395 protein-coding genes and 3 tRNA genes (2 of these 398 cut by a window edge) are annotated in these 461,373 nt (G+C 40.4%); 198 read left to right on the forward strand and 200 right to left on the reverse strand.

Annotated elements, in window-relative coordinates; translation table 11 throughout:
• From BUE31_RS04170 to BUE31_RS04185, 4 genes are all read right to left on the reverse strand, one after another.
• Positions 1–544, reverse strand: partial view of a dipeptidase gene (locus BUE31_RS04170; protein ID WP_073400536.1) — the 5' portion only. 632 nt of this gene lie to the left of the window's left edge; only the first 544 of its 1,176 coding nucleotides appear in the window; it begins with the start codon at positions 542–544; its stop codon lies beyond the left edge, outside the window.
• A gap of 25 nt (positions 545–569) precedes the next feature.
• Positions 570–1,154 (reverse strand): hypothetical protein, encoded by a 585-nt coding sequence (locus BUE31_RS04175; RefSeq protein ID WP_073400537.1) that lies wholly within the window; start codon positions 1,152–1,154, stop codon positions 570–572.
• A gap of 26 nt (positions 1,155–1,180) precedes the next feature.
• On the reverse strand, positions 1,181–1,609 hold the full coding sequence (locus BUE31_RS04180; RefSeq protein ID WP_073400539.1) for a DUF3592 domain-containing protein: 429 nt from the start codon (positions 1,607–1,609) through the stop codon (positions 1,181–1,183).
• Between the two features lie 131 nt (positions 1,610–1,740).
• Positions 1,741–3,369: an acyl-CoA carboxylase subunit beta gene (locus BUE31_RS04185; protein ID WP_073400540.1), complete on the reverse strand. Its 1,629-nt coding sequence runs from the start codon at positions 3,367–3,369 to the stop codon at positions 1,741–1,743.
• A 195-nt stretch (positions 3,370–3,564) separates the two neighbouring features.
• Between BUE31_RS04185 and BUE31_RS04190 the strand changes: the two genes are divergently transcribed.
• The 10 genes from BUE31_RS04190 (at position 3,565) to BUE31_RS04240 (ending at position 19,030) form a co-directional block, all read left to right on the forward strand.
• Positions 3,565–5,052: a POT-type proton-dependent oligopeptide transporter gene (locus tag BUE31_RS04190; RefSeq protein ID WP_073400542.1), complete on the forward strand. Its 1,488-nt coding sequence runs from the start codon at positions 3,565–3,567 to the stop codon at positions 5,050–5,052.
• Between the two features lie 112 nt (positions 5,053–5,164).
• Positions 5,165–5,896: a polyprenol monophosphomannose synthase gene (locus BUE31_RS04195; RefSeq protein ID WP_073400544.1), complete on the forward strand. Its 732-nt coding sequence runs from the start codon at positions 5,165–5,167 to the stop codon at positions 5,894–5,896.
• 112 nt (positions 5,897–6,008) lie between these two features.
• Positions 6,009–7,031, forward strand: a complete 1,023-nt coding sequence (ruvB, locus tag BUE31_RS04200) for a Holliday junction branch migration DNA helicase RuvB (RefSeq protein WP_073400546.1) — start codon at positions 6,009–6,011, stop codon at positions 7,029–7,031.
• 144 nt (positions 7,032–7,175) lie between these two features.
• Positions 7,176–7,733 carry an RNA polymerase sigma-70 factor gene (locus BUE31_RS04205; RefSeq protein WP_073400548.1) on the forward strand — a complete coding sequence of 186 codons (558 nt, stop codon included), beginning with the start codon at positions 7,176–7,178 and terminating at the stop codon, positions 7,731–7,733.
• 90 nt (positions 7,734–7,823) lie between these two features.
• Positions 7,824–8,981, forward strand: a complete 1,158-nt coding sequence (locus BUE31_RS04210) for a FecR family protein (RefSeq protein WP_073400550.1) — start codon at positions 7,824–7,826, stop codon at positions 8,979–8,981.
• A gap of 316 nt (positions 8,982–9,297) precedes the next feature.
• Positions 9,298–12,711, forward strand: coding sequence for a TonB-dependent receptor (locus BUE31_RS04220; RefSeq protein WP_083619303.1), 3,414 nt, complete (start codon positions 9,298–9,300; stop codon positions 12,709–12,711).
• 72 nt (positions 12,712–12,783) lie between these two features.
• On the forward strand, positions 12,784–14,295 hold the full coding sequence (locus BUE31_RS04225) for a RagB/SusD family nutrient uptake outer membrane protein (RefSeq protein ID WP_073400554.1): 1,512 nt from the start codon (positions 12,784–12,786) through the stop codon (positions 14,293–14,295).
• A gap of 379 nt (positions 14,296–14,674) precedes the next feature.
• Positions 14,675–16,951: a GH92 family glycosyl hydrolase gene (locus BUE31_RS04230; protein ID WP_073400556.1), complete on the forward strand. Its 2,277-nt coding sequence runs from the start codon at positions 14,675–14,677 to the stop codon at positions 16,949–16,951.
• 7 nt (positions 16,952–16,958) lie between these two features.
• Positions 16,959–18,059, forward strand: a complete 1,101-nt coding sequence (locus BUE31_RS04235; protein WP_200801855.1) for a Gfo/Idh/MocA family protein — start codon at positions 16,959–16,961, stop codon at positions 18,057–18,059.
• Between the two features lie 188 nt (positions 18,060–18,247).
• Positions 18,248–19,030, forward strand: coding sequence for a polysaccharide deacetylase family protein (locus BUE31_RS04240; protein WP_083619306.1), 783 nt, complete (start codon positions 18,248–18,250; stop codon positions 19,028–19,030).
• A 71-nt stretch (positions 19,031–19,101) separates the two neighbouring features.
• Here BUE31_RS04240 and BUE31_RS04245 read toward each other — a convergent pair whose 3' ends face one another.
• Entirely contained in the window at positions 19,102–19,473 is a 372-nt protein-coding gene (locus BUE31_RS04245; protein WP_073400558.1) for a SpoIIAA family protein, read from the reverse strand.
• 143 nt (positions 19,474–19,616) lie between these two features.
• Here BUE31_RS04245 and queG point away from each other — a divergent pair, with 143 nt between their 5' ends.
• Positions 19,617–20,549, forward strand: coding sequence for a tRNA epoxyqueuosine(34) reductase QueG (gene queG, locus BUE31_RS04250; RefSeq protein WP_073400560.1), 933 nt, complete (start codon positions 19,617–19,619; stop codon positions 20,547–20,549).
• Positions 20,550–20,694: 145 nt separating this feature from the next.
• Here the strand turns inward: queG and BUE31_RS04255 are convergent, their stop codons facing one another.
• Positions 20,695–21,753, reverse strand: a complete 1,059-nt coding sequence (locus tag BUE31_RS04255) for a 3'-5' exonuclease (protein ID WP_073400562.1) — start codon at positions 21,751–21,753, stop codon at positions 20,695–20,697.
• 179 nt (positions 21,754–21,932) lie between these two features.
• On the opposite strand from BUE31_RS04255, the gene BUE31_RS04260 reads away from it, so the two are divergent.
• The 3 genes from BUE31_RS04260 (at position 21,933) to BUE31_RS04270 (ending at position 26,737) form a co-directional block, all read left to right on the forward strand.
• The gene (locus BUE31_RS04260) at positions 21,933–23,918 is read left to right on the forward strand and encodes a DUF3857 domain-containing protein (RefSeq protein WP_073400564.1); all 1,986 of its coding nucleotides are present in this window, start codon (positions 21,933–21,935) and stop codon (positions 23,916–23,918) included.
• Entirely contained in the window at positions 23,918–25,828 is a 1,911-nt protein-coding gene (locus BUE31_RS04265; RefSeq protein WP_073400566.1) for a DUF3857 domain-containing protein, read from the forward strand. Before BUE31_RS04260 ends, BUE31_RS04265 begins: the two co-directional genes overlap by 1 nt.
• Before the next feature lie 159 nt (positions 25,829–25,987).
• Positions 25,988–26,737 (forward strand): TMEM175 family protein, encoded by a 750-nt coding sequence (locus BUE31_RS04270; RefSeq protein WP_073400568.1) that lies wholly within the window; start codon positions 25,988–25,990, stop codon positions 26,735–26,737.
• Between the two features lie 13 nt (positions 26,738–26,750).
• On the opposite strand, the gene BUE31_RS04275 is transcribed toward BUE31_RS04270, so the two are convergent.
• The 4 genes from BUE31_RS04275 to BUE31_RS04290 all read right to left on the reverse strand — a co-directional run bounded on the left by BUE31_RS04275 (position 26,751) and on the right by BUE31_RS04290 (position 31,019).
• Entirely contained in the window at positions 26,751–27,317 is a 567-nt protein-coding gene (locus BUE31_RS04275) for a C40 family peptidase (protein WP_073400570.1), read from the reverse strand.
• Positions 27,318–27,535: 218 nt separating this feature from the next.
• Positions 27,536–30,145, reverse strand: a complete 2,610-nt coding sequence (gene mutS / locus BUE31_RS04280; protein ID WP_073400572.1) for a DNA mismatch repair protein MutS — start codon at positions 30,143–30,145, stop codon at positions 27,536–27,538.
• Positions 30,146–30,334: 189 nt separating this feature from the next.
• Positions 30,335–30,598: a 4a-hydroxytetrahydrobiopterin dehydratase gene (locus BUE31_RS04285; RefSeq protein WP_234997745.1), complete on the reverse strand. Its 264-nt coding sequence runs from the start codon at positions 30,596–30,598 to the stop codon at positions 30,335–30,337.
• 34 nt (positions 30,599–30,632) lie between these two features.
• Positions 30,633–31,019, reverse strand: coding sequence for a hypothetical protein (locus BUE31_RS04290; protein WP_073400574.1), 387 nt, complete (start codon positions 31,017–31,019; stop codon positions 30,633–30,635).
• A 188-nt stretch (positions 31,020–31,207) separates the two neighbouring features.
• Here BUE31_RS04290 and BUE31_RS04295 point away from each other — a divergent pair, with 188 nt between their 5' ends.
• A complete protein-coding gene (locus tag BUE31_RS04295) occupies positions 31,208–31,579 on the forward strand; it encodes a BlaI/MecI/CopY family transcriptional regulator (protein WP_073400576.1) in 372 nt (123 codons plus the stop codon).
• The gene (locus tag BUE31_RS04300; protein ID WP_073400578.1) at positions 31,576–33,105 is read left to right on the forward strand and encodes a M56 family metallopeptidase; all 1,530 of its coding nucleotides are present in this window, start codon (positions 31,576–31,578) and stop codon (positions 33,103–33,105) included. The genes BUE31_RS04295 and BUE31_RS04300 overlap by 4 nt, the downstream gene beginning before the upstream one ends.
• Positions 33,106–33,226: 121 nt before the next feature.
• Here BUE31_RS04300 and BUE31_RS04305 read toward each other — a convergent pair whose 3' ends face one another.
• Together BUE31_RS04305 and BUE31_RS04310 are read right to left on the reverse strand one after the other, a co-directional pair.
• Entirely contained in the window at positions 33,227–33,631 is a 405-nt protein-coding gene (locus BUE31_RS04305; RefSeq protein WP_073400580.1) for a CoA-binding protein, read from the reverse strand.
• 113 nt (positions 33,632–33,744) lie between these two features.
• Positions 33,745–33,942 carry a hypothetical protein gene (locus BUE31_RS04310; RefSeq protein WP_073401659.1) on the reverse strand — a complete coding sequence of 66 codons (198 nt, stop codon included), beginning with the start codon at positions 33,940–33,942 and terminating at the stop codon, positions 33,745–33,747.
• A 239-nt stretch (positions 33,943–34,181) separates the two neighbouring features.
• Here BUE31_RS04310 and BUE31_RS04315 point away from each other — a divergent pair, with 239 nt between their 5' ends.
• The 3 genes from BUE31_RS04315 (at position 34,182) to BUE31_RS04325 (ending at position 36,195) form a co-directional block, all read left to right on the forward strand.
• Positions 34,182–34,562: a ribosomal maturation YjgA family protein gene (locus BUE31_RS04315; protein ID WP_073400582.1), complete on the forward strand. Its 381-nt coding sequence runs from the start codon at positions 34,182–34,184 to the stop codon at positions 34,560–34,562.
• 4 nt (positions 34,563–34,566) lie between these two features.
• Positions 34,567–35,331 carry an oxygenase MpaB family protein gene (locus BUE31_RS04320; protein WP_073400584.1) on the forward strand — a complete coding sequence of 255 codons (765 nt, stop codon included), beginning with the start codon at positions 34,567–34,569 and terminating at the stop codon, positions 35,329–35,331.
• 75 nt (positions 35,332–35,406) lie between these two features.
• A complete protein-coding gene (locus tag BUE31_RS04325) occupies positions 35,407–36,195 on the forward strand; it encodes a DUF817 domain-containing protein (RefSeq protein WP_073400586.1) in 789 nt (262 codons plus the stop codon).
• A gap of 108 nt (positions 36,196–36,303) precedes the next feature.
• Here the strand turns inward: BUE31_RS04325 and BUE31_RS04330 are convergent, their stop codons facing one another.
• The gene (locus BUE31_RS04330; protein ID WP_073400588.1) at positions 36,304–36,513 is read right to left on the reverse strand and encodes a hypothetical protein; all 210 of its coding nucleotides are present in this window, start codon (positions 36,511–36,513) and stop codon (positions 36,304–36,306) included.
• A gap of 279 nt (positions 36,514–36,792) precedes the next feature.
• Between BUE31_RS04330 and BUE31_RS30620 the strand changes: the two genes are divergently transcribed.
• From BUE31_RS30620 to BUE31_RS04395, 14 genes are all read left to right on the forward strand, one after another.
• Positions 36,793–36,990, forward strand: a complete 198-nt coding sequence (locus BUE31_RS30620; protein WP_143167017.1) for a hypothetical protein — start codon at positions 36,793–36,795, stop codon at positions 36,988–36,990.
• A gap of 155 nt (positions 36,991–37,145) precedes the next feature.
• Positions 37,146–37,709, forward strand: a complete 564-nt coding sequence (locus tag BUE31_RS04335) for a DUF6252 family protein (protein ID WP_073400590.1) — start codon at positions 37,146–37,148, stop codon at positions 37,707–37,709.
• Positions 37,710–37,846: 137 nt separating this feature from the next.
• Positions 37,847–38,338 (forward strand): D-glycero-alpha-D-manno-heptose-1,7-bisphosphate 7-phosphatase, encoded by a 492-nt coding sequence (locus BUE31_RS04340; RefSeq protein ID WP_073400591.1) that lies wholly within the window; start codon positions 37,847–37,849, stop codon positions 38,336–38,338.
• Positions 38,339–38,458: 120 nt separating this feature from the next.
• Positions 38,459–39,961, forward strand: a complete 1,503-nt coding sequence (locus tag BUE31_RS04345) for a hypothetical protein (protein WP_073400593.1) — start codon at positions 38,459–38,461, stop codon at positions 39,959–39,961.
• A 150-nt stretch (positions 39,962–40,111) separates the two neighbouring features.
• Positions 40,112–41,356, forward strand: a complete 1,245-nt coding sequence (locus BUE31_RS04350) for a DUF2264 domain-containing protein (RefSeq protein ID WP_073400594.1) — start codon at positions 40,112–40,114, stop codon at positions 41,354–41,356.
• 263 nt (positions 41,357–41,619) lie between these two features.
• Entirely contained in the window at positions 41,620–42,471 is an 852-nt protein-coding gene (hisG, locus tag BUE31_RS04355; protein WP_073400596.1) for an ATP phosphoribosyltransferase, read from the forward strand.
• 80 nt (positions 42,472–42,551) lie between these two features.
• Positions 42,552–43,835: a histidinol dehydrogenase gene (hisD, locus tag BUE31_RS04360; RefSeq protein ID WP_073400597.1), complete on the forward strand. Its 1,284-nt coding sequence runs from the start codon at positions 42,552–42,554 to the stop codon at positions 43,833–43,835.
• A 115-nt stretch (positions 43,836–43,950) separates the two neighbouring features.
• Positions 43,951–44,997, forward strand: a complete 1,047-nt coding sequence (gene hisC / locus BUE31_RS04365; RefSeq protein ID WP_073400599.1) for a histidinol-phosphate transaminase — start codon at positions 43,951–43,953, stop codon at positions 44,995–44,997.
• Complete coding sequence (gene hisB, locus BUE31_RS04370; protein WP_143167018.1) at positions 44,994–46,145, forward strand: bifunctional histidinol-phosphatase/imidazoleglycerol-phosphate dehydratase HisB; 1,152 nt, start codon at positions 44,994–44,996, stop codon at positions 46,143–46,145. The genes hisC and hisB overlap by 4 nt, the downstream gene beginning before the upstream one ends.
• An 88-nt stretch (positions 46,146–46,233) precedes the next feature.
• Positions 46,234–46,824 carry an imidazole glycerol phosphate synthase subunit HisH gene (hisH, locus tag BUE31_RS04375; protein WP_073400601.1) on the forward strand — a complete coding sequence of 197 codons (591 nt, stop codon included), beginning with the start codon at positions 46,234–46,236 and terminating at the stop codon, positions 46,822–46,824.
• 4 nt (positions 46,825–46,828) lie between these two features.
• Complete coding sequence (locus BUE31_RS04380) at positions 46,829–47,578, forward strand: 1-(5-phosphoribosyl)-5-[(5-phosphoribosylamino)methylideneamino]imidazole-4-carboxamide isomerase (protein WP_073400603.1); 750 nt, start codon at positions 46,829–46,831, stop codon at positions 47,576–47,578.
• A 66-nt stretch (positions 47,579–47,644) separates the two neighbouring features.
• Positions 47,645–48,451, forward strand: coding sequence for an imidazole glycerol phosphate synthase subunit HisF (hisF, locus tag BUE31_RS04385; protein ID WP_317042435.1), 807 nt, complete (start codon positions 47,645–47,647; stop codon positions 48,449–48,451).
• Positions 48,452–48,550: 99 nt separating this feature from the next.
• Positions 48,551–49,138 carry a bifunctional phosphoribosyl-AMP cyclohydrolase/phosphoribosyl-ATP diphosphatase HisIE gene (hisIE, locus tag BUE31_RS04390; protein WP_073400605.1) on the forward strand — a complete coding sequence of 196 codons (588 nt, stop codon included), beginning with the start codon at positions 48,551–48,553 and terminating at the stop codon, positions 49,136–49,138.
• An 80-nt stretch (positions 49,139–49,218) separates the two neighbouring features.
• Positions 49,219–50,127, forward strand: coding sequence for a WD40 repeat domain-containing protein (locus BUE31_RS04395; protein WP_073400607.1), 909 nt, complete (start codon positions 49,219–49,221; stop codon positions 50,125–50,127).
• On the opposite strand, the gene BUE31_RS04400 is transcribed toward BUE31_RS04395, so the two are convergent.
• The gene (locus tag BUE31_RS04400; RefSeq protein WP_073400609.1) at positions 50,124–50,885 is read right to left on the reverse strand and encodes a C40 family peptidase; all 762 of its coding nucleotides are present in this window, start codon (positions 50,883–50,885) and stop codon (positions 50,124–50,126) included. The two genes, BUE31_RS04395 and BUE31_RS04400, sit on opposite strands and share 4 nt — an antisense overlap.
• Positions 50,886–50,988: 103 nt before the next feature.
• The gene (locus BUE31_RS04405; RefSeq protein WP_073400611.1) at positions 50,989–51,342 is read right to left on the reverse strand and encodes a 4Fe-4S dicluster domain-containing protein; all 354 of its coding nucleotides are present in this window, start codon (positions 51,340–51,342) and stop codon (positions 50,989–50,991) included.
• Positions 51,343–51,443: 101 nt separating this feature from the next.
• On the opposite strand from BUE31_RS04405, the gene BUE31_RS04410 reads away from it, so the two are divergent.
• Positions 51,444–52,481: an acyl-CoA reductase gene (locus BUE31_RS04410; RefSeq protein ID WP_073400613.1), complete on the forward strand. Its 1,038-nt coding sequence runs from the start codon at positions 51,444–51,446 to the stop codon at positions 52,479–52,481.
• A 61-nt stretch (positions 52,482–52,542) separates the two neighbouring features.
• Here BUE31_RS04410 and BUE31_RS04415 read toward each other — a convergent pair whose 3' ends face one another.
• From BUE31_RS04415 to BUE31_RS04425, 3 genes are all read right to left on the reverse strand, one after another.
• Positions 52,543–53,895 carry a polysaccharide deacetylase family protein gene (locus tag BUE31_RS04415; protein WP_073400615.1) on the reverse strand — a complete coding sequence of 451 codons (1,353 nt, stop codon included), beginning with the start codon at positions 53,893–53,895 and terminating at the stop codon, positions 52,543–52,545.
• 65 nt (positions 53,896–53,960) lie between these two features.
• Positions 53,961–54,548 carry a DUF6992 family protein gene (locus BUE31_RS04420; protein ID WP_073400617.1) on the reverse strand — a complete coding sequence of 196 codons (588 nt, stop codon included), beginning with the start codon at positions 54,546–54,548 and terminating at the stop codon, positions 53,961–53,963.
• Between the two features lie 34 nt (positions 54,549–54,582).
• A complete protein-coding gene (locus BUE31_RS04425; protein ID WP_073400619.1) occupies positions 54,583–55,023 on the reverse strand; it encodes a secondary thiamine-phosphate synthase enzyme YjbQ in 441 nt (146 codons plus the stop codon).
• A 187-nt stretch (positions 55,024–55,210) separates the two neighbouring features.
• On the opposite strand from BUE31_RS04425, the gene BUE31_RS04430 reads away from it, so the two are divergent.
• Complete coding sequence (locus BUE31_RS04430) at positions 55,211–56,014, forward strand: 5'-nucleotidase, lipoprotein e(P4) family (RefSeq protein ID WP_073400620.1); 804 nt, start codon at positions 55,211–55,213, stop codon at positions 56,012–56,014.
• Here the strand turns inward: BUE31_RS04430 and BUE31_RS04435 are convergent.
• The 7 genes from BUE31_RS04435 to BUE31_RS04465 all read right to left on the reverse strand — a co-directional run bounded on the left by BUE31_RS04435 (position 56,011) and on the right by BUE31_RS04465 (position 61,932).
• Positions 56,011–56,820, reverse strand: coding sequence for an SDR family oxidoreductase (locus tag BUE31_RS04435; RefSeq protein WP_073400622.1), 810 nt, complete (start codon positions 56,818–56,820; stop codon positions 56,011–56,013). The two genes, BUE31_RS04430 and BUE31_RS04435, sit on opposite strands and share 4 nt — an antisense overlap.
• Positions 56,821–56,968: 148 nt before the next feature.
• Positions 56,969–57,805 carry an SDR family NAD(P)-dependent oxidoreductase gene (locus BUE31_RS04440; RefSeq protein ID WP_073400624.1) on the reverse strand — a complete coding sequence of 279 codons (837 nt, stop codon included), beginning with the start codon at positions 57,803–57,805 and terminating at the stop codon, positions 56,969–56,971.
• A 32-nt stretch (positions 57,806–57,837) separates the two neighbouring features.
• A complete protein-coding gene (locus BUE31_RS04445; protein WP_073400625.1) occupies positions 57,838–58,695 on the reverse strand; it encodes an SDR family NAD(P)-dependent oxidoreductase in 858 nt (285 codons plus the stop codon).
• A gap of 64 nt (positions 58,696–58,759) precedes the next feature.
• Positions 58,760–59,662 carry a helix-turn-helix domain-containing protein gene (locus BUE31_RS04450; protein ID WP_073400627.1) on the reverse strand — a complete coding sequence of 301 codons (903 nt, stop codon included), beginning with the start codon at positions 59,660–59,662 and terminating at the stop codon, positions 58,760–58,762.
• A 90-nt stretch (positions 59,663–59,752) separates the two neighbouring features.
• Positions 59,753–60,094, reverse strand: a complete 342-nt coding sequence (locus BUE31_RS04455) for a hypothetical protein (protein WP_073400629.1) — start codon at positions 60,092–60,094, stop codon at positions 59,753–59,755.
• A gap of 65 nt (positions 60,095–60,159) precedes the next feature.
• A complete protein-coding gene (locus BUE31_RS04460) occupies positions 60,160–60,924 on the reverse strand; it encodes an SDR family NAD(P)-dependent oxidoreductase (protein ID WP_073400631.1) in 765 nt (254 codons plus the stop codon).
• Between the two features lie 102 nt (positions 60,925–61,026).
• Entirely contained in the window at positions 61,027–61,932 is a 906-nt protein-coding gene (locus BUE31_RS04465) for a helix-turn-helix domain-containing protein (RefSeq protein ID WP_073400633.1), read from the reverse strand.
• Positions 61,933–62,271: 339 nt separating this feature from the next.
• Here BUE31_RS04465 and BUE31_RS04470 point away from each other — a divergent pair, with 339 nt between their 5' ends.
• Complete coding sequence (locus BUE31_RS04470; protein WP_073400635.1) at positions 62,272–63,417, forward strand: glycoside hydrolase family 88/105 protein; 1,146 nt, start codon at positions 62,272–62,274, stop codon at positions 63,415–63,417.
• Positions 63,418–63,424: 7 nt separating this feature from the next.
• Here the strand turns inward: BUE31_RS04470 and BUE31_RS04475 are convergent, their stop codons facing one another.
• Positions 63,425–63,817 (reverse strand): hypothetical protein, encoded by a 393-nt coding sequence (locus BUE31_RS04475; protein WP_073400637.1) that lies wholly within the window; start codon positions 63,815–63,817, stop codon positions 63,425–63,427.
• 86 nt (positions 63,818–63,903) lie between these two features.
• Entirely contained in the window at positions 63,904–64,518 is a 615-nt protein-coding gene (locus tag BUE31_RS04480) for a hypothetical protein (RefSeq protein ID WP_073400639.1), read from the reverse strand.
• A 103-nt stretch (positions 64,519–64,621) separates the two neighbouring features.
• On the opposite strand from BUE31_RS04480, the gene BUE31_RS04485 reads away from it, so the two are divergent.
• From BUE31_RS04485 to BUE31_RS04495, 3 genes are all read left to right on the forward strand, one after another.
• On the forward strand, positions 64,622–65,653 hold the full coding sequence (locus tag BUE31_RS04485) for a helix-turn-helix domain-containing protein (RefSeq protein WP_234997746.1): 1,032 nt from the start codon (positions 64,622–64,624) through the stop codon (positions 65,651–65,653).
• Between the two features lie 86 nt (positions 65,654–65,739).
• Complete coding sequence (locus BUE31_RS04490) at positions 65,740–66,480, forward strand: SDR family oxidoreductase (RefSeq protein WP_073400641.1); 741 nt, start codon at positions 65,740–65,742, stop codon at positions 66,478–66,480.
• A gap of 126 nt (positions 66,481–66,606) precedes the next feature.
• Positions 66,607–67,359 (forward strand): SDR family oxidoreductase, encoded by a 753-nt coding sequence (locus BUE31_RS04495; RefSeq protein WP_073400643.1) that lies wholly within the window; start codon positions 66,607–66,609, stop codon positions 67,357–67,359.
• Positions 67,360–67,443: 84 nt separating this feature from the next.
• Here the strand turns inward: BUE31_RS04495 and BUE31_RS04500 are convergent, their stop codons facing one another.
• A complete protein-coding gene (locus BUE31_RS04500; RefSeq protein ID WP_073400645.1) occupies positions 67,444–68,613 on the reverse strand; it encodes an acetyltransferase domain-containing protein in 1,170 nt (389 codons plus the stop codon).
• Positions 68,614–68,765: 152 nt separating this feature from the next.
• Between BUE31_RS04500 and BUE31_RS04505 the strand changes: the two genes are divergently transcribed.
• Complete coding sequence (locus tag BUE31_RS04505) at positions 68,766–69,278, forward strand: SHOCT domain-containing protein (protein ID WP_073400647.1); 513 nt, start codon at positions 68,766–68,768, stop codon at positions 69,276–69,278.
• Between the two features lie 66 nt (positions 69,279–69,344).
• Here BUE31_RS04505 and BUE31_RS04510 read toward each other — a convergent pair whose 3' ends face one another.
• The 3 genes from BUE31_RS04510 to BUE31_RS04520 form a co-directional block, all read right to left on the reverse strand.
• The gene (locus BUE31_RS04510; protein ID WP_073400649.1) at positions 69,345–69,704 is read right to left on the reverse strand and encodes a nuclear transport factor 2 family protein; all 360 of its coding nucleotides are present in this window, start codon (positions 69,702–69,704) and stop codon (positions 69,345–69,347) included.
• Positions 69,705–69,833: 129 nt separating this feature from the next.
• On the reverse strand, positions 69,834–72,605 hold the full coding sequence (locus BUE31_RS04515; protein ID WP_159440634.1) for a gliding motility-associated C-terminal domain-containing protein: 2,772 nt from the start codon (positions 72,603–72,605) through the stop codon (positions 69,834–69,836).
• 236 nt (positions 72,606–72,841) lie between these two features.
• Entirely contained in the window at positions 72,842–73,273 is a 432-nt protein-coding gene (locus BUE31_RS04520) for a VOC family protein (RefSeq protein WP_073400653.1), read from the reverse strand.
• Between the two features lie 115 nt (positions 73,274–73,388).
• Between BUE31_RS04520 and BUE31_RS04525 the strand changes: the two genes are divergently transcribed.
• Positions 73,389–74,357, forward strand: coding sequence for a GlxA family transcriptional regulator (locus BUE31_RS04525; RefSeq protein ID WP_073400655.1), 969 nt, complete (start codon positions 73,389–73,391; stop codon positions 74,355–74,357).
• A gap of 21 nt (positions 74,358–74,378) precedes the next feature.
• Here the strand turns inward: BUE31_RS04525 and BUE31_RS04530 are convergent, their stop codons facing one another.
• Positions 74,379–75,263: a DMT family transporter gene (locus BUE31_RS04530; RefSeq protein ID WP_073400657.1), complete on the reverse strand. Its 885-nt coding sequence runs from the start codon at positions 75,261–75,263 to the stop codon at positions 74,379–74,381.
• Between the two features lie 549 nt (positions 75,264–75,812).
• Here BUE31_RS04530 and BUE31_RS04535 point away from each other — a divergent pair.
• From BUE31_RS04535 to BUE31_RS04550, 4 genes are all read left to right on the forward strand, one after another.
• The gene (locus tag BUE31_RS04535) at positions 75,813–76,643 is read left to right on the forward strand and encodes a GNAT family N-acetyltransferase (protein WP_073400659.1); all 831 of its coding nucleotides are present in this window, start codon (positions 75,813–75,815) and stop codon (positions 76,641–76,643) included.
• A gap of 119 nt (positions 76,644–76,762) precedes the next feature.
• Positions 76,763–77,329, forward strand: a complete 567-nt coding sequence (locus tag BUE31_RS04540; protein ID WP_073400661.1) for a Crp/Fnr family transcriptional regulator — start codon at positions 76,763–76,765, stop codon at positions 77,327–77,329.
• Positions 77,330–77,414: 85 nt separating this feature from the next.
• Complete coding sequence (locus BUE31_RS04545; protein ID WP_073400663.1) at positions 77,415–77,855, forward strand: hypothetical protein; 441 nt, start codon at positions 77,415–77,417, stop codon at positions 77,853–77,855.
• A 41-nt stretch (positions 77,856–77,896) separates the two neighbouring features.
• Positions 77,897–79,315 (forward strand): DUF3863 domain-containing protein, encoded by a 1,419-nt coding sequence (locus BUE31_RS04550; protein WP_073400665.1) that lies wholly within the window; start codon positions 77,897–77,899, stop codon positions 79,313–79,315.
• 178 nt (positions 79,316–79,493) lie between these two features.
• Here the strand turns inward: BUE31_RS04550 and BUE31_RS04555 are convergent, their stop codons facing one another.
• Positions 79,494–79,709, reverse strand: a complete 216-nt coding sequence (locus BUE31_RS04555; RefSeq protein WP_234997749.1) for a hypothetical protein — start codon at positions 79,707–79,709, stop codon at positions 79,494–79,496.
• On the opposite strand from BUE31_RS04555, the gene BUE31_RS31640 reads away from it, so the two are divergent.
• Positions 79,695–79,871: a DUF3864 domain-containing protein gene (locus BUE31_RS31640; RefSeq protein WP_143167019.1), complete on the forward strand. Its 177-nt coding sequence runs from the start codon at positions 79,695–79,697 to the stop codon at positions 79,869–79,871. The two genes, BUE31_RS04555 and BUE31_RS31640, sit on opposite strands and share 15 nt — an antisense overlap.
• A gap of 84 nt (positions 79,872–79,955) precedes the next feature.
• On the opposite strand, the gene BUE31_RS04560 is transcribed toward BUE31_RS31640, so the two are convergent.
• Together BUE31_RS04560 and BUE31_RS04565 are read right to left on the reverse strand one after the other, a co-directional pair.
• Positions 79,956–80,903, reverse strand: a complete 948-nt coding sequence (locus tag BUE31_RS04560) for a hypothetical protein (RefSeq protein WP_073400667.1) — start codon at positions 80,901–80,903, stop codon at positions 79,956–79,958.
• Between the two features lie 548 nt (positions 80,904–81,451).
• Positions 81,452–82,024 carry a peptidylprolyl isomerase gene (locus tag BUE31_RS04565; RefSeq protein ID WP_073400669.1) on the reverse strand — a complete coding sequence of 191 codons (573 nt, stop codon included), beginning with the start codon at positions 82,022–82,024 and terminating at the stop codon, positions 81,452–81,454.
• A gap of 196 nt (positions 82,025–82,220) precedes the next feature.
• Between BUE31_RS04565 and BUE31_RS04570 the strand changes: the two genes are divergently transcribed.
• The 9 genes from BUE31_RS04570 (at position 82,221) to BUE31_RS04610 (ending at position 87,711) form a co-directional block, all read left to right on the forward strand.
• Positions 82,221–82,544 (forward strand): ArsR/SmtB family transcription factor, encoded by a 324-nt coding sequence (locus BUE31_RS04570; protein WP_073400671.1) that lies wholly within the window; start codon positions 82,221–82,223, stop codon positions 82,542–82,544.
• Between the two features lie 6 nt (positions 82,545–82,550).
• Positions 82,551–83,018 carry an SRPBCC family protein gene (locus BUE31_RS04575; RefSeq protein ID WP_073400673.1) on the forward strand — a complete coding sequence of 156 codons (468 nt, stop codon included), beginning with the start codon at positions 82,551–82,553 and terminating at the stop codon, positions 83,016–83,018.
• 6 nt (positions 83,019–83,024) lie between these two features.
• A complete protein-coding gene (locus BUE31_RS04580; RefSeq protein WP_073400675.1) occupies positions 83,025–83,405 on the forward strand; it encodes a DoxX family protein in 381 nt (126 codons plus the stop codon).
• Between the two features lie 2 nt (positions 83,406–83,407).
• On the forward strand, positions 83,408–83,983 hold the full coding sequence (locus tag BUE31_RS04585; protein ID WP_073400677.1) for a DUF4256 domain-containing protein: 576 nt from the start codon (positions 83,408–83,410) through the stop codon (positions 83,981–83,983).
• Positions 83,984–84,010: 27 nt separating this feature from the next.
• The gene (locus BUE31_RS04590) at positions 84,011–84,598 is read left to right on the forward strand and encodes a YdeI/OmpD-associated family protein (protein ID WP_073400679.1); all 588 of its coding nucleotides are present in this window, start codon (positions 84,011–84,013) and stop codon (positions 84,596–84,598) included.
• Between the two features lie 175 nt (positions 84,599–84,773).
• Positions 84,774–85,580, forward strand: coding sequence for a hypothetical protein (locus BUE31_RS04595; RefSeq protein WP_073400681.1), 807 nt, complete (start codon positions 84,774–84,776; stop codon positions 85,578–85,580).
• 148 nt (positions 85,581–85,728) lie between these two features.
• The gene (locus tag BUE31_RS04600; RefSeq protein ID WP_073400683.1) at positions 85,729–86,307 is read left to right on the forward strand and encodes a Crp/Fnr family transcriptional regulator; all 579 of its coding nucleotides are present in this window, start codon (positions 85,729–85,731) and stop codon (positions 86,305–86,307) included.
• A gap of 3 nt (positions 86,308–86,310) precedes the next feature.
• Positions 86,311–86,883 (forward strand): Crp/Fnr family transcriptional regulator, encoded by a 573-nt coding sequence (locus BUE31_RS04605; RefSeq protein ID WP_073400685.1) that lies wholly within the window; start codon positions 86,311–86,313, stop codon positions 86,881–86,883.
• Positions 86,884–86,955: 72 nt separating this feature from the next.
• Positions 86,956–87,711 (forward strand): SDR family oxidoreductase, encoded by a 756-nt coding sequence (locus tag BUE31_RS04610; protein WP_073400686.1) that lies wholly within the window; start codon positions 86,956–86,958, stop codon positions 87,709–87,711.
• 430 nt (positions 87,712–88,141) lie between these two features.
• On the opposite strand, the gene BUE31_RS04615 is transcribed toward BUE31_RS04610, so the two are convergent.
• The 3 genes from BUE31_RS04615 to BUE31_RS04625 all read right to left on the reverse strand — a co-directional run bounded on the left by BUE31_RS04615 (position 88,142) and on the right by BUE31_RS04625 (position 92,035).
• Entirely contained in the window at positions 88,142–89,029 is an 888-nt protein-coding gene (locus tag BUE31_RS04615) for an EamA family transporter (RefSeq protein WP_073400688.1), read from the reverse strand.
• Between the two features lie 128 nt (positions 89,030–89,157).
• Positions 89,158–90,711 carry a M81 family metallopeptidase gene (locus tag BUE31_RS04620; protein WP_073400690.1) on the reverse strand — a complete coding sequence of 518 codons (1,554 nt, stop codon included), beginning with the start codon at positions 90,709–90,711 and terminating at the stop codon, positions 89,158–89,160.
• A gap of 301 nt (positions 90,712–91,012) precedes the next feature.
• A complete protein-coding gene (locus BUE31_RS04625) occupies positions 91,013–92,035 on the reverse strand; it encodes an LLM class flavin-dependent oxidoreductase (RefSeq protein ID WP_073400692.1) in 1,023 nt (340 codons plus the stop codon).
• Positions 92,036–92,350: 315 nt separating this feature from the next.
• Here BUE31_RS04625 and BUE31_RS04630 point away from each other — a divergent pair, with 315 nt between their 5' ends.
• The 3 genes from BUE31_RS04630 to BUE31_RS04640 are packed head-to-tail and all read left to right on the forward strand — an operon-like array spanning position 92,351 to position 96,957.
• Entirely contained in the window at positions 92,351–94,807 is a 2,457-nt protein-coding gene (locus BUE31_RS04630; RefSeq protein WP_073400694.1) for a caspase family protein, read from the forward strand.
• Between the two features lie 3 nt (positions 94,808–94,810).
• Positions 94,811–96,085, forward strand: coding sequence for a hypothetical protein (locus BUE31_RS04635; RefSeq protein WP_073400696.1), 1,275 nt, complete (start codon positions 94,811–94,813; stop codon positions 96,083–96,085).
• Positions 96,082–96,957 (forward strand): hypothetical protein, encoded by an 876-nt coding sequence (locus BUE31_RS04640; protein ID WP_073400698.1) that lies wholly within the window; start codon positions 96,082–96,084, stop codon positions 96,955–96,957. Before BUE31_RS04635 ends, BUE31_RS04640 begins: the two co-directional genes overlap by 4 nt.
• A gap of 308 nt (positions 96,958–97,265) precedes the next feature.
• Here the strand turns inward: BUE31_RS04640 and BUE31_RS04645 are convergent, their stop codons facing one another.
• The 4 genes from BUE31_RS04645 to BUE31_RS04660 all read right to left on the reverse strand — a co-directional run bounded on the left by BUE31_RS04645 (position 97,266) and on the right by BUE31_RS04660 (position 101,065).
• A complete protein-coding gene (locus tag BUE31_RS04645) occupies positions 97,266–98,540 on the reverse strand; it encodes an amidohydrolase family protein (RefSeq protein ID WP_073400700.1) in 1,275 nt (424 codons plus the stop codon).
• Positions 98,541–98,648: 108 nt separating this feature from the next.
• Positions 98,649–99,101, reverse strand: a complete 453-nt coding sequence (locus BUE31_RS04650) for a VOC family protein (protein WP_073400702.1) — start codon at positions 99,099–99,101, stop codon at positions 98,649–98,651.
• 93 nt (positions 99,102–99,194) lie between these two features.
• Complete coding sequence (locus BUE31_RS04655) at positions 99,195–100,547, reverse strand: S41 family peptidase (protein ID WP_234997751.1); 1,353 nt, start codon at positions 100,545–100,547, stop codon at positions 99,195–99,197.
• A 155-nt stretch (positions 100,548–100,702) separates the two neighbouring features.
• Positions 100,703–101,065: a hypothetical protein gene (locus BUE31_RS04660; protein WP_073400706.1), complete on the reverse strand. Its 363-nt coding sequence runs from the start codon at positions 101,063–101,065 to the stop codon at positions 100,703–100,705.
• 162 nt (positions 101,066–101,227) lie between these two features.
• Here BUE31_RS04660 and BUE31_RS04665 point away from each other — a divergent pair, with 162 nt between their 5' ends.
• Positions 101,228–102,037, forward strand: a complete 810-nt coding sequence (locus BUE31_RS04665) for a helix-turn-helix domain-containing protein (RefSeq protein ID WP_073400708.1) — start codon at positions 101,228–101,230, stop codon at positions 102,035–102,037.
• A gap of 70 nt (positions 102,038–102,107) precedes the next feature.
• A complete protein-coding gene (locus BUE31_RS04670; protein ID WP_073400710.1) occupies positions 102,108–103,052 on the forward strand; it encodes a nitrilase family protein in 945 nt (314 codons plus the stop codon).
• A 278-nt stretch (positions 103,053–103,330) separates the two neighbouring features.
• Here the strand turns inward: BUE31_RS04670 and BUE31_RS04675 are convergent, their stop codons facing one another.
• Positions 103,331–104,092, reverse strand: a complete 762-nt coding sequence (locus BUE31_RS04675) for an NYN domain-containing protein (protein WP_073400712.1) — start codon at positions 104,090–104,092, stop codon at positions 103,331–103,333.
• 231 nt (positions 104,093–104,323) lie between these two features.
• On the opposite strand from BUE31_RS04675, the gene BUE31_RS04680 reads away from it, so the two are divergent.
• The 5 genes from BUE31_RS04680 (at position 104,324) to BUE31_RS04700 (ending at position 107,683) form a co-directional block, all read left to right on the forward strand.
• On the forward strand, positions 104,324–104,629 hold the full coding sequence (locus BUE31_RS04680; protein WP_073400714.1) for an ArsR/SmtB family transcription factor: 306 nt from the start codon (positions 104,324–104,326) through the stop codon (positions 104,627–104,629).
• Between the two features lie 11 nt (positions 104,630–104,640).
• Positions 104,641–105,135 carry an SRPBCC domain-containing protein gene (locus BUE31_RS04685; protein ID WP_073400716.1) on the forward strand — a complete coding sequence of 165 codons (495 nt, stop codon included), beginning with the start codon at positions 104,641–104,643 and terminating at the stop codon, positions 105,133–105,135.
• 200 nt (positions 105,136–105,335) lie between these two features.
• Positions 105,336–105,914 carry a dihydrofolate reductase family protein gene (locus tag BUE31_RS04690; RefSeq protein WP_073400718.1) on the forward strand — a complete coding sequence of 193 codons (579 nt, stop codon included), beginning with the start codon at positions 105,336–105,338 and terminating at the stop codon, positions 105,912–105,914.
• 203 nt (positions 105,915–106,117) lie between these two features.
• Positions 106,118–107,404 (forward strand): serine hydrolase domain-containing protein, encoded by a 1,287-nt coding sequence (locus tag BUE31_RS04695; protein WP_073400720.1) that lies wholly within the window; start codon positions 106,118–106,120, stop codon positions 107,402–107,404.
• Between the two features lie 66 nt (positions 107,405–107,470).
• The gene (locus BUE31_RS04700; protein WP_073401667.1) at positions 107,471–107,683 is read left to right on the forward strand and encodes a hypothetical protein; all 213 of its coding nucleotides are present in this window, start codon (positions 107,471–107,473) and stop codon (positions 107,681–107,683) included.
• 179 nt (positions 107,684–107,862) lie between these two features.
• Here the strand turns inward: BUE31_RS04700 and BUE31_RS04705 are convergent, their stop codons facing one another.
• Positions 107,863–108,246, reverse strand: coding sequence for a winged helix-turn-helix transcriptional regulator (locus tag BUE31_RS04705; RefSeq protein WP_073401669.1), 384 nt, complete (start codon positions 108,244–108,246; stop codon positions 107,863–107,865).
• A 253-nt stretch (positions 108,247–108,499) separates the two neighbouring features.
• Here BUE31_RS04705 and BUE31_RS04710 point away from each other — a divergent pair, with 253 nt between their 5' ends.
• The 4 genes from BUE31_RS04710 (at position 108,500) to BUE31_RS04725 (ending at position 111,258) form a co-directional block, all read left to right on the forward strand.
• On the forward strand, positions 108,500–109,513 hold the full coding sequence (locus BUE31_RS04710) for a zinc-dependent alcohol dehydrogenase family protein (protein ID WP_073400722.1): 1,014 nt from the start codon (positions 108,500–108,502) through the stop codon (positions 109,511–109,513).
• Between the two features lie 177 nt (positions 109,514–109,690).
• Positions 109,691–110,011: an ArsR/SmtB family transcription factor gene (locus tag BUE31_RS04715; protein ID WP_073400724.1), complete on the forward strand. Its 321-nt coding sequence runs from the start codon at positions 109,691–109,693 to the stop codon at positions 110,009–110,011.
• A 2-nt stretch (positions 110,012–110,013) separates the two neighbouring features.
• The gene (locus BUE31_RS04720; RefSeq protein ID WP_073400726.1) at positions 110,014–110,505 is read left to right on the forward strand and encodes an SRPBCC family protein; all 492 of its coding nucleotides are present in this window, start codon (positions 110,014–110,016) and stop codon (positions 110,503–110,505) included.
• A gap of 132 nt (positions 110,506–110,637) precedes the next feature.
• The gene (locus BUE31_RS04725) at positions 110,638–111,258 is read left to right on the forward strand and encodes a dihydrofolate reductase family protein (RefSeq protein WP_073401671.1); all 621 of its coding nucleotides are present in this window, start codon (positions 110,638–110,640) and stop codon (positions 111,256–111,258) included.
• A 154-nt stretch (positions 111,259–111,412) separates the two neighbouring features.
• Here BUE31_RS04725 and BUE31_RS04730 read toward each other — a convergent pair whose 3' ends face one another.
• The gene (locus tag BUE31_RS04730) at positions 111,413–111,934 is read right to left on the reverse strand and encodes a hypothetical protein (RefSeq protein ID WP_073400728.1); all 522 of its coding nucleotides are present in this window, start codon (positions 111,932–111,934) and stop codon (positions 111,413–111,415) included.
• Between the two features lie 1,028 nt (positions 111,935–112,962).
• On the opposite strand from BUE31_RS04730, the gene BUE31_RS04740 reads away from it, so the two are divergent.
• Positions 112,963–113,835 (forward strand): hypothetical protein, encoded by an 873-nt coding sequence (locus BUE31_RS04740; protein WP_073400739.1) that lies wholly within the window; start codon positions 112,963–112,965, stop codon positions 113,833–113,835.
• Positions 113,836–114,010: 175 nt separating this feature from the next.
• Here BUE31_RS04740 and BUE31_RS04745 read toward each other — a convergent pair whose 3' ends face one another.
• The 4 genes from BUE31_RS04745 to BUE31_RS04760 all read right to left on the reverse strand — a co-directional run bounded on the left by BUE31_RS04745 (position 114,011) and on the right by BUE31_RS04760 (position 116,661).
• Positions 114,011–115,537: a hypothetical protein gene (locus BUE31_RS04745; protein ID WP_073400741.1), complete on the reverse strand. Its 1,527-nt coding sequence runs from the start codon at positions 115,535–115,537 to the stop codon at positions 114,011–114,013.
• A gap of 186 nt (positions 115,538–115,723) precedes the next feature.
• A tRNA-Leu gene (locus BUE31_RS04750) sits at positions 115,724–115,808 on the reverse strand.
• Positions 115,809–115,889: 81 nt separating this feature from the next.
• A tRNA-Gly gene (locus tag BUE31_RS04755) sits at positions 115,890–115,962 on the reverse strand.
• A 216-nt stretch (positions 115,963–116,178) separates the two neighbouring features.
• Positions 116,179–116,661: a regulatory protein RecX gene (locus BUE31_RS04760; RefSeq protein ID WP_073400743.1), complete on the reverse strand. Its 483-nt coding sequence runs from the start codon at positions 116,659–116,661 to the stop codon at positions 116,179–116,181.
• A 59-nt stretch (positions 116,662–116,720) separates the two neighbouring features.
• On the opposite strand from BUE31_RS04760, the gene BUE31_RS04765 reads away from it, so the two are divergent.
• Positions 116,721–119,183: a bifunctional UDP-N-acetylmuramoyl-tripeptide:D-alanyl-D-alanine ligase/alanine racemase gene (locus tag BUE31_RS04765; RefSeq protein ID WP_073400745.1), complete on the forward strand. Its 2,463-nt coding sequence runs from the start codon at positions 116,721–116,723 to the stop codon at positions 119,181–119,183.
• Between the two features lie 14 nt (positions 119,184–119,197).
• Entirely contained in the window at positions 119,198–119,794 is a 597-nt protein-coding gene (locus BUE31_RS04770) for a DUF502 domain-containing protein (RefSeq protein ID WP_073400747.1), read from the forward strand.
• On the opposite strand, the gene BUE31_RS04775 is transcribed toward BUE31_RS04770, so the two are convergent.
• Together BUE31_RS04775 and BUE31_RS04780 are read right to left on the reverse strand one after the other, a co-directional pair.
• Positions 119,791–121,005 (reverse strand): TCR/Tet family MFS transporter, encoded by a 1,215-nt coding sequence (locus BUE31_RS04775; RefSeq protein WP_073400749.1) that lies wholly within the window; start codon positions 121,003–121,005, stop codon positions 119,791–119,793. The genes BUE31_RS04770 and BUE31_RS04775 overlap by 4 nt on opposite strands.
• 119 nt (positions 121,006–121,124) lie before the next feature.
• Positions 121,125–122,360 (reverse strand): TCR/Tet family MFS transporter, encoded by a 1,236-nt coding sequence (locus BUE31_RS04780; RefSeq protein WP_073400750.1) that lies wholly within the window; start codon positions 122,358–122,360, stop codon positions 121,125–121,127.
• Positions 122,361–122,535: 175 nt separating this feature from the next.
• On the opposite strand from BUE31_RS04780, the gene BUE31_RS04785 reads away from it, so the two are divergent.
• Positions 122,536–124,485, forward strand: coding sequence for a TlpA family protein disulfide reductase (locus BUE31_RS04785; protein ID WP_159440636.1), 1,950 nt, complete (start codon positions 122,536–122,538; stop codon positions 124,483–124,485).
• Positions 124,486–124,810: 325 nt separating this feature from the next.
• On the opposite strand, the gene BUE31_RS04790 is transcribed toward BUE31_RS04785, so the two are convergent.
• The 3 genes from BUE31_RS04790 to BUE31_RS04800 form a co-directional block, all read right to left on the reverse strand.
• The gene (locus BUE31_RS04790; RefSeq protein ID WP_073400754.1) at positions 124,811–125,518 is read right to left on the reverse strand and encodes an LOG family protein; all 708 of its coding nucleotides are present in this window, start codon (positions 125,516–125,518) and stop codon (positions 124,811–124,813) included.
• 102 nt (positions 125,519–125,620) lie between these two features.
• Positions 125,621–127,102, reverse strand: coding sequence for a sodium:solute symporter (locus BUE31_RS04795; RefSeq protein WP_073400755.1), 1,482 nt, complete (start codon positions 127,100–127,102; stop codon positions 125,621–125,623).
• 123 nt (positions 127,103–127,225) lie between these two features.
• Entirely contained in the window at positions 127,226–127,579 is a 354-nt protein-coding gene (locus BUE31_RS04800; RefSeq protein ID WP_073400757.1) for a four helix bundle protein, read from the reverse strand.
• A gap of 130 nt (positions 127,580–127,709) precedes the next feature.
• Here BUE31_RS04800 and recR point away from each other — a divergent pair, with 130 nt between their 5' ends.
• The 4 genes from recR to BUE31_RS04815 all read left to right on the forward strand — a co-directional run bounded on the left by recR (position 127,710) and on the right by BUE31_RS04815 (position 130,286).
• Positions 127,710–128,327 carry a recombination mediator RecR gene (gene recR / locus BUE31_RS04805; protein ID WP_073400759.1) on the forward strand — a complete coding sequence of 206 codons (618 nt, stop codon included), beginning with the start codon at positions 127,710–127,712 and terminating at the stop codon, positions 128,325–128,327.
• 2 nt (positions 128,328–128,329) lie between these two features.
• Positions 128,330–129,163 carry a glycosyltransferase family 2 protein gene (locus tag BUE31_RS04810; protein WP_073400761.1) on the forward strand — a complete coding sequence of 278 codons (834 nt, stop codon included), beginning with the start codon at positions 128,330–128,332 and terminating at the stop codon, positions 129,161–129,163.
• A 96-nt stretch (positions 129,164–129,259) separates the two neighbouring features.
• The gene (locus BUE31_RS30945) at positions 129,260–129,421 is read left to right on the forward strand and encodes a hypothetical protein (protein ID WP_159440637.1); all 162 of its coding nucleotides are present in this window, start codon (positions 129,260–129,262) and stop codon (positions 129,419–129,421) included.
• Between the two features lie 49 nt (positions 129,422–129,470).
• Positions 129,471–130,286, forward strand: a complete 816-nt coding sequence (locus BUE31_RS04815; protein ID WP_073400763.1) for an SDR family oxidoreductase — start codon at positions 129,471–129,473, stop codon at positions 130,284–130,286.
• Positions 130,287–130,319: 33 nt separating this feature from the next.
• On the opposite strand, the gene BUE31_RS04820 is transcribed toward BUE31_RS04815, so the two are convergent.
• From BUE31_RS04820 to BUE31_RS04830, 3 genes are all read right to left on the reverse strand, one after another.
• Complete coding sequence (locus tag BUE31_RS04820) at positions 130,320–130,826, reverse strand: hypothetical protein (RefSeq protein ID WP_143167020.1); 507 nt, start codon at positions 130,824–130,826, stop codon at positions 130,320–130,322.
• 22 nt (positions 130,827–130,848) lie between these two features.
• On the reverse strand, positions 130,849–131,361 hold the full coding sequence (locus tag BUE31_RS04825) for a hypothetical protein (protein ID WP_073400767.1): 513 nt from the start codon (positions 131,359–131,361) through the stop codon (positions 130,849–130,851).
• 127 nt (positions 131,362–131,488) lie between these two features.
• Positions 131,489–132,454: an ion channel gene (locus BUE31_RS04830; RefSeq protein ID WP_073400769.1), complete on the reverse strand. Its 966-nt coding sequence runs from the start codon at positions 132,452–132,454 to the stop codon at positions 131,489–131,491.
• A gap of 307 nt (positions 132,455–132,761) precedes the next feature.
• On the opposite strand from BUE31_RS04830, the gene trpD reads away from it, so the two are divergent.
• From trpD to BUE31_RS04855, 5 genes are all read left to right on the forward strand, one after another.
• Positions 132,762–133,751 carry an anthranilate phosphoribosyltransferase gene (gene trpD, locus BUE31_RS04835; RefSeq protein ID WP_073400771.1) on the forward strand — a complete coding sequence of 330 codons (990 nt, stop codon included), beginning with the start codon at positions 132,762–132,764 and terminating at the stop codon, positions 133,749–133,751.
• A 1-nt stretch (position 133,752) separates the two neighbouring features.
• The gene (locus tag BUE31_RS04840; protein ID WP_073400773.1) at positions 133,753–134,379 is read left to right on the forward strand and encodes a phosphoribosylanthranilate isomerase; all 627 of its coding nucleotides are present in this window, start codon (positions 133,753–133,755) and stop codon (positions 134,377–134,379) included.
• Positions 134,379–135,560, forward strand: a complete 1,182-nt coding sequence (trpB, locus tag BUE31_RS04845) for a tryptophan synthase subunit beta (RefSeq protein ID WP_200801856.1) — start codon at positions 134,379–134,381, stop codon at positions 135,558–135,560. The genes BUE31_RS04840 and trpB overlap by 1 nt, the downstream gene beginning before the upstream one ends.
• 79 nt (positions 135,561–135,639) lie before the next feature.
• Positions 135,640–136,407: a tryptophan synthase subunit alpha gene (gene trpA, locus BUE31_RS04850; protein ID WP_073400777.1), complete on the forward strand. Its 768-nt coding sequence runs from the start codon at positions 135,640–135,642 to the stop codon at positions 136,405–136,407.
• 71 nt (positions 136,408–136,478) lie between these two features.
• The gene (locus BUE31_RS04855; protein WP_073400779.1) at positions 136,479–138,833 is read left to right on the forward strand and encodes a PDZ domain-containing protein; all 2,355 of its coding nucleotides are present in this window, start codon (positions 136,479–136,481) and stop codon (positions 138,831–138,833) included.
• Positions 138,834–138,852: 19 nt separating this feature from the next.
• Here BUE31_RS04855 and BUE31_RS04860 read toward each other — a convergent pair whose 3' ends face one another.
• The 6 genes from BUE31_RS04860 to BUE31_RS04885 form a co-directional block, all read right to left on the reverse strand.
• A complete protein-coding gene (locus BUE31_RS04860; protein WP_073400781.1) occupies positions 138,853–139,473 on the reverse strand; it encodes an L-threonylcarbamoyladenylate synthase in 621 nt (206 codons plus the stop codon).
• Between the two features lie 117 nt (positions 139,474–139,590).
• Positions 139,591–139,794, reverse strand: a complete 204-nt coding sequence (locus BUE31_RS31295; protein WP_073400783.1) for a hypothetical protein — start codon at positions 139,792–139,794, stop codon at positions 139,591–139,593.
• Positions 139,745–140,008: a putative toxin-antitoxin system toxin component, PIN family gene (locus BUE31_RS31645; protein WP_073400785.1), complete on the reverse strand. Its 264-nt coding sequence runs from the start codon at positions 140,006–140,008 to the stop codon at positions 139,745–139,747. Before BUE31_RS31645 ends, BUE31_RS31295 begins: the two co-directional genes overlap by 50 nt.
• A complete protein-coding gene (locus BUE31_RS04875) occupies positions 139,989–140,219 on the reverse strand; it encodes a hypothetical protein (RefSeq protein ID WP_073401673.1) in 231 nt (76 codons plus the stop codon). Before BUE31_RS04875 ends, BUE31_RS31645 begins: the two co-directional genes overlap by 20 nt.
• 157 nt (positions 140,220–140,376) lie before the next feature.
• Positions 140,377–140,913, reverse strand: a complete 537-nt coding sequence (locus BUE31_RS04880) for a YceI family protein (RefSeq protein ID WP_073401675.1) — start codon at positions 140,911–140,913, stop codon at positions 140,377–140,379.
• 199 nt (positions 140,914–141,112) lie between these two features.
• Positions 141,113–142,201: an aromatic ring-hydroxylating oxygenase subunit alpha gene (locus BUE31_RS04885; RefSeq protein WP_073400787.1), complete on the reverse strand. Its 1,089-nt coding sequence runs from the start codon at positions 142,199–142,201 to the stop codon at positions 141,113–141,115.
• Positions 142,202–142,532: 331 nt separating this feature from the next.
• Between BUE31_RS04885 and BUE31_RS04890 the strand changes: the two genes are divergently transcribed.
• The gene (locus BUE31_RS04890) at positions 142,533–144,662 is read left to right on the forward strand and encodes a tetratricopeptide repeat protein (RefSeq protein WP_073400789.1); all 2,130 of its coding nucleotides are present in this window, start codon (positions 142,533–142,535) and stop codon (positions 144,660–144,662) included.
• 109 nt (positions 144,663–144,771) lie between these two features.
• Here BUE31_RS04890 and BUE31_RS04895 read toward each other — a convergent pair whose 3' ends face one another.
• Positions 144,772–146,097, reverse strand: a complete 1,326-nt coding sequence (locus BUE31_RS04895) for a hypothetical protein (RefSeq protein ID WP_073400791.1) — start codon at positions 146,095–146,097, stop codon at positions 144,772–144,774.
• Between the two features lie 323 nt (positions 146,098–146,420).
• Here BUE31_RS04895 and BUE31_RS04900 point away from each other — a divergent pair, with 323 nt between their 5' ends.
• Positions 146,421–147,653 carry an aspartyl protease family protein gene (locus tag BUE31_RS04900; protein ID WP_073400793.1) on the forward strand — a complete coding sequence of 411 codons (1,233 nt, stop codon included), beginning with the start codon at positions 146,421–146,423 and terminating at the stop codon, positions 147,651–147,653.
• A gap of 161 nt (positions 147,654–147,814) precedes the next feature.
• Here the strand turns inward: BUE31_RS04900 and BUE31_RS04905 are convergent, their stop codons facing one another.
• From BUE31_RS04905 to fdhD, 10 genes are all read right to left on the reverse strand, one after another.
• Entirely contained in the window at positions 147,815–148,978 is a 1,164-nt protein-coding gene (locus BUE31_RS04905) for a glycoside hydrolase family 172 protein (RefSeq protein ID WP_073400795.1), read from the reverse strand.
• A gap of 10 nt (positions 148,979–148,988) precedes the next feature.
• Entirely contained in the window at positions 148,989–149,822 is an 834-nt protein-coding gene (locus BUE31_RS04910; RefSeq protein ID WP_073400797.1) for an amidohydrolase family protein, read from the reverse strand.
• Positions 149,823–149,934: 112 nt separating this feature from the next.
• Complete coding sequence (locus BUE31_RS04915) at positions 149,935–150,723, reverse strand: L-fucose dehydrogenase (protein WP_073400799.1); 789 nt, start codon at positions 150,721–150,723, stop codon at positions 149,935–149,937.
• Positions 150,724–150,741: 18 nt separating this feature from the next.
• On the reverse strand, positions 150,742–152,019 hold the full coding sequence (fucP, locus tag BUE31_RS04920; protein WP_073400801.1) for an L-fucose:H+ symporter permease: 1,278 nt from the start codon (positions 152,017–152,019) through the stop codon (positions 150,742–150,744).
• Between the two features lie 47 nt (positions 152,020–152,066).
• Entirely contained in the window at positions 152,067–153,299 is a 1,233-nt protein-coding gene (locus BUE31_RS04925) for a DUF6786 family protein (RefSeq protein WP_073400803.1), read from the reverse strand.
• 5 nt (positions 153,300–153,304) lie between these two features.
• Entirely contained in the window at positions 153,305–154,168 is an 864-nt protein-coding gene (locus tag BUE31_RS04930) for a fumarylacetoacetate hydrolase family protein (RefSeq protein WP_073400805.1), read from the reverse strand.
• Positions 154,169–154,307: 139 nt separating this feature from the next.
• On the reverse strand, positions 154,308–154,862 hold the full coding sequence (locus BUE31_RS04935) for a histidine phosphatase family protein (protein WP_073400807.1): 555 nt from the start codon (positions 154,860–154,862) through the stop codon (positions 154,308–154,310).
• Between the two features lie 31 nt (positions 154,863–154,893).
• On the reverse strand, positions 154,894–157,218 hold the full coding sequence (locus tag BUE31_RS04940) for an FdhF/YdeP family oxidoreductase (RefSeq protein WP_073400808.1): 2,325 nt from the start codon (positions 157,216–157,218) through the stop codon (positions 154,894–154,896).
• On the reverse strand, positions 157,215–157,571 hold the full coding sequence (locus tag BUE31_RS04945; protein WP_073400810.1) for a DUF7009 family protein: 357 nt from the start codon (positions 157,569–157,571) through the stop codon (positions 157,215–157,217). Before BUE31_RS04945 ends, BUE31_RS04940 begins: the two co-directional genes overlap by 4 nt.
• Positions 157,555–158,424 carry a formate dehydrogenase accessory sulfurtransferase FdhD gene (gene fdhD, locus BUE31_RS04950; RefSeq protein WP_073400812.1) on the reverse strand — a complete coding sequence of 290 codons (870 nt, stop codon included), beginning with the start codon at positions 158,422–158,424 and terminating at the stop codon, positions 157,555–157,557. The genes BUE31_RS04945 and fdhD overlap by 17 nt, the downstream gene beginning before the upstream one ends.
• 101 nt (positions 158,425–158,525) lie before the next feature.
• Between fdhD and BUE31_RS04955 the strand changes: the two genes are divergently transcribed.
• Both BUE31_RS04955 and BUE31_RS04960 read left to right on the forward strand, forming a co-directional pair.
• Complete coding sequence (locus tag BUE31_RS04955; RefSeq protein ID WP_073400814.1) at positions 158,526–158,768, forward strand: MoaD/ThiS family protein; 243 nt, start codon at positions 158,526–158,528, stop codon at positions 158,766–158,768.
• 97 nt (positions 158,769–158,865) lie between these two features.
• Complete coding sequence (locus BUE31_RS04960; RefSeq protein WP_073400817.1) at positions 158,866–159,285, forward strand: molybdenum cofactor biosynthesis protein MoaE; 420 nt, start codon at positions 158,866–158,868, stop codon at positions 159,283–159,285.
• 46 nt (positions 159,286–159,331) lie between these two features.
• On the opposite strand, the gene BUE31_RS04965 is transcribed toward BUE31_RS04960, so the two are convergent.
• The 5 genes from BUE31_RS04965 to moaA form a co-directional block, all read right to left on the reverse strand.
• A complete protein-coding gene (locus BUE31_RS04965; protein ID WP_073400819.1) occupies positions 159,332–160,393 on the reverse strand; it encodes a HesA/MoeB/ThiF family protein in 1,062 nt (353 codons plus the stop codon).
• Positions 160,390–161,577 (reverse strand): NTP transferase domain-containing protein, encoded by a 1,188-nt coding sequence (locus tag BUE31_RS30505; RefSeq protein ID WP_200801858.1) that lies wholly within the window; start codon positions 161,575–161,577, stop codon positions 160,390–160,392. The genes BUE31_RS04965 and BUE31_RS30505 overlap by 4 nt, the downstream gene beginning before the upstream one ends.
• Positions 161,537–162,007: a cyclic pyranopterin monophosphate synthase MoaC gene (gene moaC, locus BUE31_RS04975; protein ID WP_073400821.1), complete on the reverse strand. Its 471-nt coding sequence runs from the start codon at positions 162,005–162,007 to the stop codon at positions 161,537–161,539. Before moaC ends, BUE31_RS30505 begins: the two co-directional genes overlap by 41 nt.
• A 113-nt stretch (positions 162,008–162,120) precedes the next feature.
• On the reverse strand, positions 162,121–163,314 hold the full coding sequence (locus BUE31_RS04980) for a molybdopterin molybdotransferase MoeA (protein ID WP_073400823.1): 1,194 nt from the start codon (positions 163,312–163,314) through the stop codon (positions 162,121–162,123).
• Between the two features lie 26 nt (positions 163,315–163,340).
• Positions 163,341–164,330: a GTP 3',8-cyclase MoaA gene (moaA, locus tag BUE31_RS04985; RefSeq protein ID WP_073400825.1), complete on the reverse strand. Its 990-nt coding sequence runs from the start codon at positions 164,328–164,330 to the stop codon at positions 163,341–163,343.
• A 225-nt stretch (positions 164,331–164,555) separates the two neighbouring features.
• Between moaA and BUE31_RS04990 the strand changes: the two genes are divergently transcribed.
• Both BUE31_RS04990 and BUE31_RS04995 read left to right on the forward strand, forming a co-directional pair.
• Complete coding sequence (locus BUE31_RS04990) at positions 164,556–165,731, forward strand: XdhC family protein (RefSeq protein ID WP_073400827.1); 1,176 nt, start codon at positions 164,556–164,558, stop codon at positions 165,729–165,731.
• Complete coding sequence (locus tag BUE31_RS04995) at positions 165,732–166,325, forward strand: nucleotidyltransferase family protein (protein ID WP_073400829.1); 594 nt, start codon at positions 165,732–165,734, stop codon at positions 166,323–166,325. It abuts the gene before it with no gap.
• Between the two features lie 64 nt (positions 166,326–166,389).
• On the opposite strand, the gene BUE31_RS05000 is transcribed toward BUE31_RS04995, so the two are convergent.
• The 6 genes from BUE31_RS05000 to BUE31_RS05025 all read right to left on the reverse strand — a co-directional run bounded on the left by BUE31_RS05000 (position 166,390) and on the right by BUE31_RS05025 (position 173,327).
• Positions 166,390–167,568 (reverse strand): aldose epimerase family protein, encoded by a 1,179-nt coding sequence (locus BUE31_RS05000; protein ID WP_073400831.1) that lies wholly within the window; start codon positions 167,566–167,568, stop codon positions 166,390–166,392.
• A gap of 42 nt (positions 167,569–167,610) precedes the next feature.
• Positions 167,611–168,675 (reverse strand): glycoside hydrolase 5 family protein, encoded by a 1,065-nt coding sequence (locus BUE31_RS05005; protein WP_073400833.1) that lies wholly within the window; start codon positions 168,673–168,675, stop codon positions 167,611–167,613.
• A 22-nt stretch (positions 168,676–168,697) separates the two neighbouring features.
• Positions 168,698–169,738, reverse strand: coding sequence for a glycoside hydrolase family 43 protein (locus tag BUE31_RS05010; RefSeq protein ID WP_073400835.1), 1,041 nt, complete (start codon positions 169,736–169,738; stop codon positions 168,698–168,700).
• Positions 169,739–169,837: 99 nt separating this feature from the next.
• Positions 169,838–170,707: a TIGR01459 family HAD-type hydrolase gene (locus BUE31_RS05015; RefSeq protein WP_073400837.1), complete on the reverse strand. Its 870-nt coding sequence runs from the start codon at positions 170,705–170,707 to the stop codon at positions 169,838–169,840.
• Positions 170,708–170,858: 151 nt separating this feature from the next.
• A complete protein-coding gene (locus BUE31_RS05020; protein WP_234997752.1) occupies positions 170,859–171,962 on the reverse strand; it encodes a hypothetical protein in 1,104 nt (367 codons plus the stop codon).
• A 6-nt stretch (positions 171,963–171,968) separates the two neighbouring features.
• The gene (locus BUE31_RS05025) at positions 171,969–173,327 is read right to left on the reverse strand and encodes a glutamine synthetase family protein (protein WP_073400839.1); all 1,359 of its coding nucleotides are present in this window, start codon (positions 173,325–173,327) and stop codon (positions 171,969–171,971) included.
• A 144-nt stretch (positions 173,328–173,471) separates the two neighbouring features.
• Here BUE31_RS05025 and BUE31_RS05030 point away from each other — a divergent pair, with 144 nt between their 5' ends.
• A complete protein-coding gene (locus BUE31_RS05030) occupies positions 173,472–173,867 on the forward strand; it encodes a gamma-glutamylcyclotransferase family protein (protein WP_073400841.1) in 396 nt (131 codons plus the stop codon).
• Positions 173,868–174,015: 148 nt separating this feature from the next.
• Here the strand turns inward: BUE31_RS05030 and BUE31_RS05035 are convergent, their stop codons facing one another.
• Complete coding sequence (locus tag BUE31_RS05035) at positions 174,016–175,026, reverse strand: glutamine synthetase beta-grasp domain-containing protein (RefSeq protein ID WP_073400842.1); 1,011 nt, start codon at positions 175,024–175,026, stop codon at positions 174,016–174,018.
• A 755-nt stretch (positions 175,027–175,781) separates the two neighbouring features.
• Between BUE31_RS05035 and mdh the strand changes: the two genes are divergently transcribed.
• On the forward strand, positions 175,782–176,720 hold the full coding sequence (gene mdh / locus BUE31_RS05040; RefSeq protein ID WP_073400844.1) for a malate dehydrogenase: 939 nt from the start codon (positions 175,782–175,784) through the stop codon (positions 176,718–176,720).
• A 53-nt stretch (positions 176,721–176,773) separates the two neighbouring features.
• Here the strand turns inward: mdh and BUE31_RS05045 are convergent, their stop codons facing one another.
• The 6 genes from BUE31_RS05045 to BUE31_RS05070 form a co-directional block, all read right to left on the reverse strand.
• Positions 176,774–177,721, reverse strand: a complete 948-nt coding sequence (locus BUE31_RS05045) for an energy transducer TonB (protein ID WP_073400846.1) — start codon at positions 177,719–177,721, stop codon at positions 176,774–176,776.
• Positions 177,722–178,045: 324 nt separating this feature from the next.
• Complete coding sequence (locus BUE31_RS05050; protein ID WP_073400848.1) at positions 178,046–180,655, reverse strand: M1 family metallopeptidase; 2,610 nt, start codon at positions 180,653–180,655, stop codon at positions 178,046–178,048.
• A gap of 260 nt (positions 180,656–180,915) precedes the next feature.
• Positions 180,916–181,665, reverse strand: a complete 750-nt coding sequence (locus BUE31_RS05055) for an ABC transporter ATP-binding protein (protein WP_073401681.1) — start codon at positions 181,663–181,665, stop codon at positions 180,916–180,918.
• A 75-nt stretch (positions 181,666–181,740) separates the two neighbouring features.
• The gene (locus BUE31_RS05060) at positions 181,741–182,514 is read right to left on the reverse strand and encodes a hypothetical protein (protein ID WP_073400850.1); all 774 of its coding nucleotides are present in this window, start codon (positions 182,512–182,514) and stop codon (positions 181,741–181,743) included.
• A 27-nt stretch (positions 182,515–182,541) separates the two neighbouring features.
• The gene (locus tag BUE31_RS05065; RefSeq protein WP_073400851.1) at positions 182,542–183,405 is read right to left on the reverse strand and encodes an ABC transporter permease; all 864 of its coding nucleotides are present in this window, start codon (positions 183,403–183,405) and stop codon (positions 182,542–182,544) included.
• Positions 183,406–184,371: an ABC transporter substrate-binding protein gene (locus tag BUE31_RS05070; protein ID WP_073401683.1), complete on the reverse strand. Its 966-nt coding sequence runs from the start codon at positions 184,369–184,371 to the stop codon at positions 183,406–183,408.
• Positions 184,372–184,580: 209 nt separating this feature from the next.
• Between BUE31_RS05070 and BUE31_RS05075 the strand changes: the two genes are divergently transcribed.
• The 3 genes from BUE31_RS05075 to BUE31_RS05085 all read left to right on the forward strand — a co-directional run bounded on the left by BUE31_RS05075 (position 184,581) and on the right by BUE31_RS05085 (position 189,817).
• The gene (locus BUE31_RS05075) at positions 184,581–185,726 is read left to right on the forward strand and encodes a methionine aminotransferase (RefSeq protein WP_073400853.1); all 1,146 of its coding nucleotides are present in this window, start codon (positions 184,581–184,583) and stop codon (positions 185,724–185,726) included.
• Between the two features lie 112 nt (positions 185,727–185,838).
• The gene (locus BUE31_RS05080) at positions 185,839–186,621 is read left to right on the forward strand and encodes an amidohydrolase (RefSeq protein ID WP_073400855.1); all 783 of its coding nucleotides are present in this window, start codon (positions 185,839–185,841) and stop codon (positions 186,619–186,621) included.
• 139 nt (positions 186,622–186,760) lie between these two features.
• Positions 186,761–189,817, forward strand: a complete 3,057-nt coding sequence (locus BUE31_RS05085; protein ID WP_073400857.1) for a GH92 family glycosyl hydrolase — start codon at positions 186,761–186,763, stop codon at positions 189,815–189,817.
• A gap of 371 nt (positions 189,818–190,188) precedes the next feature.
• On the opposite strand, the gene BUE31_RS05095 is transcribed toward BUE31_RS05085, so the two are convergent.
• Positions 190,189–191,433 carry a vanadium-dependent haloperoxidase gene (locus tag BUE31_RS05095; protein ID WP_073400860.1) on the reverse strand — a complete coding sequence of 415 codons (1,245 nt, stop codon included), beginning with the start codon at positions 191,431–191,433 and terminating at the stop codon, positions 190,189–190,191.
• A gap of 280 nt (positions 191,434–191,713) precedes the next feature.
• Positions 191,714–192,589: a polyphosphate kinase 2 family protein gene (locus tag BUE31_RS05100; RefSeq protein WP_073400862.1), complete on the reverse strand. Its 876-nt coding sequence runs from the start codon at positions 192,587–192,589 to the stop codon at positions 191,714–191,716.
• 111 nt (positions 192,590–192,700) lie between these two features.
• Here BUE31_RS05100 and BUE31_RS05105 point away from each other — a divergent pair, with 111 nt between their 5' ends.
• The 9 genes from BUE31_RS05105 (at position 192,701) to msrB (ending at position 209,040) form a co-directional block, all read left to right on the forward strand.
• Entirely contained in the window at positions 192,701–195,034 is a 2,334-nt protein-coding gene (locus BUE31_RS05105) for a transglycosylase domain-containing protein (protein ID WP_083619321.1), read from the forward strand.
• Positions 195,035–195,168: 134 nt separating this feature from the next.
• The gene (locus BUE31_RS05110; protein WP_073400863.1) at positions 195,169–198,321 is read left to right on the forward strand and encodes a DPP IV N-terminal domain-containing protein; all 3,153 of its coding nucleotides are present in this window, start codon (positions 195,169–195,171) and stop codon (positions 198,319–198,321) included.
• A 211-nt stretch (positions 198,322–198,532) separates the two neighbouring features.
• Complete coding sequence (locus tag BUE31_RS05115) at positions 198,533–199,273, forward strand: hypothetical protein (protein ID WP_073400866.1); 741 nt, start codon at positions 198,533–198,535, stop codon at positions 199,271–199,273.
• Between the two features lie 17 nt (positions 199,274–199,290).
• Positions 199,291–200,235 carry a hypothetical protein gene (locus BUE31_RS05120; RefSeq protein ID WP_073400868.1) on the forward strand — a complete coding sequence of 315 codons (945 nt, stop codon included), beginning with the start codon at positions 199,291–199,293 and terminating at the stop codon, positions 200,233–200,235.
• A 20-nt stretch (positions 200,236–200,255) separates the two neighbouring features.
• Positions 200,256–203,576 carry an RHS repeat domain-containing protein gene (locus tag BUE31_RS05125; protein ID WP_083619324.1) on the forward strand — a complete coding sequence of 1,107 codons (3,321 nt, stop codon included), beginning with the start codon at positions 200,256–200,258 and terminating at the stop codon, positions 203,574–203,576.
• Positions 203,577–203,609: 33 nt separating this feature from the next.
• Positions 203,610–207,230 carry a DUF6443 domain-containing protein gene (locus tag BUE31_RS05130; protein WP_073400870.1) on the forward strand — a complete coding sequence of 1,207 codons (3,621 nt, stop codon included), beginning with the start codon at positions 203,610–203,612 and terminating at the stop codon, positions 207,228–207,230.
• 11 nt (positions 207,231–207,241) lie between these two features.
• A complete protein-coding gene (locus BUE31_RS05135) occupies positions 207,242–207,553 on the forward strand; it encodes a hypothetical protein (protein ID WP_073400871.1) in 312 nt (103 codons plus the stop codon).
• Between the two features lie 290 nt (positions 207,554–207,843).
• A complete protein-coding gene (locus tag BUE31_RS05140) occupies positions 207,844–208,452 on the forward strand; it encodes a fasciclin domain-containing protein (RefSeq protein ID WP_083619327.1) in 609 nt (202 codons plus the stop codon).
• 99 nt (positions 208,453–208,551) lie between these two features.
• Positions 208,552–209,040 carry a peptide-methionine (R)-S-oxide reductase MsrB gene (gene msrB, locus BUE31_RS05145; protein ID WP_200801859.1) on the forward strand — a complete coding sequence of 163 codons (489 nt, stop codon included), beginning with the start codon at positions 208,552–208,554 and terminating at the stop codon, positions 209,038–209,040.
• Here msrB and BUE31_RS05150 read toward each other — a convergent pair.
• The gene (locus BUE31_RS05150; RefSeq protein ID WP_073400873.1) at positions 209,030–209,386 is read right to left on the reverse strand and encodes a GIY-YIG nuclease family protein; all 357 of its coding nucleotides are present in this window, start codon (positions 209,384–209,386) and stop codon (positions 209,030–209,032) included. The two genes, msrB and BUE31_RS05150, sit on opposite strands and share 11 nt — an antisense overlap.
• A gap of 86 nt (positions 209,387–209,472) precedes the next feature.
• On the opposite strand from BUE31_RS05150, the gene BUE31_RS05155 reads away from it, so the two are divergent.
• From BUE31_RS05155 to BUE31_RS05185, 8 genes are all read left to right on the forward strand, one after another.
• Positions 209,473–210,246 (forward strand): XRE family transcriptional regulator, encoded by a 774-nt coding sequence (locus BUE31_RS05155; protein WP_073401689.1) that lies wholly within the window; start codon positions 209,473–209,475, stop codon positions 210,244–210,246.
• Positions 210,247–210,283: 37 nt separating this feature from the next.
• Positions 210,284–210,682, forward strand: coding sequence for a four helix bundle protein (locus tag BUE31_RS05160; RefSeq protein WP_073400874.1), 399 nt, complete (start codon positions 210,284–210,286; stop codon positions 210,680–210,682).
• Between the two features lie 120 nt (positions 210,683–210,802).
• A complete protein-coding gene (locus BUE31_RS05165; protein ID WP_073400875.1) occupies positions 210,803–211,171 on the forward strand; it encodes a hypothetical protein in 369 nt (122 codons plus the stop codon).
• A gap of 77 nt (positions 211,172–211,248) precedes the next feature.
• Positions 211,249–212,376 (forward strand): aminotransferase class I/II-fold pyridoxal phosphate-dependent enzyme, encoded by a 1,128-nt coding sequence (locus BUE31_RS05170; RefSeq protein ID WP_073400876.1) that lies wholly within the window; start codon positions 211,249–211,251, stop codon positions 212,374–212,376.
• Entirely contained in the window at positions 212,366–212,980 is a 615-nt protein-coding gene (gene bioD, locus BUE31_RS05175) for a dethiobiotin synthase (RefSeq protein WP_073400877.1), read from the forward strand. The genes BUE31_RS05170 and bioD overlap by 11 nt, the downstream gene beginning before the upstream one ends.
• Before the next feature lie 189 nt (positions 212,981–213,169).
• Positions 213,170–214,060 (forward strand): 3-hydroxyacyl-CoA dehydrogenase family protein, encoded by an 891-nt coding sequence (locus BUE31_RS05180; RefSeq protein WP_073400878.1) that lies wholly within the window; start codon positions 213,170–213,172, stop codon positions 214,058–214,060.
• Between the two features lie 417 nt (positions 214,061–214,477).
• Positions 214,478–214,555 carry a hypothetical protein gene (locus tag BUE31_RS31650; RefSeq protein ID WP_410503967.1) on the forward strand — a complete coding sequence of 26 codons (78 nt, stop codon included), beginning with the start codon at positions 214,478–214,480 and terminating at the stop codon, positions 214,553–214,555.
• A gap of 60 nt (positions 214,556–214,615) precedes the next feature.
• Positions 214,616–214,909: a YXWGXW repeat-containing protein gene (locus BUE31_RS05185; protein WP_073400879.1), complete on the forward strand. Its 294-nt coding sequence runs from the start codon at positions 214,616–214,618 to the stop codon at positions 214,907–214,909.
• 115 nt (positions 214,910–215,024) lie between these two features.
• Here the strand turns inward: BUE31_RS05185 and argS are convergent, their stop codons facing one another.
• Positions 215,025–216,788, reverse strand: coding sequence for an arginine--tRNA ligase (gene argS / locus BUE31_RS05190; protein ID WP_073400880.1), 1,764 nt, complete (start codon positions 216,786–216,788; stop codon positions 215,025–215,027).
• Between the two features lie 167 nt (positions 216,789–216,955).
• Here argS and BUE31_RS05195 point away from each other — a divergent pair, with 167 nt between their 5' ends.
• On the forward strand, positions 216,956–218,401 hold the full coding sequence (locus BUE31_RS05195; protein ID WP_073400881.1) for an arginine deiminase family protein: 1,446 nt from the start codon (positions 216,956–216,958) through the stop codon (positions 218,399–218,401).
• A gap of 100 nt (positions 218,402–218,501) precedes the next feature.
• Positions 218,502–219,428, forward strand: a complete 927-nt coding sequence (gene ctlX / locus BUE31_RS05200; protein ID WP_073400882.1) for a citrulline utilization hydrolase CtlX — start codon at positions 218,502–218,504, stop codon at positions 219,426–219,428.
• 67 nt (positions 219,429–219,495) lie between these two features.
• Here ctlX and BUE31_RS05205 read toward each other — a convergent pair whose 3' ends face one another.
• Positions 219,496–220,710 (reverse strand): FAD-dependent monooxygenase, encoded by a 1,215-nt coding sequence (locus BUE31_RS05205; RefSeq protein WP_073400883.1) that lies wholly within the window; start codon positions 220,708–220,710, stop codon positions 219,496–219,498.
• A gap of 171 nt (positions 220,711–220,881) precedes the next feature.
• Here BUE31_RS05205 and BUE31_RS05210 point away from each other — a divergent pair, with 171 nt between their 5' ends.
• The 4 genes from BUE31_RS05210 (at position 220,882) to BUE31_RS05225 (ending at position 225,201) form a co-directional block, all read left to right on the forward strand.
• Positions 220,882–222,276 carry an arginine decarboxylase gene (locus BUE31_RS05210; RefSeq protein ID WP_073400884.1) on the forward strand — a complete coding sequence of 465 codons (1,395 nt, stop codon included), beginning with the start codon at positions 220,882–220,884 and terminating at the stop codon, positions 222,274–222,276.
• Between the two features lie 97 nt (positions 222,277–222,373).
• Entirely contained in the window at positions 222,374–223,300 is a 927-nt protein-coding gene (locus tag BUE31_RS05215) for a hypothetical protein (protein ID WP_073400885.1), read from the forward strand.
• A gap of 258 nt (positions 223,301–223,558) precedes the next feature.
• Positions 223,559–224,410 (forward strand): helix-turn-helix domain-containing protein, encoded by an 852-nt coding sequence (locus tag BUE31_RS05220; protein WP_073400886.1) that lies wholly within the window; start codon positions 223,559–223,561, stop codon positions 224,408–224,410.
• A 77-nt stretch (positions 224,411–224,487) separates the two neighbouring features.
• The gene (locus tag BUE31_RS05225) at positions 224,488–225,201 is read left to right on the forward strand and encodes an SIP domain-containing protein (RefSeq protein WP_073400887.1); all 714 of its coding nucleotides are present in this window, start codon (positions 224,488–224,490) and stop codon (positions 225,199–225,201) included.
• Positions 225,202–225,251: 50 nt separating this feature from the next.
• Here the strand turns inward: BUE31_RS05225 and BUE31_RS05230 are convergent, their stop codons facing one another.
• Positions 225,252–225,971 (reverse strand): RluA family pseudouridine synthase, encoded by a 720-nt coding sequence (locus BUE31_RS05230; RefSeq protein ID WP_073400888.1) that lies wholly within the window; start codon positions 225,969–225,971, stop codon positions 225,252–225,254.
• A gap of 207 nt (positions 225,972–226,178) precedes the next feature.
• Here BUE31_RS05230 and BUE31_RS05235 point away from each other — a divergent pair, with 207 nt between their 5' ends.
• Positions 226,179–226,559: a hypothetical protein gene (locus BUE31_RS05235; RefSeq protein WP_073400889.1), complete on the forward strand. Its 381-nt coding sequence runs from the start codon at positions 226,179–226,181 to the stop codon at positions 226,557–226,559.
• 316 nt (positions 226,560–226,875) lie between these two features.
• Here the strand turns inward: BUE31_RS05235 and BUE31_RS05240 are convergent, their stop codons facing one another.
• The 6 genes from BUE31_RS05240 to alaS form a co-directional block, all read right to left on the reverse strand.
• Positions 226,876–227,871 carry a hypothetical protein gene (locus BUE31_RS05240; RefSeq protein ID WP_073400890.1) on the reverse strand — a complete coding sequence of 332 codons (996 nt, stop codon included), beginning with the start codon at positions 227,869–227,871 and terminating at the stop codon, positions 226,876–226,878.
• A gap of 58 nt (positions 227,872–227,929) precedes the next feature.
• Positions 227,930–228,862, reverse strand: a complete 933-nt coding sequence (locus tag BUE31_RS05245) for a FimB/Mfa2 family fimbrial subunit (protein WP_073400891.1) — start codon at positions 228,860–228,862, stop codon at positions 227,930–227,932.
• A 177-nt stretch (positions 228,863–229,039) separates the two neighbouring features.
• A complete protein-coding gene (locus tag BUE31_RS05250) occupies positions 229,040–229,732 on the reverse strand; it encodes a response regulator transcription factor (RefSeq protein WP_073400892.1) in 693 nt (230 codons plus the stop codon).
• A 76-nt stretch (positions 229,733–229,808) separates the two neighbouring features.
• Positions 229,809–230,951, reverse strand: coding sequence for a TlpA disulfide reductase family protein (locus tag BUE31_RS05255; protein ID WP_073400893.1), 1,143 nt, complete (start codon positions 230,949–230,951; stop codon positions 229,809–229,811).
• Positions 230,952–231,107: 156 nt separating this feature from the next.
• Positions 231,108–232,574, reverse strand: coding sequence for an Asp-tRNA(Asn)/Glu-tRNA(Gln) amidotransferase subunit GatB (gatB, locus tag BUE31_RS05260; RefSeq protein ID WP_073400894.1), 1,467 nt, complete (start codon positions 232,572–232,574; stop codon positions 231,108–231,110).
• A gap of 231 nt (positions 232,575–232,805) precedes the next feature.
• Positions 232,806–235,493, reverse strand: a complete 2,688-nt coding sequence (alaS, locus tag BUE31_RS05265) for an alanine--tRNA ligase (RefSeq protein WP_073400895.1) — start codon at positions 235,491–235,493, stop codon at positions 232,806–232,808.
• Between the two features lie 663 nt (positions 235,494–236,156).
• On the opposite strand from alaS, the gene BUE31_RS05270 reads away from it, so the two are divergent.
• The 3 genes from BUE31_RS05270 to BUE31_RS05280 all read left to right on the forward strand — a co-directional run bounded on the left by BUE31_RS05270 (position 236,157) and on the right by BUE31_RS05280 (position 239,481).
• Positions 236,157–236,492: a MerR family transcriptional regulator gene (locus BUE31_RS05270; RefSeq protein WP_073400896.1), complete on the forward strand. Its 336-nt coding sequence runs from the start codon at positions 236,157–236,159 to the stop codon at positions 236,490–236,492.
• A gap of 184 nt (positions 236,493–236,676) precedes the next feature.
• A complete protein-coding gene (locus BUE31_RS05275) occupies positions 236,677–238,776 on the forward strand; it encodes a ComEC/Rec2 family competence protein (protein WP_073400897.1) in 2,100 nt (699 codons plus the stop codon).
• A gap of 72 nt (positions 238,777–238,848) precedes the next feature.
• Positions 238,849–239,481, forward strand: a complete 633-nt coding sequence (locus BUE31_RS05280) for a hypothetical protein (RefSeq protein ID WP_073400898.1) — start codon at positions 238,849–238,851, stop codon at positions 239,479–239,481.
• Positions 239,482–239,556: 75 nt separating this feature from the next.
• Here the strand turns inward: BUE31_RS05280 and BUE31_RS05285 are convergent, their stop codons facing one another.
• Genes BUE31_RS05285 through BUE31_RS05300 form a run of 4 tightly spaced genes read right to left on the reverse strand, consistent with a single transcriptional unit; the run spans position 239,557 to position 242,879 of the window.
• Positions 239,557–240,174 (reverse strand): hypothetical protein, encoded by a 618-nt coding sequence (locus tag BUE31_RS05285; RefSeq protein WP_073400899.1) that lies wholly within the window; start codon positions 240,172–240,174, stop codon positions 239,557–239,559.
• Between the two features lie 31 nt (positions 240,175–240,205).
• Entirely contained in the window at positions 240,206–241,471 is a 1,266-nt protein-coding gene (bioA, locus tag BUE31_RS05290; RefSeq protein ID WP_073400900.1) for an adenosylmethionine--8-amino-7-oxononanoate transaminase, read from the reverse strand.
• Positions 241,468–241,908: an NUDIX domain-containing protein gene (locus BUE31_RS05295; protein ID WP_073400901.1), complete on the reverse strand. Its 441-nt coding sequence runs from the start codon at positions 241,906–241,908 to the stop codon at positions 241,468–241,470. The genes bioA and BUE31_RS05295 overlap by 4 nt, the downstream gene beginning before the upstream one ends.
• Positions 241,908–242,879, reverse strand: a complete 972-nt coding sequence (locus tag BUE31_RS05300; protein ID WP_073400902.1) for a cation diffusion facilitator family transporter — start codon at positions 242,877–242,879, stop codon at positions 241,908–241,910. Before BUE31_RS05300 ends, BUE31_RS05295 begins: the two co-directional genes overlap by 1 nt.
• Positions 242,880–243,220: 341 nt before the next feature.
• Here BUE31_RS05300 and BUE31_RS05305 point away from each other — a divergent pair, with 341 nt between their 5' ends.
• Positions 243,221–244,414, forward strand: coding sequence for a pyridoxal phosphate-dependent aminotransferase (locus tag BUE31_RS05305; protein ID WP_200801860.1), 1,194 nt, complete (start codon positions 243,221–243,223; stop codon positions 244,412–244,414).
• A 135-nt stretch (positions 244,415–244,549) separates the two neighbouring features.
• Here BUE31_RS05305 and BUE31_RS05310 read toward each other — a convergent pair whose 3' ends face one another.
• The 5 genes from BUE31_RS05310 to BUE31_RS05330 form a co-directional block, all read right to left on the reverse strand.
• Positions 244,550–245,080 carry a hypothetical protein gene (locus tag BUE31_RS05310; protein WP_073400903.1) on the reverse strand — a complete coding sequence of 177 codons (531 nt, stop codon included), beginning with the start codon at positions 245,078–245,080 and terminating at the stop codon, positions 244,550–244,552.
• Between the two features lie 467 nt (positions 245,081–245,547).
• Positions 245,548–246,075, reverse strand: a complete 528-nt coding sequence (locus tag BUE31_RS05315; protein ID WP_073400904.1) for a hypothetical protein — start codon at positions 246,073–246,075, stop codon at positions 245,548–245,550.
• Between the two features lie 439 nt (positions 246,076–246,514).
• Positions 246,515–249,694, reverse strand: a complete 3,180-nt coding sequence (locus tag BUE31_RS05320; protein WP_073400906.1) for an efflux RND transporter permease subunit — start codon at positions 249,692–249,694, stop codon at positions 246,515–246,517.
• Positions 249,695–249,754: 60 nt separating this feature from the next.
• Complete coding sequence (locus tag BUE31_RS05325) at positions 249,755–250,888, reverse strand: efflux RND transporter periplasmic adaptor subunit (RefSeq protein WP_073400908.1); 1,134 nt, start codon at positions 250,886–250,888, stop codon at positions 249,755–249,757.
• Positions 250,889–250,897: 9 nt separating this feature from the next.
• Positions 250,898–252,223: a TolC family protein gene (locus tag BUE31_RS05330; protein ID WP_073400910.1), complete on the reverse strand. Its 1,326-nt coding sequence runs from the start codon at positions 252,221–252,223 to the stop codon at positions 250,898–250,900.
• 343 nt (positions 252,224–252,566) lie between these two features.
• Between BUE31_RS05330 and spt the strand changes: the two genes are divergently transcribed.
• The 10 genes from spt (at position 252,567) to BUE31_RS05380 (ending at position 265,114) form a co-directional block, all read left to right on the forward strand.
• Positions 252,567–253,772, forward strand: coding sequence for a serine palmitoyltransferase (gene spt / locus BUE31_RS05335; protein WP_073400912.1), 1,206 nt, complete (start codon positions 252,567–252,569; stop codon positions 253,770–253,772).
• Between the two features lie 120 nt (positions 253,773–253,892).
• On the forward strand, positions 253,893–255,011 hold the full coding sequence (locus BUE31_RS05340) for a GNAT family N-acetyltransferase (RefSeq protein ID WP_073400913.1): 1,119 nt from the start codon (positions 253,893–253,895) through the stop codon (positions 255,009–255,011).
• Positions 255,008–255,994 (forward strand): NAD-dependent epimerase/dehydratase family protein, encoded by a 987-nt coding sequence (locus tag BUE31_RS05345; RefSeq protein ID WP_073400928.1) that lies wholly within the window; start codon positions 255,008–255,010, stop codon positions 255,992–255,994. Before BUE31_RS05340 ends, BUE31_RS05345 begins: the two co-directional genes overlap by 4 nt.
• 25 nt (positions 255,995–256,019) lie before the next feature.
• Positions 256,020–257,342 (forward strand): inositol-3-phosphate synthase, encoded by a 1,323-nt coding sequence (locus BUE31_RS05350; protein WP_073400930.1) that lies wholly within the window; start codon positions 256,020–256,022, stop codon positions 257,340–257,342.
• 545 nt (positions 257,343–257,887) lie between these two features.
• Entirely contained in the window at positions 257,888–260,446 is a 2,559-nt protein-coding gene (locus BUE31_RS05355; RefSeq protein ID WP_073400932.1) for a DUF5686 and carboxypeptidase-like regulatory domain-containing protein, read from the forward strand.
• A gap of 18 nt (positions 260,447–260,464) precedes the next feature.
• A complete protein-coding gene (locus BUE31_RS05360) occupies positions 260,465–261,175 on the forward strand; it encodes a CDP-alcohol phosphatidyltransferase family protein (protein WP_073400934.1) in 711 nt (236 codons plus the stop codon).
• Positions 261,176–261,374: 199 nt separating this feature from the next.
• The gene (locus tag BUE31_RS05365) at positions 261,375–261,995 is read left to right on the forward strand and encodes a sterol desaturase family protein (RefSeq protein ID WP_073400935.1); all 621 of its coding nucleotides are present in this window, start codon (positions 261,375–261,377) and stop codon (positions 261,993–261,995) included.
• Position 261,996: 1 nt separating this feature from the next.
• On the forward strand, positions 261,997–262,935 hold the full coding sequence (locus tag BUE31_RS05370; RefSeq protein ID WP_073400937.1) for a phosphatase PAP2 family protein: 939 nt from the start codon (positions 261,997–261,999) through the stop codon (positions 262,933–262,935).
• 254 nt (positions 262,936–263,189) lie between these two features.
• Entirely contained in the window at positions 263,190–264,398 is a 1,209-nt protein-coding gene (locus tag BUE31_RS05375; RefSeq protein WP_073400939.1) for a hypothetical protein, read from the forward strand.
• 155 nt (positions 264,399–264,553) lie between these two features.
• Entirely contained in the window at positions 264,554–265,114 is a 561-nt protein-coding gene (locus BUE31_RS05380) for a CAP domain-containing protein (RefSeq protein WP_073400941.1), read from the forward strand.
• On the opposite strand, the gene BUE31_RS05385 is transcribed toward BUE31_RS05380, so the two are convergent.
• From BUE31_RS05385 to BUE31_RS05410, 6 genes are all read right to left on the reverse strand, one after another.
• Entirely contained in the window at positions 265,115–265,348 is a 234-nt protein-coding gene (locus BUE31_RS05385) for a DUF1456 family protein (protein WP_073400943.1), read from the reverse strand.
• 21 nt (positions 265,349–265,369) lie between these two features.
• Positions 265,370–266,671 (reverse strand): DEAD/DEAH box helicase, encoded by a 1,302-nt coding sequence (locus tag BUE31_RS05390; RefSeq protein WP_073400945.1) that lies wholly within the window; start codon positions 266,669–266,671, stop codon positions 265,370–265,372.
• A 642-nt stretch (positions 266,672–267,313) separates the two neighbouring features.
• Positions 267,314–267,775 carry an IS200/IS605 family transposase gene (gene tnpA / locus BUE31_RS05395; RefSeq protein WP_073400947.1) on the reverse strand — a complete coding sequence of 154 codons (462 nt, stop codon included), beginning with the start codon at positions 267,773–267,775 and terminating at the stop codon, positions 267,314–267,316.
• Positions 267,776–267,867: 92 nt separating this feature from the next.
• Positions 267,868–268,413: a DUF4337 domain-containing protein gene (locus BUE31_RS05400; protein WP_073400949.1), complete on the reverse strand. Its 546-nt coding sequence runs from the start codon at positions 268,411–268,413 to the stop codon at positions 267,868–267,870.
• A gap of 8 nt (positions 268,414–268,421) precedes the next feature.
• Positions 268,422–270,830, reverse strand: a complete 2,409-nt coding sequence (locus BUE31_RS05405; protein WP_073400951.1) for a glycoside hydrolase family 2 TIM barrel-domain containing protein — start codon at positions 270,828–270,830, stop codon at positions 268,422–268,424.
• 94 nt (positions 270,831–270,924) lie between these two features.
• Positions 270,925–271,218: a hypothetical protein gene (locus BUE31_RS05410; RefSeq protein ID WP_073400952.1), complete on the reverse strand. Its 294-nt coding sequence runs from the start codon at positions 271,216–271,218 to the stop codon at positions 270,925–270,927.
• Positions 271,219–271,500: 282 nt separating this feature from the next.
• Here BUE31_RS05410 and BUE31_RS05415 point away from each other — a divergent pair, with 282 nt between their 5' ends.
• Complete coding sequence (locus tag BUE31_RS05415) at positions 271,501–272,892, forward strand: MBL fold metallo-hydrolase (protein ID WP_073400953.1); 1,392 nt, start codon at positions 271,501–271,503, stop codon at positions 272,890–272,892.
• 193 nt (positions 272,893–273,085) lie between these two features.
• On the opposite strand, the gene BUE31_RS05420 is transcribed toward BUE31_RS05415, so the two are convergent.
• The 3 genes from BUE31_RS05420 to rpe form a co-directional block, all read right to left on the reverse strand.
• Positions 273,086–274,036, reverse strand: coding sequence for a D-2-hydroxyacid dehydrogenase (locus tag BUE31_RS05420; RefSeq protein WP_200801861.1), 951 nt, complete (start codon positions 274,034–274,036; stop codon positions 273,086–273,088).
• A gap of 92 nt (positions 274,037–274,128) precedes the next feature.
• Entirely contained in the window at positions 274,129–275,199 is a 1,071-nt protein-coding gene (gene serC / locus BUE31_RS05425; RefSeq protein ID WP_073400955.1) for a 3-phosphoserine/phosphohydroxythreonine transaminase, read from the reverse strand.
• Between the two features lie 270 nt (positions 275,200–275,469).
• Positions 275,470–276,138, reverse strand: a complete 669-nt coding sequence (gene rpe / locus BUE31_RS05430) for a ribulose-phosphate 3-epimerase (RefSeq protein WP_073400957.1) — start codon at positions 276,136–276,138, stop codon at positions 275,470–275,472.
• 197 nt (positions 276,139–276,335) lie between these two features.
• Here rpe and BUE31_RS05435 point away from each other — a divergent pair, with 197 nt between their 5' ends.
• Positions 276,336–276,563, forward strand: coding sequence for a hypothetical protein (locus tag BUE31_RS05435; protein ID WP_073400959.1), 228 nt, complete (start codon positions 276,336–276,338; stop codon positions 276,561–276,563).
• A gap of 94 nt (positions 276,564–276,657) precedes the next feature.
• On the forward strand, positions 276,658–276,858 hold the full coding sequence (locus BUE31_RS05440; RefSeq protein ID WP_073400961.1) for a hypothetical protein: 201 nt from the start codon (positions 276,658–276,660) through the stop codon (positions 276,856–276,858).
• A 66-nt stretch (positions 276,859–276,924) separates the two neighbouring features.
• On the opposite strand, the gene BUE31_RS05445 is transcribed toward BUE31_RS05440, so the two are convergent.
• The 4 genes from BUE31_RS05445 to rpsO all read right to left on the reverse strand — a co-directional run bounded on the left by BUE31_RS05445 (position 276,925) and on the right by rpsO (position 282,632).
• Positions 276,925–279,336 (reverse strand): ABC transporter permease, encoded by a 2,412-nt coding sequence (locus BUE31_RS05445; protein ID WP_073400963.1) that lies wholly within the window; start codon positions 279,334–279,336, stop codon positions 276,925–276,927.
• 254 nt (positions 279,337–279,590) lie between these two features.
• Positions 279,591–279,860, reverse strand: a complete 270-nt coding sequence (locus BUE31_RS05450; RefSeq protein ID WP_073400965.1) for a hypothetical protein — start codon at positions 279,858–279,860, stop codon at positions 279,591–279,593.
• Positions 279,861–280,091: 231 nt separating this feature from the next.
• Entirely contained in the window at positions 280,092–282,221 is a 2,130-nt protein-coding gene (gene pnp, locus BUE31_RS05455) for a polyribonucleotide nucleotidyltransferase (RefSeq protein ID WP_073400967.1), read from the reverse strand.
• Positions 282,222–282,353: 132 nt separating this feature from the next.
• The gene (gene rpsO / locus BUE31_RS05460) at positions 282,354–282,632 is read right to left on the reverse strand and encodes a 30S ribosomal protein S15 (protein WP_073400969.1); all 279 of its coding nucleotides are present in this window, start codon (positions 282,630–282,632) and stop codon (positions 282,354–282,356) included.
• Positions 282,633–283,030: 398 nt separating this feature from the next.
• On the opposite strand from rpsO, the gene BUE31_RS05470 reads away from it, so the two are divergent.
• Positions 283,031–283,444 carry an acyl-CoA thioesterase gene (locus BUE31_RS05470; RefSeq protein WP_073400972.1) on the forward strand — a complete coding sequence of 138 codons (414 nt, stop codon included), beginning with the start codon at positions 283,031–283,033 and terminating at the stop codon, positions 283,442–283,444.
• 96 nt (positions 283,445–283,540) lie between these two features.
• Here the strand turns inward: BUE31_RS05470 and BUE31_RS05475 are convergent, their stop codons facing one another.
• Positions 283,541–284,482, reverse strand: coding sequence for a TolB family protein (locus BUE31_RS05475; protein WP_073400974.1), 942 nt, complete (start codon positions 284,480–284,482; stop codon positions 283,541–283,543).
• Between the two features lie 99 nt (positions 284,483–284,581).
• Between BUE31_RS05475 and BUE31_RS05480 the strand changes: the two genes are divergently transcribed.
• Entirely contained in the window at positions 284,582–285,049 is a 468-nt protein-coding gene (locus BUE31_RS05480; RefSeq protein ID WP_083619333.1) for an Lrp/AsnC family transcriptional regulator, read from the forward strand.
• A gap of 102 nt (positions 285,050–285,151) precedes the next feature.
• On the opposite strand, the gene BUE31_RS05485 is transcribed toward BUE31_RS05480, so the two are convergent.
• The 4 genes from BUE31_RS05485 to BUE31_RS05500 form a co-directional block, all read right to left on the reverse strand.
• Positions 285,152–286,264 (reverse strand): hypothetical protein, encoded by a 1,113-nt coding sequence (locus tag BUE31_RS05485; RefSeq protein ID WP_073400975.1) that lies wholly within the window; start codon positions 286,262–286,264, stop codon positions 285,152–285,154.
• 154 nt (positions 286,265–286,418) lie between these two features.
• Positions 286,419–287,552, reverse strand: a complete 1,134-nt coding sequence (locus tag BUE31_RS05490) for a hypothetical protein (protein ID WP_073400977.1) — start codon at positions 287,550–287,552, stop codon at positions 286,419–286,421.
• The gene (locus tag BUE31_RS05495) at positions 287,552–288,184 is read right to left on the reverse strand and encodes an ABC transporter ATP-binding protein (RefSeq protein WP_073400979.1); all 633 of its coding nucleotides are present in this window, start codon (positions 288,182–288,184) and stop codon (positions 287,552–287,554) included. The genes BUE31_RS05490 and BUE31_RS05495 overlap by 1 nt, the downstream gene beginning before the upstream one ends.
• A 516-nt stretch (positions 288,185–288,700) precedes the next feature.
• Positions 288,701–290,365, reverse strand: a complete 1,665-nt coding sequence (locus BUE31_RS05500; RefSeq protein ID WP_073400981.1) for a D-arabinono-1,4-lactone oxidase — start codon at positions 290,363–290,365, stop codon at positions 288,701–288,703.
• Positions 290,366–290,958: 593 nt separating this feature from the next.
• Between BUE31_RS05500 and BUE31_RS05505 the strand changes: the two genes are divergently transcribed.
• The 11 genes from BUE31_RS05505 to BUE31_RS05550 all read left to right on the forward strand — a co-directional run bounded on the left by BUE31_RS05505 (position 290,959) and on the right by BUE31_RS05550 (position 299,654).
• A complete protein-coding gene (locus BUE31_RS05505; RefSeq protein ID WP_073400983.1) occupies positions 290,959–291,882 on the forward strand; it encodes an NADP-dependent oxidoreductase in 924 nt (307 codons plus the stop codon).
• A gap of 272 nt (positions 291,883–292,154) precedes the next feature.
• Positions 292,155–292,943, forward strand: a complete 789-nt coding sequence (locus BUE31_RS05510; RefSeq protein ID WP_073400985.1) for a PASTA domain-containing protein — start codon at positions 292,155–292,157, stop codon at positions 292,941–292,943.
• A complete protein-coding gene (locus BUE31_RS05515; protein ID WP_073400987.1) occupies positions 292,927–293,229 on the forward strand; it encodes a rhodanese-like domain-containing protein in 303 nt (100 codons plus the stop codon). The genes BUE31_RS05510 and BUE31_RS05515 overlap by 17 nt, the downstream gene beginning before the upstream one ends.
• Before the next feature lie 11 nt (positions 293,230–293,240).
• Entirely contained in the window at positions 293,241–294,296 is a 1,056-nt protein-coding gene (gene mltG / locus BUE31_RS05520; RefSeq protein ID WP_073400989.1) for an endolytic transglycosylase MltG, read from the forward strand.
• Positions 294,296–294,703, forward strand: coding sequence for an acyl-CoA thioesterase (locus BUE31_RS05525; RefSeq protein WP_073400991.1), 408 nt, complete (start codon positions 294,296–294,298; stop codon positions 294,701–294,703). The genes mltG and BUE31_RS05525 overlap by 1 nt, the downstream gene beginning before the upstream one ends.
• A gap of 10 nt (positions 294,704–294,713) precedes the next feature.
• A complete protein-coding gene (locus tag BUE31_RS05530; RefSeq protein WP_073400994.1) occupies positions 294,714–295,682 on the forward strand; it encodes a YihY/virulence factor BrkB family protein in 969 nt (322 codons plus the stop codon).
• Positions 295,683–295,871: 189 nt separating this feature from the next.
• Positions 295,872–295,958, forward strand: a tRNA-Ser gene (locus BUE31_RS30950).
• 246 nt (positions 295,959–296,204) lie between these two features.
• Positions 296,205–297,692 carry a MocR-like pyridoxine biosynthesis transcription factor PdxR gene (locus BUE31_RS05535; RefSeq protein WP_083619336.1) on the forward strand — a complete coding sequence of 496 codons (1,488 nt, stop codon included), beginning with the start codon at positions 296,205–296,207 and terminating at the stop codon, positions 297,690–297,692.
• A gap of 120 nt (positions 297,693–297,812) precedes the next feature.
• On the forward strand, positions 297,813–298,235 hold the full coding sequence (locus BUE31_RS05540) for a cupin domain-containing protein (RefSeq protein ID WP_159440638.1): 423 nt from the start codon (positions 297,813–297,815) through the stop codon (positions 298,233–298,235).
• A 300-nt stretch (positions 298,236–298,535) separates the two neighbouring features.
• Complete coding sequence (locus BUE31_RS05545; RefSeq protein WP_159440639.1) at positions 298,536–298,973, forward strand: nuclear transport factor 2 family protein; 438 nt, start codon at positions 298,536–298,538, stop codon at positions 298,971–298,973.
• Between the two features lie 108 nt (positions 298,974–299,081).
• Positions 299,082–299,654, forward strand: coding sequence for a YceI family protein (locus BUE31_RS05550; protein WP_073400998.1), 573 nt, complete (start codon positions 299,082–299,084; stop codon positions 299,652–299,654).
• A gap of 432 nt (positions 299,655–300,086) precedes the next feature.
• On the opposite strand, the gene BUE31_RS05555 is transcribed toward BUE31_RS05550, so the two are convergent.
• The 5 genes from BUE31_RS05555 to BUE31_RS05575 form a co-directional block, all read right to left on the reverse strand.
• Positions 300,087–300,938 carry a class I SAM-dependent methyltransferase gene (locus BUE31_RS05555; protein ID WP_073401000.1) on the reverse strand — a complete coding sequence of 284 codons (852 nt, stop codon included), beginning with the start codon at positions 300,936–300,938 and terminating at the stop codon, positions 300,087–300,089.
• 222 nt (positions 300,939–301,160) lie between these two features.
• The gene (locus tag BUE31_RS05560; RefSeq protein WP_073401002.1) at positions 301,161–301,544 is read right to left on the reverse strand and encodes a VOC family protein; all 384 of its coding nucleotides are present in this window, start codon (positions 301,542–301,544) and stop codon (positions 301,161–301,163) included.
• 82 nt (positions 301,545–301,626) lie between these two features.
• A complete protein-coding gene (locus BUE31_RS05565; protein ID WP_073401004.1) occupies positions 301,627–302,205 on the reverse strand; it encodes a Crp/Fnr family transcriptional regulator in 579 nt (192 codons plus the stop codon).
• Between the two features lie 496 nt (positions 302,206–302,701).
• A complete protein-coding gene (locus BUE31_RS05570; RefSeq protein ID WP_073401006.1) occupies positions 302,702–304,243 on the reverse strand; it encodes a carboxylesterase/lipase family protein in 1,542 nt (513 codons plus the stop codon).
• 493 nt (positions 304,244–304,736) lie between these two features.
• Entirely contained in the window at positions 304,737–305,459 is a 723-nt protein-coding gene (locus tag BUE31_RS05575; protein WP_073401008.1) for a hypothetical protein, read from the reverse strand.
• A gap of 1,130 nt (positions 305,460–306,589) precedes the next feature.
• Here BUE31_RS05575 and ppsA point away from each other — a divergent pair.
• The 3 genes from ppsA (at position 306,590) to BUE31_RS05595 (ending at position 311,229) form a co-directional block, all read left to right on the forward strand.
• Positions 306,590–309,241 (forward strand): phosphoenolpyruvate synthase, encoded by a 2,652-nt coding sequence (gene ppsA / locus BUE31_RS05585; RefSeq protein WP_073401012.1) that lies wholly within the window; start codon positions 306,590–306,592, stop codon positions 309,239–309,241.
• Between the two features lie 140 nt (positions 309,242–309,381).
• Positions 309,382–310,236, forward strand: coding sequence for an SDR family NAD(P)-dependent oxidoreductase (locus BUE31_RS05590; RefSeq protein ID WP_073401014.1), 855 nt, complete (start codon positions 309,382–309,384; stop codon positions 310,234–310,236).
• A 72-nt stretch (positions 310,237–310,308) separates the two neighbouring features.
• Positions 310,309–311,229, forward strand: a complete 921-nt coding sequence (locus BUE31_RS05595) for an AraC family transcriptional regulator (protein WP_073401016.1) — start codon at positions 310,309–310,311, stop codon at positions 311,227–311,229.
• 35 nt (positions 311,230–311,264) lie between these two features.
• Here the strand turns inward: BUE31_RS05595 and BUE31_RS05600 are convergent, their stop codons facing one another.
• The 4 genes from BUE31_RS05600 to BUE31_RS05620 form a co-directional block, all read right to left on the reverse strand.
• Positions 311,265–312,191: a Dyp-type peroxidase gene (locus BUE31_RS05600; RefSeq protein WP_073401018.1), complete on the reverse strand. Its 927-nt coding sequence runs from the start codon at positions 312,189–312,191 to the stop codon at positions 311,265–311,267.
• A gap of 220 nt (positions 312,192–312,411) precedes the next feature.
• Positions 312,412–313,944: a SusD/RagB family nutrient-binding outer membrane lipoprotein gene (locus BUE31_RS05610; protein ID WP_073401022.1), complete on the reverse strand. Its 1,533-nt coding sequence runs from the start codon at positions 313,942–313,944 to the stop codon at positions 312,412–312,414.
• Between the two features lie 18 nt (positions 313,945–313,962).
• Positions 313,963–317,424: a SusC/RagA family TonB-linked outer membrane protein gene (locus BUE31_RS05615; RefSeq protein ID WP_073401024.1), complete on the reverse strand. Its 3,462-nt coding sequence runs from the start codon at positions 317,422–317,424 to the stop codon at positions 313,963–313,965.
• A gap of 25 nt (positions 317,425–317,449) precedes the next feature.
• The gene (locus tag BUE31_RS05620; protein ID WP_073401026.1) at positions 317,450–318,487 is read right to left on the reverse strand and encodes a FecR family protein; all 1,038 of its coding nucleotides are present in this window, start codon (positions 318,485–318,487) and stop codon (positions 317,450–317,452) included.
• 286 nt (positions 318,488–318,773) lie between these two features.
• On the opposite strand from BUE31_RS05620, the gene BUE31_RS05625 reads away from it, so the two are divergent.
• Positions 318,774–321,164 carry an ABC transporter permease gene (locus BUE31_RS05625; protein ID WP_073401028.1) on the forward strand — a complete coding sequence of 797 codons (2,391 nt, stop codon included), beginning with the start codon at positions 318,774–318,776 and terminating at the stop codon, positions 321,162–321,164.
• A 109-nt stretch (positions 321,165–321,273) separates the two neighbouring features.
• Here BUE31_RS05625 and BUE31_RS05630 read toward each other — a convergent pair whose 3' ends face one another.
• The 6 genes from BUE31_RS05630 to BUE31_RS05655 form a co-directional block, all read right to left on the reverse strand.
• Positions 321,274–321,906 carry an RNA polymerase sigma factor gene (locus BUE31_RS05630; RefSeq protein ID WP_073401030.1) on the reverse strand — a complete coding sequence of 211 codons (633 nt, stop codon included), beginning with the start codon at positions 321,904–321,906 and terminating at the stop codon, positions 321,274–321,276.
• 412 nt (positions 321,907–322,318) lie between these two features.
• The gene (locus BUE31_RS05635) at positions 322,319–323,563 is read right to left on the reverse strand and encodes a DUF4998 domain-containing protein (protein ID WP_073401032.1); all 1,245 of its coding nucleotides are present in this window, start codon (positions 323,561–323,563) and stop codon (positions 322,319–322,321) included.
• Between the two features lie 28 nt (positions 323,564–323,591).
• Positions 323,592–324,830: a DUF5000 domain-containing lipoprotein gene (locus tag BUE31_RS05640; RefSeq protein WP_073401034.1), complete on the reverse strand. Its 1,239-nt coding sequence runs from the start codon at positions 324,828–324,830 to the stop codon at positions 323,592–323,594.
• Between the two features lie 44 nt (positions 324,831–324,874).
• Positions 324,875–326,779, reverse strand: coding sequence for a RagB/SusD family nutrient uptake outer membrane protein (locus tag BUE31_RS05645; protein ID WP_073401036.1), 1,905 nt, complete (start codon positions 326,777–326,779; stop codon positions 324,875–324,877).
• Positions 326,780–326,809: 30 nt separating this feature from the next.
• A complete protein-coding gene (locus BUE31_RS05650; protein ID WP_234997753.1) occupies positions 326,810–330,349 on the reverse strand; it encodes a TonB-dependent receptor in 3,540 nt (1,179 codons plus the stop codon).
• 185 nt (positions 330,350–330,534) lie between these two features.
• Complete coding sequence (locus BUE31_RS05655; RefSeq protein ID WP_073401040.1) at positions 330,535–331,695, reverse strand: FecR family protein; 1,161 nt, start codon at positions 331,693–331,695, stop codon at positions 330,535–330,537.
• 486 nt (positions 331,696–332,181) lie between these two features.
• Here BUE31_RS05655 and BUE31_RS05660 point away from each other — a divergent pair, with 486 nt between their 5' ends.
• Positions 332,182–332,676, forward strand: a complete 495-nt coding sequence (locus BUE31_RS05660) for a DUF3224 domain-containing protein (RefSeq protein WP_200801862.1) — start codon at positions 332,182–332,184, stop codon at positions 332,674–332,676.
• Positions 332,677–332,829: 153 nt separating this feature from the next.
• On the forward strand, positions 332,830–333,351 hold the full coding sequence (locus tag BUE31_RS05665) for an REP-associated tyrosine transposase (protein WP_073401042.1): 522 nt from the start codon (positions 332,830–332,832) through the stop codon (positions 333,349–333,351).
• Between the two features lie 390 nt (positions 333,352–333,741).
• Here the strand turns inward: BUE31_RS05665 and BUE31_RS05675 are convergent, their stop codons facing one another.
• The 3 genes from BUE31_RS05675 to BUE31_RS05685 are packed head-to-tail and all read right to left on the reverse strand — an operon-like array spanning position 333,742 to position 335,930.
• Positions 333,742–334,227, reverse strand: a complete 486-nt coding sequence (locus BUE31_RS05675) for a hypothetical protein (RefSeq protein ID WP_073401046.1) — start codon at positions 334,225–334,227, stop codon at positions 333,742–333,744.
• Between the two features lie 18 nt (positions 334,228–334,245).
• Positions 334,246–334,857 carry a hypothetical protein gene (locus BUE31_RS05680; protein WP_073401048.1) on the reverse strand — a complete coding sequence of 204 codons (612 nt, stop codon included), beginning with the start codon at positions 334,855–334,857 and terminating at the stop codon, positions 334,246–334,248.
• Between the two features lie 5 nt (positions 334,858–334,862).
• Complete coding sequence (locus BUE31_RS05685) at positions 334,863–335,930, reverse strand: hypothetical protein (protein WP_073401050.1); 1,068 nt, start codon at positions 335,928–335,930, stop codon at positions 334,863–334,865.
• A 300-nt stretch (positions 335,931–336,230) separates the two neighbouring features.
• Between BUE31_RS05685 and BUE31_RS05690 the strand changes: the two genes are divergently transcribed.
• On the forward strand, positions 336,231–337,301 hold the full coding sequence (locus BUE31_RS05690; protein ID WP_073401052.1) for a nuclease-related domain-containing protein: 1,071 nt from the start codon (positions 336,231–336,233) through the stop codon (positions 337,299–337,301).
• 23 nt (positions 337,302–337,324) lie between these two features.
• On the opposite strand, the gene BUE31_RS05695 is transcribed toward BUE31_RS05690, so the two are convergent.
• The 10 genes from BUE31_RS05695 to BUE31_RS05740 all read right to left on the reverse strand — a co-directional run bounded on the left by BUE31_RS05695 (position 337,325) and on the right by BUE31_RS05740 (position 351,018).
• A complete protein-coding gene (locus BUE31_RS05695) occupies positions 337,325–337,756 on the reverse strand; it encodes a hypothetical protein (RefSeq protein WP_073401054.1) in 432 nt (143 codons plus the stop codon).
• A gap of 272 nt (positions 337,757–338,028) precedes the next feature.
• Positions 338,029–339,642 (reverse strand): AAA family ATPase, encoded by a 1,614-nt coding sequence (locus tag BUE31_RS05700; RefSeq protein ID WP_073401056.1) that lies wholly within the window; start codon positions 339,640–339,642, stop codon positions 338,029–338,031.
• Between the two features lie 483 nt (positions 339,643–340,125).
• Positions 340,126–340,716, reverse strand: a complete 591-nt coding sequence (locus BUE31_RS05705; RefSeq protein ID WP_073401058.1) for a sigma-70 family RNA polymerase sigma factor — start codon at positions 340,714–340,716, stop codon at positions 340,126–340,128.
• 18 nt (positions 340,717–340,734) lie between these two features.
• Complete coding sequence (locus tag BUE31_RS31530) at positions 340,735–340,857, reverse strand: hypothetical protein (RefSeq protein WP_255376650.1); 123 nt, start codon at positions 340,855–340,857, stop codon at positions 340,735–340,737.
• A 298-nt stretch (positions 340,858–341,155) separates the two neighbouring features.
• Positions 341,156–342,199, reverse strand: a complete 1,044-nt coding sequence (locus tag BUE31_RS05710; RefSeq protein ID WP_073401060.1) for a LamG domain-containing protein — start codon at positions 342,197–342,199, stop codon at positions 341,156–341,158.
• 33 nt (positions 342,200–342,232) lie between these two features.
• Positions 342,233–343,738, reverse strand: a complete 1,506-nt coding sequence (locus BUE31_RS05715) for a RagB/SusD family nutrient uptake outer membrane protein (RefSeq protein WP_073401063.1) — start codon at positions 343,736–343,738, stop codon at positions 342,233–342,235.
• 18 nt (positions 343,739–343,756) lie between these two features.
• A complete protein-coding gene (locus BUE31_RS05720) occupies positions 343,757–346,966 on the reverse strand; it encodes a SusC/RagA family TonB-linked outer membrane protein (protein WP_083619348.1) in 3,210 nt (1,069 codons plus the stop codon).
• A gap of 321 nt (positions 346,967–347,287) precedes the next feature.
• A complete protein-coding gene (locus BUE31_RS05725) occupies positions 347,288–348,451 on the reverse strand; it encodes a glycoside hydrolase family 130 protein (RefSeq protein ID WP_073401065.1) in 1,164 nt (387 codons plus the stop codon).
• A 413-nt stretch (positions 348,452–348,864) separates the two neighbouring features.
• Positions 348,865–350,097 carry an L-fucose:H+ symporter permease gene (gene fucP / locus BUE31_RS05735; RefSeq protein ID WP_200801883.1) on the reverse strand — a complete coding sequence of 411 codons (1,233 nt, stop codon included), beginning with the start codon at positions 350,095–350,097 and terminating at the stop codon, positions 348,865–348,867.
• A 27-nt stretch (positions 350,098–350,124) separates the two neighbouring features.
• Positions 350,125–351,018: an ROK family protein gene (locus BUE31_RS05740; protein ID WP_073401071.1), complete on the reverse strand. Its 894-nt coding sequence runs from the start codon at positions 351,016–351,018 to the stop codon at positions 350,125–350,127.
• Between the two features lie 522 nt (positions 351,019–351,540).
• On the opposite strand from BUE31_RS05740, the gene BUE31_RS05745 reads away from it, so the two are divergent.
• Positions 351,541–352,560: a LacI family DNA-binding transcriptional regulator gene (locus BUE31_RS05745; RefSeq protein WP_073401073.1), complete on the forward strand. Its 1,020-nt coding sequence runs from the start codon at positions 351,541–351,543 to the stop codon at positions 352,558–352,560.
• A gap of 118 nt (positions 352,561–352,678) precedes the next feature.
• Here the strand turns inward: BUE31_RS05745 and BUE31_RS05750 are convergent, their stop codons facing one another.
• From BUE31_RS05750 to BUE31_RS05785, 8 genes are all read right to left on the reverse strand, one after another.
• Positions 352,679–353,992 (reverse strand): serine/threonine protein kinase, encoded by a 1,314-nt coding sequence (locus BUE31_RS05750; protein WP_073401075.1) that lies wholly within the window; start codon positions 353,990–353,992, stop codon positions 352,679–352,681.
• Positions 353,985–354,782, reverse strand: coding sequence for an FHA domain-containing protein (locus BUE31_RS05755; protein WP_073401076.1), 798 nt, complete (start codon positions 354,780–354,782; stop codon positions 353,985–353,987). Before BUE31_RS05755 ends, BUE31_RS05750 begins: the two co-directional genes overlap by 8 nt.
• A 26-nt stretch (positions 354,783–354,808) precedes the next feature.
• Positions 354,809–358,873 carry an FtsW/RodA/SpoVE family cell cycle protein gene (locus BUE31_RS05760; protein WP_073401078.1) on the reverse strand — a complete coding sequence of 1,355 codons (4,065 nt, stop codon included), beginning with the start codon at positions 358,871–358,873 and terminating at the stop codon, positions 354,809–354,811.
• Position 358,874: 1 nt separating this feature from the next.
• On the reverse strand, positions 358,875–360,302 hold the full coding sequence (locus BUE31_RS05765) for a PP2C family protein-serine/threonine phosphatase (RefSeq protein ID WP_073401080.1): 1,428 nt from the start codon (positions 360,300–360,302) through the stop codon (positions 358,875–358,877).
• A 96-nt stretch (positions 360,303–360,398) separates the two neighbouring features.
• Positions 360,399–361,349 (reverse strand): hypothetical protein, encoded by a 951-nt coding sequence (locus tag BUE31_RS05770; RefSeq protein ID WP_073401082.1) that lies wholly within the window; start codon positions 361,347–361,349, stop codon positions 360,399–360,401.
• Positions 361,350–361,357: 8 nt separating this feature from the next.
• On the reverse strand, positions 361,358–362,641 hold the full coding sequence (locus BUE31_RS05775; protein ID WP_083619352.1) for a serine/threonine-protein kinase: 1,284 nt from the start codon (positions 362,639–362,641) through the stop codon (positions 361,358–361,360).
• A 261-nt stretch (positions 362,642–362,902) separates the two neighbouring features.
• Positions 362,903–363,331: a GNAT family N-acetyltransferase gene (locus tag BUE31_RS05780; protein ID WP_073401084.1), complete on the reverse strand. Its 429-nt coding sequence runs from the start codon at positions 363,329–363,331 to the stop codon at positions 362,903–362,905.
• A gap of 363 nt (positions 363,332–363,694) precedes the next feature.
• Entirely contained in the window at positions 363,695–364,480 is a 786-nt protein-coding gene (locus tag BUE31_RS05785) for a polysaccharide deacetylase family protein (protein WP_073401085.1), read from the reverse strand.
• 231 nt (positions 364,481–364,711) lie between these two features.
• On the opposite strand from BUE31_RS05785, the gene BUE31_RS05790 reads away from it, so the two are divergent.
• Complete coding sequence (locus BUE31_RS05790) at positions 364,712–365,077, forward strand: hypothetical protein (protein ID WP_073401087.1); 366 nt, start codon at positions 364,712–364,714, stop codon at positions 365,075–365,077.
• Between the two features lie 72 nt (positions 365,078–365,149).
• Here the strand turns inward: BUE31_RS05790 and BUE31_RS05795 are convergent, their stop codons facing one another.
• On the reverse strand, positions 365,150–366,529 hold the full coding sequence (locus tag BUE31_RS05795; RefSeq protein WP_073401089.1) for an MFS transporter: 1,380 nt from the start codon (positions 366,527–366,529) through the stop codon (positions 365,150–365,152).
• Positions 366,530–366,675: 146 nt separating this feature from the next.
• On the opposite strand from BUE31_RS05795, the gene BUE31_RS05800 reads away from it, so the two are divergent.
• From BUE31_RS05800 to BUE31_RS05810, 3 genes are read left to right on the forward strand one after another with little or no spacing between them, the layout of a single operon-like run.
• On the forward strand, positions 366,676–366,930 hold the full coding sequence (locus tag BUE31_RS05800; RefSeq protein WP_083619355.1) for a hypothetical protein: 255 nt from the start codon (positions 366,676–366,678) through the stop codon (positions 366,928–366,930).
• Complete coding sequence (locus BUE31_RS05805; RefSeq protein ID WP_073401090.1) at positions 366,912–367,292, forward strand: type II toxin-antitoxin system VapC family toxin; 381 nt, start codon at positions 366,912–366,914, stop codon at positions 367,290–367,292. Before BUE31_RS05800 ends, BUE31_RS05805 begins: the two co-directional genes overlap by 19 nt.
• A 42-nt stretch (positions 367,293–367,334) precedes the next feature.
• Complete coding sequence (locus BUE31_RS05810; RefSeq protein WP_073401092.1) at positions 367,335–367,847, forward strand: GNAT family N-acetyltransferase; 513 nt, start codon at positions 367,335–367,337, stop codon at positions 367,845–367,847.
• Between the two features lie 7 nt (positions 367,848–367,854).
• Here BUE31_RS05810 and BUE31_RS05815 read toward each other — a convergent pair whose 3' ends face one another.
• Genes BUE31_RS05815 through BUE31_RS05825 form a run of 3 tightly spaced genes read right to left on the reverse strand, consistent with a single transcriptional unit; the run spans position 367,855 to position 370,456 of the window.
• Positions 367,855–368,193: a hypothetical protein gene (locus BUE31_RS05815; RefSeq protein WP_073401094.1), complete on the reverse strand. Its 339-nt coding sequence runs from the start codon at positions 368,191–368,193 to the stop codon at positions 367,855–367,857.
• The gene (locus BUE31_RS05820; RefSeq protein WP_200801863.1) at positions 368,190–368,546 is read right to left on the reverse strand and encodes a DUF488 domain-containing protein; all 357 of its coding nucleotides are present in this window, start codon (positions 368,544–368,546) and stop codon (positions 368,190–368,192) included. The genes BUE31_RS05815 and BUE31_RS05820 overlap by 4 nt, the downstream gene beginning before the upstream one ends.
• Positions 368,547–368,578: 32 nt before the next feature.
• A complete protein-coding gene (locus tag BUE31_RS05825) occupies positions 368,579–370,456 on the reverse strand; it encodes a chloride channel protein (RefSeq protein WP_073401096.1) in 1,878 nt (625 codons plus the stop codon).
• Positions 370,457–370,681: 225 nt separating this feature from the next.
• Here BUE31_RS05825 and BUE31_RS05830 point away from each other — a divergent pair, with 225 nt between their 5' ends.
• On the forward strand, positions 370,682–371,383 hold the full coding sequence (locus BUE31_RS05830) for a Crp/Fnr family transcriptional regulator (protein ID WP_073401098.1): 702 nt from the start codon (positions 370,682–370,684) through the stop codon (positions 371,381–371,383).
• Positions 371,384–371,493: 110 nt separating this feature from the next.
• Here the strand turns inward: BUE31_RS05830 and BUE31_RS05835 are convergent, their stop codons facing one another.
• The gene (locus BUE31_RS05835; protein ID WP_234997754.1) at positions 371,494–372,360 is read right to left on the reverse strand and encodes an MBL fold metallo-hydrolase; all 867 of its coding nucleotides are present in this window, start codon (positions 372,358–372,360) and stop codon (positions 371,494–371,496) included.
• A gap of 289 nt (positions 372,361–372,649) precedes the next feature.
• Between BUE31_RS05835 and BUE31_RS05840 the strand changes: the two genes are divergently transcribed.
• The 8 genes from BUE31_RS05840 (at position 372,650) to BUE31_RS05875 (ending at position 378,501) form a co-directional block, all read left to right on the forward strand.
• Positions 372,650–373,369 carry an SDR family NAD(P)-dependent oxidoreductase gene (locus BUE31_RS05840; protein ID WP_073401709.1) on the forward strand — a complete coding sequence of 240 codons (720 nt, stop codon included), beginning with the start codon at positions 372,650–372,652 and terminating at the stop codon, positions 373,367–373,369.
• Positions 373,366–373,962, forward strand: a complete 597-nt coding sequence (locus BUE31_RS05845; protein WP_234997755.1) for a hypothetical protein — start codon at positions 373,366–373,368, stop codon at positions 373,960–373,962. Before BUE31_RS05840 ends, BUE31_RS05845 begins: the two co-directional genes overlap by 4 nt.
• Position 373,963: 1 nt before the next feature.
• A complete protein-coding gene (locus BUE31_RS05850; RefSeq protein WP_073401102.1) occupies positions 373,964–374,239 on the forward strand; it encodes an acyl carrier protein in 276 nt (91 codons plus the stop codon).
• A gap of 3 nt (positions 374,240–374,242) precedes the next feature.
• Positions 374,243–375,595, forward strand: a complete 1,353-nt coding sequence (locus BUE31_RS05855) for a beta-ketoacyl-[acyl-carrier-protein] synthase family protein (protein ID WP_073401104.1) — start codon at positions 374,243–374,245, stop codon at positions 375,593–375,595.
• Positions 375,585–376,403, forward strand: coding sequence for an enoyl-ACP reductase FabI (locus BUE31_RS05860; protein WP_073401106.1), 819 nt, complete (start codon positions 375,585–375,587; stop codon positions 376,401–376,403). Before BUE31_RS05855 ends, BUE31_RS05860 begins: the two co-directional genes overlap by 11 nt.
• Positions 376,387–376,785 (forward strand): holo-ACP synthase, encoded by a 399-nt coding sequence (locus BUE31_RS05865; RefSeq protein WP_234997756.1) that lies wholly within the window; start codon positions 376,387–376,389, stop codon positions 376,783–376,785. The genes BUE31_RS05860 and BUE31_RS05865 overlap by 17 nt, the downstream gene beginning before the upstream one ends.
• Positions 376,786–377,032: 247 nt before the next feature.
• A complete protein-coding gene (locus BUE31_RS05870; protein ID WP_073401108.1) occupies positions 377,033–377,854 on the forward strand; it encodes an alpha/beta fold hydrolase in 822 nt (273 codons plus the stop codon).
• A gap of 86 nt (positions 377,855–377,940) precedes the next feature.
• A complete protein-coding gene (locus BUE31_RS05875) occupies positions 377,941–378,501 on the forward strand; it encodes a 1-acyl-sn-glycerol-3-phosphate acyltransferase (protein WP_234997757.1) in 561 nt (186 codons plus the stop codon).
• Between the two features lie 183 nt (positions 378,502–378,684).
• Here the strand turns inward: BUE31_RS05875 and BUE31_RS05880 are convergent, their stop codons facing one another.
• Entirely contained in the window at positions 378,685–380,166 is a 1,482-nt protein-coding gene (locus BUE31_RS05880) for a tetratricopeptide repeat protein (protein WP_073401113.1), read from the reverse strand.
• Positions 380,167–380,510: 344 nt separating this feature from the next.
• Between BUE31_RS05880 and BUE31_RS05885 the strand changes: the two genes are divergently transcribed.
• The 15 genes from BUE31_RS05885 to BUE31_RS05955 all read left to right on the forward strand — a co-directional run bounded on the left by BUE31_RS05885 (position 380,511) and on the right by BUE31_RS05955 (position 407,556).
• Complete coding sequence (locus BUE31_RS05885) at positions 380,511–387,089, forward strand: type I polyketide synthase (RefSeq protein ID WP_083619359.1); 6,579 nt, start codon at positions 380,511–380,513, stop codon at positions 387,087–387,089.
• Positions 387,090–387,106: 17 nt separating this feature from the next.
• On the forward strand, positions 387,107–391,123 hold the full coding sequence (locus BUE31_RS05890) for a non-ribosomal peptide synthetase (protein ID WP_073401115.1): 4,017 nt from the start codon (positions 387,107–387,109) through the stop codon (positions 391,121–391,123).
• Between the two features lie 21 nt (positions 391,124–391,144).
• Positions 391,145–391,909: a 4'-phosphopantetheinyl transferase family protein gene (locus BUE31_RS05895; RefSeq protein ID WP_073401117.1), complete on the forward strand. Its 765-nt coding sequence runs from the start codon at positions 391,145–391,147 to the stop codon at positions 391,907–391,909.
• Between the two features lie 271 nt (positions 391,910–392,180).
• On the forward strand, positions 392,181–392,570 hold the full coding sequence (locus BUE31_RS05900) for a response regulator (protein ID WP_073401118.1): 390 nt from the start codon (positions 392,181–392,183) through the stop codon (positions 392,568–392,570).
• Complete coding sequence (locus BUE31_RS05905) at positions 392,548–393,636, forward strand: sugar transferase (protein WP_073401120.1); 1,089 nt, start codon at positions 392,548–392,550, stop codon at positions 393,634–393,636. Before BUE31_RS05900 ends, BUE31_RS05905 begins: the two co-directional genes overlap by 23 nt.
• Before the next feature lie 4 nt (positions 393,637–393,640).
• Positions 393,641–394,321: a TolC family protein gene (locus tag BUE31_RS05910; RefSeq protein ID WP_083619362.1), complete on the forward strand. Its 681-nt coding sequence runs from the start codon at positions 393,641–393,643 to the stop codon at positions 394,319–394,321.
• A gap of 4 nt (positions 394,322–394,325) precedes the next feature.
• Positions 394,326–396,488, forward strand: a complete 2,163-nt coding sequence (locus BUE31_RS05915; RefSeq protein WP_073401124.1) for a GumC family protein — start codon at positions 394,326–394,328, stop codon at positions 396,486–396,488.
• A 214-nt stretch (positions 396,489–396,702) separates the two neighbouring features.
• The gene (locus BUE31_RS05920; protein WP_073401126.1) at positions 396,703–398,199 is read left to right on the forward strand and encodes an O-antigen ligase family protein; all 1,497 of its coding nucleotides are present in this window, start codon (positions 396,703–396,705) and stop codon (positions 398,197–398,199) included.
• 29 nt (positions 398,200–398,228) lie between these two features.
• Complete coding sequence (locus tag BUE31_RS05925; protein ID WP_073401128.1) at positions 398,229–398,843, forward strand: acyltransferase; 615 nt, start codon at positions 398,229–398,231, stop codon at positions 398,841–398,843.
• Positions 398,843–400,186, forward strand: coding sequence for an oligosaccharide flippase family protein (locus tag BUE31_RS05930; protein ID WP_073401130.1), 1,344 nt, complete (start codon positions 398,843–398,845; stop codon positions 400,184–400,186). The genes BUE31_RS05925 and BUE31_RS05930 overlap by 1 nt, the downstream gene beginning before the upstream one ends.
• 44 nt (positions 400,187–400,230) lie before the next feature.
• Positions 400,231–401,451, forward strand: a complete 1,221-nt coding sequence (locus BUE31_RS05935) for a glycosyltransferase family protein (protein ID WP_073401132.1) — start codon at positions 400,231–400,233, stop codon at positions 401,449–401,451.
• Between the two features lie 61 nt (positions 401,452–401,512).
• The gene (locus tag BUE31_RS05940) at positions 401,513–402,697 is read left to right on the forward strand and encodes a glycosyltransferase family 2 protein (RefSeq protein ID WP_083619365.1); all 1,185 of its coding nucleotides are present in this window, start codon (positions 401,513–401,515) and stop codon (positions 402,695–402,697) included.
• Positions 402,698–402,800: 103 nt separating this feature from the next.
• Entirely contained in the window at positions 402,801–405,455 is a 2,655-nt protein-coding gene (locus BUE31_RS05945) for a non-ribosomal peptide synthetase (protein ID WP_073401134.1), read from the forward strand.
• A 17-nt stretch (positions 405,456–405,472) separates the two neighbouring features.
• A complete protein-coding gene (locus BUE31_RS05950) occupies positions 405,473–406,390 on the forward strand; it encodes a glycosyltransferase family 2 protein (RefSeq protein WP_073401719.1) in 918 nt (305 codons plus the stop codon).
• Positions 406,387–407,556, forward strand: coding sequence for a glycosyltransferase family 2 protein (locus BUE31_RS05955; RefSeq protein WP_073401136.1), 1,170 nt, complete (start codon positions 406,387–406,389; stop codon positions 407,554–407,556). Before BUE31_RS05950 ends, BUE31_RS05955 begins: the two co-directional genes overlap by 4 nt.
• Here BUE31_RS05955 and BUE31_RS05960 read toward each other — a convergent pair.
• The 12 genes from BUE31_RS05960 to BUE31_RS06015 all read right to left on the reverse strand — a co-directional run bounded on the left by BUE31_RS05960 (position 407,553) and on the right by BUE31_RS06015 (position 424,744).
• A complete protein-coding gene (locus tag BUE31_RS05960; protein ID WP_073401138.1) occupies positions 407,553–407,762 on the reverse strand; it encodes a hypothetical protein in 210 nt (69 codons plus the stop codon). The genes BUE31_RS05955 and BUE31_RS05960 overlap by 4 nt on opposite strands.
• A gap of 40 nt (positions 407,763–407,802) precedes the next feature.
• Positions 407,803–408,213: a DUF2000 domain-containing protein gene (locus BUE31_RS05965; RefSeq protein ID WP_073401140.1), complete on the reverse strand. Its 411-nt coding sequence runs from the start codon at positions 408,211–408,213 to the stop codon at positions 407,803–407,805.
• Between the two features lie 11 nt (positions 408,214–408,224).
• Positions 408,225–409,169: a bifunctional helix-turn-helix transcriptional regulator/GNAT family N-acetyltransferase gene (locus BUE31_RS05970; protein ID WP_073401142.1), complete on the reverse strand. Its 945-nt coding sequence runs from the start codon at positions 409,167–409,169 to the stop codon at positions 408,225–408,227.
• A gap of 144 nt (positions 409,170–409,313) precedes the next feature.
• Complete coding sequence (locus BUE31_RS05975) at positions 409,314–409,673, reverse strand: VOC family protein (RefSeq protein ID WP_200801864.1); 360 nt, start codon at positions 409,671–409,673, stop codon at positions 409,314–409,316.
• A 239-nt stretch (positions 409,674–409,912) separates the two neighbouring features.
• The gene (locus BUE31_RS05980) at positions 409,913–411,172 is read right to left on the reverse strand and encodes a glycoside hydrolase family 99 protein (RefSeq protein WP_083619371.1); all 1,260 of its coding nucleotides are present in this window, start codon (positions 411,170–411,172) and stop codon (positions 409,913–409,915) included.
• An 18-nt stretch (positions 411,173–411,190) separates the two neighbouring features.
• Complete coding sequence (locus BUE31_RS05985) at positions 411,191–413,329, reverse strand: glycoside hydrolase family 97 protein (protein ID WP_073401721.1); 2,139 nt, start codon at positions 413,327–413,329, stop codon at positions 411,191–411,193.
• A gap of 215 nt (positions 413,330–413,544) precedes the next feature.
• The gene (locus tag BUE31_RS05990; RefSeq protein ID WP_073401148.1) at positions 413,545–415,380 is read right to left on the reverse strand and encodes a RagB/SusD family nutrient uptake outer membrane protein; all 1,836 of its coding nucleotides are present in this window, start codon (positions 415,378–415,380) and stop codon (positions 413,545–413,547) included.
• 21 nt (positions 415,381–415,401) lie between these two features.
• A complete protein-coding gene (locus BUE31_RS05995) occupies positions 415,402–418,533 on the reverse strand; it encodes a SusC/RagA family TonB-linked outer membrane protein (protein ID WP_073401150.1) in 3,132 nt (1,043 codons plus the stop codon).
• Positions 418,534–418,970: 437 nt separating this feature from the next.
• On the reverse strand, positions 418,971–420,575 hold the full coding sequence (locus BUE31_RS06000) for a DUF6377 domain-containing protein (RefSeq protein WP_073401152.1): 1,605 nt from the start codon (positions 420,573–420,575) through the stop codon (positions 418,971–418,973).
• A gap of 117 nt (positions 420,576–420,692) precedes the next feature.
• Positions 420,693–421,421, reverse strand: coding sequence for an MIP/aquaporin family protein (locus BUE31_RS06005; protein ID WP_073401154.1), 729 nt, complete (start codon positions 421,419–421,421; stop codon positions 420,693–420,695).
• Between the two features lie 106 nt (positions 421,422–421,527).
• Positions 421,528–423,057: a glycerol kinase GlpK gene (glpK, locus tag BUE31_RS06010; RefSeq protein ID WP_234997758.1), complete on the reverse strand. Its 1,530-nt coding sequence runs from the start codon at positions 423,055–423,057 to the stop codon at positions 421,528–421,530.
• Positions 423,058–423,169: 112 nt separating this feature from the next.
• Positions 423,170–424,744: a glycerol-3-phosphate dehydrogenase/oxidase gene (locus BUE31_RS06015; RefSeq protein ID WP_073401156.1), complete on the reverse strand. Its 1,575-nt coding sequence runs from the start codon at positions 424,742–424,744 to the stop codon at positions 423,170–423,172.
• Between the two features lie 178 nt (positions 424,745–424,922).
• Between BUE31_RS06015 and BUE31_RS06020 the strand changes: the two genes are divergently transcribed.
• Positions 424,923–425,213 (forward strand): HigA family addiction module antitoxin, encoded by a 291-nt coding sequence (locus tag BUE31_RS06020; protein ID WP_073401157.1) that lies wholly within the window; start codon positions 424,923–424,925, stop codon positions 425,211–425,213.
• A 106-nt stretch (positions 425,214–425,319) separates the two neighbouring features.
• Here the strand turns inward: BUE31_RS06020 and BUE31_RS06025 are convergent, their stop codons facing one another.
• Positions 425,320–426,207, reverse strand: coding sequence for an SMP-30/gluconolactonase/LRE family protein (locus BUE31_RS06025; protein ID WP_073401159.1), 888 nt, complete (start codon positions 426,205–426,207; stop codon positions 425,320–425,322).
• 48 nt (positions 426,208–426,255) lie between these two features.
• Positions 426,256–427,731 (reverse strand): alpha-L-fucosidase, encoded by a 1,476-nt coding sequence (locus BUE31_RS06030; RefSeq protein WP_073401161.1) that lies wholly within the window; start codon positions 427,729–427,731, stop codon positions 426,256–426,258.
• 130 nt (positions 427,732–427,861) lie between these two features.
• Between BUE31_RS06030 and BUE31_RS06035 the strand changes: the two genes are divergently transcribed.
• The 4 genes from BUE31_RS06035 (at position 427,862) to BUE31_RS30955 (ending at position 432,268) form a co-directional block, all read left to right on the forward strand.
• Entirely contained in the window at positions 427,862–430,033 is a 2,172-nt protein-coding gene (locus BUE31_RS06035; protein ID WP_083619439.1) for a glycoside hydrolase family 3 N-terminal domain-containing protein, read from the forward strand.
• A gap of 54 nt (positions 430,034–430,087) precedes the next feature.
• Positions 430,088–430,549 (forward strand): DUF4268 domain-containing protein, encoded by a 462-nt coding sequence (locus BUE31_RS06040; RefSeq protein WP_073401163.1) that lies wholly within the window; start codon positions 430,088–430,090, stop codon positions 430,547–430,549.
• A 194-nt stretch (positions 430,550–430,743) separates the two neighbouring features.
• Positions 430,744–431,946, forward strand: a complete 1,203-nt coding sequence (locus BUE31_RS06045; protein ID WP_073401165.1) for a DUF763 domain-containing protein — start codon at positions 430,744–430,746, stop codon at positions 431,944–431,946.
• A 151-nt stretch (positions 431,947–432,097) separates the two neighbouring features.
• On the forward strand, positions 432,098–432,268 hold the full coding sequence (locus BUE31_RS30955) for a hypothetical protein (RefSeq protein ID WP_159440640.1): 171 nt from the start codon (positions 432,098–432,100) through the stop codon (positions 432,266–432,268).
• Positions 432,269–432,291: 23 nt separating this feature from the next.
• Here the strand turns inward: BUE31_RS30955 and tmk are convergent, their stop codons facing one another.
• The 3 genes from tmk to BUE31_RS06060 form a co-directional block, all read right to left on the reverse strand.
• Positions 432,292–432,915 (reverse strand): dTMP kinase, encoded by a 624-nt coding sequence (gene tmk, locus BUE31_RS06050; protein ID WP_073401167.1) that lies wholly within the window; start codon positions 432,913–432,915, stop codon positions 432,292–432,294.
• A 90-nt stretch (positions 432,916–433,005) separates the two neighbouring features.
• Positions 433,006–433,533, reverse strand: coding sequence for a DUF4142 domain-containing protein (locus tag BUE31_RS06055; protein ID WP_073401169.1), 528 nt, complete (start codon positions 433,531–433,533; stop codon positions 433,006–433,008).
• Between the two features lie 151 nt (positions 433,534–433,684).
• A complete protein-coding gene (locus BUE31_RS06060) occupies positions 433,685–436,267 on the reverse strand; it encodes a phosphoenolpyruvate carboxylase (protein WP_073401171.1) in 2,583 nt (860 codons plus the stop codon).
• 321 nt (positions 436,268–436,588) lie between these two features.
• Here BUE31_RS06060 and BUE31_RS06065 point away from each other — a divergent pair, with 321 nt between their 5' ends.
• Both BUE31_RS06065 and BUE31_RS06070 read left to right on the forward strand, forming a co-directional pair.
• Positions 436,589–438,736: an FUSC family membrane protein gene (locus tag BUE31_RS06065; protein WP_073401173.1), complete on the forward strand. Its 2,148-nt coding sequence runs from the start codon at positions 436,589–436,591 to the stop codon at positions 438,734–438,736.
• A 91-nt stretch (positions 438,737–438,827) separates the two neighbouring features.
• Complete coding sequence (locus BUE31_RS06070; RefSeq protein ID WP_073401175.1) at positions 438,828–439,040, forward strand: hypothetical protein; 213 nt, start codon at positions 438,828–438,830, stop codon at positions 439,038–439,040.
• 241 nt (positions 439,041–439,281) lie between these two features.
• On the opposite strand, the gene BUE31_RS06075 is transcribed toward BUE31_RS06070, so the two are convergent.
• A complete protein-coding gene (locus BUE31_RS06075) occupies positions 439,282–440,631 on the reverse strand; it encodes a PhoH family protein (protein ID WP_073401177.1) in 1,350 nt (449 codons plus the stop codon).
• An 800-nt stretch (positions 440,632–441,431) separates the two neighbouring features.
• Between BUE31_RS06075 and BUE31_RS06080 the strand changes: the two genes are divergently transcribed.
• The 4 genes from BUE31_RS06080 (at position 441,432) to BUE31_RS06095 (ending at position 445,038) form a co-directional block, all read left to right on the forward strand.
• Positions 441,432–442,676 carry a sugar MFS transporter gene (locus BUE31_RS06080; protein WP_073401188.1) on the forward strand — a complete coding sequence of 415 codons (1,245 nt, stop codon included), beginning with the start codon at positions 441,432–441,434 and terminating at the stop codon, positions 442,674–442,676.
• Positions 442,677–442,678: 2 nt separating this feature from the next.
• Positions 442,679–443,527 carry an ROK family protein gene (locus BUE31_RS06085; RefSeq protein WP_073401190.1) on the forward strand — a complete coding sequence of 283 codons (849 nt, stop codon included), beginning with the start codon at positions 442,679–442,681 and terminating at the stop codon, positions 443,525–443,527.
• Between the two features lie 146 nt (positions 443,528–443,673).
• Positions 443,674–444,489 (forward strand): helix-turn-helix domain-containing protein, encoded by an 816-nt coding sequence (locus BUE31_RS06090; RefSeq protein ID WP_073401192.1) that lies wholly within the window; start codon positions 443,674–443,676, stop codon positions 444,487–444,489.
• A 75-nt stretch (positions 444,490–444,564) separates the two neighbouring features.
• The gene (locus tag BUE31_RS06095; RefSeq protein ID WP_073401194.1) at positions 444,565–445,038 is read left to right on the forward strand and encodes a YybH family protein; all 474 of its coding nucleotides are present in this window, start codon (positions 444,565–444,567) and stop codon (positions 445,036–445,038) included.
• 121 nt (positions 445,039–445,159) lie between these two features.
• Here the strand turns inward: BUE31_RS06095 and guaB are convergent, their stop codons facing one another.
• A complete protein-coding gene (guaB, locus tag BUE31_RS06100; protein ID WP_073401196.1) occupies positions 445,160–446,629 on the reverse strand; it encodes an IMP dehydrogenase in 1,470 nt (489 codons plus the stop codon).
• A 286-nt stretch (positions 446,630–446,915) separates the two neighbouring features.
• Here guaB and BUE31_RS06105 point away from each other — a divergent pair, with 286 nt between their 5' ends.
• On the forward strand, positions 446,916–448,790 hold the full coding sequence (locus BUE31_RS06105; protein WP_143167023.1) for a tetratricopeptide repeat-containing sensor histidine kinase: 1,875 nt from the start codon (positions 446,916–446,918) through the stop codon (positions 448,788–448,790).
• Position 448,791: 1 nt separating this feature from the next.
• Here BUE31_RS06105 and BUE31_RS06110 read toward each other — a convergent pair whose 3' ends face one another.
• Together BUE31_RS06110 and BUE31_RS06115 are read right to left on the reverse strand one after the other, a co-directional pair.
• Entirely contained in the window at positions 448,792–450,072 is a 1,281-nt protein-coding gene (locus tag BUE31_RS06110; RefSeq protein ID WP_073401200.1) for a M16 family metallopeptidase, read from the reverse strand.
• Positions 450,073–450,113: 41 nt separating this feature from the next.
• Positions 450,114–451,358 carry a M16 family metallopeptidase gene (locus tag BUE31_RS06115; RefSeq protein ID WP_073401202.1) on the reverse strand — a complete coding sequence of 415 codons (1,245 nt, stop codon included), beginning with the start codon at positions 451,356–451,358 and terminating at the stop codon, positions 450,114–450,116.
• 149 nt (positions 451,359–451,507) lie between these two features.
• On the opposite strand from BUE31_RS06115, the gene BUE31_RS06120 reads away from it, so the two are divergent.
• Entirely contained in the window at positions 451,508–452,059 is a 552-nt protein-coding gene (locus tag BUE31_RS06120) for a hypothetical protein (RefSeq protein ID WP_073401204.1), read from the forward strand.
• 424 nt (positions 452,060–452,483) lie between these two features.
• Here BUE31_RS06120 and BUE31_RS06125 read toward each other — a convergent pair whose 3' ends face one another.
• Positions 452,484–452,828, reverse strand: coding sequence for a phosphoribosylpyrophosphate synthetase (locus tag BUE31_RS06125; protein ID WP_073401206.1), 345 nt, complete (start codon positions 452,826–452,828; stop codon positions 452,484–452,486).
• 215 nt (positions 452,829–453,043) lie between these two features.
• Here BUE31_RS06125 and BUE31_RS06130 point away from each other — a divergent pair, with 215 nt between their 5' ends.
• The gene (locus tag BUE31_RS06130) at positions 453,044–454,504 is read left to right on the forward strand and encodes a serine hydrolase (protein ID WP_073401727.1); all 1,461 of its coding nucleotides are present in this window, start codon (positions 453,044–453,046) and stop codon (positions 454,502–454,504) included.
• Positions 454,505–454,513: 9 nt separating this feature from the next.
• On the opposite strand, the gene BUE31_RS06135 is transcribed toward BUE31_RS06130, so the two are convergent.
• Together BUE31_RS06135 and clpB are read right to left on the reverse strand one after the other, a co-directional pair.
• Positions 454,514–454,942, reverse strand: coding sequence for an SRPBCC domain-containing protein (locus tag BUE31_RS06135; RefSeq protein WP_073401208.1), 429 nt, complete (start codon positions 454,940–454,942; stop codon positions 454,514–454,516).
• 224 nt (positions 454,943–455,166) lie between these two features.
• A complete protein-coding gene (clpB, locus tag BUE31_RS06140) occupies positions 455,167–457,779 on the reverse strand; it encodes an ATP-dependent chaperone ClpB (protein WP_073401209.1) in 2,613 nt (870 codons plus the stop codon).
• Positions 457,780–458,040: 261 nt separating this feature from the next.
• Here clpB and BUE31_RS06145 point away from each other — a divergent pair, with 261 nt between their 5' ends.
• Positions 458,041–459,396, forward strand: coding sequence for a sensor histidine kinase (locus BUE31_RS06145; RefSeq protein WP_073401211.1), 1,356 nt, complete (start codon positions 458,041–458,043; stop codon positions 459,394–459,396).
• Between the two features lie 30 nt (positions 459,397–459,426).
• Here BUE31_RS06145 and BUE31_RS06150 read toward each other — a convergent pair whose 3' ends face one another.
• The 3 genes from BUE31_RS06150 to BUE31_RS06160 form a co-directional block, all read right to left on the reverse strand.
• Positions 459,427–459,852, reverse strand: a complete 426-nt coding sequence (locus BUE31_RS06150; protein WP_073401213.1) for a hypothetical protein — start codon at positions 459,850–459,852, stop codon at positions 459,427–459,429.
• Positions 459,853–459,928: 76 nt separating this feature from the next.
• Positions 459,929–460,636 (reverse strand): dienelactone hydrolase family protein, encoded by a 708-nt coding sequence (locus tag BUE31_RS06155; protein WP_073401215.1) that lies wholly within the window; start codon positions 460,634–460,636, stop codon positions 459,929–459,931.
• 70 nt (positions 460,637–460,706) lie between these two features.
• Positions 460,707–461,373 carry the 3' portion of a TolB family protein gene (locus BUE31_RS06160; RefSeq protein WP_143167024.1) on the reverse strand. It continues 2,180 nt past the right edge of the window, so 667 of the gene's 2,847 nt are visible here — the last part of the coding sequence; its start codon lies off the right edge, out of view; its stop codon occupies positions 460,707–460,709.

Raw genomic sequence — 461,373 nt, forward strand, 5'->3', positions numbered from 1 at the left:
AATGCTTTAACGAATCCTTTTTAGTAACCTCATCCCTTGCAGATGTTGCCCATGAGGTGCTATTGTTCCAGGTAAGGGTTAAATAGTTCATGCCGCGTTTGGCAAGGCTGTCAATATAATCCAGCCTGTCTTCAATCATGTGGCCACCTTCAACACCAATCATGGCAGCCATTTTGTGCTGTTTTACGACTTTTTTAAGCTCTTTTGAGTTATGAACCAATGTTATTTTATCCGGGTTCCGGGCAATCAACGCGTATAAAGAATCAATCTCGCGGTTGGCAAAAGCATAAGCCGTACCTTTTCCATATTCCTCGCCGCACCAGATAGAAAAGATCTGCCCATCCAATCCACCCTGTTTTGCGCGTACCAAATCAAAATTACCGGTAGTTTGCAATTTACCGACATCCTGTTTAGTGATTAAGATATTGGAAAGGATATCGTTATGGGTATCAATTAAAATAGCCTTCTGATGGATTTGGGGCGGTGTTTGAGCGTAGGCTTTTGTAAGCAGCATCAGAATAAATGGCAGAAGTAATTTTTTCATGTTTAAATATAAAATGAATATTGTTTTAAATAGCCCCGTGAACGCCAAAATCAAATAATTTTTGCGTTGCTAAATTGACTTTTGCTTCCCAATAATAATTTCCACCATCATAAACGTGATAAAATTCGTTCACCCAATCGGCACCATCCTTTTTTATGTTCTCATCCCAAAAACAATTTAAAAGGATTATTTTCTCGCCCTTGCCATTGATCAGCCCAAAATATTGACGTGCATATTTTTCAAGATGGCTGGATACATTTGGCCCGCGTACAAACCTAACCGACGGCAATTTTTTAAAAAACTGTTTTAAATCTCTTCGTAAAAGCGTTTCGGCTAATACAATATCATCCACGTTTGGCGTAAAGCGCTGGAATTCATTTAAGGTGTCATTTTTTAAGGAATCGTTGTACACAGAATAAACTATACCGGCTGATCTTTTCAAATTTATCCATGGTGATGTGTAGTTCGCATTAAAAATCACTCCTTCGAAATCATCACCGGCTACATTGATTGAATAGCCCGTGACCATTTTAACTCTCGTGATTTTTTGTGCCGACACAGCTGAAGCAAAAAAGAAAACCACCGAAAAAAGAGCTAATTTACTCGTCATAATTTTTTGGATTTTTGACTTTGTTACTATAAAGACGGATATTGATTTATAAAGAAATACATAATTACCCCTAAAATTAATAGTGTTCCAACGGCTATGAGGGCTGGGCCAAGCAATTTAGTTTGGGTATTATCTATCAGGAAATGTTTATAATCAGTTGTATCATAAATTACCGTCACTTTATCGCCAACACTGTAAACTGAAGGATTGCCGCCGATATTATATTTTTCCGTTATCCATTCTTTATCAGCGGTTACAAATCTTATTACAGGATAGTACGTTGTAGATCGCTCACCTGATCCCGTGCCCAAGCTTGTTTCCATATCAAATACAACACCCTCAACCTTAACACCCGATTTAATAAGTTTTTCGCGTTCATTCAGCTTAACAACTCCAAAAACCGTTAAAAAAGCACCGCCTGCAAGCAGTATTAATTCATCATAATTAACATTCATAACTAAGATTTATAGGATTTTAAGATTAATTATCATGTGTTAAAACATATTAAGACGCGATGCATCGCGTCTCTACGACCATCATATTTTATTTCATTCGCACATCCGCACATCAAAAATCCACACATCATCTACGTCTGTATTATCCCCACGTTAAACGCCCGCTCAATTGGTGCATGGTTTGCAGCTTCAATCCCCATTGAGATCACCTTGCGGGTTTCAAGCGGATCGATAATCCCATCAACCCAAAGCCTTGCCGATGCATAATATGGGGTGGTTTGTGCGTTGTAGCGGTCGGTTGTTTCCTTTAACAGCTGGTCTTCCTTTTCCTGGTTAACTTCTTCGCCTTTAGCCTTTAGCCCTGCCGACTGCATTTGCACCAACACCTTAGCGGCCTGGCTGCCGCCCATTACGGCTATTTTAGCGGATGGCCATGCATAAATCAGTCGTGGGTCATACGCCTTGCCGCACATGGCATAGTTACCAGCGCCATATGAGTTACCTATTACTATAGTGAATTTTGGCACTACTGAATTGGCAACAGCATTCACCATTTTAGCGCCGTCTTTAATAATTCCCCCGTGTTCTGAGCGGCTTCCTACCATAAAACCCGTTACATCCTGTAAAAACACCAGCGGGATCTTCTTTTGGTTGCAGTTCATAATAAAGCGGGTGGCTTTATCAGCAGAGTCAGAATAGATCACACCGCCGAACTGCATTTCGCCTTTTTTTGATTTAACAACTTTACGCTGATTGGCAACAATGCCAACAGCCCAGCCATCCACCCGGCCCAATCCGCAAATAATAGATTGCCCAAAACCAGCCTTATACTCTTCAAATTCCGAATTATCCAGCAGGCGTAATATAATTTCGTTCATATCATAAGCCGCTTCCCTGCTTATGGGTAAGATCCCATAGATATCTTCCTGTTTCAACCTTGGGTCGGCAGGCTTTATCCTGTCAAAACCAGCTTTAGCAAAGTCGCCGATCATGCTCATTATGTTGCGGATAGAATCAAGTGCTGCCTGGTCATTAGGTTGTTTATAATCGGTAACGCCAGAAATTTCGCATTGTGTTGTGGCGCCGCCCAGCGTTTCATTGTCAACATCCTCGCCAATTGCCGATTTCACCAGGTATGATCCTGCCAGGAAAACAGAACCGGTACCTTCAACAATCATGGCTTCATCACTCATAATTGGCAAGTATGCACCACCTGCTACACACGAGCCCATAATGGCCGAAATCTGGATAATGCCCATGCTGCTCATCATAGCATTATTGCGGAAGATGCGTCCGAAATGCTCTTTATCAGGGAAGATCTCATCCTGCAAAGGCAAATAAACCCCGGCAGAATCAACCAAATAAATTATGGGCAAGCGGTTTTCCATGGCTATTTCCTGGGCACGCAGGTTTTTCTTAGCTGTTATGGGGAACCATGCCCCGGCCTTAACCGTAGCATCATTTGCAACAATTACACATTGCCTGCCGGACACATAACCTATGCCGCATACTACGCCGCCCGATGGGCAGCCGCCATGCTCGGCATACATGCCTTCACCAACAAATGCACCAATTTCAAGCCATGGCTTGTCTTTATCCCGCAGGTAAGCCACACGCTCGCGGGCAAGCATTTTGCCTTTTTCTTTTTGTTTAGCTGCTGCTTTTTCGCCTCCGCCTAGGTGTACTTTTTTTAGCCTGGTCTTCAGTTCATAAACAAGCTGCTTATTTATATCCTCATTTTTGTTAAAATCGATGTCCATAATTGGTTTTTACTGGAAAATGTAATTTTAGGGAAATTTGCGCAGTAAAGCTTAATTGAGGCTAAAATTGTTTTTAATAATCTTAAAAACACCTCCCATACAAAATATTTACAATATTTTTTGTAACGTTTTCAGTATTAAATTTTGATTTAAAGGAATTATATTACTTTAGCGCAATTTTAAGCTATAAATTTAATGCAAGACAATCTAACTGTTACTAAATCAGGCAAATCAAGATTCCCCCGAAGTGTTCCGTTTATTATCGGAAATGAGGCTGCAGAGCGCTTCAGCTTTTACGGAATGCGTTCAGTACTTAGTCTTTTTTTGGTAAAACAATTTTTTAACCCTACAGATAATGCCGCGTTAACAGAGCAGGCTAACGCCCATGCCAATAAATTACATCATTTATTTGTGATGGTGGCTTATGCTTTGCCATTTGTAGGCGGCATGGTGGCCGACTGGTTTACCGGCAAATACAAACTTATTTTATATGTATCGATGATTTACTGTGTCGGGCATTTAATGTTGGCTACGTTTGATGGTGGCCTTGGTGGTTTTGAACTGGGTTTACTTGTAGTTGCCGTTGGCGCTGGTGGCATTAAATCATGCGTATCAGCCAACGTTGGTGACCAGTTTGATGCTACCAACCAGGATTTACTATCAAAAGTTTACGGCTGGTTCTATTTCAGTATCAATGCCGGCTCTATGATTTCAACCGTTGCCATTCCCTGGACTTATGAACACTTTGGCCCCAAATGGGCTTTCGGTGTTCCCGGGCTCCTGATGGCACTGGCTACCATCATATTTTTTTCGGGTCGTAAAAAGTATGTAAAAGTCCCTCCGCAGGGCGTCAACCGCAATAACCTGGTATTTATAACCTGGTATGCGTTAACTCATTTAAGTCAGCGCATACCGGGGCAATCCATGCTCGATGTTGCCAAAGGCCCGTACGACCCTGAGCGCGTTGAAGGTGTTAAGGCAGTTTACCGGGTTATGGCGGTATTCTTTTTCGCGCTGGCATTTTGGGCAGTTTGGGATCAGTGTTTGTCTGAATGGACGCTGTATGCCGAAAAAATGAATCGTGTTATTAACCTTGGGTTTACCAAAGTTACCGTGCTGCCCGGTCAGCTATCTACGGTTAATACCGTATTCCTGCTACTTTTCATTCCCCTCTTTAACTATGTAATATATCCGTGGCTTGATAAGCGTGGATTAAAAACCACCCCATTACGCAGGCTTGGTACGGGGTTGGTATTAACGGCTTTATCATTTGTTGTTATCGCTTTTATCCATAATGGTATCGAGCATGGCGAAAAGCCATCAATATTTTGGGAGGTGCTGGCATTCATGATACTTTCAGCGGCCGAAGTATTGGTATCTATCACCGGACTAGAGTATGCTTATACCCACTCACCAAAATCAATGAAGAGTACCATGACGGGTATTTGGTTCCTAGTGGTATCATTCGGCAACCTGATAACGGCCCTTGTTAACGGTCTTATTGAAGATGGAGGCTGGTGGGCCAAAAACCTTAGAGGCGCAAACTATGAATGGTTTTTTGTAACGTTTATCGGTGTATTTATAATAGTATTCATGTTTGTTTCGCCTCGGTTGAAAGAACGCAATTACATTACTGACCCATATATTGATAACCAGGCAACCGCGGAAGCAAACAACCTGTAAATCAGCATGGTTATAAAAAAGCAGTAAAGTAACAATTACTTTACTGCTTTTTTATTTTTAATGAAGCCTAAAATCAAGTATTTTCGCCAATTGTTTATCTAAATATTTTCGGGTGCCTGATAGCATAGTAATTATTCCAACGTATAATGAAAAGGAGAACATTGAACGGATGATCCGTAAAGTATTCTCTCTTCCTCATGATTTTCATATCCTTATTATTGACGATGGCTCGCCCGACGGTACACAGAACATTGTAAAACAGCTCCAGCTTGAATATACTGATAAGTTGTTTATTGAGGAGCGAGCAGGCAAGCAAGGCCTTGGCACAGCTTATATCCATGGCTTTAAGTGGAGCATAGCCCATCAATACGATTACATTTTTGAGATGGACGCCGATTTTTCACACAACCCCGATGATCTGTTAAAATTGAGGCAAGCCTGTATTGACGGCGCCGATGCGGTGATAGGCTCGCGTTATATTAATGGTGTAAATGTGGTTAACTGGCCAATGAGCCGCGTACTGATGAGCTATTTTGCGTCGGTATATGTAAGGTTTATAACCGGCATTGATGTTAGGGACGCTACAGCAGGCTTTATGTGCTATAAACGTAAAGTACTTGAAACCATCCAGCTAAATAAAGTAAAGTTTGTTGGCTACGCTTTTCAGATCGAGATGAAGTATACCACCATAAAACATGGCTTTAAGCTGGTGGAGGTACCCATTATATTCACCGACCGCACATTAGGTACTTCAAAAATGTCGACAAGTATTTTCAGGGAAGCATTTTTTGGAGTGATCCAGATGAAAATCAATTCCATATTCAGGAAGTATCCGGAAGGGTGAGAAAGAGGTAAAAGGCGAAAGGCAAAAAACAAACATTTTTTTATGTAAAGGAAACCTTTTACCCTTTACCTTTATCCTTTCACCTCAATAAAAAATACTAATTTCGTTGGCAATGAATGAACATCTCGATCCTGAGCGCGAACGCCTCTCTCCTGCCGAACGTGATATTGAAAAAGTTTTACGGCCGCAGGTATTTGAGGATTTTACCGGTCAGCATAAAATATTAGCCAATTTAAAAATATTTGTGCAGGCTGCCCGCCAGCGTGGCGAGGCGCTTGACCATGTGCTATTGCACGGCCCTCCCGGCCTTGGTAAAACCACGTTGTCGTACATTATTGCAAATGAGATGGGGGTTGGTATCAAGATAACGTCAGGACCGGTGCTTGATAAACCCGGTGACCTTGCAGGCTTATTAACCAATCTTGAAACCGGCGATATTTTATTTATTGACGAGATCCACAGGCTTAGCCCCCTTGTTGAAGAATACCTGTACTCAGCAATGGAGGATTTTAAGATTGATATTATGTTGGAGAGTGGCCCGAATGCACGTTCAGTACAGATTTCCTTAAACCCATTTACCCTGGTTGGGGCAACCACGCGTTCAGGCCTGCTTACCGCGCCTTTGCGTGCCAGGTTTGGGATCAATTCGCGCCTGGAGTATTATGATGCTAAATTGTTAACCACTATACTTTTACGCTCTTCATCCATATTAAAAACACCGATAAGCGATGAAGGCGCTTATGAAATTGCGCGTCGCAGCCGTGGTACCCCGCGTATTGCCAATGCTTTGTTACGCCGCACACGCGATTTTGCCCAGATAAAAGGCGATGGCAATATTGATACTGAGATTGCTAAATTTGCCTTAAATGCACTTAATGTTGATGAACATGGGCTTGATGAAATGGATAATAAGATCCTGAGCACAATTATTGATAAATTTAAAGGCGGCCCTGTCGGCTTAAAAACTATAGCAACGGCCGTAGGTGAAGATGAAGGTACAATTGAAGAGGTATATGAGCCTTTTTTAATCCAGGAAGGCTTTTTGATGCGCACTGCACGTGGCCGCGAAGCGACCGAAAATGCCTATAAACATTTAGGTAAAATAAAAACAGGTGGAAATCCTTCGCTGTTTTAACCAATAGTTACTACATTTGGATTTATAAACCGATTTGACTGGTGAAGAACTTTAGTCATAATGGGTAAGCACACCTTATCCCTATGGATCCTCTTTCTGCCGGCAATCAATATTTTATAATATAATTCTCTGTTTATTTTGAATATGTACAACTATAATATTCTTAATGATAAAGAACTAACTGACTTGCTTCAGCAAGGCAATGAGCATGCCTTTACCGAAATTTATAACAGGTATTGGGCAAAGTTATTTGCTATTGCAGCGAATAAAATAAAAGAACTGGACGAAGCTGAGGAAATTGTACAGGATATATTTGTTTCGCTATGGAAAAGGCGGAACGAGTTAGGTGTAATCGATACACTAAGCTCTTATCTTGCCGTATCTGTTAAATACCGGGTAATTAAAATTCTAGATAAGCGAAACAATCAGCAAAAATATTCTGATTATAGTCAGCATACCGCAAACCTTACTGACGATTCAACCCAGCAATGGCTTGAATTTGAAGAATTACGAAGCAGGTTAGCCGCTTTCGTAGCGGATCTGCCGGAAAAATGTCGATTAGTGTATAAAATGAGTCGCGATTCAGGCTTTTCCCAAAAAAGGATAGCTGCAGAATTGGGGATCTCTGAAAAAACAGTTGAGGCACATTTAGGAAAAGCTATTAAAACATTACGTACCAGGCTAAGCCAGTTCCTGTTATAAAGGCCATCTAAAAAAATATTAAAAAATATTTCACATTACACTAAGGGATTTCAATCTTTCAGCGGACTTACTATTAAATAAACCAGCTGAATGGAAAACCGTTACCAGGAATTAGCAAAAAAATGGCTGAATAAAACCATCACTCCTGATGAACAGGCCGAATTTGCAGCGTGGTATAATGCAGATCAGGACATCCCTGTTGATATTCCACCAACATTTGCTGAAAATGAAGAAGTATTAAGGGAACGAATATTAAATAAAATAAACCGTGATATTAAAAAAGACAATAACCGGTTTAAAATAATAATACCAACATGGTTACGTGTAGCAGCCGGCATATTGCTATTTGCAGGCTGTTTTATATACTATTTTGTGCAGATCCATCAGCCGGTTAAGCAACTTGCTTTAATCCGTCAAAAACCTCAGTTAAAAAACGATGTAAGTCCTGGTGGTAATAAAGCTATTTTAACACTTGCCAACGGAAGTAAAATAGATTTAAATGATGTTAAAAATGGTGTTTTAGCCAGCCAGGGTAAAACTGTGCTAAAAAAAGATAAGGACGGGCAGCTTATATACGAAGCACCGGGCGGGAAAGCTAAAGACTCATCATCTATATACAATACCATTACCATTCCAAAAGGCGGCCAGTTCCAGATTGTGCTGAGCGATGGCAGTAAGGTGTGGCTTAATTCCGCCTCGTCAATTACCTTTCCAACTGCTTTCTCAAAAATCGAAAGAAAAGTTACCATAACAGGCGAGGTTTATTTTGAGGTAGCTAAAAACAAACACCTGCCATTCAGAGTTGTCGCAGGTAAGCAAACAGTTGAAGTATTAGGAACCCACTTTAACATTAATGCTTATTCAGATGAAGACGCAATTAAAACTACCCTTATTGAGGGAAGCGTAAAAGTATCTGCTGATTCCCAAAGTGCTATTCTAAAGCCCGAACAACAATCAAGTATTTTAAACAATAAACACGGACATATCAGCATAAACACGGTTGACACAGATGATGTGCTTGCCTGGAAAAATGGCAACTTCCTGTTTGAAAGAGCCGAAATACAGTTAATAATGCGTGAGGCTTCCCGGTGGTATGATGTAGATATTAAATATGAGAGCGAGTTGCCGCCACGGCGTTTTACAGGGAGCATATCCCGTAATGTAAATCTGTCTGAGTTATTGAAGATGTTAAAATATACCGGTATAAATTTTAAAATAGAAGGTAAAACTATAATAGTTACTCCTTAATACCGTACCTGGATAAACTATTGAAAAACAATATTGCCGGGTTAACCAGCCTTGCAAAATAATGATGTTACCGTTTTGGTAATGCGATGCCTATATGTGAATCAATCAATTATTAACCATAAACTAAATTCAATGAGAAAATTAATACTTAGATCCCCCTGACATTTGAGGTAATTTTTTTTATGAAGAGCATAAAAAGCATCGGGTAAAAAATCCGGGAAGCGTTGGAGCGCTTACCCGGGTCAATATCTGGGTTACCTCTATCCACAATCGCGAAATTGAAATAATAAGTTTTTAACCCAAACACAACAAAACTATGAAATTTAATTTTATGGTGGTGCCTGTTAAACGGCATCATCTGTACAAAATTTTATTAGCTATGAAGCTAACCGCTGTTCTTATTTTTACAGCCCTTTTAAATGTAAGCGCCAAAACTTATAGTCAGAACATAAACATCCACCAGAGTAATATATCTGTTGAGAAAATATTGAAGCTGATTAAAAAACAAAGCGGCTACAATTATTTTTATGATGAAGCTGCTGTAGCAAAAACTTCGAAAGTAAACATTGACGTTAACAACGTTACTGTTGAAGAAGCATTGAACCTTTTGTTTAAAAATCAGCCTTTAACTTACCGCATCTTTCAGCAAACCATTGTTGTAAAAGCCAAGGATGAGGTGAAAGCAGAAGCCGACGTGGCCCAAAAGGTACAGGGAACCGTAACAGATGCAAAAGGGCCGTTACCTGGTGTTAGCGTTAGGGTAAAGGGTACCACCATTGGCACAGTAACGGATATTAATGGTAAATACATTTTAAATGATATTGATGGCGGAGCAACCCTGGTTTTTACTTTTGTTGGTTACAACAGCCAGGAAGTGCCTATTAATAACCGGGCAACTGTTGATGTTCAACTAAAGGAATCGTCAAGCGCTCTTAATGAAGTTGTGGTAATTGGTTATGGTACGGCAAAAAAATCTGACCTTACCGGAGCTGTAACTACAGTTAAGGCCGAGCAGCTACTGGATAAACCTGTACCAAATTTAACGCAGGCATTACAAGGTAAGGTTGCCGGTGTTGACGTAAGCGTTAATAGCAATGCACCGGGTGCAGCAGCAAAGGTACGTATTAGAGGTATTGGCTCTATCAATTCAAACCTTGACCCGCTTTATGTGGTTGATGGTGTTGTTGGTGTTGACCCTAACTCGATCAATCCCAACGATGTTGCCTCTCTTGAGATTTTGAAAGATGCATCATCAACAGCTATTTACGGTGTGCGTGGTGCTAATGGCGTAATCATGGTAACTACCAAGCGTGGTAAAAAAGGGCCGGCCAATATTAGCTATGAAACAAATTTAAATGTAAGCGAGCTTTACAGGCATGTACCAACGCTTAATTCAAAACAATTTGTTGACATTTATAATCAAGCATATGCCAACGGGGCGAAATTTGATCCTAACGGCCTTGTGCAAACACCCCCCAAGGCGTTAAATCATGCTAATTTCCCATTGTTATTTGACACCAATAACAACCCTATTTACAACACCAATTGGGAAAAGGAAACGTATAAGCCTGTTTTTTCACAAAACCACCAACTAAATATTCAGGGCGGTAACGAAAAATCTGTTTACAGTTTATCATTAGGTTATTTAAACCAGAATGGCTTAACACCAACATCAAATTTTAAACGCTACTCCATTAAAATGACTATGGATAATGATGTTAAAGACTGGCTAAAAATAGGTGGTAGTATAAATGTGATTGCCAGCAGGCAGCGTTTGGTAACTGATGGCAACGGAAGTTTGAATGTACCGCGTGCCGTAAGTGAAGAGGTGCCAATTGTGCCGATAAAATATCCGGATGGAAACTGGGCAGGAAATTTTGATATAGCAGGACTTGAGGGCGCACCTAACCCCATTCAAATAGCTAATGAGCGCTATACAATTAATAACACCCAGCAAATGATAGGTAATGTATACATGCTGTTTAAGATATCAAAAGAACTTGAGTTTAAAACAGATCTTGGTTATGATTTACGCAATCAAAAAAATAATTTTTATTCGTCTTTGGCATTACAGCATTTATCTGCTGACCAGGGTGGGGTAGCCAACATTAATTCAAATACAAATTACTATTGGCAAAGTGAAAACTACCTTACCTGGAATAAAAAGATAAATGACCATCAAAGATTTACCGCGCTGGCAGGGATCTCTTTTAGCAGAGATGTTTACGAACGGGTAAGAGCCGAAACACAAAATTTCATTGATGATTTTTACCAGTTTAATAACCTGGGTGCTGGTTCTGTTAAAAGCGCTTCTGAATCTGACAACCAACCCAATTCCCCGGGCGGGTACCAACCAGGCTCGTTAAACTCCTATTACGGCCGTATCAGCTACAATATTGATGACAAATATTTATTTACCGCAACAGGCCGTTATGATGGTTCATCAAGATTTAGTGACAAAAACAAATATTCGTTCTTCCCTTCAGCAGGTATTGCATGGCGCGTATCTCAGGAAGATTTCTTAAAGGATAGTAAGACTGTTTCAAATTTAAAGATCAGAACAAGTTATGGCATTACAGGTAACCAGGAAATTGGTAACTATCGCTCTCTTGCACAATTATCTACCAGTCAAACAGTTATAAATGGCGCATCTGCAATATCACTGTTGCCTGGCTATTTGGGTAATCCTGATTTGAAATGGGAAAGAACTAAAATGGCGGATGCCGGTTTGGAATTAGGTTTATTTGGTGATAGAGTAAATTTCAACGCTGATTTTTATATTAAAAATACCAGTGACGTTTTATTACAAACACCGATTCCGTGGACTGCAGGTTTTACAACCGCTAATGTTTACAAAAATGTTGGCTCACTTAGAAATACGGGTATTGAGCTTAGTTTAAATACTATAAACATTAAAAGCGATAATTTTCAATGGTCAACTTTATTATTATTCGCCAGTAACAAAAACGAGGTTACCAAATTAAATGATGGCAATGCTGATATATTTCCAGGCCCGAACTTTCTGGGACAGAATTATGTAATACGTGTTGGTGCACCACTTGGGTCGTTTTATGGCATGACAAGGCTTGGAACTTACAGTGATTCGCCCGCTGATATTGCTGAGGCCGCTAAACATGGTTTAAAAGCTGGAGACCGTAAATATCGCTATAATGCTGATGGAAGTAACTATTATAGCATCATCGGTCGTTCGAACCCTAAATGGACAGGCAACTTTAATAGCACAATGAGATACAAAAACTGGGATTTCTCGTTTGATATCCGTTTTGTACAGGGTGTAAACACAGCAGCTAACTTTAAACACTCTTCGGAAGACAGGCAAACCATATCAAACAGCTTAACTACCGTATTAAACGGATGGACACCTACAAATCAAAACACATATATATCGCAAGTCCGTAACTACAAATATGCACAGGATTCGCATTTTGATACCTGGTGGGTTGAGGATGGTTCATTTATACGTGGGCAAAATTTTGTATTAGGTTATAGCTTCCCCAGCCAATCGCTCAAGAAATTGCACATGAACCGTCTGCGTATTTATGCAAGTGTTCAAAATTTGTTTGTTATTACAAAATATACTGGTTATGACCCTGAGGTTGATACGTTTAATCAGTCGTATGGAAATAACTCAGCGTTTTCTCAAAACATAGATTTCTTTGCTAACCCTCGTCCACGTATATGGAATCTTGGTGTACAAGTAGGGTTTTAAAAATTGTGTCATGACAAAAGCACATAGAAAAACAATAGTGAAAGATTGAACCATAATCTAAAATTGAATAAAATGAAAACTTTAAAAAATATATTAATAGTGGCCTTTTTGTTGCTTACAAGCTCGTGCAAAAAGTTTCTGGAAGAAAAACCCGCAAGCTTTTTAACACCAGATGCAAATTTGTCGAGTGCAAAAGTTGCAAGGGCATTAGCTAATGGCTCCTACCAAAATTTATCAGGATTATTAGCGGGCCAATCCGGCTCATATGGGGGTAACACCTGGAATCTGATGGAATTTATGACAGGTAAAGCAAACAGCGACCTGGGACAAACCGGATATGTTAATTTCCAAACCCTCATTTACAGCAACACCTCGTTTTATTTTGATACATGGTGGCAACAAATGTATTTGGGCGTTGGCGCAACAAACTTAGCCATACAAAAAATACCAACCATCAATGCGGCAGGTTTAAGTGCTGCTGACAAAACTAACATGGTAGCCGAAGCACGCACCTTACGCGCATTATATTACTTTTATTTGGTGCGCATGTACGGTGCCGTACCTAAAGTAGTTGAACCGCCTAAGGATTTGAATTTGCAAATTCCGCGTGTAGCAGCAAAACAAATTTACGATGAAGTTATCATACCTGATTTGCTTGAGGCTGAAAAATCAACACTGCCCTGGAGCGATGCTACAGGTAAAATATCCATGGGTGCAGTAAAATCATTATTGGCCGATGTGTATTTAACCTATGCAGGAGCTGCCATCAATGGTGGAACTCAATATTATGCAGAATCGGCAAAACGCTCACTTGAGGTAATTCAAAATGGAGGATATAGCTTATTCAGTCAGTATACCGATATGATTGTTCCGGCTAATAAAAACAGCAAAGAGTTTATCTTACAGGTACAGTATGCTGCTTCTATTCCGGTTACAAATCCACTTACTTCACTTACCATTCCTAACTACTCGAATATTTCAAAATACTCAGATGAGTATGGATCGGTATGGCCAACAGATCAGTTTATTGCTTCATTTCCGGCTGGTGATAAACGTGCAGCCGAAAAACAATTTTTTTATACATCTTACCCTGGCATTAAAGACGGTAAAATTGTAACGTTTAAAAATCATTACATCTATAAATGGTTTGATGTAAATGCAGTTACCACTACTGCAAAATCAGATTTAAACTACACCATTTATCGCCTGGCCGATGTAATGTTAATGTATGCTGAAGCATCAAATCGGGCTGAAGGTTCGCCAAATGCCAATGCAATTGAATACGTTAGACAAATACGTGCCAGGGCTAATCTGGCACCACTTGGCGCAATGTCACAAACAGATTTTGAGCATGAAGTATGGCTGCAACGTTATTTTGAGCTTTGCTTTGAAAACAAAATGTGGTTCGACATGCTGCGCACCCGCAAAGTTCATAATGATGTTACTGGTAATTGGGACGATTTTGTTGGCCATAAAACCGTGTTTAATGCTACGTTTACCGAAAAACAATTGCTATTCCCTCTACCAAAACAAGAAACTGATGTTAACCCTAAATTGTTACCAAATAACCCAGGTTTTCAATAAATAGGATAAATTGAATGGAAATTACAGTAAGAGATTATTCCTCTTACTGTAATCTTTCATAACTTCAACTACAGGGCGTAGCAGCTTAGTAGTTGATACGTGACAATGGTCAAGTATCGAGTTATTCCTGTATAGAGGGATGGGAAAGACAAGAAGATACCTCAACAGAGTTGAATGTAATTATCGGCATTTGCCTATAGAGGAAAAAGAATTCTATAAATGGATATTGGCAGCCAACCAAAGGATTCAACTTTTACAAAAGGCCGTTACGATAGAGCACCCCGTAGATAAAAATACAGGTTGGTAAAAATATCAATATAAAAGGCCGGTTATCCAACCGGTCTTTTATATTTACAGCTTAAACTATTATTAAACATTAATGAAAAAACTATTCATTGTTTTAGCTCTCCTCTCTCCCCTGTTGACATTAGCACAACCCGGTAGCAAACCTTCACTGGTTGATTATATAAACCCGTTAATGGGTACCGACTCTAAGTATGATCTTTCGAACGGGAACACCTACCCTGCTATAGCATTACCCTGGGGAATGAATTTTTGGACGCCACAAACCGGTAAAATGGGCGATGGCTGGCAATACACCTATGATGCTCATAAAATTAACGGATTTAAACAAACGCATCAACCATCCCCATGGATGAATGATTATGGACAGTTTGCCATAATGCCGGTTACCGGGCACTTAAATGTATCGCAAAATGGCCGGGCCAGCTGGTTTTCGCACAAGGCGGAAACTGCTAAACCTTATTATTACAGCGTTTACCTTGCCGACCATGATGTATTAGCTGAAATTACGCCTACAGAACGCACCGCCCAGTTTCAGTTCACTTATCCAAAAAACGATAGCTCATATGTAGTGATCGATGCTTTTGACAGAGGTTCATATATCAAAGTTATCCCCGGCGAAAATAAGATCATCGGCTATTCAACCAAATATGCCCGGGGGCCGCTAAAAAACTTTAAAAACTATTTTGTTATTTATGTTGATAAGCCAATTACCACGGCTCATACTTACAGTGACAGCACTGTAACTGATTCGTTAGAATTGCACGCCAAACATGTAATGGCGGTTATCGGTTTTAAAACTTCTCATGATGAAAAGGTGCATTTACGGGTATCCTCCTCATTTGTAAGCATAGAGCAGGCTGAGATCAACCTAAAGAGAGAACAGGGCAATGATAGCTTTGCTGTTACCGAGCAAAAAGCAAAAGACGTTTGGAACAAAACATTAAACCGCCTTTCAGTTGAAGGTGGTACAGTTGATCAAACCCGTACCTTTTATTCATGCCTTTACCGCATGTTGTTTTTCCCTAATAAATTATATGAGCTTGATGCCAACAACCAGGTAATTCATTACAGCCCCTACACCGGCAAAACCATGCCGGGTTATATGTTTGCCGGTACCGGCTTTTGGGATACCTTCAGGGCGCTTTACCCCTTCTTAAACCTTGTTTATCCTTCAATTAATAAAGAGATGCAGCAGGGCCTTGTAAATGACTACAAAGAAGGCGGCTGGCTGCCTGAGTGGTCAAGCCCGGGTTACTCAAATGTGATGATCGGTAATAACTCGGCCTCGGTGGTAGCCGATGCTTATTTAAAAGGTGGCATAGGATATGATATCAATACTTTGTATGATGCCCTGGTACACGGAGCAAACAACGCAGGCCCTGCAGGAACAGGCCGTACCGGTGTTGAATATTATAACAAACTAGGCTATGTTCCTTACGATGTTAAAATAAATGAAAATGCTGCCCGTACACTTGAGTATGCGTATGATGATTTTACTATTTATCAATTAGGTAAAGCGTTAAATAAACCTGCTTCTGAAATTGAGATCTTTAAAAAGCGAAGCATGAACTATAAAAACCTGTTTGATCCGTCAACCGGGTTAATGCGCGGTAAAAACAAAGATGGTTCATGGGAAACGCCGTTTAATCCATTTAAATGGGGCGATGCATTTACCGAAGGTAATAGCTGGCATTATAGCTGGGGTGTATTTCATGATATCCAGGGTTTAGTAAATCTGATGGGAGGCAAAAAACAATTTATTGCCAAGCTTGATTCCGTATTTATTCTCCCTCCTATTTTTGACGATAGCTATTATGGCGAAGTGATCCATGAGATCCGTGAAATGCAGATAGTGAACATGGGACAATATGCACACGGCAATCAGCCAATTCAGCACATGCTTTATTTATACAACTACGCCGGTGAGCCGTGGAAAACCCAATACCATGTACGCGATGTAATGAACAAGCTTTACAAAGCTACTCCTGATGGCTATTGCGGCGATGAGGATAACGGACAAACATCAGCATGGTACGTATTTTCGGCTATGGGCTTTTACCCGGTATGCCCTGCGGTTGATCAATATGTGTTAGGTGCACCGCTGTTTAAAAAACTTACTTTAAACCTGGAGAACGGAAAAAAAGTAGTTATCAATGCTCCAAATAATAGCGATGATAATTTATATATCAACACCATGAATGTAAATGGCAAACCGTATGATTTAAACTGGATAAGCCATACATTGTTAAACCAGGGTGGCGTTATAAACTATAACATGTCGGCTAAGCCAAATAAACTGCGCGGTATTAAAGCCGGAGATGTGCCTTACTCTTTATCAAATGAAAAATAATTTATTTATGAAGCATCTTATAAATTATAGCATGAAGTCAATTACGCTGGCAGCAATAATGTTTATTTGTGTAGCGCGCGTAAATGCACAAAGCACGTTCAGAGTTGGTGTGGCAGGTCTGAATCACGATCATATTTACAATATATTAAATGATTACAGCAAAGGCCGTGTAAATATTGTAGGCATAGCCGAACCCAATAAACATTTGTGGGAGAAATACGGTAAGCAATTTCATATTCCAGACTCCCTGTTTTTCATCGATTTAAAAACTATGGTTGCTAAACGTAAGCCGGCCATTGTGTTGGGTTATAATGCAGTTGGCAACCATGTTGATGTAGTGGAAGTATGTGCGCCACTCGGCATCCCGGTAATGGTTGAGAAGCCTTTAGCGGCTACTTTAGTACAGGCCAAACGAATTGAGGCGCTTGCAAATAAATACCACATAACCGTGTTAACTAATTATGAAACAACATGGTATCCATCTTTTCAGGGTGTGTATGATATTGTTAATAAAGACAGTATTGGCGCTATCCGTAAAATGGTTGCCCATGATGGGCACCAGGGGCCACGTGAAATTGGCTGCAGCGAAGAGTTTTTAGCCTGGCTTACTGATCCTGTTTTAAACGGAGCGGGCGCCCTTAACGATTTTGGCTGCTATGGCGCTGATTTAATGACCTGGCTGATGCATGGTCAAAAGCCAATTGCAGTATCTGCCGTTGCAAGGCATTACAAACCCAACATTTACCCAAAAGTTGAAGATGATGCAACTATAACAGTGGAATATCCCACAGCTACTGGGTTGATAGAAGGATCATGGGCATGGCCCTTTGGCATTAAAGACCTGGAAGTTTTTGGCGACAAAGGTTACCTGCATGCAACTGATATGAAAAACCTGAATATGCGGATGCGTGAGAACAAAAAAAGCATAATAGATTTAAAACCTTTGACAGAACCCAACAATGACCCTGTTAATTACTTTAATGCCTTTTTGCAAAAGAAAATAAACGGTGATGATGACCGCACCTCGCTAAAGTATAATATGATAGTGATGGAGATCCTTGATGCTGCGAAAAGATCAATTAAAGAAGGGAAGCGGGTAGTGTTGTAAGTTGAATAGGTTGATTGGGTTGACTAAGTTAGATTGAGTTGATCAGGTTTCTTAATATTGTTTTTCTTTTTTACCTAATCAACTCAATCTAACCCAATTCAACTTAATCTAACTTAAACAATTAACTAGAAGAAAAAAATATTATTTTTGCCGCAGTTTAAAATATTCAATACCTCGATAATCTATATATGATAAAACAATTTTTTACTGCGGCTGGCCTGTGTTTTTTAGGTTTGGCAGCATCTGCGCAAGGTAATAATGCGGCTATTATGGCCCGCAAACAGGTTCCGATAGTATGCTACCACCAAATTCGTGACTGGAGACCAAAAGACTCAAAGAATGCAAAGGATTATATTATCCCTGTACAATCTTTTAAAGATCATATTAAAATGCTGGCTGATAGCGGCTATCATACTATCCTGCCTGATCAGTTGTATGACTATCTTACCAAAGGCACTGCCCTGCCAAGCAAACCCATTATGCTTACTTTTGATGATACCGATCTTGACCAGTTTGAAATAGCACGGCCAACATTAAAAAAGTATGGTTTTAAAGGTGTTTATTTCATAATGACAGTTTCATTAGGAAGGCCGCATTATATGAGCAAAGAGCAGGTTAAACAATTATCTGACGAAGGAAATATAATTGGCAGCCATACCTGGGATCATCATCGGGTAGATAAATATAAACATGACGCTAATCCTAAAAAAGACGATTGGCTGGTACAAATTGATAAGCCGACCAAAAAACTGGAAGAAATTACCGGCAAAAAAATAAATTACTTTGCTTATCCTTTCGGCGTTTGGAAAAAACCTGTTTTACCAGAATTGAAAAAGTATAACTTTAAACTGGCCTTCCAGTTAGCCGATAAACGTGATGAGAATGATCCTTTATTAACCGTTCGCCGGATCTTAGACAGTGGCTATTGGACTACAAAGACATTCAGCAGCAGTATAAAACACAGCTTTTAATCATTAAAAAGCAAAAAATAAGAAGCCTCTTTTCAAAACGGAAAGGGGTTTCTTCTTTTAATATTGGGGCCTTAAGTCTGTTTCCCGGATACCCATCGTATTGCCTTGTCGAGCTGATCTAATGGAAAGAATCGAAACTTACCTGGAATAATGTATTTAAAAAGATCGCTGTATCCCATCACCCCTTTTTGATCAGTTACAATGGCAACCCGTCCCCATTTAAAGAAATATCTAAACCCGATCTTTATATTACCTCCCCACGCCCCACTGGCAAAATTCCGGATATCTGTTTCAAGCACTAATACAAAGTTGATCCTGTTGGTTTTTTTAAGCAGTTCGTCAATTACATCAGTCAATGCATCTTCATATTCTTTTTCCGTGACTTCAGCAAATGCATGGATTCCGGCTACGTGTGGTGGTAAATCGTAAATTGGCTGAAGCATATGTTATATTTTATAAACCGCAACAATAATTACACCACAAATAAAAAAACATACAATTATATTAAATAAATGTCACAATGGTTAAAAACGTACAACTAAAGCCTATTAGTAATAGGCTTTAGTTTTGTATTATCTTTGCATAAATGCAGCAAAACAAGTCAGCATACAGCCAGCTTATTAAAACTGAGGCTAAAAACCTGGGGTTTCTGTTTTGCGGGATCTCAAAAGCTGAATTTTTGGAAGAAGAAGCGCCAAGGCTTGAAACCTGGTTAAAGAAAAACATGCATGGCGAAATGCAATACATGGAAAACCATTTTGATAAACGACTTGATCCGCGTTTGCTGGTTGATGGGGCAAGGTCCGTTATATCCTTAGGTTTGAATTATTATACCGATCAGCCACAGACTGACCCCTCAAGTCCCAAAATATCTAAATACGCATATGGATCTGATTATCATAGTGTTATAAAAGACAAACTAAAGCAACTACTTGAAATTATAAATGACCAAATAGGCGAAGTTGGCGGCCGTGCTTTTGTTGACTCCGCCCCGGTACTTGATAAAGCCTGGGCAAAAAAAGCGGGCCTGGGCTGGATCGGGAAAAATACAAATCTCATTAATCAAAAAGCAGGATCTTTCTTTTTTTTAGCAGAGCTGATTGTGGATCTTGACTTGGAATATGACATTGCCCCTACTGCAGACCATTGCGGAACCTGTACAAGGTGTATTGATGCCTGCCCTACGGAAGCTATTGTTGCTCCTTATATTGTTGATGGCAGCCGTTGCATCTCCTATTTAACTATCGAGCTTAAAAAAGAGATCCCCGAGGAGTTTAATAATAAAATGGACAACTGGATGTTTGGCTGCGATGTTTGCCAGGACGTGTGCCCATGGAACAAATTTTCTGTACTGCATAATGAACCCGCCTTTACCCCGCATGCCGATTTGCTTAACCTGAACAAGCAGGATTGGGATGAAATAACCGAAGATGTATTTCAGAAAGTATTTAAAAACTCCGCAGTAAAAAGAACAAAATTTAACGGACTTAAACGGAATATATCTTTTTTGAGAGATTAGAGGTTAGTTAATTAGAGATTAGAGGAAAAGAAATTTATTGTAAAATATAAAGTCCGGAACCCCTTCTTTCGGACTTCCGGACTTTACTGACTTTCGGACTAAACTAATCTCTAATTAACTAATCTCTGGTCTCTAATCCCCAACCTCACCCCTTTTTAAACTTATCAGCAAGCTGTTTCAGCATATCATCATTAACCGGAAGCGCCGGGCCTTCATCCTTCTTTTTAAAGGGTTTATTTTCAGGTCTCGGGTGATTAGTGGTTTTTAAGTGATCAGGCTTATGAAATTCTCTTTTTACCTGGTTCTCGGCCGGCCTGACTTCTGCATGGGTTTCCTGTATTTTTTGGGTTACCTGCTGTTGCTGGGCTTGCTGTTGCTTGGCAAAACGCTCTGCATTTTTCTTCGCATTCCAGCGGGTATATATCTCTTCCAGCTTACGTTTGGTGTATAATGGAAAATCGCCCTGCATCATCCATGAATAATAGCTGGGCTCAATTTTCAGCACATCTTCAACAGGCTTACCCTTATGTTTTCCAAAATTAAAGGTCTCTTCGCCGCTTTCGTTATAAACCATGCGTCCGGCAAAATCAACCGGTTTGTTCAGGTTGGTAAAGTGATGTAATGCTTCAACATCATTTACAACCGGTTTTGAGCGGTTCCCCTTTTTGTCTTCCCATTCAACATCTTCATATTTGGCTATCTGGGCAAGTAAGACTTCCATGGTGGCGCGGGTATCAGCCTCGGCCGAGTGGGCATTTATTATTTGTTTATCACAATAAAACTGGTAAGCGGCTTTTAATGTACGCTGCTCCATTTGGTGAAATATGTTCTGCACATCCACAAAATGGCGCTTATCCAAATCAAACATAACATTGGCACGCAAAAACTCCTCCATCAGCATAGGGATATCAAATTTGTTGGAGTTATAGCCGGCAAGATCACTTATATCAATAAATTCGGCTACCTCCGCGGCTATTTCCTTAAAAACAGGCTCATCCTTTATGTGCTCGTCATAAATGCCATGTACGAGCGATGATTCTAACGGAATTGGCATACCGGGGTTTACCCGCCAGGTTTTAACCTCTTCGCTACCATCAGGATGTAATTTGATAACCGATAATTCAACAATACGGTCAACCCCAAGATTTGTTCCGGTTGATTCAATGTCGAAAAAAGCCAGGGGCCGTTTTAAGTTTAATTTCATTTGAAAAAGATATTTTTATAAGTCGGCCTGAAATCCATATAATAAATATGCAGATTCAATTCCGTTTGCAAAGGTTGCAAAAGTCTTAAAAAGAATCAGTACTATAAATTTTTTAATTTAATTAATTTTAAAGATAAAAGTTTTAATTTGTAGCCACCTAATTATCTTAAATTAAGTACATGAAAAAACCTTTACTTATCTTTTTTTTCTTAATTTTTATCTCCGGGCTGTCATCAGCACAGGATTTTCCATATGGGGCTACCAGCACCCAGGAAATGAATATGAAAAACTATGCTAAAGATACCTCGGCCCACGCTGTGGTATTGCAGGAGTTTGGTAAATCGCGCATAGCCGTTGTTAGTGATGATAATATTAAACTGATCTATGAATATCATGTTAAAATAAAAATATTCGACAGTAAAGCATTTGATAAGGGAACAATTCAAATACCTGTTTATAACAACAGCGACAATGATTCATATGAAAGCGTGTCTGATATTGCCGGTGTTACTTATTATAAAGATGATAATGGTTTTACGCAAAAGGTTGAACTTGAAGACAAAAAGATCTATCCTGTAAAGGAGAATAAACATTGGGCCAACTATAAATTTGCATTGCCAGGTTTACGAAACGGCTGCGTAATTGAATATAAATATAAAATTGAGTCTCCTTATTTCGAAAACTTTCATTCGTGGCATTTTCAGGATGACATTCCAAAAGTATATTCAGAATATGAAGTCCATATCCCTGCATTCTGGAATTATAATGCTTCATTAAAAGGATTTTTAAAGCTCTCAAAAAACAAATCCGAACTCGAATCAAAATGTTTTGAGCTTCGTGGGTCAAGCAGCGATTGCTCATTGATTAGCTACGGTATGGCTGATATCCCGGCATTTATTGAAGATGAGTACATGACATCGCCAAAGAACTTTTTATCAGCCATAAATTTTGAATTGGTTGAATATACCAGCCCTTATGATGGCGTAAAACGTAGAGTGACCAAGGAGTGGAAAGATATTGATTATAGACTCAAAACCGAACCGGAATTTGGCGGCCAGTTAAAAAGAAAAGGATTATTAAAAGATAAAATTACCCCCATAATTGCTGGCAAAAATGATGAGCTTACAAAAGCAAAAGCCATATACCAGTATTGGCAAAAATGGTTTAAGTGGAATCTATATACTGGAATTTGGAGTGTTGATGGTGTAGGAAAAGCATTAGATACGCACAGCGGTAGCGTTGCAGATATAAACCTTTCATTGGTTACCGCGTTAAATGTAGCCGGATTAAATGCTGAGGCTGTTTTACTTTCAACGCGGGAGAATGGAGCCCTTAACACTTTATATCCTGTAATTGGTGATTTTAATTATGTTGTAGCAAAAGTTAACATTGGCGACCAGGTTTATATGTTAGACGCTACTGATCCATTACTTCCCTTTGGAATGCTGCCATTTAAGTGCTTAAACGATAAGGGGCGGGTTTTTAGTTTGGATAAGCCATCTTATTTTATGGACCTGAGTTTGCCTCAACGTGAAAAAAGTAACTACATGCTTGATGTTACCTTACAGGACGATGGTAAATTAAAAGGAACGTTAACAAACTACTCTACAGGGTACGAGGCCTATAAAAGAAGAAGCGCTATTAAAAAATTTAATAGTGTTGATGAGTATGTAGAGAACCTGAACGGGAAACTATCCAGGTGGAAGATCCTTAAATCAGAGATAAGAAATCTTGACAGCCTTGATATGCCGGTATCTGAGCTATATGAAGTTGAAATTGATGTTTATAAGAAAATGGAGGAGAACAATAAGCTAACGTTTAGCCCTTATTATTTGAATAAGATAATTACCAATCCGCTCAAATTAAATGAACGCTCATATCCCGTTGATATGGGAATGGCCTCTGAAGACAGATATGTTATAACACTACATTTGCCAACGCAATATACTGTTGAAACGCCTCCGCAAACTACTTCTATATCCATACCAAATGGCGGTGGAAGATATATGGCAAGCTATGAGCCTGGCGACAACTCCTTCAGTTTTTTGTATGTAACACAGTTCAGTAAATCTGTTTACAGTGCAGAAGAGTATCCCTATTTAAAAGAATTTTTTAACAAAATCATCCAATCGCAGAAAACCGAGATGGTTTTCAGGAAAAAATAATGAGGTCATTTATAATAATTTGTTGCTTTATAGCAATATCCACCCTGGCAAAAGCACAACAAAATTACGATGCAAGCCTGATTCCGAAAGACCTTTTACCTTACGCGAGTTCGGTTGTCAGGAATGAAGAAATTACAATTGAAGTTAAAGCTTTAGATAACACTGTTTATCATGTTAAAAAAGCCATAACTGTTTTAAATAAAAATGGCGATGATGATGCCCATATTGTTATCTATCATGATAAAAACGATGTAATTAAAAATGTAAAAGGCGTAGTATACAATGAATTTGGAAAACAAATAGACAAATTTTCGGAAAGTAAATTTGACGATGTAAGCGTTGGCAGCGGCTCATTATTTGACAGTGAAAGGGCTGAACATTATTTACCTGCAGTTACCTCATATCCATACACCATTGCCTATGAATATGAGGAAAAATCAAAGCAGACCTTGAACTTTGATCCATGGGTACCTAACTCAGATCTCGGCATTGCAGTTGAAAAAAGCTCGTTCAATTTTATATGCAGCCCTGGTTTTAACATAAAATATAAAGAAAGTAATTTACCGGTCAAAGCAATAATTGGTAGCAATGCCCAGGGATTAAAAACATATTCGTGGCAGGTAAGTAATCTGAAGGCAATTAAATATGAGCCGTTTAGCCCTTATGTACGAAACTATGCCAGCAGCGTACAAATAGCTCCCGAAAAGTTTGAGTATTATGCCTTAAAGGGTTCTTATACTAACTGGAATGAGTTAGGGAAATGGATTAGTGATAAATTAATGGCAAACCGGCAGGAACTACCTTTTCAAACCGTTGAACATGTAAAAGAAATCACTAAAGATATTACAGACCCTAAGCTGAAGGCAAAGAAGATCTATGAATACATGCAGGCCAAAACACATTATATAAGTGTACAGGTGGGTATTGGCGGCTATCAGCCTTTTTTAGCTGCGGATGTTGACCAGCAGAGTTATGGAGATTGTAAGGCGCTGGTTAATTATACACAAGCATTGTTAAAGGCTGCTAATATCGAATCCTATTATTGCATAGTTAAATCAGGCAGGAGTTTTAATATCAGCCTCCAAAGCGACTTTGCCAGCATGAACCAGGCAGACCATATAATATTATGTGTGCCATTTAAAAATGATACCACCTGGGCCGATTGTACCAGCCAGACCATTCCCTTTGGTTACCTGGGCGATTTTACAGACAACCGTACTGTGTTAGCACTCACTCCCGAAGGTGGCAAATTGCTCCGCACCCCAAAATACACTGCACAGGAAAACATTGAAAGCCGCAAAGCTGATTTTATAATTAACGCAGCCGGTGAGTTATCAGGAACAATGACAACCACGTTTAAAGGAACTGACTATGAAGATCGTGATGATTTGATAAAAGAACCTAAAAGCGAGCAATACAAGATGGAGCAGAAGAAATACCCAATAAATAACATGGATATTGAAAGCCTTGATATTAAACAGGACAAAAGCTTTGACCCGGTAACTACAGAAACAATAAAGCTGAATGCAAGAGACTATGCTACTTTGGATAATGGCAAATTTTACTTTTTGCTTAACCCGGCCAACCGCGAAAACTACGTACCGAAACAGGTACGCAACCGTCAAAACAACGTAAATATAACCCGTGGGTACACCGAAGCTGATGAGGTTACTTATACGATACCGGATGGATACCGTTTAGAAAAAAAAGCATTGGAAGTAAACATTAATAAGTCTTTTGGGAATTTCACAGTCAAGATGATGTTAAAGGGCGACAAATTAATTTACAAGCGTAAATTTCAATTAATTGGAGGCACTTATGATAAAGATGTTTACCAGGACCTGGTTGATTTTTATCAATCGGTTGTTGATGCCGATGAGTACAATGTAGTACTGGTAAAAATTAACTGAAAATTATAATCCCGAGTACAATTCCTACAATCATAATAATATACAACAAAAGCTCATTACTTGCGTAACGTTTGTATTTTGTCCAGAATGAATAATCTCTCTTTGGTGTCTGCTGCATAATAATGCAAATTTATTGATTAAAACTTTAATTTAGCCTCTATGGATAAAAATGACGAACAGGAATTAAAAAAGGAGTTCCAATTAGAGCGGATCATATTTTTCAGCGACGCTGTGTTCGCCATTATTATAACCATTATGATATTGGATGTAAAACTGCCTGAAATGGTTCGGCAGATCAGCGAAACAGAATCAAAAAACGTATTTGAACAAATATGGCCAAAACTGGTAGCTTACAGCATTAGCTTTTTTGTTATCGGGAGCTTTTGGATGGGACATTTGCGCATATTCAGCTTTCTGAAAAATTACAACATGATATTGGTTGCAATTAACCTGCTCTTTTTGTTTAGTGTATCACTTTTTCCTTTTGCACTGTCGTTTGCATTAAGCAGCTCGCACCTAATGCACTTTACCTGGGGCCTTTATACTTACATAGGCATTATTTGCTTTACCTTTTTTACACAGACCATTTTAATAGGCTACTTGGTTAAAAACAAAGAAGATTTATGCGTAAAAAACAGCGAAATAGAAACCGCATTGGAATGGAAAATAAGAAGGCTTAATTTATTCATTGTTCCTGTATTTATAATTCTGGCTTTTTTGGTAACAAGTTATGGCTTAAGCTATTATATAGTAGCCATATCTTTTATAATTTATGTTTTTTTAATAAAAAGATTAAAGAAAAAATACTACCCAAATGCCGTAAATAGTTGGTCGGTTTTATCCCTGTTAAATCGTCGTAAAACGGCTAAACATGCGGTTAGAAAAACCTCAAATAAAAAGCTTGTTTAGTATAATAGTGAGTTTACTTACCGGGAGATGTGTTTGCGGTGTCAGTAACTTCAATTGATCCGCACCTTGAAAAGTATTTGTAGGTATAAGGATCATGAAGCTTGGTTATTATTACCCCTTTTGATGAGCTGGCATGTACATAGTAGCCGTTTTGCAGATATACTGCCACATGGCTGAATTTCTTACCATCGTAATCAAAAAACAACAGATCGCCTTCAACAAGATCTTCTTCGTATTTACGCTTGATAATGTTTATTTGTTGACTGGTTGATCTTGGGATATTTATCCCATAAACCTGTTGTTCCAATAACTGCGATAGGCCTGAGCAGTCCACGCCATCCTTATCTTCGCCGCCAAACTTATAGGGGGTGCCCATCCATTGATCAATAAAAGCGTAAAGGCGGCCATTCTGTATATCGCCCTTGCTAATACCTAAAATAGCTGAATATTTATCTGCGATATCAGCCTGCGGCTTTACAACTTCGCCCGGCTGTCCCTTCATTACAGCCTTCCGGCTATGACACGAGGAAAGTATAATTGTAAACGCCAATAAACAATACAGGTAGTGTATTTTGTTCATACCTGTAAAGGTAAGGGCAATAGCGATCTACCTATTTGCAGATGTTTTTAACATATTAACATATGGGGAGTCCGGAAGTCGGAAAAGTCAGTAAAGTCCGAAAGAAGTACCGCGATTAAGAGATTTAAACGATTACTGTAGGATATCCATCACCTAATCCTTAAAATCTGTTAATCCCGGTCATAATCCGAAATCGGACATCCGAATTCCGAAACCAACTACCCTTTTATAACCCGTTGGATCTCGTCAAGTTTCATAAGCGCCTCAACTGGTGTAAGGGTATTTACATCAAGGTTGTTAAGCGTATCACGGATCTTTACCAGCACAGGGTCATCAATGCTGAACATTTGCATTTGTACAGCCTGCTTTTGCACTTTGCGAATGCTTTCTTTTATATGCTCCCCTCCTGTCCGTTCGTTTTCCAGCTTTTTTAAGATCTCGTTGGCTCGGCTTAATACTTTTTGCGGCATCCCGGCAAGCTTAGCCACATGGATTCCAAAGCTATGCTCGCTGCCACCCGGAACCAGCTTCCGTAAAAATATGATCTGGTGCCCAACCTCTTTTACCGACACATTAAAGTTTTTAATGCGGTTAAAAGAGTTGCTTAGCTCATTCAGTTCATGGTAATGCGTTGCAAACAGTGTCTTAGCCCTTGCAAGCGGTTGATTATGTAAAAATTCGGCAATTGACCAGGCGATGGAGATGCCGTCATAAGTTGAAGTACCGCGGCCAATCTCATCCAACAGGATCAAACTCCTGTCTGAAAGGTTATTAAGGATACTTGCCGTTTCGTTCATCTCCACCATAAAGGTTGATTCGCCGGATGAAAGGTTATCAGACGCGCCAACCCTGGTAAAGATCTTGTCGACCAAACCTATTGACGCAGCCTTGGCCGGTACAAAGCACCCCATCTGTGCCATCAGTACAATCAACCCGGTTTGCCTTAACAGGGCCGATTTACCCGCCATGTTTGGCCCGGTAATAATGATGATCTGTTGTGTTTCCGAATCAAGGAAAACATCGTTGGTGATGTACTCCTCGCCAAGCGGCAGATTTTTCTCAATCACCGGGTGGCGGCCACCTTTAATATCAATAACCCGGCTGTCGTTAATCTCCGGTTTAACATAGTAGTTTTTGATGGATATGGTGGCGAAGTTTAGCAGCACATCCAATCGCGCTACCAGCTGCGCATTTAGCTGGATAGGTTTAATATATTCAGCAAGCGAATACAGCAGGTCGTTATAAAGCCGGGTTTCAAGTGCCAGGATCTTCTCTTCAGCACCTAAGATCTGTTCTTCGTATTCTTTTAATTCGGGGGTGATGTAACGCTCTGCATTTACCAGGGTTTGTTTGCGGATCCACTCAGCAGGTACTTTATCCCGGTGACTATGAGTAACCTCCAGGTAATAGCCAAATACATTGTTAAAAGACACTTTAAGCGATGGAATGCCTGTTAATTCCGCCTCCCGCTTTTGGATCTCCAATAAATAACCCTTACCGCCGAAGGCTATCTTACGCAGGCGGTCGAGCTCTTCATTAATGCCGTCATTCATCACGCTGCCTTTAACCAGCATTACAGGCGGTTCTGCGCTTAGTTCTTTCTCTATCTTTTCGGAAATAAGCGTACAGGGGTTTAACTGCGCCGCTATGGCCTGTAATGGCAGACTTACAGAAGTTTCACCGATTTTTTTAATGGTGCCAATTGCAATAAGGGCCTTTTTTAACTGGCACACCTCGCGTGGGTTAGCCTTTTGTAAACCTATTTTTGATATTAATCTTTCCAGGTCGCCAATCAGGCGGATATTTTGTTTAAAGTCTTCCCTCAGTTCTTCCTGCTCGATCAGGTATTCCACCACACCTAAACGGTCGTTAATTGGTTTGAGCTCTTTTAACGGCATCACAATCCAGCGGCGCAGCAGGCGAGCTCCCATAGGTGAGCAGGTATGATCAAGTACGTCAACCAGCGTCAACGCATTTTCATTTGCCGAGCCAACCAGCTCAAGATTGCGTACACTATAACGATCAAGCCACAGGTAACGGTCTTCCTCTATCCTGCCGATGGCCGAGATATGCTGCAGGTTACGGTGTTCTGTTTCGTTAAGATAGTGCAAGGCTACACCAGCAGCTACAATACCCAGGTTCAATTTATCGATCCCAAAACCTTTTAATGATTTTACGCCGAAGTGTTTCAGCAATACCTCATTTGCATAATCGCCGCTATAAGGCCATTCATCAAGGGTATAGGTATAAAAGCGGTCGCCATAATTCTCTTTAAAATCATGCTGGCGGCTTTTTGGATAAATGATCTCTGATGGTGAAAAGCTTTGCAACAGCTTATCAATATATTCAGGGCTGCCTTGCGCGGTTAAAAATTCACCTGTTGAAATATCAATTAAGGCTATGCCGATGCTATTTTTCTCAAAATAGAGCGAAGCCAGGTAATTATTGCTTTTTTGATGCAGGATGTTATCATTAATAGCAACACCGGGCGTAACAAGCTCCGTTACACCACGCTTGACAATAGTTTTAGTGGTCTTTGGATCTTCCAGCTGATCGCAAATGGCAACCCGCTGACCTGCACGCACTAATTTTGGCAAATAAGTATCCAGCGAATGGTGCGGAAAGCCCGCCAACTCGATATAAGTGGCAGCGCCATTGGCCCTGCGGGTAAGCACTATGCCTAAAATTCCGGCAGCCTTTATAGCATCCTCACCAAATGTTTCATAAAAATCGCCTACACGAAACAGCAATAAAGCGCCGGGATACTTGGCCTTTATCTGATTGTACTGTTGCATTAACGGCGTTTCCTTCGTGGTATCTTTTGCCAAATGGTTTGCTCCTTTTTAATCGGTCGGTAAAGTTAATGCATTGCCCCGTGTTTAGCGGAATTGTGGAAAATTTAGGCGGATGTGGAATAACCGGGATTTTTGGATTAAAAGGATTTAGGATCGATGCCTCTCTTTTAAATAGCTATGGTAACGAGTTTCCATAATCTTCTAACATTATAAATCTTAATTCTAGACAACCGCATCAATTTCATCAGCCAATAACCTGTCTTTATCTGTAACTGTATCACCGGCATCATGGGTCGACAGCCAGATCTCAACCTTGTTATAGGTGTTTGTCCAGCTTGGGTGATGGTTGTTTTTCTCAGCAAGCAAAGCCACCCTGGTCATAAATGAAAAGGCAGCAGAAAAATCTTTAAACGTAAAGGCTTTATAAAGCTTGTTATTGGTTTCGTTCCACATGGTATTCAAATTGGTTTTATGATAAACCACCATCAACAGCTAAAGTTTGAATAAAACTACCCCTTATTTATGGCTGCACAGGTGTCACCGGGCGAACGGACATCACACTATCAACAACAAACACACTGACACCCCGCCATGGTAGTGTATGCAGATATTCTTTATAATGCAGTTCAAGATATGCCCCTGCGCTTTTATTTAGCTGATCGGCAACACGCTGGTTGGTTACAGAAAACATAAATTCGTTAGATTGGATGGTTCCCTGCGTTGGCGTACGAATGCCTGATTGGATCAGCCTGCCTTCATAGGTTTTAAACACATAGCCTTTGTGTACAAAATAGTTCATGGTGCCGGCCTTTGTTCCATCGCCAAAAACAAAATAATAACGATAGTAAAAGATCCCTGCCAATACCAAAAGAACTATTAAGCCTATTATTAATCCTATGCGTTTCATGTATTTGTTGTTTGGTTTTAAAATTAACAACAAATAAGGGAACTTGTAAACAGTTATATATTTTTTTCTGAATACACCATCAATTAGCTATCCATCTTAAGCTAAGTGAAAATATTTTTCCTATGCTCTTGCAAATTCAAAATATTAACTCTACAATTGTAGAGTTAACTCTCAACTCATAGAGCAATATGAAACTTACAGGCGCCGAAGAACAACTAATGGAACTAATTTGGGATAAAGACCAGGTGTTTATGAAAGACATTATAGACAGCTTTCCTGATCCAAAACCGGCTACAACTACCATTGCCACGCTGCTTAAGCGGATGCAGAACAAAGGCTTTGTGGCCTACAACTTAATGGGTAACTCCAGGCAATACTATCCGTTGGTTAAAAAATCAGCATATTTTTCAAAACATGTTAACGGTTTGATCAAAAACTTTTTTGGCAGCTCGGCTATGCAATTTGCATCGTTCTTCACTACTGAAACCAACCTTACCGATACAGAGCTTGAAGACCTGAAAAAAATTATAGATAAACAACTTAACAAGAAAAAGCCATGATAACTTACCTGGTAAATTTCACCCTCTGTAGTGCCTTGCTGTTGCTGGCTTATCACCTGTTGCTTGTAAATAAAACCATGTACACTTTTAACAGAGTTTACCTTTTACTAAGCATCCTGTTTTCTTTAACTTTACCCTTTATTGTGGTTAAGCAAACGATAGTTCCGCTCCCGTCTATTCAACCAATTCAGGAACAGTTACAATTATCGCCGGACAATATTGTCTCAAAAGCGATCCCGGTACACGCAACTCCAACTATTCATGCAATTGCTGATCACCAGGATATTAATTACACACTTTATGCTTTAATAGCTGTTTATGGTATAGTTACGCTTTTACTCCTGTTTCGTTTTGTGCGAAATTTAAACACAATTCGCTTATCTATATTGGATAGAGAAAGCGTTGTTTACAAAAATGCCAGACTTATTTTGGTTGATGAAAGATTAACGCCCCATACCTTTTTAAACTTCATTTTCCTAAACAAGCATGATTATACCAATCAGCAAATTGAGGCTGATGTATTACTGCACGAGCTAACCCACGCTAGCCAACGCCATTCGGTCGATGTCATATTTATTGAACTTATACAGGCTTTTTGTTGGTTCAATCCTTTTATAATGTTGTACCGCAAAGCTATTCAGCTAAACCACGAGTTTATTGCGGATGAAGCGGTGCTTAGCAATAATCATAACATAGCTAATTATCAGCACCTACTGCTCAGTAAGCTGGCCTGTGTTAAAAGTTTAAATATTACCAGCCAATTCAACTATTCAGTAACCAAAAAACGACTAATTATGATGACCAAAACCACCTCCGCAGCAACAGCTATGTTTGCACGACTTGCCATTATCCCAGTAATCGCGATTGCTTTTATCTTGTTTTGTACAAAAACAGAAGCGCAGCAGGATCCTGTTGCAAATAAACCTGCAGCAAAAAGCACACCTCAAAAAACTGAACAAGCTGCTACTAAAACTTCAAAAACGCTGTTGCCGCCTATATTTCTTTCAAAAGATTATCCTCATACAAAAGAGGGAGTACCCGATGCCTTATTAAAAGAGTATAATGATATTGCAGGTAAGTATGAGGAAAGCTCCGAAAGATTAATGCGGCATCCTGAAAAAATAAGCCAGGCAGACAGGGACAAAATGGAGGCGATCTTTAAAAAAATGAGCTATAAGCAGCAATGTGACCAGTCTATAGGTTTTACTTACAACGGCCCGCCTTTATCACCAAAACACCCCACTCAAGCTCAAATTGATATATGGAAAAATCCTAAAACATGTGGTGTATGGATAGACGGTAAAAAAGTAAAAAATGATGAACTTGACAATTACAAGCCTGCTGATTTTGGCCTGGCCATGGTAAGCAGGCTTACAAAAAATGCGATCAATTATAAAAATTACAGGTATCAAATTGATTTAATGACAGTTGCCAATTACAAAAAATACTTAAAAGAAGCACAGGAAAACAGGTACCACAGCGGCATGTATTACAACATGAGAAAAGCGCCTGCTGATAAAATTTAGTAATAGCTGCGTTAATTGAACTAAGTTTAACTCGCAGGCTTTTTTAATAGGATTGTAACTAAGGGTGCAGCTAAAAGTTGCATCCTTTTTGTTTAGCCATTATTTATCGCAGGCTTGTTAATCAAAGCATTTTTGCCAGCGCAGCAAGATCTTCACCTTCAATAAATATCAAACCATTTTCCCTGGCCAAAATAACTGTATGAGCTGATTTTACCGGTGGCTGTAACCAAATTACCTTTGCTTTTAATGGTAAAACGTGCCTGGATATAATTTCTTCGTGCTCTTCTTCCGGTCTGAAAATATTTACAATATCAACGCTGGCCGGTGGTTTATTAAGCGCTTTAAAAATAAGTTTCTCCTTACCATCGCTATTGATTTCGATTGTGGCTATTGAATAGTTATCAGGAGCATAGCCGATCACCATAAAGCCTGCTTTTAGTAATGATAACGGAACATCTACCCCAGGCCAGTCAACCAAAAGTATGGTACGTGCATTTTTAAGGATCTGGATATAGCTTTCGGTCATTTGTTTAAAATTGCTTTTAAATCATGCTATTTTCAGCTTTTCTCTTGTTTCGGGATCAGCTGTCAGTGTGCCCCAATTCAATGGTACTGCCCATAATTACTTAGGGAGTTCTGTTATTCAGGTTTTTTATAATTATCAGGTGGGGTTGAAACTATTTCGCCAAATTCATTAACATAGGCCATCATATCATCAAGGTTTCCGCTGGTAGGGTTTTGCTGACGGTCAAGCTTGCGTTGCTCTTTATCTTCTTTTTTCTTCTGCCTGTTTTTTTCGAGTTGCTTCTTCATGAAGGTCGCCTGTGATTTCGCCATAATATTAAAAATTAGAATAGAAAATTGCCCGATGCTTAACCACATAGTAATGGTTAATAGCCGAAAGTGTATATCAAAACGGGCTGGGATTAATGCAAAGGTAGCAAAAAAGACTTCATTTTTTTAAAAAAAGTGGATTTTGGCCCACGTTTATATATAATTAAGTGTTCCCTTCTCTATTGTAAATATAAACAATATTGATTTACTTTGCAATTCAAAGTACTTTTTTATATTAAATCATGATAGGATTTCATAAGCGTTATTTCTTACTCGCCCTGCTCCTGTTCATTATAGAATTTATCATAGGCGCTGATGTTCATGATGCTATCATCCGCCCTTACGGCGGTGATTTCCTGGTGGTTATTCTGTTATATTGCTTAATAAAAAGCTTTATAAATACCCCCGTTTTTAAAACAGCTTGCGGTGTTTTGTTATTTGTATACATAGTAGAAATTTCCCAGTACTTTCATTTGGTGAGCTTGCTGGGTTTACAAAATTCCAAAACTACTAAAATATTGCTGGGTACATCCTTTTCTTTTACTGATCTGCTGGCTTATACACTTGGCATATTACTGGTTATTATTATTGAAAATGTGAGGCACAGCATGAAAAACTTTTAAATTGATGGAAAATTTGTTTGTTAGTAAAGATTCAATAGTAAGAACGATATGGGGTAAGGCCGATACTGTATTATTCATATTTGCCGGCGCGGCAGCCGAGTTTGCGCTTAATAAGGCTGTTGACTGGTTATATTATACCGGGCGGCTCCCTGCGGATCCGCTTGGAAGATTATTTTCGACTGTTGCTTATTCGCACAAAATCATCTTTTCGGAAAAGGAAACAGCACTGTATGCAATTGACCAGATCACAGCCGTACATAAAAATGTTGAAAATAGTCGTGGCACACAAATACCAGACTGGGCTTATCGCGACGTACTGTTTTTATTGATAGATTATTCCATCCGTTCATTTGAATTACTGGAACGTAAGCTAACTATGAAGGAAAAGGCAGAAGTGTATGATGTTTTTAGCCGGGTTGGCGCACGGATGCAGCTGGCGGGGTTACCCTTAAACTATGAAGACTATTGCGTAATGCGTGAAGAGCATTTGCAGCAGAACCTAACAAGCAGTGAATTCACCGATGATCTGTACAGGCAATACAAGATGCATTTAGGGACAGTGCGATATGCTATTTTAAAACAGGTACAGCTGATACTGGTACCCCGTTCTGTAAAAAAGTTACTCCCGCTTGGAAATACTGCCTGGATAAGGCCAATGCTGCAATTGTATAAGATGCTGCGCCTGCTTAAAACAGAAGCTTTTTTTAAAAATGCCTTATTGCCTGATGCTTATAAAGAACAAATAAAAGGTTTGGAGGCTAAAACTTAAATGCTGATTTCAAGATTACCGGTCTTCAAAAACTTAATCAACTTATTCTAACCTAATTAACTTAATCAACTCAGTTTGACTCGCCCCTTCTTCCTTTTTATCAAACAACAGGCGTTATCGTGCCTGTTCCCTGTATTGGTTTTTACCCAGTTGGGCATTTCGCACTTTTTTACGGGCTTTATTTGCAGGTACGATTTCATGTTAATAGGATGTATAATTATCCAGGTTGTTTTGTTCGTTTTAAAAATTGAAACCGGGGATGAAGTGATCGTGATTTGCGTATTTCACTTATTGGGGCTTATGATGGAACTATTTAAAGTACATATTGGTTCATGGACTTATCCTGAATATGCACTCACCAAATTCTTTGGAGTGCCCTTATACAGCGGTTTTATGTATGCAAGTGTTGCAAGCTATATGTGCCAGGCATGGCGAAGATTTAACTTAAAACTGTACAATTGGCCAAAACATTGGGTAGCGAGAATAATTGGTGCTTTAATTTATCTTAATTTCTTCAGCAATCATTTTATTGCGGATATGCGCTACTGGATAGGCCTGTTTATTATTTTCTTTTTCAGAAAAGCTATGGTGAAGTTTTATATCGAAAACAAAGCGTATAAAATGCCTGTGATCCTTTCATTTCTATTGATCGGCTTTTTTATATGGCTCGCCGAAAACGTTGCCACAAGGCTTGGTGCATGGAAATATGCCTATCAGCATAAAACCTGGGCCATGGTAGATTATCAAAAAATAAGTTCGTGGGCATTTTTGGTTATTGTTAGCTTTATTATCATAACCGAACTAAAAGCCCTAAAAAGCAAGATAGATAAGCCAGAAAAAGAGCACTCCCGGGCCTTTGAATAAGTGTTAAAAAATAATACCTGGCATAAGCAGCCATGTATAAAACATTGGACAAGCTTAAGCCAGGTACGATTGTATCATTAACCTTTATAGAGGCAATGAATTAGCAGACTACCAGCCAGAGCCTTTTTTAGCGTTACCGTTTTTTATGTGTTCTTCAGCTGTTGATTTACCCATAATTGCGGCCATTTTGTTACCGGCACTGTCTTTTCCTGTTGCAATGTATCTTCCTGATTTAATGTCAATAACAGGATCGATCATTGGTACATTTTTAGTTTTTGTTTTTACTGAATACGCAGTAATGCCATTTGTTGTTGCCATGATAAGTTTTGTTTTTTTTTGATTAAACCCTTGTTAGGGCATTTTGTTTTTAAATAGGTTTTATAAGCGATATCTATACATATCACGATGCCAAGTTATATAATTATGCTTAACAAACAAATTTAACTTAGGTTGAGTTCATTAATAGTTATTAACAATATGTAAACCCATTATTAATCCTTGTTTTGTTTAAACAATTAAATTTGCTTAACGGGTGTTCAATGTTGAGCTGATTTTCTTAATATTGAACAGACTTTTAAGTAAAACACAATCAACATTATGAAAAACAGAGATTCAAGCATCCTGTATTTATTGTTAGGCATATATGCATTAATGGTAAACTGGTACTATAACCACAACCTTATACTACTACTAATCAGCTACATATTCTGGCCGTTGTACCTTATTTACGAGTTGCTGACCGGTAATCTTTCTCATGGTATGTGGAAAGAGATCCCGCTATCTTATTTTAGATAAAAGGTGGTAAAAACACACTTGTTTGCAAGGGAAAAACGTAGCTCAATAATGTTAATAAACATGGCCGGCGAACAGCCAATTGTTAAAAAATGTAAAAAACGAAATACTTTATATTAAATTTAGCTAAAAGTCGTTCCTTTGCTAAATAATCATATATGAAGAAAATTTCACTTATTGCTATTTTGTTATCGGGCATTTTATTTCTGGAAAACTGTAAAAAAGATACAGTTAGTGCTATTTCCACCTCAACATCTTTAATGATAGCTAATATAAAAGACAGTACCTGGTATACCGATACTGTTACCTCAACGTTAACATTTAACTCAGCAGCCAATACCAAAACCTTTACATGCGAAGGAACTGCTTTTAACAAGCGGATAACTATCTCTCTTACTAAAAGTACATCCATTAACTCAAGCGGTTTCCCTTTAGGCACCTATACAGTTGATGCTACACCAAATCTGCAGCTTGCATTTTTAACACCTCAAAGAAACTCGCAGGGTAATGTGGTATATACTCCAAATGGTGTAGTCGCATCCGGCTCTGGTACTGTGGTTGTTTCGGCGATTGATTCTGTAAAGAACCAGATAACCGGAACATTTAACTTTACAACGCTTGTAAATAACTATGACAATAACGGGAATATAATTTCTGTAACCGTGGCAGCTGTAAGTGGTGGTGGATTTAACAGCATGCCTTATACTTTTTCTGTTAAATAACGCTGTCTGTTCAAGTTTCACTTTAAAACATTACAAGCATGAGAGCGTTGGCTGTCATGCTTTTCTTTTTCACGGCTTTTTAGCACCGTCAAAAACACTTATTTTAAGAATCATTACCTTTGCAAAAATTTAACTGAATGCCGCAAAAAAATAAAGCTGTTTTTTTAGATCGTGATGGTGTGCTGAACCAGGAAATGGGCGACTATGTACGCCGGTTTGAAGATTTCCATATCCTTAATAATTTTGATGCCTTAAAAACCCTCCAGAATAAGGGGTATTTATTATTGGTGGCTACCAACCAGGGCGGCCTTGCTAAAGGCTGGTACACAGAAGATGAACTGGCTAAAATGCATAACAGCTTAAAGGAAACCTACCATGTGCATGGTGTTGAACTAACCGACTTTTTTTATTGTCCGCATCATCCTGATTTTACCGGGGATTGTGATTGCCGCAAGCCTAAACCAGGCTTATTATTACAGGGGATTGAGAAATACAACCTGGACCCGGCAAAATCATACTTTATTGGCGACAGGGAACGTGATGTAATTGCTGGCACAGCAGCTGGAGTAAAAGGCATTTTAATTAACAGCGACCAGCCTATCAGCGAAATACTGGATTTGATTGATTAAGGTTAGAGATCAGAGGCTGGAGATTAGAGATTAGTTTTTAAAAACCCAGATAAATTTTAAATAATCAAAACAACATTGCAACTTTAAAACTTTCCAACCCTACAACTATATAAGCAAAACATGTCCCTAAAACGCTATTTAAATAATCTTGATTCATTAATAGCTGCCATTATTGGTTTTTATGTTATTTATCTGTTTACTGCTTATAGCGGGGTGGGCATTTCGCCCGACTCAATAATGTACGCAAGTACGGCAACCAATATACAGGCACATGGTTCATTGTTGACATTTAACAAAGGGCCGCTTGTATTCTTTCCGGTGTTTTACCCTTTTTTCCTGGCTGTTATCCAGTTTATTTCACGGGTTGACCCTATCGAAGGCGGAGCAATGATCAATGCTTCCTTATTTGCCGCTGTAATATTCACCAGCGGCTGGATAATGGAAAAATTCATTTCACATTCCCGAATTTATAAATGGCTGATACTTATAGCTATCATTTTAAGTCCGGGATTGCTGGAGATCTATACTTTCCTGTGGTCTGAAACCTTATTTATTTTTGAGATCCTGCTCTTCATTATTGCTTATTGGAAATACCTGCAAACACATAGCACCAAAGCTTTAATATGGGTTGCGGTTATTACCGCTATTAGCTGCATTACCCGTTATGCCGGCGTAACAGTTGTAGGTGCGGGCGGGTTGATGTTATTGCTGGATAATAAACTGACCATTAAAAAGAAGATTAGCCATATTTTAATATTTGGTTTTGTTTCCGTTTCACTGCTTGCTGGCAATTTGGTACTGAACAGGATAAATTCGGGCTTAAGTACCGGTACGAGGTATCCTTCAATCACTCCTTTCATTGATAACCTGTACTATTTTGGTACCGTAATTTGCGACTGGGGCAGTTTAAGCAAAACAGCATATCCCTTTGCACCTGTTATTACTTCGGTAGTTTTGCTGGCTTTAGTTGGTACTTTGCTTTGGAAGGCTTTTAAAGGCCGCATAAACAGTTATGAAAACATTGTAATTGCATTTGCCGTTGTATACGGGCTTTTTATAGTGATCTCGGCAAGTATTTCCCGCTATGAGCGCATCAATAGCCGCCTGCTCTCGCCAATGTTTATTCCACTGCTTATATCGTGTACCAGTTGGGTTCCTGACGTTTTAATACTGATAAGGTCAAAAGCTAAATATGCGTTGGCAGCGGTTGCCATTATTTTAATGCTGGCCTTTGAATATTCAACGGTTTTAACTGATTACCAGCGATATGATGATGAGCGCGATTACGGCGTACCCGGCTATAGTGATGACGACTGGAATAAATCGGAATTTATAGTGTACTTAAGACATCATAAAAACCTATTTAAGCCCGGCATCCCGATATACACAGACGCTGATGAGGCCGTTTACTTGTTTACCCGGATGTCATCTACCGTAATTCCGCATAAGGAGCCCAAAGCTGCTGTTCAAAAATTTTATGCGCAAAAACGTTTTTATCTAATCTGGTTTGATAACCTGTATAATACCGAGTTGATAAACCTGCCGGATATTATGAAGAATAAAAAACTGGTTCAGATTGGTGGTGCTAAAGAAGGTCGGATATTTTTGTGCGAGGAGAAATAGCCGGGTTAGCAAATTATAATTCAACGCCAGTCCTTCGGGAGACGCAATACATTGCGTCTCCCGAAGGACTGGCAAACCGCTACAAATTAAAGACTTGCACCACGGGAGACGCGAAGCATCGCGTCTCTCTACGGCGTAAAATCCAATATGATGAAACGAAGAAGATTCATACAAAATGCAGGCCTATTAGGCATCGCCCCGTTGGTAACTTCTTCGTTTGTCGCGGAAGCCTCTGAAATAAATCTTTCTAAAGGAAATACCCGGAAATTATGGTTAAGCTATCTTGAAAAATTAGCTGATCCAGTATTAACGGCGCTGGCTTCTGATCAGCTTAAAGAAAAAATGCCGGTTGAGGCAAAAGAACCCTCGTTGGTTAGCGAGAGAGCAAAATATACGCATCTTGAAGCTTTTGGGCGTTTACTAGCCGGAATCGCACCCTTTCTACAATTGGAGCAGCTAAATGCATCGGAAAAACAATTACAAACTAAATATTTCAAACTTGCCTTAAAGGGGATTGAAAATACCACAAACCCCGTTGCAAAAGATTATATGAATTGGGGCGATGAAGGCGGCCAACCATTGGTTGATGCTTCATTTTTTGCTTATGCACTTATCCGTTGCCCTAAGTTATGGGCAGGCCTTGATAAGAAAATACAAAAAAATGTAATTACTTGCCTGTTAAAAACCCGTAAAATAAAACCGGGTGAAAATAACTGGCTATTATTTGCAGCCATGATCGAGGCGTTTTTTATCAGCATAAATGAGCCTTTTGAGATAACAAAAATAGATTACGCCATAAGTAAACACCAGGAATGGTATAAAGGTGATGGTATGTATGGCGATGGTGCAGAATTTCATTGGGACTATTACAACAGCTTTGTGATCCACCCCTACCTGTATGATGTTTTGAAGATAGTATCTGTTAAAAATGCGGCGTTTGAAACCATTAGGCAGCGGGTTTTAAAACATAATTTACGGTATACAATTATCCAGGAACGTTTAATAGCAGCCGATGGCAGTTATCCGCCAATTGGCCGGTCAATAACTTATCGTACAGGTGCTTTCCATCATTTGGCAAATATGGCCTATCATCATCAATTGCCTGAACACCTTAACCCGGCACAGGTAAGGTGCGCCTTAACTGCAGTTATTAAAAAGGTAACTGACGCCAAAGATGTGTTTGATAATAACGGCTGGCTGCGAATTGGCTTGTATGGACACCAGCCATCATTAGCTGAGGTTTATATTTCAACAGGCAGTTTATACTTATGCTCTGCTATATTATTACCTTTGGGCCTGCCCGAATCCGATCCTTTTTGGAGTGCACCTGATGAAGACTGGACAGCTAAAAAAGTTTGGAACGGGGTTGATTTACCTGCTGATCACAGTGTATGATTTAGGATGCATTAGGCCGGAATTAAATTTTGCCGGGGTAACTAATCAATAAGCAAATCGAAATTTAATTTTGATTTAACAAATCGTTCCCTATATTTGCAGCGCTCATCTATAGTCTTACTATACAAAAAAATGAACGGTTATACATTATATCATTTGCATCTGCACCATCACCACCATGTGGTGATTAGATAAATGTATGTTTCTACGTGAAATAACAACCCTCCGTTTATATTTTTATTATAGTTCCTTAAAATCATTCAGTGAAAACACTTAAAATAGCGATCCAGAAATCGGGTCGGCTCAACGAAAAATCCGTTGAATTATTGAAAAACTGCGGCCTTAATTTTGAAAATTACAAGAGCTCGCTTATCTCTCAAGTTTCTAACTTCCCGCTTGAAATTCTTTTTCTTCGTGATGACGATATCCCCGAATATGTTCAGGACGGCATCGCCGATCTGGGTATTGTTGGCGAAAACGTGATCCAGGAAACCGAGGTTAAAGTTAGCTATCTGCAACGCCTTGGCTTTGGCAAATGCTCGCTTAAAATAGCTGTGCCAAACACTAACGACATTCAAAGTCTTGCTGACTTGAATGGCAAATCCATTGCTACTACTTACCCTGTAATACTTGGCAAATTTTTAAAGGAAAACGGAATAACTTCTGAGATCCGCACCATTTCAGGCTCTGTAGAAATTTCACCGGGCCTTGGGTTAAGCGATGCCATTTGCGATCTTGTATCAACAGGAGGAACGCTTAAAAGCAATGGATTAAAACCATTTGCCGATGTAATGTCATCAGAAGCAATGTTGATCGGGCGAAAAGGAAGTGAAGATGAAGACCTTGTACAGGAGTTAATTCAACGCATTCAATCGGTATTAAGAGCTAAAGAGACCAAATACGTAGTTTTGAACGTTCTAAAAGACAATTTGCCTAATGTTATTGCTTTATTACCGGGCGTTAAAAGCCCGTCAGTAGTGCCATTAGCCGAAGAAAACTGGGTTGCTGTGCACACCGTTATCCCCGAACGTGATTTTTGGGACAGGATAAGCCAGCTAAAACAAGCCGGCGCACAGGGGATTGTGGTAATGCCGATTGAGAAGATTATTTTATAGTTGGCAGTTAGCAGTATGCAGTTGACAGTATTAGTCGGCGGCAAAGACTGCAAACGGTCCGCTCCAAACTGTGAGCTAAAATGAAACAATATAATTATTCAGATTTAAACAAATCCGACATCCAAAAGCTGGTTCAACGCAATGTTGACCCAGCTAATGAGATTAGGGCAATAGTTGAAGATGTTATTGCTCATGTTCAGCAAAATGGCGATAGCGCGCTGCTTGATTATGCTTTGAAGTTTGATAAAGTTGAACTGGATAAGCTGTATCTGGACAAAGATGAGCTAATAGAAATTGCAGCTACAGTTACAGCTGAGCAGAAAGCCGCGCTTGAAGTTGCCTACAACAATATCTACAAATTTCACAAAACACAGCTTAAAACGGAAGATAAGGTTGAAACCATGCCGGGCGTAACCTGCTGGCGCGAATTAAGGCCGATTGAAAAGGTTGGCCTGTATATTCCGGGAGGATCGGCTGTTTTGCCAAGCACCTTTTTAATGCTTGGGATCCCGGCACAAATAGCCGGATGCCATGAAATTGTGGTTTGTTCACCTCCGCAAAAAAACGGGAAGGTAAATGCGTTTATAGCTTATGTGGCATTGCTGCTGGGTATTGATAAAATATTTTTGGCAGGTGGCTCACAGGCAATTGCCGCAATGGCTTACGGAACTGAAACCATTACAAAGGTTGACAAGATCTTCGGGCCGGGAAACCAGTTTGTTACCAAGGCTAAAACTATCATCCAGTCAACCACTACCACCGCTATTGATATGCCTGCTGGCCCATCAGAAGTATTGGTTATTGCTGATGAAACAGCCAACCCGGTTTATGTGGCGGCCGATCTTTTGGCGCAGGCAGAACACGGAATGGATAGTCAGTCGATATTGGTTTGTACATCAAGTAAAATAGCCAATGAGGTTTCAGCAGAACTTGATAAGCAACTGCCGGTGTTGCCCCGTGCCGAAATTGCTAAAGTAGCACTGGAAAACTCATATGTTGTGGTAACAAATGATCTTACTGAAGCAATGAGTTTTAGCAATCAATATGCACCCGAGCACCTGATATTAGCCACCGAAAACTGGCAATCAATAACTGCGGGCATCATCAATGCCGGCTCGGTTTTCCTTGGAAATTTAACGCCAGAAAGTGTTGGTGACTATGCTTCAGGAACAAATCATACACTTCCAACAAGCTCTTATGCAAGAGCCTATTCAGGGGTATCTGTTGATTCGTTTGTGAAGAAGATCACCTTTCAGCATATAACACCCGAGGGCATTCAGAATATTGGGCCATCTGTTGAGATATTGGCAGAATTGGAGAGTTTGCATGCGCATAAGAATGCAGTAACGGTGAGAATGAAGTAATAATAAGATTGTCATTGCGAGCGACAGCGTGGCAATCGCGAACTATGCATCACCGCCACACATAGTTCGCGATTGCTTCGTACCTCGCAATGACAAACAAAAAGATTTAAAGAAAATGTTCAGTATAAATAACTTATTAAGAGAAAACATAAAGAACCTAACCCCCTACTCATCCGCACGGGATGAATACCAGGGGGAAGCAAGTGTTTTTTTGGATGCAAATGAAAATGCATATGGCTCACCATTAGAGCAGACATATAACCGTTATCCCGATCCTTTACAGTTTGAAGTTAAAAAGCGTTTGAGCGAAATTAAAGGCGTACCTCCCCGTAACATATTTTTGGGCAATGGCAGCGATGAGGCAATTGATATCCTGTTCCGGAGCTTTTGTAACCCGGGTGTGGATAATGTGATCCTGGTGCCTCCTACTTACGGCATGTACCAGGTGTCGGCCAATATAAATGATATTGAGGTAAAGAATATTCCGCTTACGGATGAGTTTCAGCTAAATCTTGACGGCATAGCCGAGGCTATTGACAATAATACCAAGCTGATTTTTATCTGCTCGCCCAATAACCCTACCGGTAATTCAATAGACCGTGCGGATGTGGAAACATTACTGGCGAATTTTAACGGTATTGTGGTAGTTGATGAGGCGTATATAAACTTCAGCCGCCAAAAAACCTTTATCCAGGAGTTAACTGAATATGCCAACCTTGTAGTTTTACAAACGCTTTCAAAAGCATGGGGCCTTGCCGGTTTACGTGTAGGGATGGCATTTGCAAGTGAAGAAATTATTGAGGTAATGAACAAAGTTAAACCGCCTTATAACGTTAACGAAGCATCACAACAACTAGCCTTGCAAGCACTGGCAAATGTAGACCTGGTAAACCTTTGGATAAAAGAAACATTACAGCAAAGGGATCAACTGGTTTTAAGTTTAAAGAACTTTGATTTTGTGGTAGATATCTATCCTTCTGATGCTAACTTTATCCTGGTTAAAACCACTGATGCCAATGGAATCTATAACTTTTTAGTTAAACAAGGGATCATCGTACGCAATCGTTCAAAGGTTGAATTGTGCGAAGGTTGCCTGCGTATTACAGTTGGCACTCCTGACGAAAATAATATTTTACTCCAAAATTTACAAAACTTTAAATGAGCAAGCTGCAAAAAATACTATTTATTGACCGCGATGGTACCATTATAAAAGAAACATCGGATGAGCAAATAGACTCATTTGCCAAGCTGGAATTTTATCCCGGCGCTTTGCAATACCTGCCAAAAATTGCAAAAGAGCTGGATTATGAATTAGTAATGGTTACCAACCAGGATGGTTTAGGAACAGCTTCTTACCCGGAAGACACCTTTCATCCGGTGCAAAACTTTATTTTAAAAACCCTGGAGAATGAAGGGGTTATATTTTCAAACATTTGTGTTGACCGTACCTTTCCGGCAGAGAACGCCCCTACCCGTAAACCGGGAATCGGGATGCTTATTCAGTATCTTAATGCCGAAAAATATGATCTGAAAAGTTCATTTACCATTGGCGACCGTAAGAATGATGTATTACTTGGTCATAATTTGGGCTCAAAAGCTATCTGGTTAAATGACAATTCAAATTTAGGAAGCCATGAATTTAGCGGAAAGGCTGAAGAAGACGCTGTAAAAAGCACGGTTACCCTTGAAACTACCGACTGGCAAAAGATCTACGAATTTTTAAAGCTGGGTGAGCGTGTTATTGAACACCGCCGCAGCACTAAAGAAACTGATATCTATATAAAAATAAATCTTGATGGTACCGGCGAGGCTAAAGTATCAACCGGTGTTCATTTTTTTGATCATATGCTTGATCAGATTGCACGTCACGGAAGTATTGATTTAGAGGTTGTTGCCAATGGCGATCTGCACATTGATGAGCACCATACTATTGAGGATACCGGCATTGCCCTTGGCGAAGTTTTTGCTTTAGCCTTAGGAAATAAAAAAGGCATTGAGCGTTATGGCTTTTGCCTGCCAATGGACGACTGCCTGGCACAGGTAGCCATTGATTTTGGCGGCAGAAACTGGATTGTATGGGATGCTGAATTTAAAAGAGAGAAGATCGGCGAAATGCCTACAGAAATGTTCTTCCACTTTTTTAAATCGTTCAGTGATGCTGCTAAAGCCAACCTGAACATAAAAGCCGAAGGTGACAACGAACACCATAAAATTGAGGCTATATTTAAAGCGTTCGCAAAAGCAATAAAAATGGCGGTAAAAAGAGATGTGAATAATATGGTTTTACCGTCGACTAAAGGACTATTATAGAAACAAGAAGTCAAGATGCAAGAGTCAGGAAGGAAAAGAAAATCTTGATTCCTGACTCTTGATTTCTTAACTCTCTAAAATATAATACATGATTGGAATAATAACTTACGGTGCCGGGAACATATTCTCATTAACAGCAGCTTTAGAGCGGTTGGGGATTCCTTATGGAATGATCAATAAGGAACAAGATTTTGAACAGTTTGACCGTTATATTATTCCGGGTGTAGGGCATGCCGGAGCAGCTATGAATAAATTGGAGCAAACAGGCCTCGTTCCTAAAATAAAATCGCTTACCAAGCCAGTATTGGGCATTTGTGTAGGAATGCAGTTACTTACCTCCTATTCAGAAGAAGGCGATTCAAAACTCCTCGGTTTGTTCCCTATCAATACTCTTAAGTTTGCAGCCAATCCAGATCATAAAGTACCCCATACCGGGTGGAACCAGGTTTCCCCGGAGAAGGAAAATGCACTTTTTGAAAATATTCCTAACGGTTCACATTTTTACTTTGTACATTCATACTTTATTGAGTATAATATTGACTATACTTTATCATCAACGACTTACGGCAACAAGTTTTCGGCATCAATTATGCGGGATAATTTCTATGGAGTACAATTCCATCCCGAAAAATCCGGCGCATATGGTGAAACCTTACTAAAAAACTTCTCAAAAATTTAAAACCATGTACATTATTCCTGCAATTGATATTTTGAACAAAAAGGTGGTGCGTTTACGTGAAGGCGACTACCAACAAGTAACAGAATATGATGTTTCCTTAGAGGAAATGATAGAAAAATATCAATCAAACGGTACTAACTTCATTCACATTATTGACCTTAACGGTGCAAAAAACGATTTCTCTAACCAGGAATATCTTTTTAATGTGATTCGTAAAACAGACATGAAAGTTCAGTATGGCGGCGGGATCCGCAGTATTGATAAGGTTAAAGAGTTGATAGATTCAGGCGTTCACCGCGTTATTGTGGGCACACAGGCGCTTACCAATCCATTATTCTTAACAGAGCTAAGCAATGAGATCTGCGGGAAAGACAAATGCTCAGACCAGGTGGTTATTGCCATTGATGTATTGGATGAGGTAATTAAATATTCCGGGTGGATGGAAAGCTCGCCTATTAAACTGATGGATTATGTTGATAAATGCCTTCAGCTTGGCTTTTTTCGGTTTTTGTGTACCGATATTGATAAAGACGGCAAACTGGGCGGCGCAGGTATTAAGCTTTATGAAAAACTGCTTGACCACTCCCCTTTTATTAAATTGATCGCATCTGGTGGCGTAAGCTCCATGAAAGATATTGAACAGCTTAGCAATATTAAAGTTGAATCGTGCGTGGTTGGAAAAGCCATTTATGAGGGCCACATTACTGTTGAGGATGTGAAAGAATGGAATCTTTCATCGTTGATATCGATATAGGGCCCCCTAACCCCCTAAAGGGGGAACAATAGTCCAATAAAAAAATATTTAATCGCTCGAAAACTATTGAACACAATTACACAAACTCTTCGCTCCCCCTTTAGGGGGCCGGGGGGCCTCACAAAGCGAATTATCCCCTGCCTTGACGTTAAGGATGGGCGCACCGTAAAAGGTGTGAACTTTGTTGACCTGCGCGATGCCGGCGACCCGGTTGAGCTTGCCTGGAACTATTCGCAGCAAGGTGCTGACGAGCTGGTGTTCCTTGATATTACAGCTACGGTTGAGCGCCGTAAAACGATGGTTGAGCTTGTTAAGGCAGTTGCAAGGCAAATAAATATCCCCTTCACCATTGGCGGAGGAATTAATGAAATTGCTGATGCTGACGCGCTTTTAAATGCCGGGGCAGATAAGATCTCCATTAATTCGGCGGCTGTTCGTAACCCTGCTTTAATTGATGAGTTGGCCAAAGCATTTGGCGTTCAGTTTGTAGTTATTGCTGTTGATACAAGGCTGATAGATGGTAAAAATATTGTGCACTTAAATGGTGGAAGGCTGCCAACTGAAAAAGAAACTTTGGATTGGATTTTGGAAGCCGAAAGTCGGGGTGCAGGTGAGATCCTGTTAACTTCTATGGATCATGATGGTACCAAAGCAGGGTTTGACAATTATTTATTGAAACAGGTTAATAATGCGGTTAACATCCCGGTAATTGCATCAGGTGGGGCGGGTTCAGTACAACATTTTGTTGATGTATTTGAACAAAGCAATGTTGATGCGGCATTAGCTGCATCAGTTTTCCACTATGGTGAGATCTTGATTCCGGATTTGAAAAGGGTGTTAAAACAGCATAATATTGAGGTAAGGGAAGTATAGTTCCACTCCCACCAACTCCTGTTGGCTGTGTCCTCACAGTCAACATCTATTTAAACAAAAGTATGCTGCCCGGGAGGACACAGGCAGCGGGATGAAGATATGAACATCGATTTCAATAAAACAGACGGGCTGGTACCGGTTATTATACAGGATGAGCAAACCCTTGAGGTGCTGATGCTTGGTTATATGAACCAGGAAGCTTATGATAAAACCGTGCAGGAAAATATAGTAACGTTCTTCTCCCGTTCAAAAAACAGGCTTTGGACAAAAGGCGAAGCCAGCAGTAACTTTCTGCATGTAAAAAGCATAGATCTTGATTGCGATAACGATACCCTGCTTATAAAGGTAAAAGCCGATGGCCCAACCTGCCATACCGGCTCACGCAGCTGCTTTAAAACCGAATACAACCAGAACTTTATATTGCAGTTAGAAGCCATAGTTGCCGACAGGTACGAAAACCCGCAGGAAGGCTCGTATATAAATAAGCTCCGTACAAAAGGCTTAAATAAAATAGCACAAAAAGTTGGTGAAGAAGGTGTTGAAACCGTTATTGCGGCTTTAGCTGAAACTGAGACAGATTTGATAAATGAATCGTCTGACCTTATTTTTCACCTGATCGTATTGCTTCGAGAAAAGGGTTTAACCCTGGAGCAGATAGCTAAAAATTTAGAGGGAAGACATAAGTAGTTGATAGATCATAGTTCATGGTTCATAGCCGAAAGTTGCAGTGGCTATGAACTATGAACCATCAACCATGAACTAAAAAAATGACTGTAGAAAAAACAGCTGAATTAACCGGACACGGCAATCCTATATTTACGCTTGAGCTTTCGCAAAAGCCGGGAATTTTGTTTACCGGTGGTAATGATAAAGGCTTGGTGGAATGGAGCCTGAAGGATAACACGTTTATAAAAGTGATGTTCCCGGTTTCAGCCTCCATATATACAATTCATGGCCCCGCTAATTTCCCGCTTTTATTTACCGGTTTGCGCAACGGCGATGTTTTGGTGTTCGATTTTATAAAACAGCAATTACTTACTCCGCTAAAACATCATCAAAAACCCATATTTGATATTAAATCTGTTAATCACAAGCAGGAATTATTGGTTGCTTCAGAAGATGGAACTGTGTCGATCTGGAGCCTTAAAACAATGGAGCTATTACACACTGTAAAAGTTTCGGATGATACAATAAGATGCATCAGCATATCTCCGGATGAAAAACAGGTTGCCTTTGGTTGCCGCAATAATCAGATCCATATTTACGACCTGGAAGAGTATACACTGCTTAAGACTTTACATGGGCATACTATGTCGGTTTTTTCCCTTCAATATTCACTGGATGGAAAGTACCTTGTATCAGGAGGGCGCGATGCACAGGTAAAAATATGGGATACTGCATCGTACAGTCTTTTAAAAAATATTCCGGCTCATTTATTTGCAGTAAACAGCATTGTTTTCCACCCCTCTCTTCCCTACTTTGCAACAGGCAGCATGGATAAAAGCGTTAAGATCTGGGGGGCAGATGATTTTAAACTGTACAAAATTATCAGCCGCGAAAAAGGATATGCAGGCCACCAGTTATCAATAAACAAACTTGCATGGAATGGCAATCAATTGCTATCTGTTAGTGATGATAAAAAAATAATTGTTTGGGATATTAATTTTGACAGCTAAAACACCCTTTTAATGGTAGTTAGCTTATGGGTATGTCGTCTTTGATCTTCAGAGTAAATACCTTTTTCGTCAATACTATCAATCTTAACCTTGCCGGAAGCATGGATGATCCGCTCATTATTTAGCATTATACCAACATGCACTATTTTCTTTTCGGCATTCTCAAAAAAGGCAAGATCACCTAGCTGGGCATCATGCAAAGTATTTATATCATACCCTTGCTCAACCTGCATACAGGCATCGCGCAATAAATTTACCCCCTGCGACCTGAATACTGCCTGTGTAAAGCCCGAGCAATCAATTCCAAAGTGCGTACGCCCACCCCATAAATAAGGTGCATTTAGAAAAGAGGTAGCGGTAACAGCCATATTTTCCGTTTCGCCAATTTCTCCTATTATTTCAAACTTTTCATCGCCTATCCGGCAGGTTGTGCCTTCTAAAAAAGAAAGCGAACTGCCCATTGGCAGGTACAGTATACTGTTATTGGTTATTTTCCAGGCCTGTGTTACAGCGCGATGGGTTATTGGAGGCGGCATTTGCTTAATTCTTTTGTAAGCAAGGTGACCAAGCATATTAAACTGCAATTGCCCTATCCAGCCGGAATAGTTATCAAAAGAGGTTATAATTTTAACCCAGTTATCCTTCCACTCGGTAATTTCAAATGTTTCACCAAATAAAACTTGTGACACCTGCTCACTTCTATCGTTAGCTTCGGCCCTTAGCGGGATAACAGAAAGATTACAGATACCGTATTCCATGTTGATATAGGCCTTTAACGAATTGGGAGGTTTAATGTTTCAACCTACAAAAAAAGGGGAAAGTATTAGTATACCATCCCCTTTTCGGTTTGTAACAAACTTATTACTCCCCCATATGAAGCCATTCCTTTTTGGCCAGTAATTCTTCTTTTGTTTCACGGATGTCTTCATCATCAACACAGCAATCTACCGGGCAAACCGCTGCACACTGAGGCTCATCATGAAAGCCTACACATTCGGTACATTTATCAGGCACTATATAATAGATATCATCTGATAATGCAGCCTGTGTTTCTTCAGCGCTTAATGTATTACCATCGCCAAAATCAATAACACCCTTTAATCCCGTTCCGTCTGAAAAACGCCATGCGGCGCCGGCATCATAAATAGCATTATTAGGGCATTCGGGTTCACAAGCTCCGCAATTTATACATTCATCGGTGATTTTAATCGCCATAGTTCTTTATATCTTATAATCTCAATTAACTTTGCCTGTAATTAACAAACATACAAATATAACAAAAAAAGATTTTAAGGGGTTCAATCCTTACCATATATATGTCAAAATTTTATAAAACAAAGCTAATAGAAGTATTTTCAAAACTGGGAGCCCAATTAACTGATCCAAATGAGGAGCTATCAATCCTGATAAATAGCGAAAAACAATATAACGCGTGGTTCACTCCTGAAAGTGTACTGGAAGCCGTAACAGCTATCGGGAAAATGCTAAATAATGATGATTTAACCCAATGGCTTAACAATTATAACTTTGATGAAAGCAAACCGGCTAAAAAAGTTGGCCTCATATTAGCCGGAAACATCCCTATGGTTGGTTTTCATGATGTGTTATGCGTACTTGTAAGCGGGAATCTTGCATTAATAAAATCTTCGTCGCAAGATTCACGGCTCATCAAACACATCCTGCAAATGCTGGTTACTATAGAGCCTGCCTTTAGCGAACAGTATAGCTTTGTTGAAAGACTTGAGAATTTTGATGCCGTAATTGCCACCGGCAGCAACAATACATCGCGTTATTTTAATTACTACTTTGGTAAAGTGCCAAATATTATCCGCAAAAACCGTAATAGTGTGGCCCTGTTAACGGGCAATGAAGCCGCAGAGCAACTATATAAACTTGGGCATGATATTTTTGATTATTTCGGCCTGGGTTGCCGCAACGTATCAAAGCTGCTGGTGCCTAAGGGTTACAATTTTAATTTCTTTTTTGAGTCGATAGAAGTTTACCAGCCTATCATCCACCATAATAAATACAATAATAATTATGGTTACAACAGGTCTATTTATTTGGTAGGTAATGAGCAGCATTTAGATAATAACTTCCTTTTGTTAAAAGAAAACCCATCACTATCCTCACCATTAGCCGTCTTGTTTTACGAATATTATGATAACCTGCAATCGGCGCAAGATGCCTTAAACCAGCAAAGCGATAACATTCAATGTATAGTTAGTGCAGCGCCGTTAACAGTAAACAACCAGGTAGTTGATTTCGGCATGAGCCAGCAGCCTGCATTATGGGATTATGCAGACAATGTGGATACAATGGCGTTTCTTGTGAAAGGAGTTCATAGTTCATAGATCATCCATCCTCCGAAAGACTTACGAAGTTTTTGAAACTTCGTAAGTTTCCTGAACTACCTCAATTCTCTTTTCCTGATAACAACAAAGGGATCCCATTAGGATATGCCTGGTATAAAACGTAAGTACCTTTTTTATCAGTAGCTGCATCAACCCTTTGCATGCGTTTTCCCTGCCAAACCCAGGCCTTTTTCCAGCCAGGGGATACATAGGTTTTTAAGGTTAATGGGAGGTCATACATTGTTTTGTCCAGAGAAGTGGAAAGTGTTATTACTAGCTTGCTATTTTTTTCGTCGCTTTTAACTTCGGCATGTTCCCGCTCGCGCATATATTTGGTTACATCGCCAAAAGTTGCGATCCACAAATTTTCCCGCTGGTTTTTGATGTATTGAAAATACTCATCAAGCAAGGTATGTGGCAATGCCTCGTAACCCAGGTTATCAACCCCGTGAAACACTAAAACCAGCCAGGTATTATTTTTTGAAACAGCGGTATCAACCCATGATTGCATTAAAGAGAGCGGTGTTTTGGTAGTAGCACCGCGTTGCCACTGGATATAATCCTTGCTGGTAGTGCCGGGTGTTTGTTTGCTTGCGCGATCAATTTCTTTAAGCCAGGGCTCGGGCATCCGGTTGCGCAGCGCGGGGTAAATTTTGTAGGCAATTTTCATTACCCGCTCGTTTTCGTATCCATAAGGCACTTCGGATGAAAAAGTGTATTTAGCTCCCATTTTATCCCTTATGTCTTCTTTGCTTTTTTCCAGCTCATATTGAATATTTACCGAATCCAGTCCCGGCATGCTGGCGTGTGTAATAGAGTGACTGGAGATCTCATACCCGCGTGAACCATAGTTTCTCAAATCATCCCAGGTTAGGCCTTCTTCCTGCAATACTTCATCGCAAGGCTGGTACCCGGGTTGAAACTCACCCTTCCGTACTTTTTCGTAAAGCTCATCCATAACCTTAAAAGCCTGCTCTTTAGTTTTAGCATTATCATAAAGGCTTGCAGCTTTAGTAACATAAGTAATGGTGCCCTTGTAGCCTAAATATCCCCCGGCTGAGCAACGCTCCAGGAAATTTTTATCATTTGTTGGGATACTTGCAGACTCTTTAATAATAGTTTTTACAGGGCGGCCAATAAATTTACCATGATATTTTGAACCGGGAATACCCCCGGTGATCACAAAAAAAGTAGCGGGAAGTTTAAGGCGCTCCATTATAGGTAAAGCATTTTTAAACTGGTTAATAGAGCCGTCGTCATAAGTAAGTGAAACAGCACCGTTTTTTCCATACTGCCATTTGCTTATTTCCGTTTTGCCAACCGGGACCTGCTGAGCCTTAGAAGCTATTGCAAATAAAAATATACCGGTTATAATAAAAAGGCTTTTAACGGAGGTTTTGATCACTGTATTCATAATTCAAATTTAACCGAATAACTGAACTATGTTAACAATAGCATAAATATTACAAATATGAATAGTTACAGGTTATAGATAAGTCCTGCGGTTTTGCCGTTAAATGTTATTGGATTCTTCTCTAAAAACTGTCTTAATTTATTACCATTATGCCGTTCGGTGCTATACATCGTTCCGTCAAACAATAATAAAAACACCCCTTGCACAATGATAGCAGAACCATAGCCGCGCAACTGGTTTGAGTTCCTTGTATCGCCACGATGTTTGAGAAAAATACCTGTACCTATATAAGCCAGGTCAAGGCCACCGTTAATCAGAAAGATCTTTTCTATTTTTTGCTGTGCTTTTAAGCTTTCGGATGCGTTAAGTTGTTTGCCGGTATTATTTCTCGCACCGGTATAACCTAATAAGGCAGCGCCTAAGTTTGCTGCGCCCCAAATAGTGCTCATCTGGTAAAAGTATTTGTTTGATCCGCCTTTCGAACTTGCCCAGCCTGCAGCGCCTGCGCCAATATTTACTATAGCCCAACTTCCTAAAACTTCCATACCGGTAGTGGTAATATGGTTTCTGTAATAATTAAAGCTTTTAAGCGAATCCTGCGCAAATGCGCGGGTGCAGATAATAAGAAAAATGAAAATTAAGGTCTTCTTCATAAGGAACCGTTAGCGATCCAAGTTACGAAGAATTTTATCCAATAGATTGATCGTCACTCCCCCATGCAGTAACTATTATGTTCCTTGGTTTGGCATTGTCGCGATGCTCGCACAGGTAAATCCCCTGCCACGTTCCTAAAGCAAGACGCCCGTTACGCACAGGAATAGTTACCGAGCTACCTAATATGGCTGCTTTAAGATGTGCTGGCATATCATCAGCCCCTTCATCATCATGCAGGTAATCCGGATCATTTTCCCTTACAGCTTTATTAAAATAGGTTTCAAAATCCTTACGTACCGTTGGATCAGCATTTTCATTAATAGTTAAAGATGCTGACGTATGCTGAATAAACACCTGGCAGATCCCTACCGCCAGATCACTGATCTGCGGCAGCGCCAAAGTAACTTCAGATGTTATTAAATGAAAACCCCTCTTTCTCTCTTTTAACTGCAATCCCTGCTGATATATTTTCATCATAAAATCAAAGTGTATGAATATAAAATTAAGTGCAATATCTATACCATATGATTTAAGAAGCGTAACAATTGCGTTGTAATAAGTGTACTTAATTTAAAACCATTACCTATGGGATACTTTTAAGCCTCTATATACTCCTGCATTCTCTATCTTTACAATTCTTTAACACACTTTAGCATTATTGATGAAAAAAATAGGGTTATTTATATTGATGAGCGGGTTAATTGGTTCTGTATTTGCACAAAATGAGCAAACTTCACCCGCTTCTATTGCTAATAATGGCAAAGTATGGGGCTCAATTTACCAGCAAAGGGCTGCGGAATATAAGGCCTTATGTTTCCAGGCCTATAATATTGCACGATTTCGTTTGGATGCCGCTTTAAAGAAACATCATACAAAACCATTTGCAGTAGTTACCGATATTGATGAAACTTTACTTGATAATAGCCTTTATGATGCGCAAAGGGCATTAAATAACCAGGAGTTTGATTCAAAAACCTGGAAGGAATGGACAGGTAAAGGAATTTGTGATACGGTACCAGGTGCGCCATCTTTTTTTAAATATGCGGCTTCAAAGGGTGTGGCAGTATATTATATTACCAATCGTGATGAAGATGAACGGGCAGGAACTATAAAGAATCTTAAATTGTATCACCTGCCTTATGTTGATGACCAGCATTTGATCTTAAAATCAACAACATCGTCAAGCAAGGAATCGCGCAGGTTGAATGTTTTAAAAACGCATGAGATTATTTTATTATGCGGCGATAACCTGCCGGATTTTGATGCTTGGTACGACAATCATCCCTCTGAAGAAAACAGGCAGGCTGCAACCGAAAAGTTAAGAAAAGCGTTTGGTAATAAGTATATTATAATTCCCAACATGTCATACGGGGATTGGGAGAATTCAATGTTTAATTATAATTACAAGCTTACCAATTCACAAAGAGACTCTATAATCAAAGCTAAAATCAAGGTGAATAATTAATCAAATGTGCAGTTATGCCATGCCGGTACTTTAAATTCATAATTTAAAACCTCCCGGATAGGTACACTATTAATTAGCTTCCAGCTATTCAGCTCGTTTATAAATTCAGGAGCAGTTAATCCAGCTCGTAAGGCTGCCTGCAGGTAGAAATCGGATTTTGCGGGATGATCCGGTGAACTGGCATTTATCAAACCGCCAAAAGCATCCTGCTCAATTACAGCAAGCGTTATACCTAAACAATCTTCCAAATGGATCAGGTTAACTGGGGCTAAACCATTAGGGATGCCCTTTTTACCTGCAAAGAAACGTCCGGGATGCCTTCCCGGCCCAACCAACCCTGCAAAGCGGATTATTGTAGTTTTGAAAGCGATTTGCAGTTTGAAAAGATTTTCTGCTTCTAGTAACGTTTTACCTGATTCTGTATCAGGTTTAGGACTATCGAGTTCATTTACTTCACCATTGCTATCGCCATAAACCACAGTTGAGCTGATATAAATAACTTTGGCTATTTGATGCCTGTTAATAACATTAATAATTCTTTGAATTTTAGGCGGATAATCCTTTCCCTCTCCCTGCCTTGCTTTTGGCGGGATGCTGATTATTAATATATCACACTTGAAAAATTCAGGATCATAATCTTTGCCCTCTGCTTTAAAATTAACCAGGCAGGGAATTATGCCTAAATCAGATAGTTGCTGCAGCTTTTCAGGAGATGTAGCCGAGCCTTTAACAATAACTTTATTTTTTAATAATGATTTTGCAAGGGCTTTACCATACCATCCGCAGCCTAAAATACTAACTATCATACTTTGTAAAAAAGCAAAGTTAGCTTAATATTTATAAAGGCTCAGTGGTCTTTGTGCCTCCTTAGCGTTCTCCGTGGTTAGTTTTTACCGCAGAGTTCACAAAGGAATGCACAAAGTGACACAGAGTTAAATTATGGAGATACTCGATTTAGAAACCGGTTGATGTGGTTAGCTCTTTCCAGTTCTCCAAATCATTCTTAACAGTTTCTATTTTTTGATAGGCAATATCATAAGCATCCTGTCCTAAAAATAAATTTAAAGGTGCATCAACCGCACCGGCAACTTCAATCATAGCCGCTGCTGCTTTTTCGGGATCGCCGGCCTGGTTGCCATTGATACTGTTTTGGTGAGCGTTCTGTATTTCACGGACCTTCTTATATTCAGCAATTTCATTTTTCGGTACATTTAATGAATCGGGCTCAAGAAAGTTTGTCCTGAAGTAACCGGGCAATACAACAGTAACTTTAACACCAAACTCTTTAACCTCTTCAGCCAAAGCGCCGCTAAAGCCGGTAACAGCAAACTTAGTTGCGCAATAGATCCCAAAGCCCGGAAATGAGCTTGTAAAGCCGCCTATGGATGAAATATTAAAGATATGCCCTGATTGCTGTGCTCTTAAATGAGGCATTACCGCCCTGATCACGTTTAATGACCCAAATACATTGATATCAAAGTTATCGCGGGTTTCCTTATCGCTCAACTCTTCCAGGCTGCCTGTTAAGCCGTAACCAGCGTTGTTTACCACCACATCAATGCGGCCGAAACGGCTAATTGTCTGGCTTATGGCATCTGCCACACTTTGCTCAGTAACAAGGCTAACAGCCAGTGGTAAAAAATTATCCGAAACACCAACTGCCTTGTTTAAATCATCAATACTTCTTGATGTTGCCGCTACTTTATTTCCATTATTTAATAGTTTTTTAACCAGGCTCAGGCCTAAACCTTTTGACGCGCCGGTAACAAACCAAACTTTATCTGATCCCATTTTGTATATTATTTAATTAAGTTATTTAGAAATTAGCCCTGGTAGGCCATTGATTTTGAGAGCTCCTCATTCAGTTTAAACTCTTTTTCCAGCACTCCAAGCTTTGTCATTGCCCTGCTGTAGGCATCCTCCCCCAGTAACAAATGGACCGGAGGATTATCGTCATCAGCAATTTTTATCATTGCTGCAGCAGCTTTTTCAGGATCGCCTATCTGGTTGCCATCCATTTGCAGATAACGGGCGTGTGAATTTCGTACATCCTGGTACTCGCTGATCGGATTTTTAGTCATTACCAATGAATCAGGCGTTAAAAAACTGGTTCTGAACGCCCCGGGAGCTACCACTGTAACCTTTATTCCCATTGATCTTACATCATCAGCTAAAACCTCTGAAAGTCCTATCACTGCAAATTTTGTTGCTGCATACAAAGCCCAACCGGTTCCGGCGGCTATGCCAGCAATTGAGGAAATGTTTATGATATGCCCTGATTTTTGCTCCCGCATAAAGGGCATTACCGCACGAATAACGTTCAGGGTGCCGAACACATTGATATCAAAGCTCTCTCTGGCTTCCTCATCCGTTAGTTCTTCTATGCTGCCGCCAATGCCATAACCGGCATTATTTATAACTACATCAATACTTTTAAATGTATTTTGAGTTGTTTGGATAGCTTCAGCAACGCTTTTTTCGTCAGAAAGATTAACGTATAAGGGTAAAAAGTTATCAGATACTTCGCCTACTGCTTTAACAAGGCTGGCTACATACCTGGAGGTTGCTGCTACTTTTTGTCCGGCAGCTAATAATTGTTTAACAAGGCTTAGCCCAAATCCTTTGGAGGCTCCTGTTATAAACCATACTTTGTTGTTTTCAATAATCTTGTTGTTTTTCATAAAACAAAATTATGGCGAAACCAGGGCATGCCGCTTGCATCATTCAAACCAATACTTACAAAATTCAAACAATTCTATAAACAGATGGGGTTGTTGTGGTTTGTTTTTTGAAAAAGTTGTTAAAATGGGCAGGTTCTTCAAAGCCCAGGCTATAGCTAATTTCGGAAATATTCCAGTTAGTATGCTTTAATAATGCAATTGCTTCACTGGTTAAACGTTCAAAAATATGGTCTGTCGTGGTTTTACCTGTAGTTTGACGGATAGCCCGGTTGAGGTGGTTTACATGCACTGCCAACTGCTCGGCATAATCCTTTGCCGACCGTAAGGTAAACCGCTGAGATGGCGTCTCAATGGGAAACTGGCGTTCAAGCAACTCAGTAAAAACTGAAGTGATGCGAGAGTTTGCGTCAGGGTGCTGATAAAGTGTTTCTGTAGGAGCCACTTTAAGCGCATAATGAATAAGCTCCGTTACGTAGTTACGCAGCAGGTCGTATTTAAATTTATAGTCTGAATTTATTTCATTCAGCATTTTATCAAATAACTGGCTTACATATTGGTCCTGTTCTATATTCAACGCATATGAAGGCTTACCACCCGCAGCAAACATAGGCAGTTCATGGATGTTGTTGCGAAGCATTTCGGTAAAAAACGATTCTTTGAAGATGCAAAAACAACCACTCCTATCATCAGATGTTGATTCAATGGTATATGGTACCTGCGGATTAAAAAAGATGAGCGTTGTACCATCAACCTCAATGCTTTTATCAGCATAATGATAAATGGTTTTACCCCTAAACAGGCTGATCTTATAAAAATCGCGGCGACTGTATTTTACCGGTGTAGCGCTAGGCCCATAGCAATCTTCTATCCTGAAAACGTTAAAATGACCGATATCCTGGCTTAGGTTATCAGGTAGCCAGTTAAATTTGCTCTTGTAGAACTCCTCAATTGTTTCTGTTTGTGCCATGATACAAAGTTACATAATTCAAACTAAAGCATATAGTCATCCAATTTTAATGATCCATGTAAATATAAAACAGGCGGTAAAAGCAAGTTCTTATTTTTTAAAAGGATGTCCCAGCCAGATCATTACTAAGGGAAGCAATAGAAATGGCACTTCAATTGCAGTAGCTTTGAGGTTACCGTCTTTTAAATGAAATGCCATGATCAATAATATCAGGGTGGCATTAATTACATTGCCCGCAAAAAATGTAGGCGGGAATAGCACCATCACTCCTACAGCCAGGGTTAACAAACCAATGATAATTTGTACTGACCTGCTAATGTTCCATTGGGTAAACATGTTTTGGTCTCCCGGTTTTGCCGTAAAAACAGCCCAACCATGTTTAAAGCTAAAGTAAGCTGTAACCAATATGAGTATGCCGCTAACTATTTTCATTTCTTTTGATTTAGAACCGGGCGGAGTAATATGAAATATCGCCCCGCCCGGTATTTATAAATGAATTATAAGTTCATACCACCTGAAACCTCAATGCGTTGTCCGTTTATCCATTTGGCGTCTTCCGTACATAAAAAGGCTACAACGCCTCCTATATCGCCAGGTAAGCCTACACGGCCCAAAGCGGTTATTCCGGCAATAGTTTTATTCATTTCCGGGTTATCCCGTACCATGCCGCCGCTAAAATCTGTTTCGATTGCACCCGGCGCCACAACATTTACAGCAATACCACGCGAGCCAAGCTCTTTTGCAAGGTAACGGCTAAGTACTTCAACCGCTCCTTTCATTGATCCATAGGCTGAAGAGCCCGGGAAGCTAAATCTTGCCAGTCCGCTTGAAATATTGACGATCCTGCCGCCATCATTAATAATTGGAAGCGCCTTTTGGGTAAGAAAAAACACACCCTTATAATGGATGTTTAACACCTCGTCAAATTGTTCTTCGGTTGTTTCTGCAAATAAAGCATGTAAACCGGTGCCGGCATTGTTAATTAAAAAGTCGAAGTGATCTGTATCAAAAGTATTTTTAAGCGCGGCTTTTACTTCGGTAAAAAAGGTATCAAAGCTTTTAATATCACCTGCGTTTAACTGCAAGGCAACAGCCTTTTGGCCAGCTTGCTCAATTTCGGCTACTACAGCTTGTGCCTCATCTTTTTTACTGTGATAGGTAAGAATTACATTGATCCCTTTTTTGGCAAGGTTTAAGGCCATGTTTTTGCCCAGTCCGCGGCTGCCACCGGTTACCAAAGCTATTTTATTACTGTTTTTCATCTTTGTTTATTATTTATTTTGATGTTACAAATGTAGTGCGGTGACAGGGTGGATGGTTTGCAAACATCAATCCATTGTTTGCAAAATTCAAATCATTGAAACCTATGAACGAAACGCTACAGGCGCTAGTGTTGTTTGTTTTCTGAAAAAATTAGAAAAATGGGCAACTTCCTCAAAACCGAGGCTATAAGCAATTTCCGAAATATTCCAGTCGGTTTGCTTCAACAGGATCTTGGCTTCCTGGATGATCCTGCTGCTGATGATATCGGTTGTGGTTTTACCCATATTTTCCTTTAATACTTTATTTAAATGATTTACATGTACGGAAAGACGCTCGGCATAGTCTTTAGCTGTGCGCAAGCCGAGTTTTTGGTGTGGCGATTCAATAGGAAACTGCCGCTCCAGCAACTCAATAAATAAAGAAGAAACACGGGCAGATGCAGTGTGTAGAGGATATAATGAGGTGGCGGGCTGCAATTTTTGCCCGTAATGGATCAGTTCAAGCACATAGTTGCGCAACAGGTCGTATTTGTATGTATAATCAGATGAGATCTCTTTATACATCTTTTTGAAGATCAGTGTAATATCATCTGCTTCTTCATCTGTAAGTTGAAATATCGGATACCCACCGGGTTGAAAAATCGGGAGTTCATCCAGTACAACGCCGCTTTTATTCTGAATTAAAAAATCGTGGGTAAAAATACAGAAGTAACCAAACTGGTTATCGTCCTGCGGCACCCAGTGATAAGGAATTTTCGGCGTAGCAAATAAAAGCGCGTTCTTTTCAATATCAATTTCCTTATCGGCATATTGGGCCTTGTTCCGGCCGCTGACAACGCTGATCTTGTAATATGCCCGCCTGTTGTAAGGCATAAAAGGCTTCTTTTTAAACTTCGCCACAATGTCATCCACCTTAAACACATTAAAATGACCGATTTCTTTATTAATACCATCGGGGATCAGCGTTGATGTTTGCTGGTAAAATTCTTCAAGTGATATGATATCCATAACTTACTTATTGTTTGCAAAATTCAAATACAAAGTAAATATACTTATTAAAGCAATTCAGTCCTCTATTGCAATGTCATTAGGTTAAGGAAACTAAATAATTTATTTATCCCACAAACTTAATCGCCTCACCCTGCCTTCTCCAAAGGAGAGGGTTCTGAACAAGCGCGAAGTTCAAGTCCTCTCCTTTGAAGAGGATTTAGGTGAGGCCAAATCATAAAGGTTCTCTTAACTTTATGACATTGCCTGTATTGTCTGCCTGTCTATTCGTTATCACGCCTTTGGCGCACTTGTCAAAATCACTATCTTTAGCTTCTGTCTAACTAAATTATAAAAACAATGTTCCTGCTAAAACCTAAAAGCTTTTGTTTGCCACTTACACTGCTGCTATTTTTATTTTTAAGTATTAATTGCACTGCACAACTACGCGATCCCTTATTAAAACAGAAAGCCATATTAAATATAATGCAGAGGGTGGCCGACTGGCAGCTTAATGAATGGGACACAAAAGGGTTTAACCATCCGGCAGTTGACTGGACTAACGCGGCTTGCTATACCGGCATTTATGCTTTAGGAGTAATAAAGGGTAACGATAAATATTTATCAGCCCTGACTAAAATAGGTGACGATTTGCGATGGAACACCGGCAAAAATCGTTTTATGGCCGATGATTATTGTATAGGGCAAACCTATTCGTTGCTATGCAGCAAGTATCATGATAAAAAAATGATAGCTCCATTCATTAAGCTGGCAGATAGTATCATAGACAAACCGCATGGTGAACTGCTTGATTGGAAAAATAACATAGCAAGCCGGGAATGGGCCTGGTGCGACGCCTTGTTTATGGGGCCGACTGCATTAAGCTATCTAAGTACTGCAACAAAAGACCCTAAATATTTAAATACAGCCATTAAGCTTTGGTGGAAAACAACTGATTATTTGTATGACCCAACCGAACATTTATATTTTAGAGATGGCAGCTATTTCAACAAAAAAGAAAAGAACGGCAAAAAAGTCTTTTGGTCGCGGGGAAATGGCTGGGTGCTGGCAGGATTGGTTAGGGTGATGGAAAATATACCTGCTGATAACCCCGATAAAAAGAAATTTGAGCAATTATATAAAGACCTGGCAGCTAAAATAGCATCGTTGCAACAACCTGATGGCAGCTGGCATGCATCATTGCTCGACCCGGAAAGCTACCCCGTTAAAGAAACAAGCGGAACAGGGTTTTATTGCTATGCATTAGCATGGGGCTTAAACCATAACCTGCTTGATAAAAAAACATACTGGCCCGTAGTTAAAAAAGCCTGGGCAGCGCTTACTTCATCCGTTCACGACGATGGTATGCTGGGTTATGTGCAACGTATAGGCGATAGCCCGGATATGGTGACCGGCAACAGTACTGAGGTATACGGCGTTGGGGCATTCCTGCTTACAGGTACCCAGCTTTACCAATATATTGGCATGCACCCGGGAACAGAATAATTAACTATTATTCTTTTGGATAGTGGATGGTTACAGCGCTGCCAACAGTTACATTGCCGATATAACCATTAGCTTTTGAAGAACCGTTGTCTTCAATATTATACCTGAAGTTTGTTTGGATTGGATTATTAGGGCTGATAGTAATTAACAGGTGTTCTCCGTCTTTAAATGTGGCGTTGTAATTATAAGTTGAATTGGAAACTACATTAGCCGAATCCAAAGGTGTAATTATTTCTTTTTGCTCAAGGCTTATCTTTACTTTATAGCCGTAACCGTCGGCAGTTAAGGCTACGTTATGGTTTTCAGTTACCGGTGCTATAGTTTCAGATCTTTTATCACAGCCAATAAATAATGCAGACGTAAAGAGTAATCCTATTAAAGTTTGGAAAGTTTTTTTCATGCAGAAGGTTTACGATTTCAGCTATTTAACTTTCCTTTTAAGCAATTATTGTAATGGTGTGAATTTTTAGCGATTCAATTAAATCATTATTTAGTGATCTTTAAATTCTTCCAATCGCCACCGGAGCCATTGCCAACCCAGTAACCAATCATATCACCATTCATTGGCACTATTTGTTCAACCACAAGAGATGGTTTGGGCTCATTATTAACAAATACGCTGATCTCTTTCCCATTTACTGCTATCCGTATATGGAACCAGCCGTTAGGGTCAGGAGGTGTATTTAAGGGTTTTTCATATTTATTGGGAAATTCAGTGCGAAGACGCGACCAATCGTACTTCGGGCTGGAAATATATTGAACAGCATGGGCCTTTCTGGCAGGGTCAGTCGATTTAAAATTAAAAGGGCGAAAGTATACGGCATCATAAGTTGAGTCATTTACCGCATGGAAAGCAAACCCTACAAAACTTTGCTGTAAAACATCTTTCCCTTTTATATCAAATTCAATATTTCCGTTTGTAAACTTCGCGCCTTTTATCCAGGCTTTTCCATCGTCATTAACTTCATCCAAATGAATAACTGAACCATCATTCGTAATACTGAGCGTACGGTTAATTACTTTAAAGTCATTCGCTTTTTTTTGCTGACCAAAACAAGATGAGAAAGCAAGGAATAATACTACTGTAAAAATAATCTTCATGATATAATTGATGTTAAATTCAACTTAAGCGTAAACGTCAATAAATATGCCATCAGCATAACTAATTAACAATCAATAATTTAAATATAGTTAAACACAAATAATGTTCGTTTATGGTATATCAAGGCGTTCAGATCTGAACGGTAATGTTGTTTACCAGCAATGGCAACTATATAATTTTGTTATTTTTATATCGATGAAAGAAACAGAGAAAAAGTTAGCTTTTGATAACCTGTTAAAGCAATACATTAATTTCGGGCTGCCGACTGACGGGATTGATGAAAAAACAGATTTCACCATTCATAACCTGAAGGATATTCATCTTGACCTCCCCTTTACATCACCTGTGTACCGGGCTAACTTCTTTTCATTTGTATTTGCAAAAGATGCCCACGGAAAATACACTACCGATGACTTGTGTTTTAATACCGTGCCGGGAACTATTTATTTTACCAATCCGGGTCATTATAAATCGCATGTTTGGTTTGAGATCCAGGAAGCATACCTTATAACTTTAAGCGAATCATTTTTAAAAGAGAACGTTCATCCGGATGTTTTCGGAGAATTTCCCTTCTTGCTGGCTGAAACTGTACAACCAAGGGTGTTAGTACCTGAAGTGTTTGCAGAATTTGAACAATTATACCTGCAAATTCAAAATGCTTACATTTCGAATTCGCCCTACCGTACAAGGGTTATAGGTAATCTTTTTGTGGTATTGTTATTGAAAATAAAAGAGTATTTCTGGAAAGATTATAACCCGATATACGAGGGCAACAGAAGCTCGCAAATTGTTAAAACGTTCAAGATGAACCTTGAAAAACATTACCGCGATTTAAGAAGCGGCAAGGCACACCAGGTTTTCAGGCTGCAGGACTATGCAGATGAGCAAAGTTTGCATCAAAACTATTTAAGTAACGTAATTAAAAGCAAAACAGGTAAAGCCATCAGCACCTGGATAGCTGAAAAAACTATTGCCGAGGCTAAATCATTGCTTCAAAACTCAACTACATCCATAAAAGAAATTGCTTACCTGCTCGGCTTTTCGGAGGCAACTCATTTTAGTAATTACTTTAAAAAGAACACAGACCTCTCCCCTGTTTTGTTCCGCAAGCAGCATAGCGCAGCAACATCTTAGATATTTGTATGTAATGCTTTAGAATCCGTCCTTTTCGGGTTGCTCATACTTCGACCTTTGTTCTATCAATTAAAACAAAGGAAAAAATGAAAACTCTAAATGAAAAAGTAATCTTAGTAACTGGCGCCTCAAGAGGCATTGGTGCAGCAGTAGCCCACAAACTGGCAGAAGCCGGGGCTAAAGTAATTATTAACTATGCAGGTGGCCAGGATGCCGCAGAGCAAACCGTTAACAGCATTAAACAACAAGGTGGCGACGCAATAGCCTTACAGGCCGATGTGAGCAAAGCCGATGAAGTTAAAGCGATGTTTGATGCAGCCATTGCATACTACGGCCGCATAGATGTACTGGTAAACAACGCCGGTATTATGATAACCAAATTATTGAAAGATACAACCGACGAAGATTTTACCCGCCAGTTTGATATCAATGTAAGGGGTACCTTCAATACCATGCGTGAAGCAGCCACAAAGCTTGCTGACAATGGCAGTGTTATCAATTTTTCTTCATCAAATAACCGCATTATGCTGCCAACCTATTCAACTTATGCAGCAACAAAATCGGCGGTTGAACAATTAACCCGCGTATTCTCTAAAGAAGTTGGTGCAAGAGGTATAAATGTAAACTCCGTGTCTCCCGGCCCAACAAACACTGAACTATTTACCAAAGGCAAACCACAGGAAGTAATTGATCGACTGGCTTCCCTATCAGCATTTAACCGTATTGGAGAGCCTGAAGACATTGCCAAAATAGTAGTATTTCTTGCCAGCGACGATGCCAAATGGATCAATGCACAAAATATTGGCATTAATGGTGCAATGGCTTAAGGAAGAAGCAAGAAGAAAGAAATCAAGAGTCAGGAATCAAGAAAAAATCAGGAATAATCATCAACCGAAAATCAGTGTAATCACTTCAAAAAATCGGTGTAATCACAATCATTAAAAAAAATCATCATGAACAGTTTAAAAAATAAAGTAGCCTTAATAACAGGCTCAGCAAGAGGTTTAGGAAAAGCAATTGCAGAACGTTATGCAGCATTGGGTGCAGATATCGTAATCAATTATTCAAGAGACAAAGCATCGGCAGATGAAGTGGTAAGCAATATTACCGCTATGGGCGTAAGGGTTATATCTGTACAAGCCGATGTAAGCAAAGTAGCAGATATTGAAAGGCTATTTGAAGAAGCTAAAAAAGCATTTGGCAAGATAGATATTGTTGTAGCCAATGCAGGTATCGAGCTGGTAGAAACGCCGGTTACAGCTTTTACCGAAGAACAATTTGATCGGGTATTTTCCATCAATACTAAGGGCACCTATTTTACCATGCAACAAGCAGCAAAAAATGTAACCGACAACGGAAGGATCATTTACATCGCATCAAGCACTACTTCATTCCCGGTAACCGGAATGGCAGTGTACGGCGGCAGTAAAACTACCCCACGCTACCTGGTTGATGTGCTTTCAAAAGAAATCGGGCACAAAGGGATTACTGTAAACTCCATTATTCCATTCGCGGTTGATCATTCAGGGATCTTTGCGGAAGCAGGTAGTTATCCTGAATTAAGAAAACAATTACTTGACAGTTGCCCAATGGGACGCCTGGCCGAAGTAGAAGATGTGGCCAATGCAGCTGAATTTTTCGCCAGCGATCTTTCATCATTCGTAAATGGCCAGCACTTATTAGTGAATGGTGGGGCTACAAATTAATTGTTGATAATTCAATTTGTAAGTACTCCTATAAACAACGAAGCCCTTTTGACCTGATCAGTGGGGCTTTGTTGTTTATAATAGCTATATATATTTAAGCAACTTTAGCTCCGGGTGGCTAGCCTTATACTTTGCATAACTACGGCAGAGTAAATACAGGATCACTTCGGCTATAAGGAACACCAGGTAAAGAATAGGTAAACCCCAGCGGTGTTCAGGTGGTATTTCTGTATATGGAGCTGTATTGTACCAGTCCTGGTGAAAATTGTGTCCGCGGAAAAAATTTACGCCAAGAGCCAATAAATGGATGAGTGGAATATGTACCAGGTAGTAAAAAAACGGAACCCTGCCAAAGGTGATAAAGATATCAGCAATGCGGCCTTTAACTTTGTTAGCAAACGGCACCAAAGCAATCAAAGGGCCAAGCGTCATAAGCAGGTAAAGCTGTGATGCAGGATATTTTTGTTGATCAAGGATCCGTAATAAAAAAGGGTTATTGCCCTTGTATGCAGGTCCAAAGCAGATTACCAGGATAGCGGCGACCAAGAAAACTGCTATAGCAGCAAGCCCGATCCGCAGGCAAAGCTTTCTGCGCTTATCTGTTTGTTTTAACAGGATTATGCCAAAGCCATAACCGGCCATCATTACGCCTATCCATGGAACAAGCACATAAAGAATATTAATGCCTGGCAACCAGTCTCCTCCCGAAGGATAAATAAACTCCCAAAACCATCCAAATGAGGCACGCCAACCCAATGGCAGGATCAAAGGAACGAAATGGAAAATTTGCTGGCAGAAAACAACAAACAACCCTATTATGCCAATAGTTAAAGGGCGAAGCCTTACAAACAAGGCCAGTAACACCATACACCAACCCAACATCCAGATAACGCCAGCCAGTGTAAATTGGGCATAATTAAGGTTAAACGTCCAGCAAAAGCGGATGAGGGTTAACTCCAAAACGACTAAAAGAAAGCCACGTGAAAGCAGGAATCCTGATAACTTATGCTTATTATTTAACTTATTCCCATATAAAAAAGCACTCGTGCCGGCAAGAAATACAAATGCGGGCACGCAAAAATGGGTTATCCATCTCGTAAAAAAAATGCCCGGCTCCGGCCCTCCCGCAGGCATGCCTGAATATACACGAACATGATCAATAGCCATCAGTACCATCACAACGCCTCGCAGCAGGTCAACAGATTGGATCCTTATTGCTGAAGGTTTATTTTCTAATGTGTTAAGGGTTGTCATTGGCTGTATCTATTTGATTAACAGATTCATTTAGCATTGTAAATTTAATAACATTAGTAATATGCTTAAATAAAAAATTAAAATGACAATTATGACCAGGAAAAACAATTATACACTAAACTTGTATTTGTAAACACCTAAATATTTAAGAGATGAAAAAATTACTTTTTATTATTATAAGCTTAATACCTCTTTCTGTTTTCTGCCAAAATCTAAAGGAATTTAAAGCCGATAACGGAAAAACTTACCATGTAGGTGATACGGTAAAGGTTGGAATGGGATCAATGCCTGATGGCGGGTTTAAATATATCCAGATCACACCTCCCCCGTTTATGCCTCCCCGCCGTAATGGCAACGATTTAAGTGCACGTAGAGATTTCTCGCTTAGCAACGTTATCATTAAAAAAATCAAAAAGGTTTCACAAATGTCAGGCACCGAAAAGGTTGTATTTACTACAAAAACCGGCGGAATAAACAACTATGACATTTGGATTGTAGAAGCTATTGCCGCATGCGAGGTGACTCCTTGTGCCGGTTCAAATTCAAATGCCTCTAATCATGTTGGTATTGCAGATGAACTACTAAAATTGAAAAAGCTATTGGATGCTGGCGGGATTACCCAGGCTGAGTATGATTCGCAAAAGAAAAAGCTTTTAGCAGAGTGATTCTCCGATAAGTCAAACTTACGAAGTTTTCAAAACTTCGTAAGTTTTAATCCTGCGCAGATTATTTTACATATTATAGAAAAACTGCTCAAAAACAACTTTCCCATCCTTTACTTCATAAACCGCAATTTCATGCATCGGCATTCTTCCGCCCTCTTTATAGGTAACATCCATATGCATTGATACAGTAAAGAAATTACCGCTTATAATAGGTTCAGAAACTTCGCCACTATGAATTTCCTGAACCGTACTATACCAATATTGATTTTTCCCTATTACAGCCTCTTTACCCTCTGTACGTTCCATTGGCGAGCCTTTAGCTTCAAGGCTTACAATATTGTCAGCATACAATTCATTTATGGCATCAATATTTTTACCTTCACGGCAAAACTGTACCAGTTTTTCGGCTACTTCTTGTGTTTTCATAATTTACAGGCTTTTTAGTTTATTAAAGCTAAATATTAATAACATGATTTTGTTTGATATTTGTTTTAAGTTTCTGTTAAGTTATCACTTAGCCTGTTTAAATTAGAATTACAGGACTGTTAATAATTCTTAGTAAATTATTGTTACCGAACCGCTTAACACCTGTTTGGCTCTTGCGCTTATAACATAATAATACACACCTGCCGGAAGTTTCTTTCCCTTATAAGTACCGTCCCAGGGCGCCGCATATCCAATGCTTTGAAATAATAAATTGCCATACCTGTCAAATGTTTTTACGGTTACTGAAAGATCGTTATCAAGCCCCGAAATAACCCAGGTATCATTTATACCATCACTGTTGGGCGTAAAGGTATTAGGGATATGAATATCCTTACAATGGCTGCTTATATTAATGGTTTGCGAAGCTTTGCAGCCATTATGATCAGTAACCGTTAAGGTAACCTTACCTAAGCTGCTGGTTGAAAAGGTTGAACCGCTTGCTTGTCCGTTCCATTCATACTTCACAAAGCCATCGGGAGCTGTAAGCGTTATTGCCTCATTTGTAAACTGGCAAAGTGTGGCATCGGGAATTGCCAACTCCGGGTTGTGAAAAAATTGCACAGTGTTCCCTTTTGTAACCATACAGCCCCCCGGAGTTGTTACCGTTGCTGAATAAAGACCTGATTGATTAACATTTATCTGATCTGATATTTCTCCTGTAGACCATTTAATACTCCCCCCGGAATAGGACGCCTTTAGCTTTACGGTTTCTCCATCGCATAAGGTTGTGTTGATTATTTGTTGAATACTGATATCAGGTGGTGTATCAAATTTGAGCATAAACAGATCCGAAGCCTGGCTGCAGGCTGTTAAATTATTGCTAATATTTACCGAATAATTGCCGTCTTGGTTAGCAGTTATGGTAGCTTTATTCTGATCAGCGTTTATAATATCCCCATTGCGAAACCAATTTATTGTATAGGTACCGTCATTAATAAAACCGGATGACAGTACAGCTCCGTCGCCTATACAATAGGCCGGTTTATCGGCGGCAATAATTGGTTTTGTTAACGATATAAAATCGACCTGCAAATCCTTCGATGCAACCCACTCACCTGAGCAGGAAGTTACTTCAACGCTGTATTTACCGGGTTCACTAACTGTAAAATTATCAGCGGTATTTCCATTTAATACACCATTAGTATACCAGCGATATTGATAGGGTTGCCAGTTAATAATATTTGAAGCATCGATTGGTACAATTGCTGATAACTTAGCGTTATCGCCAACACAATAAGCCTGTTTATCGGGTTTTATAACCGGCTGAGGCACTTTTATAAAATTAACCTGCACTTGTTTTGAGGCAACCCAATTATTGGAACATGCGCTTACTTCTACCTTATATTTCCCATTTTCAGTAATATCGAGTGATGCTGTTGTACTACCATTAAGCTCGCCATTTTTATACCACCTATACTGGTAATTTGGTTTATCTTCTGTTTTTAATGTTGCTGTTGAGCCGTCGCAATAGTTTAAATTGTCAGGATAGTTAAATGTAAAAACAGGGGCGGCAATTTGAGTGACTTTTAAATGATTGGTTTCAAAATGAACAGCCGAACAAGGGTCGTATAAAATAGCATTATAATCGCCGGCTTTAGTTATGTTTAATGTTGTATTACTTTCATTAGGAATCTCCTGGCCGTTTTTATACCATTGTACTACATTACCCGTATAACCTTGTATTACTGCTTTGGCCGATGTATTGGCACATAACTGCAGCTCACTGGTATTAAAGTCCTGTCCGTCAAACTGTATAACGTTTAGTTTTTGCATACTGTTAATATAAGGTCCGTAATCAGGTTTCAACAAATAAAGTCCATCAACTGCAGCAATCCAAATCCCGTCCTCGCATACAGGTTTGGTATAGGATAAGGCATTCACACAAACATCATTGATCCCTTTGTTTCCTAAACCGCTATAATGAAAAAATGAATACTTAGCTATAGGCCCGCCATGATATTTTGAGTTTGAAAAATACAAGCCCTGTGCTGAACCTATCAACAAATTCTCTCTTACTACACCTTCTCCAAAACTATACAGGCCATAAATAGAGGTGATCTTACTAATATTTACACCCTTTAAATAATGCTCATGTCCAAAATTGGTCGAATACGAGTAGTCCCAAAAATTTTCGAACAAGCCGTTTTCCGTAGCCCAAAACTGATTTGAATAAACCACAAACTCGTAAGCCGGATCATAGGCATCACCATCGTTATAAAATGCTGACTTTATAGTATTGCCGAAGCTGTTGCCCCCCGTCCATAATTCACCGGAGTAAATTGTATAATTTATCAGCTCCATTGCCGGAACATGATCAACCGTATCTGGGTAACACCTGCAAAACTCACCATCCGTTAACATCTCAGTGCGGTAAGTGGCTTCAAAGATCTGGCTCGGCGAATCCTTGGGGATAGGCAGTATGGCATGGCTTTTAACATTGTAGCGGCAAATGCCATGATTGGTAGCTATTAATAAAGTGTGATCATTTTGTATAAATCCATTATTTGCGCCTGCCTGGTCTACTCCTATTGAATTAACATTTCCCGGAATTTCACCGTTTGCGCCAATCAAACTTACTGCCCCTGCTATACTTTGAATAACGTATTTGTTATTTGTGGCAACATATACGGTATCCTTGCTTACTCCAGCAATATCAATAAAGTGATAGCTATTATATGTACTAAACATGCCGGTGAAATTATCAACCTGTTTTGTAATGCTATTGATGCGGTAAACTTCATTATTTTGAGCCAGCACCCACAGGTAAGGATCATGGAAATCTCGTTTTACCTTAAGAATATTTTTCCCTGCGAGAAAAGTTTCATTCAGATGAAGATCCATATCCTGTTGACTGTAAGCAGCAAAACAATAGATAAGGAGTATAAAAAACAACAACGAACGCAACAGATACATGAAAAAGGGTTTGGCGGATGAAAAGTAGTTTAAATATTTTAAACCGCAAACCATTTTGTTACGTACGATTGTACTACTTATAATATCTAAAAACAAAAGAGCCTGATATTTTCATACCAGGCTTTGTTATTAAAATTGAAAATAGATTTTCGAGACCCAAAAATCTATGCAGTTTGATTTTTGTCGTAACTGATCATCCATTGGATGCCGAATTTATCACGGCACATTCCGCAGTACGCGCCCCAAAATGTTTGGTTCACCGGCATTTCAATTTTACCGCCCTCTGCCAGGCCATTAAAAAGCTTGTCGGTTTCCGCCTCGCTTTCGGTATTAACGCTCATGTAAAAATTATTACCAATGGTTAACTCCATCCCCATTGACTCAAGGGTATCAGTTGCCATCAGTGAATTGTGCGGACCCAGGGGAAGTGAAGCATGCATGACCATGGTTTGTTCTTTCTTGGGCATCTTGTCGTGACCAGGACTTTCATTAAAACGCTGAAACATAGTAAATTCTCCGCCAAATATTGATTTGTAGAAATTCATGGCATCTTCTGTGTTGCCCATGAAATTTAAGTAAGGATTAATGCTGATCATAATGTTGTGGTTTTTTATTTCAACAAAGTTAAGTGCAATAATCCTGTTGCAGAGCGTGTTAATACGACAATGTGAAGGGGGTGATTACGACAAAAATATATTTTACCTTTAACATATGATCGACATTTCAATTTTAGTACTTAAAAATGCAGTAGCGGCATCTATTGCTGATGCAGGATATGTATTTAAAATAGTGAATGAGCTATTGGAAAAATCAGACAAGGAGCCGTTATTCCGGGTAAAGCTGGTTGGGCTTTCAAAAGAAGTAAAGCTCAATAATGGCCTGTTTCATATAACAACCGATGCATTGATAGATGAGGTTGAGCATACTAACCTGGTGATCATCCCCTCAATGACGGGTGATGCCGTTGGTGGCTCCTATATTAATAGGGAATTTGCACCATGGATAACAGAACAATATAAAAAGGGTGCGGAAGTAGCCAGTCTTTGTGTAGGCGCTTTTTTGCTTGCATATACCGGTTTACTAAAGGGCAAGCAATGCACTACACATTGGGCCTATGTGAACGAGTTCAGGTATTACTACCCGGATATAAACCTGGTAGATGAAAAAGTTATAACCCACCAAAACGGTTTGTACTCAAGCGGTGGAAATAATGCATACTGGAATCTGCTGTTATACCTGGTTGAAAAATACACCAACCGCAGTATTGCTATTCATACAGCAAAGTTTTTTGTGATAGATCTCGACCGAAAAGACCAATCGCCCTTTATCATTTTTACCGGGCAAAAGAACCATAAAGACCAGGTGATAATAAATGCCCAGGAATTTATCGAACAAAATTATGCTGATAAATTAACCATTGACCAGGTTGCAGATACCGTCCATATTAGCCGCAGAACGTTTGAACGCCGCTTTAAAAAAGCAACCAGGAACACTGTTGTTGAATACATTCAGCGTGTAAAAATTGAAGCGACTAAAAAGCAGCTGGAGATAGGCAGAAAATCAATTAATGAAGTGATGTATGAAGTGGGTTATGCCGATGTAAAAACCTTTAGGGATGTTTTCAAAAAGATAACAGGGATGACGCCTAACGAGTATAGGAATAAGTATAATAAGGAGTAATTTGGATTGAATAAAATGGTTTTACACCACACTTAGCCTCTTCTGCTCCAGTGCAACCCTAAACATTTGCAATACTACAGAAAACACAATTAAGGACAAACCGGCATAAAAGCCTATGGATAATTCCCGGTTTTCTTTGAAAAATATGATTGCAAGAATTATACTGTATAAAGGTTCGAGGTTAAACGCTAAGTTTACAGTAAAAGCCGAGATCTTTTGCAGGGCAGTTGTGATCATAGAGTACATTAAAACCGTACATACCAGCGAAAGTAGCAGCAGGTAGCCAAAATCGGGCAAGGATGGTATAAATGTAGCAACAGGTGAAAAATACAGGTATAAAGGCATTACAATGGTTACACCGGCGCATCCTCCCAACATGGTATAAAGGGTGATGGTTGAACTGTTAAATGATTTGGTAAGGCGCTTATTAAAAATAGTATACAAGGCAACCAGTATTGCTGAAATTACCCCCATTATAATGCCGGTGCGGTAAGTTGCATCAAGGCCAAATATCAGGGCAATGCCGCACAAGATAAGTCCGCTTAAAAGCAGTTCGCCTACAGAGAACTTTCTGCGGTTTATCAATGGCTCAAGTAAAGCGGTAAAGAAGCTGCCTAACGAGAAACAAACAACCCCAACCGAGATATTTGCATATTTGATACTTGCATAAAAGAAGATCCAGTGCAAACCCAAAAGCGAGCCTGCAAAGGCAATCCTTAAAACATCTTTAAAACTTATTTTTTTCAGCTTTCCGCTAACTGCCAGGATCAGCAATAACATTAACCCTGATAAAAAAAGCCTGTACCAGCTGATCAGCCCTGCATTAAGTGAAATAAGTTTGCCAAAAACACCGGTAAACCCGGCAAGAAATACGGAAAGGTGTAACAGGATCAGCGCTTTTTTCATTAGCTAAATATAATAATTAATGTTACTTTGATAAAAAGGCTGATAGCGTAAGAATTGACTATCAGCTACTTAATTTATTTACCCCTTGATAAAAGGAAAAACAACTGATAATCAGTATATTTCATTTTTTTCCAAGTGTTCGGTTTGTGAAAATGAAACGCTTTTGCCGGTGTGGATACAAAGACTTGCGCTTCGCTTCATCTATGGCTGACAGGACTGATAGAACATGACCCTGACCATGAAAGATTTATAAGATGGAGCTTTACAGTTACCTGGACTTATTTTTTCGAATAAATAACAAGACTACACCCGTAATTATAGTTGGCGACCAAAGAAAGAAGGAATACATTCCTATTTTACTAATAATAGGATTTAATGATGAACCTTGATATGTAAACATCGAGGCGCCAAAAAACAACATTCCAATCCCTAATATTATCATAAAGACCCCAATTTTTTGATAGATTGACATTGATTTATCTGAGAAGTTTGGGTCGAAATTAATAAATTGGTCCGGATCTGATTTTGAAATTGTCAACTCTTAAACATATGATCAACAAATATAAAACGCCACAGCTATTTCTTGAAGATACTGAACATTTTTTAGAGAAAAGAGAACTGGAAAATAACCTTATTTTAGGTCTCTGCAATGGATTTACCGATAAAACCAAGGTACAGGAAGGCTGTGTATTTATTAATGCTACTGATGGCGATAAAATAATGGCAGCTTCAATTAAAACTGCTGCCAAAGCAATTATTGCAGGCGAAACAAACAATAACACCTATATAAAAGAATTGGCTGATTATTACCTGGAAAACAATATTGATTTAAAGGGCGTGTTCGGAAAGGATTTTTATGTAAATGAGTTTTCTGATTTTTACGGTAAGCAGCCATATGTTGATATGACGTTGATAGTTCACCAACTAACAACTGTAAATAAACTACCGGCTGCAACAGGTGAATTTGAACTGGCCGATAGTAATGATGTTGATTTAGTTGCCAGGTGGGCTTTAACATTTGAAGATGAGAAAAGTCCGGCAGTTAGAAATAGTAAAGAGCAGGTTCTAAAAACCACGCAGGCAAAAATTGCTTTAGGAGATATTTTTAAGTGGACAGACAAGGGCAATATAGTATGTATGGCGGCTATAAACCGCAAAACAAAAAATGCAGGGATAATCGGCCTTGTTTACACGCCCGAAGAATATAGAGGAAACGGCTATGCAACCAGCCATGTTCAAAAATTAAGTGAATACATTTTACAAAACGGCTTTAAATATTGCGGGCTTTTTACCGATAAAGCAAACCCAACATCAAATTCTATCTATAAAAAAATTGGGTATAAGCCGATAACTGAGTTTATGGATATTGGATATAAATAGTATCTGCGCAAGGTGAAACCATACTTCTTGTTCAATTGGTACCAAAGGGGGAATAATGTTGAACCTCTTTGATTTTATAAGACGAAGTATTAGTTTAGGCATTTATCCATATTTAACCTATGTACCAGCTTATTCTTTCAAACGTAGCAAAGCACATTTCACTAACTGAAGAAGAAGAGCTTTTTTTCCTCTCATTACTGAAATTAAAAACAATTAAGCGGAAAGAATTTTTATTAAAGGAAGGCGGTGTATCCAGGTATCAAACCTTTGTTGCAAAAGGCTGTCTTCGTACCTATACTATTGATGATATGGGAAAAGAACACATTGTAATGTTTTCTCCTGAAGATTGGTGGTCTGGCGATATGTATAGCTTCATTACAGGAAAACCGGCTGCATATACTATTGATGCTTTAGTTAAAACAGATATAATTCAGATCAGCAAAAACAATTTAGAAAAGCTTTACGAAAAAATACCAAAGTTTGAGCGCTTTTTCCGGATGCTTTTTCAAAATGCCTTTGTAATTTATCAAAATAGAATTACATCTAATCTTTCGCAAAAAGCTAATGAAAGGCACAAACAGTTTATCAAAACTTACCCCGGACTGGAGCAAAAGATCGCACAAAAATATATTGCTTCATTTCTAGGCGTCACCCCCGAATTTTATAGCGCTATGAAACAAAAATAGCAAGCTATTTGAAAATCTTAATGTACCTTATTTTTTGGGGTTAGCATTAGTAGTAGGTTTGTTTATACTTAAAAACACTTCAATTATGCAAACAACAAAATTAAATAACATTGATGAGATCACACACATTGGCAATCATATTTGGGAAAGTTGGGCTTCAATGTGGAACGGCGATTTGTCTATTACCAAAAACATTATAGCAGAAGGACTAAAAGTGCATTTAACTGCCGCAGCCAGGTATGACCCTAACAATATTGTTGATGGATCAGGTGTAAAAGAAATGGTAAGCAGCATAAGAAATAAATACAGGTACTTGAAGTATAAAACGCTTGCAGGTCCTTTTGTTGATGTTCAGCAACAGGTTGTAACGGCACATTGGGAAGCACAAATAGTTTTTGATGGACGTTCAGAATTGCCTAATGACATTGCCGGTGAAACATTCACTATTGTAGGAACCGATATCCTTAAATTTAAGGACAATAAAATTTATGAATTCTGGACAATGAATAATCCGGCAAGACCATGAGCTAAAAGATTTAATATCTTTAACGGCAAGTATAATTAAATATGGATAGACGCACTTTCGTAAAAAGCTCTGCAATATCAGGAGCGGGTTTAGCAGTTAATGGGTCAAATTTATTTAAAGGAATGGGGTCGTTCCTGTTAAATGAGCAGGAACCTGTTTCTTTAAACGGCAATAGGTTTGTCACCTTCTGCATCATGATCCGCACAACGCCATGGGAAGTATCAAGGGATATTAAGCTGCACCCACGGGACGAATCTGCATGGCATACATTAGACGGGGTGAGGTGGATGAGAGAGGCTTTTGCTAAAAACAATCCCGATGGAAGGCTTACCTGGGGGTTCACGTTGAATGCCCTGGAAGATAAGCGAAAGAATTATGTCGAGATCAGGAACTATGCCGCTGAGTGCCAGAGGAAATACGGCGATGAGGTTTCCTATTTTCCGGGATACTTCCCCGCAATGTATTTGCCGCGCGAAAGGATAAACCGGGAAATGACGGAGGCTATTGAAACAATCACTGATTTTGTGGGTAACGGTTACAGGCCGCAGGCTATAATGGGAGGATTTTTATCAGCCAATAATCTACAATATCTGGCAGAAAAAGAAAAGATCCATACGGCCCATGCTGTGATATGGAGCCAATCGAACATAGATGGCGGTGGAGCTGATGGCTCACCCTCCTATCCTTTTTATCCTTCTACAGAACATTTTTGCAAACCAGCACAAAATGACAAAGACTTTATTGATTGTGTAAACCTGGATGGATGGACAATGGATTTTATTTGCGCACGCAGAAGCGGTGCGTCCGACCACGAGATAACGGGCTATAACAGCCGCCGTGGTGTCGGGCCGATTGAAACCTACATTGGATGGGGGCTTGATTTGGGGCACAGGGAGGTTATGCACACCCAGTCCATCCATTTTGACAAAGGTTATGAATTAAATGGGTTTGGTTGGGTAACCAATATCTGGGAAGCGCAGCTGGTTTATGAATTTGGGAAAGAACTGGTATGCAATGCGCTGGAAATGTGGGTAACCGGTACTAAAAAGCGCTGGCCCGATACCCGCTTTGTAACTTTTGGGGAATACGGAAACATTTGGCGAAACCAGCACAAAAACAACGACAAATGGAATTACCGTTTCGAGGAACGCGGTTCGGGCCTTGGCGACTCGTACAATAACCTCGAGATCAAATGGTTTATGAATAAGGAATTCCGGTTGGCCCTTTTACGCGACTGGCACCAAAACACGCCCGAAATGGTAATAGATTTTACCCGTTATGACCTAACAGCGAAAGAACCAGCTGACCCAAGTCCGGAGCATCCTGATAAAAACTGGAGTTTGATAAATGAGATTAACCAAAAGGGTTTGAGGGCGCAGGATAAGCCGAGGTTGATTAAGGAATTGGATAAAAAAGCTAAGGAGTTGATTGCGGGTTATTATCCGGGGTTGATGGTGTGAGTTACTAAATTTGCGGTCTATCCCGCCGCCTGTTCAAGTGTCCCACTTGAACACGTTAAGTTTTGAGCGTCCACGCTCAAGTAAAAGGCTTTAAGGCATTCCGAAGATATTCATGAGCGGGACGCTCAGAGTTTTTAGCATTCAAGCGGGACGCTTGAACGGGCGAGAGTTGTTTAATTTAGTCGTCCATCAAATGGCGAAGATACAATGCCGGGTTATCCAGGAATGATTTAGTAAGACTAAAATGCTCGGTATCTTCATAGCCGGTTTCGCTCACCCCACTTTCATCAAATTGGTAAATAGTAGCACCAGGGTAACAAATAAGCATCGGCGAGTGGGTGGCAATCAGGAACTGGGCCCGGCCACTTCTATCTAGCTCATGTATAACAGACATAAAAGCCAATATCCTTGCAGGCGACAGGGTAAAAACTGGAGTTTAATTAATGAAATTAACCAAAAGGGATTGAGGGCGCAGGATAAGCCGAGGTTGATTAAAGAATTGGATAAAAAGGCGAAGGAGTTGATTGAGCGGTATTATCCGGGGTTGATGGGGTGATACGCAATACAGCGTTGGCATTTAACAGGCTTTGATATTCTTATACTAGTTTAATGTTATATCTAAAGCGCCTTAACTTTTGATTTATTTTAATTTAACCAGCTCTTTTAAAGCGTCAGCTATATTTTTATTATTGAAGTTATCAATTTTTTCCTTTTCTAATTCGATTGTTGATTCATCCTTTTTTAATATGAAATTTCTTTCCGTTTTTGCTAACTCCTGTACAGTAAACTGAATTATTGTTTCATTATTTGTCACAAATGCTGATTTGATACTGGCTAGTTTCATTTCAATATTTGTTAGTTCGTTGTGAAAATATTTGATATCAGACAAATTAGTTTTATAAATTTTCAAAAAAAAGAACGCAAAAATCTCCACAAACACAACAATAGAAATTCTAGGAATGTAGTGAGCAAGTACAATTATTAAGGTTAAAGTCGTAAGTTTCGTAGTAAAGACATCGTAAGCCAATATACCAACGGCTAAAGCGGTCACCACTGTACCAAAAACCAAATTGACATTTGCACTTTTGGTTAGTCGGGCAATTTCAAAATTAATCCGCTGTTGAAGTACCGTAAGATGTTGATCAATTTTACTTACTTTAATGCTATTTTCAATTGATTGACCAAATTTTTCATTAAATAAGGTTAACATATCTTCATTGCTTATTTTTTTAATAAGATCAAATAACGGATCGCTTACCGGTAATTCTTCAATATTTTTTTCTATTGTTTCATTTTTTTGATCTTCGCTGATAGCTTTTATTTTTGAAGAGATTACTTCAGTATTCTTTTCTCGTATGATATCGCTGTACTGTATAAAAATGTCCTTTTTATTAAATTGAAGATAAATATACAGTGCTAAAGAAACGCCCACCAATACAAATAAAATCCCAGATATCACCATAATGGATTCATATCTTCTACCGAAATCCAGCATATATGCAATATCTTGCCTTAAAAATAAGATCAGCAATCCAAGTACCAAACAGACAACTCCTGAAATAAGATATAGGTTAAATATATTTTTCATTTTTAATATTGATCTTATTATTTTTATAAGAGATTAAAGATAGGAATCAAAAGTATTTAATGGAACATATCATAATAAATTTAGGTTAGTTTTAATTTGAGCTCATTTTTAATGGACGCCTATGATAGTTTAAAACATGTACAACTTCTCCCCACACACTCCATCCCGCTCACTTCCTAAATCCCGCAGACTGGGTCTACGAACAACTATACAGGTATGTAACCACCGACACAGTATCTTACATTTGCGCTAACCTAATTTACTGTTCAGTTAAAACAAGCAAAAACCAGCAATTTTAATTAACTAAAAACAACAATACACTGATTATAAATAAAATACAGCAACACACGCAAAAACATAAATTTAAAAACAATTGGCAATCAGTCACTTACAATATTTCAATGACAGGATAAAATCTAAAAACCTGATAATGAGCATGTTTCACAGCGTTCCGGGTGTTCCGCGTGCAAAAACGGAACGCTTCACGAGTGTGGGCAACGTAAAAGGCCAAGATTGAATAATCGCCGACATTGGAAAGCGCCAATTGATCACTCCACCCTACTCACCCCATAAATTTTCACTGGCTTAACCAAATATTGCGAGATATCTTTTTGCAATTGAATTAGCTTCACAACATCCATCCCTTTGGTTACCCTGCCAAATGCGGCAAAACCCTGCCCATCGGGATTTCGGGCGCCGCCATAATCTAAAGCAGGCTGGTTATTGATGCAGATAAAAAACTGGCTTGTTGCGGAGTTTGGGCCGCTGCGCGCCATTGAGAGTGTGCCGTTTTTGTGCAGCAGGCCCGTATATTTGGTAGTTTCAATTTTTATACTGTCCAGGCTCAAACTGTCAGGTACATTGCCACCCTGGATCACCTGGATCTTTACTTTTCGTGTGGCTTCGTTAGCGGGCGTACACACCCTGAAAAAGCTGCTGCCGGTGTACAGTTTCTTGTCGACATAACGCATAAAGTTTGCTACCGTGATTGGCGCTTTGGTCGGGTAAAGCTCAATAGCTATATCGCCCTGCGAGGTTTTAATAAGGCAGTGTACAGGTGGCTGGGCAAAAGTGGCTAATGGGATAACTATCGTTAAACAAAGAATGACTATTTTTTTCATATTGCGTTTGCATCAAAATATTTAGAAAGTTACTACTTCTACAGCTTAGTTGACGGTTATTTCAATCTTTTTGAAACAACGATCTGGCAATTCTATCTATAAATCCAACCTCTTACCCTTTCTTTTTAAAAAAATTGTAAAAAAATATTGCGTAGTTAAATAACTACATATATATTTGTAGTCAAATAACTACACAATGAATTTAAGACGCGATGTATTTCAAGCCATAGCCGACCCGACAAGAAGGGCTATACTTCTGTTAGTTGCTTCACAAGCCCTTACAGCAGGTGCAATAGCCTCAAACTTTGACACAGCCAGGCCGACAGTTTCAAAACACCTGCAAATACTCACCGAGTGCGAATTGCTTGAACAAAAACAAAACGGCAGAGAAATTTTCTATAACATAAATGCAAAAAACATGAAAGAAGTAGCTGACTTTATTGAACCATTCCGCAAAATGTGGGATGACAGGTTTAACATATTGGAAACCATAATGAAAAACTACAAACCAAAAAAATAGAATACTATGGAACTAAAAACAAAAATTAATGCCGAAGACGGCAAACAGGATTTAGTGATCACCAGGGAATTTGATTTGCCTTTGGAATTACTTTTTAAAGCGTATGCAGAGCCCGAACTTGTTGAGCAATGGATGGGAACGAAAGTGCTGAAGCTGGAATGTAAAAAGCATGGCAGTTATGAATTTGAAACAAGTGATGCTAAAGGAAATGTGGTATTTAAGGCCAATGGGGTAATCCATGAGTTTAGTCAAAACCGGAAAATCACCAGGACATTTGAAATGGATAATGTGCCTTTTGGCGTTCAGCTCGAGATCTGTGAGTTTGAACGAGTTACCGATAACACCTGCAAACTCAATATGCACGTAATATACGAATCTGTTGCAAAAAGAGACCAGGTGTTGAAACTACCCTTTGCCCAGGGCATAAACATGGCACATAATAGAATACAAGAAATATTAAACACTTTAAAATAATTAAAAATGGAAAAGAGAAAGGTTATTGGATATTGGATAATTACCGTAATATTATCTTTTTGTATTTTTTCAGGCGGATTAGCACAGGCTATGCAGGTAAAGGGGGTTATACAGGGTTTTAAACCTCTCGGGTACCCTACTTACTTTATTTCGCTTATCGGTGTTTGGAAGGTATTAGGCATAATTGCAATATTAATCCCTGGATTTAAATTGCTTAAGGAATGGGCATACGCGGGTATATTTTTTGTTATGAGTGGTGCGGTAATTTCACATATTGCCAGCAATGATGTTTCTATTCAAATAATTGCCCCGGTTGTACTGGCCATTTTTACTGTTTTATCATGGTATTTAAGGCCTGCTAATAGAAAAATTATTTCGGTTGACTAATTATGAACAACATCAACAGCACTAAAAAGGCGTTATCGCAAGAACAAAGTAGAGAGTTACTCAGCGCATTGAAATCCCGTTTTGAGAAGAACATGAACCGCCATAAAGGTATTGAATGGGCTAAAGTACAGGCAAAGCTGGAAGCCAATGCTGAAAAACTGTGGTCGCTTGATGACATGGAAAGTACCGGCGGGGAACCAGATGTTGTTGCTTATGATAAACAGACGGATGAATACATCTTTTATGATTGTTCGGCAGAAAGTCCAAAAGGCCGCAGAAGCCTTTGTTACGACCGTGAAGCGCATGAGTCAAGGAAAGAATTTAAACCGGAAAATAGCGCCGTTGATGTGGCGGCGGTTATGGGCATTGAGCTTTTATCGGAAGAACAATACCGGGAGTTGCAGCAACTTGGAAATTTCGATACAAAAACATCGAGCTGGGTGAAAACTCCTATTGATATCAGGAAACTGGGCGGAGCCATCTTTTGTGATCGCCGCTACAACACTATCTTTGTTTATCATAATGGAGCAGAATCATACTATGCAGCCAGGGGTTTTCGTGGCTCGCTAAAAGTCTAAATTTTTCACAAATAAAATACGATAACGATGAACGGAACGAATCCTAAAGTTGATTTCTTTTTTAATAAAGCCAAAAAGTGGCAGGAAGAACTGGAACAATTGAGAATGATCGCCCTTAACTGCGGGCTGACCGAGGAATTGAAGTGGGGTTGCCCCTGTTACACGTTTCAGAAAAGCAACATCGTATTAATACATGCATTTAAAGAATACTGTGCATTTCTGTTTTTTAAAGGTGCCTTATTAAATGATGCCGATGGGATCCTGATCCAGCAAACAGAGAATGTGCAGGCGGCGCGCCAGGCACGGTTTACTGATATCAGCGAAATAGTTGAGCAGCAATCCGCCCTGAAAGCCTATATTTACGAAGCCATTGAAGTGGAAAAAGCCGGCTTGAAAGTGGAATTTAAAAAGACCGAAGAATTCACCATTGTTGAAGAATTTCAATATAAATTAGAGCGGATCCCTGCTTTGAAGACTGCTTTTGAGGCATTGACACCCGGACGGCAAAAAGGATACCTGCTTCATTTTTCTCAAGCAAAACAATCCAAAACCCGGGAAGCACGGGTTGAAAAATATATACCGCAAATTTTGGATGGAAAAGGGTTGGATGATTAGAATGCTCGATGAGAAAATAATTGATCAAATTTTAAGATAGTATCAATAATCATCTGACTAAAACTTGTCAATAAATAACACTAATTTTAGTGCTATTAAATAAAAAAACAATTACTGCTATTATCGATTTTCAATCAGGTTAATAATTTAAATTAAGTTTTATAATCGCTTTTATATGAAAAGATATGTATTAGTGCTCTTTTTACTTGTCTATTTTTCAGGCTATTCGCAAAACACCATTAATAATTACAAATATGTAGTGGTGCCCGAAAAATTTAATTTCCTTAAGCAAAATGATCAGTACTCACTAAACAGCCTGACAAAAGTCCTTTTACAGGATAAGGGTTTTACAGTTTATCTTGATAATGCTGAATTACCAAACGAAGTGGCTAACAATAAATGCCGCGCATTAAGTGCTGACGTATTGGAAAAAAGCGGAATGTTTACCACAGGACTAACGCTTGTATTAAAAGATTGCCAGGGTAATATCGTTTTTAAAAGTAAAGAAGGTAAAAGCCGGGAGAAAGATTATAAAACTGCCTACTATATGGCTTTAAAGGACGCCTTTACATCCTTAGACCAGATTTCATATGCCTATAACGGATCAACCAATGAGCCAGCCCAGCCAGTGGTTACAACAATAGCCGCAACTGAACCTATAAAACAAATGGCTGCACCAGTAGCTTCAACTGAACCTGTAAAATCAGCAATAGCAGCTTCAGCAACAACGGCAAAACCAACTGAAGCGGTAACCAATCAGCAGGCAGGAACATTATATGCCCAGGCAATAGCCAACGGGTACCAATTAATTGATACTACCCCGAAAATCGTTTTAACCATCCTGAAAACCTCGGCGGAGAATTATTTTATAGCCGGTAACGCTACTGCTAACGGGATAGTCCTAAAAAAGAACGATGGTTGGTTTTTCGAATACTATAAAGAGGGTAAGCTTATTTCTGAAAAGCTGCTGGTTAAATTTTAACCCTTTTAAAGGATAGTTTTAGGAGCTGTTATACGAAAAAGCAATTTAAGCTATGATCGGTGTTATAGCCGCACTATTAGCATTAACTTTTCCCCTACCCACTGGATTCTTATCCGTTTTTTATATTTTAGTCCAATTTCCACAAAAAATGCATCCGCTTATACAGCACATTCAAAAATTGACTTCCAGTCCTGAGATAGCTGGTGACACTATATTATCATTTTTTGAAACAAAGACATTTAAGAAAAAGGACGTTTTACAGGAAGAAGACAAGCGTTGCTTGTCGTATTTTTTTGTAGTAAAAGGGTGCCTTCGTTTGTTCTTTACAGATCATAACGGTGCGGAACAAACGCAGCAATTTGCGTTAGAAAACTGGTGGATGACGGATTTGAATGCTTTTCGATCCGGGCGGAAATCAGCCTATACCATCCAGGCGCTGGAGGCTACTGAGGTATTGACCATTACTGCCACAAACTATGAATTGATACTGGCAGAATTCCCGGTGATGGAAAAGTATTTCCGGATAGTATATGAGCGGGCCTATGCAGCGTCATTGCTCCGGATCCAAATGATTTCGAGAATGCCCAAGCCTGAATTTTATGAGCTATTTCAATCAAAGTACCCGGAATTCCTTCAACGGATCCCGCAGAAAGTATTGGCATCCTTTTTAGGCTTTACACCGGAATACCTGAGTGAATTGCGAAAAAATCTTGTAAAAGGGAAATAATTCATGACCGGACAATTATATCAACACATTCAAAAACTCATCCCCGGCTTTAACGTCGGGCAGGAGAAAATAGCCCAGTTCTTCCAAATCAAAGCAGTAAAAAAGGAGGAATTGCTATTGAGCGAAAAGGAAATTTGTGATACGCTTTACTTCGTTAATAAAGGTTGTCTGTACCTTTTTTATGAAGACAACAATGAAAAACAAGTCGTACACTTTGCATTGGAAAACTGGTGGATAACCGACTATAAGACTTTTCCAGATGGTAAACCCGCCGTTTATTCGATTGCGGCGATGGAAGATTCAGAAATTACCTGCATAAGCAGGAAAAACTACGAAACACTTTTGTCAGCCTTTCCCCTACTGGCCTTGTATTTCAATAAAATTCATGAGCGGGCTTATGGCGCTGCCTTATTTAAACAAAAAACATTTGCTACCGTGTCTAAAAAAGATTTCTATTACCATTTTAGAAATACTTATCCTGAATTGATCAAAAGAATTCCCGACCCTATTTTTGCCTCCTACATGGGTATTTCCATGGAAACTTTAAAGACCTACCAGTACCTGTATATTTCTTAAACCAGCTTAAGTTTTCCCTGCCGGGCAATTTTCAACTTTGTATTATTAAAATAACCTTAAATAATGCAAATCATGAAAATAGTTGTTATCGGCGGTACCGGCCTTATTGGTAGCCAGGTGGTAAATCAATTGCAGAACTCAGGACACGAGGTGATTGCCGCTTCACCCAACAACGGTGTCAACACACTTACCGGCGAAGGTTTAACCGAAGTATTGCAGGGCGCTCATGTAGTGGTGGATGTGTCCAATTCACCTTCATTTGAAGACAATGCGGTGATGAATTTTTTCAAAACCGCAAACGAAAATCTGTTACCTGCCGAAAAGGCGGCAGGCGTGCAGCATCATATTGCTTTATCGGTAGTAGGCACTCAAAAATTACTGGCCAGCGGTTATTTCCGCGCGAAACAAGTGCAGGAAGAATTGATCAGGGCATCAGGAATTCCTTATACCATTGTTCACGCAACACAGTTCTTTGAGTTTGCAGGAGGTATCACTCAAATGAGTATGGCTAATGGAAAAGTGATAGTGCCCGCGGCAAATATTCAGCCCATCGCGAGCAAAGACGTTGCATCTTTTGTGGCCGAAAAGGCATTGGAAAAACCTGTCAATAAAACCCTGGAAATAGGCGGCCCTGAAAAATTCGGCATAGCGGTATGGGTAACGCAATATTTGCAGGCAACTCATCAAAACTACGAAGTAGGATCTGATCCCCATGCCTTATATTCAGGAGCGCCGCTTACTGTAGATACTTTGGTGCCGGAAGCTGCTGTTTTCCTGGGTAAAACCCATTACGCGGATTGGATTTCGAAACCTGAGAATCAGCGGTAAGGACATAATCGAGCCTCAATATATAAACAAAAAGCCTGGTCCGCAAAAGCGGATCAGGCTTTTGCATTCTGACCATTCAAGCATTTTGCATTAACAGCCGTTCCAGGCGTTCCATTTTTACAGCGGAACACCCGGAACATTGTGAAACACGCTCATTATCAGGTGATTTACTTTTAACAAATCTGCAACTAATTGATAATCAAACAACATACAATAAGCGCTCCTATCGTGTCATGAAAAAGGTTTACATTTATTTTAGGCCTGTAATGAATTTACATTGCTGACAAAACACTATCATCACATTAACGGCTGCAATCGCTTAAATTTGTTGTAATCGTTGTACCCATGTCAACCACCCGCCTGTTCAAACATTTTGCTTGGACAGGCAGCTTATTCAAGCTATATTAATACAAGAAATTAAAAACAGCGGTTAAATATCGCGTAAAGAGCCATCACCCGCAGTGTGCGCGTTTTTTCTTCCTGTTAGTGTAACTCCCGCACTTGCAACAATAACCAATGCTACCGCAAGCCATTCGTGAAAAGATAAGTATTCATGCAGAAAAAGGAGACCGGAAAATGCGGCCACGGCTGGTTCCAAACTCATTAAAATACTAAACGTTTTTGCAGGGATTTTCCGCAGCGCATGCATCTCAAGGGTAAAAGGGATGGCGCTTGAGAGCAGGGCCAGCGCAAGCCCCGGCAGCAGCATCACAGGCCTGAGGTGGACAAACAATCCATTGCCTATAGCTACTGGCAACACCAGGATAGATGCAAAAATCATCCCAATGGTAACGGCTTTTCCTCCATCCATTATTTGAGATATACGACCGCCCAGTAAAATATAGGCTGCCCAAAGTGCGCCTGCAAGCAAGGCTAGTAGTACACCGGTAATATCTAAACCCTTATTGCTCCATGGTGCAATAAGTGCAATCCCTATGGCAGCAAGCAGCACCCATAAAAAATCTATTATACGTCTGGAACCGGTCAGAGCGAGCACCAGGGGGCCTATAAACTCAAGGGCAACACCCAAACCAAGCGGTATGCGGGCTATTGCCATGTAAAAAACGGTATTCATTGTCCCTAATGTCAAGCCGTACAAGGCAACAGCTTTCCATTGCGCGGTTGTTAAATTTCGCAGGTTGGGCCGGTTAAAAACAACCAGGATAATGGCTGACAAAACTATTCTTAACGAAGATGTTGCAGCCGCACCCAGCACAGGAAAAAGGCCTTTTGCAATAGCCGCGCCACCCTGGAAACTGGCTATAGCCAATAGTACGCCCAGCACCGCCGGAAATTCAAGACCTTTTTTATTCTTCATTTTAAGAATGTTTTGCTGCGGAAAATAATGATTTCAACGGCAACAGATGTCAGTTTAAAGTCAGTTCATAAAGCAATTAGATATGAAATAATGCTCTTTCCTGTTTCAGCGTTTCATTTAAATTAAAATTACAGCGAAGGCACAAATTTAGCCTTCAGGTCAGGTTCTTTCATATTGTGATCTAATGGAAAAATGGGCCGCGTTAATCTTTTATAGGGTAAATGCTCAATATCCTGGTCTACCCCGCCTGGTGTTAATGCCAAGAGCCAATCAGCACGCATGGCAAATAGCTCAGGTTCAAGGTAACCGATCTTCACCACCACAATATCGGCAGTCCTTGGATTAAGGCCCAGTTTTGTAAAATCCTTTTCATGGTGATATGGCTTCCTTTTTTGGGTCACGATAATGTGCACACTTCCCATTTTTATTGACGCCTCCACTTCTGCGTCCATATCACCTTTTACAATCGACTCTACTGTGCCGGTGATGTGTACAGGCGGCGCAAGCCTGGCGTCTACTTTCGCACCCGCATAGCCGTCCACATGGCCACCTATACCGGCCGCTATTGCCATTTTAATGAGTTCAGGACCCGGGATGGAGGCATAGATCAGCGACGGACCCTGATCCGTTTTAAATTCCGGCCGTTTCAATATTTGTGTTAAGGTCCATGTCACATCACCTGCGCCCCCGGCTGTCGGATTATCGCCGGAATCGCTGATGTAAAAAGGATGTTTAGTGCTTGCGATCGCCTTATCCAGGCATTCCTTTAAATTGCCAGTGGGCGCAACAAACTCAAACTCGTTTCGCACATCCCAGAAGCTTTTAGCCAGGTACTCAGCTGTGCTGGCCACTTTGGCTTTGTCATCACCGGTAACCATCACTACCGCATGGTTCCGTGGTTCATCAGCCCAGGCGTAACCAATCCATATCGCCGCATCCACAATACCTTCCTGTTTAGCTGCCGGCCATACTTTCTCATACAGGCTTTTGCCCGGCTCAATCCTGGTGCTGGTCTTTTCACCAGGCAACAGAATTGGGACCGCTATATAGGCCTTGTAAGCCGGTTTGCCTTTTCCGCTTTCAAGCCGGTCGATCAGGTTAGTCACAGCGCGGCGTTTGGTTTGGAGCGCGTCTTCATGCGGCGCCATGCGGTAACAGGTAATCAGGTCGCTGTTTTCAGCCAGTCGCCACGACACGTTGCCATGCAGATCCATTGCAGTTGAAACAATTGTCCTCTTACCAATCACTTTTCTTATCCTCACTAAGAAATCTCCCTCAGGATCATCCAGGCCGACCACGCTCATTGCCCCGTGGATATCATAAAATAAACCATCGTATGGGCCATTTTTTTGAAGAGCCGCCAGGGTTTTCCCAACCAGCGATTCATAAGCCTCCCTGCTAACGGCTCCCCCCGGTAAGGCGTGGCCGTCTATTGTCGGAACCCATACCGCCGCCTTGCGAATGGCTGAATCAGGAGCCCAGAAAGGATAAATCGAGAAAATAGCATCACCATATTTAGCGTGAAACGCGGCCTCGTCCGTTAGCGCCGGTGAAAAGGTGCTCGATTCGATCCCCAACCCTGCAATAGCAATCCGCGGCAGATGTTTAACCGGTATATTAGTTTGTGCGCTGGCCAGCGATGTTGCCACGCATAAGATCAACAAAAGAGAAAATTGTTTCATAGGTGAAGGATTAACGGTGAATCTGTATGATCAAAAATAGGTAAATCAGGTTTAGCGTTCCATTTTTTCAGGCGGAACACCCGGAACGCAATAAAACACGCTCATTATCAGTACGTTTACTTTTAACAAATCAGTAAATAACTGATAATCAAATGATATAAAATTAGCACTTCTGTCTCGTCCACGACAATTGAGATGCATTAATAAAACCGGACAGTAGGATTTATTAATGCATCTCTACCCGCGCTATAGGAGGCTTCCTTTATGTCCCCCGTTTTTTTAACCGTCTCGCTGTACTTATTTATCGCCAACCCAGTGCAGGAGCAACATGCTCCAAAATAGCAGATAGCACATGAATATTGTAATCAACGCCCAATGTGTTCGGTATGGTCAACAACACCGTATCCGCTTCTTGTATCGCTTCGTCTTGTGCTAATTGTTTGATGAGCTGATCGGGTTCGGCTGCATAACTCTTTCCAAACACTGCCCGCTGATTAGCCTCAATGTACCCAAAACTATCAGCCCCTTTTGCTTGCTGACCAAAGTAATATCTATCCTGCTCAGTTACCAGTGCAAAAATGGAGCGGCTTACTGAAACCCTCGGTTCGCGCTGATGCCCTGCTTTTTTCCAGGCTTCTTTGTACAATCTAATTTGTTCGGCCTGCTGGATATGGAAAGGTTTGCCGTTTTCGTCAAATTTTAAGGTGGAACTTTGCAGGTGCATACCATTTTCGGCCGCCCAAACCGCAGTTGCATTAGAGGCAGCTCCCCACCAGATGCGTTCACGCAATCCGTCAGAATGCGGCTCCAGGCGTAACAAGCCTGGCGGATTCGGAAACATCGGATGAGGGTTAGGCTCGGCAAATCCGGCGCCTTTTAATTTATCCAAAAATTCCAAAGCCTTTTGCCGTCCCATATCTGCATCGGTTTCCCCTCCGGCAGGTTCATAACCGAAATAGCGCCAACCTTCAATCACTTGCTCCGGCGAACCACGGCTGATGCCTAATTGTAAACGCCCACCGGAAATCAGGTCGGCAGCGCCGGCATCTTCCACCATATATAGAGGATTTTCATAGCGCATATCAATTACACCGGTCCCGATCTCTATTTTGCCGGTTTTGGCCCCGATAGCGGAAAGCAGGGGAAACGGCGACGCCAATTGGCGCGCAAAATGATGAACCCGGAAATACGCACCATCCAAGCCAATTTCTTCCGCGGCAACAGCCAGATCAATAGATTGTAGCAAGATATCTCCTGCGTTACGGGTTTGATACGAAGGATGGTCAGACCAGTGTCCGAATGATAAAAATCCTATTTTCTTCATCATTAGTTTAATTATTATCAGCAAATGTAAGCATCCGGACGCTCCGTGCAGGTCACCGCTTAGTAATAATGGTTTTCAGGTTAAGTAGAAACGCGATGCATCGGGTATCTGCGTCGAACGGCTATCTGCAATTTAATGGTATTGTGGAATGGCATGAATAGTTCAATACCTGGCAGCGATGTCACGAATGCTCCACCTCTTTAGGCCGGGGCTACACATTCGCTCCAGAAACGGGATTAAAAAATAAGGTTAGTGTTATCAATTCTGGTTTTAAAAAACATATATTTAACTGTTTTAAACTTAAACCGACAAACAATGAAAATTCTACTTCCTCTATTATTTATAGCCTTGTTTTTGACATCTTACTCCCAACCCAGAAAGTTGGCTTTTAAGGGAATTGATCTTCAAAAGAATGGTAAAATTAAGGAAGCAATTGACAACTATAACAAATTCCTAGCCTTTTATGAGGGAAAAGATCGCCCTTATGATAGAGATTATATTGCGGTATTGGCAAACCGAGCGTCGGCCTACGCTGAATATCACAATGGCAAATATTATTATATTGATTCGTGCATGGCGGACTATACCACGCTCATAGCTATTGATTCTCAAAATCCAGCATGGCTGTATTCGAGGGCGACATTGTATACTTCAACCCGTCAATATGAAAAAGGGATTGTCGACTTTACGGCTTTTTTTTCACTGATGCCAGAACAAGGTAAAATACAAAAACAATATGTTATTAATAATGAGCAAGGAGATATAAACACGCAAGACGGCGGAGTGGATAATTTTACCATGTATGTTTCGTCACTAAACCACAGAGCGGATTGTTATTCTTGGCTGAAGCGGCACAAGGAGGCAATTGCAGACTGCGATAAGGCTTTAAAACTAATTCCTGAAGACCTTTATGCACTCTCTATAAGAAGCGTATCGTTAGAGGGCATAGGCGAATATCCATTAGCATTGAATGATATTGAACGCTCACTTTCAATTGACTCAAACAGGAAGTGGTTACTAATGAGGCAAGGCGACGATTATTATGCCATTAAAAACTATTCATCCGCCATAAAAAGCTTTTCGAATGCAATTTTACTTAGCCCAAAAGATACACTTGCGTATTTATCCAGAGCTGTATCATTTTCCGCTCTAAAAAAATATGACGAAGCTTTAGTTGATATTACTAAAGCTATCTCAATGAGTAATCACTACTTGGATGCAAAGATGTACAAATGTGCATTACATCAAGCAATGGGCATGTATGACTCAGCGATAAAAGATGCTGAGGCGTTTTTCGCAGAAACCCCGGTTAGAAGCACTACGATCCAGGCTATTATTAACATCGACAATAATAAATTCAAGGCGGCGCAACTTAATTATAAATACCTTAAGGATCATCATTGGGAAGATTCATTGTCGAACCGCGAAAGGAGCTATATAATAGCTGGCGTTCAATTTTTACCAGAAAAAAAATATGGAGACGCCCTTAAGGTGCTCTTGAAATTGTCCAGAGAACAGGAAGATTTCATTTTGGCTGATACCAATAAGGACATTCCAATGGTGGAAACTGGTTATGCGAATGTATTGGCTAAAGCGGGGTGGGTTTACGGCCAAGCTGGCGAGGAAGAAATGGCGTTAACGTATTATAGGAAAGCTCAGCTCATTAACCCTCTTATACAAAACGTCACAGTCAAGATTGACTCCCTTGTTAAGCGAATGCAAGCTGAAAGGGATACGGATAGCGTCGGTCCAGCAATTACTCTTCTAAAGACTACCGTAGATTCGTTAAGAAAGTTAAACTCGGTCGATAAGACTAAAAACACGCCTTTTTACGTCAGCGGTGTTTGTAAAGATATTTCAGGAGTTAAATGGATTAAAATTAATGGCAACGACATAGGAGGAGTTAACTCAGAAGGCTTCTTTGGGACCTATATGTCGCTTACCGGAATTGACATCACCATTAAGGCATCGGACAATAAAGGCAATATCTCTTCCCAGGTATTCAAAATCCAGAAAAGTGACAGAGGCGTGGACTATTTACCTGAACAGATTCGCGAGATTTCCGAGAAGAAGCAGACATTTCACGCCATAATCATAGCCTGTAGTATGTACTACGACTTACCCGGTTTACCCGACTTACACGTAAGCGTTGTTGAGGCTAAGAAGCTGGAAAATGTATTGATCGAAAAATACGGGTTTAAGAAATCAAACATTAGGGAAGTGTTTGATTCGCCATACGAAGACATCACATTTAAGTTAACAACTAAGGTTCAGTCTTTGACAGACCAGGATGACCTCCTGATATTCTATGCAGGACATGGAACCGCTCTCCAAAACAAAGAGGGCACAAATATAGGCTTTTGGATACCGGGGAAATCCACTGATACAAACAGATACATATCCAATATAAAGTTAGATAAGATACTTTCCCATAGCAATGCGAGACACGTTCTGATAATAGCAGACGCTTGTATGGGAGCCGCTATGATGGGGAGCCATCGTGAGTTGACTCCGGATGAAAAGATGACCAATAGATTTAAAAGCAGGCAGATAATGACAAGTTCAAATTGGGGTGACTCGCGTGGCGACGGCTTTTTTGTTGACCAGATAATAAAAGTTCTTGAAGACGATTCAAGGGGGAATATAATGGCCGTTGACCTGATGGCTGAAATCAGCTTACCCGTCAGAAATGCTATGGGAACTACACCGATATTGAGCAATTTTGGATGGGATGGCCACGACGGTGGGCAATTTATTTTTAGAAAAAAATAAATTATGGAGCGTAAAAGAAATATTTTTGGTTTTTTAAAGAAAAGAAAGGTCGCTCGTCTTTTCATATCGATTTGCTATTCCGTTATCTTATTTACCTGCCTGCTGATATGGAACTATTCCGGTTTGCATCTTGCTTTAAATGAATCATTTTTTAAAATTGTGCACCTAATTAACGCAGTGACGCTAAGAGATGAGGCGTTGCCGTTTGATAAGACGCAGCTTCTCTTTGTTGACGTTTCAGAACGGCTTGAAGTGATTGAGAATAGCAATTCGTCAGCAAACTACGCAATCTCTGATAGAAAAGCCCTTATAAAGCTTTTTAAACTCCTTAAAAACAACTGCGTGCCGGATAGTTGTTACATTATTTGCGATCTTTATTTTAATAAAAAATCACAGTCTGATTCCGAACTGGAAAAGGCGATAAAAGAGTTCCCCCATTTTTTTTCGGCTTTACTCGATGATGACGGTAAAACAGTCCCCAATATTTTACGGGCAGGTGTAGCCGCTCCATCCGGGATTGATATTACAAGCGGATCGCTGTTAGATTTTTCATCAAACGAACTCAGCTATCGACCTGTAAGCCAATCTAATGCATATACACTGCCTCTCGTTTTATTTGAAAGCTATAATGAAAGACATATAGTGCCTCGAGGATTTTATTATCAATCGAATAATGCCTACTATTTAAATACGATTGAAATTTGTCCCTACATTGATCGCGATGCACTTCTCGAACCATCTTATGAGGGCTACACCACCCAAAATAATATAAGCGGCAACCGTAATATAGATTACTTTAAAATAGACGCCCTGCTTACCGACGTGTCTGACTCCAGATCACTAAAGAAACTGTCGCGAAAAAAACTCATTGTCATTGGTGATTTTAAAAATGATTTGCACAAAACGATGGCCGAGAATATGCCCGGCCCGTTAGTAATATTTAACGTTTTTATTGCGCTGCAAATGGAGCGGAACAAAATAACGCTCTTCAATATCCTGCTGATGCTCTCCTTCTTTACTTCAGTTATATATATAGAAATCTATTTAAAGAATAATAAGCGGCTTAGACCTTATCACCGATGGCTAAGAAGCATGAACGGACGCTTTGCAATTGAAGTATCGGTTTCCATACTATTGATCTGGATTGCCTCGTTTCTCAACTATTTTCTCTTCAACTCCAGTTTAGACGTTGTAGTTGGAACCATATTAGTCACCGCAATTGCATATATACATAAACGCTCAACTAAATACCTTAAAAAACCTGTTTTACATTCATGAAAAAGATAGTCTTAATTATTATTTTAGATTTCATCACGATGTCAGTTTATCCACAGCCTTGCAAAGTTGAATCTGTATTGCAAGGCAGTGCAAAGCTTAGCGGAAAAACGCAGGCAATCAAAAAAGGAGACGTTTTTAACTTATCCGACAAAGTGATTTTCACAGCAGATTCAGTGTTAATAATCTGTAAAACTATAAATAATAAATACGCTTTTATCACAAATCTTAGGGAGCCTGAACATAATCACTGGTGGAATAAAATCGTAAGAAAGATCCATGAATATGTTTGGACTACCTCGACACACATACCAGTCGCTCACATGGGTGAAGAACCTAGAAATGGCGATGACCTTGCCCGATACTTCTTCCGGTTTGACACAGACAGTAACGCAATGCTAATTGTCGGCAGAAGAAAAATTCAGGTCGACTACGCAAGTTTTAAAGACACGACTAAAGGATATTTTGAAGTGAGGGCCGCGGATGAAGAGATTAGCGAACAATTAAGGCCAATAATTGACAGTAGGCGGCAAGTTATGTTTTTTGAAGTAAGTTGCGCGCCTCTTGTCTCAAAACGGAGAGATCCCTTTTCGTATTTCACCACGGATATTACTCTTTTTTATGTGGACAACCGAAGAAAAGAGAGAAACAAATTAACTACGTTTAAAGTGGTCAGAGTTAAATCATCCGATATTCAAAACATCACCCTAATTTATGGTGGAGGATTTGAACCCAGTTATAGGGATCAAAAAAATCGAAAGGCTCAGGTGTCGGAACTACTAGGTTTTTTAAATACCTTTTTTGGTTCTATTGACCAGGAAAATGTCAGGTCGCTTTTGAGTAAATTAGATAAAAAAGCGGTGACAGCACAATAAAACGATTATAAAATAAAGGCAAGATTCTAATCTTAAAATATATCTATAAGGACAATACTTAAATTGTCGAGCTCTCCCTATTCTGCCGCGAGTATCCGGCCGGCCAAAAGAGGTGGGCTACGTGCGCCGCGTTTAGGTAGCACGCGTGCTATGTAGCAACATCGCCTGCGCCTACAATATCTAAACTGCCAAAATTTGACAGATACAGCCAATTATAAAACTATATCATGGCAAATGCCACCATGTATTCCGTGCTTGAAGACACAGTCTCCAGGCATAGTAATCTGAAGTTAAAAACGGACACCCTGTCATTTTTGATAAATGCGACCTCCTTTAATCACCATTTTAACCGATTTAATGTTGCCTATGTCATTTAACGGATTGCGTGAAAGCACCAATAAATCTGCATCCATATTTGGACTGATGCTTCCTTTTACTGCTTCCAGGTGTAATGCAGCCGCACTGTTTTTTGTCGCCGCCACAATGGCGTCAAAAGGACTGAATGAAGCATCGGTTATAAGCACACGCATTTCGTCCTGTACAAATTGTTCCTGATCATCATCGGTACCGGCGCAAATAGCTACCCCAGCTCTATAAGCGTGGGAGGTAATTCGTTTGGCAATCTCATAGTCCCATTGCATGGACGTGTCACTGGCTGCCCATTTTTTATAAGTCAGCAACGTTGCGTCGAATACGGTATGATGTTGTTTCATCTCATTGAACAATTCATCAAGCGCAGGTACCGCTTTATCCCAAAAAGCAGCATCATGATGGTTTTTCTTCCAAAAATCAGGCACCTTATCAACTTTCTCATAGATCAGCAACGGTGCATGTGAAATAGAAATGCAGCCGGCACTAACAAGGTCGGAAGGCTTTGCACCCTGCAACCATGCATGCGACCACACCGGTATGTTTTGTCTTTTTGCTTCATCTATAATTTTCCAGGCTAATACACCGGAAAGATTCGCGTATAATTTAATGCCGCTGGCTCCGCATCCCTTTGCCTGGGCAACCGCCAACGGTAGGTAAGTAGTATCAGTTATGGCTTTCATATAGGCCATGTTTCCCGGTATACCACCTTTAGTTGCTGCTTGTGTTCTTGGATCACTAAAAAATGAGGGCCCTGCCATCAATGCAGAATAGTAAATTCCCGGTGATGTTATTTCCCCTTCATTGGCATCACGGCCAAGCTCGGCCAATATCCTTGCATCGCCCGCCATATCCCGAACTGTTGTTATGCCGCTGTAAAGCATTTGCCTTAATACTTCTAACGTATGTGCCCGGTTGTCAGTACCGCCTGGGTCGGTAGCCATATGCACATGACTATCAATCAACCCGGGAAGCAGATATTTACCCTTTAAACTAATTACAACAGCTGAATCAGGAAACGCCATGGTTCCTGTCGGAAAAACCCTGGTAATTCGCCCATCCATAATCACAACGGTTTGATGCATGGCTGGGACCGGATGCCCGGCATCAATTATCGTTGCGTCATTAAGTACTAAAACTTTTGGTTTAAACTGCGCATAAGAAAACCAGGGAATCAAACAAAAGAGCAAGATATAACCAGGATAAAATTTCATACTTGTAGGCTTGGGTGATTAAACATAAAGGCAATTTACCAATTATTATCCGGTAAACAGCGGCATGTTTGCCCCTCACGCAAGTCTGTAGAAACGGATATCCGAAACTCATTTATTACCAAGTTCCTCCGCCAAACCGATAAGAAGCCCCTCGGTTCCACGAATGTAGCAGAGCCGGTACGAGTTCTCATACTGAACCACTTCGCCTACAAGCTGAGCGCCGTGCTTGATGAGCCTCGACACCATCTCGTCGATGTCTTCAACAGTGAACATGACACGCAGATAGCCAAGCGCGTTCACCGGGGCTGTACGGTGATCTGAAATTACAGCCGGGGTAACAAACCGCGAAATCTCAAGCCGGCTATGTCCATCCGGAGTAACCATCATTGCAATTTCTACGCGCTGAGAACCCAGTCCGGTAATGCGACCGGCCCATTCACTTTCCACTATACCCCGTCCTTCAAGCTTCAGGCCTATCTCTGTAAAAAAAGAAATGGCGTTATCGAGGGATTCCACAACAATGCCCATATTGTCCATTCTTATTAATTTGTTTTCTGCCATAGTTTTATTTCCTTATGAATTAAAATCTTTCTATTTCGTTATCACAGGGTCTCCGGCACGGGGACCCTGCGCTGCCATAAATTTTAAATCTTTTTATTGGATCTTTTGTTTAAAAGATATGCCACCGTTGCTCCAGTAAAACTGCATCCCTGAAGCGCCCCCTTGTTGCTGGCCGAATTTAATCTGTACGTTTTCGTCCAGCTGGAAATACCCGGGCGAGATATAACGCAATTTAAAAACCTGGTTTCCCCGTTCCGGGTTTTCACAATACAGGGCGCCCTCCTTTACATAAAACTTTAGCCCGCCCTCATAAGTGCCAAGGTAGGCTTGCACAGCCTGGGGGTCTACCGGCCGGTCAACGGCTTTATGCTGATTTGCAGCCCAGGAGTTCGGGAATAAAGTTGAAGTGACATCTTCCAGCGATGCATCCGCATTAAGTGCAATGTCAGGAATAACCCCTACGCCCTCCCATTCTGTCCCGGTATGGATATTATACGAATGGGCAAACGGAATGCCCGCCACAAAGCCATGTCCCAAAAAAACCGGCCCTACCGGGTGGGAGCCGCCTGCTGTTTTTTCACCTGCTATAGTTCCCCTTTTTGTCGCCTGCATCGCGTAGGCCAGGTCTTCAGCCGCCGAAACCGTGTTGCTGCTGGTTAATACATACACCGGCATCCGCAGGATCAGCCCGTCGGTGGCAGTTGGGTCCGTCCAGCCTTTGGCGGTGTCACGCTTGTTGGGGACAATGATATCATTTACCCGTGTCCTATCCGCAAAAAAATAACTGGCCACCTGTTTAACCATCTGCGGGCTGCCGCCATGGTTGTCCCGCAGGTCGATGATCAATGCTTTGGTATGCCGTACAAAGCGGAAAGCCGCTGTAACGGTTTCTTTGGCTGCGGGGCTAACATCCATAAACCCGTTAAATTTTACGTAGCCCACATTGCCGGGTAAAATTTCTGAAGCCGTGAACATAAAATTACGCTCCGCCATATCGGCATTTCGAAGCGAATCCTGGTGCGGGTTGGGCGCACGCATTGGCGGAGGCGCACCCATTTGCGCCATCCGGGCATCAAAATGAAAACCCATATGCAGGTCAGGGCAGGCAGTTTGCAGATCAGCCGAGATCCGCGCTGCGAACTGCTGTGGGTCTTTAATAGCCCGGTAGGCACCCTTTGCCAATTGCCCCTTAAGGTATTCGCTCATAACCCGGGCTTTATCTGTAAAAACATAGTTAGTGATCAATGCTTTTGACAACGTATCGATCACTACCTGTGTAAGTTCCGGCGTCATTACAACGGCAGTTGCCTGCGGCCTTTCCTGCGCCATGCAGGCGAAAGAAATTGTTAAAAGGAATAAGGTTATTTTTTTCATGGTTTGATAGGTTTGTGGTTCTTTAGTGCTTGCGTATTGCGATATAAACGGATCAATTGGTGGTTTTAGCATACGCATCCTCAAAACGTGCTATTACGTCGTCGTACAGGGTTTTCATGTCTACACTATTCCGCGATTATTTTATAGCTATCTATCCAAAAAACCGGTTGTACAAAGTTTGCCTTTGCGCTTGGTTCCGGTGCGTCACACCCGCGCCGGGAAGCGTTTTATTTATCCAGGGCCCGTTTCAATGTAGTATGCGTCGATCTGGCACCCACCCGCAGGCTTATTGAGTCGCCATCGGCGTAGTATCTGCCTTTGTTTTTAATCTTCATGGTATTAATGTTAGCAGTGAACCATAAGCTGTCGCCTTTCACTATGCCATCCGAAATATCAAAGCTGCCTATCGACGACGTCACCGTACCTGTGAGCGTTGCGCCATCAGTCTTAAAAGTATAAGTTATTGGGAATTCATTGCCATCCGGCCCTTTTAGCATTGCAGACCATTTGCCATCTATACCGGCAAAATAAGCGAATGCGGCGCCAACGCAAAGGAGCAAAGCCAGCGTTGTCAATATATTTCTTTTCATGGAATGGGAGGTTAAATGATTTATTAAAAGTAAACATTTATTCTTAAATGACCACTCTGCGCGTTCATACGTCCCGCTTAAATTCCTGTGTCAAAGCAAAATGCCTGTCCAGGCGAAAAAAAATTAATATTTGTATTATTTTTACAAAATAAGACCGATTGAATGCAACTGTCTCCGTCGAATGAATTGAAATCCATCGTTAAGCACTATCTGTTTGTTGATAGTAACGATGTCGAACATTCGTGCTATCGTTTTTTTTCTGATGGGAATCCAGGCATTGTGTTTCATTTTGATGCGCCGTTAATCCAGAATAACAATACAAACACATCTGAACAATTACAGCCAAGGAGTTTTATTTACGGGCAGATCACGCATTATAATAACATAACTCTAAATGGCAAGCTATCAATGCTGGTGGTGGTTCTGCAGCCATTTGGTATCAATGCACTTTTAGGAGTTGCAACCTCCGAACTTAATAACGCTATTGTTGAACTTACCGATGTTTTCAAACAAGACGCTTATGATCTTGAGGATCAGCTTCTCGAGGCAACTTCTATAAATCAGCTTATCTCATTTTTTGAGCTGTTCCTGGTGAAAAGATTAGCAGCTGTTAAGCAGGTGGATCAAAATTTAAAAAATGCTGTAAACATCATTTACCAGAACCGTGGCATGGTTTCGATAGAAGATCTGATCAAAATCCTTCCCGTTACTGAGCGGCAATTGGAGCGTAAATTCAACCATTATATCGGCTCCTCACCAAAAAAATTTGCTGATACAATAAGATTTCAATTCTTTTTAAAATCCCTTCAAAATATTCCTTCCGATAAAAGCCTTACTGAAATTATTTACGCCAATGGATTTTATGATCAGGCCCATTTGAACAAGTATTTTAAAATAAATACCGGTTTAACACCCATGCAATACAAGTCGGGCTATAACCCGTCCGTCATAAATTTCATGCGGGTCCAGTAATATCCGATTGTCGTTTTTTTACAATACGGCAATTATCCGAAGGACTAATTTTGCGTATAAAAAAACAATTATGAAGGAAAATCTGAAAATAGCAACCGCTCAGTTTGAGAACAAAAGCGGCGATAAATCTTACAATCTTAGTATTATCAAACAGTTAGCTGCCGGGGCGGCTCAACAGGGTGCGCAAGTTATTGCTTTTCATGAATGTTCAATAACGGGCTATTCATTTGCAAGGAATCTTTCCAAAGAACAAATGTTGGACCTGGCAGAAGTTTTGCCGCAAGGGCCAAGTATTGCCATACTTACAAACATTGCTAAAGAATACAATATTACAATACTAACCGGGCTGTTTGAAAAAGACGAGCAAGGAAATCTGTTTAAAGCCCAGGTATGTGTAGATAAAACCGGGCTGATAGCTAAGCATAGAAAACTGCATCCTTTTATTAATCCTCATGTTCTGCCGGGCGATTCATATACTGTATTCGAATTGTTTGGCTGGAAATGTGGAATCCTGATTTGTTATGACAACAATGTGATAGAAAATGTAAGGGCGACAACCTTGTTAGGTGCGGAAATTATTTTTATGCCACATGTTACGATGTGCACACCATCCTCCAGGCCGGGAGCGGGTTTTGTTGATGCCTCGCTTTGGTTAAACAAGAAATTGAACAAGCAAGCTCTCAGAAATGAATTTGACGGATTAAAAGGCAGGGAGTGGTTAATGAAATGGTTACCTGCCCGTGCTTACGACAATGCCATTTATGCTGTATTTTCTAATCCGATAGGGATGGATGATGATCAATTAAAAAATGGATGCTCCATGGTAATAGATCCCTACGGAGATGTAATAGCGGAATGTCGTTCGTTAGAGAATGAATTGGTTATTGCAGAATTATCGGCAGATAAATTATCCAAAGCCGGAGGGTATAGGTATATAAAAGCCCGCAGACCTGAATTGTACAAGGAAATCATAGGAAAAGATCATCATTCAGAGCAAAAAATAGCCTGGTTGTGATAAGTGAAGCGGTCAAAATCCCAATCTTGCGCCTGTCCAGGCGCAAGATTGGGATTTTTCAACAATGCTGGTCTGGTTTTCCCACCGCCGGTTCAAGCGGGACGCTTGAACCCAAACGCCGATCAGCGTCTCGCTGACATTATAAATAATTTTCAGGGACTTTCCGGGTTGGCACTTAATATGCATCTATTTTCCGACATTGCAAAAGGGTTGATGTAAGCGAGACGCTTACATTTGCCTGAATTCAAGCGGGACGTTTGAACCGGCGGTCATCCGGTTTATTTCCTGGCTGTCTTCTGTTTCCTCTTGGTTGCATTATGCTTTACCCCGCCAATTTCAATTTTTAACACCTCGTACTCCGGTAAGCTTTCCAGCAGTTTTGTTAAGTTATAAAAGCCATGGGCCCTGGAGTCAAAACTTGGGTCAATTTTTCGCAGATTTGTTCCCAATGCGGAAACCAGCGTTTCAGCATCCTCCCTGTTTGACATAAAGTATGCCTTATCTATCAAATCTAATTCCACCTTTGGATATTGCTTTTCTGCTGCTTTATCAGTATTCTTCGTTGATGTAGCCGTGGTGGCCTCTTTTTCAAGAACTTCTTCCTGAACGATATTTTCGCTGAATGTAAATACCTCGCAAGACCGAACAAACGCATTTGGGGTTTTCTTTTCACCAACACCCATCACAAAAACCCCCTCTTCTCTTATCCTTTTAGCCAGGCCGGTATAATCACTATCACTCGAAACAATGCAGAACCCGTCTACCACACCGCTATGCAAAATATCCATTGCGTCGATAATCAACGCGCCATCGGTTGAGTTTTTACCTGAAGTATAGCTGAATTTTTGTATAGGAGTAAAAGACAGGTCGTTTAACAAGTCTTTCCAACTATTCATGTTGGTTTGTGTCCAATCGCCATATATTCTTCTGATGGTTACTTTACCGTATTTTGCAATTTCCTCCAATATTGCTTTTAATAATTTAGCTTGTGCATTATCTCCATCAATCAAGACTGCAATTTTTTCGATTTTCTTTTCCATAAGGTCTATAAATGGCTATCGTGCAAGTTATTAATTTCATTTGACCTTTCTATCAAATTGATAACACTTAATCCTCCACTCCGACCCCAAAAAAGTTATTTGTCAACCAACTTTCTATTATTTTGATATTCTTCAAACCTGGCAATCAGGTTTTTTGAAAATATTTTCAAAAAAATTTGCGCAACTCGATAGTTGCATATATATTTGTGCAACTAATGAGTTGCGCAATATATGAAACACGATATTTACCAGGCCATAGCCGACCCTACCCGCAGAGCGATCCTGACATTACTTACTGTAGGCGCCATGACACCCAATGCCATTGCCGGGCATTTTGACAGCAGCAGGCAGGGGGTGTCAAAGCACATACAGGTGCTAGCCAAATGCGGCGCTGTTGACCAGACGCAGCGCGGACGCGAAATTTATTACCAGCTAAATTTTGATAAAATGAAAGAGATAGACCATTGGATGGAAGCCTTCCGCAAATTATGGGAGACCCGTTTTAACCAGTTAGATAACCTATTAAATGACTTATAAATTAAACAATCATGACAAACAATTTTGTGTTCGAAACAGACCTTGCTGCTAAAAAGATCCACATAAGCCGCGAATTTAACGCGTCAATTGAAAAAGTATGGAGGGCCTGGACTGAACCAGCCCTGATTGAAAAATGGATTGCGCCGAAACCCTGGACGGCCGAAACCAAAATTATGGATTTTACTGTGGGCGGAATATGGCTGTATGCAATGGTTAGCCCTGAAGGCCAGAAACACTGGACACTTGCCGAATTTACCGCGATAGAAAATGGCAGCATCATTTCATCAACAAATATGTTTTGTGATGAGGGTGGTACCACGGTTGCCGGTGCGCCAAAATCATACACTGAGGCTAAATTCTCATCCATTGACGGTAATAAAACGAAGGTCGATGTGGTGAAAATCTTCACCGATGAGGCCACTGTTAAAATGTTCGCGGAAATGGGCTTTAAAGAAGGCACTATCATGGGTTATAACCAGCTGGATGAATTACTGGCTTCGGAATAGGTCCGGTTTCTTCTTTTTAAATAGTATAAATTACTTATAAAACTAACAGCCATGACAAAAAACATAGCGGTCGCAAAAGACTTTGCCATTATAAAAGTCACTGTGATACATCTGTTTAACGCACCGGTTGAAAAGGTTTGGAAAGCATGAACACAAAAAGAAACATTTAACAAACACGATAAATTTAAAAAAAGATTATTATGCGAAAATTAAAACTACAAATGCAAATCTCCATCGACGGCTTTGCAGCCGGCCCGAACGGTGAGAACGACTGGATGATCATACATGGCAAACAGGACCCAGAGGTTTTACAAAAGATCATCGGGTTCGGCGCCGAGCTTGCTGCCGGCTGCGATACCATTCTGCTGGGCCGCAAAATGACTCCCGGTTTCATCGGTCACTGGGAAAACGTGGCCGACAACCAGCAAGACAACCCCTGGCACCCTTTGGCGCAGTTGATAGCCGATCATCGCAAGATTGTATTCAGCCATACCGAAACCTCCATCCCCGGCCGTAACGTTGAAGTGGAAAACGGCGACCTGGCCACTGCAATACAGGCGCTAAAAAACCAACCCGGCAAGGATCTCCTTGTTTACGGCGGCGCCAGCTTTGTAAGCTCACTTGTCAGCTTGAACCTTATTGATGAATATTATATTATCGTTAATCCCGTTGCCATAGGTGCAGGCCTATCCATTTTTAAGGAGAGAAAAATTCTGAAGTTAGAAAGTTCAGTAGCTTACAAAAACGGGAAAGTGCTCAATAAATACGTGCCGGTATAAGGCGGGAGTCTAAGATGCCCCATTCAACGCTCTCATTAACAAGCTTCGCCGGTTTCTTTTACATACGTTCAACCAGATCGGCGTAGCTCATTTTGTTAACATTCCATGTCAGAGGGATTTAAAAGGTGAAGCAAAACACTATAAAATCAATCAACCTTCCGATATAGGTCGGAGTTAAAGCAATCACCGTAATTAATTAAAAGATGAAAAAGAAATTTTTGTTCCTTTTATTGCTGCTTATCCTGGGTATGATCAACGTATTCTGTCAAAACAATACTTTGCAACCTGGTAGTGCAATTACTGAAAAATTTTCACCGGAGCGGCTCAATCGCATCGACAAACAGGTAGAACAATATATCGATTCGGGCTGGGTAAAAGGCGTGGATGCTTTTATAGCGCGTAATGGAAAGATAGTCTATTACAAAGCTTTCGGCATGGCGGATGCCGAAAAGAACATCCCGATGAAAACCGATGCTATATTTCGCATCGCATCACAAACCAAAGCAATCACCAGCGTGGCGGTTATGATGTTGTTTGAAGAAGGAAAGTTCCTGCTTGATGATCCTATCTCAAAATACATCCCATCATTTGCGCATCCTAAGGTACTGGTTGAATTTAACCCCAAAGATTCAAGCTATACTACCATCGTAGCTAAAAGAGAAGTTACGATCAGGGACTTGTTAACCCATACGTCAGGCGTTGATTATGCGCAGATTGGGTCGGATAAGATGAACGCGATTTATGCAAAAGCAGGTATTTACCTCGGTTTTGTAAGCGATAAGCTACTTCTTGCAGATGCAATTAATAAATTAGGAACCCTACCTTTGGTTCATCAGCCGGGAGAACAATTTACCTACAGTTTAGGCATCGACGTATTGGGTTACCTGGTTGAAAAGGTCACCGGCAAAAGCCTCGACAGATTTTTTAAAGAAAGAATATTTCAGCCTTTAGGAATGAACGATACCTATTTCTATCTGCCGAAAGCAAAATATTCAAGGCTTGTAGCGGTTTATAGGCCGGATACGCAACAGCATTTGGTTAAATGGGATAAAACGACTTTTCAGGGTGTTTCTGCGGATTACCCGCTGGTTAACGGAACCTATTATTCGGGCGGGGCGGGTTTAAGCTCAACCATAAAGGATTATGCAATTTTTTTGCAGATGCTTTTGAATAAAGGTGTTTATAACGGCCATCGTTTGCTCGCCAGGCATACGGTCGAATTGATGACAATGAATCAAATCGGCAATTTAACAATGTTTGACGGCCAGAATAAATTTGGCCTGGGATTCGGCGTGACAACCAAAGCCGGGCAGGCAGCACTTGGCCAAACCGAAGGCTCATTTAGCTGGGCAGGGTTTTATGGTACCGAATACTGGGCAGATCCAAAAGAGCACCTGGTTTGTTTATTCTTTGCACAGGAATTTCCATATCCGCATGCCGAACTAAATGAAAAATTCGTGGCTATGGTATACGCGGCGCTGAATAATTGAGTTGATTTATTCGTTATTAAGGTCATCAAGTCATTCATGCCCCCCGGCGGAAATAAAAAAAACATAATGGAAATCTTAGTTTTTAAGACGAATGTAACCAGCAAGAAAAAGGTGAGCGTGGTTGCGCCCCTGCTCACTTCTTTTCCAACAATTCGCCAGTGGAATTTCGACCTGGATGATTGTGATAAAGTACTACGTATCGAGGCTACCGGTCTAAATCCCGGTTCAGTAGAGCAACTGCTGCTCATGGCAGGTTTTAATTGCCAGGAGCTGGTGTAGATAAGTCCGGAAGCCGGTAAAGCCCGCCCATCCAGACATTTTCTAATTATTAAATAATCATAAGTGGTGCGTTGAAACACCGGCCTTATGTTAAATTTTACTGCCGGCAAAGAAGTACTATCGGTTGTTCCGGATAGTATTGCACAGTAGCATAGGCTTCTTCTACAGGAGTATAAACCCTATTTGATAACAGTGGGTTTCATTCGGATTTCATAAGCAATATGCTCCTTACCCCAATCACAAAGTTCATGCATCACCCTGGTTAGTTCAAGGCCGCTATGAGTAATATGATATTCCACTTTCAATGGTACCTGGTAGAAAATCTTTTTCTCTACAAGCTTTGACCTAACTAATTCATTCAACACTGACGACAGCACATTATCTGAAATACCATTCAGGCATTCCTTTAAGTTTGAGAACCGCAAAATGTCCTGTTTAATAAGTACCAATACTTCTGATACCCATCTTTTTCCAATAATCTTCAATACTTTATTTAAAGTACATCTTTCTTCAAGATAAAATTCATTTAAGGTGTTTGTCGAATTAACTTTCTTTTTAGTCATACTCATTTCTTTATTAGTAACTCACAAAGGGCATGGTCCGATCCATGGGCTTTTTAAAGCCATACATTTGTGCCATAAAATTACATTTTAGTAAGTAAAAACTGATTAAATGAATTGTCCTGTCGATAGATCTAGTAGTCACCGGAACTGTGATTACAACCCATAAGATATTATTGAGGGAAAGTAAGTCAAAAGGATAAATGCAAAATATCCCTCTGGTCTAAATTCGCTTTAACGGGATTAATAAAATAATATGAAAGCATATCAAATCACAAAGGGCTATAGCATAGCCAGTTTAAGTTTAATTGAAAAAGATCATCTTCAACTTCTGCCAAACCAGGTATTAGTTAAAATCAAGGCCTTGTCTTTAAATTACAGAGACCTTTTGGTGATCAAAGGTGTTGACGACTGGAAGCCCCCCGTTGGAAGGATCCCTGTTTCTGATGGAGTAGGAACCATTGTGGAAGTAGGAAGTGAAGTAACAACGGTATCTGCAAATGATAGGGTAGCCGGGCTTTTCCTTCCAAACTGGCTTGATGGAAAATTGACGGCTGAAAAGTTAGCAAATCCTTTGGGAGGAAAGGTTAGAGATGGCTTGCTCCAGGAATATGTAGTGTTCAATGAAAATGAACTGATCAAAGTTCCGGCTTTTCTAACTGACAGTGAAGCGGCAACACTTCCATGTGCCGGACTTACTGCCTGGCATAGTTTAATGGAAAAAGACAAGATACAACCTGGGAATACTGTTCTTATTCAGGGAACAGGTGGTGTATCATTATTTTCTATCCAGTTTGCACTTATGGCAGGTGCTGAAGTCATATTATTATCCGGTAGTGACGAAAAATTACAACGTGCTAAACAAATGGGTGTAAATCACCTGATCAACTATAAACAATTTCCCAATTGGGAAGATGAGGTATTGAATATAACAAATGGCCGCGGCGTTGATCACGTAGTAGAAGTAGTGGGAAGCGATCATATTAATAAATCCATTGATGCTGTAGCATTGGATGGTACCATATCTATAATCGGCCTAATCAACGGCTTAAAGGGGAACATTAATACTGTAAAAATCATGACCAAACAAATAAAGCTGCAAGGCATCAATGTAGGGTCAAAAGAAATGTTTAATAAGATGAATAATGCCCTGGAAGTAAATAATATTCATCCGATAATAGATAAAACATACTCCTTTGATGAAGCAAAAGAGGCTTTAACTTTACTGGAACGCTCGTCGCATTTTGGAAAGCTTTGTATAAGTCTTTAAAATTTCAGCTATGATTTAACCACGTGAAAACCAGTAGGTTCAAGCGATTTTAACCGGCGGGAGAATTTTTGACTATCGATTTTCTAAAAAAAATGGATAGTATATGCCTCAAAAAAAAATTAAAAATTTGTACAACCATTTGGTTGTGCTTATATTTGACAACCAAATGGTTGTATTATGATCGAAAGACGAGACGTTTATCAGGCTATTGCAGACCCTACCAGGAGAATGATTATTCAGAAGTTATCGGGCGGGGCGTTAAATATTGGTCAAATTGTAGAAGATTCCGGAATTACCAGGCAAGGGATTGCCAAGCATCTTAAAGTTCTGAATGAATGCGGCATGATTACGCTTACTCAGAAAGGCCGGGAACAATTTTGTGAGGCCAGGCTTGATCAATTAGATGAAGTGGTTGATTGGGTGAACAAATCCCGTAAGCTGTGGGGTCAGCGCTTTGAGAAACTGGATAAATTTTTAGCTGAAACAAAAAAACTATAAATATGAAATCGCCAGACAAAGAGCTTTTAATAACCCACTTATTTGATGCTCCTATCGGGGAGGTTTTTGAAGCATGGACCGACCCTGAAAAACTCAAGCGTTGGTATGCTCCGGATGGATGCACCATAACATACAAGTCCATCGAAGTAAAACAAGGAGGGCAGTTCCATTACCACATTCATCATCCCCTACACGGAGGCGCCTGGGTTATTGGTACTTATTTGGAAATATTGCAACCGGAAAAGCTGGTTTTCACAATCCGATTTACTAATGAAAATGGTGATCTGACTGATGGATTAGCAGCCGGAATGTCAGCACAATGGCCTGGCGAAATCCTGACCACTGTGACGTTTGAATCAATAGGTAATCAAACAAAAGCAACAATCCATGAAACTGTTTCTGAAGCGGAAGCCAGGAAAACGGGTGCTTATCTTGGCTGGATCATGATGTTTAATAAACTAAATCAACTGTTAACCGGACAATTACCTGAATAACATTTATTTAGCGGTATTGGCATAATGTGATTGCTTCAATACAATAGTTAGTGGTAATTGACGGACGACTGTGCCAACAATCAAACCAACGGACAAAAATTAACTTGGACAAACAATAAAAAAATAAAAATTATGAGTAAAATTATCTTTGACAGCGGAATATCACTTGACGGCTTTTTCGCAGGCGACAACAGGAGTCCGGAAAACCCAATGGGTGGCGTTGCAGGGCAGATTCACCAATGGATGTTTAAACAAAAAGCATTTTGGAAGAACGTCAACATGGAAGGCGGTGAAGAGTACGGTGCTGACAGTAAATTAATTGATGATGTGTTTGCAAGAACAGGTGCTTACATCATGGGAAAGCGAATGTTTGAAGAAGGCGAAGTCCATTGGAAAGAAGATCTATACAAAGCGGATGTTTATGTGCTGACACACGAAAAACGCGAGCCCTGGGTGCAAAAAGGGATAACAACTTTTTATTTCATTAATGACGGAATCCAAAGTGCATTAGAAAAAGCAAGACAATCAGCCAAAGGAAAGGACATCAGGATCCAGGGCGGTGCGGATACTATTCAACAATATCTCAACGCAGGGCTTGTGGACGAATTTTTCATTCACATTGCCCCTGTTTTTTTAGGAAGTGGGATCCGGCTGTTTGACGGCATTGACAAAGACAAATATGATATTCAAATTGTAGAAGTAATACCATCAGACTTGACAACACACTTGAGATACAAATTGACGAAGAAATAAGAATACATACACGCTAACCCCGCCTGTTCAAGCGTGCCGCTTACAATAATAACTTTTAATGGCATTCTGATTGGCACTAAATATGGAATAATAGTTCCCGTTTTTTAATTTAAACGGGACGCAGGTGGAAATTAACATCCCAGTAATTTTGTGCTTAAAGTTCATGCCAGTAAACATCACTTACTGGTTGCTGCACAAATTCAAGGGAAGGCGCGATGATAATTTCAAATGAGATATTCTCATCTGTTTCGATATCAAAATATTGTAAATTGTTATCGGGGTCAAATAATTGTCTTACGGTAAGTTTATACCAACCATTATCAAGCCTAATTTTTAGGGCAGTATTATGAGCCGCAGGAATGGAGGCATCAGAAAACTGAGCAGCCATTGTCAAATCACTATAATTCGTTAAAAATAGTTCTCCTGTAGTTACATTAATGAGTTGTTCAAATTGCCTGAAAGCCTGTATACTGGATGGCTGTCCTTGAAATGATACAAGCCAATTCCCACCTCCGTTATTAGAGGTTTGCCAAACAACGATATTTCCGACATTCATTTGATCTACAAAATGTGTCATCAACTGATCAAATTGCCAATCATCGTCTACGAAGCCTTTATAATTGGCATTGTTTACCAATGCAATAAATCCATCATCGTCATTAATTTTTAATCTCATAAATCAAAAGTGCTTATCAACAAAGATTCTAAAATTAAATATAGATAACTTAATCAATTAAAATGGATCAAGCCGGGGTCAAACCGCTAATAACAACAAAGCCCGATATTCACATACCAGGCTTTGCGTCGATTCTAAGTACTCAAACCCGGCGTCCCAACCAACCAATTCTTAGATGACCTGAAACGGTTTGCCACTCTGTTTGATGATTAACGTAGTTTTTTAAATATCTAACCCGTTTTTGATTGAACCAGAAATAATGTTTGCTTGATAATTAGTTGGTGAGATCCGCGTTGTTGGACAATTATCTCCCGCCGGTTCAAGCGTCCCGCTTGAACCACAACCCATGTCAGCGTCCCGCTGACGTTACCAAATAATCCCCAGCGTACTTTTCGGATTGAGGACTTGCGCTGCATGGTAATAAATATCCAGCTATTTTCCTGCGTGGCAAAATGCCTGTTGTAAGCGTCCCGCTTACATTGCTTGGGTTCAAGAGGGACTCTTGAACCGGCTGGAAGCGAGACACTTAAACCGGCGAGGACACATAACCTCCCGATCGCCAAACCAACCCTCTTAATAGAAGCGGCAAAAGAGTTTAATCAAATAGTGTCGGGAATGAAGAAAGGAAAGCCCGGAGGAAATTACACGCTGATATTTGATTGCAATAAATTTTCGTATCAAATTGGTGAAAGGTATATAAAACAATTAGGGCAAATAAAGTGAAATTGACTTTTCGTCACACCTTTTCAGTGATCGTTCGGAGTGGGACTAAAATTTATTCCCCCGCCCATTCCTTTGCCGCTTAAATTGTTATGTATCCAGGCAAAATGCTTGGACAAGCGGATAATTGCATAGAATAAGCGTTTTGAAAAAGGTTGTGGCAAGTTCATCCAATCGTTTAAAATTTGTAGATTGCCTGTATATTAAATCGTCAGTCTTACTAAGAATAGACCGCCTTAGAACAAGTACATTAACCAGTACACCTATTGAACCTTAAAAGACTATAAATCAAGTAAAACAGTTTAACGATGAATAAAATCCTTTACATTATTTTAATTGTTTTTTTGGCTCTAACCACTGGCTCTGGTATATGGAACTTCATAATCGAGTTCAAAATTGGGTCTGAAATTTACAAGCTCGATTCCTATATCTCGTGGTTTTTAGTAGCGAATATCACTGCCTTTATAGGATCAATATTATTGTTGAAGTATTATTACGATCGAAACTACCGGTTTGCCTTTTTTACAGGTGTCATTGTCGTAATAACAAATCTCGGCTATACTACAGTCCTTTATATTGCCTTAACGTCAGGAGAATTAAGAAGCTATTACATGCCTGCACTTCTTCTTAACTTATGCGCTATTATTGTATACGCTGTAGTCCTTATATTTTCAAATACACGAAAAAGATTCTGGTTAAAGCTGGCAGGAATTTGCGGGTTGGTGATCGGCCTCGTTTTAGTGTCAGCACTTATTGGAGGTATGTATCCTAAAAATGTATGGATTATTAGCATGTTAGGGAAAATTGCCCAATGGAGTTCGATTGGCTGCTACCTGGTTAATGTTATATTTATCATGAATTTCGTGGGTGAGTTCAGAACATTAAAGACCGAAAATGCGAATATATCCAGGCAGAAATTTTTAGCAGGCATATTAGGGATACTTGCGATAGCCGCTGTAGTATTTACGATAACAATAGGGAAATTATTAGTCAACGAAAGTGATTCGCAATATGATTGGCGAAAAGACACTGCTGTACAGGCGCAGCGATTGGTTTGGCTAGCAGGGGGAGCCAGAACCTTTGTTGACAACGAGGGAGACAGCCTGCATTATCTTTTAATAAAACCTCCCGCCGGTTCAAGCGTCCCGCTTGAACCACAACCCATGTCAGCGTCCCGCTGACGTTACCAAATAATCCCCAGCGTACTTTTCGGATTGAGGCCTTGCGCTGCATGGTAATAAATATCCAGCTATTTTCCTGCGTGGCAAAATGCCTGTTGTAAGCGGGACGCTTACATTGCTTGGGTTCAAGAGGAACTCTTGAACCGGCGGGAGGGATATCTAATAATGCATTATTCTATTGAACGATTAAATGAATTATAAAACCAGTACAAATTAGCCCAATAGTAAATTGAAAAAGTATGAAAATTGCAATAGACAATTTATAAAACTTCAGATTACTAAGCTCAAGCTTGATCCCGAAAAATAGAATACAAGTATATATGAGACACGTAAAATACCTTAAGTTTTTCTTGTTTTTTTTCGAAAATGTTTGGTGCCGAATGACCCAATGATGATAATTATTTATATGCAGCAAGGGGTAGGTATAATAGATTTTTGGTAGCAGTAAATAATTAATTAAGCTAAACACTCCTATAAAAAAAAGGCACCAAATAAATATCAACCATTTGCTATATCCATAGTTCCACCAATATTTACTAAAAAAACTGAAAAAACCACCCTGGAAATTATGATAGTCAATATCAACTAATTTATAGTTTTCAGTCTCCCCGTTTTTTGCATACTTATCTAATAGCCCCACATAGACGGCGCTTTTTTTATTTACATTAACGGAATCTTTAAAATATAATTGAAATAGCGAATAATCAATAGCTGCTTTTTTTATGTCTAAATCAGTGAGATTTATTTTAGTTTTCGGGAATGATAGAGTATCGAAAAAAGGAGAAAATATAAATGAAAAGAAATGATTTCTAACCCACCATTGTTTTTGAGCGATTAATTGGATATTTTCCCGCTGTAAGTATAAAGTATCAACAAGATTATCAGAAGAAACGTCTATGCTATCAATGGCTGTTTGATAAAATGTTACTGTTTTGATTTCTGTTTTACCAAAATTAAGATGTGATATATCCAATTTCCCTTTAATCGTATCTTGATTGAACTCGACAAATAATAAAAGAGGGCTCGGCTTATCATGGGGTTGTGGTTTGAAAACAATATCGCTTAGGTTAACTCCTGATGTAAAATACGAACCATTAAAAAAAAGATTTCCACCGTAGAACCTATTTTGTAAAAAAGATACAGGTGCGTTAAATTGGCAGGAGCTGATGGAAAGATCATTATAAATATCATTGTTTACGAAAGCAAGTTCTTTAGTAAAACTTATTTGCTGAATTTCAAATCCAGAATACTCAGTTGTTGAATCATTTACATCCGAATATGCTAATTTACATGTATTAAAACTTATGTTGCAATTTATTTTAGCCAGTTTGAATTGACTATTGTTTATAAAAGTATCGCCATAAAAAGCTATGTTTTTTTTAGAGGAAATTGTCTGAAATGTGTCGACATCCAAATCAGGTAAATGACTTTGTCTCGAAATGCTATTTTCTATTATATAATAAGGATGAGGGTCGGCGTCAGGAAAATCCTCAAGCCGAAGTGATGATTGGTCGATTTTTATATCTGGATTATATACTGCTAGAAGTCCTTGACTCTTTGCCAGCGAGTCATGCTTTTTTTTCTGCTCAACTGCGGCATAATAAAAGTGTGTTTTCAAAGAAAACCATAAGCAATATATTAAAAACCCAGAGGTAAATAGTGCTATTACTATAAGAGGTTTTTTAAAACGTTTTAAGACCATTTATACAATTCAAGAGAATTATTTAAAGATAATAATTTCAAAAGTAATTAAACTTTGAGAAGCAGATAACTCTCACTATTTTTAATTTTTGCGCCTATTTAGGTAGTACTGATCCATAGAATCTTGTGCCGATAACACAACAAAGCCCGATATTTTCATATCAGGCTTCATGTCGATTCTTAAATGTACTCAGAGCGGGAATCGAACCCGCACTCCGTTTACGGGAACAGGATTTTAAGTCCTGCGTGTCTACCAGTTCCACCATCTGAGCATGGTCCATTTGTTCAGGCTTTCTACTTGGATAAATATACTAACCTTTTAACAATAAATCCCTTCTTGTGAAAGGGATTTGAGCGAAAGACGAGATTCGAACTCGCGACCCCGACCTTGGCAAGGTCGTGCTCTACCAACTGAGCTACTTTCGCATTTTTTATTCTCCGCTTTGCTGATCTTCAATCGCTGACTATCTTTTCGCTTGCGGAGTGCAAATATAGGCAGAAATGAATATTCTGCAAGCGAAAAATTCATTTTTTTTAATTTTTAGCTGATTATCGTGCATTGAGTTGATTAAGTTATTGTTACCGAAATACTTACATTTGAATAAAAATTTTCAACCATTCAACTTTATCAACTCAATCAACCTAATCAACCCCTTTCCTTAAAACATCTAAAACCAGATCGCTCTCATATCCGCGGCTAAAAGCGTACTGTTGCAGTTTATATTGGCGTTTCCGGGTATCTTTTTCGGTTATTGTTTTGTCTTTTTTCTCCAAAAGCCTTTCAAGCGTCTTCAAATAGTCGTCGCCACTTATGGTCAGCAATGCCTTTTTTATCAAAACATCAGGCACTTTTTTTAATTTAAGCCCTTGTTTTATCTTGATCTTCCCCCACCCTTTTTGCTTAAACTTACCTTGCGCGTAAGCTTTTGCAAAGCGTTCCTCATTTAAAAAGCGACCTTCTATCAATAAGATAATGATATTTTCTACCGCAGCTTCCCACAACCCCCACTCATAAAGTTTATTGCGTACCTCCTGCTGCGAGCGTTCCTGGTAAGCGCAATAATTTTCGGCCTTTGCCAGGGCAACCTTTTCATCAGTTATTTTGTTTGTTTTGGGGTTATCCATTTAAAGTCAAAAATCGTTAAAAATTCTTCTATCTACAGAAATATAAGCAAATTCGTACCATGCTCAGCAATCAATACACTATTTCGGAGATCAAACAGATAATTAACGCAGGCGGAACTATTGTTAAAGAATGCAATGTCAACACTTTATTAACCGATAGCCGCCGGATCAGCAATCCAGCGGGTGGTTTGTTCTTTGCCTTGAGCGGCAGGCGGAACGGCCATGAGTTTATTGCCGAGGCTTATGCAGGCGGTGTCCGTAATTTTGTGGTAAGACAGGGAAACGAAATAAAAGCCCCCGAAGCCAACTTTTTAATGGTGGATGATGTGCTTGTTGCACTACAAACTTTAGCTGCCTATCACCGCAACCGTTTCAACCTTGAAGTGATAGGAATTACAGGTAGCAACGGCAAAACCATTGTAAAGGAATGGCTGTACCAGCTGCTCTCTCCCGATAAAAACATTGTACGGAATCCCAAAAGCTATAACTCGCAAATTGGCGTGCCACTTTCTGTATGGCAGATCAATGAAAAGAACGACCTGGGGATTTTTGAAGCAGGCATCTCCACTGTAGGTGAAATCGACAAACTGGAGGCCATTATAAAGCCTTCTGTTGGCATCTTAACTCATATTGGCCCTGCGCATGATGAAGGATTTGAAAGCCGGAACCAAAAGGTACAGGAGAAATTGAGGCTATTTAAAAACTGTCGCCTGCTGATCCACAATTACGATCAATTGATTGACTTTAAAGGTAAGATCCCGGTTAAAAACCGTTTTACCTGGAGCACTAAATTTAAACAGGCCGATCTGTATGTTTTCAGCGAGACCGTGATCAAGAAGAACTTTTATTTAAGAGCAAAATATAAAGATAAAGAAATCGAGTGCCTGATCCCTTTTTTAGATGAAGCTTCTGTTGAAAACGCTATAGTTTGCTGGGCAACCATGCTGGCAATGGGCTATACAGCTGTACAGGCTGATAAACGGATAGAACATTTAAATGCCGTTAGCATGCGGCTTGAGCTGAAAACGGGCATAAATGATTGTTCGGTTATTGATGATTCCTATAATTCAGATCTTCAGTCGTTAGAAATCGCCTTAAACTTTTTAACGCAGCAAAATCAGCATCATAAAAAAACGTTGATCCTGTCGGATATCTATCAATCAGGTTTACAGGCCGATGTTTTATACAGGCAGGTTGCCGATATGATGAAGATAAAAAAGGTGGATAAATTTATTGGTGTGGGCGATGCATTGCTAAGTCACCAGGATTATTTCGATGTACCTGAAAAGCACTTTTACCCGGATACGGCGACCATGCTGCAGCATTTACGTGCACTGAATTTTAAGGAAGAAACCATCCTGATAAAAGGGTCGCGCAGTTTCGAATTTGAGCGGATCAGCCGGGTATTGGTGCAAAAGGCCCATGAAACCATATTAGAGATCAACCTGAATGCTTTACTGAACAACCTGAACTTTTACCGGTCCAAATTAAAGCCCGGTGTAAAAGTTATGGCGATGGTAAAAGCATTTTCATACGGCAGCGGAACATTTGAAGTAGCCAACATATTACAATATAACAAGGTTGATTACCTGGCAGTGGCCTATATTGATGAAGGTGTGGCCTTGCGCAATACCGGGATAAGCCTGCCGATAATGATCCTTAACCCCGAGGCATCGGCATTTGACAAACTGACTGAATTTGAGCTGGAACCCGTTATTTACAGCTTTGGCTTATTTGACGAATACATAAAATATGCCCGGGAAAAGAACGTATTGAACTACCCTATCCACCTAAAAATTGATACCGGGATGCACCGGCTGGGTTTTGAGAATGCGGATGTGGAAGCATTGTGCGATATGCTGGAAGAAAACAGGTATGTACACGTACAATCTGTATTTTCGCACCTGGTTGCCAGTGATGAAAAAAAGCATGACGACTTTACAAAAAAGCAGATCAGCAGTTTTGAAAAGGCATACAAACAGATAGAGAAAATTTTGGGTTATAAGGTGATCAAACACTTGAGTAATACATCGGGGGTTATTCGCTGGCCGGGCGCTCACTATGACATGGTGAGGATTGGCATTGGCCTGTATGGCATTGACATGGGGATGATTACGCCCGATACCGGCTTACAGCCTATTGCCAGCTTAAAAACCAGCATAGCGCAGGTAAAGAAAGTAAAAGCCGGCGAAACCATTAGCTACAGCCGCAGCGGCAGTCTGCCAAAGGACGGTAAAATAGCAACTGTACGTATTGGCTATGCCGACGGCTATTTGCGTGCTTTTGGCAATGGTGTTGGCAAAATGCTGGTTAAAGGCATCCTGGTGCCCACCGTTGGCAATATAACCATGGATATGTGCATGCTTGATGTTACCGGGGTTGATGTAAAAGAAGGCGACGAGGTTATCATATTTAATGAGCAGCAGCGCATTAATGAGCTGGCAACACAAATTGGCACCATCCCTTATGAAATATTAACAAATGTATCGCAAAGGGTAAAAAGGGTGTACTTTTACGAATAGAAACCGGAGTTAAGATGAAGCAGATAGCGAGGGCACTTTTAAGGTATTTTATTAAAGGATTATTGATCGTAGTTCCGCTTGGCGCAGCCTTTCTTTTAATCTTTTGGGCTGTAAAAAGTATTGATGATGCACTTAATTTAAGTGGCATGCTTTGGACCGACCCCAAAACCGGCAAACCTGTTTATATTCCGGGCCTGGGTATTTTAAATGTGTTGGTTATAATTTTAGTAGCGGGCATATTGGTAACCAATGTGGTAACCGACCCTATAAAACGCTGGTTTTACCGCTGGCTTAACCGCTTGCCGCTTTTAAATTTTTTATATTCATCAATAAAAGATCTGACAGAAGCTTTTGTTGGCGAAGAAAAGAAATTTAATGAACCGGTTTTGGTTGAGGTTAATGAGTTCGGCTTAAAAAAAATAGGTTTTATAGTACAAAAAGACCTTTCGGCATTAAACCTGCCCGGAGATGTTGCTGTTTACTTCCCTTACTCCTACTCCTTTGCCGGCCAGGTAGTCATCATATCTGCCGACAAAGTGAAACATATCGACAAGAGTGCAGCAGATATGATGAAATTTGTTATATCAGGCGGTGTTAGCGGATTGCATTAAGCTTTTTTAAAACTTCTAATCGCCATAAAGGTGCTGATCAGCATTAAAACCGCAGCAAGCAGGTAAGGCGCTCCCGGAAAATAAACACCTGAGCTCTTTTTTGTGAAGAAGAAAAAAACATAGCTTAACAATAGCGGCCCTATTATAAGGCTTATACTGTTTAAAATGGCGAAGGCACCCTGCAATTCGCCTTGTTCGTTTTTAGCTACTTTTTCCGACGCCAGGCCTTGTAAAGCCGGACCGGATAAACCTCCCAGGCAATACGGGATCATACACAAATAAAGCATCCAGCCTTTGCCTATAATAGCTATCAGTAACAAGCCAACAGCATAAAATACTAAACCGGCAATGATGTTTTTTTGCTGCCCGAATTTGGGCACGGTATACCTTATAAGGCCCGCCTGTATAGCAAATAAAACTAACCCGGTAAAAAGCCCTAAATAGCCAACGCTTGCGGGTGTCCAGTTAAACTTTTCATAGATAAATGTCGACAACAGATACTCTACGGCTTTTTGAGCAACATACACTATTGCAGTAGCCGCCAATAAACTGGCAAGGGCAGGCTGTTTTTTATAGATCCTCAATAAAGATAAAAGTGGATTAGCGCGACGCCATTCAAATTTCCGGCGATGCTCAGGCGCTAAGGATTCGGGCAATACAAACAAACCATAAAGCGCGTTGGCAAATGCGAACGCTCCAGCTGCCATAAAGGGCAGACGAATATTTATAACGAAAAGAAAGGCGCCTAATGCTATTCCGAATATTAGCCCAATGGCTGAGGCTGCTCCCACCAGGCCAAAGTTAGCCGCCCTTTTATTACCCGTGCTGATGTCGGCAATGTACGCAGTAGCTGTAGAGGTGCTTGCCCCGCATATGCCGGCTATGATACGGCCGGCAAATAGCCATGCTATTGAAGGTGCAAAAGCCATTACAACGTAGTCAAGTCCAAATCCGAATAAGGAGATCAATAATATAGGCCGGCGGCCATACCTGTCGCTCAGGTTACCCATTATGCTTGCAAATATTAATTGCATGGTTGCATAAACGAAGGTTAACCACCCGATATATTCAGAAGCTTCGTTTACATTGATATGCCCGAGCGTCTGCAACAATTTGGGCATTACCGGGATTATGATACCCAAACCCAACACATCAATAAAGATGGTAACAAATATAAATCCAAGCGCTGCAGACTGTTTGGGTTTCGCCATATTGATTAATTTAGTGATTAGAGGCTGGAAATTAGTGATTAGAGGTTAGAGATCAGAGATTAGTTAATATGAATTTTGAAATGTTAGATAAATCCTTCTTTCGGACTTCCGGACTAAATCTAATCTCTGATCTCTACCCCCCGATCTCTAACACGAAAACTCCTTACAGCTAATATCGCACTTAAAAGCATCAATAGAGCGCCAATTGCGAATGGTGCACCCGGGAATTGAAAAAACGGGTTAGGCTTTGTAAAATAGTAAAAAGATTGGGTCATAAGTAAAGGGCCGAATATGGAGCTTATGCTTATTAAGCTGGTAAGGCCGCCCTGCAGCTCACCCTGTTCATTTGCAGGTACGCTGTTGCTCATATATCCCTGTATGGCAGGCCCGGCAATTCCCCCCAGGCAATAAGGGATCAGGATAGCAAACATCATCCAGCCTTTAAATGCAAAAGAAAAAAGAGCAAGTCCTGCAGCATACAAAAGCAGGCCGATCCAAATACTTCTTTCGGTTCCAAGCTTTGGCAATATGATCCTGATCAAGCCTCCCTGCACCGTAGCAACCATTAAACCAACAAAGCCAAGGGAATACCCCACCATATCTTCATTCCAGCTAAATTTTTTAATGGTATAATAAGTCCATACGCTTTGTACGGCCTGTGCTGCAAAATATATCAGGAATAAAGATAATGCGAGGCCAATAACAGATTTATATTTTTTTAGCTGGATCACCGAGCCGAAAGGATTCGCCCTTTTAATATCAAACGACCGCCTGTTCTCCACTGCCAGTGACTCGGGTAATATAAAATAACCATAAATTGCATTAAGCAATGCTAAAGCGGCAGCGGCGATAAATGGATAGTGAACATCATATTTTCCGAGAATTCCCCCAAGTGCCGGCCCTATAATAAAGCCCAGGCCAAAAGCAACGCCAACCAACCCGAAATTGGCCGCCCGTTTTTCAGGCTCGCTGATATCGGCAATGTAAGCTGATGCGGTAGTAAAGCTGGCGCCTGTTATGCCGGCAACAATGCGGCCTACAAACAGCCACGCTATAGTTGGCGCAAAAGCAGAGAACAAATAATCAACGCTAAAACCTAAAAGCGAGCAAAGCAATACCGGCCTGCGGCCAAATTTATCGCTGAGGTTCCCTATAACCGGGGCAAACAAAAACTGCATCCCTGCATAAGCGGCAGTAAGCCACCCGCCATACCATGAAGCATCGCTTACATCACCGTGAATTAAATGCTCAATAAGTTTGGGAATAACCGGGATAATAATCCCCAGCCCAATAACGTCAATTAATAAAGTTGCAAATATAAATCCCAGCGCCGCCTGCTTTTTTGGTTTGTGCATAGCCTGCAAAATAAATAATATAATGTAACTTTTTTAAATAAAAACTTGCTTATAAATAAACAATTATTACCTTTAACTAAATATATAGTTATTATGAAGCCATCATGAGTTATGATCCAGGGCATCATTTTCATTATTGCTTCCCAAACCTTTAAAGACCACTCGCATGAAAAACATGAAAATCCTATTTGCATTACCAGGCATCCTGGCCATGCAGTGTGCATTTGCACAAACCGACACGCATCTTAAACTATCCGACGCCTACCCTGCCGCTGGCGAAAAGATCACATTAACCTATGACCCTGCCGGAACTGTAGTTGATGGAAAAAAAGATCTTACTGCAGCAGTTTATTATCTAGATAATAAAGATTACCCGGTTGCAGACATCGACTTAAAACCGCAAGGAAAATCATTAGCCGGTGAAATAACCATTCCTGCTACTGCCAAAGCCTTCTTCATTAAAATAAGCAGTGGCGAAGATGTTGACAACAATAACGAGAAAGGCTACGTGTACCTTGTTTACAAAGACAAACAACCGGTTGAAGGCGCTTATGCCATGCAGGGGTACTTTTTAGCCGGTATGGGAAATCACTTTGCAAAAATAAAGACAGACCCTAAGGAAAGCACTGAAGCTTATAAAAAGGAGTTTGCATTGCATCCCGGAAGTAAAAAGGACTACCAGGCAACTTATTATTATATGATAGCCAGGAAGCCGGAATGCAAAGCAGAAGTTAATGAGGAGGTTAAATCGCTTGAAACAAGCACAGATGAAAAGGATTTGATGTTAGCTGTAAATCTTTTAAATATAACAAAAAGCACCGGAGCCGATTCATTGAATACTATTGTTAAAAATAAATTCCCCGATGGCTTAACTGTGAAGAATGAATTGGGAATGGCGTTTTCAAAGGAAAAAGACCTGGCCAAAAAAGACTCCATTTACAATGTTTATATTAAAAAGTATCCTGAAATCCCCACTGATAAAAACACCATACAAGATAACTTCAGATTACAATTGGCAGGCGCATATCTTGCAAAAGGCGATATGGTCAATTACAATAAATATGAAGCTTTAATTAAAAATAAAACAAATTTAGCAGGGTCATTGAATAATGTGGCTTATCCATGGGCGCAAAAAGGTGAACATTTGGCTGACGCAGAGAAATTGTCGAAACAATCGCTTGATATCGTTTCAGAAAAGATCAGCAATCCTGCTGGGGCAGCATACACTTCTCCTTCACAAATGAAAAAGAATTACGAGTTTACCTATGATATGTATGCTGATACCTATGCCCTGATCTTGTTTAAAGAAAACAAATTGGATGAGGCCCTTAAATATGAACAACCTGTATTTGACCATAGCGGCAAAAATATTGAAGGAGAAATATACGAGCACTACATACAGATCTTAAGCGCCCTTGGGCAATCAGCAAAAGCACAACAGTATGCTGAAAATGCTATAAAAGAAGGAAAGGGAACTGATATTATTAAAAGTGAACTGAAAAAAAACTATGCTAAAATAAAAGGCAGTGAAAATGGTTACGATCAATACCTGGTATCCTTAGAAACGGCAGCGAAGAACAAGCTAATGGCCGACCTGGCAAAAACAATGATCAATACCCCTGCTCCTGCTTTTACACTTAAAGATCTTGATGGAAAAGCTGTTTCATTAGCCGATTTAAAAGGGAAAGTTGTGATAGTTGATTTTTGGGCAACCTGGTGCGGGCCCTGTAAAGCTTCATTTCCGGGGATGCAAATGGCTGTAACTAAATATAAAGATAACCCTAATGTTATGTTTTTATTTGTTGATGTATGGGAAACTGCAGCAAATTATACCGATGAAGTTAAAAAGTTCATTGCTGATAATAAATACACTTTCCACGTACTGCTGGATGAAAAAACTGCAAGTGGCAAACAGGATAAAGTAGTAAGTACATTTGATGTACCAGGAATACCAACTAAGTTTGTTATTGATAAAAGCGGAAATATCCGCTTTAAGTATGTGGGTTTCTTAGGCACGCCTGAAAAACTGGTTGACGAGATAACCAACATGGTTGATATGGCAGGTAATCCTGAAGCTTATGCTGCTGAACAGAAACCAACTGATAAAAAAGCCGGTATGAAATAATAAAAATGCTGCTTAAAAAAAGAAGAGGCTGTATCAAAAGCAACTATGAAAGCCCCGGTAAACCGGGGCTTATTTCCCTTCCCCGTTGGCTGTGTCCCCACAGCCAACCACCATGCTAATCGAAAATGTATTAGTTTGGATCAAAAACTAAAATACAGAAAAGAGTCAACGACATAAAGCTTATTAATATACGATATGAATACGGCGCGAATGTCCTGGTGGTTGGCTGTGAGGACACAGCCAACGGAGAGAAAAAATGATTATTAAAAAAGAAAGCGATCTGCTTGTAGCAGATCGCTTTCTTTTTAGACTGAAAAATTTTAAATTAAAAGTTTGGTTTCAGTACATATTTCTCATAAAAACGGAAAATATGTTCAGCTGCTTCTTCGGCAGTATCAACCAAGCGGTAAAGCATCAGGTCGTCCGGATGGATATTGTGCTCCTGTTCAAGCATTTTCTCTTCCACCCAGTTAAAAAGTCCTTTCCAATAATCAACACCAACAAATACAATGGGGAAACGGGCTATCTTACCTGTTTGGATCAGCGTAATTGCTTCAAATGATTCATCCATAGTTCCGAAACCGCCCGGCAAAATAATAAAGCCCTGGGAGTATTTCATAAACATTACCTTACGGATAAAAAAGTAATCAAACTCCAGGATCTTGTCCCTGTCGATATACTTATTATGAAACTGTTCAAAAGGGAGCTCAATATTTAAACCTACTGATTTTCCTCCGGCTTCATAAGCACCTTTATTGGCCGCCTCCATAATCCCGGGGCCACCACCTGAAATTACGCCATATCCTCTCTCAGTTAAGATCCTAGCCGTATTCTCGGCTAACTTGTAATACTTATTATCATTATGCGTACGCGCCGAACCAAATATGGATACGCATGGGCCTATTTTAGCCAGCTTTTCAAAGCCGTCAACAAACTCAGCCATAATTTTAAAGATCTGCCAGGAGTCGGTTACTTTAATTTCCTGCCAATTTTTATTCTCAAACGCTTGTCTTATTTTTTCTTCACCTGTCATGTTCTTTAATTAGTCCGGAAGTCCGAAAGTCGGTAAAGTCCGGAAGGTTTTTAGTTTTTTATAATAATATTACAATAGTTGGGCGTTTAAGTTTTGCTGATGCTAAGCCAGGCTTTCGGACTTCGCAGAAGAAGTTAACCACAGTCCAACAAACGTAATTAATCCGTTTACTATTATCAACTCGTTATCAAAAATGTAACCACCAAATAATTTTGCCGAATTAATGCTCAGATAATAACATATGGCCGGGGAGATTAAACAAATAAAAGGCGTTAGCTTATCCATAACCTGCCTTTTGCCCAAAAACAACCCGAACGAATAGAGGCCCAGCAATGGCCCATAGGTATATGACGCCACTTTAAATATGGCGTTAACAACCGCCGTATTGGTTATAGCGTTAAATATAATAATGGTTAACAGTAAACAGCCTGAAAACACAATATGCACATAATGGCGTACCCTAACCATTTCCTTACCGTTAGTATTCGCTTTTTTATTAAAGCCCAAAAAGTCTACGCAAAAAGATGTGGTAAGCGCGGTTAAAGCCGAATCTGTAGTGGCAAAGGTAGCCGCGGTTAAACCCAGCATAAATACCATTCCCGGTATCAGGCCAAGATATTTCAGGGCGATGGTTGGATACAGGTAATCTGTCTTTTCAACTGTAATGCCATATTTTGCAGCGTACATATAAAGTAAAGCTCCAACACATAAAAAGAAAATATTGATCACCACAAAAACAGCCGTAAAACTGAACATGTTCTTTTTCGCTTCGCGGATGTTTTTAAGGCTCAGGTTTTTTTGCATCAGGTCCTGGTCAAGTCCTGTCATTGCAACAGTGATAAACAGCCCTCCCCAAAAAGCCTTGGCGAAGTGGAATTTACTGGTTAAAAAATCACCAAAGAAAAAGATCTTGGAGTAACTGCTGTTCTTAATCGCCTCTGCCGCTTCAAAAATATTATAGTGCAGACTTTGACAAATAAAATATATCGACAAAAATACTGATGATACCAGGAACAGCGTTTGCAGGCTGTCCGTAATAATAATAGTTTTTAGTCCACCCTTAAACGTGTACGACCAGATGAGCACTAAACAGATCAGCCCGGTTATTACAAACGGTACATGGTAGCTATCAAAAATAAATTTCTGTAAAACTATAACCACCAAATAAAGCCTAAAAGATGAACCAATAATGCGGCTGATCAAAAAGATCCCGGCTGCTGTTTTATAGCTCCAGGTACCAAGCGCTCCTTCAATATAACTGTATATAGAGGTGAGTTTCAGCCGGTAATAAAGCGGCAATAAAACTGTAGCTATAACTATAAAACCGGCCGCATTCCCTAAAACAAACTGGAAATATTCAAACTGATCGCCGGTTGCTGCGCCAACTTTGCCAGGTACCGATATAAAAGTTACCCCGCTCAATGCGGTACCGATCATCCCAAAAGCTACCAGGTACCATTTGGAATTGCGGTTAGCTACAAAAAAGGTATCATTATCAGATGACTTACGCGAGGTTAACCATGATATAATGAGCAATACTAAAAAGTAACCGATGATGAATGTGAGTAATATTCCGGGAGACATGTTGTTTTGTTAGTCCGAAAGTCCGAAAGTCCGGAAGTCCGAAAGATGAATTTTAGTCCGGAAGCAGGGAAAGCCCGAGAGTCCGGAAGATGAACTAATTATCTAAAGTGCAATTTAACATTATTATTTTAACGAGTTTTTTAATCCATTAATCATAACCAGGATTTCTTCAGATTGTGCGTAAATTTTAGAGAAGTTAGGTTGTTCGATTAAGTTTCGTTTTTGTGCAAGATATAAACATCCCACAACTTCAACATTAGAGCGTAATGCGTATCCTAAAAACTTATTAAATTCGGCATTTGACTGACCGGTAGAACCTTCTGCAATATTTAACGAAACAGAATCAGCCGCCCTCCTTATTTGTGCTGACAATATAAACAATTCCTCTTTTGGAAAACCCTTTGTCAATTCATGAACACTTGCTGCCAAATCAACTGCTTTTTGCCAAACTATTAATTTCTCAAACTTAAAACTCATAACATTAAAATCCTGGCGACAAGTTATCAAACAAAAGGAAATTTATCCAAAAATTTATTTTGACAAATTGCAAGTCATCTTTCGGACTTGCGGACTTCCGGACTTTCGGACTATTCCCTATCTTCGCAACATGAACTTTTCATCGAGGTTGCTGGAAGATGCTGTAGCTGAATTTGCGAAATTGCCGGGGGTGGGTCAAAAAACTGCTTTACGCCTCGTTTTACACCTGTTAAACCAGGAGAAGGGCGATGTAGAAAAGTTTAGCGCCACTATAAGCAAGCTGCGTAACGAAATCCAGTTTTGCCGGGTTTGTTTAAACATTTCCGATCACCCGGTTTGCGAGATCTGTTCTTCCCCAAAACGGGATCATACCATGATCTGCGTTGTTGAAGATACCCGCGATGTAATGGCCATTGAAAATACAAACCAGTATAATGGCGTATACCACGTGTTGGGTGGCCTAATATCGCCAATGGATGGTGTTGGACCGTCTGATCTTGAGGTAGATTCATTGCTTGACCGTTTAAAAGAAAATGACGTAAAAGAGATCATTTTCGCGCTTAGCGCTACCATGGAAGGCGATACCACTATTTTTTATTTAGATAAACGTTTAAAATCTTTTGATATAACCATATCAACCATCGCTCGTGGCATAGCTTTTGGTGGAGAATTGGAGTATGTAGATGAAATCACATTAGGACGATCCATCGCCACACGTATTCCTTATATCAATTCACTGTCAAAGTAAATATGAAGCTATCCGTAATAGTTGTAAATCGTAATACTTGTCTATTGCTAAAACAAGCATTAAATTCTTTAATTGATGCCTGCAAAGGCATTGATTATGAATTACTTATAGTAGATAACGCCTCTGCTGACCATTCGCTTGAAATGCTTGCAAATAATTTTCCTGATATAAAAGTCATTGCTAATGATACTGATCTTGGCGTAGCAAAAGCCAACAACCAGGCATTAAAACAGTGTACAGGGGAGTATATTTTACTGGTCAGTCCGGATACAATAACCGTCAAAGACGCAGTTGAAAAGATGATAACGTTTATGGACGACCATGCAGATGCGGGTGGTATGGGGATCAGGATGCTAAGTCCATTGGGGCGCTTTTTACCGGAATCTATCCATGGTTTAACAAAAACATGGGGTACATTTTTAAGGATTATAGGCTTTGCCAAACACCTTTCAAAAACCCGGCTTTATGACAGGCACCGCAAAGATTGGGTTGAAGAGTTCCAGGTAGCAGAAGTTGATATATTAAATGGCGCATGTATGATGCTGCGCAGTACCGCCTTAAATGAAACCGGTGTGTTTGACGAACGTTTCTTTATGTATGGAGCTGATATCGACTTATCATACAGGTTAAGGCTTGCCGGTTTTAAAAACTATTATTTCCCAAAAACATACATCATTAACTTTGAAAGCCATAGGCCGGCCAAGTTTAGCTGGAATTACGTTAAGTATTTTTATGGTGCTATGTTCATATTCGCCGTCAAATACTTAATCAAGGTACCCGATCTTGTGGTTAAGGGCGTGCCACAACTGTTCCCTTCAACTTACGAGGTTAAATAGCAAACTGCAACTATTACCACTTTAATTTCTTTTTACCAGTCATAATTGATGGTAAATTTACCTGTCCAAGAAATATAAAATTTCTAAATTTGGTGCATGAAATTAGCTGTGCACTGTTCGTGTTTAAAAAAACTCAAAAAGCAAGAACAGATATTAAAAATCGAATCGGATTTAACCGAAGCATTTAATGAAGTTGCTTTATTAAAAAACTCTCCCAAAAGCAAACAAACTTTAGCTGATTTTCTAAACGATTTATAGTATTGATAATTGGAACAATACTATTTAAGTACCTTCTTTTCCCCCATTTATGAATTTAACTAATAAAGTAGTAATAATTACCGGTGCATCTTCAGGAATTGGCAAATCCCTTGCCACAGAGTTTGCCAAACGCGGCGCAAATCTTGTTTTGGGTGCAAGGCATTTTGTTAATTTATGTACAATAACGCAACAGCTTGAGCAACAATACAAAATAAAAGCGGTAGCCGTACAATGTGATGTAACCATTGAGGCTGACTGTGACCTTTTAATAAAACAAGCCCTGGTTACCTTTGAACGCGTTGACATATTAATAAATAATGCAGGCATTTCTATGCGGGCACTATTTAAGGATACTGACCTTAAAGTTTTAAAATCGGTGATGGATGTAAACTTTTGGGGAACAGTATATTGTACCAAATATGCATTACCTGAGATATTAAAAACACAAGGCACCATTGTTGGTGTTTCGTCAATTGCAGGATATAAAGGGTTACCCGGACGCTCGGGCTATTCCGCATCAAAATTTGCCATGAATGGCTTCCTGGATGCTTTGCGGGTGGAGAATTTAAAAACGGGAGTTCATATCTTAACTGCGTGCCCTGGTTTTACAGCATCAAACATCCGCAATACTGCTTTGGATAAAGAAGGTAACGAACAGCGTGAAAGCACTTTAAATGAACAAAGCATGATGACCAGCGATGAAGTAGCTAAAATTATTGCTGACGGTGTTGAAAACAGGTCAAGAACGCTGATAATGACCGGCCAGGGAAAATTAACTGTATTGATAAGCAAGTTTTTTCCTAAGCTGCTGGATAAGCTGGTTTATAATACTTTGGCTAAAGAAAGAAATTCGTTGTTGAGATAGTAAAATCTCGTTTTAAAACGTTTTCAGATCGTTTTAATTGGGAATAATTTTGTCCTCTATCAATTTATTTACCAGGGTATTAAGGGTTTTATTTACTACATCGCTATCCTTTAGCGACGTGTAAGAATCAGCGGAGACATCAAGTTCACCTTTCCAAACATTTTTTTGCGTTCCGGCGTCAGTTAAGGTTAATTCAAACGTCCCCATTTCAATGCCTGAAACGGTTTGTTTTATGGTTAGAATTGCCTCCGGCTTAAAAGGCTCCATCTCTTTGTTCAGATCATCCTCTGTTGCCAGGGATAGCGTATTGCGTTTTGAACTCCCGGAGTTTATACCTTTAGCCGTAAACCTTTTTTGAAGTCCATTAATCATCTCATTGCAAAAAGCCGACATTTTAGTATCACATATTACTACTATGTATATCTTTTTAGGCTGTTTTGTATATTTTCCGTCTTTGTTAGATGCAATTTTAACGGTTGAGCAGGATTGGATAGAAGCTATTGCAAAAAAAATAAATAACAGTTGAAGTTTTGCTTTCATTTTAGGGAAATACATTTAGAGATTATGCTTTAATAAGCTTATCTTCAATAAGCTTATTAACGATTTTTTTAATACTTTTATCTACTGCATCAGTCATTCTGAACATCGCATAAAATTCAAATTCACTTTTCCAAACCGTTTTTTTGGTTTCACTATCAATTAATGAAATCTCAATTGTTCCTCCATCAACCCTTCCATTGGTATAGTGAATTATTTTTTGTTGGATAACCATCAAAGCCTCTGGCGCGTAACTGTTAATCTTTGAATCGATGTCTTTTTCTGTTTCCAGCGAAAGTGGATTACGTCTGTAGCTATCCGATTGCACTCCTTTTTCTAAAAGTTTTCTTTTCAACTTCGCCAGCAAAAAGGAACAAAACTCGTTAGTTTCCTTAGCATTATTCATCAAAATAAAGATTTTTTTCGGTTGTTTTATATAATCTGTGCCTTTATTGGATGCTATCTTGGTTGAAATACAAGATTGAAGAAGGATAATAATTAACAGCAGAAATGGCTTGGAAGATAAATTTCTAATCATGTAAAAAGGTATAGCTAATAAATATAGGCTTTGAGATCCTTGACAATTACCGCCCCTAAAATAATAAAATTAAAGTACAAAGATGTAGGCCTAGGCCCCTAAATGACTTTCCCTATGCCGCATTCCATTAACTTACTTCGGTCTTTTCCAACTCAAAAGGCAAGTGATCACTTATTTTGCTGATATCTAAAACTATTCGGCCAGTTTCATCACGGTCAAAAACGGGTTTAAATTTAGCGCCCCAAATCATATCATGCGCCTGGTATTGTGTGCGCGAATGGACTGTTTGCGAAAAGGTATCGTCAAAAGCTCTTAAAAGTATTGCAAATCCTGCTTCCGATTTAGTGAGGTCATCCTTTGTCATATCAAACATGGGGCTGTTTTCATCAAGCTGGTGCACAACTGTCCAGTTTAACGTTAACACACTCACTTTGCTGCGTTCAAGCTCAAGCGGATAAAACCGGCGTACTGTTTTTCCGTCCACGGTTTCGTTGTATGAAAATATGATCTCAATTTCAAGATCAATTAGCATATTTCTGCGCCGGTTGGCCAAACGAAACATCACTCCTCTGCCTGTATCCTTATATGGCGCTATCAATATATTTTTGCTGTATATAATTTGTGCAGATGGTCTTGAAAATCGCCCGTACAATAAGCCGGTTGCCAGTGCAAATGCCAGCAGCCCCATCATTGATTCTAAGGCTGCCACACTATTTGTTGTCATCCCCCTCGGACTAATATGCCCGTAACCTACAGTTGACATGGTTTGTGCTGAAAAAAAGAAGGCGTCCATAAAATGCTCAAACGAGGTATGGCTTGATGTGCCATCCAGGCTATTTGGCCCAATCGAGGTATAAATAAAAGCAAAAATTATATTAACAATTAAATAACCGCTTATAACAACAACCCAGAACCTTGTCCAGCTCATGGTAATTAATGTATGATAATTATTAGCCGTATTAAAAAACGAGAGCCCTATCCTTTTTACGTTTGGCGAGCCATCCTTATTCATCAGCGGCTGGTTTTTTATAACCGGCTGAGGGCCAAAGCCAAGATCATCTTCAGGGTTTATTTTACGTTTATTTATTACCATAATCAGATGCGTTAGCTATATGTTTTTGTAAAAATATCATTCTGCTTGCTTTTAGTAAAAACTATTTCCATATTTGTGGCACAAAATGATAGTAAAAGCATTAAATAACAATTGGTGGTGGCTTAACGAGAAATCGTAAGGCAATTCCATTTTTTGTTTTTTCAAAATATTCAAAAGGGTTGCCATAACATGGCAACCCTTTTTTTATGCCTCGCCCCCCGGCCCCCTAAAGAGGGAGTTATAAACAGGATGGAGAGGAAAACAATAAATTAACCATTAAAAATTCCCCTTTAGGGGTTTGGGGCTTATGAAGAAAATACTTAATCACCTTTTTGAACACAAAACATTTACCCGTGAGCAGTCCAAAGAAATTTTGACCGCAATAGCACAGGGTAAATATAATAACTCGCAAATGGCAGCCTTTATGACGGCCTATTGCATGCGCAGCATTACCGTTAATGAACTGGAAGGCTTCCGCGATGCTATGCTTGAACTTTGTTTACCCATAGATCTTGAAACAGACCAGGTAATTGACCTTTGCGGCACCGGCGGCGACGGCAAGGACACTTTTAACATATCCACCCTGGCCTCTTTTGTTGTTGCAGGCGCTGGTTATAAAGTGGCCAAACATGGCAATTATGGTGTTTCATCGGGCTGCGGATCATCAAACGTTATGGAGTTTTTAGGCTGTACATTTACTAATGATCCGGATAAGCTAAAAACCGACATCGATAAAGCCAATATCTGCTTTTTACATGCTCCACTTTTTCACCCGGCAATGAAGACCGTTGCCCCTATCCGCAGAGAGCTCGGGGTAAAAACGTTTTTCAATATGTTAGGGCCTTTGGTTAACCCGGCTAAGCCCCAAAATCAGCTGGTAGGTGTGTTTAATTTGGAACTTGCCAGGGTTTATGCTTACCTGTATCAAAAATCGGATGTTAAATACACTATTGTAAATGCGCTGGAAGGCTATGATGAAGTATCACTGACCTGTGATTTTAAAACATTTTCGGGCGCAGGCGAGAAGATAAACAGTATTGAAGCATTGGGTTTTGAAAAACTTGATCCGAAAGATATTTTAGGTGGCAGCACGATCAGCGAATCGGCAGATATTTTTGTTGAGGTTCTTAATAACCGGGCTACAGCAGCGCAAAGCAACGTGGTTTTATGTAATGCAGCATTGGCCATCAATACAATAAATCCTCAAAAAAGCTTTGCTGATTGTTTTTACGAGGCAGAGGGATCGTTAATTGGTAAAAAGGCACTAAAAAGCTTTGAAACCTTACTGGCTAACTAAAATGAAGATAAAAGTTTGCGGTTTACGTGATCCGGAAAATATTAAAGCTGTTGCAGCTTTAAATCCCGATTATATGGGTTTTATATTTTATAACGGATCGCCAAGATTTGTTGATGAATTACCGGTTGAAGCGCTTGAAACCATTCCTGCTACAATAAATAAAACGGCAGTTTTTGTAAATGAAAGCGCCGAAACCATTAATAAGCTGATTGATAAATATAATTTTGATTTTATACAACTGCATGGTGATGAAAGTCCGGATTTTTGCAATTCTTTCAGGGATAAAGCGATAGTAATCAAAGCATTTGGTATAAATAATGATTTTGATTTTAAACTACTGGATAAGTACAAAAAAAAGGTAGACTTGTTTTTGTTTGATACTAAAACAGAAAATCATGGCGGCTCCGGTATTACCTTCGACTGGAACATCCTTGATAAATATGAATTAGAGATCCCTTTCTTTTTAAGCGGGGGAATAAGCCCGGATAATATAGAAGAAGTAAAATATATCAATCATCCCAAATTCTACGGCGTTGATCTAAACAGCAAATTTGAATTATCGCCGGGACTAAAAAGCATTGAGAAATTAGAAAAAGCATTCAATACCATTAAACAAAGCGCAGAATAATGAAATACGGAGTTAATGAACAAGGGTATTACGGCGATTTTGGCGGAGCATATATCCCCGAAATGCTGTATCCTAATGTGGAAGAATTACGCCAGCAATATTTAACCATCATTAATGATGATTCGTTTAAGGCGGAGTTTAACCAGCTTTTGAAAGATTATGTTGGCAGGCCATCTCCTTTATATTATGCCAAAAGATATTCAGAAAAATATGGCGCCAATATATTTTTCAAACGCGAGGATCTGAATCATACAGGATCGCACAAGATCAATAATGCTATCGGGCAAATCCTTTTAGCAAAGCGGCTTAATAAAAAGCGCATTATTGCCGAAACCGGAGCCGGTCAGCATGGCGTGGCAACCGCTACCGTTTGTGCCCTTATGGGGATAGAGTGCGTAGTTTATATGGGCGAGATCGATATGGCAAGGCAGGCCCCTAATGTTTCACGCATGAAAATGCTTGGCGCGAAGGTTGTTCCGGCAACATCGGGCAGTAAAACATTAAAAGATGCCACCAACGAGGCGTTGCGTGACTGGATTGGTAACCCGGTTGATACACATTATATCATTGGTTCAGTAGTAGGCCCTTATCCTTACCCGGATATGGTGGCGCGTTTTCAGTCTATCATCTCATTAGAAACAAAAAAACAACTATTTGAGCACACAGGTAAGGAATTACCGGAATACGTAATGGCCTGTGTAGGCGGCGGCAGCAATGCCATGGGGATGTTCTATCATTTCCTGGATGATGAATCGGTAAAATTAGTTGCTGTTGAAGCGGCAGGCAAGGGAGTTGACAGCGGCCATTCAGCAGCTACCACATTTTTAGGCAAAGAAGGGGTTTTACACGGCAGCCGTACCATACTTATGCAGACCGATGACGGACAGGTAGTTGAGCCCTATTCTATTTCCGCAGGTTTAGACTACCCGGGGATAGGCCCGCAGCATGCACATTTATACAAAATTAACCGGGCACAATATGTAAGTGTTACTGATGATGAAGCCTTACAGGCCGGCTTGCTTTGCTGCCAATTAGAGGGCATCATCCCCGCAATTGAAACGGCACACGCACTTGCCCAGCTCGAAAAAATGAAATTTAGCCCTACTGATAATGTGGTAGTCTGCATTTCGGGCCGTGGGGATAAGGATTTGGATACGTATATTAAATATTTTGGATATTAATTAGTTCATGGTTCATGGATGATAGTTCATAGTAATTATCCGGCCATGAACCATGAACTATCAACCATGAACTAAAAACATGAACCGCCTCAATAAACTTTTCAATACAAAAAAGGATAACCTGTTATCCATCTATTATACTGCAGGTTATCCTGAACTTAATACTACCCTTGATATTGCCGAAGCTTTGGAAAAGGCCGGGGTTGATTTCCTGGAAGTTGGCTTCCCCTACTCTGACCCCGTAGCTGATGGCCCGACCATTCAGCATAGCTCTGAAAGAGCTTTGGAAAATGGCATGACCCTTAATTTGTTGTTTGAGCAATTGGCTGATCTGCGGAAAAGGGTTACTATCCCCATCCTGTTAATGGGTTATGCTAACCCGATGATCCAGTATGGTGTAGAACGTTTTTGCAAAAAGGCTGCTGAGGTTGGTGTTGACGGTGTTATTGTGCCCGATTTGCCCATGTATGAATATGAGAGTTTGTATGCCGGTTATTTTAAAGCAAATAACCTGAGTAATATATTCCTGGTAACCCCACAAACGTCTGAAGAACGCATCCGCAAGATTGATGAATTGAGTAACAGCTTTATTTATTTACTTTCCTCGTCGTCAATAACCGGCGGCAACTTACAGGTATCCGTAAATATTGAGGATTATTATAAAAGGATCAAAGCCATGCAGTTAAAAAATCCTGCTATTATTGGTTTTGGAATCTCGGATAATAAATCATTTACTAAAGCCTGTGAATACGCCGCAGGTGCTATTGTGGGGAGTGCATTTGTTAAGTTGTTGGGAACGGAAGATTATATGGAGAAGATCCCCGGGTTTGTGAAAACGATCAGGTAAAATTCTGCAATTAAATAACCATCACCTCATTCTTGCAAAATAATACTATTTTGGGTTTTGATTGTGTAAACATGAAGCAACGCCTGGTCTATTTGGTTTTCATCCTGTTATTATCTGCAAATGCCAATGCGCAGCGTTCTTTGTATGTTTCCCAAAATGGAAAAGACAGCAACCCGGGAACGCTTAAACAGCCTTTTGCGACGCTGCAAAGAGCACAGGCAGAAGCCAGGAAGTATCATCATAGCTCACTTACAGTTTGGCTTCGCGGGGGCACCTATTATCTGTTAAGTCCCGTTATTTTTTCCGATGCTGATTCGCGGGCAGCTGACGAAAAGCTATTTATCAGGCCCTATCATAATGAAAACCCTGTAATCAGCAGCTCGAAGAAATTAATACTGCATTGGGTTCCATATCAGAATGGGATCTGGCAGGCAGATGTTCCAGATAAAAATATAGTTTTTGACGCGTTATTTATAAATAGCAAGCTACAACTAATGGCGCGCTATCCCAATTATCATCCTGGTATTAAGCCTTACGGGGGCACTGCAGAAGATGCTTTAAGCGTTGATCGTGTAAAAAAATGGAAACATCCTGAAGGTGGGTATATTCATTCGTTGCATGCCAGCGAATGGGGAGACCTTGCTTATGAGATTACAGGAAAAGACAGCAGTGGTAATTTGCAAATGAAAGGAGGTTACCAAAATAACCGGCCTTCTCCCCTGAATAAAAAGATCAGGTACGTTGAAAATATTAAAGAAGAGCTTGATACTTTAAACGAGTGGTATTTTGATAAAGAGAACCATCGGTTATATTGTTATCCTCCCGTTGGCGTAGATCTGAACAAAGCCACAATTGAAACCCCGCAGCTTGAAAGTTTATTTGAGTTTAGAGGAGATTCCGCAAAACCGGTAAAAAATATTTCGATAGAAGGTTTAGAACTTGGGCAAACGTTGCGCACGTTTATGAAAAACATGGAGCCTTTACTCCGCAGCGACTGGACCATTTACCGGGGAGGTACAATTACCATAGAAGGCGCGGAACATTGCACTATCAAAGATTGTTATTTCAATACCGTAGGCGGCAATGCTGTGGTATTTAGCAACTATAACCGGTACAATACAGTAACTGGGTGCCGGATCATTAATGCAGGCAGCAGCGGTATTGCATTTGTTGGCGACAGTAAAGCTGTACGCTCTCCGTTGTTCAGGTATGAGCAAAGTAATAATCCTGATAAAATCGACACCCTAAAAGGCCCGTTAACTAATAACTACCCGGCGCAGTGCCTGGTTTACAACAACTTAATTGAAGGCATTGGCCGCGTTGAAAAACAGGTGGCGGGTGTGCAGATTTCAATGTCGCAGGATATAACCATCAGTCATAATACCATTGATAATGTTCCCCGGGCCGGCATTAACGTTAATGAAGGCACATGGGGTGGCCATGTTATTGAGTATAACGATGTTTTTAACACTGTGCTGGAAACAGGCGATCATGGTTCATTTAACTCATGGGGGCGCGACAGGTATTGGTATCCTAACAGGGAAATGATGGATAGTTTAGCTTTAAAACACCCAAACCGGGTATTGCTGGATGCTGTAAAACCTACTGTGATCCGTAATAATCGTTTCCGGTGCGATCATGGATGGGATATTGACCTTGACGATGGTTCAAGCAACTATGAGATCTACAACAATGTTTGTTTAAATGGCGGTTTGAAACTGCGCGAAGGGTTTTACCGCAAAGTGTATAACAATATTATCATCAACAATTCTTTTCACCCTCATGTATGGTTTAAAAACAGTAAAGATGTATTTGAACACAACATTGTTTCGGCTGCTTACTTTCCTATTGGCATAACATCATGGGGTAGTAAAGTAGATTATAATTTCTTTCCCGATAGCGCCTCCCTTCATAAAGAGCAAAGCAGGGGAACAGATGAACATGCTTTATATGGCAATCCGGATTTTGCTAATGTTACAACGGGCGACTATACCTTGTCTAAAAACTCCCCAATACTAAAGGCAGGTTTTAAAAACTTCCCAATGAACAAGTTTGGAGTAGTTTCACCGGCGCTCAAAAAATTAGCTAATAAGGTAATTATTCCGCCTTATAAAACAGCGCAAATACAAAAAGCACAACAAACCTATAGCTTTATGGGTGCAACGGTTAAAGATTTAAATACCCTTAGTGAACGCTCGGCAACAGGTATGGATAGTGAACGGGGAGTTATAGTCCTTAATATATCCGGCAAAAGCAAGCTAAAAGGGATTATTTATCCTAATGATGTAATACTATCTGTGCAGAATGTAACTGTTCAGCATCTTAATGATCTTATAAACGCATTATCAGTTAGAGATAAACCTGAGAAATTAACTTTCGGCATTTTCAGAAATCAAAAGCTGAATAAGGTTGTGTTTACACCATAGGTGTTTACACGAAAGTAGCTTAAAGAAACATCTCCAGCTCGCCCTTACCTTCACGAATAACCTCAAAGTCACCGCCGGTACAATCTACTACGGTTGAGGGGATGTTTTCGCCATAACCGCCATCGATAACCAGGTCTACAAGGTCTTCATATTTTTCGTGGATCAGTTCAGGGTCTGTTGAGTATTCGATGATCTCATCATCATCTTTTATTGAGGTAGAAAGGATGGGATTACCGAGCTGTTTTACTATCTCGCGGGCAATATCATTATCGGGCACCCTGATACCTACCGTTTTTTTGTTCGAGCTTAGCAGCTTAGGTACATTATGATTAGCATTAAAGATAAATGTAAACGGACCAGGCAATGCTTTTTTTAGTACCCTGAATGTGGCATTATCTATTGGCTTAATGTAATCAGATATATGGCTCAGATCGTAACAGATAAAAGAAAAGTTAGCCTTTTCAGGTTTGATATTCCTGATCCTGCAGATAGCTTCAATAGCCTTATGATTGGTAATATCGCAGCCCATACCATACACGGTATCAGTTGGATAAATGATAAGGCCTCCTTTACGCAGCACTTCCACAACCTGCTCAATAGCTTTAGGGTTAGGGTTTTCAGGGTAGATCTTTATAAGCATTTTTTATATTTCGGATTTCGAAAGTTCGATTTCGGAATTAGGAAATTTTTAATTTAAAAGCATTACCCAGGCTTTATTGTTTGTAGAAATTCAGTAAAACTTAAGCACACATTAATTTTAACGTGGATAATAATTTTCGTAATAATGCCTGGGTTCAATTATTTTTGTTTCTTTATGCTTTTCAATAACAAAATCATTTGTATTGCCAGTTATTAAAAAGTCAGCCCTGCTTTCTTCAGCTAACTCTAAGAGCCTGTTATCTGCAAAGTCATTAATTGTGTAAAGTGTTACTGTTGGGTGGAAAAACAGCTTTTCTTTCAATATCAGCCAGTAATGTTTCAGCTCTTAAAATAAAATCGGGATACTTTGAGAATTTTCTACGTTTCAGCACTTCATAATATTCAGACATAAGTGCATCTGAAACACAAAGTTCAAGGTTATTCCTGGTAAATAATTCATTTACAATCAAAAAAGGATAGCTTCTTTGAATTAATGATGATACCAAAACATTAGTATCAAGAATTATTTTTTGCATTTCTCCTTACAGCTTTTACTTCTTTGCATATTTCGTCCATCGTTAATTTCGAAAGGCCATATTTTTCTGCAAGTTCAACACATTTATTTAGGTTTTGCCGTGATAACTCATTACCAACCAATTCAACAAAATCAGAAAAACTTAATTTATCATTTTGTAAACCAAACTTATTGTATTCAATATCTGATATAGAAATATTTAAAGTTCTCATGTTAATCCCTCTTTTATACAAATTTAGCATAATTACTTTGGATTGTGAAGTTCAGAAATATGGGTAAAGCAAAAAGCCATTCGCTTTAACAAATGGCTTTTAAATCCCGGCTGAACTTAATCAACCTAATTAAACTTATTCTAACTCAATCAACAAATTATTTTTGTTTCGCTAACTGTATGTTAATGATCAGTTTTATATCCTCACCTACTACAATTGAGCCGGCTTCGGTTACGCCATCCCAAGTTAAACCGAAATCTTTACGGTTAATTTTACCGGTAATTTCAAAACCTGCTTTAGTGTTTCCGTAAAAATCGTCAGTTGAACCGCCGAACTCAGCAGCTAACTTAACTGATTTGGTAACGCCTTTAACTGTTAAATCGCCAACAAGGTCATATTCTTCATCATCTGTTTTTTTGAACGAAGTTGATTTGAATGTAATTTGAGGATATTGAGCGGCATCAAAAAATTCAGGTGACTTTAAGTGCTCGTCTCTTGGTGTTTGGTTAGTATCAATACTGTCGATATTTAAAGCAAAAGAAATATCAGCGTCTTCAAAATCGTCATTCACAGTTTCTAACGTTCCTTCAAAGCTTTTGAAAAAACCGCTAACTGTTGATATAACCAGGTGTTTTACTTTAAACTGAACTTCTGAGTGCATTGGGTCTATAACCCATTTTGTTGCTGTTGCCATGATCTTATTTTTTTTGATTGTTTTATTTAGATCAAATGTAAGTAATAGATGTTTAAACATCTAATTTGTTTGTCAATATTACATTTGGTTTACAATACTAAACTTAACGCATCAAATCGGCTTTTGTTGACGCTATTTTATATTACCAGAACCCTTTACAAAATCATTATACTACCCTAACAATAATTGCACATAGCGGTTACTTATTCATAAATTCTGCAAGGATGCGATGAAAATGATGCGTGCCTTGTTCGCGTGTAACAGAGTACCGCCCGTGCTTATAAAACCTTGATCGCACCCCCAGTTGAACATTTTCTACTATTTCTTCGTCCTCCTGCTCAACTTTATCAAGCCCTGCTCCTGCTCCTTTATCTAATTTTGATTCGTCCCAAACATAGGAGAAGAACTTCACCCTGCATTCGCTAATAGAAACGGGTTCAACCACATTAACAGAAAGGCCCCAGGGATAAAAATTAAACATCATATTAGGGAACACCCAAAAGTAATAGGCAGCTACATTTTTACCATGATCAGGTGATGATGAAGGCAGGTCAAAACAATCAGCAACGTTTTTCGCCAAACCTAATTGCAAACTTGAGTAAGGAAAAAACAATTCGGTAGCATATTCGCCGAAATCAATTACCGCGTTTAAACCTGCATGTACAAAAGGTATATGGAAACCTTCAAGGTAATTCTCACAATAAAGGGCCCAGTTTGCTTTTACATTAAATACGCGGGAGAGTCCAGGCTCAAATTTAAAATCATCCAACGGCATCCAGCTTACGCGTTCCATCATGTCCCTAAAAAATAACTCTTTTGGGTATTTATTCTCCACCGAAGTAAACAGCCATTTACTCCATTTAAAAACTTCAAGCCCTGGTAAATTATCATCTTTGGTTGGAAAGTTCTCTACCTCCTTAAACTCCGGCATCGAAACAAATTTACCGTCAAGGCCAAACATACGCCCATGGTAACGGCAACGGAGGTTATTGAGCTTACACGGCTTATCGGCAACAAGGTTACCCCTATGCGTACAAACATTGGATAACAAGTGGATCTCCCCGCTTTTATCTTTTGTTAATAATAAAGGCTCATCCAGGTAATTTTCCAGGAGCGTAAAGGGATATACTTCCCCGTTTTCTTTTACCAGATCGGCATTGCCAATAAATTGCCATGACAGGGCAAAGATCTTTTCACGGCATTGTTCAAATACCGTTGGACTGGTATAAAAATCGGCATTTAATGTTTTTGCTTTAGCAATATTGGGATCTACAAAAAAGTCGGGCATATCTGTTTGGTTTCAAAAGTTAAATTAGGTAATTGAAATCAAACCACCTAAACCATTTAATTAAATCAGGGATTATAAACCCCAAAATGAGAAAGTAATCCCCTACTTTTTAAATTACAACCATTTGCAGAATATTTGCGTATTACAGCTTCAGACGTTTTTAGAGGCTAAAACCACACATTGGGTCGTTTTTTTGCTTTTAGGTTTAATTTTTATGAGATTTCATTATCCTGGGGCATTAAAGTGGCTTATTAAGGAAACGTTTTATCATTCAGTTTAAATCATAAATAATATTTGGCTTATTTATTGCCAATTTTGATGTAACATAATTATGAAAAGACTTTTAGTTATAATTTCATTTATACCATTACTGGCCTTTGCCCAAACATCAGATCAACATTTGAAAGTGGCTAATGATCTTTCTGCAGAAAAAAATTATACGGCTGCAATTCCTGAATTCACAAAAGCAATTGAATTAAATGGCGCTAATGTTAAAGCCTATTTATATCGCGGCAATGCATACAGCAACAGCAAAAAATATGACGAAGCCGTTAATGACTACACCAAGGTTGTAGGGATTGACCCTGGTAATGCCGATGCTTTTTACTACCGTGCCAATGCCAACAGCAACATTAAAGCCTACAAAAACGCAATTGATGATTATACAAAGGCTATTGCATTAGGGCTGCATACTGCCGACATTTATCATTACCGCGCTAATGCCAAAGTAAACTCTGCCGATTATGCGGGCGCTATTGAAGATTTTACCAGGGCCATTGAAATTACGCCTAATGACCCTGAGCTATATGAGTACCGAGGTGTTGCCAAAACAAATGTGAACGACAACAAGGGTGCTATCCAGGATTATGATATCTCTATTAGACTAAACCCTAATAATGCGGATGTATATTATTATCGCGCCAATTCAAAAGGCACTATTGCGGACTATAACGGAGCCATTGCCGATTATAACACAACGTTACAAATGAACCCTTCAAACGCAGAAGCTGTTTTCTATCGTGGAAATATAAAAGCCAACTTAAGGGATTATAAAGGTGCTATTGAAGATTACAAAAAAGCAAGCGCAATGAAGACAGGAATCCATAACCTGTATTATTACCTGGCAAAAGCTATCAGTAACAGTTCGGATAACAAAGCGGCTATTGATTACTTTAATAAAGCTATTGTACAAGACCCTTCAAATGCTGAGCTTTATTTATACAGAGGGATCTCTGAAAGCAAGATGGACAACAAAGAGGCTGCTATGGCCGATTATAATAAAGCCATTGAGCTTGATACCTATTTATCAGAAGCATATCAAAACCGGGCCGACCTGAAGATTGACAAAAAAGATTTTCGCGGCGCTTTAGCTGATGCAAACAACGCGGTTAATTATAGTAAAAACCAGGATGGTTATGCCTATTTAATCCGTGCAAAAGCGAAAAGATATTTACAGGATACAACCGCATTGGATGATTATAATACTGCAATCCGCCTTAACCCCAAAAATACTGATGGCTATTTTGGCCGTGGGGAAATGAAATTAATACTTGTTGATTACGCTGGCGCTATTGCCGATTTTACAACAGCTATTGAAATGGATCCCGGGAATTCCAACGCTTATTTAAATCGTGGAATAGCCAGGAGCCGCCTAGGCGACAAAGAAGGCGCTATAAAAGATTTTAAAAAACAGGTTGAACTTGATCCTAAAAATCAGCAGGCTTACATAAGGCTTGGCAAAATATTAATTGATGACAGGCAATACGCTGAAGCATTATTATTATTTGACAAGGTGGTTACACCTTATACCAAAAACGGAAAGCTTTTGGTGCTTCGCGGTGCGGCTATGGGAGGTTTAGGTAATAACAGGGGCGCCTTAATTGATTTTGACAGAGCTATTGCTGTAGATTCCAATTCGATATCACAGGCGTACAGTGGCCGGGCAAATGTTAAAATGGGGCTTAAAGATTTTGACGGCGCTACCAGTGACATAAGCAAAGCCATTGATAAAGATCAGAATAATGACGATGCCTATTTTACCAGGGGCAATTTAAAAATGATCCAAAAAAATTATGAAGGGGCGATTTACGATTATATCAGTGTTTTATTAATCAATCCTGATAATATTAAAACCTACGCCTATCGTGGCCTTGCAGAAGCTTATATACACGACACAACTTCTATGAACGGCGATTTTAAACAGGCCATGAAGCTTAGTCCAAAAGATGGGAATAATTTTATCCTGCGTGCAAAAGCAAGAATGTTTATGAGAGATTACGAAAGCGGACTAAGCGATTTTGATAAAGCTATAGCGCTAAATCCCCGCAATTACGATACATGGCAGAGCCGCGGGATAGCAAAACTCCAGGAAAATGATAAAAGCGGTTGTGCCGATTTAAATAAAGCGGTAGAACTGGGATCAAAAGATGCTGCTGAGGAGCTAAGAAAGTACTGCAAGTAGGTAGATAAAGATTCAAGAAATTAAGAGTCAGGAATCAAGACAGGAAGAAAGGATTTTTTTTATTCCTCTTGTCTCTTGATTCTTGACTTCTTGCATCTCTTCTTGAATCTTATTTTAATTTCCCGCCTGAGGCATCGTTAAAATCATCTTCGTAATTTACCTTATCGTTTGATAGCTTAACATAATCAACTGAGCCGGTACCCTGGAAGGTGTAATCAATCCCTATTATTTTTGCCTTGATGATGTCCTCGCCTACCGAATAAACCAGCTTATCATTCAAAAATATCTTTGCCTTTCTGTTTGCAGTTTCAATCCTAACTTTTACAAAAGAGCTAAAATCAACCCCAAAGGCAGATAGATCTACCCGCTTGCCTGAAGCATAGTAATTTGTAAAAAGCAAATCGAGTGATGAAATACAACCTTTGCTGCAAAGCGGGATATAAATGGCTGTACCTTCACATAATATATAGATCTTGCTAACCTGGCATATGGATGCCCCTTCCTTATAATTATTTTTTACTGATGTTTCAAAAACAAAATTATCACTGTAGATCTCGCCAAAATCGCGCACATTGGCATAAAGTACATCAGGGGTAACGGGTTGAAGTTTCACATTTTTTGCCTGGATCTTTTCAATCGGCAATGAAATTTTCCCATTAGTAATAGCTTCTTCCTTTGAAAAATATACCGGCACAGGCGATTGTGTAACAGCAGCAAGCCATCCGTTTGTTTTAATCAATAGCCGGTGCATACTTACTATCTTCTTTCCTACAATAAGCTTCGCCTTATAGTAATCGGGATAGTAATAAATTGAGGTATGCTGATGATCATATTTTGACACCTTTGTTTGCAGATGCCTATCCCATGATTGCTGTATAATAACTGAATCATATGGAGATTTTGTGGCATCGTAATTAAATACTACCGAATTTGGCAAACCCTCGGAAACAACTTTTTTACTGCTGAATTTGTAGTCGTTATCGGCAACGTTTGGCGGCGCGCTTTTGTTAACGTAAATTATAGCTATAATTAAGGCGATAACACAAACAGCAAAAAGAAGGATCTTTAAAGGGCGCGTACTTTTTGTATGTGTTGGCTGCTCGTCTTTAATATCATTAACAACAACAGGAGTTTGTACAATATTTTCGGCAGATATTGTGCCATTCCCGTTTTGTGATTTAAAGCTGCGCCAGTTTTCGTATCCCAAAAACTGAACAAGGGTATCAAGCGTATGCGTATTGGGCAGGCTATCATATTTCACTTTACCCCAAACCCTTTTTAATGTAACATGGCTAAGTGCAATCCCCGTATGTTCCTGGATCTTTTCGCTCAGGATCACAAAGTCCTGGTTAGTCCACTCACCGCTATCGCCCCAGCCAGTATTTATTTCAAATAACTTTTTGGTTTTTTCAATAAAAAACTCGTCGTTATGCATAGCTAAATTTCAATATTAGGCAAAAATATAACATATAACCAAAAGGCTTGTCTTGTTCAAACTTGTACCAACTTGTATAAGTTGTGAATAGTATTATCAATTATTTCTCCTTAAATTTATATATAAATATATTAAATCCTTTATAAATAAAAGGAGAGCATTGCCAATTATAAACCAAAATTATTTACGCTATTAATACAGTATAAACAACAGGTACAATAGCCCTAAATAACCAATGCTTTTAAAAATGCGGATAAGGCAGTTGCACCAATTTGGCAACACCTTTCCCAAACGAATTTATTATGGTACTTAACTTTTGTGTTATGCTTAGTAAAAATACACACCGGTTTATATTGTGGCTGTTGTATTTAAATTGCTTTATTTTAACAACGGTCTGCGCCCAATCATTTAATATTAACAGTAACTACAAAAAAGTAACTATACCATTCCGGTTGGTAAGGAATATGGTAATTATTCAGTTGCAGATAAATAATAAAGGGCCCTTTAATTTTGTGATGGATACCGGGGTTGGGGTTATGATAATTACCGATCCGCAATTAATCGACACGCTAAAAATCCCGGTAATGCGCCTGTTAAAGCTAAGAGGTTTCGGCGAAAACGAATCATACGAAGCTTATGCCTCTCCTGTATTAGATATCGGGATCGAGGGCCTTACCAGCTATGGGGTTAACGCAGCTATACTAAAAAAAGATCAATTTGGCCTTTCAAACTATGCCGGAATGCCTATCCATGGTTTACTGGGCTATGAATTTTTTAACAACCTGGCAGTAAAGGTAAATTTTAGCGATTCAACCATAACTGTATACAGGTATAGTGATAAAAAGAAGTTTGCAAAAGGCGATAAGGTGCCGATAACCATTGAAGACCATAAACCTTATATGGAGGCAAATATTGTTATGCCTGATGGAAGTGTAAAGAAAAGCAAACTGGTTGTTGACCTCGGCGCCGGCCATCCGCTGTCGCTTGAAAATGTATCAGAAAAAAACGATCTGCAAAAAAAATGTATCCATGCTAACCTTGGTATAGGATTTAGCGGCCCCATAAGTGGTTTTATAAGCCGGGTTAATGAAATTGAGCTTGGAAAATATAAGATCAAAAATATAATATCCTCTTTTCCGCAGGATGACTCTTTAAAAAAGTACATCAACATAAAAAGGGACGGAAATCTGGGTATTGGCTTGCTTAAAAAATTTGTTGTGGTGTTTGATTATCCGGATAAAGTGATTTATTTAAAACCGGGCCCAAATTTCAAAGAGCCATTTGAGCAGGACATGAGCGGACTGGAATATTACGGCGATGGCGATGGTTTTAAGCGGATCATCATAAGTCGTGTAGAACCCGGCTCCGCAGGAGATAAGATAGGGTTAGAAAAAGATGATGAGATCGTATCCATCAACTTTAAACCAATCTCAAAAATGAGCCTTGAAGAAGTGGATACCCTCTTTAAATCGCAAAACGACCGGAGTCTTTTATTAGAAGTTTATCATGATAACAAGCACGATATGGTTGTGATGACATTAAAGAGGAGGATATAGGATCAAGCTTTTTATACTAATTGTCATTGCGATCCGCTGGCTAGCGGAGGGCAACCACACGCCGTGCACAACCGCAAAGCAGGTTCTACACCTGTCTGTTCGCTCTGTATAGTATGCGGTTGCCACGCTGCGCTCGCAATGACAAATTTTATAGAGCTTCCCTAGTTAACCTCCAACTGATCTTTCGATGGAAACACCGGGAAAGCACCATGTGGTTCGCTTTGGTACCAGAACGCTACTGTTGCCAGGTCATCTTGTAAAGGCATATACCGGCCATCGTGGTGCCAGCCTAAATCCTGCAGGGTTACTTTAAGGTCTTTTTCAAAACGGATCGGGTCGGCTATGTGCCAGCGGTAAAGACCGAAGCGCTGGGCTATTTCGTAGTGCCCGTCTCCTCTTAACACTTGTGGTAAGCCGGTATAAGGGCCGCTAAATTCTGTGTACTCGCTGGTTTCAATACCATTGGCATTTTTATGCCTGCTGTCGAAATCATAAGCGCCGTTAAAATAATCTTCAGTGCCGGTACCCGCAATGGTAGGGAATTTAGTATCGCCATCCATAAAGAATTTGATCTCACCCTCGCCCCACCAGCCGTTTTTGTTTGAGCCATAAGCTAAATAGGTGCCAACATACTGGCCTTTACCTTTAATGCTGTCAACCAGAACAAAATCTTTTTTAAATGGCAATGGGTTCACCCTGCGGAATTGCGCATGAAAATAACCGGCATCTTTAGGAATCTCGGTAAGGGTATAATCAACCTGGTAATAAAGTACCATGTCTTCATCATCAATATTTTCCAGGGTGATCCGGCATTTTTTGCGGAAAGGCATTGGCCAATAACAGTTTAGCCCGCTGCCCGGATTAACCACAACTGCCAATGAGGTAACGGGCGCATATTTGCCCCATCCCATGCAAAAGAAATCACCAACCGGCGCTTCAACCGATGGTGTAGTTTCATCATCCCAATAAAAACGAATGATAGAATACCGCCAGTTACCTGTCGGCGTCATCCAGATATGTTGAATAGCGCCAGACTCATTTATTTCAGCCACCGTATAAGTAGTATGCTTTTTAATAACAACACTCGGACTCACTTTCCATCCTTGCCCTAAATCGCGCGAAGGCCCTGCGCCCGTGCCCGTTGTTGCCATACCGCCTTTACCTTTTTCCCCGTTAAAATTTTCAGGACTGATAGACCTTGTTCTGGCGTCAGACATCCGGTAAAGATTACCCATATTTACTCCCAATCCGTTGAATTTTTCCTGCGCTTGTACTGACAAGGAAACCAAAACTCCTGCTAAAACAATTAAAGCTGATCTTTTCATCGTTATCAATTTAATCAAGTTTATAAAATTCAATAGCGTTAAGTCCCCAAAAGCGAGCCTGCTCATCTGCGGATAGTTTAGACACGTAACACTCAACTATCGAGATCATTTTATCATATCCCCCGGCTACATTACAAACGGGCCAATCGGAACCAAACATCACCCTATCGGCTCCAAAAGCTTCAAACACTACATCCAGGTAAGGCTCAAAATCACTTATTTTCCAATTATGCCAGTCGGCTTCAGTTACCATGCCTGATATTTTGCACCAAACATTTTCATGCTGGGCTATTATCTTCATGTTATTTTCCCACTTGTCTATATTGCCATTCTTGATATCAGGCTTGGCTATGTGGTCAATAACATAGCGCACTCCCGAAACATTTTTCACAAACTGGTTGGTATAACCCAACTGATCAGGGAAGATCAATATATCATAAGCCAGGTCATAATTTTTTAGCGCCGCAATGCCTTTCATAAACTGCGGATTAAGCATATAGGCCCTGTCAGGCTCACCCTGTAAAACGTGGCGGATACCCTTTAACTTTTTAAAACTGCTGTAATGGGCTATGCGCTCCCTTACATGCGGGTCCATAAGGTTAACCCAGCCAACCACACCTTTTATAAAATCATTATTTTCTGCAAAGCTCAATAAAAATTCAGTTTCCGCCTCACTTTGATCTGCCTGTACCGCTATACAGCCATCTATATTATGCTTATTTAATATGGGTTCAAGGTCTTCCGGGTAAAAATCCCGCCTGATTGCAGCCATGGAATCATCAATCCAACTATCCCTAACCGGGTCAAATTTCCAAAAGTGCTGATGAGAATCTATTTTTAACATTCGTTTAAGTTGATTAAGTTAGATTAGGTTGATTGTGTTGATTAAGTTTTAGCAGGGCCGATAATCATAACTTAATCAACCACTCTCTTAATCAACTCAATCAACTAATCCTTTACGCATTCGCCAAGGCCCTGTCAAGGTGCACATATCCCCCATCAACATATATCAATTGCCCGGTTGTGTGGCTTGATCTTTCCGACAATAAAAAAACTGTGGCATTAGCTATTTCTTCGGCAGTGGTCATCCGGCTGCCTAGTGGGATCTTTGATTCAATTTCTTTTAGCTTTTCCTGTGGATTAGCTAAAGTTTTTATCCAGGTCTCATATAAGGGTGTCCAGCATTCTGCAACAACTATTGCATTAACCCTGATCCCATATTTCAACAGTTCAACGGCCCATTCGCGTGTTAAAGCATTCCTGCCGCCATTCGCGGCTGCATAGCCTGATGTATTTCCCTGTCCGGTCTCAGCTGTTTTCGAGGTAATATTCAATATGGCTCCCTTTGATTTTTTTAAAGCAGGCAATGCAAAATGAGCCATCAGGTAATAATGAACCACATTTTTGTGCAACGAAGCCATAAACTGTTCATAATTGCCATTTTCAAGACCTACACCATCATTTACGCCTGCATTGTTAACAAGACCTTCAATCCGGCCAAAACGTTGCAAAACTACTGCAATTGCTTTTTCGCATGCCGCCGGATCGGTAAGCTCGGCTACAACCTGGTGGACTTTTCCGCCTGCGGCTTCAACTTCGCGTACCGTTATAAGGTTATCTTCTTCACTCCGGCCTACAATAACAGGAATAGCGCCTTCAGCAGCTAATACCTTTACTATTCCGGCGCCTATGCCTTTGGCGCCGCCCGTTACTACTATTACTTTATCTGTTAATCCTAAATTCATGTTGTTTAAATTTACTTATCAATGCCCGCTTACAACTTCCAGTTTCTTAACCCTCAAATTCGTTGTCGCGAAATAGAGTATATATGAGAAACATACTATTGGCACCAGGTATGCAAATTTGATATTGCTTGCATCCGAAACCAGGCCCATTATTGGTGGAATTGTTGCACCACCCACTATTCCCATTATTATTAATGATGATCCAAGCTTAGTTTTTTGCCCAAGGCCTCTGATACTCAGTGAAAATACTGTAGGAAACATTATTGACATAAAAAATGTAACACCCATTAAGGCGATAACCGTAAATTTGCCATGCAGGAAGAAAATAACGATAAGTAACAATACGTTCATTGTACAATAAAAAGCAAGCAATTTTACCGGGTTTATAAATTTCATCAGGAAAGTGCCGCTAAACCTGCCCAGCATAAAGCAAAAGGTTGCTGCAGTAAGGTAGTACGAGGCCGGTTTTTCATCAAGGCCGGCTACGCGCTCTGAATACCTGATAAAAAAGCCAAGGATCCCTGCCTGGGCGCCAACGTAAAAGAACTGTGCTATAATTCCGTTTCTCAAATTACTGATCTTTAATAACGATCCTATTTGCTTTAACAGCGATCCGCTTTCTTCTTCCACCGCCGGCTCGTTTTCATCAACAATTTCCGGCAAAGGAGTTCTGAATATCAGAAAGGCAACAACTAATACAACTAAACCTATTATTAAGTAAGGGATCTGAACAGATGATGCCTCTTTATTCAGATAGCTATTTAATTGTTCGGACGACATGGCAGCCTCCTGCGATTTTGTTAAAGTTTTACCTGATAAAATAAAAACGCCACCGGCTAAAGGCCCAAGTGTGGCAGCCAAACCATTAAATGATTGGGAGAAATTTATCCGCCAGGTTGCTGTTTCGGGATCACCGAGTACAGTTATATATGGGTTTGCAGCGGTTTCTAAAAATGCCGCGCCACTAAAAACAATAAATAATGCTGATAAAAAGAACGCGTAACTTCTTACTGCGGCAGCCGGGAAGAATAAAAAGGCGCCGGCTGCAAAAAGCACCAATCCTAATAAGATCCCGCCTTTATAACCATAACGGTGCATAAAACGGGCAGCGGGAATTGGTAAAAGGAAATAAGCGAAGTATGATGCGGAATCAACCAGTGATGATTGAAAATCGGTTAGCTGGCAGGCTTTTTTTAAATGCGCTATTAATATGGGGTTAAGGTTTAGTGCAAATCCCCATATAAAAAACAGGGACGTAACTAAGGCTAATGCAACAAGTTTTTTATCTTTTGACATGAAATTGGTTTAAATTGGTTTATAAATAATTGGCCGGCTGAATATAATTATTTAAATGCAGCTTGTATGTCCTGTAATGATATTCCTAAAGTTTTTAATGCAATTGTGTTCAATTCTTCCTTATCGCCGGTAAAATGAAAAACGCTGTGATTGTGCGAAAGCTTCTCATTTGGCTTAAGAAAAGCTGCCGGCGAAACACTTTCAATCTCGTAAAACGGCCCCAATTGTGTTTTATCAGCCAGCGGCCCATCGTTGTAAGCATTAACAGCATCGCCAATAAAGGGATCCCTGTCTGTCCGCCATTCCTGGTTAAGGTATATTGCTTTGGGGTCGGTATCAAACAGGGTTATTGTTAACACATTATTAGCGGCGTCGTAATTACCAGCCATAGTTTTTGCCCTTGCCGCCTGCATCCCGAGCTTTCCGCGCGATTTTCCATCAGCCTTAAACAATAAAACACCATTATTATATTTTATCCTGTCTTTCGGGATCTCGCCAAAATAATCGGTAGTGGCAATCTTTCCTGCGCCATTGTTATACGGAACAACCGTTATTGTTTTGGATGATGGGGTAAACATATCCAAATTCCAGATGCATGGTGCGCCGGTTTGTTTGTCCCAGGCCTTATCACCAATATTGGTTAAAGTTGTTGTGGTATGAAAAGCAACCGATTTTACCTTACTATCTAGATCAATCCCAAGCATTGTTTTAACATCGGCAGGTTCAAGCATTTCAATATCCCTGTTAATTAACAGGTTAAGCGTTGTGCCTGCATAATTGAGCAGTTTTGTTGTTTTGCTAAGCGATGCCTTTTTATCTGTATTTGAAACAAGCTTCCAGCTTTCGTTATCAATAGCAGCCGGTGTATGCCAGTTTGCAAACTCCATTTTTGTACCCGGTTTAAAAAACAGGGAGAATTTGCCACCTTCAGGTCCTAACCACACCCTGTCTTCTCCACCATAGGCATTCATGCGCGGATCTAACTTTTCCTGGTCGAACGTTTTATAATTTATCCATCCAAAGCTTTTACCGTTTGCACCGTCTGCAGTTGAAGTAAATACCTTTGCCTGGTATTTTGCCGAAACAATTACCTGCCCATTGCCATCTTTGCTGTTTAAAACAATGACGCTGTCTTTTTTCTTTAAAAAATCGAGATCATAGCCAAATGTGCCCTTTGCATAAGGACTATCAGCAACGGCCTGCTTAGGTGCTTTACTTTCCTGGCAGGCGCTTAAACACAAGACTGCCAGGATAATGGATGAATACTTTAAAACGCTCATTTAGTTTATGGTTTATGTTTTGGGTTTAAGGCTATGGTATTTACAAGTGTACCAATTTTATCAATGCTAATCTCCACTTCATCTCCAACCTGTAAGGTAAATTCGCCTGGAGGAACCAGGCAGGTGCCTGTCATCAAGTAGCAGCCATAAATAAAATCGCATTCGCTGTATAAATAAGATACCAACTCATCAAATGATCTCTTGATGCGCGATACGGTGGTGGCATCATTATAAATAACCTCTCCGTTCCGTTTTATATTCAGCTTTATGGCAGTTTCGCCACCAATATGTGCTGAACTTACATACAGGTAAGGCCCGATAGCAGCGCTTTTTTCGTAGATCTTCGCCTGCGGCAGATAAAGGGCATTTTCGCCTTCAATGCTCCTGCTGCTCATATCATTACCGATAGAATAACCCTGGATAATACCTTTTGAATTAATGAATAGTGTAAGTTCTGGTTCAGGCACATTCCAGGCGGAATCTTTGCGAATATAAACCTGCTGACCATGCCCTGCAACCCGTGAGGCAGCAGCCTTAAAAAACAACTCAGGCCGTTCGGCATCATAAACTTTATCATACAAACTTGCAGCTCCCGAGCTTTGCGACTCCTCCATCCGCGCATTCCTGCTTTTTAAGTAGGTAACACCTGCCGCCCAAACTTCCTGCCGACTTATGGGCGGTAAAATCGCGTCAATAGTCAGCCACTCTAGTTTTTCAGCACTGGTTAATTGTTTTGCTGATTTTGTTTTGGACGCTAAATAGCCTTCCAGGTCGTTCCTGTTTACCAGTAAGTCCCATGGCTCATCAATAATAAATACAGCTTCATTATACTCAAGCAGAATGCCTTTAATGGTATTGTACAATTTCATGATCAAGTTTAAAGAAAATTTTCTTTAAATGTACACTGTACAGTATTTAATTAGTTGGCAGTTTTTAGTTGGCAGTTGGCTTTGGCTATGGAGTCTCCAAAACCTTTCTAATATTAATTTGTAAAAAAACTGTTATAGTTTAAAACTGGCAGTTGGCTGCCGGTTTAATTCCTTCTTTATCCGTAGTTAAAACAGCTTTTCCATTTTTGTAAGTAACTATCCAGATACTGTCGAAATCATCATCCGGCCATTGTATGCCTTTAGCTTTTACACCTAATGCCTTTATTATACCATGCAGGGCATTATGTTCCCAAACTACCAGTATGGTTCCCGTTTGTGCTTCAATAGCACTAGCTAACGGCGCATAATCTTCTACTTCATATTTAGAATTGATGGCTACAGTATACTTTATAGCCAGCGGACTTGCGGTTTGAAACATTCTTGAATGTGAAGTTGATTTTTTCGCATCAAGTGTAGGCACATATATAGTTTTAGGAACACCAAATTTACCTACCAACACTTTGGGGATCTGTAATGCCCGGTTTAACCCCTGGCAATTTAAGTTATCACCGTCTGTTTCTTTCTCCCCATGCCTAACCAAAACAATTTTCAAACTTCCGGACTGGGCTTTTGCTGTTGAATAGATCCCTTCCGTTATAAAAATTAATGCGATTATTAAAATAAGTTTCTTCATAATTACTTTTGTTAAAAGGTAAAGGTTGTTGTTAGTTTTGACTATGTGATACGTGTTTTTTTATTTTGATAAAGATAAGTTTTGATGTTGGTGTATTGCTTTTTTCGGCCACACTATCAATTGGCACCAAAACATTTGTTTCGGGAAAATAAGCTGCGGTATTCCGTTCAGGGATATTGTATGGCACAACAACAAACAACCGGGCAACCCGCTCTTTTCCGCCATGGTAATTAAAAAGGTCTACTTTTTCTCCTGTCTTAAAACCGGCTCTTAATATATCAGCTTCATTCATAAAAATTACCCGGCGCTCATTATGAACACCCCGGTAACGGTCATCGAGGCCATAAATCGTGGTATTAAACTGATCATGGCTCCGAATGGTAGTCATCATATATTCATCAGCTGCCAGCTTATGTTTGGGAAGCTTAGTAACTGTGAAAGGCGCTTTACCCTTAAACTCGGTATTTTCAAACTTACCATCCCGAGCTGCATTTGGTAGATAAAAACCGGCAGGATGCCTTACTTTTTTATTATAGTCGTCACAGCCCGGGATCACTTTGGCTATTACATCGCGTACCGCATCATAATTTATGGCATAGGTATCCCAGTCAACCACTGAACGATCACCAAGCGTGGCTTTTGCCAGCTTACAAACTATCTGATTTTCATTTAACAGCTCTTTTGAAATAGGCTCAAGCATCCCTTTTGACATTTGCACAACGCCCATTGAGTTTTCACAGGTTATAAACTGCGCCTCACCATTTATAACGTCCTTATCGCTATGTGATAAGGTGGGCAGGATGATGGCCTCTTCTCCATGCACCAAATGGCTCCGGTTCAACTTAGTTGATACATGCACTGAAAGCTCAAGTTTACGCAAGGCTTCGGCTGTATAAACCGTATCCGGCGTAGCCGAAAGGAAGTTACCTCCCATTGCAAAAAACACTTTCAGCTTGCCCTCATGCATTGCTTTTATCGATTCAACCACATCAAACCCATGGTTACGCGGAGGTTCGAAGCCGAAAACTTCTTTTATCTTATCCAGCTGGGCCTTTTTCGGCCTTTCCCAAATCATCATGGTGCGGTTCCCCTGTACATTGCTATGACCGCGAACCGGGCATAAGCCTGCGCCCGGCTTACCTATACTGCCTTTTAACAGCACCAGGTTAAGGATCTCCTTTATGGTATCAACCCCATTTACATGCTGGGTAATGCCCATTGCCCAGCAAATAATTATCCTTTTTTTATCCTTTAATAACTCGGCAGCTTCCTTTATTTCACTAAGCGAAACACCGCACTCAGCGGCAAGCTCATCCGGGTTATATTCTTTTAACTGATCAATAAATTCTTGATCGCCAACCGTTTTGTTTTTTATAAATTCATTATCAAACACTTTTCCGGGCGATTCCAGTTCAGCTTCATAAAGCAATTTTTCAATTGCTTTTAGCAATGCCATATCCCCGTTTATCTTTATTTGCAGGTACAAATCAGCAAGTTGAGTACCGAAACCAAGGAAACCTTTAACTGTTTGCGGATTTTTGAAGGCCATTAAACCTGCCTCGTGCAGTGGATTAACGGCAATTATTTTCGCCCCCTTTTTCTTTGCTTTTTCAAGGGCGGTAAGCATCCGGGGGTGATTTGTTCCCGGGTTTTGCCCCATAATGATGATCACATCTGTATCGTAAAAATCTTCAAGCGTTACCGTCCCCTTGCCAATCCCAATGGTTTCATTTAAAGCAACCCCGGACGACTCGTGGCACATGTTTGAACAATCGGGCATGTTATTGGTGCCAAATTCTTTTACAAACAACTGGTAGGTAAATGAAGCCTCGTTACTGGTGCGGCCCGAGGTATAAAATACCGCTTCATCGGGCGATTTAAGTCCGTTAAGCTTTTGGGCTATCTTTTTAAAAGCATCATCCCAGCTTATTGGTTCGTAATGTGTACTACCTTTAGACAGATAAACCGGTTGGGCAATCCTCCCCTTTTTTCCGATCTCATAATCATTCAACTTCGCAAGATCAGCTACTGAATTCTGAGCAAAAAACGCAGCGGTAAGTTTTTTAGTGGTTGCTTCTTCTGCCAGGGCTTTTGCACCGTTTTCACAATATTCGGCTATTGGTGAACGGTCATCATCCGGATCGGGCCAGGCGCAGCCGGAACAGTCAAAACCACCTTTTTTATTCATGTGAAAAAGACCGTCCATTCCGCGAACAAAGCCAGTTTCTGCCAAAACATCCTTTGCCGACTCATATACAGCCGGAATCCCTGCCGCCCATTTTTTTTGTTCGTTCAGTTTTAAATCCAAAAGTTCTTCAGGATTCTCTTCTGCAGGTTGTTCAATCATTTTGCTCATAACGTTTTCTCTGCTAAAGGATTGGGGTAATTGTCGCTTTGATCTTCTACAACATTATCCAAACAGGTAAAATCTTTTTCAACCAGTAAATACAGTTCTTTATAATTATTTTCAAAGCCAACCTTATCGGTATTTGCCAGTTCATCAACCATTTTTTCAGACATAAAAAGTGTTATGGTATTATTTTCAAAGGACGCCGTTAATTCCCCTGCTTTCAAAACATTCAAAGCATAAACAAATTTTGTGGCGCCGAAGTCTACACTATCTTCCAACTGCCCGGTTAACACCAAATCTGCTACGTCCGACCGGGTAAGCCTGTATCTTATAGAATTATTTTTAATTCGAATTTTCATGAACCGGAAATAAAATGCGGTGACCCGCTGTATAAATATTAAAACGCTGGTTCCTTAAAAAACCCGCTAATGTTATCTCAAATTCTGCTGCCAGCTCAACCGCAAGGCTTGATGGCGCACCTACTGCTACAATAATTTTAATGCCGGCCATCACCGCTTTTTGAACCAGCTCGAAGCTTGCCCGGCCGCTTAAAAGTAATATGTGATTATCTAAAGGCAGCAGGCCTTTTTTAATTGCGGCACCTATCAGTTTATCCAAAGCATTATGCCGGCCCACATCTTCCCTGATTAAAAGCAATTCACCATCAAGATTGAATAAAGCAGAAGCATGTAATCCGCCTGTTTCGGCAAAAATCTGTTGGTATTTTTTTAAAACTTCTGGCAGCTGATACAGCACTTCGCTGTTTACCGAAGTTTCGTTTTCTTTTTGCTGAACAAAAGCCCCTACAGTACGAATAGCAGCAATAGAGCCTTTGCCGCATACCCCACAGCTTGATGTAGTATAAAAATTGCGTTCTGTATTTTGGAGATTGGGAACAATGCCATCTTTCAACTTTACCAGGATCACGTTCTCTTTATTCTCTGCACAGGCAATAAAACAATGTTCTATATTGGCTATCTCATCAATGCTTTTAATGATGCCTTCGGTAAATAGAAATCCTGCGGCGAGTTCAGCATCATTGCCGGGTGTGCGCATGGTAACCGAAACATTCTGAACTTTAGGCTCACTATCCAATGTATATTCCAGCCTGATTTCAAGAGGCTCCTCAATAGCGAGCGCATCAATGGTTTCTTCAATTTCACCATCTTTTACCCTTGTTATCGGGATCTGTTTGATTGAACTTTGAGTCATGTTCAAATATACAAACAGACCCTACTGATTGTTCTTTTTTATTGAATCATTAAATTTATTTATTGTTACCTATTACGAGTATTTTGATCTAATTTTGAAGTATGAAGATTAAAATTCTGGCGTTTGGCATTGCAAAGGACATATTCGGGGGGCCGTCAGTCAGTTTGGAGCTAACAAATGATGCCACCGTATATAATTTACAATACCTGCTTGAACACCAATACCCACGACTGAAACAGCTGGCGTCATACATGGTAGCCGTAAATAATGAGTACGCATTACCGGGTGATAACTTGCATGAAAGGGATGAGATTGCGATTATACCGCCAGTTAGCGGGGGGTGAAAAAACACCCCATTGTTTGTGGCCCTACAAACAATCCGGATGCAGGTGAATTAGTTGTCTGTGAGGACACAGACAACGGATACTAATAATTAAACCGTTGACCACAAATATTCAAATATATTCTTCCCCTCTAAACATTCAATCTTCTATTGATTGGATCATGTCCCCCGAATCCGGTGGGATAGATGTATTCATTGGCACAGTCCGTAACGCCACAAAAGGCAAAAAGGTGATCAAACTTGAGTTTGAAGCTTATGAACCCATGGCCATTGCAGAGATGGAAAAGATTGCCAAACAGGCTTTTGAGAAATGGCCGGTTCAAAGGGTGCTAATCCATCACCGTACCGGGGTGCTGGAAGTTGGAGAAGTGCCTGTAGTTATTGCGGTATCAGCTGCTCATCGTGCAGCCGCTTTTGATGCCTGCAGGTATATTATTGATACATTAAAGCAAACCGTACCAATCTGGAAAAAGGAGATCTTTGAAGATGGCGAAGTTTGGGTAGCAGCGCATCCTTAGGCTAGAGATTAGTTTTTTTGTGGCGGTGAGATTTTTTAACTGATCTCTAATCTCTGGCCTCTGGCCCCTCCCTGAGCCCCCCCTCTAATGAAAACACATTGGCATTATGGAACCTGCTTCTTATAATTTTTACAGCTTCGGCACTTCGTTTCCCAGTGGCACAGTAAAATACTGTTTTTATGTTTTTTGCAATCGATTCAGCATGAGCAAGTAAAGCCACTATCGGGATATGTTTGCCTCCTATATTAAATTCTTCACGCTCTTCTTCGGTTCTCACATCTATCAGCTGAATTGAATTTTCGGCGAGCTCTTTTTTCAGATCATCTGCAGAAATAGTTGGAGTGTTTACCGTTTCAACCAGTTTGGTGATATGGGTTTGGGTAGCATCGCCAATCTTTATTACCCGGCTTTGCAGCGTTTGCGCATCAAATACTAAAATTTTTCCGGCTAACAGTTCACCAATCTGAGTGATGTATTTAATAACCTCATTAGCCTGGATACAGCCTATTATACCGGCAAGCGTAGGGATTACCCCTCCTTCGGTACAATTAGGAATTTGTGAAGCATCTACCTTTGGAAAAAGGTCCCGATAATTTGGGGATTTTTTTCCGTCTTCATCTACTATATTCCAAACTCCTGCATGGCCCTCAAACTGGTAAATTGCTCCATAAACCACTGGTTTGCCAGTAAGCACTGCCGCATCATTTAATAAGTAACGGGTTTCAAAATTATCTGTTCCGTCAACTATAATATCATAGGCCGAAATTAGTTCCATCACGTTCTGCGAAGTTATCCTCACATCATGCGGAACTAATTTTATCCCCGGGTTTTGTTTTTGCAGGCGTTCACAGGCTACAAACACTTTCTTTTGGCCGTGATCCGCTGGTGTGTATAAGATCTGGCGGTGTAAATTACTGTCTGAAATGGTATCAAAATCAGCAATGCCCAAAGTACCTACCCCTGCTGCCGCCAAATATTGTGCAGCCGGACAGCCGAGCCCTCCTGCTCCAGCAACCAGCACTCTTGAATTTTGCAGCAGATTCTGCGTTTGTTCGTTAAAACCGGGCAAAGCAATCTGGCAACTGTATCTTACATAATCAGGTTTCATTCGGCAGCTATTTTTTGATGCAGTATTCTTTTTATCCGTTCAAGTTCATCGGGGGTGTTCACATTTGTCAATGCTTCGGCATTTAAAGCGTTCACCAAAGTTACATCACTATTTATTAAAACCTTGCGCGGACAAGAATAACCCTGCGCTAAAAAGGACAGTAATAATGGGTAACTTTTAGGCTCCCAAACAGTAATCAATGGCTCCGGAAATTCATTAACAGGACTTTGGTAGGCCGTTGCAACAGATGACGGGTTACGGTTATCAACCAGGTACAGCAACGTACTTTCATCCATCAAAGGCAGATCACAGGCAATAACCAGCCATGCACTATCCGGTTTTTCCCTGAATGCCGATAATATAGCACCATAAGGACCCAGATCTGTAAAAGTATCAGCTAAGCTTGCGTAATTGCTGTCTATTTCATTTTTCTGATCCGCACGACAGGATATAAATACATCAGTACAGAAGGGCTTTAACAGATCAGCCATATAATAACGTTGCTCTGTTCCGTGCCAGTTAACGGCACCCTTATCAAAACCCATGCGCTGGCTTTTGCCGCCTGCCAGTACCAACCCGTTTATTTCGGGCTTTGTTAGCTGCATTTGTTGTTTGAAAAAGGCAGCTATATTTTCAATATCGCCTACCCGGTAAAGCGGCAATTGTTCCCAGTTTGGAATTGCCTCCTTTATAAAGTCAAAAACCTCATTTGTATTCTCAGCCAGCAGCAGCATTTGTACATTGGTGAGCTGATCAATGCGTTTTTGCAGCGATGCCCTCTTATTTTCGCTAATAATAACAACCTGTGCCTTACATTGATGATGATTACCATTTGCAATAACCAGGTCGACCCCTGCAAATGTATCCCGTAATTTAAAGCTATTAAAATCAGCATTGTAATTTAGCTGGCGATGATTAATTTGGTCCGTATACTCCAAAACAGCGCCGTTGGCAAGGCGTCCCGGCATTAATACAACATCATCATTATGTGTAGTATCCACATAAGCACACTTATAACTGGCAGATAAGGCATTAATTATCTGGTCGGCCAATAGCTTTATTACTATACATTGGGCGCCCACCATTGCCCATTCATTCCGGTGATAGGTCCCAAATGCGGGCCGGATTAGCTTTGCGTGTTTACTATGCTCTTTTGAAATCACGTTTACCTCCTGTTTTTTCAATCAGCTTTGTTTCTTTTATAATAATATCGTGGCTCATGGCTTTGCACATATCGTAAACGGTTAAAGCAGCAATAGATGCGCCAACCAAGGCCTCCATTTCCACACCTGTTTTAGCAGTTATACTTGCAGTACAATCAATAACCACTTCTTGTTTTGCATTAAGGCCGATAGTTATATTACAATTATCCAAACCCAGCGGATGACAAAGCGGGATCAGATCGCCGGTTTTTTTTGCCGCCATAATCCCGGCAATAATGGCTATTTGAAACACTGAGCCTTTTTTTGTCTGCAGATCACCGTCGGTCAAATGAGCTAACACCTCTTCGGGTAGCGAGACTATACTACGGGCGATAGCAGTACGGTGTGTAACTTGTTTTTCGGTTACATCTACCATTATAGGATTACCTGTATTATCGATATGAGTTAACATATTTTTCAATTTTCTTTTTTTTGAACCATGATTAAAGGATTAGATGATTACCTGATGCTTAGTTAGCGAATAATAGATAATCCTATTAATCATTTAATCCTAAAAATCATAGTTTAAAAGGGCCATATTCTAAACACCTCTCCCTTTTTAAACTCATTCCTTTCTAATGGCAGCTCCATAAAAGCATCAGTATCAGTTAAATTAGCAAAGTCACCTGATCCGTTTCCTTCAACCGGGGTAGCTACTAACTGGCAATATTCGTTATTGTGCAGCTTTACCTGTAAAAAATATTTTAACGGATGATGAAAGCTTATCCGGTTATTTAAAATTGCACGTAGCGGCGGCTTTTGCTCTTTTCCAAGCGAGGCATTTAACCAGGGTAAGAAATACCTGTGCAGGCACATAAACGTAGCTACCGGGTTACCAGGAAATGCGAATACTACCGGGCCTTTATCATGTTTGCCAAACCAAAATGGCTTGCCGGGCCGCTGCTGCACTTTATAAAAAAGTTGCTCAACCTTTAATTCCTCCAACGCATGCGGGATATGATCAAATTTACCCATCGAAACACCGCCGCTCAGCAATATTACATCATAATTTTCAAGGCAAGTTTTTAATTGTTTCTTAATTACTTCCGGGTTATCAGGAAGGTGCTGCATATCGGCCTCAATGTGGTGCTGCTTCAAAACAGCTTTAACCGTGTAATTATTTGACCGCCTGATCTGGTAAAGCGAAGGGGTTTGATCTACATCTACCAACTCATCTCCCGAAGAAAGAATTACCACCCGGGGTAGTTTCTTAACTCTTAGCTCTGTTTCGCCTACAGAAGCAATCATGCTTATTAATGCAGGGGTTATCAACTGGCCTATGCCGGCTACCTGGTCATTATGTTTCTTGTCTTTACCTTTATAATGAATGTTTTGCCCTCTTTTTATCTCATATGTTACCAGCGTGGCTAAACCGGCACGTAGCTCAAGGTCTTCATACCTGATAATAGTATCGGCCGATGCAGGGAGCATCGCACCTGTCATTATCTCTACACATTCGTCCTGGTCTTCAATATCAACCGGCTCGTCACCGGCTGCCTGGGTTGCCTTTATTTTAAACGTACTGATGCCGCTTTCAATGGCAGTGTAATTAACAGCTATTCCATCCATTGTAACCCTGTTAAATGGCGGCAGGTCACGGTCGGCTTTAATATTTTCAGCCAGTACCCTTCCGAGAGCAAGCTCAAACGGGATAATTTCTGCGCCATAATCCCCTGCCTGCGCAAGTATTATTTTTTCGGCTTCTTCAACAGTTATCATATTCCCGGTTTTTATAATTTTAATAATTAACCACCAATAGTGGCCATTGATTCATGCACACCCAGGCTTCCCGCCCTTTGGTGTTCAGCTTCCCACCCATCCTTTGGCCTGGTGTTAAAAGTGTTCAATAGCATCTGTTTTAAATCGTCCTCATTAATCCCAAGTCGTAATTGATCTTTAATATTCATTACGCCATTGTCATACAGGCAGGTCTTTAATTCACCTTCGGGTGTAATACGGATCCGGTTACAGCTTCCGCAAAATGTACGCGAATAAGCTGCAATTATCCCAACGCTCCCTTTATACCCCGGAATCTTGTAATTGTATGATGTTGAATACTGTGTGTCATCAAGCTTTCTGATCTCAGTATAGGCAGCCTTTATCTCATCCAATATCCGCACATAATCCCATTTTAAACCAGTATAAACATGGCCATCGCCATTAAAAGGCATCTCTTCTATAAATCGCACACTAACGGGTAAGTCCTTGGTAAGCTCAACCAATGGAATAATGTCCTGCGTATTTTTGCCATCCATCACAACAGCGTTTATCTTAACCTCTATATCGTGCTTCAGCAGTTCGTCCATTGTGGCCATTACATTTGCGAATTCGTCCCGTTTGGTAATACTAAAAAAGCGACCGGCATCCAATGTATCCAAACTGAGGTTTACTGAACTCACCCCTATTCTTTTTAAATCAGCTACATATGGCGCGGTTAAAACGCCATTGGTAGTTAAAGTAAGTTCCTTTAGCCCCTGCAGTTCGGATAGCGCGGTTAAAAACTTCATAATATCCTTGCGCACAAATGGCTCGCCACCGGTTATCCTTATTTTTTCGATCCCCATTTTCACCAGTAGAGAGCAGCTTTGCAGCATTTCTTCATAGGTCATGAGCTGCTTACGCGACAGCCAGTTCAAGCCATCCTCGGGCATACAATAAAAACAACGCAGGTTGCACCTGTCTGTTACCGCAAGCCGCAGGTAATTAATTTTCCGTCCGTGATTATCTGTTAACAACTATCTTATTCCTTATAAATTTAAAAACAAAGCGGCAATTATACCAATTTGATCTTGCCTTTGTAAAGGTAAATAATACAAGTTAGCACAGTGTTTTTTGAATGTACTTTTTATACTATAAATAACACATTATTTACAATCTAATGCGTTAATGAATGGTAATTAATGCCAATATTTACCGTATTGACCTATATTTGTTAATAACAACATTTAGTTGGCTTAAGTTTGAAAGAATTACAGGACATAGTAAACGCATTTGATAAAGCTGCAAAAGCAGGTAAACAAACCGCTTTGGCTACAGTTGTATTGGTTGAGGGTTCATCCTACCGCCGTGCTGGTGCGCGGATGTTGGTTACTGAGGACGGCCAGTTAACCGGGGCAATCAGCGGTGGCTGTTTGGAGGGCGACGCCTTGCGCAAGGCCCGTTTAGCCATGGCACAAAACAAGCCCATGCTGGTTACTTATGACACTACTGATGATGACGATGCTAAATTTGGCGTTGGCCTCGGGTGCAATGGCATTATCCATATCCTGATTGAGCCACTATTTTCGGAAAGCGAAAATTCGCCGATTAATTTATTCAAACGTTTTTTGAGCAAAAGGGAGCCTGTGGTACTTATCACCCTTTTCTTTTTAAACAACAGACAAGCGGCTCAACCGGGAACTTGCATGCTGATGGCTGCAGATGAACATACACAAGGAACAATCCCCGATAATGAAATAAAAGAAGCTTTATTGAGCGATGCAAAGGATGTGTTAAAAAACGGCAATTCTGTAACCAAAACTTATGTTTATGGAAATGGATATACTTGTTTTATTGAGCTTTTACAGCCCGCTGTTTCCCTGCTAATTTTTGGCGCAGGTAACGATGCCATCCCTATGGTTCAATTAGCATCTGTTTTAGGCTGGCATGTAACACTGCTCGATGGCAGGGCCAATTATGCGGTACCGGAACGTTTCCCGCTTGCAAAAAAGATACTTATTGCCAAACCAGACCAGGCGTTTTCGCAAATTACATTTGATGAACGAACAGTAGTTGTATTAATGACCCATAACTACAATTATGATATGGCCATGCTGCGCCAATTATTACCACTTCAACTGCCTTATATGGCGTCGCTTGGCCCCAAAAAGAGGCTGCAACGGATGCTGGATGAGTTGAGAGAAGAAGGAATGAGTATTACAACTGAACAATTAAAAAGTATTTACGGGCCCGCCGGTATTGATATCGGATCAGAAAACTCGGATGAAATTGCGCTATCAATAATTGCTGAAATACAGGCGGTATTAAATAAAAGGGCCGTTAACTCATTGAGAGATAAAAACATTGTACATAACAGGCATCAGCAGCAAGAGATCAGGCAAACTATTCCGGTTGATGAAATTAAAACGCTCAATTAAATGACCGGGATAATCATCCTTGCCGCCGGTTCATCAAGCAGGCTTGGTTCGCCCAAGCAAAACCTTATTTACGAAGGCCAAACATTGCTTCAAAGGGCCATAAAAACCGCACAGGGCACAGGTTGCTATCCTATTATTGTTGTATTAGGCGCAAATTTTGAAGTAATACACCCTACAGTTGAAAACTTACCGGTAACTGTTGTTTATAATAGGGACTGGCAGGAAGGAATGTCATCGTCTATTCGTTTAGGGGTAAGCGAATTGCAGAAAGAACATACTAAAATTGATTCTGTCATACTAATGCTCTGCGATCAGCCTTTTGTAGATACAGAGCTACTTAATCAGCTAATATTATCATCTGCCAAAAAGAGTGTAGTTGTATGTGCCTATAACAGCGGAGTTGGTCCCCCTGCTTTTTTTGACGGCTATTATTTTCCTGAGCTGCTTTTATTGCAAGGTAATGAAGGTGCAAAAAAGCTGATTTTAAAACATGAAGCTCATATTACAACCATCCCATTTCCATTGGGTAATATAGATATCGATACTTTGGATGATTTTGAGCGTTTAAAAAAACAACAGAACCATGATTTATAAGATTAACCTGATGCCATTTATCATGGCAATCCTTTAATCCTATAAATCATGGTTCAAAGAAGTTTTATTTCACTACCGAGAATTTGTAGCTAGTTTGAGTTTTATATGTTTCGCCTGGTTTCAGCTCAGTCGACGGAAATTGCGGCTGATTGGGTGAATCAGGAAAATGTTGTGTTTCCATTGCAAAACCGGTACGATGCTCGTCCTTTTTACCGCCCCACAAAGTATTACTGCCGTCCATAAAATTCCCGCTATAAAATTGCAGGCCTGGCTCGGTGGTAAATATTTCCATTTTAATGCCGCTTAAATCGCCCGTCACCGTTGCTATTGATGTAGTAATATCGTGCTTATCCAACACAAAATTATGATCATATCCTTTTCCATTTTTTAACTGGTCGTCTTTTACTTCTATCCTGCTTCCAATAGCAGTTGGGGCGCTAAAGTCGAAAGGCGTACCTGCTACCGGCACAATTTTACCTGTAGGGATCAACGTTGTATCAACCGGCGTAAAATTACCGGCTTTTAATTGTACAACATGGTTAAGTATAGTACCGTTGCCAACACCATTAAGGTTAAAATAGCTATGGTTGGTTAAATTTACAATCGTGTTTTTATCTGTTGTTGCCTCGTAGCTAATCTTAACTGCGTTATCATCAGTAAGCTCATAAGTTACTTTACAATTTAAATTACCCGGATACCCTTCTTCCATATCTTTTGATAAATAAGTGAGCGTAATGGTGTGCTCATCCGCTTGTTTGGCATCCCACATAACATCATTAAATCCAACTTTGCCACCATGTAGCGTATTGGGTTTATTGTTAATAAACAGGTCGTATCTTTTTCCGTCCAATACAAAATGTCCTTTGGCAATTCTGTTACCATAACGGCCAATGGTAGCACCATAATAATTGGAGAGCGCCTTTTTATAGCCGTCAATATCATCAAACCCAAGGGCAACATCGGTTAATTTACCTGTTTTATCCGGAACTAAAAGCCCAATCAAATGTGCTCCGTAATCAGAGATGGCAGCCTGCACGCCATTTTTATTTTTCAACAGGTAAAAATGTGATTGCCTGCCATTAACTGTTTTTTCAAATCCTTTAGCCGGTGGCAATGATGCCCTAGTTGTACTATCTGTCATAGTGGTGGTAGATGTTTTGTTTGCTGGTTGGTTGCAGGCTGTAAAATATATCATACAGGCAGGCAACAGAATTACTGGTAATTTTTTAAGTCGATGGTTCATAAAATGGCTAATTTAATAAATTGGTTTATTCAGTTGTTATAGTTATTTACCGTTTAATTGCCTAATCAAATCAACTTCTTCCTGTTTAAATGGCTTTCCATCTTTACGAAAAATATCATGGAACCATATTTTTGGCTCGGCGCCATCAGGCATTGGGGTATCCCAGGCATAAATAGTATTTGTTTTACCACTAACAAAGCCCCAGTTTATTGCACCTGCGTTTTCTTTTTTAAGCATCGGCATGGTGTTTTCAAAAGTGCTGTTGCGCGGGCGGGCCATATATTCTGTACATATTAAAGGGCGGCCGTTCAATTTTAACAATTTCACCACACGTTCATGCAATTCGGGCGAATCATAGCAATGGTAAGTTATTACATCAGAGTTTTGAAGCTGTATTTTATTAAGCGCTACCAAATCCCAGTTCCACATCCCGGAGCTAACCGGCTGGTCGGGGTTTATTGCATGTGCCCAGGCAAACACCTGCGGCAAAAGCCTCGATGCTATTTTATTTTTATCGCCATTACCTGGTTCGTTATAAAGGTCCCACAATAAAATTCGTTTATCGTGTTTAAATGAAGTTAGTATATCATCAACATAAGCTTTCAACGCTAAAAAATCTGTCGGTTTGGTTAATGGCCTTCCCGGGTCTTGCATCCAGCCTGAATTATGGATGCCTGGTTTCGGATCGGGTTGTTTGCCGGGTTTGGCGTTGGGGTTCCAACAATCATCAAAAAACACAAAAATGGTTTGAATATGGTGCTTATCTGCAATGGCTAAATATTTGTTAATTCGCGATTTAAAACCTTTTGGGTCTTCCTTCCATACTACACTGTGTAAAAATACCCGCATGGCGTTAAAGCCAATCCCTTCTGCGTATCCTAACTCCCGGTCAATGGTTTCAGGATCAAAAGTATCGGCCTGCCACATCTCCAGTTGGTTAATGGCAGTGCTTGGCGAAAAATTAGCGCCGTTTATCCACTTATGCTGCGCATACCAGGCATTTGCTTTTCCGGCAGACCATACGCCCGGTACTGCTTTTTTTTGAGCGATAACTGCAGATGAAATGGTTAACAGTAACCCGATTGCAAATAGATTTTTAAATCTCATATGTATAATTGTTTCCTATTCCTTATTGTGATGGTGTCTTCAAATAAACGCCTTCCTTAACCGGTGTCCCGAAATTTGGCGATCCGTCTTTATTCCATGTAAATTGTTGCATTCTTGGCGACCGTTCTTTACCGCAACCCTGTCCGGCTTGAGAATTGGCATGGTACAGGATCCAGTCCTCTTTTCCATCTGCCGATTTAAAAAACGAGTTATGCCCGGGCGCGTACACACCATTTTGTGGCGATTGCTTAAAAACAGGAACAGCCGATTTTGTCCATGAAGCAGAATCGAGCAGGTTTTTATTTGCTGATGTGCTTAACATCCCCAACGCATAATAATCTGTCCAGCATCCGCTTGCAGAGTAAACCAAAAACAGCTTGTCTTTATGTTTCAACATCTCCGGACCTTCGTTCACATTTACGTGTGGCGGATTACTGTTAGCGCCCAAATCGCCGTATTTTTCCCAATCATACTTGGGGCTTGAGATCTTAACACGCTTACTGCCAACAGTCCATGGATCTTTTAACTGCGCGATATAAATATTCTGCTGAACATTTTCATCGCCTTCCCACCCAGCCCATATTAAATACAGCTTGCCTTTATTTTCAAATACGGATGCATCGATGGCCCATTTATCAGTTGTATCACTTAACTTTCCTTTAAATACCCATTCACCTTGTAATGGATCAGCAGCTGAATTTTCAAGTACATACAGCCGGTGGTTATTATTGCTGCCATCATCAGCGGCAAAGTACATATACCATTTATTGTTGATAAAATGCAGCTCAGGCGCCCAAAGTTCCTTTGAATAGGTTGTATTAAGTGGCGGCATCCAAACCGTTTTATTTTGTGCCGATTTCAGATCAGCCATATTTTTGGTTTTATATAAAACAAGCCGGTCGCCCGTTGAATTGGTGTAGTAATAATACCCGGCATGGTAAATAACCCATGGATCAGCACCTGATGGCAATAAAGGGTTAGTAAACTCTTTTTTAGGAATAGGTTGAGCCAACGCAGAATTAAAAAATAAAACTGTTAAAAATACATTTAAAAGTTGTTTCATAAATATAACCAGGTGCTATAATTTGGTCTTGAAATTCAGGGTTTGAGATTTAAAGGTAGTTTTTATTTTTATAAATGCGATAAATTTTGAATTTTCTGCCTAAAAATCCAACTCGCCAAGCTCAACTACTGCCGTATCGCAAATATACGTTGGCACAATGCCTGTTGAGGTTATCCTGTTTTCGGCATCCTTTGGCAGCGTATTGCCCGATAGTACGAGTACTGTATCCAAACCAAATTTATTACCGCCTAAAATATCAGTTTGCAGGGTATCGCCTACCATCACTATCTGCTGTTTGCTTATGGAGCGATATTCGCGGATCAGGTCATAAGCGAACATAAACATTTGTGAATCAGGCTTACCAAACCTGATGAATTGCTTACCAATTATACTTTCAATCATTGCTGCAATACCGCCTATTGCAATGCCAACATCACTTAATGATACCGGGTAAGCCTTATCAGTATTGGCAACTATAACCGGGATAGTTCTTTTACGCAGAATGTTAACTGTTTTATTCAGATCATCGCACCAGTTAAAACCTTCATCGTCTAAAAAAACCATGGCGTTAACTTTATCAATATTATCCATAGTAATTTCATTAACGGGTAAGGTATGCAAGCCGGAGCTGTCAATATAATGTGAGGATTCGGGGGTTCCTAAAAATGCAACAATTCCATCATCAACTTTAAGGTCGAGGTACTCTTTGGTAAGCATCCCTGACGAAATAATGCGATCATGAGTAATATGTTTTAAGCCGCTCCTGTGGTAGCTTTCGGCCAGTTGTACCGGGCTTCGGGAGGCATCATTGGTAACAATGTAATATTCCTTTCCCTGTGCTTCAAGGTATTCAAACGTTTTTTGAATGCCCGGCACCAGCCCCTGGTAGGTTTTCAGTACACCAAATGCATCAAAAAATATAACATCATATTTATCAATTATGGATTTAAAATTTTCAATGCGTTTCATGTGTGTGTTTGGTTGATTAAGTTAGATTGGGTTGATTATGTTGATTGAGTTACAAAGATTGCTTTGAGTAAATTAATTAAATTCTTTTTCTTTCGGACTTTGCTGACTTTCGGACTAACTTAATCAACTTACTCTAACTTAATCAACTAAACTATTTCAGCCCCAGCGCTTCGATAATTTTCTCCGCATCAAAGTCCCTGTCTACCGATGGCAGGTAGATCTCAAATGCTTCGGATTGTAGCTTACTGGCATATTGTTCGTTAAAGAAATGCTTGCCGTCTTTTATCACGTAATTCAATATAAAAAAGCGATAGGCCTCTTTTAAAAAGCGGATCTCGTCGGCCGTTATGGGGTTTACTTTATGATACTCCTTTAAAAACAGGATAAACCTGTCTTCCATCATGGTGGTTATCACATAGCTGAATACGGTACGATCGCCCCTGTCTGAGCATACCCGGCTAAAAAAGTAAAAATCAAGGATCCGGTAGCTCATCCTGAACCAGTCGTAATCCCAGCGGGAATAAAGTTCAAGATCAGGAGTGACTGAAAAGTTGCCAATGTTCCAGTCAATAAAAACAGGAATGATCTCGAACGAGCTCATATTATATTTCGATCTGTTTTTTAGAAACAGATCGCAATGGTATTTCAAAAAATCAACCTGCATGGCCGATCCAAACTGCTTTTCATCAGTTTCTAACTCCTTCTGCAATAAAAAAATATCGGTGCGGAGGGTCTTTGATGACTTTGGCAACACATTTTTTGTTCTTGAACAAGCTTTATGAAAACGACCTACCTGCTGTCCAAGTTTCATAATATGATGCTCTTCCAACCGCCTCGGCAAGCGCTCCAGTATGCGGGTTGGATTATAGAACACCACCCAGGCATCAGTTTTACCCTGTTTATGACGATAGATATAGACCCTGTTATTTTTTAATAACGATTTTGCCAGCAGGTTTTCAAACGGATAAAGCAAGTTGTTTGATAAGCTGTGGATAATGCGGTGATCTTCCTTAAAATGCTCGTATTTACCAAAATAGGATAGCTTGGCAATAATAATATCATCATCATGAAACGTGATCCTAAACACATGGTTTGTTGAAACCATTGCACTGATATCCTCAATTTCCTTTATTGATTTTGATGCGTCATACCCTTCCCAGGCTTTCTGCAGAATAAAGTTATAGTCAAGTTTTGTAAATGCCTTTGCTTTCGATTTAATAGGTTGCTCAAGCTCGGCAATATGTATGGTACTCATTATTAGTTATATTATCTCGAAGTATCTTTTCAGTTCCCAATCAGTTACACTTTTGCCGTATTGCCTGCACTCCCAGAGTCTGGTATTTGCAAAATGATCAACAAATGCTTCGCCAAATAATTCTTTGGCAATGGCCGATTCTTTCATAATCATTGTTGCGTCATGAAGATTTGAGGAAAGGCTGCCATTTCTTTTATCCTGGTAACCATTACCCACTGTTGCAGGGATGGTTAAAGGCAGTTTGTTTTTTATTCCATATAAACCCGATGCCAGGGCCGCAGCCATCGCAAGGTATGGATTGGTATCTGACCCGGGGATCCGGGTTTCCAGGCGGGTATAATTTTCTGATGTATGGATCACCCTAAGGGCTGTTGTGCGGTTATCAATTCCCCATGTAACTGTAGTTGGCGCCCAGGCACCCTCAACCAAACGTTTATAGCTGTTAATAGTTGGCGCAAACATGGGCAGAATATGCGGCAGGCAGTGTAGCTGGCCGGCCAGGTAATGTTTATGCAGGTCGCTCATATTATATTCATCCTTCGCACTGTAAAAAAGATTTTTTGATTGATCTTTTGTCCACAAGCTTTGGTGAATATGTCCACTGCAACCCGGAAGGTTTTCGTTCCACTTGGCCATAAATGTTGCCATTATGCCATGCTTGTTGGCTATTTCTTTTACGGCTGTTTTAAACAAAACCGCTTTATCTGCAGCTTCCATAACATGATCGTGCAAAATAGCCGCTTCATATACCCCCGGACCGGTTTCTGTGTGCAAACCTTCCAGCGGTACATTAAACTGCAGCAGCAGGTCGAAAAGATCGTTATAAAACTCATCATTTAACGAGGTCCGCAATATGGAATAACCAAACATCCCCGGGGTAAGGCTTTCTAAATTGGTAAAGCTTTTATCCTGCAGGCTTTGCGGTGTTTCCCTGAAATTAAACCATTCGAATTCCTGTGCAAATTCGGGGTGATAGCCCAGGTCTTCACATTGTTTGGAGATGCGTTTTAACAGGCTGCGCCCGCAGGCTGGCAGGTCATTCCCATCGGCCTTACTAAAATCGCCCAGAAAAAATGGGATATTTTCATCCCATGGAATGGTTCGAAAGGTTGACAAATCAATCCGGCACATCTGATCAGGATAACCTGTGTGCCACCCGGTAAGTTTTACATTATCATAACAGGCATCGCTGCTATCCCATCCCCATACAACATCACAAAAGCCAAAGCCGTCATGCAAGCCATCAACAAATTTTTTTTGATGGATCACCTTGCCACGCAAAACACCATCAATATCGGCAAATGCGAACTTTATTTTTTTTATATCGTTTTCTTTAAGGTAGGTTTTAATCTGATCTTCATTCATAACATGTAGAATAATTGACGGAGCAATTTAAGCACAACAAATGTAATGCTTAAAACAATAAAATATGTTGTTGAGCTGTCGCAAAACATTGCTCTATTGTATTACGCTACGAGCGCTATCTTTGTTTGACTAAAATCTTAACAATTGAAAGAAGCACCTTCTTATTTATTTGTTTACGGAACCTTGTTAGATAAGCAGAATGAATTTGGCGCCTATTTAAATGCCAAATGTTCTTTTTATGCCGAGGGTAAATTTAAAGGCAGGCTTTATGATATCGGCGAATACCCTGGAGCCGTATCAGATGCCGATAGCGCCTATTATGTACATGGTAAAGTTTTCTTAATTAATGATCAGGATAATGTATTGAAGCAATTGGATTATTATGAAGGATTTGCAGCTGATCAAGCACAGCCAAATTTATTCATCAGGGAAAGTATAGCTATTGAAACTGGTAATGAATCGGTAATGTGCTGGGTATATTTATACAATTTGCCGGTTAGTGGCCTAAGTCTTATTAAATCCGGCAGGTATTTACTGTAAGTCTGATCCGTTAACAGCACTTTGCTCAGGACAAATCAGAGGCATAGCCTCGACCTATCTTGCAGCAACGGATTTTAATCCGTTGAAAAAAAAATCCCCCGGCGTTTTACAACCAGGGGATAAGAACATATTTAATTTAGTTAGGAAATTAAACTTTAGCCGACTTTACTGTTTTGATAATAACAGCAGCTACTTTGTACGGATCAGCAGCCGAATTAGGGCGACGATCTTCCAGGTAACCATTCCAGCCTTTTTGTACAGTGTAAAGCGGGATGCGGATTGAAGCACCGCGATCTGATACACCATAGCTATAGTCATGGATAGAAGCAGTTTCGTGTTTACCGGTTAAACGCAATTCGTTATGTGCACCATAAACAGCTATACATTCAGCAACTGCCGGACGGAAAGCTTCGCAAATTATATCATAAGTTGCTTTGCTGCCTGCAGTTCTTAACGTTGTGTTTGAGAAGTTAGCGTGCATACCAGAACCATTCCAGTCTAATTCGCCCAATGGTTTGCAATGCCAGTTGATAGAAACACCATGTGATTCACCAATTCTTTCAAGCAGGTAACGTGCAACCCAAATCTGGTCACCAGCTTCTTTAGCGCCTTTTGCAAAGATCTGGAATTCCCACTGACCGGCAGCAACTTCAGCGTTGATACCTTCAACATTTAAACCTGCTTCAAGACAAATATCCAAATGCTCTTCAACAATATCGCGTCCGTAAGCATTGTTTGCACCAACTGAACAGTAGTAAGGGCCTTGCGGACCTGGATAACCACCAGCTGGGAAGCCAAGGGGTTTGTTAGTTTCAGGATCCCATAAAAAGTACTCCTGCTCAAAGCCAAACCAAAAATCATTATCATCATCCTGGATCAAAGCACGGCCATTTGACTCGTGAGGAGCGCCGGTTGAATCAAGTACTTCGCACATTACAAGGTAAGCATCAAGCCTTCCCGGATCTTTACAAATAAAAACAGGTTTCAGAACGCAATCAGATGATCCGCCCGGTGCCTGCTCGGTTGATGAACCGTCAAAGCTCCAATTTGGGCAATCTTCTAATTTACCGCTGAAATCTTTTTCAATTTTTGTTTTACTGCGCAGGCTTTGTGTTGGTTTGTAGCCATCAAGCCAAATGTACTCAAGTTTAGTTGCCATTGTTTAATGAATTTATAATATAGGGTTGAAATCTTATTTTTTGTAACGTTATCTACAAATAATGTTGCGAATTTAAATTATTTTTATAAATTTCATTACAAAATGTTAAAAAAATTCTAAATATTTTCAAAAATCCGTGTTTATAGTATGAAAATGGCTAAAAAGCGATCTGTATTGGCCAACTTATTAACAACCGGTTAAAAAATGGCTCAAAAAAGCAAAAACCGTTTAGGATAAAATATCATTGAAAGGCTTAATAATGATATTAAAACCTCATTTGTTTGATGCGGCGGTTCAAAAGCAACTATTCCTGATCTTTTTGAACCCTTGGTTATTAATATTTTCGGCCAGATAGAGGTATTATCCTCACTTAGTGCTACCTCGACCTATATTGTAACAACGGATTTTAATCCGTTGGCTATAAAAAGCAGATAAAAAAGAACAATAGGTTCGGTCCATATAAATCCATGTAAAATGGTAAATACTTCCTAAGATTGATATGCATCGTGCCGACGGCACTCCGTACGTTCGATATCAGTTCTCAACGGGTTGAAACCCGTTGTTACAAAATGTGTCGAGCCGAAGGCTCTTACTGTAAGGGACAACGAATCTTTTGTACACTCGTACCTCATAAATCCGAAATCGAAATTCCGAAATCCGAAATCATACCACATATTGCACATTTTTTACACAGGGAAAAATATAAATATCTATCTTCGGCCAGTTTAATTTTCCATCTGCAAAAATCAAATAATATGAAGATAACTGTTGTTGGTGCCGGAGCTGTAGGCGCTACCTGCGCGGATAATATCGCCAGGAAAGAATTGGCCGAAGAACTTATTTTATTAGACATCCGCGAAGGTTTTGCCGAAGGCAAAGCTATCGATATGATGCAAACCTCTGCCCTTTTAGGTTTTGATACTAAAGTTAAAGGTGTTACCAGTGATTATGCGGCTACTGCTGATTCAGAAGTGGTTGTTATAACCTCTGGCTTGCCGCGTAAACCGGGCATGACCCGCGAAGAGCTTATCGGCACAAACGCCAATATTGTAAAAAGCGTTACCGAAAATATCCTTAAATATTCTCCGAACACCATCATCATTGTGGTTTCGAACCCGATGGATACTATGAACTACCTTACTCTGAAAACTTCTGGCTTACCAAAAAACCGAATCTTAGGTATGGGTGGCGCTTTGGATTCATCAAGGTTTAAATATTACTTGAGCCAGGAATTGGGCTGCTCACCAGCAGACTTAAATGCTGTTGTTATTGGCGGTCACGGTGATACTACAATGATCCCGTTAATTAACCATGCTACCTGGAACAGTATCCCGGTAACTCAATTATTAAGCAAAGAACAACAGGATAAAGTGGTTGCGGCAACAATGGTTGGTGGCGCTACTTTAACCAAGCTAATTGGCACCTCTGCATGGTATGCACCGGGCGCAGGTACTGCTGCAATGGTTGAAAGCATTGTACGCGATGAGAAAAAACTGATCTCGTGCGGTGTTGCACTTGACGGTGAATACGGTCAAAAAGACATCTCTTTGGTTGTTCCTGTTATCCTTGGTAAAGGCGGATTTGAAAAGATCCTCAACTTTAAATTAAGCGATGCTGAACAGGCTGAATTTAACAAAAGCGCTGATGCCGTACGTAACATGAACCAGGTATTGTTTGATACCGGCGTTATTTAATTATAGCTTTAAACTACAGGAAAAGGCTTTCATCAGAGATGGTGAGAGCCTTTTTAGTTTGTTGCAAAGCCGATAGGTACACTATATGCAACATTTACCGGTTTTCCATGTACATATCCTGGTTTCCATGAAGGGAAAAGTTTTATTACCCTTACAGCTTCTTCATCGCAGCCGTCTCCTATTCCCCTCGCAACATATATGTCGGTTAATTTGCCGTCAATTCCACAAATAAAACTAACTATTACCTTTCCTTGTGTTCCATTCTTTATTGCTTCTATGGGATAACGAATGTTTTTTGCCAAAAATCTTATAAATGCGTCCATTCCGCCTGTAGATCCGGGATTCTCCTCTACTTTTGTAAAAGCTATTTTACCCGATTTATAAGTATTTTTAGAATAAATTAAATTGCCATTATTATACTCATTTTCAACTGCTATTGAATCGTCTTTTTTCAAATGCCAGATCCCATCTTCTTTTCCACTGTCAATTTTCCCTTCTGCTATTATACCGGCAAAATGCTCATCTAACAATACCATACTGCCATTACCATTTTCAGCCAAAACCTTACCTGTGGAGTCACGGCATTCACCATAGGTAACTTTGCCGTCGGCCCCATAATTACTTGTATAATAAAGCTTACCATTCGGGAAGTAATTAACTTCGTGTCCAACCGGCTTTCCGTCTTTAAAACTTCCCGTTCCTTTCTTTTTGCCATTCGGATAATAAGCAATATACCCGCCATCGTACAATAAATTTATATCCCTGGTTTTTGAATTGGTTAACAGCCTTATCTTCCCGTTGGGGTAATACTCATAAACCACATACAAATTTTTATCAATACTCGTATCTGGCGGAAGAACTACCATTGAATAATCGGCACGGTCCTTTGTTGAAAGCTGTTTGCCGGAGTTTTTTAAATAATATATTAAACCTCCCTTTTGAGCAAAGGAGCCCGTAAAAACGAACAAGCAAAAAATTAAAGTAAATATATGTTTAAGCATAATTATAATTTGAGCATGAAGGTAATACTTGTTTGCCGATAATCATAAATTCAGTTTTTCCATCATCTCGATTTTTGATCGCAATTAAATTGACTCTTATCAAATATTTTCAATTGTCACCTTATTTTAGGACGAGTCATAGTAGAGACGCAATGCTTTGCGTCTCCCGCATTCAAATCCTACTTTGCCGATCCCGCCCCCCTATATAAAAACGCCCCGACAAATCGGGGCGTCTCTACAACAATATAAAACTATTTTCAGGCGATTTCAAAGATTAAGTTGATCAACTTATAAACCTAATCTAACCCAATCAACTAAATCAACCTACTGCCTATAAGTATCATTAGTAAGCCCTGTATTAGCTGTTGCGCTTTTTATTTTAAACTGAATTGGCTGACCATTAACACTATTCATTTCTGTAAACGGCAGTTTAACACCTGTGTTTACATTTTGGTAGTCGCTAAATTCCATTACCGTTGCGTTTGGCACATCTGTAAATTGTTTAACTTTTAAACCGGTTTTCTGATCGTAAAAATACTTTACGTTGATGTTATCCGGAGAAGTTACCGTAATTAAATAAGCTAACTGGCCATTAACAACCTGGTAGTTGCTATCAAGTACCGCTGTATAACCCGGTTTATTAAAATCTAGCTCAGGAAAAAGCTTGTAACGTGCTCTTACAGCGCCTCTTTCCGTTTTTGCCTTAAGCGGGGCGGTTCTGCCGTTTTGCTTAAATTCTATGCTGTCACCATCTATAATAATATGGGTTAAGTTAAAATTGTTATACTTGGGCACAGTAATATTCATTGCAAATTTACCTGGTGTTTTATACTTGCTTACCTTTACAAAGGTATAGCCCTGTACAGTACCCTCTGAAGTTATGGTAATGTCATTTACATCTTTAAGCCTTTGCTCGCCGCCTACTGCATCAAGGTAATTTTTAATAACAGTTGCCGCGGTTATGCCTTTTGTCATTGCAACCCCGCTTAATGAGTTGTTCTGTGCATTTACATCGGGTAAAACATGATCAGGATCAAGCGTAGCATAAGTAATTTTCGAGGTCGATTTATAGGCAAATGTCCACGTTCCGCCGCGTTGCCAGATCTCGGCAGGCAATTTAATAGTGCTGCTATTGCCGTTTTCTTCTTTAACGGCAATAGTTACAGGTAATGCCATACCCTCCAGGTTTTCTATAGTAATTAAAGCGCCTTTTGAAGGATCGTTATCTACATAATTGATTTCTTTAACCGACTGATCAAGCTTTAAAGTAGTGGTAAACCATTCTTTCCAAAACCAGCTCAGGTCTTCACCGGCGGCATTATCCATCGAGTGGAAAAAATCCCACGGCGTAGGGTGTTTAAATGCCCAGCGTTTAATATAAGTTCTAAAGGCATAGTCAAAACGTTCCTCTCCTAATATTTGTTCGCGCAATATGGTTAAACCCATTGCAGGTTTTTCATAGGCGGCATAACCCAAATAGTTAGGCTGAATTACATCAGGGGTATTCATAATAGCGTCAGCATCAGGCGAAAACATTCCAGCAGCTGCCTTTTGCGCATCAGCGGGTTCAAAGTATTCGCCATTGTTAAATACTTTGGTATCAACTTTATTTATAAAGGTATTAAAGCCTTCATCCATCCAGGCATATTTACGCTCGTTCGAGCCTACTATCATCGGGAACCAGTTGTGGCCGAATTCGTGGTTGGTAACTTCCCATAAGCCGCCGCCCTGGTTTTGTGATCCGCAAAATACAATACCCGGATATTCCATGCCGCCTACAATGCCGGCAACGTTGGTAGCTACAGGGTAAGTGTATTCAAACCACTCTTTCGAGTATAGCTCAATACAACCTTTTACATATTCGGTTGAGCGGCTCCAGGCATTCATCCCTTTACTTTCAATTGGGTAAACAGATTGTGCAAGCGCTTTTTTGCCGCTTGGCAAGTTAATCCTGGCTGCATCCCATAAAAATGCTTTTGAAGCTGCCCATGATACATCACGTGAGTTTTTACAGAAAAAATGCCAGGTAAGGTTTGCTTTTGCAGGATATGAATCGCTGCCGGTAAGATCAACAGAATCCTTTATCATTACCGTTTTATCGCTGTTTTTTGCCGCATTCATCCTGCCCAGAATCTTTGGCGAGAACACCTCTGCAGGGTTTAACAGCTCGCCCGAGCCTACCACAACCAGGTTAGCCGGTGCGGTAATGGTATAATCAAAGTTACCATACTCAAGGTAAAACTCAGAAGCGCCCATGTAAGGAATCACGTTCCAGCCGGTAACATCATCATAAACCTCCATTCGCGGGTACCATTGCGCTATTTCATAGATCCAGCCGTTTTTTGTTTTTTGCCTGCCCATCCTGTCTGTTCCGTATTCAGGTACGTCAAACTTGTAGTCAATCTTTATCTGTGTTTTTGCGCCACCGGCTCTAAGTGTATCGTTTAGCTTTATTTGCAAACGGGTATCAGTTACCAGGTAATCTACTTTTTCGGTTTTGCCATTTTTTATAATGTAAACGCCTTTTATCTCATCGCCCTGGGTAAATGTTTTGTTGGTAAACCTGCCGCCTTCAACGGGACTGGTAGCTTCGCCGCGCGAATCTGCTTTATAAATATTCTGATCAACCTGCAGCCATAAAAAGCCAAGCGGATCAGGGCTGTTATTGGTATAAGTTATAAGTGTGGTGCCTGTTACGCTATGTTTAGCAGTATCCAAAGTAACATTCAACTTATAGTCGGCACGGTTTTGCCAGTATTTTGCGCCTGGTGCGCCACCGGCAGTGCGAAACTCATTTCCTTTTTCAGGATAAAATAATGGATTGAAAATTTTATGCTGATCGTAACTGGATTTAGGTTCCTCTGTGCTTTGTGCATGTGCGGTATACATACCGGCGCACAACAGAAGTGACAAGGTTAACTTAGTGTATTTCATTGTAAAAAATGTTTTTTATGCAAGATATAAATATAATATTATTTAAATATTCGGAACAGCTGAATATTTGGGAAGATGTGAATTAAACATGCGAAAATCACCCTTTTAGGGGGAGAGGAGTAAGAGGCAAGATTGTAAGAATCAAGAGACAAGACAGTAAGAATCAGGATGCAAGACAGTAAATTTTATTTTCCCTTTCTAATTCTTGATTCTTGACTTCTTGATTCTTGGCTCTTGTCCTCTTGATTCTTGACTCTTCCTTAAGAGAACCAATCAAAAAGATCATTTTGCTTAAGGGCTCTTTTCTCTTTGGCATCCAGGTCTTTTTGGATCTGCCCCTCTCCCATTAATATAATACGGTTGCCATAAGTATAGGCATCCTTTAAATTATGGGTGATCAATATTGCAGTAAGCCGGTAATCCCTTATCAGTTCTTCTGCAGTGCGCATCACTACTTCTGCCGACCGTGGGTCGAGGGCTGCAGTTGGCTCATCAAGCAGTAAAACTTTACAGTTATCCATCACACTCATCAGTAAAGTTAAAGCCTGTCGCTGCCCGCCGGATAGCGTGCCCATTTGCTGTTCTATCTTGTTTTCAAGCCCCAGGCCCAGGGTACTGATCTTTTCTTTTACCTGGTCCTTAAAAACATCATTTATGCCGATTGATAAGCCTTTGGGCTTGGTACGGATAGTTGCCAGCCTGAAATTATCCAGGATGCTCAGGTCGGATGCCGTTCCGCTTATCGGGTTTTGAAAAACACGGGCTATCCATTTACTGCGTTTATAGTCGGGCAGCTTTGTTACATCCTTGTCATCTATAATTATATTCCCCGAAGTTGGAGAAATGCTGCCCGCAACTAGGTCTAGTAGCGTTGTTTTACCGGAACCATTAGCGCCTACTATAACCAAAAATTCTTCGGTTTTTATTTTCAGGTCGATGCCGTTAACTGCATTTACCTGGTTAGGCTTGCCGGGGTTAAAAACTTTATGAATATTGGTGATATTGATCATTAATATTATTGAAGGTTCGTGTATAAAATTAATGCTTAGCAGCATTTAAACCTGAAACATAGAAATTTAATAGGCTTACTGCCTATTAAATTCTGATGAAGTTAGATATAATTTAGCTGACAAAGCAAAGCTTTCTATTTGCTTTCTACAATTACCAAAGCTCTTTCCATTGAAATCCTCGAATACCAGAAACAACTCCTTAATTTTCGAAGTATTGTTGACACTATATTCGGTCATTATACCTTCACCAAACTCATCTAAAATCTCCACTTCATACCTTGAATTATATTGTTCATTTAGTAAGCCTAAAAGTTCATTCAAAATACTCTCCATATCATATTTATATTTTTCAATCGCTTCTGCAAGTGTATTCATTTCATTATTGACATACTCGTTTGTTATAAAGAGTATTATCTTCACCCTGTCCACGTATATATTTAAAAAATACTCATCGCGAATCCCATCAATTTTCTGTTTTAATTCTTCTATGTTCCGAACATTATAATTCTCAAATTTTATTCTTGATAAATTGAATATCCATCTATTGCAATTTTCTGAAAAATTGACAAGGGCTTGTCTTTCTTCTGTTCTGTGTTGAAGTTGCAAGGTTAGAAGTTTGTCCAAAGCATGTTTTAACTTATCATTCTCACCGGCATTTTGAGCTTTTATTGTTTCGAGTTTTTCATTATAAATGGCTTTATTACTTTCTACAATATCTGTTTGTTCTTTAAGAATATCCCTTTTTACCCGCCATTCAATTTTATTTACAACAAATATTTTATAAAACAACTCATAAATAAGAAAAATCAGTAACGTAATTAGATTTCCGAAGTTAAAAAGCTGGTCCATAATCTTATTATTTTAAGTCGCTTAAATTCATCTTAAAAGCCTCAAACGTGGCAAACTCACTATTACCAGCACAAAACCTGCAGTTACCAACTTCAATAAATTGGCATCAACCCCAATTTCAAGCGTTATAGCCAATACCAGCTGGAATATAACAGCTCCCGCCAGTACCAAAATCAAGCTTAACCAAACCGAAGTAATGCGGAACCAATTGATCAGCGTTTCAGCAATAATTACGGAGCCAAGGCCAACAATCACTATTCCTATCCCCATGCTGATGTCTGTAAAACCCTGATTCTGACTTATCAAATAACCACTTACCGCTGTTAAGGCATTCGCTAATGCCAGGCCAGTTATCTTCATCCGGTCGGTGTTTACGCCTAATGAACGGATCATTGATTCGCTGTTGCCTGTTGCCCGCATGGCAATGCCGAAGTCTGTTTTAAGCAGGTAACCTATCAGGATAACAATTATTATTACAAAAATGGATACTACCCAAAAGGTATTGTGATTTGGGTCGGCACTTATGTTTAACAGGTTAAATATGGTTGGGAAATTGTTTAGCGGTAAGTTTGAGGTGCCCATTAAGGTTAAATTAACAGAGTACAGGGCCGTCATTACCAGGATGCCCGCAAGCAGGGCATTTATCTTTAATTTGGTATGGATAATGCCCGTCAATGCTCCTGCTAAACCGCCTGCAACTATTACGACTGGTAAAATAATATAGGTGGGCTGGTGATGGGTTATCATAACCGCAGTAACCACGGCACCTAAAGTATAGCTGCCATCAGTTGTAATATCGGGGATATTAAAGATCTTCATTGAAATAAAGATCCCCAGCGCAAGCGCCGAAAAACAAAGTCCCTGTAATAACGCGGTCAGATAGAAATCCATTTATTTAACGGCTTCGAAATTTGAAGGAACGGTTATGTGATATTTTTTAGCGGCGGCGGCATTGTATACCCTTCGCCTAATCTTCACCATTTCAGGCTGTAAACCTGCTGTGCTGTGTGTTTTTAAAAACTGTGCGGCCTGCTCGCCCGCCTGGTATCCCCATTGGTAAATATCTGCGCCAAATGCTGCAACTGCACCGCGCTGTACCAAACCCGCTTCGCTGGTAAACACAGGTACATTTTGTTGATCGCAGTTTTTTAATATAGTTTCAAAAGAAGCGAATACACTGTTATCCGGGTTGGCAAAAAAAGCGTCAATGTTTTTATTAAGCAATGATTTTGTAACCAGTTGCGCTTCTGCCGATGAATTTAAGGGCAATGCCAACAGGGTGATGTTTAACTTATCAGCCATTGCTTTGATCCTTTTTTGGGCATCGACAGATTGAGGCTCCGATTGGTTATAGATCATCCCGACAACCAGTTTGCCCGCTTTTGGCTTTATAAACTTAGGAATATTTGAAAACGAAGTATCAATATAATTACCATTCTCAACCGTGCCAAATAAATTGGCAGGTCCCTTGCCATTTGCATCTTCCATGTTCATCAGCTTTACCGTTGGCGAAACCATCATAAAAATGGGAATGCTTTTGGTTTTTTGTGCTGCTGTTATGGATGATAAGGTAGTGCAGGTAGCCATCAGATCAACTTTTTTTGATACAAAGAAATTCACGATCTGTGTTAAAGTTGGGATACTGCCCTGCGCATTTCGGTACTCCACTTTTATATTTTTACCATCCTCAAATCCGTTTTTCCTTAAAGCATCAATAAAACCTGTCTTTGCCGGGGTGATAGATGCATCCTGGAACGCATCAACAAAGCCGATTACAGGTACATCTTTTTTCCCCGAACCACATGAGGATAGAACTATAATTAAAAAAACTAATGAGAGATATTGCAGCTGCTTCATGGCACTAAGGTAAATAATAGCGGTGAAAGGAAAAAGGTAAAAGGCGAAAGGTAGCATAGAAACAACAAACCTTGCTGTATTGAGGTAAAAGGTTAAAGGCGAAAGGTAAAAGGTAGCGCATCAAAAACCTTTCGCCTTTTACCTTTCAGTTTTCACCTCTTTTTAAAAACCTTTTACCTTTCACCTCAAAAACGTAATTTAGCCCCTGCATGACACCTATCATCTCTAAGTTGCCCCAAACAGGCACAACTATATTTACCGTAATGTCGGCTTTGGCAAATGAAGTTGGGGCCATCAACCTATCGCAGGGTTTTCCTGATTTTAATACCTCGCCTGAGTTAATAAAACTGGTAAATACCGCCATGAAGAAAGGGCATAACCAATATGCACCCATGCCTGGCGTAATGGCGCTACGTGAACAGATCGCGCAAAAAACAGAAAAACTTTACGGTGCAGTTTATAATCCGGACACCGAAATAACCATTACAGCCGGTGGTACGCAAGCCATTTTTACGGCTATTACCGCAGTAATAAACCCCAACGACGAGGTAATTATATTTGAACCCGCTTTTGATTGTTATGCCCCTGCTATTAAACTGGCCGGTGGCATAGTAAAATCATTAGAGCTTACACCGCCCGATTATAAAATCCCCTGGGATATGGTAAGGCGCCTCATCAATAATAAAACAAGGATGATCATCCTTAACACACCGCATAACCCAACCGCTACTATCCTGCAAAAAGAGGATATTGACGAGCTAAGCGCGATAGTAAAAAACCAGGACATCCTGATTTTGAGCGATGAGGTCTATGAGCATTTAATATTTGACGGCGAAACCCATCATGGCATGGCCCGCTATCCCGAATTGCAACAGCGCAGCTTTATTGTGGCCTCGTTCGGCAAGCCGTTTCATGCTACCGGCTGGAAAGTTGGTTATTGCATGGCTCCCGCTTTTTTAATGCAGGAATTCAGGAAAGTTCACCAGTTTTTGGTGTTCAGTGTTAATGCGCCGATCCAGTATGCAATAGCCGAATATTTGAAAGATGAAAATACGTATTTATCCTTACCTGATTTTTTCCAACAAAAGCGCGATCATTTTCGTAAAGGGCTGGAACAAACCCGGTTTGAGCTTTTGCCATGCTCGGGTTCATACTTTCAATCTGTAACATATAATAGCATAACAGACGAAAAAGACAGCGACTTTGCCCTGCGCTTAACAAAGGAAATTGGAGTGGCATCTATACCCACATCGGTGTTTTATACCCAGGGTACTGATCACCATGTTTTACGCTTTTGTTTTGCAAAAATGCAAGAAACGCTGGATAAAGCCGTTGATAGATTGTTGAAAGTTTGATTTTGGTCCATGGTCGATAGTCCATGGTAGATGGTAACTTTTTAACGTTCTATAATTTTTTTAATAACTAACTGCCATGGACTACCGACCATGGACTATGGACTAACTGCTTATGGACAATCTTAAAATTACCGTATTCCAGGGGTATTTGTATTGGGAAAATATTGACAGGAACCTGCAAAACATTGAGTTGCGCCTGTCTAATATCCGCGAAAAAACAAACCTTATTATTTTACCCGAAATGTTTAATACCGGCTTTAGCATGGAAGCCGAAAAGCTGGCCGAGCCAATGGGGGGTAAAACAATGAAATGGATGCAGAAAATTGCCCGCCAGTATGCATGTGTGATCACGGGCAGCCTGATCATTAAAGAAAATGATAAGTTTTATAACCGTTTAATATGGATGCGCCCTGATAGCACCTACGTTTTTTATGATAAACGGCACCTTTTTGCATTAGGTAAAGAACATGAAACCTATACCCCTGGCAACAAAAAATTAATAGTTGAACTCAACGGCTGGAATATTTGCCCGATGATTTGTTATGACCTGCGTTTCCCGGTTTGGTTGCGCAACGTTGATGCTGAATACGACTTATTGCTGATAGTAGCCAATTGGCCCGAGCGCCGCATTGCCCACTGGCGCGCCCTGATCCTGGCACGCGCAATTGAGAACCAATCCTATGTAATTGGTGTTAACCGGGTTGGCCACGATGGCAACGAAGTTTATCACTCCGGCGATTCAACCTGTATTGACCCTAACGGCAACGTAGTTTACTACAAACGCGACGAAGAAGATATGTACACCTTTACCATAATTGCCGACGAAGTAAAGAAAACCCGCCGTGCATTACCTTTTTTAAAGGATATGGATGCATTTGATATAAACACGATTTAACGATTAAAATAATTTTCAGGATTATTTTCAATACAATCTCCATCCTGCAAATCAAAATTAATCCAGAAATCGTGTTAAAAATTCGTTAAATCTGCTTAATCCCGGTTATTTTTACCCCCTCACAATCATCAGTAATTCAATGAAGCTTTTCTCCCGCAGCGTTCTGTCGTTTTGTTTTGTTTCACTTTTCACGCTTTCTTTATCGGCCCAAAAGAAAAAGGACTACACCAAATATGTAGATCCTTTTATCGGTACCGGTGGCCATGGACACACTTATCCCGGTGCAGTTGTGCCTTTTGGGATGGTGCAATTAAGTCCTGATACCCGTTTAACCGGGTGGGATGGCTGTTCCGGCTATTATTATAGCGATACTACGGTTTACGGTTTTTCGCATACACATTTAAGCGGAACGGGCATTGCTGACTACTGTGATGTGTTGTTTATGCCAACCACTGGTGAGCCGAAGTTTAAGAATACCGATTATATGTCGGGCTTTAAAAAGAAAAACGAGATTGCTACTCCCGGCTATTATAAAACGCATTTGGATAAGTATGATATTGATGTTGAGCTTACGGCAAGCACTCGCGTTGGGGTACACAAGTATAATTTCCCATCAACAAAAGAAGCCAATATTATTATCGATCTGCAGCACCGCGATAAAGTGCTCGATTCATGGATAGAAGTAGTAAACGACCATGAGATCCGCGGTTACCGGAGATCAAGATCATGGGCTACGGATCAGTCATTATATTTCTGCGCCAGGTTTTCAAAACCGTTTAAAACCTATGGCATTGCCGGCGACGACCAGCTACAAACCGGAAAAAACAAACTGCAGGGGAAAAACATAAAAATGTATCTCCGGTTTGATAACCCGGGCGAGGTGATCTCAAAAGTTGGGATCTCATCAGTAAGCGCGGAAGGCGCATTAAAAAACCTGGATACCGAAGTGCCTGATTTCGATTTCAAAAAAGTTCAGCGGGATGCAAAAACGCTTTGGATAGATCAGCTGGCAAAAATTGAGGTTGAAGGCGGTGCGCCAAGCGCATCGGCGCAACAAGTTCCGCAAAACACGCAGGACCCTAACGCTGGCTATAACAGCCGGAATGGTGCCCGCAAGCTACCACAAGGGCAGAAGAAACAGCCGGCAATTGACTATGTAAAACAAAAGCACACCATATTTTATACAGCGCTGTATCATGCCATGCTTGCCCCAAATGTTTACAGCGATGTCGACGGCCAATATCGCGGCATGGATCAAAAGGTGCACAAAGCGGATGGCTTTAATTATTATACTGTATTTTCTTTGTGGGATACCTATCGTGCCGAAGACCCATTGCTTAACCTGATAGACCGGAAACGTACATTGGATTTTATAAAATCGTTTCTGGCGATGTATGAGCAGGGCGGCCTGCTGCCAATCTGGCCGCTTGCATCCAACGAAACCTATTGTATGGTGGGCAATCATTCTATCCCGGTTATTGTCGATGCCTATGCAAAAGGCATCCGTGATTTTAATGCCGAAGAAGCATTCACCGCCATGAAAGCCGCTGTAAACCGTAACCAGTTCGGGCTGGATTCATACCGTAAAAATGGGGTGGTGCTTTCTGATGATGAGCATGAATCTGTTTCAAAAACACTGGAATATGCTTTTGATGACTGGTGCATTGCCCAAATGGCAAAAATGCTGAACAAGCCACAGGATTATGCCGAATTCATCAAACGCGCCCAATACTGGAAAAACAACTTTAACGATCAGAATGGCTTTATGCAAGCCCGTGCAAACGGCGGCTGGTACACCCCTTTTGAACCTACCGAGATCAATAATAATTATACCGAAGGCAACTCGTGGCAATATTCGTTTTTAGCGCCGCAGGATGTTGAAGGCCTTGCAGAAAGAATGGGCGGCAGGCAGAAATTTGAAACCAAGCTTGATGAATTGTTTACTACAGATTCAAAACTTAGCGGTCGCCAGCAGGATGATGTTAGCGGTTTAATTGGCCAGTATGCGCATGGCAACGAGCCAAGCCACCACATGGCCTACCTGTATAACTTTACAGATGCTCCCGAAAAAACCCAGCTTTACATCAGCCGCATTTTACGCGAGGAATATAGCGACAAACCCGATGGCTTATCAGGCAATGAAGATTGCGGACAAATGTCGGCATGGTATGTAATGAGCTCGTTAGGCATTTATAACATAGCGCCGGGACAACAGCAGTTCCAAATAGGCATCCCGCAGTTTGATAAAGCGGTAATTAACCTGGAGAATGGTAAGAAATTCACCATCACTAATTCAGGCGCAGGTGTAAGTCGCGCCAATATTTATCTGCAGGGCATGAACCTCAATAAAAAAGCATATAACAAGCTTTATATTGATCATGCAGACATTGCCAATGGCGGCGATTTTGAAGTACTTACCGGCAAGTTGCCAAATAGCCTTTTTGTTCAGGGCCTTGAAAAACCAACCTCAAAAATCACTGACAGCCTAATTTTATCTGATCCATACATTATTGCGCCATCCAAAACATTTAAACAACCGATAAAGGTTGAAATAAAATGCGCCGATAAAAACGCGAAGATCTTTTACACAACTGACGGCACCGCTCCTGGTGCTAATTCAACGCTGTACGCAGGGCCATTTGAGGTTTCATCCAATACCACCATTAAAGCTATAGCTATTGAAGGCGGCAGGTCAAGCTTCGCCGTTTCCGGTACATTTAACAAAATCAGGGATGATATTAAGCTAACCCTGGTAAACAAATACCTGCCAAACTATGCCGATCAGGGCGATAATACGCTGATAAACGGCATCCACGGCAAAGCCAACTGGCGCCTGGGCAATTGGCAGGGCTACCAGGGCAATGATGTGGTTGCCATACTTGATCTGCAGCAGGTAAAACCTGTTAAACAGGTAAGTTTTGGCGCGCTGCAAGATACCGGCTCATGGATCGTGTTCCCAAAACAAGTTGAATATTACACCTCAAATGATGGCGTAAACTACAAGCTGGCTGCAACCGTAAACACAAAAGTGGATGTAAAAGATCTTGAAGTACAAACCCAGGACTTTACAGCTACGCTAAACACACAAACAAGATATATCAAAGTAATAGCCAAACAATACGGTCCGCTCCCCGACTGGCACGAAAGTAAAGGCGGCGCATCGTATATTTTTGCGGATGAGATAGTTGTTGAGTGATTAGAGACTAGGATTACCAGCTTTATAACCTAAATTACAACGTAAAATGGGCCATTACGGAATGCCATATGATAGCACAATAGGTGTTGCTCCGATTTGGGGAGTAGTATCATTTTGTATTCTGTTTTACATTGTGCTCAGAGTTTGGTGGCAATTAAATAGGGATAAAAAAAAAGCAATTGAAAATAATGCTCTAAAAAAAACCACATCTGTAAAGCGCAAAAACATTAAAGACCAGATCAAGTCATCCTAAAATCAGGAAAATCATGGCTCAAAAAAATAGTCACAAACGATAAACTTACGAAGTTTTGAAAACTTCGTAAGTTTTCCTCCTCATCAGCTTCATCAAAATCATCAGCCAACATCTGTGATCATTTCTTGTGCGGCCCGTTCTTCAACACCCAATCTGCCACTTTCCTACCAACATCCTGTGCAGAGTTATTCTCAAAAGCATAATGAATTCCGCCATAGATCCGGCTGTAGCCATTCTCAAATTCAACCGCGCTTAATGATTCAACAACACGGGCAGGCTCACCATCAGTTGTGGTGCGCAGCTCCAAATGATTTTTATCACCAAAAAACTTCTTAAGCACTTCGTAACCTGCAGTAACTGTTGCGCTATGCCCGCTTGGGTAGCTTGGATGTGCCGGAGTGGTGATCAATGGCGTCCATTTGGTATAGGCTTTAACAGAGCCGTCCTCCTCAGCATTTAGGGCAGTTACAGGCCTCCATGCTAAATATTTGTATTTTCCGCCCCAAATCTCAATGCGCGCATCAGCTTCGGCAATATCAACCAAAACAAAAATAAGCGCATTTTCCTCAAGAGTAGTACCATGACTTACAGCCAGTAATCTTGCACCCTCGTTAACGGTAAGCTCCGCATCTTGTTTATAAAACTGGGCGATATGAGTTTGATCTTCAGTACGCTTGGTACTTTTGATTTCGCCAAGTTCATTAACCTCGGCTAAAGCTTTTTTATATTCAGTGCTGCCAATTGCGGGCGGTGGTTCTGGTAAAAATTGTTTGTCGCTTTTTAAAAGGAACGGTTTTACATTCCCCCATTCTACATCAATACCCGGAGCAAATTTGCCGGGCGTGGGCCGGTACGCTCCTACACCGGGTTTTTCCGGTCCGGCATAAGTTGTAAGCGGACTTGAACCATCATTTGCCCGTAAAACTATAATATCTGCAGCGGCCGCTGCACCAACTTCACGGCCTGCACTTACCGGGCCGTCTGTTATTCCCTGCAGGCTATTGGTCAATGCGGAATCAAGCGCCGGCCTTTGCGCGGGGAAATAATTCACCAGCACATCATGTGCCGCCTGCACCACAGCAGCCTGCGCCGAAGCCGGGCCTGATGGCTCAACGTTATAATGATACGGGGTACCGATATGTTTAATAGAATTTACAGCATCATAAACCGCAATAGCTTCAACAGCTTCTGTACGACTGGCCAGGTTGCTGTTTTGTTTTGCAATTTTTGTTGCCTTAACGGTTATAAGGTTCCATTGAACGATAACATCAGCATTCGCCGGTTTTGGCTGCAAGGCAAAGGTGTTATTAATAGATAATATCCCTGTGCCGATAATTGTTGAGATAAGTAAAGATCTGTTCATGATAAGCTAAATATTCAACAAATATAATAAAGTATATAATATCTATAGATTTTATAGATATATTTAATAATTTGTTAACCGTTGATTCATATGATTAAATGATTGCGTTGATTTTTGGAGGAAAGTGAAGAAAACTTACGAAGTTTTGAAAACTTCGTAAGTTTCACTGCTTGTTATTTGGTTGGTGGGAGACGCGATGCATCGCGTCTCTACGACCTTACCGTATCATAATCTGTGAAATCATCAAAAAAATCAGCTTCATCAAAAACATCTGTTAAAATCAGTGATCCAACAACTTCCTCGCCTCATCCAGTTTTTCCTTCTCCTCTTTTGGCAAAACCGGGTATTTCAAATCAAGGCCTTTTAAAGTTTCCAGTATAATAGTTGAGATGGCCAGCCGGGTGAACCACTTTTTATCAGCAGGAATAATATACCATGGACATTGATTAGTCGCAGTTTCTTTTATGGCTTTTTCATAAGCCTTCATATAATCATCCCAAAACTCCCGTTCCCGGATATCTGCCGACGAAAACTTCCAGTTTCTTTTAGGGTCGTCAATTCGTTTTAAAAAGCGCTCTTTTTGTTCGTTTTTTGATAAATTCAGAAAAAATTTGATGATCATAGTACCATTACTAACCAAATGTTTTTCAAATGAACGAATGCTTTCATAACGATGATCCCAAAACGCGCCATCCACTTCCTTAACGGAATCAATTGAGTGAAGATGCTCATTTAGCAACAATTCGGGGTGCACCTTAGTAATCAGCACATTTTCATAATGCGACCGGTTATGAACGCCAATGCGCCCACACTCAGGCAAAGCTTTGTAATGCCGCCATAAAAAATCATGGTCCAACTCTTCTACACTGGGTTGTTTAAAACTATGCACTTCACAACCCTGTGGGTTTAAGCCCGACATGGTATGCGCTATCGCACCGTCTTTGCCTGCCGCGTCCATGGCCTGGAATATAATGAGTAAAGAGAACCTGTTATCAGCATACAGTGTTGCAGCTAAATCTGAGGTTTGTTTGATCAGGTCCTGCAATACCGGTTCCGCCTCCTCCTTTTTAAAGCCATCGGAATAGGCCGGATCAAACTCCTTAAGTGAAAATTTTTCTCCGTCAGTTATTTTAAATTTATTAATTATGCTTTTCATTTTATAAAATTGGTAAATGCAAGTTAGCTTAAAATTTACCTTCAAAAATTACGTTGTTAATATTTGTTAATTTGCCTATGATTTAGGGCCATAATTTTACATCTTTACCCCATGTTCAGACGGATAAAAAACCAATACCTGAGATATTTTTTAATCTTTATCTACTTTGTTGTTATATTTTTCTGCGCCATTGAAATAAATTTCCTTTGGTTGTTTGGTTATTCGCCTGATATGCACGACATTAAAAACCCAAGCATGTCACTTGCATCCGAGGTTTATTATGCCGATGGAACGCTGATTGGCCGTTATTATAAAGAAAACCGCTCGCCTGTTGAATTCAAACAGATTTCCCCAAACATCATAAACGCCCTTATTGCTACTGAAGATGTAAGGTTTTATCACCATAACGGAGTCGACTTTTATTCCTTTTTTACCAGCGTACTTTCAACAGCCTCGGGCGAAAGACGCGGTGGCAGCACCATAACCCAGCAGCTGGCAAAAAACCTTTTCGAAACCCGTAAAAAGAAATCGCAGGGCTTTATAAAGCATGTTCCGCTTATCCGCACGATTGTTTTTAAATGCAAGGAGTGGCTTACTGCTTTTAAAATTGAACATGTTTACAGCAAGCAGGAGATCCTTACTTTATACCTCAATACCGTTCCGTTCGGCAACAATACATTTGGTATAAAAACGGCATCGTTAAAGCTGTTTAACAAAACGCCTGATAAGGTTAACGCTGATGAATCTGCCACATTGATAGGCATGCTTAAGGCTACATCAACCTATAATCCTATAAATAACCCAAAACATTCGCTCGAAAGGCGTAATACGGTGCTGGGGCAGATGCTTAAATACAATTACATCAGGAAGGCTGATTACGATACCAGCATCAGCCAGCCTATTAAGCTTGATCTAAGCTATGTTGAAAATGAAGGCCAGGGCGATTCATACATTCGGCAGGCTGTTGGCCGCTGGCTGAAAAAATGGTTAAAAGAAAATGATTATGACCTTTATGAGGATGGCCTGAAAATATATACCACAATTGATCCGCGCCTGCAGCAATATGCCGAAGAAGCTGTTGCCGAAAAGATGAAAATGCTGCAAAAACGCTTCAATAACCTTTGGGGAAACAAAAACCCCTGGCAGGATTTAAACGGAGTTGAAATAAAAGACTTTTTGTTGAAAGCAGAGCAGCATTTACCTATTTATGCAATGCTTCAAAAAAAGTACGGCAATAATACAGCGCTTATAAATAAATACTTTGAACAGCCCAAACACATGAAAGTGTTTACATGGAATGGCGAAAAGGATACTACATTTTCAAGCGCCGACTCTATAAAATATTATACCCGCCTGTTAAACACCGGCATGATGACCATGGAACCAACTTCCGGAAAAATAAAGGTATGGGTTGGCGGTATTGATTACCGGTATTTTAATTACGACCACGTAAACCAGGCCCGCAGGCAGGCAGGCTCAACATTTAAACCATTTGCTTACTTAACAGCATTGGACAATGGCTTTAGTCCCTGCGATAAATTTACTGATAAACCTGTATCCATTAAATATACCGATGAGGGCCGCGCGCAGGTTTGGGAGCCCAATAATGCCGATTTTCATTTTTCGTACCAGGAAATGTCATTGCGCTGGGCTATGGGTAAATCTGTTAATTCTATAACAGCGCAGGTAACAGAAAAGGTTGGCTGGGATAAAGTTGTTGAATATGCACATAAGGCTGGCATTGAAAGCCCGTTAAAGGCCATTCCATCTGTATCACTAGGATCAAACGATGTTTCGGTTTATGAAATGGTGAGGGCTTACAGCACGTTCCTGAACAAAGGCAAAAAGGTTGATCCTTTGCTGATAACAAAAATAACCGACCAGGATGGCACGGTATTAAAAGAATTTACGCTTAAAGAAGAACAGGTGATAAGTGAGGAAACTGCCTGGCTGATGTTATATATGTTCCGCGGAGGCATGGAAGAACCGGGAGGCACTTCACAAGCCTTATGGGAATACCCCGGCTTATGGAAAAAGAGCAGCAACCAAATAGGTGGTAAAACCGGCACCTCGTCAAAATATGTTGATGGCTGGTATATGGGTATTACAAAGGACCTGGTTACGGGCGTATGGGTTGGCGACGATGATCGCAGCGTACACTTTACCAGCTCAGAAACAGGCGAAGGCTCGCACACCGCGCTGCCAATATTTGCCCGGTTTATGGAAAAGGTTTATGCCGATCCGAAATCAGGCTACACTCCCGGCCCTTTCCCTAAACCATGGGTAAAGATCACTAAGAAATACGATTGCCCTTCGCCGCTTCCGGTGGTTGACTCAGCACAAACAGATAGTTTATTCAGGCCGCTTGATTCATTAAAAGCCCAGCCGGCCGGCCCTCCTGCTGTTACACCAACAATTCCGGAGACTAAGGCAACGGATCGTTAATTTATTGAGTATGGGTAATGGTTGATTGAGTTAACTAAGTGAGTGGTTGATTAGGTTAAAATATCATAACTCAGTCAACCTAATCCAACTTAATCAACTTTTAACTAATTTAGCCTTATTCTATTTATCGCTATATGAATAAACACCTCCCTTTTTTTATCAGAGCAAAAAGATCCCTCGTTATATTATTTTTTATAGTTGGTTCGCTGTTGCTTAGTCTCGGGGCCCAGGCACAATATTTCGGGCAAAATAAGGTACGTTATAAAAAACTCAAGTTCCAGGTTTACAAAACTCCGCATTTCGAGATCTATTATTATCTAAAAAATGATAGCATGATCAAACGTTTTGCGCAGGAAAGTGAGCTTTGGTACACTTTACACCAGCAGGTTTTCAGGGATACATTTAAAAAGCCCAACCCTATTATTTTATATGCCGATCATCCCGATTTTCAGCAAACAACAGCTATTGACGGCGAGATTGACGTGGGTACCGGCGGTATTACCGAAGGATTAAAAAACCGCGTGGTGATGCCGGTTATGGAAACCAACCAGATGACCCGCCATGTTATCGGGCACGAATTGGTGCATGCTTTTCAATACCACGCATTACAGGGCGGCGATTCCACCACTTTCGAGAATATAGGCAATTTGCCGTTATGGATGATTGAAGGCATGGCCGAATACCTTTCGTTAGGAAAAAAAGACTCCTATACAGCCATGTGGATGCGCGATGCTTATTTAAACCACGATATCCCAACCGTGCGTGACCTAACCGAAAGCAACAAATATTTCCCTTACCGCTATGGCGAGGCTTTTTGGTCGTTTATTGGGTCAACATATGGCGATACGGTTATTGTGCCTTTCTTTAAAAACACGGCGCGTTTTGGCTTATCATATGGCATCAGGCGTACTTTTGGCTATGATGACAAAACGCTTTCCAGCCTTTGGAAAAGCTCCATTGAAGCTACTTACAAGCCTTACTTAAAAGACACAGCACAGGTGCCGGTCGGTACCAGGATAATTGATGAGCATAATTCAGGTAAAATGAACCTGGCGCCCGCAGTTAGCCCGGACGGTAAATACCTGGCCTTTTTATCAGAAAAGAATTTATTTGCCGTCGATCTGTTTTTGGCTGATGCTAAAACCGGGCGAATTATACGAAAGCTTACCAGCAAAGTATCAAACACGCATATTGACGAATTTAACTTTATTGAATCTGCCGGTACATGGTCGCCGGATAGTAAAAAGTTTGCCTTTAGCGTATTTAATAAAGGGATCAACCGTATGGTGGTGGTTGATGTAGCTTCAGGGAGCATCATCAATGATATTGCAATGGGCAAAGCTGAACAATTCAGCAATCTGTCATGGTCGCCTGATGGAAAAAACATCGTTTGCCAGGGCCTCGCCGAAGGTCAGGGCGATCTGTATATGTACAATTTCGACACGAAGCAGGTTAAACAGTTAACTAATGATAAGTACACCGACTACCAACCAAGTTTTTCAAGAGATGGCAAAAAGATCATTTTCTCGAGCGACAGAACTACTTACGATCAGACCTTATCATACCAGATAACATTTAACCTGGCCGAGCTTGATCTTGCTACAGGAAAAGTGACCGACATAAAAGTATTTAACGGTGCAAATAATTTAAATCCGCAGTACTCGTCTGATGGATCGCAAATTTATTTCCTGTCAAATCATGATGGCTTTCGTAATATGTACCGCTATACCCCCGCAACCGGTAGCGTTGAGCAGATGACAAACCTATTTACAGGGATTAGTGGCATAACCGAGTATGCTCCTGCTTTAAGCATTTCTACCAATAACGATATTGTTTATTCGTATTACAATAAACAGAAGTATGTGCTTTACAATGCTAAGGCAAGTGATTTTAAGGCGCAGCAGGTTAGTGATATAGCCGGTGACTTTGGCGCAGGCATCCTTCCTCCTGCCCGCGCTGTAGGTGTGGATCTGATCAACTCTAACTTAAATAATTACCTGGCTTATCCTAAATTACCAACCGACTCCATAAAAACCATCCCTTATAAACCGAAGTTTAAAATGGATTACCTGGCCAGTAGCGGTATAGGTGCGTCAGTAAGCCAGTATGGTACAGGTTTATCAAGCGGGGTTCAGGGCGTTTTTAGCGATATATTGGGCCGCAACCAGATCTATGCGGGTTTGGCAGTAAATGGCGAAATCTATGATTTTGGCGGACAATTCACCTACATTAATCAAACAGGCCGCTGGAATATTGGTGGCAGCATCTCGCACATTCCGTTCCAAACAGCTAATTATAGCGTTGTCAATTCAACATACAAGCCAAACAGTACAACCACTATTCCATCGGTTGAAGAAAGGTATGACCTTATCAGGATCTTCCAGGACCAGGCTTCGCTGTTCACTTCCTACCCTATTACCAAGAAAACCCGGGTTGAGTTTGGTACGGGCATAGCACATTATTATTACCGCGTAGACAGATATAGCACCATTTATGACACGCTTGGAAACATATTGGATTACACCAAAAAACATATTTCCAATAGTCAATATAATTCAGACCCAGCTAATAACGGGTACAGCTTAACACCATTTACAATTTTCAATGTGAATACGGCTCTTGTTGGTGATAATTCGTTTTTTGGCGTAGCATCCCCATTAAGCGGTTACCGATATCGCGTACAGGCAGAATATGATTTTGGCACCTACCGCTTTTTTGCCCCGACCATTGATCTTAGAGAATACCTGCGAGTTGCTCCTGTTACCTTTGCTGCCCGGTTATATGGTTACGGGCGCTTTGGTAATACCGGCAACCTGTATCAGTTATATGCCGGCTACCCGTTCCTGATCCGCGGATATGAAGCACAAACTTTTTATAACAGGAATGGAAAAACGCTAACAAACGGCTTTACTATAGACCAGCTCTCAGGGAACCGCATTGCTGTAGCAAATTTTGAGGTAAGGCTGCCATTCACAGGTCCTGAAAAACTGTCACAGTTTAAATCAAAGATCCTGTTTACTGAGCTAAATGCTTTTTTTGATGCCGGTTTAGCCTGGAACTCTGGCGACCAGATAAAATTCCAGCAAGCCCCGGACGCTATAGGTAAGGATGCCAATGGACAAACAATTTACAGTCCTACCCAGCGGGTGCCTGCGTTAAGCGCGGGAATTTCGTTAAGGGTTAACATATTCGGATATTTTGTGCTAGAGCCATACCTGGCAGTGCCGTTTAATCGTACCGACGTTAGTAAACCTGTATTTGGTTTAGGCTTTACGCCGGGATGGTAGATTGAGAAAAGATGCAAGAAGTTAAGAGTCAAGATGCAAGAAAGCGGTTAAATAATCTTGACTCTTAGCTTTACAAGTCCGCTTGAAAAGTAAACAGTTAACATCTGTTATTAAAGAAATACAACCTCGTTTTGAAAGCTGCATTTTTATTATTTAATTGCAACGAAATTAGGTATTGCTTATAGACGCAATATTTACAAATAACCTTATCATGAAAAAAACACTCTTCACAATTGCAATAATAGCAATATGCTATTGCTCATCCCATGCTCAAAACACTTTTCCGTCAACTGGCAACGTAGGCATTGGCACGACTACCCCTGCAGCAAATTTATCTTTTAAAGATGTTTCTGCAGATACCGGAAATAGCGGAATAACCTGGTATAGCGGGGCTCCATTAAATTATGGAATATATCGAACTACGGGTTCCTGGACAACCCCAAATTATCAACAAATAGAAATTAGTTGGGATACCGGCATATTATTAAACCCGGGTACAGCCTTTGGCAAAAGCTACGTGGAAGTAACCGGAGGTGGTCTTCGGGTTACTAATGGTAATGTAGCTATTGGCACAACAGATTCAAAAGGATATAAACTAGCCGTAAACGGCAGCGCCATTGCTACTTCAATGACTGTAAAACTTTTTGCCAACTGGCCCGATTATGTTTTCAAACCAACATATCAATTACCCTCTTTAACCGACTTAAAAACCTATATCGACCAAAACCATCATTTATCCAATGTGCCATCAGCCGCCGAAGTTGAAAAGAACGGCCTTAACCTGGGCGAAATGAATAAGGTTTTAGTGCAAAAGGTTGAAGAGTTGACGCTTTATTTGATTGAGCAAAACAAGAAATTGACTGATCAGCAGAAAGCAAATCAATTACAGCAAAAGCAAATTGACGAATTGAAAAAAAGCCTTGATAATCTGAATCATAGAAAAACTAAATAACAATAACATTTCTCGATATGAAAACCTTCATAATCACAACCATAACATTTTTAGCATTTTCAATAACCTGTAATGCACAATGGACCCTTACCAGCGGTAATATTTACACCACAACACTAACAAACAATGTGGGTATTGGCACTAGCACCCCTGCTGCAAAACTTGATGTAAACGGGGCTCAGAGGCTAAATGGAGATCTGACATTTGCTGCCGATGTAACAGCATATTTAATTCATGGCCCGGGAAATGGGGGTGCAATACGTATCCGTTCAAATATTGTCAATGCAGTTGATAGAAATGTGCAGTTTGGTCGTATAGACAATAATGGTACATGGGCCAGCTTTATGACAGTTGATCAAACCGGTTATGTGGGTATTGGAACAACAACCCCTGGTGTCCCGTTCCATATTGTTAAATCTCCTGCTGCTTTTACCGATATTCCGGTGCAGGAATGGGATCCTTCTATTACCGGATACAACTTAACCTTGTCGAATTATAACAGCGTACATGGTATTGATTATAGATTTACTCAACTCACTAATGGTGTTCCGTCTTCTGTTTTAACATTTCAGGGCGGTAATGTAGGTATCGGAACTGTCAATCCCGATACAAAATTAGCGGTACAAGGCACTATCCACTCTACTTCAGTTGTAGTTGATAACCTCGTGCCCACTCCTGATTACGTTTTTAAAAGCGATTATAAATTGCCAACATTATCTGAAATAAAAACCTACACAGATAAAAACCACCACCTGCCGGGCGTGCCAGCCGCCGCCGAAATGGAAAAGAATGGCATTAACCTGGGCGAGATGAACATGACGCTATTGAAAAAAGTAGAGGAACTTACGCTGTATCTGATTGAAAAGGATAAAAACGATCAAGTACAAAAAGCCGCGATAACATCTCTTCAGGATCAAATCAGCCAATTAAAAACACAAATAAATTCACAACAGCGTAAATAAGTATACCATTATTATAATTTATGAAACGAATATTACTTTTTACAGTATTCAGTCTATTTGCTATTATCTCAGCATTTGGGCAGACGGATGATTCGAACGGCTATCTGCCAAATTTCAATCCTCCCTCACCAGAGTCTTCAGCCTTGGGAAAATATGTGGAGCACCCTGTCGGATATTATACAGGCACCCCACGGATTAATATTCCACTCTTTGAAATCAAGTGCGGTAGAATAACCTTGCCTATTAGCCTTAGTTATCATGGCTCTGGAGTAAAAGTGGACGAAGTGGCCTCGCGAGTGGGAACCGGTTGGGTATTAAATGCAGGCGGCGTGGTAACCCGTACACTTAAGGGTGAATGGTGCGACGAAGCAAAGTTTGGGTATTTTGCGTATTTGGCTGCAGGTACTTCGGTTGGAATACCTGCCGGTTATGATACGGAGCCGGATCAGCATTTTTACAATTTTAATGGCAAGATGGGGCAGATTTTCTTTACGGATAAGACGCATCCACATACTACCAATCTTGATCCCATTAAAATTGATGGCCCATATAATGGTAATAACAGGTTTATCATAACAACAGAGGACGGGTTAATTTATACTTTCGAAGCTACAGAGCAAAGTGACATTTTAAGTATCGGGGGTAATTCGGGCACTGATAATTACTTTACCTCTTCCTGGTATCTTACCAGAATTGATGATCCCGTAACCGGTAAAAACATACAGTTTGTTTACAGGTCAGATATGCAACATGCATTAGCTTACACGCAAGAAAATAGTATAAGTCAAGGGATATTGTGCGATTTGAATGCAGGGACATCAATTGCTGTAAATAATTTTGGCATCTCAATCTTAGCTCCCAAAGTACTTCAGGAGATTATTTATGATGAAGGTTATATTGAACTAAAAGCGGATTATGGTAGACCCGACTTTAGTTATGATAAAGCGTATACTGAGATTAATCAATATGAGTACAACGGCAACACACCTGGATTACTAAAGAAAGGATTTAATCTAAGTTATTTCAGTCAATTGAGCAGCTCTAGCGGAGCAATCACTCAGGACAATTATCGCATTTATCTTGAATCTATCCAAGAAAAGGGATCAGACAACTCCTTATTACCACCATATAGTTTTTATTACAAAAACAGGGATTTGTTGCCAAGGCGAAACTCCGTACATCAGGATATATGGGGTTATTATAATGCTAATAATGGAACTGAAGTAGATGCCTCACAAGGACAATCACAAGGTTTCTCCAAAGTATATATCACACCGAATAACGGGCGCAAAACTTACCTGCCGTTGAATAGTAATTTTAATCCTGCTCCACAAATAGCAGATGGCGTTGAGCGTGCTACCAATCCCGCTACTGTGGATTATGGAACATTAAATAAGATCATTTATCCTACAAAAGGTTATACGATCTATAATTACGAGCCTAATATGTTTGATGTTGACGAGTATACAGGAGGTGGAATTAGGATCAAAGAAATCACAGATTATGCCGCAGATGGCAGCCAGTTATTAGACAAAAAATATTATTATAACTCATCCGGCAAGTTGGGCGGCGCTTATCCCAATGTTGCATTTACCCAGCCCTGGACACCTCTAGGACATAGTCAGCTTATTCAGTTCACAAAAAACCAGTCTATGTTAGGGACTGCTGAGGGAAGTTATGTAGGCTATGGCTATGTGGAAGAAGCACAAACAAGCCCGTCGGGTAATAATGGTTTTACACATTACCTTTATTCGCAGGATCAGGATATTGATAGTAGTATTCCTCCTAATAGTGCGGTTAACTGTATCTCTATAGCAGATGTTAGTCCTACTTCTTATTATCCATTTTTTGAATTAGAATCGAGAGAGAACCGAAGGGGAATATTACAACATCAATATTTTATGGATAATGCCGGTAATTTTATAAAAGGCATTGATTATAACTATGATTTATTGTCTCAGAATATTACTTACATTACCTCTTTTCGCTTTAGTGTTGATTACAGGTCAGGCAGTATAAACGGTGCTACTCCCGGTAGCCGTAATCTCAATGCAGAAAAAATGCTGCTTACCTCAAAAGTAGAGTCTGAATATAAAAACAGCACAGATCTAAGAGCTCTAAACCCTATTATCCAGAATACTACTAATTATACGTACACTGATGGTGCGTACGCAGGGGCTTTTAAGCGTTCAGAAACACTGTTAGAGTCTGGTAATCGCCAGGTCACAACGTCTTACAAATACCCTTTTGATTATGCATCAACGGCTTCAGGCGGTGTAATGGGGACTATGGTTGCTATGAACTATATTAACCCGGTGATCAGTAAAATCAGCACCAAAGATATGCTGGTGAACTCAGCGGCTGTTACTTATTATACCGATGCGACGATAAATAATTACATGGTTAACCCTAATTATCCAAATACAGCAGTAAACAACATTGTTCCAGCTCAAATTTATAAACTGAATTTATCCGTACCGGTATTAAAACCCGCTGGTGCGGTTGCTGCTGTAGAGGTTCCGGATCCTTCCAATCCCGGCTCTCAATACGAAAAGCGGCTGGATTATTTAGCCTATGATTCATTCAGCAACACCACAGAGGTGAAGGTTGATAATCAATACGAGTTATTTAACTGGTCTGTTTATGACCAGCTGTTATCAAAAACGCATTCGGCAACTCCTCCCAACAGCAGTGGGCAAAAAACCATATACACGTATGATAGTATGAACCGTTTACAGTCAATTACCGATCCCGGGAATAAGAAGCGAAGTTACGAGTACGACGCATTCAGCAGGTTGATAAATATAAGGGACCAGGATGGATACATTATAAGCAGCTACTGCTATAACTATGCAGGGCAGCAAACGGGCTGCCAGGTGCCGGTTGTGAGCACGCCCTATGTTATGATGACGCTGGCATCAACCATAACAGATGCAAACAATCATACAATTAACACTTATACTTTTAAAGTATATGCTGACGAAAATCTTACCACTTTATATTCCGTTCCGGCTAATCTTACAGTAAAGTACAAGTTAACAACCACTGTAACGCATAGCAGCGGAACGCCGGCACCTTCTACTACAAGCACCACACCAACCATTGTGATACCTGCCGGTTCAAACCAGGTTACAACCGGGCCAATTGATGTTTACGGCTGTACCGGTGGTTCCCTTCCGGCTGTTGTGCAAACCTCAACAGTTCAGAATAACAAACAGCAAACAGCAGGTGTTAGCGGTGGGGCAAGTCCTAACAGTGTTCAACCAGGCGATTCAATCTGCACATCCTCATCGGTATTACTCCAGGGTGGCACAGGATACATTGTTGGCGGAGCGATTTAAGAATATAATCATTAAAATAACAAGAAAACTATTATGGTTAAGCTACATACCTTAAATCACAATAAAGTTGGTCTGCGATTTATAGCCATTTGCATAGGCATGCTATTTATAATTGGCAAAGTAAAAGCACAGCCGGCGGACGTTACCTATAATACAGCAATTACCACGCCCGGTACCTATGTGGCAACACATAGCATTACGTTTAGCAACGGATTTTCGGCAAACAGTGCGAACGGCACTTTTAAGTTCTCCATTGTTGCAGCCCCTATACCAAACTGCGTCCCGTTAAATGCCTACCCGAGTGGCAATCAAAATTATGTGCAAACATTTACGCCAACCGTAAAACTCACAGATGCAACCCAGCTTTCAGCAAAAAGCACCTGCGAAGTAATGCAATCCATTCAATACCTTGATGGGCTGGGCAGGCCTGTACAAACAGTATTGGTTAAGGGAAATAACGACGCCACAAAAGATGTTATACAACCTGTGGCATATGATACTTATGGAAGAGAGGCTATGAAATACCTGCCATATACGGATGCCACAGGTGTAGCAGGCTCCTATCGCTCAGATGCATTACAACTCGGTGCAGGTGTAAAAAACTTTTATAACCTTCCTCCGGCAGGGGTTACACAAATAAACAGCCCTTATGCGCAAACCGGTTTTGAAAACTCGCCCTTAAACCGGGTTATAGAACAGGGTGCGCCCGGTGATAGCTGGCAGCCGGCTGCAGGGCACACCATAAAAATAGCCTACCAGGCCAATAACATCAACGATATAAGACAATACCAGGCTGATGCAGTAACCACGAGCGGGCAGGAATATAAACGTACCCTTACATTATTAGGATATTATAATGCGAACGAGCTCTATCTTACTGTTACCAAAGACGAAAACTGGGTAAGCGCCAATGGAAAAACAGGCACAGCGGAAGAATATAGGGATAAGGAAGGAAGGGTGGTATTAAAAAGAGTATATAATACAGGCGCTGTAGCTATATCCACTTATTATGTATATGATTACAAAGGGAACTTATGCTTTGTGCTTACACCTGGAGTAAGCCCTGACGGAGGAAGCGTTAATCAAACACAACTCGATAATTTTTGCTACCAGTACCGCTACGATGACAGGAACCGCCTTATTGAAAAAAAACTCCCCGGTCGGGACTGGGATTATATGGTGTATAACACCCAGGACCAGCTTGTTATGACACAAGATCCTATATTGCGCAGCAGCAGCAAATGGCTTTTTACAAAATATGACCAATTAGGAAGGCCCGTGATCACAGGTATTTGTACCAGCACCAATACTCGCATATTACAACAAACAGCGGTAAATGGCCAGGCAGTTTATGGCGAAACACAAGATAACTCGGCCGGAACAGGTTATACCAATACCAATTATCCTACCACCGGTATCAGTCAATACCTTATAGTATCCTACTACGATAACTACACTTGGCCTGGTGGATCAACTTTAACAGCACAAAGTACCTACAACACAACTCTGTATAATAAAATTACGGGCAGTAAGGTATACACAGTTGACGGAACCGCGTCATACCTCAAGGCAAGCTATTACGATGTTGAAGGACGGCCTGTAGAAGTTGTGGGGCAAAACCAGTTAGGGGGAACCGATCGTGTGGTGAACAGCTTTTCATTTACAGGTGAATTGTTAAGTAGTATCCGTACACATATTGCAAACAGCCAAACAACAACTATAAATACCAGCTACGTTTATGATCACATAGGCCGTAAGCGCCAAACCTGGGAAACGATCAATAGTGGGATAAAAACATTACTATCGCAAATAGACTTTAATGACCTTGGCCAGCAATACATCAGACATCTTCATTCAACAGACGGGGTTAGCTTTTTGCAAAACCTTACTTACAGTTATAACGAGCGGGGGTGGTTAACAAGCGCAAATGGCGGATCAGGCGGGTTGTTTAATATGCAGTTATTGTATACTGCAAGCGGGTTTAACGGGAATGTAAGCCAAATGATATATAATACTACAAAAGTTTCAGCCCCCGGTACCCGGACATTTACTTATGGCTATGATCCTTTAAACAGGCTGACCGCTGCACATGCCAATACTGCCGATATGGATGAAACAATTATTTATAACGATATGGGTAATATAAGTTCGTTAACCAGAACCGGGATAAGCGCCGCCACTTTAAGTTATGTTTATACAGATGCCGGCGGAAATTCAGGTAACCAGTTAACTTCGGTAAAAAACAACAGTGTTGCCTACCGCAGTTATGGCTATGATATTAATGGAAATGCAACATCTGACGGGGGAAGTAAAACTATTAATTACAATATCTTTAATTTACCACAAAGTATAACGCAGGGAGGGATAACGAAAGCTACCTATACTTATGACGCAACAGGACAAAAGCTAAAAAACACCGGAACTGATGGCTCATGGATTTATGATAGTGGCATTGTATATAATTACACCGGCGCCAGTCCTGGCGCAATTAGTTTTATACAAACAGAAAATGGCAGGGCATTTCGTAATGTTGCGGACGGCAGCTATAGCTACCAATATAATATAAGCGATCACCTGGGCAATATAAGGCTATCCTTTGACAAGGGCACCGATGGGAATGCGCGAATTATCCAGGAAGACGAGTATTATTCGTTCGGGTTGAGGAAACAAGGGGGATATGATTTCTCGAACAATAACCGTTATCTTTATAATGGAAAAGAAAGGCAAACAGATCTTACCGAGCAATACGATTATGGCGCGCGGTTCTATGATCCGGTAATTGCAAGGTGGAATACTATGGATCCTTTAGCAGAGAAAGACAGACGGTGGAGTCCTTATAATTATGGAGAAAATAATCCTATCGTGAATATTGATCCCGACGGCATGGAAGCAGCAGGCCGATTTGGAGAGGGTATAGAGAATATCGATGTAACAGATTGGGTAATGAATAATAAGACGCACGATCCGCGTTATGATCCGAATGTTCATAGCGCCGCTGACGTTAAGGACGGTGAGACCTATATTGGAAAGACTGCTGACTATATAGCAACTAATGGTTGGGATGTTCACCTTTATGCGAATGGGCATTTTGACTATATGTTTAATGAAATTAAAGCTATACCTTATAATCAAACCTGGCAAGCATTTAAAGATGGCGTAAAGACTTCATTACCAATGCTAAATTTCGCGTCAGGTGTGACTGTAATTGCAGCTAATGCGGGAGCCGCTGGGTTGGGAAGCATGGCTAGTTCCGGAATGTCTGCTTTAGGCGAAGGGGCATTAAAAGGAATGCTAACTCGTGGTGCAACAAGTCTTTTTGGCCAGGCAATTGGGGGACCTAAGAATATTGATTTTGCAGACGTCGCTTCGGACGCGGTGTTTGGAAATGGGACTTCAGCAATTGTAGATGGAGCAGTCGATTTTCGTCCATTTGATGATGGAACATTCCATGTTGCTGGTTTTAACAAATCAATTACTAAATCTGTATTTGAATCAGCTAGCTTTTATCTTAACGGTAAATTAGGAGATAAGATCTACAAGACTTCTACCTTGGACCCAATTTATGATGGTGGAGCGCATGCCATTCAAATTATGTCAACTGGAGGCGGGAATTTATTAATTAACGCAGTTGGAGAAAAAATTAATGATAAATAATAAATTATAAAATGGAAGGCAACAAAGGAAAACTGATAGGCTATTTTATTATTGGTATTTTTCTATTGGGAGGCATTATATATGCTGTAATACATAATAATCAAACTGAAAAGGAACTTAGGTCTTATGACTATGTAAATGCAGTAATAATTGACAAATCTCCTGGGCGAAGCCACTCCAATATTTACGTCGAATACACTTACAAAAAAGTGCGCATACAAAGTGAATTCTCAGCAGAAACAGATACATTTAAGCTTGGACAAAAAGTACTTTTGAAAATTTCTAAAAAATATCCTGATAAATATATTCAACTCATGCGTTAATAGATTAGAATGAGAAGTTAAATTTCGGTTTAAACACTCAGTCAAGCATAAGTATCCGGATCGGGTAAAAGCGTTGGCATAATTGCCCTGTTATTGAGTTTTCGGCTTAGGCTTTATACCGGGATGGTAGGAAGAAAGATGCAAGAAGACAATCAAAGAGGTAAGAGTCAAATAAATTTTCTCTCTTCCTATCTTGATTCCTGACTCTTGATTTCCTGGCACTCTTTTAATGACGCTTCCCTGATCCCCGGTACTTGCTTCTTAAATCTTTTACACCTATTTTTGCGGCCATGAAAAAGTGGTTAATCATTTTATTGATAGCTGTCAGCGGTCACAATTTATTTGCGCAAAACGCAGTTGTGGTACGCCCGGTTATTGATTCGGTAAAAGCTAAGTGGGGTAAGGTGAAAAATGTAAATGGTACCGCCATGGTATCATCAAATAACATTATTGAAAATATAAATTTATCAACTGAATATAGCGTATTGGTTACGGCCATTGAAGATGCCGGTTTAACAGAAACCTTTAAAAGCAAAGGCCCGATTACGTTTTTTGCGCCTACAAACCAGGCATTTGAAAAATTACCTGCAGGCGAACTGGATACGCTATTAAAGCCCAGCCATAAGCTTGATTTAAATTACCTGATAACCAGCCACGCTATTGTTGGCAGGTTAAGCGTGAAAGATATTCAAAGAAAGATCAACTCAAATAAAGGTGAGGCCACATTCCGTACAATTGCCGGCACTACTATAACAGCAAAAATTGATGCTAACCGGAATATTGTTTTAATTGATGATAATGGCGGACAAAGTATTATCAGTAAATTTGACATCCAGCAAAGCAATGGGATGCTGCATATTATTAACGCTGTTTTAGTACCAAAAACCAAAAACATATAAACAGACCTCCTGCTGACAAACCTGTTGCTATAATATTTCGTAATTAATATTTGTAAGGATATAACAATTGATCCGACTAAATTAAAAACTTAATAAAAGATGAAAAAATCAATTTTAGCAGTAATAATACTAACTGTTTTTACAGCCTTTGGTTGCCAGATGAGCAGTGGCCAGGTAAAAAAATACGATCCCAAACGCAAAATGAGCAAAACTCCTGCGGAATGGAAAAAAATACTAACCGCTAACGAATACCACATAATGGTTGAAAGCGGTACCGAACCGCCTTTTCAAAATGCCTACCATGATAATCACCAAAAAGGTGTTTATGTAAGTGCCGCCACAGGCGAAGTTTTATTCACATCAGATGATAAATTTGACAGCGGTACGGGCTGGCCAAGTTTCGTTAAACCGGTTGACCCTAAAAAAATTGAAGTAGTTACTGACAATAGCGACGGCATGACCCGCGACGAAGTTATTGAAAGAAGTACCGGCCTGCACCTCGGCCACGTTTTTGACGACGGCCCTGCCGACAGGGGCGGAAAAAGATATTGCATGAACTCGGGGGCCTTAAAGTTTATTAAAAAGTAACCGCTTTCCTGTTCGAGCTGATTGACGGGCGCAGTTGCGGCCTTACCCTCACTCCGCTTTCATAACTTAATCCAATGGTCAGATCTACCCAGTCAGGGTTAACAGGTCTGATCATTTTTTCTTTTTGGGGCCTGGTAAAAGTGCTCACGGTTTTAAAACGCTCCATTGCCTGTTCCTCGGTATTTATCTCTTCAAAATACACCAAACGGTTAAGTTGTTTTGAATTATCAAAAAATAAAGTGGGCATCTGGCGATAAAATTCCAAAGTTTTCAACAGGTCTGAACATAGGCCCACGTGTAAGTTATTGCGGTTTCTGTCGGTAATGATATAGATAAAGCGTTTCATATTGATAAATAAAATTTGCTGTTTAAAAAATAATTACTAATTTTATGAGCATAAAAATACTAATAATTTTAGCAATTCCAAATTTTATGTCAAATATTCCTTCAAATATTAAATTTCTCCGTAAAAAGAAAGGCCTTACACAACAGCAATTTGCTGATGAATTAGGCATAAAAAGGTCACTTGTAGGTGCTTATGAAGAGGAAAGAGCTGATCCGAAATACGATCTGCTAAAAAAAATAGCATTATTCTTTGACATCTCAATTGACGACTTTATCAATGAAATTATTGATGAGAAATGGGCGCCAAAGCCAAAAGGCAACCCGGCAAACCTGCGCGTGCTGAGTATTTCTGTTGATAAGGAAGATAACGAGAACATTGAGCTGGTACCATTAAAGGCCAGCGCCGGATATCTGAACGGCTATGCCGACCCGGAATATGTGGCCAAATTGCCAAAGTTTTATTTACCTATGTTTAAACAGGGCACCTACCGCGCTTTTGAAATAAAAGGCGATTCGATGCTTCCCCTGCAATCAGGTACCATTATAATAGGCGAATATGTTGAAAACTGGGGCGATGTAAAAACTGCCGAAACCTATGTGGTAATTTCAAAAACCGAAGGTGTGGTTTACAAACGCATCGGTAATAAATTTAAAGACAATAAAAAACTGAAGCTCGTATCTGACAATCCGGTATACGAACCCTATGAAATAGGCGGCGAAGATATCCTTGAACTTTGGAAGGCAAAGGCATATATTTCAACCCATCTGCCAATTCCAACTCCTGAACCAACCCTCGAAAGCCTAACCGGCATGATGGCGCAAATGCAGCGGAGTATCTCTAATCTGCAGAGTGGTCATTAGTCATTAGTACCCAGGTTAAAATAGTTAATTATATAATATGAATCGTTTAGAAGATTTGGATGTATATAATCTTGCAGAGTCATTTTCTAATGAAATTTGGTTTATTGTTTTAGAATGGGATTACTTTGCTAAAGACACTTTGGGAAAACAATTGGTGAGATCAGCAGATTCTATTGGGGCCAACATTGCTGAAGGCTTTGGTCGTTATCATTATAAAGAAAATAAAAACTTCTGTTATTTTAGCAGAGGTTCCCTTATTGAAACAAAAGATTGGATAACTAAAGCTAAAATAAGAAAACTGATATCAGAAGATCAATACACTGAATATTTAGGCAAGCTAAGCACAATTCACTTAAAACTTAATGGCTACATTAAATACATTGGAAGGAAAACAGAATCAGACAAATCCAATAATCAATTGCCTCCTCCCCAATGACTAATGACTAATGACTAATGACAATTGACCAATGACCAACAAAGCAACAATTAAGTTACATCCTAACAATTAAACCTTAATGGGGTTATCTTTATCTATAGATTAAAAAACTAAAAAACCATGAGAAAATTTTTGTTAATGTGCTGCTTCCTTGTTGGAATTACAGCTATGGCCCATGCCCAAGGTGGTCAAAGAATGAGTCCCGAAGACAGGGCCAAACAAATGCAAACACAACTTAAGCTTACTGACGACCAGACAACTAAAGTGACCACTATTTTAAAAGTTCAGGCTACCAAAATGGATAGCGTTAGAACTGCAGCTAATGGCGACAGAACCGCTATGAGAACAGCAATGGGTCCTATCAGGACTGCTACAAATGATCAGATCAAAGCTATTTTAACCCCGGACCAGGCTACCGCTTATCAAAAATTCCTTGACGAACAGCGTGCAAGGATGCAACAAGGTGGTGGTGGCGGTGGTGGTAATTAATCATCCGCATCATTAAATTTTTAAGAAAGCGCTCCATAAACCGGGGCGCTTTTCTATTTTAGCAGAAATTTTCGGCTTTGGCACCATCAGAAGAATTCATCAGGAAAAAGCTACAGGAAAGACAGGCTGCCGGAACATACCGCTCGCTAAAACCCGATAACGCGTTAATTGACTTCTGCTCAAATGATTACCTCGGCTTTGCGCGTTCATCTGAATTGAAAAACAAGATTAATAGCGAGATCGGCAGCAATAAACGGGTGCAAAACGGATCTACAGGTTCAAGGCTACTATCGGGCAATTCAAACTATACCGAAGAAACTGAGCAATACATAGCCACCCAACACAATTGTGAAGCCGGACTGATCTTTAATTCAGGCTATGATGCTAACCTGGGTTTATTTTCATCTCTCCCCCAGCGCGGCGATACCATAATTTTGGATGAGCTGGTACATGCCTCAATTATTGACGGCGCGCGTTTAAGCTTTGCAAACAGGTACACCTTTAAACACAATGATCTCACCAGCCTTGAGGACAAGCTGAAACAAGCCAAAGGCAATTGTTATGTAGCCATTGAAAGCGTATACTCTATGGACGGCGAGACACCGCCAATAGCTGATATAGCAGCGATAGTTGAAAAATATAGCGCTAATTTAATTGTAGATGAAGCGCACGCCGTTGGGTTATACGGATTTGGCCTGGTTGATAAGCATTTACAAAGCAACGTTTTTGCAAGGATAGTAACCTTCGGAAAAGCTTTAGGCTGCCATGGAGCAATAATATTAGGCAGTAACCTGCTGCGTCAATACCTTATAAACTTTGCCCGGCCGTTTATCTATACCACCGCTGCCTCGCATCATCAAATAGCTGCTGTAAAAATGGCTTACCAACACTTGCGGGATTCTGCAGACGAGGTTGAAAAGCTTAAAAGTAACATCCGGCTATTTAAACAAAACCTAAACAATACGTCAGCATACCCGCTGATTGATAGTAACAGCGCAATACAATGCATCATATTAAAGAGTAATGAAAAGGCAAAAGAAGTTGCAGGGCAACTGCAAAGCAAAGGGCTGGACGTACGCCCCATCCTGAGCCCAACGGTTGCACAGGGCAGCGAACGTATAAGGGTGTGCCTGCATTCATTCAACACAGAAAAAGAGATAATTTTATTAACCGATACCATAAATACACTAATAAATGCCGAATAGAACCATATTTATTACAGGAATTGGAACCGGAATAGGTAAAACCATTGTATCGGCAGCTTTGGTTGAAAAACTAAATGCCGATTACTGGAAGCCCGTTCAGTCTGGCGACCTTGATAACAGTGATACCATTAAAGTAAAAAGTTTAATAACCAATACTGTTTCTGTTTTTCATCCTGAAGCTTACAGGCTTACCCAACCGTTTTCACCGCATAAATCAGCCGCTATTGACGGGATCAGCATCGACAAGAACAAGATCATTATTCCCGACACTGATAACACCTTAATTATTGAAGGCGCCGGTGGCTTGATGGTTCCATTAAATGATAAATTTTTAATGATCAACCTCATTAAACAATTAAATGCAGAGGTAATCCTGGTTTCACAGAATTACCTGGGCAGTATTAATCATACGCTTTTATCAATAGATGCTTTAAAAAATCGTGATATCCCCGTAAGTGGGATTATATTTAACGGGGTAAAGGACATCTATTCTAAAGAATTCATTTTAGATTATAGCGGGGTTGAATTACTTGGCCACATTCCCGAATACGATATCATCAATAAAAAAAACATAATTGATGCGGGGAATTATATTGAATTGTGATTTAGTCGAAAAGGTCTGAAAGTCGGAAAAGTCCGGAAGTCCGAAAGAAATATTCGTGTAACTTTACAATCTAAAAAACTCAATCAACTCAATCAACTCAATCAACTCAATCAACTCAATCAACTCAATCAACTCAATCAACTCAATCAACTCAATCAACTCAATCAACTCAATCAACCAATAACCATCATGAACAACATTACAGTAATAGGTTCCGGAACAATGGGCAACGGAATTGCACACACTTTTGCACAGCATGGATTTAAAGTCGCTTTGGTTGATATAAACCAGGATGCGTTGAACCGGGCTATACAAACTATAACCGGTAACCTGGACAGGCAGGTTAAAAAAGGCACTATTGATGAGCAGGTAAAATCGACTACCTTAAACAACATAACTACCTTCACCGACCTTAAAACAGCCGCCGCAAATGCTGATTTAGTAATTGAAGCAGCTACCGAGAACCGCGAGATTAAACTAAATCTTTTTAAACAGCTAAGTGATTATTGTAAAGAGGACGCTATACTGGCCTCAAATACCTCATCAATATCTATAACGCAAATTGCATCGGTTACAAAAGCACCGGGCAATGTAATAGGGATGCATTTTATGAACCCGGTACCCGTTATGAAACTGGTTGAAGTTATCCGTGGGTATGCAACAACTGACAAAGTTACTGCTACTATCATGGAGCTCTCAAAAAAGCTTAATAAGGTTCCGGTTGAGGTAAATGATTATCCGGGTTTTGTAGCTAACCGCATCCTGATGCCGATGATCAACGAGGCCATTTACACCTTGTTTGAAGGCGTAGCCGGTGTTGAAGAGATCGATACCGTTATGAAATTAGGCATGGCTCATCCAATGGGTCCGCTTCAATTGGCTGATTTTATTGGCCTTGATGTTTGCCTGGCAATATTAAATGTATTGTATAACGGTTTCGGCAACCAGAAATATGCGCCTTGCCCTTTACTTGTTAATATGGTAACTGCAGGCCATACCGGTGTAAAATCAGGCAGTGGGTTTTATAAATACACGCCGGGAAGCAAGGATCTGGTTATTGCTGATAAATTCATACGCTAACAAACTTACGAAGTTTCAAAAACTTCGTAAGTTTTGTCTTTGCAGATTCTTGAAAAGGACCCTGCGTAATGTTTGTGGTTTAATATCACTTATGATAACGTATAAAGCAGAGCTGGCTGGGCGACTGGTTATTACAAACCATTAACGCGATACACCGCAGGGTCCGCGATGCGAGACCCTGCGGGAACAATAGCGTTCCATTTTTACAGCGGAACGGGGTGGAACGCAGTGAAACATGTTGATTATCAGCATATTTCACTTTTTATCAGCAAATGCTTAAATGTAAGTAACTGATAATCAAATACTATGAAATTGATGCTTTTTAATAAGTCGCTGTAATTTCTTTATAATCAGCGTGTTCCATTTTTTTAGTTGATTAAAATTTGTGTCTCGTCCTGAAAAAAGTTTACAGTTTTAATGATTAATCCTGATTTGAGTTTACAAACTCACATTTTATTAATAATTTCTTCCCGCCTTTCGGACTCAAAACATTAAACCTTTTTTCTTACCATTTGTCTTAGATGGTATCTGTTTATTTTATAAATCATATACCAAATGAAGACAATATCAAAATTAGGATTGATAGCCGCTTTAGGTGGTTCTTTATTCTTGTCAGCCTGTGAAAGCAGTTATTATGTAACCGACCAGCCCGTTGAACCAGTTTATGTAAGACCGGTATCTCCTTATGCAGGTGCAGTTTGGATTGACGGCGACTGGGGATATAGCGGTGGAAGATATGTTTACCGCAGAGGTTACTGGGCAAGGCCAAGAGCCGGGCGTGCATATGTACGCGGCGGATGGACACATACCAACCGTGGTTATGCCTGGCACAAAGGACATTGGAGGTAGAAGCCCCCTAACCCCCTAAAGGGGGGACAAATGCGGATTATGCAAAAGGCTGAATAGATGTAAGTTCCATTCAGCCTTTTACTTTTAATCTCCCCCTTTAGGGGGCCGGGGGACTCTACATTCTTTCCGGTACTTCAATCCCCAGCAACTTCATCGCCTTATTGATCACTTTTCCAGATGCTGCTGAAAGCTGCAGCCTGAATTGTTTAACAGCTTCATCTTCTACCTGTATTATCGGGCATACCTGGTAAAATTTATTATAGGTTTTGGCCAGCTCATATACATAATTAGCAATAATAGCCGGGCTATACCCTTCTGCTGCGGTTTGTATAATAGCCGGGAATTGTGTTAAAGTCAAAATTAAATCAAGCTCTTCGGCGGCAAGCTTGTCAACAGCAACATTATTATTGGTGATCTTCGCTTTTCGTAAGACTGATTTTATCCGCGCATGAGTATACTGAATGAATGGCCCTGTATGCCCTTCTAATTCAACAGATTCCGCCGGATCAAACAACAGCCGTTTTTTCGGGTCGACTTTCAGTAAAAAATACTTTAAAGCACCCATTCCTATCATATGAAATAGTTGCTGTTTTTCTTCATCGCCAAATTCGTTTATTTTACCTTTTGCTTCCGTTTGCTCTTTGGCCTTTTGCTCCATTTCCTCCATCAGGTCATCTGCATCAACAACAGTCCCCTCACGCGATTTCATTTTACCCGATGGCAGGTCGACCATGCCATAGGATAAATGATAAAGCCCGTCTGCCCCATCCTTACCAAGTTTTTTAAGGATGGTGAACAATACCTTAAAGTGATAATCCTGCTCATTTCCTACCACATAGATTGATTTATCCATATGGTAATCATTGTACTTCAACTGTGCTGTGCCCATATCCTGGGTCATGTAAACAGATGTACCATCTGAACGAAGCACCAGCTTTTCATCCAGCCCTTCGGAGGTTAAGTCTATCCAAACAGAGCCGTCATCTTTTTTAAAGAAAATGCCTTTTTCAAGCCCTTCGTCAACAATATCCTTTCCCAATAAATAGGTATCTGATTCATAATAGAATTTATCGAAAGTTACGCCCAGCTTTCTGTATGTTTCGGCAAAACCGGTATAAACCCAGGTGTTCATTGTTTTCCAAAGACTTATAACAGCTTCATTGCCTGCTTCCCACTGCTGCAGCATTTCCTGCGCTTCTTTTATTATGGGTGCATTCTTTTTTGCTTCATCCTCCGTTTGCCCGGCAGCCTTTAGTTCTTCAATCTGCTTTTTATATTCTTTATCAAAGATCACGTAATATTTACCAACCAAATGATCCCCCTTTATACCTGTCGACTCCGGTGTTTCCCCTTCGCCAAACCTTTGCCAGGCCAGCATTGATTTACAAATATGAATGCCCCTGTCATTAACCAAATTTGATTTTACAACCTCGTAACCTGCAGCAGCCAAAATTTCGGCAACCGAAAAGCCTAAAAGATTATTACGCACATGCCCCAAATGCAATGGTTTGTTTGTATTAGGTGATGAATATTCAACCATTACTTTTTTACCGTTTGGCTTAGCAACAGCAAAACCCTTGGAAAGTATATCATTATAAAGCTGATCAATCCAATAAGCATCAGTAATAGACAAATTAAGGAAGCCTTTGATCACGTTAAAAGCGGAAACTTCTTTCAGGTCATTTTGTATAAACTCGCCGATCTCATTCCCGGTTTGTTCCGGTGATTTTTTTGAAAATTTAGTAAATGGAAAAGTAACTATGGTAACCTGCCCTTCAAACTCTTTGCGGGTTTCCTGCAGGTTTATATCGGCAGCGGTAATATCAGTATTATATAAATGTTTAACGGCTTTAACAGTAGCTTCTGTAATAAAATTCATGGTGCAAAAATACGGATTTTAGTCCGAAAGTCGGGAAAGTCAGTAAAGTCCGAAAGACTATAATTGGAGAGTAGCTGTTTATCTATGCTTAAATTATCTTTCGGACTTCCGGACTTTCGGACTTTCCCGACTAATCTCACTACCTTTGTTACTTCTATAACCCATTTATGACACTTAGCAACAGCGAATTTAAATTAGATGTAACATCCGAAATTGGAAACCTGCGCGCATTACTGATCCACAGCCCTGACAACGGCCTGGGTAAGGTAGTACCATCAAAAGCACAAGATTGGCTTTTTGAAGACATTGTACACCTGGATACCATGCGTAAAAATGAATATGATTACTACATTAAGCTGTTAATGTATTTTTTAGATCCCGGTAAAATAAAAGGCAAACTTGCACATATAGATGCCGAAGAGAATAACCGGTCGTTTTATAAACCTGACGATAAAGAGTTCCACGCATCAAACAAGGTAATAGAGATTCAAACTCTGCTTGAGGATATTTTGCATGATGCCGATATCCGTAAGAAACTGGTTGCGGCTGTTTGTGCCATTGAAGGCTGTAACTACCGCCTGCAAACACAGCTGATAGATACCGAACCCGCTGAGCTTGCCAAAACCATTATCTCCGGCTCGTTAAATAAAGACGAGATGATATTTGCCCCTATCCCTAACCTTATATTTTCAAGGGATATAGGCATCGCCATCAACAATTTCATGCTGCTTAATAAGCCTGCAAAAAAGGCCAGGGCGCGCGAAACATTAATAATGCGATATATCTTTTTCAATCACCCGCTTTTTGCTTCGTATCGCAATAATATATTGGAGATCCCCGAAACTGTACAGCATTTTTTACGCCCGGGCGAGGATAACGACCAGAAAACCACGTTAGAGGGTGGTGACGTAATGATGGTAAGCCCGCAGCACTTAATAATTGGTTGCAGCGAGCGTACGTCAGCAAGCGGCGCCAACGAGGCTATAAAGCTGCTGTTTAAAAATAACGTAGTTAAAAAAGTAACTATCGTAAAAATTCCGCACAAACGGGATTATATGCATATTGATACCATTTTTACGCAAGTAAAACGCAATATGTGGGTCTTGCTGCGCTCCCTGGCAGTTGCAGAAACTCCGGAAGAACAAGACGAACCAATCTCCTGGTTTACTGATAAAAAAAGCAAGGATAAGGTTGAAATTGTTCAGTTCAGGAAAGATAAAAAAACAAAGACATTTAACTGTATAGAAGACCTACTGGCTGACGTAAGTGAAAGAGACCTGGAAAGCAAGGAAAAAACACAGTTTGTTTATTCAGGCGGAGATATTTTCCCTTATAACTCGCGTGAACAATGGACAGATTCCTGTAACCTGCTTGCCATAAAAGAAGGCGTAGTTTTAGGGTACGACCGTAATGATAAAACAGTAGAAGCATTTAAAGAAAAAGGCTTCACCATAATAAAAGTTGCCGACCTGCTAAAGCAATTTGAAAGCGGGGAGCTTATCCCAGAAAGCATGACCGATACATTGATCCTAATGCCATCAGCCGAGCTTTCACGGGCCCGCGGCGGCTTTCATTGTATGAGTATGCCGTTGATGAGAGATAAGGTTTTGTAGTCATTGGTCATTAGTCATTAAAAAATGGCGAAAATACACAATGACAATTGCCCAATGACCAATGACAGCGAAGCGAAATGACCAATGACAGCAAAGCGAAATGACTAACAACCAATCCACTTCCCACATATTAATGATCCGGCCGGTAAACTTCGGCTTTAACGAGGAAACTGCCGGGAGTAACGCATTCCAAAACAGGAACGCAGTAAAAGATGGCGTAAATGAAAAAGCACAACAGGAGTTTGACCGTATGGTGAACACACTGTGCAGCAATGGCGTTGACGTAACCGTTATTGACGATACGCATGAGCCTTATACCCCTGATTCCATATTCCCTAACAACTGGGTATCATTCCACAATAATGGCGAGATCTTTTTATACCCCATGCAGGCTGAAAATCGCAGGCTCGAACGTCGCGAAGATATAATTGCCAAACTGGAAGACAACTTTGCGGTAAAACACATTATAGACCTGAGCCGCTTTGAGGTGGAAGATAAATTTTTAGAAGGCACGGGCAGTATGGTGCTTGACAGGGAGAATAAAATAGCATATGCCTGCCTTTCACCCCGCACTAACCACGAAGTGTTGGATCTTTTTTGTGAGCAAGCCGGTTATACAGCCATTAGCTTTGATGCAGTTGATGAAAAAGGCAAGGCAATATACCATACCAATGTGTTAATGTGTATTGGAAGCGGCTTTGCTGTTATTTGTCTGGATAGCATTCCGAATCCGCATGAGCGCATTGTTGTTAAAGAGTCCCTGTTATCAACCCAAAAAGAAATAATCGAGATTTCATTTGAACAAATGAACCAGTTTGCCGGTAATATGCTGGAAGTAAAAAATGCTGAAGATGAAACGTTGATAGTGATGAGTAAAAACGCTTTCACTGCGTTATCATCTGAACAAAAATTAGCATTGGAAAAATACGGTAAGCTTATTTACTCAGATATCAACACCATAGAAACCAATGGCGGCGGCAGTGCACGCTGTATGATGGCCGAAGTACATTTGCCGGAGGGATCTTAATTAAAAACGTTTAACCATAACCCTGCCGTCATCAATGACGGCTTGTTTGTTTTCTTAAAACCCGGCTTCAGCCCAAATTATAAACCATCTCAGGTTTTTGCTCAAGCCCGTAATCTTTTACTTTTATAGTAGTAGCCACTTTCATCGGCATTTCTATCATCATATTTTTCCATGGCGTGTGCGGTAATATCTTCCAGATCTGCCGGCTCATCCAGAGTTTGAACCTGGTTGTCGGCACAAACCATTCTGCACCTTCCGCCATTTTTTGGGCAGCAGTTACAAAGGGCCTCATTTTTTCTTCATATCGCGCAAAAGCTATCGAATAGTCGCCATCGGCTTCTTTAAGCTCGCCGGCCAGGATATAAGCTCCTGTTACGGCCATGCTGGTACCCATGCCCGACATCGGCGAGGCGCAATAACCTGCATCACCCAACAATGCTATCCGGTCATTTGACCACCGGTCCATCCGCACCTGGCTTACCGAATCGAAATAAAAATCCGTTGCTTCTTCCATATGTTGAAGCATCTGTGGGATTTGCCATTGCTCACCTGCAAATTTTTCGCGGATGATCTGTTTTTGCGCGTTGATATCACGATAACTGTAATCAAATTTGGGTGATGCAAAATAAAAGCTGGCCTGGGCTTTGGTATCCTTCCGTACGCTAAATATCCCGGTTCGCTTACCCAAAGTGCCATAATAATGGCCTGCCATATCTTTCAGATCCATAAAGTTTGATGTTGTAAACACAGCAAAGTAGATCCCTAAATGGTGATGAAACTTCTGTTCGTCGCCAAAAGCAAGAGCACTTACGTTTGAGTGCAAGCCGTCAGCGCCAATCACAAGGTCGAATTTACGCGATTCGCCATTGCTAAAAGCCACCTCAACACCATTAGAAGTTTGCTGCATGCTGCTGATGGAGTTATCAAAAATATATTCTGTATTTTCCTTTGTAGCTTCGTAAAACACATTGGCTAAATCGCCCCTTAAAATTTCCAGTTCGCCGCTGGTAAAGCCGTCGGGCATGCTGGCAAGTTTCCTATTGTGTTTATCCACAATGGTGATCTTCCCGGCCCTTGTTTCATGCTTTTTTATTTCTTTTACTATATCCATCTTTTCAAGCACTTCCATAGCCACGCCGCGAAAATCTATGGCATAACCACCTTGCCTTATTGCCGGTGACCGCTCAACAATTGTTGGCTTAAACCCGTACCTGCTCAGCCAAAAAGCCAGCGCCGGGCCTGCAACGCTGGCACCTGATATTAGTATAGTTTTAGTTTTCATATTGCCGATTTATGTTACAAAACTAGCCGCCACAAAAAAAATCACAATCCCAATCCGGTGAAACGCCAGGTTAATTCGGTAAAACGCCGGCATTAGGCGATAAACAAAAAATTACACCAACAATACATCAATTCTTGTGTTTAAAAATTACATTTGCCAAAATTTTAATAAATGCAGAGTTACGAAGAGTTTCTTGACCTGAGTGTAGGTTTCCCGCAGGATGGTTTTGAGATAATTGAGGATGAACTATATTTTCATGACCTCAATTTAATGGAGATGATTGAAACGTATGGTACCCCCCTGCGTTTTACCTACCTTCCAATTATTTCGAAAAAGATCCAGCAGGCAAAACTGCTGTTTCAGCAGGCTATCGTAAAAAATAATTATCGCGGCAGCTATAAATATTGTTATTGCACCAAAAGCTCACATTTTAAGCACATTGTTGAAGAAGCGCTTAAAAACGAGATCCACCTGGAAACATCATCGGCTTTTGATATGCCAATGATCGACGCTTTGGAGAAAAAAGGTGCGGTAAGCAAGGATGTTACCGTAATATGCAACGGTTTTAAAACCTTTCAGTATAAAACCTATATTATTGATATGCTGCATGATGGCTTTAAAAACATCATCCCGGTATTGGATAATAAGGAGGAGTTTAACCTGTACGACGACGAGATAGAGATGGAGACCCCATGTAACCTCGGCATCAGGATAGCTGCGGAAGAGCAGCCGGATTCGCAATTCTATACCTCACGCCTGGGTGTGCGGATGGAAGATATTATTGATTTTTATCACAATAAGATAGAGGGCAATCCGAACTTTAAGGTTAAGTTGCTGCATTTCTTTATCAACTCGGGGATCTCTGATACACCATATTACTGGAACGAGCTTGAAAAGTATGTAACCCTGTACTGCAAATTCAAAAAGATAAACCCAGACCTGGATACGCTTGACATTGGCGGTGGAATGCCTTTTAAAGATTCGCTGGTGTTTGATTTTGATTATGAATACATGATCAACGAGATTGTTAGCAGGATAAAAGAAATTTGTGCCGATAACGATACGGTTGAACCCGATATCATTACTGAGTTTGGTAAATACACTGTTGCCGAAGCATCTGGAATTTTATATAAGGTTTTAGGTCGTAAACAACAGAATGACCGCGAACGCTGGCTGATGCTTGATGGCTCGTTCATCACTAACCTACCAGATGTATGGGCGCTTAATCAAAAATATATATTACTCCCGGTAAATAACTGGGACAGCGAATACGAGCGTGTCAATCTGGGTGGCATAACCTGCGACGGCCAGGATTACTACAACCAGGAAGCGCACATGAACAGCGTGTTTATGCCAAAAACCCGCAAGGTGCAATACCTGGGCTTTTTCAATACAGGGGCCTACCAGGAAGTGTTGAGCGGTTACGGGGGCATCCACCATTGCCTGCTGCCATCACCCAAGCATGTGATCATCCGCCGCAACCGTGATGAAACTTTCAATTTCGAGGTTTTTGGCGAAGAGCAGAACAGCAAACAGGTGTTGAAGATCCTGGGATATACTACTTAGTGGTTAGAGATTAGAGGTCAGAGATTAGGAAAAATATAAGGGCGCAGAATTTGCGCCTTTTTTATTTTATGATACCTTTATTTCATTTAACAACATTATGCCAAAAACCTTTCAATTAACTATAATAGCATGTTTGATGTTGGCTGCCTGCAAAGGCCCGGCAAAAACATCAACTACTGCATCTGCAAAAAAAGACTCGTTAGCCACGCCGGCAAAAGCAAAATCGGTTTATAATGTTCAATTACTTGATATCTATAGCAAATATTTGGAAGGCTTAGATACACTGCAAATGGAAGAAACAACAACTGCTGCTAAAAAATATACCGAGTTGTTTAAAGATCAGGATAAGAACACCTGCGATTCGGCATTTTTTATTTTCGATAAATATTATGGAAAATTAAACAGTGCAATCGATGACCTGCACGCCAAAGACACTACACTTCATTACGATTCATTATTGATGGACAATGTCGCGCATCAACATTTATCGGCTCAATTAAGTTTATATGCAAAGCGATTGAAAACCAATGGCTTCAAGGTTCTTATGACTGAAGGCGATACTTATATCGGGCAGGATCTTGATTTTCTGGAGAAATGGTTTAGCCCCATTGTTTCGCCGGTAATGAAAGAATATATCGCCAGGCTTAATAAGGACGATAAGGAAGGTTTCCAGGAAGATGCAGGGTTAACCATCAGCATTGTCCAACTTGCCTCGCGAACAGTTTGGTGGGAACAATTTGCCGCTAAATATCCGGATGCAATAACGGCTACCTTAGCAACAAACTATTGGAAAGGATACTTAGGCACCCTATTGGAAGGCATGGACAATACCCCTGTTATGGATTATGAAAATAAAACCATAAGCGACGACTACAAAACGGCTTATACCTATGTCCAAAACAAGTATCCGGGTACCAAAACCAATAACATCATCGCACCTTATTTTAAATTACTTTTGCAGAAAAATAAACAAAAGGCTGATGATCTTATTAAACAATACCAGGTAAAAAAGATCATATACTAAGCAGCGGTACGAACGAATAAACAGAGACTGCCTAAATAATGGTTGATTTTACTTCGAGTTTTTTGGCGGGGAGCAAAACAGTAACCATGTATTGAAAATGCCTGGTTACGCAATGTCGAGATCAGGAAAAAATGTAGAGACGCAATACTTTGCGTCTTCTTCTTCAAAAAATATAAAGGCGCAAATATTGCGCCTTTTCTTATTTCTTTAAAATTTTTCGGGGGGTGAATCGTCATATATTAGTAAGTACACCTTACTATGAAAACAATCCCTGTGCACAAGATCAGCGACCGTAATGAAAGCGGGTTCGAGATCCATTATACCAGCGACGAAGAAATGCGCCGAGCCGGGGACAAATTGGGCATACACAGGGACGATCACTACCTGTTTTTTATGATTGAAACGGGCAGCGCTGAAATAAATGTCGATTTCTGCGATATTTTATTGCCTAACCAATCTGTTTATTATTTATTGCCCGGGCAGGTTCACCACCGGATAAACGGCAAGGATGCCAAAGGTTGGTTTATAGCAGTAGATACCGGGCTGATCGCCAAAGAATTCAGGGAGATCTTTGAAGATCACCTATTGATGCAACAGCCTTACCAATTAACTGATGAACGGTACCGGCAATGTCACCAACTATTACTTTTACTGAATGATACCTATAAAAGTAACTCAGGTGAGCCATTTTACCTGCAAAACGTTTATGCCCTGCTAAATTCGTTCTTAGCAACAGTGGCTGCATCATACAGCAAATTGTGCACAGCAGAAAAAGCAGCGTCTCGTCCAAAACAAATAGCGCAGGATTTTAAGCGCTTGTTGGCTGAAAATTTTATTACAGAAAAAAGCCCAACCGCTTATGCACAAATGCTAAACATTTCCGGTGCTTACCTTAATGAATCGTTAAATAAAATAACAGGCATGCCTGTATCCTACTGGATAACCCACGAGGTAATGCTGGAAGCTAAACGGCTTTTATACTATACCCAGCTAACTGTAAAAGAAATTGCCCATCAACTTGGTTATGATGACCATACTTATTTTTCGAGGCTTTTTAAAAACACGGTAAATAAAACCCCTTCTGAATTTCGCGACAGTTACCATAAATAATCCAATAGATACCCTACTCTATCTATTTTACAGGGTTCAGTTTTAAGGTTACTTTGTATTAATAAAACTTTATTACTATGAATACATTAATTTTAGAAAGACTAAAGAAAAAAGCATCAGGTATAATCGGGAACCGGATTTTAAAAACAGCCACAGTACTTGAGGTTAGAAAATGGCCGCTATCCACCCTGGTAGAGATCGACCTGCATTTACCTTTTACAACTATGGACGACTGGAACGAGGTAAATTATATAAAATGCAAAGTAGCTGATTTTACCTTCCGCGATTATACGCCATCGGGCTGGGATGCTGAAACCCAAACCTGCACTTTATATATCGATACTAACCACAAAGGGCCTGGAAGCACATGGGCAAATCAGCTTGCTCAAGGCTATGAAGTTGGTTATATCGGGATCAAATCAACCCGGCAAACGCCTGTAAACACATCGGCAGTAATTTGTTTGGGCGATGAAAGCAGTATAGGCCACCTGCTGGCAATGCAACAATTAGCCTTACCAGCCGCCCGTTTTTCAGGAGCTTTGTTAATGGGCGACGAACATAGCCGGAATTTGTTTACAGAGTATTTCAGAACACCCCTGAAACCCGTTTTACGAACCGATGTTTATGGCCACCACTCGTTAACCGAATGGCTTTTACAACAATCGTACAATTTGGAAAATACCATATTTTATCTTACCGGGAATAGCACAATGGTTTCTCAGCTACACAAAATATTAAAACAGCAGGGATATAATCATAACCAAATTAAATCACAGGGCTTTTGGTCATAAAAGCTTAAATACGGGAAGATTGAAATGGTCGGCAATTCAATTTTGACTTATTACAAATCAAACTTCTCCAACTGTTTAAGCAGCGTTTCGAAATCTTTCGGATATGGGGCATGAATAGTTATATCCTTTCCATTCACCAATTTAAAACTCACCTCATAAGCGTGCAGTGCAAAGCGCTTCATTATGGGCTGTTCTTCCTGGTCTTTACCTAAATGGTATTTACGTTTTATTTTGGAGAGGAAAACAGGCAGGCCTTTGTACATTTCATCCCCGGCAATTGATGCTCTTTGTGTAGCCAGGTGGATGCGGATCTGGTGCATGCGGCCGGTAACCGGGCGGCACTCCACCAAGGTATAATGTTTAAAGTATTTTAGCGACTGGAACCAGGTTTCGGCTCTTTTGCCTTCCTGCCGGCTTATGGTAACGTTACCTTTGCCAACATTTAAAATAGGCAGATCAATCAGCAGTTTTTCAAACACATGGGTACCGTCAATAATGGCATGGTAAACCTTTTTTACCTGGCGTTTTTCAAACTGCATAGAGACTGTGCGGTATGCCTCGGGTGTTTTGGCTATAATTAAGGCGCCTGAGGTCTCCTTATCTAACCGGTGACACACTTGTGCATCATCAGAATAGCCTTTGGCTAATCGCAGCATATTTATCTCTCCGCCCTCACGCTCATCAAGCGAGCTGATAAACGGCGGCTTGTTAACTACAATTATATCATCATCCTCAAATAATATCAGGTCGGCAAACTTCGGAAACTTCATCTTTTAAATATAGCCTGCAAAAATACGGTTAATAATACGCATACAAAACACGTTGGTGGTTATTTATGCCCTTCTGAACCCTATTGTGACCTCAATAATATACAAATAGTTAAAAAATCAAATAGCAGTCAATCATTTTCACTTAAATAAAGCTTGGAATAGTATTTGTTTATTGATGAAAACATACATCTAAATATAAAAAACGAAATGAGCACAAAATCAACCAAACCTGAAGAAAAGGGATTTTTCGAGAAGGTTAAAGAAACTATTGAAGAATTTTGGGAGGGAACCAAAGATACAGCCGAAGACATAAAAGATAAAGCCGAAGATAAATTTGATGAGGTTAAGAAAGCGGTAACCGCTAAAAAGGCCACAGCAACTAAAAAAGTAACCGCAGCAAAACGTACTGTTGCCGTCAAAGCGGAAGATGTAAGCGCCAAAGCAAAAACAGCAGCTAAAAGCGTAAAAGCCAAAGCCGATAGTAAAGTTAAAGCGGTAACGGCAAAAGCTAAAGCCGATACAGCCGGCGCAAAAAAAACGGTAGCGGCAAAAACTGCAGTAGCTAAAAAGAAGGCAGTTGCACATTAAGCTTTATGAGCTTATCAAAAACAAAGTGAGCCGGGTAAATACCCAGCTCACTTTGTTTTGTTATATTATCGACATAAGCAAACGGTCACCTCGCCCCAACCCTTTCTCCAACCGCGTTGAGGCGAAGCGCAAGTTTGTGTATCCACGATGGCAAAGCGTTCCATTTTTACAAGCGGAACACCTGGAACGTTATAAAACATGCTTATTATCAGATATTTAGTCATTTACTAAGAATTAGATTGATGTAAGTGCTATAATCAAGCACCATACTACCAACCTTTATATCGAACTCACGTTATATTAATAACTTTTAATATCAAAATGACTTTGTAATGGGTATAGCGTTCCATGTTGTATCAACCGAAACAGTAAAACCGCCGGTACTGTGTGTTGTGGTGCCTCCAAATAAACTTCCTGACAATAAAGTTACCTTATTTGGCTGCCCCGTTACATTGGATATGTTTTTATTGGCAATAATATTTGGAATATTGGTATATGGAGGAGGTGGTGGTAGTGATGAACAATAAACGTTTACAGAAAATGGTGCGGATGTTAAAAATAATTGTGCCAGTTTAAAATTCGTAGTCCCTATCTGCGCTGCTGATACAGGACTTATAATTTCATTATTTCCTTCAGATATCGAGCCGGTGCCCGATCCTATATAAAATTTATCAGACGGATTCGTAAGGACATACATGGTTTTAGCATTAGCCGGCAAAGCATCTTCTATATTAACTACTAATTTAGATGTTATTCTATCCAGGCTGATACTTTGGTTTATATCAGTATTTGTTACGTTTAATGTTATTTTCTTGTAAAAAGTATCGTCCGTAAACGGATGCCAGCTCAAATACCCATTATTGATATCCTCATCAAACCCGTATGCTAACACATCTGTACTTAATTTTCTGGGGACGTCAACATATTTGGCTTTATCTCCGGAAACTATTAAATTGTTCCCACCTGCAGCAACAACAAGAAAATAGGTACCGGACGCCAGGTTATCAGTATAACTACCAAACCCAGGATCGGTAGATAGTTGTTTTACAGTTGTGATATTACCCCCATTTGAATCATATACTGCAAAGTATAAAACATCAGCATGATTAGTTAAAGCTGTATCTGCCGCGTTTTCTTTTAAGCCATTGGTTTTCAAATTACTGGTTTCAAAAGCTCCTGTTGATTTTGAAAACCCCACATTAAATGCAACCTTATGCGTGGTAGTACTTGTGCCGTGATCTTTTGAATGATCTTTTTTACAGGATACCAGCATAATGCAAACCAGTATTAATCCAAATAAAAACTTTTTCATTTTCTTAAGTTTAACTTTGTAATTTTTATAATTTCTAAACCCCGGCACTCCTTTTAATTTATTTTTGAGAACCGTAGCTACTGGAAAAAGGAATAATTATTGGTGTTGGATCCCAGGTAGAATTTAGGGTTACATTAAAAGTATCAATACTTCCAAAAAGTTTACCTGACAATATAGTTTTCGTGTTTTTTTCACAAGTTACATTTGCAACAATAGCTGTACCAAGTGCTTTTGATGCAGCATCATAACAAATAATTTTCACGGTAAAAGGTGCATATGTATTTAAAATGATATTATTTATTTTATAATTGGTTGTACCTATTACAGTATTGGGAATTTTTGCGGAAACTACCAGTGTATCAGCATAAAGGAGCTTCTCAGTTAAAAATGAATATTCAGTTCCTTGATCTGCTATAGAAATTACCAATTTACTGGCAGTTGCAGGTATGGCATCTTCAATATTCACTTCCAGTTGCCCTGCAATCCTGGTTCCTGTTACACTTTGGTTAACATTTGCTCCTGAAACAGTTAATTGAAATTTATTAAAAAACACATCTTTCCATGGGCCGAGATAATACATATAACCATTATTAAGGGTTATAGAATTACCGTTAGCCGAGGGAGCGTATACACCTAAACCAGTTAGCCCGGCAGCTATTACTACAGTATAAGTTCCTGAAGGCAGATTATCAGAAATATTACCAAAATTAGCATTTGTTGAATCCTGTACCAGGGAGTGCAGCACCTGGCCATTGGGATCAAATACAAAATAATATAATACTTTTAAATAGTTTGTAACAGCGTCTGTTCTTAGGCCATTTACCTGCGGCTTACTCTTTATTGAATTGCTGATGGTTTCGGTAAAACCTGATAAATTAAGATTTACCTGGTAAAGTTTTTGCGCAGGCTTATCAGTTGATCCCGAGTGGTCTTTTTTACAGGAAAAAAGGAACATTGCCGCCGCAGCGACGTAAAGTATAGCCTTTTTCATTAGATTTTATTTTGAGGAGAATTAAATTCTTAATTAGGAGCTTCCAAATGGGCCAAAGAAGTCCCAGCTTATAACATGCTAAAAATAAACATTTTATTTTAATTAAACTTATCAAAAACAAAGCGAGCCGGGTAAATACCCGACTCGCTTTGTTTTTATATCACTATAGATAAGTAATTATCTTGCTTCAAATTTATACCCTACTCCTTTTACAGTGGCAACGCAATCATCGCCCAGTTTTTCGCGAAGCTTGCGGATATGCACATCAATGGTACGGTTGGTAACCACTACAGAATCTTCCCAGATGTTTTTAAGGATCACCTCCCTGGTATAAACCTTCCCCGGTTTTGAGGCCAGCAGATAAAGCAGCTCAAATTCTTTTTTAGCTAAAACCACTTTATTCCCTCTTTGAAAAACAAGGTAAGCTTCGCGGTCAATCACCAGGTCGCCAATTTCAAGCTTGTTATCGGTCATGTCTTCGGCAGGTGCGTTGCGGCGTAATATGGCGTTTATGCGGCTAACCAATGCGCGTGGCTTTATAGGTTTGGCTATATAATCGTCAGCACCAACATTAAAACCGGCAATTTCCGAATACTCTTCACTTCGGGCGGTTAAAAAAACCATAAAGGTGTTTTTAAACTCAGGCATGGTGCGCATAATGCGGCACGCTTCTATACCGTCCATTTTGGGCATCATTATATCCAGCACAATAAGGTCTGGCAATGATCTTTTCGCTTCGGCAACGGCTTCTTGCCCGTTGCGAGCCAGGAAAACCTGGTAGCCCTCTTTTTTCAAATTATATTCAATAAGCTCTAAAATATCAGGCTCATCGTCAACTATTAGAATTTTTTGTTTGTTAGAACTACTCATGCAGGTTAATTTTTGCGTAAAAGTAGGTGCGCAAATGAAGATTACGGTTAAATATACATTAACAAATTGTTAAATGTTACTTTATTTTAACGATTTGTTGAGATTTACTAAATGTCTTATTTAAAAATTCTTCAAGATCGGCCCCAGTTACGTTCTTTGCAACTATAATTCCCTGCGGATCAATTATAAAATTTGAAGGGATAGCTTCTATATGATATAGCCTTTCTGTTGGCCCTTCAAAATTCTTCAGGTCCGAGCCATGGCTCCAGGTTAATTTATCCGCACCAACCGCTTGCTCCCATTTGGTTTTATCCTGATCAAGCGAGATTCCTAAAATATTAAGGCCAAGCGGCTTGTAAATAGCGTATTGTTTAACCACGTTTGGATTTTCCTGGCGGCATGGCGCGCACCATGATGCCCAAAAATCAAGCATAACATATTTGCCTTTATAGTCGGCCAGCTTTATGGGTTTGCCGTCAATGCCGGCAATAGTAAAATCAGGCGCTTTGTGCCCAACTGAAACAGGTTTCAGATCCGCCATTTGCTTGATAAATTTCTGCACGCCGGGATTATCTTTAAAATTATCCTTTATAGCTTCTGAGTAATCAATAAGCTGGGGCTCAAACTTGCCCTGGTCAAGAGATGTTGCCGCGTAAAAACCGGCAAGCGAGTTTTTGTTTGCATTTATAAACTTCAGAATGTCTACGCTATACGCCTTAATATTTTGCTGAAAGATTGGCAGATAAATTTTTATCAGTGAATCTGATTCTTTGCCAATTGCCTGTGCTTTATCCTGGTATTCCTGGGTTATTTTAGCGCTCTTATCACCATAAAAATTACTGATCTTATTAAATTCCTTGATCTTTTCTGATTCATCCGAACCTGAGATCTTATAAGCATGTGAGTTATCAGTAAGGTTAGTGCTGAAATCAATGGCATCACCGTTTTTTGCGATCACATCAAAAATACTCCCGCCCACCCTTAGTTTATACAGGTTAGCATAAGGAGCCTTATGTTTAAATTCAAATTTCCCCTGGTCGCTTAAATTGGTTGAATCAACCACGGCAATATTGGCGCTGTCGGCCTCTAAAAGGAAGATCTTTTTAAGGCTTCCCGGATTTTCTACATTACCCGAAATGCTAAACACACTGCTGTCTTTGCATGAGTATATGGCAAACGATGATAAAATAACGAGGATGAGGATTAAATGCTTTTTCATTCTTTTGAAATTTGGTTTTAGAGATTAGAGGCCAGAGATCAGAGGTTAGTTAACTATACCATGATTCTTAAACCTATTTCTCTTCTTTAAAATATTTCTTTCGGACTTTACTGACTTTCGGACTTTAAAAACTAATCTCTAACCTCCGGCCTCTGATCACCTAGCCTCCAATTCTTTTATTAACAACTGATTTGTTTTTTGGGGATCTATTTTGCCTTTCGAACTCTTCATTATCTCGCCCATAAACAGGCCTAAAACGCCCTTTTTACCCTTTTGGTATTCAACAACCTTATCAGGATATTTTGCAATAGCATCCTGTATAAAACGGCTCACATCATTAGTATCAGCACTTATAAGCAGGTTTAATTCTGCTGCCAGCTCTGCTGCAGTTTTATGGCTGTTTTTAATCAGCTCAGGAAACAACTTATGCGAAGCAACTGTATTATTTACTTTACCCGAATCAACCAGTTTTATTAAACCGGCCAGGGTTCCTGGTTTTAACTTAAAATCACTGATGGGTGTGCCGCTATCATTCAAATGTGATTTGATAGGCCCCATCAGCCAGTTTGCAGCTGCCTTATAATTGTCTGTGGCGGCAATAAGCTCCTCGAAGTATAATGCGAAATCCTTATCGGCAGTTATAACGCCGGCATCATAATCAGATAAACCTAGCGCTGTTGTATATTTATCATACAGGGCATTTGGCAGCACGGGCATTGTACTGAGTACCCTGTTTATATATTCCTGGTTTAATGCTAACGGGGTAAGATCAGGCTCCGGGAAATAGCGATAATCATTAGCCATCTCCTTCGACCGTAAAACAGAGGTTTCGCCGGTGTCTGCATTAAAATTCAATGTATTTTGGTCGATATGCCCGCCATTTTCAATAATATTAACCTGGCGTTCAAACTCGTGTTCAATGGCCCGGTGTACATTACGGATGGAGTTGAGATTTTTCACTTCGCAACGATTGCCATAAGTAGTTTGCCCCTTAAGCCTCACCGAGATATTGGCATCGCAGCGCAGGCTGCCTTCTTCCATATTGCCATCGCAAACATCAAGGTAGCGAACCAGCTTACGGATCTCTGTTAAAAACTGTACGGCTTCCTCGCTGCTGCGCATATCAGGCTCGGTAACAATTTCAATTAAAGGTACCCCTGCCCTGTTCAGATCTATCAGCGAATCGGCATGGTGCTGGTCGTGCATGCTTTTGCCGGCATCTTCTTCCAGGTGAATATGGTGGATAGCGATATTTTTAGTATGATCGGCTAATCTAACCAGTACAGATCCGCCTAAACAGATAGGCTGATGATCCTGGGTTATTTGGTAACCCTTTGGCAGATCGGCATAAAAATAATTTTTACGGGCGAAGGTATTGCGCAGGTTTATGGTGCAATTGCAGGCAAGGCCCATTTTTACAGCATATTCGACCGCTCTTTTATTGAGCTTGGGCAAAGTGCCCGGGTGACCCAAAGATATTGCGCTGATGTGTTCATTAGGTCCGGCGCCAAAAGCGGCTGAATCTGAAGAGAACACTTTACTTAAAGTAGATAATTGTGCGTGAACTTCTAACCCGACAACTAACTCATATTTGTCACCTATCCCGGCTGTAAGACTTGTCATATAAATAAAATGCGGCGATGGTTTATCCTTTATTACTGCCCAAATATAAAGTTATTACTTATTAATGCGATATATTTTATTCATAGCGAACTAACCTTATTATTAAAGCTCCGTCATGCTGAACTTGTTTCAGCACCCCACATGCTAAGTGTACGCCATGCATACGGGAATGTCCTATGGGGTGCCGAAACAAGTTCGGCATGACGGATTATGTTTAGTGATTAAAGAAGATTACGCTACAAAGCTCTTCGCCTTTTCCAATGCTTTATCCAAACCGCTAATATCACTTCCACCAGCTGTAGCAAAAAACGGCTGACCACCACCACCACCTTTTATCTCTTTAGCCAGTTCACGTATGATGTTGCCTGCATTTAAACCTTTTTCTTTCACAAGGTTCTCAGCTATCATTACAGTTAACGACGGCTTGCCGTCAATATCAGCAGCCAATACCAGGAACAGGTCTGAAACAATATCCTTTAGCTGGTAAGCTAAATTCTTTATGGCATCTGCGTTGGGTAGTTGTACTTTTTGGGCGATAAAATTAATGCCGTTTACCTGCTCGACCTTTTCAGCCAGTTCATTCTTTAAACCTGCTGATTTTTCAAGAACTGATTTTTCAATTTCCTTTTTAAGCTTCGAGTTTTCCTCCAGCAGGCTTTCAATGCTTTTTGAAAGATCTTTCGGATTTTTCAGCAGCTCTTTTAATTGCTGCACCAGCTTATCTTGTGCAATAATATAATCGTCAGCAGCAATACCTGTAATGGCCTCGATGCGCCTTACCCCTGCGGCAACAGCGCTTTCACTGATAATTTTAAAGAAACCTATCTGCCCGGTAGCTTTAACGTGTGTACCACCGCAAAGCTCCTTGCTAAATTCATCATCAAAGGTAATTACACGCACATATTCACCATACTTTTCGCCAAACAGAGCTGTTACACCGCTGGTGATGGCTTCTGCGTAAACTACACTCCGCTCCTCTTTAAGCGGGATATTTTCGCGTACCTTCTGATTAACTATGGCTTCTATCTGTGCCAACTCATCATCCGTCACCTTTGCAAAGTGCGAAAAGTCAAAACGCAGGTAATCTGAATTTACCAATGAACCTTTTTGATTAACATGCGTACCCAATACCTGTTTCATAGCAGCATGCAGCAAGTGTGTTGCACTGTGGTTGCTGTTGGTGCGGTTCCGTAAAGCAGGGTCAACAATGGCGGTTAAAGCATCGTCAATATCTTCCGGCAGCTTATCCACATAATGAATGATCAGGCCGTTCTCTTTTTTGGTATCCGTAACATAAATGATCTCCCCATCCGGGAAAACCAGCTCACCTTTATCGCCTACCTGGCCACCGCTTTCAGCGTAGAACGGGGTTTTATCTAAAACTATCTGGTATTGCTCTGTTCCTTTTGCTTTTACCTTGCGGTATTTTACAATATGGGCAATGCTTTCAGTTTCATCATAACCGGTAAATTCAACAGTATCATCATCTTTTAACACCACCCAATCGCCGGTATCAATGGCTGTTGCTGCGCGGGAACGGTCCTTTTGAGCTTGAAGAGCCTTTTCAAAACCTTCCATATTCACAGTAAAACCCAATTCCCTTGCCATCAATTCGGTCAAATCTATAGGAAACCCATACGTATCTGACAATTCAAAAGCAAAGTCTCCCTGTATCGTTTTGGCTTTGAATCCTTCATAAAAATCAGTTGCCTTTTGACCTATTTCTAAGTGGGTGAGTAATTTTATTTGCTCATTAAACCTTGTTATACCATTTCCTAAAGTCCTCAAAAATGAATTCTCCTCCTCTAAAACCACCTTCTGCACAAAATCCTTCTGCTCAACCAAATTATCAAACACACCTTTAAACTGCTCAGCTAACAAAGGCACCAATTGATTTAAAAATGGTTCTTTAAAATCTAAGTATTGATAGGAATATCTCACAGCCCTGCGCAAAATCCTTCGGATCACGTAGCCGGCCTTATTATTTGATGGCAGCTGTCCATCAGCAATAGCAAAACTAATGGCGCGGATATGATCTGCAAGTACACGCATCGCAACGGCTTCATTCCAGCCTTCTTCACCGGGTTTGGCAGCGCTATTATATTTCTTACCGCTCTTTTCAGCAATAAAGCTGATCATCGGCTGAAATACATCCGTATCGTAATTGGAGCTCTTGCCCTGCATTACCCGCACCAAACGCTCAAAACCCATCCCGGTATCAACGTGTTTGGCCGGCAACGGCTGTAACGAGCCATCTTTCAATCGGTTAAATTGCATGAATACATTGTTCCAGATCTCAATCACCTGGTCATGATCGCCATTTACAAGCGTTGCACCATCAATTAACGCGCGTTCACTGTCCGGGCGGTTATCGTAATGGATCTCCGAGCTTGGTCCGCAAGGGCCGGTTTCGCCCATCTCCCAAAAGTTATCTTTTTTATTTCCGGGGAGGATGTTTGCTTCATCAGCAAATTCCTTCCAAAAATTATAAGTTTCGGTATCTTTCTCTAAGCCTTCCTTCTCATCGCCCTCAAAATAGGTAACGTAAAGGCGGCTCTTATCTATCTTATAAACATCAATAAGCAGCTCCCAGCTCCAGGCAATTGCTTCCTTTTTAAAGTAGTCGCCAAAGCTCCAGTTGCCCAGCATCTCGAACATGGTATGATGATAGGTATCTATTCCCACTTCTTCCAGGTCGTTATGCTTACCCGATACCCGCAAACAGCGCTGCGTATCAACCGCTCGGTTAAACTTAGGTGTTTCCTCACCTAAAAAAATCGCTTTAAACTGGTTCATCCCCGCGTTGGTAAACATTAGCGTGGGGTCGTTTTTTATTACAATAGGTGCAGAAGGCACAATAGTGTGTCCCTTTTTAGCAAAAAAATCAAGAAAAGCCTGACGAATTTGAGTAGCTGTCATAAGTGCAAAGGTAATTATTAGTCCGAAATTGTCTGAACCATGATTAAAGGATTTAAAGATTTCCTGATGTTATAGGTTAACGCCTGTTCAAATGGGCCGAACCTACGGTTCTCCGTATTTCCGATGTCTTTTTTCAACGGATTAAAATCCGTTGTTACAATAGGCTATGCCTCTGAAGTAATTGTAATAAAGCTGAATTCAAATTTTAAAAAGAGGCTATACCTTTGAATTAACGGTTATCAATCACGCAGGCCTGCAACCTGCGCTAAGGTATAACGGCCTTTCAGGCCTTTAACATTTTGGTAAAACCCGAAACAAAAAGCCCTGAAAGGGCTAAATCCATCAGCACAGGTCGAAGGCCTGTGTTAAATAGGCATGAATCAGGAAAATAATTGATCATTAAAACATGTTTTGAACACTCAAGATTAATAACCCAGCCTGAGCCTAAAGAGCCGTAGGCTCAATATATTTTGTAACCACGGGTTTTAACCCGTGGCATGTAAAACCAGCGACAATAAGTGCCATAGGCACGCCCCATATAATTACAATGTAGAATCATCTTTTTTATCTTCAAACTTCTCGAACTTCCGGACTTTTTTCAAACTTCCGGACTTTTCCGACTTTCGGACTTCCGGACTTCAATCTAAACAATTACATTTGCATATGCCATATAAAGAACGGGAAATCAATAAGATGTACTACACCATGGGTGAGGTTGCCATCCTGTTTGATGTAAACCAATCGCTTATAAGGTTTTACGAAAAGGAGTTCGATGTTCTTCAACCCAAAAAGAACAAAAAAGGCAATCGTTACTTTACTCCCGAGGATATTGAGAACCTGAAAATTATATTCCACCTCATCCGCGATAAAGGTTATACTCTTAGCGGAGCCAAAGAATATTTAAAAAACAACATGGCTGATAGTAAAGATAGCCACAGGGTGATCAGCTCGTTGGAAAGCCTCAAAAAATTCCTGATTGAAGTGCGGGATCAGTTGTAAAGAAAAGACACTAATTCCACGAATTTATACGAATTTCACCAATCATGGCTGATAGACATTAAATATTCGACCTTATTCGTCATTCACCTTTATTTATTCGTGTAATTTGCGCTTATTTAATTCGTGTAATTCGAATAAATTCGTGCAATTTGTGCTCATTAAATTCGTGCAAATTCGTGTTTATATGATAGCCAACCACAAAGGCGAAATACCTTTCCTTATCCTGTTACTTCCATTTATATTGGGGATTGGTTTAGCTATTAATTTACCGGCTGCAGCAAATATTAACTGGCTTGTAATCTCCTTCTTTTTCATCAGCCTTATATTTATCACACTCAATTTCATTTATGCCAGGCTTAAACTTTATAAATTCAGATGGACTGGCGGCATCCTTATCACCCTAATTTTATTTTTATCCGGCTATATCAGTGTTATTAAAAACAACGAGCTTAATAATAAGTATCACTTTTCAAAAGCGCGGGCCCAATACCTTATTGTAAAGATCAATAATGAGCCTTCACTTAAGAATGGCTGGCTCAGGTTTACTGCTGATGTTGAGGAAACAGTAAATAATGGTAAAAAAGCCCAATCTTCCGGAACATTAATTTTATCATTAAAAGACAATACAAGTGACCTTTCTTACGGCGACGAACTACTAATTCCGGCAAAATACAACCCTGTAAACCAACCTTTTAACCCTGCTGAATTCAACTATAAAAGATACTTAGCCAACCAGAATATTTATCACCAGGCCTTTTTATTCCCAAAACAATACGAATTATTAGCCACGGGTAAGGGTAATGCCATAATCGGCTATTCGTTACAGCTCAGGCAGCACCTTGTTGAAAAACTAAAGCGAAACATGCGCGATACCAATGCTATTGCGGTAGCATCAACCCTGATACTAGGCTACAAGGCCGATTTAAGCAATGATGTTTTACAGGCCTATTCCAAAACAGGAACGGTACATGTGCTTTCAGTATCAGGTGCGCATGTGGCAGTCATTTATATACTACTGGCATTTGCGCTTGGCTTTTTAAACAGGTTTAAGTATGGTAAATTACTCAAGGCTATCATCATCATATTGCTCATCTGGTATTATTCATTACTCAGTGGGTTTTCACCGGCGGTTTGCAGGGCAGCAGTAATGATAAGTATGGTTGTTATAGGCAAAACCTACAGCCGGTATATTAATACTTTAAATATTTTGGCTATCTCCGCTTTCGGATTATTGCTTTATAACCCACTTTATATTGTTGATGTTGGCTTCCAGCTCTCTTACCTTGCTGTATTCGGATTGATTGTATTTCAACCACTTGTATATAACTGGTTAAAGTTTAAAAACAAATGGGCCGATAAGTTATGGGCGGCATGCTCAGTTTCCATAGCGGCACAGGTTATCACCTTTCCTTTAAGCGCATTTTATTTTCACCAGTTCCCGGTTTATTTTTTGGTGAGCAATCTCTTTATAATAATCCCAACTATGGTAATTATGTACTCGGGCATTATCTATCTGTTATTACCGCAAATACCTTTTGTATCAAAGGCAGCAGCCTTCGTGCTCGAAAACTCGATCCTGGTAATGAATAGGTTTTTAACATGGATAGAGCATTTGCCTTTTGCTTCTATTTCAAAGATCTGGCTAACCACCGCCGAATATTTGTTGCTGTATGCCATCATTATCAGCTTATTTTATTTTTTGTATGATAAAAAATCATGGCTGATAAAGTTTAGTCTGGTATGCATATTACTTTTAAGCATTAGTATCAGTTTAAAGCGGATTAACGCAGCTAACACCAATAACATTGCCTGGTTAAACCTTAACAAGCATAAGGCAATAGTTTTTAAAAATGGCAATGCAGCTGTTGTACTTACTGATTTGAATGACACCGACAAAACCTACCGGTACTCCATACAGCCATACCTTGATAGTACCCAGGTAAGCAATACCCGGCTGCTCACTTTAAATCAAAACATTAAAACCCCGTGGATGGTAAAAAACAATGGCCTGGTTCAGTTTTTAAACGCCCGGATGTTTCTTTTAAACAGCCAGCCGGAGGGTGATAACCTCTCCCCTAAATTAAAAACAGATTATATTTACATTACCAATAACCCGCATGCTTCATTAACTACTGTAAACAATAACTTTGATTATCATTTGCTTATAATAGATGGCAGCAATAGTGATGCTTACTTAAACAGGTTAAAGAATGAAGCCGAAAATAAAAAAATCAAATACAAAATATTAAAACGTAACATTTCACTGGTTACTGTATCTAATTGAAACAATAAAAGATCAACAAAATTTGCATCTCAGTTAATAAACATCTAAATTGTATAAAAATAACCCTAAAACATGAACATTAAACTTTTTAACGTTGCCTTGGGCATAGCGCTTACCGCAACTACTTTAAGTGCAAGCGCACAAAAAAATTACACACAAGGTGTTGTATCATTCACTACTGAAATGCGCGGACAGCCTGCTGATGTTAAAGAATATTTTACCGCAGATTCAACAGCTGCTTTAATAACAATGGGCCCGGCTAATGTGAAAATATTAAGCAATGCCAAGCATGATTTTTTTGCTGTTGTGCTTGATGTACCTGTTGCAAGCATTAAAAAAGCAGGTATTGCAACACCGTCAGAAATTGAAGATGGCATGAGCCAGATGCCAAACTTTACTTTTACTCCAGGTACTGAAACCAAACAGATCTCGGGATTCAACTGTAAAAAAGTGGTAGCTAAAGAAGCGAAAAGCGGCAAAACTTATGATGTATGGATCACTAATGACTTTACAGTTCCTGAAACTGCTTTACCTTATTATTACAATAAAATAGGTGGTTTCCCTGTACAGTACACTTCATTTCAGCAGGGCCAGGAAACCAGCATTACTATTAAAAGTATAGCTGACACAAAAGCACCTGCCGGAACATTTAGCATTGGTAAAGATTATACCAGGGGTTCAATGGCCGATTTGAATGCCCAATAATTGTTAGAAAAGATTAACAAAAAAGCCATTTACTGATAAAAGTAAATGGCTTTTTTGTTTTCAGCGGATTAGCCCCTAATTAGGCAATGCCAAATCACCCGAGAGTGCGTTAACCCAATCGGCAAACAGACGGCTCTCATAGTCAACCGCTATTTTAGCGTGCTCTTCCCATTGCGGCGAAAACTTTTTAAGCTGACTTATCATTTCTTCCAGGTGGCCTTCCTCCTCTAATATTATCGATTTTACATTGACCTTGCTTGAAGCATTTTCCAGCGCGTCCTGGTAAATAGGGTAAAGTTCATCGGCACGTACTTCAATGGAATAGGTAACCAGTAAATACGCTGCAAAACGCAGTTCTTTCCCTGTAAGTTTTAATGCATGTTTCAAATACCTGCTTACCTGTATATCAAGCTGGTTAAGATAAAACTTGCTGTATGCCGGCGCCAGTAAAAACTCGGGAGCGTAAGTTGGGCACATCTCTCCGCCTGTTTTTTCTATTTGCTTTTTTAGATAGAAGGCATGGCGGTGCTCTTCGGCTGCGTGCTTTAATATGATATAAGTAACCGTAAGCGGATCTTCACTTGCCGATATTTTACGCGCTCCTGTATTTTCCATTAATGATAATGTATTTAACCATTTGGAATGCAGTGCTTTATCAGCTATTATTAAAGGTAATATTTTGTTTAGTTCCATAAGTTTTATGAGTGGATTTTACGGATCGGAGTTAAATCTCCTCCAACGCTTGCGCAATTTTGCTGTAAATGTAGTTCAGCTCGGTATCAGTTATGCAATACGGGGGTAAAATGTAAATAATGTTTCCCAGCGGGCGCAGTATAATCCCAGCATCTAAAAAGTATTGATACAGGGTATCTCTCAATGAGCTAAAGTAAGAGGTATTATTCCCGGTTTCCCACTCCATCGCAATAATTGTTCCTGTTTGCCTTACCGTTTTAATTTTGGGATGATGTTTGATCTTTTGAAAAAATTGACGGTGCGACGCTTCAATCCTCGATATATTTTCCTGGGTCGACGGTTCCACAAAAAGATCCATACTTGCCAGCGCTGCTGCACACGCAATTGGGTTAGCCGTAAATGAGTGCCCGTGAAATAAGGTCTTTAATCTATCATCTGATAAAAAAGCATCGTAGATCTGCTGGCTGCAGGTAGTTATCCCCAAAGCCATTGTGCCGCCGGTTAAACCCTTAGAAAAACACATAATATCCGGCTGCTCAGTTACATAATTACAGGCAAAAGGTTTACCTGTACGGCCAAAGCCGGTAAACACCTCATCATCAATCATTAAAACCGCTTCCTTGCGGCAATGCGCCATCAGCTCATTTAAATGCGCTGCTTCGTACATTATCATACCACCAGCTCCCTGTACTAAAGGCTCGAATATGAAACAAGCTAAATCAGATTTGAGATCTGAGATCTGAGATTTCAGACTTTCAATATTTTCTGCTGTAGGCAGGTCAATAAACTCAACTTCAAACAGTAAAGAATCAAACGCGGCGGTAAAAGCGCTGCGGCCGCTTACTGCCATAGCCCCGAAAGTATCGCCATGATAGGCATTTTTAAAGGCCAGGATCTTAGTGCGGGCCTCGCCCTTATTATGCCAATATTGCAGGCACATTTTAATTGCTACCTCAATGGCTGTTGAACCATTATCTGAGTAAAAAGCTTTTTTTTGATTGATTGGCAATAGTTTGAGCAACCGCTCTGCTAATTCAACCGCCCCCTCATGGGTAAATCCGGCAAATATCACGTGCTCCAGCTTATTTAGCTGTTCAGCAACCTTTTTTGCGATGTACGGATGCGCATGTCCATGGATATTTACCCACCAGGATGATACGGCATCTATGTATTTTTTACCATTTTCATCAAAAAGGCAGGCGCCTTCGCCACTTACTATGGGTATAGGCGGCAATGCCGTTTGCATTTGAGTATAAGGATGCCATATTACATTTAAATCTCTCTCAACCAGTCTCATATAGTATTTATTAAAAGCTCAGCAACATGTTTATCTGTAGGGAAAACAAAATCATCAGGGTTCAGGTCAGTTAATTTCACCCATCTGAAAGCCTGCAGCACATCCCCTTCGCCATCAAAATCAAACACGACAGTTTTTATGGCAAAATTAATAGGATCAATGTTTTTTACTATGTAATAAACACTTATTATCTGCGAATCATTAAAGGCCGACTTAACAAAAAAATCTGTAGTATAAAAATGGCTTATCACCTCAATGTTGATATTGCATTCCTCAACAAATTCACGTTTCAAGCCATCTGTTAAGCCTTCGCCAAACTCCAGTCCTCCACCGGGGAACTTTGTAAAACGCATCCCATACTCCTGCTCATCACTGATCAGCACTTCACCGGCATCATTAATTAATATGCCATAAACACGAACGTTAAATGGGTACATTATTCAAAGTGTTTTTTATTGCGGATAATTTTATCCAGCGTCCAGGTAATATCTTCCGTTTTAGCTTCGCTTCTTATAGGGCAATTTGGCATGCTGCAATAATGACAACATTCGGGCAAACAAGGGTCGGCATGGATAAATAACTCTGTTTTTGTTACTTCTTTGTTAATCAGCTTATCAACTAATTTCACCTCTTCATGCACCCGGTTAAGGTCAAAATAATTCGGTAAAGTCAAATGGCAATCAATATGCAATTCATTGCCATATTTCTGAGCGCGAAAATTATGAATATCAATCCACTCCACTTTTCGCTTTTCATTTAAAACGGCTACAATTTCGGTAACAACGCCAAAGTCGGCTTCATCCATCAATCCGGATACTGACCTTCTAACCAGTTTATAACCGCTGTATAAAATATATAAGGCTACCAATATGGATAAGGCGCTGTCCAGCCACAATATTTTTGTGAAATGAATAAGCAATAAGCCAACCACTAAGCCAATGCTGGTAACCATATCGGCAAGCAAATGCCTGCCATCAGCCTCAATAGTTATTGATGGCAATAACTTACCCTTGCCTATCATGTAATAGCCTAAAGCGCCGTTAATTATTCCTGTTATGCCGATTATTATGGCGCCTGTTAAAAGATCGTGTATGGCATTGGGATAAAAAATGCTGTAAACAGATTTTACGATAATGATAATTGCGGCAATGGCAATTAATGAGCCTTCAATAAAAACAGAGAAATATTCAACTTTCCCATGGCCGTAAGGATGATTTTCATCCCGCGGCTGTGCTGCCAGGTAGATACTAAAAAAGGCAAAGGAACTAGCCAATACATTTACTATGCTTTCGGCCGCGTCAGTGAGCACAAAGTTTGACGCGGTTAAAAAATAAGCCCCGAATTTTGCAAGCATCAGCACTATACCCACTATCAATGCTATTAGTATGATCCTTTTCTGCTCTTTCAAAACTTTATTTATTAGCGGGCAAAAATATGTATTTTAAGTGTATAGTTGAAGGTATTTGATGCTAAGCGTTATAAAAGAAAGAACTGCCTGGTGTTAAGGGCGTTTAAATAAAAAGTAAACATTTTATTTAACACCAAGATTTAGGACTTTTGCAAAGCGCTAAGCAGATAGTTTAGAAATGTTTATAAAAAAAATAAAAAATCTACTTGAAAATTAAAGCTTTTGCAAAACTCCGGCCCAATTATATAGGATTTTTAGTCACAAAACAACGTGCGGCTTAACACTAATTATTTATCACATAGTAGTTTTTCTATATTTGCCGCGCAATAATTAAAAACTATATGAGTACATTAAGTAACAGGATCAATAACCTGTCTGAATCAGCAACCATCAAGATGGCCAAAATGGGCCGCGAACTTGCCGCAAAAGGCGTAGATGTGATCAGCCTTAGCTTCGGCGAACCTGATTTTCATACCCCTGAGCATATAAAGGCGGCTGCCAAGCAGGCTATGGATCAAAATTACACCTATTATACTCCGGTATCGGGTTATCCTGAATTAAGGAAAGCCGTATCAGCAAAATTGAAGAATGAAAACGGGCTTGATTATGATTTTAGCCAGATAGTTGTTTCAACTGGCGCTAAGCAGGCTATTGCCAATGCGGTGCTATGTTTGGTAAACCCAGGCGAAGAGGTTATTATCCCCACTCCTTACTGGGTATCATATTCTGAAGTGGTTAAGCTTGCCGAAGGGGTTAGCGTTTTTATTGAAGCACCTGTTGAACAGGATTTTAAAATTACTCCAGCACAATTAGAGGCTGCTATAACACCAAAAACAAAGTTGTTTATGTTTTCATCGCCATGTAACCCTACAGGCAGTGTTTACAGCAAGAGCGAACTGGAAGGTTTGGCTAAAGTTTTTGAAAAACATCCACAGATCTACATCCTTTCTGACGAGATCTATGAGCATATCAACTTTGTTGACAAGCACGAATCAATTGCACAATTTGATTATATAAAAGACCGCGTAATTATAATAAACGGCTGGTCAAAAGCTTTCGCAATGACAGGCTGGAGAATAGGTTATACTGCATCAAACAAAGAAATTGCCAACGCATGCGATAAGATGCAGGGTCAGATAACCTCTGGCACCTGTTCAATTACACAACGTGCAGGCGTTGCAGCTTATGAAGGCGGACTGGAAACTGTTTTAGAAATGCGCGAAGCCTTTAAAAAGCGCCGTAACCTGGTTTATGACCTTTTAAAAAACATTGAAGGTATAAAAGTAAACCTGCCCGAAGGCGCATTTTATTTTTTCCCTGACGTTACTTCATTTTTTGGCAAAAGCTATAATGGCAAAACCATTAATGATGCTGACGAGTTAAGCATTTACCTTTTAGAAGAGGCCCATGTAGCTACTGTAGGTGGTGATTCTTTTGGCGATAAAAAGTCAATCCGGATCAGCTATGCAGCAGCTGAAGATAAGTTGATTGAAGCCATGAATAGGATAAAAAAGGCTTTAGGAAAGTTGGTTTAAGGACATCCGAAAGACCGAAAGTCGATAAGTCCGAATGAGGATTTTTTTAAACGTAAAAAGCCCTTGCAAATTTTGCAAGGGCTTTCTTATCTTTCGGACTTTCGGTCTTTCCTGACTTTTCGGACTTGTCTTTAATTACAGTGCAAAACCATAAGCTAAACGTAAGGCTACTGTACCATAGCTATCGTTCTGACCTGAGAAGTTTTCATAACGAACACCAACATCCCATGATTTATTTGCCCAGCCTAATCCAGGTGAAAGGATTAACTTGGTATTCTTAACATACTGAGAGCTGGTTTCAAATCCGGCGCCTGCTTCCGCACCGAAATACACATTTTCAGTGAAGAAGGCTTTAACACCAACTTTTACCGGAACAAGGCCAATGCTTTTACCACCAATATCTTTAGCGTTCTGGTCGGCAAAGAAATTATAATAGCCTGATGTAAGGGTTAAAGCTACGTCTTTAGCAACACCATATTGTAAACGTGCAGTACCACCAAGCTCAAATTTCGAGTAATCATGTATAGCGCCGGTAGGTATGCCGCCTTCAATTCCAAAGCCTAAGCGCCATGCGCTTTTATCGGTTGTTTGTGCTTTTACATTAACTGAGAAAAATATAGCAGCAGCAGTTGCTACTGTTGCTATCCATTTTGTTGAATTTTTCATTGTAGTGTTTTTAGTGAAATAATAGATAATTCTATACACTCGGCCTTACAAATATTTGGCCACTATGCCAATTTTATTGTCTGTTTTGTGTAAACAAGGCACTGATTCGGTAATTAACATAGTTTGCTAACAATTGTTAATTGCGTTACATCCTGATACTCAGATAACTTTTTAACCTCAATAGTTAGTGAACATGAATTAACATTTTTTTAATAATAAAGGAATAGAGAAGGAAACTATTAGTTAAATTTATCTATTTTCACAACATTTTTGCAGGGTAAAAAGGTCAAAAATGTACTTTTCAAGCGACGATTTGGAGGTTAGAGATTAGTATATATACTGCCGAAGGTTACACATGCTACCGTGAGTTTAGCGCAAAGTAACACATGGCAGCGATGAAATTGTGTATCGCTACTTTTTATTTGATCTGTCTCAGTAGAGTCTCTTCTCTAATCTCCAGTCGCTAATTACAATGAAAAACCATAGCCTAAACGTACTGCTACCATACCGTAGGTACCATAGCGAGAGAAATTTTCATAGCGTAATCCTACATCCCATGATTTATCTGCCCAGCCTATTCCGGGGGAAAGAATCAATTTTTTAACCTTTGTATATTTGGTTTCAAAACCTATACCTGCCTCACCGGCAACATAAATATTATCAGTAACAAATGCCTTAGCACCCACTTTAACCGGAACAACACCAAAGCTTTCACCTCCGCGATCTTTTGCTGCCTGGGTAGCTGAGAAATTATAATAACCTGAAGTTAAAGTTAAAGCTACATTTTTATTGACGCCGTATTGCAAACGGGCGGTTCCGCCTAACTCAAATTTCGAATATGCAGGGCTTTTATGTAAAGCACCGGTAGGTATCCCGCCTTCAATTCCAAAACCTAAGCCCCAGGCACCTTCAGCAGTTGTCTGTGCTTTTACATTAACTGAGAAAAATATAGCAGCAGTTGCTACTATTGCTATCCACTTTGTTGAATTTTTCATAGTTGTGTTTTTAGTGAAATAATTGGTGATTTTATATATTCCGGCCCCACAAATACTTTGCCACTGCGTTAAATTTCATTGGCTGTTTTATATGAACAAGCTAATTATATGGGTAATTAACTCTCATTCTAACTGTGGTGATAAGAATATTACTTTAACCGTTAGTTAACAATAAAACAAGCACAGCGCATCGTTACAGTTAAATTTACTTCTTATCACAATATTTTGCAGACTAAAAAGGTCAAAAATGTACTTTTAAAGCGACGTTGGTCTTAGAGATTTGTGATTAGAGATTGGAGATTAGGATTAGCCATATGCGGCTATGAAATATCGTTTAGTCACTTTACTGCATAGTAGACCCGTTTAAAACTAAAAAATGCTTTTCATCAGCTGCCAGGCAGGGATGAAAAGCATTTTATTATACATAACGGAGTTTTATTTATGACTGCGGGTCAACTTCCGGATCGGGCTTATAGTTTTTCTCTAATTCAGCCAGTTTTTCTTTCCCGTAAGCAAATTTGGTTATCACATAAAACAGAACCGGTACAATAAATATAGCGAACGATGTTGCTGTAAGCATTCCTCCAAAAACCGTCATACCTATGGTTTTCCTGGCCTGGGCACCTGCGCCTGACGCAAACACAAGCGGCAATACACCAAATATAAATGCCAGCGAGGTCATCAGGATCGGCCTTAAACGCAGTCGCACAGCATCTAAAGTAGCTTTTTCAAGCTCCATACCCCTGTCTACCCGTTCTTTGGCAAATTCCACTATCAAAATTGCATTTTTGGCCGCTAAGCCGATGAGTGTTATCAACCCTATCTGGGCATAAACGTTATTAGTAAGCGATGGACTTAAATAGAGGAATAAAATTGCTCCAAAAGCGCCTAAGGGTACAGCCAGCAACACCGAAAACGGTACTGACCAGCTCTCATACAATGCAGCAAGGAACAAAAACACAAAGCCTATTGAAAGTAAAAATATATAAACCGTTTTTGAGCCGGATAATAATTCCTCCCGGCTTAAACCCGAAAACTCGTAGCCATAGCCTTGCGGTAATGTGCTGTTTGCAACTTCTTTCAGCGCATTTAAGGCATCACCGCTACTATAACCCGGTTTTGGGCTACCATCAATCTCGGCAGAGCGGAAGAGGTTATAATGTGATATTAATGGTGCGTTTTCAATTACCGTATGATTTGTTACTGTGCTTAATGGTACCATCCCCCCTGCCTGGTTACGCACAAAATATTGCCCTATGTTATCAATATTAGTCCGGTAATTGGTATCGGCCTGGGCCACCACGTGAAAGTTTCGCCCGTAAATGGTAAAGTCATTAATAAATATACTTCCCATATAGGTTTGTAAAGCATTATTAATATCGCTAATGGCAACACCCAGGCGTTTGGCTTTTTCACGATCGATAGTAAGCTGGTAAGCTGGCGTACTTGCTGTAAAAAATGAAAACGCTTTGCCTATTTCAGGGCGTTTATTAATTGCAGCAGTAAGCTGCCTCAAGGTTTTCTCAAAGGTTTTTATATCTCCACCGGCTTCTTTCTCTTCCATTATAAATGAGAAACCGCCCGTGCTTCCCAAACCCGGGATTGCCGGTGGTTGAATTACAACTACACTGGCTTCCTTAAACCTTGCCAACCGTTTTTGCAAATTAGCTATAATGGCTCCTATTTGAGTTTCAGCGGTCTTTCTTTGATCCCACGGTTTAAGCTGAACAAATATGGTTGCACTGTTTGATTTACTGGCAAAGCTCACCGCGTTTAATCCGCCAAGGGCTGCATAATGCAGGATGCCTGGTATGCTATCCATGGTGGCCATCATCTGATGTAAAACGGTAACGGTTCTTTGTGTTGATGAAGCCTCCGGCAAATCATAGGTAACATAGATCCTGCCGTCATCTTCCAGTGGTATAAATCCACTTGGCTTATTCCTGAATAAAATAATGGTTCCAACAACTATGCACACTAATATAATGATCACAAATTTGGAGTTTTTTATACCCTTATCAACCCCATTTCTATACTTGCCCGTTATGCGCTCAAACCATTCATTAAACTTAAAAAAGAATTTATTGAGCCCTTTTGATTTATCATCAATTTTATGCGGACGCAAAATAAGGGTACACAATGCCGGTGTTAATGATAAAGCCACAAATGCCGAGATCAAAACGGAGATGGCAATGGTTATGGCAAACTGCTGGTATAGCCTGCCTACAATGCCCGGTATAAATCCTACAGGAACAAATACCGCCGCCAATATCAGCGCTATTGCTATTACCGGTGCAGATATGTCGCGCATTGCATGAATTGTCGCGTCTTTTGGCGACATCCCCTTTTCATCCATATAATGCTGCACCGACTCAACCACCACAATGGCATCATCAACCACAATACCAATAGCAAGCACAAAGCCAAATAAGGTAAGTGTATTTATAGTGAAGTGCAATGGTATAAAAAATATAAAGGTACCGATGATTGATACAGGGATGGCCAGCACCGGGATAAGTGTTGTACGCCAGCTTTGTAAAAACAAAAACACAACTATTATAACTAATACAAGTGCAATCAGCAGTGTTTCAACAACCTCCTGAACTGATACCTTTACTACAGTTATTGATTCAAATGGCACTACGTAATCAACATCGGTTGGAAAAGCCTTTTTAAGCTCGTTCATGGTGGCATACACTGCATCGGCTGTTTCAATGGCATTACTATTTGGAGCCTGGTATATTAACAGGTACGATGCTCTTCTGCCATCAACAAATGAATTACCGGCGTAGTTAAACTTGCCCAGCTCAACGCGGGCAACATCCTTTAAATGAACAATAGCGCCGGTACTGGGGATTGTTTTTACTATAACATTGGCAAATTCTTCAGGTTTTGATAAGCGCCCTTTTACCAATACGGTATACTCAAAAGGCTGTGCTTTTTCCTGCGGTGTTGATCCGACCGTTCCGGCTGCTACCTGTGCATTTTGCTCATTCAATGCAGCGGTTACATCGGCAGCTGTCATTCCAAGTGCAGCAAGCTTATCAGGCTTTAGCCAAATCCTCATACTAAAATCATCAGCACGGGTAAAAACGTCGCCCACACCTTTTGCACGCAAAAGCGCATCCTTTATAAAAATATTGGTGTAGTTATCCATAAAGGTAACATCATGCGTTCCCTTAGGAGCGAACATGGCAACCAGCATTAATATGCTGGGGTTACGTTTACGAACGGTTAATCCTAAACGCTGTACATCCTGTGGTAAAGTTGGTGTAGCTATACCAACCCGGTTCTGCACATCAAGCGCAGCTATATTAATATCAGTACCAACTTCAAAGTTTGCGGTCATGGTCATTTGACCATTGCTTGTACTGTTACTCTGCAGGTAGGTCATTCCGGGTGTGCCGTTTACCTGTACTTCAATTGGCGTGGCAACGGTTTGCTCAACCGTTAAGGCATCGGCACCGCTGTATGTACCTGTAATTTGTACGGTTGGCGGTGAAATTTCAGGATACTGCCCTATTGCCAGGCTGGTGATGGATAAAATACCAACCACCACAATTACCAATGAAATAACAATTGCTGTAACCGGTCTTTTTATAAAAGTATCTGCGATCATTCGTTTGTTTTTAGAAAAGGATCAATTATTTTCCTGTACTGTTTTACAATGCAATAAAGCTTATTGTTTAGCTTTAGCCGGAGCCCCCTGCTCTACCGGTTTTCCCAGCGTAATTTTCCCGCTGTCGCGCAAACGCTGAAAACCATCGGTAATAACTTTATCGCCCGGAGCTAACCCGGATGTTATAACCACGTCAGTACCTATCCGCGGGCCCAATTTTACTTTATGCTGCTTGGCCATAGTATCAAGGGAAACAAATACAAAAAACTCGCCCATGTTTTCAGACACTGCTTTGTATGGGATCTGCAGCTTGTTTCCCGATTCGCTGTTCAATACATTTAAAACGCAGCTCATGCCATCCTTAAGCACATCACTCTGGTTTGGAAATTCAATTCTTACCTTGATGGTTCCTGTTTGGCTATTCACCCCCCTGTCAATAGCCAGTACTTTACCCGATTGGTTATAAGTAGTACCATCAGATAGCTGGAGTTTAAAGGTAGAATCTGTGCTGCTTTTTTGCAGACCGTAAAAACGGTTAATATCCTGCTCATTAATTACCACATCAACACCAATAGGATGCTCGCTTGATATGGTGTTTAACAAAGTACTGCCTGGTGTAACCTGTGCACCCAGCTTTACCTGCGAAATGCCTATGCGGCCAGTAAAAGGAGCGCTTATTGTTGCATATGAAAGATCGGTTTTTGCAGATGCTACCGCGGCCTTTGCTACTGCTACCTGGCTTTTACTGGTTTCGAAGGTAGCTTCGGCCTGGTCAACAGTTTGGCGGGCAACAGCATCGTTTTTAAGCAGCATGTTATACCTGTCAATATCTTTTTGAGATTTTACCAGGTTAGCCTGTGCGCTTTGTAAATTAGCTTCGGCCTGGGTATAGGCATCCAAAAACTTACGCCTGTCTATTTCATACAAAGGTTTACCTTTTGATACAATTTCACCCTCTTTAAAAAATATACCGGTTATAAAACCGGTAACCTGGCTTCTAAGCTCAACAGTATTTAAAGCAATTACGCTTCCCTGGAATTTATCATAATAAATGGCTTCGGCTTTTTTAGCTTCAGTAACGTTCACCGGCGTTGGCGGGGGGGCGGCGTTTTGCTTTGCCTTGTCGTTATTATGGCATGATGACCATATTAACATACAAACCGTTCCTGTTAAAAGTATATCTCTTGTTTTCATATTCAATTTTTATTGTACTGATAATGTACCCAATGATTTCTCCAGGTCTATCTTACTTGATAATAACTGGAACAACGCATTATAATAATTCAATTCGGCAGTCCGCAAATCAGATTGCGCCACAATTACATCAAGGTAAGTTTTAATACCTTCCCTGTACTGAAGACTAACTACTTTGTATACGTCTTTGGCAAGGTCAACATTTTGTTTTATCAGCTGCCAGCTGGTATAGTTACTTTTATAACTGGCTATTGCCTGTACATATTCGGTATTAATGGTATTTGCGGAATTTTCGATATCCAGGTCGCTGCGTGTAGTCTGCAAACGCGCCTTACTTAGGTTTTGCAAACGCTTACCGCCCTGAAAAATAGGTAATGCCAATGAAAGCCCCGCATAGGCGCTTGGAAACGAAGTATTGTAAAGGTTACTGAATTTATTGCTTAAATATACCCAGTTATAGCTGCCCACTGCCGACAGGGAAGGCAAAAAACCATATTTATAATAATTTACATTTACCACCTGCAGGTTTCTTTGTGTTTTTAATAAGCGATATTCAATGCGGTTATTTACATCAAGCCGCTGGTTAGTATCAATATTGGCTTCCTGCTCATAATGAGTAGAATCGTACGATAATACTAAATTATGACCTGCGGAGATCCCCATTATTTGTTTCAAATAAGCCAGTTTGCTGTTAATTGCCTCGGCAGTTTGTTTGCGGCTTGCTATTGAATTATTTAGCGAGATGGTTGCCTGTTTATAATCAATTTTGTCAGAAACGCCGGCCTGGTATCTGTTGTAGGCATCTTTTAAACTGCGTTGCAGCCTGGTAATATCCTCATTTAAAATATCCAGTTGTTTTTGCGATAGCAGTACATCAAAAAATGCTTTGCTAACGTCTGATACCACATTTATCTGGCTGCTTAAAATATTTTCCTTATAATATTGGCGCGAATATTTAGCTGCTTTAGCTGCCTGCAGCACATCATTATTATAAATAACCTGGCTGGCCTGTAGTCCCAACGTTGAAAATTCATCAATCCTTGTACCGGCAACCGGTGTTGCACCTGTATTGGTATTTTGAGGGGTGCCCTTAAAATAATGCTGATATTGCCCCGAGCCATTTACCTGCGGCAACCAACCAGAAAGGCTTATCTTTATATCTCTTTCACTAATTTCCTGGTCAATGGATGCTTGCCTTACCACCGGCTGGTTGCGTAAAGCAAAGTCAACACATTGCTTTAAGGTTACAATGGTATCGCCGCTGGTTTGCGCAAAAAGGACAGTTGGCAAAATTATTGTTAAACAAAATATTAGTGAATAGGCAGATTTTTTCATATATTGAGGTGCAGCATCCAATTAGTAACACAAATTAAGGACAATGGTTGTCGATAATTTTTAATTTTAATAAGGATATGCTAATATGGTTACATTTTCTTTCTTCCGTAAAACAAGCAACAAAAATTTTACGTAACAATGTCACAAAAACAACAATTAAGCGGTGTTTTTGAAGTTTTTATAAAAAAATGAAAAATAGTGTCACCAAATAACTAAAAAATTTAATTAATTTGCCGAATGGGAGCTGGTTTGCTTTTATCGTAATTAAAAAAATTACTAACTAATTATAAGAAGATAACCTAATTCATGGTATTTTTACAAAAAATTTAAGCAGGGTTAATACATGGTTAAAAGACTACATGAGAAGATCGCACAATTCCAGGATGCCAACCTAATCCGGGAAATGGGCCTATATCCGTATTTCAGACCGATCGAGTCTGGTCAGGATACAGAAGTATTTATAGATGGCAAACGTGTATTAATGTTTGGTTCCAATTCTTACTTAGGATTAACAAGTCATCCTAAAATAAAAGAAGCATCTAAAAAAGCAATTGATAAATACGGAACAGGCTGTGCTGGATCAAGATTTTTAAACGGGACGCTTGATATACATATTGAGTTAGAAAAAAGGCTTGCTAAATATGTTGATAAGGAAGCTGCTGTATTGTTCAGCACCGGTTTCCAGGTTAACCTGGGGGTGCTTTCAAGCATTACCGGCCGCAATGATTATTTGATACTGGATGAATATGACCACGCTTCGTTAATTGACGGAAGCAGATTATCATTTTCAAAAGTTATTAAATATGCCCATAACGATATGGAAGATCTTCAGCGCAAGCTGAGTATTTTACCTGAAGAAGCTGTTAAGCTGATTGCCGTTGATGGGATCTTTAGTATGGAGGGCGACATTGTTAAGCTTCCTGAAATTGTTAAGATAGCCGATAAGTTTGGCGCCAACATAATGGTTGATGATGCCCATAGTTTGGGTGTTATTGGTCACAATGGTGCAGGTACTGCTTCACATTTTGGCCTTACAGACCAGGTTGACCTGATAATGGGAACTTTCAGTAAATCATTGGCCTCATTAGGCGGATTTATTGCCAGCGACGCTGAAACAATTGACTATTTAAAACACCGTGCACGCGCGCTAATGTTTAGCGCAAGTATGCCTCCGGCATCTGTGGCGAGTGTAATTGCAGCGCTGGATATTATTGAATCAGAGCCTGAGCGCATTGCCAAGCTTTGGGACAATACCAATTATGCAATGAAACTTCTTTTAGAAGAAGGTTTTGATTTGGGCCCAACCGAAAGCCCTATCCTGCCTATCTACGTTAGGGACAATCATAAAACATTCCTTGTTACCAAGCATTTACAGGATGCCGGAATATTTGTTAACCCTGTTGTTTCTCCTGCCGTACCTTCCGACTCATCGTTATTGCGTTTTTCGTTAATGGCCACACACACTTTCGAGCAGATCGAAGAAGCCATTGAGAAAATTGCAAAAGCATTTAAAGATGTTGGCGTTACATCAATTAAAGAAAATATATAAACCCGGCCCGTGCCGATATAGCAATAACTTAGCGCAATAAAACAAGCATCGCAGATATTAATTTATCCGCGATGCTTATTTACGTTTAAGGACATACACATTACTGAACTTAACATCCTGATGAAGAAAATAGTACAGGTTAATTCTAAGAAAGAACTTGGGGCATTTATTGATTTTCCGCATGACCTTTACAAGAACGATCCAAACTATGTTCCTGAATTATTTATCGCCCAGCGCGACTTACTGACCATCCACCCTTTTCACAAGCATAATTTATTGCAAACTTTTTTGGCTTATGATGGTGATAAAATAGTTGGCCGCATAGCCGCTATTTTAAATAACAGCCACAATGAGTACAATAAGCGAAACGATGGCTTTTGGGGCTTTTTTGATTGTATAAATGATCAGGAAACAGCCAACCTGCTTTTTGAAACCGCTGCACAATGGCTTAAAGAAAAAGGAGTAGATCAAAACTTTATTGGCCCGGTTAACTTTTCTACCAATGAATCATGCGGTTTGCTGATCAAAGGTTTTGACAGCCCGCCGATGCTGATGATGACCTATAATTATCCGTATTATATCGACCTGATTGAAAAAGCAAAATTTGAAAAACAAATTGACCTTATCGCCTGGCACTGGGACGGCGATGGGTACGATGATAAATCAATAAGGTTGTTAACTGCTTTGCAGGAAAGGCTAAAGCGTAATAACATAGTTATCCGTAAGGTTAATTTGAAAGACTTTAAGAATGAAGTTGCCAAGGTGCGCGAGGTTTATAACTCCGCCTGGGATCAAAACACCGGGTTTGTGCCATTTACCGATGAGGAGTTTGACTACCTGGCTAAAGACCTGAAATTGATTTTGGATGACGATTTTGTTTGGGTTGCCGAGCAGAATAATAAAATTGTTGGCTTTGGCTTAGCCTTGCCAAATTTTAACGAGATCTTCCAAAAAATAAAAAGAGGCCGTTTACTCCCTACCGGGATCTTCAAATTGTTATTGAATAAAAAGAAGATAAAAAGCATCCGTATTTACGCGCTTGGTGTTGTTGACGGCTATCGCAAAATGGGGATCGAAGCTTGTTTATATGGATCAATAATAAGTGCATATAAAAGAAAAGGGCTGTTGCACGCAGAAGCAGGCTGGACATTGGAAAACAATGTGCTTATAAACGAAGCCATTATTGCTATTAAAGGAGATCCGTATAAAACATACAGGATCTACGAAAAACAGATATGAAGGAACGGGTTTTAATAACCGGTGCAAGTGGGTTTGTTGGTTACCACCTTATTAATGAAGCAATAAATAACAACCTCGAGGTATTTGCAGCAGTACGCAAAAGCAGTAAAACCGACCATTTAGATGGTTTTGATATTCAGTATACATATCCGGACTTTACCAACCTGCAGGCGTTAAAGGATAACATAAATGAAAACAAGTACGATTATATTATTCACGCAGCCGGGGTTACCAAGGCAAGGTCGGCAGCTGAATATGATAATATAAATGCAGGTTATACTTATAATCTTGCATTGGCTGCCCTTGAAAGTAATATCAGCTTAAAAAAATTCGTACTTGTAAGCAGCCTGGCAGCAGTAGGACCTCTAAACACACTAAGTGGAATAATAACTGAAAGGACTGCCCCTGCCCCGGTTACGGCCTACGGCAGGAGTAAACTGCTTGCTGAAGAAAAATTAAAAAGCTTAGCTGATTTAGATTATACAATATTAAGGCCCACAGGTGTATATGGGCCGCGCGACCGTGATATTTTTATTTTTTTTAAACAACTGAACAATCATATTGAACCGTATATTGGTAATATTGAGCAAAACTTAAGCCTTATATACGTTACAGATTTGGCTAAAGCAGCAATTAAAGCTTTACATGCAGGCAATAAAAAAACATATAACCTAAGCGACGGAAATTTTTATGATCGCTATGCGTTAGGTAATATTACCAGGGAAGTGCTAAATTTAAAAACGATTAAATTTCATTTACCTGTAAACTTTGTAAAATTAATAGCTAACATATCCGAAAAAGTGAGTTCTTTGGCCAATAAAGCTTCAGTATTAAATATTGAAAAGCTAAATGAGCTGATGGCGGTTAACTGGAACTGTGATATTGCCCTGGCCGAGGCCGATCTTGGATTTTCTCCCCAGTATGATTTAAGATCGGGAGTAACCGAAACATTAAAATGGTATAAAGCCAATAAGTGGCTATAAAATGTATACACTATAATTAATAAATATGAAAACTAATATTAAACCAGCTAATGGTAAATTAGGTATTTTAATTCCGGGCCTGGGAGCCGTAGCCACAACCATGATTGCCGGCGTTGAAGCCGTAAAAAAAGGTATATCGCAACCAATTGGCTCACTTACCCAAATGGGGAGCATACGTTTAGGAAAAAGAACAGAGAACCGTTACCCAAAAGTTAAGGATTTTGTTCCATTGGCTAAATTGGAGGATATTGTATTTGGCGGATGGGATGTATACTCAGATAATGTTTATGAAGCTGCAACCAAAGCTAAAGTACTTGAAGCAGATTTGTTAAAATCTGTAAAAGCCGAGCTTGAAGTTGTTGTGCCTATGAAAGCGGCATTTGATAAAAACTACGCTAAAAATCTTATTGGCACCCACGTTAAAACAGGTACCCGTTATGAGATGGCGCAGGAGGTAATGAATGACATTACCACTTTTAAAGAAAAAAATGGCTGCGACCGTATAGTATTAATCTGGTGCGGATCAACAGAAATATATTACGAAGCCTCAGATATTCATCAAACTGTTGAAAAGTTTGAGCAGGCTTTACTTGATGACGATAAACGCATTTCGCCAAGTATGATCTATGCTTATGCAGCTTTAAAAATGGGGATTCCGTTTGCAAACGGCGCACCTAACTTAACAGTTGATATACCGGCTATGATAGAGCTGGCAAAACGTACCGAAACCCCAATTGCCGGTAAAGACTTTAAAACAGGGCAAACTTTAATGAAAACCATTTTGGCCCCGGGCTTAGCGGCACGTTCATTAGGTGTTAAAGGCTGGTTTTCAACCAATATTTTAGGTAACCGCGATGGTTTGGTATTGGATGATCCGGATAACTTTAAAACTAAAGAAGTTTCAAAACTGGGTGTACTGGAAGATATTTTAAGGCCGGAAGATAACCCTGAGCTATACGGTGATCTGTATCATAAGATCCGTATTGATTACTACCCTCCGCATGGTGATAACAAAGAAAGTTGGGACAACATTGACATTTTTGGCTGGTTAGGTTATAAAATGCAGATCAAGATCAATTTCCTTTGCCGCGACTCTATTTTAGCTGCGCCAATCGCTTTGGATCTGGCTTTATTTAGTGACCTTGCTAAAAGATCAGGCATGAGCGGAATCCAGGAATGGTTGTCGTTCTACCTTAAATCGCCGCAAACAGCAGAAGGCCTGCCACCTGAAAATGATATCTTTAAACAATTAATAAAATTACAAAACACCCTGCGCCACTTAATGGGCGAAGACCTGATCACTCACCTGGGTCTTGACTATTACCAGGAATTGGTTGATGTGCTTTAACCAAATTATAAAGGTATAAATATTGAAAGGGTTGTAAATTAACATTTACAACCCTTTCAGCTTAATTAACATATTTCTCTACCCTTAAATTTCATTCTTTGGTATATATAACTATTTGCAAATTGTAACAATTATATACCAACTTACAGCGTTCATAATAACCTCTTGCTTTTCCCCGTTGTAGGGGTTAATTTATGATAATACAATTGTAAAGTTCCAAACCAGCCCCGTTGCAAATCATATTTGACTTTTTGACCACAATAGTCTGTAAGGATTTTTTTTACCTTTGGCTTTTAGTTACAATTAACCCCATCTACCCAAAAAGCTTTTATAAATATGGCTTTTTAAGGCGAAGGTTTCTGATTTAAAAGTAAAACCATTGATAACACAATGATTTTACAAACTGGTTATGTTATCAGCAATATTTGGAGTGTTTATTGTTAAGTAAATTGGTTAAATATTGTTAAAAGATGATTCATACATATTTTATAGCTTAAAATCCCGTATATCTATAAAATTTGTATCTGCATAAGAGCGTAAACTACATGAACTATACATACTTATACAAGAAGTTATTTTTATTAAGCTTCTTTTTACTTTTTACCTCTATAATATTTGCACAAACAACGGTTGTTAGCGGCATTGTTACTGATGCCAGTAATAAACAGCCAATGCCTTTTGTAACTGTTGCATTTGCAGGTACCACCATAGGAGGCCCGACAAATAACGATGGTCAATTCAATATCAGTACTGATGGAGCAGTTAAACAGATCAAAGTTTCTTTTTTGGGGTATAAAGACGCCTTTTTACCCATTAAGCAGGGTATAACACAAGTTATAAATGTAAGGCTAGTCCCTGTTGCTAACCAGTTGAATGAGGTTACAGTTACTTCGGGTAAAAAGCCTAAATACCGGAATAAAGACAATCCGGCAGTTGAACTGATCCGTAAGGTTATTGAAAACAAAGAAAAAAACCGCCCTGAAAGCTATCCTTATGTTGAATATAAAGAATACGATAAAATGCAGTTTTCATTAACCAATGTTTCTCCAACACTGGCTGATAAAAAGTTTTTTCGTAAGTATGCATTTGTTATAAATAACAGGGACAGCACTACAGTGCCCGGTAAATCACTACTACCAATTTTCCTTAATGAAAAACTTTCTCAATACTACTACCGCAAAAGCCCCGAAAAGGAGAAAACAATTGTACTGGGCGATAAAAATGTAAATTTTGGCGGCTCGATCGACAGTGAGGGTTTGGGTGCGTATTTTAAGCACATGTATTACAAGGTTGATATTTATGACAATGTAATCTTCCTGATGACTAATAACTTTTTGAGCCCGATAGCCAATTCTGCGCCAACTTTTTATAAGTTTTTTATAACCGATACCATTGCTTTTAAAAACACCAAGCTTATTGAGCTAAGTTTTACACCACGTAACACTGCCGATATGCTTTTTGTTGGCAAGCTGTACGTAACGCTTGATGGTAATTATGCTGTGGAAAAAGTTGAGCTTAACATCAACAAAAATATCAACCTTAATTTTGTTAACTCAATGAGGGTTGACCAGGAGTTTGAACAAAACCCTGATGGCCGGTTTCACCTGAGCAAAAGCACTACGCTTGCTGATTTTGGCTTAACCAAAAATAAAAAAGGCGGCATGTTTGGGATCAGGACTATTACCTATGGAAACTATGCTGTAAATATACCCCATCCAGATAGTACATACCAACACCAGGAGCTTGCAGAATCGGATGAAGTAAAACACAAAAGCGATGAGTTTTGGAAAGAAAACCGCCTGGATACGCTTAGCAGAGCTGAATCAAAAGTCTACAAAAATGTCGACAGTCTCCGTAACATGCCTTCTTTCAGGCGTACAATGGATATTGCCACATTAATATTAGCGGGCTATAAAGGTTTCGGTGGGTTTGAATTAGGCCCGGCAAATACATTTTATAGCTTTAACCCGGTTGAAGGTTTTAAACTCCGTGTTGGCGGCCGTACAACTCCCGAACTAAGCAAACGTTATTATTTTGAAACTTACGGAGCTTATGGATTTAAGGATCAGCAATTTAAATACTTTTTGAGTGCTACCTACTCACTTAATAATAAATCTATCTATAAGTTTCCACAGGATTACGTTAGGGTGAGCACTCAATATGATACACATATCCCGGGCGCAAACCTGCAATTTGTACAGGAAGACAATTTTTTATTATCATTTAAGCGTGGTCAAAACGACAAATACCTGTACGACAGAAGCTATAACTTTGATTATGTACATGAATTTGAAAGTCATTTTTCTTACCACTTTAGCCTCAAAAGACTAACCCAGGCACCGGCAGGTTCCCTGTACTTTTTAAATAGTGTAGGAAATGACCCGGCAAATGTTGTAAAAGATTTAACTACCAGCGAAGTTGGATTAAGCTTAAGGTATGCACCAAAAGAACAGTTTTACCAGGGTAAAATATACCGCACTCCGGTACCAAGTAAATACCCCATTCTATCGCTTGATTACACTGCCGGTTTAAAAAATGTTTTAGGTAGTCCTTATGGTTATCAAAACCTGCATGTTGAAGTAGACAAGCGTTTTTATCTATCATACCTGGGCTATGCCGACGTAACTGTTGAGGCTGCAAAGACATTTGGCCAGGTGCCTTATCCTTTGCTTGATATATTCAGGGCAAACCAAACGTATGCTTACGATATTTACTCTTACAACTTAATGAACTTTTTAGAGTTTGTGGGTGATCATTACGCAAGTGTAAATATTGATCAGCATTTTGTAGGGTTCTTTTTTAACAAGGTGCCATTGTTAAAAAAATTAAAATGGCGCGAGGTACTCTCCCTTAAAGCAATTTATGGTGGTGTAAGTGATACTAATAATCCTTCATTACACCCATCATTATATCAATTTCCTGTATCTTCAACGGGTCAGCCTATAACATATGCATTAGGAAAAACTCCTTATGTTGAAGGTAGTGTTGGGATCGAAAATATATTTAAATTTGTACGGGTTGACTTAGTTAGGCGATTTACTTATTTAGATCATCCTGATGTTTCGAAATACGGGATCCGTGCAAGAGTAAAATTTGATTTTTAAATAACGGCAATATTAGCAATGGAACAGCAAACATCGGTACGCACTAACCTTCAACTAGGTATTTACAAGGTTATAGATCCTGTAGTTAAAGTTTTTATAAAATTGGGCCTTACGCCAAATGCAGTTACATCAATTGGTTTTGTACTGAATGTGGGTGTAGCCGTAATATTTATTATTGGTGCCGAGGAAGGTAACCGTGGCGATCTTACCTATGTGGGATGGGCCGGCGGCCTGATACTTTTTGCCGGTTTGTTTGATATGCTTGACGGACAAGTAGCCCGCCTTGGAAATATGAAATCAACATTTGGCGCTTTGTATGATTCAGTATTAGACCGTTATAGTGAATTGATAATGTTTTTAGGCATCTGTTATTACCTGGTTGGTCATCATTATTTTTTAAGTTCGATATTTGCCTTTATCGCGCTGATAGGCTCAATGATGGTAAGCTATGTAAGGGCCCGCGCCGAAGGGCTTGGCATTGAGTGCAAAGGTGGTTTAATGCAACGCCCGGAGCGTGTGGTTACTATTGGCTTGTGTGCCATGCTTTGCGGATTAACCTCATTATATATTGGCGGCGATTATAAGCTTTATGTACCGGGGATTAAATTTCACATTTTTGAAACCATGACGATATTTACTTTTCCAATTGCCGTTGTAGCAGTACTTACAAATATCACCGCTTTTAAGAGACTGGTTGATGCTAAAAAGTCGCTTTTAGAACAACAATAATTTGACTGCCCGGCGGTTTAAATATTAATCAATTTATATTTTAGATAAGCCACGTAGACAGAAAATATCATATCTTCGTAACAATTACATAAAAAGGTTTACAGTTCGCCAAAACATTGCTAAAATTGGTGTTACAAATAAATTGATAAATTGAATAACAGGCAGAGAAATTTTAAAATATTTTAAACCCTGAGCAGAGATGAAAAAGAAATATGTTTCCAATTCACAGGAATCTGTGAGAATGTTTAAGAGTGATTTTTTAGAAAGTTTATCTAAAGTTCATTTCACCGTACCCCTGTATATTTTTGTACCCGTAATAGCTTTTTGTATTTATAAATACACGCAAACCGGTTTGGGCGCCTTTCTTTTTATTGAATTATTTATATCAGGTCTATTTATATGGACATTGGTTGAATACATAATGCACCGCTTTGTATTTCATTACGAGCCTGCTGATAAGCCATGGGCGCAAAGAATGCACTTTGTTTTTCATGGTGTACATCATGATTATCCAAGCGATGCCAAACGCCTTGTGCTTCCTCCTTCAATGAGTATTCCTTTGGCAACCGGCTTTTACTTTTTGTTTAATGCCATTTTGCCAACCAACTATGTTTTTGGTTTTTTCCCTGCCTTTATATTAGGCTACCTTTTTTACGATATATCGCACTATGCTATACATCACTTTAATTTTAAAGGTAATATCTGGAAAAAAATAAAACAGCACCACATGCTGCACCATTACCAGGATCCGGCCAAAGGATATGGTGTTAGCTCGCCGCTTTGGGACAAAATTTTCCGGTCAGATTTCTTAAAAAAATAGCATGGATAATGCTGTTAGTGATTGTATTAAGATCAATACACGATCTGTAGCTACTGTTTTAGCAATAACTGTATTCTATTTACTGTTATCGGTTCTGCTGGTTGGCTTTAAAAGCGATCAATTAGTTCTTGCAGGGATCTTTAATGCCGCATTTTTCCTCTCGTCAATCAGCCGCAAGTTCATAATAGGCTTTTCAATATTTATAGTTTACTGGATCATCTTCGATTATATGAAGGCTTTTCCAAACTATAATTATAATACGGTACATATAGCCGATCTGTATAATTTAGAAAAGCACCTGTTTGGGGTCCATTTTAATGGTAAGCTTTTAACTGCTAATGAATATTGGCGAATAAATGGGAAAACCTGGATTGATGTAGCTGCAGGGATCTTTTACCTCTGCTGGATCCCCGTCCCCCTGGCATTTGCAGGTTTTTTGTTTTTTAAAAACAGGCGGCAATTCCTATATTTTTCATTAACGTTTGTATTAATAAACTTTATCGGCTTTATAGTTTATTACCTGTATCCCGCTGCACCACCATGGTATGTACAGTATAATGGCTTTATTTTCCATGCCAAAACACCGGGCAACACCGCCGGATTGGCTAAGTTTGACAATTACTTTCATAGAGGCATATTTAAGTCTATCTATGCCAAAGGTTCAAATGTATTTGCCGCCATGCCTTCCCTGCATTCATCATACCCTGTTGTGGTTTTGTATTACGGCATAAAAAACCGGCTGGGGCTAATAAATATATTTTTTGCAATAGTAATGCTTGGCATTTGGTTTACTGCCGTGTACGCAAGCCATCATTATATAATTGATGTATTAGCTGGAATACTCTCGGCTACAGTTGGCATCATAATATTCAATTTATTACTTACCCGTATAAACTTTTTCAAAACCTTTGTTGAGAAATACGAAAAGTATATCAGCTAATATCAGCATTCCCTCATCTTCTCTGGAATTATTGTACTAATTACTTGTCAGTACTGACCACTCTACCCTATTATTAACATTTGTTAATATGTTTTTCTTGCGCGAATTTTCAAATAAAGGCGTTTTTATTTTCACATAGCAATAAATAATTTATTAGGAGGAAAAAACAATACCAATTATTGTCATATAGCAAATTATAGGCACATTTTTTGAATGTGATAAGTATATTTATACCCCTTGCCCCGGGATAGCACATGAAAAAAACGATTACGCTATTTGTTTTAATATTATTTTGCCTGAAGTTATCAGCGTCGGTATGTCCTATTGATACCGATAAGGTAATAGGACCCGATGCGCCAAAAGACAGCATTAAATTACAAGAGCAATCAACAGCAAATCTTAAATATTTAACACTGCCTGATTTTTCAGTGACCGCTCTCCCTAAGAACAATTTTAATTTGGCTACAACCGTACACACGCCTGCCGATTTAAATTACTCAATACCTATACATCACGAAAGTGATTTCGGTTTACTGGCAATCACTTACCCGGATAGCCTTAGTTTCTCAATGCTTGTAAAGCATTCAGGCAGCCTGAGCATTGCCGACTCGCATTTGGCGGAGAATCCAAATAACCAGTTAAGAATAAAGAATGCGGATAGCCTGAGGCTGTTAGCTGTATTAATAAGAGAAGACAGCATAAAATCTGTGATTTACAGGACTAATAAAGATAGTGTGAAACAACACCTGGCCACAATGAGTCTTGACAGCCTTAAACAACAATTAAAACTACCTGCGGCCGATTTATTTAAGGGACAGATCTATAACGAAATTGCAACCCGTTACCTGGCCTATGATACTATCAGCAACCGGATGACCCGCGTAAGCTATCAAAGCAAAGCATTAAATTATACCATGCTGGCACTGCACCAATATTCTCACTTTAACGATACCGTAGGTTTGCGAATATCTTTCGACCACCTGGTAAAGGTTTATATGTCGCAAAGGAAATATAGCCAGGCAAAATGGTTCATTCTACAATCTAATTCCTTATCAAGAGCTAAAAAAGATCCCGCTAACATAATAGCATCGCTTATTACGCTATCAACCATAAAAAGTGAGCTGAAAGATTATACCCTAGCAATGGGCGATTTAAATGAGGCTTTACAAATTGCACAAGCTAATCATTATCAAAAAACAGAATCGGAAGTATTAAAGAATTTTGCTTTGCTTTACAGCCGCTTAAAAAACTATCCTAAAGAAGAAGCAGTACTAAAAAAACGCGATTCGTTAGAGGAAAGTATCCGTAAAGATGAGGAGGCAAAACTAACTGCCAGCTTAGCGCAAAAAGATTCCATGGAAAAGAAAAAGGCGGATTCAGTACAGATCAAAAAAAAAGTATTTACCTCAAATACCAGAAAGCTTTACAAAGGAAACTCCGCCAGGAAAGTAGCTTCGTTATAGTACTGGTAATTGCAATTTCATTAGTTGTTGTTGCCGTATTCATTTTTCATAAGCGCAAAAGAGGTAACTGGAGATCAATTATCCGAAGACGGAGAAAGTAATTTATTTTACTTTGATGATACTAAACCTCTGTTGATGTTAGTTGTCAAATAGTTATGAAAATTTTAATTAAAGGACTATTTGTAATCCTGTCGATATTCTTTTTTCAATCAGCATTTGCACAAAGAACCGTCAGCACCTCAGAATTCAGGCGCGAGTTTTTAGAAGATATTAATCATACGCGACAAAAAGGCTGCAATTGCGGCACTACCTTTATGCCACCGGCCCCACCTTTAGTTTGGAACGATGAGCTGGAAGTGGCAGCATTACGACATGCTAAAGACATGGCCAACAAAAATTATTTTAGCCATACCAGTAAAGATGGACGCACAATGGATAAGCGCATAATAACTGCAGGCTATGTTTATAAAGGTTATAAAAGCTTTGCCATAGGTGAAAACATTGCCCAGGGCCAAATGAGCATTGCAGAGGTAATGGATGGATGGTTTAAAAGCCCGGGCCATTGCAAAAACCTGATGAACCCAAGCTTTAAAGAAATCGGGATAGCGTTTTACAACACTTACTGGGTGCAGGATTTTGGCGGCAGAGAATCATTTACCGAAGAACAGCAAAAGATGATAAAAAGCGGTAAGGCTAAAATGATTGAGAATAGATAACTACTCCGCCTTATCCTCTTTAGGCCCGCGTTTATAAATGATCAGCCCGTTTAAAAAATTACGCAGGATTTGGTCGCCACAGGGTTTAAAGTTTGGATGATCTTCTTTGCGGAAAATAGCGCCAAGCTCTGTTTTAGTGATCCTAAAGTTTGCCAGGTTTAAAACCTCTATAATATCATCATCCGTAAAATGCATGGCTACCCGCAGCTTTTTCATGATATCATTATTGCTCATATACTCTTTATTATGATGTACTTATATTGAAATTTCAATTTTAACCTTTTTGTTTTTGATCTTTTCTGCTTTTACCAATTCTACAGTTCGTTTTGCCCGGTTACGCTTAACAGCAGCATAAGATGAGTAATCCAGAACTTCTATCAATCCCAGGTCATCTTTTGCTAATTCGCCCTTTTGCAGCAGCAGGCCAACAATATCAACTTTATTAACTTTATCCTTTTTACCGGCGCCAATATATAGGGTTACCCACGGTGTTGGTTTGGGGATAGGCAGATCAGCCGGCAACTCTTCAATTTCCGGCGATTTATCCAGGTACTTCAATTTTTCGTCCTCGGTTAATATCAGGTATGCCGTTCCTTTCGCGTGCATTCTTGCTGTTCGTCCGTTGCGATGTGTAAATGCTTCTTCATTATGCGGCAGCTGATAATGCACTATATATTCAATCTCCGGAATATCAAGTCCGCGGGATGCCAGATCAGTAGTGATCAACAGGCGGTGGCTTCCATTCCTGAACTTCAGCAGGGCGCGTTCCCTGTCTTCCTGCTCCATTTTTCCATGAAAAATATCATGTTCCAATCCCCTGCTCCATAACAGTTCACTGATCCTTTCAACAGCATCACGGTGATTACAAAAAATCAGTGTAGCCTTATCCCCTATTTTACAGAGCAATGAAAACAATGTATCCAGTTTATCAGCAGCAGGCGATATAACAGCTTTTAATTTAAGATCAGGGACGTTTGTTTTATTTTGGAGGAAATCAACCTCGATAGGTTTATTGATGCCTGTAAATGCAGGGATCTCCTCCATTTTTGTGGCTGATGTAAGGATGCGTTTTGTAAGGTGATCCATCTGGCGGATGATATAGGTCATATCCTCCTGGAAACCAAACTCAAGCGCCTTATCAAACTCATCCAATATTAATGTTTTAATGGTATCGGTGCTAAAGCTATTCCTGCGCAGGTGGTGCCCAATCCTTCCGGGCGTACCAATTAAAACAGCAGGGGGTTGCGAAAGGTTATTGCGCTCAATTTTTACGGGGTGACCGCCATAGCACACATTTACCTTAAAACCACTACCTATGGTTTTAAATACCTGTTCTATCTGCAAAGCTAATTCACGTGAAGGAACAAGGATTAACGCCTGTACAGTTGGTATCTTTTCATCTAGCAATGATAATAAAGGCAATAAAAAGCCGAGCGTTTTACCAGAACCGGTTGGAGATAGCAAAACTACATCTCCTTTTTTTGCAGCATCAAGCGCAGCATACTGCATTTTATTCAGTTCGGTTATCTTTAGCTTTTCGAGCGCTTTGTTTATCATTTGGCGCAAAGATACGGAATAAAGGGGAGAGCGTTGGATAGCCGTTTCAATACTCTGCTAAGAGGATATAGGTCTGCGATCCATCTATTAGAATATATTTCGTGCCTATGGCACTCATTTCGGTGTGCTTATTTTCAACGGATTAAAATCCGTTGCTACAATATGGGTCGAGGCTATGCCTCTGATTTATCCGATTGATAAAATTATTAGTGCGATGAAGTCGTTTTGGGTCGCCTATGTTCAACGGATTAAAATCCCTTGCTATAATACTGGCCGAGGCTATACCTCTGATTTATCCGGTTGATAATATTCAACAGATTAAAATCCGTTGCTATAATATGGGCCGAGGCTATGCCTCTGATTTATCCGGTTGATAATATTCAACGGATTAAAAGCCTGTGTTATAATATGGGCCGAGGCTATGCCTCTGATTTATCCGGTTGATAATATTCAACGGATTAAAATCCGTTGCTACAATATGGACCGAGGCCTTGCCTCTGACTCATCCTGTCGGTGGGTGGAAACTATAAATTAACTGTAGCTTTTTAAAGAGCCATAGGCTCGAAGCATTTTGTAACAACGGGTTTTAACCCGTTGCTTATTAGGCCTCCTGTACGAGTGCCGTAGGCACGGCCCATATACTTACATCAGATCATGAAAAAGATATTGTTCATCATAATCAATATTGAATTTTTTCAACATTGCCAGGTACTCCGTTTTAAAAGTTTGCTTTTGATGATGTTCTTCCTGGTTTTGGATGTATTTATAGACCTTATCAACTTGCGATTGTCCGTATGAAAATACCCCGTACCCTTCCTGCCATTCAAAACGATGAGGAGTTAGTGAATGGTCATTAATGTATTTGGATGACTTCGCCTTTACTGTTTTCATTAGTTCAGAAACTGAAACAACAGGCTTAAGCCCGAGAAAACAATGTACATGATCTTCCACTCCGTTTACTATAATGGTTTTACAGTTAGCTTCATTGATCAAGTTACCAATAACTGAAAAGAGCTGAAGCTTCCAGTCGTTTTCAATTACAGCTTCCCTGTATTTAACAGCAAAAACTGTTTGCAGATAAATTTGATGATACGTGTTTGCCACTGTATTTAAAGTTTAGATGATCCGGAATTACGATTATTCTTAAAATTTTATCCGGGACCCCAGTAGGTTTGAAGCTTATTGCAAATTTATTTTTATAACAACCCACTCACCAAAAAGAAGATCCCAATAGCTGCAAATCCCATGCTTGCTAACCATAACGCTTTTCGTTTGGTTATTATTGATATAGCGCCAATTGCAATAGCCACCTGGAACAGTGTAACACATTTAGCAAGGATTGAGTGCTTGGCTGTATGTTCATCACTCTCCTTTTGAAAAGCTTTTGCTTCGGCCATTATTTTAGCCTGCTCCGTTTTATTTTCCTTTACTTTTTCAACATCTTCGGCAACAGGCGCTTTGCCTATTGCTACCAATATTTTGTTGGAAGTTGTGAGCATTTCAGATTTAATGCCCTTTGCCTGGTAAAACGCCCATTGATCTGATGAGCGCATTTGTGATAACATGGCCTCGTCTGCATGTGCGCCAGCCATAAGACCGGCTATTGCAGCTAGAACCGCAAATACAGCGGTGGTAAGCGCAACATACAAAACCCATTTCTCTTTTCCTTCCGAAAGGATATGATGCGCATGTTCATTACTTTGCTCGTGAATGTTTTCCGAAAAATTTTCTATTTCTTCCATTGGGGTATTTAAAAGGTATGTAAAAGTACAGTTTTACCTGCTAATTTATCTGCACTAGCATTTAATGTTATCTCACCCGGCTTGCCTGTTGATTTAATGATAACTAAACATTTTCCACGCCATGCCTTTCGCTGCGGCAGCTGATCGCTCTCTACACTGGTAGGGTTAGCATTACCAACACCAACTATAGTTCCGGGTCCTGTAACTTTAAAATGAACCAGGTTATTGGCGCGCGGGCTTAAGTTGCCTTTTGCATCCGTAAGTTCAACGGTAATATAGCTCAGGTCCTGGTTGTTTGCTTTCAGCTTTGTTCTGTCTGCAGATAATTTAATTTCCGAAGGTGCATCAGCGGTGCGCAATATCGAAGTATTAACTTTTTTATCTCCATTATAACCAATAGCTTTCAATTCCCCTGTCTGGTAAGGCACATCCCAGGTTGCCATAAATTTCGAGGCTCTATTTGTTTCCTTTTTTCCCAAAGACCTGTTGTTTAAAAACAGCTCCACCTGCGGGCATGATGAATATACATTTACTGTTAGGGGTTTATTTTCATAGCCATTCCAGTTCCAGTCGGCAACAACATCAAACCAATTCCATTTTGACCATGATGAAGTTTTTGGGTTCAGTGCGAATGAAGGTTTAGGTGCGGTTACAAAAATGGATAGCTGGTTTTCTTTCCAGAGCGCATCCCTGTAATAAGATTGGGCACGTTTCCATCCGCAAATATCAATATCGCCGCAATAAGCCAGGTTCCATGGATAGAAGCTGGTACCCTGGGGGTAACCAAGCCAGCCAATACTTGCTTCACCTATGTAATCAAAAGATGTCCACACAAAATCACCTATAACATAAGGATGATCTGTTACCTCCATCCAGTTGCCGAATGATTCAAGCGGAAATGATTCTGTTCCAACCATTACCCTGCCCGGTACCCGTTTATGGTCGCCCTCATAGGTACTTGCCTCATGCCCGTAGCTGTTAACCGAGTAATTATAACCGCTAACATCCAGCTTAGCAAAAAAGGGATCTTTATCCTCCCTAATATCATTAACTGCCGATGTTACGGCCCGGGTAGGATCAAGCCCGCGGGTATACTCAGCTAAAAGCTTAGCCGTTTCTGCGCCTTCAGGGGTTCCCTTTTCTGGCACTTCGTTACCTATGCTCCACATAATTATGCTGGGGTGATTTTGATCGCGCGTAACCATGCTTGTTATGTCTTTTTTCCACCAATCGTTAAAATACAAGTGATAATCGTAGGGATTTTTACCATATTTCCAGGCATCAAATGCCTCGTCAATAACCAGCATGCCTAAACGGTCGCAGGTTGCCAGTAATGCAGATGTAGGCGGATTGTGTGCACACCTGATGGCATTAAACCCGCTGGCTTTTAAAAGTTCAATTTTTCGCTCTTCTGCCCTGTCATAGGTTTTTGAGCCGAGCGGCCCGTTATCATTATGCACGCAGCCACCCTTGAGCTTAACGGTTTTGCCATTTAGCTGAAATCCATTCTCTGTGTCAAATGAAATTTTACGGATCCCAAAGCTTGTTCTTTGCTCATCTGTTAATTTCCCATCTACATAAACTTCTGTAACTGCAGTATACAATAATGGCGACTCGCACGACCATAATTCAGGGTTACCAATATCAGTATCCTTTTTAAATCCAAACGATGTTCCTGCTTTAATTGATTCTTCAACCTCAACAGTTGCAACCGCCGCATTCTTTTGATCCAGGATCTTTGTAATCAGCTTAACCTTTTGATCTGATGCAGTTTCATTTAATACATTTGTTTTAATATTAACCTTTGCAGCTTTCGCACTAACTTCCGGCGTAGTAATAAATGCTCCCCACTGCGCTATATGTACGGGATCCGTTACTTTTAGCCATACATGCCGATAAATTCCCGACCCTGAGTACCAGCGGGTGTTTTGTCCTTCGTTCTTTACCTCAACGGCTATAATATTTTTCCCGCCAAATTTTACCTTATCAGTAATATCATACCAAAAACTGGTATAGCCATAAGGGTGCGTACCTAAATTGTGCCCATTTATAAATACTGCGGCGTTCATATAAACACCATCGAACTGAATAATTAAGCGTTTGCCTTTTTGTGCAGCAGGTACGGTAAATGTTTTACGGTACCACGCAGTACCGCCAACGGTAAAACCACCGCCTACCTGGCTTATTGCATTTTGCGTAAAAGGGGATGAAGTACCAGGCAGATCCTCAATACTCCAGTCATGCGGAAGATCAACTTTTTTCCATTTGGAGTCGTCATAATTTTCATTTTCGGCGCTTAATGCCCCGCCACGATAAAATAACCAGTTGTCATCAAATAAATTAGTACCGGTATTTTGAGCAAATACACCGATACGAACTAGAAGTAATAAACCAATAAAAATAAGTTTCTTAGGCATTGTGTAACCAGGTTAGTGATAATTGATGGCTAAATTTAATCACTAATCCAATAAATCCTGCTTGTTTTCAAGATTATTATTGTTAAAAGTACAATTATTTAGATGATTGCAGCAGATCAGGATCTGCTCCCGCGGGATCTTTGTAGTTTTTAATAAACGCCGCTACTTCGGAGGCTTCATCCCAGTTTAGCTCATCCATGCCGTTGTAGGTCCATTCATTCATGTTTTCATCAAACACTATTTCGCCCATGCCAACCGTTCCATCTGTTAATTCATAGATCCCAGTTGCAAAAAAATCGCCGTCAGGCAATAACGAATTTATGGGCTTAATGGTCAATTCCACCATTCCGGCTGTAGTGTTTATGGTATACGTTGTTTGGTTTATCATGGCTAATTGTCTAATAATTACTAAAATAGGCTAATTTAAAGGAGTTTATAAAATCATTATATACTATGCAAAAACTTTGCCTGTAATTGTTATTTCGGCATAAAATGTTACAACATTAATAATAAGTTTGTAGTTAAATCAGTTCACTGGTCATTAGACATTGGGCATTAGTCATTAGACGTTAGATGTTTCAGGGTCGGATAGGCTAATTATGACCAATGGTTTGTTATAGTACAATTTACGAGTGACCAATGACCAGTGACTAATGACCTTTTTAAACAAATGAAATTAACTATATACGGGGCGGCGCAACAGGTAACCGGGAGCATGCATTTGCTGGAGGTTGGCCAATTTAAAATATTAATAGATTGCGGGCTTGATTACGAGAAGGACCGGAACATACAGGCAAACGAAAACTTTCCTTTTAAGCCGGAAGAAATAGACGTTGTTATACTAACCCATGCTCATATCGATCATTCGGGTAATTTGCCTACGCTTGTCCGCTTGGGCTTTGAGGGACAGATTTTATGCACCCCGCCTACTGCCGACTTGACTGAGCTATTATTGCTCGATTCCGTAAACATATTTATGAGAAAGGCCGATAAGGGCCGTAAACACCGTAAAGGGAAATTCAATACCGGTGCACAGCCTTTATACCTTCAAAAACATGTGATGGATACTGTTGACCGCTTTGTAACCATAGGGTTTGACAGGCCGTTCCGGATTAACGGCAGCGTTGAGCTTACTTTTATCCCAGTAGGGCATTTATTGGGAGCAGCAGCTGCAGTATTTAAAGTAAATGACGATGGCGTTGAAAAATCTATTGCGTTTACCGGCGATATAGGCCGTAAAAACTACCCGGTACTTGATGATCCGCAACCATTGCCACCTGTTGATTATTTGGTTACTGAATCAACCTATGGAGGCAGGCTGCATACCAAAGACAAAACCGTTGAGCAGGCGCTTGTTGAAACTATTGAAAAGGCATGTATAAAAGAGCAGGGGCGGTTAATAATCCCGGCTTTTAGTATTGGGCGTACACAATCATTAGTTTATGCGCTGAATAAGATCTTTAGCAGCGGTTTATTGCCGCCAGTGAAGGTATTTGTTGATAGTCCGCTGGCAACCCGCTCAACCGAAGTATTTCGCAAATACCATTACCTTGTAAACGAGGAAGCGCAGGAGTTTTACCAAAAGCGCGGCGATGAATTTGAATTTGAAAATTTGGTTTATGTTGAATCTTTGAAAGATAGCCGTCAGGTATCAAACTACTATGAACCCTGCATAATTATTTCATCGGCAGGGATGCTGGAAGGCGGGCGTATCCAGGATCACCTTTTTTATAATATCCAAAATTACTATTGCACCATATTGTTTATTGGCTACTGCGCTAAGGGCACATTAGGGCACCGATTATTGAGAGGTGATTCCATTGTACACATTAAAGACCGCGACCTGGCCGTTTATGCTACGATTAAACAAACAGATGTATTAAGCGCTCATGGAGATCATGACGACCTTGTTAATACGGTAAAACAACAGGATAAGGCAAAGCTTAAAAATGTGTTCCTGGTACATGGTGAAGTATCAAGCATGCAGGCTTTAGCGGATGCGCTGGAAGTGGAAGGATATGCGGTTACGATACCTGAAAAGGGAATTAGTTATTTGCTTTAACGCTACTTGTCATTGCGAGGAACGAAGCAATCGCGAACTATACAGAGCGAATAGAAAGATGTAGAACTTGCATTGGCGACTAATCATGCGTGCGATTGCCACGCTGCGCTCGCAATGACATAGTGAAACCAAAATGGCACAAATTGAACTTAATCAAATTCGTGCCATTCGGATAAATTCGTGGAATTAGTGTCTATTTATTAAAATGCCCTATTATCAAGCTGGCCAACTCCACACCAATGCGTTCCTGTGCTTCGTTTGTTGCAGCGCCAATATGCGGTGTTAATGAGATCTTAGGATGTTTAATAATTTCTTCGCGGGGCGTAGGTTCATTATCAAACACATCCAAAGCTGCGAATGAAACCTGGCCGCTGTTTAAGGCATCAACCAAAGCCAATTCCTCAATTAAACCACCTCGTGAGATATTCACAAGGCCTACCCCTTTTTTCATTTGAGCTAATTCCTCTGCACCAATCAGAGCTTTATCTACAAATGGCGTATGCAGGGTAATGAAATCGGCCGTTTTAATGATCTCTTCAAGCGTAGCTGTTTTAACAGATGCCTTAACTTTCGTTCCGCCACCTAAAGTAAGTTCAAGTTCAGGACTAAATGGGAAAAGATCATACGCTAAAACATTCATACCAACACCGATAGCAATTTTTGCTACCTCGCGACCAATACGGCCAAAGCCAACAATACCTAACGTTTTATCGCGTAACTCAATACCTTTAGCATAAGCTTTCTTCAAATCGTTAAATTTAGTATTGCCTTCAACCGGCATTTTGCGGTTACTATCGGGCAAGAAACGCACGCAGCCAAAAAGCTGTGCAAATACAAGCTCAGCTACTGATAATGATGATGAAGCAGGCGTGTTATACACACCGATGCCTTTTTCTTTGGCATAATCAACATCTATATTATCAACACCTACCCCGCCCCTGCCTATCAGTTTCAGGTTAGGGCAAGCGTCAATTAACGCTTTACGCACTTTGGTAGCGCTGCGAACAGTAATAGCATCGTATTCCTGTAATCTTACAGGCAATTCATCCTGTGGTATGTTATTAGTATCTACAAAAAAACCGGCATCTTCCAGCATTTTTTTTCCTATCGGATCGATACCATCATTAGCTAATATTTTGATCATGTTGTTAGTTGATTAAGTTGGATTGAGTTAGATTAGGTTGATTAAGTTGAAAGATGAACCACTCACTAAATCAACTTAATCAACCCAATCAACTACGCTTTATTTTTTTCTGCAAATTCCTGCATGGCATCAATCAGTACGTAAACGCTGGTGATAGGCAATGCATTATAAATTGAGGCGCGGAAACCGCCTACACTTCTGTGGCCTTTAATGCCGATAATTCCTTTGTCATCACAAAGCCTTAGGAATGCTTTTTCATGCTCCGGATTTTCCATCACAAAGCAAACATTCATGTGTGAACGGTCTTCAACTTCGCATACTGGTTTAAATAACGGGTTGCGGTCAATTTCCTCGTACAATACACGGGCTTTAGCTATGTTCTCTTTTTCAATTGCATCAACGCCGCCTTTTGATTTTAACCAGTTAAGGGTTAACATTGATACATATATTGCAAACACTGGAGGCGTGTTATACATCGATCCGCCTTCAATTTGTGTTTGGTAATTAAACATAGCAGGGATCTTACGACCTGTTTTGCCTAAAAGAGAATCTTTAACTATTACCAACGTAACACCAGCCGGGCCCATGTTTTTTTGTGCACCTGCGTAGATCAGCCCAAAATCGGCAACATTAACCTTGCGGCTAAATATATCTGACGACATATCACAAACCACCGGAACGGATGATTTAGGAAATTCCTGTAATTGAGTACCGTAAATGGTATTATTTGATGTAATGTGGAAATAAGCTGCATCAGCCGGAACTTTATAATCCTTAGGGATATAATTAAAGTTTTTATCTTTTGATGAAGCTACAATTTCAACTTCGCCAAAAAGTTTGGCTTCTTTTAATGCTTTGTTTGCCCATACGCCTGTTTCAAGGTACGCAGCTTTGCCACCTTCAGGCAGCAGGTTATAAGGCGCTAATGCAAACTGTGTGCTGGCGCCGCCCTGTAAAAACAAAACAGAATATCCTTCAGGTACGCTGAATAATTCTTTTACAAGTTTTACCGCTTCGTCTAAAACAGATTCAAACTCAGGCGAGCGATGCGAAATTTCTAAAATAGAAAGTCCGATTCCTCCAAAATCAAGGACGGCTGCTGCTGCCTGTTTTAAAACTTCGTGTGGTAAAATGCCTGGTCCGGCGCCAAAATTATGTTTCATTTTATTTAATTTTTTCAATGATGAATGAAGCTATCGTGAGCCTGTATTGCATTTGAGCGTTGCTCCCGATGATTTCATTTGGTTTATAAATTGGTTTTGTTTAATTATAATTAATTAACAAATCGGTATTAAGACGGGCCGAAGTTAATTAATTTGACAATATTTATAGAGATTATTTGCTTTTTTTGAAAAATCATACAATTCACTTACAATTGAAGCTTAGAATTTTAAATATTAAAAAAATTCAGGGTATTTATTATCACCGTTATATCACGATACCGATAAGGCGCCTGATTTTTTCAAGTTGGTGATTGCCACAGAAGGATCGGGTGCCGAAAAAACCGAGTTGCCCGCAACCAGGACATTTGCCCCTGCTTCAACCAGTTTAGCTGCATTAGTACTATCCACACCGCCATCTACCTCAATATATAAACCAGGATTTTTACGATTGCTCAGCTCCTTAATATCCTTTAATTTCTTATAGGTATTTTCAATAAACTTTTGCCCGCCAAACCCCGGGTTAACTGACATGATCAATACCATATCCAGGTCGGCTATTATATCTTCAAGCAATGCAACAGGCGTATGCGGATTAAGCGCCACCCCGGCACGGCAACCAAGCTCTTTAATATATTGAACTGTTCGGTGTAAATTAGGGCATGCTTCGTAATGCACGGTCATCCCCGCTGCGCCGGCTTCTTTAAAATTCTTTAAATATCTATCCGGGTCAACTATCATTAAATGAACATCCAGTGGTTTTTCTGCATGTTTTTTAACAGCAGTAACAACCGGGAAACCAAAAGAAATATTAGGCACAAACATACCATCCATAATATCCACATGAATCCAGTCTGCATCGCTTTTGTTGATCAGTTCAATATCACGTTGCAGGTTGGCAAAATCGGCAGCTAAAATTGATGGTGCTATTAGGTGGTTCATGGGTACAAATGTAGTGATTTTTAGTCCGAAAGTCGGGAATGTACGAAAGCCCGAACAAGAATTCAAGGTGAATTTAAACTTATGACGTTTAGTTTACAACCCTTCAATTATTATATATTTTAAGAATCATTAGTTATTAAAAAAATTTAATAACTATATTTAATTAAATTTTACAAACCTTATTTAAACAAAAAATTATGGAAAATTCGAAAAAATTACTCTCAAATGCTTTGAGCCGCGCCGATCTTAAAAAAATAAAGGGCGGTTTATCTGACCCCTGTTCAAATGCATGGGTGGCCTGCCATCCTAATTGCGGACATTTTACCACCTCTTACAGCACATATATAACATGTATAGACAGTTACCATATCACAGGTTGCTCTCCATTACAAGGATGGGGTGTTGTTTGTGGTAACTACAATTGATTGAGCTGCTAACTTTAATGATATTTCCCACAATTGTTTTTATCAATTATTTCAAGATCTTAGATTATACTTTTAACCTATAACCCAAATCAATATGAAAAATTCAGAGAAAACAGGTTTAAATTCATTAACCCGCACAGAATTAAAACAAGTAAAAGGTGGTGGGCCGGTTAACTGCACGGCTGTTTATCAATCTTGTGCTTCTCATTGCGGGTCGTATCCTGCATTTGCAGCATGTGTTACCGGTTACACTACTATGTGCTCGCCCCTTTATGGCTTTGGCCTCGTTTGTTAATGATTGATGCCTTACGTTTAATACAATAAGATTTACGAAGCCTTAAAAACTTCGTAAATCTTATTCTTATTCTGTCTTCAAACTCCTTACAGGATTCATTAACGCAGCTTTTATAGCGCGGAAGCTTACCGTTGAAATGGTTATTACCACTGCCAGTAAGCCTGCTATTGCAAATACCCACCAGCTAATATTAGTACGATAAGCAAAATCCTGCAGCCAGCGGCTCATAGTCCACCAGGCAAGCGGGAAGGCGATAATGGCTGAAATCGCCACAAGCTTTAGGAAATCGTTTGAAAGCATAGCTACAATATTAGTAACCGTTGCTCCCAGAACTTTGCGGATCCCGATCTCTTTAGTGCGTTGTTCAGCGGCATAAGTAACCAGCCCAAATAAACCAAGACAGGCAATCAGTATTGCAAAAAATGCAAACGACATAAATATTTTACCCGTATTTTGTTCGGATTGATAGAGGTGGTTAAAGTCATCAGCCATAAACGAATAGGTAAACGGCTGACCTGCCATATTTGCGTCAGCACCGCGATACAATGCTTGCAGCTGCGAAATAAGCGCCGGAATATTTTTGGTTTCTATCCGCATAGCCATAGCGCGTTTGTCCATGCCTAAATTCATTATAATTGGCACGATTTTGTTACGCAGGGAACCGGCGTTAAAATCTTTTACTACTCCCACAATCTCATAACGGTGACCGTTACGGTATAAGAACTTATTTAAAGGCTCCCTCATCCCAAGCATAGTTGCGGCTGTTTGGTTAATAAGAACAGCGGTCGAGTCAGTCAGCCTGTTCTTCAAAAAATTTCGTCCGCCCGCCATTTGCATGCCCAGGGTTGGGATATAATCTTCATCAATGTACCAGGTCTCGAGCCCGACCGACTGGCCCGAACTCATGGATGCATCTTTGCCGTAAACTTCGGTGTCCTCATTAATTGTTGTGGGCAGCGAGCCGGAAAATGTGACCGATTTAACCCCGGCAAGCCTAAGCACATCTTCTTTAAACGATTTTGAGTGCTCACCAAGTGAATAAATATTTTGCAGTACTATTACCTGCTCGCGGTTGTAACCAAGTGTTTTGTTGCGGATATAATTAAGCTGGCTGTAAATAACCAACGTGCCCACAATTAAAACAATAACCGTTACAAACTGAAAAACCACCAGGCCATTACGCAAAAAGCTATTTTTGAAACCAGCCGAGAGTTTGCCCTTTAACACCTGGATAGGCTGAAAAGCCGACATAAAAAATGCAGGGTATGCACCGGCTATCAGGCCGATAATAAGCGTTGCCGACAACAGCGCCGGTAAGATCCAGGCGTTGGCAAACAGGTTTAAACTAATTTGTTTGCCAGCCAACTGATTAAAATAGTGCAGGAGGAATAACGCAATTACCCAGGCAATAACCAGCGCAATAAAGCTGGTAACAACCGACTCGACCAGGAACTGGTTAATAAGCGAGCTGCGGTTAGAACCAAGCACCTTACGCACACCTACTTCTTTCGAGCGGCCTGCCGAACGCGCGGTTGAAAGGTTCATAAAATTAACGCAGGCAATCAGCAGAATCAATACTGCTATAATTACTGACATGTATACATATTGGATATTGCCGGATGGCTCCCTTTCGTGCGTAACTTCTGAATAAAGGTGAATTTTGGTTAACGGAATGGTTACAAACCTAAAATGGTCGCCTTTTTGGTCAAGATCGGCAATGGTAGTATGAATAAATTGTTTCAACTCAGGCTCAGCATATTTTTTACAGGCCTCACGCAGGTCGGCATCTATCTCTTTTTGCGACACGCCTTTGCGTGCAACCAGGTATGTCATAGAGTTTTCGCTGGTCCACTGCGTTTCATTCCTGTCTGCACGTTCACTTATGGCTTTGATAAAGCTGAAGTGCAGATGCGATTGCACAGGCATATTTTTTATCACCCCGGTAATTTTATAATCGGCAGTGTTATCTATGTGCATTGTTTTGCCGATGACATCCAGCGTATTAAAATATTTCATAGCGATATTTTCGTTTATCACCAGCGAATGTGGTTCATTGAGGGCGGTTTTAGGGTCGCCGGCAATCATGGGTAATGTAAATACCTTAAACAGGTTGGCATCAGCATAATAGCAGTTATCCTCAATCAAAGTTTGGTTATCCTTCTTTACCAAAATTTTGCCGTTGTTTTTAAGTCGGGCAGCCATCTCGATATTCGGGTATTCCTTAACCATTGTCGCAGCCATAGATGCCGGCGATTCGCGATCAAGGAAAACGCTGCCGTTTACTTTAAAATCAGATGTAACACGGTAGATGCGGTCGGCGTTTATATTATATTTATCATAACTAAGCTCATCAATAACAAATAAAGTGATGAGCAAACAAACAGCCAGCCCGATTGCCAGCCCAAAGATATTTATGGCAGAAAAGCCCTTGTTCCTCCAAAGGTTTCTGAACGCTATTTTGAAGTAGTTTTTAAACATAATGCCGGTATTTATAACTGTCAGACAACCAATACAATGCCATTATGTTAACCAATTGAATATCAAAACAATACAATAATAAACAAGAAGTAAAAACGTACGATTTTGATGCAGTGGAGTGTTCGTTTGCGGAGGGGTCGTGAAGAGGTTGTAAGGGTTGTAGTTGTTGGAAGGGTTATAGGGGTATTGTTGAAATAAGTTCTATCTTTCGGACTTCCGGACTTCCGGACTTTACTGACTTTCGGACTTCAAAATTAATCACAATTCAATAGCAGGTCGTAATACTTCTGCATTAAAACGGTATCGTAATTAACAAGGGAGTTATAAGCTTCAGAAACAAGCTCATTCAGGATAGATGAGCCAAGCTGCCCACCTCCATTAGGAATGGAATCATAATAAGTAATCAGTTCTTTAACCCTTATAATTTCATATAATAACAACTGTACTAAATCCGCTTGTGAGCCCGATTGTATACCCGCTGAATTATTGATAAAATCTAAAGGATCGTTACTACTAGAAGCCATTTTTATATTCAGGGATCGGACTTAACGGTTTTATCAGTTACTTCAAACTAAATGAAGTTAAAAAAGTTGTATTTTGTTTTAAAAATATAAAAATAAATTATTTTAAATATTAAAACCCTCATAATGAGGGTTTTAATATTTAAAATAGCTAATTATGCTGATTAAGTGAGTGGTTGATTAAGTTAAAAACTTTTAACCTAATCAACTTAATCTAACTCAATCAACTGCTCACTAATTTTTAGGAGCTTCAGGGCGGGGCAACAAAACTTTACGTGAAAGTTTCAGTTTACCCTGCTTATCAACATCAAGTAATTTCACGCGTACTTCATCACCAATTTCAAAGATGCCGTCCATTGTTTCAATCCTGCGATGATCAATTTCAGAGATATGCAGCAAGCCGTCTTTACCTGGCATAATTTCAACAAATGCACCAAACGGCATTATTGATTTTACTTTACCTTCGTATATTTCACCAACTTCAGGTTTTGAAGCAATGTTTTTAATCCGGGTAACCGCTTTATCAATAGCTTCCTTGTTATCAGCAAAGATCTGAACAACACCCTGGTTACCTACTTCTTCAATTGAGATAGTAGCGCCGGTTTCGCGTTGCATTTCCTGGATGATCTTTCCACCAGGTCCGATAACCGCACCGATAAATTCCTTATCAATCCGGATGGTAACAATACGCGGAGCATGTGGTTTGTAATCCTCACGCGGAGCCGTAATGGTTTTAGCCATTTCACCTAAAATGTGTAAACGACCATCCTTAGCCTGGTTTAACGCGTTGGTTAGAACTTCGTAGGATAAACCGTTTATTTTAAGGTCCATTTGTACAGCAACAATACCTTTTTCAGTACCTGTTACCTTAAAGTCCATATCACCTAAGTGATCTTCATCACCCAAAATATCGGAAAGGATAGCATATTTTGTACCCATTTCGTTGGTGATCAAACCCATTGCGATACCTGATACCGGTGATTTGATTTTAATACCCGCATCCATCAGCGCCAATGTACCGGCACAAACCGTGGCCATTGATGATGAACCGTTTGATTCCAAAATATCAGAAACGATCCGGATAGTATATGGATTTTCGTCATCAGCAGGCAATACCTGTTTTAATGAACGCATTGCCAAATTACCATGACCAATCTCGCGGCGACCAGCTCCCCTGTTAGGGCGAACCTCACCAGTTGAGAAACCAGGGAAATTATAGTGTAATAAGAATTTTGAATAGCCGTTTATAAACGCGCCATCAATCATTTGCTCATCGTCTTTAGCGCCTAAGGTAACGCTGGTTAATGATTGTGTTTCACCACGGGTAAACACAGCAGAACCGTGAGCAGCAGGTAAATAACCAATTTCGCTCCAGATAGGGCGGATCTGAGTGGTGGTACGACCGTCTAAACGTTTGCCTTCGTCTAATACAAGGTTACGGATAGCATCATACTCAACATCATGGTAATATTTTTTGGCTAAGAATTTGGTAACGTCATCAATCTCGCCTAAAGTAGCGATATAAGCATCACGAACTTCTTTAAATTTAGCTGAACGTTCATCTTTTGCTGATGCAGAAGAAGCGATAGCGTAAACCTGCTCATAAGTAGCAGCATAGATGGCTTTTTTCAAATCCTCGTTGCTGTTCTCATGGCTGTAAACACGTTTTTCAGTTTTGCCAACTTCAATGGTTAGTTCTTTTTGAGCTAAACACTGAATTTTGATAGCCGTGTGCGCAAATTTAATTGCTTCAACCAGCTCATCTTCCTGGATCTCTTTCGATTCACCTTCAACCATGTTAATATCATGCTCAGAACCTGCTACAATAAATTCTAAAGTAGCGGTAGCCAGCTGGCTTAACGTTGGGTTGATAATTAACTGACCATCAACTTTAGCAACACGTACTTCGGAGATAGGGCCGTTAAAAGGAATGTTTGAAACTGATAAAGCTGCTGATGCTGCCAAACCGGCAAGGCAATCAGGCATAATATCTTTATCGGCAGAAATTAAAGAGATCATCACTTGTGTATCAGCGTGATAATCTTCAGGGAACATCGGGCGTAGTGCACGGTCAACCAAACGGGAGATTAAAACCTCGTAGTCTGATAAACGGGCCTCGCGGCGTAAAAATCCACCCGGAATACGTCCGGTGGCAGCATATTTTTCCTGGTAGTCAACAGATAGGGGTAAAAAATCAACTCCTTCTTTTGCTTCCAATGATGATACTACTGTAGCAAGCAACATGGTATCACCCATTTTAATTACCACAGAGCCATCGGCTTGTTTGGCCAACTTACCGGTTTCGATCTCAATGGTGCGGCCGTCACCTAAATCAATAACCTTTTTAATTACGTTTAAACTCATCTTTTTTTTGTTTTGATGCACTTTTCATCTTTCGGAGCTCATCGGTTTTTATGTGTGTGTGTAAATATTGTTTCAAAAGTAAAAAAGCCATCCAGATAAATCGGACGGCTTTTTATAAAAAAATAAGAAAAGTTATTTGATGATATCCCTTAGCTGTAGGGCTTTGATGATAGCACGATATCTTTCAATGTCTTTTTTGAACAGGTATGCAAGTAATGCACGACGTTTACCCACTAATTTTTGCAGTGATAACTGGGTTGAAAAATCATGTTTGTTTTTTTTCAAGTGACCGGTTAAATGTGCAATACGGTAGGTAAATAATGCTACCTGACCTTCGGCTGTACCTGTATCGGCAGCGCTTTTACCATGTTTTGCAAAGATCTCTGCCTTTGCTTCTGAACTTAAATACATTACGTGAATAATATTAAAGCGTAAATAACTCTATTAATTGTGGGTGCAAAGGTAAGTTTTGTTTGTGGAATATACAAGGGTTAGGTTGAATAAGTTGATTGAGTTGGATTAGGTTGATTAAGTTGTAAAGGTTGGAGTGGTTGTAAAGGTTGATGGTAGGGTGGCGAGGCTTCGGGTCTGTCTGTGCGCGTTATTTTCTGAACCATGATTTACCTGATTTATGGATTTGAGGATGTTTGGCTGCTTTATTTTTTATCGTGGTCATCTTTCAATCCTTTAATCATGGTTCAAAAAAGAGGAGCTATCGCTAACGCAAAATCCATATCTAAACTTATTCAACCTAATCAACCAATTACCTACCTTTACAACCATTACAGCATTTATAACTTCTACAACCAATGACCACCCTCTCCACCTTCGAAACTGAATTCCGCGTTCGGCCTGATGATATTGATATGTTTCATCATGTGCACAACAGCAAATACTTTGATTATGTGCTGGCTGCCCGGTATGATCAGATGGAACGCTGTTATGGCATGGCAATGGAGAAGTTTTTAGAGCGTGGCTTTGGCTGGGTAGTAAGCACCGCACACGTTGATTACAAGCGCGCCCTGACTATGGGCGATTACTTTATCGTAAAAACAGGCATCGAAAGCATGAATGATAAAGGCTGCCGTGTAAAATTCAGTATCACCAATAAAGCTACCGGCAAAATTTGTTGTGATGGTTATTTTGATTATGTGATGATTGATATGGCAACCGGCCGGGGCTTAAAGATTCCTGAGGATGTTATTGAGCAGTATATGATATAGATGTGCGGATTTTTGATGTGCAGATGTGCGGATGTAAAAAGCAGTTTATCATTCAAATCAGCATCCGCACATCTGCATATCCGCACATTCGCACATCTATTTCCTCAGCTTCTCTATCACCTCAAAATCTACCGTATAAATATCAGCCAGGCTATTCCCGATACCTTGAAGTCTCTTATTAAACTGTTCCATATTTTCAGCTTTTGAAGGTGTATCTGCCCAGCGGTTGCGGGTGCTTGAAAAATAGAACCACTTTTTGTCCCGCGTAACTTTTGGCGACCATTCTATCCCATCAGAGTTTAAAGGCTCGGGCAGTTTTATGGCTTTTGTCCACACACCGTTTTTGTTATAGCTGATATAAAAATCAAGGTGCGCTGAAGTGGTCGTGCTTGAGTTATAGATGAGATACGACTCATCTGGCGATATAAAAGCCTCATAATCATTACCCGGCGTGTTAATGGCTTCGCCCAAATTTTCGGCCGGCTGATATTTTCCATTCTCGTAACGGCAGCGCCAGATGTCGCTCCCGCCAAGCCCGCCCTTCCTTGGCGACCCGAAATAGATGCTGCCATTATCGGCAATGGTTGGATAATACTCATCTGCTTCACTGTTCACTGGCGCCTCCATGCGTACAGGGTCGCCCCACCCTGTTGCCGAAAGCGTTACCTTCCAGATATCCGTATCATCTTTTACCGGGTCGCCTTCTTTAAGGGGGCGGTTTGACATAAAGTACAGCGTTTTACCATCGCGGGCCACAAACGGGTCAGCATCCATATATTTCCCGGAGAAGGAGGCAACCTGCGCCGTTGTCCATTTGCCATTTCGTTTATACGACACACAAATGGCCGATACTTTTAAATCATAGCTGCATTTGATAAAGTAAAGAGTATCTCCGGTTGGTGAAAACGCAGGGTGCGATTCGTAATCACCTTTGCTGATAACACCGGGCTGGAAAACCTGCGGCACATCGTTTTTATTTTGGGCGGATAATAAACCGTGCACAGAAAGGAATAAAATAAGAGTAGTAAATAGTTTCATTTTTAAATAATTGGTTAATCAAAGTTATTTGCCTGCTCTACATCTTGTCTTTGAATATCAAAGCAAATACTATAAATTGCATTAATTTTTAAGGTATTTATGGATAAAAACTCAATAAGCAAAGCAATAGGCGAATTAAACGCAGCCATACTACAGGAGCTTGAACAAGATGCGCGGATGTCTATAACCGAAATCGGCAAACGGGTAGGCTTAAGCGGCCCGGCAGTAAGCGAACGCATTAAAAAGATGGAAGACGAAGGCATTATAACCGGGTACACCACCAATTTAGACTATGACCTGATAGGCTTAACGGTAAATGCATTTATCACCCTAAAATCAAGCCTTACCCATGCGGGGGTAATAAAAAAGATAGCAGAGATCCCCGAAATATTGGAGTGCTACAGCATAACCGGTCACAATTGTTTAATGATGAAGGTTGCCACCCCCACAACTAAACGGCTTGAAGCCATTATAGGGCAATTACAGCAATTTGGAGAGACAAATACATCAATTATTTTATCGGAGACTTTTGAGAAAAGGGGAGTGTTTACCCCTATGTTATTATAAGATATGAAGCAATTGCATACTATACAAGGCGGCTAGAAGATTGTAGAACCTGCACAGTTCGCGATTGCTTCGTACCTCGCAATGACAAGTTTTATAATCAGCTCAATCCCCTTGATCAGCCACAATACGTGATCTATAATAACATTTCCAAAATACCCCAAACGAAACGACCAAATTCAACACCACCAGCACCAGGAGCAGCTTAAATAAGATCAGCCAGAAAATGACGACAAACAGGAAGAAGATCCAGAGCATATATTTTTCCATATCAAGGCCGATATAATAAAGCAAGCAATGGAAAAGCATAGCTATACTTATCCCGGCAAGCAGCAGTTCAAAGGCTATTAAAGGGTTGAACCTGCTGAACAGCCAAATGCTTTCGGGAAACATCAGGATCAAATAAACTCCGGCAAAACTGCCAAACAATCTTACTCGACTATAAGGCAGGTTACGGGTAAAGCTCAGCCATTTTTCCTCAAAACTGCGTTCTTCAAATATCAGCTTAACATGGGCTACCACCACGGCCAGCAAGGCAATTCCTGCTACGCGGATATCATGCGCAACATCGGCAAACAATAAAAAAAATCCGGTTATTAACAAGTATGAAAGTGCTTTGGTAACCAGCCAGGTAATTTTATGCTGATCAAACACGTGATAAATAAACAGACTAAACCAGGGCTTGCGCCATTTACTGCTCAGGGTTAACATCCATCCTTGCGTGCTGCCATCTACCAGTTTATTTACGGTGCCATGGTATAATATGGCGCTTAAGCCGGCAAGTAAAAACAGGTATGCAATAATTGCTAAAGGGATTAGGTAATAATGATGCGCTAGCCCCACTCCTGCTGCAATAGCTCCGTAAACGGAGATGGGCAACAGCAAAACCAGCTGCAAATAAAACCAGCTTTTAAATTGCCTGTTTTTTGTAAAAGCATTGCTGCTGTAAAATAAAAATTGCTGGTTAACTGCCGTTATCTGCCCTATAACATAATGCCAGCTTTTAATGGTGTAAATAAGCCAGCAGGCAAAAACCACCACCATCATTAGCGGACTGCTTACCAACGTGAGCATTAAAGTTTTATGATAGTTCAGCAACTGCCCCGGCTCAACCATGCCGAACATCACAAAAAAACCAACACACAGGATGCCAGCATGCGCCCGGTAAAAACCTGAAGCGAATATTTTTAAGAGGATGTTGGTTAGTGGTTTATTCATGTTTTAATAATTCAAGTTTAGAGCGGGTCATGCTGAGGCACTCGAAGCACGTGGGCAAAGGCCTTAGCACACTACTTAGCAAGCGAACAGGCCTCTGCGCACATCCTTCGAGTACCTCAGGATGACACCCATTTTTTTTCTTAATTTGTCACTTTCATTCTAATTCTTCCCTATAATAATTATAATAAAACAACATAAACGAAACACCTAAACACGCAGGGATCAGCAGCCAGGTTAGCCCAAACAATATCACAAGTGAAATCACAAAAAACATACCCAGCAGCCATGGCAGGTATTTATTCATGGCCAGCCCTATCCGGTATAAAATGCAATGAAACAGCATGGTAATTCCCAATAACATCGCTAATAAACCTATCGCCATAAAAAACTTGAAACTGATAAAGATCCACACGCATTCAGGGAGCAGCAATATTAAGTAAGTAAGCACCTGCTGAACATATAACTTACTTAAACCATATGGAAAATTGCGGGTAATAGTTAAATATACCAAAGCGAAGCGGTGTTGCTGATAGATCAATATTGAATGCGCCATAACTATGCCCAAGACAGCAAATGCGGCAACACGGCTATTGGTATAAGAATCGCTAAAGGAAAACATGATACTGATGATGGCCAGGTACGACAGCAGCTTTGTAAACACGAGGGCCATCTTCAGCCTGTCGAATACATGATAAATAAAGAGGCTATAAAATGGTTTACGCCAGTTTTGTCCCCAATTTATCAGCCAGGTTTGCCCGGCATCTTCAACCAATGCGTTTAGTTGTTTGGTGTAGATGAGTGCGGTTATGGTTATAAGTAAAAAGGTAAATAAAATAATTACCGAAACCATACCATAATGATGCAAAACCAACCCTATTACCGAAGCAAGCAAAGTGTAGCACACAAACGGCAGGCTTATGATGAACTGCGTATAAAGCCAGCCTTTAAACTGCTTACCCCGCCCGGCAGATAATATGCTGTAATACAAAAATCCGTGGTGCTCAATCCGCAATTGGCCGGATACATACTGCCAGCTTTTTATGGTATAAAAAATCCATACCGTAAAAAACATCAGCATCATACCGGGGCTGCTTACAAAGGTTATCAGGATCATGAATTGATAATACAGTTCCTTACCCGGTGGCAGCAGCTTAACATCGCCAAGGGTGTTGATAAAAAAGCAGTAACTAACCAGTATTACGAACAAAAAAATAAGCAGGCCAGAATTTACTTTATAAAATCCCCTGGCGAAGATCTTAATCAGTATATTGTTCAATGGCTGCTGCATTAGCGGGTAAATTGCAGCGTTTGTCCATCCACCAAAAGTTCGCCAGCATCAAGGTGTTCATCCACATCCAGCGCCTGGTGCGATGACAGCATAAAGCTAACACCTTTATCATGCTGTTCGCGGATCCAACTATACAGAATTTTTAACGATTCGGTGTCAATGGTTATCAATGGTTCATCCAGTAAGATCAGCTTAGGGTTGCCAAGGAACGCCAACACCAGCGACAGCTTTTTCAGCATGCCGCTGCTATAAGTGCCAATGGGCCTATCTATATAGCTTTGCATTTTCATACTTTCGATAAAGTACTGCTCCTGCCCTGCCGGTGCATCTTTGGCAGACGAAAACAGGTTTACCATTTCTTTCCCGGTTAAAAACTCCGGAAAAAGCGGCTCGGCCTCGGCAAAGTTTACCAGTTTGCGGTAATTAACAGGTTGTTTTTTTATGCTGATGCCGCCGTCAAGCACAATATCGCCATCGAAAGCTAAGATCCCGGCAATGGATTTAAGCAAAGTGCTTTTACCGGATCCATTAACACCTTTTATCCAATAGATCCCCGGCTCAATATTAAAATCGGCAATTGTTAAAGCAGGAAAGTTCCCATAAAATTTTTTGAATTCTACAAAATGCAGCATGCAGGAAAGTTTTTTGTTAGATGTGGGAGAAAGGGGATTGTTACAGGGATGGATTTCTTTAATTACCTGGAATTTATTTCCAGGTCCACATAGTCTTTTTGCGGGCCGTAAAGCGCTGCATTGTAACAGATGCGTTGCTATTCAGAAATAATTTTGCAATCGATTAATAATTCCTCATATTTAGATGAAAGTTTTTTAACCTAAAATTACACGTATGAAAAAAACAAATTTGATGAATCTAAGATCAGATTCTAAAAACATCCTCTCAAGAGCGCAAATGAAAAATATTAGGGGAGGAAATATCCCTCCGGGATGCGTTTGCAACTCCGACACTATAGATCCGCATTACCCACCCCCACCGCCACCGGGATGTACCACCTATCAACCAGCCAGTGGCGCGTGTTCACAGGATTATCATTATCTCCTTTGCTGTTAAGTAATCACGCTGAAAGAAGCAAAAACAAACAAAAAGCGGCTAATCGCCGCTTTTTGTTTATACAGAAATCCCATCAATAATTATACTACAGGAATCCCTAATTTTCCGCGCCAGTAATCGTTTACAAAAACCTGCTTAGGGTCCATTGTGTTTCTTAAAGTCATCCAATCGTTCCATTTCGGGTACCTTGCGGAGATATAGGTTACACCTGGTGTACCATTAACCGTGTCGGGGATGTATTTACCCCAATGCGGGCGGTAATTAAATTCCGCTAGTAAATCCCAGAAACTTTGGTAAAACGTTGCCGGGTCGCCCTGGTTATAGCCGAACCAAAACACATCGATCCTGATCACATCCTGCTGGTACGAAGGGCTCAGCCAAAAATCATTATGCCTGGCTGCATAAATTTCACAGCTAAAGCTAAGATCGATGGTAATTGGCTGGGCATCGTAATAAGCTTTCAGCTTATCCATCACCTGCTCCGACTGGTTAATATCTATCCATAATTCTGTAAACCAAACCGGCATCAGTTGATCGCTCATCTGGTTATCCATAGGCAGGCCTGTGTACCAGCGATCTGAGAATAGCTGCGGCCCTTTATTTTTATTAGTTGGCGTATCAACGGTAACAAAAATGTCCATAATAGCCGGGAAGATCTTTGTTGGATAGTTACCCTCTACCAAAAGTTTAATAATTTCATACTCTAAATGATTTTTTTCACCAAAAAGATTTTTCAGCCAGGTGGGCCACTGGCCTATAGCCCTGTATAAAAGATTAGCCGCTATATTGGCAGGAATAGGGCTGCCCAAAAAATAGGGCACTTCTTCATAAGGTTTTAATCCGTCAGCAGATGGTTTCTCGCCCATTAATTCATAAGCATGTTTTGCCCAGTCTGCAGCCCCGGCCTGGTCTGTACGGCTTGCCTGCCAAACTACCATTCGTGACAGGTCTGTGTTCGGAACGTTGTTTTGCTGTGGCCACCACATTAAACGTGTATACTGGGTTTGCTCTAAAAAAGTTTGCATGTTTGGTAATTCGGGCGATGTTCCGAACAGGTTGATCAGGGAACATTTATCCGCGTATTCAATAGTTTCAGACCCCTCGATATAAAATTGAGGTATGCAACTAAAAGTTGCAGATACAATAACGCCAAACAAGCCCATGGAAGCTATGCCTACCGCATAAAACGGGTCATCAGGATCACCAGAAGTGGGCTTTGTAAAAGTAGTTACTGCAGCGTGTCCCCCCTGGCAGGTAACTACGTCAACACTCACTATTGCATCTTCGAAAGAAAATTGAGTTGAGCCACCAGAGGAAGCGGTTGACAAAAATCCCCCGACAGTTTGATGGGTTATGCCGCCAAGGTCGGGCAGTGCACGGTTTAATGAAGGATCACCTGCATTAGTACCAACGTTATCTAAATAATAACATAAGGAATTTTCTACGGTAGAAATGCCCGTCGGATCAAAGGGATCAACCCCCAGATGGCAACCGGCCTGCACCCTTACAGTGTTGTGGTCAGGCATCACCACCGCATACATTTTGGCAAGCATTATATACTTGTAGGTCTTTCCGGTTGATGATTTTTGCTCTGTCTCCAGGTCTCCAATTAATGGGAATGAGTGGCCTGAGCCGCGAACGCAAATGATTTCGTTGTTGTTTGATGCTTCATTTACCAGCGTAATTACATCGTTATTGTTTTCTGGCAACCAGTAGGTTGCTCCGTTTACAATTATGGTATCCATTGTTAAAAGGTTTAAGTTTCGGCCAATTTAACTAATAATTATTTAACATCACAAAATAATTCAGCTGCCAATCTTTTTTTTATTCATTGGTAATAAAATATTTACAAATGAGTAATGTTTTACATTTTTTTTCTTCATTGGTACAATTTGTAACCCACGGATAAATTTACAGGAGTTTAAGATTAAGCATGTTTGAAAGATTTATAATCCTTCATTTTCATTGCCACAACGCTAAAAAAATTACCAGGGGCGGAGCCTCGACCTATATTGTAACAACGGATTTTAATCCGTTGGCTATAAAAAGAACCATAGGTTCGGTACATATAAACACTTCCTAAGATCGATATGCATTGTGCCGATGGCACTCAGTACTTGTGCTAGTAGTTCTCAACGGGTTGAAACCCGTTGTTACAAGATGTATCGAGCCGAAGGCTCTTACTGTAAGAGACAACGAATCTTTCGAACGTTTATAATTTATAATCCCGACCAACATTAGAAATCAAATATCAGCGCTTAGTAATATTCTCTGGTGTATTACTTACTTTAAAACATTTATATTAGGTTCACGTTGGAACGTTTAAACATAGCAACTCATGAAGGTAATCCAATTTGAAACATATGGCGACTCAAGCGTACTTCAGCTAAAGCAAGCTGACAAGCCGCAAGCCGGAGAAAATGAAATTTTAATAAAAGTAGCAGCGACTACGGTAAACCCCTTTGATATGAAGGTTCGCTCCGGGTCGATGCAAAAAATGATCCCCTTGAATTTACCATGGGTTCCCGGTTCTGACGCCGCCGGTACTATAGAAGCCATTGGCAGCGGGATTTCCCGTTTAAAGGTGGGCGACAAAGTATTTGCCACCACCTTTGGCGGAACGTATGCAGAATATGTTGTTGTTAAGGAAGAACAGGCTTCATTGATCCCAAAAAACGTAAGCTTATCCGAAGCAGCAGCCCTGTCTATTCCAATAGTTACCTCTTATACCTTCCTTGTACAAGGCGGTGAGCTAAAGGGCGGCCAGCGCGTGTTAATCCACGGTGCCGCAGGTGGAGTTGGCGGAATAATGGTTCAAATGGCAAAAGCATTAGGCGCTTATGTTATCGGCACCGCTTCGGGCGAGGGGCTTGATCTTGTCAGATCTTTTGGCGCAGATGAGGTAATCGATCATAAAAAACAGGATTTTACTGAACTGGTAAAGGATGCCGACCTGGTAATTGATCTTGTTGGCGGCGAAACGCAGGCTAAATCCTTCATGGTAGTAAAAAAAGGTGGCAAATTATTGAGCGCGGTTATGCCGCCTTCGCAGGAACTGGCACAACAGTATGGTATCACCGCACAATTTATCTCGTCGGAAGCATCCTATAAAAAATTAGAATTTGGCGCAAAACTGGTGGAAGAAGGTAAAATTAAAATACAAATTGCCAAAACGTTGAAGCTGGAAGATGCTGCCGAGGCACAGGATCTTTTATCGGCAGGCGGGGTTAATGGGAAGGTGGTGTTGATTGTTGCGGATTGATTAAGACGGGAATTAATCTATAAGGCAGACTGTTGATGTTTGCTGCCGTTGTTGGTGTTGTCACCAACAACATATGATGCATGTGATGTGCACATAGCCGTTGACACATCTGCTGTAAGATAACCTCCGGCTTCATCCTGCTTGTTGGTGACAACACCAACAAGGGCGGAGCTTTTCCTACGAATAACAAATCCGAAATCGAAAATCCGAATTCCGAAATTTTTCCCTTATGTTTGATTCCAAATTGACTATAATCATCCCTATACAAACAGATGCGTAAATTTTGGGCTTATTTAAAAACTGTACAATTCCGCACCAACCTGCTGCTGGCCGTAGGCACTGTAGTAGTTGTTGTTATGATAGTGTTCTTTAGCTTAAGCTTTTATACCCGGCATGGTACAGGCATCCCGGTGCCGCAGCTCAAAGGCCTGCAGGTTGAAAAGGCAATGAGTTTATTAAAAGAGCAGGGGTTTGAATATAAAATAGATTCAGTTTATGTGCTTGACCAGGCGCCTGGTTCGGTTGTTGAGCAGGACCCTGATCCCGGCACCAATGTTAAAGAAAACAGGACGATCTACCTAACCGTAGTTACCCGCCTTGCCCCCAACGTTTCTATGCCTGATCTTGAACCCTATACCTACCGCGAAGCAGTGGCAACGCTGGCAAATTATGGGTTAAAAGTGGGTGACACTACCTATAAGTCAGACATAGCGCGGGACAGGATCCTTGAAATGCGTTTTGGCGGACAGCCCATAAAAGCAGGCAGCAAGATCCCCAAAGGCTCAAGAATTGACCTGGTATTGGGCAACGGCGAGGGCGCAAGCGAAGTGGAGATCCCTGACCTGCTAAATAAGGATTTTGATGAGGCCAAATTTGTAATAAAAAATGGCGGTTTAACCATCGGCACCATAACTTACCAGGGTGCTATAACCGATTCAACAAGTTTAGTGGTTACAGCACAATCACCCAGGAAAACCGACTCGTTAACAAAAACAAGCAACGGTACCCGGATTAACCTTACAGTTTCACAAGGTAAAAAAACTGATGTCCCCAATCAATAGCAAGGAATTACTTACCAGGATCCAAAATGGCGAAAGTTTAAATTTGCTTGATGTTAGAGAAAGTATAGAGTACCATACTTATAACATCGGAGGTACAAATATGCCTTTATCAACGTTAAACAATAACATAAACCAATTAGGATATAACAAAACAGACGAAATTATTGTTATTTGTAAAGTGGGTTTACGAAGCCAAACTGCAACAACAATATTAACTGAGCATGGCTACCTGCAAGTACGTAACTTAACCGGTGGTTTAATGGCAATACAAAAATTAAAACAATAAAATATTTTAAAATGACAGCAAAAAAAGCATCATCAGGCGGAACCTTTAGAAAGTTTATTGTAGCTATGGTGATCATACTTATTATAGCACTTGGATTTACCGGACTAAACTACTACCTGAAATACTTTAGCCCCAATGTAACCGACAAACAGGAATATCTTTACATCCATACCGGTTCTGATTTTAATGCCGTTTATAAAACCATACAGGAACAGGGAATGGTTAAGGATACCGCCAGCTTTTATAAGGCTGCCGAAAATATGAACTATGTGAGCCGCGTTAAACCGGGCCGCTATCACCTGCGCAATGGCATGAGCAATCGCAAGCTGATAAACATGCTGGCATCAGGCACACAGGAGCCGGTTACCCTCAACTTTCATAACTTAAGGCTCAAGGAAGAGTTTGCCGGCTTTGTAGCTAAAAAGATAGAACCGGATTCAACCGCTATTATCCGTTTGCTGGATTCAACAAGTTTTGTACAACAATATGGCTTTACAACAGATAACTTGTATACCATGTTTTTGCCAAACAGCTACCAGCTATACTGGAATACCACGCCCGAAAAGTTTTTTAAGCGGATGTACGCCAACTATGAAAAATTCTGGACCCCGGAGCGCAAGCAAAAGGCTGCTGCAATTAACCTTACGCCTATAGAAGTTTCTGTTTTAGCGTCTATTGTTGATGCCGAGGCTTTGCATGACGATGAAATGCCAGCAGTGGCCGGATTATATTTAAACCGCCTTAAAAAAGGCATGAAGCTGGAGGCCGACCCCACCGTTATTTTTGCGCAAAATGATTTCACTATAAAAAGAGTGCTTAACCGGTACCTTTCTATAAACTCGCCCTATAACACATATATGCATACAGGTTTGCCTCCGGGTCCAATCATGATGCCATCGGTTAACGCGGTAAATTCGGTGCTTGATTACCAGAAAAATGACTATATTTATATGTGTGCCAAAGCCGATTTTTCAGGCTATCATGCATTTGCCACCAATATGGCAGATCACCTGGTTAACGCGCATAAATTTCAGCAGGCGTTGAATGACAGAAACATCAAAAAATAATGTTTGAGCATTCTACCAAATTAAGGGTGCGGTACGGCGAAACCGACCAGATGGGCTATATGTATTATGGTAATTATGCCGAGTTTTATGAGGTGGGCCGCGTAGAAATGCTGCGCAGCCTTGGTCTTACCTACAGCGGTATGGAAGAATCAGGCATTATGATGCCCGTTTTAGAGTTGAGCTGCAAATACCTGAAACCGGCATTGTACGATGAAGAAATAACTATAAAAGTTATAATGAACGAGATGCCCCGGATAAAGATCCACTTTAAATATGAGCTTTATAACGAAAAGCAGGAGCTGATAAATACCGGCGAAACCCTGTTGGTGTTTATCAATATGAAAACCAACCGCCCCTGCCTTGCCCCGCAGGAATTTCGTGATAAATTAAAGCCGTTTTTTGAGTAAGTTTGATTAAATGAAGTGGACACATCGTCTTTTACTCCGGTTTAAGTTTTACCAAAGATTTATCAGGTGGTCAAAGTCATACATACTGCCGGGTTTTGATCCTTTGCCCTTATATAACGTGGCCTCCTTTTTTTCGCATGAGATCCAGCAGCGTACATTATTAAACAAGGCATCGGCGCTTGCATTTAACTTTATGCTGGCATTTTTCCCGGCCACTATATTTTTGTTTACGCTTATCCCCTATATTCCTATAAAAAACTTCCAGGGGCAACTGCTTTCCCTGCTTTCAACTCTTTTGCCATACAACGCCTATATGGCTTTCCAGGCAACCATTGAGGACATTGTACGGATCCATAACGGGAAGTTCTTATTGTTGGGATTTGTATCCGCCTTATATTTTGCGACAAACGGGATCAGTAATTTAATGCAGGCGTTTAACCGCTCGTCACTTATTATTGAAAAACGGACGTGGCTGAAACGACGAAGCATAGCGCTGGCGCTTACCGTAGTAATAAGCGTGGCCCTTTTAGTTGCCATTACATTAATGACCGCCGGCGAAGCCCTGATAAGCCTTTTAAAATCGCATGTACAGGAGAAAAGTCCTTTTTGGATCTATTTGCTAACCCTTTCGCGCTGGATAATTATAATAGCCATATTTTTTGTTTCCATATCCTTATTATACCGTTACGGGCCCGCCAATAAACAGAAATGGAAATTTTTAAGCACAGGCTCCATAATGGCAACTATCCTGGCCATATTAACCTCCATGGGCTTTACTTATTACATTAACCACTTCTCATCATACAACAAGGTGTATGGTTCATTAGGCGGCCTTATTATATTAATGCTGTGGCTTTACCTAAACTCGCTGGTGCTGCTGATAGGTTTTGAGCTGAATGCAAGCATAGAATATTCAAAGCGGAACATAAAAGTGGTGAAACCAATGTTCAACAGCTTTCGTCAAAAGCCGTCGGAATAAGAAATTTAATGCGTTATAACAGCTTTTTTAAGCAGTTTTTAACAGGTGTTAACAAGATAAATTTTTGACCTGGCATATAAATCAGCCCAAAAATAGCGCTCAAGACTCAACAAATCAGCAACTTATAACTAAATAAAAAAACTTCACATCAAATTTGCCAATTCGCCCCGGTTTTGTACTTTTGACCCCGGAGAGCTGGCAGAGTGGTCGATTGCGGCAGTCTTGAAAACTGTTGAACTGTGAAAGGTTCCTGGGGTTCGAATCCCTAGCTCTCCGCTTAATAAGATTTTAGAACATCAGGCCTGTAGATTAATATCTGCAGGCTTTTTTATTCCCATTTCCCCAGGCTTTATCTATCTCAAATCACCATCGATGGTCTTTAATCGTTTTCATTATTAGTGTTAGAGAACATATATCCAATGTGACCTTTTATTTTCATGATAAATAATTTAGCTGGTACAAAGTTATTCCTATATTTCTATCACTTATGGGACCAGTTCACCAAACTGAAATATAACGGTAATGAAAAAAACAGTAATGATACCATTCCAGACACTGCTTGTGATCGATAAAAACAGCAGAGTGCCTGCCTATCTGCAGTTGGCCAATAAACTAATTGTGCTGATCCAGGAAGGCAAGATGCTTCCCGGTGGAATTTTGCCAGGTACGCGACAGATGGCAATAACGCTTCTAATCAACCGTAAAACAGTGACCCGGGCTTACGAAGAACTTATCGCGCAGGATTGGATCGAAACCATGCCGCAAAAAGGATACAGGATCATACCTGAACTACCAGTGATCAAACCACGCTCCTTCCAACCTAAAAATAACTTTAAATCGTCAGATCCTCACGAGCAGGAAAGGATGGAGATCCCCAACGCTTATTTTAACCTGGACTACAATACATTAAAAGGTTCGGATATTGTTGTCAATGATGGCTATCCGGACATCAATCATTTACCCTATAACGAACTGTTGAAACAGTACCGGAAACAATTCAACAAAAAAAACCTGAAACAGCAAATGACCCTGAGGGATGATGGGGGAATCCAGACGCTCAAACAGGCCACCTGCAATTTCCTGAATGAAACACGCGGTATCAATATTTCAGAAAATGAAGTGGTCATTACACGAGGCGCTCAGATGGCCATTTATATTGCTGCTTGCTTACTGTTGACTCCAGGGGATAAGGTAGCAGTAAGCGACCCCAATTATTCTTTCGCTGATAAAGTACTTAAAAATGCAGGCGCGGCGTTTGTAAACGTGCCTATCGATGAGGAAGGGATGGATATGGATTATCTGGAAACACAACTTAAGCGCGGAGAGATCAAGTTGCTGTATATCGTTCCCCATCACCACCATCCGACAACCGTGACCATGAGCGCCTCACGCAGGCTCAAATTATTGCAGTTGATCAGGACCTACCAGTTCTGGGTGATCGAGGATGACTATGATTACGACTTTCATTTTAAAAACAGCCCCATTCTCCCGTTGGCAAGTTCTGATCACGGGGGAAAAATTATTTACATCGGCTCTTTTACCAAACAGCTGGCACCTTCTTTTCGTATTGGCTATATGGTTGGTGCACCTGCAATTATCCGGAAGGCAATTAACCTGCGGCTAATGATCGATCTCCGCGGCGATACATTTATGGAACAAACCGTCGCAGATATGATCAATAGCGGCGACCTCAGCAGGCACATCAAGAAAACCAACAAAATATATGCACACCGTTGCGCATATACTTGCCGCCTTCTACAGGAAAAGCTAGGTGATAAAATAAGTTTCAGGCAACCTTATGGCGGACTGGCTATCTGGGTGAAATTCAATGTACAGAATAACATTGAACAGCTTATCAAAAAAGCCGCAGCTTCCGGACTATATTTTATCAGCAGTATCTATGTGAATGAAGGTGATCCAAACCATAATGGCCTTCGGTTTGGGTTTGCCTCGTTAACCGAGGATGAAATAGAAAGGGCTGTTGATATCCTGTCCCGCTTGGTCATCTAAATCTAATAAACCAACTGGCCCAATCATATAGTTAATTCTGGACCCAAATACGGGACCATTACTGATATAGTTTTGCCATAACAAATGCGATTAAAGCATTTGTTAGCAATAAAACATTATATGAAAAAGCTATCAATTTCTCTTTTCGCCCTTTGCGCCTTCTTAACGACGAGCGTAAAGGCGCAGGTTCATGACGAAAACTCTCCGGTGAAGATCCCACCGCAGGTCATTTTTAAACAACTTATCCAGTTGTCGGGTATCAAAGAACAGGAAGTAACAATGGCCATCGTTACTTATTCCCCCGGTGAAACATCCTCAGCGCACAGGCATCCCATTCCAACCTTCGGCTATGTTCTGGAGGGTGAAATAGAATCCACCTTTGAAGGTAAAGTTTATCATTATAAGCCAGGTGACGCCTTCTTTGAGGAACCAAACGGTCTCCACTCCGGAACAAGGAACGTCAACGAAGATAAACCGGCAAAACTGCTCGCGTTTTTCGTCGGAGATAAGAATAAACCAATCATCGTACCGGAAAAAAAATAATTTTTAGCGCGAAAACCGATAAAACGAGCATCAGGTTTTTATCATTTAAACAGGAACCATATGTACACGACCATTTTTTTCATTACAAAATTAGTATCCCTTTCTTGCGTAGCAGTGATCATTTACATGGCTATAGCCGCCGGAGAATTGGATGGTCACGAAGGAACCATTTATTAATTCATCGCATCAAATACAAGTTAAAGGACTAAGCGGGTTATCATTCGTCCCGTAACTTAAGTAAAACGAATGATTAATTAAGAAAAGTAACAAATTATGAAACATTTAAAAAAAATCCTGCTCATGGTACTATTAAGTTCAACAAGTATGGCATTCGCACAGAGTGCTAAGGAAAAAAAATCGATCGAAGCCGAGGTAAGGAAACTTGACCTGGCACAGGCGGATGCAAATTTTAAAGGTGATACGGCTGCTATTAACAGTTTCTGGCCGGATGACTTTATCATTAACAATCAATTTAACCAGGTAGATGGCGGAGAACGTATCCGGAAAGGTATTGTAACGTATTCCTCCTTCATCCGGAACATCGAAGTAGTGCGGGTACATGGAAATACCGTCATTGTAATGGGTAACGAAACGGTGGTACCTAAGGGCACCTCCCCGGACGCCGGTAAAACATGGCACCGCCGTTATACCGATGTATGGATGAACGTGAAAGGCAAGTGGTGGATGGTCGCCCGTCATGCCCATACCGTACCGCCACCACAAACGACTAATGGTTAATAAACGCCATATAGTTAAATTCCTAATCATGCCATGAGCATGATTAGGAATTATTTGCAATTAAAATACCGATTAACGAAAGATTTACTTAAACAATATTCTTAAATTATGAAAAAACTAATGATACTTGCGGCAGCCATTATAATTCGAACGGCTGTTTTTTCCCAGACCTGGAAAGCTGACAAAGGCCATTCTCACGTCACTTTTACCATCACCCACCTTGCCATATCTGATGTTGACGGTTCATTTACCGATTTCGACGCTACGATAACCGCTACGAAACCGGATTTCAGTGATGCGAATTTTAATTTTAGCGCTTATACCAATTCCATTAATACGAATAACGATTACCGTGACAAAGACTTGAGGTCCGAACATTTTTTTGAGGTCGAAAAGTATCCTGCAATCGTTTTCTCAAGTACCGGAATAAAACCAACCGGTAAAAATCACTATAAGATAACCGGAAATATGGAGCTGCACGGTGTAGTTAGGCCTGTCGTATTCGACCTCGTTTACCGTGGTACTGTGGTTAACCCGAATAATAAAAAGATAACTGCCGGATTCATTGCTACTGGGGTGATCAAGCGCTCGGTTTTTGGCTTTGCGAGCGGATACCTGTCAGCGGCACTTAGCGATGAAGTTACCTTTAAAGCCTCCGGAGAATTTACGAAAGTTGATTAATAGTCTGTAAATTATCCCCCTTCTTTCAATAGATTAAAGTAGATAAAATTGTCAAAAGCTATTAAGGGGGCAAAATTAACAAGCGACCTTTTAAAACTGATTCCCCGCTACGAAAATGAAACTTTTAAACCGTTAACTCAAACTATTTAGCTACTGTTGGAGGCGCATTAATACGACAAGACTCAGATAAGTTTGATTATATTTTGATTGGTAATGTAGCAATTGATTAAATCCATTTTTGATTGCTTATAATTTCTCTAATAACTTCCAATATCCCATTTAAGTGTTCTAATAGGTTCCCGTTCTCTCCACAAAAAAAGCCCTGTAAACAAATTTACAGAGCTTTTTTTATGTTTTACATGGTAAGACATCTAACGGCGCAGTTAGAATTAATATTTTTTTTGTTGACTGTAATTCTTCCGCATGTCGGGCCTATACTGTTGCCAGTAAGAATATTTCTCCGCTTGCAGGTAAAAGGCCATCCGGTCTGTTAGCAAAATAGCGCTGTTCCAGGTCTTTGGTTGTTATTGTTTTAACATCAGTAAATCCCGCTTCCTTTGCTAAAATCCGGATTTCATCCGGAGTAAAAAAACTTATCATTGGTGTTCCTGCTTTAAGAGCGCCTTTTTTAGCCCTTTCCTGCATGGGTTTATCTTCTTCGTCAAGAAACTCCATCCGCAGGTAAAATGTCATTGCCAGCTTAGAGCCTGGTCCAAGCGTTGCTATTTTGCTTAGCGTATAATTAATGGCCTCTGCTGTGAGATACAAACTAACTCCCGTACAGGTAACGACAGCTGGTTTTTTAAAATCGAAATTGGTCATGGATAGTTCTTTCCACCAGGAAGAAGTTTCAAAATTAACCGGAACAAAATGTAAATAATCAGGGATGCCAAAGCCAAGTTCATTTAATCGTTGTTCTTTCCAGGCTAATGTATCGGGTTGGTCAATTTCATAGATCTGAAGATTAGCAGCAATACCAGGTCTGCGCTGGGCAAACGTATCTAATCCTGAACCAAGAATCACATATTGACAAATTCCTTGTTTGCTTTGCTCAATAATTAAATCCTCAATAAAACGGGAACGGGCTACAATAGAAGCCCGGAGGCGTTTAGTAAATTTCATATCTGGTCGCTCTTGCCAATTGTCAGATGGATCTATTAATTTCAAACCTATTTCGTCCTCAAGTATATGCGGCTCAGCATCCACCTGCACATGCAATGCTCTCCATAAAGCTGTTCTTACCGCGGTATTGTCCGGCTCTGTTATTCCTGTATTTTGTTGCATTTTCTATATTATCAAAAGTTACTATCCATGACAAGTTATATTGAACGTTCAGAGAGGGTGTCACCCTGAGCTTGTCGAAGGGCGACGTGCGCAGAGGCCTATCCGCGTGCTAAGCATAGTGCTGAGGCCTTTGCCCGCGTCGTGGTTCGACAAGCTCACCATGACAGCCCCACCCCTGTCATTCCTCCTTCGGAATCCGGTGGATTTTATATCTCTGCAAAACTATTTCATTGAACGTAAGCCAATCATATTTCCTTCTGTATCTTCTATTAATGCAATAAAGCCGTGATCGCCTATATCTTGTTTTGGGCGGATAATTTTACCCCCGGCAGCTTCTACTCGACTTAGTTCTGCATTAATTTCTTCGGAGTCAAAATACACCAAAGTGCCGCCAACGCCTGGTTTTGCTACATCCAGCTTTACCAACGCACCACTTGCACCTCCATTTTTCTGATCGTCCGGGAAAGTGGCATACTCCATTTGTGAATGCCTTTCACTATTCACGTGAAGATCCGTCAGCTCGCATTTAAGCACTTGGGTATAAAAATTTTTTGCTCTTTTGAAGTCTGAGGTATAGATCTCAAACCAGTTGACTGTATTTTTCATTTTATCTTAATTTTTAAATTAAATCAATAACTCAAAATTATCGTTGATAAAAACAAATACACTTGCCCTATGGCAAGAAATGCTAACCTGTAGAAATTTCTTTTCGGATCCTGCTTAGCGACGTATCCGTAATGCCTAAATAAGAGGCTATGTATTTTAATGGAGATTGCAGAATGATCTGTGGTCTTTCTTTTATAAGGTTTAAATACCTGTCAGTAGCACTAATTGTCACTACATCAATTGAGCGTTGTTTCAAAACGAATAATTGATTTGTTGCCCAGGTTCTTCCCCATTCTCTAAACCCTTCAACTTTATGAAGTAATTCCTGGAAGGTATCATATTCAATTTTCCAAGCCGTTCCATCCGATATGGCTTGAAAATTTTCTTTTGATGGAATTCTTTGAAATAGCGAGAAAGACTCTATTAATATTTCTTTAGGGCAATAAAATTCAGTAGTTATTTCATTACCATTATAATCATAAAGAAATGACCTGAATAAACCTTTTTCAATCACATAAAATTCCCCGGCAATTTTACCCTTTTCCAAAAGCATAGTCCCATGTGCAAATTCAATTTTTGTATGTGCTTTACTGATTTCTTCATAATCTTCCTTCCTCAGGAGCGGATGATTGTAAATTGTTTGAAAAAAATCTATTTCCATTCTTATTATAATTGTTTGTAAAAGGGATTTTCAAAGAAGGCCGGCGCGCATTCCTTAATCCAATTTACCTTAATTTTTAATTTACTAGTGCTCACTTAAAAAACTGAATATAATCTTCTGCAATTTATTGAACGTTTACTGGTTTTCCACCAGGTGTTCTTCCGGCTTTTCAAAAGCCATATTTATTCGATTTATTAACTTCGGCCAGCAAAGGTTAAAATCTGGCTGTTGCAGTCCGCTACGCCCGTTCTGTTAGTCAGGATTTATAGTGCCGGACTAAATTACAGGGAATTTGTCCCCCTTGTCAAATTGGTCTCACGGGTTACAAACCGATAATGACAGGATTTGTGGGTACGGCACATGAATATTAGTATAGCAATGCTAATCCAGAAAGCCTGTTAAAGATTATTTATTAATTTGAATTTAAGCGCTTAAATTGTTCGCGTTCAAGCAAAAAGGAACGGGCGGAGCATGGATTTTTCATGCATATAGATAGTTAATTTTTAAAGAATTCAAAAGCAGGCAAGGCAGGAAGGGGAATTGCCGTGATCCGCTCACCCAATTGCAGCACCCGGGTATGCTTTATGGTAAATGCGGGCCAGTTGGGCAAATCTTTAGCGTTGGGGTTGCCTGTAACTGCAAAGTTGATCCAGTAACCATTCATAGCATTACTTAAGAACCTGTCCCAATCGGTAAAGGGCTTGTTCCATTTATACAGGTTGTGTAAAGCATAAGCGGTTTGCGAACCGTGAAACGCCCCATAGTTGGGCTTGCCGGGTGCAGCATGGCTGAAATAATAGAACCAGGCCCTGCATTTTCCATGGCTGATCTGACATTTGGCCCATATATAGTTTTCCAGGGCAAATACGCTGTCCCTGGTCAAAAATAATTGCGATTGTGCGGCCTGGTCATCAGTATGGGCCGGGTAACGCTTTAAAAATATTTCCGCCTTTTGCCCGTACCGCTTTTGGGCTGCTGCCGTAAATGCTGCTGCCGTCAGGGGCGCAGTTTCTAAATCATCATCACCGGTATTGTAACCGATCAGCAGGTCCACATCATTCTGCTTTTCCCGAGTAAAAATAGCCAGGATTTGGTCGGACAATACATAACCGTCCACCACGGGCAAACGCATGTAATCGCCTTTCAGTAAGGTTTCTGCAGGTATGGCCCGCATTGCCGAAAGGTCGTCTGCATTTTTTTCGTTCATCGTTTTCAGGCCCTCTGCCTCTGCCTGCCGGAGGGTCAGGCAATGATTTGGTTTGAACAAGGGGCCGCTTTCTGAAATGGCCCGCCTGAACAACCCTTTGCTCAGCGGCGAGGCGATCATCGTCAGTACGCCGCAGGAACCCGCTGATCCCCCGTTTGCGGTTATATTTTGGGGGTCGCCGCCGAAGGCAGCGATATTTTGTTTGATCCACTTAAAGGCGGCGATCTGGTCCAGTATCCCGTAATTACCAGAAGCATGATGGGGGGATTCCCCGGATAAAGCAGGGTGTGCCAAAAAACCGAATATGCCCAGGCGGTAATTGATGGTTACCACCACCACACCTTTCTTTGCCGTTTGCTCCCCATCCAGTATAGGAACAGCGCCCGATCCGGCGGTAAAGCTGCCGCCATGTACCACGACGATGACCGGCCTTTTTTCTCCCGGCTGCTTAGCCGGGGTCCAGACATTGAGGTACAGGCAGTCTTCACTTATTTTTAAATCTTCGGGTATCAGGATTTCTTCCCCATAAGCATCCGCTGGAACGGGCTTGCGCTGCATGGCATTCGGCCCAAAGCGGTCACATTTGCGGATGCCTGACCAGGGGGCGACCGGCTGCGGCTCCCGCCACCGCAGTTCGCCTACCGGGGGCGCTGCAAAAGGTACGCCTTTGAAGATATGTACATCGCCTGTGGCATTGGTGGTGCCGGAAATAAGCCCCGACTTTGTTTGTACAACGGCCAGATCGTTGGCGGCAGGTTGGAATAAAGTAAAGCTAGTCACCGCCGCACAAACAAGCGGCAGGAGTAATAATGATTTTGGGAATATTCTCATACGGATACTAAAGAAACGCCTATTACAGCATATCGCATAAACGAAATGACAAGTGGTATGAATTACTTGACAAAATGCAGAAAATAGCATCCGCAAAGGTAGGAAAGGTTAAATCCCCGCCTGTCCAAGTGTGCCGCTTGGACACACAAAAATTTAAGCGTCCAGTTTAAATTAGAAACCATTGCTATTTTAAAGTAGAAGTCCATATTTATTTCATGTCACGCAATGCCTCAACCAACGAACTTTATTTTGCAACCTTAACCGGTAAGGGTGGGATTTGTGGGCACGGCACATGAATATTAGTATAGCAATGCTAATCCAGAAAGCCTGTTAAAGATTATTTATTAATTTGAATTTAAGCGAGACGCTTAAATTGTTGGCATTCAAGCAAAATGCTTGAACAAGCGGAAAATATTATATCGTTAGGCCACAAGCGAAACACCTTGCGCCAGCCGGCATTTTCCCCCAACAAAGGTCTTACACCCTACAAAATCTACTTCTTAAAATAATCACTTGCTTTATACAAAGCTTCCACCCATATGCCTGAATTTGCATTTAGTACAAATTCACTAACACCAACCCGTTTAGCGCCGGGCGCCCAATTGTAGGTGTAGCCCATGCGGGTCCAGGGATAATAAACCTGGCTACCGGTGAGGGGCATAAAATACGAGCTGATAATATTGGCGTTAAACCAAAGCTTATATTGCGGCGTTGCATTTGTGTCCAGCGTCCCGGAAGCTTTCGGCACTGTGATGCTGGGACTTCCGGCTGGTCGGAAAACGTCATCGGCCTGCACCCAAAATTGCGCAATATGGGTGTCCCCTGATACCGGCGGCAAGCCCAGCATTTGGTTGAGCTTCATAATAGTATCGGTTTTCGGGGTCATCTTATTACGCAGCCGGCCTTGCATCTGCCCCGGGATAAACATCCAGATCGCCCTTGTAGTTGTTGTTGAATCTCCTACCGGGTAACCTTTGAGATAACTGGTAAACGACGCCATCAATACGTAGTTTTTTCCGTGAATTGTTTTCCATTTCAGCACGGGGTTAGCTGGTGTTATCGTCATCAGGGTGTCGATGTTTTGAGCACTGCCGGCAATCATGGCAAGCTTGGTCGCCGCGTTGTATAGCCCGGTAAGATTGTTGTTTTGTGCGCTCAGCAGGGTGGTTTTGCATACAATTGCAACCAACAGGATAAGAACAGGTAGTTTTTTCATGATAAGGTTGTTTAGGTTAATCCTTCTGACAGATAAAAATCTTTGGTTTTAGCTGTTTCAATTCATTAGCTAATTTATCAAAATAAATTGGGAAGCAAAAAATTTATCAATCTGTTGTTTTTTTAAGTCGGCGTAGATTCAATGCTATTAAGTTAAGAGAACGTTGGTTATAACTGACCACATAGCAATATTCTATTGCCCCACCTAAACGGCAACGCCCTCATGAATGCCTATTAAAATAAACAACTGTGAATAATCCTCCCCGGTTGGCTACCGTGTACCCACATCTTTTATTTCAATTAATTATCAAGAAAGGCTGCTCCGGTAGGAGCAAAATATTGGTAGAAAAATAGAAAATAATAAATTTTCGCTCCATAGGTGCGAAACCTATTGGACTATTTTACCACGGATTTTCTTTAACCAACCAAAAGGTGGAATAGGTGTTGTACCTACGGCACAAAAAATATTTTTTGATATTTTTCTACCAATATTGAACCTCTCTGGGGTTTTATAAAAGGATATGGGTACACGGTAGCCCGGTTGGGAGGACTTGAAAAAATAAACATGGGCGAAGCTAAAGTCTCCCCTACCTGTGGAGATTTAGAGGGGGCTACCAGGCTTTGGGGAAGAATTGCGTTTGTGTTTCCCCTTAACTTAATAGCATTAAGGTGCTCCTGAAAGGGACCCTGCTGAAACAGAAGCAAAAAATTTATCAATCTGTTGTTTTTTTAAGTCAGCGTAGAGAACTACAATCTTTTTTGGGTTACAACAACCACAGATTCGGCTACATCCGCCCTCTCTGGCGTGTGTGCCGGGCAAAGGCCCGAAGAGGTGGCTACCCGTACCCCGCGTTTAGGCAGCCGTTTGCTATCAACGCGGGCATTTTTTTATTTATTAACGCCATGCAACCCCTGTCTATTCAAACATAAACGCACGTCCGCATGAATGCAAAAGACCAGGAACGCCCATACGCCCGGAAGCGTATCCCCCTCCTCCTAACCCCCATTTGTTGTAAACATAACGTATTCGTTTCCATCATATTGCGCGAAAAAAAATATAGTTAAAAAACTGTATTTTGATCCGTCATACCTTATATTTTTGACTTTTCACATCTCTAAAAAAACATCAGTATGCTATCGGAAGACAAACTAAACACAGTAAAAAAAACAGGATATGTACTTGATTTTCAGGAAATCGACAAATCAAAATTAATGCTTGCAGGCGGCAAGGGTGCTAACCTGGGCGAACTGTCCGGAATCAAAGGGATCCGGGTGCCGGCGGGGTTTTGCGTTACCACCGACGCGTATAAAAAAGTAACCGAAAATAACCGGGAGCTTAACGGCCTGCTGGATGAATTAACGCATTTGAAGGCAGATGAGCGGAAAAATATAAGCGAAATCAGCGCAAAGATCCGTACGACCATCGAAAGCGCACCTATTTCTGAAGATCTGGCAGAAGAGATTGCGGGTTATCTCACAAAGTTTAGTGAAGAAGATGCCTTTGCTGTGCGGTCGAGCGCTACCGCGGAAGACCTGCCGACGGCCTCTTTTGCAGGTCAGCAGGATACGTATTTGAACATTATCGGGAAGGAGGCGATCCTAAAGCATATCAGCAAGTGCTGGGCTTCCCTGTTTACTGATCGTGCGGTAACCTACCGCATTCAAAACGACTTCGACCACCGTAAAGTCTACCTGTCTGTGGTTGTTCAGCAAATGGTGTTCCCGCAGGCGGCTGGAATTTTGTTTACCGCCGATCCCGTTACCGGTAACAGGAAGGTGTTATCTATTGATGCCAGCTTCGGGCTTGGTGAGGCCATGGTCTCCGGACTGGTGAATGCGGATAATTATAAGGTGTGTAACGGCAATATTATAGATAAAATGATCTCCATTAAGAAATTAGCTATTTACGCTTTAAAAGGCGGCGGTACACAAGAGCAGGAGATTGAACCTCAGCATCAGACCAGGCAAGCACTGACGGATGAACAGATCTTACAGTTGGCTCATATAGGCAGAAAGATCGAAGAGCATTTTGGTAGCCCCCAGGACATCGAATGGTGCCTGGCCGACGATACGTTTTATATTGTCCAAAGCAGGCCAATCACTACTTTATACCCCATCCCTGAAGCGAATGACCAGGAGAATCACGTTTATGTATCTGTCGGTCATCAACAAATGATGACTGATGCCATGAAACCATTAGGATTGTCTGTTTGGCTTTTAACGACCCGGGCACCCATGCGTACTGCCGGTGGAAGATTATTTATTGATATTACAGCTATGTTGGCTTCACCTGCCGGCAGAGAAACGCTGGTAAACGTCACCCTGGGAAAATCCGATCCACTCATAAAAGACGCACTTACAACCATCATAGAGCGGAAAGATTTTATTAAATTGTTACCGGATGATAAAAAAGAATCCGGCCCGGATAAAAGCAATAAAGCTGTATCACCTGCGAATTATCAAACACTAAATGATTACGATCCAACAATCGTTTCTGATTTGATCAGGAGTAGTAAAGCATCGATAGAAACGTTAAAACAAAACATCCAAACCAAATCAGGATCGGACCTGTTTGATTTTATCCTGGAAGATCTCCAGCAATTAAAAAAGATCGCATTTGACCCGCAAAGTTTTGGTGTGCTTATGACCGGTATAAATGCTGCGTTCTGGATCAATGAAAAAGTGGACGAATGGTTAGGTAAAAAAAACGCGGCAGACGTTCTTTCTCAATCTGTGCCTAACAATATCACTTCAGAAATGGGTCTGGCGCTGTTGAATGTCGCAGATGTGATTCGCCCTTATCCGGAAGTGATCGATTACTTGCAACACGTAAAAAATGATAACTTTTTGGATGAGCTTGTTCAATTTGAAGGTGGACAGGAAACTCAGGATGCTATCTATGATTATCTCAGCAAATACGGAATGCGATGTAGCGGAGAAATCGATATTACTAAAACCCGCTGGAGTGAAAAACCATTAACACTTGTTCCCGTGATTCTCAGCAACATCAAAAACTTTGAGCCTAATGCAGGTAATCAGAAATTTGAGCAGGGACGACAGGAAGCTTTGAAAAAAGAACAAGAGTTACTGGACCGATTGAAGCAATTGCCGGATGGCGAACAAAAAGCCAAAGAAACAAAACGGATGATCAGTCTGCTCCGGAATCTCAGCGGTTATCGTGAATATCCCAAATACGGGTTTATTAATCGTTACTTCGTTTATAAGCAGGCTTTAATGAAAGAAGCCGAACAACTGGTACAAGCCAATGTTATTCATGAAAAAGAAGATATTTACTACCTTAGTTTTGAAGAACTTCGCGAACTAGTACGCACAAATAAACCGGATAACCAAATCATCGGCAAACGAAAAGATGAATACAAATTATATGAAAAACTAACTCCCCCACGTATTATCACATCTGATGGTGAGATTATTGCCGGTAAGTACAATCGGGAAGATCTCCCCGCCGGAGCTATTGCAGGTATGGCGGTTTCTTCCGGAATTATAGAAGGACGGGCACGTGTTATTTTAAACATGCAAGATGCCGATATAGAAAATGGAGATATATTGGTTACCACCTTTACTGACCCCAGCTGGACAGCATTGTTTGTTTCCATAAAAGGCCTGGTAACCGAAGTTGGCGGACTGATGACCCATGGAGCAGTTATCGCACGTGAATATGGCTTACCGGCAGTTGTCGCGGTAGAAAATGCTACCAAACTGATCAAAGACGGACAGCGAATCCGGGTGAATGGGACAGACGGATATGTAGAGATCCTATAAGAAGAACACTTGACCGGGCGGGGCAATATCGTTTTGATTTATCCCCGCTTTCTCATTTTGGCTACAAAATCCCTCAGTTAGGCTACAACCAGCCAATTGCATCTCATGACCTTTGTTGTGTTAATTTAAAACATAAAATCATGACACATCAAAATGATAATTCAGGTGCAAATAAAGTTTGGTTCATTACGGGCACTTCCCGGGGTTTTGGACGGGTTTGGGCCGATGCCGCACTTAAGCGTGGCGATAAGGTAGCAGCTACGGCACGCAAGCTGGAAAGCATTGCCGACCTGGCAGAAAAGTACGGCACAAACGTGCTGACTTTGGAGCTGGATGTAACCAAGCCAAACCAGGTGAAGACAGCCGTGGAGCAAGCGCATGCTCACTTCGGAAGGCTTGATATCGTTCTGAATAATGCCGGTTATTCACTTGTTGGTACGATTGAGGAAGCCAGCGCTGACGACGTAAGGGCGATGTATGATACCAATATTTTCGGTGCGCTTTCTGTTATCCAGGCGGCTTTGCCCTTGCTGCGCAGGCAGGGTGGTGGCCATATCCTGGGTACGTCCAGTAATTTGGGCCATGTAACCCTGCCGGTGATAGGTTATTACTGTTCCTCAAAATGGGCTTTCGAAGCCATCCACGAAAGTTTGGCCGCGGAGGTTAAGGAGTTTGGAATAAAGGTAACCATCATTGAGCCCGGAGCTTACGCCACCGAGTTCGGCAGCCAGGAGTCGTTAAAATTTGCACCCAGCCTTGACATTTACAAAGATTTTAAAGAGCAATTTTTCGGCCGCCTAAGAGGTATGGAAAGAGGAGATCCGGAAGCTACACCTGAAGCCATCTTTAAAATTGTTGATGCAGAAAACCCGCCGCTGCGGATCAACCTGGGCAGTCACAATTTATCCTGGACGCGCAGTGCCTATACCGAACGGTTGGCGGAATGGGAAGCGTGGGAAGATGTTTCCAATACAGCCCAGGGTGGAGCAAAATAATCTATAAGTAAAGAAATAATGATAGCCGGTAATTTGCAATATTATCGGTTATTATTGTATTAAATCTGCAACATGAAAAAGGAAGAAAGCCCTCAAAATTTCGAATCTTTGTCAGAAGCGCACCGGGCCTTTGGCTTGCCTAAGCCGGTGCATCCACTAATCAGTTTGATCAATGGCGCCAATTACCCGGGCCAGGTAATCCGACCGGGCGGTCCGCATGTACTTCATTTTTATAAGATCTCTTATAAGGCTAAGCTAAGCGGAAGGTTAAAATACGGCCAGGATTATTATGATTTTGATGAAGGCGGCCTGTTGTTTGCAGCTCCCAACCAAATAGTTGGCGGCGGTAGCGATAGCGAAACCACAGACTGTTCGCAATATACTTTACTGATCCATCCAGATTTTTTGTGGAATTATCCCCTGGCAAAAAAAATTAAAACATACGGCTTCTTTTCTTACTCCACTAATGAGGCTTTGCATTGGTCAGACAAGGAAAAGGCAACTATCATTTCAATTTTCAAAATAATTGAGGAGGAGCTGAACAGCAGGATAGATGATTTTAGCCAGGACGTAATTATTTCTCAAATTGAGTTATTGTTGAATTACGCCAATCGTTTTTACAAGCGTCAATTCATCACCCGCAAAGCAGTAAGCAACAACCTGTTACAAAAGCTGGAAGAAATTCTAGACAGATCTTTCGATAATGAAAGATCTTTAAGCCATGGAATTCCAACAGTTCAATATCTTTCGGAAACATTGAATCTGTCGCCCAGTTATTTAAGCGATATGCTGCGTTCTCTCACAGGGCAAAACGCACAACAACACATCCATAATAAGCTGATAGAAAAAGCGAAAGAAAGATTATCCACCACCAGCTTATCTGTAAGTGAAGTTGCATACGAGTTAGGCTTTGAACATCCGCAATCGTTTAGTAAGCTATTCAAAACAAAAACTAACCTTTCGCCATTAGAGTTCAGGCGGTCTTTTAACTAACAGACCTAAGCCGGTTAGTTACTTTAAGTTTATATTTAATTTGATGAAAAATCATCTATCATGTTAAATGTGGGCACAAAATACAAACTGCCGGTTTTTGCTGTGCTGAAATCTAATATGCTATCATAATTTCCTTCGGGGTTGCCAATAAACATATTATTCAGCATTTTTTGTACAGTGCTGAATGTACTTGCATAAGCTATAAAATAAGTACCCATTTCATTGGTAGACATATTGCCAAAGGGCATATTATCACGAACTATTTTAAGCTCGTCGCCAACATTGGACAACGCTATATGAGAATTTGAAGGCTTTACATCATCCGCCATTTCTATGTCATTCGATTTGGACCGTCCAATCACTTTTTCCTGTTGTTCAGTAGAAAGCCCTTTCCATGCTGTTAAATTATGAATATATTTTTGCACAAAAAGATAACTTCCTCCTTTATAATCAGGATCATCATCCCCTACTATACCGAAGAACTCCCTATCTTGCCCCTGGGGATTTTCAGTACCGTCAACAAAACCTAAAATGGAACGGCTGTCCCAATACCTGAAACCATGAATCTCTTCCGTACTGATAGCAACCGGGTTTAAAACATCCGATATTGCGGATGCCATATCATAGCAGATACTTGTGTTATCCGCTCTTATATGAAAATGCAGGTCCCCTTTGGAAGAAACCGCTGTGTGTTTCCCGCCAACCACAGGAACAAAATTCACTAATTCTTTAGGCAATGGACCAGGAAGCTGAAGCCGAAGCCAGGCATCGTGCCCTATCCCCATTACACAGCTTGCCCTGGAAGCAGGGAAACGGACATTGACAGAATTATTAAGGTTGATAAGCAGCTGGCAAACCTGGTTAAAAACAGCGCTAACCTCCAGGTTATCCTTAAAACTCCAAACCATAAATATGGTATTGTTATTGGTGTAGTCTGTTACATTCTGTGAATCCGGTTTCATAAGCGCGTGAAATATACCTGTAGTGAGGTACGAAAATAAACAAAATCGCTAACTGTATTAATATTGGTAGCTAATTCTGCAGGGAAATCGCTTTTAAAACAGAAGGCTCCGCTGGGGCCCGGGTAATTATGCACCAGCTTTTTTGTTGTCGCACCCCAAAAAAAAGGAAGGACTAAGTCCTTCCTTAAAACAAACCAATTTATATTAATTAACAACTCTTTTATTGTTTATCCCACCAAATCCTGGTCAGGAAATCATCCGATCCCTGCCTTGCTAAGACCGCCGCGTACGAGGCGGCGTTAAGGTTTTGCTCTGATATTGGGTAAAGCATCCGCCTGAAAATTTTCCCTCCGGTAGCATTGCCCACATAGTTATTTGGAACCAGCGCAGGGTAACCTGTGCGACGGTAGCTGGCAAACACTTCCTGCGCATCAGGGAAAATACCCACCCAAAACTGCGTATAGATCTGCCCCATCTGCTGGTCAAAAGTTCCGGCGGTATTAAGCTGGTGATAGCTTATATAAGTATTGATCTGCAAATTACTGATAGCACCTGCGCTGCCGCCAATTATTGCCCACTGACGCATTGATGCGCTTATTCCGTTTTGATACAAGGCACTGGCGGTTGAAGCGCTATACCAGCCCCTTAGTGCCGCTTCCGACAGCAGGAAATAGCTTTCGGCAGCTGTAAATACAAGGCGCGGAGAGTTTAGCAGCAATATAGTTTTAGGATTAGGCTCGGAGTACGTTACAAAATCTACAGGTTTTGTATTTAATGATGACGACATGCCTTTTTGTATAGCTGAGGTAGTATCAGCCACTCCCCCGTTGTAAACAATAGATACAGCGCCCAAACGCGGGTCTTTATTTGTTTTAAGATAGCTGATAAATACATCCTGGTATTTACCGCCTTCGGTATTTGTAACGCCATCCTGGGCTACATAATCATTATTCCACAGATCATTCGCCATTGGGTTTTTATTGATGTCCTGGCCGGAACCTACATAAGACACTTTGGCAATATCAGCATCATTTAAAATAACACCACCAGCAATGGCTTTTGTGGCCCAGGCCTGAGCTGAAGTAACATCAACCTTAGTCATCCGCATAGCACACCTTAGCATCAGGGAATACGCGAATTTTTTCCATTTATCGGTATTTCCGCCATAGATCAGGTCGGCAGCCCCAAATGTAGCTTTGCTTGCATCAAGACTTGTAGCGGCCTGGTCAAGCTCTTTTAGCAGATCGGCATAAATATCCTTTTGGGCATCATAAACCGGCTTGTAGATAGCCTGGTTATAACCCTGTCCGGCCTGCGAATATGGGATATCTCCATAAAGATCAGTTAACCGGCTAAAGCAATACACTCTCCAAATGCGGGCCTCAGCAACCAAATTAACCTGCGATGCATCAGTACCGATCGCCTTTATTACCTCAACAAGCTCATTGATCTCGTTAGGATAAGCATTGGTAAATGCCGCTGCCGATTGCTGGCTTTGACTTAAAACGTATTTTGAGCCAAAACCTGCAACATCATTAAAGCTGGTTGTGTATTGCATGGTACCCAGCAACAGATCAAGCATGCGGGTGGTACCGTCATATTCAGCTTTGGTAAATATATATTGCGGAATAGCTTTTGACGACGCGTTGGGGTTGACGTTAAGTGTATCGAAATTTTTTGTACATGATTGTGCAGTAATAATGCCAAGCATTACCAGTAAACAATAAGTATATTTTGTTATATTTTTTTTCATCGTATTCAACTTTAAATATTAAAACTTAACAGAAAGGTTTACACCAAGCGAGCGGGTACGGGGTAAACCAATTGATTCAAACCCCTGTGTATTGCTGTTGGTAAAGCTTTCCTCAGGGTCAAAATTATCCGTCTTTTTGTAGATGGTCCAAAGGTTCCTGGATACCAGCGAGATACTTGCCGACTGGATATGTAAAGCCTTTAAGTCGACTCCCGGGATAGTATAAGAAAATATAACCTGGCGCAGCTTAACAAAGCTACCATCATGCACAAACAGATCTGAGTACGTTTTATAGTTATCATAATAAGAACGCAGGCCACTTACAGGTACCGTCCTGGTGTAAGGCGCTCCTGTCTGATCAACACCGTTTAACACCAGTCCGTTTGCCCGGCCGGGTAAGGTTGTTTTCAGTAAACCCAAGCGTGTGGCATATACTTCCATTAACGAGAATACCTTGTTGCCGAATTTCCCATCAAGCAGGAAGCTAAGCGAGAATCGTTTGTACCTGAACTCGTTGGTTAAACCCATGGTAAGCGGCGCAACGCTTTTACCCAGCTGTTGCAAACCCGTTTGAACCGGCAAACCGGTTGTAGCGTTAAATACTACATTACCTTTTGCATCCTTTTGCATGCGGGTGCCTACAATGGTACCGTATGACTGTCCTTCAATATTATCAAGCAGGCCCCAACCATTTACAGAGCTGGCTATTTGCATGGTAGATAAACCAGGGGCAAGCTTTACTACCTTATTATCATTATAAGCTACGTTATAGCTGGCGTTCCAGCTAAAGTTTTTTGATTTTATGGGAATGCCGTTCAATAATACCTCGATACCTTTATTGCTAACCTGGCCAATGTTAAGTATTACGTTGTTATAACCTGATGTTGATGATATAGCAGTATTTACAATATCATTTGTTGTTTTACGATCATACACGGTAACATCCAATCCCAAACGGTTTTGCAGCATTTGCAGCTCGAAACCACCTTCTAAAGTTGTGGATGTGTATGGCCTTAGCTTACTATTGGTAATATCGTTACTGGTTACGTTTTGCAGCGGCTGGTCTGCGCTTTGAACGTTACTGTAGGTAAGGTTAATAACGTAAGGATCAGGTGCGCCGCCGCCAACCTGCGCCCATGAAGCCCTTAGCTTTGCCAAATTAAAAAAGCTGGGCAGCTTCACCGCATCTGACAATATAAAACTACCGCCTACACTTGGATAAAATATGCTGTTGCTTTGCGGACTAAGCGTTGAAAACCAATCCTTACGACCTGTGAAGGATAAAAAAGCCAGGCTCTTGTAATCAAAATCAGCCGAACCAAAAATGGAGTTGGTTACTATTTTGGCATTTTTTGGCGTAGTGACTGTTGTTGCCAGGTTGGTGGTGCTATAAAAGTAAGGGATGATAAACTGTAAACCGTTTATGGTTTGCTGGTTAAGGACGTTTTTACGGCTGTTAACACCGCCTAACACGCTAACATTAAAATCGTTTACAATTTTTGTTTTGTAGGTTGAGGTTACCAGTTCGTTAGTTTCAGATACATCTGATTGGATGGCCTGGTATTGCCCGGTTAGTATATATAATGTCCCGCTAGGCAGAATGTTTGAATAATTGTAGTTAAAAAAGTCCCTGCTTAAAGTAGCTTTGAATGTAAGATCTTTTATAGGAGTATAGGAAACCGATCCCTGGCCGATAAAACGGTTCTTTACATCATTTTCCTTGTATTTGTTAATTACAAAATACCCGTTTGATGCAATGGAGGCATCGTTCCAGATCTGCTCCTTCCCGCTTGCATCATAACCCGGGTTAAGCCAGCGTACATCAACCGTGTTGGCTACTTCAAGCGGGGTCCAGTTTGGGTTACCCAAAGCATCACCTGCGCCTGTACGGTTATGACCGGTTTCAATATTATATTGTGCCAAAGCTTCAATAGAGATCTTGCTGCTTAATTTACTGGTTAGCGCCAGGTTAAATGTTTTACGATCATACGTTGTTCCGGGTAAAACACCTTTACTATTCAGGTCGGCAGCCGAAAAACGGTAAGTAATTGCGTCAGTCCCGCCCAAAAACGCAAGGCTGTTGGTATAGGTAGAACCTGTTTGATAATAGTTTTTAAGATTATCCTTTTGTGCCGAGTAAGGATGGGTTTTGCCATCTACTGCTACATAATCGGTAGAGCCATCGATCTTTGAGCCCCATGACCGCCTGCCGGTTGCCTGCGCAGCTGCTAATGTGGTTGGCTTTACACCTCCGTCACCCTGTCCGTATTCGTATTGATAATCCGGAAAAACGGAAACATTATCATAAGTAGCGGTTGAGCTATACTCCACACCTACTCCTTTTTGGCTCCGGCCTTTTTTAGTGGTGATGAGGATCACACCATTTGCCGCACGCGAACCATATAAAGCGGCAGCGGTACCACCCTTTAGCACACTGATAGATTCAATATCATCAGGGTTTAAAGCAGCTATACCATCGCCACGGTCAACATTGTTGGTGGTACCGTTTACTGTTGGTGCACCGCCTGGCACGCTATTGTCAATAGGCATACCGTTAACCACATACAATGGCTGGTTATCACCTGCAAGGCCGCCGTTACCCCTGATCACGATGCGGCTTGATCCGCCCGGGCCGGTTGATAAACCTGCCGCGTTAACACCGGCAACTTTACCGGCTAAGGCATTAGCCACGTTATTTTCACGGGCCTGCGTAAACTCTGATCCTTTTACTTCTGTAACAGAATAACCTAGGGATTTCCGCTGTTTGCTGATACCTAACGCAGTTACTACAACCTCGTTTAAGGTATTGTTGTCTTCCTTCAATTTAATTGATAATACAGTATTAAAGTCGGAAACGGTGGTTTCATATTTAATATATCCAATATAGGCTACAGCGATGGTTACCGGCTTACCATTATACTTATCGGGAATGTTTAAGCTAAAATTACCCGAAACATCAGTTATAGTACCTACTGTGGGGTCGCTTTTTAAATATACCGATGCCCCGATAACAGGCTGCGAATCGTTGATTGACGTTACCTTGCCTTTTAAAACGCTGGCAACTAAGGTTACTGACCTGGCTGTTATGCTTTCTTCCTTTTCTTTCAATGAAAAAATTGAGATCTGATTTTCATTGATTTTTTTGTACTCGAGTTGAAAGCCTGATAATAGCTGTTTCAGGTTGCCTTCAAGGTCGTGTTGTTTTAAATTACCGGCCACACCCGCAGAAACAAATTTATTGTCCAGCAAACCCTCCTGGTAGGCTATTTGCACATTAAATTGCCTTTTTAAGCTTTCAAGCGCGTCCTTTAACAATACCCGGCCATCTTCCTGCGTCTGCCGGATCAGGTTATGTGTTTTTGATGCAGAAAGATTGTTGCGGGCCATTGCCAATTGGCTAAAGCCGGGGGCTGAATTGCCAAGCAGCAACAGCATAAGGCAGCAACATTTCAAGAAATTTGATAAGTCGAGTTTTCGCATAGTTTAATTAATTAGAGTGAGATCATTAGGGATTTTGAGATATAATAGTTATATTTTTATCAGTTTGTTTTACCTGAACATGCAGTGTTGTTGATATGGTTTCCAGTAGCTCGCTAACGCTCATTACATTTATCTCCCCTTCAATGCGCATAGCAGCCATAGACGGCTCTGCCAGTGATACATGATAGCCATAGTCATCCTGCAAGGTTTCTGTTATTTCATTCAGTGTAGCATCGCTAAAGCGCAAAAGATGCTGGGTCCAGCTCGTAATTTTAACAGGCTCGGCAAGCTTCCTTTTTTCAACCAGGTGCTTGTGGGCATATTCAATATAATCGCCCGGTTTCATAACCAGGGCGTTATGACTGGTTAAAACAGAGTCGAAATAATCAACCCGGATCTTACCGTTTACCAACCCGACATTGGTTTTATTATGCCTGTTTTTTACGTTAAATGTGGTACCCAGCACTTCAATATTCACATCGCTGCAATGCACGATAAAACGTTCGGACGTTTTAATATGCAGTGTGTCGCGGTTAATGTGCCGTACTTTAAAAAAGCCCTCACCGGTGATCCAAACCTCACGCGGGCCCTTTTCCCAATGAGCAGCATATTTTATGGTGGAATTGCCATTCAGCACTACTGTTGATTGATCAGGCAAGGTAACAGTACGCAATTCGCCATAAGTGGTGGTAACTGTGCGGTCTTTATTATAAAGCCATAATGCCAAACCAATTGAACTAACCAGTAATAGCATTGCAGCAATGCGCAGGTATTGCGGCATCCTGAAGATTTTTGGTTTAATGGCCTGCTGCTCCATAACCGCGGCTTCGATGCGGTTCCAAACCAATGCCTGGCGGTCTTCATTATAAAAGGTATCCTGTTTGCGGTATGTAGTAATTATTTGTGCGGCCTGGGTAATAGTACCTTTTTTACCGGGGAATTGCTCAATAAATGAATTCCAGAATAAATTAGTTTCTTCATCAGGGCTTATAACCCACTGAATAAAAAGGTCGTCATCAAGAAAGTTTTGCAGGGTATATGTAACGTATTTAGAAGAATCCATGTACAATAAAAGTTTGTTTTTATTCTTATATACATGGAGGTGGGCAAATTATCCCTTCATTTCAAAAAAAACTTTTAATAATTTGATTATTTGTTTTTTAATGCGACTTCTTGCCCGGTTGACGCTCTTCTGCCGATGCAATGAATGCGGACGATACATGTTCGCTATCGGTACAATCCCAATCGTTGAATTTTCAACAAGACACACGTAATCAACCAATTACAAGTTTGGCATCGTATTTAAGTATGATATACAGATATCTATTCATCGTACTTAACTTATCGCCATGATCAGGAACTATTTAAAAATTGCCTGGCGCAATATGTATAACAACAAGGTTTACAGCGCACTAAATATTATTGGCCTTGCCACCGGAATGGCCGTTGCCTTGCTCATTGGCCTTTGGGTGTTTAACCAGTATTCGTACGATCGTTTCCTGCCCGGTTATCAGCAGGCCTATGCAGTTAAAGTTAATTATACCAACCAACATGACGGTACGCGTACCTCTGGCACAGTAGCTATTCCATTGGCTGATGTACTCAGGAATACTATTCCAGGTATAAAGTATGTGGCTGAGACTGACATGGATGATTTTCAGACGCACGACTTCATGGTAGGCGACAAGAAATTACTCATCAACGGCGGCACCGTGGCGCCCGATTTTCTTAAAATATTTCAGTATCCCCTGGTAAAGGGCAATGTAAACAGTGTATTGAAGGCCCCATATTCCATTGTGCTTGATGAATCAACTGCAAGGTCCTTATTTGGCGATGACAATCCAATAGGCAAAACCATCAGGATCGATAACCAGCACGATGTGAAAGTTACCGGGCTGATGAAGGACTTTCCGGCTAACGCATCCATGCAATTCCATTTTCTGATGCCCTTCAGCTATGCTGAACAGACGGCAGACTGGGTGAAAAATGCCCGTAATCAGTGGGACAACTCCTCGTTTGAAATTTTTGTGGGGCTGCAACCTGGTGTCACCAATACGCAAATCGCCGCTAAGATCAAAAACCTGGTCTATCAAAATAATCCCAACGTCCGTGCTTTTAAGCCGGAAGTTTTTCTGTATCCTTTAAAAGACTGGCACCTGTATTCCGATTTCAAAAACGGTAAAGCAACTGGTGGCTTTATTGATTATGTGCGGATGTTCGGCATTATTGGTGCGCTGGTGCTCCTGATCGCATGTATCAATTTCGTGAACCTTTCAACAGCCCGTTCCGAAAAACGTGCGCGCGAAGTAGGAGTTCGTAAAGCTATCGGCTCCCAGCGGCGCGACTTGATCTTTCAGTTCCTGACAGAATCCATCCTGATCACTTTTCTCGCTTTCCTGTTATCGATAGTTTTTGTACGGTTAGCTCTTCCCGAGTTCAACGTACTTACAAACAGTGTCGTCCAAATTCCTTATCAAAATCCTATTTTCTGGTGCATCATGATCAGTTATGTACTCGCCACCGGTTTGCTGGCTGGCAGCAGGCCTGCATTTTATCTATCGTCATTTAATCCGGTAAAAGTATTAAAGGGCAGTATCCAGGTAGGTAAGGCGGCGGCGTTACCCCGAAAAATATTGGTAGTGCTGCAGTTTAGTTGCTCTGTAGCATTTATCATTAGCACAGTGATCATTTATCAACAAATTCAATATGCCAAAGACCGCCCTATAGGGTATAGCGCCGACAGGTTAGTATCAACTTTCATGACTAAAGACCTGGCCGATCACTATGAGCCCTTTAAAAATGACCTGATGGCCTCGGGCATGGTGGAGAATGTTACCAAAGCATCAAGCCCTGTTACCAATATCGGCTGGCATACCGGCATAGCAGGTTGGCCCGGACAAACAGCGGGTGAGCAGGCAATAAATGTTGGGGCAATAATTACAGACAACAATTATTTTAAAACTGTCGGCATGAAGCTCATTGATGGTCAGAATTTTTCGGCTGATGTTAATACTGATGCCAATAATATTATTGTTAACGAAGCGGCCGTTAGACGAATGGGCTTAAAAGAACCCATTAACAAATTGATCGGTTTTAATGGCATCAACGGCCGGTCACGGATCATAGGAGTTGTGAAGGATGCGCTGATGGAATCACCGTTTACACCTGTCGAACCTTTGGTATTTACCCATGGACAATTTGGCAGCCAGGTGATCTATCGGTTGGCATCCGGTAATAACCCACACACAGCCATCGAAAAGATCGGGAAGATATTTGATAAATATAACCCTGCTTATCCATTTACCTATGGGTTTGTACATGAAGCTTACGATCACAAATTCAACATGGAAACACTTGTGGGCAAACTTGCAGGCATTTTTGCCGGCTTGGCCATTTTTGTATCTTGCCTTGGATTATTTGGTTTGGCTGCTTATATAGCCGAACAACGTACAAAAGAGATTGCAATCCGCAAAGTTTTAGGCGCTTCTATAGCACGGGTATGGATGCTGTTATCAGGGGATTTTATTCTTTTGGTAACGATAAGTTGTGTACTTGCTTCACCAATAGCTTTATATTTTCTGAATGACTGGTTACAAAAATATGAATACCGGGTAACTATAGGGCCCGGAGTATTTGTGTTATCAGCTATTATGACGATCATGATCACTTTGATTACCATAAGTTTCCAGGCTATAAAGGCCGCTTTGGCCAACCCGGTAAAGAGTTTAAAAAGCGAATAACATTTTACAGAACTTCGGTAGAAAAGAATCCGGATCATTAAGTGGATAGTTAAGGCGCTACTATCTTAATAACATTACTGAAAGTGTATCATTAAAAATAACGACCTCATTAAAAGGCATTGTTTATAATAATTTGATTGTTTGTTTTCAAACCGTACAATAGCGCTAAAAGAATGGAGAGTTTTGATACGTGGAGCAGATCCTGTAATTTATTTAAAGCCTTGTATAACAGTTTATATGCTGAATTTACATTGATGCACATTATATCAGCAATTTCTTCATAGCCAAGGCCTTCGTAAAAACGCAAATAAATAATTTCCCGCTGGCGTGCGGGGAGTGTTTGAACAACAGATTTTATCCCAGCCTGGAGTTTCTTTTCTTCTTCATCAGCAATATATTGGTGATCAAACGATACTTCAAAAGCAAAGGAGTAATCGTCATCAATACCCACAAACTTTGAGCCTGATTGTAGTTTTCTAAAAATGATACTGCGTAATGATTTAAATAAATAGTTTTTTACAGATTCGGGGTTACCTAAGTTCTGTTTAGTGTTCCATAGTTTTACAAATAAATCGTGTACAGCATCTTCTATCAGGCTGAGATCACCTGTAAACTTATGGCCGTAATTATTTAAAAGCTTGAAGTAATTATTATATAGTTCGGCGTATGCGTCCCAGTCGCCCAACTTAAATGAACTCCACAATAAAATATCTTTTTCGCTATTGGCTTTTGCAGAAGTCATAAGCTACAACCTTCGAAATTCATCTTTGATTTATCAATAACATTATGAATATAATTTTATTTTTTAAATATTATTAATATTTTCTTAATAAACAACTCATATGTTGCACATTTTTTAATTATGTAAGAGATTGGGCCTGTAGGTTTACTAGCCCGGCAAATTGTCGGCCGGTATGTGTGCGAACAACCAAAAGCGAAAAAAGGCAGTGCAATTAAAGAAATTGGAATAAATGGCCGGTGTATAAAACAGATATGGATGTATTCCATGAAGGCTTTTCGGCCCTTGCTTTGCAGGCTATCTTCGATAGCAGCGTTTCGACATTTATTTGGAGAAAGATAACCAATAAGCCATTCCATCAGAATGACTTATTGATATATCATATTAGTGGGATTTAGGCGAAATTTTATATCATTTAGTTCAGCACATTATAAAACATGGTGATCTCACTTAAATTAGTATAGCTGCCCTCTCCGTCTGAATTATGCTTTATCCTGATCCGGATATAACGTGCAGGAACAGCGGTGTTATCCAGGTTAAATTTCAATGCGGCCTGCCCATCATCTGTTCTCTTAACTTCTTTTAGTAATTTCCATCCTTTCGCAATGGCCTCTGCGGTCCATCCCGGATCATTCGGCTGCAATGTAGTTGCAGCATTGGTAATATCGGTAATGCCCCAAACTTCAAAATCATCCGGGTTGTGGCAGCAATTGCGCCCTGTTTCCTCTATCTGGGTTAAACTGTTATAGATCTTGCCCATGTCAAATGTTAGCGTTTGAGGAAGCTGGTGCGCGCCATCACTATGAAAGATATTAGGAAATCCCTGGGGGCCAACGCTCCCATCCCAAAGCCGGTCTATGTCTGTATCGCCTTCATAGGGATTCATATCATTCGGGAGCTTTACCTTTGAAAACTTGGATTTGTCACAAGCTGCATATCCGAATATTTGCGGGAATACGGTGTAATTATTCACATTAAAGGTATCAATAGCCCCCTTAACCGGTACATAAGCCGACCTGTATTCCAGCGTTGATCCTCCTTTAAAATCGGTTAACGTAATACTGCTATCCCTGTATAACAATTTTTCAACCGCTTGCCCGCTCCTGTTTGTATACTTGATGGTGGTTGAAGTATTATGAGCAAAGCTGAACGTTTCACCCGCTGTGTCAATTTTGTAAAAGTTAAGGGTAACATTTCCATTGGCAGATATGGTGTAAGGGGCTGCTACCTTATAAGCCCTGTTTACGAGACCCGACTGATAGCCTGGTCCGTAAACTTTTACATTATTAATATTGAGCGGGATTGACTTATTACCTTGCGCATCATAAGAGTAAACGATAAAGGAATAAGAATATTCACTCAGATTGGGTACAATTACGTGTAAAGTATCTGCCGGGTTGTGGTCTGATGATGTATAGGTCAGCGAATCGGCATGGTTATTCCAGAAAACAACATACTTAATTATACTAGGATCAGGACTTGGATTCCAGAGCAGCTCTACTCTCAAATTACCCGGTTCGTAATGCGGGTTATTTACAACCCCGGGATATACAAGTTCTTTCCCGTTCAAAAAATTCTTAAACTCCGTATCTCGTTTTACACAACCGATAAAGCTACCTGCCAGTATCAGTACTATAGCTATTTTGAAAATTAATTTCATAATTTTTTTATTTAAACATTAATAAATGTTACTGCGGGTTACCATAAATTGAAAATTCCATCACGTGCGCAAAATCTCCATTCGACCATGTGTCGTGAACTAACAGGCGGAAATATCTTATAACAGGCGCACCCGGGGGGATATCAAAATTAACCCCTGCCGCTACAAATGCATTATCAGCAGCGTTGGTAAAGCCGGGTGTAAGACCCGATGGCGGATCAGGAAAATGATAATTACCTATATCTACCCAATCGCCAACTACAGTTCCTACAGGAGCCGATTGTGGTAATAAGGCATCCTGCGGAGCCGGTTTATTTGAACCCCAAATAGAAAAATCCTTTGGGTTACCGTGTGCATAAGAATATTGATCCGGTCTTTCCCACATAATGAAACGGCTCAATTGCGCGGATACCCCCATACTGAACGTGCATTGAATTGGTTGCGGCCCACTCGGCCCGGTATGCCATCCGTTTGAATAACCGTCGGTTTTATTATCCCATAAATAAGGCACCTCCCATCCGTAAGCAGTGGGGCTGTCTGTTGGTAATTTATAAATTGAAAATTTGCTTTTATCAAGCAGTGTTTCAAATATGGGGGTTACGGTCATGAGTGTAGTATCGGAAACATTTCCATACTTATCAGTAACGTAGGCACCAATTAGTCTTGGTGTTGGAGAAAATCCCCTGATGGTATAATTTATACTGTCTTGGTTGGTATAATGTTGATCCGAAACTTCGAGTGCATGGGTTGAAACGTCCATCGCTACCAAAATCAATCCGACTGGCGACTTGCCCCGATTTATTGCCTTTAAATTTACACCGCCAAAATCAGCCGTCAGCTTAATAGTTGGTTTCACCAGCAGGTAATAAGGGGTATCAGGGTGAACAGTTACAGTAACCGGATCAGACTGTACATTGGCGCGGCTTACCGACCATAAGGTTACACTATAATCTTTGCTTTTTGCAAAACCTTCAACCAAAACGGTATCGGTGTAATAGCTTGATTTGGTTTGACGCACTACCTTCCCGTTGATATTGTATTGCGCCAATACATATAAAAGATTTGACGAATTAGGCAACGTATAAGTAATATACGCCGCACCATTCAGGTTTTTGACTTTTATATTGGTAATTACACCTGGTTTTGTTTTATCCGTAGATACCGGTACGGTATACCCGTCATTCTTTTTACATGACCCTAATAAAACCAACAGCAATAACGGTAACACCGGTAATAGCTGCTTTATATATTTTTTTATCTTTATCATCACTTTCAATTATTTAAAATTTATGAATCGAGCTTAAGTTTCTGCTACCAGTAAGGGTTTTGCACCAGGTTATTATCAACAATAAGGTCATTATCCTTAATTGGCCACAGGTAGTTCTTTATCCCGAATACGGGGATCAGAACTGAGCGCGGATGATAATAATTACCGGCTTCAGATTCATAAATATTCCACCCCTGCAATGGGCTGCTTAATACGCTCTGCAGTTCTTTCCATCGGCGCAGATCCCAGCCACTTTGGGCTTCAAAACAAAGTTCTATTCGTCTTTCCTGGTGAATTATCGCTCTCAAACCATCCTTTGTAGAGAACTTTGAAGGATTTTTCGAATACGCGGTCCATGAGGCTTGTACCCCTTGTAAGCCGGCACGTGCTCTTACCTTATCTATATAAGTAAATACATCAGAAGAAGGGCCGTTAACCTCGTTCAGGGCCTCGGCATATAACAAATACAGGCCGGCAAGGCGCATTACAGGTAAGTGAAATTCAATTGATGCAAATCCATCGTCATAAACGGAAAGATAATTGGCCAGTTTTTTGGGCCAGTAGCCGGTTATATTTAAAGTGTTAAGGTCTTTGGGGCCCGCTAATGATGAATTACCGCGTGCTTCTACATGATACAGGTCATTAGTGTTTGTTTTCCCGTTTCCAAACCAAATACCGCCATCAAAGGCAATATTCGCATAAAACCTCGCTTCGCGCCCAAAATGCGCCTTTATAGTGGTATATCCATTCTGAATATAAAAGCGGCTTGCATAATCACCGGCCTGCAGGTTGTATCTCCCGGCATAGTCAAATGTATTATCTTCATTTAGCGGAACACCTTTATCAGTATAAAAGAGCTCAGCTGTAGAAATCGGAACCGCAAATGTTGACGGATTTGAGAATATGTTTACAGCTGACTTTGGGGTCATCCTCGGGGTAGCATAACCCTGGTCTGGAAATGTTGGGTTTAGGGCCCAGATCAGCTCAGAATTTTGATCCCATTTTTCTGTTACCGCATTCTGTATTGTTAAAACCTTGTTTAAAGAATCAGGCACGCTTATGGCCGGTGCAGAAAAGGTGTATAGTTTTAATCCGGCGGCAGTACATGCGTCAATGGCCGCTTTAGCAGCATCGGCCGCTTTTTGCCATTTTGAAGCATCGTAGGCGCTTGAAAAAAGAGGTGTCCCATTTTTATTTTTGATCCCCGTATAATCAGGATTCCCGTTAAATAAAGGGCTTGCTGCTGTGGCCAAAACTTCTGCTTTAACAGATAGCGCAATAACCGAGGTTATCCGGCCTAGTTCCTGCGCCTTATTATCAATAACCGCCGGCAGGTTTGGCGCTGCTTCATCCAGCAATTGGGTGATGTAGCTGAAAACAGAATCAACGGGTGACCTGGCTACCCTTACCTGCTCTGTTGAAGCTGTTATATCTAAATTTGTTTTGATGATAGGGATCGGTCCGTATAAACGCACCAGGTAATAATGATAGTAAGCTTTCAGAAATTTCACTTCTGCTATCCAGCGTTGTTTCTCAGACGGGCTCAGGTCAACGGGTTTATCAATATTTTCAAGCATGGTGTTACACCTGCGGATTGACCGGTAAATGGCCACCCCTCCGTTTTCACCATCCCAAAAATTGAGGCCTACATTAGCACTGGTTTGGGTTCCGCGGATAAGCGCAAATCCAGTTTCCATAAGCGGGTGGTTGGTAAGGTCATTAGGATAAATGATCTCGGATGAAGTAGTAAACCCAACGTTGGCCGTGGGGTCATAAAACTGCTGTAACGTAGCATAGCAGGTAAAAAGATAATTTTCTGCTTCATTGCGGTTTCTGAAGGCATAATCCAGCGTGCCGGTATTGTCAGGAACAACATTCAGGTATTTTTTACATGACACTCCCGAAAATACCAGGATCATCAGTAGTAAGATTTTATAATATTTTTTCATAATTCTATTATTTATAAAAAATAAAGGATGCTATAAAGTGGCGGTTATGCCTATATTGAATACTTTTTGTATAGGATAGGCAAATCCATTACCTCCAAGCTCCGGATCCCACAATTTAAAGGGGGCCCATGTATACAGGTTTAAGCCATTAAAATAGATGCGGCATTTATTAACGCTTATTTTTTTGGTAAAGGATGAAGGCAAAGTATAGCCAAACTCTACTGATTTAAGGCGCAGAAAACTCCCGTCGCGCATCCAATAGGTACTATTCTGGCGGTTGTTCTCTATCTGGTTGCCTGTTACACCTAACCTTGGGTATTGCGCATACAAGTTTTGGTTATCTTCAGACCAATGATCATCGGCGAATGCCTTTAACAATTGCGTATTACCATAGATATAAGGATCGGGGCTTTGAATAAAGGGGCTTACCCGGTTTGGATCAATAAAGAATGATACCCTTGCCTGTCCCTGGAAAAATGCAGACAGGTCAAAACCTTTATACCCTGAAGAAATACCGTAACCATAAACAATTTCAGGAATTGTAGGGTAGCCGATAAAGGTTTCATCTGCCCCATCAATCTTTCCATCTCCGTTCAAATCGCGGTATTTTATATCACCTCCTTTTGGGGCTACGCCATTGGTTGAAAAGATCTGCGACGGGGAATTCCTGGCTTCATTATCGTCAACAAACAGACGTTCTGCAATGTAGCCGTACTGACGGTCAATAGGTTGCCCCGACTCATATCGATATGCTTCATTGTATTGGGGCTGTTCATAGTTGCCGTAAGTGCTTGTAGCAAAGGTAAAGTTACCGCGACCCTGGATCCAGAAATTTTTACCCAACGCTTGCTTATAATCCATTTGGAGATCAATACCTTTCGTATTGGCTGTTCCCAAATTAGCAGTAACACTTGACTCAAGTCCCATTGTTGCGGGTATGGTACGTTGCTGCAAAATATTATACCTGTGATATTTGTAAACCTCGGCTACTACATTCAAGTTTTTTAATAATGTAAATTCCAGGCCAACATTAGCCTGGCGCGAGGTTTCCCAGGTAATACCCGGATTGGCATAGTTATTAACTGTTACGCCATTGCGTGTGTAACCATTATTGGTGCCAAATGTAGCGGGATTGCCGCCATTTAGATTTACGTTAGAAATGTAGTAAAATCGTTGTGAGCCAATATCATCGTTACCTACTATACCGTAGCTCCCGCGTATTTTTAAACGTGAAATTATATTCGCCAGATCATCGTTCCAGAACTTCTCTTCAGACACTATCCATGATGCACCTAACGTTGGGAAAAATCCAAACCTGTGATCGGCAGAAAAACGTTCGGTTCCATTATAACCAAAGTTAAATTCTAAAAAGTACCGGCTTTTGAACGAATAAGTAGCACGGCCCGCCACTGTTATATTACGGTAAGGCAATGAGTATTGCAGATCCTGCTGTTTTGTAACAGGGTTTTTGGCATTTGAATAAACAGTTTGCTGCTGCGTGCCAATCAATGAGGCGCTCAGGTTATGATCTCCTAACCGCTTACTGTAATCTAACACGCCCTGGAAATATATATAGGTGTTTAAATTATCCGTGCTTGGATCCCTGTTGTATGTTAAGTATTCAGTAGCCACATTATTTCCGGTTGGCTGCGGATTGAGCCATTGAAGCGTATACTGATTTGATGTTTTATCGTAATTCTCTACGTTGTAATAGAACGGGGAATATCCCATTTGTGATTCAAAATACGAATAACGGTTGGTATGGAATAACCCATGAAAATTAAGGCCATCTGTTATAAACCTCAAATTCTGGTTAAGTTCCAGCTGTGCTGACAATCTTGATTCGGAGTAATTTTTGTGCCCGCGTAATAAAGCCGCATAGGGATTATTATATTGGATACTGTTATTACCACCAACATTACCAAACAAAATATGCTTTGTATTCACATTGGCAGAATCTGCCGGGAAGTAAGCAGGGAATAACACAGGGCTGGTGTGCATGGCTACATTGTACAGATCTGTCTGAAACGATGCATCAGTTGTTAGCGGGCCATTGTATTCATTAAACATGCCCTCCAGCCTAACAATAAGTTCTGTTGTTTTAGAAAGATTAATGTTAACATTTGAACGTAACTGGTAGTTCCTGAAATTAACATTGTTATTATTATTGTTCGCGATATCCTGATTAAGGATCCCATGATCTATACTGTATGAACCGGAAACATAAAATTTAGCCAGTTCATTGCCGCCACTTACACTCATATCCGCCCTTTGTGTGAGGGTGTGTTTTTTAAATAACAAGTTTAGCCAGTCGACGGCGGGATAAACATATTGATTACTGCCCGGCGCATGCGCCAGCGTGGCCTGCGTATTTATGATCTTATTTTCAGGGAATGGCAAAGGGCTTAACGGGTCGCGGGTGATGGTAGCTTCGTTATACAGCCGCATGTAAGTTATAGGATCTGCCAGCTGCAAAGTTTGGGCCGATTGTGAAATAGAATTCTCATACCTGAAACTAATTTTCGTTTTACCTATCTTACCTTCTTTGGTGCTAACCAATATAACACCGTTGGCTCCTCTTGCTCCGTAAAGTGCGGTTGCGCTCGCATCTTTTAAAATAGAAAAACTGGCAATATCATCAACCTGTAAACGGGCAAGGTCATTTGCCGAAAGCTCAACGTTATCAATCAGGATCAGCGGGCTTTTATTATAACCAAATGTTGTTACCCCCCTGATAAAGAATTGCGCATTATCCTGGCCTGGCTGACCGCTCGGCTGATAGGCTATCACACCGGCTATCTGCCCGGCAAGCGCATTGGTAAGATTGCTTGCCGGGATCTTTAAATCTTCCGGCTTTACAGTAGTAACAGACCCCACTACGGCCTCCCTCCTTTCCTTTCTTCCGTAAGCAGTAACTACTACTTCCTCGGCCTGTTTAATATCTTCCAATAAAACAATATTAAACAGTTTATTATCCGGGCTTACGGTAAAGTTTTGCGAAGCAAAACCAACAAAAGAAACCCTGATCACGGCGCCGTTATTTACGTCTAAAATAAACTTGCCATTCCTGTCCGTGACCGTTCCCTGTTTGGGATTATCCACTACGGAAATAGTCACCCCCTGCAGGGGCGTTCCTTTATTGTCCCTGACCGTTCCCGTTACCGTAATATCGGCGATGATCGAAGCTACAGGGGCGCTTGTATTAATACCCGATCTATCTTTAATAATAACTGATTTACCTTCAATGGTGTAGGTAAGGTTAAAATCTTTTAAACAGATGTTCAGCGCCTCTTCAATAGTGCTGTTTTGAAAGTTTACATTTAGTTTATGGGTATTCTTAATGCTTTTGGGCGACCAGAAAACGTTATACCCGGTTTGTTTATTAATTTCATTTAACACTTTTTTTAACGAGACATCATTTTCCCTATAAGTGATTTTTTGAGAAAAAACCACTGCGCTTGCCTGCATAAAAGCAAGAAAGAGGATAAATATGGTAATCTTCATTGTGCGCAGAAATTTCTTGGCGTAGCCCGAAGGCATACAAATGTTTGTAGTAAAAAATTTATACATTTGTTAAGGCTGTTTTTAAGTAAGAAATGTTAAGACAATTACATTAGTGTTTAAATAAGCCATTGAGCAGGGGCATCACGAGTGCTCCTGTTCTGCTTTTTAAACCTTTTATCTTACGCTAAGGCGGGGTTTCTATATTTCTCATCGTTTAGTTGGTTTTAATTGGTTTAATTATTGATCTTCAATCAGGGCGATTGATTTTTCTTTCGTATTTTAATGGTTGAACCTTCTATACTGAACCGGGCATCGCCGGTTTGCTCCATAATTTTGAGTAGCGTTGAAATATTGGAGAAACGGGTTGTTATTGCTCCAAATGTTTCATTTTTTAAACTTTCGTCCTCAAAAACAACAGCAACATTATACCATCGGGCCACACTTTTCATTATGTTCTCCAATTTTTCATCGTCAAAATTGAAATAGCCGTTTTTCCATGCAATTACCTCTTCAGTATTTATTTCAGAAACTTTGATGCCGTTTGCAACAGCTGCTTGTTGCCCCGGGATCAGAAGGGTAGTTTTACCACCTGCTATGATGCGTACCTTGCCTTGCAACAGGCTTGTTTTTGAGCTTGCTTCATCATCATAGGCGTTTACATTAAAACGGGTCCCCAGGTCTTCTATAACCTGTTTATTAGTTATTACACGGAACGGAAGCGCGGCATTATGCACCACTTCAAAATAAGCTTCCCCTTTTAATTCAACACGGCGTTCCTTTGCCGAGTTAAAGTTTACCGGGAATTTAAGTGATGAAAATGCATTGAGCCATACCTTTGATCCATCAGGTAAGATCACCTGGAATTGCCCTCCCTTTGGCGTTTCAATTGTATTAAAAGCTAATGGTTGAGTTATGCCGGATGCGGTGTTTGGATCTCCGGATGATTTTATGGTATAGATCAACTGTCCTTTAGTCGATTTAGTTATTTGAATCCCGTTCTGACTGGCGATTTCCCCCTTCCCTGTATCGGTTAATGCTATTTTCGAGCCATTAGCCAGCGTTAATATAGCCTGATTACGACCTGGCGGGATATCATTTTTCTGTACTAAAGCATTGTTGGTTTTATTTGCCCGACCGGAAAACTTTGAAATAAACAGCCATGAGCCACCAACAATCAGCAGAACGGCTGCCGCTGCTAACCACTTTATGTGCAGGATCCTTCCCGAGGGAGGTTTTATTTCACGATTTAAGCGCGAAAGCATAAAATCGCCAACGGCTTCCTCGCTTTCCGGGAATTCAGCATCCTGGTATGCCTTTTGGCGATACCATTTTAGCAACTCCTCCTTTTCAGTTTCGGAAGCAGTATTATCCCTGTACTTCTGGATTAAAGTGTAAATACGTTTCTGGTTCAATTGGTTATTGAGTGTTAGTACAGATGTGTACCGCACGAATGGCTTAACCCTACATGGTTATTAAAATATTTTTAATAAAATTAAAAAATGTGCCGTTTTATAGCTTTTGATGGCGCTTCGCCACTTTTGGTGATAAGTTAATTTGCTAAGACCCGCCGGTTCAAGCGTCTCGCTTGAACCCCGACAGCGGTCAGCGTCCCGCTGACGTTACAAAATGACCGTTAGTGAAGTTTTGGTATTGTTGCTGTTTTGTTTAAAAAAGTTATTGTAAGCGGGACGCTTACATTTGTTTGGGTTCAAGCGGGACGCTTGAACCGGCGGGTGGGTGGGCTTGAACCGGCGGGTAATTAATTTACTTATTGCAATTTTTTTTATTTACTGCTGACATAGGGTTGTCAATGGCAACTATATTTTTGATTGATGAACAGCGGGTGATATACCGAAAAAAGAGATAATTCAGAATCATAGATAATTAATTATAACCAGATGAATGTCTTACTTAAACTATTGGTTACCGGGGCTGTTTCAACAATTTTGATGATAAACGGACCAATTAAAACTATTAAAAAAGAAAAACACATGCAAGCAAAAGGAACATTTGAAGTAAAGGTGAACCCGGCTGAGACAACCCAGATTGAAAAAGATGCAGGCATTGGCCGGTTTACGATTGACAAAAAATGGAGCGGTGACCTGGCCGGTACCTCGAAAGGATCAATGCTTACAAGCCTGGTTGAAAGTACCGGCACGATGGCCTATGTGGCGCTGGAAAAAGTTGACGGAAAACTCGGAGGTAAAAGCGGAAGTTTCTATTTTACGCACAATGCGACAATGAAGAAGGGCGATGCCTCCAGCGGCATAATGAAGATCGTTGTTGTAGCAGGTACGGGCACAGGTGAACTTACCGGGATTAGTGGTGAACTAAAGATCATTATAGATGCCAAAGGCGGACATTCATATATATTTGATTATGAGCTTCCTTAAGTATATTTAACTAAATTGAATTAACGATAATTCACCTTCTATATTTGATTTTCTCGCCGGTTCAAGCGTCCCGCTTGAACCCAGCCAAATGTAAGCGTCCCGCTTACAACAAGCATTTTGCAGTGTCGAAAAAATAGCTGCATATTTATTACCATGCAACGCAACGCCTCAACCGACGAGCTTTACTTCGTGACCCTAACCGTGGTAGATTGGATAGATGTATTTACCCGTCGCTATTACAACGATTTCATCATCGAAAACCTGGCATGGTGTCAGCAAAACGCGAACCTGAATATTTACGCCTATGTTATCATGACCAACCATATCCACATGGTGGCCAATGTTACCGATGGATCGTTAGGCGATGTATTGGGACGCTTTAAAAGCTACACATCAAAAGAGCTTTACAAAATGATAGTTGGCAACGCGCAGGAAAGCCGACGGGAATGGATGCTGCAAGCTTTTGACATGGCCGGCAAACATAATCCGTTAAATGAAAAACATCAGTTTTGGCAGAATGGCAATTATCCGGTTGTGCTTTATACACCAGCGGTGATTGAGCAAAAAATCGATTACACTCACGAAAACCCGGTAAGAGCAGGCTTTGTGGGTTCGGCGCATGAATATTGGTATAGCAGCGCCAACCCGGAAAGTCCGCTGAAGATTGTTTGGTAACGTCAGCGGGACGCTGACCGGGGATAGGATTCAAGCGGGACGCTTGAACCGGCGGGGGATTTATTTGGTGACGTCAGCGGGACGCTGACCGGGGTTGGGGTTCAAGCGGGACGCTTGAACCGGCGGGGGGGTTTGAATTGTGAACATTTGAATAAGATTTTACTTCCAGGTGCAGTTCTTTCAGGAGTGTATTCAAATTTTTATGAAGAAATGTTTCTTTCCGGGAAATAATGTTATCCTTCAAAAATTTTGTGGTATCCTGATTGATGGTTAAGGTCATTGTTTTTACCAGAATTAAAATGTCGCGGCTGTTTAATGCGTTGCTTTCTTTGCCTAAACCAAGACAAAACACCATGATCAAGTAGATGTGCTTTTTGACATTTGCCTCCATTATTCACCGCTACTTACAACGAGATCCTTCACGGTTAATTTGCCGTAATAATCTTTCTCGCCTTGCAGCCAGGCACCTTGGCCCTTGTATTGGAGCGTCCAGGCTTCGTTCCGGGGAATCTCCTTGTCAAAATACACTGTAATTGTAGGAACGTTTATATGACGGTGTAATTTTTCTGAACTGATTTTATCATCGTCAAAAAAAAGAACGATTCCCCTTAAAGGCTGGCCTGGTTTTGAATTATGGATATAAGAATAAGACTTTACATTTAAATTCAGTTCTGTAAGCAGCACATTCAGTTGCTGATGAACAAATTTTTCTTTATGCGGGAGAATGGTTTCCTTTAAATATTTCGCGGTGTCCTGGCCAGGGTTTATAGCCCATGGACAGGATAACCAATTATGGAACTGGTTTTTATTTATTGCGCCGTTAGCTTTACAGGTTATCAAGATAGCTGCTACAGCTAGTATCAAATATTTTTTCATTTCTTTTGTTTTTATGTTTTAATCTACATTACAAGGGGAAGGTTGGTATACAGTAACTCCGTTGACCGTCGTCTGCGTAAAGTGTACAGCCAAAAAGTTGCCGCTTGCATCCGCTTTTAACAACGTTATGCCCGTGTTATAATTGCCCAGGAAATAAACCATGGCAGCTTCTTCGCCTGCAATACCTGCCGCTATACTTTCAGCACTTGTCGGGTTATTGGGATTAGCTGCATGTTCGATCAAATAAGCATTATTGGCTTTCTGACCGACCTTATTATCAATATCATTTCCCAATGTTTTATTGTCATCAAAATCCCCTGTAAAATTGCCGCTGGCATCTTTCTGTAAGTAGCTTTCATTATATTTTGCAAAAAAAGCCTTAAACGCATTCAGGTCGGAAACTACCAGTGCATATTTAGCCGTAGGCGATACCACAAGATCTGTTTTTATATTGTTGTGGCTAACTGATAATTCACCCAATTGATATACATCGTATGGGGACGGTTGAGGGAAGGAACTTGCATCATGTGAGTGCCCTATCGCTGTCGTATTGGCTGTAATGTTAGTTGATGAAAACGCAGCGCTTTCCGTAGTCGCAACCGGGGTTGATGCAGTAAATGTTGATCCCACTTTATCTACGTGGAAGGCGGCTTCTCTATCACTGTTAGAATAGCCAATGGCGGAATTGAATGCATTGGTAATGGACGTGTATTATTCGTCATGGTATTTGTTGTAGTTCCTGCGGCAGTTTTTGCAGCATTACAAGGGTCTGTCATTATCGTATCCTTTACTACAGGTGGTACGGGTGTACAAGGATCCGGAGGTGGTATAAAATTTACGGTCAGATGGCTGCCATTTATAGAATTGACCGGGGGGGCAGCGGGGGGCGCACATGGGGGGGCGGGCGGCGCACCACTACCGCTACCGCCGCTACCTCCCGAACCTCCCGACCCTGAACCATTATCAACCATAGCACAGGTTCTGCCGATATAAGTTGAATACCAATATTCCCCGTCTACATAATAATCCAAATACCAGTCGGTACATTGCTGCACCATGATGTTTGGTTGCAGACTCTGAATTTGCTGGGTAGTTTTGCCTTCCGAAGCGGAGGCCGGGGTTACCAGTTGCCCGTTACGATAGGCGTAACCGCCAAGATATTCACCTTTCGGAGTCAGATAAAGTACTTTGCCGCTAAAATCAGGGTCATTTTTTTCATAGGTATTGTGTGAGAGCTTACTGGTGTCATTCTTCACGTAGTCAGAATCAGCAATAACGGTCATCAGGCAGGCGCGATATTTCTTGCCGTCATTGAGTATAAGGAAATAGTTACGGCTATAGCTTTTGTTGGTAAGCTTTCCATTGATAAGGGCTGCAAGCCCAAATTTGGCTGTAGAATTAACCGGCATTTCGATAACATCGCTGCCCGCTTTTTTATACCTGCGGGTAAGATGCCAATCCGGATTTATTCGCTGGCTCAAATCCTGTACCCCCTGAGTGGTCAATTTACCGCTTACAGTGTTAACTTGTAAAGGATAGGTGCCTTCATACCATGCCTTTGCCTGATCAATTACAGGGTCTGAAGGAGCATGAGTTGTTTTGAAGTCTTTTTTACAACTGTTAATTATAATTGCGGAAAGAAGAAGAACGATAACGGGAACAAAAATTTTAAATAGGGATGCTTTCAGTCGTACAATTTTCATGCGTGTAAGTGAATAGGTTACGATTGCTAATCTAATCAGAACTCCTATAACATTACGTAACATTTATAATACAAACAGGCCCTTCTGATTATAACACCGAAAATAGTTCAAAAATGTAAAACACCCCTTCCCGCCTGTTCAAGCATTTTGTTTGGGCACACAAAAATTTAAGCCCGCTTGAACCGGTGGAGTAATATTGCAAATTATCACAATCTTCGATGTTGGCGATTTCCGTATCTTCGTTAAAATGTCTACAACGCGGTATGTACTATGGTATAAATAAAATGTTCGCAAATAAACATGTGTAAAGTATATAACACTATTGGCTGTCTGACGACAATAAAATCGCATTTGCGTGAATACAATATCGATGGCTATAAGTCACTAAATGAGCTAATTGATTTTCAAAAGAATTATTCTGTTACACGACAACAAATCATTTCAAATCATAAATTTTTGGTTGAGCAGGAAGGGAATGGGCTTAGTGATAAGATAATTCAATTAGACTATTCCATTAAGACGAAGAAAAGAGCAGTTAAACAAAAGCTACTATCGGAGCTTAAAAAACTAAAAAATCGATTAGTCAACTTAGCTTCAGTTCAAGCCAATATTATTCAGGCATTTATTAATTACGTTAAAAAAATCGTTCTTAAGCTAAGAATCTGGTATATCAAACTAATTTTCAATCTTAAGATTGAAAATTCCCTCAAAGATTTAACAGCGGATTATAACAAAATTAATAGCCGCTATAAATATATCGTTTCGTCCTTTGACGATGCAGTAATGGAAAGTTGTTTGCCGCAACTACGGGAACTTGAAGGGAAAAAGAGAATTATCGACCAGCTAAATAATTCGATCTATGGGGCAATAGGAGAACAAAAGGTGGTTAGAGAATTAGAAAAATTATCTGACGACTATATTTTAATTAATGATTTTAATTGCAGATTTAATCCCGCCATTTATAACCGACAAGAAAATGATTATATAAATTCAGTTCAAATTGACCACATATTAATATCACCTTCTGGTGTTTTTCTGATAGAAACGAAAAATTGGAGCCAAGATTCGTTGAACAATTCAAATTTATATTCCCCTGTTCAACAAATAAAGAGAGCAAATTTTGCGCTATATAAAATACTAAATGGAGAAATTTCTACCGATAGATTATCCTTAAATAAACATCACTGGGGAGATAGGAAAATTTCGATAAGAAACCTGGTCGTTTTAATAAGTCATAAGCCGAACGAAGAGTTTCAATATGTGAAAGTTTTAACCTTGGATAATCTGCTTGGTTATGTTAATTATTTTAAGCCTAGCATTTCATCCAATGAAGTGCAAATTATAGCTACCAGCCTGCTTAACTTCATTTGAGAATGATGTTTGCTATAAAGCTATCAATCATCCTCATCACCCTTATCACTATCCCAACATTTAATCACTATAATATTAGGGTCAAGCGCTTCTTGTGGCAGGTCCCTGATTTTGCCGATAAAAAGATCATCCTTTTCATTGGCCCAGATCTCATACTCCAGTTCGCCGGCGATCTGGCCTATGAGGATGGTGCGGGGTGATATTTTAAAATACCGCATAATCGCCAGGATTGTACGCCTGGTCTCTGTCAGCTCCTTAAAAGTTTTGTCTCCTTTCGCCTTAGCGGCTTGTATCTTGCGGTCATAACTGATCATGTTGTCTATATCGCTTAAACTGTTTTGCCTGCCATAAGGCGGCGCATTGTCTAACAGGTTTTTGAAGCGTTCACAGCGCTCTGAAAACAGCCTTGTGAGTTGGTAGTATTGGTTGCACCAGGCAGTAAATTCGGTGGTCATGGTATTGAGGTTTAATTGGTTGTGGGGATATGTTTTTGAGTCGGGGGTTAACGCGAATGCACCGCGTCAACATTCTGGCGCAGAGTGGACTCACCCGGAGACGCTGCGCTGTCCGACCTCTCTTCGCTGCGCGTAAAGAGGTAAGAAAAAAAGGAAATAAAAATTTCATCCCCTCTTTGCGCAGCAGAGAGGGGTGGCGAGCGAAGCAACGCCGGGGTGAGTCAAATCTACGCGCGGCGTTCACGCCAATGCTCCAACGCCAACCCTGGACGTTAATGCACTGGCTTCGACTCCCCACCGATGGAGTTTTCGCGCGTTGTCGTCCTAAGTATATGATCCAGCAGTTCCGGCGTGAGTAATTTATCAATTGTTGATATTTTCCGGATTCGCGTGGGAATAGGTATTTTTTGGTCATTCGTCATGAGGTCATTTGCATATTCTTCTCCATTCGTACATTCACGCATTTGCACATTCGACCATCGTTCTTTATTTGCTAATACCTCATCTTCAAATCCACGCATCTTCAAATTTTCAAATCCTTTCTCATCTGCACATCCGTTTTGGTCATTAGTCATTACGTCATTGGTCATTGGAGCATTTATATGTACGTCCCCATCTGCACATCCACGCATCTGCATATTCGCACATCCATTTTGGTCATTAGTCATTGGTGCAGCCGCATACCCTTTCTCACCTGCACATCTTTCATCGTCTACTAATACCTCACCTTCAAATCCACACATCTTCAAATTTTCAAATCCTTCCCCATCCGCACATTCACGCATCCGCATATCCGCACATCCTTCCCCATCCGCACATCTGATAAGCCGGTTAACTGTAGCCAAACCTATACCCAGCTGTTTGCTGATGTCGCGCTGGCTGTGGCCGGCGGCGGAGAGGGCGGCTATTTTATGGATCAGTTGCCGGCGGTGGGCTGTGCTGCGGCTGAGCAGGTGATGGCGTTCGGCGCTGTTGCCTTCGAACCTGAAGTGCAAAAACGCGCCGGGTTTTTGCATGCGGCACAGGCATACATTATCGTGGCCGTAGCGTTGGCGGGTGTTGCGCTGCTTGATTTGTTTGAGGTAGCAAAGATCATTGTCGATGGTGCTTTTGCCGATGGCGAAGGCGCTGTCGGCAAAGTTGATGAGCAGCTTGCTGCCGTGCGGGTCGTCGGCGCTGATGGGTTGTGTGGCGTTGCGCCGTTTTGGGGTATGCGCCAGAACGAGGATGGAGAGGTTGTGGTCGGTTTTTAATGCTTTGAGGCTTTTCATGAGCGCAAGCGCCACGGCGGAATTTTCGGTGCCGCCGCGCAAACAGGTGATGTTATCGATAATAAGCACGGTGGCTTTAGCCTGTTTTACCTTATATTCTATGGCGGCAATAAGCAGGTCGTTTTCGCTGACATTGGACGGTGGATCGGGGATGAAATTATACTGGGCACGGAAAAAGTCATCAGAAAATTGGTGATCTTCTTCGCCATTGCTGTACCGCAGCCCGAACTGGGCCGCACTCAACTCGAAATCGATGTAGAGCACCCGGGCGGGCGGCGCCTGGCAGGTAAAAGGTGCAATGCTTTGTCCGCGTGCAATGCTTTCGCCAATCTGCACAGCCAGCACCGATTTGCCGATATTGGTATCGGCAAACAGCATGCACAGTTCGCCCTGGTGCCAAAGCTCGCCAAACAGCATTTTGGCTTCGGGTTCGCGGCGGGCCAGCTCCAGCCAGCGGTTGCCGTTTTCAATGGTAAACATGCGGCGGCAGTCTTCGGGGCTGGGTCGTGAGGGTTCGTGGCGGTTTCTTTTGGCAGGGCGGAGCGGCAGTCCGCGGCTTTCAGCGCGCAATTGTTCGATGAAAGATGGGCGTTCGGAAGATGGGTTGCTTGGCATGAGGATAACGTTTACATCAAATTTAATTGATTGCAGCCGTTAAAGTGCTGACAGTGTTTTGTCAGTAGGGTGAATTTATAAACCGGCTAAATTAAACGCGGTTTTTTTCATTTCGATGGGTTTGAATCCTCAATTATAGCGATGGGCGTTGCCCATCGCTAACGGGTTAGACCCTTTCAGGGTCAGGACAAATATTTTTAAGTGAATTTATAGCCTGAAAGGCTTTAATCCATCAGTACAGGGCACCGCCCTGTGCGAAAACGGGAGGCAGTTACGTTTTTTCCCCGGAAGAGACAAAAGAGATAATTTCAAATAGTTTGATTATCAGCTATTTGTCGATTCATTAAAAGTAAATCAACTGATAATGAGCATGTTTCACACCGTTTCACCCGTTCCGTGTGCAAAAATGGAACGCTTGCAACCCCCGGTATACCTATTTGGCCTGAATGCGTCACATCATCTTCGCCTGGTTAAAAAAGCGCTTTATTTAAGTAGCGCATAAATAACATAAAGCGGTAGCAGTATCGTCCATCCGTAATTTTTAAGCTCGGCACGGATAATTTTTAAAGCCCTGGTGAGATTGGCCTCCACTGCTTTTTCAGTAACGTTTATCTTAACAGCAATCTCGTTGTTTTTCATGCCAATTTCACGGCTATAACGAAAAACCAACCGGCATCTCTCGGGCATTTCTTCAACTATTCCATTGATATATTCCTGAAGAAACAGCGCATCAAGTTTCTCTTCGTCGCGGGTTAGCTCATTAAATTCATAATTTTTTCTGGCAAGCTCCGTCCGGTGAGTTTCGCGCTGGTAGTATTTATAAATGCTGAATTTAACCGAGGTAGCTAAAAAAGCCGGAAGATTTAACACCTCTACCACATTACGCCGCTCCCATAAAGAAATAAAGACCTCGTGTACAATATCTTTTGATGCGATATTATCATTGCTATGGTTCCAGGCTATTAAAAGCATCTTTTTCCAGTACCTTTTATAAATTTCGGTAAAGGCAGCGTGATCATCCCCTTTCAACAATGATGTAAGTTCCTGGTCGGTATATAAGCTGTAATTCAACATACATAGATCTATACTGAATTACTTAAAGGAAAAAGTATCTTTTAAAATAGCTGAAGCTGATGCCGGATGAAGAGAAGTATTGTTTTTAATAGAAAACACACTGAACTTAAAAAGTTCGGCCTGGGGTAAAGCTCTTTTCATAAAACTAAGTTTAAATTAGGGTGGTCTGAAATAAAGATTTTTCAGATTTAATATACAAGAATACAAATTGTTAAAGAATTGTAATAATAAAAAAACTTTGTTTCGTCTTTTCCCTGTCTTGGTTTACACTTTTGGATGATGAAAAATATGAATTTCAGCTTAAAAATAAAAATTGATTCCAATAAACTGAATTCAAAGACAACAAAAAAGCACCCATAAATGGGTGCTCTCTCAGCAATGCTTTGAATTAATTGATCAACTAAATCTCACTTCATCATTAATTCTTTTATGTAAATCATTATGGTTGCTCCATAGTATATAACGATTTAACTTCGTTGTCACTTAAAACCTTATTATAAAGATGGATGTCATCAAGGCTCCCTATAAAGAAATTACCACCATAATAAGCATTGGGGCTGTTTGAATCTGCTAAGTTATAGGAAAGCTTAGGCAATTCATTACCAATGGCGATGGGTGGCGGTGAAACCAGGGTTGTAGGATCACCGGTAACGTTAGCCGTTTTTACCAGGGCCCCATTAATATAAAATTTCTCTGTACCATTTGTAAAGCTCGCTACAACTTGCGTCCATTGATCCAGTTTAACGGAAGGGCCGCCATCATCCTGGTCATGGTCGCCAGTGCTGGTCATTACGGTAAGAAAAGGCAGGTTGCCTCCCTGTAATTGAAATTTATAACCGTTCCAGCGGTCTAACGAAAAAATATAATTTCCGTTACTGGCGGCATGCGGCTTGATCCAGGCACAAATAGTAAAACTACCTGGGCGTAATGATGCCTGGTAAGGCACTTCAATATAGGCTCCGTTGTTAAAGTCGTAAGCGTTGTTTGCAACTCCATAACGGTCGGCAGTTAAAACAGGTAAAGTAGCGCCGTCAACCGGGGCAACCCCATAAGGGCCTACCCATCCTGTTTTTAGCGTACCATCGTTGCCATTACCCGAAACATCTTTAGCATTGCCATTAAATGTCCACGAAGCAACCAGGTTTGCGACCGAAATTTGCTGGATCAAATTAACGCTAAATTGTACGCCGGCACGGATAAGATTTGCCGAGGCGTTATTAACCTGCTGTTGTGTAAAAGAACCGGTTTTAACGCCGGCTGCTAATGTAAGAGCTGTTTGGAGCGCCTCTTTCGCTCCCGGGGAATAATCCCCGGCTTGTTTCCCCTCAACAGACGCATTATAAACAGCTGTTAATGAATCAATTTGAGCGCTAAGTTTTGATTTATCGGAATTGTAATCAACCTTATCGCTGTGTTTTTTGCACGATTGTATTAAGGTTACCGTAGCCATCAGTATAATGATCGCTGCGATAGAATTTTTCATCTTTCTCATTGTTAAAAATTTAAAATTTCATAATTACTTACCCAATTTAAAATTAGTTTGCCTTTCACTTTCCGGGATCGGGAAAAACTGATTGGTGGTAAAACTAAAGTTAGGCTTGTTTTTAAGCGCGTTACCAGCATAGGCTGATCCATAACGGATAATATCAAAAAAGCGATGAAACTCAAGAGCCAGTTCAGAACGCCTTTCCTTGCGAATAATATCGCGAAGCTGAGACTGATCGGTAATTGTAATATCAGGTAATAAACCTGCAGGTACGGTACCAAACCCAGGCAACGAACTATCATTCAAATAGCTTTCACGGGCGCGTTTACGCACCTTGTTAAGCGGCGCAAGGGCTGCTCCGCTATTCCCGGCCTCATTAAGTGCTTCTGCTTCAATTAACAATACCTCGGCAAACCTGATAGCCTGGTAATTTAAATTACCATCTCCCCTGATGCTTACCGGAATTTCTGCTAAGGGCTGGGTATGTTTTTTACTTACATAACCGGTTGTGCTCCAGGCAGGGTCAAACACACTATCGAAATATGAATGTCCTGCTCTTGCAACAGTATAATCCAGGCGTGGGTCAACCGTACCATCCGGTGCAGTTTCAAAATTATCAACCAGGTTTTGTGTTGGCAAATAAAAGCCGTAGCCATTTAGCGGCCGTGGTGCAAACCACGCGTTTAAATTATTCCCCTGGTAAGGAACCAGGCCCGAAGTATGTAAAATGGAAAACACGCCTTCAGCATTATTTTTAGTAGCAGCCCTAAAGTTATCTGCAAAAGCAGGTAACAGACTATAAACTCCCAACGCGTCAACAGCTTGAGCAGTTGAGGCGGCAAGCGCCCATTTCTTTTCAAAAAGATACGTTTTAGCCAATAGCGCCAAAGCAGCGCCTTTAGTAACCCGGCCTATATCATTGCCGGTACGGCTTATTGGCAAAACACTGGCAGCTGCGGTGCAATCCTTTTCTACCTGGGCGTAAATTTGCGCCTGTGGTATAGCTGGGCTTTGCAGCTCTTCCGGTGTTTCCACTTTTAAATGCAGCGGGATATCACCATAAACTACTGTTAAATTAAAATAATAGTAGGCGCGCAAAAACTCAGCCTGCCCAACAACATCATTTTTAACAGCTTCAGACACAGCCTTGTTGCTTGCAGTTAACCCATCAGTCACTACGTTACATTTAAAAACACCATCATAATATCTTTTCCAAAGGCCTTCAACTGCCGAATTTGCAGGATTGATATTAAAATTCTGGATACTTAAAAAATCACCCTGGTCGCCATCGCTGCTTCCTTTTATGGCATCGTCCGAAGCTAAATCGCCTAAAACCCATATTGTATTTGAAGAGGCATCGGTAAAAGTAAGGGGCGAATAAGCCGCATTTACTCCCAGTTTCGCATTGGCATCATTGGTGAAAAAATTATCACCCTGGTACTGACCAAGTACCGGCTGTTCCAGGAACTTTTTGCACCCGCCTGCTATCAATAACAGGCATGCGCTTAAACAGATATATATATATTTTGCTTTCATCTCTGTATATTTTTTAGGTTAGAAATTAGCGTTAACACCAAACGTTATGGTACGTGCCGATGGATAAGTTCCCCAGTCAATGCCCACTGCCGTTACGGTGCTGCCATTGTTACTGTTATTATACTGTTCAGGATCAAGTCCAGTGTATTTGGTAAAGGTTAACAGGTTTTGGCCACTCACGTATACACGTACTGAAGAGATCCCAAGGCTTGATAAAGCATCTTTACCCAGCCTATATCCGATTTGCACATTTTTAAGCTTTAAATACGATCCGCTTTCGAGGAAGCGGGTAGATGGCATTTTGTTATTGTTTCCATCTGTCCATGATAGTAGCGGATAGGTATTGGTTGAACCCGGCCCTGTCCAGCTTTTGGTGGCAATGCGTTCCGTGATATTGAACGGACGATAAAAGCCCTCGATATCTGTAAGCACCTGGTTGTATATTTTATTACCATAAACTCCCTGGAAAAACACATTCAGATCGAAATTTTTATACGTTACATTGGCAGTTAAGCCGTAAGTGAATTTCGGGATCGGGCTGCCTACAAAAGATTTGTCTTTATCGTCAATAACACCGTCGCCATTTACATCCTTATACATCACATCGCCCGGTCTTATGCCCGGCCCCTGGTAGGCATGCGTAAATACCTGCTGCGCGTTTTGAAAAATGCCCTCCTGTTGTAACAGGTAAAATTCACCAATGGGGTGGCCTACAGCTGTTAACGTACCATAGTAATTATTATCAATTCTGCCTGATGCAATGGGTGTGCCTCCAGCAAGCGCCGTTACCTTATTGTTAACCGTAGCCAAATTGCCGCTCACACTATAGCTCCAGTCGGTATTAAGTGTTTTTTTATAGGTTAATTCCAGCTCGAAACCATTGTTGGTTACATTACCGGCATTTACCGCAGGGTTACCGCCGTTACCCGCACTGCTTGGCAAAGGAAGGAACAATAACATATTTGATGTTTTTTTAACATAATAATCTGCACTTAGCAATAAGGCATTGTTAAAAAAGCCAATATCTAAACCTGCGTCCTGCTGTGTACTTGATTCCCAGCGAATATTGGGGTTACCCTTAGTTGTTATGCTATATCCCTGGTTGGTTGCTCCTCCAAAAGGATAATAAAAGCCGCCGCTAAAAGTTGAGGTATAAGGATAAAGCCCTATTTGCGAATTTCCTAATTGGCCAACACTGGCGCGTAATTTAAGGGTAGAAATAGGCTTAACATCTTTCATAAAATCCTCCCGGTCAATCCTCCATCCTAATGAACCTGAGGTAAAGCTCTGGTACCGGTTTGAAGGATTAAGCTGGGATGATCCATCCCTGCGATAGCTTACACTGGCAAGATATTTATTATCGTACTGGTAATGTACGCTGCCAAACAAGGAGAATAAAGCAAAATGCGATTCCCCGCCTCCATTTAGCGCGGTTGACAGCGTGCCGTCATCAAGGTATTGAAAAGTAGGGGTCTGATTAATATACCCTGTTCGCGATGCCGAGATCCCTTGCTGGTCCTGTTTAATAAGTTCGGAACCTGCCAAAAAGTTTAATACACTTTTTCCAAGGGTAAGGTCATAAGTAGCAGTATTGGTCCAGTTATAATTTAAATTATTATTGTGTGATTGGGCAAGTGAGTTGGGAGAGTTAAAAAAACGATCGATCCCGAAAGTTTCAAAAAACTGCTTATAATCTGTTTGGATCAAGTTTAAACCAATGTCCGATTTTATTTTCAAGCCCTTTATTGGGTCTACCTCTGCATATGCATCGCCCAATATGGAATAGCCGTAAGAGTTATCATTACTGGCATCTGCCAGCGCGACAGGGTTTATACCATCACCTAAAAAATTACCGTTTACACTGGCATCCTGCTTTGGCAGATCCACAAATTGCCCGTTCGCGTTATACACGGGTGTACCGGGTGTGCGAAATAATGCATAGCGTACAATACTTGCTGCGGCCCCGCTGTAACCATCGCCTGAGGTTCCAACCGTCCTGGTTTTTGAGTAACTCAGGTTAACATTGGTACCCATTTTAAAATATTTCGATATTGTACTGTTTATCGCGGTGCGCAGATTAAACCTGTTGAATGAAGAGTTTTTGATTAATCCATCCTGGCTGAAGTAATTACCGGAAACAATATATTGCGAGTTTTCATTACCCCCGCTTAATGATAAAGAACCATTACTTACACGCGCCGGTTTAAGAATTTGTTTTAACCAGTTTACGTCAGACAGTGTCCTCGCAAGACTATCGGAAATCTTTGACCGGCCGTCATTTGTGGCTGCTGTATTAAAAGCGCTAACATATTGTGCGTTATCAGCCATTTTAATTAAATGCTGGGCAGTTTGCACGCCGGTATAAGCGCTAATGCTTAATTTGGCCTTGCCCGAACTTCCTCTTTTAGTGGTTACTATAACTACACCGTTTGATGCCCTTGCCCCATAAATAGCAGCTGACGAAGCATCTTTAAGTATGTTGATGCTTTCAATATCATTAGGTGAGATCTCATTGATCCCTTCTTTTGTTGGCACACCATCCACAATATAAAGCGGATCATTATTATTTATGGTACCAACACCGCGAATGCGGATATTTATTCCATCGCCCGGAGCGCCGGTATTCTGCGTAACAGCTACACCGGCAGCTTTACCCTGCAATATCTGGTCAACGCCACCTACAGGTAAACCATTGATATCTTTACTGCTAACGAGTGAAACCGCACCGGTAAGATCTTTTTTGCGCTGCGTAGTATAACCTACCACTACAACTTCGTTTAAATTAGCGGGGAGCTCTTTTAGCACTATATTAATTTGTGTTCTGCCCCCTACTGCAACTTCCTGGGTTTGGTAACCGATGTATGAGATAACAAGTGTGGCATCTTCCGGCACTGTTACATTAAAGCTCCCGTTTACATCAGTAATCGCAAGATTCTTACCATTTTTTATGCCAACGCTGGCACCAATAAGGCTCATGCCAGTGGCGTCAGTAACCTTCCCTGTTACTTTTATATCACTTAATTCAGCTTTTGGTGCTGATGATTTTGAAGGAAGAGTATTTGCTGACAAGCCTATGCCGTTATGCAGCGGACTATGTTCATTTATAGGAGCTCCGGATGCTGAAAATTGAACTAATGCTGCCAAAAGCAGGGCAAAAGCAAATTTCGAGCTTAATAGAATTCCTTTTTCATATCGACAGATAATGAAATAACTGTAAGTTTTTTTCATATACTTTGTTAATTGAGGTTAATAATTAAATATATCCTATGATTTAACCGGGTGTGGCTAGATCAATGTTGTCCAATAAATAGAAATGCTCTCGCAATCCTTTTTAACTTATAAAGCTTTTTTTAGCAGACTATTTCATAAAATTTTGCCCTTTCTTCTCTTAGTTTAATTGGTGTTGGTTGCTATTGAATACTGTTTGTTTATATTTTTGGTGATGTTGACAGCCTGGTTTTACCGATTTCTAAAGCCAAAAGCTCCCCAAACCCATCAATTAATGATGGATTACTCTTACTAAAGCCGCACTAAATCAATTAATCAGGTCTATAAAAGGGGTATTGGATCGGGCGGTGCCGGTTTAAAAGGATCAAATACGGCTACCCCTACTTTTGAGTCGGCGCAACCATAGTACAGGAACCATTTCTTTTTAAAATAAACCAATCCTTCAATAAAAACAGTTCCATTAACATATTGTCCGCTCTTTTCAAAGGATTCCATGGGGCGTAAAAAAGGAACATCCAACCTGGCTATTGCTTTGCCCGGATCGGTGCGGGAGAATAAAACCTGACCTGCGCAATAGGAGTTGCCGTTAAATCGCTTATCCCCGCCTTCGCCGGGATGATTTTTTCCGTTATAAAAAAGAATAATCCCTTTATCGGTCATTATTGCCGGGGGGCCGCATTCTGTAAGGTCACTGTCGAAAAAGCCTTTGCGGGGAGATATTAGCTGTTTAAGCTCGCCTTTATTATCCACTACCGGGCTCCAGTCAACCAAATTGGTTGAGGTGGCAGCAAATACATGCAACTCGCCCCAGTACATCCAGTATTTTCCGTTGATCTTTGCTATCACCTGGCGATCGCCCTTCAATTTTGTTAATATGGAAGCAGACTTATGCGGGATGTTAAAAAACTTCCCATTATAAGCCTTCCTGAATATGGGACCATGTTTTACCCAGGTGGTCAAATTTTTTGAGGTTGCCACACCCAAACGCGGCACCTTGCGATTCCATTGAGTATAGAACATTACGTAAGTCCCGTTTTCTGTTACTGCAACCCGTGGGTCTTCACAACCGCCGGGCCATTCAAATTCTTTCTGGCTATCTTTTCCCGGGAATAATACGGGCTTGCTGTTACGTTTAAAGGTAAAGCCATCGTAGCTCTCAGCGTACCCAATCCGTGATGTGCGGGTTCCTATTTCAACGCCGGTTTTATCTTCAGACCGGTAAAGAACTACTATTTTTCCATTTTTTACTGTAGCGGCAGGGTTAAAAGTATAATTGGCCTCCCATTTCACAAGCTTGTTCTGCATCGGGTCAAAAAACTTTGCATTGGTATCGGGCGAAATAATAGGATTAATATTTTGTGGCCGTGCAAAACCACCAAATGCCCATTTGGGAAGAACATTCTGCCCTTTTGTTTGGGCAATTGAAAAGTTAAAAAATAACAGACAGGCTAAAACTCCCGTCAGTTTAATGAGTCCCTTATTCATTAAAAATATTTATTTAGGTTTTATACTTGGTTTTAACCGATTTGACTTGCAAAACCGGTTTTATGAATTATTAGCAATAGTAATCAATAAAACCGGTTTTGCAAATTTATTTTTAAACTTTTTAGCGGCTTCGTTCCTTTTAATAAAAACAAATCTGAACCTTAAGTTAAGAGCCATCGGCTCGGCAAATTTTGTAACAACGGATTTTAATCCGTTGAGGCAGTAAAAACAACAAAAAGAACAGTATGTTCGAATCATTTATACCATATTGGCCGTGCCTATGGCACTTTCTTTGGTGAGCTTTATCTGCGATGGGTTAAAACCCATCGTTACAATATATTTCGAGCCTATGGCTCTATAAAATAAAAAGGCTCGCGCAAAACGCCATAACAGAATACTTTAACTACTTATGCTCAATGTTTTACCTTGTATAACTTATAGCCAAACAGAAAAATAACTACATAGCAAATGATTGGCAAATAGTAAGCTTTGGCCACGTCATGGTTTGCAATTTGCCCCATTATTAAAGGGAAAAACGCTCCACCTACCACTCCCATTGATATAAATGACGATGCCTGTTGAGTATGTCCTCCTAAGTTTTTTAAGCCAAGGCTAAAAATGGTTGGAAACATTATACTGAAGAAAAAGTTGATCATCATTAAAGCGATATAGGATGACCATCCCAACTTCTGCGTTACTATAAGACACATAATGATACTGCCCAATGCAAAACAGGCCAGCAATTTGTTAGGTGCAATAAACTTCATTAAATAAGTGCCTGCAAAACGCCCCATCATCATCATAGCCATAAAAATACTCATGTACCTGCCGGCAGACAGGTTACTAAAGCCCATCACCTCATGCCCATAATTAATAAAAAAGGCCCAGGTGCCCGCTTGTGCAGCAACGTTAAAGAACTGGGCTACAACTGCCCATACAAAATGCTTGTGCTGATAAAGTTTTTTAGAAGGAGCCACATCTACATTCACCGCATCCGGATCAACTTCAGCAACAGCTACATGCGGGTCATTTAATACAGGTACCCTAAGAAATAAGAAAGCCACGATAAGTAAAGTTAATACGCCACCAATGCTCACATACAGATACTTAACCGAAGTAAGATCTGTTCCGTTTCCGGCGGTGACGCGAAAGAGAAACCAGGAAGCTATAAAAGGCCCGGCAGTTGCTCCTAATGCATTAAATGACTGTGAAAAGTTAATCCGGCGGTCGCTGGTCCGCTGATCGCCCAGGGCTGCAGCAAAGGGGTGCGCCACCGTTTCAAGAGTTGCCATACCACAACCCATAACAAACAAAGCGATCCTGAAAAAACCGAATGATCCGGCATTGGCAGCAGGCACAAAAAGAAAAGTACCGACGGCAAATAATGCCAGGCCCAATAATACGCCGGGCTTATAGCCAAATTTCTTTAAAAAATAGCCCGCGGGAATGCTCATTACAAAGTAAGCACCGAAGACTGAAAGCTGGATCAGTCCTGATTGGGACTTGGAAACGTTCAAAGCTCCCTGGAAATACTTATTGAGCACATCGCTCATGGAGTGCAATACGCCCCACATTAAAAACAAGGAGGTGACAAAAATAAAGTTGACAACAAATTTTTTCTCGATAAAGGCTGCTTTTTGCATGATATGTTAAGCTATAATTGGTTTACAGAATTAAAAGGCCGGTTTCATTAGGTCATCAAACTTGGCAGCAGCCCCTATCAGGGGTGCATTTTCATCAAGCAGGGCCAGCTTAATGGTCACTGAGTTTAACTCTTCTGTTAGGTATGGCAGGAAGAATATAGATGCTTTGGCAATATTGCCGCAAATAATTAAAACTTCAGGGTTATGCTGCTGAACGGGCGCTGAAAGAAAATCACTCATATTTATTGCAAACTCTTTAAACAGATCCCGGGCAATGGTGCTTGTTGTGGCCAGTTCAGAAAGTTCCTTTACGCCGCCAGTTAACCAGGTGCCGGTTAATTCATGGTAACGCTTTAAAAACCAGCGCGTTGATAAATAAGCATCTGCTATGGCATCCTTATAGGGTTCGCTACCCAGGTTTATGTCTTTAGTGATCTTATTTTCGCTGTAAGCAGATCCGAAGCCGGTTCCCAGGGTAACACCCATCACACGCTGATAGTCTTTCCCTGCCCCTGTCAGCACCTCGCCTGCGATTGTCGATTCCGCGTCGTTTCTGAACCTTACTGATTGAGGATCAATCTTTAACAAAGCACCAAGGTATTGCCTGATATTCATACCATACAATGCCTCGTACTTATCAAGCCCTTTAATATAAGATATGCCCCCGGGGTAGTCGAAAGGGCCGGGCATTGCAATGCTTAATCCTGAAATTGTCAGGCCGTTGTTCTTTTTCAATACCTGTTCACAAGCATCTCCCCATGAAGTTAGTATATCATTTGCCGAACCTTTGCTATCCACTCCAATCCGGGTAATGCTCTGATCAAGTATTACATGGGTTCTCAGATCACAAATTCCCGCTGTAATGTGTGAACCGCCTATGTCAGCAGTTAGAATATATGTAGATGGTAAATTATTGATTTGCATTTATTTTATTTGTTTTTCATCTGATTGATCTATTAAAAACCTGCTGCCCTAACCTTATAGCACGCTATCCCATTTCCGAACGATAAATGGCTATCGTTATAAAAGTTTGGGCATAACCGGCTGGCGATTAAGTAAAAACAGTTTTCATTTATTTTCTAAGCTGAGTAATTGGTTTATCAGGAATTAAATTTTCAACAGTGCCTATGCAAAGTCCTGGAAGATTTATTAGCTTCTCGGCTTGCAATAATAATTAATAAAACCGGTTTTGCAAATAGAAAATGCTATTTTTGAAAAAGCAATTGATTTTGTGGATACAGCATTATGTTTTGCGGGATTATATTTCAATTTAATCCAGGCAAATACTGGGCTATCAAATTGAGTTGAAATGGTAACTGATCATTCTTAAATAAACTTAGCGCTTTAACAGCTGCTAAACTGATTATGTATTTATTAAAATACGTTTAACTTTATTTTTTTAAGAAACCATACTTACTTAACTATTATAATACTGAAGATCACTAAATGAGTAAAAAACTATCTATCAACGATATAGCTAATGAACTACATGTAGCAAAATCAACTGTTTCATTTATTTTGAACGGGAAGGCTAAAGAGAAAAGAATAAGTGATGAGCTGACAGAAAGGGTTTTAAAATTTGTTAAAGAAAAGGGATACCAGCCAAACCAGCTTGCAAAAAGCCTGAGCACCGGCAAAACAAAAATGATTTGTTTAATGGTTGAAAAGATCTCTGATTACTTCTTCTCACACATTGCCTTTCATTTAGAGGCGCTGGCTTATAAAAATGGATACAAGATAATTTATTGCAGCACCGAAAATGATCCTGAAAAAACAAGGCAATTAATCAGCTTATTGCGGGCACGATATGTCGACGGCTATATTATTACCCCCCCGGCTGGTATTGAATCGGAAATTAAGGCATTGATAAGTGATAATTTACCGGTGGTGTTATTTGACCGCTATTTGCCGGATGTGCCTACTGATTACGTGGGCCTTGATAATTATAAAGGCACCTATGATGCCATTGAATTTTTAGTAAACACCGGGGCTAAAAAAATCGCACTCGTTACCCTGGCTTCTGATCAAACGCAGATGATTGAAAGACGAACAGGCTATTTAGCTGCTTTAAAGAAACACCAGCTTAAATCCTTAATTTTGAAAGTATCATTTGAAAATGATACGGAAACAACTGTTAAACAATGCGTTCAATTCATTAAAGACAACCCTGCAGTAGACGCCATTGTATTTGCTACCAACTACCTTGCACTAAGCGGAATAAAGGCCGTGAATGAATTAGGGCTGAATGTACCTAAGGATATTTCTATTATAGCCTTTGATGATCATGATGTTTTTAACATTTACAATCCCTCAATCAGTGCAATTGCGCAACCGTTGGACGAAATGGCGAAACAATTATTTAAAACACTCCTTGATAAACTCGAAAACAAAGTGCGCCTGAAAGATTTGAGTAAAGTTATTATTCAGCCTGAATTGATATTAAGGGGCTCTACTAAACAAATTTAAGCCGGGTTCAATTATCATCTGCCTTGTTTTTGTTGCATCGGCACGGGTACAAATTATTATAAGAAGGAAAAAAATCAGCTAATTTCCTTATCCCATTGATCGTCCGATAAAATTTTTATCAGATAGGAAAAATGCCAAGGAATTTCTTTTTCTTATGCAAGGGCTTCTTTTTATGAGAGAGCGGCTTCGTTACTGCTGATTTGGAAGTGTCTTTCTTTGCAGTATCTATTGCAGCGGCATGCTTTGTTTTATTTGCAATTGTATCTGGCGATACTTTCTTTTGCGACAGCGCAGAAGTATCTTTAGAAGGTAAGCTAAGGTTGCTTTTTACCGGCGACGTTTTAAACAGTCCATAAGTTATTGAAGCTATTATGAGTAGAACCAGGCCTGCAAATAACGGTTTAGAAACATGAACCCTGTTTTTCTTAACAGCATCTGCCTGTTGATAGGTTAACAGTTGCTGCTGCAACTTTTCATTTTCCAACCTTAATGCAATTATGGTATTTGCCGCGCCATCATTACTTTCAGAGATGGTGTTCTCAATAATTGCCTCATTCAGCTCTGTTCCGTTAGCATACCGGTTATCGGGAGATTTTTCAAGGCATTTGGTAATTATTTGCAGCAGCCATGCCGGAACCTGCATCTCCTTTTCCTGTTGTAATGCTGACCAAGACTTCGGCAGGTTCTCCCTGCGCAATTCAAGCACATCGGGAACAGGTTTTTCAAGATGTGAGAGCATTACAGTATTCCGTGCAGTTTCTCCATTATCTTTTAAGGGGAAGGGCACCTGGCCTGCAAGTAATTCAAACAATATAACTCCATAACTGTAAATGTCCGTTTGGAACAGTATTTCTCCGTCACTTTGTTCAGGAGCCATAAATTCAATTGCGCCGGCATGGCGCATACTGCTTCGCCTTTGCTCGTCAGACATTACCGATAATCCAAAATCCAGCAATACATAATTCCCTGAGTGGATATTGAACTTTATATTATTGCTTTTAATATCGCCATGCTTCACTCCTACCTTATGGCAATGAGAAAGTGCGCAGGCAAGCTGATCGGCCAGCTTTATTACCTCCTTTATGGTAAATATTGCTTCATGCGGAGGTTTTAACAGTTCGCCAAGATCAGGGCCCTCTATAAATTCCATTTCTATAAATGGTAAGGAGCCGCTTTCCGTAATTCCCGAATTCAGGATCTTAACTACATTAGGATTGGGGATCTCATTTACCTTTCTCAGCTTTTCAACCTCGTTCAAAAAATTCCGGTAATTATGATCGTCCTTGCTCTCGCTGTGGATAGGTGTTGGTAATAGCTTAACAGCGCTGATGATAGGCCCTATTCGCTTGCCTTTATATACAGAGCCTTGTCCGCCCGTTCGCAGGGCACCCATGTTTTCCAGTCCTTCTGTTATAGTAAAAACTTTACTCATCCTCCTTTGCTGATGAATGATAGCTGAATTCTAAAACCGCCGATTCACCCAGAATAACCTGGTCGCCCTCGTTCAACTTATGGCCAATGTGAGTTGAATGCAGCTTAATCAAATTTTCATTGCCGATGGATTTGATCTTGATCTTATTGCCGGGTGGAATCCCCCCTTCATCAGCATAAAGTATAAAACAACCATCATCGTTATTCCATTCTATGTGCGCATGCTGCCTGCTTATAAATTTATTACTTTCATTTTTACTATTACCAGGGAATGCAATTTGATTCAGCCTGAAAAATCCATCATTTACCTGTGCTTTACTTTCGCGCCCTATGTTGATCTTGCCGTCAGACGGGGTTATCTCATATTCGGCCTTTTCTGCTTCACCATTTAATACCTTTACGAATGCCGAAAGCGATCTTTGAATATTATGATCTTTCGTCCGGATAAATATAGCGGCGTTCAGTGCATCCGCTTTAATGGCTTCAGCTGGAAATTCTTCATTAAAGTTAATTTCCAACACCCAGTTTTCAGGCAGGCCCAATGCAAAATCATCAGCTATCCTTTGAATCTCATCTTTAAATTTGTCCTTTTCTTCCAGGTAAACTACTGCCTCGTACAGATGTTTTTCGGCAGCGTCAGCGCTTATAAAAAGATGAATTCCTTTAATATGACGTCCCTCGCCTCCTTCTGATTTTTGTAATTGCTCTTTCACCAGGCGAAGCAGTGCGTCACGCATCCCTTTTACATCCTGCGGAGCTTTGTCATCTTTTCGTTTAAATATATCAAACATATCAACCTTTAATTATTTGAATATAACTATTCATCTGCCGTTCCTGTTTCATCTGCAGGAACAATACTTTTAATATACCCTTCTTTGATCAATAAAGGGATCACATGTTGCCCGGCAAGCCTTACCGCATCAGATGATCCCCGGGTTGATTCAACCCTGATACAAACAACAATATTGCCTTTACCCTTTGCCATTGGCGCAAAAAACACATACCACCCATCATTAATACTAATCCCTTTCCAGATCCTTTCGGGTGTCCCTGTTTTACCGGCTACCTTTAAACCAAGGATCGGCTCTTTTGGTGCACTTTGCTCAATCATGTATTTGGTAAGTAACGCAGCGTATCGTGGGTCATTTGCCAGTTTAATGCTGCCTTTAACCGGCTGCAGCGTATCATTTACCTTTAAAACAAACCGGTTGGCAACCAACGCACCATTGTTGGCTACGCTTGATACCAGCCTTGCTACAGCAGCCGGTGTTGCAATAAGCTCACCCTGTCCCCATGCCATACCCGAAATTCCTTTTGCGCGTGTTTTATGAATATTGTTCGGGTCGTATCTCGGTTTGGTGTTAAACTCAGTTTTGCGCCATAGCTCGCGCCATTTTTCTTCCTGGTCAAGGTTCTCAGGTTTCTTGTTGTAAAAATACCCGCCAACTCCATGAAGGAACATCCCGGCTTTTAAATACAACGTAGCCATATCTTCCTGCAAATGTTCCTCGTTCGCCAGCTTAATAAAGTATACGTTATTTGATTTGGCAATCGCCCGCTCTAAACTGATCACCCCGGTTTCATCCGGTTCAATGCCTTTGGTGCGGATCCTTTCTTCGGTGCTTACATGAAACTTTACATCATTGGCGGCAAGGCCCAGCTTATTAAAGGATGCCATAGCCGTTAAAACCTTTGCCGTTGAGCCAGGCTGGGTGGCATAAGTAAAACCAAGATCGCTGGTTGTGATCCATTGCGATAATTTATTTTGTTCTGCAACAGGCATGGTCAGTTGGTCGTAATTATGAACAGGCGGCAAAGGATAAACAGCAGATGCAAGCACATCTCCCGTTGTCGCCTGCATAACCACTACCGATACCCGGTTATCATTTAGCGAAGTATCTGCCGCAATTGATCTTTGAATACCTGTTTGAAGCTCAGCGTCCATAGTAAGCTGCACATCGCGGTTCCTTTTCTTGAAAGCTTCAACATCGGCGCTGTTTATGCCGGCAATAAGCAGGGGCGCCAGCGCACTATAATCCTTTTTGCTTACCGACATTTCTTTTACACCAATTGGCAAAAAGCGATCTTCCCTGAAACGGCTGGCATGTACATTATAGGTACTTGTTGGCATTTTAAAGCCCCGTAATTCGGCAGCGTGTTCGTATTCGGCAAAATACCCGTTAGTACTGCCGTTAAAAACGCCGGTATTAACATCGCCTACCCAAAAAAACATTTGGTCTTCAAACGGGTAATACCGGGTGAGGCGTTTATGCATGGCTGAATCTAGGTCATAATGTTCTGCCCCGGCTGCATTTAACAGGTTCTCCTGTTTCCTGATCAGGTTTGGATTGCTGGTAGCTAATATTCGCCCATGCCGGTCATAAAGCGTGCCAGCCTGCAACTTATTCATTAAAATAGCAAGGCGCGGGTTATAGCTAAACATTCGCCCACCACTCCTGTCGGCCACCAATGCCGGCTTTACTATCCATTTTTTACTGTCGAACAAGTACCCGGAGATATTGACTATCAACAGTAAAACACCTATACAGGCAGCTAATAACGCAGGCACTAAATTCCGGTCCTGCTGTTTGGTGATAAAAGCCATTTGAACAGGTGTACCTTTAACCATTGAAGCGGATAATAAGAACCCGGCGGCTAAAAAATTAGCGACCAAAGATGATCCGCCATAGCTCTCAAACGGCAATGCTACGCCAGATAATGGTAAAGCACCGGTTGATCCGCCCGCTATCAGTAAAAACTGCATAAAGGTACAGATCCCTATCCCCGCACATAAATAAAACAGGAAAGGTGTCCCGGTTTGCCTGCCTACAATAATTGATCTGTGCAGGTATAATAAAAACAACAGGAAGATACTTACAATTCCTGTCCATCCAAAGCTTTCGCCAATGGCCGGTAATATCATATCGGTATGCGCCTCCGGTATAGTTTTCGCAAAACTCTCGCCTATTCCCTGCCCGGAGATGCCTCCGCCAGACATGGCCCAAAGCCCGTTCGCTACCTGGTCTCCGCCGTAAACCTCGTTATTCCAGGCATCCTGCCATATGGCTTTACGGTCAACCAATCGTTGCACGGGGCCGGGAATTAATTTATCTATGTGGGGGATCTTATCTATGGTTAAAAACCCCGATATAATTATCAAAGCCATTATAGCCGATTCACTCAGGGTTTTCCGTTTTGATAAAAAAACAAACAATACCATGGCCGTGGTAAGTATAGTGGAGAGCCATACGTTTTTAAAGATCCAGGATACCAGCACATAAAACACAACAGCAACTGTCATAAACATAAAATCACCCCTTGAAAAAGAGAACAGGATGATAAAAGTAAAACAGATCACTATTGCAGGGCCCATATCACCAAGCAACAGGAACAGTAACAGTGTAAAGGCAATTGATATTACTGCAAAAGAAAAGAACGACCATCTTTTTTTCCAGCTAGTATATTCACTGATAAATTTTTCATTTGCCGCAAAAAACCCGGCTAAAAACATAATTACCAGGTATTTAACTATCTCGCTGGGCTGAAAACCAAACAGGTTAACTTTTACACCGCTGCCTTCCGGGCCTGATCCAAAACGAATGGTCAGTAGCAGCAATGTCATAGCCAGAACAATCCATGGCCATCCGTTTGCCGCCTTGCGGTTATTTTTAAAAACTAACATCCGGTATATGCCGGAATCAGAAGTAAAACGACGGAGGTTAAATTGTAACAACAGTATCATCACCACAAATCCAATCCCCAGGTAAACCAGGGAATCTTTTGCAAGAAAACGGTCGCGCAATGGGTCCTGCAAACTTAACAGGGTTAAAAAAGAGATGCCTGTTAGTATCATGATCAAAGGCAAAATAACCTGATCGGCAGCCGGGAATTTCCAGCTTAACAATAAATGGAGGATAAGAAAGCATGCAAAAAAGGTAACCACAATTATCAAATACCATAAATTGAATTCAGATGGCATGCGAATGATCAAAGCTTTTTCTTTTTTAAGGATGCTGAAATCTTTCGATCCTAAAAGCCTGATGGTATGTGGCGACTGGTGAAAAGTAAAGGATTCATCTTTATCAAGATTCTCTGTACCCAATGATTTACCGAATTGAAAACCAGGCTGCAGCGGCAAAATTTCAAATGCTTTATTTTCGGGCAGATTCTTAAAAGTAAATGCACCTTGCGCATCGGTACGGGCAAATGCGGTTAGCGATTGCAGGTGCACCTTGCCCTGTGCATCAGAAACATAAGTGATTTTATAACCATTACCCAATTTATCCTGGGTTTTTACCTGGTCGCTTTCTTCATCGTTATAAAGGCTGTCTTGCGGCAATATCATTTGCAGCCTTATCAGCACGCCCGCAACCGGGGAAGTTTTGTTCAGGATAACTCCGGAAATATTATAGCCGGTCAACCCTACATCATTTACAGCAGGCAAAGCCGGCGGATTATCTTTTTCCTGCGTAAAACGAACAGAATCATCTCCTGTGTAACCTAATAACGTACGGGAGACCTCCACCCTATCCTTAAATGATCTTCCGCCACGGCTAAAAGCGTCATCAGCATCTACATAATAGGCGTGTTTGTTTAACTCACCAATATTATCAAACTTACTCCCGGTTTTGTATTTTGCAGCAACAACGCTTTCAACAAGGTCAATATCTTTGGCGTCATCAAAATAGTATCCTTTTTCAAGCAGCCTTCGTAAATTTTGTGCAGGGTTTGCGGCGTTAAGGTTAACCATGGTACCATCTTTAAGCCGTTGGTCAACATCGGTAAAGTTCTGTTGCAATACCAAAAACAGGCGGACAAATAACAAACCCAGCAGTATGGCTGAAAGCAAAAGAAATAAACCTTCTTTTTTTCTTGATCCCATGCTACTTTTTATTGCTAACAGGTAAGGAGTCCGCTTTTATTACCAGGTAAGGTAATTTACCGCTGATATATTTTTTATCCGCAAAAGCCAGCTCGTTTTGAAGACTTTGCTTACAATTTACAAACCGTACATTTTTCAATTCCACCGCATTGTTAGCAAGTGAGATCCCTGTATTAAAATTGACAAACGATAAACTATCCAAAACAATGCTTTTGCATTTTGCAGACAGCTTAATTGCCGCCCCGGTATACCCTGAATCGCTTTGAAACACGATATGGCCTTTGGCTTTAATCAGCAGGCTGTCGCGATTAATTCTTATAGCATCATTAATAATAATGGGGGTTTTATATGCGGTATCCGAAAGGATCAGAACGTTACCTTTTAAATTATCAACCGCCTTTTGCAGTTTAAGCTGCAGCGGATCAGCAGGTTTACTAACAACTACTATAGGTTGTTTACCGGGGATAATGTCTTGCTCTTTACTTTGAAGGTACAGGTACACCGTGCTTGCCAAAAATATCAGTGCTAAAACAGAAAGCACCGCAATAATACCTTTATTGCTTTTGGGTACAGGCGGCTCAGCCTCATCGTCCCTTGTAGGTTGCCCGCTTGCCCAGCCTATGGGTTCAGGTGAAGCAGGTTCCCGTTGCTTAATAGCTGTTGCCGCATGTTGTTGTGGCACCTTATCATTATGCACAAGCACCACAGTAACATTATCCTTCCCGCCATTACGGTTAGCGGCATCAATAAGTTCCTTGCCTTTTTGTTTTAACGGGACCTCTTTGGTCAAAATCGCAGTGATTTCTGCACTGCCAAGCATATCAGTTAAACCATCGCTGCATAACAGCAGCATATCGCCGGAAAGAAAAGGTGATTGCCCGGTTTCTATATAATCCGTATTTTTTCCTAAATGGCTTTCAAACCCAAGGGCTTTGTTGATCTCGTTGCGCTTGGGATGATTCATTGCTTCTTCTTCTGATAACCTGCCTGATTCTTCGAGGAACCCAACGAATGACTGGTCGTGAGAGATCTTCACCAATGAATTATCTCTTAGCAGATATAGCCGGGTATCGCCAACATGAGCGTAGTAGAACTGGTTGTTCGCAATATCGGCAAGTGCCAGCGTCGAAACGCAGCTCATTTGTGCGTACTCCTTATTAAGCTGTTTTTGTTCTATAATCCGCTCATTAGCCAATTCAAAACAATCAATGATCATTGATATAACATCGCCGGATGGTTTTTCCAAACGCTTAAGGATTGCTTCGCGGGCTAATCCAGCGGCTACTTCTCCGCCTGCATACCCGCCTACGCCATCTATTACACAAGCAATTATAAAGCGATTTTCCGCACCCTGTCGGGCAATAAAGGCATCTTCGTTATTTTGCCGCTCTTTACCGGTATCAGTTATGCCAAAATATTGATCAGTCATTTTGTTTACGGGATTTTTTAATTTCTAAAAAATGAGTTGCCAGCAATGCAGTACAAACTGCCAGTAGCCCCACCGATAAAATTTGCGACATATGAGCTATGATTTAAATAAATTAACGCCTACTATACCGTTCAATAATATTTTAGAGTTTACAGGAAGCTCAACCCATGATGGTGCGTTCACATCGCTTCGGATTATTTCCTGTTCATTCAGGATAGTTAATTCACCAAAGGATGCCAGGTAAAATTTCCCGTCAGATTTATTGAACCTGATTCGCAGGTGCGGCGTATTCACCCATTCAGTAGGAATTTTAAATATGTTTGAATCTTCCCTTTGTTCATCCTCGCCCGATACAATTATTTCATCATCATTCATTATGTACTCCACCTTTTTTCCGGCAAATTGTTTTTCAGGCAGGATGGTTTCAAACCTGGCGTGGTATTTTTTGCCGGGTTTTACAGCCCCTTTCTCATCATAATCCAAATCCTCCATATAAGGGAGCTCATAATATCCTTCGCTATAATAGTTGAAGCTTTTAAGCACATCCTCGCTTATATCAAACGTTTGCGCGATGCCCGTTTGGCGGGGGATAAATGTTACCCGCAGGTTCTCTTCTTTTTTATTGCTCCCCGGCAGCAGCTTGCCGATAAAACCAATATCACCCCTGGCATAGTCCGGATGTGAAACCAGCCTGAACACCCATTTTGAGCTGGAAGGCACAACCGTTTTACCGGCCGCACGGTACTGGCCTAATAACTCATAAAACTTTTTTACCGTTTCGTTTACAATTAGGCCCAATAAACCCTGCTTATTATCTATAAACTCCTTATAATCTTCCGAGTTAAAGCTGATGATATACTCATGGTAAAATACAATCCTGTCCGCAAACGAGAGCTGACGGACTGAATCAGTAAATTTTGCAATTACGTAATTGTAAACATCATCAGGGGTTAGTATAACCTGTTTCTTTGATTTACCATTATCAGGGTTGGTTAAAAACCAGTCCTGTATCCCCATACGCTGCCAGATAGAAGTTTTTTGATCCATTTAATTATTTACTGGTTATTGCCTGTTGAGTCCTTTTTTGTACTGTCGGCAGGATTTTTTTGTTGTTCTCTAATGATGTCTTGTGTAAGGGAATCCGTTTTCTTCCTTTTATTCCTGTAATCAATTATACGCTGCTGCTCCGCCTTCCGGAAACTATCATTTATCCGGGCTGTATCCGGCAGAACTGTACTGACAGGTATTGCTTTTGGAACCGGCCGAAACAAGGAATATGCTGAATATGCCATAAACCCAACCAATAAGATCATCAGCCCTGCAAATACAGATTGCGAAATCTGCATCATACCTGGCTGGGGCTGCAAATTTGGCCTTTGTACCACTATTGGCGGAGGAGGTATCGCAGCTGCAGCAATTTCTTTTACAACTTCAACCCTGATCTCTTTAATGCTGCTATCCGCAATCACATCGTGCAATTCAGTTCCGTTAGCATATCTTTTTTCGGGCGATTTTTCAAGGCATTTGGCAATCATTTTAAGTAACCATTCCGGGATCTGCAGCTCGCGTTTGGGCCAGTCATCCGGGAAGTTTATTTTCCGGAGCTGTAAAATATCCGGCACTGGTGATTCCATGTGCGACAGCATCACTGTATTTCTTGCCGTTTCCCCGTTATCTTTTAATGGAAACGGAACCTGGCCGGCAAGCAATTCATACAAAATAACACCGTAGCTATATATATCCGTTTGGAACAGCATTTTACCTTCATTTTGCTCCGGCGCCATAAACTCTATCGCTCCGGCATGCCGCATACTGCTCCGCCGTTGCTCGTCAGACATCACCGACAAGCCAAAATCCAGCAAAACGTAATTCCCTGAATTATTATTGAATTTTACATTATTGCCTTTAATATCCCCATGTTTAACGCCCACCTTATGGCAATGAGAAAGTGCGCATGCCAATTGGTCGGCCAGCTTTATCACTTCTTTTATGGTAAAGATCTTTTCATGAGGTGGTTTCAGCAAATCTTCCAGATCCGGGCCTTCTATAAACTCCATCTCAATAAAAGGGAATGAGCCGCTTTCGGTAATCCCTGAGTTTAAGATCTTAACAACGTTAGGATTAGGGATCTCATTTACTTTTTTTAGCTTTTCTACTTCATTTAAAAAATTCCGGTAATTTTTATCCTCTGTACTTTCGCTATGTATAGGTGTGGGAAGTAACTTAACAGCGGTTATTATCGGCCCTATCCGCCTGCCCTTATAAACGGAACCCTGGCCACCTGTACGCAGCGCTCCCATATTCTCCAGCCCCTGTGTTATTGTAAATACTTTACTCATTCTTTATTGATTCTCTTTAACTGCCTTGCATGAACTTATTAACGCAAACAAATCTATTATGTTTAAATCCTTTTCAATGAAATTTAAGCAAAAAAGACAATATAATTCCCACTATCTGGCTAATAACAACACAGATGCCGCGCCTGCTTGAATAATAGATAATGTTTGATTGCTTTTACCGGATTTATAACTTAAAACCAGAGGCGATATTGCTATGGAAACAGAATTAAAAACCGATCTTATCGTTTAACGTTAAACCAGCTATTCAGCTATTTTCAAATCATTTACATTATCCAGCAAAAAACAATTGTCGTGACGGGTCATGCCTATTTTAGGATAATAGTTTACCGCGGCCGGAGCTGATAGCAGGATCAGTTTAGCTTGTGGTGAATGTAGTTTTGTTTCTTTTATTAAACGGGTTCCTATCCCCTGTTTTTGCAGGCTTTCATCAACCGCTAAGTCAGACAGGTAAGTACAATAAACAAAATCAGTTATTGACCTTGCTACCCCTACCAGCTTACCGTCTACACGGGCTGTTACTATCAAACTAGCATTCTGGCACATTCCCCGGATCCGTTCCACGTCATCAACCGGCCTTCGCTCTGCCAGCGTGCTGCGTTTTAAAACATCAATAAACTCATCAGGATGCAGGGTTAATTCCCTTGCATATATTATTTCAGCGTGTGCCATTATTTTTTGATTGTATTAATTCATAGCAAGTTATATGGTTGTGGGCAATTTAACAACCTGTTTTATTATTTAACGTGAGTTCGATATAAGGTTGGCAACATAGTTATTGATTACCAGACACTTACATCTATTCAATTATTAACACAAGACAAACTACCTGATAATCAGCATGTTTCACAGCGTTCCGGGTATTCCGCGTGTAAAAATGGAACGCTTTGCCGGCGTGGATACACAAACTTGCGTTTCGCCTCACCTAAAACTACTACTGCGCGCAGTTGGAGAAGGGTTTGGGGTGAGGTGACTATTTGCTTGGGTTGAACTCACGTTATTTAACCATTAAAAGCGGTACACGCCTTCAGCATTTTATTGCTTTACACCAGTAAGGTAATCCATTGCTTGTTTAAATGTAGTAACCCAAACTTCATCCCTATGCTTATCAAGGTAATTTAAAAGCTCGCGATGCGCCTGAGCTGACGTAGTTAAATAATCACCCCCAACTCCGTGAAACATAAATACACCCATACCACCATCTTTTTGCACCTTTTTCACAAAAGCGATCAGGTCGTCCCCTGTAATTTTACCCACAACAGCCCATGACGGAACCAGCAACGGATCAAGTTTATTATAATCAGTTATAACAGCATTTTGATCGCCGCCCATGCGGGCATATTTTACTATACCAGATTTTCGTAAAGAATCAATGTAGTTCACACCGCCAACTTTTGATTCCGTACAAGGGTAGGCATAAGTATGTGTTTTTTCATTATCAATTGCATGTAAAAAGTTGTTCATCATACCTACTTCGCGAAGTATGGTGTACACCGTATAATTTGCTGAATTGTTTGCCGGGTTCCCTTTCCCGTCAATTATTAAACATGGGTGATAAAGCGTATGATTGGCCAGTTCATTCCCATGTTTAAAAGCGTTGCGCCACTTCGGCAACGTTTCATCTGTGATGTTCCCAGTGAGGAAAAAGGTGCCGTTTAAATGAGCGGAGTCCAATTGCGGGATAGCAATATTTAACTGCGACATCAATGCATCATCATACGTAAGTACTATTATCACTTTTTTATGAACCGATGCGGGAGATTTTTGCTGGGCGTATACACTAAAATTTGCCAGAAAAAGAAGCAGAATAAGTTTTTTCATGATATGAATTTGGACTTAACAATTGAGAAAACCAATTTACAGATTTACTACTACTTTTTACAATTACGAAATTTGAGCTATTAAGCCTTACCAGACATGAGTCATATTTTATATCATCCTCATTTTTAGTATATTGATAAATTAATATTAAAGCGATCTAAACGTGTTAACATAATGATAACATTGAACAAACATTAATATAACCTACCTTTGCAGCAATCCAAAACCCCCATGAAAACAGAAAGCACAAAATCAACAACTAAGCAAGCACAAGTAACCGCTAAGAAAAATATCCAAACCAGTTTAATAGCCGAATTAAAAGCATTTGCTGTAAAGCTGGGGCATACCTCTAAAAAAATCGAGAAAGAGATTGAAAAAAGCGCAAAAAATCTTGCGAAAAAATTAGCCAAACCGGCAAAAGCTGAAAAAGCAGCAACACCAAAACCAGTTGCGAAAAAAGCTGCACCTGTTGCCAAAGCGCAAAAACCCATAGCAGCAGAAAAGAAAGCTCCTGCCCCTGCAGTTGAAGCCGCACCAAAACCGGTAAAAAAAGTAGTCGCTGAAAAAAGCACCCCAGCAAAAAAGACTGTTAAATAATATTGTCCTACTAAGGTTAAACTTACGAAGTTTTGAAAACTTCGTAAGTTTGTTAAAGTCGTAAGTTTTAAATTAGGTTGTTCTCAGATACCTAAATATCAGCAAAGCGCTGCATATCAATCCACCTGCCGAAATTAGCGCGCTCATCCCAATTGCATGTACAATAGCAACAGCGCCGCCATTGGCCATTGTTCCAAACACCGCCACCCCAATTGCCCCGGCTGCCTGCCGTGTTGTATTTAATATTGCTGATGCAGTTCCGGAGCGCGTTTTGGCAACATTGGCTAATATGCTGGTTGTCATTGGCGGTACGGCAAGCCCCATCCCAAGCGGGATAGTGATAAATGGGATAAATAATTGCCAATAAGGTGTGTCGACCCTGGCTATCAGTAAGGCAAGAAACCCTGCTGTTCCGATAGATAGCCCAAGTAAAATAGGAATTCTTGTTCCATACTTAGCCATCAGTTTGCTGCTGATGAGATTTGAAATAATAAACCCGGTTGTCAAGGGTAAAAAAGCCATTCCGGCGGCAAGTGATGAGTAACGCAATACATCCTGCATGTATAAGCTCAAAACAAACACTGTTCCATAATAAGAGCCATTAAGTACAATACCCAGCCAAATCAACACATTAAAGTTAGCAGAACTGAACAGGTCCAGTGGCAGTATCGGTGTAATTGCCTTTCTTTCTATCAGCAGAAAAATCACCAGCATAATTGCGCTAAAAATAAGTCCGCCATATATTATCGGGTTGTTAAAACCTAAATGGTGCCATTCAATAATAGCGGCAATAAGTGCGGTGAGGGTAACCATCCAGGTAAGCTGTCCCGGAATATCAAATCCTTTGTTGGGATGGCGCTGGCTTTCTTTTAGTTTAAAGCTTAGTAAAATTCCGGCAAGGCAAAATGGAATGTTAACAAAAAATATCATCCGCCAGTTGCTGATATGGATCAATAAGCCGCCAAGTACAGGCCCTGCTGCAATAGATAATCCGCCGGCAGCCGTCCACAAGGCAACAGCATGCCCGCGTTTAACATTATCATGCGCAAAGCTTTGATTTAATATAGATAGCGAGCTTGGGATCATGGTGGCAGCACCAATGCCCTGCAATACCCGAAAACTGATCAAACTAATTGCATTCCACGAAAGGCCACAACCTGCAGATGCAATTCCAAACACAATCATACCAATTGTAAAAAGGCGTTTCGAACCTAACAGGTCGCCCATCCCACCTGCACTTAGCATCAATACTGCGAAAGCAATTGTATAGGCATCAACAATCCATTGCAACTCACTTATATCAGCGGTAAAGGACTTTGAGATTTGGGGCAGGGCAATATTTACAATGGATACATCAAGCTGTGATACCACGAACGCCAGGCTGGTAGTGCCTACAACAAAAGCAAAGGATAGTGTATTTTTGGCAACAGCACTTTTAACAGGCTTTTCCATGCCGGTAAAATTATCATTAATTGTGACGGGCTACAATAATATTCAGGCTGAGTTTATAGTTGAAATGTAAGAATTACTTCATGATAATATTACCTTAAGCTATTTTATAATCACAGCTTTATAAGCCGGTAGTTTTTAAAAACAGTATGAAATTATGTATATTTGTTTATATGATACGGACAATCATTACACCAGAAGACACACATATTCAATTAGATATACCTAAGGAATATGTAGGCAAAGAAATTGAAGTTACATTTTTAGCATTGGATGAGTTAATCAACGATAATCCTGGTAAATTAACTATGGCAGATTTTTGGGGGGTAATTTCAGATGATACTGCGAATATTCTGCATAAAAATGTAGAACAAAGCCGTAATGAATGGGAACGAGATATTTAATTGATTCTAATGTCATTATTGATTTCTTTAATGGCAAATTACCCTCTGCGGGCCGGCAATTATTATCAGGAACGGAGCCGGTTATTTCAATCATTACTTATATTGAATTATTTTCAAGTAACAATATAGCTATGGAAGAGTATCAGCAATTAAGACGGTTTGCTGACATGACTACTATTCATCCGGTTAATTTATCAATTGCTGCAGAAACCATTACTATAAGAAAAAAATATAAAATTAAACTCCCTGACGCTGTTATAGCAGCAACCGCGATAGTTCATAATTTCACGTTAATCACCAGGAATCTTTCAGACTTTAAAATGATTGATAATTTGAAATCTATTAACCCCTATGAGGTATAAAAGTTTTACTATTCAACATCAATCTAAAAAACCTCCAACAATTTGATCGATATAAAGCAGTGCGATATTAACCACACTGATGTGCTGCATGATATTGCAATACAAACCTATAAGCAAACGTATACTTATTTATGGGCCGATGATGGCGCAGCTTATCTGAATAGATTTTATAAAAAAGATGATCTTGAAAAGGAGCTGATTACACCCGGGGTTACTTATTTTTTAGTTTATGCGGATGATAAAGCCGCTGGATATTTTAAATTAAAGCAAAGTGCGCTGCTTCCCTATTCAAACTATCAATGCCTAGAAATAGAAAAACTTTACCTGTTGCAACAATTTGCCGGTAAAGGGACGGGTAAAACAATTATGACCTTTATAAGCGATCTTGCCAAACAACAACAACGCCCTATCCTGTGGTTAAGAGTTATGGAAAGCAGCCCGGCTAAATTATTTTATGAAGCATTTGGCTTTAAACAAACCGATAAAGTCTTTTTAGATTATCCCTTTATGATAGATGAATACCGATGGCTCCTCACTATGGTTGCTGAGAAATAGGTTATAATTAAAACACTCTGCCTGGCAATATACTCACACTTTTATTAGCCAGTTCATCATTTATTATTACCTGGCAGGATAGTTTTACTACGCGGCCATTATCTTTTTTTAGGTGAAGATTTGAAAGCCTTCCATTTTGGATTAACGCAGGATCAATGCTTGACGAGATGGTTACCATACAGGTAGCGCATCTCCCCATCCCGGTGCATTGCCCAAAATCATCGCGTCTTAAATAGTCTTTTATAAGCATCCTTAAATCTGCATACTCACGCGGATAGGTTTTCACCCTTATTTCTTCATCACCCTGAACTAAAATAAAATCTATAAAATTTTTAATCCCCTTCATTTAGGTAAAGTTTCTAAAAAGTGTTGCAGAACAATAGCATGGTTATACTGCTCGTCTTTAGCAGCATACAGTAAGGTAATGGTTTTGTGCTTTTGAATTGTGGCCAGCAAATTTTTCAAGACTGGGTTATTTACCAGTTCGGTAAAGTATTCGTGCTGAAACTGCTGCCATTTTTGCGGATCGTGGTTAAACCATTTTCTCAATGTAACGGATGGGGCAATATTCTTCATCCATTCATCTATCATGGCACCTTCCTTTGTGAGCCCTCTTGGCCATAAACGGTCAATCAGCACCCTGTACCCATCGGTTTCCGCCGCGGGTTCATAGATTCGTTTTATAGGTATATTATGCATAGTTAGGTGCCTGCCATGCAAAGTTAATAATATTAAACGCCTTCTTGTGTACTTCCGTTACCGGGTTTCTTTCTTTTTAGTAACAATTTCATGCGCCTTCTTTTTAAGGAGATCTGCGTACGCGCACCTTCATTCTCTGTTAGCTGGTCATTATAGCCTGATATAATATTTCGGTATGATAACACTCCCTTCACCCGGTGATCATCTGCGTTAACTACAGGCAGCACATCACCGTTTTGTTTGGCCATTAATTCAACTGCAGTTCGTAAACTGTCATTATTATACACCAGCAAATGATCGGGCTGTATAATCTTCCTCAATATTGTATCAGCAGGCTCCAGGTAAAGATCTATCAACTTCACGGTTCCTGCATATTTCAAATTACCATCAACGGTTATTAAATAACTATCCCTTATGTTTTTTGAAGAAAGGAGTTCAATTACCTCACCAACCGTATTGCTTATTTTTAAAATTACGTGCTCATCACTGATCACTTCTGAAACCTTTGTTCTTTGCAAAACATCCGGTTCGTATGAGTCGGGAGTAACCACGCCTCGTCTGGCTATTTTCTCGGTCATAATGGTATTTTCCATCAGGAAGAAAGAAACAATATAAGCAGCAGTACAAGCCCCCAATAATGGCAACAAAGCGTGCGACTGCATGGTTGCCTCTAAAGCAAAGGTAATACTGGTTAAATATGCCCTTGATGCCCCTGCAAACATAGCCGACATACCAATCAATGCTGCCATTGGGATAGTTATACCCAATTGAGGAAACCAGCTTATTAACAGAGAACCAATTATCGCACCGGCTGCACCGCCCATAGTCAATAACGGCGCCAGGGTACCGCCTGATGTTCCGCTGCCCAAAGCAATGGCCCATGATAGAAATTTTAAAAACACCAAACTGCATAGCAATTTTATTGGCCAGCTGCCCGAGAGAATTCCCGTAATGTTATCATATCCCACTCCTAAAGTATGTGGTGCAAAATACCCGATCACTCCTACTGCCAGACCACCTAAAGCCGGGTACCACATCCAATGAATGGGGATTTTTTCAAAATAATCCTCTATCAGATATACTATTTTAGTTATTCCTATTGATAAAAAGCCAATTAGTACACCTATAAAGCTGTAGACAGCTAATGCCATATTTGATGGTGTTACCAGGTCGGGCATTTCAAATACCGGCCCGGCACCAAATAGTAAATGATGGCCTGCCGCACCTGTTATACATGCAAGTGCAACGGGAAGTATTGCCCTGGGTGAAAATTCGAATAACAACAACTCAATGGCCAGGAACACGGCTGCTATGGGCGTGCCGAAAATAGCAGACATACCAGCCGTTGCACCAGCCGCCAAAATCACCTTGCGTTCGTTAGCGCTGATCTTAAATAATTGTCCTAAAGTTGAGCCTAATGCGCCACCTGTTGCAATGATAGGGCCTTCTGCACCAAAAGGCCCACCGGTTCCAATTGCTATGGCTGATGATATTGGCTTAAGGAAAGTGATGGATGGCTTTATCCGGCTTTCGTTCACCAGGATTTGCTCCATAGCTTCGGGGATACCGTGGCCGCGAATTGCTTTTGAGCCATAAAGCGCCATGAATCCGACTATAATACCGCCGATAGCAGGAATAAATATTACCCAAACGCCCAAATGGTTGCTTGCCGGGCTGTTGAAACCAAGATCGATTTTGCCATAAAAAGCCACATTAGTAACAAAATTTATAAGTGTGACCAAAAACTTAGCGATAAGGCTAATAGCAATTGCTACAGTAACCGACATCAGGCAGATGCGGATCAGGCGGCTTTTTTGCAGGAATGTCTTTTTTGAACTTCCTCCCCTGTTTTCCATATTGCTTAATAAAGGGGAGATGGGGATGCCGCTGTCGTACTCTTTCCGTGTCATTTTATTTGTAAAAATTGCCTGTTAAATAATTTTGCAAAGGTAATGTTTATTCAAATAGTCAGGAAAGAAATTTTACTTTTTACATTGCATAAACAATATAATATATATTAAAAATGTTAATTGCATATATTATTTAATTGCATAAACAATATAAAAATCAACACTATTTACATTAACCCTGTAAAGTATTGCATCTTATAGCTATTATTGCACAACGATAAGTGAATGAAAGACCCAAAACAAGAATGTGACCTTAAAAGCTGCTTTTTATGCACATCATGCATCCCCGACTGGCTGCCTGCAATTGCCGCACATAAAAAGAACATCACTTTAAAAAGGGGCCAGGAGATTTTTAAAGAAGGTGATACTGTTGAAGGGATCTTTTTTGTTTACTCAGGCAAGGTTAAGGTACACAAACGCTGGGACGATGATAAAGAACTGATCCTGCGCTTTGCAAAAGGCGGCGATATTTTGGGACATTTGGGGCTTGGTGATGATCCGCTTTATCCAATATCTGCAACCGCGGTTGAAAATACAATTGTATGTTATGTGCAAATTGATTTTTTTGAATCAACTTTAAATGTAAATCCACAATTCGCAGTTAAGCTGATGAAACTTTTTGCAAACGCCCTGCAGGAATCTGAAAAACGAATGCGCAACCTGGCACATATGCCGGTAAAGGAGCGCATTGCCCAGGCGCTTTTATCACTCAAAAACCAATTCGGGCTTAATAGCGGTGGCTATATAGATATTGAACTGCCCAAGCAGGATATTGCCTCATACGCCGGTGTTGCCTATGAAACCTTTTTCAAAGTAACCCAGGAGTTTTTGCAGGGCGGTTTAATTGAAGTAAATGGAAAAAGCTTTAGATTGGTTAATGAGGATGGGTTGACGGAAATAGTGGAAGGAAAAAGGGAATCGTCGTAGAGACGCGATGCTTCGCGTCTCCAACTGTACAGGGCGAATAGACAAGGCGATTGCAAACATTTTCGGTTACCTAAACGCTGGAGACGCGAAGCATCCCGTCTCTACGACATTTACAACTCAATTTTCCTCCCCTGCTCTGGAAAGATCAAATTAAATCCCAATTTATTCTGAGCCTTTAACTGCGCTTTAAGTTTATCAATATTAACCTGCGGTGGTTTAACATGAGTAATCACCAGGTTAAAACCTTTAAGCGCATCGCTCCCTGTTAAAGCAGCAAGATCATCCATTTCCTTCATTAGCCAGTTTGGGGTTAAATGCCCGAAAAGCGTTTTATCCGGCTGCTCATTGGGGAATGAAGTTTCGATCATAATCCCTTTCAGCTTTTTGCTTTTTATTAAAGGGGCAACTGTCTCCCACAAAGCATGCAGGGTGTGGCTTTTTTCTATTTCATCAGGCCCAACATCACCCAAATACAAAATATAGGCATCTTTACTATTTACCAAAAATGCAGTGCTTTGCAGGTTTGAATGGCTGAGCGGGAAAGCCTTTACACTCATCGCCGTATTTTTAATAGCCATGCTGCTATCGGGCGTTAAAACCTGGTAATGGTACTTTTTAAGCAACGGAGTCTCTCCTTCATCAGCAAAATTGGCCCAGCTTTCCCAGGTAAAATAGTGCGTTTTGATGGTTTGCAAACAGCTGGCCAACCCATAAATAGTTTTAGCCGAATCATCCGGCGAGTTGATGATAAGACCGGAAACATGGTCAAGGTGTGCATGTGAGATAAAATATCCTTTGATATATTGCTTCAGCACTTGCTCAGCAGGAATATTAAATACTTTGTTGCTGACGGCCTTCTCAATACCGTAATGAAGGGTGCCGGCGTCAAGGCATATATAATCATTAGTCCCGGCTGCTGCAACCATATAGGCGGATAAATTGCTTTCATCAATACCACCTTTAATGCCAAGGGGCACAATTTTAAAAGATTTATTGTATTGAGAGTACCCAGCCAATGGAAAAGTGAATACACATAAACAACTAATAATAAATAAATTACGCAACATATTTTACTCATATGAGAGACTTACGAAGTTTTGAAAACTTCGTAAGTCTGGTGAGGTATCAAATATTAAAACAACATGCCTAAATTATTATTAAAATCAACATATTTGCTGTAAAGATTTAAGGAAAAGTTATAAACTATTGGCAACTTTGGTAAAACTGATCACTAATCGCCAACCTCTGATCACTATAAAAATCCTGATGGAGAAAAAAAAAATATTAATTACAGGTGCCAGTAAAGGGTTAGGACTGGCCATATCTAAAAAGCTATCAGGTGAATATACTTTAATATTACACGCATCAAAACCCGAAAGCTTTACAGATATTGAACCGGGCAGCCACATTCTTTGTGCCGATTTTTCAGATCCGGATGCCATAAATAGTTTTTGCAAGCAGCTAAAAAAAGAACATGGGGATTTATACGGGGTAATTAATAACGCGGGCGTAGCTTACGATAAGCCCCTGAATTATCAGCCGGAAAAGGAAATTGACGCCATGCTGAATGTAAATTTAAAGGCCCCTATCCTGATCTGCAAAACAGCTATGAAGATCTTTAGCTTAACACAACAAGGTGTCATTATAAACATCAGCTCGGTAGTTGGCGAAAGCGGCAATGCTTTTCAGTCTGTTTATGCGGCTACAAAAGCAGGACTGGCGGCGCTGTCAAGGTCATTGGCGCAGGAAGCGGCGGCAACCAATACCGAACATAATATAAGGGTGCTCAGTGTATCTCCAGGTTTTATTGAAACCGATATGACAGCTGCCATACCCGAAGCAATAAAACAGAAATACTTCAATATGATCCCGGCTAAAAGATTTGGAAAGGTTGATGATGTGGCAGATACGATTGCGTTCCTGTTATCAGACAAGGCATCATACATTAACGGAACAAATATCCACATCAACGGCGGCTTAATATGACAGACAAAGAAAGAGCAGACTACCTGGATATAATAATGAATGGCAACCTGGTTGGGGTTGATCCCTCGCAATTGTTGCTGCACGGCCCTACAAAACGACTGGTAAATACCTATCACTGGCATTCGCCTTATAAAGGAATTGTAGCCAGCTATTCACCAACTGAAAGGGATGTAGAAGATCATTTCAATGTATTTCGCGGTGTTGACCAGATTGAGGCATTTGCACAGGCAACCATTGTTTCATGCGCAACTTTTTTGGAGTGCCGCAAGCTGAAAGGCCTGCCTGATGTATTGAGGGATAAATTTGTACCTGCATTTATAAGTATCGGCAATGTTAGCTTCCAGAATTACCTGGAATTGGGCGACACATTTATAAGTATCGGTAACATTACCTTTTATAAATGGCGGCAAATGGTTTGCGACGGGCGCATTTATAAAGTACCAAAGGGCCTGGATCTTGATGAATATTTTAGCGATTTTACCGAAGAAAGATTATTAAAATATGATATTAGCAAAGATTTTATAAAAGTGGCCGAATTGCATGACATTACGGGTCGCGCAATTCTTATAGAATTATTTAACAAATTAGCATAATATGGAAAACGAAAGACAAGAAATACTTGACGGTTTATTAGAGGTATTAAAAACAGTACGAACAATTGATCCGGAAAAATTAGTTGGCGTAACTGAAGAAACCGACTTCCTTACAGACCTGAGCACCCCATCAACCGAGCTGATAAATATAGCCGCCAAGGTTGAACAGAAATTTGATATTGAATTTGAAGATGAAGACATCGACCGGATGGGCTCAAAAGTAAAAGATGTTATCGATTTGATAATAATGGTAAAAGAACGCAGCGCAAATAAATAATTTATGATTGTAGCAGGCAGAAAAGTAGCGATTGTGGGCATGGGCGGGGCTTTTCCAACCTGTACAAGCCTGGATGATTTTGATAAAAAATTATTTGCCGGCGAAAGCTTGATCCGCAATTGGCCTAAGGCAGCGGCCTATGACAAGCAGATTCGTTCAATGGTGGCCGGTTATATTACCGAGCCCGAAATGAACCTGGAAGCTATTCATCCGGTGCCGGAAACGGAATACCCTGAAACGTATGTCGACCATCTTGGGCGCATCCCCGACCTTAACCTTGCTACTGCCGACCTTGGCTGTGTTTGGGCAATGTTAGGCGCACAGGAATCTATCAAAATGGCCGGATGGTCAAAAGCAGAAGTTGAATCAGAACAAACCGGTGTGGTCATCGCCTCCGGTGGTGGTGGTAACGTAATTTCCCGCCATGCATGGCATGCATTTTATGAACTGGGTAAAAAAACCCGGATGGCAGGTTCACATACTGTTGATAGGGCAATGTCATACCGCGAAGCTGCAAACGTATCCTGCCTTATCCGTAATAAAGGTGTTTGTGAATCAATCATATCTGCCTGTGCTACAGGCTTAGGCAATATAGGCTATGCTTACCGCCTTATAAAATTCGGCCTGCAGGATCGTGCCATTACGGGTGGCGTTGAAGGCACCGCGCTTGAAACCTTTATTGGGTTTGATGCTATGCAGGTATTAAGCAAAGGTTTTGCACCTGAGCAAAGCTCACGCCCCTTTGATATAAAAAGAAATGGGTTTGTTTGTTCGTTTGGCGCTGGCATTGTTGCGCTGGAAGAATATGAAATAGCAAAAGCCCGCGGTGCAAATATCCTTGGTGTTATTGATGAATATTTCAATAATTCTGATGGTGACGGTAACATGTTTTATCCATCATATGATGGTCAGAAAAGGCTCTGGAAAGGCCTGATGGCAGGTGGGAATATCAAACCGGATGTTGTTAAAGTGCACGGTACAGCAACACCAGTTGGCGATATATTGGAATTAATAAGCGTTGTTGATACCATTGGCGAAGAAGGCTATCATATTTCAGCGCCAAAAGCGCAATTCGGGCATATGCTTGGGGCAGCCGGTTCAGTGGAGCTTATTGCTTCTTTATTGATGCTTAAAAATCAAAAAGTGCTGCCATGTATAAATTCTGATGAGTTAAATCCTGAATTAGAGAATTTTCAAAAGAAAGACGGTTGGGAAGGATCTGACAAACCTGCTGCAGCTTACCGTCACCTGATCTCGCAGGAAACTGTAGCAAAAGAAATTAACCAGATAGTTTGTTTAAATTATGGCTTTGGCGGTACAAACAGCGCCATGTCTATTTCAAGGGATGATAAATAATAAAGATAAGGTTGCGGTAATATTTGGTGTGCGGAACGAAAGCTCTATTGCATATGATATTGCTGTAAAGCTGCATCAATCGGGTTGTAAGGTAGCGCTAAGTTACGTTGCAGATACTAAAAAAGAGGTTTTATACCTGATGGAGCAAAACGGCATGGATCCCAAACTATCTGCCGAAGTTGACGTAAGGTTGGAAGAAGAGATCAGCGCATTTATGCGGATGGCTTATGATACCGTTGGCCCGATAGATTATGTTTTACATGGCGTGGCATTTGGTACGCAATCGGTGATGTGTTACAGCATCCCCGGCAGCGACGAACCGCCCCCTTCCTATATCGATATCCCGTTTGATGATTTGATGGATGCTTTCAACATCAGCGCCTATTCATTATTAAGGGTTAGCCGGGTAGCACAGCCATTACTGGCAAAAAATGCGTCTATCTTAACACTTACGTATAATGCATCGCAGCGGGTTTTTCCGGGTTATGCCGGGATGGCGATTTGTAAAGCTGCTTTGGAGAATATAATGATCTATCTCGCCAGTCACTTTAGAGGTACCGGTGTAAGGGTAAACGCTATTTCCGCAGGATTGGTTATGACCACTTCATCAGGCGGCATTTTCGGTGTTCGTAAACTGCGTAAAATGGGGAAATTTACTGCTCCGCTTGGTAATATTGATTCAGGCGATGTGGGTGATGCCGCGCTTTATTACTTTTCTGATCTTTCAAAAAGAGTAACGGGTAATATCCATTTTGTTGACGGCGGTTTTAATATTATGGGACTTGGAGTGGATGGAGAAGGAAATTAAAAAGACACTGGACGAAATAACCCCCGCTCAAAAGTTTTCAGCTGGCAACGATATTGTGTTTATCCCCGATTTTGAAAAATCCTTTACAGAATCATTTAAAAATAAGGCTTACACTGCAAATGAGATAGCTTATTGCAATCAGTTTGAAAATCCATTGCTGCGTTATGCTTCAACCTGGGCCGCAAAAGAAGCGGTTTATAAAGCGGTAAAGCAAATTGATCCTTCGGCATTGGGCCCTAAAAAGATCGAGATCCTTCGTGATAAACCTGTTGGCAAGCCTACCGTTATAATTCACCGCGATTCTGCTAAATTTGATATCGCCCTTTCTATCTCGCATGATGGCGATTATACATGGGCAATTGCCTTTATTGAAAATTTGTAACAATAATGATCAATATCCTATCTGTAAAACCATCAAAAAAAACCGGGTGTCATGCTGAGCCCCGTCGAAGCATGCGGGCAAAGGCCTCTCCGCACGTCGCCCATCGGAAAGCTATCCCCCATGTCATTGCGAGGAACGAAGCAATCGCATACTATACAGAGCGAACAGAAAGGTGTAGAACCTGCACAGCGGTTGTGCATGACATGCGGTTGCCACGCTATGCTCGCAATGACATATTTTTTAACTTATGACAGACCATTACTTTGAAAATGATTTAGCTAACCTGCACTACTATAAATTTGGTAGCGGCAAGCAGGTTATGCTTAGTTTTCATGGTTACGGAATGCATGGCAAACAGTTTAAATTACTTGAATCTGCTTTAGGAGATAAATATACTTTCATCGGGTTTGATCTGTTTTTCCATAAAGAAACAAAGCTAAAAGATCAAAGTCTGTCTGCTGTTAAGGAAGGGATCTCCAAAAAACAATTTGCAGACTTTATTCTTGACTTTTGCAGGCACGAAGGCATTGAACGCTTTTCAATTATCGGTTACTCCATGGGAACGCATTATGCTACGGTTGTTGTGGAAGAGCTTGCAGGCATGGTTGATGAGTGTATTATTGCCGCCCCCTCATCTTTAAATCCCGGTAAGCTGATCCCATTCTTCAGCAAAAACAAAACCGGGAATAAGATACTGGAAAAGCTGGCGCTTAATGAAACTATCTTAGTAAGAATGCTCAAACTATTCAAGCGGTTAAGATTAATTGATGCAGAAGCGTATAAAATTTTATATGGTGAAATTGGCACAGCTGAGCTACGGTTTAATTTTTACGCCTGCTTTACCTATCTGCGCTTTTTTGAAACGGATGAAGCCATGCTGCTAAAGGCTTTAAATGAGCAAAACATAAAAAGCATCTTTATATTTGGCAAACGCGATAAAGCTTTTCCTCCCGGTATCGGGAAGGAATTTATTGCCAAAGTGAACAATGCCAGCGTAATTGTATTAAATGAAGGCCACGAAATGATAAAAAGAGATTTTGTAGCCAGGTTAAGCGATATGTTATTATGATAATTAAGGCCAAACCACTTCCTTTTTTCTTGATCAAATGGGGCTCATTATTCTTGATGTGGTTTTTCAGGCGGCGTTTTAACAAAATGATCATCAACCCTGTCGACATAAAACCTAACCATTCCTACATATTAATGTGCAATCATTTTGGGTTTTTGGATGGTTTTTTTGCCTATTACCTCACCTTTAAAATGATCGACAAACAGCAAAAGCTAAAAGGTTTGTACACCATGTCGGTTAAAAAACAAATGGAGAAGAACTGGTGGTTAAAATACTGCGGCTCATTTTCTGTGGAACCGGGCAGATGGTCGATAAAAGAAAGCCTTGAATATGCTGCCGAATTAATGAACACACCGGGCAATATCCTGCTTTTTTTTCCGCAGGCCGAACTGGAATCGCAGCATATCAGGCATATTGAATTTAAAGATGGTATCAATGAAATTGTTAATCGCATTAAAGGCGATTGCCAGTTAATATGGAGCAGTAACCTGCTTGAATATTTTGAAAGCACTAAGCCATCAACCTATTTTAACGTATTGGATTGTGGCACAAACCGCAACTTTAATTTTGATGCCCTAAAGCAAAATGTAAATGTGCATCACATGCAAAGCATGAAAAATCTGGTTCGGTTTACAAAGGAACCCTGAAACTTAATGTGAATTCGACATAAATTCACGCCGGCTAAGCGTTCCATTTTTACACGCGGAACAGCCGGAACGCTATGAAACATTCTGACAATCAGGTTGTTAACCTTTTATTAAAGATTAATTATTCATAAATTACTGATAATCAACATGTTTCACTATCATTTATGTCAAAAACTCAGTTACTTACTGACCTATCCTCTTCAACCCCGCCTTTGCATCATTATCAATATCCGTTTGATAATCATGACTTTTCATATCAATTGCCTGGTTGTAATAATTAGCAGCCTTTTTGTATTCCTTTATTTCCTCATAAATATTCCCTATCATCAGCGCAGAATTTGCAGCAAAATAATAGCTGGTTTCCTTACCCAGGGCAATGGCTTTTTGGTAATTTAATACCGCTTCGTAGTTTTTATTTATCTTATCGTTAATCCGTCCTAACCTGTAATAATATTCAATTTTATCCCTGGCTAAGCTTAAATTATTCACGTTTTTGTTTGAAAGCTGCGCCATGGCTTTACTATAATAACCACCATCAAAATAAAAACGTGCCTTTAGCACATCAAGATCCGGTTTGGGTTCATTGGCTTCGCGTAGTGCAATTTTATCCTTTCCATCAAGTACGTATCCCCGGCTCCGTACCAACTTTAAATAATCGTCATATTTTTCCAAATCGTTTTGCAGCAAATAATGGTAAGCAAGCTTTAAATAGGCATCCTTTACATAGCTGGTTCCTTTGTATTCATTTACGTAGCGGCTTAAAAATACAGGTGCATCACTATCCATCCGGTTAAGCTTAGCATTGCCCAGCATATAATCAACAGCGGGTATATTTATATACTGGTTTGATTTTGGAGCCGCCTCTAAAAACTTTATAGTTTCATCGTTATGCGCGGTTTTTGACGATACATAGCCTTGCAAGTAAACCTTAAGCATACTATTGCTATCCATTCCGGCAAGATATCCCATCAATTTATTGTAGTTATTTTTACTATGCAGCACGTTAATATCCGTTACACATAAAAACCAGATGATCTCATCGTCATAAAAGCTATAGCTTGATTTGGGTAATTGTACTTTTAAATCTTCCAGCTGCTTTATTCCCACCTGTACGTTGCCTTTCATCCCTAAAATACCGGTGATCCATTTAAAGCTCGCTGGTATTGATCCAAAAATTATATTTACCAGTGCCAGGCTTTTTTGATTTGGCAAAAAATCGGGGTACTTGTTATTGTTATCCTTTAATAAGCTGCTTGCACTTTTAGCATCAGACCCGGAAGACATAAAATCACCAAACTTGGCCTTTAAAAACGACCATTGTAAATAGATCTCGGCTTGTGTAAACCGGTAATAGGGTGAGTTCTTATCATTCCCCTCCAGCACCGAAATCCTTTTCGACTTGTTTTCTTTTAACCTGTTATAGTCGCTTTTATTCTCTGATGCCAACAGGCTGAAATAGTCAATATAATTTTCCAGCAACACTACTATCCCATTTTGAGGGTTCAATTGTTTTTCTTTTTGGATGAGTTGCCTGGCTTCATTCATTTTAAGACTTAAAATGGCTTTGTAAGCATCAATACAGGTAGCATCGTAAACAAAATTTGCTTTTGCTGTTAAACCGGAGAGCGAAAGAAACAGGAAAATAAAAAGGTATTTTTTAGTCATTGAGGGCAAAGATATTGAAAACATTTATCAGGTAGTTAAAGCCTTTATTAACGGCATTACGCCTAACATGTTTTGCAATAGTATAAATATCAATGTTTTAATACGTTGGGCAACTATAACCTAAATATGTAACCGAACGTATAAAAAGAATAATTATTTTTAAGTATATTTAGTTGCCCCACTTTTATAAATATTACTTAATGAAATAATGTTTTAAGTAAAGATTGAACAATTAAGGTTTAATGTAATGCGTTTAATAAAAGGATGTTACAAACAATAATAGTTAATCTTCTTTATACAGGTATAAATATTGCTCTTGATTTTATTCAAAACAAAATTAGCTTATGGGTACCCTAACCGAAGCACATAAAAAAGAAATGAACAATTCGTTGATCCATAACCTCTTTAAGCTGCAAAAAAACAAAACCCCAGATGCGGTAGCTGTTATTTTTGGCAACCAGAGTTTAACATATAGCCAATTAGGCCAAAAGACCGATGACTTAGCTGCCGCTATTGTAAAAAGCTCACCAGCTTCATTAAACGCAGGGGTAAGCACCCACCGTGCAGTTGAAACCATAATTAGTGTTTTGGCGATCCTAAAATCAGGAAAAGCTTATTTACCACTTGATCCTGACTATCCGCAGGATCGCTTACAACAAATAGTAAGCGATTCGGGCATCGATCTGTGCTTAAGTACACTAACTCAAAAACATTTATTTGAGCCTTTAGGCATCAATGTATTAATATCAGATAAAGATTACGAAGCAAGCAATAGTGCTATCCCCGAAAGTAAATCTGCTTGTTATGTATTATATACCTCAGGCTCTACAGGCACACCAAAAGGCGTTTCAATGGGGCATGCTGCTTTAGCAAATTTGCTGTCGTGGCAACAAAAAAGTTCAATCTCAACTACAGGCGTAAATACTTTGCAGTTTGCACCCCTGAGTTTTGACGTATCGTTCCAGGAGATCTTTGCCACCTTAACAACCGGTGGTACTTTGGTTTTGGTTGACGACGATCTGCGGGTTGACCCTTATCGCTTGTTACGTTATATCGAACAACATTCAGTAAACCGCATCTTTTTGCCATTTGTAGTACTTCAATATCTTACAGAGGCTGCCGATGCCGAAAAATATTTCCCTGCTTGCTTAAAAGAAGTGATGACGGCTGGTGAACAATTAAAGATCACCCCGCAGATCGTTCGTTTCTTTTCAGCCTTGCCAGGATGTGTTTTGTATAACCAATACGGTCCAACAGAAACACACGTGGTAACCCAGCTAAAGCTGGATGGCGATGCTGCACAATGGCCGCCTCTGCCTTCAATAGGCATCCCGATTGATGAAACGGAGATCCTGATCCTGGATGAAGAATTAAAACAACTTCCTTATGGTGAAACAGGTGAGCTTTGCGTGAGCGGCCTGAGCCTTGCAGATGGTTATCTTAACCGCCCGGATATGACATCTGAAAAATTTGTCGACTGGAAGGAAACCGCAGATAAAACCACCCGCATTTACCGCACCGGCGATCTGGCCCGCTATATGCCCGATGGTAACATTGATTATTTAGGCCGCAGGGATACCCAGGTAAAGATCCGAGGTAACAGGGTTGAGCTCGGAGAGATAGAGGTATTGATCAATCAGTTAGATAATATCCAGCAGGCAATTGTAGTTGCCCGCGAGGACGTTATTGGTCAAAAAAGACTGGTAGCTTATATGGTATCGGCCAACAATGAGCCGAACACCGATTATGTGCGCAAAAGCATTGAGCAATCACTGCCTGATTTCATGCATCCCTCGGCCTATGTGTGGTTGAGCGAACTGCCCAAAACAACCAGCGGCAAGGTTGATAGAAAGAATTTACCAAAGCCCGATCTGAAAAGGCCTGAGCTAAGTGTTTTGTACAAAGCGCCCTCCACTCCCATCGAAAAAAATATCACCGGCATCTGGATGGAGCTTTTGCTGCTTGATAAAATTGGCGTTGATGATAACTTTTTCCAATTGGGCGGCAATTCATTGCTTGCGTTAAAAACAGTTGCTATGCTAAAGCACCAGTTTAATTACGAAGTGCCTATTACCAAACTATACCAATACCCTACCGTTAGCGGCATTGTGGACTTTATCGGCGGCGCAAACAAAGCATCAGCATTTACATTCAAAAAGAACAAGGACAAAAAGGCCAACAGCGATATAGCTGTAATAGGCATGGCTAGTCGTTTCCCTGGCGCCAATAACATTGATGAATTTTGGAAAATGCTTACCGAAGGCCGCGAAGGCACCAGCTTCTTTACCGATGCTGAACTTGACACATCTATCCCATTATCCGAAAAAAGTGATCCATCCTATGTTAAAGCAAGGGGAATAATTGACAAAGCCGATGAATTTGATGCCGGTTTCTTCGGTTTCAACCCGCGCTCTGCCGAATTGATGGATCCACAGCAACGGATCTTTTTACAAATTGCCTGGGAAGCCCTGGAAAGCACCGGATACCTGCCTGAAAAATATGCAGGTTCAGTGGGTGTGTTTGCCGGTGTTGGCTACAACACCTACTACACCCATAACGTACTTAACCATAAAGATATAGTTGATAAATACGGACATTTTAATGTCCGCACGCTTAACGAAAAAGATTACATAGCAACACGCACCGCCTACCAGTTAAACCTGAAAGGCCCGGCAGTTGCAGTGCATTCAGCGTGTTCCACCTCCTCTTTGGCTATTGCCCAGGCAGTAAGCAGTATAAGAGATGGACAATGTGACATTGCACTTGCAGGCGCAGCCTGTATAACATCGCCAATAAAAAGCGGGCATCTGTATGAGGAAGGCTCCATTATGAGCAAAGATGGCCATTGCCGCCCCTTTGATGCCGAAGCAACCGGAACCGTATTTAGCGATGGCGCTGGTGTTGTGCTTTTAAAAAGCCTGGAAGATGCTGAGCGCGATGGCGATATCATTTACGCAATTATAAAAGGAATCGGCATAAATAACGATGGTGCAGATAAGGGCAGCTTTGGCGGCCCAAGTGCGCAGGGACAGGCAGGCGCTATAGCTATGGCTATAAATGACGCTGATATTGATCCGTCAACCATCAGCTATATTGAAGCCCACGGCACAGCAACGCCTTTAGGCGATCCGATAGAAATTGAAGGCCTTAACCTGGCATTTGGTACACAGGAGCAAAAACAATTTTGTGCGATCGGTTCGGTAAAAAGTAATATAGGGCATACCACTGCGGCATCAGGCGTGGCTGGTTTAATAAAAACTGCGCTGGCTTTGCATCATCAGCAAATCCCGCCTTCATTATTTTATCAACATACCAATCCTAACATCAATCTTGCTGAAAGTCCCTTTTTTGTGAATAACGAGCTAAAAAAATGGGAATCGGCTGAAAAAAGAAGAGCGGGTGTTAGTTCTTTTGGGGTTGGCGGCACCAACGTACATATTATTTTAGAGGAGTTTGAAAACGTACCTATGCAAACAGGTAACCCTAAGCCTTTAAGTTTAATTACATGGTCGGCCAAAACCGAAACAAGTGCGGGTAACTATGCCCAAAAACTTGCCGGTTTTGTTGACAGCAACAAGAATACAAACATTGCCGACATTGCCTATACCCTGCAAAATACCCGTGCCGAATTTAACCAGCGCAGGTTTATAATTGCGGGTGATACCGACGAGCTATCGGCCAAACTAAATGCACCTGCCGATTCATCATCCTCAAAAAATCTAACTTCAAAAGCATCCGAAGTGGTGTTTATGTTCCCCGGGCAAGGTTCACAATATGTAAACATGGGTCGCGGGCTTTATGATAACGAGCCTGTTTTTGCAGCAGCCGTAGATGAATGTATTGAGCTATTAAAGGATACGCCACAAGCACAGATCTTTGATATTATCTATCCCAAAGTAATTGATGAAGCTTCAACAGAGGCTATTAAAAATACATTTTACACCCAGCCGGCCATATTTATTATGGAATACGCCATGGCTAAGCTTTGGATGAGCTGGGGAATTCAGCCTGCAATTTTAACCGGGCATAGTATTGGTGAGTTTGTTGCTGCCCATTTTGCCGGCGTATTCAGTTTAAAAGATGCGTTGCTGTTAATATCTACAAGGGCTAAAATGGTTAGCGAGGTTGCAAAAGGCAGCATGTTATCTGTAAGGTTTGAAGCTGAAAAATTAGAACCGCTTTTACCTCCGGGCTTATCAATTGCGGTAATTAACAGCAATAAGCTTTGTGTGATAGCCGGTCCGGATGATTTGATAGCAGCATTTTCTGAAGAGTTGGCTAAGCAGGACATTCCCGGCCGTTTGCTGCAAACCAGCCACGCATTCCACTCAGCAATGATGGATGATATTGTGGCGCCGTTTGAGGATGTTGTACGTTCAATAAAATTATATCCGCCGGTAAAACCCGTTGTATCAACTGTTACCGGAACCTGGATGAGCGAGGCAGAAGCAACCAGCCCTCAATATTGGGCAAATCACCTGCGTAAAACGGTTCGATTCGCAAATGCAATAAATACTTTGCAGGAAGATGAAGGCCGTATTTTACTGGAAGTTGGCCCCGGAACAGTACTGGCAACGCTTGCACGCCAGCAGGTTACTATCAAAACTACGCCAATTATGGCCGGATTTGAAAAAAATGAAACACTTACGGAGTACTATTCCGTATTAAGGGCGTTAGGTCAGTTATGGTTAAACGGAATAGAGCCTGATTGGAAGGCCTTATACCAGGATCAGCAACGATTAAAACTAAACCTGCCGACCTATGCATTTGATAATAAACGTTATTGGCTTGATGCGGCACTGCCCCAAAGCACAACAACAATAGTAACAGAAACAGAACAAGTAACACCAATACAACAAGAACAAACAATTTCACAACAATCCCTGATGAGAAAAGAACTATTAACCGGTAAGCTAAAGGAACTATTTGAAGATGCATCCGGAATCGAGATAGATAACGCATCAACCGATATGAATTTTATCGAGATTGGCTTTGACTCGCTTTTGTTAACTCAAATTGCAACCAATCTTAAAAAGGAGTTTAATGTTCCTATTACGTTCAGAAAATTATTTGAAGAATATAATACGATTGATTTGCTTGCAGCGCATTTAGATGCAAACTTACCGACAGGGGCTTTCCAGCCACAATCTGCTCCGGTAGCTAACCATCAGCCAGTTTATAATACAACCGCTGCTCCGGCGCCTGTTGCTGCCAACCCTGCGCTTGATATGATCCAGCAACAGATCCAGATGCTGGCGAGTCAATTGGCTATGATGCAAAATGGCAATGCTCCGCAGGCACCTGTTACTCCCATTACCGCACCCGCTCCTGCCCCGGCAAAAACAGGCATTCAATATGATTTAACAGCCGAAGAGCAGGTTGAAGTTAAAAAACCGTTTGGCGCAACTGCACGGATCGAAAAACAGGTACAAGGACTGAGCGCAAAACAACAAACATTTTTAGGCGAGCTTACTAAGCGCTATAACGCAAAAACAAGCAGCAGCAAAACCTACACCCAGGAACACCGTGAGCACATGGCTGATCCGCGTGTGGTTAGTGGTTTCAGGCCGTTGACTAAAGAAGTTGTTTATCCTTTGGTGGTAAACCGCTCAAAAGGCAGTCGCGTTTGGGACATTGACGGCAACGAATACATTGATGCATTAAACGGCTTTGGCTCAAACTTTTTAGGCTACCAGGTTGATATATTGAAAAAAGCTGTTTTAGAACAAGTAGAGAATGGCTATGAAATTGGCCCTCAGCATGTTTTAGCAGGTGACGTTTGTAAACTGATAACCGAATTAACAAATTTTGACCGTGCTGCACTGTGTAACACAGGTTCAGAAGCAGTTCTAGGTGCAATGAGGATTGCCCGTACAGTAACCGGCCGCTCATTAATGGTTGCTTTCAGCGGTTCATACCACGGGATCAATGATGAAGTTATTGTTCGCGGAACTAAAAAATTAAAAACCATCCCTGCCGCTCCCGGCATTATGCCCGAAGTAGTTCAGAACATGTTGATATTGGATTACGGTACAGACGAAACATTAAGAATAATTGAAGAAAGAGCGCATGAGCTTGCTGCCGTACTGGTTGAACCGGTACAAAGCAGGAGACCTGATTATCAACCAATTGAATTCCTTAAAAAGGTAAGAGAGATCACTGAAAAATCAGGTACTGCTTTGATTTTTGATGAGGTGATCACCGGTTTCAGGATGCATCCGGGCGGCGCACAGGGCATGTTTGGTATTAAAGCTGACCTGGGTACTTATGGTAAAGTAATTGGTGGCGGCATGCCTATTGGTGCAATTGCCGGTATAAAAAAATACATGGATGCATTAGACGGCGGTTTTTGGCAATATGGCGACAACTCGCAGCCAGAAGCTGGTGTTACTTATTTTGCCGGAACATTTGTAAGACACCCCTTAGCGCTGGCAGCCGGTAAAGCTTCATTACAATACATGAAGGATCAGGGCCCTGCGTTACAGGAAGGTTTAAATAAACTTACTGCATACTTAGCGGGAGAACTGAACGCCATCTGCGAAAAAACCGGAATTCCGCTATACTCACCATCGTTTGGTTCGCTATGGAAAATAAAATTTAAAGATGAGCTGCCGTATGGGGAGTTATTATTCACACTGATGCGCGATAAAGGAATCCATATCTGGGATTTGTTCCCTTGTTTCCTTACCGCATCGCATACTAAAACTGATATTGACGCTATAATTGCAGCCTTTAGGGAAAGTGTTGATGAACTGGTTGAGTCAGGTTTTTTCCCATCAAACAAGGTTGAAGCAAAAGAAGAATTTAATCCGTTTATGGAATCACCTTTTCCGGGCGCCAGGCTTGGCCGCGATAAGGATGGTAACCCCGGCTGGTTTATAAGCGATGCCAATAACCCGGGTAAATATTTACAAGTAAAATAATTAGTTTGGAAAATACAATGGTAGATACAAACCCTGTTGAGTTTGATCCGTTTGCAGGACCTGAAATTTCCCTGATCGCGCCTGCAACTGAACCGCAGGTAGAGATCTGGACTTCATGCCTTATTGGCGGTGCAGCTGCAAATTGCTCTTATAATGAGTGCTTTTCCCTGCTGTTAACAGGCATATTTAATACAAAGGCAATGATGCATGCGCTCCAGGAAATGGTGAACATGCACGAGGCGCTCCGTACATCATTTAGTGCTGACGGCGCCAATATTTGCGTTTATAAAGAGCTTGTGCTTGATATCGACTACAAAGATCTGTCGGCATCAACTGAAGAAAAAAGAAATGACTTTGTAAATGAATACAATAAACAGCTTGTTTTAACACCGTTCGACTTGGTGACAGGCCCTTTATTTAAGGTTTCGTTATTCAAGTTTTCTGAAAGTGAACATCTTTTAACCTTTGTAGCCCACCATATTGTATGCGATGGATGGTCGATAGGGATCATGATGCAGGATCTGAGCAAGCTTTATTCAGCCTTTGCCAAACAGGAATACATAAAAATGCCGGTTGCCCCTTTGTTTAGCGATTATGCATTAGACCAGCTGGCACAATCAGAAAGCGATTCAAATAAAGAAACAGAACGCTACTGGATAGATCAATTTATTGGCAGTGGCCACTTATTAGACATTCCTACGGATTTCCCCCGCCCTGCTTTACGTACTTACAAGAGCAGCCGGGAAGACCTGGTTCTTGACGGAGCTTTAGCTACTGATGTAAAAAAACTGGCCAGAGGTACTGGCAGCAGCTTTGTAACTACCCTGCTCGCAGCTTTCGAGGTTTTCTTAAAACAAGTAACAGGCCAGGAAGAAATTATTGTAGGCCTGCCTTCAGCAGGACAGCCTGCTACAGATAATTACAGGCTTGTTGGCCACTGTGTAAACTTACTTGCGCTGCGCAGTTATCCTAAAAGTAATATATCCTTTAAAACTTATTTAAAACAACGCCGCAGCGAAGTGCTTGATGCTTATGAGCACCAGCTATTTACTTTTGGCAGCTTATTAAAAAAATTACACATAGCCCGCGATCCTTCCAGGCTTCCGCTGGTTCCTGTGATGTTTAATATTGACATGGGGCTTGATGATGATGTTGAATTTTATCAGCTGCACCACAAGCTTATCAGTAACCCGCGCGAATACGAGAATTTCGAGCTCTTCTTGAATATTGCCGGTCATGAAGAAGCGCCTACGTTGGAGTGGTCATACAATACCCAATTATTCAAGCCCTCTACCATAAAAAAGATGATGGATGGTTTTGAATTTTTACTGTGCGAACTGGTAAAAGACCCTGAAGTATTAATAGGAAACATCCTTTCGATGGATTCGGGTGAATTGAGCCACCAGTTAGATGAGTGGAACAACACTGCATGCGATTATCCCAAAAACACAGCACTACATCAACTTATAAGTGAACGCGCAACTGAAACGCCCAATAAAACAGCTATAACCTTTGGCAAACAAAAAACCACTTATAAAGAGTTAAACGAGCGCGCAAACCAGCTTGCTGCAATTCTTATAAAAAATGGTGTTAAAAAGAGTGATAAAGTAGCATTTTCGCTTGACAGATCGGCAGAGATGGTGATCAGTATGTTAGCGATAATGAAAACGGGGGCAATCTACATCCCGCTCGATCCGATTTTTCCTATCAACAGGATCAATTACATGATCGAAGATTCGCAAGCCGTAGTTCTGTTAACATCACAAACCTACAAAGGCAAATACCAATCAAACGCCAAAGAGTTAATATTGGAAGATGAATGGTTAACCATTAATGACTACCCATCCGCTGATCCTGAAATAACCGTTACCGGTGAAGATCTGGTTTATATTCTTTATACCTCCGGCTCAACCGGCATGCCTAAGGGCGTACAGATAGCTCAGCATAACCTGGTTAACTTTCTATACAGCATGCAAAAACAGCCCGGTTTAACAGCCGCTGATAAGCTGCTTGCTGTAACTACCATCAGTTTTGACATTGCAGGACTCGAATTGTTTTTACCGCTTTTAACCGGCGCCGAAATAATTTTGGTTGATGCAGCAACTGCTAAAGATGGCAGGGCATTGCTTGATATTATAAAAGATGAGCAGGCAACGGTAATGCAAGCCACTCCCTACACCTGGCGCATAATGCTGGAAGCAGGATGGAATAAAACAACCCCTATAAAAGCAATTTGCGGCGGCGAGGCCCTACCCGCTGAATTAGCAGAAAGAATTTTAAACTTTGCAAGCTCATTGTGGAATGTTTACGGACCCACCGAAACTACCATATGGTCAACCGTTAAAGAAATAACCAATGCCAATAAAATATCAATTGGCAGGCCCATTGATAATACTTCTATCTACATTTTAGATAATTTTTTAAAGCCTTTAGCTCCGGGCATTCCCGGCGAGATCTATATTGGCGGCGAAGGTGTTGCAAAAGGTTATTTAAACCGCCCTGAATTAACTGCCGAGAAGTTTGTAAATGATCCGTTCACAAAAAATACCGGTGCTAAAATGTACAATACCGGAGATTTGGGCAGATTTATGTCAAATGGCGAAATTGAATGCCTTGGCCGGGTTGACGCGCAGGTAAAAATAAGAGGGTACCGTATTGAAACCGGTGAAATTGAATACCAGTTGGTTAACGGGATCAATATTAAAGAAGCTGTAGTAATTGCAAGACCTGATAATTTTGGAATTGATAAGCTGGTAGCCTTTGTTGTGGTTAATAACAACGTTGAAACTATAAATGAGGCTGCACAAGTACAAAGCTGGAAGGAAGCTTTAAGAAACTCGGTTCCGGATTATATGGTGCCTGATAACTTTGTGATCGTTTCGGCAATGCCATTAACCCCTAACGGTAAGGTTGATAAAAAAGTTTTGGCTAAACATGGTATATCAATAGTTGATGCAGGCAATGGATATGTTGCCCCACGCACGGATGTTGAAAAGCTTGTGGCTGATATTTGGGTTGAGTACCTCGGCGTTGAGAAAATTGGGGTTTACGATAACTTTTTTGAGTTAGGCGGTCATTCGCTGATTGCGGTGCAGGTAATGACCCGGATTGAAAAGGAAACAGGAAAACGTTTACCATTAGCCGCATTATTTGAAACATCAACCGTTGAAAAACTGGCGCTAATGCTCGAAATGGATGGCAAATCCATAACCTGGGATTCCCTGGTTCCTATTAAGCCTAAAGGCAATAAAATGCCATTATACATGGTTCACGGGGCAGGGTTAAATGTGTTGTTATTTAATACGTTAGCTATGAATATGTCGCCTGATCAGCCTGTATTTGGCTTACAGGCAAAAGGCCTTGATGGCGTTGAGGACCCTCTGGAAAGTATTCAGGAGATTGCTTCGCATTACATAAATGCTATAATGCAGCAAAATCCAACCGGCCCGTATGCTTTGGCAGGCTACTCATTTGGCGGTATTATTGCCTTTGAAATGGCCCGGCAATTTGAGGCCATGGGTAAAGAGGTTAAAATTTTGGCAATGTTTGATACTTATGCCTACCGCTCTCCTCACTATGACCCACCCCTGATTAAAATATTAAAAAGAGGCAGGTTTTTTAAAGATAAAATGAAGTATGCCTTTTCATCTACAAATGGCATTAAAGATACCATATCAGATAAGCAGGTATCATTAAAACGCAGATTAAAGCGAACCTGGTGGAGGTTAAAATATGGCAAAGAACAAAAACAGGAAGGCTTTTTTGGTTATTCAAACAAAATTGATGAGATGAATAACTATGCCGAAAAATTATACCAGTTAAAACCTTATAATATCACTGTAGAAGTTTTCAGAGCTGAAAATCGCACTTTTTATATGGATGATTTTGAATTTTTAGGATGGAAACCTTACGCCCTTAAAGGAGTTAATATTCATCGCATTCCGGGTGAACACAACACCATATTTAAAGCCCCGAATGATAAAATATTTGCCCAGGTATTACAAAAATGTTTGGATGATGCAGTAAAAAAGTAAATTGCCTTCATTCAAATAATTATGGGGTCAATTACAGTAATCAATCAATATTTAACTGATGTAGCGTGGCTTAATGCATCAGCATGTAACTTTAGCATAGGTAATCACATTGATGTATGGAAAATTGGGGTAAGCCCAAACTCATCACTGATTGATAGCTTTTTAACCATATTAACGCCTGATGAAATAGCCCGGGCCAACCGGTACCACCAGTTAAAAGACCGTAACCGGTTTATTATAAGTCGTGGCGCTATGCGACACATTTTTGGGAAGTATTTAAACCAAACTCCTGCAACGGTTGAATTTGGAGCAGGAGAAAATAATAAGCCTTATATAAAAAGCACAAATCAATTAAATTTACAATACAACCTCTCCCACTCAGGCGATGCAATATTACTGGCTGTTTCAGATTCGGCAATTGGCGCAGATATTGAGTTTATAAATAAGTCGTTTGGATTTAAAGAAGTTTTAGCTGATAATTTCAGTACTGCTGAAATAGATTATATAAATGAAACTGATGCTGTGGCCTGCTTTTTCAGGTTATGGACCCGTAAAGAAGCGCTTACCAAGGCAACAGCCCAGGGCCTCGATATCGACCTTAAACTAATCCCGGTCCTTGATGGATCCCATCTTATAAAACCAGGTATTATTGCCTCAAATAACAATTGGTTAATAAGGAGTTTTGCCTTAAATGATGAGTATACAGCAAGTATTGCAAGTTTTCCTTTTATTGATAAAATTTCATTCTGGGATCTTGATATAATTATGAATTCGCCTATTTTTTAGTCCCGGGCAAGATAAAAATCAGCAAAAAGCAGCCAAAATAAGAGCTATCTGGTTCATAATGTTACAGTTAAAAATTCTTAAATAATTGTCCAAAGTTATTTTCAATTAGGTATTTTTATAGGATTAAAAGTAAAAAGGTAAACTATTGAGCTTAATAATTGCGTTTTAACTGTGTTGCTTTAAAACAAGTAATGCGTTTAAATTGTTGTTTACTAAACCTTTTCGTTAAAAAATACGTAATCAAGTGAAATGTATAGCACCCGATTAGCACATGAAAAAAAGAATACTGATTGTTGATGATGACTTAAGTATTTTGAAGCTCCTAAATTTTATTCTCTCAAAAGATTACGATATAGTTGTTAGGAATAATGGAATTGATGCTTTTTCGTGGTTGGAGGATGGCAATATTCCTGAGTTAATTATATCCGACTTACAGATGCCTTATTTTGATGGGCAATCATTTATTAAAAACGTTAAAATAAGCGGCCTTTTCCGCGATATTCCTATAATTATGCTTTCTGCAGCTCATGATTTGGATACCCAGGTTAGTAACATGCCTTTTCAAGTAGATGCTTATATGCCAAAACCATTTAACCCTACTTCTTTAAAATCAGCTATTAATCAAGTACTAAGCATTTATGACGAATCCCATAGCAACTGAATGGAATGAGAATGCAGGTTCACATACCAAAATAGCATATGCAGGTTTAGAGTTAAAGGATTTAGTAGCAAATGAGCTTAACCCTTATTTTCAAATCACCTATAATGATCATCTTTCACAACTTGAAGAATATTTAGGTAATCAGTCAATTTTAACACTGCCCGAAATTATTTTATTAGAAGTAGATGAACAAGGTGAATGTTTTGCACTGGTTGAACGGTTAAAAGCTAATTTTCTTTTTAACGGGATGATTATTGTGTTAATCTCATTGTCAAATGACAAATCGTTAAAATTAAGCGCCATGCAATTAAAAGTGCATGATTTTTATATTTATCCTTTTTCAATGTCAGACCTGCGCGAGCGGCTGAACTTTTTGGTGAAGTTTAAATTAATAAAACCCAAATTAATTGAAATTTCAAAAGAAGTAGATATAACCTACAAAACGCCGGTAGGTAAACGGTTTATGGACCTCTTTATTTCCGGTTGTATGATCCTTGTTCTTTCTCCCGTTATGCTGGCTGTTGTAATTGCAATTAAATTAGGCTCAAAAGGGCCGGTTCTTTACAAAAGCAAGCGTGTTGGCACTGGCTACAAAGTATTTGATTTCTATAAATTCAGATCAATGCGCACCGATGCAGATAAGCTACTAATTGAGTTATCCACACAAAATCAGTATGCAAATGAGGATGGAGGCACAAAAGCCGCATTTGTTAAGATTAAAGACGATCCCCGTGTTACCAAACTCGGTAAATTTTTACGAAATTCGAGCCTCGACGAGCTCCCTCAATTATTCAATATTTTACGGGGGGACATGTCATTAGTTGGCAATAGGCCATTACCGGTTTATGAGGCAGAAATGTTAACATCAAACGAGTGGTCAATGCGTTTTTTGGGACCTGCCGGGTTAACCGGTTTATGGCAGATAACCAAACGGGGTAAAGCGGATATGTCTGAACGTGAAAGAAAGAAATTAGACAATTTTTACGCGCAAAATTATTCTTTTTGGCTTGATTGGAAGATCCTTATAAGAACGGTGCCGGCAGTTTTTCAGAAAGAAAAAGTGTAAAAAAATGAATAAGAAATTTAGAATTATTTGCCTCTCATTATTTATTTCAGTTTTGGCCAGTAATTTATATGCACAGGAAACCCTTTTTAAAGATCTGTCATACGAATACCTTGAAAAACTTGTAGCAGCCGCTAAAAAGAATTATCCTGAGGCCAAGGTAAAACAAAAGCAGGTTGAAATTGCACGAAGCACTTTTCACCAGGCGAGTTTCGGCTGGCTGGAAGCATTCAGCGCATCATATATTTATAGTCCGCAAAATTCCATCAATTTAACCACGCCAACCATTTTTAAAGGCTATCAGCTGGTAGCTTCTGTTAGCCTTGGTTCGCTTTTTGAAAGGCCATATACTATTCACAATGCGAGGGAATCAGTAAAAATTGCCGAATATCTGCAACAGGAATATAATCTGACACTGGAGGCGCAGATAAAACGCTTTTATTTTGCTTATTTAGCTGCACAGGCAGATTTAAGAAATAAGGTAACTGCTGTTACAAATGCCCAAACCGCAACAAAAAATCTTAAGTACACTTTTGAAAAAGGAGAAACACCGTTTCAAACTTACAATGAATCGTTAAACAACCTTTACAATCAAAATTCATTTAGGATACAGGCTGAGTTAAATGTTTTTACCGCCAAAACTAATCTTGAAGAGCTTATAGGGGACAAGTTGGAAAGCATTAAATAGATTAATGGAAATATCTTCTTATTTTAAACTTTTAGGTAAATATAAATACGTAATAATTATCATTGTTTTAGCAACGGTAACCGCCTCGTATTTTCTTGTCAAAAATCTGCCCGATGAATATGTTTCCCACACTCAAATTGCTACGGGTATTGTTGATGCTTCAAGCCATTTATTAGATAAGGATAATAACCCAAATGCCCAGGCCGACCAGATAAGCAGGGAATTTAGCAATTTGATGGAGATCATCAAACTAAAAAAGCTAATAGACCAGGTTTCCTATCAACTCATTATTCACGATCTGAGCAGTAATACACCTTTTCGGCTGCTTAATCACGATTTTAAAAATTTAAGCCCTGCGGCCATACAGCACGCATTAGTAGTATATAGAGCAAAACTAATAAACGGGGAGCCTTTATCTCTATACAATAAGGACGAGAATGGCTTAAACCAGCTACTTATTTCCATGCATTATGATGAACGCTCATTAAGAAAATATTTGGAGATTGTGCGTGATGAGGAAAGTGACTTTATATCAGTAAGCTTTACTTCAGAAAACCCTCAATTATCAGCATTCGTGGTAAATACACTTTGCCAGGAATTTATTGAATATTATACGGTCAACATTAAAAAGAATGAATCAAACGCGGTATCGTTCCTTTCAAATTTACTGGACGAAAAAAGAAACGCGCTTACTCAAAAGAAAGCGGAACTGCAGGATTATAAGATAAAGAACGGCATATTAAACCTTGACGATCAATCCAAATCTATTTTTGCACAAATATTAGCCTATACCGATAAAAAGCTGGAAAACGAAAAGACCCTCTCAGCTAATGAAGGTGCTCTTCAAAACATAAACGCCAAGTTTGATCCTAAAGACAGGAAGTACATTGAATCAACAGTAAATCCTTATAACGCTGAAATTGCAAGCACACAAGAGCAATTGCATACCCTTACTGATGAATATGTTCATAGCGGTTTTAATCCAAAGTACAAGTCAAGTATGGATTCATTGCAAAGCGACCTTGTTAGCCAGCTGCAAAAAACGTCTGATAAGTATTTAGTTAATCCGTTGGTTGGGAAAGACAACCTGGTGGTTCAAAAACAAACACTTGAAGTAGCGAGAGATCTTGCCAAGTACAGCGTAAAATCTATAGACAGGGAACTGAACAATCTTAATGCAAAATTTGCCCGGTTAGTGCCGTTTGATGCTACCGTAAAAACATATGAGTACGATATAGATATAGCCAGCAAGGAATACCTGGATGTGCTGAACAGGTATAATGCGCTTAATCTGCAATCAAACTTTTCAATAAAGCTCATGCAGATTGAGAAGGCCACACCTGATATAGCTCAACCTACTAAAAAAATGCTGCTGATTGTACTTAGCGGATTGGTTAGCCTGTTTTTGTGCCTGGTGGTATTATTTATTTTATTTTACCTGGATGACAGTGTTAAGGAGCCAGCCAACCTGGTTGCCCGCACACAATTGCCAATACTGGGTTCATTAAATATGATAAAAGGGCCAAAACCCGATCTGAGAAAACTGTGGGATGTTGAGAACAGGAATAAGATGCAGCAATTTAAAGAGTTGCTGCGCTCTGTTAGGTTTGAAATTGACCAGGAATTAAAAGGCGAGAAAGTTTTAGCTATAACAAGCTTAGGTAAACACGAGGGTAAATCGCTTATTGCAATAAGCTTAGCTTTTGCATATTCTTCCATTAATAAAAGGGTATTGTTAATTGACGGTAACTTTGACAACCCTACCCTTACCCGGAATATACAACCTACATTATTTATAGAAGATTATTTCAGGAATACATCATACATTGAAAGGGATAACAACAAAATAAGTGTTTTGGGCAATCGCGGGGGTGATATTACTTTGCTCGAAATTAATGATGAAAAGCAAATTCAAAATGAATTTGATGTATTGAGATCAAGGTATGATATAATTTTGATTGACCTGCCGCCGCTTGATGCATTAAATAAGGCCAAAGAGTGGATCTTATTTGCAAATAAAACAGTGGCTATTTTTGAAGCCAACAGGAGTGTTGCAGCATCGCACAAACAATATATTGATTATTTAAAATCATTAAATAACAAATTTGGCGGGTGGATCCTGAATAAAGCTACTGTAATCAGCGTATCAAAAAACAGTAAAAAATAGTTTACTATACAGCCATAACAGTTCATTTTCAATTATTTTATATACATTTTAAACTATGAAACTTGAACCTTCCCGAATAGCAGATGATCCTATAAAAGACTTAAGTCCATTTCAGAGGAAATGCTATTACGCGGCTGTTACAGTTGCATTTGTAAGCATTTTTGCCTGGTTTGTCAAAATTCTATTTCTTTAATATTTATTACCTTCATTATAAATGTCAAGTGACCGGATCAGAAATAGTGCACCTAGAAGATCTATTTGGGAAAACATAGTCATTCACAAATTCTCAAAACCTGTTGTACTGATATTCCTGTTATTTACATCGCTGCTGATAAGCTTTTTAATAGCTACTCAAGGAGCAGTAATAGGAATTCTTATCCTTATCCTAATTATTGGCTTACCGCTTGTGTATGCCGTTGTAGCCTATCCTAAATTCGGCATCATCCTTTTCATAACAGCTTCCTTTTTTATTAATTATCAACTTATTTTAAGCCAGGCTCCTCCTGATACACCCGTCGGGCTGGTAATGGATATATTAACATATTTGCTAATTCTGGGTTTCTTTATCAAACAAAAAAATGAAAAAAATTGGGACTATTTTAAAGACCCAATAAGTTATTTCATCCTGATATGGTTGGTTTATAACCTGCTGGAGGTAATTAATCCTGTAGCTTCATCAGTTTTAGCCTGGATTTATACGGTACGTACAATTGCTTTCCTAATGCTATTGTACTTTGTATTTGTTTTTCAGATCCGTTCTAAAGATTATATTAAGCTCTTGTTTAAAGTTTTATTGGTACTTGAGCTATTGGCTGCCCTATCAGCTTTTCAGCAAGAAAATTTTGGCTTTTTTAACTTCGAGACCAAGTGGCTAAATGCCGAGCCGCTCCGCATTAGCTTGCTGTTTATTTATGGGCACATGCGCAAATTCGGGATCTTTTCTGATCCGGTAGTTTTTGCATACAACATGGTTGCAGCTTCATTACTATGCCTTTCGTTATTGTTTACCAATATCCGCACCTATAAAAAAGTGATACTTGTTTGTTTGATGTGTTTTTACCTAACGGTGATGCTTTATTCAGGAACAAGAGCATCATATGTTTTAATCCCTGCAGCAATAGGCCTGCTGGCTATCTTAAAATTCAATAAAAAGATTTTGGTATTTGTGCTATTTGGAGGCTTCATGTTGGCAGTTTTAATTAAAGTCCCCACTTCAAACCCAAGCCTGGTGCGTTTTCAAACAGCATTTAGCCCGTCAAAAGATGCATCTTTTAATGTTCGTGCCGAAAATCAACGAAGAATTAAGCCTTACATTCTGTCGCATCCTATTGGGGGCGGCCTGGGGTCGGTTGGTATTTGGGGGCAACGATTTTCGCCAAATTCCTACCTGGCTAAGTTTCCGCCGGATAGCGGTTATGTAAGGGTGGCTGTAGAAATGGGTTGGATTGGATTATTACTTTTTTGTACATTTAATTTTATAATACTGCAGAGAGGTATTTATTATTACTACATTATCAAAGATCCTGAGCTAAAAACCTATTGCATGGCAATGGTTTTAATAATTTTCGCACTTGATATTGGTAACTATCCGCAGCAGGCATTCGTACAATACCCCACCAATATATTATTTTATTTAGCCATGGCTATAATAAACGTTACAATGCGGCTGGATAAGCAAAAAACCCAGTTACAAGCTGCAATTACGGGATAATTTAATATGATGAATAATTAAAAAAGTAAATGTCATTACTATCAACTATTAAATCAAATCCCAAATTAAAAAAAATTGCACACTGGCTTATAATCCCCCATGGCCAGGCCAGGCCAAGGTTATGGGTGAGGTGGTTTGTTAACCCTTTTATTCATAAAAAAGGCAAAAACACCATTATAAGATTTAATACCCGGATGGACCTGTTTCCGTTTAATAAATTTGAAATAGGCGCTAACAGTATTATTGAAGATTTTGCCACTATAAATAATGGTGTTGGCGATGTTTTTATTGGAAACAACGCAGGCATTGGATTAAGCAACGTAATTATTGGACCGGTTAAATTAGGCAACTATGTTATGCTTGCTCAAAACATAGTTATATCGGGCCTCAATCATGCATATGAGGATGTTACCTTGCCTCCCCGGATGCAGAAAGTAGTAACTAAACAAATAACCATTGAAGATGATGTGTGGATTGGAGCAAATTGTGTAATAACCGCCGGTGTAACCATTGGCAAACATGCTATAGTAGGCGCTGGCAGTGTAGTAACAAAAGATATACCCCAATTTTCTGTTGCAGTAGGTAACCCTGCCCGTGTAATCAAAAAATACAACTTCGAAACCAAGTGTTGGGGAAAAATATAATGTCCATCGTAAAAAAGTTAATAAATAAACATACCCTTTCGTTAGCAAGTAATGCAGTTATGCCGGTTGTAGGCATGGTTACCATATCATTGCTTGCCCGCAGCATGAGTGTGGAAGATTTTGGTGATTGGTCATTCTTTTTAATAACTTTTACCCTGGCTAACTTAACCCGGAGCGGTTTCCTGCAAACCTCATTGGTGAAATTTTATGCAGGCGCAAGTAAGGATCAGGCAGAAACCGTTGCAGGATCAACCTGGTTTTTAGGCTTTATTATTACCGCTGCATTAGGCTTTTTCAGCTTTATTGCGTTTATTTTTTACCATGGGCACCACACTACCGAAATTACTATAAAATGGTTTGCTATAATTTATTTTAGCACCTTACCATCGAGCGTTGCTTTATGGATCCTGCAGGCCGAAGAGCGTTTCGACCGTATTTTTCTTCTGCAGTTAATTTGGCAGGGCTGTTTTTTATTATTCATTATCACATTAATGATACTGCACCAGGCCACTTTCCAGGTAATTATATATGCCTACTTTTTATCAGTTGTGATAACCAGCCTGGTATCAATTTTTACCGGATGGGCAAAATTCATGTCAATCCGTAATAGAAGCTGGGAGAGTATTAAACAACTGGCAAACTTCGGGAAATTTAGCATAGGTACCTCTGTAAGCTCTTACTTACTCAGAAGCTCTGATAATTTTATTATAAAGTTTATGTTTATCAATCCTGCTTTTGTAGGGATCTATTACTTACCCCAGCGATTAATGGAGGTAATAGAAATCCCGCTCCGAAGCTTCATTGCAACGGCCATGCCTGCCATGTCAGCAGCGGTAAACCGTGATGATAAAAACTATATTACTTACATACTTAAAAAATATGCAGGGATCTTAACAATCTTAATAATACCTGTATCATTGGCTTCTATTCTTTTCGCCGATGTGATAATCAATATATTAGGCGGCCATCAATATCTTAATACAAATGCCGCCAATATATTCCGTATTTTTATGTGTTTCGCCTTGTTACTGCCGGTCGACCGTTTTTTCGGAATAACACTTGATATGCTTAATAAACCCAAAATCAATATGATTAAGGTAGTAATTATGCTGGTTGTAAATGTTGTAGGCGACTTTGTTGGGATCTATTTTTTCCACAGTTTATATGCCGTAGCAATTGCATCAATATTTACGTTTTTAGCCGGTGTAATTTACGGATACTGGGTACTTAGAAAGTACCTGAACTTTACAATGTTTGGAATATTAAAAATGGGAGTTGTTGAAACAAATGCATTAATAGCTACCTTCATTGCTAAGTATAAAGCAAGAAATATAAAATCATAATAGATATTATGCTTTTTGATAAATAAATCCCCCTGTTATTTTACATGAGCCTCAAGAATCAGAATATTATCATCTTCTCGCAAATGCAGTTTGATGGCAAATTGGAATCAACCAATTATACAATGGCTAAGCACCTTGCAAAAGATAATTTTGTTTATTATGTTGACAGGCCATACACATGGCGCGATTATATAAAATTTAAAAACACACCGGGATTTAAAACAAGGCGCCCGCATTTTTTCTCGTCATCAAACAGTATTATTGAAACGGAGATCCCTAATTTAAAAATCATTATCTCCCCTCCTGTCCCATCAATCAATATGCTGCCCGAAGGTAAATTTTACCGGATGGCGTTGAAGATGAATGAGTGGATAGTTGGCTCGCGGGTAAAGAAAGTGATTAAAAACCTGAACATCACTAACTACATCTACATAAACTCCTATAATTTTACGCTTCCAACACTTCATAAACTGCTAAATCCAACATTGAGCGTTTATCATTGTGTAGATCCGATAATTGAGCCCTACCAAACCAAACATGGATTAATTTCTGAAGATATACTGGTAAAGCAGGTTGATATGGTAATATGCACAAGTAAAGAACTGCGCAATAAAAAAGCCTTACTAAATCCAAACGCTTACTTTATACCAAACGCAGCTAACATAAGCCACAGCTTAAAAACACTTGATCCCGATTTAAAGGAATCTGCAATTTTATCGGGTATAAAAAAACCAATAATAGGCTATTTTGGCGCCATTGAACGCCGGATAGACTATGATATGATGCAATTGCTTTTTAAAACCAACCGCGATAAAAGTTTTGTAATGATAGGGCCTATCGACAGGTATTATATAAAGGAAGAGGAATATAATGCACCTAATTTATACCTCCCCGGCCCGGTTCCGTATGAGGAAATGCCTGCTGTATTAAAAGGCTTTGATGTTGCCATAATACCATTTAAAAAAGATGAGGTAAGTAGCGATATATTCCCGTTAAAGCTTTTTGAATACCTGGGATCGGGCAGGCCAATAGTATCTACAGATTTTAACCCCGACCTAAAAGATTTTACATTTGAGACGGTGCCCTACTGCACAACTGCTGCAGAATTTTCTGATGCTATTGAAATTGCATTAAACGATACTGCTGCCTTGCAAAAAAGGAGGCTTGAAGTTGCAGCCGATAATACATGGGAGCATCGCATAAGTGAAATAAAAGACCTTTTGAAAATAAATTTCGATAAAAAAAGAACCGGTTCTTCATTGTAAGTTAAAAAAATTCAATTAAACCTAATCGTTTAATTAAAACTTACGTATAACACTGTAACATATGGAAATCATCAGATTTATTGCAGCAATTATAACAAGCATACTGTTTATTTACCTGGGTGCATACAGCTTATACCTGTTTATTTTTTCTGTAGCGGGTAAGCTAATAAAAATTAAAACGCCTCCGCAGAGTTCAACCCTTGCAAAGTTTGTTATTTATATATGCTCCTATAAAGAAGACGAGATCATACTAAATTCAGCTGCCAGTGCTATAACATTGGATTACCCTGAACATCTGTTTCATATCTGTGTAATTGCCGATTCCTTAAAACCCGAAACAGTAGCCAAATTAAAACAAATGCCGCTCCAGGTTTTAGAAGTTGTTTTTGAGAGCAGCACAAAGTCAAAAGCATTACATAAAGCCATTGAAAACACAGCAGATGGATTTGATGCCGCCATAGTTTTTGATATAGACAATGTAGCCGCACCTGATTTTTTATACCAGATAAACAATTACCTGCAAGCCGGCAACCGGGTGATCCAGGGACACAGGGTGGCAAAAAATACAAATACCTCAGTAGCCGTACTTGATGCCATAAGCGAAGAGGTTAACAATCATATTTTCCGTAAATCACAGCGGGTTTTTAATCTCTCGGCAGCCATTATTGGCTCGGGGATGGCGTTGGAATATAAGTTATTTACCCAGGTTATGATGCGGATTGATGCTGTTGGCGGGTTTGACAAAGAGATGGGCCTGCTGCTTACAAACGATAAAGTTACCGTTGCTTACGCTAACGACGCTTTGATATATGATGAAAAGGTAAGCAATAAAGAAGTATTTAAAAAACAAAGGCGCAGGTGGCTTTCGGCTCAGTTTAACCTGCTTAAAAAATACGGAAGCAGCGGATTTTCAGCATTATTTACAGGGAAATTTGATTATTTAAATGAAGTATATCAATTATCAATTTTGCCGAGGGTACTCATGCTTGGGCTAATGCCGTTTATGCTGTTGGTTTCATTAATATTACCAGGCATAGGGCCTGATTGGCATTTATGGCTGGCCGCAACTATTTGCTGTTATATTGGTATATTATTTGCTATACCTCTTACCTTTTATAACAAAGATTTTTTGGGAGCATTGATCAGGATTCCGGCAATATTTTTCGCAATGCTGCTATTACTGTTTAAATTAAAGGGGGCAAATAAAAAATTTATACATACTCCTCATACCCATAGCGTTAAATAGACGCCCCTAATAGTAATAAAGTTGTTACTTTAAAAAGTAATATTATATATTTAGAGTGTAATACGTTTAAAGTTGCACCCGGTTAGCCGAAACAAACTATAAAATGACTCCCCCTATCCATTTCAATACTGTAAATAATTTGAACGAAACACTTGTTGATTATCCAAGGGGAAAAGCACTCCCTTATTTTATTAATGAATGTGCAAAAAAATACACAAATAAGGTAGCCGTTAAATTTCATGGCCGGGACGTTACTTACAGGGAACTATTTGAAAGCTCCAATAAGCTTGCTAAAATACTGGTAGATAATAATATAAAAACTGGTGATATTGTTGGGCTGGCTCTTGACCGCTCGCCCGAAATGCTCATCTCCCTGTTAGCTATTTTAAAATCAGGCGCAGCCTATATTCCGCTTGATCCCGAATATCCAAAGGACAGGGTTGATTTTATGCTGGAAGATTCGTCAGCCAAAATATTATTAACCTCAAAAAAATATCATAAACACTTTACATCAAACGCATCTGAGATCTTGATAGAAGATGCATTTGCGAAGTTTGATAGCTACACAGCCGAAGAACCAAATGTAGAAGTTGGCGGGAACGATCTTGCATACGTACTATATACTTCAGGCTCAACAGGCAAGCCCAAAGGTGTACAGGTACGGCATTTTAACCTTGTAAACTTTTTGCTGAGCATGCAAAAAGAACCGGGCATGAACGCTAATGATAAAATATTAACGGTTACAACTATTTCGTTTGATATTGCGGGATTGGAGCTATACCTGCCGCTTATATGCGGTGCCGAGATCACATTAACAAATTCTGAAACTGCTAAAGATGGCCGTTTACTGTTTGATATGGTAAAAAACGATGGCATTACCTTTATGCAGGCCACGCCCTATACCTGGCGTATGATGCTTGAAGCCGGTTGGGAAAAATTGCTTCCATTAAAAATTCTGTGCGGCGGGGAAGCAATGCCAAAAGACCTGGTTGGTAAACTTACTGTACGCACAAGTGAGTTGTGGAACATGTATGGACCTACAGAAACTACCATTTGGTCTGCTATAAAACTTATTGAAAACGATGAAAATATTACCATTGGCAAACCTATCGCCAATACCCAGATGTATATTCTTGATGAAAATTCAAATAATCTTACTGACGGTTCAATAGGCGAAATTATTATTGCTGGTGATGGCGTAGCCGCAGGATACCTTAACCGCCCCGAATTAACAGAAGAACGGTTTATAGATAATCCATTCTCCGGAAAACCCGGTGATAAAATGTACCGAACCGGGGATTTAGGGAGATACAAAGAAGATGGAGATATCGTTTGTCTTGGTCGTATAGATCACCAGGTAAAAGTTAGAGGATACCGTATTGAGCTGGAAGAAATTGAACACGCGTTAATTAATGAAACCGATATAAAACAAGCTGTAGTTATCGCACGCGAGGATACTCCCGGCGACCCACGCCTGGTTGGATACATTATTTTGGAGAAAGAACTTGCTGAAGGGGATCTAAAAACAAAAATCCATACCTGGCAACAAGCGCTACTGGCAATACTACCGGAATATATGGTGCCTGATGATTTTGTTTTAATGCAGGCTATGCCAATAACTCCAAATGGGAAAATAGATAGAAAGGCACTCCCAATACCTGATTATAATGCAGCAAGTCGGCTTGGGGAATATGTTGCGCCACGTATTGAAATTGAAAGCCAGATTGCCGAAATATGGCAGGAGCTTATGGGGCTTGAGAAGATCAGCATTTACGATAATTTTTTTGAACTGGGTGGCCGTTCACTGGTAGCGGTTCAAATAATGTCGCGTATTGAAAAGTTAACGGGCAAGCGTTTGCCTCTTGCTACCCTGTTTGATCATTCAACAATAGCGCAGTTAGCAGTACGGGTAAAGGTTGATTCAAAATCTATTACATGGGATTCACTTGTACCTATAAAACCCAAAGGTTCAAAAATGCCGTTATACATTGTACACGGAGCGGGCTTAAACGTGTTGTTGTTTAATGCTTTAGCTATGAACATGGATGCAGAACAACCGGTTTACGGACTGCAGGCAAAAGGGCTAAATGGAATAGATGAACCTTTAGATGTGATGGAAGAAATTGCAGCAAATTACATTGCCGAAATTGTTGCTCAAAACCCAACGGGACCTTACGCTTTAGCGGGATATTCGCTTGGCGGAACAATTGCTTACGAAATGGTTAACCAGCTGATAAATATGGGCAAGGAGGTAAAAATGCTGGCAGTTTTTGATACCTATGCCAAACAAACGGATGCTTATGATCCTGTTGTTAAAAGAACCTTTAATAGGGCCAGGCTTTTTATTATGAAGCTGCTTAACAGCTTTGTTTTACTGGCTGAAGACCCCAAACGAACTTTTGAATACAAAAATTTAGTTATTAAGCGCAGAATAATAAGGGCTTATTGGAAATTGACGGGTAAGAGCGAAAAACAAGAAGGTTTTTTTGCATATGACAATGAAATTGACGAGGCAAGCTCAAAGGCAAAACACAATTACTATCAAAAACCACTTGATATTGTTGTAGACCTGTTCAAAGCCAAAAAAAGAACGTTTTATATGGACGATTATGAATTTATGGGTTGGAAGAAATTTGCGCTTAAAGGCGTAAATGTACACGAGATCCCAGGAGAGCATAATACCATATTTGCACCACCTAATGATAAAGAATTTGCCGTGGTATTACAGAAATGCCTCGACAGGGTATCTCAACAATAACCCTGCTAGCCGGAATAATGAAAACTGTATCCATCATTACTGTAAATTTCAATCAACCAAAAGTTACTGAAGAATTATTGCAGTCTATCCCGGCTACTTTAAAAAATATCGAAATAATAGTGGTTGATAATGGCAGCAGAATTGAACCCGAAAATAATTGGCAGGCAAATTTTCCGCACGTTAAGTTTATCCGCTCTGAACAAAACCTCGGCTTTGCCGGGGGCAATAACCTGGGCATAAATGCAGCTACAGGCGATTACTTTTTCCTTGTTAATAACGATACCGGGTTTACCGATGGATTAGTTGAAAAATTGACCGGGGTGATGGATTCAAACCCGGCGATAGGCATGATCTCGCCGATGATCAAATACTTTGCAGATAAGGATCTGATCCAGTATGCGGGCTACACACCGATGAATTACTACACCTGTCGCAATAGCTGCGTGGGGCTGCGGGAAAAAGATAACGGGCAATACAATAACATCACCGCCCCTACTGCCTATTGCCATGGCGCCGCTATGATGATCAAAAAAGAAGCCATTGAAAAAGCGGGCCTGATGAGTGAAAACTTCTTTTTGTATTATGAAGAGGTTGACTGGTGCGAACATATAAAACGCGCAGGTTATGAAGCCTGGGTTTGTACCGAAGCGCTCATTTATCATAAAGAGTCAGTTTCAGTAGGCAAAAAAAGCGCGTTGAAAGAGTATTTTATGAATCGTAACCGCATCCTTTTTATCCGGCGGAATGCGCCTTTTTTTAATAAGCTTGTTTTTTATCCTTACTTCATTCTGTTGGTGGTACCAAGGAACTTACTGGCTTATATAAAGGATAGGAATTATAATTTTATACCTATGCTTTTAAAAGCTGTGTGGTGGAATTTGAGTCATAGTAAAAACAGTAAAAACTTAGGATATCCCATTAAATCCATTTCATGATAGTTATATTTTGGCTAAGCTTTTTTATCGTTTTTTACACCTTTGCCGGGTATGGCATCTTCCTGTACTTTTTGATCAAAGTTAAAAGGGCTTTAAAAGGCAAACCTGTAATACCCTTTGAGAATGATGAGCAGCTGCCCGAATGTACTTTGGTAGTGGCAGCCTATAATGAAGAGCTATTTATTGAAGATAAAATTGCCAACTGCCTAAAATTAAACTATCCCAGTGGCAAATTAAAGCTGTTATTTATTACCGATGGATCTGCCGACAGAACACCTGAAATAATAAGGTTGCATCCGCAGATCCAGCTTTTGCACCAACCGCAGCGTGCTGGCAAAATAGCAGCCGTGCACAGGGCCATGGAATATGTGAATACCGAAATAGCCGTATTTACCGATGCGAATACCTTTTTAAATACCGATGCAATTATAAAGATCTGCAGGCATTATGCCGATAAAACGGTTGGCTGCGTTGCCGGTGAAAAACGAGTTCAAATTGATGAAAATGCCGATGCAAGCGCAGCAGGTGAAGGCTTTTACTGGAAATATGAATCAGCATTAAAAAAATGGGACTCGGAACTTTATTCTGTTGTGGGAGCTGCCGGTGAATTGTTCAGCGTTAGGCGTTCACTTTACCAGGATGTACCCGCCGATACCGTTCTGGATGATTTTATGATCTCGATGCTTATTGCTACAAAGGGTTACCGTATTGTTTATGAACCCGAGGCTTATGCCATTGAAACGGCATCTGAAAACGTATCGGAAGAGCTGAAAAGAAAGATCAGGATTGCTGCAGGTGGCATTCAATCTATATTAAGATTAAAGCAATTATTCAATCCTTTTAAATTCCCCGTTCTGTCGTTTCAATATATTAGCCACCGTGTATTACGGTGGACAGTTACCCCTTTCCTGCTTATATTGACATTTGTATTAAATGCTTTTTTACCCAATAATGCTTTATATGATACCATATTTGCAGCACAAATTTTATTCTACCTGCTTGCCTTCCTGGGCTTTATTATGGAAAAGCGGCAGATCCGGATCAAAGCGTTGTTCGTCCCCTACTATTTTTGTGTGATGAATTATGCAGTTTTAATGGGGATCATCAGGTATTTTACCAAAAAACAAAGTGCCGTTTGGGAAAAGGCGCAGCGGAAGCAAAATTAAAGCCTGTTTAATTCCTCGATTACTTCTTCTGCCGTTTGGGATTTGAGTTTACCGGCCTTATAATCTTTTAAAGCCTTCCTGGCATTATTAGCAATCTTATCACGCCTGGCTTCAGATTGATGTTTTTTTAAAATTTCTAAAAGCACTTCTTTGGATTCAAAATCTAAACGCATTATATCGTCCAATATAGAATCAATTGTTGTCATAGATTAATTTTTCATTAATCAAAAATACACAATTTCATATTTAATCATGAAACTTCAATCCATCAATTGCTTTATTTACTTTTTTATTCTCCCCATAAATAACTAAGCCAACCAGGTCCTGTTCATCGTCCGTGTACCGGGCTGTTTCATCCAAATTATCCTGCTCCGTCATAGTTTCAAACAATTGAGATGAATAAATTCCAATATGCAGTTCTCTTTCCTTTGCTCTTTTAAACACGCGCTGCATTTGATTGATATCTTCCGCTTTATAAACCAGCACCGGTTGTTTCAAAAAAGGCAGGTACTTATTGCTGGAAGCAGTTATTAAATGCCTGCCGTGCAACTCCGGGAATTCAATAGCTATTGCACTGGCCAAAAAAGCGGTAACGTTTAGCTTTTGCCAGCTTTTCAAATCATCCTTAACAATAATCACTATTTTATTATCATGCATCTTCTATCTATTTATAAGCCCAATTCCATTTGGATATTACTTCTTTCATAAGGCGAAGGCGGGCCGGTTATTTTTTTAAAACCCAATTTATGATACAAACTAATAGCTGGTTTGAGTATGGTATTACTTTCGAGATATAGCTTCTTAGCGCCCGTCTCTCTTGCTTTTTCAATACAGGCATTACCTAAAAGAAAACCGATTCCCTTCCCTTTTGCGTCAGGTGCAACACCCATTTTAGCCAATTCAAACTGATCATCGTTCATTTTAACAATGGCGCAAGTGCCTACAGGCTTATTTTTATAGATCGCCATAAAAATGTAGCCGCCTTTGCTTAATATATTTTCTTCAGGATGATCCAGGTATTTATAATCAGACTCCTCCATTTTAAAATATTGGGTTATCCAATCCTCATTAAGTTTTTTAAATGCCGTTTTATATTTAGGCTGATAGGGTATTATTTCGACTTCTTTACCTTCACGTTCCTTTTTCACAACTTCCACCCTTTTTAACAGGCTCTTTTGTTCAAGCAAAAACTCCCATTCCTCAATTGCTTTCCATATATTATATTGTGTTTCGGCAAAAGCATTTTCAATTGCTGCGTTTACATCGGTAAACTGTGCCTGGATGGGTTCATTTATACTTAAACCTTTGGGAGTAAGCTTTACATAATTCTTCCTCCCATCACCTTTTGCTGAACTCGCTACCACAATGTCCCTCTTCATCATTTCCTTTACAATAGTGCTTACTGACGGGTGCGAATGCCCTATCTCTATAGCAATTTGTGTGATGGATTTTTCTTCCCCATCAGATAATGCATAATATACAGGAAACCACTTGGGCTGCATCTCAATGCCATATATTGGGTACACTTGCGCAGCTTGCTCCGCAAACATTTCACCTAATCTGCGGAGCCTGCTGCCCAATGCCATTTTACCGGTTTTATCATAAATATTCATAAGTAATAAATTACGTAATCAATTACGCAAATTTAGAAACTTATATTTTATTTCAAAATAATGTATGTCAGAATAGTGTTAAGAGTTTTTTGCTATCTCCGCGGCAAAATTTAAACCGCAGAGTTCGCTTAGAATAAGTTGTAATTATACAGGTTGTCCAAATTGTATTAAATAACCATTGTTATCGTAAATGGCAAACTCACGCATTCCATAATCAAAGGTTTCCAGCTCATAACAATTTATAGTTACTTCCTTTAACTGGTTCCATAACTCATCTACATTATCAATGGTAATATATAGTGAGCCAGTAAATTGCGGCTTATCAAAAGGAACGTGTGCGTTTGGGTAAGATACCATTATTTCAACCTCATCACGTGATAAAGACGCCCAGCTCCAATCCTCTGTGTACCCGTTACAGGTAAAACCCAGCATCTCTATATAATATTCAACAGTATATTTTACCTGCTTTGAGTAAATTACAGGTCTTAATTTGGCAAACTTCATAATTGGCATTTAGGTTAATTCCGCATAAAATTAACATAAATGTGCCATTAAGTGTATCCTGTGCTATCAAATTTCGAGGAGGCTCCGATGGAGCCCTTCAAGCCAATCTCTATTATCTATAAACAGGTTGCTCCTCCGGAGCTCCTTAAATATTTCGATAATGGCTTTTTCACTCCAGAGGAGTATCCTGTTTATAGAAACCTAATATCCCGTTTAGGCTCCATCGGAGCCACCTTTAGCTAATTTATTGCACTAATTATAGCAGTAGCTTTTGCTACATCCAGCGCAGTCAAATAATTGTAAGCCTGTGTAAGTTGCGCTTCTGCGGCATTGTTTCCTGCATACTTTTTCCGGAGCGTATACCATTTATAAATCAGCTTCAGCTCTGTATCTGAATAGGTTACACCTGTATATTGCTGTATGGTTTGTAGAAAGGTAAAGTTAAAGTCGAGTGTAGGTTCAATCATGGTGCCTTCGCCGTAATCATTCCAGGTAATTAGCTGCAAATAATTTGTTCCGCTGGTTTTTGCCAGGTCAAGTGTTGCCTGCAAAGTGGCGGCACCGTTATGATCAATCACAAATAAAGTATTTCCCCACCCGCCCGGCTTATAAAAATCTTTAAAACCGGGATAAGCGCCTGCAAAAAAGGTTGCTAACGCTGGTGCCCTGCTTTGATAAAATCCCTGCAGATTTGCTTGCCCGGTAGATTCAACCCAGGCAAACTCCCCGCTGGCAGAGTTTCCGGCAACGTTTCCCTGGTATTCAAGTGGTAATAATCTTGGTTTGGTACTAAGACCTGAGAATGCCTGTTGCCAGTCATTAGAAGTTTTCATTCCCTGCGGACCAAAGCAAAGCAGCAAAGGCTGATCGTTTACTTTTATATAATTGTTGCTGCCAAAATAGGCGGTTTGCAGGTAAGCAAAATCTTCTTTGGCTGCGGTAACAGTATCAATACCTGCTTTGGCTTTAACCTGGGCCAGCTGAGCATCCTCATAACAAATGGCAAATTCTAAACCTGCATTTGGGATCCGGTTAAATAACGAATCGGTATTGCGCTTGTTGAGCGGATAATCATTTACATTATGTATGCCATACCAATCCACAATTACCCCATCAATTCCGGCGTATTTCATTAACAGCAGGTGATAATCAATAACGTCCCTGTCTGAGCTGGCATATGGGCCAATCATAGGATAAAAGTAAGAGGCTATCTGCCTGCGCCCATTTGATTGAATAAGATCCGGGTTTTCATTAGCCATCGTCCAGTGCTGGCCCCATTTACCATTATCGGATGTCGCCGGGGTTTCAAACCAAGGCATATAATGTACATAAATCTTTTGCTTATTTGTTTTTACTACCGCTTTAGCGCTGGCTACCGTTGTTGTATCCGGCACTTTAACAGATTGATCCGGAATTTTTACCGGATCAGATTTCGGGTTACTTTTACTGCATCCGATAACCGAAATAAAAAGCAAAGCAGTTATAAAGCTTCTGTACATTATATGGGATAGTTTCAATTATTTATAAGCTTTTACCCCTTTATCATTATCTGTTAACAGCTTAATGCTTACTGCTGCCCCACCGCCGTTTGCCAGCTTAAGGTTCAGCTTTGTGCCTGCGTTTACAGTATAGCTATTGATCTGGTACGCCTCCGGGTTATTTTTCCAGTCGGCATCAGTAGCATCCGCATAAATGGTGGCTACATATTTCTTCCCTTTGTCCAAAAAATCTAAAGGAACCATAGCATTGCGGCTATTTTCATTTGTAATTGCTCCAAGGTACCAGTTGCCAGTTCCTTTTTCTTTCCGGGCGATGGTGATGTACTCGCCAGGTTCAGCTTCAATAATTTTTGAATCTTCAAAATCAACCGGAACATCTTTTATAAACTGGAAAGCATCCATACGCTTTTCATAATTCTCTGGCAAGTCTGCTGCCATTGCCAGCGGACTATACATGGTTATATATAAAGCCAGCTGCTTAGCCAGCGTAGTATGTACCTGCCTGCCCGGAACATCGCTGTATCCTTTTATTTTAAAAATGCCCGGTGTATAATCCATAGGGCCACCCATTAAGCGGGTAAACGGCATAATGGTTTCGTGGTTAGGGTTGTTGCCATTACTGAATGCATTATATTCATTGCCCCTACCTGCTTCACTGGCAAGCCAGTTTGGGTAGGTACGTTGCAATCCTGTTGGCCTCACCGGTTCATGCGAATCAAGCATAACATGATATTGCGCTGCTTTCTCGGCTACCCGTACATAATGGTCAATCATCCATTGCCCGTCATGATGCTCACCACGCGGAATGATCTTGCCTACATAGCCCGTTTTTACCGAGGTATAACCATACTTATTCATAAAGCGGAAAGCTGTATCCATTTGCCGCTCGTAACTTGTTGCCGAGCCGGAGGTTTCATTATGCATGATCATTTTCACGCTTTTTGATGCAGCGTAATCGCTTATTGCCTTTACATCAAAATCGGGATAAGGCTTTGCAAAGTCAAACACGTTTTCTTTCCAGTTGCCAAACCAGTCTTCCCAACCAATGTTCCAGCCTTCAACCAAAACACCCTGCATGCCATTTTTTGCAGCAAAATCAATATAGCGTTTCACATTAGCGGTGTTGCCGCCATGCCTGCCATTCGGGATTGGGTTCCCGTCAGCACCTAAAGTATCAAGTCTGTCGCTATAGTTCCACGTACTTTTACCTGTTTGCATTTCCCACCATACGCCAACAAACTTCATTGGTTTAATCCATGCTGTATTGTCAATTTTTGACGGATCATTTAAATTGAGGACCATTTTTGAAGCCAGGATGTCAGTTGCCTTATCGCTGATAATGATTGTCCGCCACGGTGTTTTGCAGGGTGCGTGCATATAGGCTTTGTTCCCTACTGCATCGGCAACTAAATTTGCCGTAAGCTTAAAGGTTTTTGTGTCCACGTGCAATTGCATTGATGTATAATCTTTAAGGGCAGCCTCATGAATATTTATGTACAAACCACCTGCAGTTTTCATCATCAACGGTGTTTGAATACCGTATTGATCGGGAACAAACCTAACAGCTATATCAGTTGCTGATTTTGCTAGCACCGATGCATCAACTTTACTTAAAGGCGAAATGGTATAAGGATATTCATTGCTGTCATAATCTCCCGGAATCCAAAAAGTTTTATGGTCGTCGGTCAGGCTAAACTCGGTTAATTCATCAGATACTATAAAATATTTAAGGTTTGGCTGCTGTGGAAACTCGTACCTGAAACCCACCCCATCTTCAAATACCCTGAATACGATGTTCAATAGTCTTTTTTGACCGGTTTGCTGTTTTAAATGAACGGTTACCTGCTCATAATGATTCCTGATCGTGCTAACCTCGCCCCACACGGGCTCCCAGGTTTCATCAACGCTTTTCTTTTCGGTTCTGGTTAGCTCAAAATGGTCATCAAAATTACTATCGTTCAGTAACTTGATTCCCAGGCGGGATGCTTTAATTACCTCAGATTGTCCGTAATTAACAGAGTAGACAGGCCTTCCATCCTCATCAAGCATAAACTGAAGCTTAACTTTGTTCATACTTGCTTCAATGGCCTTATTTTCCTGCGCAATAGCACCGTGGATAGTTATCAGGCTAAACAGGCATATAAATATTTTTTTCATCAGCATAATATTGTTATACAATAGCAGCAGAACTATCCTAAGCCGGCTTCAATTATAAAGCGGCATTGATTGATCGCTTACTATTTGTTTTTAATAAAGACAAGTCAAACAAATCCCGCAAAAGGGAATTGAAGACAACAAGTCTTTTTATTGTTATCGGGTAACAAAAAAGTGCAAAGCCCTCTCACAGGCTTTACACTTATTAATCAACTATATCAGTACCCTGGGTTCTGCTTAATTTTTGAATTGGTGTTGACCTCTGATAAAGGAATAGGCCATACGTATGATTTACTTTCACTAAAAGTTGCACTTAAAGGCTGGGTCGCATTTATAGCGCTCCCGAAGTAAGCGGCTTCTGAAGTACCTATCTTCCACCTGCACACATCAAACCACCAGGTTCCCTCATTGAATAATTCTGCCCAGCGCTCGTAGTATAATGGATTGTTACCCAATACAGGATCGGGGCTAACAGGGTTGGCTGCACTCGTTTTATCGGTTAATGATTTGTAATCAATTGCTGATGCGGTGTTAACCGGCAAACCATATGCCCTGCGTTTTACTTTATTAAGGTACTCAAGCCCGCCTGCATTATCGCCTGCTTTTATACTTGCTTCTGCATACAATAAATATACATCAGCTAAACGCAGCAGGTAATAATCCCATTTATCAGAGTTAATCGTATTCTCATTATAATCAATAGGTGCATATTTTCTCATGCTGAACCCATAATGATTTTGTTGAAATGCATACACATCAGGCTTGGAGACCAGCGCCCAGGTTGTACCATCAAACTTAACTGAGTCGATCCATGGTTGCAGGGTGTTTACATACAAACGTGGGTCGGCAGTTTGCTTTGCCCTTACCTCCAATGCTTTAGCTTTATAAACAGGATCCATAATTACCTGGGGGTTATAGAATGCCGGGCCTGTAGCAGGTTTGTAATTTGGGTTATTTACCAAATCGTAAGCGCTTCCTATTGAATACCCAAAGCGAACTACGTTCTGATCATGAACAAACGAATTGGGATAACCCAATGCTTGCGTATTACCTTCGGTACCATTAAATGGTGACGTTGGAGAATTGTATCCCCCAAATGTTCTCGGCGCCCAGATAAGGCCATTTATAGTTGATGAATTTGCAGCGCCGCTGTAGATCCCGTATCCGCCCTTTGAATCCTGGTCAATATATAATTCAAGCAATGACTCACTGTTAAATTTATTATTGCCGTTAAATGCATCGTGATATGTATTGTAGGGCATTAATGATTTTCCGCTATTCTGGATTACATCAATTAAGGTGGTTTTTGCATCAGTCCAATCCTCAGTGTAAACATATGCTTTTCCCAACAGGCCCTTAGCCGACCATTCTGTAGCACGCGCAGCATCGGCCGAACCCCAAACCTGTCCTTTTAGCAAGGTTGCAGCTTGTTTAAGATCGCTTATAACCAGCGCCCATGTATCTTTTACCGAACTGCGGGCAACTTGTGTGGCTGCTAAATTTTGCGGTATTTCTGTGTATAATGGAACGCCCATTTTGTCACCATTTGCACCACCGGCCTGCATATAAGCTGCGCCGAATAAGCACTCCAGCTCCATATAATACCATCCGCGAAGACAATAGGCCTGGCCCAATATAAGGTTAATGGCTTGCTTATCTACGGCTGGGTTAGTTTTCACCAATACGTTAGCCGCATAAATGGTTACATTACAATTTTTTATCCCCGTATACAATGCTTGCCATGTTTCTGATGGATATTCATTTCCGGCAGTAAGGCTATTGGCAGCCATTTCATTCCATCCCGGGTCTCCCCCGTATTCTGAATTAATGGTGTGCATTGAATTCGACAATGCCTTGGGCAAAAAGTGAAAACCAAAGATCCCCTGGTCGCGCAGGTTGGCGTAGCATGAAACCAATACACTTTGCAGGTCGCTAACTGTGGCCGGAAAAGTGCTGCTACTATATTGATTTGGAGGCCCAACGTTAATTGGGTCTTTTTTACAGCCCGCGATTAAAATAAGTGCGAGTGCTACTATATATGTTTTCTTTAACATTTTCTTAAATTTTGAAGGTTATTATAAACTAACATTAACTCCTGCTGAGAAAATTCTTGCCTGCGGATAATTTGTAACCGCATCAATTCCCTGTGTTGTTGGATTAATAGCTCCACCTGTGGTAAATGCGCTGCCTAACTCGGGATCAAGCCCTTTGTATTTGGTTATAGTGAACACATTATTGGCCATTACAAATACCCTTAAGCTTTTAACACTTATGCGTTGTAAAACATTACCCGAAAAGGTGTAGCCTAGTTGCAGGTTCTTAAGCTTTAAATAGGCGCCGCTTTCAACAAAATAACTATTTACCGATGTATAATTCTTGTTGGGGTCTAATACAAAAGCGTTGCCTGACGGTACGCCTACCCTTGGTTGGGAAGTAAGCCCGTTTGAGCCAAAGAATGAGTCTTTAAAGATTTGGCTGGTAGTGTTGCCATCGGCAAATGGATATTGTTCATATGATTTTACACCATTAAACAGATCTACACCAGCCACACCATTAAACAATGCTGCTAAATCAAAGCCTCCATAATTAAGGCGAATATTGAAGCCATAAACCATTTTAGGGTTTGGATTACCAATTACCTGCCTGTCGTTAACATCAATTTTTCCATCACCATTCAAATCCTGGAACTGAAGATCGCCTATGTTTGCTTTATTGCCATTTACAACTTGCTTTTGAGCTTCGTCCTGGCTATTAAATATTCCTAATGCCTTATACCCATAGAACTGGCCAAATGGCTGGCCGGCCTTTGTAATAGTTAATTGCTGGTTTGACATTGTGTTAAAACCTATATCGCCCATGCCGTAAAAATTATAACCACCATACACGGCATCGGTGGCTGCACCGCTTAGCTTGGTAACTTTATTTTTATTAAAGCTCGCATTAGCGCTTATGTCAAAACCCAACTTACCAATTTTATTGTGGTAGCCTACCATCAGATCAAACCCTTTGTTACTAACATCGCCAATATTGGTTATGTATGATTGTGTAAAGCCAGTACTTTGAGGCAACGACAATGCATATATTAAATCAGATGTTTTTTTATTATACCATTCAACTGTAAAGTAAAGCGCGCCGTCTAAAGCTTCCCCGTCTAAACCAACACTGGTTTCAGTAATGGTTTCCCAATGCAAAGCAGGGTTCGGGATACTGTTTAAGGAGTTAGCTATCTGGAAAGGCTGACCCGGGGCAAACCCCTGCGCACCACCGGCTATACCTGTGCTAAGATTAAACTGGCTGTAATTTGATGTGAAAAAGTATGGGGGGAAACCTGTACTGTTACCCAACTGGCCGTAGCTGGCGCGTAACTTAAGGCTGTTAAAAACAGGCAATATTTTTTTAAATGACGGCTCTTCACTAATCGTCCAGCCGGCTGACACTGCAGGGAAAACACCTTTTACCTTATCAGGCCCAAATTGTGTATAATTGGCGTCCTGTCTTATGGAAGCCGATAAGTAATAACGCTCATTATAATTATAGTTTACGCGGGCAAACTGCGATTTTATAAGGCTTTGCGGATCATAAGTACCGGAAAGCGATAAAGCCGAAGCCGATGTTTGAACATACGAGTAGCCGGGAATCCCTATCTGGCTTTCGCCCGAATAAATATTATTTGTTTTATTTACTATCTGCTCATAACCCACCAAAGCATTGATGTTATGTTTGCCTATACTTTGGTTATATGAAAGCACATAGTTGGTTAACAATTGGCTGCTTTGTGCATATGATTTGCTAAGCGAATTTACTGCAGATGCTACAGAGCCAAAATTGTAGGTATTCTGGAAAAAATCCTGCGTTTCGTTGTAGTAACTATATCCAAGGGTGGTTTTAAAGTCCAGGTGCAAGGGCAGCTTGATATCTGCATAAGCATTACCCTGAAAATTATTTTTCGTATTCTGCGCCATTGCTGAATTTACCGCACCCAATGGGTTGGGGCCTGAAAATTGAAGTCCGTTATAACCTGAAGGTTCAGTTCCATATGAACCGTCTTTATTGTATATCGGAATAATTGGCTGAGTGCGGAATGGGGCGTTATGCAGATCGGCCTGGGCACCAACAAGCGGCGATGTTATGCGTTGTGATGCATTTATTTGCTCGCCTATAGTTATATATTTACTTAACTTATAATCTGTATTAACACGGGCGCCGCCAATGTTCGAGTAATTTTTTATAAAAATACCGGTTTGCTGGTTATAAAATCCCGATGCCAGGTAATTTACATTTGCCGATGCGCCGGTAATTGAAAGGGCGTAATTTTGTTCAGTACCATTGCGGTATAACGCATCTACCCAGTTGGTATTGGCAAGGGTATCCGTTCTGCCTGCGCCGGCAAAAAATTTGGGGTTAACAATATTCTCCATTTTTATATAGTTATCCCTGTCAAGCAGCTGTACTAATTTTGGTTTTGTAAAACCATATCTTGCGCTAAAATTTATTTGCGGCGGTGCTCCAATTCCTGAGCCTTTTTTAGTGGTAACAAGTATAACACCACCAGCCGCTGCCGAACCATAAATGGCTGCCGAGGCTGCATCCTTAGCAACATCAATTGACGCTATATCCTGCGGATTAACGTTATTCAGATCAGCCTGCCTAACGCCATCAACTATATACAATGGGTTAGGCTGATAAAATGAAGCCAAACCTCTTATAATAATTTGCGGAACTGCATCAGGGGCTGCTGAGTTTTCAACAATATTAACGCCCGAAATCCTTCCCTGCAACCCCTCTATAGGGTTGGTAATGGGCTGATCTTTGAATACCGCACCTTTAACTGAAGAAATGGAACCGGTAAGGTCTTTACGTTTTTGCGTTCCGTAGCCCACAACTACCACTTCGTTCAGTAAGCGGTTATCTTCTCTTAAAGTCACGTTAATTTCGGTACGGTTGTTTACAGCAATTTCCTGTTTTGAATACCCTACCATTGAAAACACCAGCACACCGGTTTTGCTAACGCTGATGGTATATTTTCCGTTAACATCGGAGTTCGTCCCGTTTTGAGTTTGCTTTACACTAATGGTAGCGCCGGGAAGTGGCAGCCCCTTTTCGTCGGTAACTTTACCGCTTACTGTTACATTTTGAGCCGAGGCCCAGCCTGAAAACAGTAAAAACAAGGAGCAAAAAAATAATTTTAGTAATTGTTTTTTATACATAATGTTTAAGTATTTGAGTTTATTAATTGATTGGTTGGTTTTGAATTGAGGGCATAGTATAACCGTATAGCACAGGTTTAGCCGGATGATAAGTAAATGCCGGTTCGTTTTTTACACGCAGCGTTTTTATACAGCAATAATGCTTGTACAGAAACATATTTAAACAACACACCGGATGTTTGATACATTCTCATAACACAATAAAATTTAGAAGTTGGTTGGTTTATAATTTCAATTACCTGCTTACTATTTAGCTTCGGGTAATTGACAAATCAAAGAGAGGATATAAAACACGCAGGTGCTAATTTCAAAATCAAAATATAAAGAAATGCAAAGCCGAACCAATCACAATTAATTGATACACAGATAATTAAAATAAGATCAAAGTAATTGAAATATAAACCCTGTATAACCTTTTATAAATAGGTATAAAGGATTTATATGGCTTTTATAGCCATAATAGCCGCTTCAAATTCATCATTTGAGATGAGGGACTTGCTTTTTATGCGGGCTTTATAATTATAGATGGTATTAACGGAGTACTCCAAAATGTGTGCAATTTTTTCAGTATCGCTAATTCCAAGCCTTATCAGGGCAAAGATCCGGAGGTCGGTATTCAGCAATTGATTGGGTAATAGTTTAACATGGTTCTCTTCACCAAAAAGCGCGTTATAGCCGGTTACAAAATTGGGGAAGATCTTTAAGAAAGCTTTATCAAAATTTATAAACAGCTCTTCACGCTCCTTGGTTAAATTAATATTGTTTACAATTATGCCGATATCATCATATCGTTTGGTAGTTAACTTATTATCAACAGACCGTTTAAAGCGCTCCAGCTTATTAATATATTCAGATATAAGGTTGAAGTAATAGCCTATATATTCTTCCTTTATCTTATTTGCTTCGTTTAACTGGATAATACTTTCCTGCAGGTTATGATTTGCTTCCAGTATCACTTTATCTGCCAATCTTAACTTTCGTAGCTGTTTGTAAATAATAACAGCAAACACAACCACTATTATAGCCAGAACAGTAAGTGAGGATGCATAAAAGAATAATACACGACGCTGTTCTTCTACATAATTTATCCTTTCGCCGGCAATCACCGGTAAAATAGCGCTTACCTGGATCTTGCGTTGCCTGGCGCCGTAATAAATGGCATCTTCCAAAGCTTGCTTAATGTATACATAGGCATTTTTAACGTCCCCATTCTTGTGAAGCAGCTGGGCCAGGTTGGTCATTGCGGCGGCCTCTTTAGTTGATGACCTGATATCGGCCATGGCGGCTAGGATCAGCAGATCAATTGCGCTATCAGGTTCTTTACCCCGGATATAAATATCACTAAGCGTTGATGCTGTTACAGCAAACTGGTGATCGGTTAGTTTATAGCTTTTTATAAGAGTTTTTAAGTTGATAATAGCCTGCGGAATATTGCCTGTTTTAAGAAACATTAAACCCTTATAATAGATGTATTCAAAAGAATTTGGCTTGCATAAGGCTGTGGCTGAGTCAATGTATTTTCCTGCCCTTACGTTATAAATTGGCGTATAATAGTTATCCTTATCAAAATCGGCCAGATCATAGTAAGTACGGGCCGTTAAAAAATAATATTCCTTGCGCGATTCATCATTCAAAAACTTAACGTTCACTGTTTTTAGCGTATCGAAGGTTTCCTTAAACATCCCCGATGAAAGCAAAATAAACCCAAACTTTATCCGGCTGTATGCAATTTTTACCGGGTCCTTTAGCGCATCCCCGGTTTGCTGGAGTTTTTGTGCATAATGAAAAGCCTCATCATAGTTAAATGATTTATACTCTTCGTACAGCTGCAGATAAACGCTGTATTTAAAATTCAGATTGGGATTAACGGCATTATTTAAATCCCGTTGCAATTTTTCTATCCGGGCTGATTTCCCGGCATCATAATCCTTCTTTTTGTCGAGGATATTATTAAGCTTTAATAAAAGACTATCATGACCCTGGCTGGAGAACCCTGTATGAAACAAAAATAAAAACGGAACTAAAACTAAAATTCGTTTCATGTACGGGTATTATAATTAGGTAAGGCCCTTATAGCAATGTATTTTCAGGTATTATAGTTTACCTTATAAAATTATAAAAAATATTCAATCATAAATTTCCCGGCAATCAATTTACAATTATTTCAATTGCAGGTATACTATTGCAGCAATGGCGCCCCCAGCAATGGGGCCTAAAACGGGGATCCAGGCATATTGCCAGTCGCTTGTGCCTTTATTTTTTATTGGAAAAAGAAAATGAACTATTCTTGGGCCAAGGTCACGGGCCGGGTTAATGGCATAACCGGTAGTCCCGCCCAGCGATAAGCCAATTACCCAAACCAGTAAAGCCACGGGTAATGCGCCGACAGACCCTAAACCAATAGGTGTTTTACTTGGAGTGATCTGCGCACCGGAAATATAAAAAACAGTAAATATCAATACAAACGCTCCGATTATCTCACTGGCAATATTTGATATATAATTACGGATTGCGGGCCCGGTACAAAAGATGGCCAAAATGGCATCGGGCTTGTTGGTTCTTTTAAAGTGATCATAATACATTATCCAAACCAAAAACGCACCTAAAAAAGCACCCAGCATCTGGGCTAAAATATAGGAGGGTACGCTTCCCCATGCAAACTTACCTGCAATGGCAAGCCCTATAGTAACTGCCGGATTTAAATGAGCCCCGCTATAGGGCCCTGCAACAACCACGCCTACAAAAACGGCAAGCCCCCAGGCGGTAGTAATAACCATCCAGCCGCTGTTATTGCCTTTGGTATCGTTCAGTAAAACATTGGCAACTACGCCATCGCCTAATAATATCAATAACATGGTACCGATCAGTTCGGCTATAAATGGTGACATTTTGATTTGGTTTTAAGGTAATTCTCGTAGAGACGCAATACTTTGCGTCTTTGTTAATATTATAATTTACACATCGGCATTTCCAGAGACGCAAAGTATTGCGTCTCTACAAGTTTTTCGACCAGCTTTGTGTTGCAGCAACGGCCCTTTTCCATCCCGACATTGCGTCCTTCATCACAGCAGCATCTTCAACAGGAAGAAAATCCCGTTCCGATTGCCATTGTTTTTGGATCTCTTCAACATTGTTCCAGTAGCCAACGGCCAGCCCCGCTAAATAAGCGGCGCCCAGTGCAGTTGTTTCAACAATATGGGGCCTTATTACTTTACAATTCAACAAATCTGCCTGGAATTGCATCAATAAGTTATTGGCGGTTGCGCCGCCATCAACCCTTAATTCCTTTATTTTTAAACCGGCATCTGCTTCCATGGCTTTTAAAACATCAACCGTTTGGTAAGCAATGGCTTCAATTGCGGCACGGGCAATATGGCCTGATGTTGTGCCCCGCGTGATGCCTACTATAGTGCCCCTGGCATCAGGATCCCAGTAAGGGGCACCCAAACCTGCAAAGGCCGGTACAAAATACACACCACCGGTATCTTTCACACTTAATGCAAGCTTCTCAACCTCGGCCGAAGTTTTAATAATCCCAAGCCCGTCGCGCAGCCATTGCACTACTGCGCCACCTATAAAAATACTCCCCTCAAATGCGTATTGAATTTTCCCGTTTATTTTCCAGGCAATGGTGGTCAGCAAATTATTTTTCGATTCGATAAACGTTTCTCCAATGTTCATCAGCATAAAACAGCCGGTGCCATAGGTATTTTTAACCATGGCCTTATCAATACACATCTGCCCGAACAAGGCGGCCTGCTGATCGCCTGCTATGCCAGCTATAGGTACTTTTGATGCAAAAATGGTAGTGTCAGTTTCGCCGTAAACCTCGCTTGATTGCTTTACTTCAGGCAGCATACTGTCAGGGATCTCGAAGATCTTCAGCAGTTCCTTATCCCATTGCTGTGTCCGAATATTATAAAGCATGGTGCGGCTGGCATTGGTTACATCAGTAACATGCACTTTACCGCGGGTAAACTTCCAGATCAGCCAGCTATCAACCGTTCCGAATGCTAGCTTTCCATCATTTGCTAATTCTTTGGCCCCATCAACATTATTTAAGATCCAGTTTATTTTAGAGGCAGAAAAGTAGGAGTCGATTATCAACCCAGTTTTTGAGCGGATCAAATCGGTATGACCTTCATTTTTAAGTTGGTTACAATATTCAGATGTCCGCCTATCCTGCCAAACTATGGCGTTGTATACCGGTAAACCTGTTTCCTTATTCCAAACTATAGTGGTTTCACGCTGATTGGTAATCCCGATCGCCCTAATGTTTTTACCGTTAATACCTATCTTAACGGTTGCTTCGGCAGCCACACTGGCCTGTGTTGACCAGATCTCGTTAGGGTCATGCTCCACCCATCCGGGTTTAGGGAAGATCTGCGTAAACTCTTTCTGTGCAACAGACCTGATCTGACCTTTGTGATCAAAAATAATAGCCCGTGAACTGGTTGTGCCCTGGTCTAAAGCTAAGATGTATCCTTCTTCCATTGTGTTGTTCATGAGTGGTTCATAGTTCATGGATCATAGTTGATAGCTAAAAGTATTGGATACTGTTAACCGTAACTAAGCACATGAAGATTGGTTAAAATTGGTTGGGTTAAAATACAAATTAAGTATGAACTATCAACCGCTAAGCAATTAATAAATACCCCCGGGAGGTATGATTAAAATCAGCCACCTGTGTTTTTTCCCAGTTTTCGTCCCTGTTTAATTCTTTCGCTATTAGCCGGGCAACCAGGGGGGCTGTATCAATAGCCGCCCGCGCATCCAGAAAAAGCATCCTTACCCTGCGGGCCAGTATATCTTCAACTGTGCATGCCATTTCATGCCTTATTGCCCAGATCACTTCTGCCTGGATATATTCCATTCGGGGATGTAACTTCTCCCCCCATTCCGGATTTTCCTTAATTAAGGCCAGCAGATCTTCCTTGTCACTTCCGTAAACATACAGATGATCCTTCCGGTCAACATCATTTTTATTACCATGTATGGACAGGTCCTTTGTTACATTGGCATGCGGCTGTAGCTTAGCGGTTTCAATGGCCTTGTCAATTGTATCCTGGGCCATCCGGCGGTAAGTTGTCCATTTACCACCTGTTATGGTGATAAGTCCTGATGCAGAAACGATAAGTTTATGACTGCGCGAAATTTCTTTTGTTTTAGCTGACCCTTCCTGTGGCGCAGCCAGCGGGCGCAAGCCCGCAAATATGCTGAGGACATCCTTTCGTTCAGGTGCGCGGGTTAAATACTTGCCAACCGTCCTCATTACAAAATTTATCTCCTCTTCCAGCGCTATGGGTTCAAGGCTGTGTTCATTCAGAGGAGTATCCGTAGTACCTATCAATAGCCTGCCATGCCATGGAACAACAAAAAGCACCCTGCCATCATCCGTTTTAGGGATCATGATCGCATCGTTGCCAGGCATAAATGAGCTGTCGACCACAATATGAATGCCCTGGCTCGATCGTACCAGCGGCTTTTTATGCGGTTCATCTTTTTGGAGCAGGTCGTCAACAAATACACCGGTTGCATTAATTACCGCTTTACTTTTAAGCTGATAAACAATGCCCGACTCCAGGTCTTTAGCGGTAACCCCGGCAATTTTTTTATCATCTTTAAGCAAGCCCGTTACTTTAAAATAATTTAACACCGTTGCCCCTTGTTCCAGACAGGTTTGAGCCAGATTTATGGCAAGCCGGGAATCATCAAACTGGCCATCATGGTAGACCACACCACCGTATAGTTTTTTTTGCAGGATGCCTGGAAGCCTGCTGATGGTTTCTTTTTTTGAAATATGTTTTGAGCGGCCGAAGCTAAGTTTCCCCGCCAACAGATCATAAATAGTTAACCCTATGGTATAAAATGCACCACCCCACCATTCATAATTGGGGATGATGAACGATTCGTTTTTTACAAGATGTGTTGCGTTTTTTAGAAGCAGTCCACGTTCGTACAAAGCCTCGCGTACTAAGCCGATATCTCCCTGGGCCAGGTAACGAACGCCACCATGAACAAGCTTTGTACTGCGGCTGGACGTTCCCTTTGCAAAATCCACCTGTTCAAGCAATAATGTTTTATACCCGCGCGAAGCAGCATCAAGCGCTGTGCCTAAACCGGTAGCGCCCCCGCCAACAACTATTACATCCCATATTTTGTCGGGATTTGCAATAGCTTCAACTAATTTTTCACGTTCAGTATTAACCACAATTTTTATATCAGGTTGGATTGGTTACATTCAAATCTAAAAATAAGAATCGCATTATCTAATATAGATGATAATAGTAACAGTTAATTAACTAAAATTCAATGTGACATTGGTAACGCTAGTTACCTACTATAAATAAAAATATTAGCTTTAAGTTTGAATTGCATTATAAAAATGCATGGAAAAGCTACCTAATATACATCCCGGAGAAATATTACAGGAGGAATTCTTAATCCCCCTAAGTATAACTTCTTATAGATTGGCTAAAGAAACCAAGATCCCTCAAACCCGAATCTCTGAAATAATTAAAGGAAATCGCAGAATAACTGCTGATACTGCGTTAAGGCTAAGCCAATTCTTTGGAAATTCTGCAAAGTTCTGGCTTGGATTACAGGATGATTTGGATTTGGAAGCAGAATTGGATGAAAAAAGAGAAGAGTTAAATCATATTAAGCCATATGCTGCTTAAACGGATATAAAATCTTCTTTTAAATTCCGAAATCGAAACGGCGAAGCCTTCTTGAACACCATTGAAAAACAAACAACAGTGAAAAATTCCAACTTCCGAAATCAAATCACTCCACCCCTTTCACATTCATCTTCAAGGTATAAATAGCTTTTGATGCCGTCATAAATAAAACATCCTTATTTACACCGCCAAAGCATAAATTGGCTGTCCAGGGTTCAGGAACCGGGATATGACCGATCTTTTTTCCTTGCGGATTATAAATGGTAACGCCATTGCCACTGATGTATAAATTACCTCTTTCATCTAATGTAATTCCATCGCCGCCTTGGGCTGTAAATAATTCGCGGTTACTTAGTTTTCCATCTTTTTCGATGGTGTACTTATACATTTTATTATCGCCTATGTCCGCAACGTACAGGTATTTACCATCGGGGGTGCCAACAATGCCATTGGGTCGTTTAAAGTTGGCATCAACAATTATTGGTTGCTTTTTGCCTTTTGGCAGATAATAAACTTTTTGCCCATCCAGGTCTGATTTTTTCCTTGTCCAGTAATCCCGCTGGTAATATGGATCGGTCATGTAAATGCCTCCTTTGGCATCTATCCAAATGTCATTCGGCCCGTTCATTAAATGACCGCCAAAATCAGCAAGTAAAATCTTAATCTTTTTATCCGGACTGATAGACCAAAGTTGGTCGTGCTCATCGGCGCAAGTAACCAAATTTCCTTTTTTATCAAAATACATCCCGTTTGACCGGCCGGCGCTATCTAAAAAAAGCGAAAGTTTACCATCCGTGCTATATTCCCAGATCTTGTTATTTGGCTGATCGGTAAAAAACACGTTCCCTTTTTTATCAACCGATGCCCCTTCAGTAAACGCAAATTGTTTTGATATTAACTGCGGTTTTGATAAAGTATCGTACAAAGGAATTTCCTGGGCAGATACCTGCATTGATATGCCCGTTAAAAAAACCGCGATTAATATATTTTTCATATTTCCTTTTTAATCCTTTAAACAGAAGCAAAGTATTGCGTTTCTAAATTAAATTTTAGCCTCTTTATATAACCCGAAATCGCTCAACGCAATACAAACAGCGGCTTTGGTTATTCTTAACCTAACCTTACTTGCTGTAACATCTGCGGGCAAACGAATAAGCCGGTTTCCGCCAATGCTTGTTGCTGTGGCAATTTGTTCCCATTTACCATTTTGCCATGCGTCAACCGCTACCGCATCAATGCGCTGGCCCAGCTTAATGTTCTCACGTAAACGAATCACGTTGAATGTTTTATTTTTATGCAGATCTAAAGTAAGCTCCGGTGTTAACACTTTGTCATCAGTAGCCCAATAGCTATAACGGTCATTATCCAGCAGGTTAGCCGCACCGAATTTAACTTTATTATTTCCTCTTGTATTACTTGCTTTTAATGTTGCTCCCTTAGCCAGGTTAACAGCAAATGTTTGCTTAATTATCTGGCCGAATTGTTTTAATGAGTTCACATCATTTTCAAACAGCAATCCGCGCCTGTCTGGTGATAAACCCAAGTCAAGGCAAGCTCCTCTCCCAACACTCTGATAATAAAGGCTCAATAACGTATCTGGTGATTTTACCTTTTCATCCTGGTCTTTGTGATAAAACCATCCCGGGCGTAAAGCTACGTCGCATTCAGCAGGCATCCAGTATTTGCCATCACGATGTCCTTCAACTCCTTCAGAATCTTTAGTATAACCATTTCCCGGCTCTTTCCCCTCGTCAGGGGCATGTGGTGTATAGGTTGCCCAGCTTGTTACGCCGGCATGGCCGCCTTCATTACCAACCCAACGTACATCCGGGCCCACATCGCCAAATAAAACCGCACCAGGTTGCATTCTGCGGGGAATTGCCCAGGTATCTTTCCAGCCATAATAGGTTGAACGGTCAATTTTCCGTACTTCTCTTGCTCCGCCATAATAGCCATCGCCCCCGTTTGCCCCATCAAACCATGATATAAAGATCGGGCCATAATGGGTGTATAGTTCTTCCAGTTGTTTGCGGTAAACTTCAGTTACATATTCAGGCTTGCCATAAAGAGCGCTGTTCCTATCCCATGGCGAGCAGTAAACCCCCATTTGCATTCCTAATTTATTACAGGCATCCCTGTACTCCTGCAAAATATCGCCTTTGCCATTTTTATAAGGGCTTTTTGATATATTATGTTCAGTGGTTTTGGTTGGCCATAAGCAAAAGCCATCATGATGTTTGGCTACTACTACAATCCCTTTAAAGCCGCCTGCCTTTGCAGCGCCAACAATTTGCAGAGCGCTAAACTGCGTTGGGTTTACTATCTGTGGATCTTCATCGCCAAACCCCCACTCCTTATCAGTATAAGTATCCGGTCCGAAATGGATCAGGCAATACATTTCTGTTTCCTGCCAATTTAGCTGGCCTTTTGTAGGCAAAGGGCCGTATGGTTTTGGCGCTGGCTGACTAAAAGCCAAGCTGCCGATCAATAAAAAAGCGGGTAAAAACAGTTTTTTCATCAATTGAGTCATTTTTCGAATGGATTTTTAATGGTTTTGCTAAAGTAATTCTTTTCTGCAAATGCAGGCAAGCAAGATATTGCATATTTGCAATGAATTTTGGCTTAAACGCTTTACTTTAGCGCCTATTATGAATACAACGCTAAAGTTCTGCCTGTTTTTATTGGGGTCGATGGTTTTTATGCCCTGCCTGCTACAGGCACAAAATAAATTTATTTATAAGGATGCCGCGCAACCTATTGATGCCAGGGTAAAAGATCTGATTTCCCGATTAACAATAGAAGAAAAGATTTCGCTTTTAGGGTACAACAGCAAGGCAGTTTCGCGCCTTGGCATTCCGGCCTATAACTGGTGGAACGAGGCGTTACATGGTGTGGCGCGTGCAGGCGAAGCAACTATATTTCCACAGGCTATTGGTATGGCGGCAACTTTTAACGATGACCTGCTAAAACAAGTATCAACTGCAATATCAACCGAGGCCAGGGCTAAATATAACCTGGCCATAGCAAAAGACAGGCATTTACAATACATGGGCCTTACCTTCTGGACACCCAACATCAATATTTTCCGCGATCCGCGCTGGGGACGCGGCCAGGAAACCTATGGAGAAGATCCTTACTTAACCGCAACGATGGGAACCGCTTTTGTTAAAGGTTTACAGGGCGATGATCCCAACCATTTAAAAACATCAGCCACAGCCAAGCACTTTGCCGTGCACAGCGGTCCCGAAGCTACCCGTGATTATTTTGATGCTGTGGTGGATGAAAAAGACCTGCGCGAAACCTACCTGTATGCTTTTCATGCTTTGGTTAATGGCGGTGTTGAATCGGTAATGAGTGCCTACAATAAAGTGAATGGCACACCAAACTCGATTAACAAAATGCTACTGACGGATGTTTTAAGAAAAGAGTGGGGATTTAAGGGCCATGTGGTTACCGATTGCGGAGCGCTGAATGACGTTTATTCAACCCATAAATCATTACCCGGCCCCATAGAAACTGCGGCTGCCGCAATTAAAGCCGGGATTGATTTGGATTGCTCAACTGTTTTACAGAATGATGCCCTTAAAGCGGTACAAAAAGGCCTGCTTACTGAAAATGAAATCAACGGGGCGCTGGCAGCATTGCTGCGCACCGAATTTAAGCTTGGATTTTATGATGACGCTGTAGCCTCGCCTTACTTTAATTACGGTGCAGATAGCGTTCATAATAACGCGCACACCACACTCGCCCGCAAGGCAGCGCAGCAAAGCATGGTATTGTTAAAAAACAACAACAATGTTTTGCCGCTTAACAAAAGCAATTATTCCAGCTTTATGGTGCTGGGGCCAAATGCAGCCTCGCTTGATGCCATGATAGCTAACTACCATGGCACCAGCAGTAAGGTTGTAAATTTTGTGGAGGGGATTACAGCCGCCGTTGGACCAGGAGCAAGAGTTGAATACGACCAGGGATCGGATTATAAAGATACCACCCACTTTGGTGGCACATGGGCTGCAGGCAATGCTGATGCGACCATAGCCGTGATAGGTCTTTCTCCTGTTTTGGAGGGCGAAGCTGGCGATGCCTTTTTATCAGAAACCGGCGGCGACCGGAAAAATTTAAGCTTGCCTGCAAGTGAGGTAGCTTTTATGAAAGAATTAAGAAAATCTGTACAAAACAAACCTATTATAGCGGTTATAACAGCCGGAAGTGATATCGATATTGATGCTATAGCGCCTTATGCCGATGCCATTATACTGGCCTGGTACCCCGGCGAACAGGGTGGTAATGCACTGGCGGATCTGATTTTTGGCGATGTTTCCCCATCAGGCCACTTGCCGCTTACATTTTATAAAGCACTAAGCAACGTACCGGATTATAAAGATTACAGCATGAAGGGCCGCACCTATCGTTATTATACGGGCCCTGTGCAATATCCGTTTGGTTTTGGGTTGAGTTATACAACATTTGCATATTCACAAAAAAATGAACTTAAAAGCAGGTATAAATCAACAGATACCATTAGCGTTAGCATCCAGGTTAAAAATACCGGGAAGATGAATGGCGATGAAGTGGTACAGGCTTATATTGAATATCCGCAAATTGCCCGGATGCCGGTAAAGGAATTGAAAAGCTTTAACAGAGTTTCGGTAGCTACTGGTGTTGAACAATCCGTCACCATAAAGATCCCCGTAAAAGAATTGCAAAAATGGGATATGATATCACATGCATGGAAGGTATACCCGGGTAATTATAAATTGATATTAGGCAGCAGCTCACAGGATGAGAAACTTAGTTTACCGTTCACCGTTAATAAATAGCACCAATATTTCTCTTGATTCTTGACCTCTTGATTCTTGACTCTCTAACCCTCAATGTACAGTAAAGACGAAGCATCGCAGCTTAAGCAACAATTCTGGACCACCTTTGGCCAGTACATTTCTCCGCAGCTATCTGCAGAAGGGTTACGGGTAAACTGGGTTAATTATAAAACCGGGATAAAACATGTTTACTTTAAAATGCAGGCCGATAAGCGGTCTGCTTCGATAGCCATTGAGCTTACGCATTCAGATCCCGGGATCCAGGAATTATTTTTCGAACAGTTTAAGGAATTTAAAAACATACTGCATGCTACGCTTGATGAAACCTGGGAATGGGAACTGCATGGAATTGACGAATCTGGTAAAAGCATCAGTCGTATCTATAAGCAGATTGATGGCGTAAGTATTTTCAACAAAGCCGACTGGCCTGCGTTAATTTCCTTTTTTAAACCCCGGATAATTGCATTGGATGAATTTTGGAATGATGTAAAATATGGGTTTGATTCGTTGAGATAGTTTTGCTTCTATAAACAGGCGACTCCGATGGAGTCTAAAAGCCGAGAGAGTTCTCAATCTATTATAAATGGATCCACACTCTGTTAGGAGTATCGTGTTTATAGAAAAAAAACGGCATAAATCATTGGCTCCAGCGGAGCCTCCTAAATAACTATACCATTATTAATTCATAATAATTTGCTAACTTTGTTAGCATGAAGCGATCAGGAAGTGCGGATTTACCTTTGCATTATGGCTACGTACCTGTTTGGCTTGCTGAACGGATGGCGAAGCTGGGCCTGGCTGTGGTGGAAAATATTGTGCTTGATTATGGCAAAGACGAAGTTTTAAGTCGTTTAAGTGATCCCTTCTGGTTCCAGAGTCTTGGTGCGGTTATGGGGATGGATTGGCATTCCTCCGGCATTACAACATCGGTTATGGGTGCGCTGAAGCGATCTGTAAATCCGCATAGCAAAGAACTGGGTATTTATATTTGTGGTGGAAAAGGTAAACACTCACTGCAAACCCCTGATGAGTTAATGAGGATCAGTGAAACAACAGGGCTCAACGGTAATCACCTCGTAAAATGCAGTAAACTGAGCGCAAAGGTAGATAATACTGCCATCCAGGATGGCTTTCAATTGTACACTCATAATTTTATATTAAGCAGCAGCGGCAAATGGGCCGTTGTGCAACAGGGAATGAGCGCCGAAAGCAAAACGGCAAGGCGTTATCACTGGCATTCGGAACAGCTTACCTCATTTGTGGATGATCCGCATACTTTTATTTACGGGCAAAATACCGGCAGCATTTTAAACATGGCCGATAAGCAGGCCGATGCTTCGCGAAAAGGCATTATGCAAATTGCAGGCGAAAACCCTGACCATATGCTTAAAGAGATTGGCAAGCTAACCATGCCAAACCATCATGATGTGAGAGCTAAAGATGTTGATTTGAAAAGACTCGGGGCAGTTTTATGGCTGGCACATGAAAAACAGCCAAAAGATTTTGAAGGGCTGCTGCAATTACAAGGTTTAGGGCCGCGTACGCTTCAATCATTAGCATTGGTTAGCGAGGTGATCCATGGTACACCATCACGATTTAAAGACCCGGCAAGGTTTTCATTTGCCCACGGAGGTAAAGACGGCCACCCTTTCCCGGTCCCCACAAAAGTATATGACGAAACTATTGGCATATTGCAAACAGCAATTCATAAAGCCAAATTAGGTTTAAATGAAAAGAATGAAGCCATTAAACGCTTAACCCAGGTAGCACAAAGGGCCGAGAAAGATTTTATCCCAAACGCTAATTTCAATAAAGTTATAGAGGAAGAAAGAAATAACTCATGGAAGTATGGTGGCCGCACGGTTTTGGGTAAAGCCAAACCGCCAATGCAACAACAGCTTAAATTATTTTAAGCATTAAACTATTCAGTAATTAATTAAACAATTGACAATAAAACGTCTTATTATTTAAAATGACATTAAATATATTTTGAATTCTCGTAATTATTTATAATTTTGAGGAAGAGAATACGTTTGATAGATATAATTACTAATATTAATTAACATGAATAGGAATTCACTAATCAACTTTTTAATAGGGAACGGCATCTTATCTTCAGAAGCAGGAAATAAAATCAATAAGCTTATAGCTAAATTATTTAACTTAAGGCCCGCTTATACACCTGTACCTGTTAAGGTTAAAGCTCCGCAGCATCCTGTGTTTAAAAATCGCTAAAAAGCAAATTTTATTATAGTTCCTTACAGGAACTGACTTGATATTTTATCCCAAATCCCGATAGCTATTGCTTCGGGATTTTTATTTCCATCCGTAACAAAAACCTTCTCCTCATCTTTCAGCAATTCAATAATCTCGAAATACTTACCCCGCACATTCTTTAAGTTATCAAGAGTTTCGTAAAGTTCAATAGAGGTTCGTCCTTTATTAAGGCGCTCAATGCTTATTTCGGGTGAGATATCAATGTATATGTTCAGATCTGGCCGTAATAACCCGGCACTTAAAGAGTTAGCCTGAATCACCCAGTTCAGATCCATATATGGGCTTTGGTAAGCGTATGATGATAGGTAATACCTGTCGGTTATTACCGTATACCCATCTTCAAGCATCTTTAAAATTCCGTTGGTTTTGTTTAGCAGGTGGTCTAACCTGTCGGCAACAAACAATGCGGCAATGGTTCTGTGATCTGCCTCAATCTTGTGACTGAATATATCCCTTATCATTTTGCCCATCGGGCTCTCGGTAGGTTCACAGGTAGTATAAACTTTTAATCCCGCTGCTTCAAGCTTTTCTTTTAATAATTTAACCTGGGTGCTTTTGCCGCTACCGTCAATGCCTTCAAAGGCTATAAAAAAGTTTTTCTTCATTAATGAACTATCCGGATATTTTAATCGGCCAAATATACAAGCTTATATAAGAATTTTGCAGTTAAAGTATCAGACAAAAATAGTACGTCTCTACTTTAATGCAATACAAATGGCATTTGCCGAATCCAGGTGTATCTTTATGGTTGGTAAATTTTGCGAGGCTACCTTTTTTATTTTATTATCAGAATTTGAGCTGGCATTGGTAAATAGTTTTACCGCTTCTTCATGATCAGCAACCATCATTTGCAGATACATTTTATCAAATGCCTTCCCTGACTTTTTTGAGAGATCATTGATCATTTGCTGATGTGCACTGTTAATGGTATCTGTTTCTGTAATTTTTTTATCAGTTTCCAGTTGCTTAAGTTCCTCACCAGTTTTTGTATGATCGTCAATCATCATTTTCGCAAGGTCGATAACTTTCTGATTATTTGAGTTTGTTATAGCTAAACCGGATGCTTTTATTTCGGTAAGGCCACCTTCAATACCACTTTTTATAAATACAACACCCTCCTGTTCATCCTGGCCCTGGTTATAATTCTTACTTTTTTTGTCCTGGCATGCTTGAGCACAAAGCAAAATCATCACCCCTGATAACAGGTAAATTACGTTCTTCATTTTAAGTGGTTAAGTATATACAGGCTATAACAAATAAACAGGTATCTGGTTTGAATATAGTCAGTAAAGTCCGAAAAGCGAAAATCCGAAAGAAAAATAAGTGTAAAGGTCAGACTTACGAAGTTTTAAAAACTTCGTAAGTCTCTTTGTATTACGCCAAATTCCGCCCTGCATTTACTATACCGTAAACCGTTCGGATCACCAGCTTATTATAAATTTTGATCAGCTCCTCGTCGTTACAATCATTTAAACATTGTAACGCATAGTGCTGCATAATAACCAGTGGCAATACAATTTTTTCGCGGATGGCAATTGAGCGGCGCTCAACAGGATACTCCTGCATTAACACCTCGCTACCGGTAAGCTCAAGCAACATAGCTTTGGTAAGTTCAAATTCATCCTTAAGCATTGTCCAGAACGACCCGAATTTCTCATCATTCTCCAAATAAGCTGTAACCCTGAAATCAGATTTAGACATTGACATGGTGCAGTTATCAACCATTGTTTTAAAGAAACCCGACTTAGTGTACAATTCTTTTATCTCATCCCAATGCCCGTTTTCTTTCATCTTGCTTAATGCTGTGCCAACGCCATAAAAGCCGGGAATGCTTTGTTTAAGCTGGCTCCATGAGGTTACAAAGCTTATAGCCCGCAGGTCTTCCAGCTTTAGCGAAGCATCGGTATTGCGCTTGGTTGGCCTGCTGCTAATGTTAATGTGCGACAATAATTTCAGCGGACTAAATTTTTCTAAATATTCAACAAATAAAGGATGCTGACGCAAGGCAATGAACAGTTTATAGCTTTCATCAGCCATTTTTGAGATCAGTTCTTTATGCCTTTTGTCTAATAGGTCGTTCCTGTTTGGATGAAGGGCTGAAATGATACCGGCATTGATCAACTGCTCCATATTAAAACGGGCAGTTTCAACAGAGCCGTATTGTGAACTAACGGTTTGTCCCTGGATAGTTAGCTGGATATGCTCATTGGCAATCTCCTCGCCCATTGAGGCATAAAAACGATGGGTTTTGCCACCGCCACGCGCCGGTGGGCCTCCCCTGCCATCAAAAAAGGCAAGTGCTACCCCATATTTGCGGGCCATTGCAGTAAGTTCGACTTTAGCTTTATAGATCGACCAGTTGGCCATTAAATAGCCGCCATCTTTTGTACTATCAGAGAAACCAAGCATAATTGATTGCAGGTTCCCTCTTTTTTGTAAATGTTCTTTATAAAACGGATGTGTGTACAGGCGTTCCATTACTTCGGCAGCATGTGTAAGATCGTTCACCGTTTCAAACAACGGCATAAAATCAACACTCAGGTTATCCTTATCCCATCCGCTCCATAAAAACAGATCAATTAACTGTAAGATATCTGACGCTTGCTGACAATTGCTGATAATAAAACGCTGACAAGCCTTTTCGCCATTGGTATGCTGAATTTGCTTCATTAGCCTGATGGTGTTCAGCGTATCGCAAATTAATTTATCGGCATCATCAGGGCAATGAAAATCAGTTTTATTAAATGTTAACTTTTGCAGTTTTTCAGGCTCATCAAAACTTTCATATCCCTTTACAATCCCGGTTTCTGCAGGAACTTGATGAACCGTATAATTAAATACATTTCGAAGAACGCGACTATCCTGCCTGATATCCAGCGTAGCAAAATAACAGCCAAACAACCTAACCTTTTTAATCAGGTCATCCACCACTTTTACAAAAAGGCTATCGTGTTCAGCAATAAGTGTTTGCCTTATGGAACTGAGGACAGCCAATATTTCCGCCTGAACGTTCTTAGGCTCCTGCTTACTGTAAGCATTGTCATAGATCAGCTTTTCAAGGGTAACCATTGACTTCTCTACCCCCCTGAAAGTTATCCGGCGTTTTAACACCCTGAAATCTCTGTAATAAGCTCTGAAAACCCTTTGCCTTAAAAATCCGGATACAGCTTTTGTAATTTCTGCGGTTACATTTGGGTTGCCATCTCTATCGCCGCCCGGCCAAAAGCCTAGTTCCAGCAATTGGTTAATTCTTTGGGTATCCAACTCAAACTCATCTTCCAGTTTTGATTGAATGCCCGACACTGCATGGTAAAATATATTTTCAAGAAACCAGGCCAAACTCACCGCTTCATCAAACGGTGTTGGCGATGTTTTATTAAAGAATGGCGTTTTACCAAGCTGCTGTAATAAAACATCAATGGTATTTATATCATTGGTTTTTAGTGCTTCAATCAGGTCAGTCATTATACCCAGTACCGAGCCGGGGTAAAACTGGGTTGGATGCGCGGTAAGTACCAATCTTAACGAGAAATCATCCAGCTTTTTACCAATATTTGTCCGTTGCTCCTCACTTACCGCGGCTTGTTGCAGCAGGCTTTGCATAGTGCCGGTTTCATCTTCGCGTCCTATTTTACTGAATGATGAATCTTCAATTGCATCAAACAACACCACCTGCCGCTCAATATATTGAATAAAGCGAAACATGCGGTTGATCTGTTCCCTGTGCTCAATATCCGGAACATACTTTTTGAAGAACGATTCGATAATCTCTGCCGGGGATAATTGCTTATTTGCTTCTTTTTCGCAATGCGAGCTAAAAAAAGGCAATAAGATCCCGGTATCCTTTACCTGGTAAAAAGGCAGTGTTTGAAATAAACTGTTATACAACTCAAAACGGGTTACAACTTCATTATTAAAAGCTGTTTCTCTTTGACTGAGTTTTAACGTAGATGGCATATAGCTATTGGATAAAAAATAAGTTTAATATAATTGGTTATATAACAGTTGGCGCAGATAAAATGATTTAAAGTCCTGTTTTTATTTTCAGTTCTTACATTAAATATCCGACGCATAAAATTAGCAAATAATGAGTAATTAATAATGGTTAACTATTATTAATGCAATATTTGCTAAAATAAGCCTTTATAATTTAATTTTTTTAAATTTGCATACTTATTTAAGCCCTAAAAAAGCATTTATGAAACCGTCATCCAGAAAAAGAGTAAACTAAAATTGCTCATGATAGCTTCATCGCCATAAAAAAAACAAATTATAAGGATGAAAATAGATACCAGGGAGATAAAAAGCTTTTTTTACAGCCAGTATTTTTCTGACGGTTTAAGAATGACAATCGGCATTCTGTTTCCTTCCCTTTTATTAATGCAGCTAAATCATTTTGATACGGGTATCACCATGTCATTAGGCGCTTTATGTATCTGTACCATTGATAGTCCGGGGCCATTATACCATAAGCGCAATGCCATGGCTATTGGCAACCTGTTCCTTTTTATAGTTGCCGTTATTACCGGCTTTGCCAGGTTGAATGTGTTTACCTTAGGCATTGAGATCACGCTACTTTCCTTTTTGTTCTCCATGTTTACCGTATATGGTAACCGGGCCGCATCGATAGGAACCTGCGCTCTGTTGATTATGATCTTCATGATGGACAAGGAAGCAAAGCCCAATGAAGTTTTAACACTGAGCCTTATCATTTTAGCGGGCGGGATCTGGTATTTATTGTTCAGTCTTATATTTTTCGGCATCAGGCCTTATCGCGCAGCACAACAAACATTAGGCGAAAGCATAGCCGACATTGCCAAATTTGTAAGGATAAAAGCTGATTTTTATTTATCAGATACGGATATTGATGAAAATTATCGCAAGCTGGTATCACAGCAAGTAAAGGTGAGTCAGCACCAGGATGCCGTGCGCGAGCTGCTTTTTAAAAGCAGGATAATGGTAAAGGAATCAACAAACCCGAGCCGGATAATGGTTTTGACCTTTGTTGACCTTGTTGATATGTTTGAGCAAATAATGGCCACCCATTATGATTATGGCCAGATCCGCGAAAAATTTAAAGCTACCGGGGTTTTAAAACAAATAGCCGACCTGCTGCAGGAAATGGCTGATGAGCTTGATAATATTGCTTACATGGTTTTATCAAACAAACGCAATAAGCATAAACCTGATTTTAATACAGGGCTTGAAAAATTGAAGCTAAGAATTGATGAGATTGGCGCAAATGAACAGGGTATAAGCAACATCGCCCTAAAAAAAATACTGATAAACCTGCGTGACTTAAATGAACGGATAAAAAGCATTTACAACTATTACAGCTCAAAATCAGCCGAGATCCTGGTTGAAAAGAATGATAATGACAATAGCGAGTACTCAAAGTTTGTAACCCGGCAGGACTATGCCCCGCATATATTTTTCGATAATTTTTCATTCAATTCCACAGCCTTTAAGCATTCTCTAAGGGTATCGCTGGTATGTTTAATAGGTTTTGTAACCGCCAAGTATATTGCCCTGGGGCATCACAGCTATTGGGTGCTGTTAACTATCATAGTTATTTTAAAACCCGGTTTCAGCTTATCAAAACAGCGCAATTATCAGCGTCTTATCGGCACCATAGCGGGCGGCATTGGCGGGATAGCTGTTTTACTTTTCATTCCGGATAAGGACGCACAATTTATATTGCTGATTATTCTGATGATAGGCACCTATAGCTTCCTGAGGTTAAACTATGTGGTAAGTGTTATTTTTATGACGCCCTATGTGCTGATCCTGTTTAAATTTTTAGGTGTGGGGCTTGTTGTTAAGGAAAGGATAATTGATACCATCATAGGGTCATCAATTGCCTTTATAGCCAGTTATCTTATCTTCCCCAGCTGGGAGTTCGAGCAGATCCAGCAAAACCTGCGCGAAGTGATCAATGCCAATGTCAGCTACCTGGCAAAAATTGCCGAAAGTATTTTGGGCCGGGAGGTTAGCACCATTGAATATAAGCTTGCCCGTAAGGATGTTTATGTAAAGTCAGCCAACTTATCAGCTGCATTTGAACGAATGACATCCGAGCCTAAAAGCAAGCAACGGAAGATAAAAGAAGTGCATAAGTTTGTAGTGCTGAACCATATTTTATCCTCGTATATAGCAACCATTGCATCATCAGTGGCCTCCAAAGCATTACATAGGGCCCCGGTAGAAAACCTTAAATTGATAAAAAAGAGTATCGCTATTCTTAATGATTGTAACAAAAAATTGGACGGTGATGTTGTGGAGATAGGTTCATTAAAAACTCTATCTGCTGTTGAAAGTGAACCCAAAGCTGTTTCTTCGGATGATTTGTTACTAAAAGAGCAATTAGGATTTATTAATAAGATAAGTACGGATATAGCGAGGGTGACGGATAGTATTGTGAGTTAGTTCATAGTTGATGGTTCATTGTTCATAGTAGCTGCAACTATTTTTAATAAAATAATCCCATTTAACGTTTGTTTCCTTAAATTTGATTACGATGAATACAATAAGAGTTGACATATTAAATCCTAAAGCTGCAAGGCTATTAAAGGATTTGGCGGACCTAAATCTCATTGCAATTCAAGATATCCCCAAAAATGGATTTGAAACAATTCTAAAAAAATTACGAGCCAAAACCAAATCAGTTCCTTCACTGGATGAAATTACTAAAGAAGTAGAGTTAGTAAGGACCAGACGGTATGCAAAATAATATTAGAATTATCCTTGATACCAACCTGTAGATAAGCTTCTTATTAACTAAAGATTTTTCATCGCTGTCGCGAGTTTAGCGATTAGCGTAACTCGTGGTGCGGCATATAGTAAGCTTTCAGCTTACAAAGAAAAGCCATTTTTAAATCAGGCTAATTTCATACCCATTTAATTATCCTGTGAAGCTGAAAGCTTCAGCAATGCTATACCACGAGTTACACTTCGTTAAACTCGCGGTAGTATTATAATAATTCATTAGCCAAATTCGCCAGCTCACTCCGCTCCCCTTTTTGAAGGGTTATATGCGCGTACAAGGGATGTCCTTTTGCTTTATCAATAAGATAAGACAATCCGTTGCTTTCCGCATCAAGGTATGGTGTATCTATCTGAAAAATATCACCTGTAAAAACAAATTTGCTGTTTTCGCCTGCGCGGGATATAATGGTCTTTACTTCGTGCGGGGTAAGGTTTTGGGCTTCATCTACAATAAAAAAGATCTTGCTTAGGGTACGGCCACGGATAAAAGCAAGCGGAGCTATAGAGATTTTATCATTGGTAACCAACTCATCAATTTTAGCCTGCATTTTTTCATCATCGGCAAACTGATCTTTAATAAATTTAAGGTTATCCCATATAGGCGCCATATATGGGTCTATCTTTGATTTAATATCGCCGGGCAAAAAGCCAATATCCTTGTTGCTGAGCGGAACGATTGGGCGTGTAACATAGATCTGGCGATAGTGTTTCCGTTGTTCTAAAGCGCTGGCAAGTGCTAATAATGTTTTCCCGGTACCGGCATTACCCTGTATAGTAACCAATTTAATATCCGGGTGAAGCAATGCGTGGATAGCAAACGCCTGTTCGATGTTTTTAGGATGGATATTAAATACCGGCTGTTCGGTAATTTTTTCTAATTGTGCAGTTTGCGAATTATAAAAACCGGGGATTGATCCCTTTTTTCCATTTAATATGTAAAAATGATTTATGGTATGCGGCTGCAGCTCAAAATCGCCAGCCGAAAGACTTTCTGATCTATTTAATTGATTAATGATCTTTTCCGGAACTTTATTTAAAGTAGTTTCGCCGGTGTACAGTTCATCCAGGTTTTTTATCTTACCGGTTTCGTAATCTTCTGCATACAGGTTTAATGATTTTGCTTTTAACCTTAGGCAGATATCCTTTGATACCAATACCACTTTTTTATCAGGACATTCCTCCTGCAGGCCCAGGGCAGCGTTCAAAATACGATGATCGGTTTTGTCTGACCCAAAAACAGCTTCAGCGTCGGTGGCCGTTTTGGTGTCCATTATTACCTTAAAGCTTCCTTTATTTTCTCCTTTCAACGGAAGCCATTGGTTAATAAGGTGATTTTGTGAGATCTCGTCCATCAGCCTGATAAAGCTGCGGGCTTCAAAATTACGGGTATCGCTCCCGCTCTTCATGTTATCAAGCTCTTCCAGTACCTGGATAGGTATGGCTACATCATGTTCCTGGAAATTTTCGAATGCGTTATGATCGTACAGGATCACCGAGGTATCTAAAACAAATATTTTTGCTCTTCCGTTACTCTTACTTTTACCTTCCTTACTCATGTCCTGCTAAATTAGCCATTTTAAGGGTTCCGGAAAATACCGGCAGTCAAAAAAGTGCTATAAAACGAAAACGGAAGCGTCCTCTTGCGATTCTTCTTCCGTTTCCTAACCCTATGCTCAACCGTAGTTGCTCATAAAGCACCAAGTTTTGTGTAAATTAACCGACCTGCCATTCTATCGTTCTTGCGAACAATTGATGCTCTCAGCTCATTGGCGGTTTCTGCTTTTCTCCGTAAAAAATTGCAGGCTTTACCAATACCTTATTTTAATTATCTTTCTTTTCCATGACTTGCGTCATTTCTTTTCCAGGTAACTCAGGCACTTCCGTGATCTTTAGCTCGCCCGAAGGTTTGCCCGATTCAATTCTGTAATCCTGTAAGGTTGTCAAAGTACGTCGTTCTTGATGATTCTAAGATAGGGTGCTGTATAACATTTACCAAGACTTTTTTTTAGTTTTTCTTAACAAGTTCTTAACAATTTTATACCATAGTCACCATATTGATACATAGGGATTTCAAATTATTTTTTTACAGTTATTTACAGGTTATTAACATCCTGGTTATTCACAAAAACACTTAAAATTAGGCTTTTAATAAATTGTAAAAATTCCTAAAAATCAAATTCTTTCAATTTTTTCTTTCAAAACAAGCTGAAAAAGCACCACAAATAAAGGATATTTTACCCCTTAGCATAACAAATCCACTACAAACTTTTTAAATTGTTTTAATAACTTGTAAATACTAAAGATTTACATTAAATATGTAAGTCAATCAACCCTAACCAGCTATTAAATCAAATCCATGAAACGCAGTTATTACATTGTAGCACTGATAATGCTTACCTTTTTTGTTATTTCATTTATAACAAACATTATCGGGCCTCTAAGTCCTTCCTTTATTACCGACTTTAAGTTAAGTAAAGTATTGGCCGGGGTTTTACCTTTTGCTTTTTTTATTGCTTATGGTGTAATGTCCATCCCTTCAAGCATGCTCGTACAAAAATATAACGAGAAGACCATTATGGTCACCGCTTTTGTAGTTGCCTTTTTCGGATCCCTTCTTTTAGCTATTGAGCCAAACTACTTAACAGCGGTTATCTCCCTCTTTCTAATAGGTTGTGGCATGGCCATGCTGCAGGTGGTTATCAATCCCTTATTGAGGACTGCTGGTGGAGAAGAAAACTATGCTTTTACATCGGTACTGGCACAACTAATTTTTGGCGGGGCATCATTCCTTAGTCCGCTGGTGTATTCATACATGGTTTTAAACCTCGATAATAAAAGCCATTCGGGTATCTTTTCAATATTGCAGCCACTGGTTCCTTCGCACATGTCATGGATCTCTCTTTACTGGTTGTTTGTGGTTATCTGCCTGTTCATGTTCGTGATCATGCTGCTTTCAAAATTCCCTAAGGTTGAATTGACTGATGACGAAAAAGCAGGCGCATGGAAAACCCATGTAATGCTTTTTAAAAAACCGGTGGTTATTTTATACTTCATCGCCTTATTTTGTTATGTGGGTACTGAACAGGGGGTATCGTACTGGATGTCAGAGTTTTTAAAGGAGTATCACCATTTTGATCCACAGACAACAGGAGCAAACGCGGTAGCTTATTTTTGGGGGTTAATGACGGCTGGCGGAATAGTGGGCTTACTTTTATTAAAGATAATGGACAGCCGCAAGCTTTTAGTGATCTTTACTATTCCCGCAATAATATTTCTTAGTTTGGGGTTATTCGGAAGCGCACAGGTTTCATTGTACTCATTTTCAATCGTGGGGTTCTTTATGTCGGTAATGTACCCAATTATATTTTCGTTGGCACTTAGCTCGGTTGATGAGCATCATGGGTCATTTGCAGGCATTCTGGTAACAGGGATCATTGGCGGCGCAGTTGTGCAGCTTCTTATTGGCGGTTTGAGTGGTCCGCTTGGATTACGTGCAGGCATGTGCTTTCTTTATTTAACCTTCGGCTATATGCTGAGCATTGGCTTTTGGGCCAAACCACTGATTACCAACAAAACTATTTTCGATAAAGACAAAGCCTGAAAATGACAAATACAAAAATTATTGGCATCGATCTGGGTGCCACAAATATTCGCGGCGCTGTAGTAAATGGTGATGCTATGTCTGATATAACTTCCAGGCGAATTAATACCAAAGGCACTGAAGAACAGGTACTGGAAGATGTTTATTACGTAGTGGATAAGCTGATTGCCAAAGATGTTAAAGCCATAGGCATAGGTGTGCCAAGTGTGGTTGATGTAGAACTAGGTATTGTTTACGATGTTGTACATATTCCGTCATGGAAGGAAGTACATTTAAAGCAGATATTGGAGGATAAATACAAGATCCCGGTATTTGTAAACAACGATGCCAATTGTTTTGCCCTTGGCGAGCATTATTTTGGCAAAGGCAAAGGTGCAAAAAACATGATCGGGCTAACGCTTGGTACCGGCCTTGGTGCGGGCGTAATAATCAACAACCAGTTATACGCAGGCCCAAATTGTGGTGCAGGCGAGTTTGGTTGTGTTGATTATTTGGATAACAACTATGAGTTTTATTGCAGCGGCTCTTTCTTTAACAATGTTTACGGCCTTAATGGCGAGGATGTATTTAAAGCTGCGCAAAAAGGCGATGCGCAGGCATTAAAGCTATACGCCGAAATGGGCACACACCTGGGCAATGCTATTAAATTGGTGATGTATACCTATGATCCCTCGTTAATTATTTTAGGCGGATCAGTGCAATTAGCTTATGACTTTTTTGAAAAAACCATGTGGAAACGCATTAACACGCTTGTTTATCCTAAAAGCGTGGAGCGTTTAAAAATAGAAAGATCAGCGCTGGAGAACAGTGGAATATTGGGGGCGGCAGGTTTGTACTTCGATTCCTTATAAACGAAAACTTACGAAGTTTAACTCGGTGTGTTTGCTTTTAATTGCCTCGTTGAGGGCGATGCCGTTTAAAAACTTCGTAAGTCTGCTGCCCTCTATTAAAAATTCGCCTTTTTTTACCTTAATTTTGAGCCAGTTATTAGTTATGTATGCGCTATAAAGAATTCCGTCCGAATAGCTTTTTAAAAAATCACGTACAATGCTATTTTGTATGCGAAACGGATACGGCTGTATTTACCGAAGACAAAGTTTTCGCGTCAGGATTCATCGAGATTATGTTCAACCTCGGATCGGACGGGCCGCAACAAATAAAGAATGGTGATTTAATAAGTCAGCCTGATATTCAATTGTGGGGCCAAACAATTCACCCCTTCACATTTGCTTCTTTTGGAAAGCATTCCATGTTAGGCATTCGGTTCTTTACGCATACGGCCGCCTGTTTTTTCGATGAGCCAATAGAGCAGTTTAACGACCAGGTAATTGATTTTAAAGATATAGGTGGAAAGGAAGCCGTCTTACTGCATTCAAAATTATTGGAAGCCAAATCATTGGACCGGAGAATTGAATTATTAGAAGAATTTCTATTGCAAAAGCTTTTGCTTTCTGCAAATAAATTCAACAGGTTGAAGCTGGTAAACAGCATTATGCACGAATTAGCCAGGGACGACTTTTTTGAAAATATCAATTCGGTTGCATCCCGTTACGGCGTTTCATCCCGTTACCTGCAAAAAATATTTTTAAATTACTCAGGTCTTACTCCCAATCTGTTTAGTAAAATAGCCCGGTTTCAAAACACCCTTCACCTTGTTGCAGACAAAGATCTGTCACTTACAACTATCGCCCATAAGTGTGGTTATTTTGATCAGTCGCATTTCATAAAGGATTTTAAATTCTTCACCGGCCTGGCACCCTCCCGGTTCTCTCCGGAAAGTTCAACCGATCTTTTTGTTGCCCTTAATAATTGAGTTGTTCCGTTTTTTACAATTTTGCCGTTTTCCAATGGGGTAGTTTTGCTGTAATTATTCATTAATCAAAGAATCATGAAACAAAACAAATTAACAGCAATCGTGTGCATAATCCTCTTTTTCGTTTATGGTAATTGCCAGGCTCAAACTACTACCAGCCCTGGTTTACTTACAATAAAAAAGGCGATTGAAAATACCAACGCGCTTTACTTTAGCCTATTCGAAAAAAAAGATGGAGCTATTGTTAACCTTTATACAGATGACGCATGCCTGTTATCTCCAAACATGCCTCCCATATCCGGCAAAAAAGCGCTCAAAAAAGATTTTGAAGACACTTTTTCAGATGGCAAAGTTAAAGGCGTTAAGTTCCAGACCAGCAATATTTACGGAGACGGCAACGAGTACGTAACCGAAGAAGGTACCTGGCAAGTTTTTGAACCCAGCGGAAAACTTTTGGACGATGGCAAATACCTGAAGCTGTGGAAACTAACAAAAACCGGATGGAAGATCTTCAGAGATTCGTTTAACAGCAATCACAAGTCGAAGTGATGATGGGACTATAAAAAGTAATACACTGATAGTTAATGTACAAAGAGGCCGTATCATAAATAAGATGATACGACCTCTTTTTTAATTCCTAACTGATCTCCAGCCTCCAATAACTAGCCTCTTAACGAGTATAGTTCGGAGCTTCCTTAGTTATCGTAACATCATGCGGATGGCTTTCTCTCATACCGGCCGCTGTAATCCGTACAAATTTGGCTTTTTGCAGATCTTCAATTATAGCAGCGCCACAGTAGTGCATCCCGGCACGTAACCCGCCGATATATTGATAAATAACTTCGGCAAGGTTTCCTTTGAATGGTACACGACCCACAATTCCTTCGGGAACCAATTTGGTAACCACATCTGTTTCATCCTGGAAATAACGGTCTTTTGAGCCTTTGTCCATGGCCTCAACAGAACCCATTCCGCGGTATGATTTAAACTTACGGCCTTCGTATATAATAGTTTCGCCCGGTGATTCTTCAACACCTGCAAATAATGACCCTGCCATTATAGAGCTGGCTCCGGCTGCAATAGCTTTAACAATATCACCGGTCTGTTTGATACCGCCATCAGCAATAACAGGTATTCCCCTGCCCTCAAGAGCTTTTGCGCATTCATATACCGCAAATAATTGCGGAACGCCCACACCTGCCACAATCCTGGTGGTACAAATTGAACCCGGACCAATACCTACTTTTACAGCATCAGCACCTGCATCAGCAAGCGCTATAGCGGCTTCGCCTGTGGCAATGTTACCGGCTATTACCTGCAAGTCAGGAAAAAGGGCTTTAACGCTCTTAACCATATCTATAACCCCTTTTGAGTGGCCATGGGCAGTATCAACAGTAATAACATCAACACCTGCGGTTACCAGGGCCTTTACACGGTCGATATTATCGGCAGCCACTCCAACAGCTGCACCAACGCGTAAGCGGCCAAATTCGTCCTTACAGGCGCTTGGGAAGTTTTTAAACTTCTGGATATCTTTAAAAGTGATCAATCCGCGTAGAATTCCATCCTTATCAACAACCGGAAGCTTTTCAATTTTATGATTTTGAAGGATCGCTTCAGCCTGGATCAAATTAGTTCCTTGGGGGGCGGTGATCAGGTTTTCTTTGGTCATTACATCACTTACCGGGCGGTCCATTTCTTTCTGAAAACGAAGATCGCGGTTGGTGATTATTCCTTTAAGCTTGTGTTCGCCATCAATAATAGGGATCCCGCCTATCCTGTATTCGCGCATAATTTTAACCGCATCAGCAACTGTTGAAGCTTCATGCAGCGTTACCGGGTCCTGGATCATCCCACTTTCTGAGCGTTTTACCTTACGTACTTCATCGGCCTGCGCCTGCACGCTCATATTTTTATGAAGAATGCCTATTCCACCAGCCTGCGCAATTGCAATTGCCAATGCCGATTCGGTAACAGTATCCATAGCGGCAGAAAGAATAGGAATATTCAGCCTTATTTTTTTTGTAAGCCAGGTGCTGGTATCAACATCGCGCGGTAAAACTTCGGAGTAAGCCGGGAGGAGTAAAACGTCGTCATAAGTTAATCCTTCGGCGACAAATTTTTGGGGGTCTAATTGCATAGCAAATAATGTGTTTGGAGTTATTATTTGCCGGGCAAAGCTACTGTTTTATTTCGGATTTCGGAAGTAGGATTGCGGAATTGTGAAGGAATAAGTATTAATAAGGGAAAAATTGCCTTACAATGATAAAGTTACCCAATCAACAAAATCATTATTAAAAATAAATCCATCAGTGATCAAAATAAAAAACAACCACGGATATCGTGTTGCGTATAAAAACATTTAACGTTAATTATGCTTATATAACTGGAACACAATTACATTTGGTACACCTAAAACTATATCTGTGAAAAGAAAGCCCGCGCTCATTATTCTATTGATGTTATTGGGCCATATCTGTTATGGGCAATTAGCGAGCATCCGGAAAATACAGCAACAATTACCTTTTATACATGATAGTTTACGCTATGTTGATGCATTAAACAGGCTTGGAACCTTACTTTATGAAAAGAATGTTGACAGCACTTTTTATTATACAGTAAAGGCACGAGCCATAGCCGACAGGCTTCAATATACCAAAGGCAAAGCCGACGCCGCCAATAACCTGGGCATACTTTACGATATGAAGGGCAATCTGCAGCTGTCGCTCAGATATTATAATGATGCCTATAATATTTATAGCACGATGCACGATACCTCAAATGTTGTGCAGATCATCATGAATATAGCATCTGTTTACCAGGAACTTGGTAAAAACCCCAAAGCGGTTAACAGTTATAAAACCGCTATTAGCATAGGAAAAAAATTAAGCCGGGATTCCATCATGTCTTTGGTTTTGTATAATTATGTGCTGATGTATCCGGATTCTATTCATAAGGACTCTATCCCCGTTTATATTGACAGAGCCAGGCAAATAGCCTCAAAGTACAATGATAAGCGTGTATTACTGGCTATAGATCAATTAACTGCCGAATATTATATAAAAAACGGGCAGCGTGATAAAGGAGTAGCCTTATTACAGCAAACCGTGGCAAATGTTATAAAAAGCGATCTTTACTATTTAAGTCTTGATATGCTGATAGACCTGGGTAACTTTTATGCTGCTACCGATTCGGCAAAGGCAATAGGCTATTACAGCCAGGGCCTTCAGATCACTAAAGAAAAAGGTTTTAAGATCTATACCGAGATCATCAATAAAAAAATATACGATTTTTATTTAGCCAAAAAGGATAATGCTATGGCGTTTCACTATAGCCAGCAATTGTTGATCCTTCATGATGAACAGGAGCAAACAGACAATGCATCAGGAATTGACTATATTGAATATGCCTTAAAAGACCAGCAGCTTAGTTCGGCCCGAACACAATCAAAATACCAGCAAAATCTTTTAATCCTCGTCATCTTGCTGTTTGTGATGACGATTGTTATCATTGTTATACTATGGCGCAACTGGAAAAAATCAGGCAGAACGGCTGAAGCTTTACGTCTACAGTTTAAGCAATCAGAATCAACAACAGAGGCTTTGGAAGTTATGAATAATAATTACGCCAGGCTGATTAAAATTGTGGCGCATGACCTGCGGAATCCAATTGGAGCCATCAATACCATTTCGTCAATGATCCAACCTGGCGATCTGTTAAATGCTGATACGCAGGAACTGATCAGCCTGGTAAAAATTTCGAGCAAAAATTGCCTGGAGCTTATTAATGAATTGTTGGAAACAGATTTTGACCCCCAACAAAATTTAAAGAAGGAAAATATCGACCTGGATGAACTGCTGACGCAATGTATCCATTTGCTCAGTTTCAGGGCAAAAGATAAAGACCAGCAACTGAACTTAGCCGGAAGTGCAGAGGGATCAATAATCCAGGGCGATCGTGAAAAATTATGGCGCGTAATTAACAACCTGGTAATTAACGCCATAAAATTCAGTCCGGAAGGCTGCGAAATAAACATTCAAGTCAGTCAATCCAACAGCGGCATAATTATTTCAGTAACAGATACCGGTATAGGCATACCTGTTGAGATCCAGAGTAAAATATTTGACCCGTTTACCGCAGCAAGGCGAAAAGGCACTGGTGGTGAGCAGCCCTTTGGACTGGGTTTATATATAAGTAAACAAATTATTGAGGCCCATAACGGCAAGATCTGGTTTACAAGTGATGACGGCCGGGGAACAACATTTTACCTGGAATTACCCAAAGCCGGCATCACCTCATAGGCTACATTTTACCTACAACAACTTTATAAAACTTATCAAGGTTTAAATACTCATTGGCCAGTTCTTTCAAATGCCCGGCAGTAACTGTTTTTACTGCATCAACATACCTGTCGTAATAATCGTAATCAAGCCCAGCGAAATACAGGTTTTTAAATTTATCAGCATGCGAAAAAACATTTTCAAGGCTGCCTAATAGCGAACCCAGCATATAATTGCGTACCAGGGACAGTTCTTCTTCAGAGATTAACTCAGTTTTTAGCAGCTCTATTTCTTTTTCAATTTCGGTTATTGCCGCCTTGCAAACATCAGCGCCAACCTCGGTTGCAACAAACATGGCTCCGGCATGTTTAAATGAGCTTATGCCTGACCCAATGCCATAAGTATAACCCTTATCTTCGCGGATATTAGCCATTAACCTCGACCCAAAATATCCGCCTAAAACAGTATTTAGCACCTGCAATGCCGGAAAATCTTTATGGGTACGATTAATAACAGGCAAACCCATCCGGATTGCCGATTGTAAAGCATCAGGTTTTTCAGTAAAATAAAAATGTTCTGAGGCCGACTTAACGTCAGGCTGACTCGTATCTGACTTAACATCGCCATTAGTCCAGCCCTTATCGAAAGTGTTGGTTATCAGCTCAAGTATTCCAGGTTCAATTTTTCCTGCAATAATTATGGTGCAGTTTGATGGCTGGTACATTTGTTTAAAATGGATCAGCATATCCTCACGGTGAAGTGTTTTATAGGTATCAGCGTCAGCATTCAACCCATATAAAGTATCGCCATATAATGCTTTGCTAAAAGCACGACGGGCAACAAAATCATTTTTCTGCATACTTACCTGCAACTTTTGCTGCTGGTTGCGGATGTAAGTTTCCAATTCTTTTTCAGGAAAGATAGAATCGGTTAAAACATCTTTCAATACCGGTAAAGTATGCTGTAAATGCTTATTTAAACTATAAAGCGTTACTACCGAATTGTCATACCCATAATCAACCTGCAAAAAGGCCCCGTAAAAATCTACCTTATCAGCAATCTGCGCTGCGGTTAGCTTACTTGTGCCTTCGGTTAGCATGGTATTTACGGCCACGTTAAGCAAAGGTTTTTCAGGATTAAAGTGTTGATTACCGAAGATCCATTCTATCCTAACCAGTTCCTGGTCTCCGGAGTTAAAGCAGAATATATTACAGCCATTATCCAGCTTTTGATGAGCGGGCCTTAACAGGTTTATATTATCTATGGCCCTGAATTCAGGAGCTTGTTTTCTATCTATCGTCATTTGTCATTGGTCATTAGTCATTGGTGATTACCAATGGGTGTTTAGGCAACCTTCTCCGCCAAATATATTAGCGTTGAAGAATTATCTTTTCTGAATAATTTATTGGCCAGTTCTTTTATCTGCTCAACTGTAACTTCCAGGTATTTGGCTGTTTCCTGGTTTAGCAGGTCAGCATCACCCAGCAGCTCGAATGAAGCCAGGTTCATCGCCTTGTCCAATAATGACATTTCTGAAAATATCATGGTTGATTCGGTTTTGTTTTTAACCTTGGTTAATTCATCAGCCGGGATCTCATTTATTTTTATCTTTTCAAGTTCATCCCAAATAGCGGCTTCGGCAGTTTCAATACTGATATTTTCCAGCGGCTTGCCCTCAAATACAAACAGGCCTTTATCAAGGCTACCCGTCATGTAGGCATGCACTTCGCTAAAGATCTGCTTTTCCTTTACAAGGCTGCGGTATAAACGTGATGAGTTGCCGCGCGAAAGTATATCTGAAAGCAGCTCGGCCACATAATAAGATTCGTCCAAACGGTCACCCATCTGGAAAGCTATATACACATCATTAAGCGGCACTTTGGCTGTAACCGTTAAACGGCGCTCGTCATGCTGTTCAGGCTCTTGTGGCAAATCGCGGTGATACTTTTCACCCATCGGGATCGGTCCAAACCATTTTTCAGATAGTTGTTTTACCTGTTCCAAACTAACATCGCCCCCAACAACCATAATGGCGTTTTGCGGGTTATAATGTTTTTTAAAGAATGCTTTAACATCTTCAATTTTCGCATCCTCAATATGTTTGATCTCTTTGCCTATGGTTGCCCATTGATACGGGTGTTTTTTATAAACCATCGGCCGCAACTTAAGCCAAACGTCACCATAGGGCTGATTAAGGTAGCGCTGCTTAAATTCCTCGATCACCACGTTGCGCTGCACTTCAAGGCTTTTTTCGCTAAATGCCAGGCTTAGCATCCTATCGCTCTCCAGCCAAAAGGCAGTTTCTATATTTGCGGATGGAAGCGTGATATAGTAATTGGTAATATCGTTGCTGGTGAAGGCATTATTTTCGCCGCCTACACGCTGCAAAGGCTCATCATAGCTTGGAATATTTACTGAGCCGCCAAACATCAGGTGTTCAAATAAATGCGCAAAGCCGGTTTGTTCCGGGTCTTCATCGCGGGCGCCAACATCATAAAGAATGTTAAGCACTGCCATTGGGGTTGTATGATCTTCGTGCACAATAACACGCAAGCCATTATCTAAAGTAAATCGGTTGAATTTAACCATTTGTAAATTTTCAATTAACGGATAGCAAATGTAGAGTTTTTGTTGATTGTTGAAACGTTGTAATGTTGAAAGGTTGTAAAGTTATTATTTGATTTTTATTGGCCGAGTGATACCTTTAACCCTTCACCTTTCGCCTTTTACCCAATTGGATGATCTCAAAAGACGAGCTTATAAAGCAAATTACAAATTCATTAGGAAAACCTAAAGTACTTGAACTTGGGCGGATCCTGAGTGAGCAGCAATTTGCCTTGCGCGATTTGATTGATATTACTTTTTACCCGGATAAAGTAATGGCCTTCCGTGCAAGCTGGATCCTGGAAAATATTTTGTTAGCCGATCCTTTAAGATATGAGACAAACCTTGATTATTTGTTATTACGATTTAAGGATGTTAAACACCCCGGCCCGCAAAGGCATTATGCGAAAATACTAATGCATTTAACTGATCCTGGTATGTTGCCAGAAATAAAAGTCAAATTACAAGCGTTGGATCTTGAACCCGCAGTTGAACATTGTTTCGACTGGATGATTGATCCAAAAGTTAAAGTTGCCGTTAAAGTTTTTGCATCCGAAGCGCTGTTTAACCTGCGTCACCGTTACCCATGGGTAGCTGAAGAGCTGGCAAGCCAAATTAAGTTCCTGATGCGGAACGGCTCACCAGCTATTCAATCGAGAGGGAAGAAATTACTTGCAATGTTTTAGAAAGCAGGATTTTATAGCTCCTTATGCTCCTCTGAATTGGTGAGTTCGACATAAGCAAACAGTCACCTCACCCTGAACTCTTCTCTAACCGCGTGCAGCCGTAGCTTTAAATGGGGCGAAGCGAACGTTTGTGTGTCAACGTCGGCAAAGCGTTCCATTTTTACACGCGGAGCAGGTGGAACGCTCTGAAACATGCTGACTATAAGATACTTAAGTAAAGTACAATATATAAGTGCCTGACAATCAATAATTATTAATTTTTTGCTTTTTTAATAATTTATTATAAATAACTCATAATCAGAGTGTTTCACTTTTACTTGATTAATCAAAATTATGTCCATCATGGAAAATATTTACACCTTTTTAGTGAATAATCCTGATTTGAGTTTACAAGACTAAGCATCAATTCACGAGCAATACAAAATTAGACTTCAGGTTTATCTTCCCTGTGAAGATTATCGCTCACCTGGTCGTGGTTTAGTTTTGCATGGATAGCCGATGAGCTGTCATTGGCATAAGTACCAAAGGCATTAACCAGCACACCCTTTAAGTTGTATTTTTTTGAAGTAACCGCATAAACTATCGACATATCGTCTGGGTTACTGGCACCCTCAAAACGGTAGAACTCATCAATCTCAATATCGTCTGCCGTCATGCGGATATTTTTATCTTTATCGTCTATCGTATCACCTTCCAAACTCAGGTTTTCGGTGTATCCTCTTTTCATTAAATCGTTAGTGGCTTCCACTAGGTTGTTATATGTTATCATGGTTAGATTCTTTTAAGTAGTTCTTTTAATTGATAACCATAAAACATCTGCGTTGTTTGCTTTTTGATGATTTGTTGTGATAAGTTCTGAAGGTCAACGCGCAAGGTCATCTTCGTTTCAAACGCCCCCATAAGTATGCATTTATGCCAATTGCACATTAATTTGTGATAATAAATCAGTTTATGCGTATCTTGTTTTTAATTACCCAAACCGCTATGAAAACCCGTATCCTGCTATTTACCGGCATATTAATTCTATTCATCAAAATAAATGCCTTCGCACAATACTCGTCAGAGGTCAATGAAAAGATCCAGCGCGTTGAGCAAAACCTGCTCCCAAATATCCAAACGGGAAATGATGGCCCTATGACCATGCTGGACCGGATGACTTTTTATAAAGTACACGGTGTAAGCGTTGCGGTTATTCACAACTATAAAATTGAGTGGGCAAAAGGATACGGCTATGCAAATGACATTCTGAAGGTGCCGGTAACGCCGCAAACGTTGTTCCAGGCGGCGTCCATCAGTAAATCACTAAATTCGGTTGGGGTGCTTAAATTGGTGCAGGATAAAAAAATTGATCTTTATGCCGATATCAACACTTACCTCACCAGTTGGAAATTCCCTTACGATTCGCTCTCTAAAAATAAAAAGATAACTGTTGCTAACCTGCTGAGCCACACAGGCGGTTTAACCGTACATGGTTTTGGCGGCTACGAAAAGGGGGAGCAATTACCAACCATTCCACAAATTCTTGACGGTAAAAAGCCGACCAATTCAGCTGCCGTACGTTCCATGTACGCGCCGGGCATAAAATCGGAATATTCGGGCGGTGGGATTACCATTTCACAGCTTATAGTAGTGAATGTTACCCACCAGGCTTATGATAAATTTATGTACGACAATGTTTTGAAACCACTTGGGATGAACAGCAGTACTTATACCCAACCACCACTGAATAAAAAGCCCGGATTACTGGCCACAGCTTACCGGGATAATGGAACGGCGGTAAAAGGCAACTATCATATTTACCCCGAGCAAGCCGCGGCAGGCTTGTGGACCAACCCTACTGATCTTTCAAAATACATCATCGAAACGCAACTGGCTTTGCAGGGAAAATCCAACAAGGTTCTTGACCAGAAAACCACCAGGTTAAGGTTAACCCCATACATTGACAAAAGTGCGGCATTAGGGGTTTTTATAGATAGCTTACAGGATGGGGTAAAATACTTTGAACACGGCGGGGCAAACGAAGGCTTCAGGTGCCAGTATTTCGGTAGTTTGGAGGGCGGGAATGGTGTTGTGGTGATGGTAAACTCAGATGACGGACGTATTATAAACGAAATTGTGAACAGCGTTGCTAAAGTTTACGACTTTAAGGGATTAAACCGTTCAAAATCACGAAAGGAAGTAATGGTAGCAGATACTCTTCTGCAAAAGTATACCGGTAAATATGAACTTGCCCCAAGCTTTATTTTAACCATAACCCGCGAAGGAAACAGCTTATACGGACAGGCAACCGGGCAGGGAAAGGTACAGCTGTTTGCAGAAAGCAACAGCAAATTCTTTTTAAAAGTAGTTGATGCGGAAATTGAATTTATTAAAGATGATAAAGGCCAAATAACTAAAGCAACCCTTTATCAAAACGGGATTCATGATGCTAAAAAAATTGAGTGAAATAAGTGATCAGTTTTCTTCTATCATTTCCTTCAGTCCTTTAAGAATTTTATCCCAGCCTTTAACAGATTTACTATATCTTTTTTCCGCATCGCCGCCATTTCCAACATCGTCAGTTATTGATAATATGGTTTTGCCGTCTTTATAGGTTAGCTTATCAGTTACTGTCGAAAAAGTTGAAGAGTCGTCGCTGCTATTCTTTAAGTTGTATTGCAACAGCTTTTCAGGTTCGATCTTTAAGATCCTGCCCTTCATTTTTATGGGGATGATTAAAAACATTCTACCCTTGAAAGTTATCGGGCTCCCCGCTTTCCACGAAGAGACCACTTTACAGTTAAAAAAATATTTTTCTGTCTTTACCGGATCGGTTAATGCATCCCAAACCACCGAAGGCTCAGCATTAATGGTGACATCCTTCTTAACAATATATTCTTTCATAGCCTGTTGATTATTAAGATTATACTAATATTCAGTTAACAATCCTGCTATGAAAAAGTGTTATTTTTTTATGATAATCCGTTTTTTAAAACGACAAAGGCCGCCCGTAAGCAGCCTTTGTCTCTATATGATGGAGTTATTATTTTAATTAGTGATTTCTTGAATTAGTGATCGATTAACTTAATCAACCTAATCCAACCTACTAAACCCAATCAACTTATCCCTCACTCAACCCTATCCAGCAAATTCTCATTCAAAAACACAAACTGGTTATCAAACATATCCAGCTTTATTTTGCTGTCTTTGTCCACTTTTCCGGCAAGGATTTGTTTTGAAAGTTCGTTCAGGATCTTTTTCTGGATTACACGTTTCAAAGGCCTTGCTCCAAATTGCGGATCGTAACCCAGCTGTGCCAGCCAGTCAAGCGCTTCTTCCGATGCTTCCATGGTGATCCCAATTTCGGCAAGGGTTTGTTGTAACTGTTTAAACTGCAGCTTCACAATATCAGTTATTTCATCCCGGGTAAGCGGTGTGAACATAATGATTTCATCTATCCTGTTCAAAAACTCCGGACGAATGGTTTTCCTTAGCAGGTCAAACAACTGGTTCTTGGTTTTTGCCACCACTTCGTCCCTGTTATCATCTTCCAATTCCTGGAAATTATCCATTATCAGGTTTGAGCCGATGTTGGAGGTCATAATGATGATGGTATTTTTAAAGTTCACCACCCGGCCCTTATTATCGGTTAAGCGGCCATCATCCAAAACCTGTAGTAATATATTAAACACGTCCGGATGGGCTTTTTCAATCTCGTCCAGCAATATTACGCTGTATGGCTTGCGACGAACGGCTTCAGTTAATTGTCCGCCTTCATCATAGCCCACATAGCCTGGAGGCGCTCCTATCAGTCTTGAAACCGCATGGCGTTCCTGGTATTCACTCATATCTATCCGTACTAATGCGCCTTCATCATTAAACAGGTATTCTGCCAATGCTTTGGCCAGCTCCGTTTTACCAACACCTGTAGTGCCCAAAAATATGAACGAGCCAATTGGCTTACGTTTATCCTGTAACCCGGCCCTGCTGCGGCGAATGGCATCACTTATTGCTTCAATAGCTTCCTCCTGCCCTGCCACACGCTTGTGCAGTTCTTCTTCCAAATGCAAAAGCTTTTCACGTTCGCTCTGGATCATTTTTGAAACCGGGATGCCGGTCCACCTCGAAACTACACCTGCTATATCATCGGCAGTAACTTCTTCTTTCAGCATCCGGCTGTCGCTCTGGTTTTCAAGCAGAACCTTTTTTAGGTCTTCAACTTCCTGTTGTGTCTTTACTATTGTTCCATAGCGTAATTCGGCAACTTTTCCGTAATCACCTGCGCGTTCGGCCTGTTCAGCTTCCAGCTTATAGTTCTCTATCTGCTCAACCTTTTGGTTAATGCCGTCTACAAGGTCTTTTTCACCCTGCCATTTGGCGCGTAATGAATCGCGTTCGGCAGATAAATTTGCAATTTCCTCGCTCAGCTCTTTTACTTTCTTATCATCACGTTCGCGTTTAATGGCTTCGCGCTCAATTTCCAGCTGCATAATGCGGCGGTCAAGCTCATCAACAACTTCAGGTACGGAATCCATTTCTAAACGTAATTTAGAAGCGGCTTCATCCATCAGGTCGATAGCCTTATCAGGTAAAAACCTATCAGAGATATAACGTTGTGACATTTCAACTGCGGCAATAATAGCCTCGTCCTTTATCCGCACCTTATGGTGGGTTTCGTAACGTTCCTTTAATCCACGTAAAATAGAAATAGCATCGGCAGTATCCGGCTCACCAACCAATACCATCTGGAAGCGACGCTCTAAAGCTTTATCCTTTTCAAAAAACTTCTGGTATTCGTTTAATGTGGTTGCGCCAATAGCTCTTAACTCGCCACGTGCAAGTGCCGGTTTTAATATATTGGCCGCATCCATAGCACCTTCGCCGCCGCCTGCGCCAACTAATGTGTGGATCTCATCAATAAACATAATAATCTCGCCATCGGCTTGTGTTACTTCTTTAATAACAGCTTTTAAACGTTCTTCAAACTCGCCTTTATACTTGGCCCCTGCAATCAGCGCACCCATATCAAGCGAGTACACGGTTTTTGTTTTCAGGCTTTCAGGCACATCGCCCTTAATTATCCGGAAGGCAATCCCTTCGGCAATGGCGGTTTTACCAACACCAGGCTCACCAACTAATATCGGGTTGTTTTTTGTACGGCGCGAAAGGATCTGGATCACCCGCCTGATCTCTTCGTCACGGCCAATAACCGGGTCCAATTTGCCAGATTCGGCATACTCATTCAAATTACGGGCATATTTGTTCAGGGCATTATAGGTAGCTTCCGCATTCTGATCGGTTACCTTATTATCGCCTCGTAGGGCAACAATAGCCTTTTTAAGGTCTTTTTCGTTTACGCCATAATCCTTTAAAGCGGTGCTTGTTTTATCGTTTACTGATAAAATTCCCAGTAAAATATGCTCAACAGATACAAACTCATCCTTAAATTCTTTAAGGTAAGCCGTTGCCTTTTGCAAAGCTGAGTTTGAACCCGATGATAGATAAGCGTTGCTCCCGCTAACCTTTGGGAATGAGCTTATCTGTTCATCTAAAGTTGCATTTAAGCGGTTAAGGTTAACGTTTAATTTTTTTAACAGGTATGATATTACGTTTTCATCAACCAGCAATAAACCTTTTAGCAGGTGCGCAGTTTCAATAGCCTGCTGCTGGTTCCCTACCGCAATTTCCGAAGCCTTTTGAACAGCTTCCTGCGCTTTTATGGTAAAATTGTTAAAATTCATGGTTATGTTTTAATTTGTTGTTTTCAATGGATTGGAAGGACTGTTGAATTGTGCATTTTCACAACATATTCAACTCAATCAACCCATTCAACCTAATCAACTCAAGGCCATCAATTCACCTGCCATATTCCCAAAACTGCTAAATTGTCGCCTAAAAATAAAATCATCCGCTACTTTGTCATTGCCCGGTAATCTGACATTTATTGACCTTTTCTTAAGTAAAAAATTATAATTTTGCTATGCCCTAATAATCACACTATTTTGGATAAGCATCTTTTTAAAAATTTACCGGGAAAATATAAAAACGCCTATCGCGATTACTATACAAACCAAAACCTGGCTTCTGTACGCGTAGGGAGTGTTATTTTTTTGGTGTTAAATGTAGTGATCAGGGCGCTATATTTTATTTTCCCATTAAGCCTTACCCGGGCCGAGAATTTTCCGGAGTTTGATATTACCAATTGGGTTTTTATGGCATCGGCGCTGGTATTTTATATTATCAGCAATTTTTTGATCGATGAATTCAGGAAAAACAAAAAAACCACTGCCATAATGTCGTTGTTTGTTTTTTCATTTTCGCTGTATATTATTCTTTGCGGGATGTTCAGCAGCTTTATTGCAACGGCTAACCCGCGAAATGCCCTTACACTTTATTTAATATCATTAACGGTTATCAGTATTCTGTGCGTATTTGAATATTACGAAACCATTATACTCATCATTGCGGTTGAATTATTATTTACTTCGTTACTGATCCATAGTCATACCGACCCTACCGAAATGATCTATAATCAGATGGTTTCTATTATTTTGTTAGGGGGATTTTATTTGATATCACGCTACTTTTTCTCTTACAAAGCCAATTACTGGATGCAGGTGAACGAGATCAGGGAAAAAAACCTGGAGATTGAACGGGGAAGCGAATTTAAAAGCCAGTTGCTGGGTACAGTAGCACATGATTTACGGAATCCTATAGCTGCTGTAGAAACATTAGCCATGATGATGGAAATGGAAGATATTGATGCAGATACACAGGACACCCTAAACCTGATGAAGGCATCATGCATAAGAGCCCGTACCATAATTGACGACCTCCTTGAGTCTGCCCGGAATGAAAATTCGGTAGAATTCATCACCGCCAAAACCGAGCTTAATACCTTATTGAGGAATAATATTGAAGGTTGGAAGATCCAGCAAGAGGCTAAAAATATCATTGAGCTTATTAGTTCAATAAGTCCTGTTTATGCACAAATAAATCATGAAAAATTTACCCGTGTGCTGGATAATCTTATTGGAAACGCGCTTAAATTCTCCAAAGAGAAAAGCAAGATCGAGGTATTTTTAAGCAAAAGGAACCAACAGATCATTATAGAAGTAAAAGACCGTGGTTTGGGCATCCCTAAAGATATGCTACCTATTATTTTTATCCCGTTCTCAAAGGCAGGCCGCACCGGTTTAAAGGGCGAACAATCAACCGGCCTGGGTTTAAGTATTGTAAAACAGATCATTGAAAAACACAACGGCAAAATTGAAGTGGAAAGCGAAGTGGGAAAAGGATCAACTTTTAGGATAGTGTTGCCGGAAGTTGAGATTAGAGATTTGTTAATTGGAGATTAGAGGTTAGTTAAGTATGGTATTCGGTGTTGATCACAGATCAACGCCATTCAAATCCTTCACTATTTTTAAGGTGCTGTCAAAAGTAAACCTGCAGGTATCGGTTTTAAGGGTTCCTTTTTTATCTTTTGCTTTGTAAATGAGCCTGACATCCCAGCCAACCAAAACATTTTTGTAGGTTCTTTCTTTTTCTTTGACCGCTGCTTTGGTTTCTCTGACGTTAGCAGAATCTCCTTTAATGTAAAAATTGTTAAGAGCAACCATTAATGACCTGTATTCAGGATTATCACGAAAAGTGGTATAAATGCTATCAGGTTTCAAAAACTTAATGGTATCAACAGAAGCCGGGTTCGGCACCTTCGTTTTTAAATATTCAACTGCTTTTTGTTTATAATTAACATCTGATGAGCAGCCGAAAAAACAGGTTATAATTGGTATTATGAATAATATCCTTTTCATCCTTCAAATATATAATTATCACAAGAGATTCAAGAAGTCAAGAATCAAGATGCAAGAATTAAAAAGGGTAACCTGATCAACTCATATTATTCTTAAAAAATGCGAGCGTTAAAGCCCAGGCTTCTTTAGCAGCCTTTTCATTATAGCTGTCGCGCTCATCGCAATTAAAGCCATGGTCTGCATAGGAAATTTTCACGTTGATGTATTCCTTGCCTACTTCGTCCATAGCTTTGGTGATGGTATCAATCTGATCCTGTCCGATATGCTTATCCAGCCCGCCCCAAAAAAACAGGTGCCTGCTGTTAACGCTGCCAGCTTTATCAGCAACCTTTGAAATATAACCGCTGTAATAGCTTACCCCGGCTTTTATCGGTAAGGTTGCATTAGCCAAAAACGAGATCCTGCCACCCATACAGTAACCAATGCTGAAAATATTTTCCGGGTTTACCAGCTCATGATGACTTAGCCAGTGGTATGCAGCTTTCAAATCAGCTTCGTTGCTCTCAAGGGTCATTGCCATACCGTGAGACCTAACCCCTTCAAAATTGGTATAGCTGCCTTCAAAATATGGCGGCGCTGTGCGGTGATAAAGTTCAGGCGCTATTACAACAAAGCCCTGCGCTGCAAACCGGTCGGCCATATCCCGGATATGATGGTTTACACCATAAGCTTCCTGTAATAAAATTAAACCGGGACTGGTTTTCCCTGCGGCACCTTCCGGGATAGCGGTATAGGCCTTCATATCGGTACCATCCGCTACTTTTAGGGTTACGTATTTTTCCATGGTTAAATAAACATCTTCAGATTTAGAAGTTTTTAAAACTTCGTAAATCTTTCCTTCACTAATTCACTAATTAAAATATAGTCACCGGCACAATCAATTCAAGCCTGTTATGCCCGTTGCCGCCAAAAAGATCCGGATCAACCAAATAACTGTACCTAAAGCCAAAACTTATAGATGCCTGGTTAAAAAACTTGGTATCAAAATAGATCTCCGCCCCAGTTGAGCGGAAAGTACCTTTAAACTGGGTTCCGTTTGTAAAAAAATCTGTGGCGCGGGTATAATCATAAAAAGCATTGCCACGGATGCGCAGCAGGTAAAAGGTATTGGCAAAACCTGCGTCTGGATATGCTATCGGGAAATGATAGTTTACACCAAGCTTATTCATATCGTACAAATTCTCCGCCTGGTATCCCCGCGAAAATGGGAAGTCGTTAGAAAAACTGATCACGCTGTTTTTATTTTTTTGCTGATGTGCCGCACTTAATACCAGGCTTTGGTTGGTAAATAAGCCGGGGAAATAAAAATTACCCGATGCTAAAAATTGATTCGCTGTTAAACCGGAAACCGCCGATTTATATGAAAGGCTTATCCTTTGGCCCAGCATAGGATAAATATTTTTACGGGCTTGTTGTGTGCTATTGCTAAAGGATATAAAGTTGCTGCTGTACAGGTATGACCTGTCATTAAACATACTCCTGTAAGCCTGCTGAAAATTAGTTTGAGAATAAACCAGCGCG

The organism is Mucilaginibacter sp. OK098, from assembly GCF_900142915.1.
Classification (GTDB): domain Bacteria; phylum Bacteroidota; class Bacteroidia; order Sphingobacteriales; family Sphingobacteriaceae; genus Mucilaginibacter.

Excerpts from the sequence above, each read along its gene's own strand:
- BUE31_RS04175 (WP_073400537.1), bottom strand. The coding sequence starts at position 1,154 with ATGACGAGTAAATTAGCTCTTTTTTCGGTGGTTTTCTTTTTTGCTTCA.
- BUE31_RS04180 (WP_073400539.1), bottom strand. The coding sequence starts at position 1,609 with ATGAATGTTAATTATGATGAATTAATACTGCTTGCAGGCGGTGCTTTT.
- BUE31_RS04185 (WP_073400540.1), bottom strand. The coding sequence starts at position 3,369 with ATGGACATCGATTTTAACAAAAATGAGGATATAAATAAGCAGCTTGTT.
- BUE31_RS04190 (WP_073400542.1), top strand. The coding sequence starts at position 3,565 with ATGCAAGACAATCTAACTGTTACTAAATCAGGCAAATCAAGATTCCCC.
- ruvB (WP_073400546.1), top strand. The coding sequence starts at position 6,009 with ATGAATGAACATCTCGATCCTGAGCGCGAACGCCTCTCTCCTGCCGAA.
- BUE31_RS04205 (WP_073400548.1), top strand. The coding sequence starts at position 7,176 with ATGTACAACTATAATATTCTTAATGATAAAGAACTAACTGACTTGCTT.
- BUE31_RS04210 (WP_073400550.1), top strand. The coding sequence starts at position 7,824 with ATGGAAAACCGTTACCAGGAATTAGCAAAAAAATGGCTGAATAAAACC.
- BUE31_RS04220 (WP_083619303.1), top strand. The coding sequence starts at position 9,298 with ATGAAATTTAATTTTATGGTGGTGCCTGTTAAACGGCATCATCTGTAC.
- BUE31_RS04225 (WP_073400554.1), top strand. The coding sequence starts at position 12,784 with ATGAAAACTTTAAAAAATATATTAATAGTGGCCTTTTTGTTGCTTACA.
- BUE31_RS04230 (WP_073400556.1), top strand. The coding sequence starts at position 14,675 with ATGAAAAAACTATTCATTGTTTTAGCTCTCCTCTCTCCCCTGTTGACA.
- BUE31_RS04235 (WP_200801855.1), top strand. The coding sequence starts at position 16,959 with ATGAAGCATCTTATAAATTATAGCATGAAGTCAATTACGCTGGCAGCA.
- BUE31_RS04240 (WP_083619306.1), top strand. The coding sequence starts at position 18,248 with ATGATAAAACAATTTTTTACTGCGGCTGGCCTGTGTTTTTTAGGTTTG.
- BUE31_RS04245 (WP_073400558.1), bottom strand. The coding sequence starts at position 19,473 with ATGCTTCAGCCAATTTACGATTTACCACCACACGTAGCCGGAATCCAT.
- queG (WP_073400560.1), top strand. The coding sequence starts at position 19,617 with ATGCAGCAAAACAAGTCAGCATACAGCCAGCTTATTAAAACTGAGGCT.
- BUE31_RS04255 (WP_073400562.1), bottom strand. The coding sequence starts at position 21,753 with ATGAAATTAAACTTAAAACGGCCCCTGGCTTTTTTCGACATTGAATCA.
- BUE31_RS04260 (WP_073400564.1), top strand. The coding sequence starts at position 21,933 with ATGAAAAAACCTTTACTTATCTTTTTTTTCTTAATTTTTATCTCCGGG.
- BUE31_RS04265 (WP_073400566.1), top strand. The coding sequence starts at position 23,918 with ATGAGGTCATTTATAATAATTTGTTGCTTTATAGCAATATCCACCCTG.
- BUE31_RS04270 (WP_073400568.1), top strand. The coding sequence starts at position 25,988 with ATGGATAAAAATGACGAACAGGAATTAAAAAAGGAGTTCCAATTAGAG.
- BUE31_RS04275 (WP_073400570.1), bottom strand. The coding sequence starts at position 27,317 with ATGAACAAAATACACTACCTGTATTGTTTATTGGCGTTTACAATTATA.
- BUE31_RS04285 (WP_234997745.1), bottom strand. The coding sequence starts at position 30,598 with ATGGTGGTTTATCATAAAACCAATTTGAATACCATGTGGAACGAAACC.
- BUE31_RS04290 (WP_073400574.1), bottom strand. The coding sequence starts at position 31,019 with ATGAAACGCATAGGATTAATAATAGGCTTAATAGTTCTTTTGGTATTG.
- BUE31_RS04295 (WP_073400576.1), top strand. The coding sequence starts at position 31,208 with ATGAAACTTACAGGCGCCGAAGAACAACTAATGGAACTAATTTGGGAT.
- BUE31_RS04300 (WP_073400578.1), top strand. The coding sequence starts at position 31,576 with ATGATAACTTACCTGGTAAATTTCACCCTCTGTAGTGCCTTGCTGTTG.
- BUE31_RS04305 (WP_073400580.1), bottom strand. The coding sequence starts at position 33,631 with ATGACCGAAAGCTATATCCAGATCCTTAAAAATGCACGTACCATACTT.
- BUE31_RS04310 (WP_073401659.1), bottom strand. The coding sequence starts at position 33,942 with ATGGCGAAATCACAGGCGACCTTCATGAAGAAGCAACTCGAAAAAAAC.
- BUE31_RS04315 (WP_073400582.1), top strand. The coding sequence starts at position 34,182 with ATGATAGGATTTCATAAGCGTTATTTCTTACTCGCCCTGCTCCTGTTC.
- BUE31_RS04320 (WP_073400584.1), top strand. The coding sequence starts at position 34,567 with ATGGAAAATTTGTTTGTTAGTAAAGATTCAATAGTAAGAACGATATGG.
- BUE31_RS04330 (WP_073400588.1), bottom strand. The coding sequence starts at position 36,513 with ATGGCAACAACAAATGGCATTACTGCGTATTCAGTAAAAACAAAAACT.
- BUE31_RS30620 (WP_143167017.1), top strand. The coding sequence starts at position 36,793 with ATGAAAAACAGAGATTCAAGCATCCTGTATTTATTGTTAGGCATATAT.
- BUE31_RS04335 (WP_073400590.1), top strand. The coding sequence starts at position 37,146 with ATGAAGAAAATTTCACTTATTGCTATTTTGTTATCGGGCATTTTATTT.
- BUE31_RS04340 (WP_073400591.1), top strand. The coding sequence starts at position 37,847 with ATGCCGCAAAAAAATAAAGCTGTTTTTTTAGATCGTGATGGTGTGCTG.
- BUE31_RS04345 (WP_073400593.1), top strand. The coding sequence starts at position 38,459 with ATGTCCCTAAAACGCTATTTAAATAATCTTGATTCATTAATAGCTGCC.
- BUE31_RS04350 (WP_073400594.1), top strand. The coding sequence starts at position 40,112 with ATGAAACGAAGAAGATTCATACAAAATGCAGGCCTATTAGGCATCGCC.
- hisD (WP_073400597.1), top strand. The coding sequence starts at position 42,552 with ATGAAACAATATAATTATTCAGATTTAAACAAATCCGACATCCAAAAG.
- hisC (WP_073400599.1), top strand. The coding sequence starts at position 43,951 with ATGTTCAGTATAAATAACTTATTAAGAGAAAACATAAAGAACCTAACC.
- hisB (WP_143167018.1), top strand. The coding sequence starts at position 44,994 with ATGAGCAAGCTGCAAAAAATACTATTTATTGACCGCGATGGTACCATT.
- hisH (WP_073400601.1), top strand. The coding sequence starts at position 46,234 with ATGATTGGAATAATAACTTACGGTGCCGGGAACATATTCTCATTAACA.
- BUE31_RS04380 (WP_073400603.1), top strand. The coding sequence starts at position 46,829 with ATGTACATTATTCCTGCAATTGATATTTTGAACAAAAAGGTGGTGCGT.
- hisIE (WP_073400605.1), top strand. The coding sequence starts at position 48,551 with ATGAACATCGATTTCAATAAAACAGACGGGCTGGTACCGGTTATTATA.
- BUE31_RS04395 (WP_073400607.1), top strand. The coding sequence starts at position 49,219 with ATGACTGTAGAAAAAACAGCTGAATTAACCGGACACGGCAATCCTATA.
- BUE31_RS04400 (WP_073400609.1), bottom strand. The coding sequence starts at position 50,885 with ATGGAATACGGTATCTGTAATCTTTCTGTTATCCCGCTAAGGGCCGAA.
- BUE31_RS04405 (WP_073400611.1), bottom strand. The coding sequence starts at position 51,342 with ATGGCGATTAAAATCACCGATGAATGTATAAATTGCGGAGCTTGTGAA.
- BUE31_RS04410 (WP_073400613.1), top strand. The coding sequence starts at position 51,444 with ATGTCAAAATTTTATAAAACAAAGCTAATAGAAGTATTTTCAAAACTG.
- BUE31_RS04415 (WP_073400615.1), bottom strand. The coding sequence starts at position 53,895 with ATGAATACAGTGATCAAAACCTCCGTTAAAAGCCTTTTTATTATAACC.
- BUE31_RS04420 (WP_073400617.1), bottom strand. The coding sequence starts at position 54,548 with ATGAAGAAGACCTTAATTTTCATTTTTCTTATTATCTGCACCCGCGCA.
- BUE31_RS04425 (WP_073400619.1), bottom strand. The coding sequence starts at position 55,023 with ATGAAAATATATCAGCAGGGATTGCAGTTAAAAGAGAGAAAGAGGGGT.
- BUE31_RS04430 (WP_073400620.1), top strand. The coding sequence starts at position 55,211 with ATGAAAAAAATAGGGTTATTTATATTGATGAGCGGGTTAATTGGTTCT.
- BUE31_RS04435 (WP_073400622.1), bottom strand. The coding sequence starts at position 56,820 with ATGATAGTTAGTATTTTAGGCTGCGGATGGTATGGTAAAGCCCTTGCA.
- BUE31_RS04440 (WP_073400624.1), bottom strand. The coding sequence starts at position 57,805 with ATGGGATCAGATAAAGTTTGGTTTGTTACCGGCGCGTCAAAAGGTTTA.
- BUE31_RS04445 (WP_073400625.1), bottom strand. The coding sequence starts at position 58,695 with ATGAAAAACAACAAGATTATTGAAAACAACAAAGTATGGTTTATAACA.
- BUE31_RS04450 (WP_073400627.1), bottom strand. The coding sequence starts at position 59,662 with ATGGCACAAACAGAAACAATTGAGGAGTTCTACAAGAGCAAATTTAAC.
- BUE31_RS04455 (WP_073400629.1), bottom strand. The coding sequence starts at position 60,094 with ATGAAAATAGTTAGCGGCATACTCATATTGGTTACAGCTTACTTTAGC.
- BUE31_RS04460 (WP_073400631.1), bottom strand. The coding sequence starts at position 60,924 with ATGAAAAACAGTAATAAAATAGCTTTGGTAACCGGTGGCAGCCGCGGA.
- BUE31_RS04465 (WP_073400633.1), bottom strand. The coding sequence starts at position 61,932 with ATGGATATCATATCACTTGAAGAATTTTACCAGCAAACATCAACGCTG.
- BUE31_RS04470 (WP_073400635.1), top strand. The coding sequence starts at position 62,272 with ATGTTCCTGCTAAAACCTAAAAGCTTTTGTTTGCCACTTACACTGCTG.
- BUE31_RS04475 (WP_073400637.1), bottom strand. The coding sequence starts at position 63,817 with ATGAAAAAAACTTTCCAAACTTTAATAGGATTACTCTTTACGTCTGCA.
- BUE31_RS04480 (WP_073400639.1), bottom strand. The coding sequence starts at position 64,518 with ATGAAGATTATTTTTACAGTAGTATTATTCCTTGCTTTCTCATCTTGT.
- BUE31_RS04485 (WP_234997746.1), top strand. The coding sequence starts at position 64,622 with ATGTTCGTTTATGGTATATCAAGGCGTTCAGATCTGAACGGTAATGTT.
- BUE31_RS04490 (WP_073400641.1), top strand. The coding sequence starts at position 65,740 with ATGAAAACTCTAAATGAAAAAGTAATCTTAGTAACTGGCGCCTCAAGA.
- BUE31_RS04495 (WP_073400643.1), top strand. The coding sequence starts at position 66,607 with ATGAACAGTTTAAAAAATAAAGTAGCCTTAATAACAGGCTCAGCAAGA.
- BUE31_RS04500 (WP_073400645.1), bottom strand. The coding sequence starts at position 68,613 with ATGACAACCCTTAACACATTAGAAAATAAACCTTCAGCAATAAGGATC.
- BUE31_RS04505 (WP_073400647.1), top strand. The coding sequence starts at position 68,766 with ATGAAAAAATTACTTTTTATTATTATAAGCTTAATACCTCTTTCTGTT.
- BUE31_RS04510 (WP_073400649.1), bottom strand. The coding sequence starts at position 69,704 with ATGAAAACACAAGAAGTAGCCGAAAAACTGGTACAGTTTTGCCGTGAA.
- BUE31_RS04515 (WP_159440634.1), bottom strand. The coding sequence starts at position 72,605 with ATGGATCTTCATCTGAATGAAACTTTTCTCGCAGGGAAAAATATTCTT.
- BUE31_RS04520 (WP_073400653.1), bottom strand. The coding sequence starts at position 73,273 with ATGATCAGCATTAATCCTTACTTAAATTTCATGGGCAACACAGAAGAT.
- BUE31_RS04525 (WP_073400655.1), top strand. The coding sequence starts at position 73,389 with ATGATCGACATTTCAATTTTAGTACTTAAAAATGCAGTAGCGGCATCT.
- BUE31_RS04530 (WP_073400657.1), bottom strand. The coding sequence starts at position 75,263 with ATGAAAAAAGCGCTGATCCTGTTACACCTTTCCGTATTTCTTGCCGGG.
- BUE31_RS04535 (WP_073400659.1), top strand. The coding sequence starts at position 75,813 with ATGATCAACAAATATAAAACGCCACAGCTATTTCTTGAAGATACTGAA.
- BUE31_RS04540 (WP_073400661.1), top strand. The coding sequence starts at position 76,763 with ATGTACCAGCTTATTCTTTCAAACGTAGCAAAGCACATTTCACTAACT.
- BUE31_RS04545 (WP_073400663.1), top strand. The coding sequence starts at position 77,415 with ATGCAAACAACAAAATTAAATAACATTGATGAGATCACACACATTGGC.
- BUE31_RS04550 (WP_073400665.1), top strand. The coding sequence starts at position 77,897 with ATGGATAGACGCACTTTCGTAAAAAGCTCTGCAATATCAGGAGCGGGT.
- BUE31_RS31640 (WP_143167019.1), top strand. The coding sequence starts at position 79,695 with ATGTATAACAGACATAAAAGCCAATATCCTTGCAGGCGACAGGGTAAA.
- BUE31_RS04555 (WP_234997749.1), bottom strand. The coding sequence starts at position 79,709 with ATGTCTGTTATACATGAGCTAGATAGAAGTGGCCGGGCCCAGTTCCTG.
- BUE31_RS04560 (WP_073400667.1), bottom strand. The coding sequence starts at position 80,903 with ATGAAAAATATATTTAACCTATATCTTATTTCAGGAGTTGTCTGTTTG.
- BUE31_RS04565 (WP_073400669.1), bottom strand. The coding sequence starts at position 82,024 with ATGAAAAAAATAGTCATTCTTTGTTTAACGATAGTTATCCCATTAGCC.
- BUE31_RS04570 (WP_073400671.1), top strand. The coding sequence starts at position 82,221 with ATGAATTTAAGACGCGATGTATTTCAAGCCATAGCCGACCCGACAAGA.
- BUE31_RS04575 (WP_073400673.1), top strand. The coding sequence starts at position 82,551 with ATGGAACTAAAAACAAAAATTAATGCCGAAGACGGCAAACAGGATTTA.
- BUE31_RS04580 (WP_073400675.1), top strand. The coding sequence starts at position 83,025 with ATGGAAAAGAGAAAGGTTATTGGATATTGGATAATTACCGTAATATTA.
- BUE31_RS04585 (WP_073400677.1), top strand. The coding sequence starts at position 83,408 with ATGAACAACATCAACAGCACTAAAAAGGCGTTATCGCAAGAACAAAGT.
- BUE31_RS04590 (WP_073400679.1), top strand. The coding sequence starts at position 84,011 with ATGAACGGAACGAATCCTAAAGTTGATTTCTTTTTTAATAAAGCCAAA.
- BUE31_RS04595 (WP_073400681.1), top strand. The coding sequence starts at position 84,774 with ATGAAAAGATATGTATTAGTGCTCTTTTTACTTGTCTATTTTTCAGGC.
- BUE31_RS04600 (WP_073400683.1), top strand. The coding sequence starts at position 85,729 with ATGCATCCGCTTATACAGCACATTCAAAAATTGACTTCCAGTCCTGAG.
- BUE31_RS04605 (WP_073400685.1), top strand. The coding sequence starts at position 86,311 with ATGACCGGACAATTATATCAACACATTCAAAAACTCATCCCCGGCTTT.
- BUE31_RS04610 (WP_073400686.1), top strand. The coding sequence starts at position 86,956 with ATGAAAATAGTTGTTATCGGCGGTACCGGCCTTATTGGTAGCCAGGTG.
- BUE31_RS04615 (WP_073400688.1), bottom strand. The coding sequence starts at position 89,029 with ATGAAGAATAAAAAAGGTCTTGAATTTCCGGCGGTGCTGGGCGTACTA.
- BUE31_RS04620 (WP_073400690.1), bottom strand. The coding sequence starts at position 90,711 with ATGAAACAATTTTCTCTTTTGTTGATCTTATGCGTGGCAACATCGCTG.
- BUE31_RS04625 (WP_073400692.1), bottom strand. The coding sequence starts at position 92,035 with ATGAAGAAAATAGGATTTTTATCATTCGGACACTGGTCTGACCATCCT.
- BUE31_RS04630 (WP_073400694.1), top strand. The coding sequence starts at position 92,351 with ATGAAAATTCTACTTCCTCTATTATTTATAGCCTTGTTTTTGACATCT.
- BUE31_RS04635 (WP_073400696.1), top strand. The coding sequence starts at position 94,811 with ATGGAGCGTAAAAGAAATATTTTTGGTTTTTTAAAGAAAAGAAAGGTC.
- BUE31_RS04640 (WP_073400698.1), top strand. The coding sequence starts at position 96,082 with ATGAAAAAGATAGTCTTAATTATTATTTTAGATTTCATCACGATGTCA.
- BUE31_RS04645 (WP_073400700.1), bottom strand. The coding sequence starts at position 98,540 with ATGAAATTTTATCCTGGTTATATCTTGCTCTTTTGTTTGATTCCCTGG.
- BUE31_RS04650 (WP_073400702.1), bottom strand. The coding sequence starts at position 99,101 with ATGGCAGAAAACAAATTAATAAGAATGGACAATATGGGCATTGTTGTG.
- BUE31_RS04655 (WP_234997751.1), bottom strand. The coding sequence starts at position 100,547 with ATGCTAAAACCACCAATTGATCCGTTTATATCGCAATACGCAAGCACT.
- BUE31_RS04660 (WP_073400706.1), bottom strand. The coding sequence starts at position 101,065 with ATGAAAAGAAATATATTGACAACGCTGGCTTTGCTCCTTTGCGTTGGC.
- BUE31_RS04665 (WP_073400708.1), top strand. The coding sequence starts at position 101,228 with ATGCAACTGTCTCCGTCGAATGAATTGAAATCCATCGTTAAGCACTAT.
- BUE31_RS04670 (WP_073400710.1), top strand. The coding sequence starts at position 102,108 with ATGAAGGAAAATCTGAAAATAGCAACCGCTCAGTTTGAGAACAAAAGC.
- BUE31_RS04675 (WP_073400712.1), bottom strand. The coding sequence starts at position 104,092 with ATGGAAAAGAAAATCGAAAAAATTGCAGTCTTGATTGATGGAGATAAT.
- BUE31_RS04680 (WP_073400714.1), top strand. The coding sequence starts at position 104,324 with ATGAAACACGATATTTACCAGGCCATAGCCGACCCTACCCGCAGAGCG.
- BUE31_RS04685 (WP_073400716.1), top strand. The coding sequence starts at position 104,641 with ATGACAAACAATTTTGTGTTCGAAACAGACCTTGCTGCTAAAAAGATC.
- BUE31_RS04690 (WP_073400718.1), top strand. The coding sequence starts at position 105,336 with ATGCGAAAATTAAAACTACAAATGCAAATCTCCATCGACGGCTTTGCA.
- BUE31_RS04695 (WP_073400720.1), top strand. The coding sequence starts at position 106,118 with ATGAAAAAGAAATTTTTGTTCCTTTTATTGCTGCTTATCCTGGGTATG.
- BUE31_RS04700 (WP_073401667.1), top strand. The coding sequence starts at position 107,471 with ATGGAAATCTTAGTTTTTAAGACGAATGTAACCAGCAAGAAAAAGGTG.
- BUE31_RS04705 (WP_073401669.1), bottom strand. The coding sequence starts at position 108,246 with ATGACTAAAAAGAAAGTTAATTCGACAAACACCTTAAATGAATTTTAT.
- BUE31_RS04710 (WP_073400722.1), top strand. The coding sequence starts at position 108,500 with ATGAAAGCATATCAAATCACAAAGGGCTATAGCATAGCCAGTTTAAGT.
- BUE31_RS04715 (WP_073400724.1), top strand. The coding sequence starts at position 109,691 with ATGATCGAAAGACGAGACGTTTATCAGGCTATTGCAGACCCTACCAGG.
- BUE31_RS04720 (WP_073400726.1), top strand. The coding sequence starts at position 110,014 with ATGAAATCGCCAGACAAAGAGCTTTTAATAACCCACTTATTTGATGCT.
- BUE31_RS04725 (WP_073401671.1), top strand. The coding sequence starts at position 110,638 with ATGAGTAAAATTATCTTTGACAGCGGAATATCACTTGACGGCTTTTTC.
- BUE31_RS04730 (WP_073400728.1), bottom strand. The coding sequence starts at position 111,934 with ATGAGATTAAAAATTAATGACGATGATGGATTTATTGCATTGGTAAAC.
- BUE31_RS04740 (WP_073400739.1), top strand. The coding sequence starts at position 112,963 with ATGAATAAAATCCTTTACATTATTTTAATTGTTTTTTTGGCTCTAACC.
- BUE31_RS04745 (WP_073400741.1), bottom strand. The coding sequence starts at position 115,537 with ATGGTCTTAAAACGTTTTAAAAAACCTCTTATAGTAATAGCACTATTT.
- BUE31_RS04760 (WP_073400743.1), bottom strand. The coding sequence starts at position 116,661 with ATGGATAACCCCAAAACAAACAAAATAACTGATGAAAAGGTTGCCCTG.
- BUE31_RS04765 (WP_073400745.1), top strand. The coding sequence starts at position 116,721 with ATGCTCAGCAATCAATACACTATTTCGGAGATCAAACAGATAATTAAC.
- BUE31_RS04770 (WP_073400747.1), top strand. The coding sequence starts at position 119,198 with ATGAAGCAGATAGCGAGGGCACTTTTAAGGTATTTTATTAAAGGATTA.
- BUE31_RS04775 (WP_073400749.1), bottom strand. The coding sequence starts at position 121,005 with ATGGCGAAACCCAAACAGTCTGCAGCGCTTGGATTTATATTTGTTACC.
- BUE31_RS04780 (WP_073400750.1), bottom strand. The coding sequence starts at position 122,360 with ATGCACAAACCAAAAAAGCAGGCGGCGCTGGGATTTATATTTGCAACT.
- BUE31_RS04785 (WP_159440636.1), top strand. The coding sequence starts at position 122,536 with ATGAAAATCCTATTTGCATTACCAGGCATCCTGGCCATGCAGTGTGCA.
- BUE31_RS04790 (WP_073400754.1), bottom strand. The coding sequence starts at position 125,518 with ATGACAGGTGAAGAAAAAATAAGACAAGCGTTTGAGAATAAAAATTGG.
- BUE31_RS04795 (WP_073400755.1), bottom strand. The coding sequence starts at position 127,102 with ATGTCTCCCGGAATATTACTCACATTCATCATCGGTTACTTTTTAGTA.
- BUE31_RS04800 (WP_073400757.1), bottom strand. The coding sequence starts at position 127,579 with ATGAGTTTTAAGTTTGAGAAATTAATAGTTTGGCAAAAAGCAGTTGAT.
- recR (WP_073400759.1), top strand. The coding sequence starts at position 127,710 with ATGAACTTTTCATCGAGGTTGCTGGAAGATGCTGTAGCTGAATTTGCG.
- BUE31_RS04810 (WP_073400761.1), top strand. The coding sequence starts at position 128,330 with ATGAAGCTATCCGTAATAGTTGTAAATCGTAATACTTGTCTATTGCTA.
- BUE31_RS30945 (WP_159440637.1), top strand. The coding sequence starts at position 129,260 with ATGAAATTAGCTGTGCACTGTTCGTGTTTAAAAAAACTCAAAAAGCAA.
- BUE31_RS04815 (WP_073400763.1), top strand. The coding sequence starts at position 129,471 with ATGAATTTAACTAATAAAGTAGTAATAATTACCGGTGCATCTTCAGGA.
- BUE31_RS04820 (WP_143167020.1), bottom strand. The coding sequence starts at position 130,826 with ATGAAAGCAAAACTTCAACTGTTATTTATTTTTTTTGCAATAGCTTCT.
- BUE31_RS04825 (WP_073400767.1), bottom strand. The coding sequence starts at position 131,361 with ATGATTAGAAATTTATCTTCCAAGCCATTTCTGCTGTTAATTATTATC.
- BUE31_RS04830 (WP_073400769.1), bottom strand. The coding sequence starts at position 132,454 with ATGGTAATAAATAAACGTAAAATAAACCCTGAAGATGATCTTGGCTTT.
- trpD (WP_073400771.1), top strand. The coding sequence starts at position 132,762 with ATGAAGAAAATACTTAATCACCTTTTTGAACACAAAACATTTACCCGT.
- BUE31_RS04840 (WP_073400773.1), top strand. The coding sequence starts at position 133,753 with ATGAAGATAAAAGTTTGCGGTTTACGTGATCCGGAAAATATTAAAGCT.
- trpB (WP_200801856.1), top strand. The coding sequence starts at position 134,379 with ATGAAATACGGAGTTAATGAACAAGGGTATTACGGCGATTTTGGCGGA.
- trpA (WP_073400777.1), top strand. The coding sequence starts at position 135,640 with ATGAACCGCCTCAATAAACTTTTCAATACAAAAAAGGATAACCTGTTA.
- BUE31_RS04855 (WP_073400779.1), top strand. The coding sequence starts at position 136,479 with ATGAAGCAACGCCTGGTCTATTTGGTTTTCATCCTGTTATTATCTGCA.
- BUE31_RS04860 (WP_073400781.1), bottom strand. The coding sequence starts at position 139,473 with ATGCTTATAAAGATCTACCCTGAAAACCCTAACCCTAAAGCTATTGAG.
- BUE31_RS31645 (WP_073400785.1), bottom strand. The coding sequence starts at position 140,008 with ATGCAAAAAATAATTCTTGATACTAATGTTTTGGTATCATCATTAATT.
- BUE31_RS04875 (WP_073401673.1), bottom strand. The coding sequence starts at position 140,219 with ATGAGAACTTTAAATATTTCTATATCAGATATTGAATACAATAAGTTT.
- BUE31_RS04880 (WP_073401675.1), bottom strand. The coding sequence starts at position 140,913 with ATGGCAACAGCAACAAAATGGGTTATAGACCCAATGCACTCAGAAGTT.
- BUE31_RS04885 (WP_073400787.1), bottom strand. The coding sequence starts at position 142,201 with ATGCCCGACTTTTTTGTAGATCCCAATATTGCTAAAGCAAAAACATTA.
- BUE31_RS04890 (WP_073400789.1), top strand. The coding sequence starts at position 142,533 with ATGAAAAGACTTTTAGTTATAATTTCATTTATACCATTACTGGCCTTT.
- BUE31_RS04895 (WP_073400791.1), bottom strand. The coding sequence starts at position 146,097 with ATGCATAACGACGAGTTTTTTATTGAAAAAACCAAAAAGTTATTTGAA.
- BUE31_RS04900 (WP_073400793.1), top strand. The coding sequence starts at position 146,421 with ATGCTTAGTAAAAATACACACCGGTTTATATTGTGGCTGTTGTATTTA.
- BUE31_RS04905 (WP_073400795.1), bottom strand. The coding sequence starts at position 148,978 with ATGAAAAGATCAGCTTTAATTGTTTTAGCAGGAGTTTTGGTTTCCTTG.
- BUE31_RS04910 (WP_073400797.1), bottom strand. The coding sequence starts at position 149,822 with ATGTTAAAAATAGATTCTCATCAGCACTTTTGGAAATTTGACCCGGTT.
- BUE31_RS04915 (WP_073400799.1), bottom strand. The coding sequence starts at position 150,723 with ATGAATTTAGGATTAACAGATAAAGTAATAGTAGTAACGGGCGGCGCC.
- fucP (WP_073400801.1), bottom strand. The coding sequence starts at position 152,019 with ATGTCAAAAGATAAAAAACTTGTTGCATTAGCCTTAGTTACGTCCCTG.
- BUE31_RS04925 (WP_073400803.1), bottom strand. The coding sequence starts at position 153,299 with ATGAGCGTTTTAAAGTATTCATCCATTATCCTGGCAGTCTTGTGTTTA.
- BUE31_RS04930 (WP_073400805.1), bottom strand. The coding sequence starts at position 154,168 with ATGAAATTGTACAATACCATTAAAGGCATTCTGCTTGAGTATAATGAA.
- BUE31_RS04935 (WP_073400807.1), bottom strand. The coding sequence starts at position 154,862 with ATGAAGAAACTTATTTTAATAATCGCATTAATTTTTATAACGGAAGGG.
- BUE31_RS04940 (WP_073400808.1), bottom strand. The coding sequence starts at position 157,218 with ATGAGCAAAATGATTGAACAACCTGCAGAAGAGAATCCTGAAGAACTT.
- BUE31_RS04945 (WP_073400810.1), bottom strand. The coding sequence starts at position 157,571 with ATGAAAATTCGAATTAAAAATAATTCTATAAGATACAGGCTTACCCGG.
- fdhD (WP_073400812.1), bottom strand. The coding sequence starts at position 158,424 with ATGACTCAAAGTTCAATCAAACAGATCCCGATAACAAGGGTAAAAGAT.
- BUE31_RS04955 (WP_073400814.1), top strand. The coding sequence starts at position 158,526 with ATGAAGATTAAAATTCTGGCGTTTGGCATTGCAAAGGACATATTCGGG.
- BUE31_RS04965 (WP_073400819.1), bottom strand. The coding sequence starts at position 160,393 with ATGAAACCTGATTATGTAAGATACAGTTGCCAGATTGCTTTGCCCGGT.
- moaC (WP_073400821.1), bottom strand. The coding sequence starts at position 162,007 with ATGTTAACTCATATCGATAATACAGGTAATCCTATAATGGTAGATGTA.
- BUE31_RS04980 (WP_073400823.1), bottom strand. The coding sequence starts at position 163,314 with ATGATAACTGTTGAAGAAGCCGAAAAAATAATACTTGCGCAGGCAGGG.
- BUE31_RS04995 (WP_073400829.1), top strand. The coding sequence starts at position 165,732 with ATGACCGGGATAATCATCCTTGCCGCCGGTTCATCAAGCAGGCTTGGT.
- BUE31_RS05000 (WP_073400831.1), bottom strand. The coding sequence starts at position 167,568 with ATGAACCATCGACTTAAAAAATTACCAGTAATTCTGTTGCCTGCCTGT.
- BUE31_RS05005 (WP_073400833.1), bottom strand. The coding sequence starts at position 168,675 with ATGAGATTTAAAAATCTATTTGCAATCGGGTTACTGTTAACCATTTCA.
- BUE31_RS05010 (WP_073400835.1), bottom strand. The coding sequence starts at position 169,738 with ATGAAACAACTTTTAAATGTATTTTTAACAGTTTTATTTTTTAATTCT.
- BUE31_RS05015 (WP_073400837.1), bottom strand. The coding sequence starts at position 170,707 with ATGAAACGCATTGAAAATTTTAAATCCATAATTGATAAATATGATGTT.
- BUE31_RS05020 (WP_234997752.1), bottom strand. The coding sequence starts at position 171,962 with ATGAGTACCATACATATTGCCGAGCTTGAGCAACCTATTAAATCGAAA.
- BUE31_RS05025 (WP_073400839.1), bottom strand. The coding sequence starts at position 173,327 with ATGAATGAAGATCAGATTAAAACCTACCTTAAAGAAAACGATATAAAA.
- BUE31_RS05035 (WP_073400842.1), bottom strand. The coding sequence starts at position 175,026 with ATGGCAACTAAACTTGAGTACATTTGGCTTGATGGCTACAAACCAACA.
- mdh (WP_073400844.1), top strand. The coding sequence starts at position 175,782 with ATGAAGATAACTGTTGTTGGTGCCGGAGCTGTAGGCGCTACCTGCGCG.
- BUE31_RS05045 (WP_073400846.1), bottom strand. The coding sequence starts at position 177,721 with ATGCTTAAACATATATTTACTTTAATTTTTTGCTTGTTCGTTTTTACG.
- BUE31_RS05050 (WP_073400848.1), bottom strand. The coding sequence starts at position 180,655 with ATGAAATACACTAAGTTAACCTTGTCACTTCTGTTGTGCGCCGGTATG.
- BUE31_RS05055 (WP_073401681.1), bottom strand. The coding sequence starts at position 181,665 with ATGATCAATATCACCAATATTCATAAAGTTTTTAACCCCGGCAAGCCT.
- BUE31_RS05060 (WP_073400850.1), bottom strand. The coding sequence starts at position 182,514 with ATGGACCAGCTTTTTAACTTCGGAAATCTAATTACGTTACTGATTTTT.
- BUE31_RS05065 (WP_073400851.1), bottom strand. The coding sequence starts at position 183,405 with ATGGATTTCTATCTGACCGCGTTATTACAGGGACTTTGTTTTTCGGCG.
- BUE31_RS05070 (WP_073401683.1), bottom strand. The coding sequence starts at position 184,371 with ATGAAGCAGCTGCAATATCTCTCATTAGTTTTTTTAATTATAGTTCTA.
- BUE31_RS05075 (WP_073400853.1), top strand. The coding sequence starts at position 184,581 with ATGACACCTATCATCTCTAAGTTGCCCCAAACAGGCACAACTATATTT.
- BUE31_RS05080 (WP_073400855.1), top strand. The coding sequence starts at position 185,839 with ATGGACAATCTTAAAATTACCGTATTCCAGGGGTATTTGTATTGGGAA.
- BUE31_RS05085 (WP_073400857.1), top strand. The coding sequence starts at position 186,761 with ATGAAGCTTTTCTCCCGCAGCGTTCTGTCGTTTTGTTTTGTTTCACTT.
- BUE31_RS05095 (WP_073400860.1), bottom strand. The coding sequence starts at position 191,433 with ATGAACAGATCTTTACTTATCTCAACAATTATCGGCACAGGGATATTA.
- BUE31_RS05100 (WP_073400862.1), bottom strand. The coding sequence starts at position 192,589 with ATGAAAAGCATAATTAATAAATTTAAAATAACTGACGGAGAAAAATTT.
- BUE31_RS05105 (WP_083619321.1), top strand. The coding sequence starts at position 192,701 with ATGTTCAGACGGATAAAAAACCAATACCTGAGATATTTTTTAATCTTT.
- BUE31_RS05110 (WP_073400863.1), top strand. The coding sequence starts at position 195,169 with ATGAATAAACACCTCCCTTTTTTTATCAGAGCAAAAAGATCCCTCGTT.
- BUE31_RS05115 (WP_073400866.1), top strand. The coding sequence starts at position 198,533 with ATGAAAAAAACACTCTTCACAATTGCAATAATAGCAATATGCTATTGC.
- BUE31_RS05120 (WP_073400868.1), top strand. The coding sequence starts at position 199,291 with ATGAAAACCTTCATAATCACAACCATAACATTTTTAGCATTTTCAATA.
- BUE31_RS05125 (WP_083619324.1), top strand. The coding sequence starts at position 200,256 with ATGAAACGAATATTACTTTTTACAGTATTCAGTCTATTTGCTATTATC.
- BUE31_RS05130 (WP_073400870.1), top strand. The coding sequence starts at position 203,610 with ATGGTTAAGCTACATACCTTAAATCACAATAAAGTTGGTCTGCGATTT.
- BUE31_RS05135 (WP_073400871.1), top strand. The coding sequence starts at position 207,242 with ATGGAAGGCAACAAAGGAAAACTGATAGGCTATTTTATTATTGGTATT.
- BUE31_RS05140 (WP_083619327.1), top strand. The coding sequence starts at position 207,844 with ATGAAAAAGTGGTTAATCATTTTATTGATAGCTGTCAGCGGTCACAAT.
- msrB (WP_200801859.1), top strand. The coding sequence starts at position 208,552 with ATGAAAAAATCAATTTTAGCAGTAATAATACTAACTGTTTTTACAGCC.
- BUE31_RS05150 (WP_073400873.1), bottom strand. The coding sequence starts at position 209,386 with ATGAAACGCTTTATCTATATCATTACCGACAGAAACCGCAATAACTTA.
- BUE31_RS05155 (WP_073401689.1), top strand. The coding sequence starts at position 209,473 with ATGTCAAATATTCCTTCAAATATTAAATTTCTCCGTAAAAAGAAAGGC.
- BUE31_RS05160 (WP_073400874.1), top strand. The coding sequence starts at position 210,284 with ATGAATCGTTTAGAAGATTTGGATGTATATAATCTTGCAGAGTCATTT.
- BUE31_RS05165 (WP_073400875.1), top strand. The coding sequence starts at position 210,803 with ATGAGAAAATTTTTGTTAATGTGCTGCTTCCTTGTTGGAATTACAGCT.
- bioD (WP_073400877.1), top strand. The coding sequence starts at position 212,366 with ATGCCGAATAGAACCATATTTATTACAGGAATTGGAACCGGAATAGGT.
- BUE31_RS05180 (WP_073400878.1), top strand. The coding sequence starts at position 213,170 with ATGAACAACATTACAGTAATAGGTTCCGGAACAATGGGCAACGGAATT.
- BUE31_RS31650 (WP_410503967.1), top strand. The coding sequence starts at position 214,478 with ATGATTAATCCTGATTTGAGTTTACAAACTCACATTTTATTAATAATT.
- BUE31_RS05185 (WP_073400879.1), top strand. The coding sequence starts at position 214,616 with ATGAAGACAATATCAAAATTAGGATTGATAGCCGCTTTAGGTGGTTCT.
- argS (WP_073400880.1), bottom strand. The coding sequence starts at position 216,788 with ATGAATTTTATTACAGAAGCTACTGTTAAAGCCGTTAAACATTTATAT.
- BUE31_RS05195 (WP_073400881.1), top strand. The coding sequence starts at position 216,956 with ATGACACTTAGCAACAGCGAATTTAAATTAGATGTAACATCCGAAATT.
- ctlX (WP_073400882.1), top strand. The coding sequence starts at position 218,502 with ATGACTAACAACCAATCCACTTCCCACATATTAATGATCCGGCCGGTA.
- BUE31_RS05205 (WP_073400883.1), bottom strand. The coding sequence starts at position 220,710 with ATGAAAACTAAAACTATACTAATATCAGGTGCCAGCGTTGCAGGCCCG.
- BUE31_RS05210 (WP_073400884.1), top strand. The coding sequence starts at position 220,882 with ATGCAGAGTTACGAAGAGTTTCTTGACCTGAGTGTAGGTTTCCCGCAG.
- BUE31_RS05215 (WP_073400885.1), top strand. The coding sequence starts at position 222,374 with ATGCCAAAAACCTTTCAATTAACTATAATAGCATGTTTGATGTTGGCT.
- BUE31_RS05220 (WP_073400886.1), top strand. The coding sequence starts at position 223,559 with ATGAAAACAATCCCTGTGCACAAGATCAGCGACCGTAATGAAAGCGGG.
- BUE31_RS05225 (WP_073400887.1), top strand. The coding sequence starts at position 224,488 with ATGAATACATTAATTTTAGAAAGACTAAAGAAAAAAGCATCAGGTATA.
- BUE31_RS05230 (WP_073400888.1), bottom strand. The coding sequence starts at position 225,971 with ATGAAGTTTCCGAAGTTTGCCGACCTGATATTATTTGAGGATGATGAT.
- BUE31_RS05235 (WP_073400889.1), top strand. The coding sequence starts at position 226,179 with ATGAGCACAAAATCAACCAAACCTGAAGAAAAGGGATTTTTCGAGAAG.
- BUE31_RS05240 (WP_073400890.1), bottom strand. The coding sequence starts at position 227,871 with ATGAAAAAGTTTTTATTTGGATTAATACTGGTTTGCATTATGCTGGTA.
- BUE31_RS05245 (WP_073400891.1), bottom strand. The coding sequence starts at position 228,862 with ATGAAAAAGGCTATACTTTACGTCGCTGCGGCGGCAATGTTCCTTTTT.
- BUE31_RS05250 (WP_073400892.1), bottom strand. The coding sequence starts at position 229,732 with ATGAGTAGTTCTAACAAACAAAAAATTCTAATAGTTGACGATGAGCCT.
- BUE31_RS05255 (WP_073400893.1), bottom strand. The coding sequence starts at position 230,951 with ATGAAAAAGCATTTAATCCTCATCCTCGTTATTTTATCATCGTTTGCC.
- gatB (WP_073400894.1), bottom strand. The coding sequence starts at position 232,574 with ATGACAAGTCTTACAGCCGGGATAGGTGACAAATATGAGTTAGTTGTC.
- alaS (WP_073400895.1), bottom strand. The coding sequence starts at position 235,493 with ATGACAGCTACTCAAATTCGTCAGGCTTTTCTTGATTTTTTTGCTAAA.
- BUE31_RS05270 (WP_073400896.1), top strand. The coding sequence starts at position 236,157 with ATGCCATATAAAGAACGGGAAATCAATAAGATGTACTACACCATGGGT.
- BUE31_RS05275 (WP_073400897.1), top strand. The coding sequence starts at position 236,677 with ATGATAGCCAACCACAAAGGCGAAATACCTTTCCTTATCCTGTTACTT.
- BUE31_RS05280 (WP_073400898.1), top strand. The coding sequence starts at position 238,849 with ATGAACATTAAACTTTTTAACGTTGCCTTGGGCATAGCGCTTACCGCA.
- BUE31_RS05285 (WP_073400899.1), bottom strand. The coding sequence starts at position 240,174 with ATGGAACTAAACAAAATATTACCTTTAATAATAGCTGATAAAGCACTG.
- bioA (WP_073400900.1), bottom strand. The coding sequence starts at position 241,471 with ATGAGACTGGTTGAGAGAGATTTAAATGTAATATGGCATCCTTATACT.
- BUE31_RS05295 (WP_073400901.1), bottom strand. The coding sequence starts at position 241,908 with ATGTACCCATTTAACGTTCGTGTTTATGGCATATTAATTAATGATGCC.
- BUE31_RS05305 (WP_200801860.1), top strand. The coding sequence starts at position 243,221 with ATGAGTACATTAAGTAACAGGATCAATAACCTGTCTGAATCAGCAACC.
- BUE31_RS05310 (WP_073400903.1), bottom strand. The coding sequence starts at position 245,080 with ATGAAAAATTCAACAAAATGGATAGCAACAGTAGCAACTGCTGCTGCT.
- BUE31_RS05315 (WP_073400904.1), bottom strand. The coding sequence starts at position 246,075 with ATGAAAAATTCAACAAAGTGGATAGCAATAGTAGCAACTGCTGCTATA.
- BUE31_RS05320 (WP_073400906.1), bottom strand. The coding sequence starts at position 249,694 with ATGATCGCAGATACTTTTATAAAAAGACCGGTTACAGCAATTGTTATT.
- BUE31_RS05325 (WP_073400908.1), bottom strand. The coding sequence starts at position 250,888 with ATGAAAACAAGAGATATACTTTTAACAGGAACGGTTTGTATGTTAATA.
- BUE31_RS05330 (WP_073400910.1), bottom strand. The coding sequence starts at position 252,223 with ATGAAAAAATCTGCCTATTCACTAATATTTTGTTTAACAATAATTTTG.
- spt (WP_073400912.1), top strand. The coding sequence starts at position 252,567 with ATGGTTAAAAGACTACATGAGAAGATCGCACAATTCCAGGATGCCAAC.
- BUE31_RS05340 (WP_073400913.1), top strand. The coding sequence starts at position 253,893 with ATGAAGAAAATAGTACAGGTTAATTCTAAGAAAGAACTTGGGGCATTT.
- BUE31_RS05345 (WP_073400928.1), top strand. The coding sequence starts at position 255,008 with ATGAAGGAACGGGTTTTAATAACCGGTGCAAGTGGGTTTGTTGGTTAC.
- BUE31_RS05350 (WP_073400930.1), top strand. The coding sequence starts at position 256,020 with ATGAAAACTAATATTAAACCAGCTAATGGTAAATTAGGTATTTTAATT.
- BUE31_RS05355 (WP_073400932.1), top strand. The coding sequence starts at position 257,888 with ATGAACTATACATACTTATACAAGAAGTTATTTTTATTAAGCTTCTTT.
- BUE31_RS05360 (WP_073400934.1), top strand. The coding sequence starts at position 260,465 with ATGGAACAGCAAACATCGGTACGCACTAACCTTCAACTAGGTATTTAC.
- BUE31_RS05365 (WP_073400935.1), top strand. The coding sequence starts at position 261,375 with ATGAAAAAGAAATATGTTTCCAATTCACAGGAATCTGTGAGAATGTTT.
- BUE31_RS05370 (WP_073400937.1), top strand. The coding sequence starts at position 261,997 with ATGGATAATGCTGTTAGTGATTGTATTAAGATCAATACACGATCTGTA.
- BUE31_RS05375 (WP_073400939.1), top strand. The coding sequence starts at position 263,190 with ATGAAAAAAACGATTACGCTATTTGTTTTAATATTATTTTGCCTGAAG.
- BUE31_RS05380 (WP_073400941.1), top strand. The coding sequence starts at position 264,554 with ATGAAAATTTTAATTAAAGGACTATTTGTAATCCTGTCGATATTCTTT.
- BUE31_RS05385 (WP_073400943.1), bottom strand. The coding sequence starts at position 265,348 with ATGAGCAATAATGATATCATGAAAAAGCTGCGGGTAGCCATGCATTTT.
- BUE31_RS05390 (WP_073400945.1), bottom strand. The coding sequence starts at position 266,671 with ATGATAAACAAAGCGCTCGAAAAGCTAAAGATAACCGAACTGAATAAA.
- BUE31_RS05400 (WP_073400949.1), bottom strand. The coding sequence starts at position 268,413 with ATGGAAGAAATAGAAAATTTTTCGGAAAACATTCACGAGCAAAGTAAT.
- BUE31_RS05405 (WP_073400951.1), bottom strand. The coding sequence starts at position 270,830 with ATGCCTAAGAAACTTATTTTTATTGGTTTATTACTTCTAGTTCGTATC.
- BUE31_RS05410 (WP_073400952.1), bottom strand. The coding sequence starts at position 271,218 with ATGATAAACCAAACAACGTATACCATAAACACTACAGCCGGAATGGTG.
- BUE31_RS05415 (WP_073400953.1), top strand. The coding sequence starts at position 271,501 with ATGAAATTAACTATATACGGGGCGGCGCAACAGGTAACCGGGAGCATG.
- BUE31_RS05420 (WP_200801861.1), bottom strand. The coding sequence starts at position 274,036 with ATGATCAAAATATTAGCTAATGATGGTATCGATCCGATAGGAAAAAAA.
- serC (WP_073400955.1), bottom strand. The coding sequence starts at position 275,199 with ATGAAACATAATTTTGGCGCCGGACCAGGCATTTTACCACACGAAGTT.
- rpe (WP_073400957.1), bottom strand. The coding sequence starts at position 276,138 with ATGAACCACCTAATAGCACCATCAATTTTAGCTGCCGATTTTGCCAAC.
- BUE31_RS05435 (WP_073400959.1), top strand. The coding sequence starts at position 276,336 with ATGGAAAATTCGAAAAAATTACTCTCAAATGCTTTGAGCCGCGCCGAT.
- BUE31_RS05440 (WP_073400961.1), top strand. The coding sequence starts at position 276,658 with ATGAAAAATTCAGAGAAAACAGGTTTAAATTCATTAACCCGCACAGAA.
- BUE31_RS05445 (WP_073400963.1), bottom strand. The coding sequence starts at position 279,336 with ATGTTTAAAAACTACTTCAAAATAGCGTTCAGAAACCTTTGGAGGAAC.
- BUE31_RS05450 (WP_073400965.1), bottom strand. The coding sequence starts at position 279,860 with ATGGCTTCTAGTAGTAACGATCCTTTAGATTTTATCAATAATTCAGCG.
- pnp (WP_073400967.1), bottom strand. The coding sequence starts at position 282,221 with ATGAGTTTAAACGTAATTAAAAAGGTTATTGATTTAGGTGACGGCCGC.
- rpsO (WP_073400969.1), bottom strand. The coding sequence starts at position 282,632 with ATGTATTTAAGTTCAGAAGCAAAGGCAGAGATCTTTGCAAAACATGGT.
- BUE31_RS05470 (WP_073400972.1), top strand. The coding sequence starts at position 283,031 with ATGACCACCCTCTCCACCTTCGAAACTGAATTCCGCGTTCGGCCTGAT.
- BUE31_RS05475 (WP_073400974.1), bottom strand. The coding sequence starts at position 284,482 with ATGAAACTATTTACTACTCTTATTTTATTCCTTTCTGTGCACGGTTTA.
- BUE31_RS05480 (WP_083619333.1), top strand. The coding sequence starts at position 284,582 with ATGGATAAAAACTCAATAAGCAAAGCAATAGGCGAATTAAACGCAGCC.
- BUE31_RS05485 (WP_073400975.1), bottom strand. The coding sequence starts at position 286,264 with ATGAATAAACCACTAACCAACATCCTCTTAAAAATATTCGCTTCAGGT.
- BUE31_RS05490 (WP_073400977.1), bottom strand. The coding sequence starts at position 287,552 with ATGCAGCAGCCATTGAACAATATACTGATTAAGATCTTCGCCAGGGGA.
- BUE31_RS05495 (WP_073400979.1), bottom strand. The coding sequence starts at position 288,184 with ATGCTGCATTTTGTAGAATTCAAAAAATTTTATGGGAACTTTCCTGCT.
- BUE31_RS05500 (WP_073400981.1), bottom strand. The coding sequence starts at position 290,365 with ATGGATACCATAATTGTAAACGGAGCAACCTACTGGTTGCCAGAAAAC.
- BUE31_RS05505 (WP_073400983.1), top strand. The coding sequence starts at position 290,959 with ATGAAGGTAATCCAATTTGAAACATATGGCGACTCAAGCGTACTTCAG.
- BUE31_RS05510 (WP_073400985.1), top strand. The coding sequence starts at position 292,155 with ATGCGTAAATTTTGGGCTTATTTAAAAACTGTACAATTCCGCACCAAC.
- BUE31_RS05515 (WP_073400987.1), top strand. The coding sequence starts at position 292,927 with ATGTCCCCAATCAATAGCAAGGAATTACTTACCAGGATCCAAAATGGC.
- mltG (WP_073400989.1), top strand. The coding sequence starts at position 293,241 with ATGACAGCAAAAAAAGCATCATCAGGCGGAACCTTTAGAAAGTTTATT.
- BUE31_RS05525 (WP_073400991.1), top strand. The coding sequence starts at position 294,296 with ATGTTTGAGCATTCTACCAAATTAAGGGTGCGGTACGGCGAAACCGAC.
- BUE31_RS05530 (WP_073400994.1), top strand. The coding sequence starts at position 294,714 with ATGAAGTGGACACATCGTCTTTTACTCCGGTTTAAGTTTTACCAAAGA.
- BUE31_RS05535 (WP_083619336.1), top strand. The coding sequence starts at position 296,205 with ATGAAAAAAACAGTAATGATACCATTCCAGACACTGCTTGTGATCGAT.
- BUE31_RS05540 (WP_159440638.1), top strand. The coding sequence starts at position 297,813 with ATGAAAAAGCTATCAATTTCTCTTTTCGCCCTTTGCGCCTTCTTAACG.
- BUE31_RS05545 (WP_159440639.1), top strand. The coding sequence starts at position 298,536 with ATGGTACTATTAAGTTCAACAAGTATGGCATTCGCACAGAGTGCTAAG.
- BUE31_RS05550 (WP_073400998.1), top strand. The coding sequence starts at position 299,082 with ATGAAAAAACTAATGATACTTGCGGCAGCCATTATAATTCGAACGGCT.
- BUE31_RS05555 (WP_073401000.1), bottom strand. The coding sequence starts at position 300,938 with ATGCAACAAAATACAGGAATAACAGAGCCGGACAATACCGCGGTAAGA.
- BUE31_RS05560 (WP_073401002.1), bottom strand. The coding sequence starts at position 301,544 with ATGAAAAATACAGTCAACTGGTTTGAGATCTATACCTCAGACTTCAAA.
- BUE31_RS05565 (WP_073401004.1), bottom strand. The coding sequence starts at position 302,205 with ATGGAAATAGATTTTTTTCAAACAATTTACAATCATCCGCTCCTGAGG.
- BUE31_RS05570 (WP_073401006.1), bottom strand. The coding sequence starts at position 304,243 with ATGAGAATATTCCCAAAATCATTATTACTCCTGCCGCTTGTTTGTGCG.
- BUE31_RS05575 (WP_073401008.1), bottom strand. The coding sequence starts at position 305,459 with ATGAAAAAACTACCTGTTCTTATCCTGTTGGTTGCAATTGTATGCAAA.
- ppsA (WP_073401012.1), top strand. The coding sequence starts at position 306,590 with ATGCTATCGGAAGACAAACTAAACACAGTAAAAAAAACAGGATATGTA.
- BUE31_RS05590 (WP_073401014.1), top strand. The coding sequence starts at position 309,382 with ATGACACATCAAAATGATAATTCAGGTGCAAATAAAGTTTGGTTCATT.
- BUE31_RS05595 (WP_073401016.1), top strand. The coding sequence starts at position 310,309 with ATGAAAAAGGAAGAAAGCCCTCAAAATTTCGAATCTTTGTCAGAAGCG.
- BUE31_RS05600 (WP_073401018.1), bottom strand. The coding sequence starts at position 312,191 with ATGAAACCGGATTCACAGAATGTAACAGACTACACCAATAACAATACC.
- BUE31_RS05610 (WP_073401022.1), bottom strand. The coding sequence starts at position 313,944 with ATGAAAAAAAATATAACAAAATATACTTATTGTTTACTGGTAATGCTT.
- BUE31_RS05615 (WP_073401024.1), bottom strand. The coding sequence starts at position 317,424 with ATGCGAAAACTCGACTTATCAAATTTCTTGAAATGTTGCTGCCTTATG.
- BUE31_RS05620 (WP_073401026.1), bottom strand. The coding sequence starts at position 318,487 with ATGGATTCTTCTAAATACGTTACATATACCCTGCAAAACTTTCTTGAT.
- BUE31_RS05625 (WP_073401028.1), top strand. The coding sequence starts at position 318,774 with ATGATCAGGAACTATTTAAAAATTGCCTGGCGCAATATGTATAACAAC.
- BUE31_RS05630 (WP_073401030.1), bottom strand. The coding sequence starts at position 321,906 with ATGACTTCTGCAAAAGCCAATAGCGAAAAAGATATTTTATTGTGGAGT.
- BUE31_RS05635 (WP_073401032.1), bottom strand. The coding sequence starts at position 323,563 with ATGAAATTAATTTTCAAAATAGCTATAGTACTGATACTGGCAGGTAGC.
- BUE31_RS05640 (WP_073401034.1), bottom strand. The coding sequence starts at position 324,830 with ATGATAAAGATAAAAAAATATATAAAGCAGCTATTACCGGTGTTACCG.
- BUE31_RS05645 (WP_073401036.1), bottom strand. The coding sequence starts at position 326,779 with ATGAAAAAATATTATAAAATCTTACTACTGATGATCCTGGTATTTTCG.
- BUE31_RS05650 (WP_234997753.1), bottom strand. The coding sequence starts at position 330,349 with ATGTATAAATTTTTTACTACAAACATTTGTATGCCTTCGGGCTACGCC.
- BUE31_RS05660 (WP_200801862.1), top strand. The coding sequence starts at position 332,182 with ATGAATGTCTTACTTAAACTATTGGTTACCGGGGCTGTTTCAACAATT.
- BUE31_RS05665 (WP_073401042.1), top strand. The coding sequence starts at position 332,830 with ATGCAACGCAACGCCTCAACCGACGAGCTTTACTTCGTGACCCTAACC.
- BUE31_RS05675 (WP_073401046.1), bottom strand. The coding sequence starts at position 334,227 with ATGAAAAAATATTTGATACTAGCTGTAGCAGCTATCTTGATAACCTGT.
- BUE31_RS05685 (WP_073401050.1), bottom strand. The coding sequence starts at position 335,930 with ATGAAAATTGTACGACTGAAAGCATCCCTATTTAAAATTTTTGTTCCC.
- BUE31_RS05690 (WP_073401052.1), top strand. The coding sequence starts at position 336,231 with ATGTGTAAAGTATATAACACTATTGGCTGTCTGACGACAATAAAATCG.
- BUE31_RS05695 (WP_073401054.1), bottom strand. The coding sequence starts at position 337,756 with ATGACCACCGAATTTACTGCCTGGTGCAACCAATACTACCAACTCACA.
- BUE31_RS05700 (WP_073401056.1), bottom strand. The coding sequence starts at position 339,642 with ATGCCAAGCAACCCATCTTCCGAACGCCCATCTTTCATCGAACAATTG.
- BUE31_RS05705 (WP_073401058.1), bottom strand. The coding sequence starts at position 340,716 with ATGTTGAATTACAGCTTATATACCGACCAGGAACTTACATCATTGTTG.
- BUE31_RS31530 (WP_255376650.1), bottom strand. The coding sequence starts at position 340,857 with ATGAAAAGAGCTTTACCCCAGGCCGAACTTTTTAAGTTCAGTGTGTTT.
- BUE31_RS05710 (WP_073401060.1), bottom strand. The coding sequence starts at position 342,199 with ATGAAAAATTCTATCGCAGCGATCATTATACTGATGGCTACGGTAACC.
- BUE31_RS05715 (WP_073401063.1), bottom strand. The coding sequence starts at position 343,738 with ATGAAAGCAAAATATATATATATCTGTTTAAGCGCATGCCTGTTATTG.
- BUE31_RS05720 (WP_083619348.1), bottom strand. The coding sequence starts at position 346,966 with ATGAAAAAAACTTACAGTTATTTCATTATCTGTCGATATGAAAAAGGA.
- BUE31_RS05725 (WP_073401065.1), bottom strand. The coding sequence starts at position 348,451 with ATGAATAAGGGACTCATTAAACTGACGGGAGTTTTAGCCTGTCTGTTA.
- BUE31_RS05740 (WP_073401071.1), bottom strand. The coding sequence starts at position 351,018 with ATGCAAATCAATAATTTACCATCTACATATATTCTAACTGCTGACATA.
- BUE31_RS05745 (WP_073401073.1), top strand. The coding sequence starts at position 351,541 with ATGAGTAAAAAACTATCTATCAACGATATAGCTAATGAACTACATGTA.
- BUE31_RS05750 (WP_073401075.1), bottom strand. The coding sequence starts at position 353,992 with ATGAGTAAAGTTTTTACTATAACAGAAGGACTGGAAAACATGGGTGCC.
- BUE31_RS05755 (WP_073401076.1), bottom strand. The coding sequence starts at position 354,782 with ATGTTTGATATATTTAAACGAAAAGATGACAAAGCTCCGCAGGATGTA.
- BUE31_RS05760 (WP_073401078.1), bottom strand. The coding sequence starts at position 358,873 with ATGGGATCAAGAAAAAAAGAAGGTTTATTTCTTTTGCTTTCAGCCATA.
- BUE31_RS05765 (WP_073401080.1), bottom strand. The coding sequence starts at position 360,302 with ATGACTGATCAATATTTTGGCATAACTGATACCGGTAAAGAGCGGCAA.
- BUE31_RS05770 (WP_073401082.1), bottom strand. The coding sequence starts at position 361,349 with ATGGATCAAAAAACTTCTATCTGGCAGCGTATGGGGATACAGGACTGG.
- BUE31_RS05775 (WP_083619352.1), bottom strand. The coding sequence starts at position 362,641 with ATGAGTAAAGTATTTACAATAACACAGGGGCTGGAGAATATGGGAGCG.
- BUE31_RS05780 (WP_073401084.1), bottom strand. The coding sequence starts at position 363,331 with ATGGCACACGCTGAAATAATATATGCAAGGGAATTAACCCTGCATCCT.
- BUE31_RS05785 (WP_073401085.1), bottom strand. The coding sequence starts at position 364,480 with ATGAAAAAACTTATTCTGCTTCTTTTTCTGGCAAATTTTAGTGTATAC.
- BUE31_RS05790 (WP_073401087.1), top strand. The coding sequence starts at position 364,712 with ATGAAAACAGAAAGCACAAAATCAACAACTAAGCAAGCACAAGTAACC.
- BUE31_RS05795 (WP_073401089.1), bottom strand. The coding sequence starts at position 366,529 with ATGGAAAAGCCTGTTAAAAGTGCTGTTGCCAAAAATACACTATCCTTT.
- BUE31_RS05800 (WP_083619355.1), top strand. The coding sequence starts at position 366,676 with ATGAAATTATGTATATTTGTTTATATGATACGGACAATCATTACACCA.
- BUE31_RS05805 (WP_073401090.1), top strand. The coding sequence starts at position 366,912 with ATGGGAACGAGATATTTAATTGATTCTAATGTCATTATTGATTTCTTT.
- BUE31_RS05815 (WP_073401094.1), bottom strand. The coding sequence starts at position 368,193 with ATGAAGGGGATTAAAAATTTTATAGATTTTATTTTAGTTCAGGGTGAT.
- BUE31_RS05820 (WP_200801863.1), bottom strand. The coding sequence starts at position 368,546 with ATGCATAATATACCTATAAAACGAATCTATGAACCCGCGGCGGAAACC.
- BUE31_RS05825 (WP_073401096.1), bottom strand. The coding sequence starts at position 370,456 with ATGACACGGAAAGAGTACGACAGCGGCATCCCCATCTCCCCTTTATTA.
- BUE31_RS05830 (WP_073401098.1), top strand. The coding sequence starts at position 370,682 with ATGAAAGACCCAAAACAAGAATGTGACCTTAAAAGCTGCTTTTTATGC.
- BUE31_RS05840 (WP_073401709.1), top strand. The coding sequence starts at position 372,650 with ATGGAGAAAAAAAAAATATTAATTACAGGTGCCAGTAAAGGGTTAGGA.
- BUE31_RS05845 (WP_234997755.1), top strand. The coding sequence starts at position 373,366 with ATGACAGACAAAGAAAGAGCAGACTACCTGGATATAATAATGAATGGC.
- BUE31_RS05850 (WP_073401102.1), top strand. The coding sequence starts at position 373,964 with ATGGAAAACGAAAGACAAGAAATACTTGACGGTTTATTAGAGGTATTA.
- BUE31_RS05855 (WP_073401104.1), top strand. The coding sequence starts at position 374,243 with ATGATTGTAGCAGGCAGAAAAGTAGCGATTGTGGGCATGGGCGGGGCT.
- BUE31_RS05860 (WP_073401106.1), top strand. The coding sequence starts at position 375,585 with ATGATAAATAATAAAGATAAGGTTGCGGTAATATTTGGTGTGCGGAAC.
- BUE31_RS05865 (WP_234997756.1), top strand. The coding sequence starts at position 376,387 with ATGGAGAAGGAAATTAAAAAGACACTGGACGAAATAACCCCCGCTCAA.
- BUE31_RS05870 (WP_073401108.1), top strand. The coding sequence starts at position 377,033 with ATGACAGACCATTACTTTGAAAATGATTTAGCTAACCTGCACTACTAT.
- BUE31_RS05875 (WP_234997757.1), top strand. The coding sequence starts at position 377,941 with ATGATCATCAACCCTGTCGACATAAAACCTAACCATTCCTACATATTA.
- BUE31_RS05880 (WP_073401113.1), bottom strand. The coding sequence starts at position 380,166 with ATGACTAAAAAATACCTTTTTATTTTCCTGTTTCTTTCGCTCTCCGGT.
- BUE31_RS05885 (WP_083619359.1), top strand. The coding sequence starts at position 380,511 with ATGGGTACCCTAACCGAAGCACATAAAAAAGAAATGAACAATTCGTTG.
- BUE31_RS05890 (WP_073401115.1), top strand. The coding sequence starts at position 387,107 with ATGGTAGATACAAACCCTGTTGAGTTTGATCCGTTTGCAGGACCTGAA.
- BUE31_RS05895 (WP_073401117.1), top strand. The coding sequence starts at position 391,145 with ATGGGGTCAATTACAGTAATCAATCAATATTTAACTGATGTAGCGTGG.
- BUE31_RS05900 (WP_073401118.1), top strand. The coding sequence starts at position 392,181 with ATGAAAAAAAGAATACTGATTGTTGATGATGACTTAAGTATTTTGAAG.
- BUE31_RS05905 (WP_073401120.1), top strand. The coding sequence starts at position 392,548 with ATGACGAATCCCATAGCAACTGAATGGAATGAGAATGCAGGTTCACAT.
- BUE31_RS05910 (WP_083619362.1), top strand. The coding sequence starts at position 393,641 with ATGAATAAGAAATTTAGAATTATTTGCCTCTCATTATTTATTTCAGTT.
- BUE31_RS05915 (WP_073401124.1), top strand. The coding sequence starts at position 394,326 with ATGGAAATATCTTCTTATTTTAAACTTTTAGGTAAATATAAATACGTA.
- BUE31_RS05920 (WP_073401126.1), top strand. The coding sequence starts at position 396,703 with ATGTCAAGTGACCGGATCAGAAATAGTGCACCTAGAAGATCTATTTGG.
- BUE31_RS05925 (WP_073401128.1), top strand. The coding sequence starts at position 398,229 with ATGTCATTACTATCAACTATTAAATCAAATCCCAAATTAAAAAAAATT.
- BUE31_RS05930 (WP_073401130.1), top strand. The coding sequence starts at position 398,843 with ATGTCCATCGTAAAAAAGTTAATAAATAAACATACCCTTTCGTTAGCA.
- BUE31_RS05935 (WP_073401132.1), top strand. The coding sequence starts at position 400,231 with ATGAGCCTCAAGAATCAGAATATTATCATCTTCTCGCAAATGCAGTTT.
- BUE31_RS05940 (WP_083619365.1), top strand. The coding sequence starts at position 401,513 with ATGGAAATCATCAGATTTATTGCAGCAATTATAACAAGCATACTGTTT.
- BUE31_RS05945 (WP_073401134.1), top strand. The coding sequence starts at position 402,801 with ATGACTCCCCCTATCCATTTCAATACTGTAAATAATTTGAACGAAACA.
- BUE31_RS05950 (WP_073401719.1), top strand. The coding sequence starts at position 405,473 with ATGAAAACTGTATCCATCATTACTGTAAATTTCAATCAACCAAAAGTT.
- BUE31_RS05955 (WP_073401136.1), top strand. The coding sequence starts at position 406,387 with ATGATAGTTATATTTTGGCTAAGCTTTTTTATCGTTTTTTACACCTTT.
- BUE31_RS05960 (WP_073401138.1), bottom strand. The coding sequence starts at position 407,762 with ATGACAACAATTGATTCTATATTGGACGATATAATGCGTTTAGATTTT.
- BUE31_RS05965 (WP_073401140.1), bottom strand. The coding sequence starts at position 408,213 with ATGCATGATAATAAAATAGTGATTATTGTTAAGGATGATTTGAAAAGC.
- BUE31_RS05970 (WP_073401142.1), bottom strand. The coding sequence starts at position 409,169 with ATGAATATTTATGATAAAACCGGTAAAATGGCATTGGGCAGCAGGCTC.
- BUE31_RS05975 (WP_200801864.1), bottom strand. The coding sequence starts at position 409,673 with ATGAAGTTTGCCAAATTAAGACCTGTAATTTACTCAAAGCAGGTAAAA.
- BUE31_RS05980 (WP_083619371.1), bottom strand. The coding sequence starts at position 411,172 with ATGTACAGAAGCTTTATAACTGCTTTGCTTTTTATTTCGGTTATCGGA.
- BUE31_RS05985 (WP_073401721.1), bottom strand. The coding sequence starts at position 413,329 with ATGAAAAAAATATTTATATGCCTGTTTAGCCTGATAACTATCCACGGT.
- BUE31_RS05990 (WP_073401148.1), bottom strand. The coding sequence starts at position 415,380 with ATGTTAAAGAAAACATATATAGTAGCACTCGCACTTATTTTAATCGCG.
- BUE31_RS05995 (WP_073401150.1), bottom strand. The coding sequence starts at position 418,533 with ATGTATAAAAAACAATTACTAAAATTATTTTTTTGCTCCTTGTTTTTA.
- BUE31_RS06000 (WP_073401152.1), bottom strand. The coding sequence starts at position 420,575 with ATGAAACGAATTTTAGTTTTAGTTCCGTTTTTATTTTTGTTTCATACA.
- BUE31_RS06005 (WP_073401154.1), bottom strand. The coding sequence starts at position 421,421 with ATGTCACCATTTATAGCCGAACTGATCGGTACCATGTTATTGATATTA.
- glpK (WP_234997758.1), bottom strand. The coding sequence starts at position 423,057 with ATGAACTATGAACCACTCATGAACAACACAATGGAAGAAGGATACATC.
- BUE31_RS06020 (WP_073401157.1), top strand. The coding sequence starts at position 424,923 with ATGGAAAAGCTACCTAATATACATCCCGGAGAAATATTACAGGAGGAA.
- BUE31_RS06025 (WP_073401159.1), bottom strand. The coding sequence starts at position 426,207 with ATGAAAAATATATTAATCGCGGTTTTTTTAACGGGCATATCAATGCAG.
- BUE31_RS06030 (WP_073401161.1), bottom strand. The coding sequence starts at position 427,731 with ATGAAAAAACTGTTTTTACCCGCTTTTTTATTGATCGGCAGCTTGGCT.
- BUE31_RS06035 (WP_083619439.1), top strand. The coding sequence starts at position 427,862 with ATGAATACAACGCTAAAGTTCTGCCTGTTTTTATTGGGGTCGATGGTT.
- BUE31_RS06040 (WP_073401163.1), top strand. The coding sequence starts at position 430,088 with ATGTACAGTAAAGACGAAGCATCGCAGCTTAAGCAACAATTCTGGACC.
- BUE31_RS06045 (WP_073401165.1), top strand. The coding sequence starts at position 430,744 with ATGAAGCGATCAGGAAGTGCGGATTTACCTTTGCATTATGGCTACGTA.
- BUE31_RS30955 (WP_159440640.1), top strand. The coding sequence starts at position 432,098 with ATGAATAGGAATTCACTAATCAACTTTTTAATAGGGAACGGCATCTTA.
- tmk (WP_073401167.1), bottom strand. The coding sequence starts at position 432,915 with ATGAAGAAAAACTTTTTTATAGCCTTTGAAGGCATTGACGGTAGCGGC.
- BUE31_RS06055 (WP_073401169.1), bottom strand. The coding sequence starts at position 433,533 with ATGAAGAACGTAATTTACCTGTTATCAGGGGTGATGATTTTGCTTTGT.
- BUE31_RS06060 (WP_073401171.1), bottom strand. The coding sequence starts at position 436,267 with ATGCCATCTACGTTAAAACTCAGTCAAAGAGAAACAGCTTTTAATAAT.
- BUE31_RS06065 (WP_073401173.1), top strand. The coding sequence starts at position 436,589 with ATGAAAATAGATACCAGGGAGATAAAAAGCTTTTTTTACAGCCAGTAT.
- BUE31_RS06070 (WP_073401175.1), top strand. The coding sequence starts at position 438,828 with ATGAATACAATAAGAGTTGACATATTAAATCCTAAAGCTGCAAGGCTA.
- BUE31_RS06075 (WP_073401177.1), bottom strand. The coding sequence starts at position 440,631 with ATGAGTAAGGAAGGTAAAAGTAAGAGTAACGGAAGAGCAAAAATATTT.
- BUE31_RS06080 (WP_073401188.1), top strand. The coding sequence starts at position 441,432 with ATGAAACGCAGTTATTACATTGTAGCACTGATAATGCTTACCTTTTTT.
- BUE31_RS06085 (WP_073401190.1), top strand. The coding sequence starts at position 442,679 with ATGACAAATACAAAAATTATTGGCATCGATCTGGGTGCCACAAATATT.
- BUE31_RS06090 (WP_073401192.1), top strand. The coding sequence starts at position 443,674 with ATGCGCTATAAAGAATTCCGTCCGAATAGCTTTTTAAAAAATCACGTA.
- BUE31_RS06095 (WP_073401194.1), top strand. The coding sequence starts at position 444,565 with ATGAAACAAAACAAATTAACAGCAATCGTGTGCATAATCCTCTTTTTC.
- guaB (WP_073401196.1), bottom strand. The coding sequence starts at position 446,629 with ATGCAATTAGACCCCCAAAAATTTGTCGCCGAAGGATTAACTTATGAC.
- BUE31_RS06110 (WP_073401200.1), bottom strand. The coding sequence starts at position 450,072 with ATGACGATAGATAGAAAACAAGCTCCTGAATTCAGGGCCATAGATAAT.
- BUE31_RS06115 (WP_073401202.1), bottom strand. The coding sequence starts at position 451,358 with ATGGTTAAATTCAACCGATTTACTTTAGATAATGGCTTGCGTGTTATT.
- BUE31_RS06120 (WP_073401204.1), top strand. The coding sequence starts at position 451,508 with ATGATCTCAAAAGACGAGCTTATAAAGCAAATTACAAATTCATTAGGA.
- BUE31_RS06125 (WP_073401206.1), bottom strand. The coding sequence starts at position 452,828 with ATGATAACATATAACAACCTAGTGGAAGCCACTAACGATTTAATGAAA.
- BUE31_RS06130 (WP_073401727.1), top strand. The coding sequence starts at position 453,044 with ATGAAAACCCGTATCCTGCTATTTACCGGCATATTAATTCTATTCATC.
- BUE31_RS06135 (WP_073401208.1), bottom strand. The coding sequence starts at position 454,942 with ATGAAAGAATATATTGTTAAGAAGGATGTCACCATTAATGCTGAGCCT.
- clpB (WP_073401209.1), bottom strand. The coding sequence starts at position 457,779 with ATGAATTTTAACAATTTTACCATAAAAGCGCAGGAAGCTGTTCAAAAG.
- BUE31_RS06150 (WP_073401213.1), bottom strand. The coding sequence starts at position 459,852 with ATGAAAAGGATATTATTCATAATACCAATTATAACCTGTTTTTTCGGC.
- BUE31_RS06155 (WP_073401215.1), bottom strand. The coding sequence starts at position 460,636 with ATGGAAAAATACGTAACCCTAAAAGTAGCGGATGGTACCGATATGAAG.